This is a genomic window from Advenella incenata, from assembly GCF_004217095.1.
In the GTDB taxonomy this organism is placed as follows: domain Bacteria; phylum Pseudomonadota; class Gammaproteobacteria; order Burkholderiales; family Burkholderiaceae_B; genus Advenella; species Advenella incenata.
In genome coordinates this window covers 402,632-864,004 of sequence record NZ_SHKO01000002.1, presented here as the reverse complement: position 1 = coordinate 864,004, position 461,373 = coordinate 402,632, and the positions used below count along the sequence as shown (strand labels likewise).

General features: G+C 54.4%; 434 protein-coding genes, 1 tRNA gene, 2 pseudogenes and 1 riboswitch. Of the genes and pseudogenes, 184 read left to right on the top strand and 253 right to left on the bottom strand.

What is annotated here, in order from left to right; genetic code table 11:
• Positions 1-227: 227 nt before the first annotated feature.
• Both EV681_RS15255 and EV681_RS15250 read right to left on the bottom strand, forming a co-directional pair.
• Positions 228-1,274, bottom strand: a complete 1,047-nt coding sequence (locus tag EV681_RS15255) for an alpha/beta hydrolase (protein WP_130304473.1) — start codon at positions 1,272-1,274, stop codon at positions 228-230.
• Between the two features lie 20 nt (positions 1,275-1,294).
• Complete coding sequence (locus EV681_RS15250; RefSeq protein WP_130304472.1) at positions 1,295-2,188, bottom strand: MBL fold metallo-hydrolase; 894 nt, start codon at positions 2,186-2,188, stop codon at positions 1,295-1,297.
• A gap of 75 nt (positions 2,189-2,263) precedes the next feature.
• Between EV681_RS15250 and EV681_RS15245 the strand changes: the two genes are divergently transcribed.
• Positions 2,264-3,202: a LysR substrate-binding domain-containing protein gene (locus EV681_RS15245; protein WP_128396614.1), complete on the top strand. Its 939-nt coding sequence runs from the start codon at positions 2,264-2,266 to the stop codon at positions 3,200-3,202.
• A 22-nt stretch (positions 3,203-3,224) separates the two neighbouring features.
• Here EV681_RS15245 and EV681_RS15240 read toward each other — a convergent pair whose 3' ends face one another.
• From EV681_RS15240 to EV681_RS15230, 3 genes are all read right to left on the bottom strand, one after another.
• Positions 3,225-3,734: a flavin reductase family protein gene (locus tag EV681_RS15240; protein WP_130304471.1), complete on the bottom strand. Its 510-nt coding sequence runs from the start codon at positions 3,732-3,734 to the stop codon at positions 3,225-3,227.
• A gap of 132 nt (positions 3,735-3,866) precedes the next feature.
• Entirely contained in the window at positions 3,867-4,895 is a 1,029-nt protein-coding gene (locus EV681_RS15235; protein WP_207227080.1) for a methionine synthase, read from the bottom strand.
• Between the two features lie 27 nt (positions 4,896-4,922).
• Positions 4,923-5,906: a DUF1852 domain-containing protein gene (locus tag EV681_RS15230; protein WP_130304470.1), complete on the bottom strand. Its 984-nt coding sequence runs from the start codon at positions 5,904-5,906 to the stop codon at positions 4,923-4,925.
• Between the two features lie 662 nt (positions 5,907-6,568).
• On the opposite strand from EV681_RS15230, the gene EV681_RS15225 reads away from it, so the two are divergent.
• Complete coding sequence (locus EV681_RS15225) at positions 6,569-7,426, top strand: PA4780 family RIO1-like protein kinase (protein ID WP_128396611.1); 858 nt, start codon at positions 6,569-6,571, stop codon at positions 7,424-7,426.
• A 50-nt stretch (positions 7,427-7,476) separates the two neighbouring features.
• Here EV681_RS15225 and EV681_RS15220 read toward each other — a convergent pair whose 3' ends face one another.
• Both EV681_RS15220 and EV681_RS15215 read right to left on the bottom strand, forming a co-directional pair.
• Positions 7,477-8,076, bottom strand: coding sequence for an NADPH-dependent F420 reductase (locus tag EV681_RS15220; protein WP_130304469.1), 600 nt, complete (start codon positions 8,074-8,076; stop codon positions 7,477-7,479).
• Between the two features lie 242 nt (positions 8,077-8,318).
• Positions 8,319-9,053, bottom strand: a complete 735-nt coding sequence (locus tag EV681_RS15215) for an SDR family NAD(P)-dependent oxidoreductase (RefSeq protein ID WP_130304468.1) — start codon at positions 9,051-9,053, stop codon at positions 8,319-8,321.
• Between the two features lie 180 nt (positions 9,054-9,233).
• Between EV681_RS15215 and EV681_RS15210 the strand changes: the two genes are divergently transcribed.
• Positions 9,234-9,830, top strand: coding sequence for a TetR/AcrR family transcriptional regulator (locus tag EV681_RS15210; RefSeq protein ID WP_130304467.1), 597 nt, complete (start codon positions 9,234-9,236; stop codon positions 9,828-9,830).
• 179 nt (positions 9,831-10,009) lie between these two features.
• Here the strand turns inward: EV681_RS15210 and EV681_RS15205 are convergent, their stop codons facing one another.
• Entirely contained in the window at positions 10,010-10,225 is a 216-nt protein-coding gene (locus EV681_RS15205) for a hypothetical protein (RefSeq protein ID WP_130304466.1), read from the bottom strand.
• Between the two features lie 34 nt (positions 10,226-10,259).
• Positions 10,260-11,171, bottom strand: a complete 912-nt coding sequence (locus EV681_RS15200) for an alpha/beta fold hydrolase (RefSeq protein WP_128396606.1) — start codon at positions 11,169-11,171, stop codon at positions 10,260-10,262.
• 84 nt (positions 11,172-11,255) lie between these two features.
• On the opposite strand from EV681_RS15200, the gene EV681_RS15195 reads away from it, so the two are divergent.
• Positions 11,256-11,687 carry a MerR family transcriptional regulator gene (locus tag EV681_RS15195; protein ID WP_128396605.1) on the top strand — a complete coding sequence of 144 codons (432 nt, stop codon included), beginning with the start codon at positions 11,256-11,258 and terminating at the stop codon, positions 11,685-11,687.
• Between the two features lie 391 nt (positions 11,688-12,078).
• Here the strand turns inward: EV681_RS15195 and EV681_RS15185 are convergent, their stop codons facing one another.
• From EV681_RS15185 to EV681_RS15175, 3 genes are all read right to left on the bottom strand, one after another.
• Positions 12,079-12,786 carry a transporter substrate-binding domain-containing protein gene (locus EV681_RS15185; protein WP_242612269.1) on the bottom strand — a complete coding sequence of 236 codons (708 nt, stop codon included), beginning with the start codon at positions 12,784-12,786 and terminating at the stop codon, positions 12,079-12,081.
• A gap of 253 nt (positions 12,787-13,039) precedes the next feature.
• Positions 13,040-13,912, bottom strand: a complete 873-nt coding sequence (locus EV681_RS15180) for an NmrA family NAD(P)-binding protein (RefSeq protein WP_130304465.1) — start codon at positions 13,910-13,912, stop codon at positions 13,040-13,042.
• A gap of 44 nt (positions 13,913-13,956) precedes the next feature.
• A complete protein-coding gene (locus EV681_RS15175; RefSeq protein ID WP_130304464.1) occupies positions 13,957-14,379 on the bottom strand; it encodes a DoxX family protein in 423 nt (140 codons plus the stop codon).
• Between the two features lie 125 nt (positions 14,380-14,504).
• On the opposite strand from EV681_RS15175, the gene EV681_RS15170 reads away from it, so the two are divergent.
• The 11 genes and pseudogenes from EV681_RS15170 to EV681_RS22555 all read left to right on the top strand — a co-directional run bounded on the left by EV681_RS15170 (position 14,505) and on the right by EV681_RS22555 (position 25,616).
• Positions 14,505-15,410, top strand: coding sequence for a LysR family transcriptional regulator (locus tag EV681_RS15170; RefSeq protein ID WP_130304463.1), 906 nt, complete (start codon positions 14,505-14,507; stop codon positions 15,408-15,410).
• A 270-nt stretch (positions 15,411-15,680) separates the two neighbouring features.
• The gene (locus tag EV681_RS15165) at positions 15,681-16,526 is read left to right on the top strand and encodes an NAD-dependent epimerase/dehydratase family protein (RefSeq protein WP_130304462.1); all 846 of its coding nucleotides are present in this window, start codon (positions 15,681-15,683) and stop codon (positions 16,524-16,526) included.
• A 180-nt stretch (positions 16,527-16,706) separates the two neighbouring features.
• Positions 16,707-17,588: an ABC transporter permease subunit gene (locus tag EV681_RS15160; protein WP_130304461.1), complete on the top strand. Its 882-nt coding sequence runs from the start codon at positions 16,707-16,709 to the stop codon at positions 17,586-17,588.
• Complete coding sequence (locus tag EV681_RS15155) at positions 17,585-18,301, top strand: ABC transporter ATP-binding protein (RefSeq protein ID WP_130304460.1); 717 nt, start codon at positions 17,585-17,587, stop codon at positions 18,299-18,301. Before EV681_RS15160 ends, EV681_RS15155 begins: the two co-directional genes overlap by 4 nt.
• Before the next feature lie 309 nt (positions 18,302-18,610).
• On the top strand, positions 18,611-19,606 hold the full coding sequence (locus EV681_RS15150) for an NrtA/SsuA/CpmA family ABC transporter substrate-binding protein (protein ID WP_130304637.1): 996 nt from the start codon (positions 18,611-18,613) through the stop codon (positions 19,604-19,606).
• Between the two features lie 30 nt (positions 19,607-19,636).
• A complete protein-coding gene (locus EV681_RS15145; protein WP_130304459.1) occupies positions 19,637-21,040 on the top strand; it encodes an NtaA/DmoA family FMN-dependent monooxygenase in 1,404 nt (467 codons plus the stop codon).
• Positions 21,041-21,060: 20 nt separating this feature from the next.
• Positions 21,061-22,365 carry an acyl-CoA dehydrogenase family protein gene (locus tag EV681_RS15140; RefSeq protein ID WP_165393069.1) on the top strand — a complete coding sequence of 435 codons (1,305 nt, stop codon included), beginning with the start codon at positions 21,061-21,063 and terminating at the stop codon, positions 22,363-22,365.
• Positions 22,366-22,400: 35 nt separating this feature from the next.
• The gene (locus EV681_RS15135) at positions 22,401-23,414 is read left to right on the top strand and encodes a Bug family tripartite tricarboxylate transporter substrate binding protein (protein WP_130304457.1); all 1,014 of its coding nucleotides are present in this window, start codon (positions 22,401-22,403) and stop codon (positions 23,412-23,414) included.
• 160 nt (positions 23,415-23,574) lie between these two features.
• Positions 23,575-23,809 (top strand): annotated as a pseudogene (locus EV681_RS15130) (Rid family hydrolase); the annotation flags it as partial.
• Positions 23,810-24,797: 988 nt separating this feature from the next.
• On the top strand, positions 24,798-25,253 hold the full coding sequence (locus EV681_RS15120; protein WP_130304456.1) for a GNAT family N-acetyltransferase: 456 nt from the start codon (positions 24,798-24,800) through the stop codon (positions 25,251-25,253).
• Between the two features lie 120 nt (positions 25,254-25,373).
• Positions 25,374-25,616, top strand: coding sequence for a hypothetical protein (locus EV681_RS22555; RefSeq protein ID WP_165393067.1), 243 nt, complete (start codon positions 25,374-25,376; stop codon positions 25,614-25,616).
• Positions 25,617-25,666: 50 nt separating this feature from the next.
• Here EV681_RS22555 and EV681_RS15115 read toward each other — a convergent pair whose 3' ends face one another.
• Positions 25,667-25,855, bottom strand: a complete 189-nt coding sequence (locus EV681_RS15115; RefSeq protein WP_130304455.1) for a hypothetical protein — start codon at positions 25,853-25,855, stop codon at positions 25,667-25,669.
• A 62-nt stretch (positions 25,856-25,917) separates the two neighbouring features.
• Positions 25,918-26,148, bottom strand: a complete 231-nt coding sequence (locus EV681_RS15110) for a hypothetical protein (protein ID WP_130304454.1) — start codon at positions 26,146-26,148, stop codon at positions 25,918-25,920.
• An 85-nt stretch (positions 26,149-26,233) separates the two neighbouring features.
• Here EV681_RS15110 and EV681_RS15105 point away from each other — a divergent pair, with 85 nt between their 5' ends.
• On the top strand, positions 26,234-27,907 hold the full coding sequence (locus tag EV681_RS15105; protein ID WP_130304453.1) for a sulfatase family protein: 1,674 nt from the start codon (positions 26,234-26,236) through the stop codon (positions 27,905-27,907).
• A 184-nt stretch (positions 27,908-28,091) separates the two neighbouring features.
• On the opposite strand, the gene EV681_RS15100 is transcribed toward EV681_RS15105, so the two are convergent.
• The 4 genes from EV681_RS15100 to EV681_RS15085 all read right to left on the bottom strand — a co-directional run bounded on the left by EV681_RS15100 (position 28,092) and on the right by EV681_RS15085 (position 30,166).
• Positions 28,092-28,817 carry a hypothetical protein gene (locus tag EV681_RS15100; RefSeq protein WP_165393066.1) on the bottom strand — a complete coding sequence of 242 codons (726 nt, stop codon included), beginning with the start codon at positions 28,815-28,817 and terminating at the stop codon, positions 28,092-28,094.
• A gap of 71 nt (positions 28,818-28,888) precedes the next feature.
• Positions 28,889-29,164 (bottom strand): type II toxin-antitoxin system RelE/ParE family toxin, encoded by a 276-nt coding sequence (locus tag EV681_RS15095; RefSeq protein WP_130304451.1) that lies wholly within the window; start codon positions 29,162-29,164, stop codon positions 28,889-28,891.
• Positions 29,161-29,433 carry a CopG family ribbon-helix-helix protein gene (locus tag EV681_RS15090; RefSeq protein ID WP_130304450.1) on the bottom strand — a complete coding sequence of 91 codons (273 nt, stop codon included), beginning with the start codon at positions 29,431-29,433 and terminating at the stop codon, positions 29,161-29,163. The genes EV681_RS15095 and EV681_RS15090 overlap by 4 nt, the downstream gene beginning before the upstream one ends.
• A gap of 157 nt (positions 29,434-29,590) precedes the next feature.
• Entirely contained in the window at positions 29,591-30,166 is a 576-nt protein-coding gene (locus tag EV681_RS15085; protein WP_130304449.1) for a CGNR zinc finger domain-containing protein, read from the bottom strand.
• Positions 30,167-30,269: 103 nt separating this feature from the next.
• On the opposite strand from EV681_RS15085, the gene EV681_RS15080 reads away from it, so the two are divergent.
• The 5 genes from EV681_RS15080 (at position 30,270) to EV681_RS15060 (ending at position 37,619) form a co-directional block, all read left to right on the top strand.
• Positions 30,270-31,442: an epoxide hydrolase family protein gene (locus tag EV681_RS15080; RefSeq protein ID WP_130304448.1), complete on the top strand. Its 1,173-nt coding sequence runs from the start codon at positions 30,270-30,272 to the stop codon at positions 31,440-31,442.
• Positions 31,443-32,117: 675 nt separating this feature from the next.
• Complete coding sequence (locus EV681_RS15075; protein WP_130304447.1) at positions 32,118-33,551, top strand: hypothetical protein; 1,434 nt, start codon at positions 32,118-32,120, stop codon at positions 33,549-33,551.
• Between the two features lie 203 nt (positions 33,552-33,754).
• Positions 33,755-34,552, top strand: a complete 798-nt coding sequence (locus tag EV681_RS15070) for a hypothetical protein (protein WP_130304446.1) — start codon at positions 33,755-33,757, stop codon at positions 34,550-34,552.
• Positions 34,553-35,004: 452 nt separating this feature from the next.
• Positions 35,005-35,733 (top strand): hypothetical protein, encoded by a 729-nt coding sequence (locus tag EV681_RS15065; protein ID WP_130304445.1) that lies wholly within the window; start codon positions 35,005-35,007, stop codon positions 35,731-35,733.
• Positions 35,734-36,593: 860 nt separating this feature from the next.
• Positions 36,594-37,619 (top strand): DNA cytosine methyltransferase, encoded by a 1,026-nt coding sequence (locus tag EV681_RS15060; protein ID WP_130304444.1) that lies wholly within the window; start codon positions 36,594-36,596, stop codon positions 37,617-37,619.
• On the opposite strand, the gene EV681_RS15055 is transcribed toward EV681_RS15060, so the two are convergent.
• From EV681_RS15055 to EV681_RS15015, 9 genes are all read right to left on the bottom strand, one after another.
• Positions 37,616-38,767 (bottom strand): restriction endonuclease, SacI family, encoded by a 1,152-nt coding sequence (locus EV681_RS15055; RefSeq protein WP_165393065.1) that lies wholly within the window; start codon positions 38,765-38,767, stop codon positions 37,616-37,618. The genes EV681_RS15060 and EV681_RS15055 overlap by 4 nt on opposite strands.
• A 413-nt stretch (positions 38,768-39,180) precedes the next feature.
• Positions 39,181-39,729: a nuclear transport factor 2 family protein gene (locus tag EV681_RS15050; RefSeq protein ID WP_130304442.1), complete on the bottom strand. Its 549-nt coding sequence runs from the start codon at positions 39,727-39,729 to the stop codon at positions 39,181-39,183.
• An 80-nt stretch (positions 39,730-39,809) separates the two neighbouring features.
• Complete coding sequence (locus EV681_RS15045; protein ID WP_130304441.1) at positions 39,810-41,252, bottom strand: FAD-dependent oxidoreductase; 1,443 nt, start codon at positions 41,250-41,252, stop codon at positions 39,810-39,812.
• A complete protein-coding gene (locus EV681_RS15040) occupies positions 41,249-42,037 on the bottom strand; it encodes an SDR family NAD(P)-dependent oxidoreductase (protein WP_130304440.1) in 789 nt (262 codons plus the stop codon). Before EV681_RS15040 ends, EV681_RS15045 begins: the two co-directional genes overlap by 4 nt.
• The gene (locus tag EV681_RS15035) at positions 42,030-42,842 is read right to left on the bottom strand and encodes an SDR family NAD(P)-dependent oxidoreductase (protein WP_207227079.1); all 813 of its coding nucleotides are present in this window, start codon (positions 42,840-42,842) and stop codon (positions 42,030-42,032) included. The genes EV681_RS15040 and EV681_RS15035 overlap by 8 nt, the downstream gene beginning before the upstream one ends.
• Positions 42,843-42,974: 132 nt before the next feature.
• Complete coding sequence (locus tag EV681_RS15030) at positions 42,975-43,385, bottom strand: nuclear transport factor 2 family protein (protein ID WP_130304439.1); 411 nt, start codon at positions 43,383-43,385, stop codon at positions 42,975-42,977.
• Between the two features lie 73 nt (positions 43,386-43,458).
• Positions 43,459-44,574 (bottom strand): C4-dicarboxylate TRAP transporter substrate-binding protein, encoded by a 1,116-nt coding sequence (locus EV681_RS15025; protein WP_130304438.1) that lies wholly within the window; start codon positions 44,572-44,574, stop codon positions 43,459-43,461.
• A 68-nt stretch (positions 44,575-44,642) separates the two neighbouring features.
• A complete protein-coding gene (locus EV681_RS15020) occupies positions 44,643-45,944 on the bottom strand; it encodes a TRAP transporter large permease (protein WP_130304437.1) in 1,302 nt (433 codons plus the stop codon).
• Between the two features lie 10 nt (positions 45,945-45,954).
• Positions 45,955-46,485 (bottom strand): TRAP transporter small permease subunit, encoded by a 531-nt coding sequence (locus EV681_RS15015; protein ID WP_130304436.1) that lies wholly within the window; start codon positions 46,483-46,485, stop codon positions 45,955-45,957.
• A 294-nt stretch (positions 46,486-46,779) separates the two neighbouring features.
• Between EV681_RS15015 and EV681_RS15010 the strand changes: the two genes are divergently transcribed.
• Complete coding sequence (locus EV681_RS15010; protein ID WP_130304435.1) at positions 46,780-47,463, top strand: GntR family transcriptional regulator; 684 nt, start codon at positions 46,780-46,782, stop codon at positions 47,461-47,463.
• Positions 47,464-47,630: 167 nt separating this feature from the next.
• Here the strand turns inward: EV681_RS15010 and EV681_RS15005 are convergent, their stop codons facing one another.
• Together EV681_RS15005 and fic are read right to left on the bottom strand one after the other, a co-directional pair.
• Positions 47,631-47,936: an addiction module antidote protein gene (locus EV681_RS15005; protein ID WP_130304434.1), complete on the bottom strand. Its 306-nt coding sequence runs from the start codon at positions 47,934-47,936 to the stop codon at positions 47,631-47,633.
• A 131-nt stretch (positions 47,937-48,067) separates the two neighbouring features.
• Positions 48,068-49,165 carry a protein adenylyltransferase Fic gene (gene fic, locus EV681_RS15000; RefSeq protein WP_130304433.1) on the bottom strand — a complete coding sequence of 366 codons (1,098 nt, stop codon included), beginning with the start codon at positions 49,163-49,165 and terminating at the stop codon, positions 48,068-48,070.
• Between the two features lie 303 nt (positions 49,166-49,468).
• Here fic and EV681_RS14995 point away from each other — a divergent pair, with 303 nt between their 5' ends.
• The 4 genes from EV681_RS14995 to EV681_RS14980 all read left to right on the top strand — a co-directional run bounded on the left by EV681_RS14995 (position 49,469) and on the right by EV681_RS14980 (position 54,191).
• Positions 49,469-50,341: an alpha/beta fold hydrolase gene (locus tag EV681_RS14995; RefSeq protein ID WP_130304432.1), complete on the top strand. Its 873-nt coding sequence runs from the start codon at positions 49,469-49,471 to the stop codon at positions 50,339-50,341.
• Between the two features lie 400 nt (positions 50,342-50,741).
• The gene (locus tag EV681_RS14990) at positions 50,742-51,680 is read left to right on the top strand and encodes a LysR family transcriptional regulator (RefSeq protein ID WP_130304431.1); all 939 of its coding nucleotides are present in this window, start codon (positions 50,742-50,744) and stop codon (positions 51,678-51,680) included.
• 15 nt (positions 51,681-51,695) lie between these two features.
• On the top strand, positions 51,696-53,174 hold the full coding sequence (locus tag EV681_RS14985) for a sulfatase-like hydrolase/transferase (protein ID WP_130304430.1): 1,479 nt from the start codon (positions 51,696-51,698) through the stop codon (positions 53,172-53,174).
• Positions 53,175-53,216: 42 nt separating this feature from the next.
• Entirely contained in the window at positions 53,217-54,191 is a 975-nt protein-coding gene (locus tag EV681_RS14980; RefSeq protein ID WP_130304429.1) for a Bug family tripartite tricarboxylate transporter substrate binding protein, read from the top strand.
• Between the two features lie 104 nt (positions 54,192-54,295).
• Here the strand turns inward: EV681_RS14980 and EV681_RS14975 are convergent, their stop codons facing one another.
• Entirely contained in the window at positions 54,296-55,189 is an 894-nt protein-coding gene (locus EV681_RS14975) for an alpha/beta fold hydrolase (protein WP_130304428.1), read from the bottom strand.
• A 22-nt stretch (positions 55,190-55,211) separates the two neighbouring features.
• On the bottom strand, positions 55,212-56,060 hold the full coding sequence (locus tag EV681_RS14970; RefSeq protein ID WP_130304427.1) for a DMT family transporter: 849 nt from the start codon (positions 56,058-56,060) through the stop codon (positions 55,212-55,214).
• Between the two features lie 99 nt (positions 56,061-56,159).
• On the opposite strand from EV681_RS14970, the gene gcvA (EV681_RS14965) reads away from it, so the two are divergent.
• Positions 56,160-57,062, top strand: a complete 903-nt coding sequence (gcvA, locus tag EV681_RS14965) for a transcriptional regulator GcvA (protein ID WP_130304426.1) — start codon at positions 56,160-56,162, stop codon at positions 57,060-57,062.
• Between the two features lie 133 nt (positions 57,063-57,195).
• On the opposite strand, the gene EV681_RS14960 is transcribed toward gcvA (EV681_RS14965), so the two are convergent.
• Entirely contained in the window at positions 57,196-58,176 is a 981-nt protein-coding gene (locus EV681_RS14960; protein WP_128392718.1) for a Bug family tripartite tricarboxylate transporter substrate binding protein, read from the bottom strand.
• Between the two features lie 37 nt (positions 58,177-58,213).
• Positions 58,214-59,251 (bottom strand): glutamate cyclase domain-containing protein, encoded by a 1,038-nt coding sequence (locus EV681_RS14955; RefSeq protein ID WP_128392719.1) that lies wholly within the window; start codon positions 59,249-59,251, stop codon positions 58,214-58,216.
• A 120-nt stretch (positions 59,252-59,371) separates the two neighbouring features.
• Between EV681_RS14955 and EV681_RS14950 the strand changes: the two genes are divergently transcribed.
• Both EV681_RS14950 and EV681_RS14945 read left to right on the top strand, forming a co-directional pair.
• Positions 59,372-60,298: a LysR substrate-binding domain-containing protein gene (locus EV681_RS14950; RefSeq protein ID WP_130304425.1), complete on the top strand. Its 927-nt coding sequence runs from the start codon at positions 59,372-59,374 to the stop codon at positions 60,296-60,298.
• A 207-nt stretch (positions 60,299-60,505) separates the two neighbouring features.
• On the top strand, positions 60,506-60,973 hold the full coding sequence (locus EV681_RS14945) for a nuclear transport factor 2 family protein (protein ID WP_130304424.1): 468 nt from the start codon (positions 60,506-60,508) through the stop codon (positions 60,971-60,973).
• Between the two features lie 37 nt (positions 60,974-61,010).
• Here EV681_RS14945 and EV681_RS14940 read toward each other — a convergent pair whose 3' ends face one another.
• The 6 genes from EV681_RS14940 to EV681_RS14915 all read right to left on the bottom strand — a co-directional run bounded on the left by EV681_RS14940 (position 61,011) and on the right by EV681_RS14915 (position 66,638).
• Positions 61,011-61,604: a nuclear transport factor 2 family protein gene (locus tag EV681_RS14940; protein WP_130304423.1), complete on the bottom strand. Its 594-nt coding sequence runs from the start codon at positions 61,602-61,604 to the stop codon at positions 61,011-61,013.
• Between the two features lie 187 nt (positions 61,605-61,791).
• Entirely contained in the window at positions 61,792-63,183 is a 1,392-nt protein-coding gene (locus EV681_RS14935) for an MFS transporter (RefSeq protein WP_130304422.1), read from the bottom strand.
• Between the two features lie 49 nt (positions 63,184-63,232).
• On the bottom strand, positions 63,233-64,039 hold the full coding sequence (locus tag EV681_RS14930) for an acetoacetate decarboxylase family protein (protein WP_130304421.1): 807 nt from the start codon (positions 64,037-64,039) through the stop codon (positions 63,233-63,235).
• A gap of 66 nt (positions 64,040-64,105) precedes the next feature.
• Positions 64,106-65,110: a C-terminal binding protein gene (locus tag EV681_RS14925; protein WP_130304420.1), complete on the bottom strand. Its 1,005-nt coding sequence runs from the start codon at positions 65,108-65,110 to the stop codon at positions 64,106-64,108.
• Entirely contained in the window at positions 65,107-65,883 is a 777-nt protein-coding gene (locus EV681_RS14920) for an SDR family oxidoreductase (protein ID WP_130304419.1), read from the bottom strand. The genes EV681_RS14925 and EV681_RS14920 overlap by 4 nt, the downstream gene beginning before the upstream one ends.
• A complete protein-coding gene (locus tag EV681_RS14915) occupies positions 65,883-66,638 on the bottom strand; it encodes a FadR/GntR family transcriptional regulator (RefSeq protein ID WP_130304418.1) in 756 nt (251 codons plus the stop codon). Before EV681_RS14915 ends, EV681_RS14920 begins: the two co-directional genes overlap by 1 nt.
• A 166-nt stretch (positions 66,639-66,804) precedes the next feature.
• On the opposite strand from EV681_RS14915, the gene EV681_RS14910 reads away from it, so the two are divergent.
• A complete protein-coding gene (locus EV681_RS14910) occupies positions 66,805-67,929 on the top strand; it encodes a mandelate racemase/muconate lactonizing enzyme family protein (RefSeq protein WP_130304417.1) in 1,125 nt (374 codons plus the stop codon).
• A 205-nt stretch (positions 67,930-68,134) separates the two neighbouring features.
• Here EV681_RS14910 and EV681_RS14905 read toward each other — a convergent pair whose 3' ends face one another.
• Positions 68,135-69,124, bottom strand: a complete 990-nt coding sequence (locus EV681_RS14905; RefSeq protein WP_207227078.1) for an alpha/beta hydrolase family protein — start codon at positions 69,122-69,124, stop codon at positions 68,135-68,137.
• A 256-nt stretch (positions 69,125-69,380) separates the two neighbouring features.
• On the bottom strand, positions 69,381-70,280 hold the full coding sequence (gcvA, locus tag EV681_RS14900) for a transcriptional regulator GcvA (RefSeq protein WP_165393064.1): 900 nt from the start codon (positions 70,278-70,280) through the stop codon (positions 69,381-69,383).
• 220 nt (positions 70,281-70,500) lie between these two features.
• On the opposite strand from gcvA (EV681_RS14900), the gene EV681_RS14895 reads away from it, so the two are divergent.
• The 4 genes from EV681_RS14895 to leuB are packed head-to-tail and all read left to right on the top strand — an operon-like array spanning position 70,501 to position 74,670.
• Positions 70,501-71,475: a Bug family tripartite tricarboxylate transporter substrate binding protein gene (locus EV681_RS14895; protein ID WP_130304415.1), complete on the top strand. Its 975-nt coding sequence runs from the start codon at positions 70,501-70,503 to the stop codon at positions 71,473-71,475.
• Positions 71,476-71,517: 42 nt separating this feature from the next.
• The gene (leuC, locus tag EV681_RS14890; RefSeq protein ID WP_130304414.1) at positions 71,518-72,951 is read left to right on the top strand and encodes a 3-isopropylmalate dehydratase large subunit; all 1,434 of its coding nucleotides are present in this window, start codon (positions 71,518-71,520) and stop codon (positions 72,949-72,951) included.
• 2 nt (positions 72,952-72,953) lie between these two features.
• A complete protein-coding gene (gene leuD / locus EV681_RS14885) occupies positions 72,954-73,547 on the top strand; it encodes a 3-isopropylmalate dehydratase small subunit (RefSeq protein ID WP_130304413.1) in 594 nt (197 codons plus the stop codon).
• A 49-nt stretch (positions 73,548-73,596) separates the two neighbouring features.
• Complete coding sequence (gene leuB, locus EV681_RS14880; RefSeq protein ID WP_130304412.1) at positions 73,597-74,670, top strand: 3-isopropylmalate dehydrogenase; 1,074 nt, start codon at positions 73,597-73,599, stop codon at positions 74,668-74,670.
• Positions 74,671-74,874: 204 nt separating this feature from the next.
• On the opposite strand, the gene EV681_RS14875 is transcribed toward leuB, so the two are convergent.
• Positions 74,875-75,888 (bottom strand): LacI family DNA-binding transcriptional regulator, encoded by a 1,014-nt coding sequence (locus EV681_RS14875; RefSeq protein WP_130304411.1) that lies wholly within the window; start codon positions 75,886-75,888, stop codon positions 74,875-74,877.
• A gap of 174 nt (positions 75,889-76,062) precedes the next feature.
• Here EV681_RS14875 and dgoD point away from each other — a divergent pair, with 174 nt between their 5' ends.
• The 5 genes from dgoD to EV681_RS14850 all read left to right on the top strand — a co-directional run bounded on the left by dgoD (position 76,063) and on the right by EV681_RS14850 (position 82,331).
• The gene (dgoD, locus tag EV681_RS14870; RefSeq protein WP_130304410.1) at positions 76,063-77,226 is read left to right on the top strand and encodes a galactonate dehydratase; all 1,164 of its coding nucleotides are present in this window, start codon (positions 76,063-76,065) and stop codon (positions 77,224-77,226) included.
• Between the two features lie 134 nt (positions 77,227-77,360).
• Complete coding sequence (locus EV681_RS14865) at positions 77,361-79,067, top strand: ABC transporter permease (RefSeq protein ID WP_130304409.1); 1,707 nt, start codon at positions 77,361-77,363, stop codon at positions 79,065-79,067.
• Positions 79,068-79,083: 16 nt separating this feature from the next.
• Positions 79,084-80,103, top strand: coding sequence for an ABC transporter substrate-binding protein (locus EV681_RS14860; RefSeq protein ID WP_130304408.1), 1,020 nt, complete (start codon positions 79,084-79,086; stop codon positions 80,101-80,103).
• Positions 80,104-80,111: 8 nt separating this feature from the next.
• Positions 80,112-81,212 carry an ABC transporter ATP-binding protein gene (locus EV681_RS14855; RefSeq protein WP_130304407.1) on the top strand — a complete coding sequence of 367 codons (1,101 nt, stop codon included), beginning with the start codon at positions 80,112-80,114 and terminating at the stop codon, positions 81,210-81,212.
• 9 nt (positions 81,213-81,221) lie between these two features.
• Positions 81,222-82,331, top strand: coding sequence for a mandelate racemase/muconate lactonizing enzyme family protein (locus EV681_RS14850; RefSeq protein ID WP_207227077.1), 1,110 nt, complete (start codon positions 81,222-81,224; stop codon positions 82,329-82,331).
• Positions 82,332-82,516: 185 nt separating this feature from the next.
• Here the strand turns inward: EV681_RS14850 and EV681_RS14845 are convergent, their stop codons facing one another.
• Positions 82,517-83,533 carry a hypothetical protein gene (locus EV681_RS14845; RefSeq protein WP_128392724.1) on the bottom strand — a complete coding sequence of 339 codons (1,017 nt, stop codon included), beginning with the start codon at positions 83,531-83,533 and terminating at the stop codon, positions 82,517-82,519.
• A gap of 317 nt (positions 83,534-83,850) precedes the next feature.
• On the opposite strand from EV681_RS14845, the gene EV681_RS14840 reads away from it, so the two are divergent.
• The gene (locus EV681_RS14840) at positions 83,851-84,777 is read left to right on the top strand and encodes a LysR family transcriptional regulator (RefSeq protein ID WP_130304406.1); all 927 of its coding nucleotides are present in this window, start codon (positions 83,851-83,853) and stop codon (positions 84,775-84,777) included.
• On the opposite strand, the gene EV681_RS14835 is transcribed toward EV681_RS14840, so the two are convergent.
• Both EV681_RS14835 and EV681_RS14830 read right to left on the bottom strand, forming a co-directional pair.
• A complete protein-coding gene (locus EV681_RS14835) occupies positions 84,778-85,752 on the bottom strand; it encodes a Bug family tripartite tricarboxylate transporter substrate binding protein (protein ID WP_130304405.1) in 975 nt (324 codons plus the stop codon). It abuts the gene before it with no gap.
• Positions 85,749-86,885, bottom strand: a complete 1,137-nt coding sequence (locus EV681_RS14830) for a 4-oxalomesaconate tautomerase (RefSeq protein ID WP_130304404.1) — start codon at positions 86,883-86,885, stop codon at positions 85,749-85,751. The genes EV681_RS14835 and EV681_RS14830 overlap by 4 nt, the downstream gene beginning before the upstream one ends.
• A gap of 126 nt (positions 86,886-87,011) precedes the next feature.
• Here EV681_RS14830 and EV681_RS14825 point away from each other — a divergent pair, with 126 nt between their 5' ends.
• Positions 87,012-88,283, top strand: a complete 1,272-nt coding sequence (locus EV681_RS14825) for an amidase (protein ID WP_128392728.1) — start codon at positions 87,012-87,014, stop codon at positions 88,281-88,283.
• A gap of 241 nt (positions 88,284-88,524) precedes the next feature.
• On the opposite strand, the gene EV681_RS14820 is transcribed toward EV681_RS14825, so the two are convergent.
• Positions 88,525-89,469, bottom strand: a complete 945-nt coding sequence (locus EV681_RS14820) for a hypothetical protein (protein WP_128392729.1) — start codon at positions 89,467-89,469, stop codon at positions 88,525-88,527.
• Positions 89,470-89,719: 250 nt separating this feature from the next.
• Here EV681_RS14820 and EV681_RS14815 point away from each other — a divergent pair, with 250 nt between their 5' ends.
• From EV681_RS14815 to EV681_RS14790, 6 genes are all read left to right on the top strand, one after another.
• Positions 89,720-90,985 carry a winged helix-turn-helix domain-containing protein gene (locus tag EV681_RS14815; protein WP_130304403.1) on the top strand — a complete coding sequence of 422 codons (1,266 nt, stop codon included), beginning with the start codon at positions 89,720-89,722 and terminating at the stop codon, positions 90,983-90,985.
• A 452-nt stretch (positions 90,986-91,437) separates the two neighbouring features.
• Positions 91,438-92,400 carry a LysR family transcriptional regulator gene (locus EV681_RS14810; protein WP_128392731.1) on the top strand — a complete coding sequence of 321 codons (963 nt, stop codon included), beginning with the start codon at positions 91,438-91,440 and terminating at the stop codon, positions 92,398-92,400.
• Between the two features lie 15 nt (positions 92,401-92,415).
• Positions 92,416-93,423 (top strand): ABC transporter substrate-binding protein, encoded by a 1,008-nt coding sequence (locus EV681_RS14805; RefSeq protein ID WP_130304402.1) that lies wholly within the window; start codon positions 92,416-92,418, stop codon positions 93,421-93,423.
• A gap of 35 nt (positions 93,424-93,458) precedes the next feature.
• Entirely contained in the window at positions 93,459-94,223 is a 765-nt protein-coding gene (locus EV681_RS14800; protein WP_128392733.1) for an ABC transporter permease, read from the top strand.
• 12 nt (positions 94,224-94,235) lie between these two features.
• The gene (locus EV681_RS14795; RefSeq protein WP_128392734.1) at positions 94,236-95,000 is read left to right on the top strand and encodes an ABC transporter ATP-binding protein; all 765 of its coding nucleotides are present in this window, start codon (positions 94,236-94,238) and stop codon (positions 94,998-95,000) included.
• A 27-nt stretch (positions 95,001-95,027) separates the two neighbouring features.
• On the top strand, positions 95,028-96,332 hold the full coding sequence (locus EV681_RS14790; protein WP_130304401.1) for an NAD(P)/FAD-dependent oxidoreductase: 1,305 nt from the start codon (positions 95,028-95,030) through the stop codon (positions 96,330-96,332).
• 139 nt (positions 96,333-96,471) lie between these two features.
• Here the strand turns inward: EV681_RS14790 and hpaI are convergent, their stop codons facing one another.
• The 6 genes from hpaI to EV681_RS14760 are packed head-to-tail and all read right to left on the bottom strand — an operon-like array spanning position 96,472 to position 101,167.
• Positions 96,472-97,257 carry a 4-hydroxy-2-oxoheptanedioate aldolase gene (gene hpaI / locus EV681_RS14785; protein ID WP_130304400.1) on the bottom strand — a complete coding sequence of 262 codons (786 nt, stop codon included), beginning with the start codon at positions 97,255-97,257 and terminating at the stop codon, positions 96,472-96,474.
• A 16-nt stretch (positions 97,258-97,273) separates the two neighbouring features.
• Positions 97,274-98,056 (bottom strand): 2-oxo-hept-4-ene-1,7-dioate hydratase, encoded by a 783-nt coding sequence (gene hpaH, locus EV681_RS14780; RefSeq protein WP_130304632.1) that lies wholly within the window; start codon positions 98,054-98,056, stop codon positions 97,274-97,276.
• Positions 98,057-98,059: 3 nt separating this feature from the next.
• Positions 98,060-98,920, bottom strand: coding sequence for a fumarylacetoacetate hydrolase family protein (locus EV681_RS14775; protein WP_130304399.1), 861 nt, complete (start codon positions 98,918-98,920; stop codon positions 98,060-98,062).
• Positions 98,917-99,789 carry an amidohydrolase family protein gene (locus EV681_RS14770; RefSeq protein ID WP_130304398.1) on the bottom strand — a complete coding sequence of 291 codons (873 nt, stop codon included), beginning with the start codon at positions 99,787-99,789 and terminating at the stop codon, positions 98,917-98,919. The genes EV681_RS14775 and EV681_RS14770 overlap by 4 nt, the downstream gene beginning before the upstream one ends.
• Entirely contained in the window at positions 99,782-100,177 is a 396-nt protein-coding gene (locus tag EV681_RS14765) for a RidA family protein (protein WP_130304397.1), read from the bottom strand. Before EV681_RS14765 ends, EV681_RS14770 begins: the two co-directional genes overlap by 8 nt.
• A 27-nt stretch (positions 100,178-100,204) precedes the next feature.
• Positions 100,205-101,167 carry a Bug family tripartite tricarboxylate transporter substrate binding protein gene (locus tag EV681_RS14760; RefSeq protein WP_130304396.1) on the bottom strand — a complete coding sequence of 321 codons (963 nt, stop codon included), beginning with the start codon at positions 101,165-101,167 and terminating at the stop codon, positions 100,205-100,207.
• Between the two features lie 219 nt (positions 101,168-101,386).
• Here EV681_RS14760 and EV681_RS14755 point away from each other — a divergent pair, with 219 nt between their 5' ends.
• Positions 101,387-102,004 (top strand): flavin reductase family protein, encoded by a 618-nt coding sequence (locus tag EV681_RS14755; RefSeq protein ID WP_128392741.1) that lies wholly within the window; start codon positions 101,387-101,389, stop codon positions 102,002-102,004.
• Between the two features lie 18 nt (positions 102,005-102,022).
• Positions 102,023-102,820 (top strand): IclR family transcriptional regulator, encoded by a 798-nt coding sequence (locus EV681_RS14750; protein ID WP_130304395.1) that lies wholly within the window; start codon positions 102,023-102,025, stop codon positions 102,818-102,820.
• Here EV681_RS14750 and EV681_RS14745 read toward each other — a convergent pair.
• The 4 genes from EV681_RS14745 to EV681_RS14730 all read right to left on the bottom strand — a co-directional run bounded on the left by EV681_RS14745 (position 102,817) and on the right by EV681_RS14730 (position 106,583).
• Complete coding sequence (locus EV681_RS14745) at positions 102,817-103,422, bottom strand: 2-hydroxychromene-2-carboxylate isomerase (RefSeq protein WP_130304394.1); 606 nt, start codon at positions 103,420-103,422, stop codon at positions 102,817-102,819. The two genes, EV681_RS14750 and EV681_RS14745, sit on opposite strands and share 4 nt — an antisense overlap.
• Positions 103,419-104,747 carry an MFS transporter gene (locus EV681_RS14740; protein WP_130304393.1) on the bottom strand — a complete coding sequence of 443 codons (1,329 nt, stop codon included), beginning with the start codon at positions 104,745-104,747 and terminating at the stop codon, positions 103,419-103,421. Before EV681_RS14740 ends, EV681_RS14745 begins: the two co-directional genes overlap by 4 nt.
• A 54-nt stretch (positions 104,748-104,801) precedes the next feature.
• On the bottom strand, positions 104,802-105,581 hold the full coding sequence (locus EV681_RS14735; protein ID WP_128392745.1) for an aldolase: 780 nt from the start codon (positions 105,579-105,581) through the stop codon (positions 104,802-104,804).
• A 105-nt stretch (positions 105,582-105,686) separates the two neighbouring features.
• Entirely contained in the window at positions 105,687-106,583 is an 897-nt protein-coding gene (locus EV681_RS14730) for a LysR family transcriptional regulator (RefSeq protein ID WP_128392746.1), read from the bottom strand.
• A 483-nt stretch (positions 106,584-107,066) separates the two neighbouring features.
• Here EV681_RS14730 and EV681_RS14725 point away from each other — a divergent pair, with 483 nt between their 5' ends.
• The 6 genes from EV681_RS14725 to EV681_RS14700 all read left to right on the top strand — a co-directional run bounded on the left by EV681_RS14725 (position 107,067) and on the right by EV681_RS14700 (position 114,981).
• Entirely contained in the window at positions 107,067-107,390 is a 324-nt protein-coding gene (locus EV681_RS14725; RefSeq protein WP_128392747.1) for a DUF3592 domain-containing protein, read from the top strand.
• A gap of 286 nt (positions 107,391-107,676) precedes the next feature.
• On the top strand, positions 107,677-110,076 hold the full coding sequence (locus EV681_RS14720; protein WP_130304392.1) for a type VI secretion system Vgr family protein: 2,400 nt from the start codon (positions 107,677-107,679) through the stop codon (positions 110,074-110,076).
• A 6-nt stretch (positions 110,077-110,082) separates the two neighbouring features.
• Complete coding sequence (locus EV681_RS14715; protein ID WP_128392749.1) at positions 110,083-110,556, top strand: DUF3592 domain-containing protein; 474 nt, start codon at positions 110,083-110,085, stop codon at positions 110,554-110,556.
• 18 nt (positions 110,557-110,574) lie between these two features.
• Complete coding sequence (locus EV681_RS14710) at positions 110,575-113,526, top strand: DUF2169 family type VI secretion system accessory protein (RefSeq protein WP_130304391.1); 2,952 nt, start codon at positions 110,575-110,577, stop codon at positions 113,524-113,526.
• The gene (locus tag EV681_RS14705) at positions 113,523-114,593 is read left to right on the top strand and encodes a pentapeptide repeat-containing protein (protein ID WP_130304390.1); all 1,071 of its coding nucleotides are present in this window, start codon (positions 113,523-113,525) and stop codon (positions 114,591-114,593) included. Before EV681_RS14710 ends, EV681_RS14705 begins: the two co-directional genes overlap by 4 nt.
• Position 114,594: 1 nt before the next feature.
• Positions 114,595-114,981 carry a DUF4150 domain-containing protein gene (locus EV681_RS14700; protein ID WP_128392752.1) on the top strand — a complete coding sequence of 129 codons (387 nt, stop codon included), beginning with the start codon at positions 114,595-114,597 and terminating at the stop codon, positions 114,979-114,981.
• A 54-nt stretch (positions 114,982-115,035) separates the two neighbouring features.
• Here EV681_RS14700 and EV681_RS14695 read toward each other — a convergent pair whose 3' ends face one another.
• Positions 115,036-115,695, bottom strand: a complete 660-nt coding sequence (locus EV681_RS14695) for a TetR/AcrR family transcriptional regulator (RefSeq protein WP_242612290.1) — start codon at positions 115,693-115,695, stop codon at positions 115,036-115,038.
• Between the two features lie 104 nt (positions 115,696-115,799).
• On the opposite strand from EV681_RS14695, the gene EV681_RS14690 reads away from it, so the two are divergent.
• A complete protein-coding gene (locus EV681_RS14690; RefSeq protein ID WP_130304389.1) occupies positions 115,800-116,807 on the top strand; it encodes a Rossmann-fold NAD(P)-binding domain-containing protein in 1,008 nt (335 codons plus the stop codon).
• An 85-nt stretch (positions 116,808-116,892) separates the two neighbouring features.
• Here EV681_RS14690 and EV681_RS14685 read toward each other — a convergent pair whose 3' ends face one another.
• Positions 116,893-117,702 (bottom strand): SDR family NAD(P)-dependent oxidoreductase, encoded by an 810-nt coding sequence (locus tag EV681_RS14685; RefSeq protein WP_130304388.1) that lies wholly within the window; start codon positions 117,700-117,702, stop codon positions 116,893-116,895.
• 48 nt (positions 117,703-117,750) lie between these two features.
• On the opposite strand from EV681_RS14685, the gene EV681_RS14680 reads away from it, so the two are divergent.
• Positions 117,751-118,149, top strand: coding sequence for a winged helix-turn-helix transcriptional regulator (locus tag EV681_RS14680; protein WP_128392760.1), 399 nt, complete (start codon positions 117,751-117,753; stop codon positions 118,147-118,149).
• 164 nt (positions 118,150-118,313) lie between these two features.
• On the opposite strand, the gene EV681_RS14675 is transcribed toward EV681_RS14680, so the two are convergent.
• From EV681_RS14675 to EV681_RS14655, 5 genes are read right to left on the bottom strand one after another with little or no spacing between them, the layout of a single operon-like run.
• The gene (locus tag EV681_RS14675) at positions 118,314-119,039 is read right to left on the bottom strand and encodes an amino acid ABC transporter ATP-binding protein (protein ID WP_130304387.1); all 726 of its coding nucleotides are present in this window, start codon (positions 119,037-119,039) and stop codon (positions 118,314-118,316) included.
• Positions 119,040-119,044: 5 nt separating this feature from the next.
• On the bottom strand, positions 119,045-119,731 hold the full coding sequence (locus EV681_RS14670) for an amino acid ABC transporter permease (RefSeq protein ID WP_130304386.1): 687 nt from the start codon (positions 119,729-119,731) through the stop codon (positions 119,045-119,047).
• Positions 119,724-120,488, bottom strand: a complete 765-nt coding sequence (locus EV681_RS14665; RefSeq protein ID WP_130304385.1) for an amino acid ABC transporter permease — start codon at positions 120,486-120,488, stop codon at positions 119,724-119,726. The genes EV681_RS14670 and EV681_RS14665 overlap by 8 nt, the downstream gene beginning before the upstream one ends.
• Positions 120,489-120,498: 10 nt before the next feature.
• A complete protein-coding gene (locus EV681_RS14660; protein ID WP_130304384.1) occupies positions 120,499-121,422 on the bottom strand; it encodes a dihydrodipicolinate synthase family protein in 924 nt (307 codons plus the stop codon).
• The gene (locus tag EV681_RS14655) at positions 121,419-121,820 is read right to left on the bottom strand and encodes a RidA family protein (RefSeq protein WP_207227076.1); all 402 of its coding nucleotides are present in this window, start codon (positions 121,818-121,820) and stop codon (positions 121,419-121,421) included. The genes EV681_RS14660 and EV681_RS14655 overlap by 4 nt, the downstream gene beginning before the upstream one ends.
• A 150-nt stretch (positions 121,821-121,970) precedes the next feature.
• On the opposite strand from EV681_RS14655, the gene EV681_RS14650 reads away from it, so the two are divergent.
• From EV681_RS14650 to EV681_RS14630, 5 genes are all read left to right on the top strand, one after another.
• Positions 121,971-123,383, top strand: coding sequence for an aminotransferase-like domain-containing protein (locus EV681_RS14650; protein WP_130304383.1), 1,413 nt, complete (start codon positions 121,971-121,973; stop codon positions 123,381-123,383).
• 124 nt (positions 123,384-123,507) lie between these two features.
• Positions 123,508-124,407 (top strand): amino acid ABC transporter substrate-binding protein, encoded by a 900-nt coding sequence (locus EV681_RS14645; protein ID WP_130304382.1) that lies wholly within the window; start codon positions 123,508-123,510, stop codon positions 124,405-124,407.
• 13 nt (positions 124,408-124,420) lie between these two features.
• Positions 124,421-125,407, top strand: coding sequence for a D-cysteine desulfhydrase family protein (locus tag EV681_RS14640; protein WP_130304381.1), 987 nt, complete (start codon positions 124,421-124,423; stop codon positions 125,405-125,407).
• A gap of 28 nt (positions 125,408-125,435) precedes the next feature.
• Complete coding sequence (locus tag EV681_RS14635; RefSeq protein WP_242612268.1) at positions 125,436-126,413, top strand: Bug family tripartite tricarboxylate transporter substrate binding protein; 978 nt, start codon at positions 125,436-125,438, stop codon at positions 126,411-126,413.
• Between the two features lie 54 nt (positions 126,414-126,467).
• The gene (locus EV681_RS14630) at positions 126,468-128,057 is read left to right on the top strand and encodes an N-acyl-D-amino-acid deacylase family protein (RefSeq protein WP_130304380.1); all 1,590 of its coding nucleotides are present in this window, start codon (positions 126,468-126,470) and stop codon (positions 128,055-128,057) included.
• Between the two features lie 85 nt (positions 128,058-128,142).
• Here EV681_RS14630 and EV681_RS14625 read toward each other — a convergent pair whose 3' ends face one another.
• The 3 genes from EV681_RS14625 to EV681_RS14615 form a co-directional block, all read right to left on the bottom strand.
• Positions 128,143-128,880: an NIPSNAP family protein gene (locus EV681_RS14625; protein WP_130304379.1), complete on the bottom strand. Its 738-nt coding sequence runs from the start codon at positions 128,878-128,880 to the stop codon at positions 128,143-128,145.
• 109 nt (positions 128,881-128,989) lie between these two features.
• Positions 128,990-129,331 (bottom strand): YegP family protein, encoded by a 342-nt coding sequence (locus tag EV681_RS14620; RefSeq protein WP_128392769.1) that lies wholly within the window; start codon positions 129,329-129,331, stop codon positions 128,990-128,992.
• A gap of 151 nt (positions 129,332-129,482) precedes the next feature.
• Positions 129,483-130,304 (bottom strand): AraC family transcriptional regulator, encoded by an 822-nt coding sequence (locus EV681_RS14615; protein WP_130304378.1) that lies wholly within the window; start codon positions 130,302-130,304, stop codon positions 129,483-129,485.
• 125 nt (positions 130,305-130,429) lie between these two features.
• Between EV681_RS14615 and EV681_RS14610 the strand changes: the two genes are divergently transcribed.
• Entirely contained in the window at positions 130,430-130,858 is a 429-nt protein-coding gene (locus EV681_RS14610) for an organic hydroperoxide resistance protein (RefSeq protein WP_130304377.1), read from the top strand.
• Between the two features lie 95 nt (positions 130,859-130,953).
• On the top strand, positions 130,954-131,907 hold the full coding sequence (locus EV681_RS14605) for an alpha/beta fold hydrolase (protein WP_130304376.1): 954 nt from the start codon (positions 130,954-130,956) through the stop codon (positions 131,905-131,907).
• A 210-nt stretch (positions 131,908-132,117) separates the two neighbouring features.
• Here the strand turns inward: EV681_RS14605 and EV681_RS14600 are convergent, their stop codons facing one another.
• The 19 genes from EV681_RS14600 to EV681_RS14510 form a co-directional block, all read right to left on the bottom strand.
• Positions 132,118-132,996 carry a branched-chain amino acid ABC transporter permease gene (locus EV681_RS14600; RefSeq protein WP_130304375.1) on the bottom strand — a complete coding sequence of 293 codons (879 nt, stop codon included), beginning with the start codon at positions 132,994-132,996 and terminating at the stop codon, positions 132,118-132,120.
• Between the two features lie 12 nt (positions 132,997-133,008).
• Positions 133,009-133,866, bottom strand: coding sequence for a branched-chain amino acid ABC transporter permease (locus tag EV681_RS14595; RefSeq protein WP_128392781.1), 858 nt, complete (start codon positions 133,864-133,866; stop codon positions 133,009-133,011).
• Positions 133,867-133,876: 10 nt separating this feature from the next.
• Complete coding sequence (locus EV681_RS14590) at positions 133,877-134,632, bottom strand: ABC transporter ATP-binding protein (RefSeq protein WP_130304374.1); 756 nt, start codon at positions 134,630-134,632, stop codon at positions 133,877-133,879.
• On the bottom strand, positions 134,629-135,423 hold the full coding sequence (locus tag EV681_RS14585) for an ABC transporter ATP-binding protein (protein WP_165393063.1): 795 nt from the start codon (positions 135,421-135,423) through the stop codon (positions 134,629-134,631). Before EV681_RS14585 ends, EV681_RS14590 begins: the two co-directional genes overlap by 4 nt.
• The gene (locus EV681_RS14580; protein ID WP_130304372.1) at positions 135,420-136,664 is read right to left on the bottom strand and encodes an ABC transporter substrate-binding protein; all 1,245 of its coding nucleotides are present in this window, start codon (positions 136,662-136,664) and stop codon (positions 135,420-135,422) included. Before EV681_RS14580 ends, EV681_RS14585 begins: the two co-directional genes overlap by 4 nt.
• 38 nt (positions 136,665-136,702) lie before the next feature.
• The gene (locus EV681_RS14575; RefSeq protein WP_128392785.1) at positions 136,703-137,248 is read right to left on the bottom strand and encodes a carboxymuconolactone decarboxylase family protein; all 546 of its coding nucleotides are present in this window, start codon (positions 137,246-137,248) and stop codon (positions 136,703-136,705) included.
• Between the two features lie 22 nt (positions 137,249-137,270).
• A complete protein-coding gene (locus tag EV681_RS14570) occupies positions 137,271-138,614 on the bottom strand; it encodes an LLM class flavin-dependent oxidoreductase (protein WP_130304371.1) in 1,344 nt (447 codons plus the stop codon).
• Between the two features lie 321 nt (positions 138,615-138,935).
• Positions 138,936-139,256: a hypothetical protein gene (locus EV681_RS14565; protein ID WP_130304370.1), complete on the bottom strand. Its 321-nt coding sequence runs from the start codon at positions 139,254-139,256 to the stop codon at positions 138,936-138,938.
• Complete coding sequence (locus EV681_RS14560; RefSeq protein WP_130304369.1) at positions 139,253-143,176, bottom strand: hemagglutinin repeat-containing protein; 3,924 nt, start codon at positions 143,174-143,176, stop codon at positions 139,253-139,255. Before EV681_RS14560 ends, EV681_RS14565 begins: the two co-directional genes overlap by 4 nt.
• Before the next feature lie 5 nt (positions 143,177-143,181).
• On the bottom strand, positions 143,182-143,775 hold the full coding sequence (locus tag EV681_RS14555; RefSeq protein WP_242612267.1) for a POTRA domain-containing protein: 594 nt from the start codon (positions 143,773-143,775) through the stop codon (positions 143,182-143,184).
• Between the two features lie 687 nt (positions 143,776-144,462).
• The gene (locus EV681_RS14550; protein ID WP_128392791.1) at positions 144,463-144,843 is read right to left on the bottom strand and encodes a DUF4279 domain-containing protein; all 381 of its coding nucleotides are present in this window, start codon (positions 144,841-144,843) and stop codon (positions 144,463-144,465) included.
• Positions 144,833-145,291, bottom strand: coding sequence for a polymorphic toxin type 33 domain-containing protein (locus EV681_RS14545; RefSeq protein ID WP_130304368.1), 459 nt, complete (start codon positions 145,289-145,291; stop codon positions 144,833-144,835). Before EV681_RS14545 ends, EV681_RS14550 begins: the two co-directional genes overlap by 11 nt.
• 1 nt (position 145,292) lies before the next feature.
• Entirely contained in the window at positions 145,293-146,369 is a 1,077-nt protein-coding gene (locus tag EV681_RS14540; protein ID WP_128392793.1) for a DUF4123 domain-containing protein, read from the bottom strand.
• On the bottom strand, positions 146,321-146,686 hold the full coding sequence (locus tag EV681_RS22840; protein WP_128392794.1) for a PAAR domain-containing protein: 366 nt from the start codon (positions 146,684-146,686) through the stop codon (positions 146,321-146,323). Before EV681_RS22840 ends, EV681_RS14540 begins: the two co-directional genes overlap by 49 nt.
• A gap of 30 nt (positions 146,687-146,716) precedes the next feature.
• A complete protein-coding gene (locus EV681_RS14530; protein ID WP_128392795.1) occupies positions 146,717-147,955 on the bottom strand; it encodes a hypothetical protein in 1,239 nt (412 codons plus the stop codon).
• A gap of 166 nt (positions 147,956-148,121) precedes the next feature.
• Entirely contained in the window at positions 148,122-148,715 is a 594-nt protein-coding gene (locus EV681_RS14525) for a hypothetical protein (protein ID WP_128392796.1), read from the bottom strand.
• A 3-nt stretch (positions 148,716-148,718) separates the two neighbouring features.
• Positions 148,719-149,549 (bottom strand): hypothetical protein, encoded by an 831-nt coding sequence (locus EV681_RS14520; protein ID WP_128392797.1) that lies wholly within the window; start codon positions 149,547-149,549, stop codon positions 148,719-148,721.
• Position 149,550: 1 nt separating this feature from the next.
• On the bottom strand, positions 149,551-150,018 hold the full coding sequence (locus EV681_RS14515; protein WP_128392798.1) for a hypothetical protein: 468 nt from the start codon (positions 150,016-150,018) through the stop codon (positions 149,551-149,553).
• 9 nt (positions 150,019-150,027) lie between these two features.
• The gene (locus tag EV681_RS14510; RefSeq protein ID WP_130304367.1) at positions 150,028-152,187 is read right to left on the bottom strand and encodes a type VI secretion system Vgr family protein; all 2,160 of its coding nucleotides are present in this window, start codon (positions 152,185-152,187) and stop codon (positions 150,028-150,030) included.
• A gap of 242 nt (positions 152,188-152,429) precedes the next feature.
• On the opposite strand from EV681_RS14510, the gene EV681_RS14505 reads away from it, so the two are divergent.
• A complete protein-coding gene (locus tag EV681_RS14505) occupies positions 152,430-153,020 on the top strand; it encodes a DUF4202 domain-containing protein (RefSeq protein WP_130304366.1) in 591 nt (196 codons plus the stop codon).
• Here EV681_RS14505 and EV681_RS14500 read toward each other — a convergent pair.
• The 4 genes from EV681_RS14500 to EV681_RS14485 form a co-directional block, all read right to left on the bottom strand.
• A complete protein-coding gene (locus EV681_RS14500) occupies positions 152,995-154,146 on the bottom strand; it encodes a CaiB/BaiF CoA transferase family protein (protein WP_128392802.1) in 1,152 nt (383 codons plus the stop codon). The genes EV681_RS14505 and EV681_RS14500 overlap by 26 nt on opposite strands.
• Positions 154,147-154,158: 12 nt before the next feature.
• A complete protein-coding gene (locus EV681_RS14495) occupies positions 154,159-154,977 on the bottom strand; it encodes a citryl-CoA lyase (protein WP_128392803.1) in 819 nt (272 codons plus the stop codon).
• 126 nt (positions 154,978-155,103) lie between these two features.
• The gene (locus tag EV681_RS14490) at positions 155,104-156,168 is read right to left on the bottom strand and encodes a maleylacetate reductase (protein ID WP_130304365.1); all 1,065 of its coding nucleotides are present in this window, start codon (positions 156,166-156,168) and stop codon (positions 155,104-155,106) included.
• A 4-nt stretch (positions 156,169-156,172) separates the two neighbouring features.
• A complete protein-coding gene (locus EV681_RS14485) occupies positions 156,173-157,177 on the bottom strand; it encodes a Bug family tripartite tricarboxylate transporter substrate binding protein (RefSeq protein ID WP_128392805.1) in 1,005 nt (334 codons plus the stop codon).
• A gap of 145 nt (positions 157,178-157,322) precedes the next feature.
• On the opposite strand from EV681_RS14485, the gene EV681_RS14480 reads away from it, so the two are divergent.
• A complete protein-coding gene (locus EV681_RS14480; RefSeq protein WP_128392806.1) occupies positions 157,323-158,234 on the top strand; it encodes a LysR substrate-binding domain-containing protein in 912 nt (303 codons plus the stop codon).
• A gap of 190 nt (positions 158,235-158,424) precedes the next feature.
• On the opposite strand, the gene EV681_RS14475 is transcribed toward EV681_RS14480, so the two are convergent.
• Genes EV681_RS14475 through purB form a run of 3 tightly spaced genes read right to left on the bottom strand, consistent with a single transcriptional unit; the run spans position 158,425 to position 162,300 of the window.
• Entirely contained in the window at positions 158,425-159,939 is a 1,515-nt protein-coding gene (locus EV681_RS14475; RefSeq protein WP_130304364.1) for a fumarate hydratase, read from the bottom strand.
• 4 nt (positions 159,940-159,943) lie between these two features.
• Positions 159,944-160,918 (bottom strand): Bug family tripartite tricarboxylate transporter substrate binding protein, encoded by a 975-nt coding sequence (locus EV681_RS14470; protein ID WP_130304363.1) that lies wholly within the window; start codon positions 160,916-160,918, stop codon positions 159,944-159,946.
• Positions 160,919-160,938: 20 nt separating this feature from the next.
• Entirely contained in the window at positions 160,939-162,300 is a 1,362-nt protein-coding gene (purB, locus tag EV681_RS14465; RefSeq protein ID WP_130304362.1) for an adenylosuccinate lyase, read from the bottom strand.
• A 108-nt stretch (positions 162,301-162,408) separates the two neighbouring features.
• Here purB and EV681_RS14460 point away from each other — a divergent pair, with 108 nt between their 5' ends.
• The gene (locus tag EV681_RS14460) at positions 162,409-163,149 is read left to right on the top strand and encodes a GntR family transcriptional regulator (protein ID WP_128392810.1); all 741 of its coding nucleotides are present in this window, start codon (positions 162,409-162,411) and stop codon (positions 163,147-163,149) included.
• A 32-nt stretch (positions 163,150-163,181) separates the two neighbouring features.
• On the opposite strand, the gene EV681_RS14455 is transcribed toward EV681_RS14460, so the two are convergent.
• Positions 163,182-164,396, bottom strand: coding sequence for an MFS transporter (locus EV681_RS14455; RefSeq protein ID WP_341273442.1), 1,215 nt, complete (start codon positions 164,394-164,396; stop codon positions 163,182-163,184).
• Entirely contained in the window at positions 164,389-165,159 is a 771-nt protein-coding gene (locus EV681_RS14450; protein ID WP_130304361.1) for an SDR family NAD(P)-dependent oxidoreductase, read from the bottom strand. Before EV681_RS14450 ends, EV681_RS14455 begins: the two co-directional genes overlap by 8 nt.
• Positions 165,160-165,311: 152 nt before the next feature.
• On the opposite strand from EV681_RS14450, the gene EV681_RS14445 reads away from it, so the two are divergent.
• Positions 165,312-165,857 carry a TetR/AcrR family transcriptional regulator gene (locus EV681_RS14445; RefSeq protein WP_207227075.1) on the top strand — a complete coding sequence of 182 codons (546 nt, stop codon included), beginning with the start codon at positions 165,312-165,314 and terminating at the stop codon, positions 165,855-165,857.
• 390 nt (positions 165,858-166,247) lie between these two features.
• Here the strand turns inward: EV681_RS14445 and EV681_RS14440 are convergent, their stop codons facing one another.
• From EV681_RS14440 to EV681_RS14370, 15 genes are all read right to left on the bottom strand, one after another.
• On the bottom strand, positions 166,248-166,685 hold the full coding sequence (locus tag EV681_RS14440) for an SEL1-like repeat protein (protein WP_128392813.1): 438 nt from the start codon (positions 166,683-166,685) through the stop codon (positions 166,248-166,250).
• A 121-nt stretch (positions 166,686-166,806) separates the two neighbouring features.
• Positions 166,807-167,748 (bottom strand): D-2-hydroxyacid dehydrogenase family protein, encoded by a 942-nt coding sequence (locus EV681_RS14435; RefSeq protein WP_128392814.1) that lies wholly within the window; start codon positions 167,746-167,748, stop codon positions 166,807-166,809.
• Positions 167,749-167,755: 7 nt separating this feature from the next.
• Positions 167,756-168,757: a Bug family tripartite tricarboxylate transporter substrate binding protein gene (locus tag EV681_RS14430; RefSeq protein ID WP_242612266.1), complete on the bottom strand. Its 1,002-nt coding sequence runs from the start codon at positions 168,755-168,757 to the stop codon at positions 167,756-167,758.
• 183 nt (positions 168,758-168,940) lie between these two features.
• Positions 168,941-169,543, bottom strand: a complete 603-nt coding sequence (locus EV681_RS14425) for a 2-hydroxychromene-2-carboxylate isomerase (RefSeq protein ID WP_128392815.1) — start codon at positions 169,541-169,543, stop codon at positions 168,941-168,943.
• Between the two features lie 14 nt (positions 169,544-169,557).
• Positions 169,558-170,952 carry an FAD-dependent oxidoreductase gene (locus tag EV681_RS14420; protein ID WP_128392816.1) on the bottom strand — a complete coding sequence of 465 codons (1,395 nt, stop codon included), beginning with the start codon at positions 170,950-170,952 and terminating at the stop codon, positions 169,558-169,560.
• A gap of 60 nt (positions 170,953-171,012) precedes the next feature.
• Complete coding sequence (locus EV681_RS14415; RefSeq protein ID WP_128392817.1) at positions 171,013-171,981, bottom strand: Bug family tripartite tricarboxylate transporter substrate binding protein; 969 nt, start codon at positions 171,979-171,981, stop codon at positions 171,013-171,015.
• A 33-nt stretch (positions 171,982-172,014) separates the two neighbouring features.
• On the bottom strand, positions 172,015-172,680 hold the full coding sequence (locus EV681_RS14410) for a GntR family transcriptional regulator (protein WP_128392818.1): 666 nt from the start codon (positions 172,678-172,680) through the stop codon (positions 172,015-172,017).
• A gap of 376 nt (positions 172,681-173,056) precedes the next feature.
• Positions 173,057-174,049 (bottom strand): Bug family tripartite tricarboxylate transporter substrate binding protein, encoded by a 993-nt coding sequence (locus EV681_RS14405; protein ID WP_128392819.1) that lies wholly within the window; start codon positions 174,047-174,049, stop codon positions 173,057-173,059.
• Positions 174,050-174,132: 83 nt separating this feature from the next.
• Positions 174,133-175,305 carry an alpha-hydroxy acid oxidase gene (locus EV681_RS14400; protein WP_130304359.1) on the bottom strand — a complete coding sequence of 391 codons (1,173 nt, stop codon included), beginning with the start codon at positions 175,303-175,305 and terminating at the stop codon, positions 174,133-174,135.
• A gap of 257 nt (positions 175,306-175,562) precedes the next feature.
• Positions 175,563-176,459, bottom strand: coding sequence for a LysR substrate-binding domain-containing protein (locus tag EV681_RS14395; protein WP_130304358.1), 897 nt, complete (start codon positions 176,457-176,459; stop codon positions 175,563-175,565).
• Between the two features lie 208 nt (positions 176,460-176,667).
• A complete protein-coding gene (locus tag EV681_RS14390; RefSeq protein WP_128392822.1) occupies positions 176,668-177,051 on the bottom strand; it encodes a carboxymuconolactone decarboxylase family protein in 384 nt (127 codons plus the stop codon).
• Positions 176,999-177,454 carry a MerR family transcriptional regulator gene (locus EV681_RS14385; RefSeq protein WP_128392823.1) on the bottom strand — a complete coding sequence of 152 codons (456 nt, stop codon included), beginning with the start codon at positions 177,452-177,454 and terminating at the stop codon, positions 176,999-177,001. The genes EV681_RS14390 and EV681_RS14385 overlap by 53 nt, the downstream gene beginning before the upstream one ends.
• Positions 177,455-177,562: 108 nt before the next feature.
• Complete coding sequence (locus EV681_RS14380; protein ID WP_130304357.1) at positions 177,563-178,414, bottom strand: NADPH-dependent oxidoreductase; 852 nt, start codon at positions 178,412-178,414, stop codon at positions 177,563-177,565.
• A 230-nt stretch (positions 178,415-178,644) separates the two neighbouring features.
• Complete coding sequence (locus EV681_RS14375) at positions 178,645-179,418, bottom strand: citryl-CoA lyase (protein WP_130304356.1); 774 nt, start codon at positions 179,416-179,418, stop codon at positions 178,645-178,647.
• 91 nt (positions 179,419-179,509) lie between these two features.
• Positions 179,510-181,105 carry a class I adenylate-forming enzyme family protein gene (locus tag EV681_RS14370; RefSeq protein WP_130304355.1) on the bottom strand — a complete coding sequence of 532 codons (1,596 nt, stop codon included), beginning with the start codon at positions 181,103-181,105 and terminating at the stop codon, positions 179,510-179,512.
• Positions 181,106-181,243: 138 nt separating this feature from the next.
• Between EV681_RS14370 and EV681_RS14365 the strand changes: the two genes are divergently transcribed.
• Positions 181,244-182,224, top strand: coding sequence for a tripartite tricarboxylate transporter substrate binding protein (locus tag EV681_RS14365; RefSeq protein ID WP_165393062.1), 981 nt, complete (start codon positions 181,244-181,246; stop codon positions 182,222-182,224).
• Between the two features lie 59 nt (positions 182,225-182,283).
• On the opposite strand, the gene EV681_RS14360 is transcribed toward EV681_RS14365, so the two are convergent.
• Positions 182,284-185,139: an autotransporter serine protease gene (locus EV681_RS14360; protein WP_128392826.1), complete on the bottom strand. Its 2,856-nt coding sequence runs from the start codon at positions 185,137-185,139 to the stop codon at positions 182,284-182,286.
• 403 nt (positions 185,140-185,542) lie between these two features.
• Between EV681_RS14360 and EV681_RS14355 the strand changes: the two genes are divergently transcribed.
• The 7 genes from EV681_RS14355 (at position 185,543) to EV681_RS14325 (ending at position 192,272) form a co-directional block, all read left to right on the top strand.
• On the top strand, positions 185,543-187,096 hold the full coding sequence (locus tag EV681_RS14355; RefSeq protein WP_128392827.1) for a hypothetical protein: 1,554 nt from the start codon (positions 185,543-185,545) through the stop codon (positions 187,094-187,096).
• A 3-nt stretch (positions 187,097-187,099) separates the two neighbouring features.
• Positions 187,100-187,528 (top strand): hypothetical protein, encoded by a 429-nt coding sequence (locus EV681_RS14350; protein ID WP_130304353.1) that lies wholly within the window; start codon positions 187,100-187,102, stop codon positions 187,526-187,528.
• Complete coding sequence (locus EV681_RS14345) at positions 187,525-188,514, top strand: Bug family tripartite tricarboxylate transporter substrate binding protein (protein ID WP_242612265.1); 990 nt, start codon at positions 187,525-187,527, stop codon at positions 188,512-188,514. The genes EV681_RS14350 and EV681_RS14345 overlap by 4 nt, the downstream gene beginning before the upstream one ends.
• Positions 188,515-188,613: 99 nt before the next feature.
• Positions 188,614-189,306: a GntR family transcriptional regulator gene (locus EV681_RS14340; RefSeq protein WP_130304352.1), complete on the top strand. Its 693-nt coding sequence runs from the start codon at positions 188,614-188,616 to the stop codon at positions 189,304-189,306.
• A 127-nt stretch (positions 189,307-189,433) separates the two neighbouring features.
• Entirely contained in the window at positions 189,434-189,688 is a 255-nt protein-coding gene (locus tag EV681_RS14335) for a type II toxin-antitoxin system Phd/YefM family antitoxin (RefSeq protein ID WP_128392830.1), read from the top strand.
• Positions 189,685-190,110 (top strand): type II toxin-antitoxin system VapC family toxin, encoded by a 426-nt coding sequence (locus EV681_RS14330; RefSeq protein WP_207227090.1) that lies wholly within the window; start codon positions 189,685-189,687, stop codon positions 190,108-190,110. The genes EV681_RS14335 and EV681_RS14330 overlap by 4 nt, the downstream gene beginning before the upstream one ends.
• Before the next feature lie 182 nt (positions 190,111-190,292).
• Positions 190,293-192,272 (top strand): metallophosphoesterase family protein, encoded by a 1,980-nt coding sequence (locus EV681_RS14325; RefSeq protein ID WP_207227074.1) that lies wholly within the window; start codon positions 190,293-190,295, stop codon positions 192,270-192,272.
• Positions 192,273-192,409: 137 nt separating this feature from the next.
• On the opposite strand, the gene EV681_RS14320 is transcribed toward EV681_RS14325, so the two are convergent.
• From EV681_RS14320 to EV681_RS14295, 6 genes are read right to left on the bottom strand one after another with little or no spacing between them, the layout of a single operon-like run.
• Positions 192,410-193,357 (bottom strand): serine hydrolase family protein, encoded by a 948-nt coding sequence (locus tag EV681_RS14320; RefSeq protein ID WP_130304349.1) that lies wholly within the window; start codon positions 193,355-193,357, stop codon positions 192,410-192,412.
• Positions 193,358-193,367: 10 nt separating this feature from the next.
• Positions 193,368-194,366, bottom strand: a complete 999-nt coding sequence (locus tag EV681_RS14315) for an ABC transporter ATP-binding protein (RefSeq protein ID WP_130304348.1) — start codon at positions 194,364-194,366, stop codon at positions 193,368-193,370.
• The gene (locus EV681_RS14310) at positions 194,360-195,352 is read right to left on the bottom strand and encodes an ABC transporter ATP-binding protein (protein ID WP_130304347.1); all 993 of its coding nucleotides are present in this window, start codon (positions 195,350-195,352) and stop codon (positions 194,360-194,362) included. Before EV681_RS14310 ends, EV681_RS14315 begins: the two co-directional genes overlap by 7 nt.
• Positions 195,349-196,188 (bottom strand): ABC transporter permease, encoded by an 840-nt coding sequence (locus tag EV681_RS14305; RefSeq protein ID WP_130304346.1) that lies wholly within the window; start codon positions 196,186-196,188, stop codon positions 195,349-195,351. Before EV681_RS14305 ends, EV681_RS14310 begins: the two co-directional genes overlap by 4 nt.
• Positions 196,185-197,123, bottom strand: coding sequence for an ABC transporter permease (locus EV681_RS14300; protein WP_128392837.1), 939 nt, complete (start codon positions 197,121-197,123; stop codon positions 196,185-196,187). Before EV681_RS14300 ends, EV681_RS14305 begins: the two co-directional genes overlap by 4 nt.
• Positions 197,124-197,155: 32 nt before the next feature.
• Positions 197,156-198,664, bottom strand: coding sequence for an ABC transporter substrate-binding protein (locus EV681_RS14295; protein ID WP_128392838.1), 1,509 nt, complete (start codon positions 198,662-198,664; stop codon positions 197,156-197,158).
• Between the two features lie 141 nt (positions 198,665-198,805).
• Here EV681_RS14295 and EV681_RS14290 point away from each other — a divergent pair, with 141 nt between their 5' ends.
• Positions 198,806-199,693, top strand: coding sequence for a LysR family transcriptional regulator (locus EV681_RS14290; RefSeq protein WP_165393061.1), 888 nt, complete (start codon positions 198,806-198,808; stop codon positions 199,691-199,693).
• A gap of 68 nt (positions 199,694-199,761) precedes the next feature.
• Here the strand turns inward: EV681_RS14290 and EV681_RS14285 are convergent, their stop codons facing one another.
• From EV681_RS14285 to EV681_RS14240, 9 genes are all read right to left on the bottom strand, one after another.
• Entirely contained in the window at positions 199,762-200,205 is a 444-nt protein-coding gene (locus EV681_RS14285) for a YchJ family protein (protein ID WP_242612264.1), read from the bottom strand.
• A 43-nt stretch (positions 200,206-200,248) separates the two neighbouring features.
• Positions 200,249-200,956 carry a glutathione binding-like protein gene (locus EV681_RS14280; protein ID WP_128392841.1) on the bottom strand — a complete coding sequence of 236 codons (708 nt, stop codon included), beginning with the start codon at positions 200,954-200,956 and terminating at the stop codon, positions 200,249-200,251.
• The gene (locus tag EV681_RS14275) at positions 200,949-201,578 is read right to left on the bottom strand and encodes a TetR/AcrR family transcriptional regulator (protein WP_479722559.1); all 630 of its coding nucleotides are present in this window, start codon (positions 201,576-201,578) and stop codon (positions 200,949-200,951) included. The genes EV681_RS14280 and EV681_RS14275 overlap by 8 nt, the downstream gene beginning before the upstream one ends.
• Before the next feature lie 368 nt (positions 201,579-201,946).
• The gene (locus EV681_RS14265) at positions 201,947-202,657 is read right to left on the bottom strand and encodes a GntR family transcriptional regulator (protein WP_130304344.1); all 711 of its coding nucleotides are present in this window, start codon (positions 202,655-202,657) and stop codon (positions 201,947-201,949) included.
• 34 nt (positions 202,658-202,691) lie between these two features.
• Complete coding sequence (locus tag EV681_RS14260) at positions 202,692-203,579, bottom strand: NAD(P)-dependent oxidoreductase (protein ID WP_130304343.1); 888 nt, start codon at positions 203,577-203,579, stop codon at positions 202,692-202,694.
• A gap of 38 nt (positions 203,580-203,617) precedes the next feature.
• On the bottom strand, positions 203,618-205,045 hold the full coding sequence (locus tag EV681_RS14255; RefSeq protein WP_423191207.1) for an aldehyde dehydrogenase family protein: 1,428 nt from the start codon (positions 205,043-205,045) through the stop codon (positions 203,618-203,620).
• A 73-nt stretch (positions 205,046-205,118) separates the two neighbouring features.
• Positions 205,119-206,096, bottom strand: a complete 978-nt coding sequence (locus tag EV681_RS14250; protein WP_128392844.1) for a Bug family tripartite tricarboxylate transporter substrate binding protein — start codon at positions 206,094-206,096, stop codon at positions 205,119-205,121.
• 95 nt (positions 206,097-206,191) lie between these two features.
• A complete protein-coding gene (locus EV681_RS14245) occupies positions 206,192-206,593 on the bottom strand; it encodes a carboxymuconolactone decarboxylase family protein (RefSeq protein WP_128392845.1) in 402 nt (133 codons plus the stop codon).
• 48 nt (positions 206,594-206,641) lie between these two features.
• Positions 206,642-207,535 carry an NAD(P)-dependent oxidoreductase gene (locus tag EV681_RS14240; protein ID WP_165393060.1) on the bottom strand — a complete coding sequence of 298 codons (894 nt, stop codon included), beginning with the start codon at positions 207,533-207,535 and terminating at the stop codon, positions 206,642-206,644.
• A gap of 287 nt (positions 207,536-207,822) precedes the next feature.
• Here EV681_RS14240 and EV681_RS14235 point away from each other — a divergent pair, with 287 nt between their 5' ends.
• The gene (locus tag EV681_RS14235; protein WP_130304341.1) at positions 207,823-208,101 is read left to right on the top strand and encodes a type II toxin-antitoxin system RelE/ParE family toxin; all 279 of its coding nucleotides are present in this window, start codon (positions 207,823-207,825) and stop codon (positions 208,099-208,101) included.
• Positions 208,102-208,110: 9 nt separating this feature from the next.
• Complete coding sequence (locus EV681_RS14230) at positions 208,111-208,428, top strand: HigA family addiction module antitoxin (protein ID WP_130304340.1); 318 nt, start codon at positions 208,111-208,113, stop codon at positions 208,426-208,428.
• A 53-nt stretch (positions 208,429-208,481) separates the two neighbouring features.
• Here EV681_RS14230 and EV681_RS14225 read toward each other — a convergent pair whose 3' ends face one another.
• The 6 genes from EV681_RS14225 to EV681_RS14200 all read right to left on the bottom strand — a co-directional run bounded on the left by EV681_RS14225 (position 208,482) and on the right by EV681_RS14200 (position 214,948).
• Entirely contained in the window at positions 208,482-209,888 is a 1,407-nt protein-coding gene (locus EV681_RS14225; protein ID WP_128392848.1) for an LLM class flavin-dependent oxidoreductase, read from the bottom strand.
• Positions 209,889-209,938: 50 nt separating this feature from the next.
• Positions 209,939-210,250: a DUF4387 domain-containing protein gene (locus EV681_RS14220; protein WP_130304339.1), complete on the bottom strand. Its 312-nt coding sequence runs from the start codon at positions 210,248-210,250 to the stop codon at positions 209,939-209,941.
• Positions 210,234-211,619, bottom strand: a complete 1,386-nt coding sequence (locus tag EV681_RS14215) for an acyclic terpene utilization AtuA family protein (RefSeq protein ID WP_130304338.1) — start codon at positions 211,617-211,619, stop codon at positions 210,234-210,236. The genes EV681_RS14220 and EV681_RS14215 overlap by 17 nt, the downstream gene beginning before the upstream one ends.
• Positions 211,620-211,732: 113 nt before the next feature.
• On the bottom strand, positions 211,733-212,716 hold the full coding sequence (locus EV681_RS14210; protein WP_165393059.1) for a Bug family tripartite tricarboxylate transporter substrate binding protein: 984 nt from the start codon (positions 212,714-212,716) through the stop codon (positions 211,733-211,735).
• Between the two features lie 149 nt (positions 212,717-212,865).
• The gene (locus EV681_RS14205; protein ID WP_130304336.1) at positions 212,866-213,879 is read right to left on the bottom strand and encodes a flavin reductase; all 1,014 of its coding nucleotides are present in this window, start codon (positions 213,877-213,879) and stop codon (positions 212,866-212,868) included.
• Between the two features lie 115 nt (positions 213,880-213,994).
• Positions 213,995-214,948, bottom strand: coding sequence for a LysR family transcriptional regulator (locus EV681_RS14200; protein WP_130304335.1), 954 nt, complete (start codon positions 214,946-214,948; stop codon positions 213,995-213,997).
• 403 nt (positions 214,949-215,351) lie between these two features.
• Here EV681_RS14200 and EV681_RS14195 point away from each other — a divergent pair, with 403 nt between their 5' ends.
• Both EV681_RS14195 and EV681_RS14190 read left to right on the top strand, forming a co-directional pair.
• Positions 215,352-216,317: a Bug family tripartite tricarboxylate transporter substrate binding protein gene (locus EV681_RS14195; protein WP_130304334.1), complete on the top strand. Its 966-nt coding sequence runs from the start codon at positions 215,352-215,354 to the stop codon at positions 216,315-216,317.
• Between the two features lie 8 nt (positions 216,318-216,325).
• Positions 216,326-217,096: a GntR family transcriptional regulator gene (locus tag EV681_RS14190; RefSeq protein ID WP_130304333.1), complete on the top strand. Its 771-nt coding sequence runs from the start codon at positions 216,326-216,328 to the stop codon at positions 217,094-217,096.
• Positions 217,097-217,164: 68 nt separating this feature from the next.
• Here EV681_RS14190 and EV681_RS14185 read toward each other — a convergent pair whose 3' ends face one another.
• From EV681_RS14185 to EV681_RS14175, 3 genes are all read right to left on the bottom strand, one after another.
• Positions 217,165-218,028, bottom strand: a complete 864-nt coding sequence (locus tag EV681_RS14185; protein WP_165393091.1) for an isocitrate lyase/PEP mutase family protein — start codon at positions 218,026-218,028, stop codon at positions 217,165-217,167.
• A gap of 185 nt (positions 218,029-218,213) precedes the next feature.
• Positions 218,214-218,726 (bottom strand): LeuD/DmdB family oxidoreductase small subunit, encoded by a 513-nt coding sequence (locus EV681_RS14180; protein ID WP_130304332.1) that lies wholly within the window; start codon positions 218,724-218,726, stop codon positions 218,214-218,216.
• Positions 218,723-220,000 carry a 3-isopropylmalate dehydratase large subunit gene (locus EV681_RS14175; protein ID WP_130304331.1) on the bottom strand — a complete coding sequence of 426 codons (1,278 nt, stop codon included), beginning with the start codon at positions 219,998-220,000 and terminating at the stop codon, positions 218,723-218,725. The genes EV681_RS14180 and EV681_RS14175 overlap by 4 nt, the downstream gene beginning before the upstream one ends.
• A 419-nt stretch (positions 220,001-220,419) precedes the next feature.
• Here EV681_RS14175 and EV681_RS14170 point away from each other — a divergent pair, with 419 nt between their 5' ends.
• Genes EV681_RS14170 through EV681_RS14140 form a run of 7 tightly spaced genes read left to right on the top strand, consistent with a single transcriptional unit; the run spans position 220,420 to position 228,192 of the window.
• The gene (locus tag EV681_RS14170) at positions 220,420-222,426 is read left to right on the top strand and encodes a type VI secretion system Vgr family protein (protein WP_130304330.1); all 2,007 of its coding nucleotides are present in this window, start codon (positions 220,420-220,422) and stop codon (positions 222,424-222,426) included.
• Between the two features lie 12 nt (positions 222,427-222,438).
• On the top strand, positions 222,439-222,945 hold the full coding sequence (locus tag EV681_RS14165; RefSeq protein ID WP_128392860.1) for a hypothetical protein: 507 nt from the start codon (positions 222,439-222,441) through the stop codon (positions 222,943-222,945).
• A gap of 35 nt (positions 222,946-222,980) precedes the next feature.
• Positions 222,981-223,481, top strand: coding sequence for a hypothetical protein (locus EV681_RS14160; RefSeq protein ID WP_128392861.1), 501 nt, complete (start codon positions 222,981-222,983; stop codon positions 223,479-223,481).
• Between the two features lie 2 nt (positions 223,482-223,483).
• Positions 223,484-224,101: a hypothetical protein gene (locus EV681_RS14155; protein WP_128392862.1), complete on the top strand. Its 618-nt coding sequence runs from the start codon at positions 223,484-223,486 to the stop codon at positions 224,099-224,101.
• Entirely contained in the window at positions 224,101-226,734 is a 2,634-nt protein-coding gene (locus EV681_RS14150; RefSeq protein ID WP_130304329.1) for a DUF2169 family type VI secretion system accessory protein, read from the top strand. The genes EV681_RS14155 and EV681_RS14150 overlap by 1 nt, the downstream gene beginning before the upstream one ends.
• Positions 226,727-227,782 (top strand): pentapeptide repeat-containing protein, encoded by a 1,056-nt coding sequence (locus EV681_RS14145; RefSeq protein WP_165393058.1) that lies wholly within the window; start codon positions 226,727-226,729, stop codon positions 227,780-227,782. Before EV681_RS14150 ends, EV681_RS14145 begins: the two co-directional genes overlap by 8 nt.
• Before the next feature lie 14 nt (positions 227,783-227,796).
• Positions 227,797-228,192, top strand: coding sequence for a DUF4150 domain-containing protein (locus EV681_RS14140; RefSeq protein WP_128392865.1), 396 nt, complete (start codon positions 227,797-227,799; stop codon positions 228,190-228,192).
• Between the two features lie 8 nt (positions 228,193-228,200).
• Here EV681_RS14140 and EV681_RS14135 read toward each other — a convergent pair whose 3' ends face one another.
• From EV681_RS14135 to EV681_RS14125, 3 genes are all read right to left on the bottom strand, one after another.
• On the bottom strand, positions 228,201-228,638 hold the full coding sequence (locus EV681_RS14135; protein WP_130304328.1) for a hypothetical protein: 438 nt from the start codon (positions 228,636-228,638) through the stop codon (positions 228,201-228,203).
• A 193-nt stretch (positions 228,639-228,831) separates the two neighbouring features.
• Positions 228,832-229,338 carry a SixA phosphatase family protein gene (locus tag EV681_RS14130; protein WP_165393057.1) on the bottom strand — a complete coding sequence of 169 codons (507 nt, stop codon included), beginning with the start codon at positions 229,336-229,338 and terminating at the stop codon, positions 228,832-228,834.
• 134 nt (positions 229,339-229,472) lie between these two features.
• On the bottom strand, positions 229,473-230,333 hold the full coding sequence (locus EV681_RS14125; protein ID WP_165393056.1) for a response regulator transcription factor: 861 nt from the start codon (positions 230,331-230,333) through the stop codon (positions 229,473-229,475).
• Positions 230,334-230,536: 203 nt separating this feature from the next.
• On the opposite strand from EV681_RS14125, the gene EV681_RS14120 reads away from it, so the two are divergent.
• Both EV681_RS14120 and EV681_RS14115 read left to right on the top strand, forming a co-directional pair.
• Complete coding sequence (locus EV681_RS14120) at positions 230,537-232,531, top strand: ligand-gated channel protein (RefSeq protein ID WP_128392868.1); 1,995 nt, start codon at positions 230,537-230,539, stop codon at positions 232,529-232,531.
• A 55-nt stretch (positions 232,532-232,586) separates the two neighbouring features.
• Positions 232,587-233,534, top strand: a complete 948-nt coding sequence (locus EV681_RS14115; protein WP_130304326.1) for a siderophore ABC transporter substrate-binding protein — start codon at positions 232,587-232,589, stop codon at positions 233,532-233,534.
• Between the two features lie 260 nt (positions 233,535-233,794).
• Here the strand turns inward: EV681_RS14115 and EV681_RS14110 are convergent, their stop codons facing one another.
• The gene (locus EV681_RS14110) at positions 233,795-234,703 is read right to left on the bottom strand and encodes a LysR family transcriptional regulator (protein ID WP_130304325.1); all 909 of its coding nucleotides are present in this window, start codon (positions 234,701-234,703) and stop codon (positions 233,795-233,797) included.
• 125 nt (positions 234,704-234,828) lie between these two features.
• Between EV681_RS14110 and EV681_RS14105 the strand changes: the two genes are divergently transcribed.
• Positions 234,829-235,698, top strand: a complete 870-nt coding sequence (locus EV681_RS14105) for an aldo/keto reductase family oxidoreductase (protein WP_130304324.1) — start codon at positions 234,829-234,831, stop codon at positions 235,696-235,698.
• 115 nt (positions 235,699-235,813) lie between these two features.
• Entirely contained in the window at positions 235,814-236,380 is a 567-nt protein-coding gene (locus tag EV681_RS14100) for a nucleotidyltransferase domain-containing protein (protein ID WP_341273441.1), read from the top strand.
• 41 nt (positions 236,381-236,421) lie between these two features.
• Here EV681_RS14100 and EV681_RS14095 read toward each other — a convergent pair whose 3' ends face one another.
• The 6 genes from EV681_RS14095 to EV681_RS14070 all read right to left on the bottom strand — a co-directional run bounded on the left by EV681_RS14095 (position 236,422) and on the right by EV681_RS14070 (position 242,606).
• Entirely contained in the window at positions 236,422-237,882 is a 1,461-nt protein-coding gene (locus EV681_RS14095; RefSeq protein ID WP_207227073.1) for a NosD domain-containing protein, read from the bottom strand.
• A gap of 134 nt (positions 237,883-238,016) precedes the next feature.
• Positions 238,017-238,646: a protocatechuate 3,4-dioxygenase subunit alpha gene (pcaG, locus tag EV681_RS14090; RefSeq protein WP_128392875.1), complete on the bottom strand. Its 630-nt coding sequence runs from the start codon at positions 238,644-238,646 to the stop codon at positions 238,017-238,019.
• A 17-nt stretch (positions 238,647-238,663) separates the two neighbouring features.
• On the bottom strand, positions 238,664-239,389 hold the full coding sequence (pcaH, locus tag EV681_RS14085) for a protocatechuate 3,4-dioxygenase subunit beta (RefSeq protein WP_130304322.1): 726 nt from the start codon (positions 239,387-239,389) through the stop codon (positions 238,664-238,666).
• 88 nt (positions 239,390-239,477) lie between these two features.
• The gene (gene pcaK / locus EV681_RS14080) at positions 239,478-240,830 is read right to left on the bottom strand and encodes a 4-hydroxybenzoate transporter PcaK (RefSeq protein ID WP_128392877.1); all 1,353 of its coding nucleotides are present in this window, start codon (positions 240,828-240,830) and stop codon (positions 239,478-239,480) included.
• A gap of 244 nt (positions 240,831-241,074) precedes the next feature.
• A complete protein-coding gene (locus EV681_RS14075) occupies positions 241,075-242,433 on the bottom strand; it encodes a 3-carboxy-cis,cis-muconate cycloisomerase (protein ID WP_130304321.1) in 1,359 nt (452 codons plus the stop codon).
• A 2-nt stretch (positions 242,434-242,435) separates the two neighbouring features.
• Entirely contained in the window at positions 242,436-242,606 is a 171-nt protein-coding gene (locus EV681_RS14070) for a CoA-transferase (protein WP_128392879.1), read from the bottom strand.
• 287 nt (positions 242,607-242,893) lie between these two features.
• Between EV681_RS14070 and pcaU the strand changes: the two genes are divergently transcribed.
• The gene (gene pcaU / locus EV681_RS14065) at positions 242,894-243,685 is read left to right on the top strand and encodes an IclR family transcriptional regulator PcaU (RefSeq protein ID WP_423191213.1); all 792 of its coding nucleotides are present in this window, start codon (positions 242,894-242,896) and stop codon (positions 243,683-243,685) included.
• A 65-nt stretch (positions 243,686-243,750) separates the two neighbouring features.
• Here pcaU and EV681_RS14060 read toward each other — a convergent pair whose 3' ends face one another.
• Positions 243,751-244,641, bottom strand: coding sequence for a LysR family transcriptional regulator (locus EV681_RS14060; protein WP_165393055.1), 891 nt, complete (start codon positions 244,639-244,641; stop codon positions 243,751-243,753).
• A gap of 119 nt (positions 244,642-244,760) precedes the next feature.
• On the opposite strand from EV681_RS14060, the gene EV681_RS14055 reads away from it, so the two are divergent.
• Together EV681_RS14055 and EV681_RS14050 are read left to right on the top strand one after the other, a co-directional pair.
• Entirely contained in the window at positions 244,761-245,744 is a 984-nt protein-coding gene (locus EV681_RS14055) for a Bug family tripartite tricarboxylate transporter substrate binding protein (RefSeq protein ID WP_128392882.1), read from the top strand.
• A gap of 26 nt (positions 245,745-245,770) precedes the next feature.
• The gene (locus EV681_RS14050) at positions 245,771-247,288 is read left to right on the top strand and encodes a M81 family metallopeptidase (protein WP_128392883.1); all 1,518 of its coding nucleotides are present in this window, start codon (positions 245,771-245,773) and stop codon (positions 247,286-247,288) included.
• A 227-nt stretch (positions 247,289-247,515) separates the two neighbouring features.
• On the opposite strand, the gene EV681_RS14045 is transcribed toward EV681_RS14050, so the two are convergent.
• Both EV681_RS14045 and EV681_RS14040 read right to left on the bottom strand, forming a co-directional pair.
• Positions 247,516-248,559 (bottom strand): 5'-nucleotidase, encoded by a 1,044-nt coding sequence (locus tag EV681_RS14045; protein WP_130304320.1) that lies wholly within the window; start codon positions 248,557-248,559, stop codon positions 247,516-247,518.
• 271 nt (positions 248,560-248,830) lie between these two features.
• Entirely contained in the window at positions 248,831-249,733 is a 903-nt protein-coding gene (locus EV681_RS14040; protein WP_128392885.1) for a LysR family transcriptional regulator, read from the bottom strand.
• 182 nt (positions 249,734-249,915) lie between these two features.
• On the opposite strand from EV681_RS14040, the gene EV681_RS14035 reads away from it, so the two are divergent.
• The 4 genes from EV681_RS14035 (at position 249,916) to EV681_RS14020 (ending at position 253,714) form a co-directional block, all read left to right on the top strand.
• A complete protein-coding gene (locus tag EV681_RS14035) occupies positions 249,916-250,887 on the top strand; it encodes a tripartite tricarboxylate transporter substrate binding protein (protein WP_128392886.1) in 972 nt (323 codons plus the stop codon).
• A 26-nt stretch (positions 250,888-250,913) separates the two neighbouring features.
• Entirely contained in the window at positions 250,914-252,347 is a 1,434-nt protein-coding gene (leuC, locus tag EV681_RS14030; protein ID WP_130304319.1) for a 3-isopropylmalate dehydratase large subunit, read from the top strand.
• The gene (leuD, locus tag EV681_RS14025; protein ID WP_128392888.1) at positions 252,340-252,981 is read left to right on the top strand and encodes a 3-isopropylmalate dehydratase small subunit; all 642 of its coding nucleotides are present in this window, start codon (positions 252,340-252,342) and stop codon (positions 252,979-252,981) included. Before leuC (EV681_RS14030) ends, leuD (EV681_RS14025) begins: the two co-directional genes overlap by 8 nt.
• A 226-nt stretch (positions 252,982-253,207) precedes the next feature.
• Positions 253,208-253,714: a ClbS/DfsB family four-helix bundle protein gene (locus EV681_RS14020; protein ID WP_128392889.1), complete on the top strand. Its 507-nt coding sequence runs from the start codon at positions 253,208-253,210 to the stop codon at positions 253,712-253,714.
• Positions 253,715-253,885: 171 nt separating this feature from the next.
• Here the strand turns inward: EV681_RS14020 and EV681_RS14015 are convergent, their stop codons facing one another.
• From EV681_RS14015 to EV681_RS13990, 6 genes are all read right to left on the bottom strand, one after another.
• Positions 253,886-254,710, bottom strand: a complete 825-nt coding sequence (locus EV681_RS14015) for a phosphodiesterase (protein WP_242612262.1) — start codon at positions 254,708-254,710, stop codon at positions 253,886-253,888.
• Between the two features lie 4 nt (positions 254,711-254,714).
• On the bottom strand, positions 254,715-255,770 hold the full coding sequence (locus EV681_RS14010; RefSeq protein ID WP_128392891.1) for an ABC transporter ATP-binding protein: 1,056 nt from the start codon (positions 255,768-255,770) through the stop codon (positions 254,715-254,717).
• Between the two features lie 12 nt (positions 255,771-255,782).
• Entirely contained in the window at positions 255,783-256,583 is an 801-nt protein-coding gene (locus EV681_RS14005) for an ABC transporter permease (RefSeq protein WP_128392892.1), read from the bottom strand.
• Positions 256,584-256,592: 9 nt separating this feature from the next.
• Positions 256,593-257,420, bottom strand: coding sequence for an ABC transporter permease (locus EV681_RS14000; RefSeq protein WP_128392893.1), 828 nt, complete (start codon positions 257,418-257,420; stop codon positions 256,593-256,595).
• Positions 257,421-257,494: 74 nt separating this feature from the next.
• A complete protein-coding gene (locus EV681_RS13995) occupies positions 257,495-258,508 on the bottom strand; it encodes an ABC transporter substrate-binding protein (RefSeq protein WP_128392894.1) in 1,014 nt (337 codons plus the stop codon).
• A 35-nt stretch (positions 258,509-258,543) separates the two neighbouring features.
• The gene (locus tag EV681_RS13990; RefSeq protein WP_128393915.1) at positions 258,544-259,560 is read right to left on the bottom strand and encodes a LacI family DNA-binding transcriptional regulator; all 1,017 of its coding nucleotides are present in this window, start codon (positions 259,558-259,560) and stop codon (positions 258,544-258,546) included.
• A 128-nt stretch (positions 259,561-259,688) separates the two neighbouring features.
• Here EV681_RS13990 and EV681_RS13985 point away from each other — a divergent pair.
• From EV681_RS13985 to EV681_RS13960, 6 genes and pseudogenes are all read left to right on the top strand, one after another.
• Positions 259,689-259,880: pseudogene (locus EV681_RS13985) on the top strand (toxin-antitoxin system HicB family antitoxin); the annotation flags it as partial.
• Positions 259,881-260,401: 521 nt separating this feature from the next.
• Positions 260,402-261,715: an MFS transporter gene (locus tag EV681_RS13980; protein ID WP_128392895.1), complete on the top strand. Its 1,314-nt coding sequence runs from the start codon at positions 260,402-260,404 to the stop codon at positions 261,713-261,715.
• A gap of 78 nt (positions 261,716-261,793) precedes the next feature.
• A complete protein-coding gene (locus EV681_RS13975) occupies positions 261,794-262,525 on the top strand; it encodes a maleate cis-trans isomerase family protein (RefSeq protein WP_128392896.1) in 732 nt (243 codons plus the stop codon).
• Positions 262,526-262,536: 11 nt separating this feature from the next.
• Positions 262,537-263,973 carry a dihydropyrimidinase gene (gene hydA, locus EV681_RS13970; protein ID WP_128392897.1) on the top strand — a complete coding sequence of 479 codons (1,437 nt, stop codon included), beginning with the start codon at positions 262,537-262,539 and terminating at the stop codon, positions 263,971-263,973.
• Positions 263,970-264,725, top strand: coding sequence for an aspartate/glutamate racemase family protein (locus EV681_RS13965; RefSeq protein ID WP_128392898.1), 756 nt, complete (start codon positions 263,970-263,972; stop codon positions 264,723-264,725). Before hydA ends, EV681_RS13965 begins: the two co-directional genes overlap by 4 nt.
• A gap of 61 nt (positions 264,726-264,786) precedes the next feature.
• The gene (locus EV681_RS13960) at positions 264,787-265,521 is read left to right on the top strand and encodes a GntR family transcriptional regulator (protein WP_128392899.1); all 735 of its coding nucleotides are present in this window, start codon (positions 264,787-264,789) and stop codon (positions 265,519-265,521) included.
• Between the two features lie 121 nt (positions 265,522-265,642).
• Here the strand turns inward: EV681_RS13960 and EV681_RS13955 are convergent, their stop codons facing one another.
• Entirely contained in the window at positions 265,643-266,218 is a 576-nt protein-coding gene (locus EV681_RS13955; RefSeq protein ID WP_130304318.1) for a c-type cytochrome, read from the bottom strand.
• Complete coding sequence (soxC, locus tag EV681_RS13950) at positions 266,205-267,548, bottom strand: sulfite dehydrogenase (RefSeq protein WP_130304317.1); 1,344 nt, start codon at positions 267,546-267,548, stop codon at positions 266,205-266,207. Before soxC ends, EV681_RS13955 begins: the two co-directional genes overlap by 14 nt.
• 138 nt (positions 267,549-267,686) lie before the next feature.
• Between soxC and EV681_RS13945 the strand changes: the two genes are divergently transcribed.
• Both EV681_RS13945 and wrbA read left to right on the top strand, forming a co-directional pair.
• Positions 267,687-268,286 carry a TetR/AcrR family transcriptional regulator gene (locus EV681_RS13945; RefSeq protein WP_130304316.1) on the top strand — a complete coding sequence of 200 codons (600 nt, stop codon included), beginning with the start codon at positions 267,687-267,689 and terminating at the stop codon, positions 268,284-268,286.
• Positions 268,287-268,567: 281 nt separating this feature from the next.
• Entirely contained in the window at positions 268,568-269,167 is a 600-nt protein-coding gene (gene wrbA / locus EV681_RS13940; RefSeq protein WP_128392903.1) for an NAD(P)H:quinone oxidoreductase, read from the top strand.
• A gap of 73 nt (positions 269,168-269,240) precedes the next feature.
• Here the strand turns inward: wrbA and EV681_RS13935 are convergent, their stop codons facing one another.
• Positions 269,241-270,230, bottom strand: a complete 990-nt coding sequence (locus EV681_RS13935) for an NAD(P)-dependent oxidoreductase (RefSeq protein WP_165393054.1) — start codon at positions 270,228-270,230, stop codon at positions 269,241-269,243.
• A 392-nt stretch (positions 270,231-270,622) separates the two neighbouring features.
• On the opposite strand from EV681_RS13935, the gene EV681_RS13930 reads away from it, so the two are divergent.
• The 8 genes from EV681_RS13930 to acuI all read left to right on the top strand — a co-directional run bounded on the left by EV681_RS13930 (position 270,623) and on the right by acuI (position 278,355).
• The gene (locus EV681_RS13930) at positions 270,623-271,825 is read left to right on the top strand and encodes a mandelate racemase/muconate lactonizing enzyme family protein (RefSeq protein ID WP_130304314.1); all 1,203 of its coding nucleotides are present in this window, start codon (positions 270,623-270,625) and stop codon (positions 271,823-271,825) included.
• Between the two features lie 62 nt (positions 271,826-271,887).
• Positions 271,888-272,229 carry a carboxymuconolactone decarboxylase family protein gene (locus EV681_RS13925; protein WP_128392906.1) on the top strand — a complete coding sequence of 114 codons (342 nt, stop codon included), beginning with the start codon at positions 271,888-271,890 and terminating at the stop codon, positions 272,227-272,229.
• 123 nt (positions 272,230-272,352) lie between these two features.
• Positions 272,353-273,333, top strand: a complete 981-nt coding sequence (locus EV681_RS13920) for a Bug family tripartite tricarboxylate transporter substrate binding protein (protein WP_128392907.1) — start codon at positions 272,353-272,355, stop codon at positions 273,331-273,333.
• A 40-nt stretch (positions 273,334-273,373) separates the two neighbouring features.
• Entirely contained in the window at positions 273,374-274,870 is a 1,497-nt protein-coding gene (locus tag EV681_RS13915; protein WP_130304313.1) for a class I adenylate-forming enzyme family protein, read from the top strand.
• On the top strand, positions 274,867-275,613 hold the full coding sequence (locus EV681_RS13910; protein WP_130304312.1) for an enoyl-CoA hydratase/isomerase family protein: 747 nt from the start codon (positions 274,867-274,869) through the stop codon (positions 275,611-275,613). The genes EV681_RS13915 and EV681_RS13910 overlap by 4 nt, the downstream gene beginning before the upstream one ends.
• An 84-nt stretch (positions 275,614-275,697) precedes the next feature.
• Positions 275,698-276,309, top strand: coding sequence for a cysteine dioxygenase family protein (locus EV681_RS13905; protein ID WP_128392910.1), 612 nt, complete (start codon positions 275,698-275,700; stop codon positions 276,307-276,309).
• 91 nt (positions 276,310-276,400) lie between these two features.
• Positions 276,401-277,168, top strand: a complete 768-nt coding sequence (locus tag EV681_RS13900) for an IclR family transcriptional regulator (protein WP_128392911.1) — start codon at positions 276,401-276,403, stop codon at positions 277,166-277,168.
• A gap of 200 nt (positions 277,169-277,368) precedes the next feature.
• Positions 277,369-278,355 carry an acrylyl-CoA reductase (NADPH) gene (acuI, locus tag EV681_RS13895; protein WP_130304311.1) on the top strand — a complete coding sequence of 329 codons (987 nt, stop codon included), beginning with the start codon at positions 277,369-277,371 and terminating at the stop codon, positions 278,353-278,355.
• Between the two features lie 100 nt (positions 278,356-278,455).
• On the opposite strand, the gene trpA is transcribed toward acuI, so the two are convergent.
• Positions 278,456-279,265 (bottom strand): tryptophan synthase subunit alpha, encoded by an 810-nt coding sequence (gene trpA, locus EV681_RS13890; RefSeq protein ID WP_130304310.1) that lies wholly within the window; start codon positions 279,263-279,265, stop codon positions 278,456-278,458.
• Entirely contained in the window at positions 279,262-280,473 is a 1,212-nt protein-coding gene (trpB, locus tag EV681_RS13885) for a tryptophan synthase subunit beta (protein ID WP_130304624.1), read from the bottom strand. The genes trpA and trpB overlap by 4 nt, the downstream gene beginning before the upstream one ends.
• 136 nt (positions 280,474-280,609) lie before the next feature.
• Here trpB and EV681_RS13880 point away from each other — a divergent pair, with 136 nt between their 5' ends.
• Positions 280,610-281,515: a LysR family transcriptional regulator gene (locus EV681_RS13880; RefSeq protein WP_130304309.1), complete on the top strand. Its 906-nt coding sequence runs from the start codon at positions 280,610-280,612 to the stop codon at positions 281,513-281,515.
• Positions 281,516-281,734: 219 nt separating this feature from the next.
• Positions 281,735-282,121 carry a DUF2784 domain-containing protein gene (locus EV681_RS13875; protein ID WP_130304308.1) on the top strand — a complete coding sequence of 129 codons (387 nt, stop codon included), beginning with the start codon at positions 281,735-281,737 and terminating at the stop codon, positions 282,119-282,121.
• A 98-nt stretch (positions 282,122-282,219) separates the two neighbouring features.
• Here the strand turns inward: EV681_RS13875 and EV681_RS13870 are convergent, their stop codons facing one another.
• The gene (locus EV681_RS13870) at positions 282,220-283,095 is read right to left on the bottom strand and encodes a pirin family protein (protein WP_130304307.1); all 876 of its coding nucleotides are present in this window, start codon (positions 283,093-283,095) and stop codon (positions 282,220-282,222) included.
• Positions 283,096-283,201: 106 nt separating this feature from the next.
• Between EV681_RS13870 and EV681_RS13865 the strand changes: the two genes are divergently transcribed.
• Together EV681_RS13865 and queC are read left to right on the top strand one after the other, a co-directional pair.
• Positions 283,202-284,107, top strand: coding sequence for a LysR family transcriptional regulator (locus tag EV681_RS13865; protein ID WP_130304306.1), 906 nt, complete (start codon positions 283,202-283,204; stop codon positions 284,105-284,107).
• A gap of 68 nt (positions 284,108-284,175) precedes the next feature.
• Entirely contained in the window at positions 284,176-284,883 is a 708-nt protein-coding gene (gene queC / locus EV681_RS13860) for a 7-cyano-7-deazaguanine synthase QueC (RefSeq protein WP_128392918.1), read from the top strand.
• 24 nt (positions 284,884-284,907) lie between these two features.
• Here queC and EV681_RS13855 read toward each other — a convergent pair whose 3' ends face one another.
• Positions 284,908-285,756: an AraC family transcriptional regulator gene (locus EV681_RS13855; protein ID WP_130304305.1), complete on the bottom strand. Its 849-nt coding sequence runs from the start codon at positions 285,754-285,756 to the stop codon at positions 284,908-284,910.
• Positions 285,757-285,993: 237 nt separating this feature from the next.
• Between EV681_RS13855 and EV681_RS13850 the strand changes: the two genes are divergently transcribed.
• The 7 genes from EV681_RS13850 (at position 285,994) to EV681_RS13820 (ending at position 294,307) form a co-directional block, all read left to right on the top strand.
• Positions 285,994-286,947 (top strand): 4-hydroxyproline epimerase, encoded by a 954-nt coding sequence (locus tag EV681_RS13850; RefSeq protein ID WP_130304304.1) that lies wholly within the window; start codon positions 285,994-285,996, stop codon positions 286,945-286,947.
• Positions 286,913-288,274 carry an NAD(P)/FAD-dependent oxidoreductase gene (locus EV681_RS13845; RefSeq protein WP_242612260.1) on the top strand — a complete coding sequence of 454 codons (1,362 nt, stop codon included), beginning with the start codon at positions 286,913-286,915 and terminating at the stop codon, positions 288,272-288,274. Before EV681_RS13850 ends, EV681_RS13845 begins: the two co-directional genes overlap by 35 nt.
• A 49-nt stretch (positions 288,275-288,323) precedes the next feature.
• Positions 288,324-289,187, top strand: coding sequence for a 4-hydroxy-tetrahydrodipicolinate synthase (gene dapA / locus EV681_RS13840; RefSeq protein WP_130304303.1), 864 nt, complete (start codon positions 288,324-288,326; stop codon positions 289,185-289,187).
• Between the two features lie 13 nt (positions 289,188-289,200).
• Positions 289,201-290,682 (top strand): aldehyde dehydrogenase, encoded by a 1,482-nt coding sequence (locus EV681_RS13835; RefSeq protein WP_130304302.1) that lies wholly within the window; start codon positions 289,201-289,203, stop codon positions 290,680-290,682.
• A gap of 111 nt (positions 290,683-290,793) precedes the next feature.
• Positions 290,794-292,248: an alanine/glycine:cation symporter family protein gene (locus EV681_RS13830; RefSeq protein WP_130304301.1), complete on the top strand. Its 1,455-nt coding sequence runs from the start codon at positions 290,794-290,796 to the stop codon at positions 292,246-292,248.
• Between the two features lie 280 nt (positions 292,249-292,528).
• A complete protein-coding gene (locus EV681_RS13825) occupies positions 292,529-293,017 on the top strand; it encodes an EF-hand domain-containing protein (protein WP_128392924.1) in 489 nt (162 codons plus the stop codon).
• A 303-nt stretch (positions 293,018-293,320) separates the two neighbouring features.
• Positions 293,321-294,307 carry an Lnb N-terminal periplasmic domain-containing protein gene (locus tag EV681_RS13820; RefSeq protein WP_128392925.1) on the top strand — a complete coding sequence of 329 codons (987 nt, stop codon included), beginning with the start codon at positions 293,321-293,323 and terminating at the stop codon, positions 294,305-294,307.
• Between the two features lie 169 nt (positions 294,308-294,476).
• On the opposite strand, the gene EV681_RS13815 is transcribed toward EV681_RS13820, so the two are convergent.
• From EV681_RS13815 to EV681_RS13805, 3 genes are all read right to left on the bottom strand, one after another.
• The gene (locus EV681_RS13815; protein ID WP_128392926.1) at positions 294,477-295,811 is read right to left on the bottom strand and encodes an HdeD family acid-resistance protein; all 1,335 of its coding nucleotides are present in this window, start codon (positions 295,809-295,811) and stop codon (positions 294,477-294,479) included.
• A 43-nt stretch (positions 295,812-295,854) separates the two neighbouring features.
• Positions 295,855-297,120 carry an MASE1 domain-containing protein gene (locus EV681_RS13810; RefSeq protein ID WP_165393053.1) on the bottom strand — a complete coding sequence of 422 codons (1,266 nt, stop codon included), beginning with the start codon at positions 297,118-297,120 and terminating at the stop codon, positions 295,855-295,857.
• Between the two features lie 99 nt (positions 297,121-297,219).
• Positions 297,220-297,921 (bottom strand): DJ-1/PfpI family protein, encoded by a 702-nt coding sequence (locus tag EV681_RS13805; RefSeq protein ID WP_130304299.1) that lies wholly within the window; start codon positions 297,919-297,921, stop codon positions 297,220-297,222.
• Between the two features lie 93 nt (positions 297,922-298,014).
• Here EV681_RS13805 and EV681_RS13800 point away from each other — a divergent pair, with 93 nt between their 5' ends.
• Positions 298,015-298,965 carry a GlxA family transcriptional regulator gene (locus tag EV681_RS13800; protein ID WP_130304622.1) on the top strand — a complete coding sequence of 317 codons (951 nt, stop codon included), beginning with the start codon at positions 298,015-298,017 and terminating at the stop codon, positions 298,963-298,965.
• An 84-nt stretch (positions 298,966-299,049) separates the two neighbouring features.
• On the opposite strand, the gene phaP is transcribed toward EV681_RS13800, so the two are convergent.
• Positions 299,050-299,484 (bottom strand): phasin family protein, encoded by a 435-nt coding sequence (gene phaP, locus EV681_RS13795; protein ID WP_130304298.1) that lies wholly within the window; start codon positions 299,482-299,484, stop codon positions 299,050-299,052.
• 109 nt (positions 299,485-299,593) lie between these two features.
• Positions 299,594-300,931, bottom strand: coding sequence for a homogentisate 1,2-dioxygenase (hmgA, locus tag EV681_RS13790; protein WP_423191211.1), 1,338 nt, complete (start codon positions 300,929-300,931; stop codon positions 299,594-299,596).
• Between the two features lie 329 nt (positions 300,932-301,260).
• On the opposite strand from hmgA, the gene EV681_RS13785 reads away from it, so the two are divergent.
• A complete protein-coding gene (locus EV681_RS13785; RefSeq protein WP_128392930.1) occupies positions 301,261-301,755 on the top strand; it encodes a methylated-DNA--[protein]-cysteine S-methyltransferase in 495 nt (164 codons plus the stop codon).
• Between the two features lie 166 nt (positions 301,756-301,921).
• Here the strand turns inward: EV681_RS13785 and EV681_RS13780 are convergent, their stop codons facing one another.
• Complete coding sequence (locus EV681_RS13780; protein WP_130304297.1) at positions 301,922-303,220, bottom strand: M20/M25/M40 family metallo-hydrolase; 1,299 nt, start codon at positions 303,218-303,220, stop codon at positions 301,922-301,924.
• Positions 303,221-303,391: 171 nt separating this feature from the next.
• Positions 303,392-304,081 (bottom strand): type 1 glutamine amidotransferase domain-containing protein, encoded by a 690-nt coding sequence (locus EV681_RS13775; RefSeq protein ID WP_130304620.1) that lies wholly within the window; start codon positions 304,079-304,081, stop codon positions 303,392-303,394.
• 167 nt (positions 304,082-304,248) lie between these two features.
• On the opposite strand from EV681_RS13775, the gene EV681_RS13770 reads away from it, so the two are divergent.
• Together EV681_RS13770 and EV681_RS13765 are read left to right on the top strand one after the other, a co-directional pair.
• Entirely contained in the window at positions 304,249-304,461 is a 213-nt protein-coding gene (locus EV681_RS13770) for a type II toxin -antitoxin system TacA 1-like antitoxin (RefSeq protein WP_165393052.1), read from the top strand.
• Between the two features lie 479 nt (positions 304,462-304,940).
• On the top strand, positions 304,941-306,089 hold the full coding sequence (locus EV681_RS13765; protein WP_130304296.1) for a glycosyltransferase family 4 protein: 1,149 nt from the start codon (positions 304,941-304,943) through the stop codon (positions 306,087-306,089).
• Here EV681_RS13765 and EV681_RS13760 read toward each other — a convergent pair.
• The 4 genes from EV681_RS13760 to EV681_RS13745 all read right to left on the bottom strand — a co-directional run bounded on the left by EV681_RS13760 (position 306,086) and on the right by EV681_RS13745 (position 309,984).
• The gene (locus tag EV681_RS13760) at positions 306,086-306,571 is read right to left on the bottom strand and encodes a thermonuclease family protein (protein WP_128392934.1); all 486 of its coding nucleotides are present in this window, start codon (positions 306,569-306,571) and stop codon (positions 306,086-306,088) included. The two genes, EV681_RS13765 and EV681_RS13760, sit on opposite strands and share 4 nt — an antisense overlap.
• Before the next feature lie 158 nt (positions 306,572-306,729).
• Positions 306,730-308,292, bottom strand: a complete 1,563-nt coding sequence (locus tag EV681_RS13755) for a sulfatase-like hydrolase/transferase (protein ID WP_128392935.1) — start codon at positions 308,290-308,292, stop codon at positions 306,730-306,732.
• A 7-nt stretch (positions 308,293-308,299) separates the two neighbouring features.
• Entirely contained in the window at positions 308,300-309,274 is a 975-nt protein-coding gene (locus tag EV681_RS13750; protein ID WP_128393921.1) for a Bug family tripartite tricarboxylate transporter substrate binding protein, read from the bottom strand.
• Positions 309,275-309,519: 245 nt separating this feature from the next.
• On the bottom strand, positions 309,520-309,984 hold the full coding sequence (locus EV681_RS13745; protein ID WP_130304295.1) for an Rrf2 family transcriptional regulator: 465 nt from the start codon (positions 309,982-309,984) through the stop codon (positions 309,520-309,522).
• Between the two features lie 311 nt (positions 309,985-310,295).
• Here EV681_RS13745 and hmpA point away from each other — a divergent pair, with 311 nt between their 5' ends.
• From hmpA to EV681_RS13730, 3 genes are all read left to right on the top strand, one after another.
• Positions 310,296-311,519, top strand: a complete 1,224-nt coding sequence (gene hmpA, locus EV681_RS13740; RefSeq protein ID WP_130304294.1) for an NO-inducible flavohemoprotein — start codon at positions 310,296-310,298, stop codon at positions 311,517-311,519.
• 293 nt (positions 311,520-311,812) lie between these two features.
• The gene (locus EV681_RS13735) at positions 311,813-312,433 is read left to right on the top strand and encodes a trimeric intracellular cation channel family protein (protein ID WP_128392938.1); all 621 of its coding nucleotides are present in this window, start codon (positions 311,813-311,815) and stop codon (positions 312,431-312,433) included.
• Positions 312,434-312,656: 223 nt separating this feature from the next.
• Entirely contained in the window at positions 312,657-314,075 is a 1,419-nt protein-coding gene (locus EV681_RS13730; RefSeq protein ID WP_128392939.1) for an amino acid permease, read from the top strand.
• 46 nt (positions 314,076-314,121) lie between these two features.
• On the opposite strand, the gene EV681_RS13725 is transcribed toward EV681_RS13730, so the two are convergent.
• Entirely contained in the window at positions 314,122-314,571 is a 450-nt protein-coding gene (locus EV681_RS13725) for a single-stranded DNA-binding protein (RefSeq protein ID WP_165393051.1), read from the bottom strand.
• A gap of 116 nt (positions 314,572-314,687) precedes the next feature.
• Positions 314,688-315,671: a metal ABC transporter solute-binding protein, Zn/Mn family gene (locus EV681_RS13720; protein ID WP_242612258.1), complete on the bottom strand. Its 984-nt coding sequence runs from the start codon at positions 315,669-315,671 to the stop codon at positions 314,688-314,690.
• Between the two features lie 248 nt (positions 315,672-315,919).
• Between EV681_RS13720 and EV681_RS13715 the strand changes: the two genes are divergently transcribed.
• On the top strand, positions 315,920-317,281 hold the full coding sequence (locus EV681_RS13715) for an alanine/glycine:cation symporter family protein (protein ID WP_128392942.1): 1,362 nt from the start codon (positions 315,920-315,922) through the stop codon (positions 317,279-317,281).
• Between the two features lie 225 nt (positions 317,282-317,506).
• Here the strand turns inward: EV681_RS13715 and EV681_RS13710 are convergent, their stop codons facing one another.
• A complete protein-coding gene (locus tag EV681_RS13710; protein WP_128392943.1) occupies positions 317,507-318,025 on the bottom strand; it encodes a HugZ family pyridoxamine 5'-phosphate oxidase in 519 nt (172 codons plus the stop codon).
• An 806-nt stretch (positions 318,026-318,831) separates the two neighbouring features.
• On the opposite strand from EV681_RS13710, the gene EV681_RS13705 reads away from it, so the two are divergent.
• Entirely contained in the window at positions 318,832-319,647 is an 816-nt protein-coding gene (locus EV681_RS13705) for an META domain-containing protein (protein ID WP_128392944.1), read from the top strand.
• A gap of 103 nt (positions 319,648-319,750) precedes the next feature.
• Complete coding sequence (locus tag EV681_RS13700) at positions 319,751-320,254, top strand: DUF2938 family protein (RefSeq protein ID WP_128392945.1); 504 nt, start codon at positions 319,751-319,753, stop codon at positions 320,252-320,254.
• Here EV681_RS13700 and EV681_RS13695 read toward each other — a convergent pair.
• The 5 genes from EV681_RS13695 to EV681_RS13675 all read right to left on the bottom strand — a co-directional run bounded on the left by EV681_RS13695 (position 320,242) and on the right by EV681_RS13675 (position 327,685).
• Positions 320,242-321,558 carry an MFS transporter gene (locus EV681_RS13695; protein ID WP_128392946.1) on the bottom strand — a complete coding sequence of 439 codons (1,317 nt, stop codon included), beginning with the start codon at positions 321,556-321,558 and terminating at the stop codon, positions 320,242-320,244. The two genes, EV681_RS13700 and EV681_RS13695, sit on opposite strands and share 13 nt — an antisense overlap.
• 97 nt (positions 321,559-321,655) lie before the next feature.
• Positions 321,656-322,108: a MarR family winged helix-turn-helix transcriptional regulator gene (locus EV681_RS13690; RefSeq protein ID WP_128392947.1), complete on the bottom strand. Its 453-nt coding sequence runs from the start codon at positions 322,106-322,108 to the stop codon at positions 321,656-321,658.
• 220 nt (positions 322,109-322,328) lie between these two features.
• On the bottom strand, positions 322,329-324,167 hold the full coding sequence (locus EV681_RS13685) for a phosphoenolpyruvate carboxykinase (GTP) (protein WP_128392948.1): 1,839 nt from the start codon (positions 324,165-324,167) through the stop codon (positions 322,329-322,331).
• Positions 324,168-324,558: 391 nt separating this feature from the next.
• The gene (locus EV681_RS13680) at positions 324,559-325,887 is read right to left on the bottom strand and encodes an MFS transporter (RefSeq protein ID WP_128392949.1); all 1,329 of its coding nucleotides are present in this window, start codon (positions 325,885-325,887) and stop codon (positions 324,559-324,561) included.
• Between the two features lie 94 nt (positions 325,888-325,981).
• Complete coding sequence (locus EV681_RS13675) at positions 325,982-327,685, bottom strand: GMC family oxidoreductase (RefSeq protein WP_130304292.1); 1,704 nt, start codon at positions 327,683-327,685, stop codon at positions 325,982-325,984.
• 194 nt (positions 327,686-327,879) lie between these two features.
• Here EV681_RS13675 and EV681_RS13670 point away from each other — a divergent pair, with 194 nt between their 5' ends.
• On the top strand, positions 327,880-328,686 hold the full coding sequence (locus EV681_RS13670) for an IclR family transcriptional regulator (protein WP_128392951.1): 807 nt from the start codon (positions 327,880-327,882) through the stop codon (positions 328,684-328,686).
• Between the two features lie 70 nt (positions 328,687-328,756).
• On the top strand, positions 328,757-329,731 hold the full coding sequence (locus tag EV681_RS13665) for a Bug family tripartite tricarboxylate transporter substrate binding protein (RefSeq protein ID WP_128392952.1): 975 nt from the start codon (positions 328,757-328,759) through the stop codon (positions 329,729-329,731).
• Positions 329,732-329,857: 126 nt separating this feature from the next.
• On the opposite strand, the gene EV681_RS13660 is transcribed toward EV681_RS13665, so the two are convergent.
• Positions 329,858-330,829: a CobW family GTP-binding protein gene (locus tag EV681_RS13660; protein WP_128392953.1), complete on the bottom strand. Its 972-nt coding sequence runs from the start codon at positions 330,827-330,829 to the stop codon at positions 329,858-329,860.
• The gene (locus EV681_RS13655) at positions 330,826-332,505 is read right to left on the bottom strand and encodes an amidohydrolase (RefSeq protein ID WP_128392954.1); all 1,680 of its coding nucleotides are present in this window, start codon (positions 332,503-332,505) and stop codon (positions 330,826-330,828) included. Before EV681_RS13655 ends, EV681_RS13660 begins: the two co-directional genes overlap by 4 nt.
• A gap of 191 nt (positions 332,506-332,696) precedes the next feature.
• On the opposite strand from EV681_RS13655, the gene xsc reads away from it, so the two are divergent.
• On the top strand, positions 332,697-334,508 hold the full coding sequence (gene xsc, locus EV681_RS13650; protein WP_242612257.1) for a sulfoacetaldehyde acetyltransferase: 1,812 nt from the start codon (positions 332,697-332,699) through the stop codon (positions 334,506-334,508).
• A 28-nt stretch (positions 334,509-334,536) separates the two neighbouring features.
• A complete protein-coding gene (gene pta, locus EV681_RS13645; protein WP_128392955.1) occupies positions 334,537-335,586 on the top strand; it encodes a phosphate acetyltransferase in 1,050 nt (349 codons plus the stop codon).
• On the opposite strand, the gene EV681_RS13640 is transcribed toward pta, so the two are convergent.
• The 21 genes from EV681_RS13640 to EV681_RS13540 form a co-directional block, all read right to left on the bottom strand.
• Positions 335,560-337,269 (bottom strand): cobaltochelatase CobT-related protein, encoded by a 1,710-nt coding sequence (locus EV681_RS13640; RefSeq protein ID WP_128392956.1) that lies wholly within the window; start codon positions 337,267-337,269, stop codon positions 335,560-335,562. The two genes, pta and EV681_RS13640, sit on opposite strands and share 27 nt — an antisense overlap.
• Complete coding sequence (locus tag EV681_RS13635) at positions 337,266-338,246, bottom strand: AAA family ATPase (RefSeq protein WP_128392957.1); 981 nt, start codon at positions 338,244-338,246, stop codon at positions 337,266-337,268. Before EV681_RS13635 ends, EV681_RS13640 begins: the two co-directional genes overlap by 4 nt.
• 53 nt (positions 338,247-338,299) lie before the next feature.
• Positions 338,300-339,088 (bottom strand): IclR family transcriptional regulator, encoded by a 789-nt coding sequence (locus EV681_RS13630; protein WP_242612256.1) that lies wholly within the window; start codon positions 339,086-339,088, stop codon positions 338,300-338,302.
• Positions 339,089-339,146: 58 nt separating this feature from the next.
• Entirely contained in the window at positions 339,147-340,712 is a 1,566-nt protein-coding gene (gene pdxR, locus EV681_RS13625) for a MocR-like pyridoxine biosynthesis transcription factor PdxR (protein WP_130304291.1), read from the bottom strand.
• A gap of 178 nt (positions 340,713-340,890) precedes the next feature.
• Entirely contained in the window at positions 340,891-341,718 is an 828-nt protein-coding gene (locus EV681_RS13620) for an ABC transporter permease subunit (protein ID WP_130304290.1), read from the bottom strand.
• Complete coding sequence (locus EV681_RS13615) at positions 341,711-342,523, bottom strand: taurine ABC transporter ATP-binding protein (protein WP_128392961.1); 813 nt, start codon at positions 342,521-342,523, stop codon at positions 341,711-341,713. Before EV681_RS13615 ends, EV681_RS13620 begins: the two co-directional genes overlap by 8 nt.
• 80 nt (positions 342,524-342,603) lie before the next feature.
• Positions 342,604-343,632 (bottom strand): taurine ABC transporter substrate-binding protein, encoded by a 1,029-nt coding sequence (gene tauA / locus EV681_RS13610; protein ID WP_128392962.1) that lies wholly within the window; start codon positions 343,630-343,632, stop codon positions 342,604-342,606.
• A 174-nt stretch (positions 343,633-343,806) separates the two neighbouring features.
• Positions 343,807-344,619, bottom strand: coding sequence for a transporter substrate-binding domain-containing protein (locus EV681_RS13605; protein ID WP_242612255.1), 813 nt, complete (start codon positions 344,617-344,619; stop codon positions 343,807-343,809).
• Entirely contained in the window at positions 344,619-345,989 is a 1,371-nt protein-coding gene (locus tag EV681_RS13600) for an NAD(P)/FAD-dependent oxidoreductase (protein WP_128392963.1), read from the bottom strand. The genes EV681_RS13605 and EV681_RS13600 overlap by 1 nt, the downstream gene beginning before the upstream one ends.
• A 14-nt stretch (positions 345,990-346,003) precedes the next feature.
• Positions 346,004-346,396, bottom strand: a complete 393-nt coding sequence (locus EV681_RS13595; protein ID WP_128392964.1) for a nuclear transport factor 2 family protein — start codon at positions 346,394-346,396, stop codon at positions 346,004-346,006.
• Positions 346,397-346,665: 269 nt separating this feature from the next.
• The gene (locus EV681_RS13590; protein WP_128392965.1) at positions 346,666-347,931 is read right to left on the bottom strand and encodes an NAD(P)/FAD-dependent oxidoreductase; all 1,266 of its coding nucleotides are present in this window, start codon (positions 347,929-347,931) and stop codon (positions 346,666-346,668) included.
• Positions 347,932-348,022: 91 nt separating this feature from the next.
• Entirely contained in the window at positions 348,023-348,352 is a 330-nt protein-coding gene (locus tag EV681_RS13585; protein ID WP_165393050.1) for a c-type cytochrome, read from the bottom strand.
• A gap of 8 nt (positions 348,353-348,360) precedes the next feature.
• Positions 348,361-349,281 carry a quinoprotein relay system zinc metallohydrolase 2 gene (locus EV681_RS13580; RefSeq protein WP_128392967.1) on the bottom strand — a complete coding sequence of 307 codons (921 nt, stop codon included), beginning with the start codon at positions 349,279-349,281 and terminating at the stop codon, positions 348,361-348,363.
• Entirely contained in the window at positions 349,281-350,078 is a 798-nt protein-coding gene (locus EV681_RS13575; RefSeq protein ID WP_128392968.1) for a quinoprotein dehydrogenase-associated SoxYZ-like carrier, read from the bottom strand. The genes EV681_RS13580 and EV681_RS13575 overlap by 1 nt, the downstream gene beginning before the upstream one ends.
• Before the next feature lie 385 nt (positions 350,079-350,463).
• Complete coding sequence (locus tag EV681_RS13570; protein ID WP_128392969.1) at positions 350,464-350,970, bottom strand: hypothetical protein; 507 nt, start codon at positions 350,968-350,970, stop codon at positions 350,464-350,466.
• A complete protein-coding gene (locus EV681_RS13565) occupies positions 350,970-351,455 on the bottom strand; it encodes a hypothetical protein (protein ID WP_423191210.1) in 486 nt (161 codons plus the stop codon). The genes EV681_RS13570 and EV681_RS13565 overlap by 1 nt, the downstream gene beginning before the upstream one ends.
• Before the next feature lie 398 nt (positions 351,456-351,853).
• On the bottom strand, positions 351,854-352,813 hold the full coding sequence (locus EV681_RS13560; RefSeq protein WP_165393049.1) for a tripartite tricarboxylate transporter substrate binding protein: 960 nt from the start codon (positions 352,811-352,813) through the stop codon (positions 351,854-351,856).
• A 120-nt stretch (positions 352,814-352,933) separates the two neighbouring features.
• Positions 352,934-353,701, bottom strand: a complete 768-nt coding sequence (locus tag EV681_RS13555) for an SDR family oxidoreductase (RefSeq protein WP_165393048.1) — start codon at positions 353,699-353,701, stop codon at positions 352,934-352,936.
• Positions 353,702-353,720: 19 nt separating this feature from the next.
• Complete coding sequence (locus tag EV681_RS13550) at positions 353,721-354,932, bottom strand: mandelate racemase/muconate lactonizing enzyme family protein (RefSeq protein WP_128392973.1); 1,212 nt, start codon at positions 354,930-354,932, stop codon at positions 353,721-353,723.
• A complete protein-coding gene (locus EV681_RS13545) occupies positions 354,913-355,650 on the bottom strand; it encodes a FadR/GntR family transcriptional regulator (RefSeq protein WP_128392974.1) in 738 nt (245 codons plus the stop codon). The genes EV681_RS13550 and EV681_RS13545 overlap by 20 nt, the downstream gene beginning before the upstream one ends.
• A gap of 236 nt (positions 355,651-355,886) precedes the next feature.
• Positions 355,887-356,513 carry a pyridoxamine 5'-phosphate oxidase family protein gene (locus EV681_RS13540; protein ID WP_128392975.1) on the bottom strand — a complete coding sequence of 209 codons (627 nt, stop codon included), beginning with the start codon at positions 356,511-356,513 and terminating at the stop codon, positions 355,887-355,889.
• A gap of 291 nt (positions 356,514-356,804) precedes the next feature.
• On the opposite strand from EV681_RS13540, the gene EV681_RS13535 reads away from it, so the two are divergent.
• Complete coding sequence (locus tag EV681_RS13535) at positions 356,805-357,188, top strand: COG4315 family predicted lipoprotein (RefSeq protein ID WP_207227071.1); 384 nt, start codon at positions 356,805-356,807, stop codon at positions 357,186-357,188.
• 29 nt (positions 357,189-357,217) lie between these two features.
• Here the strand turns inward: EV681_RS13535 and EV681_RS13530 are convergent, their stop codons facing one another.
• Positions 357,218-358,147 (bottom strand): ZIP family metal transporter, encoded by a 930-nt coding sequence (locus EV681_RS13530; RefSeq protein ID WP_130304289.1) that lies wholly within the window; start codon positions 358,145-358,147, stop codon positions 357,218-357,220.
• Between the two features lie 548 nt (positions 358,148-358,695).
• On the opposite strand from EV681_RS13530, the gene EV681_RS13525 reads away from it, so the two are divergent.
• On the top strand, positions 358,696-360,057 hold the full coding sequence (locus EV681_RS13525; RefSeq protein ID WP_128392980.1) for an esterase-like activity of phytase family protein: 1,362 nt from the start codon (positions 358,696-358,698) through the stop codon (positions 360,055-360,057).
• Between the two features lie 130 nt (positions 360,058-360,187).
• Positions 360,188-361,489, top strand: coding sequence for an NAD(P)/FAD-dependent oxidoreductase (locus EV681_RS13520; RefSeq protein WP_130304288.1), 1,302 nt, complete (start codon positions 360,188-360,190; stop codon positions 361,487-361,489).
• Between the two features lie 33 nt (positions 361,490-361,522).
• Here EV681_RS13520 and EV681_RS13515 read toward each other — a convergent pair whose 3' ends face one another.
• The 3 genes from EV681_RS13515 to EV681_RS13505 all read right to left on the bottom strand — a co-directional run bounded on the left by EV681_RS13515 (position 361,523) and on the right by EV681_RS13505 (position 366,145).
• A complete protein-coding gene (locus EV681_RS13515; RefSeq protein WP_130304287.1) occupies positions 361,523-363,148 on the bottom strand; it encodes an acyl-CoA dehydrogenase family protein in 1,626 nt (541 codons plus the stop codon).
• A gap of 276 nt (positions 363,149-363,424) precedes the next feature.
• A complete protein-coding gene (gene cueR, locus EV681_RS13510) occupies positions 363,425-363,817 on the bottom strand; it encodes a Cu(I)-responsive transcriptional regulator (protein ID WP_128392983.1) in 393 nt (130 codons plus the stop codon).
• A 24-nt stretch (positions 363,818-363,841) separates the two neighbouring features.
• On the bottom strand, positions 363,842-366,145 hold the full coding sequence (locus EV681_RS13505) for a heavy metal translocating P-type ATPase (RefSeq protein ID WP_207227070.1): 2,304 nt from the start codon (positions 366,143-366,145) through the stop codon (positions 363,842-363,844).
• A 308-nt stretch (positions 366,146-366,453) separates the two neighbouring features.
• Between EV681_RS13505 and EV681_RS13500 the strand changes: the two genes are divergently transcribed.
• On the top strand, positions 366,454-366,942 hold the full coding sequence (locus EV681_RS13500) for an acyl-CoA thioesterase (protein WP_130304285.1): 489 nt from the start codon (positions 366,454-366,456) through the stop codon (positions 366,940-366,942).
• Between the two features lie 610 nt (positions 366,943-367,552).
• Positions 367,553-367,708 (top strand): hypothetical protein, encoded by a 156-nt coding sequence (locus tag EV681_RS22550; protein WP_165393047.1) that lies wholly within the window; start codon positions 367,553-367,555, stop codon positions 367,706-367,708.
• A gap of 119 nt (positions 367,709-367,827) precedes the next feature.
• On the opposite strand, the gene EV681_RS13495 is transcribed toward EV681_RS22550, so the two are convergent.
• From EV681_RS13495 to metH, 3 genes are all read right to left on the bottom strand, one after another.
• Positions 367,828-368,466: a YiaD family glycine zipper/OmpA-like lipoprotein gene (locus EV681_RS13495; protein WP_128392986.1), complete on the bottom strand. Its 639-nt coding sequence runs from the start codon at positions 368,464-368,466 to the stop codon at positions 367,828-367,830.
• Between the two features lie 233 nt (positions 368,467-368,699).
• The gene (locus EV681_RS13490) at positions 368,700-369,515 is read right to left on the bottom strand and encodes a helix-turn-helix transcriptional regulator (protein WP_128392987.1); all 816 of its coding nucleotides are present in this window, start codon (positions 369,513-369,515) and stop codon (positions 368,700-368,702) included.
• Between the two features lie 35 nt (positions 369,516-369,550).
• On the bottom strand, positions 369,551-373,327 hold the full coding sequence (gene metH / locus EV681_RS13485; protein ID WP_130304284.1) for a methionine synthase: 3,777 nt from the start codon (positions 373,325-373,327) through the stop codon (positions 369,551-369,553).
• A gap of 148 nt (positions 373,328-373,475) precedes the next feature.
• Positions 373,476-373,636: riboswitch (cobalamin riboswitch) on the top strand.
• 68 nt (positions 373,637-373,704) lie between these two features.
• Here metH and EV681_RS13480 point away from each other — a divergent pair.
• Positions 373,705-375,579, top strand: a complete 1,875-nt coding sequence (locus EV681_RS13480; RefSeq protein ID WP_130304283.1) for a TonB-dependent receptor domain-containing protein — start codon at positions 373,705-373,707, stop codon at positions 375,577-375,579.
• A gap of 3 nt (positions 375,580-375,582) precedes the next feature.
• Positions 375,583-376,545, top strand: coding sequence for a helical backbone metal receptor (locus EV681_RS13475; protein WP_130304282.1), 963 nt, complete (start codon positions 375,583-375,585; stop codon positions 376,543-376,545).
• On the opposite strand, the gene EV681_RS13470 is transcribed toward EV681_RS13475, so the two are convergent.
• Positions 376,448-377,383, bottom strand: coding sequence for an NAD(P)/FAD-dependent oxidoreductase (locus EV681_RS13470; protein ID WP_242612253.1), 936 nt, complete (start codon positions 377,381-377,383; stop codon positions 376,448-376,450). The two genes, EV681_RS13475 and EV681_RS13470, sit on opposite strands and share 98 nt — an antisense overlap.
• A gap of 109 nt (positions 377,384-377,492) precedes the next feature.
• On the opposite strand from EV681_RS13470, the gene folB reads away from it, so the two are divergent.
• The 4 genes from folB to EV681_RS13450 are packed head-to-tail and all read left to right on the top strand — an operon-like array spanning position 377,493 to position 380,593.
• Complete coding sequence (gene folB / locus EV681_RS13465) at positions 377,493-377,852, top strand: dihydroneopterin aldolase (protein WP_128392991.1); 360 nt, start codon at positions 377,493-377,495, stop codon at positions 377,850-377,852.
• 45 nt (positions 377,853-377,897) lie between these two features.
• Positions 377,898-378,929 carry a tRNA 2-thiocytidine(32) synthetase TtcA gene (gene ttcA, locus EV681_RS13460; protein ID WP_130304281.1) on the top strand — a complete coding sequence of 344 codons (1,032 nt, stop codon included), beginning with the start codon at positions 377,898-377,900 and terminating at the stop codon, positions 378,927-378,929.
• 8 nt (positions 378,930-378,937) lie between these two features.
• Entirely contained in the window at positions 378,938-379,768 is an 831-nt protein-coding gene (gene queF, locus EV681_RS13455; RefSeq protein ID WP_130304280.1) for an NADPH-dependent 7-cyano-7-deazaguanine reductase QueF, read from the top strand.
• Between the two features lie 30 nt (positions 379,769-379,798).
• Positions 379,799-380,593 (top strand): EI24 domain-containing protein, encoded by a 795-nt coding sequence (locus EV681_RS13450; RefSeq protein WP_130304279.1) that lies wholly within the window; start codon positions 379,799-379,801, stop codon positions 380,591-380,593.
• 18 nt (positions 380,594-380,611) lie between these two features.
• On the opposite strand, the gene grxD is transcribed toward EV681_RS13450, so the two are convergent.
• The 4 genes from grxD to hemA form a co-directional block, all read right to left on the bottom strand.
• Complete coding sequence (gene grxD, locus EV681_RS13445) at positions 380,612-380,935, bottom strand: Grx4 family monothiol glutaredoxin (protein WP_128392995.1); 324 nt, start codon at positions 380,933-380,935, stop codon at positions 380,612-380,614.
• 70 nt (positions 380,936-381,005) lie between these two features.
• On the bottom strand, positions 381,006-381,833 hold the full coding sequence (prmC, locus tag EV681_RS13440) for a peptide chain release factor N(5)-glutamine methyltransferase (RefSeq protein ID WP_128392996.1): 828 nt from the start codon (positions 381,831-381,833) through the stop codon (positions 381,006-381,008).
• 72 nt (positions 381,834-381,905) lie between these two features.
• Positions 381,906-382,991, bottom strand: coding sequence for a peptide chain release factor 1 (gene prfA, locus EV681_RS13435; RefSeq protein WP_130304278.1), 1,086 nt, complete (start codon positions 382,989-382,991; stop codon positions 381,906-381,908).
• Between the two features lie 86 nt (positions 382,992-383,077).
• Positions 383,078-384,352, bottom strand: a complete 1,275-nt coding sequence (hemA, locus tag EV681_RS13430) for a glutamyl-tRNA reductase (protein ID WP_128392998.1) — start codon at positions 384,350-384,352, stop codon at positions 383,078-383,080.
• A gap of 144 nt (positions 384,353-384,496) precedes the next feature.
• Between hemA and EV681_RS13425 the strand changes: the two genes are divergently transcribed.
• The 3 genes from EV681_RS13425 to EV681_RS13415 all read left to right on the top strand — a co-directional run bounded on the left by EV681_RS13425 (position 384,497) and on the right by EV681_RS13415 (position 386,749).
• Positions 384,497-384,572: transfer RNA gene (locus EV681_RS13425), tRNA-Phe, on the top strand.
• 608 nt (positions 384,573-385,180) lie between these two features.
• Positions 385,181-386,041 (top strand): SIR2 family NAD-dependent protein deacylase, encoded by an 861-nt coding sequence (locus EV681_RS13420; protein WP_130304277.1) that lies wholly within the window; start codon positions 385,181-385,183, stop codon positions 386,039-386,041.
• Positions 386,042-386,206: 165 nt separating this feature from the next.
• Complete coding sequence (locus tag EV681_RS13415; RefSeq protein WP_165393046.1) at positions 386,207-386,749, top strand: DUF2380 domain-containing protein; 543 nt, start codon at positions 386,207-386,209, stop codon at positions 386,747-386,749.
• 34 nt (positions 386,750-386,783) lie between these two features.
• Here EV681_RS13415 and EV681_RS13410 read toward each other — a convergent pair whose 3' ends face one another.
• The 16 genes from EV681_RS13410 to EV681_RS13335 form a co-directional block, all read right to left on the bottom strand.
• The gene (locus tag EV681_RS13410) at positions 386,784-387,569 is read right to left on the bottom strand and encodes a GntR family transcriptional regulator (protein ID WP_128393001.1); all 786 of its coding nucleotides are present in this window, start codon (positions 387,567-387,569) and stop codon (positions 386,784-386,786) included.
• A gap of 21 nt (positions 387,570-387,590) precedes the next feature.
• Positions 387,591-388,634: a 4-hydroxythreonine-4-phosphate dehydrogenase PdxA gene (gene pdxA, locus EV681_RS13405; RefSeq protein WP_128393002.1), complete on the bottom strand. Its 1,044-nt coding sequence runs from the start codon at positions 388,632-388,634 to the stop codon at positions 387,591-387,593.
• Entirely contained in the window at positions 388,631-389,845 is a 1,215-nt protein-coding gene (locus tag EV681_RS13400; protein ID WP_130304275.1) for a four-carbon acid sugar kinase family protein, read from the bottom strand. Before EV681_RS13400 ends, pdxA begins: the two co-directional genes overlap by 4 nt.
• Positions 389,842-390,864, bottom strand: coding sequence for a 2-keto-3-deoxygluconate permease (locus tag EV681_RS13395; RefSeq protein WP_128393926.1), 1,023 nt, complete (start codon positions 390,862-390,864; stop codon positions 389,842-389,844). Before EV681_RS13395 ends, EV681_RS13400 begins: the two co-directional genes overlap by 4 nt.
• A gap of 362 nt (positions 390,865-391,226) precedes the next feature.
• On the bottom strand, positions 391,227-392,039 hold the full coding sequence (locus EV681_RS13390; protein ID WP_130304274.1) for an IclR family transcriptional regulator: 813 nt from the start codon (positions 392,037-392,039) through the stop codon (positions 391,227-391,229).
• A 9-nt stretch (positions 392,040-392,048) separates the two neighbouring features.
• A complete protein-coding gene (locus tag EV681_RS13385) occupies positions 392,049-392,774 on the bottom strand; it encodes an SDR family NAD(P)-dependent oxidoreductase (RefSeq protein WP_130304273.1) in 726 nt (241 codons plus the stop codon).
• Between the two features lie 16 nt (positions 392,775-392,790).
• Positions 392,791-393,534 (bottom strand): SDR family NAD(P)-dependent oxidoreductase, encoded by a 744-nt coding sequence (locus EV681_RS13380; protein WP_130304272.1) that lies wholly within the window; start codon positions 393,532-393,534, stop codon positions 392,791-392,793.
• 2 nt (positions 393,535-393,536) lie between these two features.
• Positions 393,537-394,043: a 2,4'-dihydroxyacetophenone dioxygenase family protein gene (locus tag EV681_RS13375; protein ID WP_128393007.1), complete on the bottom strand. Its 507-nt coding sequence runs from the start codon at positions 394,041-394,043 to the stop codon at positions 393,537-393,539.
• A 65-nt stretch (positions 394,044-394,108) separates the two neighbouring features.
• Positions 394,109-395,077: a Bug family tripartite tricarboxylate transporter substrate binding protein gene (locus EV681_RS13370; protein WP_242612252.1), complete on the bottom strand. Its 969-nt coding sequence runs from the start codon at positions 395,075-395,077 to the stop codon at positions 394,109-394,111.
• A 340-nt stretch (positions 395,078-395,417) separates the two neighbouring features.
• Positions 395,418-396,218 carry an ABC transporter permease gene (locus tag EV681_RS13365; RefSeq protein WP_128393011.1) on the bottom strand — a complete coding sequence of 267 codons (801 nt, stop codon included), beginning with the start codon at positions 396,216-396,218 and terminating at the stop codon, positions 395,418-395,420.
• The gene (locus EV681_RS13360; protein ID WP_130304271.1) at positions 396,215-396,934 is read right to left on the bottom strand and encodes an ABC transporter ATP-binding protein; all 720 of its coding nucleotides are present in this window, start codon (positions 396,932-396,934) and stop codon (positions 396,215-396,217) included. Before EV681_RS13360 ends, EV681_RS13365 begins: the two co-directional genes overlap by 4 nt.
• A gap of 165 nt (positions 396,935-397,099) precedes the next feature.
• Complete coding sequence (locus EV681_RS13355) at positions 397,100-398,842, bottom strand: NAD-binding protein (protein WP_130304270.1); 1,743 nt, start codon at positions 398,840-398,842, stop codon at positions 397,100-397,102.
• A complete protein-coding gene (locus EV681_RS13350; RefSeq protein WP_130304269.1) occupies positions 398,843-402,214 on the bottom strand; it encodes a toll/interleukin-1 receptor domain-containing protein in 3,372 nt (1,123 codons plus the stop codon). It abuts the gene before it with no gap.
• Between the two features lie 140 nt (positions 402,215-402,354).
• Positions 402,355-402,783, bottom strand: coding sequence for a VOC family protein (locus EV681_RS13345; protein WP_207227069.1), 429 nt, complete (start codon positions 402,781-402,783; stop codon positions 402,355-402,357).
• Between the two features lie 298 nt (positions 402,784-403,081).
• Entirely contained in the window at positions 403,082-404,050 is a 969-nt protein-coding gene (locus EV681_RS13340) for a Bug family tripartite tricarboxylate transporter substrate binding protein (RefSeq protein ID WP_128393015.1), read from the bottom strand.
• Positions 404,051-404,130: 80 nt separating this feature from the next.
• A complete protein-coding gene (locus EV681_RS13335) occupies positions 404,131-404,865 on the bottom strand; it encodes a GntR family transcriptional regulator (RefSeq protein WP_128393016.1) in 735 nt (244 codons plus the stop codon).
• Between the two features lie 241 nt (positions 404,866-405,106).
• Between EV681_RS13335 and EV681_RS13330 the strand changes: the two genes are divergently transcribed.
• From EV681_RS13330 to EV681_RS13320, 3 genes are read left to right on the top strand one after another with little or no spacing between them, the layout of a single operon-like run.
• The gene (locus EV681_RS13330; protein WP_128393017.1) at positions 405,107-405,907 is read left to right on the top strand and encodes an enoyl-CoA hydratase/isomerase family protein; all 801 of its coding nucleotides are present in this window, start codon (positions 405,107-405,109) and stop codon (positions 405,905-405,907) included.
• Entirely contained in the window at positions 405,908-407,323 is a 1,416-nt protein-coding gene (locus EV681_RS13325; protein WP_130304268.1) for an MmgE/PrpD family protein, read from the top strand.
• A complete protein-coding gene (locus tag EV681_RS13320) occupies positions 407,320-408,567 on the top strand; it encodes a CaiB/BaiF CoA transferase family protein (RefSeq protein ID WP_130304267.1) in 1,248 nt (415 codons plus the stop codon). The genes EV681_RS13325 and EV681_RS13320 overlap by 4 nt, the downstream gene beginning before the upstream one ends.
• Here EV681_RS13320 and EV681_RS13315 read toward each other — a convergent pair.
• Positions 408,539-410,830, bottom strand: coding sequence for an NADP-dependent malic enzyme (locus tag EV681_RS13315; RefSeq protein ID WP_128393020.1), 2,292 nt, complete (start codon positions 410,828-410,830; stop codon positions 408,539-408,541). The genes EV681_RS13320 and EV681_RS13315 overlap by 29 nt on opposite strands.
• Positions 410,831-410,996: 166 nt before the next feature.
• Here EV681_RS13315 and EV681_RS13310 point away from each other — a divergent pair, with 166 nt between their 5' ends.
• The gene (locus EV681_RS13310; protein WP_128393929.1) at positions 410,997-411,929 is read left to right on the top strand and encodes a LysR family transcriptional regulator; all 933 of its coding nucleotides are present in this window, start codon (positions 410,997-410,999) and stop codon (positions 411,927-411,929) included.
• Positions 411,930-411,979: 50 nt separating this feature from the next.
• Here EV681_RS13310 and EV681_RS13305 read toward each other — a convergent pair whose 3' ends face one another.
• The 7 genes from EV681_RS13305 to EV681_RS13275 form a co-directional block, all read right to left on the bottom strand.
• Positions 411,980-412,312 carry a chaperone modulator CbpM gene (locus EV681_RS13305; protein WP_128393021.1) on the bottom strand — a complete coding sequence of 111 codons (333 nt, stop codon included), beginning with the start codon at positions 412,310-412,312 and terminating at the stop codon, positions 411,980-411,982.
• Positions 412,309-413,259: a DnaJ C-terminal domain-containing protein gene (locus tag EV681_RS13300; protein WP_128393022.1), complete on the bottom strand. Its 951-nt coding sequence runs from the start codon at positions 413,257-413,259 to the stop codon at positions 412,309-412,311. Before EV681_RS13300 ends, EV681_RS13305 begins: the two co-directional genes overlap by 4 nt.
• Positions 413,260-413,401: 142 nt before the next feature.
• Positions 413,402-414,154, bottom strand: a complete 753-nt coding sequence (locus EV681_RS13295) for an IclR family transcriptional regulator (RefSeq protein ID WP_128393023.1) — start codon at positions 414,152-414,154, stop codon at positions 413,402-413,404.
• A 184-nt stretch (positions 414,155-414,338) separates the two neighbouring features.
• Entirely contained in the window at positions 414,339-415,292 is a 954-nt protein-coding gene (locus EV681_RS13290; protein ID WP_130304266.1) for an NAD(P)-dependent oxidoreductase, read from the bottom strand.
• The gene (locus tag EV681_RS13285; protein WP_128393025.1) at positions 415,289-415,975 is read right to left on the bottom strand and encodes an RraA family protein; all 687 of its coding nucleotides are present in this window, start codon (positions 415,973-415,975) and stop codon (positions 415,289-415,291) included. The genes EV681_RS13290 and EV681_RS13285 overlap by 4 nt, the downstream gene beginning before the upstream one ends.
• A 19-nt stretch (positions 415,976-415,994) precedes the next feature.
• Positions 415,995-416,966, bottom strand: a complete 972-nt coding sequence (locus EV681_RS13280; protein ID WP_165393045.1) for a Bug family tripartite tricarboxylate transporter substrate binding protein — start codon at positions 416,964-416,966, stop codon at positions 415,995-415,997.
• A 396-nt stretch (positions 416,967-417,362) separates the two neighbouring features.
• Positions 417,363-418,295 carry a LysR family transcriptional regulator gene (locus tag EV681_RS13275; RefSeq protein WP_130304264.1) on the bottom strand — a complete coding sequence of 311 codons (933 nt, stop codon included), beginning with the start codon at positions 418,293-418,295 and terminating at the stop codon, positions 417,363-417,365.
• Positions 418,296-418,398: 103 nt separating this feature from the next.
• On the opposite strand from EV681_RS13275, the gene EV681_RS13270 reads away from it, so the two are divergent.
• The 3 genes from EV681_RS13270 (at position 418,399) to EV681_RS13260 (ending at position 421,227) form a co-directional block, all read left to right on the top strand.
• Positions 418,399-419,925 (top strand): CoA-acylating methylmalonate-semialdehyde dehydrogenase, encoded by a 1,527-nt coding sequence (locus EV681_RS13270; RefSeq protein ID WP_128393028.1) that lies wholly within the window; start codon positions 418,399-418,401, stop codon positions 419,923-419,925.
• Between the two features lie 49 nt (positions 419,926-419,974).
• Positions 419,975-420,715: a helix-turn-helix domain-containing protein gene (locus EV681_RS13265; RefSeq protein WP_130304263.1), complete on the top strand. Its 741-nt coding sequence runs from the start codon at positions 419,975-419,977 to the stop codon at positions 420,713-420,715.
• A 116-nt stretch (positions 420,716-420,831) separates the two neighbouring features.
• Positions 420,832-421,227: a VOC family protein gene (locus EV681_RS13260; protein ID WP_165393044.1), complete on the top strand. Its 396-nt coding sequence runs from the start codon at positions 420,832-420,834 to the stop codon at positions 421,225-421,227.
• A gap of 18 nt (positions 421,228-421,245) precedes the next feature.
• On the opposite strand, the gene EV681_RS13255 is transcribed toward EV681_RS13260, so the two are convergent.
• From EV681_RS13255 to EV681_RS13245, 3 genes are all read right to left on the bottom strand, one after another.
• A complete protein-coding gene (locus EV681_RS13255) occupies positions 421,246-421,695 on the bottom strand; it encodes a PaaI family thioesterase (protein WP_130304261.1) in 450 nt (149 codons plus the stop codon).
• A gap of 84 nt (positions 421,696-421,779) precedes the next feature.
• Positions 421,780-423,165 (bottom strand): MATE family efflux transporter, encoded by a 1,386-nt coding sequence (locus EV681_RS13250; RefSeq protein WP_128393032.1) that lies wholly within the window; start codon positions 423,163-423,165, stop codon positions 421,780-421,782.
• A 113-nt stretch (positions 423,166-423,278) separates the two neighbouring features.
• The gene (locus tag EV681_RS13245; RefSeq protein ID WP_128393033.1) at positions 423,279-424,139 is read right to left on the bottom strand and encodes a LysR substrate-binding domain-containing protein; all 861 of its coding nucleotides are present in this window, start codon (positions 424,137-424,139) and stop codon (positions 423,279-423,281) included.
• Positions 424,140-424,281: 142 nt separating this feature from the next.
• On the opposite strand from EV681_RS13245, the gene EV681_RS13240 reads away from it, so the two are divergent.
• The 7 genes from EV681_RS13240 (at position 424,282) to EV681_RS13210 (ending at position 430,836) form a co-directional block, all read left to right on the top strand.
• Positions 424,282-424,872 (top strand): cysteine dioxygenase family protein, encoded by a 591-nt coding sequence (locus tag EV681_RS13240; RefSeq protein WP_130304260.1) that lies wholly within the window; start codon positions 424,282-424,284, stop codon positions 424,870-424,872.
• Positions 424,872-426,029, top strand: coding sequence for a cystathionine beta-lyase (metC, locus tag EV681_RS13235; protein ID WP_130304259.1), 1,158 nt, complete (start codon positions 424,872-424,874; stop codon positions 426,027-426,029). The genes EV681_RS13240 and metC overlap by 1 nt, the downstream gene beginning before the upstream one ends.
• 69 nt (positions 426,030-426,098) lie before the next feature.
• Entirely contained in the window at positions 426,099-427,685 is a 1,587-nt protein-coding gene (locus tag EV681_RS13230) for a rhodanese-like domain-containing protein (protein ID WP_130304258.1), read from the top strand.
• Between the two features lie 19 nt (positions 427,686-427,704).
• Complete coding sequence (locus EV681_RS13225; RefSeq protein ID WP_128393037.1) at positions 427,705-428,586, top strand: ABC transporter substrate-binding protein; 882 nt, start codon at positions 427,705-427,707, stop codon at positions 428,584-428,586.
• 99 nt (positions 428,587-428,685) lie between these two features.
• Positions 428,686-429,381 carry an amino acid ABC transporter permease gene (locus EV681_RS13220; RefSeq protein ID WP_130304257.1) on the top strand — a complete coding sequence of 232 codons (696 nt, stop codon included), beginning with the start codon at positions 428,686-428,688 and terminating at the stop codon, positions 429,379-429,381.
• A 12-nt stretch (positions 429,382-429,393) separates the two neighbouring features.
• Positions 429,394-430,089, top strand: a complete 696-nt coding sequence (locus EV681_RS13215) for an amino acid ABC transporter permease (protein WP_130304256.1) — start codon at positions 429,394-429,396, stop codon at positions 430,087-430,089.
• 21 nt (positions 430,090-430,110) lie between these two features.
• Entirely contained in the window at positions 430,111-430,836 is a 726-nt protein-coding gene (locus EV681_RS13210) for an amino acid ABC transporter ATP-binding protein (protein WP_130304255.1), read from the top strand.
• Between the two features lie 66 nt (positions 430,837-430,902).
• Here the strand turns inward: EV681_RS13210 and EV681_RS13205 are convergent, their stop codons facing one another.
• The 4 genes from EV681_RS13205 to EV681_RS13190 form a co-directional block, all read right to left on the bottom strand.
• Complete coding sequence (locus tag EV681_RS13205) at positions 430,903-431,790, bottom strand: LysR family transcriptional regulator (protein WP_130304254.1); 888 nt, start codon at positions 431,788-431,790, stop codon at positions 430,903-430,905.
• A gap of 192 nt (positions 431,791-431,982) precedes the next feature.
• Positions 431,983-432,387 (bottom strand): DUF305 domain-containing protein, encoded by a 405-nt coding sequence (locus tag EV681_RS13200; protein WP_242612250.1) that lies wholly within the window; start codon positions 432,385-432,387, stop codon positions 431,983-431,985.
• Positions 432,388-432,475: 88 nt separating this feature from the next.
• Complete coding sequence (locus EV681_RS13195; protein WP_130304253.1) at positions 432,476-432,892, bottom strand: DUF411 domain-containing protein; 417 nt, start codon at positions 432,890-432,892, stop codon at positions 432,476-432,478.
• A gap of 133 nt (positions 432,893-433,025) precedes the next feature.
• Entirely contained in the window at positions 433,026-433,223 is a 198-nt protein-coding gene (locus EV681_RS13190) for a heavy-metal-associated domain-containing protein (protein WP_130304252.1), read from the bottom strand.
• A 202-nt stretch (positions 433,224-433,425) separates the two neighbouring features.
• On the opposite strand from EV681_RS13190, the gene EV681_RS13185 reads away from it, so the two are divergent.
• The 5 genes from EV681_RS13185 to EV681_RS13165 all read left to right on the top strand — a co-directional run bounded on the left by EV681_RS13185 (position 433,426) and on the right by EV681_RS13165 (position 438,569).
• Positions 433,426-434,262: an HpcH/HpaI aldolase/citrate lyase family protein gene (locus tag EV681_RS13185; RefSeq protein ID WP_130304251.1), complete on the top strand. Its 837-nt coding sequence runs from the start codon at positions 433,426-433,428 to the stop codon at positions 434,260-434,262.
• 23 nt (positions 434,263-434,285) lie between these two features.
• A complete protein-coding gene (locus tag EV681_RS13180) occupies positions 434,286-435,293 on the top strand; it encodes a tripartite tricarboxylate transporter substrate binding protein (RefSeq protein ID WP_130304250.1) in 1,008 nt (335 codons plus the stop codon).
• A 15-nt stretch (positions 435,294-435,308) separates the two neighbouring features.
• Positions 435,309-436,505, top strand: coding sequence for a CaiB/BaiF CoA transferase family protein (locus tag EV681_RS13175; protein ID WP_130304249.1), 1,197 nt, complete (start codon positions 435,309-435,311; stop codon positions 436,503-436,505).
• A gap of 12 nt (positions 436,506-436,517) precedes the next feature.
• Complete coding sequence (locus EV681_RS13170) at positions 436,518-437,534, top strand: cyclase family protein (protein ID WP_130304248.1); 1,017 nt, start codon at positions 436,518-436,520, stop codon at positions 437,532-437,534.
• 63 nt (positions 437,535-437,597) lie between these two features.
• Positions 437,598-438,569, top strand: coding sequence for a Bug family tripartite tricarboxylate transporter substrate binding protein (locus EV681_RS13165; protein WP_128393052.1), 972 nt, complete (start codon positions 437,598-437,600; stop codon positions 438,567-438,569).
• Between the two features lie 110 nt (positions 438,570-438,679).
• Here the strand turns inward: EV681_RS13165 and EV681_RS13160 are convergent, their stop codons facing one another.
• The 3 genes from EV681_RS13160 to EV681_RS13150 form a co-directional block, all read right to left on the bottom strand.
• Positions 438,680-439,675 carry a tripartite tricarboxylate transporter substrate binding protein gene (locus tag EV681_RS13160; RefSeq protein ID WP_242612249.1) on the bottom strand — a complete coding sequence of 332 codons (996 nt, stop codon included), beginning with the start codon at positions 439,673-439,675 and terminating at the stop codon, positions 438,680-438,682.
• A gap of 220 nt (positions 439,676-439,895) precedes the next feature.
• Entirely contained in the window at positions 439,896-441,536 is a 1,641-nt protein-coding gene (locus tag EV681_RS13155; protein WP_130304247.1) for an FAD/NAD(P)-binding protein, read from the bottom strand.
• A gap of 28 nt (positions 441,537-441,564) precedes the next feature.
• Positions 441,565-442,530, bottom strand: a complete 966-nt coding sequence (locus EV681_RS13150) for a Bug family tripartite tricarboxylate transporter substrate binding protein (protein WP_128393054.1) — start codon at positions 442,528-442,530, stop codon at positions 441,565-441,567.
• 161 nt (positions 442,531-442,691) lie between these two features.
• Between EV681_RS13150 and EV681_RS13145 the strand changes: the two genes are divergently transcribed.
• Genes EV681_RS13145 through EV681_RS13120 form a run of 6 tightly spaced genes read left to right on the top strand, consistent with a single transcriptional unit; the run spans position 442,692 to position 448,472 of the window.
• Positions 442,692-443,462 carry an IclR family transcriptional regulator gene (locus EV681_RS13145; protein WP_128393055.1) on the top strand — a complete coding sequence of 257 codons (771 nt, stop codon included), beginning with the start codon at positions 442,692-442,694 and terminating at the stop codon, positions 443,460-443,462.
• 27 nt (positions 443,463-443,489) lie between these two features.
• Positions 443,490-444,653, top strand: a complete 1,164-nt coding sequence (locus EV681_RS13140; RefSeq protein ID WP_130304246.1) for a CaiB/BaiF CoA transferase family protein — start codon at positions 443,490-443,492, stop codon at positions 444,651-444,653.
• Positions 444,650-445,378 carry an enoyl-CoA hydratase/isomerase family protein gene (locus EV681_RS13135; protein WP_130304245.1) on the top strand — a complete coding sequence of 243 codons (729 nt, stop codon included), beginning with the start codon at positions 444,650-444,652 and terminating at the stop codon, positions 445,376-445,378. The genes EV681_RS13140 and EV681_RS13135 overlap by 4 nt, the downstream gene beginning before the upstream one ends.
• A 13-nt stretch (positions 445,379-445,391) precedes the next feature.
• Positions 445,392-446,222 carry a CoA transferase subunit A gene (locus tag EV681_RS13130; RefSeq protein ID WP_130304244.1) on the top strand — a complete coding sequence of 277 codons (831 nt, stop codon included), beginning with the start codon at positions 445,392-445,394 and terminating at the stop codon, positions 446,220-446,222.
• Positions 446,222-446,956, top strand: coding sequence for a CoA-transferase subunit beta (locus EV681_RS13125; RefSeq protein ID WP_128393059.1), 735 nt, complete (start codon positions 446,222-446,224; stop codon positions 446,954-446,956). Before EV681_RS13130 ends, EV681_RS13125 begins: the two co-directional genes overlap by 1 nt.
• A gap of 10 nt (positions 446,957-446,966) precedes the next feature.
• Positions 446,967-448,472 (top strand): class I adenylate-forming enzyme family protein, encoded by a 1,506-nt coding sequence (locus tag EV681_RS13120; protein WP_130304243.1) that lies wholly within the window; start codon positions 446,967-446,969, stop codon positions 448,470-448,472.
• A gap of 764 nt (positions 448,473-449,236) precedes the next feature.
• Here the strand turns inward: EV681_RS13120 and EV681_RS13115 are convergent.
• Positions 449,237-449,968, bottom strand: a complete 732-nt coding sequence (locus EV681_RS13115; RefSeq protein WP_128393061.1) for a GntR family transcriptional regulator — start codon at positions 449,966-449,968, stop codon at positions 449,237-449,239.
• 195 nt (positions 449,969-450,163) lie between these two features.
• Between EV681_RS13115 and EV681_RS13110 the strand changes: the two genes are divergently transcribed.
• The 5 genes from EV681_RS13110 to EV681_RS13090 all read left to right on the top strand — a co-directional run bounded on the left by EV681_RS13110 (position 450,164) and on the right by EV681_RS13090 (position 454,096).
• On the top strand, positions 450,164-450,445 hold the full coding sequence (locus EV681_RS13110) for a UxaA family hydrolase (protein WP_014752347.1): 282 nt from the start codon (positions 450,164-450,166) through the stop codon (positions 450,443-450,445).
• A gap of 59 nt (positions 450,446-450,504) precedes the next feature.
• The gene (locus EV681_RS13105) at positions 450,505-451,680 is read left to right on the top strand and encodes a UxaA family hydrolase (RefSeq protein WP_128393063.1); all 1,176 of its coding nucleotides are present in this window, start codon (positions 450,505-450,507) and stop codon (positions 451,678-451,680) included.
• A 63-nt stretch (positions 451,681-451,743) separates the two neighbouring features.
• Positions 451,744-452,742, top strand: a complete 999-nt coding sequence (locus tag EV681_RS13100) for a Bug family tripartite tricarboxylate transporter substrate binding protein (RefSeq protein WP_130304242.1) — start codon at positions 451,744-451,746, stop codon at positions 452,740-452,742.
• 26 nt (positions 452,743-452,768) lie between these two features.
• Positions 452,769-453,704, top strand: a complete 936-nt coding sequence (locus EV681_RS13095) for a hydroxyacid dehydrogenase (protein ID WP_130304241.1) — start codon at positions 452,769-452,771, stop codon at positions 453,702-453,704.
• A 164-nt stretch (positions 453,705-453,868) separates the two neighbouring features.
• A complete protein-coding gene (locus tag EV681_RS13090) occupies positions 453,869-454,096 on the top strand; it encodes a hypothetical protein (protein ID WP_130304240.1) in 228 nt (75 codons plus the stop codon).
• Between the two features lie 75 nt (positions 454,097-454,171).
• On the opposite strand, the gene EV681_RS13085 is transcribed toward EV681_RS13090, so the two are convergent.
• The 4 genes from EV681_RS13085 to EV681_RS13070 all read right to left on the bottom strand — a co-directional run bounded on the left by EV681_RS13085 (position 454,172) and on the right by EV681_RS13070 (position 460,977).
• Positions 454,172-456,196, bottom strand: a complete 2,025-nt coding sequence (locus EV681_RS13085; protein ID WP_130304239.1) for a capsular polysaccharide biosynthesis protein — start codon at positions 456,194-456,196, stop codon at positions 454,172-454,174.
• Positions 456,193-457,257 (bottom strand): CgeB family protein, encoded by a 1,065-nt coding sequence (locus EV681_RS13080; protein WP_242612248.1) that lies wholly within the window; start codon positions 457,255-457,257, stop codon positions 456,193-456,195. Before EV681_RS13080 ends, EV681_RS13085 begins: the two co-directional genes overlap by 4 nt.
• A 248-nt stretch (positions 457,258-457,505) precedes the next feature.
• Complete coding sequence (locus EV681_RS13075) at positions 457,506-459,134, bottom strand: Hint domain-containing protein (protein WP_130304237.1); 1,629 nt, start codon at positions 459,132-459,134, stop codon at positions 457,506-457,508.
• A gap of 424 nt (positions 459,135-459,558) precedes the next feature.
• Positions 459,559-460,977, bottom strand: coding sequence for a mannose-1-phosphate guanylyltransferase/mannose-6-phosphate isomerase (locus tag EV681_RS13070; protein ID WP_130304236.1), 1,419 nt, complete (start codon positions 460,975-460,977; stop codon positions 459,559-459,561).
• Positions 460,978-461,373 lie beyond the last annotated feature (396 nt).

Sequence of the window (461,373 nt, the reverse complement as noted above, 5' to 3'; positions counted from 1 at the left end):
GCAGCTGCCGGTTTGCGCTATACACCAGCTGCGATGCAGACTTATGGTCTTCTATCTGAGGCGCTATGATTAGGTAAACATCGCGTTTTCCAGTCATCGTCATTCTTGCACTGTGCCGAACTTCCGGCACAGTGCAGCTACAACGCCTCAAAATCCCCCGCCGCAATGCGTGCCGGTTCGATTCCGGCACGGGGCGCCACTCTAAAAACCCTAACAAATACCAGCGTTCAGAGCGGATTTAGCTCTGCAACGTGTGAAGCCTGGTGTGCGTGCTGCGCAGTCTCTGGCGTGTAACTGCGGTCGTAGAAGTCCCGGACCGCCTGAAACGCCAGCAAGCGATTCTTCTCCAGCAACAGCAGATGGGTGGCCTCGCCAATTTCCGCCCACTGACGATATGGCGCATTGCGAAGCTCAGAAAACAGCGCCTGTGCAAGATCGATCGGCACGTCTACGTCCCACTCGCCGTGAACCAGCAGCACCGGCACCCGGATGTCGGCTGGCTCATAATACTTGCGCCCGGCGCGCCAATAGTCGCGGATGTCCTGGATTGGGCCGTTGCTTGCGCGCAGTTGGTCCGGCGTGCGCTCGCGGCTCCACGGATCCTCGGCCAGGGTGAAGTCAGCCCATTGCTCGAACCAGCCTTCCGGCACCAGGGATGCACGGCCCTGTTCCGGCGCGGTGCTCAGCCACCGTTCCTTGCTCTGCCGCACCGGGACCAGGCGCCAGGCGTCGAGTTTGCCGCCGGCGTCGATCGGAATCGGCTTGTCGCTCAGCCACTGTGGCGCAAGCAGGGCCAGCTTATGCACCTTGTCGTTATTGCGGCTGGTATAGGCGCCTGCGACCGTGCCGCCCCAGGACATGCCAAACACGGACACTTTCTGCAGACTGCGCCGTTTCAGCACATAGTCGACCACGGTGCCAAGGTCCGCCACGCCGGTATCGGTCTTGACTACTGGCTGGCTCTGCTCGGCCGGCAGCTCCATTTCCGGCGGCCGAGCCGAATGGCCGTAACCGCGTACATCCAGCGCGTAGACGTCATAGCCCGCGGCGGCGAGGTAGTCGATGAACGACATGCCATTGAACGGTACGTCGTACAGACTGCCGGACGAGAAGGTGGCGCCATGCACCATCACAATCGTGCGTTCCGGCGTAAATGTCTTTAACGCAGCGGAGCGCTTATTGCGCACGTACAGGTCGATGCCTGGTGTGCTGGTGGCAACGCGCAGTTGCTCGAAGATAACTTCGGTTCCGTTGATAACAATGTTCTCACTCATGATAAGTAGCTCCTGATCCATTACTCGTAGCGCCAGGCGAAACGATCGCCCTGACGTGTCACATAGCCGGCTGAGGTTTCCGCAAAGTGCGGGGTAAACAGCAGCATATTGTGTTCGGCGCCTTGCTCCAGCACCCAGCGGCGCGATGCGCGCGCGGCCTCCTGCCACTCGCAAAATACCGAGTTCCAGTCCGGTCGCACCACTTGCATTGGGTGGTGCATCACATCGCCGGTGAACAGCGCTGTCTCACCCCTGGAGCACAGTTCGATCGACATATGGCCGATGCTGTGACCCTTGGTCGGACGGAAGCTAAAGTGCTCCAGGTAGTCACCGCCCTCGTTGCTGATGCGTTCGGCCTGGCCGGAGGCGATGATCGGCGCCACGCTATCCTCGAACACGCCGAAGCTGGGCACGTTCACTTCGTTGTGGCTGTCAGGGCTGCCGTAGTAGTCCTCTTCCGCCTGAGAGAACACGTGGCGGGCATTAGGAAAGGTCGGCACCCAGCGGCCGTCGATCAGTTGCGTGTTCCAGCCGACGTGATCGACATGCAGGTGGGTGTGCAGCACGTAGTCAACGTCTTCGGGCTGCACGCCTGCGGCGGCAAGGCGTTGCAGGAAGGGCGTGCTCAGTTGGTGAAAAATCGGGTTGCGTGGCCGCTCCTTGTCGTTGCCCGAGCCGGTATCGATCAGGATAGTATGCTCTGGCGTGCGCACCAGCCAGGCATGGATGCTCTGGATCAGATTACCGGTGCCTGCGTCCATATTACTTGGCGTCAGCCAGTGCAGATTAGGGTTAAGTTCGGCTGCGTCCCAGTTCGGGTAGAGGAATGCCGGTGTTGCCACATTCAGGCGCATTTCTTCGATTTTTGTGACGGTAACGTCGCCTATCTTGTACGTTTTGTTCGGATGAATCATGTTGAAAATCCCGCTGGTTGAAATCATGTTTGTAGTTTAAACTTGCGGTATGTATTTAACAAATCGATTCAAATAATGTCCTCCATCGATCATTTCAATTTATGGTCTTTCGACCTGAATTTGCTGGTGGCCTTTGACGCCCTGATGCGCGAGCACAGCGTCACCCGCGCGGCAACCCGTCTGAAAATCAAGCAGTCGGCGATGAGTCATAACCTCAGTACGCTGCGCCTGCTGCTGGATGACGAGCTCTTCATCCGCGTCGGGCAGGTGATGAAACCGACGCCGCGCGCGCTCGCCCTGGCGTTGCCGATCGGCCGGCTGCTCGAGCAGGCACAGCATGCCATCACGACACGCGAAACCTTCCGCCCGCAGGAAGAAACGCGGACGTTCTCAATCGGCTTTTCGAGCGAGTTGGAGGTTCTGCTGATGCCGAGCCTGACCGCCCAGGTTCAAAGCTACGCGCCGGGCATCAAACTGTTGGCACGACCGGCACAGCCGGACGAGGTACACCGGATGTTAGATGATGGCGTGATCGATCTGGCGGTCGGCTGTTTTGGCGACGGCGCCGAGCGGCACCGCCGCAAATTGCTCTTTGAACAATCACTAACGTGCTGCTTCAACCCCAAATTGCTTGATCTGGCGGTGCCTATCAGCCAGAGCGCCTACCTGGCGCAGCGGCATGCGTTGGTTTCCCAAAACGCGAGTATCCGCGGCTGTTTGGAGTATGCGATGCGCACCGCCAACGTGGAAGTCGATGTGGTTATGGCGGCGCCGGAGTTTCTGACCGTGCTCAGCACCGTTATGTCCACGCCAGTCATTACCACCCTGCCGTCACGGATCGCCAACTGCTACGGGCCATTGATGGGGCTGGCGACCAGTCCGGTGCCGTTCGACTTTACCGTGACACCCATTTCGATGGTTTGGGCGGCGCATTCAGATCGAGACCCGGCGTCCGAATGGCTGCGTCAACAGGTCGAACCTATCCTGGCGCAGATAGAAGGGGTTACGCCGTAACATAGACTGCTCGCTGACACTGTCAAACTGCGCAAGGCGTGGCGATGTTTCGATACTGCCCTTTGAAATACAGCAACGGCTGCAAGCGGGCATCCTCCTGCAACTTCAACGATTTCACTTGACCAATAACAATCAAGTGATCCCCGGCAGCGTATTCAGCATATATTTCGCAATCAAGCCAGTGAAGGCAGCCGGCAAGGATCGGGCTACCCAGGGGCGACGCCTGCCACTGGACGTCGCGCCACTTGTCCGTGCCGCTTTGGGCGAACTGCCTGGAAAGCGCCACCTGCTCGTCGGACAGAATATTGACAACGAAGCGACCTGCCTGGCGAATTTTGGGATAGCTGGCCGAACGCGTCATCACGTTGAACGACACCAGCGGCGGGTCCATGGACACGCTATGAAACGACTGGCAGGTAAAGCCAATGGGCTCGTCTTCGAAGTGCGATGTGATCACCGTGATGCCGGAAGCGTAGTGCCCGAGCGCTTCGCGAAAACGCAAAGGCTCAATCGCAGTAGTGGAAAGTGACATGATGCAATTGAAATACAGGAAGTAGCTTGAAAGTGCTAAGGGAAAGCAGTCCGGCCAGGTAGCCAGACGTTCGTCCTTAGCCCGTGCCTGGTCGTCACGAGCAGCTCGCAACGACCATGCCCCAACAGAAAATCAGTTGGCCAGTTCCCTGCGAACGATGTCCGCTCCGGCACTCAACGCATTTAGCTTGCCTCTGGCGACGCTACGCGACAATGGCGCCATGCCGCAATTGGTGCACGGATAGAGCTTATCGGCATCCACGAACTGCAGGGCTTTTCGCAGCGTATCGGCCACTTCAGCGGGTGTTTCAATGGTGTTTGTGGCCACATCAATGGCGCCCACCATCACTTTTTTACCGCGAATCAGTTCGATCAGATCCATGGGAACGCGCGAGTTTTGGCATTCCAGCGAGACAATATCGATACTGGACTTCTGCAACTTGGGGAACGCTTCTTCATACTGCCGCCACTCGGATCCCAGCGTCTTTTTCCAATCCGTATTCGCTTTGATGCCGTAGCCATAGCAAATATGAACCGCGGTTTCACACTTTAGTCCTTCAATGGCTCTTTCCAGCGTAGCGACACCCCAATCATTCACCTCATCAAAGAACACATTGAAAGCGGGTTCGTCAAATTGGATGATATCGACACCCGCAGCCTCCAGCTCTTTGGCTTCCTGATTAAGAATCTTGGCAAATTCCCAAGCCAGTTTTTCGCGACTTTGATAGTGAGCATCATACAGGGTATCGATCATCGTCATGGGACCCGGTAAGGCCCATTTGATCGGTTGATTAGTCTGTTGACGCAAAAACCGGGCGTCGTCAACAAACACGGGCTTGCGCCGGGCGACGGCACCCGCGACCGTTGGCACGCTCGCATCATAGCGATCACGAATTCTAACGGTCTTGCGGTTCTCGAAATCCACACCTTCCAGGTGTTCAATGAAGGTTGTCACGAAATGCTGGCGCGTTTGTTCACCATCGCTAACGATATCAATCCCCGCGTGCTGTTGTTCCTGTAAAGACAGTCGCAACGCATCTTGCTTGCCCTCGATCAATCCCTCTTCCTGCAGTTTCCAGGGGGACCAGAGTTTTTCCGGTTCGGCAAGCCAGGCGGGTTTAGGCAGGCTGCCAGCCGTTGAAGTGGGTAATAATTTTTTCACAATAGTAGTCATGGTGTGTTTGGGTTCTCAAAGATGGGAGTGCGCGGACCATTGCTCAAGAATCGCCCGGTATGGTTTGATGAAATGCTCCTCTGCATACCTTCCCTGCTCGGCCGCCAGCCGGCTACGTTCCTCCCGATCGTAAACAATCCGGGTCAACGAATAATCCTGGTGCTTCAAACTCGGCTGATAAGACTTGCCTGCGATAGAGTTTGCGTTGTAAATCTCTGGCCGATAAATTTTCTGGAAGGTGTCCATCGTGCTGATGGTGCTAATGAGCTCAAGGTCCGTATAATCACGCAGCAAATCGCCGGAAAAATAAAAGGCCAACGGCGCCGCACTATTGGCAGGCATAAAATAGCGGGCCTTCATCCCCATTTTTTTGAAGTACTCGTCAGTCAATGAATATTCATCTTGGTGGTATTCCACGCCCAACACGGGGTGCTGATTTTCAGAACGATGATAGGTCTTGCTGCTCGACACGCTCAGGCATATAACAGGCGCTTTGGCGAAATTATCCTTGTAAGTCTTTGAATTCACAAAGCACTTGAACAACTTGCCATGCAATTGTCCAAAATCCTCGGGCGCGCCGAATTCGGGCTGATGCCTGGCGTATTCCGGCAGCAGCACGCTAAAGTCATAATCTCGCACGTACGAAGAAAAATTGTTTCCTACAATACCCTCAATGCATTCGTTGGTTTTACGATCAACTACGCTCGTCTTTAATATTTCAATCACAGGCAGGTCGCGACCATTGCTTTGACCTTCAAAGCGCATTTCAACTGAGATAATTTCAAGGTTGACGCTATAGCGGTCGCCAGTGGGGTTGTCCCAATGCGCCAGGGCATTAAAACGATTGTCAATCATCTTAAGGGTATTGCGCAGGTTCTCTTGCCGGCTCTCGCCTCTGGCCAGATTGGCAAAGTTGGTGGTAATTCGCGTATTGTCTGAAGGACGATAGTCTTCATCGAAACAAGTGCTCTTAATGGCAAATGTAAACTCTGTAGTCATTATGCTGCTGCCTTAATTCCCAGGATATAACCCACATTTATCTATTTAACGCTGCTCAAATTTTCTTCTTTTAATTTCAGCAATCTAGACATTTGTGATGCAAAGGGGGCAGTCTATATTGCATTAGTCATATTTAAAGTGAATAAAATTCATTCTTTCGTCGGCTTCATTCATAGAATGGCGAGCGCGCCGATCGGCGCGTCAATGTGCCCCTCCCTATTTGCTGTCCTTTCATTGCCCCACGGCACACTCATTATGCATGAAGGGGTAATGACTCAGTTTTAAAGCTTAAACAGCCTTGCCAATACCGATGCGACAGACGCGGCCTAAGGCGAGATGAATTGCGGTGCAGCACCGGGAATTGCCCGCCGCAAGGGCTACAGGTTCGATTCTGGTCCCGGCGCCAGCTAAAACTTCCTGGTGTTCAAGGCCCAGTTCTAGCCATAAATGGGGATGAATGCTCTCCTAACACGCTGCTCCAGAAGCCATGGATGACTATGCGGAGAGGGTTTTGTCGTTGATTTCATTAGCGAAATATCGAAATTGTCGCTCCGTGAGTTACCACCTCCCTTACAATAGCGCATGAATTCATCTCTTTCCCCCCTTTTTCCGTTTCACCCCCCCATTCAGCACTTATGCTGCCCCTCACTATTGGCGGTTGCATGAAAGTGCCCAAGCGGCTTGTGCCGCTCCTTGAAGAAGGCCTTATCGACGAAGTGCTCAGCCAACTCATGAGCGGCAAAGAAGCCACCGTGTACGTGGTACGCAGCGGCGACGCCACGCGTTGCGCAAAAGTGTACAAAGACGCCAAACAGCGCAGCTTCCGGCAGGCCGCGTCGTACCGGGACGGCCGCAAGGTACAAAATAGCAGGCAGGCCCGCGCCATGGAAAAAGGCAGCCGCTACGGCCGCCAGATGCAGGAAGAAGTCTGGCAGAACGCCGAAGTGGACGCATTATTTCAGCTGGCCAATGCCGGCGTGCGCGTACCGCAGCCCTATATATGCACCGACGGCGTATTGCTGATGGAACTGGTCGTGGATGCAGAGGGCGATGTGGCGCCGCGCCTTAACGACGTGGACCTGACCCAGGAACGTGCGCTGCAACTACACGCCATGCTGCTTAACCAGGTGGTACGCATGCTTTGCGCAGGCGTCATACACGGTGATCTGTCCGAATACAACATCCTGCTTGCCGCCGATGGCCCGGTCATTATTGATCTGCCCCAAGCCGTTGACGCCGCTGCGAACACAGAAGCGTGCGCAATGCTGGTTCGCGATGTGAACAACCTTGCTGCGTATTTCGGGCGCTTTGCCCCGGAGCTTCTGTCTGCCAGCTATGGCAAGGAAATCTGGGCGCTTTACGAAGCGGGCGAACTTAACGTGGATGTCGAACTGACCGGCTATGTGGAGCCCGATGCCAGCCCCGTGGATATGGAAAGCCTGCTGCGGGAACTGGAAGATAGTCGCCTGGAAGAAGAAGCACGGGTGCGCCGCGAGCAGCAATTGACCAGCACCCAGTAAGGGCGCTGGTCAATGACACCTGCTCAGGTGCAGGTATGCTTGCCACCCCGCTATTTGAACCTGACCAGATCCTTGAAAATCAATTTCCCCCAGGTATTGCCGCTGCCGTGAACCAGCGCACCGCCTTCCTTGAGTGGCCCCAGCGCAATCGGTGCATAACCCAGTTGCTCCGCCAGCGCCGCGACTGGAGGCACGGCATGTTCATCATCGCTGGATAAAAACACGACACGGCTGCCGCCATTCACGCTCGGATCAGCGCCCAGAACGGCAGCAACCAGGTGGTTAAAGCCCTTTACAACGCTGGCATCGGTAAACGCCTTGGCCACAACGGCGGCCGACGGTTGCCCTTCCAGCTCGTCTTCAGGAATACCATAGGCATTTGTCGCATCGACAATCGTCTTACCACGCCAGCTTGGCAATAACTTGGCCACTTCGCGATGTTCCCGAAACGGCACTGCCAGGAAGATTATGTCGGACGCGATAGCCTCCTGCAGCGTCGTGGGTACAACGGTCGGCCCAATCGCTTGTGCCTGCTGCGTCAACGCCTCGGGCGCACGTCGGCAGGCAACGCTTACTTCGATGTTCTTTCTTGCGAATGCCCGGGCAAGCGCCTGGCCTACCGAACCAAAACCAATTATTGAATAACTCATGTTAATTCTCCATTTCGTGGACCTTGTGATTAACCACGACCCACATTATTTGGTGACCGGTAGCTGGTACGGATATGACCGCAACCGCCGGACAATCACCTCAATTAATCCCGTCTTGTGATCGGGATTCCATGTTGATCGGCATAACCCATATCGTCTTTTTCAAGTTGACCGGGCCAGGCCGCACGCTTTTGGCGTGATTTTCGAGCACTATTTGTTGGCTGTACATTCCCGGCGCGACCTCAGATGGCCGCAGTACCGCCATCAACATACAACTCCACGCCATTTACAAAGCTCGAATCGTCTGAAGCAAGAAACAGCGCGGCTGACGCAATTTCTTCAGGCTTACCCATCTGGCCGCGTGGAACCAGGGATTCGAAAGCTCGAATGGTTGCTTCGTCAAAAAGCTGCTCCTGGATCGGTGTAGCGATCTGCCCGGGACTGAGCACATTTACCCGGATTTTTCTGCCCTTCAACTCGTTAAGCCAGCCGCGTGCGAAGGCGTGCAACGCTGCCTTGCTACCCGCATATACGCTGAAATCAGGAAACCCTTTCACAGACGCAATAGACCCGGTCATAAAGATCGACCCGCCATCGTTAAATAGCGGCAACGCCTTCTGAACCGTAAACAGCGTGCCGCGCGTATTCAGGTTGAAGGTCGTATCAAAATGCTGCTCGGTAATCTCGCCCAACGGGACGGCTTCGCCCGTACCGGCACTTGCATACAGGACGTCAATCTTTCCCTTCTCCCGCTTAACTGTATCGAACAGGCGGTCAAGATCGTCCAAATTAGCCGAGTCCGCACGCACGCCGGTCACATTTCGACCGATAAGCTTAACGGCTTCGTCCAGTGCCTCTTGCCTTCTGCCGGTGATAAACACATAGGCGCCCTCTTCAACAAATCGCTTGGCACTGGCCAGCGCCATGCCGCTGGATCCACCCGTAACAACGGCAACCTTACCTTCTAGCTTTCCCATAACAGTTCCTTTTGTGGCGTAAAGCCACGTTTCTATTCCCATTTGCACGAATGTGCTGTATCTTATGGATCAGTGATCCACATCATGAAGAAAATCATAAATTAATCATGATTGAAATAACCGGATCACTGATCCGTTTATTTAGAATACGGATCAGTGATTCATTTGTCAAGGAAATTTATGCGAGCTGACGCAAAAAAAAATTACGACCATGTTCTTTCAGTCGCGCGTGGCGTGGTTAGCGAGCATGGCGCCGATGCGTCCATGCGGGATATCGCACGTCGTGCCGGCGTGGGGCTGGCCACCCTGCTACGCCATTTCCCCACGCGTGAAGCCTTGTTCGACGCCTTGCTGCGCGAAAACCTGGACGCACTCACGCAAAAGGCAGTTGAACTTGAGACGTCCGCGCCCCCAGACGAAGCGCTCGTGTCGTGGTTTCGTGAAGGCGTGGCGTTCGTTCTGAGCTATAGCGGCGTGGTGGCCTTGATGGCCAGCGCCCACGAGGACCCGGAGTCCGCGCTTTTCGCTTCCTGCGCAGCAGTACACGAAGCGGGTGCACGACTATTGCAGCGTGCCCAGGCTGAGGGGACAGCGCGCCCCGATATGCAAGGGATTGACCTGTTCGCCCTCATGTCCGCGCTCGGCTGGGTCGGCGACCAGCCCGCATTTACGCCGCGGGGGGATTATCTTTTTGATCTTATTGCGAGCGCAATTCTGACAAAACCGCCTGGCAGCCAGGTCAAGAAGGCAAAGAAAGCAAAAAAGGCATCGAAATAAAGGGTAAGGGGTTGCAGATTGCGTAGCGACAGATACCAACCGCTATGTCAGAGACTGGCAGCCACGGCATACGAATTGGAACCCCTAATGGGCAATCCCGATTACTCAGGCACCCTGCAATATGAACCAAAAGCAGCGTTGGTGGGCATGTAGATTTTCACACGCCCACCAACGCTGCATTAACTTTGAGCGATCGACTGCAAGTCAAACCAATTGCCCAACGCAACTACATCTGTAGGCAAATCGGTCTGGTGATATTTTTTATAAATCGCATTTAACTTGCCATTCTTCAGATTGGCGCGCACCAGCTCATTCATTTTTTCTTCTCCGGATTGTTTTTTAGCATATGGTATTTGAGCAGCAGGTAACACGCGATTAATAGTGCGATCGTTCACAGCGCATTGCAATAAGAGCGATGGCGGTGTCGCATTAACGCCTTGCAGTAGCAGCGTCAACAAAGGCGGCAAGATCACGATTGAAACGCCCTGCCTCTTCAAGAAAGGGAGAATGCCCAGACTCGGGATAAAACTTACCGATCACTCCGGGGTTCAGCTCCTTTGCCCGCTTGAAGGAAGGCTGCGCCTGAACCAGCGCATCGCCTGCGCCATAGACTAGCAACAACCGCTTTTTCATGGCTCCAAGTCCCCTAGGAGCGTCTAGCGACATCTTCTGCACCGCATTTTGCATGTTCTCGGAGGCCATAGCGGCATTGGCCAATAGCCGCTGGTAAGTGACGGCGTCAGGCTGTTTGGCAAAACACAGGCGCACAAACTCACGCTCGGCATCAAGGTGGGTCTTCAAATCAGGCGATGCCATCCCCCTGTATACACGGGGGTGCGAAACAATCAGCCCGGGCGCCAGCTCGATCACGCCACCCACATACACCGCGCCGCCGATCTTCTGGTCGCCGTATATCGCCAGGTAATTCGTTACCACGGCTGCCCCCAGCGACCACCCCACGACGACAGGCTGCCGGGCTCCTGATCCCGCAATGACCGCAGCCAGATCATCAGCCCAGCGCCGGCCATCGCTGTAGGCATCGGCACGTTCGGGCTGGCCGGATATACCATGGCCACGCATATCGTAGGTAATCAGTCTGTACCGCTGTAGTTCGGGGCTATTGACCTGCTTTTCCCAGCTTAGATGACTACCCAGCAAGCCATGAATGAAAACGATGGGCTGACCATTCGGGTCTCCTGCTTCCTGAACGGCTATGGCCACCCCGTCAGGCGCGGTCACCGTGTAGGATTGTGCAGCGGCCTGCGCCATTGCAGATAGGCCCATAAGGATCAACCCAGCCAACCAGCCTCGCCAGTGGATAAAGACTTTTGAAGATATCATTTTGAACTCCGGTTAAATCAAAGATTGCATCCTAAACGCTGACACTGGTGTCATAGTCAAACAAAAAATGATATCGTTCAACTCATGAGCCAAACTATCTCCACAACCACGCTGAAAATCGGTGCGCTGGCACGGGCAACCGGGACCAGCGTGCGCTCAATTCGTCACTATGATCAGCACGGTCTGCTGGCTTCGACACGAGCCGAGAATGGTTATCGCGAATTCGCGCCGGTGGCCGTTACCCAGGTCAAGCAACTGCAGCGCCTAATGGCGATGGGCTTCAATCTGGACGAAATTCGCAGCTTTCCCGATTGCATGCTATTAATCGAAGGGGCCAAAGCATGCGCAAACATTTCAGATGCTCGGCGCAAGCGGCTCGCCATACTCGAACGACAAATAGAAGCACTCGAAACCCAACGCCAGCATTTGCGCGCCATGCTGATCGAGAGCACTGAGCATGACCGTCATCCATCCGGCATGACAGACAGCAACAAGGGATCCAGAACTGAGACGTGAACGGATGGGAGTCGCAAGCGGACGTTGCGTGTTCTGAAGCATTGTGCCGGCGTACTTCCCAGCACTTTCTTGAACATGGTAATAAAGGCGTTGACTGACTCGTAACCCGGTTCCGGCGCAACGTTTTGCACCGTCTGGCCGCTTGCGACGGGCAGGGCTGCGCCCGGGCGACTACGCGACAGCCGGCATGACCGCGACTGTCGAAATCATTCTGGGGCGCATGGACTCGACCACGGATAAATCGAACAAGACGTTGCCGTACAATGACAGAACGCTGTCACTTCCAGTGGGTTTATTTCAAAATGAGCCACAAGCAGCGCTCACGGGGGCATTGAGCTCCATACGCCCACGAGCGCTACATTAACCTTTATGGGAATATCGTCAGGTCAGCTCAATTGCCCAACGCAACTACATCTGCAGGCAAATCGGTTTGGTGATATTTCTTATAAATCGCGTTTAACTTGCCATTCTTCAGATTGGCGCGCACCAGTTCATTCATTTTTTCTTTGATTTCCGGGTTGTTTTTAGCAACCCCAATGGCTAGTTTGGCGCTAGACATCACGATTCGAATATCCATTGCTTTGGCTGGATACTTTTTATTCAAGGCACCGATGATCGAGGGTGCAGTGGCAAAAATACTGCTTTGTCCGCTGGTAATCGCGGTAATGGCCGTTGCATCATTTTCAAAACGAACAATATTGGTGCCGGGTGGCGCCTGCTTGGTAACCTGCTGATCATTTGTCGTCCCTCTGGCGGTCACAACCGTTTTACCAACCAGATCTTTCATTTCTTTAATGGGTGAATCCTTGGATACGGCGATCACCGCTTTGTTATCTGCATAGGGAATAGAATAATCAACCACTTTGGCGCGTTCTGGCGTAATCGACAGACTGGAAATGACCACATCTGCTTTATTGGTTAACAAGAACGGAATGCGATTGGCCTGTGTTGTCGGCACCACCTGAAGCTTTACCCCCAGACTGTCCGCAATCAATTGCGCAGTCTCTACATCTGAACCAATCGCTGTTACCTTGTCATCTGTCATGCCGTAAGGTGGCGCATTCAGATCAATCGCCACGCGCAATACTTTTTGCTCCATCACTTGCGCCAACGTATTCGCATTGGCTGCCGATAGCCCGCCCCCCATAGTCCCTAGCAAGGTAAAAAGTGCAAATGCGGGTTTAAGTCGAAATTTCATAAAATGTCTCCATGCATCATATATTCATTATTGGTATAAAAAAACAACGACTGCTATAAGCGGTACAAGCTTATCATTATTTTTCCCGGTGCGTTTTATGAGACAGTACACTTTGCATAGGAGCGAATAATTGCCCTCCCCAAAATCAGCGCCTCTACGCTGCTGCGGCCTTCGACGCTGCCGCGAAGACATCGCGCGCGGATGTCGTGCCCGTCACATGCTCCGTTCCCGCAACGCCCAGGTCCATCCATCCCGCATTCACGGCCTCGTACATTTGCTCGGCAGGTCCGCTGTGGCCCTTCGGGATGCCGAATTGTTCGAGTGTTTGCCCCCATCCAGCACGTGGCACCGCAAAGGCTTTCACGTCAAGGCTCATGACCTCACCCAATTGCGCCGCGACTTCATCCGCAGAAACCATCGAACCGAGCTCGACCACGCGCTGCCCTGACCATGCTGGTCCGGTCAAAAGCGTTGCGACTTCGGCGCCAATATCATTGGTTGCGACCATGGTCGATTTCCGGTTTGTTGGATTGTAGAAGACCGGTAGCGTTCCGCCCTGCGCGACACGTAAGCCGTAGAGGAAATTTTCGAAAAATCCGCCTGCGCGCACAAATGCGGTCGGCACAATCAGGTCACGAAACCCTTGCTCCAGAAGCGTCAAGGCCGCGATCACCCCGTGGTTGCTGGTTCTGTTCGCCCCCATCGACGAAAGCGCAACCACTCGCGGCGGCGCTGCGTTGGTAAGCGCCTCAACATAGCTCGCTATCACGCCCTTTGCTTCTATGTAATCGGGCGATGGCGCCCAGACAGGGGGCAGCATGACAAACGCGCCTTCAACGCCTTTAAGCGCCCGCTCAATGGCTGCCGCATCATTCCAGTCACCGTCAACCAGCTCCACGCCCCGGTTCGCCCAGTTATTCGCCTTCTCGCGATTGCGTACGAGCGCGCGCACTTGCTTGCCTTGCGCCAATAAATGATCTGCGGTGGCACCGCCCACTTTTCCTGTGATTCCCATAACTAAAAACATGTGCTTTCTCCTGATATTAAGAGGCAGATCACTGCCCCGATTGATTAACGAATGAATGGCAAAAGCGCCCGGATACGCGGATCCCGCAAGTAGAGGCCACCCCATGTCAATGCGCCCAGCAGCAGGCTAATGATTTCTGGCGGTGAACCCAACTCACCAATACGGATATGGGCGCAGATGGCGCCGCCCAAGAACCCGGTCACCAGAATCGCGCCAAGGAAGGCGGTGCTTGGGATGGCGTAAAGGATGGCGCAGACAAGAATGATGGTGCCAACGACGCGAGTCAGCTCCAGCGCGAACCCGGTTTCCTGCAACATGCTCGCGATCTGCAACGGTGCGAAAAGCTGGGTAGCGCCGTCCACCACCAGAACGATGATGACAAGTGTGCTCATTATCCGGCCTGCCCATTGGGCACCATGCAGGCGCGTCGCATCAGACCCTTGCGACAGGTCCATCGTTTTTGACATTTGTGATTCTCCGGTGGGCAATTCCCAATATTTGGAGCATACTGTGCCTCTGAATTGTGATAAACAGCATAAAAATGAACGCACTGTTCTCTTAATAGCGAACAATGGACTGTCAAGGCACAACAATGCAAAACCTCCAACCCATCCTCATTTTCATCACGGTGGCGGAAATGGGCAGCTTCACCCACGCAGCCGATAGCCTGGGCATCCAGAAAGGACGAGCCTCAACCGCGGTCCGCAAGCTGGAAGAAGATCTTGGTGTCAGACTCCTGCATCGGACGACGCGTAGTGTGCAGTTGACAGAAGACGGACGGGTATTTCACGCACGTGCCCGTGATCTGCTCGCTGAAGTGGATGACCTGCATTCCATGTTCGCTGGCGATCAAGTGGCACTGCGCGGACGCTTGCGCGTTGATCTGCCAAGCGAGCTGGCGCGCACCACTATCGTGCCCGCCCTGCCGGCCTTTATGGAGACATATCCCGAGCTGGAGCTGGAGATGTCGAGTACGGATCGCCAGGTCGATCTGGTACAAGAAGGGTTTGACTGCGTATTGCGACTTGGTCCCATCGGGGACGAGACACTGATTGCCCGCCCGCTGGGCAAGTTACGCATGATCAACGCCGCCAGCCCAGCCTATCTGGCGCGCTATGGCGTTCCTTTATCACTGGAAGATCTCAAGCGTCAGGAACATCGGGTTGTTCATTTTTCGCCGATGCTGGGCGCAAGGCCTTATGGGTGGGAGTACCCAGACAGAGACAGCTATGCGACGCTTCAATTGCCGGGTGCGCTACACGTTAATAACGCGCAGACCTACGAAGCTGCTGCCCTGGCCGGTCTTGGCCTGATTCAGGCGCCACGCATAGGAATTGGCCAATATCTGGAGAGTGGAACGCTGGTGGAGGTTTTGCCCGATTTTCGGCGCCGGGCATTGCCCGTGTCCCTGGTCGTGGCACATCGGCGCAATCTGTCGCGCCGGGTCCGCGCGTTCATGAAATGGATCGCAGGCGTGCTGACGCCGTATCTGGAATGAAGCGTGGCAGCTACTGGTCTGCTGGCTTAATGCCGCTATTGCCCAAAAATCTCTGCCGTGTCTTCGCTGCCGCCAATCATCGGGAGCTCGTCTAAAATGCTGAAAGCACGATAAAGCAGGCCAGAAAGATGCGTCCACGAGGATCTACACTCCGCGCTTTACGCTTCATGCTCAGCTGTGCAAGTAGCGAGCGTATGATAGATGTGATTATCTTAAAGCGCTGAAAACAATCATCCACAATTGAAACACATACGTAATTAAGTAACCCATATGAATACGCTTTTGCTGATAGGTGGTGACCTCTGTGAACGGACAGCGACGCTGTTTGATCCGGCCCATTGGAAATGCATTGGTCTGCGCCGCAGCAAGGTGACGCCTGCCCGCGAAAACATTATTGCATGGCACGAGGCTGATCTACTAAACCCGGACAGCCTGTCTTTCCTAAGCACAGAAAAATTCTCCGGGATCACTCATATTCTGTATGCCCCATCGCCAGACAGCAGGACAGAAGCACACTACACGGGGGTGTACTCGCTTGGCCTGCCAAGGCTGCTGAGCAGCCTGCCCGCCGGTTGCCTGAACCGGCTACAGCGTTGTGTATTGGTAGGGTCGTCTGCCGTTTGGGGGCCGTCCGATGATTGGGTAGACGAAGATACGCCGGTTGAGCGCACGAACTTTCGGGCCGCTTCGCTGCTGCAAGCCGAAGATGCATTGCATGCGTCGTTATCGCCAGGTGCTGCGGTCTCGCTGCGTTTGTCAGGTTTGTACGGCCCGGGGCGGGTGCAGTTACTCAAAGGATTGCAGGCAGGCACGATCACCGCGCCAGACGGGCCTGGCCATTGGGCAAACCGAATTCATATCGACGATGCTGCACGCGCCTGCGCGCATTTGCTAACGATAACCAATCCTCAACCACTTTACATAGGAACGGACAATTGCCCCATGCCAACGGCCGAGCTATACGACGCGCTGGCGCAGATGGTGGGTGCATCTTTGCCTGCTCGGCAACTTCGGGCGCCCAGCGGCAAACGGCTATCGAACGCGCGGCTGCGAGCCAGCGGCTGGACACCTGCATGGCCCAATGCGCTTGAGGGATATGCTGCGCAACGAGTGTGAGTAAAGTTGAAGAGATTAGTCATCACACCGTGGTGCCATATCATCAGCGCTATGCCTAAACCTTGCATATTAAAATAATAATATAGTATTTAAACAGCAGGCAGCACGCAGTTTATAGTGTGATTACTCACAGCGCATTGCAATTGTTCAATGCGCAAGTATTTGTATTGTGCATCTGCCATGTCATCTTCAGAAGTCATCACATCAGCGCCACCCCGATCCCTTGTCCGCGAAGGCCAGGACAGTACTATTGCGAGGAAGGCATCCACCCGGAAAAGCGCCAATAAATCACAACTGAAATTACAAACCATTTCCTGGATTGTACCGGTGCTGATCCTTGCTGTCTGGGAACTGCTTTCTCGCATTGGCTATATCGCGCCGCAGATCCTGCCCGCGCCCAGCAGCGTGGCGCAGACGGGGGTTGAACTCATGCAGAACGGCACCCTGCTTGTCCATTTGGGCTACAGTCTGGCCCGCGCCGCTGTCGGTTTTGTCATTGGCGGGGCGATCGGATTTGCACTGGGGCTGGCAGTGGGTTTCTCTCGCCTAGCCGAAGCGGTGCTGGACCGTTCCGTGCAGATGATCCGGGCCGTCCCGTTTATGGCGCTGCTGCCACTGGTTATTGTCTGGTTCGGCGTCGATGAGTCAGGCAAGATTTTCCTGGTCGCCCTGGCCGTGATGTTTCCCATTTATATCAATACGGTCCTGGGCATTCGCCAGGTTGACCCGAAATTGCTGGAAGTGGGCCGTGTCACCGGATTGAGCCGGCGTGAACTGGTGCGTTGGATCATTCTGCCTGGCGCCATGCCTTCCATCCTGACAGGCGTGCGCTACGCACTCGCAGTTGCATGGCTGGCACTGGTCATCGCAGAAACCATCGCGACCAACAAAGGCATCGGATTTCTGGCCATGGATGCGCGCGAATTTCTGCAGACCAATGTGATCGTGCTAACCATCCTGATTTACGCAATTATCGGCGTGATCGCCGATAGCGTTGCCAAAACGCTTGAACGCAAACTGCTGGCCTGGCACCCTAACTTCGACAAGGATGGCAATCAATGAGCAGCCTATCGAACACCCGTCTTGCAGTCAGTACCCGCGGTTTACGCCGACAGTATGGCGAGCAGATCATCATCGACAATCTGGATCTGGATATCGAATCGGGCGAGTTTGTTGCTCTGCTTGGCGAAAGTGGCTGCGGCAAGACCACACTGCTGCGGGCATTGGCCCGGCTCGACCAGATTGATGCCGGCACCATCAATGGCCCCACACATCCGGCAGTGGTGTTCCAGGAACACCGGCTGCTTCCCTGGGGACCGCTATGGCGCAATGTCGCGCTGGGGATGGATAATGCATCCGGCAAAGCCCAGGCCATCGCGGCGCTGCGCGAAGTCGGGCTGCAGGGCCGGGAAAACGACTGGCCGCGCAGTCTCTCGGGAGGTCAGGCGCAACGGGTCGCACTTGCCCGTGCCCTGGTTCGTGAACCCCGATTGCTCCTGCTGGATGAACCGTTTGCCGCCCTGGACGCCCTGACCCGCATCAAAATGCATGTGCTGGTCAAAGAACTGGTACAGCGCCACACCCCCGGTGTGCTGTTGGTCACGCACGATGTGGATGAAGCCATCGATCTGGCTGATCGTATCCTCGTGATGCGCAATGGTCGGATCGCGCAGAGCTATCAAACCCGCTCTTCAAGCCAGCAGACCCGTGCCACCCTGCGCCTGGAACTCTTGCGGGCGCTTGGGGTAGATATCTCGCAGTTACAGGCCGCGTAAAGCGCGGCGCTTCGCGCGCATCAATAAATCCTTGACCTGCCTGTGTAACAGGCTTAGGGCGGCCCCGGCTTTACCCAAAATTATTTCATTTGAAATATTAATGAGTCAGTTTTTTTATCTTCCTACGCTCTATTTAGCGTAAACGTCGAATCGGAATACTTCATGAAACCCAGATTTTCTTCCCCAGAATTGACCAACAGGGACCTTGACACACTGGCGAGCAGCTCTGCGTCAACGCCGTCGCCCGCTGCAGCCAAAGCGGCTGATCTGAACGCATCCGCGCTGTCTTCACCGGCTCTGGCCAGCGCCATGCGCCGTCGGATGCTCCTGGGAGCAGGTGGTCTGGGCGCCCTTTCTCTTGGCGCGTTGGGCGCAGGTGGACTGCTGTTGCCGCAGGACGGGTTCGCCCAGGGCACCCGCAATACCGATACGGTGCGGGTCGGTTATGGCCGCGGCGGGCTGACCCTGGTGGCGCGGGAACGGGGTGAGTTCGAGAAGACCCTGGCTGCGCAGGACATCAAGGTGCAATGGGTGGGGCCTTTCCCCAACCATGCGCCCTCGCTACAGGCAGTAGTGGGAGGCAGCGCAGATTTCGGCTTCTGGGGCAGCACCACGCCGGCACTGGCGGCCATTATTGCCGGCTCGCCCCTTGTGTTTACACAATTTAACGTCTACAACCCGCGTAGCACCGCCATTATCGTCAAGAAGGATTCGGGCATCAACTCGGTCAAAGATCTGGCTGGCAAGAAAGTGGCGGTCAATCGCTCTGGCCTGGGCGAATTCCTGCTGGTCGCAGCCCTGGAAAAGCACGGCGTAGACCGCAAGTCTGTAGAGGTGGTCTACCTGAACCCGCCTGATGCGGCTCCCGCCTTTGGCCAGGGCAAAGTCGACGCCTGGTCCATGTGGTCTCCTGCCGTGGATATTGCGCGTGTGAAATTTGATGCCAAAGATATTTTCTTTGAAGGCACTGATCTTGATTTTCTGATTGATTATTCTTCACTGGTTACGCTGCGCAAGTTTGCTACAGAGAACGGCGCCCTGGTACGCGCGGTGATCAATGCCTGGCTCGACGAAGGCAAATGGGTAGATGCCAATGCACGGGAATCGGAAACCCTGGCGCAGAAAGAAGGCAACTACAGTGACGAGGTCCGCGATCACCTGATTGGCTACAACCGCCAGAACACCTTCTATGAAGCCGACGACACGGCATTCCTGCATCAATTTCAGCGTGCGGCCGATTGGCTTGCCGAGCGCGCCATTCTTCCCAAGAAGATTACAGTCGCCGACCACGTTGTGCGCGTCTGATTGACTAACCTCCTTCGACAAGGAAAAACCATGTCAGAAAAAAAAGCAATCCGACTCGGCGTCAATGTCCTGGCCTCAGGCCGGCACGACGCCGCCTGGAAAACCCTGCCCAACCCGGCCACGATCTCGACTGATATCGATGAGTTCGTGAAGATTGCGCAAGTGGCTGAACGCGGCCTGATTGATGCGCTGTTCCTGGCAGACGGGCCGGGCGGGCTGGTACCCGAAGCGTATAGCCGACCGTGGCGAGCCCTGGACCCGCTCACGCTGCATGCCGCGTTAAGCCAGGTGACGCAACATATTGGCCTGGTGGTCACCACAACGACCCTGTTTGGACATCCCTACACCGTTGCCCGGCAAATTGCCTCGCTGGACCATATCAGCAAAGGACGCGCGGCATGGAACATTATTACCAGCCAGGCGCCTGTGGCCCAGGCGGCCTATGGCGTTGACCACGCGTTCGGGCAGGAAGATCGTTACCAGCGCGCCCGTGAATTCGTGCAGATCGTCACCGGCTTATGGGACTCGTTCCCCGGCGAAGCTGTCATTGCCGATGCCCAGCGCAATGTCTTCGTAGACAAGCAGCTGCTGCGCCCGATTGACGTGCAGGGCACGCATTTTCGCAGCGCAGGAGCGCTATCGACGCCCGTATCACCGCAAGGCCGGCCAGTGATTTTCCAGGCCGGGCAATCCGAGGACAGCAAGGCGTTTGGCGCGCGCTGGGCCGATGCCCTGTTTACCGGTCAGCGCATCCTGGAAAACGGACAAAAATTTTATGCCGATGTAAAGGCACTGGCCAAGGGCTTTGGACGCAACCCGGACCAATTATTGGTCATGCCAGGCTTATTTCCCATTCTTGGGAGCACCGAAGCAGAAGCGAACCGCCGCAAGGATGAGCTGGACGAGCAACTGGACCATGAAGGCTTGCGCCGTGAACTGGCGCGTCACTTTGCGCTGGACCCGGACGATCTGCCTTTTGACCTGCCCCTGCCCTACGACAAAATCGACGCGGCAGAGCCAAACGTGCCTATCGCATCGCGCTGGCATCGCCGCGAAATTCTTAACGAAGCGCGGCTACGCAACTGGACCGTACGCCAGGCGGTACGAGGAAATCTGGTGGGTGGCCACCGCGTCATTGTAGGCACGCCCGAGCAGGTGGCGCAGGACATTATTCACTGGATCGATCAGCAGGCGGCCGATGGGTTCAACCTGAATATTGATGTGCAGACCAGCGGGCTGCAAGATGTGGTGGACCACCTTATTCCCGAGCTGCAAAAGGCGGGCCGTTATCGCCGCGAATATGAGGGTTCCACATTGCGCGAGAATCTGGGACTGATCCACGCGAACGCTGGCAGTACCAACGCAAGCACCCGCACCGGCGCTTTTGCGGACTCAAGCGAGCTAGCGCGCTCAACCGAACCGGCCGCAACATAAGTTTTAGGGTAATGCATAGTATGAATGATGAAAACAGACAGGAAATGGCCGCCCTGCTTGCGGCCCAGCAATCACGCGTGACGCAGATTCAGGATGCCCTGCTCGATTGGCACGAGGTAACCAAGCGACTGGGCTACGTGGCGCTTTTCGAACAATTTGCGGCAACCGCAGCGCAACGCGATGTGCAGCACCGGTTGGCCCGAGATGAAGCTGTGCAGATCAAGGCGCAGGGATTCGGTGCACTGCGACTTGCGCAGGCCGACGGCGGCGCAGGGGTTTCGCTACCAGAACTGTTCTTTGTGGTGCGCGACCTGGCCCGTGCCGATCCGAACATTGCCCATATTTTCCGCAATCATTTCTTTGCCGTTGAACAGCATCTTGCTGCGCCTGACACCGCTTTCGCGCGTCGCTTGCTACCACAAGTTGCTCAGGGGAAAACGCTGGGCGTGGCATTTAACGAGTTGACCGGCGAGCCTGCTGGCGCCGTCGGACGCACGCCTGGCACGCAACTGGAAAAGGACGATACGCAGTCTGGCTGGCGCATCTCCGGCACGAAAGTCTACTCAACGGGCAATCTATACGCCGATTATCTGCTGGCCTCTGTCTCGGATCCCGATTCCGGAACGGTAAAACAGTTCTTTGTCGCCACCGATGCCCCGGGCGTGCGCCTGGATGATGACTGGCATGGCTTTGGCCAGAAGCTTACCGGATCGGGCACCACGGTATTCGATCGGGTGCATGTTGCGCCGGAAGATTTATTTGACACACCGCCTCGTCCGACCGTAGATACGCCATGGGGGCCGCGCGTACTGTTCGGTTTCACCTTTCACCAAGTCTACCTGACCGTGATCATTACCGGCGTGGTTGATCGCATTCTGGCCGATGCCCTCGCGCTGGTCGGCAAGCGCCAGCGCAACTATTACCATGGCCTGGCCGATCTGCCCGCGCTGGAACCCGAGATCCAGTCAACAATCGGACGCATTGCCGCCTGGCGCAACGCCGCATTGGCCAGCACAGACCGGGCCATCCATGCGCTGGATCGAGCCTGGCAGCACCGAAACGACACCAACGCCTACGAGACTTCGCGTCTGTCAACGCTGGCGGCCTCAGAGGCCAAGGTGGTGGTGGACGAGACGGCAGCCACACTGGCCAGCCTGCTGATTGATGTTGCCAGTGGCAGTGGCGTGTCCACGCAAGCTGCGTTGGACAGGCACTGGCGCAACATTAAGGTGATCGCCTCGCACAACCCGCGCATCTACAAAGAGCGGGTACTGGGCGACCACTATCTGAACGGAACGGATTTGCCAACTGGCGCCTTCTTCTGACGATTGACCACTTTGGCTTTCCGGATATTTTCGACATGCACTCCTCTTGCCTCTTGCGTCGGTTCTTGGCCGTCGCGCTCGTTGCCGCTACTCACGCCTTTACCACGGGTTTTGCCCAGGCTGCTGAACCCGCAGACCCCGCATGGCCCAGCCATGCGCTAAAACTGATTGTGCCGTTTCCACCCGGGGGCGCTGCCGATTTGATCGGTCGTTATTACGCGGAACAGTTGGGGCGGGACCTGGGCCAGCCGGTTGTTATCGAAAACCGTCCGGGGGCCGGCACAGCCATTGCTGCAGAAACTGCTGCGCGTGCCGCTGCCGATGGCTATACCTTGTCGCTTGCCACCAGTGGGCAACTGACTATTCTGCCCGGCCTGAATGGTTCGCTTCGCTTTGACCCGGTAAAGGATTTCCAGCCAGTCTCCCTGCTTGCGTCGGTCCCCAATGTCGTCGCAGTCAATGCCAACAATACGGATATCCGGTCATTGCAACAGTTGGTCGACGCGGCCAGAGCCGATCCAGGCAAAATTTCCTATTCGTCCTGTGGTATGGGTACCCTGTGTCATCTATCCGGCGAGTTGCTGCAGAATCTGACTGGTATCAAGCTGCTTCATGTTCCCTATAAAGGCAGCGCGCAGGCCGTATCCGATCTGCTGGGTGGCCAGATTCAGGTCAGTGTGGACACGCTGACCATTCTTGCACCTCATATTCGTGCAGGGAAACTGCGCGGCCTGGTCGTGGGTGCGCCCTTGCGCTCCCCACTGATTCCCGATGTGCCCAGCGCCAATACAGCGGATCTGCCTGGTTTTATTGCTTCTGGGTGGTTTGGAGTGGTGGTGCCTTCAGGTACGCCGCAGCCTATCGTACAGCGCCTGCATCAGGCGATAGAACGCATCGCCACCTCGCAAGACACAGAAAAGATTTTTGCTGAAAACGGCATTACGGTCGAACATAATACGCCGCAGCAGTTTGCCCGATTGATTCAAGATGATCTGCTGCGATGGCAAAAGGTAATCGACACGGCAAAGGTGCCCAAGGTCGGTTATTGATGCGCGCTTCGAGCTACAAGCCATGATGTAACTGGCGCGCGGGCCTGCTGTTAAATGATGAATGTGTTGAAGCATTCTAAACATAGTTGCGACGCCAGATTATTCATTATTATTTAAATCATTACCTTGCCGGGATTACCAACATAAGTAAAACGGATTGAAAGTATGCCTGGCCTTCCGGAACCTTAATGCCATCCTTGCCGAAGCCGGTTGCAGCTTCAGCGATGTGATCGATGTAACGGTGTTCATGGTGGACCCGGACAAGCACTTCGAGCGAGCCTGGGACGTGGCTGCCGAATATTGGGGCGAAGCGCCGTATCCAGCGACAACGGCTGTCGGGATTTCAGTTCGAGATCAAAGTTATCGCCAAGCTGCCCGATGCCGTGAAGTCATAAATAGTGTGAACGTCGCCAAAGCGACTGGCCGCAGGCAACTGATTATCGCAGCCCTGTGCACCGAAACTTGCGTCGCAATACCTGTCATTCAGGCGGTTGGCGACGGCTGGGACATTACCGTGTTCACCGACGCGTCGGGTGCGATTTCGAAGGATCGCGTATCTTGGTAACAGCAGTTGTTCAACACGCTGGCGTTCAAAAACGCGGATTGATTCCCGGGTGCCGACACTTGCCTTGAAGAAAACCTGCCATTGGTCGAGCATGAATAATTTATGCTCGACCAAGTACTATCTGTAAAGCATTACTGATAAAGCATTACACGAAAAAGTCACCACTGCCTATGAGATCCCCAATAATTGGGAGCCCGTCTAAAATGCTAAAAATAGTATCAAGAAGGCCGGAAATCAAATCCATCATTTTCTCCAATCGGTTAGTAGGTATTAAATGGTTAGCAGGTGTTTCTTAATACACCCGGGATAACTTTATGTTACTTGCTTCCGGTTTGTACATTGCAACCAGGTAAGAAATTGTATTTTTTATTTCATTTGAAATAATGACGCAGGCTTATTGGTGAATATTGCAGGTGATAGAAAAAATCAAAAAGCCATATTTTACGGGCTCTATGGGCAAGAAATTCGCAAATTGAAAGTTTAGCTTTGCATGCCACGCAATTAGTTACAAAATTTTCTAATTTTTAATTAGTGACGATTTTATGAATTTTTTTTGCCGGATAATGATGGCCAGAGATGAAATTTTGTAAATGCGTTGTGTAACCGACACCTGTTATTGGCGTCATTCATTTTTGAATCAAAGACAGCGAGTAAGCGAATAAAATCGTGCTCCTGGAACGCGCCGCTTCCCGTACACGAATGAAATATGACTGCCTGATGTATCTGCCGTGAATCTGCAGAGATTGGCAGATCAGCGAGCGCGAATTGCTCACAACGCCATTCATTTGGCACGCACTAAACATACGGAACAAGCCACAATGAAGATCGAGATCGACGACCTTTCACGCGATGAGACTCAGGCCCTTCTCAACGAACACTTGCAGAGCATGTACGAACTCTCACCGCCAGAGAGTGTACACGCATTGGATCTTGACAAACTCCGGCAGCCAGACATCACATTTTGGACAGCCTGGGACGGTCCGCGACTGCTTGGTTGTGGCGCCTTAAAAGAACTGGATAGTAAACATGGCGAGGTCAAGTCCATGCGTACGCCCCAGGCACTTCGTCGCAACGGCGCAGGGCGAGCCATTCTTGCACATGTGATTGACATTGCCAGGTCAAGAGCATACGAACGATTGAGCCTGGAAACTGGCACAATGGGGGAATTTCTGGCAGCCAGAAAGCTATACGAAAGCTTCGGCTTCACGTATTGTGATCCCTTTGGTGAGTACGTCGAAGACCCCCATAGCGTCTTCATGACGCTACATTTATAAATATCGTTATTTGGGATGTAGCAGTCATCTATTTGTTGTCCGCCAACAAGGTGCGTAACAGGCGTGCCCAGCTCGAAACCTTATAATGCCAATCGTAATCAAGCACAACGTGGAAACAGAATGAACGGGGGGCAATTACTACTGGTCGGCGCCGCCTTAGTCATCATCGCTTTGTTGGCGTGGCGTGATATTAAGCGATATCAAGTGCGCAAACGACGGGACACCTCAAGTGCGGTCATCTATACAGGCGCGGTCGGCACCGAGAGCTGGGCTGATGGGGGCACGCATTGCAGCGTCTCGGATGCGGGCGGCGACTGTGGTGGTGGCAGTGGTGGTGATAGTGGCGGCGGCGGGTCAGACTAAACAGCGTACCCAACTCGCAAGTGCGATAGCCCTACCTTTTTCTGCCCAACTTAGTCGAGACCATGAGCAATAACAGCAAGGCAGGCTGTCAAATGGCATGACCATTTTTCTAATTCATATGGCATAATAAGCGCCATCGGCTCTTCCCATGCCAGAGCCTCCTTACCAGGCCGCTTCAATAAAGTCGCTTCACTAAAGTTGCCAATGGTATTGTCAATATCTGCAGGTCTGGTGAGCATGGTACTCGAAGTAGGGACGTACAGAATCCATGCTGACCGATGCCAAACTGCGGAACCTCCAATCAAAGCATAAGCGCGACCAGGCGAATGAGTGCCACGGCATCTGCCTGGCTCTTTGCGTAACCATGACGCCCCGCCGCATCATTAACCCTGCGCCAGACCACGCGATCCGCTGCAAACACAGGACCGTCATCCACGGTCGCATACACAATCGAATCAAGAATATCGCCCGGCAAACAGCGTTGGTCGACGCCATGGCACTTGGGTACCTTCGATACCCTGAGCGCCGCCACTACCCTGCTTTACTCAATCAAACGCCACACAAAAATCAAGGTTATACCCCCTCTCATCCACCTGCAAACTAAGGAGATCCTGGTCATGGCAGAGAACAATGGGCAATTCAATTTCCTGATTATTACCACTGACGAGGAGCGTTACCCTCCGGTCTATGAAGGCGCGAGTATTCGACAATATCGCCAGGAGTATCTGCAAGGCATGGCCGCGCTGCGCGAAAACAGCCTGGAGATGCACCGGCATTACACCGCCAGCACGGCCTGTAGCCCCAGCCGGACAAGTATTTACACCGGCCAGTACCCTTCCCTGCATGGCGTCACGCAAACGTCTGGCATGGCCAAAGAATGGTACGACCCGAGCATGTTCTATCTGGACCCCAACACCGTACCCACCATGGGCGATTATTTTCGCGCCGGCGGCTATCGCACCTTCTACCGCGGCAAATGGCATCTATCGCACCCGGACATCATTCTGCCCGGCAGTGTGGATGTCATGATGAGCACCAATGACGACGGCACATCCATACCGCGCGCGCAGGAACTGTATAAATCAGCAAATAAACTGAATGAATATGGCTTCGAAGGCTGGATCGGCCCCGACCCGCATGGCTCGGCCAAAGCCAACGCGGGCGTTAACCGCGACCCGGGCTTTGCCCAGCAGATTATCAGCCTGCTGGACTCGCTGGAAAACGATGACAGCGATCAACCCTGGCTGACTGTGGCCTCGTTCACCAATCCGCATGACATCGTGTTCTTCGGCACGCCGTGGCTAAAGGGCTTCGGCTACAACTATGATTTTCCGGATTTCATCAAGAACCTGAACCTGCCGCTGCCGCCGACCCGCTGCGAGGATTTGTCCACCAAGCCACGCGCGCAGAAGGATTATGCTGAAAAATACGGTGAAATGTTCTTCCGCAACCCGACCATCCCTCAGTACTTCCAGATGTATTACTACCTGCAGTACGTGGTTGATCAGGAAATCCTTAAGGTTTACCAAAGGCTGCGCAACAGCCGGTTCTTCGAAAACACAATCGTCATCTACACATCCGATCACGGCGATATGCTGGGCGCGCACGGCGGCATGCACCAGAAATGGTATAACGCCTACGAAGAATCCCTGCATATTCCATTCATCATATCCAATCCCACCTTGTTCAGCGGCCAGAAACACAGCCAGGCATTAAGCAGTCATGTAGACATCCTTCCTACCCTCCTGGGCCTGGCCGGCATCAGCCAGGAACAAGCCGCCAGCGAGCTGCAACCCAGCCATTCCGAAGTACATCCGCTGGTGGGTGCAGACCTGTCCGAACTGGTGCGCAGCAGCGGCGCCAGCGGCAACAGTGACGACGCGCTCTATTTCATGACAGATGACGAGGTGAGCGAAGGCCTGAGCGACGTCAATCCACGCGGCAACCCGTATTCGCCCATAGCCGAGCCCAGCCATATAGAAACCGTTATCACACATCTAATCAATGATATCGGCGAAAAACAGCTGTGGAAATACTCGCACTACTACAGCAACCCCAAATTCTGGGGCGGAGCCAGCAACCCGGACCAAAGCATTAGCCCACAGCCTGAAGGCGGCCCGGCCGAATTCGAGCTGTACAACCTGAGCGAAGACCCGTTGGAAACCAACAATCTGGCCGGTAACTGCGGCCAGACACCCGCACCCGACTCCGTGGTCAAGGCGCTGCAGGCCGTGATGCGGGAGCAGCGACGCAAAAAACGGTTGCGGCCGAATGGGCAGGCGACTGATTAATGCAGTCTCGATATCCAGTGAGGAGCCTATCCTGTCTCGATGGCAAATTCACCGCGCGTTCTTGTCATAACTCTCAAACATGTTCATGTTGGATCATCTACGGGAGTGACCCGGGCAAGTGTCGAATCGTACGGGAGCAGAGTGTATTAGAAATTAACATCCGTACCACTGCTTAACTACCTTTTTATTTTTTCTTTTGATCGTTTACTTTATTCAGTGCAAGCTGTACCAAGTCTAGCTTATAGCGATAATATTCATAAACAGGCTTTAAGGCGAGTGAGCCAAGTGATAAGCCCAAAATGAACATAAGAAAGTAGAATAAGGCACCACCCCAAGAGTTCGCAAACAGGTTTTCATTAAATACTCTATCGAACCATCCTAGCGAATCCAGGTCTTTTATTATTGGGATAGTAAGAGCAAGAAGAGAGAGAACAGCTGTCTCCTTTCCCAATATTACAGTTATACGCCCTTCCACACGTCTTAATTTCAAAATCAGGTGTTGTTCTACCATTTGAAGTTCAGATGGGCAAAAACGAACTAAGCGAGCAACATGTTTTTGTTCTTTTTTGACTTCATTCAGGAAAGTCTGCCAACTGATTTTTTTCCATCGGCAAAGACTGAACACTGCACAAATGGGTGAGATCATTATTGCCAACAGCGCTAATATTTGACATAACAAACCGATAGTGATCGCGGTGAACTTCACTCCTGACGAGAGAGGGTGGTACATGTGCCAAAGTGCGAACCCTCCCACAAGTACAAAACACAAGAAACTGAAACCGAGTAGCCAATTGGAGATTTGTTGTGCTTTTCTCATTGGATGAGTCCGATCCCTACCCGAACTTAAGGGTTCAATGTATTGTAATGTCTCCAGTAACGTCAGGGTGCGCTTGGGCTTTTCCGTATTCATTAAACAACTCTCATCGAAATATTAGAATTAAATAACGCTATAACGCACCCAGCTGCGCGGGCTCAACTGAATTACCGATATTCCCTGGTGTGCCACAACCGCAGCACATAGATTGTTTCGCCCTGAATTTCGTAGCGAATTTCATATTGTCCTGCCAGAATGCGTCGCACCTCACGTGGCTCGAACTGAAACAGTTGTTCGCCAATGCGCGGGTTGGTTAGCAAGATAGTTGGAGCTTTGGTCAGTTGTTGCACCGCTCGGGCGGCGGCTGACTTGTTCACTGGGGCTAAAAATTCGTATAAACGCGCCAAATCGGAAAGCGCCTTGCTAGTCCACTTCAAGATCATGAGCGAGGTACCGGCAGTGGTTCCTGGTCGCTCAGGCTGTCAGCCCAAGCTTGCACGGCTTGATGATCAACAAAATGACCATCATCCACTTCGGCCAGCGCCTCCTGTGTCAGGCGGTCGCGCTCTTCCTCCTGGGCGATCCAGGCTGACAGTGCTTGTTTCATAATCCAGCCACGAGAACGTTCAAGTCGATCTGCCAATTGATCCACTTTCTCTGCCAACAGTACGGGGACGTGCGCGGTAAGCACGCGTGTTTCGGCTTTAGGCATAGTATCCACCTCTTGGTATATTTGATTCAAAATCAATCATACTGATTAATATTGACTAGATCAAGCCACAGGCCTCTATCCGAGCAAAGCCTTTATATACTCAATGCAAGAGATGTGCCGAAGTTTTGCCTACGCCTGGACATAGCCACCGTAACAGTTACTCCCCCAACTTGGCCTTCTTCCGCCGTTTCGCAACAAACCGCGCTTTCTTCTCCTTATTCCCGCACGTACCCATATCGCACCATCTGCGCGTACGACTCTGGCTAGTGTCAAAGAACGCGGCCTGGCAGCTTGGTGACGCACACAAAGCCAGTTTGCCGTCCCGTTCGCCTGCCAGGATGCTGATCGCATCGGCAGCAATTACGCCCAAAGCATCTTCCACACTGGATGTCGAGCCAAGCTTCCATTGCCGCTTGCCTTCGGGCGTCAGGAATGCAGCAGCCCTGCCCTGGGCGCTGTAGTAATTGATGACCTGCACCGCAGGCGTAGGCAGCGCGCGCCCGATCGCGGCAGCTGTCGCGGCGGCGTGAATAGCCTCCCTTAGTTCCCGCGCGCGGTTGAACTGGGCCGTCGTACACGTTTTTACCGCCAGGCCATAGACGGCCAGCCAGTCAACAAGCCGCTGCGGCGTAGGAATACGCTCGATAGGATTGCCGCAACGCTCGGAAAGCGTCCCCGTAAAGCTTGTTGCCAGCACATTGCCGAGGCGAAAGTCAGGATATTCAGCACGCATGGAACCACCTTAGCTGGTTGACGTTATTATTGATGACATGTTACAACCATCTTAGCCGGTTCGCAATAGTTTGTGGCCGGATCCACGATCGCAAGGAGATGTCATGCCTAGTCTGACCAGCGAAGTACACGCATTTGAAGCCCACGCAACCGACGCCGACCTGGACGATCTGCGTGCCAGATTAGCCGCAGCGCGGCTGCCAGAGGCCGAGACGGTCTATCGCCCCGCCCCCGACCCGCACCGCTGGGACCAGGGCGTGCCGCTAGCCGACCTTATCGATGTCGTGAACTACTGGCGCACCGAATATGATTGGCGAGCGTTCGAAGCGCGCCTGAATCAGATTGGCCAGTTCCGAACGACTATCGATGGCTTGGGAATTCACTTCCTGCACCGCCGGTCTAAGCGTGCTAACGCCACGCCCCTGATCATGACGCACGGCTGGCCAGGCAGCATTGCCGAATTTGTCGATATCATCGACGAGCTGGCAGACCCCAAAGACGCTGACGCCCCGGCGTTCCATGTTATGGCCCCGTCGCTGCCCGGCTTTGGCTACAGCGACAAGCCGACCACCACCGGCTGGGGAACCGAGAAAATCGCAGCCACCTGGGTGGAACTGATGGGAAGGTTGGGCTACAGCAAGTTTGTCGCGCATGGCGGCGACTGGGGAGGCGTGATCACCACCATCCTGGCCGGCCGGTTCCCTGAACACGTTCTTGGCATCCACTCTACGCTCGCGCAAGCGCCGCCAGGGTTGACAACAGATGGGCTGACGACGGCCGAGCGCCAATGGACCGAGCAAACCCACGATTTCTGGCGCAACCGCGCTGCATACGCCAAGCAACAGGCGACCCGCCCCCAGACCACTGGCTACGTGCTCGTGGACTCCCCAGTCGGGCTGCTGGCCTGGATCATGGACAAATTTTATGAGTGGACAGACAGCGAAGACAGCCCATTCGAGCGGATCTCCCGGGACCGCATTCTTGACAACGTTACCCTGTATTGGCTAACACGCAGCGGCGCATCCGCCGCCCGCATCTATTATGAAAGCCACAACTCGCTTGATCCGGAACTACGGGTGGATGTGCCGGCGGCAATCAGCATTTATCCCAGGGATATTGAGAAGTGTCCGCGCCCCTGGGCGCAGGAGCGGTATCGGAAGATTGTGAGATGGAGAGAGCCTGAAGTTGGGGGGCATTTTCCGTCGCTGGAGGTGCCGGGGGAGTTTGTTAGGGATTTGAGGGAGGGGTTGGGGGTGGTGTTGGACGCTGGGCGATGAATGCGTTATTCGCAGCGCCGTCGATTGCGGCTGGAAATATTGTGTGGATGAGGCTTGGTTTATTCACAGTGGCACGGGCCGGGACATCAGACAATAGAGTTCGGATACTTTTCTTTTAATAATATCATCTGTAATTCCAAGCACAATAACCTGAGCTCGTCGATCCTCGGGCCTGTGTAACATGCTCAGCACCGCGCTAAATGGCAGCGTGAAGTCATGCAAATCTGACAAGGAATCGACCCGGTGCGCTGTAGTCCCTCAAGCGCGCCAATACCAGTGAGAACAACAGGCTCGGCCGATTGCCCAACAATAATAACCGAGCCGAAAATCTAGCTGTTCGCCGACTCGTATCGAGTCGCCGCGCGGCGGCCGTCATTAGTCTGTTCCGGTCAGCCAAAATGAATGGGCACGTTCTGCATACTTAACTGACGGACGTCAGGACGGGCCTGCCGACATCCGAATAGCAGGCACCAAGAATTGGATCCCGTAAAACCGGATATCTGATCTCTAAAAAGACAGTGGTTGCTTGCGCGGCCATGGTAATGCAGGTTTACCGGATGCTTAATAGATACCAAGACCGATGCCTGTTTAATCCAAACCTCCTTAAGGGATTCCCCTGATTGAGACTATTTGAAACTATGGTAACTTATAGTAACAGCCATTTCGAGGACTAACGTGTCAGTACAAAGTTTATCAGACTACTATGGTGTTGACGCGGCTGTTTTTGACGAAACGGGGGCGCTTGATCCAATTCTGGGTATTGATACTCGCCTATTCATCGATCCCCGGCTATTAGATACTACAAAGGCTCCTGAACTGTCGCAGAGCGCTGGAAAAATGTCTGCCCACTTTTGTGACGTGCTAACTGTAGTTGAGAAAATAAAAACAAAAGGCGATGTTTTCTGGCGAACGGCAAACACCCAACTTACTTTTCCTGAGGTCAAAGGCTTAGCCATCGGTTACTCTGGAGCCGGGGTGAACGGGCGGGGAATGGGGCCTAAAATAAGAGCACAACTTCTCGAAACCATACAAGATATTATTGCGGCCGGCAACAGCGACCCCTCGATTTTTGAACTAGTAGGAGTATTTGAGGAAGGAATCGGCCCGGATTTCATAAGCGACATGATCGCCACCATAATCATGCCCGATTTGATTTCCTTTACACAGCGAGTATGCAATGAGACCGAAATACCTATGGAGCAACAAAGGCTCTCTAAAGTATACCCCCGGGCAAATTTGCCAAAGAATCCATTTTCCAATAAGCCAATAGTCCTGATTCCGAAAGATGTATTGCGAGCGCTTCCTGTTGCAGAAAATATGCAAGATGTTTTTTTCATTGCTGAGCAAAATGAAGCACTCAGGAGAGAGCTAAATAAACATATTGGGGAGTCTTGGCGAGAGAGGACCCTATCAGAAAAGAAATATGGTCTTAAACAATCTTTTCTCAATGATCCCCAAACTCTTGCGGATGTCATCGAAGCATACCTCAAATTTGACATCGCCCCTTATGATTTCATCGATGACCCTTTAGGTCAAATTCGATGGTATCAGTCAACAAAAAATTTGCCGCAAGAACACTTGCTTCCTTTATCTCTACCCAGAAGCCCAACAGCAATACAAGTCTTCAAAGTTGTGAAAGCAATATGTGAACAGTTCAAAGATCTTGTCGAGCAAGGTCAACTGTGCAAACTACTCTATGACCGAGACGGCAAAGCCAAACATGAATCTGCAGCACAGTTACTGTTTTTTGGCATGGCATCGGCATACTGCGAAGCCAACAATTTAGACCTCTCTCCAGAGAGTGATGCTGGACGTGGGCCTGTTGACTTCAAAATAAGCTCCGGCTTTAAAGGGAAAGTAGTAGTTGAAATAAAACTAACAAGTAACAAGAGCCTTTTAAGAGGCTTCCAGGTCCAACTTCCTATCTATCAACGGTCAGAAAAGAGTCTGCTAGGGATCTACTTAGTGATCGACAATGGAGGAGCATCCCCTGAACGACTACGCATTTTCAAAGAAGCCATCGCCGAGACAAAAGGACATACTCCAGAACTGTTCTGGGTAGACGGTGAACCCAGAGTGTCGGCAAGCAAAGCATCCGAAGATTATTAGCTCGATCACAAGGAATAACACCTCTCGAGCCATATCCATAGTCAGCATATTGATTTTATCGATCACAAATACCAGGATTAGCTGCGCAATGCCACACACAAATTTGGATTTCTGCGACAGACAACTAATTGACTGATTGTCGACTTTTAATCTTCATTCTAAATACCACCTCCTCTATAGCTCAATAAGAAAGGATATTAAAATTGGCCTACTCCGCTACAGTTTTCAATGTACTAATAGCGTCACCATCAGATGTAAACGAAGAAAGAGAAGAGATTGCACGAACCATTCACGACTGGAATTCTCTAAATTCACAAGAAACGGGAAAAGTTTTGCTACCAGTCAGATGGGAGTCACACAGCGCACCAGCTATGGGTGACCGTCCTCAAGGGATAATAAATAGTCAAATTGTCCGGGACTGTGACATGTTAATTGGGGCATTTTGGACAAGACTGGGATCACCCACTGGAGTCGAAGACAGTGGCACGGTAGAAGAAGTAAAGCTTTTTCTAAAACAACAGAAACCTGTAATGCTCTACTATTCCAAAAAACCAGTTGTGATGGATGACGCCGATCTAGAGCAGGTACAAAAGCTCAAGGATTTTAAAAAATCCATTAGGGACAAAGGCATCCAAGAGGAATATAACAATATTGATGAACTGAAACAGAAATTAATGCGGCAACTAACGATTGTCATGAGAGGAATATCCGTCGGAACCCATGTCAATGCAAAAGTTGTGAAAGAAGCGAAGGCAACACCCCTAGTCGATCCAGCACTAACCAACAAGCCTATAGAAAAAAATACCGACTCAATAAAATTGGTTGAGTATACGGAAAAATCGCTAGTTGTTATTGGCGACACTACTAAGTTCAAGGACAACCTGCTCGCCATCAATGGTAAATGGATAAAATTAAAAGGAGGCGGCTATGGATGGATGTTCTCCAAAAAGCGTCTGAGCGAGGTCGCCAAAATTCTTAACATACCCCCTCGAATGTCCTAAAGCCAATAGTACAGAAGTACGAAGCCTCTACTGTAAGCGGTCGGCGAGGTCACTTGCAGGGTCTTATCTAGGCCGCAAGGATAACTAAGTGCCGGCTGAAGCTTTGCTCCAGAATGAGTACGACTCGCTGGCGTCGTCATTTACCGCGTTGTGTCTACTGTCTGATTTGGTCGTCAAATTGTTTGATAATGCGTGAGAGTCCGGTAAACCCATCTTGAATGTAAGCGGCAGATAGTAGTAGAGGATGGCGGCTCCACAAAATCCGGTTGGCCTCTATAGTACAATATTGACATCGATTGCCGCGATCGCTCTAAGCGACATAGAGAACCGTGGATTCCACGCTGTAGTCCGACTTAAACGTGTTTCAGCCGACGTAACACAATAGCGGCTTATTTCGAGCCTAAAGAGACTCGACCAGTGCTGCCTTGTTTTAAAAAGATGGGAATGAAAGGGTGCCAAAATACTACAAGTTGATAACCGAGAGTACGACCCTCTCCCAACGATCTGGAACCGATGCGGTCATTCCCACAGGCTTCAGGGACCTGAGTACTTCCATAGTCTCATCCTGTACATTCCTGCAAAGTCTTCTGCAGCAGATAATCTACATAACGCACGGAGCTGAACTTCTTACGGCAAAGCGCACACTTAAGGAGTTTCCGAATCCCAAGGCGAGAATAGATTTTCTGTGCTCGTTTCCATACAGCGAGGCTGACCCGGTCATTTTGTCCGTATTTGACTATGCGAGACTTCTGTTCCGGGACCTATACGAACTCAGGAATATCCTGTCACACGAGGTGTGGGCATCTAGCGATGATTATGGCGATGCCGTCCTATTCTCCTGCCTGGACGAAGAAGCCAGACTGCTGATGGTCTCTGGTCGGATCTGGCATACGAAAAATGCGACCTCCCATGAGGTTTTCGACGCCATGGTTCGGTATATTCGGAAAGTGAAAATCGTAGCCATCGCTGACCTCCACGCTGCGATGGGTGATGCCAATTTGTGTTCATGGATTCTCATGCATATCGGCAATGTTCTCAATGAGCAGGATGCTACGAGACAAGCAGAAGCGCGACAGTTTTTCCTACATTACAAGGGAACATCACACCTCTTTGCAGGCACGCCACCGACCACTGGAACCCTAAATTTCAACGCCTCCAGGAGCAGAACCATTCAGGGCTGAATCGGGGGAGCAAGAGTTTTCGCATCCCTCGGTAGGATCGAGAGCGACGGCTGACTGCCCGAAAGCTTGATCGTCAAGGTGTGTCGCCGGACGATAGGATAATGTGTGCGACGAAATGATTATCGTCGACATTGACGGAATCAAGGATACAGAGAAGAAAGTTAAATGAAAGACTTCGCGAAACTGGATTGTTGTCAGTGGCGCAAGTTTAGTCGGCACTCATCAACGATGATCCAAGCCAATATATATCATTGATGTGACCCGGTTCGCTGTACATGCTCAGTCGCGCCTTAAAAAGGCGCACATAATTTGAGGAGCGGAGCTAAGTTGGACTTATTTGCATGCTTCTTCACATTGTGCTCGGCGAGTTCTTCCGTGATTTTTTCTGACGCTCACATCTCCGTACTCCAACAGTTTTTAAACCCGGCGTATCGTAGCCGCCGTGAATCGCACTACCCCTCCCGGCAAGTACATATACGAAACATGATGCTTTTCGTTGCAACCGCAGCCAAAATACTGATATTATATACAGTAGCTAAACCGTACGTTCTGAAGGCTATACTGAGGGGCGCTATTGCTGTTGTCAGGTGATCTACTATACATCTTTGACAGAACCACTACAACTTTGACACCGAAGGCTCTATTCTTTTAGTAACGTAATACGCAGAGCCTCGCACCGTTCAAGTGGTTAACAAGTAATAGTTCGATCAATGCAAAGCTTTTGGAGTACAGTAGAAGCCACAGATTGCGGTTGCATAATTGTTTTTTTGCAACTGCGATGGTACGATGGCCGCGGATTTTCAGAAAGTCCCACATCAGCGAATTTATTATTGTTTACAAAGCGTAATCGGAGCTTGAGCATGACTTCAAATAAGGCAATAGATCTTTTTGCCGGGGCCGGTGGCCTTTCTCTTGGTCTGAAGTTGGCTGGGTGGGATGTACAAATTGCACTTGAAATTGACACCGATGCTGTGACTACTCATCGCGCCAATATGCCTGAAGTTCATCATCTATGCGATGATATTCGAGATGTCGACTTTGCGGAATTCACCGGTTTAGGCTTGGTTGCAGGTGGCCCTCCCTGTCAGCCTTTCTCCGTGAGTGGCAAGCAATTGGGAATACAAGACGTCCGGGATATGGTTCCCCAGTTTGTACGGGCAGTCAAAGAATCGAAGCCAGCGGCCTTTTTAATGGAAAATGTCCATGGATTAACGACAGCAAAATTCCGACCGTACTTAGAAACTCAAATTAAGGCGCTAGCTAGACTTGGTTATGAAGTTCATTGGAAGGTTTTGAACGCAGCAGATTATGGTGTGCCACAAAATCGGAGGCGCCTTTTTATAATTGGGGTTCCAAAAGGAGTTCAATTTCAATTCCCTGAGCCAACGCATGGACCAAACAGCCCGAGACAGACACCGTATGCCAGCGTTCGCCAAGCTATTCACGATGCTCCATACGATGCTCCAAACTCAGCAAAAGTGGTTTATTGTAAGAATCCAATTTTGCGAAAAAGTCCTTACGCTGGGATGCTATTGAATGGAAAGGGGCGCCCACTAAATTTGGATGGTCCCAGCCATACAATCCCAGCTACCGCGGGTGGCAATAGAACCCATATAATAGATATTAAAGGAGTACTCAAGAAATACCATACATTTCTTGCTAATGGTGGCTCACCACGCATAGGTGAGGTCGCTGACTGTCGGCGTTTAACCGTCCGGGAATCTGCTCGGATCCAAACTTTCCCGGATTGGTTCGAGTTTACAGGCCCACGCAGTCGTCAGTACTCCCAAATAGGGAACGCAGTGCCACCACTTCTAGCCAAGGTTGTTGGTGAAGCATTACTGTCCGCGCTAATCACGGTCAACCAGCCAGGAATTGCAGCTTAGTTCCTCGCTGTACCTCCTATTTGCCGCACAGCTTGACTCCAAGCCCACCGATGTCTCGGATCAGCACCTTGTTCTCCCAATGCTTGCCCCACTTGCTGAAGGAGAGACTTCCGTCCTGACTCTCCGAGCAAGGTGCAGCTGAAGCGCAAAAATTCAACTGCCTGTTCAATATATATATTCAAACCAAGCGCAAATTGACTTGATATTATCTCGTCAATTGTCGCTTTGTCTGATTCGGCAATAATACGGCCGCCTGGACGATGGATGAAAAATAAAAGTTCGTAAACATTGGCTAAACGTGCTTTTTCTATACTGTACTCCAGTTCAGCGAGAGTAAGTACACGATCCTTCACCTCAATAGTAAAAACATTTGTACCCTCTATCGAGCACTCAACATCACCTGCACTTTGGGTCGCAGCATCAGCCGCATTAACGTGTCGAGCCCTAATGGTATCGTAGTGTATGCCTTTCGCGCGAAGTGCTAAAACTAGTCCATGTGCAACTGCCTGTAAACGAGTTCCTCCGGAGGATTCGTTTAGATATGTCGTTAAGCAGTTCAATGTATCAACCAAACCAATCCTTTGAGGAACTGGATATTCGAATGACTTGCCTGCCATGTAACGCCTAAGCTGTGCCAGAATAAGCTTCAACTTTTCCTGGACTTGCATAGCTGATGTTGATCGCTGCACGTCATCGAGAATAGACTTAACTAAATCAAACATCACCGGTGAACGCCTTGCCGCTTTCATCTCTTGGTCAAATCTAGGCCTACGAAAAATATTATTTACATATGGATCCCCTGAAGTACCAAGCGGAGCCCCGATGCTAGCGTGCCAAGGAATTATTACTCTTTTAGCAAATTCGCGGGGTTCCCACATACCGGGTTCACCCCCACGTTTCTGAAGGCATAACGCGTCCAGAGCGAAGTCGGCGGCCTTGCCAGCAACTTGGATTAAGATGGAATATTTCCACCCAATCTCATTATGTTCAAATATTTGATAAGCCGCGTCAGAAATATCGCCCTGTGGAAGATCGTCCAGCGGTATCAGTTCCACCTCATTCCATACGGAATTCAGTATGGTACGTGCTGACTCCTCGAATTGAGTGAGAGCCGTGTTTCGTCGTGAATTTTGTCGTCGAGTTGCCATAAGCATTCCATTCAAGACGTAAATAGTAACACTTAGCAACATTGTCGTCACGTACTACTACTAATAACGTAGCGTATGTCATAGAATTGAAGAAGTTCAGTTGAATCAATGCACCTTGAATTTGCCGCTTAATTAATAAATTAAGGAATCTTCGTTAAACTGACACCGAAATATACACTTATGTATGCGTACGGCGTGTAATACATCAGAAAATAATTGTACCGGGCTAAAGAGAATCACAATAAGCCTAATTACAGACTTGATGGGCGCTTCTACCTACTGATCCAAATTCTCCTGCTGACTTTAACTTGCTCCCCAAGACAACTTTGGGGGAATTACATCTTTGGACATTGGACGGACTCACGGGCACACCACTCGTCGTCACACCCGACAGCAACCCGGTGATATTTCACCTACCCTACCAACCCCCACAACGGATCATCCCTCCCCCGCGTCGCTATCTGCATCCCTTCCGCAAACGGCGACTCCGGCGCGTCTTCCAGCAGCAACGACTCATACGCCACCACCCGATTAGCTATCTTCCACGCCCCTTCCCGCTTCTCAAACCTGTCCAGATATCGACACCGCACCTGCGTCTGCTGTCCGCTGCCGCCTACTTTCAATCCAACGTCCGAGGTTGAGGCCCCGTCACCCGGCTTAAGCCGTTGATAAGTCACACAATACGTTTCCACTAATGCAACATCGTCCCCGCGCCAGTCGATCAGGCAGTTGCCCAGCAGGTGCATGGATTGCGCCACGCCTTCATGACGGCGGGTCATCCATTGGATCAGGCCGTCAATGTTGCCGTTGTAGGGGCCGTGGTAGTCCATGGCGTCTGCGTGGTAAACGCCGCGCACCAGGTCAAACTCGCGCCGGTCTACGCCACGGCAATACAGCTGTAATACGCGCTTGATTTCGTCTTCTGCGCTCAGGCGCTGCAGGAATTGGTCATTGTCATTCATGGTTTTTGCTTCACAAATAAGGCCAGGCTGCTTTTCGCCCGGCTATGGTTAGTCTGTCTCATCAAAAAAATCCAAATACATCATCCCGCTGCCGTACTCTGCTCAACATTCTGCGCCGCATCTCTGGCCGCAGACACCCCCGCAATACGCCCAATAGTCAACGCATTCGCGATGGAGTTGCCGCCACCCACGTACCGGTTGCCCAGCACGCCACCGCCTGCTTCGCCTGCCGCATAAAGGCCTTTAATCACCGCGCCCCGTACATCGCATACACGTGCTTCAGTGTCGATGGTCAGGCCCGTGTGTGTGCACACCAGTTCTGCAGGGCATGTCCGGGCCGCGTAGTATGGCGGGTGGGCGATGGGCTCAAGGGGCTTTGTGTCGCCCTTGTTTTGCATGGTCGCCTGGCGCAGGAAGTCCGGGTCTTGGCCATTGGGCAGTTGTTCGTTCCAGCGCGCAACAGCAGCAGTCAAATGGTCTGCCGGTACGTGCATTTTGGCGGCGAGTTCTTCCAGGGTGTCCGCACTTAGCATGTACCCTGCCCTGGCGTCTTGCTCAATGCGTTCTTTGTTCCAGTGGGCGTAGCCGTCGGGCAGCGCGTTGCGCGCTTTTTCATCGAACACGTTCCATACGCTGCCACCGTTGTCACGCACAATGCCGGGCGATACCGCATAGGGAATGTCTTCGTTCATGAACCTGTCGCCCGCCTGATTAATGTAGATCCGCGAGCGTGGCGGAAAGCCAGACTGCCAGTGGTGCAGGCGCTGTATATAAGAGGTCACCATCAAGAGGCCCTGGCCGTGGCCGGTGAGTGCCGCGTTGGACGATTCGGCAAAGCGGATATGGTCGCCCCGGCTGCCGGGCGCGGCAACAATGAACAGGTCTTCGCCCGCTTCCAGCGTTTCGGGGTAATACAGGCGGCGCAGGTGGCTGTTATGCGCAAAGCCGCCACTGGCCACAATCACGGCAGAGGCCTCGATCAACTCACCACCAATCCGGATGCCGCGCACCTGCCCGTCTTCCACCACCAGGTCTTCTACCCGGTTATCCAGGAACAGGTCGATGCCTTTGGCCAGTCGTTGCTGGTTCAGCGCGGTAACCAGGCCATAGCCCTGGTCTTTGGGCACATGGCCACGCCACACGTCTTCCACGCCGGCCTGCATCAGGCCAGGGTCGTGAGCGTTGGTAGAGAACTTGGCGGGGAAATCTACGCCAAGTGTAATCAACCATTCCAGCGTGGGGCCCGATTCATCGCAAAAGCGTTTGATCAGTCCCGGGCGCAGGCGCCACTGATTCAGGTCCATGTAGTGCTGGAAAAACCGCTCGGCAGAATCTTCCACGCCCAGCGCACGCTGCACGCTGGTGTTGGCGGCGGTAAACATGCCAGCAGACAATTGGGTTGATCCGCCGATCTCTTTTTCCGATTCCAGAATGACCACGCGCGCGCCCTGTTCGGCGGCAGAGATCGCGGCGGCCAGGCCCGCGCCCCCAGCGCCGATCACAATCACATCCCAGTTGTTCATAAGTCGCCTCCCTGTGATACTTCGGCTGCCTCGTGATTGATACGCCAGTAGGTGCCGGCAGCAACCAGCGCGCCATCCACTGTTAGTTCACTGCCGCTCATATATGAAGAGGCTTCAGAAATAAGAAAGACCACGGCGGCGCTCACTTCTGAAGGCTGCCCGGCGCGCGCCAGGGGAATGGATTTGAGCGATGACGCAACAAAGGCCGTGGCGCTATTGACCATGGCGGTCTCGATCAGGCCCGGGTGTATGGAGTTGGCACGAATGCCCCAGGGCGCATATTCGGCTGCAGCGGTTTTAGTCAGCCCACGCAAGCCCCATTTGCTGGCCCCGTAGGCCGCGCCGTGGTAACCCAACTGGCCGGAAATGGAAGAAATATTCACGATAGACCCGCCCCCGCTCTCACGCATGAGCGGTGCCATGGTTCTCATGCCATAGAATGGGCCGGTCAGGTTCACAGCCATGACGCGGTCCCAGTTGGCATCGTCCGTGTCGCCCATGCTCTGACGATACGAGACACCGGCGTTATTGACCAACCCCACCAATGGGCCCAGATTATTTCGAATGTCATCGGCCAGCGCCTCCCACGATTTGGAATCGGTCACGTCCAGCACATGGCCGCTGGCAGAGCCGCCGTTCTCGCCAATGGCAGCGACGGTCGCGGCAGTGTCCTTGACGTCTGCCACGCAAACATGCCAACCAGCCTGGGCCAGCGCCTGCGCATGGGATTGGCCCATGCCCTGTGCACCGCCTGTAATGATTACCGCTCCCTTGGGATCAGCCATGGCGCGAGCCCCCGTCTACGCCCAGCGTCTGGCCCGATACATAAGATGCAGAATCGGAGACCAGAAACAGCAATGCGCCCAGTACATGCTCGGGCGTGCCGATATGGCCCAGCGGGATAGAGGCCAGGGCCTTGTCCATGGCGCCCGGTATTTCGCGCACCCAGTTAGTCATTTCCGTATCAATAAACCCTGGCGCCAGGGCGTTGACCCGAATGCCCTTGTCGCCCAGTTCCACCGCCAGCGAGCGGGTCAGGTTGTGTACAGCAGCCTTGGTTGCCGAGTAAATGGCCCGGCCGCGCCGTACCCGGAAGGCCGCCACAGAAGCCATGTTCACAATCACGCCGCCCGGTTGCATCACGTCTGCAGCCGCCTGTGCCCCAAAGAACACTCCGTCTACATTAACGCCGAATGTCTGTCGTACTTGCTCGGCCGTCACCGATCCTATCTCCGATTGCGGGAACACGCCGGCGTTACTGACCCACATATCCAGGCGACCAAACCGTTTGACGGCCTCTTCGGCGATCTGGACCAGGCTCTCGCTGGAGGTCACATCGCCTCTCAGGGAGGTAAGCGTTCCACCGCCTTGCGTCTTGCCATCTGCCGCCTGTGATTTGGCAAACGCCGCCTTCAGTTCTTCTTCATTGATGTCCACGCCAATCACATGCACGCCCTGGCTGGCCAGCCCTGCCGCAAAGCATGCGCCCATTCCTCTTGCCGCGCCGGTTACCACTGCCACGCGCCCGGCCAGTTCCGGATACTGTGCGAGTTTGAATGCCGGCTGTTTGTTATTCGATTGATTTTCCACTTCTACGTCCTTAATAAAAATTCATAAACACCTGTGAACGCGCGTCATCTAGCATCATCGCGTCCTGCAGGCTTGCCAACTGAAATCGGTATGTCGCCCTTAATATGCCGCCACTGCTCCCTCAACCCACCATCAATACGTCACCATGCGACGGCTCACCTGCCACCCTTGTTCCGTCATGGCCAACTGGTCGTCAAGCGTGACAATGCGCAGTATTCGCGTCTCGCCCGCCTCCTTGGTTGCCACAATCGACAAGTAAGCCCGCACCTGGGCACTGGTCGCATCGCATTCAACCACCCAGATGTTGTCAACCAGATGCCGATGGCGTTCGCCGCTCTTTTGCGCAGCCTGGCTAAACGCCTTTGAAATACCTGCCAGTTGCTCGTATCCGATTGCTGGCTGTCCATAAGTAGGCGAGTGAAATTGGCCATCCTGGGTAAAGGTATGCGCCCAGTCATCGTGCTGGCCGCTATCGATCAGATGCGCCTGCCTGGCGTAAAGGTTGCGTACTGTCGCAACGGTACTATCACGCTCGTGATTCATAGTCTGTTCCTGAAAAACGGTAATCTACCCGGGCCGTCCATGGCCCGCGCCTCTGGAATCGGGGCTGCTCCGCTTATGGCAAAACGAAGGTATCCGTATTGATCTTGCTGTAGAGTTCCTGTTCCAGCAATTTGGCCACGGCATTGGCATCCTTGCGATCAACCTTGTCCAGCAGGCCGCTCCACTTGGCTTCCAGCTTGGTGTACTGGTTGATCAGGTTCGTCGGGTCTGCAATCTTGCGTTCTTTCACGGAAGATTTGGCCAGCTCTTTGATATAACTGGTCTGGAACGCCGCCAGGGCGTCAACCAGATCCTGGTCGGGCTTGATTACCTTGATTTTCTCCTGCGCCAGCTTCAATGCTTCGTCTGCCCGGGCCGAATAACCCACCTGCTGGTCCGCCAGGCCTTTGGCCATCAGCGAGACCATAGTTTTCTTGTGCTCGGCAGACAGCTCCTTCCAGAAATCCGGATTCAGCACATAAGTCGCGCCGGGCACGGCGCCCATGTCAAGACGCGTAATGGATTTGGCAACCTCAATGAATTTCGAGTTGATCAGGTTGGGCACTTCGGCCATGGTGCAGTCCACGGAGCCACGCGACAGGCCCGTATACACGTCGCCGATGGGCACCGAAACCGGTACGCCGCCAATGCTGGCGACCCAGTCGGTTTGCGTGCCGCCCGCTGTACGGATTTTTTTACCCTTGGCATCCGCCAAAGACTGAATGGGCTTGGCACACATGAAGTTATAGATCGGCGTTGAATAGCCACCGGCAAAGATCACGCCCTGCTTTTGCCATTCGTTAATCAAATCCTTGTTGGACAGATTGATTTCGGTATAGGCAAAGGCAGCGGCCATAGGGTCCTTGACCAGAAAGCCCAGGTCGACCAGCACGTTATTCAGGGGCAGCTCTGCCGGCGTGTACCCGGCGTACACGATACCCAGTTGCGCCGTACCGTCGCGCAAGGCCTGAATGGTTGCCTTGGCCGGCACCAGCGCGCCCCCGGAATACACCGTAAAGGCAATCTCGTCATTGGTGGCTTTTTTCAGACCCTCGGCAAATTTCTGGTATGGCTCTGCATTCAGTGTATGGATGGGTTGCAGCCAGTTGGTGGCCCGGTAGCTTGCGGCCATTGCGGCGGTTGATGCCAGCAGGCTGGCAATTGCAAGTGTCATTACAGTTTTTTTCATGATTGTGCTCCTCGTTGGGTTGCAGATCGTCTGTGACAACGATCTGTCTTGGAATAATGTTCAATTGTTTATTGCATAAAAGAAGGCAGCCAGAGCGTAAGGATCGGGAAGGCGATCATGCACGCGACCGTGAAAATGTCGGCAACAATAAACCAGGTCACGCCCTTGAAGATGGTGCCCAGGGAGACCGATTTACCCAGGCTTGAGCGAATGACATACACATTTAAGCCCAGCGGCGGCGTGATCAGGCCGATCTCAAGCAATTTGACCACCAGCACGCCAAACCAGATCATATTGATGCCATAGCCATCCAATAGCGGAGACAGCACAGGCAGCGTGAGCAGCATGATGGAAATGCTCTCCATGAAGCAGCCCAGCACCAGATAAACAAGACAGATCAGGATAATGACGGTAATAAAATCAAGGCCACTGAGCGAACTGGTCACCCATACCGGCAGCGTTGAGAGCGCAATAAAGCGCGAGAAGATCGCAGCGCCCACCACAATAATAAATATGGCAGATGTGCTGACTGCCGTATCGAACAGGGCTTTTTCAGCCACCTTCAACGTAAACTGGCGCCGCACAACCGCAATGACAACCGCCAGGAATGCACCGATGGCGCCGGCCTCGGTCGCGGTAAACACACCCGTGAAGATCCCGCCCAGGACGCCGGCAATCAGCAGCGGCAACGGCCAGATGTCCCTGATCGCCTCTTTTTTTTGCTCTGCCGTATAGGTCTCATTGATTCGGGGCGCCAGGGACGGATCCAGCTTGCAGCGAATGGTAATCATGGCGATGTATACAACGGCAGAAAGCAGGCCAGGAATCACCGCCGCCACAAACAGCGTGCCAATCGACAGATCGGTAATTAGCCCATAGATAATCAACAATACACTGGGCGGAATCAGGGAGCCTAATGTGCCTGCCGACGCTACCGAGGCTGTGGCCAAAGATGGCTTATAACCAGCCCTGAGCATTTCAGGAACGGCAATGCGGGAAAAGGCGGCGGCAGTCGCCACGCTGGAGCCGCTGGCCGACGCAAAAAGCGCGCTGGCCAACACGGTCGCTGACGCCAGCCCCCCGGGTACTTTACCCAGGAAGATCCGGGCCGCACTGAACAAGCCGCGCGTTAAGCCTGCAGCCGATGCGAAATACCCCATCAGCAAAAACATGGGCACGGCCGACAGGTTCCAGTCGCCCACCAGTTCATAGGGAACGGCCTTGGCCACGCCAATCGCGGGCGTCACGCCAATAATAAGGATAATGCCCAGAAAACCCACCAGCCCCATGGCGATACCAATGGGAAAGCGTGTGGCAATAAAAGCTAGCAGCAAACAAATGCCGAGTACACCAATTAACAACGGATCCATTGCTGTTCCCTTAAATTTGTTCTGGAAGATCAGTGACATCATCGACAATGCCATGATGCAGTGGTGGGCGTCCGGTCACGATACGAAGCAACTGAAGCAAGGCGACGACGGCGCCCAAGCCCAGACCTAGCGGCAGCAAAAACCGGCTGGGCCAGGTAATCACGTTCCAGGTACTCGAATCGAATTCGCCAATCTGGTACGCATGCATGGCCGGCGCCCACAGAAACCAGGCCAGGAACCCGTAGCAGATCACCGTTGCCGCGGTACCCAGGGCGGCCATGATGACGCGGATGGGTTTTGAGGCAATGTTATAGAGCAGCTCGACCACAATGGATTCGCCGCACACTTCCACCCAGGCCAGCGGCAGGAACACAATGGCCACCATGTAGTAGCTGGCCACAATCGCCTCGCTGCCAGGGATGGGCTGATCGAACAAATACTTGCCGGCCACATCAAACGTGACCTGCAGCATCATCAGGACTAGCGCTGCCGAACACAGCAAAACCAGCGCGCGGCTGGCCAGCACAATTAATCGGTCCATGGCCTGTTCCTCCTGATCGCGGTGTCGTGTTGTGGAAAATATGGCTGCGTGATAGCGGCCCCTGCCTGGAAAACGCCCGAAGTATCAGGCGAACGCGCGGGCCTATCCGCGATGTGGATTTTTTGTCTCATGTATACACAGTTATAAAAATTGGCGGTTTTTTAGGGTAAAACCTTTGAATAAATGCCATTGTGCATACATGAAGGAAGGAAGTTTATTAGTGATTTCCCTAGTTTCGGGAATTTTACGTATACTGGAGTATGAGTCTTTTCTATTTATGTATACATGAAACCAATGAACACCCTGGCTGATCACGTCACCCACACGCTCCGTAGCTGGATCCTGCAAGGCATATTGCAACCCGGCGAGCGCCTGGAAGAAATTCCGCTGGCGGAAAAACTTGGGGTATCGCGCACGCCGGTGCGCGCGGCGCTTGGCAACCTGGGTAATGAAGGCCTATTGGAGCATCGAACCAAGCGCGGCTACACCGTGCGGGTTTATCAATATGAAGACATCATCGGCGCTTATGAAGTGCGTGCGGTGCTCGAAGGGCTGGCCTGTCGTCGCGCTGCGCAAAAAGGGCTGTCCGATCTTGCCATCAGCAAACTCAAGGCATGCCTGGCGCAAGGCGATGCGATTCTGGATAAGGGCGTGCTGTTACCCGAAGATCACGCGCCCTACCAGGAGATGAACGTCACGCTACATGAGACGCTACTGTCTGCGGCGGAAAACTCTTGGGTTACCCGATTCACCACCCAGGCGCAGACCGCGCCCTTTGCCTCGGACCGGATCATGCTGTGGGAAGATCACGGCATAATCAGCCGCTCGCACCAGGACCATCACCGTATCGTCACGGCTGTGATTGAAAAGGATGCTGCGCGGGCCGAACAGCTGATGCGCGAGCATATTTATTTTGCGGGCTTGCTGCTGCGGGATAATTACGAGCGGTTGAGTAAGAAGAATACGTCGGGGAAATAGGATGCCGACCAAGAGATAAGCGGTTGAACTATACGGTCACCCCAACGTTGGACCGGTATCGAGCTGTTGAAACGCAATTGAAATCCAAAGGCCCTAAGCGCCTTTACATGAAAATGTCCGGAATCGTTGAGCCGAGCGCAGCGACTCGGGCACCACTTTACAACAACTTAACGCCCCACTTTTGCCGTAAGCTGAATAGACGCGCCAAAAGCTTTGAGTACTGCGTTAACCGTCTCGAAACGTGGCTTGGTCTTTCCTGAGAACGTTTTATAAAGACTCTCACGACCCAGGCCAGTCGCTTCAGAGATCTGAGCCATTCCTTGCGCTTTCGCGACATCCCCTAGTGCTGCCAAAAACAGCTCGTCGTCGCCCTCTTCAATTGCGGCATTCAGATATGCGACGATATCCTCCGGTGTGGTTAAGTACTCAGAGACGTCAAATTCACTTATGACTACACCACTGACCTTTTTCATAAAATTTACCTCAATAGCACGCATATTAAGACTGAAATATCACAAACAATTGACGATGCCTGGTTTTTCACGCAGCGAGATAAAAGATCCTATCTGGCACAAATTCCTGATTAATGGGTTACGCCGTTTTATTAGCTCGGGCTGTCGTCCTCACGCGCCAGCAATCGCATCAATTCAACATTGATGAATATTTTTTCGCGTCCCAACTGAACTTCTCTCAATACATTTTGCGCAACAAGCGCCTGTAGTATCTTTGACGCCGTTTGGCGTTGGGCAATTCCCTGGTCCACAATATTGGCAATCCTGCAATAGGGCTGTGTAAAGATAAGGTCGACGAGTTCGTAGCTATAAATCTTCGGCAGGGCCTGGCGTAGTTGTTGCCGAATTTGGTCCATCAAGTCACAAATGGCGATGATTTTTTTCGACGTCCATTCAGCGGTGCTATGCGTGGCCTGCAACATATACAAAATCCATGATTCCCACTCCTGCTCTGTTGTCACTCGCAACAGCCGACGATAGTATTCTGATTTATTCTGGATAATGTAGCCGCTCAGGTAAAGAATAGGCGCTTCAAGCAAGTTCTCGGAAATCAAAAAAAGCAGGTTCAGTACACGACCGGTTCTACCGTTGCCATCACTGAAAGGGTGAATCGCTTCAAATTGATAGTGCATAACAGCCATGCGGATAAGAGGGTCAATGTCGGTTTGCGTGTGAATGAACCGTTCCCAATCTGCAAGAAGATCGCGAATTGCCCCTTCCCCGTCCGGTGGCGTATAAACAATCTGCCCTGTGGCCTCGTTCAGCAGTGCCGTACCCGGCACGCGACGGATATCCGTTTCCACCCCTTTGATGGTTCGGCATATCTGAACTGCAGTAGCCGTCGTCAGCGGCCTTGAGTTAAGTGACTGGTATCCGCGGTACAGCGCGGTTCTATAGCGCAAGGCCTCTTTCGTTGCAGGATCGGCCAGAACATTCGACTCGTCGCTCGCATACTGAAAGAGCCGGTCTGTGGTCGTAACGATATTTTCAATTTCAGAACTGGCCTGCGCTTCCAGCATAGGAATAATATTAATCAGCATTTCCTGGTTCGGAATGCGCTTTGCCATGGCCTTCAAACCCGCCAGTGAGGCCTTGGCGTCAATGCACGCTTTTAGAATGGCTTTTGTCTCGATATCCGCTTTTGGCGGCAGACGGGGTAAATCGTTATATGGCAGGTCTGGGTTAAACATACACTGGCCTTTGGAGAAAATATGTCGAATATTTTGATAATTTTAACCATATTTCGCTCATGTGTCGATTTTTTTGAATTTTTTCGACATATACGGTCAATATGTTTACGCCATCGACATATTCGTCTGATATGTCGATAAAAACGATTTATTTCGACATATCAGGATAAATGGCATCCTTGACACAAGCAAGAATTTTGTTATGCCCTTTTCCTATAGCTGAAATTTATCTGAACATCTGGTGCCCGGCAGGGGAATCACTCATCATTTGTCGTTCTCATACAAACAATGACGGAGACGAAAATGCATAAACTATTGTCGCTGGCAGTAGGAATTGGTCTTGCTGCGCAGGTTTTTACTGTTCACGCCAATGCCAGCAAAATTGCCGATACCCAGACTCAGGTTATCCAAACTCAGAAGGGAGCAAAGGTCGAGGTCTTTATCAATGGCATTGGAACGCCCATTGTCCTGCTACCGTCTCGTGGTCGGGGCGCAGAGGATTTTGATCCGCTGGTGCCTTTCCTGCAGCAAAAGGGCTACCAGGTTATTCGCCCGGAGCCGCGCGGGATCGGCAAAAGCCAGGGCCCGACAGAAAATATCACCTTGCATGACCTGGCCGATGATATCAATCAGGTTATCCAGCAAGTTGCCAAAAAGCCCGTCATCATTGCCGGTCATGCTTTCGGCAACTGGGTCGCTCGCATGACGGCAGTCGATCACCCGGACGCAGTACGTGGTGTCGTCATCATTGCAGCAGCGGCCAAAAGTTATCCGGAAGCCATGCCGGAGCTGGTAGAAAAAGTGCGTCATGCCACCGACCAGAGCGTCCCCGAAGCCCAGCGGCTGGCCGCGTTGCAATTCGGTTTTTTTGCCAAAGGGCATGATGCGCGTTCCTGGTTGAGCGGCAGCTATGGCGATGTCGCCAAGAGCCAGCGCGCAGCGGGCAAGGCCACCCCGCAGTCGGAATGGTGGTCTGGGGGACACGCTCCCTTGCTGGAAGTACAGGGCGAACTTGACCCATTCAAACCAGAGTCGACCCGCCAGGAAATGAAAGAAGAGTTCGGCTCTCGGATTAGTACAGTTGTCATCGCCAATGCCAGTCACGCGCTGGTACCGGAGCAGCCACAAGCACTGGCGGACGCGCTTGACAATTGGATCAAAACGCTCAAGCCGTGACCAAACGAACCAAAGAAGCCAGCCGCGCAGGTTGGCTTCTTTCATCACCATCATAAGTTATCTCGGCAATTCTCGACTTTAAAAATTGCGACTTTAACGGGCAGATAGGTCTGTTGGCGTCAGCCGCCCCGCCGAACGACGTCATTCAAAAACGGAGATTTGAGCATACAAAGGCGATAACGGCTGCTGATTAATCTTCCCATGGCAGAACCCGCAAGCAAACCACTATTGAGAGCCAAGGCACGCGACCTATTGACGCTGCGCGCGCTGATGCGCTGTCGACTCCATTCCCACATCCTCACCTCACTGTAGCGATTACCCGCAGCCCGCGGCACGATGTCATTGAGGGGGACATGAATTATTATAATTGGCATATGACCTATGCCTTTGGAGTTATAGCTTGAATCAACCTAGTATGGAACAATGGCGACTATTCGTTCAGATAGCTGACCTTGGTAGCCTTAGTCTTACCGCTACCGTTCGCGATGTAGCGCAGCCTGCATTAAGCCGGCAGCTTGCTGCACTGGAAAAAGCGTGCGGCGGTCGCTTATTTGAGCGTGGTGCTCGGGGAGTCCGCTTAAATGAGGTTGGACAGCGTCTTTATCCTCAAATTGTAGAGTGGCTTGCCAGGGCAGATGAGCTGTTGCTGGAAGCGCGCGGCGAGTCTCGCATCGCGTCGGGACAGGTACGTTTCGGGGTACTGGCATCCATTTCTCCGCAGCTGGTGACAGAGGTATTTAAGACGGTACGGGAAAAATTTCCCAGAATCCAGTTGCAAATTTCATCTGGACTTAGCGGTATGTTGGCCGAAGGTATTGGAAACGGCACGCTGGACCTGGCCCTATTGTCTACGAATACACGTGACTATCGCAGCCAGGAAATTCCTATCGGCAGCGTGCCACACGTATTGGTAGGCGCTCCCGGAGATGTGATCACCAGAGCTAAAACGGTCACGTTCTCGCAGTTGGACAATTTGCCCTTGCTGGTTCCCGGCGGTCGTTATGCGCTGCATGGCCTGCTGTTGCATTGGGCTCATCGAAAAAAAATCAGCCTGAATGTGGTGGCCGAGTGTGATGCATTGGATTTGCAAAAGCAGTTAATCCGTACGGCGGGCGTATATGCCATTATGGCAATCAGTGCGGTTCGCTCGGACGTGGAAAAAGGTTTTTTACAGGCCGCCGAGATTGTCTCGCCGGCGCTGCAGCGTAATCTTGTCTTGCGGGTTTCCTCTGCGAAACCGTTAACACCCGCATGCAGGGAAGTGCTGCGAATTGTCGAGCAATCGGCAATCGGTCTGCTCAAGGCCGATGCCAAACCCGCTGTTCGCAGCAAGAGATAAATAGAGAGAATGAGTATGCGTGATCAACCCAATATCCTATTCGTGATGATGGACCAGTGGCCCGCCAAGGTAATGCGTGCCGCCGGCCATCCCACCATTCTGACGCCAACGCTGGATCAATTGGCACGGCTGGGAACCAGATTTTCGCGTGCCTACTCCGAGTGTCCGATTTGTATTCCCGCCCGGCGGACAGTGATGACAGGGACAACGCCGCGATCCCATGGTGATCGCGAATTTCAGCCGTCCCTGGGCATGCCGGATTTTCCGACAGTAGCGCAATGCTTCAGGGATGCTGGTTACCAGGCGTTTGGTGTTGGCAAAATGCACGTTCACCCGCAACGCGATCGAATGGGCTTTGACGACATCTGGCTTGCGGAAGAAGGACGCCCCCAGCTTGGCGCGATTGATGATTACGACATGTACCTGGCAGATCAGGGACACGCCGGCGCCCAGTTTCTTCACGGCATGAACAACAATGATTATTTGTTCAGACCCTGGCACCTGGACGAGAGGCTGCATGTCACCAACTGGATAACCAGAGAGTCAGCGCGAATGATCAAGCGGCGGGATCCCGGCAAGCCCGCATTTTGGCATGTGTCGTATACGCACCCTCACCCTCCTCTGGTGCCATTGGAAGCCTACATGAACATGTACGAACTGGACCGGGTAGACCTCCCACTTCAAGCAGAATGGGCTGCAGGAGAACTGCCTCCCGCCTTGTCGGCGACCAGGCAGTATTGGCCAACGGAATTCAAAAACCATGAACTACAGGCGATTCGCCGCGCCTATTACGCACTGTGCACTCATATCGACCATCAATTGCGTGTTCTGATCGGCACCTTGCGAGAGGAGCAGGTCCTGGACAATACGGTCATTCTGATCTGCAGTGACCACGGGGATATGTTGGGAGATTTTGGACTTTGGGCAAAACGCGTCTTTTATGAAGCTTCCGCACAAGTGCCTATGCTGGTTGTCGGAGCTTCGGGCAGCAATAGCGTGCAAGCCAATCATGTTGATAACCGGCTGGTGGGGCTTCAAGATGTGATGCCTACCCTGTTATCACTGGCGGGATTGCCCATTCCCTCCACCGTAGATGGCATCTCCATGTTCGGAGATACCCGGCGGAACATCCTGTTCGGCGAGTGTCGGGAGAACGTTCTTGCCACCCGCATGGCGCATGACGGTCGTTTCAAGCTTATTTGGTACCCGGCCGGCAACCATTTGCAGCTGTTTGATCTTGAGACTGACCCGGCTGAACTCGTTAATCTTGCGGGTAAAAATGAATTTACCCAGGTGCAAAGCAGGCTGGAGCGGGCACTCATGGAGCACGCCTGGGGCATTGATAACGAATGGATCGTCGATGGACGACTCGTTGGGTTTTCCCCGCCTGATGCAGCTCGTAACGGTGACCGGCATTTTGGGGGGCAACGCGGCGTTCACTATCCGCCGCCGCCACTTGATGACCCAGCCAGGGCAGTTGGTTCCCCGGGCTAGAGATCCACACCATTGTAATAACAGAAAAACGAAGGAGACAACGTGAAAACAACCAGACGCCACGTCCTGGGATTGATGGCCGCGCTCGCTTGCGCACCAGGAGTGGCCATCAGCGCCGCAAAATGGCCAAATGAAAAACCAATTCGTATCATTGTGCCGTTCCCACCAGGCGGAAATTCAGATTTACTTGCCAGGGCTATCGGACAGCAGTTATCAGAAAAATTGCGGCAGTCCGTAGTCATTGAGAACCGCTCGGGTGCAGGCGGCTCTATTGGCGCCGCCGCGGCCGCGCGCGAGGCCGCGGATGGCTATACGTTCCTGTTGGGAGATATCGCGACCCAGGTCATCAATGAACTTATCCTGCCAAAGCTATCCTATAGCCCCGAAAATGATTTTGTGACTGTTTCCAGGCTGACAAGTGTTTCGCTCTTGTTTGTCGCCAACCCGAAGCTTGGCGTAAAGAGCTTCGCGGATTTTATTAATCAAGCCAAATCCAACCCAGGTAAGCTGACCTATGCTTCCGGTGGAACAGGAACACCTAGTCACTTGGCAATGGCTATGCTGGCTGCAAACGCCGGAATTGAGCTCGTGCACGTTCCGTACCGAGGCAGTGCGCCGGCGCTGAACGATATCATTGCGGGGGAAGTCGATGTCATGCTTGATGGCGCCGCGACGCAACTGGTGCGAACCGGCAGGTTACAGTTGCTTGGTGTTTCAGGTGAAAAATCGCCCGCCTTCCCCGATGCGCCAACCATCGCGCAAGCCGGTGTGGCAAATTACCGGTTTTCTTCCTGGCATGGGATATTTGCTCCAAAATCGACGTCCACAGAGATCGTGAACAGTGTTGCTTCGGCGTTATCAGACATTCTTGGACAACCTGCACTTAAAAAACAGTTTGCTGACCAGAACATCCAGCTTTTAGCGTCAAACCAAAAAGCGTTTAACGATTTCATCAAACAGCAAAAAGAGGAATTTACCAAGCTGGTTCGAGAACAAAATATTAAGGCTCAGTCTTAGACGTGAATTATTACGAGACGAATATATTTAGGTAGGCATGCGGCACTTCATTAACGCCTCACGGGACTGATTGGGCTCTGGGCAACAGCCTTGTGTGCAGCGCATCAACCTGCCCAGTCGTTAATATCCAGCACAGCCGCAGCGAAGGCGTCGGGCGCTTCTTGCGGAAGATTGTGGCCCGCATTGGGGATGATCCGGTTTTCATGACGTCCTGTGAAGCGCATCGGGTTTGCTGGTCCCTCTGCCACAGGCGTCACCCCATCGGCATCCCCCTCCAGGGTAATCGTGGGTACGGAGATGGGCGGCGCACTGGCCAGGCGCCTTTCCATTTCGTCAAACAGAGGGTCGCCATCGACCAGCCCAAATCGGTGTCGATACGAATGGATGACAACGTCGACGAAATCGGGATTGTCGAACGCCGCTGCGGAGCGGGCGTAAGTGTCCTGGTCAAAGCGCCAGGTCGGCGACCATAAGGACCACAAGAGTTTACAGAATGCATGGCGGTTTTCGGTCAGCCCGGCGCGACCGCGTTCGCCATGAAAATAGTATTGATACCAAAGCCGATACTCTTTTTCCGGACTGGCCGGCTGCACGGATGCGGCAATATCCTGTATGTTGTAGCCGTTCACGGAGACCAGACCACGCACCCTTGAAGGATACAACGCGGCCACGATGCAGGCAGCCCGGCCGCCCCAGTCATATCCGCCCAGCACCGCTTGTTCAATCTGCAATGCATCCAGTAACGCCAGCAAGTCTGCCCCCAGCGCGGCCTGCTGTCCCGAGCGACGTATGGTCTCATCAACAAATCGGGTAGGCCCGTATCCCCGAAGAAACGGCGTGATGACGCGTGCTCCCCGCGATTCCAGTTGCGGTGTGACCTCGTCATAGGCATGGATGTCGTAGGGAAAGCCGTGCAGCAGAACAACAGGCCACCCATCGGCGTTGCCCTGTTCGTGGTAGGCGATCTCAAGCTGTGTGGTTGCTATTTTCTTAAGCATGAAGCCATCCTTTCAGTTAATGTCAAAGTCCCAGGCAAACCGCCCCGCCCACGACGATCATACATGCGAGCCAGCGTTTTGCACTCACGGTTTCCTGCAGAAACAGTCGTCCGATAAGCACGGCAAACACCACGCTGGTTTCGCGTAATGCCGAGACTGCACCTATCGCGCCCGACTGCAACGCCCAGATCACGATGCCGTATGCCGCAAGCGAGCCCAGGCCTCCGATCAGCGATATGCCCGTTGTCATTGGCGCCGTGCGTACCGACGTGAGCAGCGCTGCAAGCCCGCGCCTGGCAACGAACAAAACCGGCATCAGCCAATAGAACAGGAACATCCACGCAGTGTACGAAAGCGCCTGCCCGCCCGATAAGCGCACGCCAATGCCGTCGATCACAGTATAGAACGCGATGATCACACCCGTCATCAGCGCAGCCAGTACGCCCTTGGGCGACACCTGGCGCCCCTGCAGCGCGATCGCCATAATGCCACCCGAAATCATCACGATGCCCAAGGCGTGCAAAGGCCCGATGGCCTCATCTGCGAAGATCGCCGCGCCCAGTGTGACAAACAACGGCGAGGAACCGCGTGCAATCGGATACGCTTGCGCCAGGTCGCTGCGACGGTAGGACCGCACAAGGCTTACGTTGTAGACGATGTGTATCAGTCCCGAGGTGATGATGTACGGCCAGGCCGCACGCGCCGGCAATGGAATGAACAAAATCACGACCGTAGAGACTGCCGCGATGGCCACGCTCATCCACGTCATGGACAGCAGGCGATCGCCATTGCCATGCAAAAGCGCGTTCCAGCTCGCATGAAGCAGCGCTGCAAGCAGGACGAAACCACCAATATAAGCATAGCTGAGCATGCGGGGCCCAAAAAAAAAGTGTAGTAAGAAGTATATCTATCTTGTGCCTGGGCAACAAACCAGATAAATTGACACTTCGTATTAGATATACTATTTCGAATGAAACAAAAACTCCCACCACTGAACGCGTTGCGAGCCTTCGAGGCTGCCGGCCGACTGGGCAGCTTTAAGGAAGCGGCTGCGCAACTGCACGTTACCAATGGCGCGATAAGCCAGCAGGTACGCCTGCTTGAAGCATGGCTGGGCGCGCCATTGTTTGAGCGACATAACCGGCGCGTGGTGCTTACGGCAGACGCCAGAGCCTATCTGGCGCAAATTGGCCCGCTGTTCGAACAGTTGGCGCAGGCCACAGCCAGCTATGGTGTGCCCGCAAACATCTCCCGGACGCTGTCGGTGAATGCATCGGCAACGTTCACCTTGCGCTGGCTGGTGCCACGGCTGGAGAAATTCCGTCGCGAACATGCCAACATCGACGTCAGGGTAGAGACGTCGAACGAGCCGGTGGAAAGCATCAAAGAGACCTACGACGTCATCATCCGCGGCGGCCCGGACACGTTCTATGGCTATTGGATGAGACCGTTCCTGGCTGAGGAGCGGCTGCCGGTTTGCAGTCCGGCGCTCCTGGCGCACCTGCCGCTGCGCGAGCCGGATGACTTGCGACAACATACGTTGTTGCACACAACCAGCCTGCCACGCGTGTGGCCGGACTGGCTGGCAAAGGCACAGGTTGATGGCCTGTCCCCGGCCGCCACCCTGACCTTCGATCACTTCTACCTGACGTTGCAGGCAGCCATCGACGGCATGGGCATCGCCATGGGACCCACTTCACTGGTATCAGACGATCTTGCCGCCGGCCGGCTTGTTGCACCGTTTAGCGGCCCACGCCTGCCGTCACGCAGCTATTGCACTTACGTTCCGGATGAGAGATCTGCAGATGACGTTGTCGTGCTGTTCTGCAAATGGCTGGAGCGCGAGGGGAAGTGCAATCCACCGGATGACTGATCGACGGCAGCAAACAACTTGATTGACATCCTTTCCGACCTGAAGGCCATCCCCATCTATTTGGGCAGCCCCAGTCCTTTTTGCGCAATCAGGCTGGGGTAATGACTGGAGCAACAAACCCTTGCGTCCAACATTAATTCAACTGAATGCCCATCTTCTTGACCAAATCTCCATAATGTTGCTCGTCACGTCGCAGCAACTGCTTGGCTTGCTCCGGGGTGCTACCTACCGCTTTGGCGCCGGCCCCTTCCAGGCGCTCACGCACATCATCACGCGCAAGCACCTCGGCCACTGCCTCCTGCAGCTTGGCAATGAGCGCAGCAGGCGTGCCCTTGGGCGCTAGCAGGGCAGCCCAGGAATCAGCGGAAAAATCGGGGAAACCGGATTCGGCTATCGTGGGCACGTTGGGGAACTGGGACAAACGCTTTGGACCGGCCGCGGCCAGAAGCTTGAGCTTGCCGCTCCTGATGTGCGGCAATACTGCGCCCAACGTATCAAAGGTGATGTGGGTGCGCCCCGCAATCAGGTCCGCATGGGCCTCGCTGCTGCCCTTGTACGGCACGTGCAGCATGCCCAATTTGGCCATATCGCTGAACCACTGGCCGAACACATGCACATTGCTGCCGCTGCCGGCAGACGCGAAGACGATCTGCTCTTTGCTGTTGCGGGCATATTCCATGAACTGGGCAAAGGTGCTGACAGGCAGTTCGGCAGAAGCAACCATCACAATGGATGTAGCCGTTACCTGGGTAATCGCCTCGAAATCATCCACCGGATTAAATCGCAGCCGGGGCATCAGCGCGCGGCTGAAAGCGTGCGAACTCACCACCAGCCCCAGCGTGTGACCGTCGGGCTTGGCGCGTGCAACCAGCATGGCGCCGATCGTGCCGTTGGCACCTGGGCGGTTCTCTACCACGACAGTCTGCCCGCCCAGCTTGCCCGGCAGATGTTCGGCCAGCAGGCGCGCGGTGATATCGGCCAGGCCGCCTGCTGGATAAGGCACCACAATGCGAACCGGTTGCGTGGGAAAGTCGATCGCCTGTCCCATGACTGCAGAAGAAGCTCCCAACAAAAGCGTAACGGGTAGCAGGCAGTATTTAAAAAATGTCTTCATGTGTGTTCCTTGTCATCAAGGCCAGGCAGGCAGTGCGTCAGCGGTCAATGACGCCATGCGACAAACCCCGGTCAGGATCGGCAATATTGACGCGAATCATGTCGCGCAGCAACTGCGTGATGCTCATAGAACTTTCCCCCTCTGTTCCGTCAACAATGAAACGCGAGGTACAGTAACGCATTTCCCAACCGCCCGCATCCAGGCAAGCGGTAACGATCTTGCGCTCCAGTTCGGGCGATTGCACCAGATCCTGATTGCGACACAGAAAGCCCAGCATGGCACTGATACCGTAGGCGCCCCAATTGGAAATAGAGGCTGGCAGGAACACATCTGTGGCTACCACCGTGGGCACGCCTACGCCCCCTTCGTACTGGCAGCGACGACCGTAGGGATGAAAGTCCTTCATAAAAGCATGCACACGACCAAAACCGATCTCGTTGGCATTATCGCCAATGCCGATAGAGAACACACCGCGCTCGCTGGCCTGCGCAAAGAGCGGCGCGACATCCACGTAGTTTTTGGGCACCACGCCGGTAGAGTAGTGGATAATCCCCTGCTCGTTCGGCCCCAGCCGCTCAATTGCGATGATGGCCTTCGGTTGGTACTTGTCGAACATGCGGCGTGCCCAGTCGGATACGTCCGCCTGATCGGTGGGCGCGGTCTCTAGGCAGGCGCCCATGCGACGCGTGCGAGCCAATGCAGCATCGCGCACCATGATGCCCGCGGCCTGGCTGGAGGCCACAACTGGCGGCGCATGGCATTCTTCGGTGATGAACACCGGCACAGCCTTCAACCCCCAGAACAAAGCACGGGCGATAGAGGCAGCACCAGGCGGGCCGTCGCTCTCTCCGTTTGGCGCCTCCGGCGCATAGCCGGCGCCGGTCACAATGAAAACGGCATCGCCGGGTGTGACACGCTCGAATAATCCTTCAGCAGCACGGGTGGTGATGGGGCGGCCACCGCCCTCGCGACGAGCCTCGTCATAGATCTGGCGGATGATGTTGTTATTCATTCCGCGATTGCGCATTTCTACGGTGACCAGGCGGTCCACGTACTCGCCCATGATATCTGGCATGGCTTTGCTCCTCAATGTCTGTCAAGTCAGAGGCCAGTATATGAGTGGTTATGGATAAAATCTAATACAATAATCGACGATGTAATAACAAAATATTATCCAAAATACCAGGATTCCAATATGGCTCGATCCTTGAATTTCCGGCAGTTGGAGGCTTTCCGGGCGGTGATGCTCACCGGCGGCATGACGCCAGCGGGCAAGTTGCTGTTTATCTCGCAGCCAGCCGTCACGCGATTGATACGCGACCTTGAGGCCGACCTCGGGCTGGCCCTGTTCGTGCGTCGCCATACCCAATTGGTCGCAACCGAGGAGGCTCACCGGCTCTATCGCGAGGTAGAGCGCTACTTCAGCGGCGGCGATCGCATCCGTGAGGTTGCACGTACATTGCGCGAAACCCGCGATGGGCAGTTGCACATTGGCGCCATGCCCAATCTGGTCGCTACCTGCCTGCCCGGCGTGGTCAGTCGCTTTTTGCTGGACTATCCCAACGTTGTAGTGTCCATTCATTCGGACAGCTCCACTAATTTGATGGCTATGCTACTGCATGGTCAACTGGACCTGGCCTTGGCCATCCCGCCCGACACCCTCCCGGACCTGGAGCATGATGTGTTCGCCCCTATGGAGGCCGTATGTATTATTCCGCCCGCTCATGCGCTGGCACAACATCGCGTCATCAATGTGACCGACTTGCACCAGCAGGATTTCGTGTCGCTGGGCGTGCATAGTACCCTGCGCATGCGACTGAATGCGCTGATGCACGAGTTGAACGTGCAGCCAAGGGTGCGTCTGGAGACCGCGCACTCTTCAACAGTGGCGGCCTATGTCCGCGAAGGCGTCGGCGTGGCCGTGGTGGATTCGTTCGCAGCCATGGGCCCGGGTAGCGAGGGGCTGGTAGTGCGCCCGCTCAAGCCCGACATAGCAGTCCGCTTCTGTGCCCTCTATAGGCACAGCAAGCAGGCCCTGCCTATGGCGCGCGCCTTTGCCGTCACCTTGCGCGATGCGCTCGATGAAGGAAAACACCATCTGTCTCAGGCCATGAGCAGTTAGAAATTAACAGGTACTTGTGTTCTTCTGAATAGCGGTTTCTGACCACGCCCTGCGGCCTGTCGGCAAACGACCAAGCATCATGCTAATGTCAGACGTAATATCCGATTGATCACAACATAGGCGCTCTTTTTTGTACGATGGTCTGTAACACGACTATTGGATGCCGTGGCTCGGTAAGCAGCAAATTACACTTGAAAGGAGTTCGGTTTGAATAACGCTTATCTGTATGAAAGACTCGCGATCCATGATCGCCTGTGCCATTTCCAGAGCGCTTTTGACTTACAGGACTGGCAGTTGATGGACCAATGCCTGTGGCCAGAACTGCATGTCGACTATTCGAGTTTCAGGAACGATGCGCCACGGCTTATGTCCAGCGGCGAGTACATCGCCTTGCGTCAGGCGGCCCTCAGCGAACTGAGAATGCAACATAACTTTTCCAATTTGCTCGTTACCGTGTCCGAAAATGAGGCAAGCGCCAGGTGCAACTACACGATTCTTCGATTCAGAACTGTCGATTGCACTTCAGGAGCTGATTTTTTCCACTCCAGCGGCAGGTATTATTTTGATCTGAAAAAGCACGACGGACAGTGGCGAATTTGCGGTATCAGGCAGGAACTGATTGCTAATCACGGAACACCGAGTCTGCACAAAGGCATCATTCCCAAGTCGGCATAATTAAATATCAATGATAATTTGATATATCCAAAATTCGTTATTTCTTCGACGTCAACGATCGCCCATGGTGGGGAACCGCGAGCGCGATCAACTCCCACAACGGATCATCCCGCCCTCGTGTTGCCACCTGCATCCCTTCCGCAAACTGCGGTCCTTCCGGCACATCCTCCAGCAGTAACGACTCATACGCCACGACCCGATTAGCTATCTTCCACGCCTCTTCCCGCTTTTCAAACCTATCCAGATACCGACACCGCACCTGCGTTTGCTGGCCGCTGCCGCACACTTTCAGCCCGACACTCGAGGCTGACGCACCGTCACCCGGCTTAAGCCGTTGGTATGCCACGCAGTAGGTTTCCACCAAAGCGACATCGTCGCCGCGCCAGTCGATCAGGCAGTTACCCAGCAGGTGCATGGATTGCGCCACGCCTTCGTGGCGGCGGGTTATCCACTGAATCAGGCCGTCAATATTGCCGTTGTAGGTGCCGTGATAGTCCATGGCGTCAGTGTGGTAAACGCCTCGCACCACGTCAAACTCGCGTCGGTCCACGCCGCGACAATACAGTTGCAATACGCGCTTGATTTCGTCTTCGGCGCGCAGGCGCTGCAGGAATTGTTCATTTTCGTTCATGGTTTATGCTTTGCAAATGAGTCCGGTTTTTTTTTGCCCGGCTATGCTTAGTCCGTCATATCAAAAAATATTGAATAAAATCAACTCGCCATTGATGCATCAACCCGCCTTACGTCAACGACCGCCCATGCCGGGACACCGCGAGCACCACCGTCCCCGTCCCGACCAACCTTTCGCTGCTCTCACCTCACGTTTGCAAGACAACCTCTTCGGCAGGCTGCTTGTTATGCCGCAGTGCCAAAATAGCAAGGATTGAAATAGCGCACAGTGCGATCAAATAACCAACAAGATAGGTGGATTGGCCACCAGCCTGTGCAGTAAGCCATGTCGCGATAAAGGGCGTCATTCCGGCTACCGTAGCCCCATTCATTTCCCGCACAAAGGTGATCCCGGTAAAGCGATAGCGGGTCGGGAACAGCCCGGTCAGGAATGCGCCTTGCGACCCTGCAACCGAGCCAAACCCCACACCGTAGCCGATAATCATCGCCAAAGTCGCCAGGATGATATTTTTCGAATCCATCAACCAGAACATGGGCGCCGCATAAAGCAGGATAAACAGGGTCCCTAGTACATACACCCTGGCATGACCGAAACGATCGGATATTTTTCCCATAATGGGCGTACAAACAATGCCGGCGATGGCAGCTAGGATAATGACATTCAGGGCATCGGAATTAGAAAAACCCAAGTTATTTACCATATAACTCAAGGCAAAACTATTGAGCGTATAAGTGGCGGCGTTGGCCCCAGACATGGCCAAAAAGCCGCATAGCAATACCTTGGGCTGCTTGCGGAGCACCTCACCAAGTGGAATGGAGGCTGCGCGTTTCTGCTCGCTGGCATGTTGGACGGCCCTGACATACTCAGGGGTTTCTTCCAGGCTCCTGCGAATATATAGCGCGACAACGACGAGCACAGCTGAGAACAGGAAGGGGATGCGCCACGCCCATGTCAACAGATCTTGTTCAGGCAACTGGGAGATCAGGCGAAAGATGATCGATGCCAGCAGCAAACCAACCACCGTAGCCGACAAGACAAAAGCAGTGTAATACCCCTTCTTCTTGGCTGGAACATATTCCGCCACAAGAATCAGGGCGCCTGCGTACTCCGCGCCGGCCCCGATCCCTTGCAGCAGACGTAACACGACAAGTAACAGGGGCGCCATGATACCGATCTGCGCATAGGTGGGAAGCAGGCCGATAGCGATCGTCGATAGGCCCATCAGGGCGATCGTGAAGACCAGCGCGGGTTTTCGGCCTTTTTTGTCCCCAAAATGAGAAATGATCAGGCCGCCAATCGGACGTGCCAGAAATCCGACAGCCAAGGTCGCAAACGAGGCCAACGTACCGGCTGTCGGCGATAAGGACGGAAAAAATAGTTTGTTGAAGATCAGGCCAGAGGCCACGGCGAACAGCACGAAGTCATACCATTCGATCACTGTGCCTACGATCGCGGCCCACAAGACACGCCTTATTTTTTTGGGCGTGATGTCGGAATGGTCGGCTTGCGTTTGTGGCATCGCCAATTCGTTACGGGTATGGCGGGCTGAGTCGGTTATGGACTCTTTATCCTGGGGCATGATTGTCTCCTTTGTCGTATTGAATGTTTTTTTTGTCAAATTCGCCACATTAGGTATGGTTCAAATTGTTGTTTAAGTCAGGCGCCAGATAGTCATGCAAAACCTTGCCTTGCACTAGCGTGAAGTCCGCGCGCCAATAGAAAGCACTAAGCATTTCCACAACCGGCAATCGGTAAACAGGCGCCTGGATGTTCGGCCGAAGTTCGACAGTGCAATCTCCCTCCCAGCATTCGTGCACAACCACGTCGGTCAGGCTGCGGGAGGTCAGTTGCCGAATGGCGGGTGAACCGTCAATATGATCGATCGCCTTCAGATTGAAGTTCTTGCTGAAGTCCATCAATTTGGAAAGCGTGGCAATGTCGCCTCGTTTTTGCTTATAGGCCATTGTGCCGGTAATGACATCGATGCCATTTCGGGATACTGTGGCTACCCATGCATCGTCCCGAACCTCGAGCCGAGGGAGCCCGAATTTCTTGGGTTGGCCATGGATCTCGCGACCGTGCGCCACGCCTACGTCTGAACTCAGGTAGAGGTATGGCGAGTAGGCACCGCTGACCTGCTTCGAAGGCAGCTGGGCGCCGAACATCACATTGGCTTCTCCATAAGGCCCGAGCCAATCGGTGTCGTTCATTTTGTAAATATGAATCAACACCACGTCCCCAGTCAGTTCGAGAGGCGGTGGAAGCAAGTATCCCATCTTGTCGGGGTCCGAACGATACGCCAGGGTGAGCACCTCAACGTTGCGAAATCCGAAGGGAAAAGGAGGAACCGTGGGCGCATCCAGTGGGGTGGAAAAACCGCTGGTACAAATTTCATCGATCGTGACACGACGCTTGGCACTGGTGTATTGGGGCATGCTGTTCTCCGTTTATCCATACATAATGCTGTTCGATAGGTGCATAGCTAACGCACATTCATCCGGCTAGCGCTCCGTCTGTTGGACCCGAGCGGCAGAGCCAGGTACCGGACGGCGCGGCGCGAGACCAGACAGCAATCGCTCAATATCGATTGCAGCAAGCTCCTGAAGTCTGACAATGGCGGTATCGGAATACCAGGCGGCGTGCGGTGTAAGAATGAGATTCGGAGCGGCTCGAAGCGGTGAGTGCGGCGGCAGTGGCTCTGTCTCAAACACATCAAGGGCAGCGCCGCCGATCAAGCCTGACGTTAATGCCTCGGCCAGCGCCGCTTCATCGATCAGCTGACCGCGCGCGGTGTTGATAATCATGGCGTTGGGTTTCATGGTGCGCAATGAGTGCGCATTGATTACATGCGTCGTCTCGGCTGTGGCGGGCGCATGAAGCGAAAGCACATCGGCCTGTCTGAACAGCGCCTCGCGATCGACTTTGGTCGCTCCCATTTCAGCTGCGCGCGCTGCATTCACCTGCGGGTCCGACACCAGAAACCGAAAGCCGAAGGCCTGCAACCGCGCAAGCACCAGGCTGCCGATGCGCCCCATTCCCAGGAAGCCTATCGTCGTCTCACCTGAGGGCTTGATGGGCTTGGCCACTGCGACTGCGTTCCAGTCGCCCGCCCGCACCGACGTATCCAGCTGCGGCAGCTTACGCAATGAGGCCAACACCAGGCAGGCGGTATGGTCGGCTACCTCATCTGTGCAGTAATCCGGCATGTAGCCTACGGCAAAGCCGCGCCCGAATGCCGACGGCAGATCAATATTGTCGTAGCCGATACCATAGCGGATGATGCCAGCGCCCTCGGCCATGCCTGCGATTGCCTGCTGGGTGAGCGGCGCAAACTGCACAAGCGCTACATCTGCCCCCTGCACCGCCCGCTCGACCTCCTGTGGGCTTTTGCATTGGCAGGCGATAAACTCGGCACCCAGTTTCTCGGCTGCTTCACGCTCGGCCGCCACATCAGGAAAGGTGTAATCGGTCACCACGACTCGGCTTTTTTTCGGCGAGAGGCTCATCTGGATTCCTGTGCGAAGCGTGCAAATTCAGGGTCGCGCACGTCGATTTCGATCTTTGCAATCTGGCTGCGCGCATCGTGCCCACACAACCAGGCAGCAACAGCAGCCGTCACGGTGGGTGGGGTCAAGTCATGCTGGGGGATCTTGCTCAGGTCGTTCATGCCGGAGGCTCGGATAGCGCCCTGCATGGTCGTGTCAGTGGGCGGAATACCAAGAGAAAAAACGCGTATTCCCTTGCTGCTGTATTCAAGATCAATGGCGCGCGAAAGCATCACCAGCGCAGCCTTGCTTGCGCAGTAGGCGCTCCAGCCTTCCAGTGGCCGGTACGCTGCGCCCGAACTCATGTTAATGACGGTGCCGTGGCTCTCCAGCAGCAGTGGCAGGAAAGTCTGGACACAGCGCATAGCGCCGCCGGCATTGACCGCGAGCACCTGATTCCAGGCGTCAGCGTCCAGGTCACCCAGCAGCCCGATGGGGCGAATCACACCGGCGTTGTTCACGAGAACATCGACCCGACCGAATTCACTGCTGGCCACGGTCGCCGCCCGAGCGACGTCTGCCGTGCTGCGAACGTCCACAGCCAGCACCCGCAGTCGTGCACCATCCACTGCCTTCAAGCCATTGAGTTCGGAATCGGCTTCTGTGCCAGGCTCCACTAACGCCAGGACAGATGCATTGGCTCGCAACAGCTGACGCACGACGGCAGCACCAATGCCACGGCCCGCACCAGTTACCACGACAGTAGCGCCATCAAGACGGGGAAGTGTGCTCATCAGGCATCTCCTTGCGTAAATGCGTGTTCAGATTGCCGGATGGCCGCCATCGACTCGCGGGTGGATTCCAGAACGTTGCTCATGTGTTGGCGCATCGCATGCTCGGCGGCTGCGCTATCGTTGGCGCCTAATGCCGCGACAATGACATCATGGTCAAGCAGGCTCTGGGCGATAACCTCCCGTGATTCGGAAGCAGTGGTGCGAAATTCCAGGCCAAGCGTATTGAGACTGCTCGCCGCACGTGACAGAAACGGGTTAGCACCCAGGGCGTGGATGTACTCATGGAACGCAATGTCGAGTTTTCGATATGCTTGTGGGTCGTCGATAGCGGCCCTTTGCTGCTCAATCAGCTGCAGCAGGAAGGCCACGTCGCTGGCCTGTGCGGCCTTGGCTGCCCGTGCGGCGATACCGCCCTCGATCAGTTGGCGCGCGTCGTACAGCGTATCAACCGATGTTTCCTCTAGGGAAAGAAAGAACTGCAACGGCCCCAGGAGCGCCTCAGCACGAAGACTGGATACAAAAATGCCACCGCCATGGCGCGTTTTGAGCACACCCAGTACCACGAGCGCCCGCACCGCCTCGCGGATGGTGGGCCTGCTCACGCCAAAGGACTGCGCCAGCTCGCGTTCCGACGGTAAACGATCATCGGCTTTAAGGTTTCCAGCTCGAACCATCCCGAGCAACTGAGTCACCACCTGTTCGGAAACCGGCTCGCGTTCAACGCTAGTGACTTGAAATTTAGAGGCTGACGGCATACGAATATATCCAAAAATTAAAGAAACCAGTACATGGGCATGTCGGGTACTGCGTGGTTTACAGCAATCTTAAAAGTGGACAGGCCACTTGGTCACTTGACAATATTTTCATTAAACTATAGTCTTTTTTACAAGTCAAGAACCAAATCCACCGGAGACCACTCATATGAAACTTGCCCGTTTGAAGACTTACGTTCTGCGTTATGTTGATCCGAACGACCTGAACCGGGAACGGATGACAGTTCTGGCACGGCTGGAAACAACCGATGGCGTAGTCGGATGGGGCGAGGCGATTGCCATGTGGCCCGAAGCCTGCCGGGCAACGGCGCTTTTGATCGAAGAAGGGTTTGGGCCGTTGCTGTTGCAGACCGGAGAAACCAGCGTGGCGCAGTGCTGGCAGAAAATGCGCGATCATAGTTGGTGGTACGGAGAGGGCGGCATTGCTTCCTTCGCGCTCAGTGCGATCGACATGGCGCTTTGGGACATACACGGAAAAATCCAAGGTCAGCCGCTATCGGCGCTTTGGGGTCAGCATCACGATCGGCTGCCCGCCAACGCAAGTTGCCACGTCAATAAGGAAAGCCTTTCGGCCTGCATCGACGAGGCCATGGGATTCTTCAGCGCCGGCTTTCGCAGCGTAAAACTGGGGCTGGGCAAAAAATCGCTCTCCACTATCGGCCATGATCCCGAAAGTAGTATTGCATTGGTCGCTGGCCTGCGACGCGCGGCGGGGCCACACGTGGAGATCCTGGTGGACGTGGGCAACGGGCTGCGCTGGGACGCCGATACTGCCGTCGACTCCGTGCGCCGCATGTCCGAGCACGACATAGGCTGGGTCGAGGAACCGTTTTATCCCACGCATCTGAAGGACTATCGCCTGCTTAAGGCCGCAGTAGCCGTGCCTATTGCCAGCGGTGAACGCGAATGGACAGTCGCGGGCTACCAACGCCTGATCGACAGTGCCACGGTAGATGTGCTGGGCATAGATCCGGCACGCGCGGAGGGCATTACCGGTTTCCGGAAAATCGATCAATGCGCCGGAGAAGCCGGATTAACAGTGAATGCACATGCCTGGAGCACAGCAATTACCACCGCAGCCAGCCTGCATCTTTCGCTCGCCTCTCCAAATACGCGTTTATTCGAACTCAAGCCATTCCCTGTGGCCGTTCAACAGGAACTGGTCGCCACACCGGTCGCGCAAGTAGACGGATTTGTCACGGGACTGAGCGGTCCGGGGCTGGGCGTAGAGGTAGACGAAGCCGCTGTGCAGCGGCTGAGTTACCAAGGGTGAATAAAGCCAGTAGATTGGCCTCACATAAAGTTGACTCATTAAGTTGGCAGCGAGCGACGGTATGCCACTGGGTTTGCAACTCATCAGAAAGCCGGGAACCGACCGGCAGTTGTTATTGACCGCAGATCAAATACATCAGAACATTGATCATCGAACTGCCAAAATCAGCACCGGGTGATCTGGCACGCAACAACGGGTCGGAAAATCAACCCTTTACGTTCTGATTAATCCAGCCGGCCAGCCACTTTCCGATTTGGATACTATGCTTGTCTTGCATCAGCATATGCGAGGCGCCTGGCATACCGACATCGCTCAACATGACATTTTCAGCCTTGGCACCGGCCTTGTTCGCAGCTGCGACAAATTCCTTACATGCCTTCAAACGTGGCACCCAGCGGGGAGACTGGTTCACATAATCACCCCATAGCACCAGAACCGGCATGCCCTTGAGCGAGGACAAATCACTGTCAGCCGCAGGGCAGGCACCGGGTTCAATGGACACGATGCCGCGGATACCGGCAGGGTTCAGTTTGGCCGTCTCAAAGGGATAGATGCCTGACTGGGAGTGGCTGATCAGCACTGCGCCATTCACTTTTTTAGCCAGTTCCGACAATGCGGGTACGGTGGGATTGGGTTTGGGCAAGGCATTGAGCCAATCGGGCACCATTTGCTTCCAGAACTCTGCCTGTGCGTCTAGCGGGAACTGCATGCCGGTGAAAACCTCTGGGTACTTGGGACCGAAGCGGAAAATTTGCCAGGCGCCCTCTTGCGCTGCGCCAAACACCTGCGGCAGCTTGTCAGCGGACTGGCGCCCGCCCTTGACCGCTACAATGGCCGACGGATCGGCCGCAGACCGGCCCCGCGAGGCTTGATCCACCACGTACGTAGGGAAGCCCTTGCGCACGAACAACTCATCCCAGCCCATACGACCATCCGGCGTCGATTCCCACGTCTTGCCCGTCAGGCAGCAACCATGAATGAAAACCACAGATGTTTTTTCCGCATTCACCGGCTCCTGATAACGCACATACACCTGGTTCACTGTGATAGTGCCTGAAGGCGCGTAGGCAGGCAAATTCGAGAGCGTTTCTGATTTGACATTCTTTCCACCCACAAAGAAACTGCCTTGTTTGGCGATGGTCAATGGGCCGCTGTCACTGCGAGTAGACGCGCAGCCGACCATGCCGGCGGCCATGGCCAAAGTTACCGCTATTGCTTCCCAGTCTCCATTATTTATAAGTATTACGAAAGATTATAGGGCAATCATTCCCGGAAAAGAAATGTGCGGGATCGCCGTAGAACGCGGGGTCAATGCTGAACTCGTTGGTAATCACAATCATGATATGAAGCAGGTACACTTCCGCTGATGTCGTTCACATTGCCAGTGCCCGGCAGGCTGGCCTGGACAGCCAGGACTCGATTGAAATAGCGGGTCTGAGAGACCCTGTACGTCATACTCGCCGCATGGCGGCGGCCTCTTCTCGTATCCAGGACTGGAACAGCCGGACTGCCTCCGGAACAGGACGATCCGACGCATGGGCCATGAAATAAGCGCCGTCTGTCCGCACCCGCAAGGCGAACGGCGCGACCAGCAGACCCGCAGCCAGATCCTGTTCGACAAACGCCTCCAGACCGATCGTTACGCCCAGGCCATTCGCTGCCGCCTGGTATGCCAGCGCGGCATTCTCAAATTTCAGGCCCTGGTTGCCATCAATATGCGTCAGACCAGCCGCCTGCAGCCAGGCGGGCCAGTCGTTGGGACGATTAAGCGAGCATAACAGCACATGGTTCGCCAGATCGGCGAGCAGGCGCAAAGAGGGGTGGCCCTGAAGCAGAGTGGGTGCACACACCGGCACCAGGACTTCGCCAAACAGCTCCTCCTCATCCAGCGCGTCCGACGTGTGCGGCCTGGCCTGAATGCTTATGTCGATGTCTTCCCGATTGAAGTCTGCGTGCTGGTGCGAGGTGGTTATTTGCACGTCCAATTCGGGATGGCGGGCATGAAAGTGTGCCAGCCGGGGCACCAGCCATTTGATGGCGAAAGTGGGTGGCAGCTTGATACGCAGCCGCCTTGCATCGGTGCGCCGCTGCAACTGCCGAGTGCCTTGTTCGATTTGCGCGAGTGAATCGCCAACGATGCGCCGAAAGGTGATGCCGTCGGCTGTCAGCGCAATACCATGGCGCTGACGCACGAATAATTGCAAACCCAACCACTCCTCCAGCAGTTGGACATGCCGGCTGACCGCCCCCTGGCTAATACACAGCTCATGCGCCGCCTGCGTGAGGCTGTCGCAGCGGGCTGCTACGTCAAAAACGCGCAAGGCATTCAAGGGAGGCAGTCGTCTAAGCATGGTCGGCGCCAGGTAAGCCGGGCAATGGAATAAATGGATCGGCCAGTTTAGCACGGTCATTTTAGCCATCTAATAATTAGATGCCAACCATGTCTAAATTGTGATTGAGCTCTGGCGAGTGCATCGCCATAATGGCTAAGAAAATTCAATCTGCTATTAAAAATCATGGGCTACCCAGATTGACGCGGCATTCTAAAACAAGCCCCAGGAGGAGACTAACATGAAAAAAATGCATAGCTTGCTGGCTGCGGCGGTGGCCATTTCCTGTATGGCGGCAGCAGCGCCCGCTGTCGCACAAAGCTATCCCGAACGACCCGTGACGCTGATCGTGCCGTGGCCGGCAGGCGGCGGCGTCGACACCATGGGCAGAGTAAGCGCCGAAATACTACGCAAGAGTCTGGGCCAATCTGTCGTGGTAGAAAACAAAGGCGGTGCGGGCGGCAACATTGGCACCGCCATCGCAGCGCACGCCCGCCCCGACGGTTACACCTTGTTGATGGCCTCCACCACGCCCAATGCCGTTAATGAGCACTTGTATTCCAGACCAGGCTATGATGCGCAGGCCGATTTTGCGCCAATTGCGCTGGTCGGCGCCACGCCCAACATTCTGGTTGTTCCTGCCAATTCGCCCTTTAAAAGCGTATACGAATTGATAGCCTACGCCACAGCCAACCCGGGCAAGCTGACTTTCGGTTCGGGCGGCATCGGTTCCACGCAACATCTGGCCGGTGTCCGTTTCATGCAGGCAGCCAAGATAGATATGCTGCATGTACCATACAAGGGCACCGCGCCGGCCGAAGCCGATCTAATGGCTGGCCATGTATCGGTCATGCTCGATACCGCCCCCAGTATTCAGCTGATCGCCGCCGGCAAGCTGCGCGCCCTGGCGGTTGCTGCAGCCAAGCGCACACCAGTGCTGCCCGATGTGCCGACGCTGGACGAACTGGGGGTGCCCGAGGTTTATATCACCACCTGGTACGGCGTGATGGCGCCCACCGGAACCCCGGCCGAGATTATTCAACGACTTAACAAAGACATCGTACAAGCCCTGGCCACGCCGGAACTACGCAAGAAAATGGCGGAAATGGGCGCCGATACCGTACCGGGCTCTCCCCAAGACTTCGGCCATTTCATTTCCTCCGAAAGTGAACGCTACAAGCACATCGTCAAGGCCTCCGGTGCCAGGCTCGACTGATACGCGCACCGACCCTCCTGTTTACACAAGGTTTTTCCAGCAATGACATCACGAGAAGCATCAGCCGCAGCGCGAACACTGTTTGACAAGATATGGGAGCGTCATCGCATTATGACGCGCGAGGATGGCCAAAGCCTGCTCTTCATTGACCGGCATCTGGTCCAGGATGGCTCGGCTCCAGCCTTTGAAATGCTGCGCCAGCGCGGCCTGACAGTGCGTCGACCCGATCTGGCAGCGGCCACGGCTGATCATTACGTTCCGACAATTAGCCGCCAGTTGGACGACATTGACGATCCCGAGAAACGCGCCATGGCTCTGGCATTGCAACACGATGCCGGCACGGCAGGCATACGCTTCTTCGGTCTGGACGACCCGCGGCAGGGAATTATTCATGTCATGGCACCCGAACAGGGTCTGTCCCTGCCCGGTATGTTGATCGTCTGCGGAGATAGCCATACCTCGACCCACGGCGCACTGGGCGCCCTGGCTTTCGGCATCGGCGCTTCCGAGGTTGCGCACGTGCTGGCCACGCAAACATTATGGCAGCGCCGCCCCAAAACATTGCGGATTCAAATCGATGGCAGCCCGGGCCCGGGCGTCGGCCCCAAGGACATTATCCTGGCAGTGATCGCACGTATCGGTGCCGCCGGCGCCACAGGCCACGTCATCGAATACGCGGGTGAGACGATTCGCGCCATGTCGGTCGAAGGTCGCATGACCATCTGCAATATGAGCATTGAGGCCGGCGCACGGGCTGGCATGATTGCACCGGACGACACCACCTTCGAATGGCTGGCCGGCCGGCCTTTTGCGCAGAACGAACAAGCCTGGGATGAACGCTTGGCGCAGTGGCGCAGTCTGTGCTCCGATGAAGACGCGCATTTCGATCAGGAGGTGCATATTGATGCCAGCACCATCGAACCCATGGTCACCTGGGGCAACAGCCCCCAGGATGCAGCGCCGATCTCTGCTCTGGTGCCCGACCCGGCAAAACTGGCTCAGGCAGAACAGCGCGAAAGCATGGCCGCAACCCTGCACTATATGGGCCTGACACCCAGCATGGCGCTCACGGATATCAGCGTAAACCACGTCTTTATCGGTTCCTGTACAAACGGCAGAATCGAGGACCTGCGCAGCGCCGCACAAGTTATACAAGGCCGGCGCGTGGCCCAGGGCGTGCAGGCCTGGGTGGTGCCTGGTTCAGGCCTGGTGCGCAAGCAGGCCGAACAGGAAGGCCTGCATCGGATATTCATTGAAGCAGGCTTCCAGTGGCGGCACGCCGGTTGTTCAATGTGCCTTGCCACCAATGGCGATGTTGTCCCGCCGGGCCAGCGCTGCGCCTCGACGTCCAACCGCAATTTCGTGGGACGACAGGGGCCGGGCTCGCGCACACACTTGATGAGTCCGGCCATGGCGGCAGCCGCCGCAGTGACTGGGCACCTGTGCGATGTTCGCCAACTGCGACAGGAGCGTTGATCATGCAAGCATTTACGACCCTTAACGCCGTGGCGTTGCCCTTGGCGCGAGCCAATGTCGATACCGATCAGATCGTACCCGCCCGCTATCTGCAAAAACCCCGCTCGGACGATTTCGGCCACTATCTGTTTCGCGACCTGCGCAACCGACCCGCCCGCGATGAGGCCAGCCGCTTCGTGCTGGATCTGCCGGCCTACCACAAGGCGCAGATTATGGTGGCACGCGATAACTTCGGTTGCGGCTCCTCGCGCGAGCATGCGGTGTGGGCCCTGTACGACTATGGTTTCCGTGTGGGCATCGCCCCCAGTTTCGGAGACATCTTCTACGGCAATGCACTGAAAAACGGCTTTTTGCCGATCGTACTGCGCAAAGAGGATGTCGATCATCTGCTGGCTGTGTGCGAGGCCGAACCCGGCCTCAGGCTGCAGGTTGACCTGCAGGCGCAGCATGTCAGGGCGCCAGATGGTTCGTGCTACACGTTCGATATCGACGGATTCGCCAGGCATTGCCTGCTGCAAGGTTTGGACGAGATCGACTACACATTGGCGAGCGCCGACCGCATCGCCGAGTTTGAACACCGGCACCGGACCTGGTAACCCCTTTTTGCGGAGCCCTTTCCGCGGACTTTTGAACAACGGAGAAAAAATGAAGATCGCAGTATTGGCCGGGGACGGCATCGGACCAGAGGTCACCGCCCAGGCCGTCAAGGTGCTGGAGACCGTGCTGGCGGGCCGCGCCGAGCTGGAATTGACGTACGCACCCATCGGCGGGGCAGCCGTTTCTCAGGCCGGCGATCCGTTGCCGGATGACACGCTCAAGATCGCCCAGCATGCCGACGCCATTTTGTTCGGCGCTGCCGGCATGCCCGGCGACGAGAGCCTGCCCTACGCGCAGCGGCCAGGCGCCAGCCTGTTGCGTTTGCGTCAGGCCTTGGGACTGTTTGCCAATTACCGGCCCGCCGTGCTCTTTCCGGCGCTGGCGCAGGCTTCCACGCTCAAGCCGGAGGTAATAGACGGCCTGGACATGATGATTCTGCGTGAGTTATCTAGCGACGTTTATTTTGGCGAACCACGCGGGGAACGCTTGCTGCCCTCTGGAGAACGTGAAGGCTACAACACCATGCGATACTCGGAATCCGAAATCGAGCGTATAGCCCATACCGCTTTTCGCACCGCCCGCCAGCGTCGCAAGCAGGTCTGCTCCGTTGACAAGGCCAATGTTCTGGAAAGCATGCTGCTTTGGCGCGAAGTGGTTACGCGCGTGGGCACCGAATATCCCGATGTTACGCTAAGCCACCTGTTCGTCGATGCCGCCGCAATGGCCATGCTGCGCCGGCCACTGGATTTTGATGTGGTGGTGACCGGCAATCTGTTCGGCGACATCCTGTCCGATATGGCTGCGATGATGACAGGCTCGATAGGTATGCTGCCTTCGGCATCGTTGAACCAGGAAGGCAAGGGGCTGTACGAGCCCGTGCATGGCAGCGCACCCGACATCGCCGGGCGCGATCTGGCCAACCCGATTGCTTCGATTCTGTCGGTGGCGATGATGCTGCGTTATTCGTTCGGCATGACCGACCAGGCGGACCTCATAGAACACGCAGTATCGGCCGTGCTGGAGCAAGGCGTGCGCACGCCGGACATCGCGATCCCGGGCCAGACCAGCGTGGGAACGCGTGCCATGGGCGAAGCGATTGTTCAGGCGATTGCAAACCCTTAAGCCTTAATCGTACGCGGAATAGGAATAATCATGAGAAATTATCCCCTACAGAGAACATAGCCGGAGAATGGACGTAAACGAGCAGCACGTGCTGCTCGCTTCTCTTGCTGGCGTCGGGGCCATGAGCCATTGACTAGCCAAGGCGCTTTCGCATTTCCGGGCAGCCGTTAACCTCGAAACATGCAGCGCTTATTCTACAAATCCCTACGCCGTCCGCCTTCTCACAATCTCATACCCCACATCAATTCTCTGCGGTACATGCCTGGCCACGCCATCCCGATTCAATATCAACTGGGCAGCAAACTCCCCTATTTGAAATCCGGGTACGCGAACCGTAGTCAGATCCAAGCCATATTCATCGGAAAATTCAAAGTCCCCGAACCCGGCCACAGCGATATCTCCCGGTACCGATAAACCCATTCGCTGCGCCTGGCTTAGCGCACCAAGGGCAAGGGTATCCGAAGCACAAAATACTGCATCGGTATCCGGCCATTTGGCTACCAATGCTTCAAACTCCTGGGCGCCCCGTTTTGAGTTATTGGGGCCTTGTTTGTTATCGCTAATCCGCCGAATCTGGCCATTTCCATATTGCCGGCAAGCGGCCTCATACCCATAAAGCCGCTGCAAGGAGCGATTGCTCGTTAACGGGTTGCCGATAAAACCAACGCGCTGATACGACAGTTCGTAGAGATATTTCACCATCGCAAACCCCGCATCATGATTGGAAAACCCCACGGCGTGGTGCGCACTGGTTTCCGGCAACTCCCACACCTCAACTACGGGAATCCCGCAATGGTCCAGCAGGGCTTTAGTTTCCCGCGTGTGCGTGGCACTGGTCAGCACCAGGCCAGCCGGCCTGCGGCGCAGCATGGTAGCGATGAAATCTTCTTCCTTGTCACTGGAATAATCGGTGCAGGCAAACAATAACTGATGCTGCGCCAGCCGCAGTCGCGTAGAAAGGCCGTCGATCGTGGACGTAAACGCGGAGCCGGTCAAGGTCGGGATAAGGGCGCCTACGGTGCGATTTTGCTGGGACGATAAATCACCGGCGCCTTCGTTCGGAACATAACCCAGGTCTTTAATTGCCGATTGCACTCTTGCGCGGGTTTCACTGGCCACTTTATCGGGGGTTCGAATTACCCGCGATACGGTAATCATCGAAACGTTTGCTCGCTCAGCTACGTCGGCCATCGTCACCCAACGTTTGTACTCTTTCATGCGAAACCCCGAATTTTAAAAATGTCCATCTTACCTGCACTGCTGGCTGTCTTCACTGATATTAAAGTGGTACTATACACTTGTATATGTATTGACAATGGTTTTTTCGTCTGTTAATGTTAACGCTAACATTCTAATAGATTTCTGCAAAAAGCAGGAGCAATCGGAGCAGACATGAAAATCACCAAGGTAGAGGCGATACACGCCGGGCAATTCCTTTTCGTCAGAATAGAGACTGACACTGGCATTCACGGCGTGGGAGAAGCGGGCGCCTGGGGACATATCGAAGCGTCCGCAACAGCAATTAAAAAGTTCGCTACCTATCTTGAAGGGAAAGACCCCTACCCTATCGAGCACCATTGGAACGTCATGCACCGCTATTCCTATTTCCAGGGGCACGCCATCAATAGCGCGATCGCAGCCATTGATATCGCCCTTTGGGACATAAAAGGCAAAGCGCTGAACGTGCCTGTGTATGAGCTGCTTGGCGGAGCCGTTCGCCACAGCACACGTGTCTATGGACACGTTTATGAGAAAAATATCGAAGGTGTCCTGCGTGAGCTGCGAACTCGCAAGGAGCAGGGTTTTACAGCGGTGGGCCATATCAATCCGTTTCTTGATGAAGGGGAAGATCAGGTTTACTTCAAACCTCACGTGGCGAAAATGCGTGACGCAATCGACAATGTCGCGCGCATGAGGGAAGTCGCAGGTAACGACATGGACCTGTGCATTGAAATACACAGGCGCCTCACACCCGCTGAGGCCATTGTGTTTGCCCAGGGCATCGAAGAATTCCACCCCATGTTTATCGAAGATCCGATGCGCTATGAAGATGCGGATTCCATGGCGCGAATCGCCGACAAAATCAACATCCCTATTGCTACTGGCGAGCGCTTCTCCAATATCTACGAGTTCAAGGCACTTCTGAACCGCAACGCGATGGAATATGCGAGGGTTGATCTGTGCTTATGCGGAGGAATAACGGGCGCACGCAAAGTTGCCGCCATCGCCGAAGCACATAATGTCATGATTGTGCCGCACAACCCGCTTTCGCCAATCGGTCTGGCGGCCTGCCTGCAACTGGACGCGGCAATCCCTAACTTTGCAATACAGGAATACTCCACCGGCTTTGAAGCGAATGTCATGGTATCTCAAACCAATCATTTGGGCTCTGACATTGTTGATGAGGTTCCTGTGCCGGTAAACGGGTTCGTCCAGATCCCTGATCGTGCTGGCATTGGCATTGATCTTGTTCCTGATCCAGTAAAGATAAGGCCTGCGCTAAGCAAGCCGGTACTCATGCGCATGCACAGAGACGGCTCACCCATCGACCAATAGCGATCCGTCGGCAGCATTTCGTTTCTCTAAAGCAATGGAAATATAAAACGACGAAAGTGGTACGCGAATGGCTTCATCCACGGGAATCCTGTCCGGTTTCAACCGAATCGGTCCGAGTGCAACAGGGGTATTCAATGCAAAACCAAAGCAGGCAATTGACCATCTACCGTATTACCTGGACGCTATTTTTGCTGTCGGTGCTGGGCTTTCTGATCATCTATCCGATCTTCATGCTGGGGGTAGGCGCAGTCTCAACCGGGGGGCCCACCTCAGCAACAAGCACAATCGGCTTCGACGCATTCCTGCGCGTCGTCCACGATCCAAACGTGCTGCGCGTCACATGGAATACATTGGTTGTCTGCACCGGCGGAACGATCATTGCCGTTGTGGTAGGCCTATTCTTCTCCTGGGTAACTGCGCGCACCAACACCCCATTTGCCAAAGCCATTGAAGCCACAAGCATTATGCCGTTGCTGATCCCTCCTCTGGTGGCGGGTGTCGCATGGTCTATTCTGGGCTCGCCTCAAACAGGACTGTTAAATGTGTTGCTCAGCAGCCTGGGCCTGTCATTCAAGGTCAATTTCTACACCCCCCTTGGCATCATTGTCATTTTTGGCATTTATTACGCGCCTTATGTCTATATGTTCACTGCATCAGCAATGAAAAATATGGATCCCTCATTGGAGGAAGCGGCCGCGATCTCCGGCGTGTCAACCTGGAAAACCATCTTCCAGATTACGCTACCCCTTATCATGCCGGCGATCATCGCGGGATCCATGCTGTCCTTTGTTGTTATGCTGGGAATATACGGGATCCCGGCCACGCTGGGTACGCCCGAACGCTATACGGTTCTGACAACCTATATCTATGAACTGCTATCGAGTGCGCCGGCCGACTTCAACCGAGCCGCAGCAACGTCATTAATCCTGATTTTTGTCACCGCGTTGGCTGTGATTGCCCAGCAGCGTGTGCTCAGAGGAAAATCCTATGTGACGGTTGCCGGCAAGGCCTTCAAGCCCAGGCGCATCGATCTGGGGCATTGGAAATACGTAACGCTCGGCATTTCTATTGTCTATCTTTTCGTCGCAGTGGTCCTGCCAATGGGGGCGCTCATTGTTGGATCGCTTAGAAAATTTCTGTACCTGCCCGATGCTGCCGCGCTTTTCGATCTATCGGCCTACTCGCTCGGACACTTCGAGAGATTATTCTCCAACAGCCTGACGATGCTCTCTCTTCTGAATACATTAAAGATAGGGTTTATTACTGCGATTGCCGGCGGGATCCTGTCTTTCATGCTCGCGTATACGATTTACCGGACCAAATTGCCATTTCGCCGCCTGATTGACATCATCTCGACACTGCCCATTGCAATTCCGGGACTGGTCATTGGGGTTGCCTACATTTGGGCGTGGATATCCCTGCCCGGCGGTATCTATGGATCTATCTGGATTCTGGCGCTTGCCTTCGTCGCGCGCTTTATTCCAGACACCGTCAAATCACTATCTACATCGCTACTGCAAATACATACGGAACTGGAGGAAGCATCGCTCATATGCGGTCGGGGCCGCCTGTACACCATTAGAAAAATTATTGTACCGCTCATCGCCCCCGGTCTTGTTTCCTCGATGAGCCTGCTCTTTATTCTGGCCATCAGAGAGCTTGGATCTTCATTGTTTTTGTATTCAAGCAAAAGTCTGCCGATGTCGGTGTTATTGGTCAATCTCTATGAAGGAGGAAATTTTGGCGTCACAGCTGCATTTAGCGTAGTTCAAACCGCGATACTTGTCATGGTCGTCCTTTTCACGACCTGGCTGGGAAGAATGATGAGCATCGCCAAATAAAAGTGAGGAGACACACATGAGGATACTGCAAAAGACAATGAATCGCAGGTTACTGCTGGCTTCATTAATCACGGTATTTTTCACGAGTACAGCATCAGCAAATACTGAAGCTGATTTGGTAAAAGCAGCAGAAAAAGAAGGAAAACTGGTCATTTACACCGCTAACCAACTGGAGTCCGAACAAGACCTGGTTGCGCAGTTCAACAAAAAATTCCCCAACATAAAAGTGGAAATTGTTCGGGCGCCTGGTAGTCGTCTGGCGACACGAATCCAGACGGAAGCGGCCGCCGGCAAACTGGCCGCGGACGTCATCGACATGTCCGACCGCGGCTTGGTGCAAAGCTTCACGCAGGTGTTTGCTAATTATGCACCGCCAAATGCAGATCAGTATCCGGAATCGCTAAAGGATATACCCAATGTATGGCCCAAGACGGTATGGGGTTTCGTTATCGCATACAACGCCGCTTCCGGTGTCGCGCCACCCACCAGTTGGGCTGACCTGACCGATAAGAAATACGCAGGCAAAGTGGGAACCGTGGTTGCCAACTCCGGCGGCTCTACCTGGACACGCGCACTTTTCGAACGGAAAGTCGTGGGCGACGATTACTGGGAAAAACTGGCAGCGAACAAACCCATGCTTTACCCCAGCGGGGCACCGGCGGCCAGCGGCATTGTGCGGGGTGAAGCGTTGCTGGGTGGAGTACAGTCGAACTCGGTCATTCCAATGGTGCGTGACGGCGCACCCATCAAAGTGGTTTACCCCACCGAGGGCGTGCCCGTGACGGCTTCGGTCGCTGGAGTGGTCAAAGATAGCAAGAATCCCAATGCAGCTCGGCTGTTCATGAACTGGGCATTGTCTGCAGAGGGCCAGAGCGCATGGGTCAAAAATGGCGGCGGTTTTTCTGTCATGAAGAATGCGCCCATGCCCGAAGGTGCAGATACTTCCACCAAAATCTGGATTCCCGATAGCAAGGAATTCACTTCACTGCGCAACGAATGGCTGGCGAAGTGGAACCAGGTTTTCGGTGTTCACTGAGGTGCAGCATGTCTTCTGAACTCGTCATCACGAACCTGATGAAAAGCTACGGCGCCGGCATGAAGCCGGCGGTCGATAACGTTTCATTTACGATCGAAGCAGGCAATATCCTGGCGTTGCTGGGGCCGTCCGGATGTGGAAAAACGACCACTTTACGCTCCGTTGCAGGCCTTGACCATCCCACCGGCGGGACCATCAGTATCGGCGGCCGCATTGTGGCTGACCCCGCAAACGGGATTTTCATAGCACCTCAGCATCGCAATCTTGGCATGGTTTTTCAGTCCTATGCGGTATGGCCACATATGTCGGTACGGCAAAACGTTGAGTATCCCTTGCGCAATAAGAAGCTGTCGCGCAAGGATATACGCTCGCAAGCACAGGAAGCGTTGGAGCTGGTCGGGCTGCAGGAATATGCAGACAGGCCGGTTGTCGCACTCAGTGGCGGTCAAATGCAACGGGTTGCGCTGGCGCGCAGCCTCTCCTATAAACCCACCCTGCTTCTTCTGGATGAACCCCTGTCAAACCTGGACGCGAAGTTGCGGATCAGGTTGCGCGACGATCTGCGCAAAATCGTCAAAGACGCCGGCGTAACGGCATTGTATGTAACACATGACCAAGCCGAAGCGGTTGTTATTGGCGACCGGATAGGCGTCATGAAGGACGGCCAAATGTTGCAGCACGACGTGCCCACGGAAGTCTATAACAATCCGAGAGACTTGTTCGTTGCGAACTTTACCGGTGCCGCGACGGTACTGAATGTGCATCTGCGTGACCTGCCCGGTGGATCTCGTGAAGTCTACATTGATGGGCATGCAGAACGACTCATGGTCCTGCCTGCAGACTTCCGAGTCCAGGCAGGCCAGGCGCAGATGGCGATACGGCCAGAGAATGTAAAAATGTACGACCACGCTTTGGCTCTTCGACCAGGCTTGCATGAAGCACGCGTTCTTCATCGCCAGTATCTCGGCACCCAGACGCTATATACCCTGTCTTTCTTTGGGCAAATCATGGACATCGTCGAACTTGGCACGGTGCCTCGCTTTGCGCAGGCCGAGAACGTGCAAATTGAGTTTCCAATTGAATGCCTGACCATCTTCACCAAACAATAAGGATGCAACGTGAAAATCACAGATATTGAAACAATCGCCCTTGAAATGCCATTGCCCAAAACCTTCAAGGGCAGCTATTACCACATGACTCACCGCTGTACGATTATTACCCGGATATATACCGATGAGGGCATTATTGGTGAATGCTATAACGGTGACGAATTCGAAACGCAGGCCGAGATCCTGAAAATCATTCACGAAGAAATCAAACCCAAAGTTATTGGACTGGACATTTTTTCAAGCGAACAAGTGTGGCAGGCAGCCCTGGCCCCCACCTACAATATCCTGCGCGACCGCAAGCTGGCGACCAATGCGCAGGCATGCATCGATAGCGCCGTTCTGGATGCCTGGGGCAAGGCGCTTAACCAACCTCTCTATAAGCTTTGGGGCGGCTACCGTGACAGTCTGCAGGTCATCGCTATTGCAGGGTACTACGAGGAAGGTAAGCAGCTGGCAGACTTCGGCACCGAAATGGAGGCATTAAGAAAAGACGGGCTAGCAGGGTGCAAATTTAAGGTCGGTGGCAGGAGCCCCGAAGAAGATGCCGCCCGGGTAAAAGCGGCGCGTGCGGCGGTAGGTGATGACTTTATCCTGTGTGTCGATGCAAATCAAGGATTCACCCAGCGGGACGCGATCAAGTTCGGGCTTGCAGTGCAAGATTGTAATATCCGTTGGTTCGAAGAGCCTTGCCGGTGGTATAACGATAGATCATCCATGGCGCTTGTTCGCCAGGTAACCGGTATTCCGGTCGCAGCTGGGCAAAGTGAATACCACCGTGGCGGTTGTCGCGATCTCATGATGGATCGATCGATAGACGTCTGCAACTTTGACGCCAGCTGGAGTGGCGGCCCCACGGAATGGCGCCGCGTTGCGGCCATGGCAATGTCTTTCGAAGTTGAAATGGCCCACCACGAGGAACCCCAAGTATCGGCGCACCTGTTGGCCTCGATCCCAAATGGCACATTCCTGGAAGTTTTCCACCCGGATCGTGACCCTCTATTTTATAGTCTCGTCGAAAATCGAAATCCGTTTATCAATGGCGTATACAAGGTTCCCGAAGGACCGGGATGGGGGTTAAAACTGGATGAGAAAGTCATTGCCAAGTTTCGGGTGAATTAAATTATTTAATGGTTTGACCGGTTGCAGTCGGCTACTCATTTGTCATATCGCAGTCGATCGCACGAACGACTGAAGATGACACAAGCATGCAAGACCGCAAGAATCAGTACTGAACCGTCTTTCCAAAAAAAAATCCGCGCCACATACAAAATGGCGCGGATTATTATCTTGCTCTATTGTCCAACTTACGACTTCGTTGCATCCTGGTCCAGCCGACGCCCAATGCGCATCACAGCTAGCATCATCATCAGGTTTACGAATACCACCAGGAACACCAGCACGCCGATCACAAACGGATTGGCCAGCACAGTCAGTGGCGTGACGCCTTTAATGAGTTTTTCCATTTCGTTGCCCAAGCGGTCATCGGCGTCCGAGGCATTGAGTTTTTCCGAGAATTGCGTTGAGAAAGACGAAATCAATGTGGTGCTAATCTGCACAGCAGGCAGCGCGAACAGGGAATCACGCGGCGTCTTGCCATCCAGATAGCCACTCACACTTTGGTCCAGACCTGCGATAAAGGCTTTGTGCAGGGCGAGCTTGTCTTCGTCGCTGTCCGCAGTGTACAGAACGGTATTCAGATTCTCCACGATTGTGCCGCGCACGGTCGACTTGCCGCAATGCGGGAGCACGTCCACTTCAGTCTGCGCCTCTTCATCCGCGGCTTCCGCTTGCGCGTCAACCGTCGCTGCGGCGTCGGCGGCAACAGCGGCGGCAGCAGCTTCAACGGCGGCAGCCGTTGCATCAGACTCGGGACCACAAAGGGTGGTGTACTTATCAACGGCCTCAAACTCGACCGGAGCCAGCGGCACCGTGCCGTTCTCTAGCGCGGCTGCTTCAATACGTGCGCGCTCTTCGGGCTTGCTATCGGCAAAGGCGTGGATCTGGCGGATGATGTTATCGTAATGCGCAGCGATGTCCTGCGTTTTCATTGCTTCGTGCAGTTTGATCGTGTCTTCGTCCTCGCCGGTCGTACTGGCCTGTGTGCTACGAACCGCATCCTCAAAAGCCTTTGCATCGGGCTTAAAGCCCGCAGCTTTCTGTACGCTGGTCTGGTCATTGTCGGCCAGATACAGCCGCCAGCCGTTAGGCACGCTCAGGACAACCCACCAGATGGCAAACGCCAGGAAGATCACCCCCAGCAAGACCAAGGCAAGCCGGCCAGCGGCCATTATTTTTTGTTCAAGATAGTCAAGTTTTTTCATGTTGTTGTTAATGTTGGCGTTGATGTTATTTTCAGCCCAATTTCAGCCGCGCGCTATTCTATCACTCTGCTGGAGCAGCGCCATGAACTTTGCGCTAAAGCCGTATTTTTAAGTTTGAACAACCTGCAGCGCAACCAGGTTCATCATCACCTATCAGTAAGAGTCTCGACAATTTCACAAAATTCCGCTAACTTACTGACCAATAATTACATTTATCAACGTAGTCTCCACCTGGCTGCCATTATTGCATCCCGAACACGCAGCTCACTTCCCAACCAGAACCCCCAACACTGAACTAAACGCTTTTGAGCAAACCCATGAAAACAAAAATACAGGCCACCATGCCACGCTTTGACTTGTTCACCTTGCAACTGGTACTGGCGGTTAAGGCTACGGGCAGCGTAGCCCGTGCCGCTGAAAGCATGCACCTGACGGCCTCCGCTGTTAGCAAACGAATATTGGAGCTGGAAGATCAACTGGGCACAGCAATACTGGAGCGTCATTCCCAGGGGGCAAGGCTAAACCAGGCAGGCGTTGCGCTTTCACGCCGGGCCCAGTTAATACTGAAAGAGTTTCACAACCTTCAGAATGATATGGCCGACTTTACGGACGGCACGGCCGGAAGCGTGCGCCTGGCTTCCAATACTTCCGGCCTGGCTTGCGGGCTTGCCGATCAGTTGGTGTATTTCAATCGTCAATATCCCGACATCAGGATATCGGTTCGCGAAGCCACAAGCATTGCCGTTGTGCAGGCGGTCGCCGAGGGCTGGGCAGATATTGGAATTGCCAGTGCGCAGACCGAACTGGGTGCGCTCACGGCGCGTCCATATCGGAGCACGCCTTTGGTATTGGCGGTTCCGAAGAACCACCCCTTGGCTGGGCAAGATGCCGTTCAATATGCCGATACGCTTGCTTATCCGCATATTGGCCGAGCAGCCGATAGCGCCCTTGGGCGCCTGGCAGGTGCGCCATCATCTGCGCTATCGGAAGACGTGGCGCTCGACTCGCTGGTTACCAGTTTTTCTGCCGTGTTCTCGCTGGTGCGCGCCGGTGCAGGCATTGCGGTGGTACCCCTGAGTCCGACGCAGCTAATTACTGCGCCGGATATCTCGCTGGTTTCGTTGAAAGACTCCTGGGCAAAATTCGATTTGTGCCTGGTCTGCGACCCGGGTGTCATCTTGTCGCCAGCCGCCTCCCGACTGCTGAGCTTGCTGGGCAGCCAGGATGCGGCAAAGACGGCATGATCAGCCCACGACAACGCCTGCATCGTGAATAACCTTGCTCCACTTCTTGCGGTCATTGGCAATCAAGTCTGAAAATGCGCTGGGTGAATCATATGCCGGTTCAAAACCGCTACCGACAAGCCAGGCATTTGACTCGGCATCTTTGAAAAACTCCCCCATGGCCAAATTCCAGCGGTCAATGGCTGCCGGTGGCGTGCCTGCGGGCGCGGCCACGCCCCACCATTCATCGGCGGAATAACCAGGTAATGCGTCTTCGGCAACCGTGGGCAGATCCGGCAATACGACCGAGCGCTGTTGACCGGTCGTGGCCAGGGCACGCAAAGCGCCTGATTTGATGGCAGGCAACGCGGCGCCAAGAATGGCGAACATCATCGAGATCTGCCCACCCTGCAGATCCACAAGCGCAGGGGAAGTGCCGCGATATGGGATATGTTGGATTTCCACTTCCGCCATTTTCTTGAACAGTTCCGCCGGTAAGTGGCCGGCGGCGCCGTTACCTGCGGTGCCGAAGGTCAAGGCACCTGGTTTGCTTTTGGCCAGGGCGACAAGTTCTTTTATTGATTTCACTTGCAATGACGGGTTGACCACGACGACAAACACGGTCGATGCGACACGGCTGATCGGGCTAAATTGCGTAGCCGGATCATAGGATAGCTTGCTGTAGAGCTCGGGATTAATGGAGCTGACTCCGGCCGTGGTCATCAGCAGCGTGTGGCCATCGGGTTTGGCTGACGCCACCTGGGCTGCGCCAATCCCGCCACCCGCACCGGGCCTGTTTTCCACAACGACGGGCACACCCCATTTTTCCGCGGCAAACCGGGCCAGGCGACGAGCCAGAGTATCGGTGCCGCCACCAGCCGGAAATGGCACAATAAGACTCACCGGACGCGTGGGATAGTTTGAGGCAAAAACAGTCGGGAAAGCGAATGTACCTGCGGCAATTGATCCACTAAGAAGGAATTGGCGGCGATTCATGATGTGACTAGCTCCTGAAAAATAGGTTCCAGCGCTTCGGATACGAGGCTATCCGGGACATAGACGGTCCCTGCGAACAATCGCCTGGCAGTACGCAGCAGACTGACCGCGCGTATGTCCGGATCGCCATCGGCGCCAGCACTATAGCACTGCACATCCACCTCGATACTTCCCTGTGGGTGTTCAATACAGACGGGGCCGGATGTGTGCCGGGCAACGCGTTGGGCGACAGAGCCGCCTAGAAACGCGGCCACCCCCAGGCAAACCGCACCGGTCACGGCAAAGCCGGAATGGCATGTATAGGGCATGAAATAGCGGGCGGCCAGTGTCGCGTCGTTGCCGGCAGGCGCCGCCACCAGCGTCAGCTTGGGCATTTCAGAGCGCGATACGTCGCCCAGGCCCATGGCGCGGCCGGCAATACAGCGCAAATTTTCCACCTTCGCCAGCAAATCGGCGTCGGCATTAATTACCTCGGCAGGCTCATGCCCCGTCAGCCCGAATGCGTCGGCTGCGACAATGGCCATGGGTACCGCGGCATCCACGCAGCTCACCTCGATGCCGTCCATGATATCGACAACGTTTCCGGTTGGCAGCAATTTGCCGGTCTTGGCGCCCGCCATGTCTTCAAAGCGCAACCAGACTGGCGCAGCCTGGCCCGGCACGCCGTCGATCCGCGCATCACCCTGGTACAGAGTACGCCCATTATCGGTCTGTACCGTAGCGACGATGCGCTTGGCGGTGTTGACATTGAATATCCGGACCGTGGTTGCCTGACCTTCAGCTTTCACCAAACCCTGGTCAATGGCGTAGGGACCGACGGCCGCCAGCATATTGCCACAGTTGACGTTGTAATCAATCGTATTTTTGTGAACGCAGACTTGAGCGAACAGGTAATCCACATCAGCATCGGCGCGTTTGGACGGAGAGATAATCGCAATTTTGTTCACCAGCGGGTCCGGCCCGCCAATGCCGTCGATACGCCTGGGCTCAAGCGCGCCCAAAACCCGCAGCAAGATGCGATCGCGCTGCTCGCCCGGCGGGGGCAGATCGGATGCCAGAAAGAACGGGCCCTTGGATGTACCTCCACGCATGACAACGCAGGGCAAACCAAGCTGATCAGAAAATGTGTGCATTGAGTATGCCTCCTATGTAATGCATTCTCGCCCAACTTGCGCTGCCGTGACAAACAATCATTCGGAACGACGGCACTTCCAAAAAGTCACGCCGCGCCCTGCCCGTTTTGCCGCATACTCCAGAGAATGAATGCGACCAATTCCTACGAAGATCTGCGTGATCCCGACATACATAGCCAATTGCTGGACCATATCGGCCGGCACGAACCTACCGTGCAAGCCTGGGCCTGGTTTGAGCGGGACGCTCTGGCCCGTACGCTAAAGGAGCTGAAAGCGCGGGCTCAGGAAGGGTCGCTTTCAGGACTGGCGGTGGGAATCAAGGACATTATCGATGTTGCCGGCATGCCTACCGGCAACGGCGTGACGCAAAATGCGCCATTACCATGCGCAGACGCCGATGCCGATTGCGTAGCGCTTTTACGGGAGGCCGGCGCGATACCTGTGGGTAAAACGGTCACCGCCGAAATGGCATACGCTCACCCCGGACCTACGAGCAACCCGTGGAATCCGGCGCATACGCCTGGCGGATCGTCCAGCGGATCGGCTGCAGCCGTGGCATGCAGGATGGTAGAGGCTGCACTTGGCACCCAGACTGGAGGCTCGATCATCCGCCCTGCCGCGTACTGTGGGACAGTCGGGTTCAAACCCACGTATGGCCTTGTGCCCATGAAAGGCGTGACGGGCGTGAGCCAGCGCCTGGACACGCTGGGCTGGTTTACGACAAATGTGAAACTGGCCGATCGTATTGCCCAGGTCCTGCTGCCACACCAGCCAGCGCCGTCGCCCATCATGATCGACGGTTTGCGGGTGGCTCGCGTAGATGCATTACACGCCGGCCCCAATGCCGAGACAGTAAGCGAAATGGACATGGCATGTACCCGCCTGACAGAAAACAGCGCCAACCTGTCTTTGCTGAGCATCGAAGACGAATGGAACACGCTGACCACTGCGCATAAAATAATCATGTTCTATGAAATGGCGCGCAGCATACAGACAACACATGCGGCGAACTGGAGCCGCTTCAGTACAACACTGCGTGCAACTTGCGAACAGGGCGCTGGTATTTCAACGGCTGACTATCACCTTGCACTCAGCACAGCAAGGTCTTCTGAGGCGCGCTTGCTGCATGCGCTACAGGACACAGATGTGATATTGACGCCCAGCGCAAAAGGTGCTGCACCCCGTGGATTGAAAAGCACAGGCGAATCCACCTTCAATCGAATCTGGACGCTGCTTGGCTGGCCTGCCATACATTTGCCAACCGCCCAGTCACCCGAGGGGCTGCCACTGGGCGTACAACTTATCGGAAAGCCTGGAGCCGACAGGCAGTTGTTATTGAACGCTGATCAAATACACCAATGCATTGATCGTCGAACTGTACAAATCCATGTGATATGAAAGCGCCAGGACATGGTGCACTCATTTATCAGTTTGGCGGTAGCTGTGATGAGCCACTGGTATGTCGAAAAGAGGCACCATTTTAACCACACTCAAAAAACAGGTCGATTCTTTACGGTTTTTTCGACATATCATTGATGACTATACAAGCTCTGCGCTGATCAGTGTTAAACCGTCTTTCCAAAAAAATCCGCGCCACCTACAAAATGGCGCGGATTATTATTCTGCTATCAAGCCTGATTTAAGACTTCGTGCCGTCTTCATGATCCAGCCGACGCCCAATGCGCATCACAGCCAGCATCATCATCAGGTTTACGAATACCACCAGGAACACCAGCACGCCGATCACAAACGGATTGGCCAGCACAGTTAGCGGCGTGACACCTTTAGCAAGTTTGTCCATTTCGCGGCCTATGCTCTCATCGGAGCGAGACTCGCGGAGTTTTTCAGAGAACTGCGTTGTATACGATGAAATCAAAGTAGAGTTAATCTGCATGGCAGGCAGGGCAAAAAGAGAGTCGCGTGGTGTCTTGCCATCCAGATAGCCACTGATACTTTGGTCCAGACCAGCGATGAAGCTTTTGTGCAAGGCGAGCTTTTCGTCGTCATTGTGGGCCCAGTACAGGACAGAGTTGAGGTTTTCCACGATTGCTCCGCGCACCGTGTGTTTGTTGCAATGTGGAAGTTCTTCCTCGCTGGTCGCTGCTGCATCAACTTCTACTGCTTCGGCTCCGGCGTCGCAAAGGGTGTCGTACTTGTCAATAGCTTCGAACCGATCCGGGGCCAGTGGAAGAGTCCCTTTCTCTATCGCCGCGGCTTCAATCTGTGCGCGCTCTGCCGGCTTGCTATCTACAAAGGCGCGGATCTGACGGATGATGCTATCGTAATGCGCGGCAATTTCCGGTGTCTTCATGGCCTCGCGCAGCTTGCGGGCGTCTTCGTCCTCGCCGCTGGCTCTCGCTTGCGAACTGCGAACGGCCTCCTCAAAAGCCTTCGCATCGGGCTTGTAGCCTGCTAACTTTTGTACGCGGCTCTCGGTATTGTCGGCCAGATAAAGCCGCCAGCCGTTGGGCACGCTCAGAACAACCCACCAGATGGCAAACACTAAGAAGATCACTCCCAGCAAGACCAGCGCAAGCCTGCCGGCGAGCATAATTTTTTGTTCAAGATAGTCAAGTTTTTTCATGTTTTGTTGAGATTAGTGTTGATGTTAATTTCAGCCGGATCAAATCGGCGCGCTATTCTATCACTCTGCCGAGGCCCGACAATTAACTTCGCTCAAAAGCGCTGTTTCTGGACACGAGCGCACCGACTATTTTCGTCTACCTCTACGCATCAGTAAGGTGCTCTTTTATTCCATATCTATAATGGAAAAAACCCGCCGCTCGTCTACGCACGTCCTGCGTCCTCCAGCCAAGCAATAAGGCGTTGTATTAATGTCAACATTAACGAATTCGGAAATCTCCCCTGCCCAGGCTCGTCGTATCGCGCTGACGGCGCAGGGATTCAATGGCCTGAGCCGTGATGGCAACATCAGCACCGCGCACCTGCGCAGGTCCATCGGACAGCTGGGCGTGCTCCAGATCGACAGTGTGAACGTCCTTGTGCGTGCCCATTACCTGCCGCTCTTCTCCCGTCTGGGTTCCTACGATCGCACGCTTTTAGACACCGATACAATCGCCAAGTCCAAGCGCTTCTTTGAATATTGGGGACATGCGGCCTCGCTGTTGCCGATGGACTGCCAGCCTTTATTGCGCTGGCGCATGGATCGCGCGCTTCGTGGCGAGGGCGTCTGGACGCAGCTACAACCCTTCGCCAAAGCAAGACGAGCCGAAGCGGATGCCATCCTGCGTCGCATCGGCGCCGAAGGCCCCCTGGCAGCCTCCGATCTGTCGCCCGCCGCCGACAAACCTGCCAAGGGAGCGGCCAAGGAGATGTGGGCGTGGAGCGAAGTAAAGCACGCCATCGAATGGCTGTTCTGGTCGGGCCAGATTGCCTCGACGCATCGCCGCGGCAGTTTCGAGCGCGTCTATGACCTGCCTGAACGCGTCTTGCCTCGCACCGTACTCGAACACCCTACGCCAAATGCCGTGGATGCACAGCGCGCCCTGCTCGCCAGGTCCGCCAAGGCCCTGGGCATTGCCACCGAGGAAGACCTGCGCGATTATTACCGGATTCCCGCTGCGGACGTGCGGCGGCCGCTGGAGCAACTGGTCGAGCAAGGGACCCTCATCCCCGTGCGCGTGCGCGGCTGGCGACAACAAGCCTATCTGCACAAGGACGCGCGCGCCGGCCGCAAGATCGAAGGCGCCGCGCTGCTCTCGCCCTTTGATCCGCTTATCTGGCATCGCGCCCGTACAGAGAGGCTGTTCGACTTTTACTATCGACTGGAAATCTACACGCCCGCGCACAAACGCGAGCACGGCTATTACGTGCTGCCCTTCCTGCTGGATGGCGCGATCGTGGCGCGGGTGGATCTGAAGGCGGAGCGCCAGTCTGCCACACTGATCGTCCAGCGCGCGCATGTCGAGCCCAATGCTCCGCCGCACACGATAGAACGGCTGATCGAAGAACTCAGGCTTTTGGCATCATGGCTCGGCTTGTCGTCCCTGGCCGTTACGCCGGTTGCTGCAATTGACCCGCTGCTTGCTGCTTTTCGCGACGACACGCTGCCAGCGTCTGCCGGGGTGTCATCCGTTTAGCCTCGACCCTACTGTTCTCATCAGCTGTCATTATTTTTGCGCTAATTCGAATCACCCGGCTTCGGCTCAATCTCTGATGAATAAGCCTGGAGAACGCTGGGTTCTTTGAGTCGCAACCCATACCCTCCCTCGTTCATCAATCGTGCTGCACTACTGCAACGATAGCGTTCACATCACATAACTCGCTTCGTCCAGGGAGTTGTGTGGCCAGGTCAGCGCAACTGCGTGGGCAGCAATGTCAACACAAACGCAATACCCTGCCTTTTCCAGTTAAACCGTCACCCCGCGTTGATCGCGCCGCGCTTGGCTCAATGTCATGCTGACAAACCGGTTTGAACGCCTCATCATTAGCACAAATGTGACTTACTATAATTTTCACTTATGGTATGAGCTATATCCTAGGATAAATTTGCTTTGTACCGTATATTGCTAATAAAAAAATGGAGGCAGACATGACCAAGGCCACTTCCTTGGATATTAAGGCATTAAGGATTTTTGAGGTACTGGCAACGCATGGAAATTTTTCTCATGCCGCCAAAGAGCTTGGTATCAGTCAATCAGCGGTATCTCAGGTGGTCTCCAATATTGAGGAGATCCTCAAGACACAAGTGATCGATCGCAAGCGACGCCCGTTCAAACTGACGCCCGCTGGCATTTCCCTCAGTCGCAAGGCCAAGCAGATTGTGGAAGAAATGGATCGGCTGATTGCACAAACACGCGAAGCGGCTTTATTCAACCAGGTGGAGATCCGGTTGGGCATGATCGATTCCTTCTCTGCAACGGTGGGCCCATACGTTCTGAAATCGATGGTGACCAATACCAGCCGCATCCTGGCGTGGTCAGGGCTTTCCCACACCCATTCAAATGGTCTGTTGAACCGCCAACTGGACCTGATTGTGTCGTCTGACCCTGTCGAGGATATGGACGATCTGGTCAGAACCAAGCTTTATCAGGAGCCGTTCCTGATAGTTGTATCGAAAGAAAAGGAAGCCCTGCTCGCAAAACGGGATCTGAATGCGTGCGCACAGGCCATGCCTTTTATTCGCTTTGCGTCACGCTCTCATTACGGCGGACAGATCGAGCGTTATTTGCGTCGATGCAATGTCAGCATTCCCCATTATCTGGAAATTGATTCGGCTGATGTAGTCATGGCGATGGTGGCTTCAGGGCTCGGATGGACAATCACCTCGCCGTTATGTGTCGCCCAGGGGCTGTCGTTCTGGGACAAAGTTGCCGTTCTGCCACTGCCCGGCCCCGCATTGCAGAGAACAGTTTATTTGATCTCCCGAAGAGGAGAAAACGAAGATGCCGCTGAAAAAATCTATCGAAGCAGTCGTCAGGCACTGGAGCAGCATGTTCTGCCCCAATTGCAGACAAAGATTCCATGGTTAAAAAGTACTCAAAATCTATATTGACTAAAGGAGGTCAAAGTGACATCAACTAATCGTCGCGTTTTTCTGAAAAATACCCTCGCCGGTGCTGGCGCTATTGGCCTGGCGGGAACAGGGCTTTTTGCCTCTGCAAAAGAGCTGCAAAAAATGGCATATGGGGGCTCTCCATGGCTTTCGCACTATCCCACGTATCTGGCAATCGAAAATGGCCTGCTCAAGAAAGAAGGCATTGATTTGCGCTGGGAATCGTTTGTAACCGGCTCTGCACGACTCAGCGCAATGATGGCCGGAGACGTCGATTTGGCTGGATTTGGCTCCATTTCAACGATGGCGCTGATGGCGCGCGGTGTGAAGCAATTCTATGTGGTCGGTGTACCGGAAAACTTCGGAAAGGTTGAGGGGCTGTTCGTCAAGGAAGGGATCAACAGCATCGCAGACCTAAAAGGCAAAACGATTGGCACGGCCTTTGCATCCAGCACACATCTTTTGGTGCTGGACTTGATTGCATCCAGCGGCTTGACGCCAGACAAGGATATTAACGTTATCAATATCTCCGGACCCGAGATCATTGCCGCGATGAAGTCCGGTCAGATCGATGCCTGCGCCGCATGGACCCCGCAATTTAACATTCTGTCCTCAATGCCAGGCGTCAAACTGCTGGCCGATGACACAAGTTTCAGTCTGTACAAGGAGTTCGGAACAACGCCGGGCCCCGATCTGTTGGTTGTAAAGAAATCCTATGCCGAGTCAAACCCGGAGGCGGTCAAAAGCTTTATCAAAGCCTATTTCCAATCATGCGAGGTTCTGAAAAACACGCCCGAAAAGGCGGTTCCGATTCTCAAAAAACTGACCAATCTGAGCGATGCAGAGCAGTTGCAAACGATTAAGGGGGCCGAATGGTACACCCTCGAGCAACAAAAGGACTTGATGGCTAAAGACGGGAAATTCGTCACAGGCCTTCAAAAGCTGGCCGAAATGCTGGTTACCTACAAGCAACTGGACAGCGCGCCCAAAGTGAGCGACTGGATCAACCCGAATTTCATTTGAGATCCGTTTTTTCAAAATAACAGGAGTATCCAAGTATGTCTTACGTTTCCAAAAAACGGGAACTCGTCCTGATCAGTTGCATATCGGTCGTCGTTTTCGTTTCAGTTTGGGAAATGGTGTGTCGCTTCGGGCTGGTCGATCCCATCTTTCTTCCTTCCCCGACCGAAGTGGTCTTGCGCGGCATTCGAACCCTGAACGATGGCGTGCTGATATCACATGTGCTGGCATCCACGCGCAGGGTGATGATCGGATTTACGCTTGCAGTAGCGATATCCATCCCGTTGGGGCTGGTGCTGGGCACCTCCCGCCGTTTTTGCGCAGTATTTGATCCGATCATTTCGCTGATACGGCCCTTGCCTTCCATGAGCTGGATTCCGCTATCACTGCTTTGGTTCGGCATTACAGAGACCCAGAAGTACAGCATTGTTTTCATGGGAACCATCGCGCCAGCATTGCTTTACGTGATCGAAGCCACTCGCAATGTTGACCAGGTGCTGGTGCTTGCGGCCCGAAACCTGGGAGCAAGCCGGTTCCAGGTCATGCGGGAAGTCATTTTGCCGGCCAGTCTTGCACAGATCATCAGCGGTTTCAAGATCATCCTGGGTTTGTCCTGGACCTGCGTTATCTCAGCAGAACTTGTTTCAGCCAAAGAGGGACTCGGCTTCATGATCATGAACGGCAAGGAGTTTTTCCAGACTGACACGGTTGTCTTGGGTATGGTCATGATCAGTATCACAGTATTGATTATTGACGTGATTCTGCGCCGTATTGAAAACCGGGTTTTGCGCTGGCAGCGCTAGAGGGAGACTGACATGATAAATATTGAGAATGTGAGCAAGAGTTACGGAACATTGAATGTTCTGGATAAAGTAAATATTGAGGTCAAGAAAGGCGAATTCGTGGTCCTGCTGGGCGCATCCGGTTGCGGCAAGTCCACGTTGATCAACCTGATCGCAGGTTTTGTGCGTCCGTCCACGGGACGGATTGTCGTCAACGGTCACGAGGTCAACGACGTTGATCCTCAGTGTGGCATGGTCTTCCAGCAATATGCACTGTTCCCATGGATGACCGTGTTGGAAAACGTGGCATTCGGGTTAAAGCTCAGGGGCGTTGCCAAGAAAGAGCGGCACGAAGTTGCGCAGAAGTATATCGATATGGTTGGACTGCAATCATTCGAAGACGCCTTTCCCAAAGCCTTGTCCGGAGGCATGCGCCAGCGGGTATCGATTGCACGGGTGCTTGCCAACAACCCAGATGTGATTCTGCTTGATGAACCGTTTGCCGCCCTGGACGCCATGACACGACAAGTGTTGCAAGAGCAACTGATCAGAATTTATGAGCAGAGCGGCAAGACAATTGTGTTCATTACCCATTCGATTGATGAGGCCCTGCTACTGTCGACCCGCGTTATTGTGCTGGGCTCCAAGCCTGGCAAGGTGGTACAGGACATCCCCAATGACCTGCCTCACCCCCGTAATGCGAGTGTTCAACTGTCACCACGGTTCAACGAACTCAAAGCGCAGATCTGGGACACGGTCCAACACGAAGTCCAAAAAAGCCTGGAAGCTCGTGCATAGTTTTCTATAAAAACATCAAGGTTAAACATGTCGTCTAGAACAACTTACCCCGTCTACGAAAGTCGGTCCGGGTGGAACTCTCTGTTGCCTGCGCGAACAGCGAAGACAAATATTTCGATTCAAAGCAAGTACGATTTTATCGTTATCGGGGCCGGATACACCGGATTGGCCGCAGCGCGCAGGCTGGCAGAATTGAATGCGTCCGCCAGTATCCTGGTCCTGGAGGCTGGTGTCGTTGGAGAGGGCTCGTCAGCCCGAAATTCAGGGTTCGTCATCGCCTTGCCTCATAACACCAATATGTCGGGCCATATCAGCCCGGCAGAGGTGGCGCAAAAGCAAATCCGAGTCTATGACGGCGGGTTACGCTGGCTCAAGGGACTGGTGGATTCGTATCAGATTGATTGCGGCTGGAATCCCAAGGGAAAGTACCACGGCGCAGCCACCGCGGAAGGGGCCATCAGCCTGCAAAACACTGCTCGTCAATATGACAAATGGGGTGTGCCATACCAGGAGATCTCTCCGGCCCAATTATCCGAACGTCTGGGCACTCAATATTACCGCTACGCCATTCAAACCAATAGCAATATTTTTATGCAGCCTGCTGCGCTCATTCGCGGCCTGGCCGACAACTTGCCTGCCAATGTCACATTGGTGGAGAACTGCCCCGTTTTGTCGGTCGAGCAGGGTCGGGAACAAGGGGTTCTCACCGCACAAGGCCTGATTCGTGGGGGAAAAATCATTGTTGCCAACAACGGCTTTGCGCGCAAACTGGGTTTTCTGAAAGACCGGATGTTCACGATCTTCACCTACGCAGCGATTACACCCGAGCTGGATGCACAGCAGCTCGCGTTGCACGGAAGCGAGCCCGAATGGGGGCTGATTCCAGCGAACCGTATGGGCACCACGCTACGGAAGATCCAAAACAAACGCTTTATGGTACGAAGCGCCTATTCTTATGAAAAGCCACAGACCGAAAGTACTGTGCTGGAACTGTTGACTGATTGTTATCGCCGACGCTACCCCGCAGCGAAAAGCCATCGATTCGAACACCTGTGGGGTGGCGCAACGGCGCTAACGCGTAACGGCGCGACCTATTTTGGCCAAATGTCGCCAAATCTTTATGCGTCCGTCGGGTGCAATGGCGCCGGCGTACTAAAAGGCACCTGCTACGGAAAATTACTTGCGGAGCTGATAATGGGGCATCACACCCAGGAACTTGTAGATGTTCTGGCCATGGATAAACCGAACTGGCTTCCACCCGAGCCGCTGCGGGGCGCTGCAGTCAAAACCGCCATATATCTGCAAAAGCGCAAGGCAGGAGCAGAAAGATAGGTTCAGGATTAGGGTGTTCATTCATGATGGGCACTTTAACCTTGAACAAAGGCGGGGGTGTATCTGCCGGTAAGCGCTGCAATGGATTCTTATCGGCAGTATCAGCTATCGCACTAACAAAAAGCCGTTGCGGCTGGCGTTATTTAACCTTGTTTGTTTGAGACAAGGAAAATGCTGCCGCCAACTGATCGGCCGCTCTAGCCAGTAACGCAACGTCCATACCCACGGCCGTAAACAGCGACCCGCATTCCATGTAGTGGCGGGCCAATTGCGTGTCCAATGTAAGGATGCCGGGCGCTTTACCAAGCGCCCGAACCTGACGGATCGCATCCTCTATCGCACTTTGCACTTCGTGATGACCAGGGTTGCCCAAATGTCCCATGCTGGCCGATAGATCTGCCGGACCAATAAACACGCCGTCCACGCCATCTACCCGGGCAATGGCCTCCAGATTATCGAGCCCTTCCTGCGTTTCTACCTGCACCAGTAAACAAAGTTGATTTTCGCACTCGTGCATGTATGTCTTTTGCCTGCCGAAATCACTGGCGCGCATGGTCCCGCCCACGCCCCTGTTGCCTCGTGGCGGATAGCGCATGCCGGCCACCGCCCTGGCGGCCTCTTCTGCATTCTGAACATAAGGGATCAACAAGGTCTGCGTACCGATATCAAGAAAGCGCTTTTGCTGGACTGCATCGTTCCATGAGGGCCGCACGGCTGCCGATACGGGATAAGGCGCCGCTGCCTGCAACTGGGCAAGCACACCAGAGACCTCGTTCGGTGAATGTTCGGTATCCAGCAAAAGCCAGTCAAAACCTGCGCCAGCTACAATTTCGGCACTGTACGCGTTACACAAGGACACCCACAACCCCAACTGATGCTGCCCATGGGCCAATGCCTGCTTGAATTTGTTCTTGCCTGCAATCATTGCGACTCTCCCTTGATCAGGTAAAACTAACAGAGATGCTGCCCAGCGTGCCGAAGTCTGCGTGAATCACATCGCCTTTTGCGACAGGAACGGTACGGGTGAAGGATCCGGCCAGTATGATGTGCCCTTTTTCCAGGACACCGCCAAAATCAGCGATTTTGTTCGCCAGCCATACGACCCCCATTGCAGGGTGCCCAAGAACCGCAGCAGATACGCCCGATTCTTCGATGGTGCCATTTTTATACAAAAGCGCACTGGCCCAGCGAAGGTCAATGTCCATGGGCCGCACGACCCGGCCACCCAGCACAACCGCAGCAGAAGCAGCATTGTCCGCGATATTGTCAACAATCCGTCGTGGATACCGGGTACGTCCGTCAACCAGTTCAAGCGCGGGCTGTATAAAGTCGGTCGCTTCCAGAACATCAAATAGCGACACGTTCGGGCCCTTGAGCGCCTTTCCAAGGACAAACGCCAACTCCACTTCAACGCGCGGCACAATAAAGCGGTCTGCGGCAATTCGATCACCGTCGTAATAGAACATGTTATCCAGCAAATGGCCGTAATCAGGCTCATTGATGCCAAGCGTCGATTGCATTGCCCTGGATGTCAGGCCAATCTTGTGTCCGCGCAGGACGGCGCCATGCGCTATCTTGTCAGCAATGACCAGTTTCTGTATCTCGTAGGCGTCGGCGATCTGCAACCCAGGAAAAGTTTCGTCCAGCTGCGCAACGGGTGTTGCATTTTTTTCTGCATCCAGCAACAGGCGCATTGCTTTCTTGTGTATTTGCTTGCTGAGCATCATTCATCCATTTCTGACAGTATTTTTCAGAATGCCGATTGTCGGCACCTCCACTTCCACCACGTCCCCTTCCCGAAGAAACTTTGGCGGATCGTATCGAATCCCGGCGCCCGTCGGCGTGCCGGTAGAGATCACGTCCCCAGGCTCCAGCGTCGTCCACCGGGAAATGTAATGGATCAGATACTCGAAAGAGAACATCAAGTTCGCGGTGGTATCGCGCTGACGTTCTTCGCCATTCACCCGTGTGATCACTTCAAGATTGTCATAACGAGGGAATTGGTCGGCAGTAACCAGCCAGGGCCCGGCAGAGCCACTCTGATCGAAGTTCTTTCCCTGCGTGACATTAAATTTTCCGTGTTTTAACCAGTCGCGCACGCTGCCTTCATTCAGGCAAGTCAGGCCTGCAATATGAGATAGCGCCTGCTGCTGTGGAATGCGCCGGCCGCGCTTTCCGATCACGATTGCAATTTCGCCCTCGTAGTCAAGCTGCTCAGACTCTTCAACCGGGCAAATCAGCGGCTGTCCATGGCCGGTCATGGATGACGCGAACCGTGGGAAGACGCTGGGATAGGCAGGTGCTGCGGTGCCGTCTTTATATTCTTCATTGCGATGGTGATAATTGACCCCCACACAAATGATTTTCCCAGGGTTGGGTATAGGCGGCAGATAATGCAGTTCGTCCAGGGCGTAACGTGGCGCACCATCAGGCAGCGATTGAACGACACTTGCCAACTTGTCGCTGCCCAGCAGTGCATTGACGGTACCGATATCCGGACCGAAAGCGTCGGTCAGATCAACAACCTCATGTTCAATGACCACGCCGAATCGCGCTCTGTTTTGTATCACAAAAGAAACTATCTTCATTTCTCAAATCCAAAGAAGGCGGCTGGATTATCAACCAGTATTTTTTTAAGCAAGGCCTCGGAAGGCGCATAGCGGTACAGTTGTTCGACCAGATCACCCTCGTTTGGCGGCTGCTTGACCGACACCGGGTGCGGCCAGTCGCTCCCCCATACGACCCGATCCGGCGCAGCCTCAATATAGGCCTGTGCAATGGGAATGACATCGTTCCAGGGCGCACCAGCGCGTGATACCTTTTCTGTCAGAGAAAGCATGACCCAGAAGTTGCCTTTTTTGAGTAATTCCAGAACAGCGTTCAGGCTAGGGTCGGCGCTTTCTGAGCGAGGATCGGGACGCCCCATGTGATCCAGCATCACCGGAATGTCCAGCGACTGAAACATGGCAAGTTGATCCATGATGCCGGTCGCTTCAGGCTGAAACTTCGCGTACCAGCCCAGTTCCCGAATGCGTGCGATCGCATGATCAAATTCTTTTTCCGACATACTCACGCCCAGTCCCTGGCGATTGAAGCGGGCTCCTTTTATGCCTGCCGAATCGAGCTTTTCGAGATCACTGTCACTGCCTTCAAGCAGCACCAGTGCATTGGCACAACCTCGGTAGCCCGGTCCGGACGCCTCCAGTGCGTCCAGGACCACTTGATGGTCGGCCCCGTAGGTGGTTGCCTGGACAATCACACCTCTTTGTATTCCCAATGTTCGATGCAATTGCAATGCCACTTCTATCGTGGCCGTGGGCATTTCATAGGCCGCGCCGGCCCTGACGGGATATTTGGTTGCCGGTCCGAATACATGGAACTGACAATCACAACTGTTGGCAGGCGGTTTGGGATTGGGCGAACGTGGGTTTGGGTCAGGGGCAAGATAATCAGGCATTTGCTTCCCCCTTCACGGCAATGAAGTCGCACTCCAGTAATTTGCCACCATCCAGGCTGGCCTGCATGGTGTGCCTGGCCGGCCTTGAATCGGGATCGGGAAAGAGCGCCAGCCATTCTTTGTTCAAGGCTGCGCGTTGCGACCGATCGTTCATCCACACATGCATCTTGATAATGTCCGTGGGTTCCAGACTGGCGGCACTGCAGATACGTTTCACATGATCAAACATAAGCCGGCTTTGCTCCTCTATCGTCGAACCGTATTCACCGGTTGAGGGATCCGTTCCCTGAATGCTGCCCGAAAACACCATGCAGCCAATCTGGCTGGCCGCCGGAATCGGGTTCTTATGACTGAACCCTTGCGCGTAGATGCTCTTTCTTTTTGCCATATTCATTTCTCCTGACATGTTCTGTTCCTAGTTCACACTGATGTTCGCGTTTTTGATAATAGGTACCCACCGCTCGTCTTCTTTCTTCAGATACGCCTTAAAGTCATCAGGCGTCATGCTGTGGGCTTCGGCACCGAGCGTCTCAAAGCGCTGAATAATCGCAGGATCCTTCAAGACCGCAGTCGTTGCAGCGCTTAGTTTGTCGCGAATGTCGTCAGGCGTGCCTTTGGGCGCCATCAAGCCGGTAAAGGTATAGGCAACCGCATCTGCAATACCAGATTCAACCAGGGTCGGCACATTCGGCAGGCTGGCCAGTCGCTTTTCTGATGTGACGGCAAGCGGACGCAGCTTGCCTTCCTTTAAATAGGGCAAGGCTACGGACATCTGGTCAAAGCTGAAGTCAACCTGCCCACCCAGCAAATCGGTTAGGGCAGGTGAATTGCCTTTGTAATGGACCGTCATCCATTTGGCCCCCGTTTTCGCGAGCAGCATTTCGCTCATCAGATGATTGGATGTACCGGCGCCTGGCGAAGCCATATTCAGCTTGCCAGGATGCTGTTTTGCGTAGTCTATGAGTTCAGTGACTGTTTTGATCGGTAGACCGGGGCGTACCTGCAAAACCATCGGGGTCATCGAAACCGTGGTGACTGCCTCGAAATCCCGGTCCCAATGGTAGGAATCACGATTGAAAATAATCGGGCTATAAAGCAGGGGCCCGTTGGCCGCCATGAAGAACGTGTACCCGTCCGGTTTGGACTTTGCCACATACTCTGCCGCAATCATGCCGCCGGCACCAGCCTTGTTTTCCACGATAAATGGCTTGCCAAAAGCTTTCGCCAGTCCGGGTGCAATCAGTCTGGCGGCAACATCTACGTTGCCTCCGGGGGGATAGGGAACAACGATGGAGACTGGCTTTGAAGGCCAGGTGTCGGCATACGCAGTCGAGGTCAAGAGTATGGATAAGGCCGTTACCATTTTTAGTGCTTGCATTTGTCTCTTCCTGTAATCAATGGTGGAACCGTGTAGAAAAAGATAGCAAGGGTTGGCGTCCGGGGACAACATGAGAAACAGCATTACGTCCAAATAGCGGACTAAAAATCAATTCAGCATTCACAGCATCATGCAAATCTGGGGCATCATACCGTTTGCCATGTGTTTTTCCTGGCAATGACGGTTATTATTTGGACATATTTCTAGTGGTGCCATCCTATGAAAATTTTTGCAGACAGCATGGGTCCGGAGCAGACCTATAAGTTATTGACCGGTATCGTCGTGCCACGCCCTATCGCCTGGGTAAGCACGTTGTCCGAGACTGGCCTGACCAATGTAGCGCCATTCAGTTGCTATACCATTGTTTCCAACATGCCGCCCATGATCGGTATAAACATTGGTCGCAAGGCGGGGGTACGCAAAGACACCGCTACAAATATCCTTTTCAACAGCCATTTCGTCGTCAATATTGCAGATGAAACCCTGCTGGAACCATTGCACCAGAGCGCCGGAGAATATCCGCCGCAGATCAGTGAAACGCAGTTGCTTGATCTTGAAACCCTGCCTGGCGAGTCAATGCCGGTGCCTCGTCTGGTGGCCGCCCCGATTAGTATGGAATGCCGGCTGCACAGCGTGACGCCATACGGAGATACGGGTGCGGAGTTTTTTGTTGGAGAGATCCGGGTGTGGCATATCCGAGATGGCTTGCTCAATGATGGGAAAATCGACAGTACGATCTTGCGTCCCATTTGCCGTCTTGGCGGTCCAAACTACGCCACGCTCGGAAAAGTGGTTACCTTGCAGGCGGTGTCACAAACCCCCAAAACAGTGCTTTAACTATCATAAGGACAAATCATGAATGCTGACGATAGCGAAGATGCCGAAACGGCGCAACCAGCAAGTCAGACTGTTTCCCGCGCCATGCAGATTCTGAGACTGGTTGCCTGTGGTCAGGAGCATGGTGTGCGTTTGACCGATATTGTCAATATTTCTGGCCTGAACAGGCCTACCGCACGTCGTATTCTTAAAACGCTGCTTGTGGAACAGGCGGTTGAACAGGATCCGCTAACGCGTCGATACCTGATTGGCAATGAATTGACGTTACTGGGCCTTGCCCGCAGAAAACGGTTCCCCCTGCTATCGGCGGCGCCGACCTGCCTGGGGCATCTGGCGCAAAGCATCGGCGATACGGCATTCCTGAGCATAAGGCATAGACTGGATTCGATTTGTATCGCCCGCCAGACAGGCCATCATCCTATCCAGGTCTTGTCCATTGATGTCGGTGCACGACGACCGCTAGGCGCTGGCGTCTCGGGCGTGGCCATTCTTTCCTGCCTGTCGCAAGATGACTTGCGGCAAATCATTGTTGCCAATGCCAAACGCCTGGCACAGAGCTCACTGACACCAGAGCAACTGATGGACAGAGTGCAATTGGCCAAAGAACGGGGCTATGCCTATGCCCAGAATGGCGTGATGTCCGGTACCAGCGCCGTCGCGGTACCGGTCGTCAATGCCGCAGGACAAGCCCAGGCAGCGCTGACCATCACTGCAATGTCAAATCGACTCGATACATCACGCCTGTCATATGTTGTGGAGCAGATGAAAGAACAGGCCGAGCAACTGAGCCGTCATGCGGATATAAACCGAAATTAATCTGCCTTTTTGATCGCCTCCTCCAGCATATCCAGTCTGTCCTGCCCCCAAAACAGTTCATTCTGAAAGACATAGGAAGGAGACCCGAATACGCCGCAGCCGACAGCTTCGTCGGTATATTGTCGGTAGAGAGAAACGATCTGCGGCGCCTTTGCCAGGTTCGCCAACGCTTGTCCATCCAGCCCTTGCCTGTTCGCAATATCAATCAGGGTTATGTCGGATGAAATATCCTGATCTTCGCACCATTGGGCGCGAAGAATGGATTGATACAGCTGCGCTATATCGATCCCGTTCTGGCTTGCCGCGATAACCATGCATGAGGCCAGATCTGCATTCGGGCACATATATCTGGGCTGCAGGTTAATGTTGATGCCCAATTTTCTGCACCACCGCTTCAATTCAGCGATGCGATAGGCCTGGCGCTCTGGCGAGCGTTGATGCAGGAGCATCCCGCCCGTCCTGGCGTATACATCAGGCAGATCCACGGGTTTGTAGTGAATTGCCACATCATATTTTGCCGCTATGCCTTTCAGCCGATCAGCACCCAAATAGGCCCAGTCGGAGTTCAGCCAAAAATAGTAGTCTACGGTTCTGCCATTCATGACCGGGCCTCTTGAACGCTAGTTGGCGTCGCAAATTTGGCCGGACCATGCATGTAGAATGAGCTGATAATGGCAATAACTCCCAAACCACTTAAGTACCACACGATATAACGGGGATTGCCATCGCCGTAGGCAAGCAGTGACGTTGCGATCAGTGGAGCCAAGCCGCCGCCGATGGCGCCAGATACCTGCACCGCAATCGATATGCCGCTGTATCTCACCTCTGGCGGGAACTGTGCTGAAAAAAGGCTCCCTTCCGGACCGTACAGGCAAGCATAGACCAAGCCGATAGCAATGATCATCGCCATATTGATTGAGGCGACGCTCAGGCTGCCGAGCATGGAAAAGAACACGGGTGCAAACAGCAATATACCGACGGAACCGGCCATGAATACCCATTTAAAACTCAGGCGGTCGCCAAGAATGCCAAACAGCGGCATGGTAAACAGGGCCACCAATGCGCCCCAGATAGTGGCATCCAGCATCACCATCCTGTCAATTCCAAGCGTATTGGTGGCATAGGCCAGCGCAAAGGTAACCACGGTATAAAACCAGGTCACTTCGGCAAGGCGTCCGCCCACAACCACAAGCACTTCTTTCGGATATTTCTTCAGGACGATCATGGCGGGCATCTCTACCTTTTCGCCTGTCTTTTCCATGCGCTCAAAATCCGGTGATTCGGCGACCTTGACGCGGATAAACCAGCCAACAAGCAACAGTAGAACACTTGCCAGGAAAGGAATTCTCCAGCCCCAGGACAGCATGTCCTCGTTGGGCAATGCCGCCACTGCACCCATGGCCAAAGAGGAAAGAATCAAACCCGGCGCAACTCCCGCTTGCGGCAGGCTGCCAAAAAACCCTTTTTTGCCTTCAGGAGCATGTTCCACCGCCATCAATACAGCGCCGCCCCATTCCCCACCCACGGCGATGCCCTGGATAAATCGCATGAGCACCAGCAATACCGCTCCCCAGTAACCGATAGATTCATACGAAGGAATGAGCCCGATCAGGATTGTCGGGATCCCCATCATGAATAATGTGATGAGCAACATGGACTTTCGGCCGATCCTGTCACCGAAGTGGCCGAAAATGACGCCCCCCAGCGGTCGGGCAAAGAATCCCACCGAATAGGTGGCAAACGCCGCCAGCGTCCCCGTCAACGGGTCGAAAGAAGGAAAAAATATCGTATTGAAAACCAGTGCTGCGGCTGTTCCGTATAAGAAAAAGTCGTACCACTCAATGGTTGTCCCCATCATGCTTGCCAAGCCTGCCGTCACATATTGCGAGCGCGAACGGACAGGCCCGGATGTCGTATTATTCGCCATCCTGGTTCCTTTTAATAGTAATGAGCTTTATTGTCTATTTAACGTGTCTGAAAATTACTTCAGATCAAGCGCAGGGATACCATGCGTCTGCCGGCACCAATAATTGAATGTTGCTTTTACGATTGAAGTCTTGAGCAGATAATCGTGAGCTTCAGCAGCAAGCTTGTCGTCCACCGGGGTCAGGTTGCCAAATGCCTGCGCGCGAATCTGCATACGCGCAGCGCGCTCAAGATAAACCGACAGATAGGTCGCCTCTTCACAGGAGGTGCCCGCGGTCAAATACCCATGATGGGCCAGGATAATTGCCTTTTTTTCTCCCAGCGCCTGCGAAATAATCACGCCTTCGTCATCAGCAATTGGTACACCGGGCCATTCACCCAGAAATGCGCAATCGTTATGCAAGGGTGTCATATCCATTTGAGAGATCACCAATGGCTGCCGCGCCGCGGCCAGGGCTGATGCCCAGGGCGAATGGGTATGAATAATGCAATTGACATCGGGACGGGCGTCATAGACCCAAAGATGAAAACGCGTCGCAGGGTTGGCCATCCCTTCCCCGGTCAACGTATTCAAGTCGCGATCAACTTCGATGAAATCTTCAGGCTTCGCTTCATCAAAACCCAGGCCAAAGCGCAGGGTCCAATAAGCGCCCGGGCGCTCCGACCTTACGCTGATCTGCCCTGCCAGGCCCGCTTCCTGTTCGGTCATGGCCAGGATTCGACAGGCGTAGGCCATGGTCTCTTTGGTGTCTCGCTCTACAATTTGCAAGTGCTTTGACATCTCCTGGGTTGCACGTTTATCAAAATAGGATTTTTCTCTTAATGGTGCATTCATGCTGTGGCCTCCTGTACATGATCTGTTTGTAGATGAACTTTTAAGTTCTATGACAGATTCTATTGATCCACATCAAATATAGCTATAAAGCAAACTTCATAGCTGCTATTCCATCTGCTCTTTCATGGTTTTCGACAGTTGTATGATGCATTGCTCCAGGGCAATGGCCAGAGCACTCAGCGGTTTGTCTTGATGCTTGATCAATACCATTCTTCGCCGCAATAAGGGACGATCTATTTTCACCTTCCTCAAACCATAATCAGCCAGTATTTTTGCCGGAATCCTGGATGGCAGAATGCAATCTCCAACCCCTGAAGAAACAAGTCTCAACATCGCATCCACCGTTTCGGCCTCGGTAACAAAATGTGGCTGCAGGCCGCCACTATGTATCATCTTGCGCAGGGCATAGTGTGGAGGAAATCCAACCAGCTGAAGGGATGCCGACGTTAGGTCCTGAGGGCCGATCAACGCGCTGTCCTGCTTTACAACCAGTGCCATGTCTTCTTCAAACAGGGCAGTAGAATCGAGCACATCAGAATTGACTGCAGAATCGTATACCAGCCCTAGCTCTGCATTACCATGTTCAACCAGCGTCACGACCTCCGGCGAGCTTCGCCCCATCAGTGACAGATTGACATGCGGCCGATTGCTGACAAAAGTGGCGATGCAATCTGCCGTGAAATAATAGCTAAGCGTATGCACAGCCGCCAGGCGGACCGTGCCCTGGGTTACACCTTGCTTGCGCACTTGATCCATCGCCCGGTCTATTTCCAGAAAGGCGGGCTTGACTGCATCATAGAGGATCTCCCCTGCTTCAGTAAGCTTTAACCCCCGCCCCGTCCTGACGAACAAGCGCTGGTCTACGTGAGCCTCAAGCAACGCCAGTTGTTTACTAAGCCCGGACTGGGTCTGATCCAGGACCGTTGCCGCCTTTGACAGGGAGCCCAAATCGGCAATAGAAACAAAAAAACGCAATCGGCGGTCTGCTGAATCTAAAGACATATTATTCCCTCGAACAAAAATTGAATGAGCACCATGATTTATTGACTCCAGCGTATTCCTTAAACGAGCGCCCGGGCATAAACCTATACTTGCGACGATGATCAGATGAAATTTTGTCTGAACCGAGCATAGAAGCGTCCAAGCTGCCCGATATTAACCGGGAATACGGCAATCCGATTGGTTTACCGGGTCAGTTTGGCCGAACCAAAAAAGCAACGACGACACTCTTAAGCCGGCAGCTTACGGCAATTGAGTAACAATCGCAGGGTTCAACCCATTGGCAAATACTCAACGGCCACGCCCAACACAGTGATCAGTTGCTCAATATCACGACATACGATTGGCCCGCGCTTCTATCGTCAGTGCAATTAGTCAAAATTTTCCGATTCAGGCTTACAACGCATATATTGAGGTGAGACAATAACGGATGCGATTTGACGTCGCATACGTACGATTCATTTCCATGCTCCTATCCCCCCTTCTATGACATTTGCTATTGTTATTTCGGTTCTTATCTGCGCAGGTATTGTCGCCTATATAGTCTATCTATTTATCCGTGACCATAAAATCCTGTCACAGGGCACAGATGTCCGGGCCTTGGTTGAGGACGTTCGCTACATAAGTTCAAATGATGGCGGATCCATCACCATACGATACCGTCTTTCATGGACTCAGGGAGAAGTCATCAAGCAGGTAGAAGGCAAGGAAACCATTCCGGCATTTTATTCATCGAAGGTACAGAAAGGCTGTGAGGTCAATATCAGGTACCTGGATGATAACCATATCCTGTTTGTTTTTGATAAGTAAATGAACTCCTGTAGTGGGCTCGTTCCCTTCTGAAGGGTAGGTACATTCTATTTTCCTGAAAAGTGGTTTCTTCAGGCATCAACCTAAAACGCCAGACATGGTGATGCACATAAATACACGAATCATTAATGGGCCATTCCGGTACCTTAAGCATGGAGCTGCGCACCATAATCGAGCCTATCGCTTCCCAAATGTGCGATATCTCCCTGTATGAACAGGAAAAAGCTGGCACAAGATTTGCTCATAACTTTATGTATGGTCAATTGCAACAACTTGGGAGCGAAAAATGGATATGCCTTTCTCAACAGAATTTCGGCCCATCGTCGCCCACACCCCGCTCGAAGGGGTCCTGGCCTTCAGGCAAATGTTCGGCACTGAAGGCATATCCAGTCTGTTTGAATTTGAATGCGAACTGGTTGCTGAATCCTACAGCCTTGATTTGCAGCAATTGCTCGGCAAGTCGCTCACGATAGAAATCGAGTCTTCGTGCGGATCGCGGTTTCTGGATGGGCAAATCACAAAGTGCAATTTGGTGGGCAGGGAAAACAATAGCTCACGATATTACATCTATCGCGCAACCGTGCGCCCATGGTTGTGGTACCTGACCCAGACGTCCGATTACAAAATTTTTCAGCAAAAAACCATTCCCGACGTCATCCGCGAAGTGCTGGGCGATTACGATTTCCCGTTTGATATCAAGCTTGGCGGCGCATATCGTAACTGGGAATACTGCGTCCAGTACCAGGAAACGGATTTTGCCTTTATTAGCCGCCTGATGGAACACGAGGGTATTTATTATTACTTTGAACATCAGAAGGGATCGCATACGCTGATCATTACAGATGACATCGCAACGCACAAGGCTCAGGCTGGCTACGCCACGGTGCCGTATTATGGGCCTGATCGCCATGCGCATCCACAAGAAGAATATGTGGCGGCTTGGGAGATTGAAGCGCAAATCACCCCGGATGGCTACGCCACGACCGATTATGATTTCACCAAGCCACGCGCCCGCCTGGATGCCGTGTCGCGTAATTCAGGAGGGTCACAGTCGGGTAATCTGGAAATTTTCGAATGGCAAGGCGGCTACCAGGAGCCCAACCACGGTGAACAATATTCGCGCATACGACTTGAAGAACTGCAAAGCGTACGCGAGCGCATTGGCGGCAGAACCAATGCACGCGGCATCGCCCCCGGGTACACTTTCAGTTTAAAGAATCATCCGCGCCAAAGTGAAAATCGCGAGCACCTGGTTGTCAGCGTCGCCTATCGCATGAGTGTGGCCGGCTATGCGACCGGAACCGGCATGGAAGATTTCTATGAAGAAACCTTTAGCGCGCTGCCGACTACCTTGCAGTATCGCGCCGCACGTCATACTCCCATGCCTCACACATACGGCCCGCAAACAGCGCGCGTCGTTGGTCCCGCAGGAGAACAACTGTGGACCGACCAGTATGGCCGCATCAAGGTGCAATTTCACTGGGATCGCTACGGCAAGAAAAATGAAAATAGCTCATGCTGGGTTCGCGTGTCCAGCCCCTGGGCAGGCGGGGGTTTTGGCGGCCTGCAACTGCCGCGCATCAACGATGAAGTCGTCGTCGATTTCATCGGCGGTTGCCCGGATCGCCCGATCGTACTAGGCAGGGTGTACAACGCCAACAACATGCCCCCGGTGGATCTCCCGGCAAATGCTTCACAAAGCGGTTTTCGCAGCCAATCGGTGCATGGCGACCCGTCGATGGCCAACTGGCTGCTGTTCGAAGACAAGCTTGGCGCCGAGATGGCTCACATGAAAGCCCAACTCAACATGTTGCTTGAAATAAACAACGACTGTGATCATCACATTGGCAATCACCATAAAACGACCGTGGGTGGCTGCCAGCACGTCACCGTCCAGCAGGAAACGCATATTACACGCCAGGGCATAACGAACGAACAGCTTAACGCTGCCGTACGTCGTGAAATCAATGCCAATTACGACACCATTATTAATGGTGTGCTGGCTTCGGAACATACAGGCAATTTGATCGATACACGCACGGGTGAAGTCGTAAAGAACCAGATTGGCTCGATTTCCGATACGGTCGAAGGCAATATCGTGCGCGAACTGACCGGCAACAAGACCTCCGCTCAAACTGGAGACCTGACGTCCACGATCAATGGAATGATCGATGAAAAGCTGACCGGCAATCACAACCGGGTTGTCACTGGAGATACAACCACAACCTACAACGGCAGCACAACGACCACGACTAACGGCGATCGCACTGGAACAGTCCATGGAGTAACCAGGGATACAGTATTCGGCCTGCGCCAAACGTATACCGTTGGTCCCTCAATTACGGGAGCGATCGCCGCAGTGAGTGCATTCGGCATTAATGCCACTATAACCGGAGTCAATGTCGCCGCACACGGGCTTACCGGCATACTGGCCGGCTATGATTGGAAAACCGCCGCAATAGGGTCCCGGGTCACAGGGATAGATGCAGATCTCGCCGGTTCGAAGACCAGCATCAAGGGGATTTTAAGCAGTATTAAAGCCGTTGAAAATGATGTCGGCATGGTACAAAACGATGTCGTTGCAACCAAACAGGAAATCGGCGGGCTGGATAACAAGCTCAAAGGAGCACGCCTGCGGATTGGAGGCATGACTATTCGCGGCACAGGCCTGGACCTGACGGCATGATATCGCATGATTAAATTGACGCCCCGTCGCCAGGGCCTGTGGGAGCTCCTGTTCGTCGGGTTTTGCCAGTTGCTCCCGTTGATATTCGGTATTCCCTTGCTCGCAATGGGCCTTACCTATCTGTATAAGGGTGAACTTGTCGGTTCAATTTTGATCCTGGCCGGTGCGCTCCTGACCCTGCTCGTCTTTTTCATCGGGGTGCTTCCTCAACTGCGAATGGACCTGCGCGCGCGCCGCCTCATGAATACTGGGGATCCGGCGCAGGGCGAAATCGTACACAGTGAGTTTTCGGGGACACTGATCAACAACCTGCCCCAGTACCGCCTGCAAATACGCTACGTCCATCCGAGGACCGGACAGGAACATATAGCCAGGACACTGCAGGTAGTGGATTATTCCGCTGCCCTGTGCCTGACGCCAGGCACAAGCGTCCCGTTAAGGGTCAGTCGTGACCAGCCTGATCATATCGCCATCGAGTAAACCGGGATTTGCCCAATTATGAAGATAATAAAGCCCTTCTATCTGGGAACACTGACGCGTCCCTTCTCTATGCACCGGCAGCATCGCCTGGGCGTCGCGGTTTTCGTCGTCGCCGATTACAGTCGTGATGAGGATCATCCAAGGCTGGATCCGGACCAGCTACTGTGGCGCGACCTGCTCCCCCAGCTCGATTGTCAAGGAATGATCGATCAGTTCATTCCCAAACCCCAAGCCGAATATCTGGTCAGCGGGTTCGCCACAACTGAATTTGCAAAACAGGATAATCAGTGTGCGGTTCGTGTCCAGGTGGGCGGCCTGGAAAAAAGCCTGATGGTCTCTGGCCAGCGTTACTGGTTAAATGGCCGACTGACCGAGCCTGAACCCTTCGAGCGCATGGACGTCACCTGGGAAAACGCTTTCGGAGGCAAGTCTTTTGCCGAAAACACGGCAGGGAAAGGGGCCGATGCCGTCAAGGTGGCTGAAATTCCGACACGGCTTGCGCCGAATATCGAACTGCCCGCGACCCGCATGGAAACACAGGAAAGCACAGTCGAGCCCGCCAGCTTCGGTCCGATTCCACTTATGCGCCCCAGTCGTTTTGCCCTCGGAGGCACTTATTCCGAAAAATGGCTGAAAAAAGATTTCCCCGGGTTCTTTCCGGATTTGAACCCCGCTATCTTCAATGCGGCCAGCCCTGACCAGCGCTGGGCTAAGCGCAATTGCCTGCCTGCGCATGCGCCCTTTACCATCTGGAATATGACACCGGGCCAGCCGTACTGGACGGGTGTGCTGCCTGACTGGAAAGCACGCTGCTTCGTCATCAAGAGCAATCTGTCGCGCGAAGAAGAAATCCGTCAGGGCCATGACCGACGAACCGGAAAAACCCCGGAACACGGCCATGCTCAAGATCTAAATGGATGGCATGCACCCGCGCAAGGCCCTGCCCTGCCCCTTGGGGAACCGTCAGCACCAGAACAGAAACCTGAAAAAGGACCCGGGTCAGAACCCGAGCAGGAGCAATTTATCGAGATCCCGCTGCGCGCCACCACGGCATGGTTTGTGCCTCACGAAAAAAAAGTGATCTTGATTTATCATGGCTCACTGGAAATTGACGAGGACGACGCTGCCGATATCAAATGCATCATGCCGGCGCTGGAAAAACCTGAAGCGCAACGAGAGATATCCTGGTATCAGCGGGTCATGCAACAGCGCCGTGACCCTGAACACGGTGCCATGTATGCCTTTCTCGATAGCGAGCTTGTACCAAAAGACCTGCTGAACCCTCTGGAATTACAGGATATACAGGTCACCCAACTGGCGCGCTGGAAAAAGGCGATTGTTCGCAAAGACCAGACGATTGCCCAGAGACGGGAATTTATTGCCCAATCGGGATATGATCCGGACCAGTACATGCCGATTGTAATGGGGCCGGAGCGACAGTACTCTGTACAGGACGTGCCTGAACTTATGGAGGCGGTCAAAGCGCTGCCGGCACAAGCCGACAAGATCAAGGCTGAACGCCGGGCAGAGATACGCGAGCATTCTCTCGCTCCTGAGCTGACCGAAGCCATCCTGGATAATCTGATCAAGCCACCACCCGGGCCGCCTCGTACGATTGCGGCACAGATCGATGACCATATGCTGGGCGACCTGGAGCAGATGGCAGACAAGTATAAAGATGTACTGGATGCCTGGCATGAACACCAGCCCACGGCTCTGACGCAGATCAATGAACCGTCGGGCGCCGACGTCCATAGCCGGAAAATGACCTTGGACGAAGCGATAGACACCGATGAGTTTGGCAAAGCCAATCGCCAGTTTCGTGAAAAAACAAAGGAAATTGGTGAAATGCCTGAATTTGCAGCCCTGGATCGGCTCAGGCGCATGGAGCCGCTCAATCGCAAGATGTATCTGTACTCAGTGCAAATGCAGGAAGGGGCCACCCGGGTTTCTGCGCATCGCAACGAGCAGATTCGCGCCAGCGTCCAGCTACGTTACGATGCGGACAAGAATCTGTCTATGATGGACCTGACCGGTGCCGATCTTTCTGGCATTCGGCTACCCGGAGCAGATCTGCACGGCGCCTTCATGGAGGCAGTGGACCTGAGCGGTGCTGACCTGTCGGGCTGTAATTTATCGGAAGCGGTGCTGGCTCGCGCTACGCTGGATGGATGTAATCTGAGCAATGCAAACCTCAATAGCGCCAATCTGTCAGTCATCAATGCCAACCAGGCCAGATTCGAGGGGGCCAGCCTGGATTCGAGCATTATCGAGAAAAGCCGGTTTTTCGAATGTAATTTCTCCCAAGCCAGCATCACACAATTGTTGCTGAACAAGATTGGGTTTGAGAAGTGTACCTTTAAAAATGCAGCACTGCTGCAATGCATTTTTACCGAATGCGAATTTACTGAAAATATGATGGGTGCATGTATGACGCGCACAACCTTCGTGCAATCACAACTCACACGAAACCAATATGCTGGCGCGGTACTGGACAGCAGCCACTTTGTCAAAAGCGCACTGCAAGGCGAAGTTTTCGGATATGGAAAATTCATCAATGTCGCGATGACCTATCACACCACCGTGCAGGACTGCTCGTTCGCTCACTCGCAGTTCACACAATGCAATCTGCGCGGAATGCACCTGGATGGCCAGGACTTTACGCATGCTGATATGAGCATGACGGATTTGTCCGAATGTTCCCTGCAAGGCAGCACGCTGAGCAAAATGACCGCTCGGGATGCACTGTTTGTCCGTACAGACCTGCGACATGCCCGGGGCGCGCACGCCAACCTGATACAGGCAACGCTGACCCAGGCAAACCTGGAGCATGCCGATTTTTCAAAAGCAAATTTTTTCCGCGCCAACCTGGGCGGCGCCCGCCTGGACGAAACAACCGACCTGGACCGGGCCTTCACCACAGAAGCCAACCTGTATCCGCTGCGAAATCTCCAGGAAAATGACTCATGACTACGCTTGCGCAACTTCGTGAACTTTCTCGAATCGGCGATTCACTGAACGATAAGATCATTGACTTTGACCTGAACGGGCAAGACCTCTCGGCCATGACCTTCCAGGAAGTAACCTTCAAACAGGTTTCCATCAAAAGCGCCAACCTGGCCGAAGCAGTTTTTTTTCAATGCCGCTTTGAACAATGCGACCTGAGCTCAAGCAATCTCAAGCTCGCTTTGTTCACCAATTGTCATATGCAAGATTGCAATATTGCAAACGGCATTTTGGATGTCACTCAGTTTAATGAATCCACCCTTATCAACTGCAACTTCGAACACATCACAAGTGAAAACTCGGTTTTTCGCAAATGCAACATGCAGGGCAGCCGCCTTCTTTTCGAGCGCAATGTCATGACGCTTCTGGATGAAAACGATCTGACCGATGCAAATCTAAGCGGAAACGTGCTGGAGCAATTCACATTCGCGCACTGTGACCTGACGCAGTTGGCGTGGGCTGAAACCGATTTTGACCGGGCGGTGTTTTTCGAATGTCATATGGATGGCGTGGACCTGTCCCGCCGGCACTTGCAGGCGTGCCAATTCATTGACTCGTCACTTAGAGCCGCAAGATTTTTCCAGGCCGAACTGCCGCAGTGCAGTTTCAAGGGCTGCCAACTGCAGGAAGCTGACTTCCGGGGCGCCATTGCGCCCAATACGCTTTTCCCCCTGGCTGATCTGACGGGGGCCAACTTTTCCGACGCTCAATTGCACCAGACATTGTGGCCGGAATCGTGCCTTGCCGATTGTAATTTTTCTCGAGCTTTGCTGGATATGAGCGTGTTCCACCAGGCCAATTGCGAGCGTGCCAATTTCAGCCAAAGCGATCTGTCATTTTCAGACTTTACGGGTGCCAACCTCAGTGACATTCTCTGGATCCAAACCACATTGTCACGTACACGGCTGCACCGTGCCCTGGTTACGGACCTATCCCTCAAGAAACAACCTGGTGTTATCGAAAAAGACCCGATGCTTTTTGAGGCAGAACTTTTTAGCGCCCATCTGCAGCCTGGCGCGAACTGGAGTTAAAATGCTTGCAAATACCCAAATGTTCGGACTGGACTTGGCATTTCCCGACGTCTGCCTGACCCCGCCCGCGATTCCCATCCCCTACCCGAATATTGCGATGGGCATGATGGCTATCCCCATCTGCTTCAATATCCTGAAGTGCTTTGCCCCCGCGCACAATATGATGACCTTTACGCCCATCAGCCTGGGCGATATCCCGGGCGTTATCGGTGGTGTGGTGTCCCACACCGTCATGAGCCTTAAGCGCGATCTGACCGGGGCCTTTACTGTATTGCTGCGCGGCCTGCCCGCTACGCGTCTGACCAGCATCACGCTGCAGAACACCTTCAATATGGTAGGTATCCGTGCCGTCCCAAGCCAACCGAAGGTGTATGTGCTGGCCGCCTGACGCGGAACGATCCAGGCTGACAATTTAGGTTTGGGCGCGGGGCACAATGCCACGTCAACGCGCCGCCATTCCACCCGTAATCAACGACGCAAAGACGGCCTCGGCCTCCCGCGCATCCAGCGTCCCGCGCACCAACGCGGACGACAGCGCTTCTCCCGCCCCCACAAAGCCAATGCAGCGCTTTTCCAGCTCGCCCGCGGGCAAATTGTCGAAAGGCTTCAGTACCGCAACGAACATCATGATCACGTTATTGAGCAGCTCCTGGAAAACGGCCGCCTTCTCTTGGCTCCCGGCCAAGGCCGCGCCTACGGTGTGAAAGTCATCGGTAATATCCGTCGCGCAATGGATATAGGTGGTCGCCAGCAGGCGAATGGTCTCCTCCTGGCCTCGCGTTTCTGCAGCCATTGCCGCTTGAAACGCGCTTACCCTCTCGGTATCGATCCACCTGTATAGCTCAATGAGCAAGCCCGAGCGCGTGCCGAAATGTTCGTACACCACAGGCTTGGAGACACCTGCGCGAATGGCAAGATTGCCCAGCGTGAGTCGATCGGCGCCTTCATCACGAATGATCAACAGAGCCGTGGCAAGTAATTGCTGTCTTCGCGCCTCTTTTGGCAGCCGGCTCGCTGCTTTCGTTGAAGGCGTTGCTGTAGCCGTCCTGGCAGGACTCTTTACTGGCGTCTTCGGGGCTTTCTGATTGGAATGAGTAACCACAGTCAAATTTCTCCTTGCGCAACCTACCTTTAGTAGGTTAAGCTACTTTTCGTAGGTTTATCCTACCTTTAGTAGATTCTAACCCTCTTCAAGGACATATGACAATGATTTCAGACGCTATTCTTCTAATGGGCGGCACCGGCGCGATCGGACGCGAGACTGCCCGCGCGCTGCGCGCCATCCACCCCGATGTTCCGTTACTGATCGGGGGTCGCGATTTGGCTAAAACCCGCCAGGCGGCCAGCGAAATCGGCAATGCCGAGGGCGTGGCAATTGATGCGCGTGCCACCGATCTCGGTCTTGGTGACCGTCGGGTCAGCGCTGTTGCGGTCTTCTACGCCGACCACCGCCTGGCCAGTCTGCGCTTCGCGCAAAGTCGTGGGGTCCCACACCTGAGCATCTCTTCCGGCGTATACGAAATTGCCCCTGAAGTGGCAACCTATATGCACTCGCCCGGCACGGCGGCGATCGTCCTGGGCTATGAATGGCTGGTCGGCGCCACCACCATCGCCGCATTAACCTGTGCCAAATCTTTTTCACAGCTGCAGCAAGTCACGATGAACGCGCTGGTTGATGAGCAGGATGCAGGTGGCCCGGCGGTTGCCGAGGATTTTGAACGACTGGGCCGGATGATGCCCGCCGCTCTCACCCGCCGCGACGGCAGCTATATTTGGCGCAGTAACGACGATGCCAAAGCCCAATTTCGTGCAATCGATGGCACCGCAGTGGAAGGCACTGGCTTTTCGTCTATCGATGTTGCTGGCCTGGCGGTCGCCACCGGAGCGCCGGACGTGCAATTTAACCTTGCCATGGGTGTCAGTTCATCCCGACGTCGCGGCGAACCTAAATCCACGGAAATCATTATCGAAATGGCAGGCAAAGACAGCGACGGGCACCCGCTACGCACTCGTCATGCCGTGTTCCATCCGGGCGGCGCCGCGCCATTGACTGCATTGGGGGTCAGCATGATCCTGGAGCGACTGGCCGGGCTGGATGGCAAAGCGCCGACGCCGCCTGGATTGTATTTCCCTTATCAGGTTGTCGATCACGCGAGCTATCTGTCCCGCTTGCAGGCCGAAGGCGGCAGCATCGTGTCGCTGGATGTGGAGTAATGTGAGTGCCGGTCAGGCAGGACAACTGGTCCTGGAGTGAGCAATCCTGGCTTTATCCAGTTTAATGCCATATGGAAGGTGCCTGCTAAAGCCCTGGCCACATTCCCCCATCCAGCCTCACATTTGCTCCGGTGATATAACTGGCTCGGGGACTCACCAGGAACGCAATGACATCTGCAATTTCGTCAAGCGTTCCGACCCGTCCTATGGGCACCTGGGCGAACATCGGCAGCACGCTTTTTTCGATCTCGCTCCACGGGGCATCGACCGACAGTCCGTTTTCGACAGCCGTTTTCCGAAACACCTGATCAAGACTCACACTATGAATGGTTCCCGGCGTAATGGTATTTGCGGTAATCCCTTCCTTGGCAACAGCCTTTGCAAGTGAAGCCGTCATTGCGATCATGGCAGCCTTGGCCGCCGCGTAGTCCGGCCTCATCGGTGGGGGCATCATTCCAGCAATACTGGAGATGTTGATGATCCTGCCCCATTTGGCCTCCCGCATCTGCGGCAATACACTTGTGGTGACCCGAACTGCAGCAAGAACGTTTCGATCATAGCCCGACGCCCATGTTTCAGCGCGCGTGGCCTTCCAGTCTTCTGTCACTCCAGAGCCTCCCGCGTTGTTGACAAGAATCTCGACTGGCTTGACGAAAGCCTGTGCTTGTCCGATAAGCCGCTGCACTTCGTCTTCGTGTGTCAGGTCGCCCACCACCCCATAGGCGCACCCGCCATCAATGGTAATATCGTGTGCAACTTCTTCAACAGCGATCTTGTTGCGGCCATGGATGATCACAGTCGCGCCCTCGCGCGCAAGCCCCTGGGCGACCGCTTTGCCAATCCCTTTGCTGCTCCCGGTAACAAGCGCAATTTTTCCATCAAGTTTCAAATCCACACTGCCGCTCCCATGTTAACGCTAGTGTTCAATACTAGAGGACAGTCAATGAACGAGTCAATTACGCACTTAAAAGTACCTGTGGCACCAGAGCAAAGGGATGCGTGCCTTGGCGTGGACGGATCGGTCGCGCATGTAAGCAACGTCATTCACATGATCAGCGGGCGATGGAAGCTGCCAATTCTGTTTCGTCTGTTCGCAGAGCCGTCTATGAGGACCTTGCAATTATTGCGAGACATCCCGGGCATTTCACAGAAAATGCTAACGCAGCATCTCAGAGAACTTGAAGAAAACGGTCTGATCGCAAGGAGAGACTTCGGCGAGCAGCCGCCCCGTGTCGAGTATAGCCTTACTGACTCGGGGCGTCGCCTCATGCCGGTTCTAATGGCCGCCAGGGAATTCTCCCGTGCCCATTCCGCAAACAAAGATGACTCGGTGAGCGTCTGAAAAGGCCGGTGGCGAAAGAACTAATCCACACATCATATTTTTACCCCCCGGCTAACGACGCATACCCCCCGCTTAACGCGCAGTACCATTAACCTCATCAACGTACTCACATTTTTACGCGGCGCCCAATACGCTGGCGCAGCAAGTTGCTCACAGCATCATGCCTAATGGATAATCTTCCCCAGAAAGTCCTGTGCTCGCCGGGACCGCGGCTCATTAAAGAATGCAGCCTTGTCGCAGTCCTCGACAATGGCGCCGCCATCCATGAAAATAACCCGGTCGGCCACTTTTTTAGCGAAACCCATTTCGTGCGTCACCACCATCATGGTCATGCCGTCACGCGCCAGCCCGACCATGACGTCCAGCACTTCGTTGATCATCTCTGGATCCAATGCAGAGGTAGGTTCATCGAATAGCATCGCGATGGGATCCATTGCCAGCGCCCGCGCAATTGCGACGCGTTGTTGCTGTCCGCCTGAGAGCTGGGCAGGCAATTTGGATGCGTGCCCCGCCAGACCTACCCGATCCAGATATTCAAGTGCCTTGCTGGCGGCCAGTGCGCGATCGCGTTTAAGCACTTTCATCTGACCCAGAAGCATATTGTCAAGAACACTCAGGTGGGGAAATAACTCGAAGCCCTGGAACACCATGCCAATGCGAGCGCGCAGTTGCGGCAGATTCGTATCCTTCGCCGCAACCGAAACGCCATCGATCAAGATGGTGCCCTGATCAATAGGTTCCAAACCGTTTACTGTCTTAATCAGGGTCGATTTGCCCGAGCCGGAAGGCCCGCATACAACCACCACTTCGCCCTTGCTGACGGACGCGCTACATTGATTGAGTACCTGGAAATTGCCGTACCACTTGGAAATATTATTTATTTCGATCATATTTTTTAGCCATTTTGAAATTGACGCATGCGTCTGACAAGGGATGAAAGCGTAAAGCAGATGCAGAAATAGACCACCGCCACGAACAGATACATTTCCAGCAATCGCCCATCGCGCTGTGCAATCGCGGCGGCGGCGCCCACAAAATCGGTGATGGAAACCACGTACACAAGCGAAACCTCTTGCAAAAGAATAATGGATTGCGTTAACAGCAGGGGCAGCATGCTTTTTATTGCCTGCGGAAGAATCACGTATGTCATGGCCATGCGGTGGTTCATGCCCAACGCCTGTGCCGCCTGCACTTGTCCGCGTGAAACACCCAGGATGCCAGCCCGTATGATTTCGCAGTAATATGCAGCCTCGAACATAACGAATGTGACCAGTGCCGAACTGAACGCGCCCACTTCGATAGGCGTGTTCGAACCCATTATCCAGCCTCCGATATACGGCACCAGAAAGAAGAACCAGAAAATTACCAACACCAGCGGGATAGAGCGAATAACGTTGACATAAACGCCGGCGACGGTGCGCAGGGTAGCTGAGTGCGACAGCCTCATGAGCGCCAGCAGCGTTCCCAATATCAACCCACCCACCATCGCCAGGAGCGTCAATTTGACAGTGAAGACCATGCCTACGCCAAATAGAAACGGCAAGGCCTGGACGATCACGCTAAAGTCGAATGAGTCAAGCATGGCGATTCACCCGTCGGTTACGCTGCAGCAGGCTTCTGAACGAGCGCCCAGGTATCACGGCTGACTCGATCAGTCGCATAACCCCTACAGCAGACAGGTTCACCACCAGATAGATCAGCGTTGCAGCGGTGAAAGCCTCAAAGACCTGAAACGAGAACTCCTGCATTGCTCGGGCGGTGGCGGTCAGTTCAATCAGGCCGATGGTCAGCCCCACCGAGGTGTTCTTGATATTGTTCAGAAATTCGTTCGTCAACGGCAACAGCATCCGCCGTCCGGCCACAGGCAAAAGCACATAGCGGTAAATTTGCCATGTCCGCAGTCCAAGCGCTTTGGCTGCCGCCCGCTGACCACGTGGCAAGGCGTCGATACCCGCAGACACCTGGACCGCAACCCGGGCCGACGTAAAGAACCCAAGACACACAACAGCGGCGACAAAGGGACCGTTAGACAAGGTTTTTATCCAGTAACCCATCGCACCAGGCAAGAGCTCGGGAATCACAAAGTACCAGACAAACATCTGGACCAATAGCGGAATATTGCGAAACAGTTCAATGTAGGCAAAGGCCAGTCGACGCGCCGTCGCTGACTCTGTGGTTTTAAGAACGCCTACGATCACGCCCAACACCATTGCAATGGCCCAGGCCAGCAATGCGGTGGTGAGCGTCCAACCCAATCCCGACAACAGGCTGTCCATATAGGTGCCTGTTCCATCCGGTGCGGGGTCTCCAAAAATCATCCAGTTCCAGTGGTAGTTCATTGTCGCCTCTCTAGATGGCCAGACGGTCTTGGCCGCTGTTGTGCCGGTGAGCCTGGACTGCCGCCAGTCCGTTTTGCAACTGGGCAAGCTGCATTGAATTGAGGGGGACCAGAGGCAGTTTCATCGTTGCCCAACTTTCATCTTGGCGCTGCAAGGCCAACGCAGCCTTCACTGCCGGCACCAGGGGGACACTGGTCAAGGCCTTGCGCGCATTGACCATCGGGCTATAGATGTCATCTGGTGTATCCACACCGGACCGATAGGCCGCGCATGCCAGATTCGGGAATACATTCACCGAAGCAGATATGCAGCCGGCAAATTTTTTCCGGGCACCATCCCTGAGCGTCGCTTCATCACTCGGAAACACCGCGAGCTGGCTGAAATTTGTCGCCACGGCCTCGGCATACAGCAAATCGCCTGAGCTATCCTTTATGCCTGCCAGCAATGCGCCAAGACTGCGTGTCAGTTGTTCGATGACCTCCAGCGAGTACTTCAGGCCGGTAAATTGCGGGATGTTGTAGAGATACAATCTGCTGCGCTGCAGGCTCGCCCTCTCTGCCAGGGCCTCAACATACTGCACCAACGCGCTGTCGCCAACACCCTTGTAATAAAAAGGAGGAAGCAAGAGCGCGCCGGCAAAGCCCATCGTGTCGGCCGCTTGGGTCAAGGCAACCGCGTCGGCCAATGCCGCGCCACCGGTGCCGACCATCATCCGCGGCGCCAGGCCGGCCGTTGCCACCGCTTCCATGACCTGCAAACGAGTCGCTTGGTCAAAAGACGTCGCCTCTCCGGTCGTTCCCAGCAAATTCACCCCCTGGCAACCGGCATCGAACAGATCGCCGATGAACGCCACAAGCTTTGCTGTATCCGGCTGGCCATCCGCACCCAATGGCGTCGGTACGGCGGGAATCACGCCATGAAGAATCGGGTTCATAGCACCACCTCCTGCTTACGGGCCGACAAGGGGACGTAAGCCACCACATCGATCTCCACCTGCACACCGTTGAGCGCGCAGCCTACCGTGGTTCGTGCCGGCCGGAAGGTCGGAAAATGGCTGGCGTAAACCTGATCGAAACGAGCGGCATCTGCAAGGTTACTCAGAAAAACGCCAACCTTGACCACATCCTCCAGCGCACCGCCGGCGGCCTCGAGCGTCAGACGTACATTTTCAAGCGTAACTGCTGTTTGTTCTTCAATTGTCTTGCCAACTACAGCACGCAAGTCGTTGCGTGGCGTCTGTCCCGACACAAAGATAAAGTCCCCGGCGCGAACCGCGTGTGAGTAGTGGCCACCGCAAGCCTTATCGCGCGGCGTATGGATCATCTGCAGCATGTTATTTTCCATGTAAAATAGGTTAAATAATTTTGTATCACAAATAGATCTATTTTGTACCGATACAAAATAGATTGTTCCGATAATAGACGGGTACATTTATTCCTGTCAAGCCTCGCGCTAAGGCTTCGAATCGAAAAAAGGCAATATATGCAAAGCTCAAACGACTGGGCACCAGATCTGTCTGCAACCAGTGGACCGATGTATAAGAGAATCGCCCAGGCTCTCATCCAGGACATCCGTAGCGGCAAACTCAAGCCCGGCGACCAGTTGCCGCCCAACCGCCAATTGTCATCCCAGCTTGGCGTGACCGTAGGGACTGTATCTCGCGCATTCGGCGAAGTTGTAAGAGCGAGACTGCTGGAGACCGGCGCGCGCCGCGGAACACGCGTGAAGGATCCGGCCGCAGCAGATGCGGTCGACGCGACAGCAGGTGCAGCCTCCGCAAGACATCGAATAGTGGACCTGCGCGGCCATCAGGCAGCATTGAAAAGCTGGGGAGACGACATTGGGCAGGCGCTATCACAGCTGCACCAATCACCTGCCTTTGGCGAGCTGCTGCGCTACGATGATCCGGCAGGACGCTCCACCCATAGACAGGCCGGCGCCCAGTGGCTCAGTCGCAACACCGAACCCCCCGTTGACCCTGCCCGGGTAGTCGTGACCGATGGCGCACAACACGCGCTTTTGTGCGGTTTGCTGGCATGCAGCAAGGCTGGCGACTATGTCGCCACAGAGCAACTGACCTACACCGGCTTGAGAACCCTGGCGCCTCGGCTCGGACTCAACTTAGTGCCGATCGACATTGACGAGCACGGCCTGGTGCCAGACTCCCTGCGTAAAGCAATCGCAACCCACCCCATCAAAGGCCTTGTCTGCGTGCCCAACATCCACAATCCAACGACGGCAACCATCCCGCCAGACCGGCGCATGGAAATTGCCGACATTGCAAAGCAGGCTGGCATCTTTCTGCTGGAAGATGATGTGTACGGCTGCCTGTCGGAAGTACCACTGCCTACCCTGGCATCCCTGGCTCCGGAATTGACTATCAGGATTACCAGCTTTTCCAAATCCCTTGGCCCTGGATTGCGCGTGGGCTACATGCAAACGCCACGCCAACTGACAGCGGCAGTCATCGAGGCAGTGCGTGCCACGACCTGGATGGCCTCGCCGATCTCAGCCGAGGTGGCAGCCCAGCTTGTCACCTCAGGGAGCGCCGAACGAGTACTGCAAGAGAACCGGCTTGAGCTGGGCGAACGAAACAACGCACTTACTCAGGCACTTGCCGGATTCGATCTGCAGACAAGCACGTTTAGCCCCCACGCTTGGCTGCGACTTCCCGACCCATGGACTGCCGGCCAGTTTTGCCGACGAATAGAAACGATGGGCTATCGGGCTGCTCCCTCAGAAGCCTTTGCCACCAACCCGCCCGGTGTAGATAACGCCGTGCGCATCAGCGTCAGCGCAGCACAGGATACAGCCGAGCTGCGCAATTTTGGAATACTGATTGCAGACATGCTGGCTGAAGAACCACACGCCCCCTCCATTGGTATATTCCCCTAGTTCGCCTGCAATATATACCATTGACTTTCTTTATGTATCGATTGATAATTGGATTTCATTATTTTGTAACGATACAATAAGAAGTCCGTGAGCGATTTACGCTGCGGCACCGGAGAAGACACCCATGAAAACTTCAATGTTTGTCGCAGCCCTTACGCTGGTCGCCAGCACGTGCGCAACCGCCCAGCCAACCGACACACTCAGCAAAATCAAACAAAAGAACGAGATCGCGCTCGGCGTTCGGGAAACCGCACAACCCTTTTCCTATCTCGATGCATCACACCAGTTTGTCGGCTATTCGGTGGATCTCTGCCTTAAAGTCGTGGAAGAAATAAAGACCCACCTCAATCAGCCCGATCTCAAGATCAGGATGGTGCCCATAGCCTCTTCCAACCGTATCCCGCTCATGGCCAATGGCACAATCGACCTGGAGTGCGGCACCACCTCGAATACAGTCGAGCGCCAGAAACAGGTCGCCTTTTCATCCACCATCTTCGTATCCAGCACACGATTTGTCTCCAAGAAAAGCACCAACCTTGCTGATCTGAGTTCACTGGCGAGCAAGTCAGTAGTCGCCACAGCTGGCTCGTCAAATATTCGGCAGATCATGGCACTGAACGTCGCGCACAAATACGGTATGCGTATCGCACCGGCACGCGATTTTGCCGAAGGCTTCCTGATGATGGAAACCGACAGGGCCGCTGCATTCTTCCTGGACGACATTACACTTGCCGGTCTGGTGGCCAACGCAAAAACGCCGGATGCATACGTGATTTCCAAGGCCCCCCTGTCGGTTGAGCCGTACGCCCTGATGATGAGAAAGGGGGACTCCTCCTTCAAGGCACTGGTGGATGGTGCGCTCAAATCCACATTTGCAAGCGGTGCCATCAACGGCATTTACGCCAAATGGTTCGAGTCTGCGATTCCACCCAAATCCATCAATCTGCGGGTTCCCATGAGTCCAGCACTGCGACGCGCCATTGCCAATCCTACCGACAGCACCGACGCTGCCTCATACCAATAAGGAGCGCGGCCAAATGGAATGGAATGCATTTCCCAGAATCAGCTTCACTGAACATGCAACGCCCCTGCAGCCGCTTCTGCGACTGTCGGCCTATCTGGGCGGGCCGAAGATATTCATGAAGCGAGATGACCTCACTGGTCTGGCCGGCGGCGGCAACAAGGCGCGCAAACTGGAGTATCTGGCAGCCGACGCGCTCGCCAAGGGCGCCGATACCTTGATCGCAACGGGCGCGACCCAGTCGAATCATGCCCGGCAAACCGCAGCCGCCGCTGCCCAGTTGGGCCTCAGTTGCGTATTGCTGCTGGAACGACGTCTGGAAGGGCAACCCGCCGAATATTACCGGGCAGGCAACGCGCTCTTGAACCGAGTGCTCGGCGCAACGCTCTGCGAGGCGTTGCCTGCAGGCGCAAACATTGCGGAAGCGGTTGCCGAGCTGGAAACGCAACTGATCCGACAAGGGCGCAAACCCTACATCATCGCCGGTGGAGGCTCAAGTCCACTGGGCGCGATGGGATATGTGGGCTGTGCTCATGAGATCGCCGCCCAGGCCTCTGATCTGGGCATTAAGGTCGACTACATTGTGCATGCGGCCGGAAGCGGCGGAACGCAAGCGGGCCTGGTTGCCGCACTGTCCCGTGGCAAACATACCCGGGTGCGAGGCTATAGCGTGCGGTTCGACTCCAATCGCATGTCAGAAATCGTTCATGCCATCGCCAACCAGACTGCGGGCCTGATGGAGGCCTCCGTACCCGCTGACCAGATAGAGGTCGATGACGCTCATATCGGCGACGGATATGGTATCGCAACCCCAGAAGCCCTGGATGCCATCAAGCTCCTGGGACGACAAGAAGGCATCCTGCTGGATCCTGTGTACACAGGCAAGGCCATGGCAGGCTTGATCGCCGATATTCATTCGGGCAGGTTTGCTGCGGACCAGAACATTGTTTTTCTGCACACCGGTGGCGCAGCAGTACTGTCTGCTTACGCCGCCTTGCTCTAGCTTGTTTTCCATTCTAAAAGGAAAAATCATGAACAAAATAAGTTGCGCGTTTATTGCCGCCTTGGGTGTAATATCAAGCTTGCAATACAGCCACGCTACCGAGACTGCCTGGCCGACAAAGGCGGTCACCATTGTGCTGCCGTCGACACCTGGCGCGGCATCTGACGTATTGACGCGTGCCGTCGCCGCCGAATTGGCCAAAATCACCGGCCAATCTTTTATCATCGAGAATCGGCCGGGTGCCGCAGGCGCGATCGCGCTATCACATTTGAAACGCTCAGCCCTTGATGGCTACACGTTAAGTTATGGAAATATCAATAACCTGGCGATCAATCCCGCGCTGTTCAAGAAACTCGCATACGACGCGAATCGAGACTTTGTCCCCGCTGGCCCGATGTATACCGTACCCAATCTATTAGTGGTGCGAAAAGACTCCCCCTACAAAACGATCGCCGATCTGATTGCCGCCGCAAAAAAATCACCGGGCCAGTTGACATGGGCAGCCTCCAACCTTGGAAGCAGCGGCCATATGGGCGGTGAGCTCTTCAAAGATCTCAGTGGCGTTGATACCCAATTCATTCCGTATAACGGCGATCCGCAATCACTGACAGACCTGGTGGGCGGCCGGCTTGACTATACGTTCACCAATGCCACGGTCGCATACCCAATGATTAAAAGCGGCAAGTTGCGTGCACTGGCAATTACAACCAGCGAGCGCGTGCAGATGGATCCCTCAATACCGACCCTTGCGGAAAGCGGCCTCAAAGATTATGAAAACAGCGCCTGGGGAGGACTGATCGCCCCGGCCGGTACGCCCAAAGACATTATCATGAAAATAAGTGAAACGCTTAACACCGCAATGCGTTCACCCACGGTACAGGCAACGCTCACGCAATCCTTTGCCACGCCCACCCCGGGAACCCAGCAAGAGTACAGCGCGTTGATCGCCCAGGAGCAGCGCAAATGGGCGCAGCTTATCGAAAGCGCCAAAATCGAAAAACAATAATGCGGGCCGCGTACTTGATCGCCCTCACCTAACCCCAAGGTCACCCTCTCAATTATGCACGACTTCATTCTCTCTCACGGTTCAATCATTGATGGCAGCGGCAAGCCGCGCGTGACCGGCGATGTTGCCTTAAAAGACGGTCGTATATCCGCAATCGGCGATTTGACAGACGAATCGGCCGCAAGGCGAATCGACTGCAGTGAGCGGATCATTTCGCCCGGATTCATCGACTGCCACTGCCACTCGGAACTGTCCCTGATTGCCAACCCCGGCGCTGAAAGCAAAGTTCGTCAGGGCGTAACCACAGAGGTGCTAGGAAACTGCGGATGGTCTACTTTTCCATTGGCTGGTGCGAACGCGGCTGCGTTCCGTGAACAGGCTTCACCCATCTTCGGCCACCCCACCATTGAGTGGAACTGGGTGGACCTTAACGGGTACTTCGAGCGCGTATTCAAGCAAGGCGCCGCCGTCAACGTCGCCACGCTGACTGGACACGGCGCACTGCGTGCTGCGGTTATGGGACTGGAGGCGCGAGCGCCAACCCTGGCCGAACTGGAATCCATGAAGACCCTGCTTCATCAGACAATGCAGCAAGGCTCGCTGGGTTTATCATCAGGCCTGTGTTATGTACCCGGCGTCTACGCCGATTCGGACGAACTCGTTGCTCTGGCAGGCATCGTCAATGACTATGGCGGGTTGTACGCAACCCATATGCGGGATCAGGTAGATGGGCTGCTCCAATCCGTAGACGAGTCCCTGGATGTTGCCCTGCGTGCACACATTCCGTTGCTGATCTCTCATCACAAGACCAGCGGTGCGAGAAACTACGGCAAGACACGCCTGTCGCTTGCCAAGCTGGACGAGGCCCGCCAACACGGCCTAACCACCTATTCCGATATGTACCCGTACCTGGCCGGCAGCACTACACTATCCATGCTGTTTCCACCCTGGGTGCTCGATGGCGGGCGGGACGCAATGATGGAAAGACTGGCATCGAACGAATGCCGCGCGCGCATCAGGCACGACTGGACGCATGGCATCCCCGGTTGGGAAAACCGAATTGCGGCCCTGGGCTGGCAGAACATTACCATTTCCTACCTCAAGCATGCCGAACGTCAGGTATATGTCGGCCTGACGGTACTCGAAGCCGCGCAACAGGCAGGCCAGGAGGTCTGTGACTTTGTCTTTGATCTGATGCTGGCAGAACAAGGCGAGGTGGGCCAGATCATGCAGAACTCGTGTGAAGAGGACCTACGCAATGTGCTCACCCATGCACACAGCATGATAGGAAGCGACGGCCTGGACGTGGGAGATCACCCTCATCCGCGCCAATACGGAACGTTCCCGAAAGTTCTGGGGGAACTCGTGCGCGACAAGGGCTGGATGACGCTTGAAGAAAGTATATTCAAAATGACCGGCTACACGGCGCGCACATTCAGGCTCGGTGATATGGGGCTGCTCAAACAAGGTTATCGGGCTAACATCACCGTCTTTGACCCCGCCAACGTACAAGCGAACGCCACTTATGAAAATCCGCGACAATTCGCCAGTGGTATCGAATGGGTATTTGTGAATGGACGTCCCACTTTGGCAGATGGAGTGGCGACTGGCGATCTTGCGGGTACTGCAGTTCGCAGATGCTAAGCCCGAATTGATGTTGAGTCGATCTGCTTTGTGAAGTAGGGCACGGTGCCGGGGCGGTCAATCACCGCCCGGTTCACGAACGCCCTTATGACATTTGTATTTGTCGGGCTATTTTCGTGGTTTGGGAAACAACAAGATCATCTGCATGATTACGAAAGGCGCGCCACTCAGCATTTGCTGCCAGTTTCTGATTAAGCGCTTCTATTGCGGCATAATTGTCGTGAGCTGTGATCTGGATAAATTTGTTCAGGCTCCCGACTTCAGACGTATAAATACCAGCAATGCCGACCCGATTTTTCTGGAGCACCGGTAGCCCCCTCTTCTCATACGCAGAAAGCAGCTCCGACATGCGCCCCCTCTTTACCGTCGACACCTTGATTTGCATGACGGTCAAATCGTCGCGTCGCGTATCGTCGTGGTTTATTTTTATGGGCACCTGCTTCAGAACGGTGTTTTCCTGTCGCTCTATCAGGCCATCGGATTCGCTCAAATAGGTACCCCATTGAGAATCTGCATCTCTAAAAGCCCTTCTGCGTTCCATGTCCGCCAGAGAGTCAAAGCCCCATAAATGCATCACTTCTTCCTGCTGCCCGATTTCGGTCTTGTAAAAGGCCAACGGCTGGCCGAGGTGGCGCGATTGTACCGGCAACATGTGAAGTTTCGCCAAACGAAGAAATTCGTCAACACCACCAGAGCGCATGGTATACACCCGAAAATCCACTATCTTTTTTTCTGTCATTCGAATTGGGTCCGGCAAAAATACACAGCAAAAACGGCGTATAGGCATCGCTATGACGCGCGACACATCGATCAGCCAAAGCATGAAACACCACCACAATTGGCTAACGATGCAGGCCTTTTATTTTACCATGATCAATTTTCACCGACCCGATCGAACGACGCTATCCGGAGACGAACAAGAGCCGTTGGCGCTATGCACCAGTAGCGGTATTGTCCTTTGTTGTCCCCGTCGGGCCGTTGGTTTTGCACGAAGCAATCCCGTTGTCGCGGGCGGTGGCGCTGGAATACATTTCGCTACGCCCGATTACCTGGCCATTGGCACTTGATAATGTAAAAAAAGGCGAGCCATCCTTGGCTGTTTTTCGCTCGTACCTTTCGTCTATCGGAGAATTCTTGCGGACCGATTCGATGCCATCCAACGCACCTGCCTTGGCGGCATATCGCTCGCTGGTCAGAACAGTTTGTCCATTTCCAGCCTTCAGATTGAACATGTACTGCTCGCCACTGCGCTTCAAGTCATAGCTTCCACTCATGTAAATCTCCGATATTCGAGTTATTTGGGAATACAACTGTGATGTCATGTGATGCTAAGCCAGGCGCGGTGTTATGCGCCAGTGGTCATAATACTACTGCAATTTTTATTTTTTGAAAACACGGATGTGATAATCAGGGCCAACCCCTCCTCTACATATACCCCGCCTTCCACTGCCGCGGTGACTGCCCCGCCTGCGCCTTGAACGCACGGGATAGCGCCGCTTCGCTGCCGTAGCCGACCTCGGCCGCAATCATCTTCAAGGGGCGCCCGCGGCGCAGGGCCTTTTGTGCCAGCCGCACGCGCCAGCCCTGCAGATACTGGCCCGGCGTGATACCCACCGTCTCACGAAACGTCGCGGCAAAAACGCTGCGCGACATGCCCGCGACCGTCGCCAGCTCGTCCAGGGTCCACTCCTGCGCCGGCGCCTCATGCATCGCTACCAGCGCATTGCGCAGGCGGGCGTGCGACAGGCCGGACAGCAGGCCGCCATGGATTTGACCGCTTTCCATCAGCTGGCGCAATACCTGGATCATTACCACCTCGAACAGCCGCTCAACCAGCGCGACGCGCCCGCAACGCTGCTCGAACGCTTCTTCGAACAACAGCGCCAATATCGGCTCGGCGCCATCAACATCTGCCAGCGGCAGGCAGACAAGGTCGGGCAGCGCCGAGGCGATCGGATTGCCTGCGCCGCCTTCGAAAGCCAGGTTGGCGCAGACCATGTCCGCCCCCAGCTCGGAGTCGGTCACAAAGTGATGGGTCATCGGCCTTGGGAACAGCAACAGGCTGGGGCGATCTACCTGCAGCACTTGGCTGCCGTATTGCACCTGGACCGTACCACTGCGCACCAAATGCAATTGTCCGTTGGCGCCATCGCTTTGCACCGTATTAATGCCACACAGCGCGCTGGTATTGAAAACCTGCGCGGTTACAGGGAAATGCGCCATCAGCGCGGCAAGCCTGTCAGCCATTTTAATACTCCTAGTCAAGTTTTCAGGATTTTACATCACCCAACGTCCTTCCGGTGCGGGCAGAATACGTCTTACGGGATAACACTTTCCCCAACCAAGCAACTCACTTACCAGGACCCCTCATTATGTCTATCGAAAAAGTTCTCTACACCGCCACTGCAACTGCCACAGGAGGCAGGGAAGGTCGCGCCACTTCCTCCGACAACGTGCTTGACGTGCAATTGTCCACTCCACGCGAGCTGGGCGGCGCCGGCGGCCCCGGCACCAATCCGGAACAATTGTTTGCCGCCGGTTATTCGGCCTGCTTTCTGGGTGCGCTCAAATTCGTCGCCGCCAAACAAAAGGTTGCCCTGCCCGCAGACACAACCGTAACTGGCCAGGTTGGTATCGGCCAGATCCCCACCGGCTTCGGCATCCAGGCACAACTGACCATTGCCGCCCCCGGGATCGACCGCGACACGCTGCAGGCGCTGGTCGACCAGGCCCATGTTGTCTGCCCGTATTCCAATGCGACGCGCGGCAACATCGACGTAACGCTGGTGCTCGGCAACTGATATCGCGCTTTTGTATTTCGCCGCTTTTTATTTCATTTGTCCTTTTTCTTTTGTCTGACTTTTTATTTCATCTGACTCAATCCAGGAGTATGACCATGAACAAGACTTCCCGTGCAATCGCTACCGGCCTGCTGGCCGCCTCTCTGCAAGCTGGCGTCGCCGCCCATGCAGCACAACCTGCCACTGCCGCGCAAGCGGCAACCCATGCCACAGTAGACGGCAACTACATCACCACGACCGACGGCGTGCGCTTGTACTACAAAGACTGGGGGCCAAAGGACGGCCCGGTCGTGACCTTAAGCCATGGCTGGCCGCTTAGTTCGGACAGCTGGGAATCGCAGATGATTTTCCTGGCCGACCATGGATACCGGGTGATCGCCCACGACCGTCGCGGTCATGGCCGCTCCAGCCAGCCCTGGGACGGCAATAATATGAACCACTACGCTGACGATCTGGCCGCTGTGATTGACACACTTGATCTGAAAGACGTGATCGCGGTGGGCTTTTCCACGGGCGGCGGCGAAGTGGCGCGCTATATCGGTCGCCATGGCACCAGCCGCATCAAGAAAGCCGTACTGGTGAGCGCGGTGCCGCCGCTGATGCTGCAAACGGCAGATAATCCGCAAGGTGTGCCGCTGGAGGTTTTCGATGGCTTGCGCAAGGCATCGCTGGAGAACCGCTCGCAGTTATATCTTGATCTGGCATCCGGTCCCTTCTACGGTTTTAACCGTAAAGGCGCCAAGGTATCGCAAGGCCTGATCAATAGCTGGTGGGCGCAGGGCATGCAGGCTGGACACAAGAACACCTACGACTCAATCGCGGCCTTCTCGGCCACGGATTTTCGTGAGGATCTGAAAAAATTCGATGTGCCTACTTTGGTGATTCATGGAGATGACGACCAGATTGTGCCGATAGACACCGCCGGCAAGGCATCGGCCGCGCAAATCAAAGGGGCCAAGCTTATCGTTTATTCCGGTGCACCGCACGGTCTGACCGATACTCATAAAGAACGCTTTAACCAGGATCTGCTGCAATTTCTGCAGAACTAAGGGGATCGCAACAAAACGCCGACCGTGGGCAGTCCCAGTGGTCGGCGTTTTTTCGTCTGCCTCTCGGCACGAAAGCAAGCTTGCTATATTCAGTATTTGAAATCAGATATTCGATCTTCGATCTAAATCTGCGCCGAAGGGCCATTATCCGCTTCAGATCTCTCAGCCGCCTCGGACAGGTTGACATGGGTTGCCTTATATCGACAGCCGTCACCGATTCCGCATAAACCGATATTCTTTGGCAAAGCCCTGCGGCTTGAAAATCAGCAACAGAATCAGGATCAGCCCGATCAGAATCAATCTGAGGGCAGCCAATTGATGCGGCGCCAGCCAGGAAATGTAATCGTCCAGAAAACGCGTGCCTTCCAGCAATAACACAACCGTCAGGCTGCTCAGGAGCACGCCGCGATGGCTGCCGCGCCCGGCCAGAATGACCAGCATGAACGCAGAAGCCGTCATGGCAACACTGAATTGCGACGGATCAATATATCGATAATAAAAAGCGTGCAAGCAGCCGGCAAGGCCAAGTGCTGCGCCGCCCAGGGCGAAAAAACGCAACCGCACGCCCAGGACGTTTTTGCCGACACTTTGCGCCACCAGCGGATCATCGCGCAACGCGCGGGCAGTGCGGCCCAGTGGTGAGCGGGTGATAATCTCAAAAACGACAAAAACCACCAGCAGCATCACCGCAGCCAGCACCAACAAGCCGGTATCGCTGGCAACGGGTCGGGGAATATTCGGGATGCCAATGCTGCCCCGAGTCAGCCATTCTTCATTGTTGATCAGCAGCTTGACGCTTTCTGCGAAGGCCAGCGTCACGATGGCAAAATAGTCATCCGCCAGGCGCACAGAGATCAGGCACACCAGGGCGCTTACCGCGACAGTCAGAATAACCGTGACCGGCATGGCCAGCCAGGGAGACCATCCCAGTTGGGTGGTGAGCAGCGCGCACGCATACGCGCCAATCATATAGAACCCGAAAAGCCCGAAGTTGACCAGGCCAGCCATGCCCCATTGTATGTTGAGTGCCAGGCCGGTAATGCCGGCCATCATCGCCAATGCGAGCAGCGAGAGTAGGTATGCTGTCATGAAATCATTTTCCTATCGGGTGAGCCAGCGCTTGCCAAACAATCCTGCCGGGCGCAATGCCAGCAACACACTCATGACGACAAAGGCCACCAGGGAACGATAGTGCGAAGGCAGCACCAGCGTGGCCGCTTCGGATAACACGCCCATCACCAGCGCCCCCGGAATCGCGGCCAACGGATGCGTCAGCCCGCCCAGGATCGCGGCAGCAAACGCAGGCAAGGCATAAGTCCAGCCCATTTGCGGATCCACTGTGGCGTCCAGCCCGATCAACATGCCCGACAGGGCAGCCAGCCCGCCGGCCAGGGCCCAGGTAATGGAAATAACATACTGCTGCGAGACGCCGCGGGAAGCCGCCAGCGCCGCATTATCGGCCACCGCGCGCATCGCCCGGCCCAGCCGGGACCATCGAAAAAGCGCCCAGACAGACAGCAGCACCAGCAGGCAGATGACCAGCGCCTGCACCTGTTCGACATTGATGCGCAGCCCCGCCCATCGCCACGGACGCGACAATGCCACGTCATAGCCGACCGAAGTATTGCCGGCAACGAACCGAATGATATTTTCCAGAATAAATGAGACACCCATGGACGCGACCATGAGGGTAACCGCCGAACGATTTCTTAAAGGGCGAAACGCCAGCAGGTCCACCAAGACTGCCAGGGCTGCGGACAGCGCCACGGCGATGATGCCCGATAGCCAAAGTGGCAAGCCCAGCACCACATTAAATGCATATGCCAGATAAGCGCCACTGGTGATCATGGCGCCAATGGCGAAGTTGGCAAACCGCAAGACACTGAAGGTCAACGCGACCGCCAGGGCAGGCAAAGCAACCAGCATGCCGGTAATCAGTCCATTAAATAGAATTTGCATGGTCACTCAATCAAAAAACGTCGGGGGAATGCGCATCATGGGAACCGGATGCGCCCAGGAAAAGCGCCGCCAGCGATTTATCCTGCGCCAGTTCGCTTGCCGGCGCACGATGCCGAACACGCCCCATGACCAGAACCAGCCCCTGCTCTGCCACCGACAGGCCCAGCTGTACGTTTTGCTCGATCATCAGCAGCGTCAGGCCGGTCTGGCGAATACGGTCGATAATGTCAAACAGCAGTTGTGCGTTGCGCGGCGATAACCCGGCCGAAGGCTCATCCAGCACCAGGACGCGTGGGTCAAGCATCATGGCGCTAGCCACAGCCACCATCTGGCGCTGCCCACCGCTGAGCAACCCTGCCGACGTGTGCAGATGGGGCTTGATCTCGGGGAATAACTGCAAGACTTCGTCCAGTTTTGGCGCCAATCTGCCCGCTGGCCCATGATGATGAAAATCCCAGCCAAGACGCAAATTTTCCCGGACGGTCATATTTCGGAAAACGTTCCCTTCCTGCGGCACAAAGACCAGGCCCGTGCGCGTGCGCGCCTGCGCGCTCATTCGCGTCAGGTCAACCTCACCCATTTTTATCGTGCCTGCCTGCGCCGGAATCTGACCGGCGATGGCTTTGAGCAAAGTGGATTTACCCGATCCATTGGGCCCCACAATCGTCAGCGCACTGCCCTGGGCTACGGTCAGATCCACACCATGCAGAACAGGTTTGCCGCCATACCCCGCCTGCAATCCCGACACTGTCAGCGCGGCGGTCATAGTGTCACTCCAAGGTAAGCATCCTGGACCCGGCTGTCGGCAACGACCTGGGCAAAGGTGCCTTGGGTCAGCACCGCACCGTCAGCCAGCACATACACGGTATCGCACAGCGCGGCAATCAGATCCATATTATGTTCAACAATAGCAAACGTCTTGCCCTCATTGCGCAATTCGCTGATAAACCCGGCCAGCTCGTCCATCAAGGCCGGGTTTACGCCAGCCGCGGGTTCATCCAGCAGGATAATGGGCGCGTTCAGCATGAGCGCGCGGCACAGTTCGAGCAGCTTTTTCTGACCACCGGACAGGCCCCCTGCCTGGCTATCGGCTAACCGCGTCAGCCGCGTGCGCTCTAGCAGGGCCAGTGCATGTTCGACGGCCTGTTCCTGCGTTTTCCGGATGCCATCGCGCTGCAAAAAAATGCGCCATAACGTATCGCCCGCCTGGTCGGGCCAGGCCAGCAGCAGGTTTTCAAGTACCGTCAGGCTGTCGAGTTCGCGCGCCAGCTGAAAGGTGCGTGCAATGCCGGCACGGGCGCGATCATGCACGGCAAGCCGGGTAATGTCTTGCGAGCCAAGGCAGACACGACCGTGATCCGGTGCGGCGTTGCCCGCCAGCACATTGAACAGCGAAGATTTTCCAGCGCCATTTGGCCCGACGATACCAGTAATCTGACCGCGCTCGATACTGATAGAGACGCCCTTCAATACCTTCAAGCCACCATAGGACAGCTGGATATCTCTGGCGTACAGGCCTGTATCAGCTTGCGTTCCCGCACTTGCGGTCGCATTCACTCTATCAATCCCTGCTGATGGTTGGCGCCGTCCTTGATAATGAAACGGCCGTAGGAACGATGCAACTGGTCTCCCGTTGGCGTGAACTTAAATTGCGCTCCTGCCCCGCTGTAGGAAATTGGCTTGCCAGCGCGAAGGGCTTTGAGTCCGTCAACCGGGTTTTCGACTACCGTGCCCGGGCCGTTAACGACATCCAAAATGGATTTGCTGAAAACGGCGGGGTCGGCGCTGCCGGACTTTTCCATGGCCAGCGCAAGCACTGAGACCTCATCCCACATATTGGACGGGAATATGGCCAGCGTATTCTCGGGCGTTTTGGTATGCTGGGAAAAGGTTTTGTAAGCGGTTGATTCTGCTGGTGGAATCGACTGGATATGATTAATACCCTCGGCAACCTCGGCGCCTACATTTTTGATGAACGCCCCTTCGGCATCCGCAGCCGATGAGTTTGAATAGATTTTGCTGGTAAAGCCACTGCGGAAAACCTCGCGCGCAATCGCGGACAGTTCAGGCAGATAACTTGGCAGAAACACGGCATCGGGTTCTTTGGCAAAAACCTTTTCCACTTCGGCACGATAGGAAGACTGGCCCGGATTGTAATAAACAACATCTACGATCTTGCCGCCCAGTTTACGAAACTCGGTGACAAAGGGATCTACCATAATCGTCCAGGCTGGCGCCTGCTGGACCATGACCGAGGCCGTACGAGCCCCGTCGTGATAGGCAGCGCGGGCAAAAACCCTACCCCAATCGCTGCCACGGGCCTGGAATCGCCATACCAGTCCTTTGTTGTCGCCCTGGGTGACTTCGTCACCCGTACCGGTCACCAGCAACGGAATGCCCCGCTCCAGCGTTAGCGGCTTGACGGCCAGAGCCACGGAACTGCTCCACAACCCGGCAATCGCAGACACCTTGCTGACATCCAACAGCTTGCGGGCAGCGGCCACACCCGCAGTCGGGTTCGTTTCGCTATCGGCAACAACAATCTCCAGCTTGCGCCCGTTGAGCACACCACCGGCTTCGCTGTTAATGAACTCGGCTGCGCGCTTTGCCGCATCCGCCATGCCCGGCCCGTACGCGCCACCGGCACCGCTTAGCGGAACAAGAACGCCAATGCGTATGGGCGCCAGCGCCTCCTGCGCAACAGCTGGCGCAATGGACGAGATAGCAGCGGCACCCGTGATCGATGCCAATACGAAACGGGACAAAAGCCGGCGGCCGGGGCCGATAATACGAGACATAAGAGGTGCCATGATGTGCAAATTACAATTGAAATGGATCAGACCGGGTGTGCCGCTGTGCTGCTTTCGCCAATCTGCAACGCCTGGTTGAAACGATTAAAGAAACCGCAAAGGGAGATGCGCAAGGTCAATTCAACAATCTGGGCTTCGGTAAACACCTGGCGCAGACGGTCAAACAACGCCTCGGGAATGCGTTCTGCCGCCTGTGTGACGGCAATCGCATAATCGACCACCAGTTGATCCGTGTCGGTCAGCTGGCCCTTGGCAGTGCCATCGATCAGTGCTTGCGGGTCATCCACGGCCAGTCCCTCGACTTGCAAGCGCGGATTGTGATTTTCCACGCAGTAAAGACAACGATTCAGTTGCGATACCACTACGATGGCCAGCTCAATATATCGGGATGGGACATTCTGTTGCTGCTTGAGCGTTAGCAGCATGTCAAACAGATGTTCGGCTGCGGGCTGCACGTGGGACAGCACCTGGAATTGGTCCGCAAAATGCGAGCCGTTGCCGGTATAGCGCGGGAAAAGCGCCTGCAGCGCGGGGCTCAGGCTATCGACAGGGAGTTCTGAAATACGGGGCATAGCGTTCTCTTCTTCCAAAAAACTAAGGGGAAACCGTGGTGCGGTACGGGCCAGCCGAGAGCAACTTCTCGCGAAGCACGCCGTCGGCATATTGGCGCTTGTACGCGCCACGACGCTGTAATTCGGGCACCAGATAATCAACAATATTGCGAAACGTGCGCGGCATCTCTATATAGGCCAGATTGAATCCGTCAATGCCAGTGTCGTTGACCCAGCCCTGCAGTTCGTCCGCCACTTCACGGGCGTCGCCGACCACCACCGGCCCTCTGCCGCCAAGGGCAACAAATTCAAGCGCGTCGCGCAAGGTCCAGGTTCGTGACGGATCCAGCTTGCTGAACGACGCCAGCGCCGATTGCCCGGCATTCGTATCCACATAGACCAACTCATCGTCCAGGCTATAGCGAGACAGATCAATACCAGTCCATCCGGAAAGCAGTGCACGGGCGCCATCCAGGTTGGCACGAGCCAGGTACTCCTGATGTCGCTGGCGAGCCAGCGCCGCGGTTTCTTCAACAATCACGGTGAACATGGCGAATATCCGGACATCGTCCCGCTTGCGCCCTGCCGCATGCAACTGATCTTGCAATTGCGCAACACTGCGCCTGACGCCCTCGCGCGTTGGCGCACCAACGAATACGCATTCGGCATGGCGCGCCGCAAACTGGCCACCGCGCTGCGACCCGCCCGCCTGGAAAATAAGCGGTGTGCGCTGTGGCGACGGCTCACATTGGAAAATACCGTGAGATCGAAAATAGCGCCCCTCGTGATTAACGGCGTGTATACCGGCAGGGTCGACATACTTGCCCGCCTGAGCATCACGCGAGACGGCGCCGTCATCCCAGCTGTCTTCCCAGAACCGATAACATAAGTCCAGGTATTCGTCGGCGCGATCATAGCGTTCATCATGACCAAGCAGGTTTTCCTGCCCCAGGCTGCGGGCGCCGCTCTCAAGATAGGACGTGACAATGTTCCAGGCCACTCGGCCTTTTGTCAGGTGATCCAGCGTGGTAAACCGGCGCGCCAACAGGTACGGCGGATCGTAGGCGACAGACGCCGTCACGCCAAAACCCAGGTGTCGGGTTGCATGCGCCATAAGCGAAATCAGAGGAAACGGGTCATTCATGGGGGTCTGCGCGGCGTTTGTCAACGCGTTTTCAGCCGTGCCGCCGTCCACATCGTACACACCGGTAACATCACCTAGAAACAGCGTATCGAACAACCCCCGCTCCAGCAGCTCGGCCAGATCAACCCAGTACTGGGCATTCAGATAGTCGGAGGATGTATCTTCAGGATTCGTCCACTGGCCAGGCGCCAGATGACCGACGCAGTTCATCAGGAACGCATTAAGGCGTATTTCTTTTGTCATTACATAGCCAGAATTCAGGTGCAGCAAACCGGGTAGTCTATGCCGTGCCGCCTTAGGCTACCAATACACTCTGACTATATTGTTATTACTGTTAGATCTGTAAAGCAATTTTCAAATGACTATTGGTCTTGGCGTTGTACGCTCTTGCCATCGTCACCGACAGCTCCCGCAAGCCCTGCTACGGCAAGTCCCGCGAGCGAACTCACCGTCGCCAAGATCTTTTCCAATATCAATTTCGGATTCTCCGTTGCTTGGACGTTTTAATTTATCAGGCTGATAAAAGGGTAGTGAAAAGACTAAAGAGGTTTAGGATCGTAATTATCAATAAAAGTCATCGTCTAATTGACCTTCAGCGTTTAATATATCTAAAAACCTTTTATAGGCAGTTTCATCTAATTCAAGTAAGCCATCTAATAATGACTCTTCGATTAGGGCCCAATGATATACACCAGAACCAGCTCCTTCATTTTGGAAGTAGATCAGCTTGCCATTCAGTTCTGACTCTATTAAATCGACTTCCGATAGGTCATAAACAGATAGGCCTCCATATCCTTTAGGCAACCCAAGGCATAGCGATTTATTATTTATCCAATAAATAGCAAATACATCAATAGATTCACCATTCGATTCTTTTATTCTCATTTAACTTTATCCTTTATTGTGTCTACAACTTTTTTCGGATCTTGTTGAACCCTTTGTGGTGTAGCAATTTTCATATCATAAACTTTACCAGTAGTTGAATTGTACTGATAATGTATGGTTATAGTTTGACCATCTGGAAGTCTGTGTTTTGCTTCCATCTTTTGAAAGCCTGCTGATGTCGGAAAACGAGGATCATTATTTAATCCAGGCAACTCTTTACCTTGTAATGGTTTAGATTGAACGGACTGCCAGAACATTTGTTCATTAAGATCTCTCGGTACAACTGCTTGTTTCCCTGGTTTAGCCGTTGAAATTTTTTCTGCATCCTTAATCAGTTGCTGGTTATAAATTGAGTTAACTTCGTTTTGGCTGAGATTTTTTGTCTTTTTAGAGTTTGCACTTAATTTATTTGATTCTTTTTGCTCGCCTTCAAATCCAGCAATTTTTGTTTTTTTATCTGTGATTACCTTACCACCTTTACTACCTTTTCCACGTCCTTCATTTAGTATTGCCGGAAGAGTTACTGCCATCATTTCAGCCGTTTCCCTATCAAGCCCCATCGTCTCAAAGCGCTTAGTCCAGCCATACTGAACCGCAATACCTTGCGCTTCAGTATCCATCATATAAACAGCAGGCATATAGTCTCGGAACCCACCTGGCAATGTTTTATCCGCTGCTAGTTTCTTTATCGCTTTATCAAAAACATCCCACTGTTCAATCAAATAACCATATTTTTGCTGGCACTGCTCAGGCGATGCTGAGCACACGGCTTTAATTTCCTCCTGCTGTTGAACATTGGTATCCACCATGTCCTGAATGACTTTCTTGCATGACGCTCCAGAACAATTCTTCGCCCGTTGCGCAAAATTATCCAGCTGCTCGGCAGTCAGATAGTTATTCTCCACCGACGTACGCCCCGCCACACTGCCGCTGACTAGACTTCTACCGTCCCCGCCCGCGGCTCCGGACAGTCTAGCCCCAGCCAGACCCGCAATCGAGCTCACCGTCGCTTTCTCATCCGGTGTCAACTGGCTCACGTCTTTACCGAAGATCAGGTTGGCTGCCACGGGTGCCGTCGCTTCGGAACCCGCTGCGGCAAGTGCGTTGCCGGCGATGCTGTTCCCCGTCGCAGCAGCTACCAGCGCACCAAGCCCCGCATGCGCCAGATAATGTCCGGTTGAGCCTTCCTGACCAGTCTGCTTGAACTGCTGGCCTATTTCCTTGGCAATGGTTGGGCTGGCGGCTGCCACCAGCGAGCCGGTCAGGCTGTCGGATGGAGTTGCCAGACCCGCAGCCACCGTTTCCAGTATCCAGGCATAGTTGCGCAGCGAGGCGTTGCGCGTATCGCGCTCTTGTTCGCTGATCAGCCCAACCTCGAACAGGGCATCGTTGCTGGCGATGCGTTTTTTCAGTTCGGCGGATGCCTCCTGGCTGTTTTTGCTGAAGGCCTGCGACACGTCGCGTTGCAGATCGATTTCGTTTTGTACCGCTTCTTTGTCGAAACTGTTTCCCAGACCCGCATACGTCAGCGCCTCGTCGCTCGTGAGCGGGTTGTTAATGGCGACGATAGTCTCGGCAACGGATTTTCCAGTCTTCTCCTGCTGCGCTTTTGGCCGAGTGATGTTGATATTGGCGGTATTGATGCCGCTTTTCGTTACGCTGCTCTCATTGCTGCTGACCGAGCCGAAGCCCATGCTTGCCTGCAGGCCTTTTGCTCCGCCCAGTCCCGAACCGCCCATGAAGCCACCATCCCCGCCAATGCCTACGCTACTGGCCTTGACGCGACTGTAGTTTTTGATGTCGCGTGCGGCCAGCGTACCAGTGGTCAGGCGATTTCGGCCTGCTGCCTCAGCCTGGGCACTGGAGGTAATGACTGCCCCCGTCAGATCGGTATGGCCATCAACGTCGATCTGGTAACCCAGATCCTGCGCAAAAATGCCCGATAGTTCATTGACGCTGGCGTAGTCGGCCGAGATTTTGGATTTGGACGCGCTGCCCGATCCGGATGCCCCGTAACCAATGGTGACTTCGCCCTGGGCGTTCAACTGCTTGCCCTTGTAGGTCGAGGTATCTTGCAGACTTTCGATGGACAGATCCGATGCCTGCAGCACCACCTGCGAGCCGGCCACCTGTGCGCCTTTCAGGGTGGTGCCACCGCCGCTGTGCAGCACGGTCCGGCTATTGCGATCGCCCACATGGGTATATTCATAGCGGGTTTCATCGCCCTTGCCATGACCCTTGCCAACATTCGCGCCCACCGTAATGCCTATTGCCGCAGAGCCATTTTCGTAGCCGGCAGACACGCCAATTTTGCCGCCAGCTGAGCTGTTTTTGCTGCGCTCTTTATAGGTTTGTGCTGCAGCAGCAAGGCTGATGGCATCATCCGCTATCAGAATGGTGCCTTTTTTGCCGGCAATGTCGGAACCGGTGACTGTAATGTCAGAGTCTGCACCCCCACCCGCTGCCAGCACGGTGACAGTGTTCTGTGCCAGCACCTGACTGCCGCTGGTCTGTGTCTGCTGCACCTCGGTACTGCTGCGGCTGCGTTGGTTGCCATAGGTGATGGACACTTTAATACCAGAGGTGCTGGCGGCGCCCTTGGCGTCCCCGGCCTGTAGCTGAGCCATGGCCTGCCCCATATTGCCCATTTGCTGCGCGGCCTTGTAGCTAGACCATCCGGTATTGGCCGCCGCCATCGCATTGACGCGTGCATTTTTGCTTTTGCCATTCTGCTCGGCTGCACGCACCGCCGCCTGCACAGCCTCAACAACCGGCACTTCTACGCCAATAGTCAGGCCGCTTTTCTGGAACTCATGTACTTCTTTACTCTGCCGCTGGTCTGTGCCCGGGTCTATGACCACGGCCTTGCCTTTGAGCAGTACATCGCCCTGGGCCAATACGTCTGAACCGCGAACCGTGAGCTGTTCTCCCGCAAACAGCCTGGTATCGCCGTTGAGGCTGCCCACGCTGCTGCGCGCCTGACTTTGCATGGCGCCCTCGGCATCCATCCGGTAGGTGCTGCTTTGCGAGCCGATGGTAAAGCCCAGTGTGCCACCGCTTAATATTCCCGATTTAGTAGTCTTGCGGTAATCGTGCTCGCGGCTTCTCTCGGTCCCAGCTTCAACCCGAACGTTGTTTTTGGCGGCCAGAGTGGTGTTATTATCCGAGACCACATCGCTGGCAACAATGCTCAGGTCGCGCCCGGCCAGCAGGCTTACTGTGTCGCCGCTGACAGCGCTGCCCTGCAACGTTTGCCGCTGTACGTCGCTCTTGATGACCGATGATTTGGTGGCCAGACCGCTACGCTTACTCTCGTAATTTTGCAAGGTTCCGGAAAGCTCAAACGAACCGGCCTGGATACCAATGTCGCGCCCTGCCTGAACCACCACAGCGCCCTGCTGGCTGGTGACATCGGCCGCCCTAAGCGTGACGTCATTGGCCGACTGCAGCCGGATGTCGCCCTCGCTGGCGATCTGCGTGCCCACCTCTTGTGAAGACGCGCTTTTGACAAAGTTCCTGGCATCGCTCACCACCAGGTCGCTTTTACTCGTGGTCAGGGTCTTCAATGCAAGGTCATTGCCGGCTTGCAAGGTGGTACTGCTCTCATCAGCCTTGCCGGCATTCGCAACAGCAACGGCGGTCAGTGTCAGATTGCGCCCCGCCTGCACATGCAGTTGACCGGGTTGCTGCGCTCCGGTTACGTATAGGCCGGCCAGGCGATCAATGCCCGTATATTGGTACCGGTCCTGGCCGGAACGGCTGTCCGAATGGGTCAGCGTACTGGCAATATCAATATCGCGACCTGCCTGCAGCTTGAGTGCCTGTTCTGCCGTGATCGCCCCACCGATAATGGGTTCGAACTCTACGACCTTTTGAATGGGACCCACCTGCTGCAATTGAGTCCGATAATCCGCATTCACATTGTTCAGTTTCTCGGTATGAACCGTCGCGGAGCCCGCAATTTCAATGATCGAACCGTTATTGACGATCGAAGAGGCTGTACCCGTCGCATGGTTGTCGGCATCCAGGCTGCCCCCGAAAAACGAATCTCATGGACTCGCCCTGGGATAAGCGACAGTGCCAGATGTCCGGCGCCGATATTCTGGGGCTCGACCATCACACGGCTGGTAATATACCCAGCAGCCATGATTGAGTTCTGCACCTGGCTGGCCAACAATTCAATGCCCTGCGCGCCAAGGCACTGCCCTATGGGCGACGGTAAATGGCCCGTCGTGTTCCTGGGAGCAAGGGCCGCATCCAGCGCCCATGCAAAACGCGTGGCCGAATCGCCATTCAAGGTAACATGCGTGATTGGAAAGCAAGGTGTCTCGGCGGGATAATGCGTGCGATCGATAGGGGAAATGGTGGGAATGAACGGGGTGACGTCTGCCGATGGCAAGCGGCTTTTAAGGGATTGTTGCTGTTGTTGCTGCCGTTGAATGTGCTGGGCATCCAGCAAGTCTGCACGAAGCGTTTGCGCGCTGATGTTGGCTGCTGCAAGCACGCTGAGCATTGGCATGATGCAGACAAGCCGCAACCTATAATGCCTATGGCGTGTACGAAGTGAAGAAAAGGGACGTTCCCGCTTTCCTGGCGGCTGCCAATTATGAAGCCTGAGAATTGACCAATACACCATCGCTGCCTGCAAACGTGACGACTATTTGCGAGCATTCTAAGAGTACAGCGGTCAAAAGTAATTTACATAGATCAAAAAAATCACGCAGAAAGCTGGCTTCAAGCGTGATATTTGCAGTACGGTTATGTTTGGCGTTCTCAGGACAATATCCGATAAACAGTGACCGACAGCAAGTTGGCCAAAAAAAAAACCAATACTACAACCATTAGCACCGAATAAGCGATATCGGCAATAGTCTTGCGATAAAGAGCTATCGCAATTGCGACGACAATCAAGAGAGCCAGCCGCGCTAGAAAAAAAGATAGGTCCGTATTCAGAAACAGCGCTTACATAGCTAGCATATCAGGCTGGTCCCCATCTATCAGGACATGGGCGCGATATTGCACCGCCCGAGTCTGTAAATAAAACTGTGTAAACCGTCTATTATTACACCCAGACCGGGTAAAGATTGGAAGCCTGCACTGAATCGGTTTATCATTGAATTCGAAGATCGCATCAGCGATCATGTATAACTCAGGCGGTTACACAGAATTATTTACACCCTCCAGAACTGTAATCAGGGTAAATACCCTATTTATAGTGATCTATATCAATATACGCATTCAGAGTCGCCGCAGCGAATGCCATGTTTGGAGGAATCATGATTGATGGAATATATTCATCTACATTAACAATAATAGTAATCTTTACATCACCGCGTTTTGAAACATCAACGAACTGATCCCATTTATTTCCCAATCTCTGAATAATGGAATACCACTGCTTCTCAACGCTATCTCCATTTGGATCCGAACGTAAAGACCAAAGGTTTTGGCGTGGCAGATCACGTTCTTTGTTTCTCTCTCCTTTCAATAATGCCGTATCTGGTTCGACTCCGAGCATATCCGTTATTTCTTTCGGCGGTATCGAATTTCCATATAAGCATAAATCTATTTGCATCTTATAATCCATTAATATTTATTCCTAGTCGTTGAGGCGTTCCGGTTCCTTGTCTCGGTCCCGCATACATGTTACCTTGCTTATCAACAAAAATATCGCTTCTGGAATCCAGGCCATAATCTCGTTTCAAGGCATGGGCATCTTCATAACCATTCTTCTTAGCTGCGCTTTCCAGCTCTTTTTTCGACATTCTTTTGGAATCTTTGGCCGCTTGCTCGTCCTCATCATCTGGGGGCTCGCATGTTGAGCATGCATCGATAACAGTACCTGGCAGTGAATCGTCTTCTGCCCCCTCATCCGCTTGCTCCATCTGCGTGGCGTTACTCCCAAAGATAGCACCACCGAGATTTTCCAAATCGTGTTCTCGCTGTTCCTTGCCAGGTGTAAGTTCATGAGCGGCACCGCCCAAAAGAAGGCCGCCGATCCCCCAGATCACCAATGGAATGGCAGGAGCTGGCATATCAAACTCCCTTCAAATATTTAATAGTTTCTCGCATCAGAATCCTTACCCTTTCGTTCGGGTCGGAAGTCAGCTCAGCCGAAATCATAAAATCGCTCAGTCCTGGAGCCACTTCCAATCTTCCTCCCGTAACAACCTGCAAATAAGCCCATCTTCTAAAGGCGGACTCTTGATTCACCCCATGCGCAGCAGCTGCTTTTAGCCATTTGTGCACGTCTGTCCTCAACATCTCGTCTGATATACCCCTAACGCGCTGGTCCGCTACTTTGTGCAGGTATTTCATGGTTCGTGTTGTAAGCCAGTTAAAACGCATACCTTCTATCGCGCATATAGTTTGATGCGTCCACCGCAATGGCCCGCCAGGTGGCTCAGGTAGATCATCTGGCCTTACCATACGCATGGCGCTTTTACTCCAGTCCGGTTCAGGCTTAAAAAAAATCTGTCGACACGAGCCAAACAACCGGGATAGTTGACTGGCATCCAGGGAAGGCAACACTTGCGCCATCACATTGGCATCCGCATGCCGAAATGTCACGAGTTCATAGCCGCCTGAATTTGCTGACTCGTTGCTCTCAGAAGAACTCTTTGGGACTTCTATCTGATTGAGTCTGCGCAAATGGTCATAAAGAGCAGCTTCCGTGAGCGATGCGTCTCCAACCCAAAACACCAGGCCAGATGTATCTGCGGCAAGCTGCAGTATGGCTTCGAATCGTGAGGTGATCTCAGTAATTCTTTGTTCGTTTGACACATTTCCTGTTTCAATGGAGAGATTGCCCGAATTCTCTTGCTGGTAAGGATCAATTAACCACGGTCCACCCATAACGACTGAATAATCACCACCATAGCGATAGAGCGACCGACGCGCCAATCCGGCATCCCGTAGTTTTGCTGCGATGTTCTGAAAAAAAGCACCATCCATGACGGCATACACCCGGGTATCTGGATCCGCTATTAGCGCAAAAAGGTAATCACGCAACCGTGGATACTCATCCGGCAAATAATCAACTACCGCCGAATCTTGCATATTGACTAACCTTTTGTCGCGGGCGAAGCTTGCTTGGCCTGTTTCATCTGACATTCGGTTCCGCCTGGCCCTTCATCGCCGATGAACACATCCGAGGAACCCGTTTGCGCGGCACCGCCGCAATCAATAGCATCTCCCACTCTTCCAGCAGGCCGGCCCTCGATGAATACACTCGCTGACCCTTCGCTTAAGGCACGCTCGTGTGAGCCAGCATGTCCCGCAGAGCAGGCATGAGACTCGTAACTATCGCCCAAACGCATTATTGGTTTGCCATTGATAAAAACTGTCGGGCTACCCCCGCTTGCATTGGTTGCAGGAAAATGACAACCGTGACCGGAACCGACATCTCCTTGACGTGTTGCTGCTGGCATTTTTATATTCCTCCGAGTCAGCTATGGTGTTTATTGGGGATTAGGCGCAGTTTTAGAATCAAAACCGCGCAGTAATTTCTGACCTAATCCGTCGTCAATGCTTTGATCTTTGATCTTGGCGGCAACAACCGCACGCCCGGTTTCTCCCGTCATGACAAGGGCTTGTATCGCTACCTTACTCAAGTTGTCATTGTCCGATCTGTTCAGGAGTGTCAGATAAGCCTGCGGCAGGCGAACATCATCCTTCAAGCGGCTGTTCGTACTCATCATCAGATCGCGGACAATTTCAGAATCGCTGGCCGCTTCAATAAGCTCGAACACTTTGCGCTTTCCCGGCTCTCCTGTCGCAATTAACGCATCGATGATTGTCATCCGCTCTTCCATTCGATTTGCCCGACCAAAAGCCTCTGCGAGCGCCTGGGCAACTTGCACGCTGCCATCCGTATATTTTTTCACAGCCCCGGCGGCCACATTCAGATCCATCCCCTTCTTCGCAGAAGCGAGATCAAGCAGTGCGGCCTGCAGCAGTCCCTCGGTTTTACCAGCGCGCCCAAGCGTGCGAGCCGCATTTTTTCGACCAGAGGCAATGTCAGATTTCAGCAAAGATTGCAGTTTGACGATCACGTTTTCCGGCAGTTCCGTATCGTAAAGAATCCATGCAAGGTCGCCGGCGAACCTGTCATTATCGGTGTTCAACAGCGCCTGTCGCACCAGCGGCAGCATGCCATCACCTTGTGAGCCAATGGCTACCGAGGTTGTCGCTCCCAGCCCTTCGTTTTCAGTTCGTTCCAGCAGGGCAAGCAATCCCGGGACAAGTTCGGCCGGGTGAGGGGCGATAGACACGGCCAGATTCGCCAGATTGGCTTCGAATGCCAGTTCCTGCGACGCCAGCAACGCCTGGCCCGTATACTCAACCAGTTCAGCAGGCACGTTCACCGTTTCGCGCTTGAACTTCGCCTGACCCAGGATTGTTCCGAGTACATAGCTAATCTGTACCCGCTGCTCATCGTCTGCGGCGGCAATCAAGCGTTTTGTCAGCACAGGAACAGCATCGTTTCCAAGTGCAGCTATACTGCGTACCGCAGCGTAGAAATCATTCTGGTTTTCTGTTGACGCCATCGTGTCGAAAGCGGTTTGGATTTTTTCGTCAACTGTGGCTGCGAAGCAGATAGTATTGCCTGCCAATAAAATCACAAAAAGGCATTTGAGTAGCACGGGAAGTTTGATCAACGCTTTGAATCCTCTGGAAATGGCCATAGTTTTTGTCATGCAGATTTATCCGTCTAATCGTTTTGGCGACGCTTCACTGGCCGTGGTGAGCGGAGAGCGATCCTGATCAAACGCCATATCCTTTAACCTCACGGTTTTTGGCATTGCTTTATCTCCGTCAGACACCTGAACGCCTCCACCAAAGGTGAGGCTTACACTGAAACAATCATACCCGCCCAACAATGTTCACGGCCGGGTGGGCCAGGAAATCGGCCAGCTCTCGCGGAAGCGAACTCAATTGCGCGGGCGTCATGTTGCACTCAATCTCATTTGGGTGTGCAGCCAAAGAGACATACATTTTCAGTCTGTCGGCGTAGTAATGAGACACATAAGCAGACAATTTTCTCTCGACGAACAAAAACTCTTGATTCATATTGCGCGCTGCCAAAAAGAAGATCTCGTCGAAAGGCATCGAGCGTTCCAGCTCTTTCCAAGCCGCCCAAACCTGGGCAGGGGTCGCGTTCATGCACCATGAGACCATGGCGGCACCGATCTGAGTATTTCCTGCCGCTGTGCAGAGCTTTATCCAGGCCTGCGCCTCGAGGCTTTGAAATTGACTCCTGATTTTATCTTGTGCTTCCCCTATCAGCTCGGCAATGGTTACTTCTCGATTCGTACGGCCACTCTTGATGAATCGCACACAAAGATTGGCGTTTGAATGGACGATACGCCACAAATCGGGCATGCTTTGACCACCCTCAGAAAGGATGGCGCCTGCTAAAGCGGGAGCGTTAGGGTGAGAATCACGGCTGGAAGTCATCGTTTAATCAAAAGGCTGAGGAATCATTCTCGATGGACTGAAATGCGTGTCCAAAGGAGAGCAACCCGCCGGCGGCAGCGATTGCAAGTACGGGTGAAGGTTAGGAATTTGCAGATAGGGTTGATCGTAGCCGGGCGAGGAGTTTTCAACGATACAACGCGCCTGCGCCGCTCTGCCCAGCTCCCAGTAAAGATTATGACTGGACTCGAGACTCCATACCCCAACAGCGAGACTGACTCCTGCGGAAACCAGGCCAGTACCGGCATTAGCAACATGAACCGGGCCGAAGATGAATTCGCTGTTCAGCGCTCCCCTTACACTGTCATAGCCTTCAATCCTGTATATGCTCGCTGCGCCAACTACCTCCACCTCGGCACCAGCAATCCCCCCGGGCATTCCGGCCAGGTCTTCCAATGAGAACGGAACAACAGATCGCATGTACTGCGGGATGGCCTTCTTCATTCTTTCGTAAAGCGCCATGCCGGAAGTCACATTACTCTGTTCGCTCTCCATTTTGGCGGCATCGTATGACTTTTTGCCATTACCAACCAGATCATTTGCTTTATCGAGCGCAAGCGCCTCCCTGGCACCACCTCCCACTGCTTTGAAAAGCTTGCCAATGGGCAGACTGGCCGATAGCCCGCAATTCAAAATATTCGCAATTCCAATGCTCATGCTATCGAGCCCGAGGAAAATGAAGCTGTGGTATCCACAACCTATCGCAAAACTGCCTTCATATGAAACAAGCCATCTTTGCGATTTGGTGGCCATATTGCCAACCCATTGATCAGGCTTGGTTATGTCATTGCCAAAAGGGAACTTGTTATCGCTCATGTTATTGACCGGCGGGAGCTAAAAAACAATATTTTTTCTCTCTGAACTGCATTCCCACATAAGGACAATCATTCCAATGTGCTTTCAGGCACGCCTGTTCAGGTTGTGCCATTTCGTTCAGTGTGCATTTTTCGCTTTCGCACGTCGTTGTATAAACTTTCCCACTCTCGGTGTGACCCGCAGCAATGACCGTTTTATCCTTGGGCAGCGACATGGCAGCAAAAGCATCAATCAGCTTTTGCTGCTGCGCCAGAGTGCCGGAGTCCGGCTGTTGGGAAAGCGTCATTTCGCCTGCCAGAAGCATATTCTTGGTGTAGTCGTCAAATTGCTCTTTGGAGCAGGAAAGCTGACCATTTTCCGACACAAGGGCGGCTTCGCTCTTTTTTCCTGCCAAAAGTGCCGTGCCCAATAGTACGGCAAACAATAAAAATATTATTCCGGTTGAAATAAGGCGTTGGCTTACTTTCATAATTTAAATTCAGTTGAGGTTAATTTTCGCGGATGACATCGCGATTTCGTTCTTGGCTTGCATCTCAATGCCATTCTCGAAATTCAAAAAGAGAGTATCTCCACTCAACCTGATGAATCCATCGGAAGTTAAGCGCAATTCCGATTTTCCGACTTGAACATGAAACTCGCCGTTAGACGTAAAAGCCACTGTATCACCCGCATCCCCTGACAAGTGCGAACCGGAAACAAGTTGAATAGAATGTCCGGCCTGCTCAACGATGGTGCTGCCGACCGATACCGTTTTTGATATCCCGACAAATTGCGTTTTCACGCCGGCTGTCGCCTCGTTGATCGCCTGATCCGCAAAAAGCGAGTACACCCCGCGCCCCAGTTGATTGATGCCGGGAATGGGCAACGATTTTGCGATGTCGGAGATACCTTCTACCAGCTTTCGGAACGATTTGGAGAGCACTCGACCGATTCCGCTGGGCCCCACGTGCAAGGTCATGTTCCCATGCACGGATTCACTGTGGTTTCCATCAACTTCGATGACCTTATGATGCCCCACTGATTGAACCCAGTTATTGTCAATTCTCTCGGTATGGTTGTTTTTGGTCTTCTCGTTTCGATCCTTCTGCGCGTGTATATAAATCTCTTCACGTCCTGTTTTGTCTTCGAACCGGAAGGCATTGGCAGTGTAATAGTGGCCGCCAGGACTGGAGCGTGAATAAATCCCCATCTGGGTCTCGTTCTCCGGCAGTTTCCACGGCGGCATCATCGCCGCGTTGTACACCCGGCCTGTAATAATCGGCGCATCAGGATCCCCGTTCAGGAAATCTACAATGACTTCATCACCAATGCGCGGTACCTGGATCGCCCCGAAGTTACTACTGGCCCAACTGCTCGAAACCCGAATCCAGCATGAACTGTTCTCGTCTTTTTTGTCGTATCGGTCCCAATGAAAGTGCACCTTGACCTGGCCATATTCATTGGTCCAGATCTCTTTACCCTGGGGGCCGACGACCACCGCCGTCTGCGGGCCCTGGGTACGAGGCTTGCGCGTAATACGCGGTGGCCTGAACGGCAAGGTAGCGCATTGCACGGTCAGATCGAACACGCAACGACGGCCGTTTTGGGCAGCCTCCTCTGGCGAGCCGACTGAATGGTAGTTGTTCTCTTTCAGATTATAACTGGTGCCCAGCACCACGTATTCGCGGTTTTCTTCTGTACGGGGGCAGCGAACCAGGTTGAACAACGAACCGGTGGCTACGCCCCGCGCCGTGCTGCGCAGCGTCCTGGTATCTCGAACATGGTGTTGTTCCTGCATGCGCTGGCGCGCATAACGCTCGCCCAGCGGATCATCCCCGTAATTGCCTGGCCATTCATACACTTCCGCTTCATTGTGCGCGTGATCCAGCTTGATTTGCTGGCGCGCCGCCAGGTCTGCGCGGGGTGTGGTGAAGTTATAGTCGTTGGTGGTGTATTGCCCTGGCCTCAGGTCCTGAAACACCGCCACATGTGTCATATAGTCCTGCTGTGGCAGCGTCAGTTTGTCTTCAGTGAAATACGGTACGTGTTCGTAACCGTCTACCGGCTTGTGGCTCTGGATTTCGTCGCTCATGACCAGCGTGTGCTTTTCCTGCTCATGACGAAAGTAATAATGAATGCCTTCGGCCTCCAGCAGCCTGCTCACAAACTGAAAATCAGTTTCGTCATATTGCACGCAATAGACACGCGGCGTGTAACTTTCTACCAAGTCGAACTCAAACGCATAGCCATAGGGCGCCAGCACCTGTTTGATGGTCTCTGGCACAGACTGGTTCTGGTAGATGCGGAATTCTTTTTTGTGTGTCGCCAGCCAGAACCAGGGCACTACGCGCGCTTCGTAAACAAAGTAACGATCTACGTCGCCTTCCTGCCCTACCAGCGCAAAACTGGCGATCACGCCATTGATATGCCGGGGCGCTGCCGCCGTGTTGATGGTCAGCGTGAGAGACTTGCCAAGCAATGCCCGCACATCGACCTGCATCGAGCGATGCAGCAGGCGTACGGTATAGTCGGAAAGAGTAGACATCCCGTCGGTGCCTTGCATGGCGTCAAACAGGAATTCGGCATTATCCGCCGCAATGGAGACCCTGATCAACCGGTCAGGGTTGATTATGTTCGATATATTTATATTCGCAGACATCTAGCGTGGCGGGCCTGCGTTGCACCCACCCCTTTTTATGTAGAAATGTTCTTATTTATTTAGAAACAGCCACTTACAGCCATTATAAAGAACCGCGGCAGCCAGCGATATACTTTTTTACAATCGCTTTCAAACTCAATATGCAACGTATTTGCTTGCTCCCTGGCCGACACCGTTGGCGTTATGATCATCAATGTGGTCAAATCCATACTCATTAACAAGCAACCTCCAAAGACAAGACAATGACTTCCTCTTGCAGGCTGGACCAGGCTTACAGCGCCTTTGATGCTGTCAACAGAACCGACCCCAATATTTTCAACTGGCAGGGGAAAGACTGGCCACGTGAGTTGTTCCTGGCCACGAAACTGACCGAGTGGGTCCAAAAACTGGCCCCAAATGCGTCCGAACCCCTGCAACTGGCCGCGCGCTGCCAGCATATCGGTCGCTGGCAGATCCCCCGCCGTGAGTATCCGGAAGGACGTAATGGTTACCTGACCTGGCGCAAGGCCCTGGCCCAGCACCATGCCGACATGGCAGCGCGTATGCTAAGTGAATTAGCATACGATGCTCCAACGATCGAGCGGGTAAAAGCGATTGTTCTCAAACGCGGTATCAAGCAGGATGCCGATGTACAGGTCATGGAAAATGCCTTGTGCCTGGTCTTTCTGCAATATCAGTTCGAAGCATTCCGGCTGGAAAATGAAAAGAAAATCGTGAGCATCATTCAGAAGTCATTGCTCAAGATGGATGACGCAGGACGCCAGCAGGCACTGACGCTGGATTACAGTCCTGCCGGGCTTGCGGTGATTAACGAGGCGTTGTCGGGGCTGTAGTTAATGAACTCAGCACCTCTTCATTGTGCTCGCCCAGTACAGGCGGCGGTATAACCTCGGTGCTTCTTTGCCCATCGAACGAAACCGGCGGACGCACAGTATGAAAGTCACCCATAGTCTTGTGTCTGGCAGAAACCAGGATTTGCAGATGCCGGGCCTGCGGATCTTCCAGCGCCTCGCTGGTGTCGTACATGGGCGCATGCGGCACATCTTCAGACTCCAGGCGGCGGCACCACTCATCGCGTGAGTGCTTCACGAAGATCCCCCCCAGAATCTGGATCAGTGCTTCCTGATTCTGGATACGTCCGTTACGGTCGGAAAAGCGCGGATCGTCAAAGAGCAAGGGTTGTTCAATCGCTCTTGCCAGGCCTTGCCAGAATTTCTCGGGCGAGGACATATGCAGGGCGATCCACTTTTGGTCGGCGCATTTCAAGACATAAGACTGGGATACGCTCGGGCGGCTATAGGGCCCCATGATTTCGCCCGCCGAATAATAATGCGTAAAAGCATCCAGGTTGAAGTGACTCATGGCTTCCAGCATGGACACCTCTACTTTGCGACCCACTCCCGTGCTATTGCGCTCATGCAAGGCGCCTAGAATGCCGTATGCGGCGTAGAAACCAGTAATGGAATCGGCCAGCGCCGGACCTACAACGCGGGGGTTCTCTGGGTTGATCAGCAGCCCCAGGAAGCCACTGGCGGCTTGCGCTACCGAATCATAGGCAGGCCGTCCTGCTGCCGGGCCGGTTGGTCCGAACCCACTAATTGAGCAGTAGATCAGCCTCGGGTTGATTTTACGCAGCCGCTCTTCACCTACATTTAGCCGTTCGGCCGCGCCCGGCCGAAAGTTCTGAATATATACATCTGCTGTACTAATCAGTTCATCGAAAGTGGCCAGATCGGCGGCGTCCTTGGTATTGAGTGTGACACTGCGCTTGTTCCGGTTATATGTCTGAAAGTGCGGGCTGTACAGGCCGCCTTTAAAGGCGCGAAACGGATCGCCCGTACCCGGCTGCTCAATCTTGATCACATCGGCCCCCAGGTCTCCCAACAGCATGCCCGCTGCGGGACCCGTAATGAACGTACCTTGCTCCAGTACACGGATGCCATTAAGTACTTTAATCATGATAAAACTCCATCAGGGGGTCTCGGCGTGATCGGGGGTAAAGTTGTCGGGCAACTCACCGTCGTAGACGTAATTGCGTGTCGCCTGATACGACAAGGCAAAGCCGATGGGTTTTTGGAACTCCTCTGTCAGATGGCCGATAAGACCCGCAGTACGAGCAAGAATCGGCACGCCTCGCAAGGCAGTCATGGGAAAACCTACGCCCAGCAGTACGGCTGGAATGGCTGCAGATACATTGAGCATAAGAGGCTTGCCGACAACCTCTGGGATCACTTTTTCTACCGCATCAGCAATGTGCACATAAGTCATATCCGCCGCGGCGCGCTCGGCGACTGCAAACAGCGCGGTCACGCGCGGATCACGCGCTTTATGCAGGGGGTGCCCGTAACCGGGTATGGCGCGTCTGGCGGCACGGTACTCGCCGACCACTTGCCTGGCTGCTTCAACATAGTCTTTCCCGTCGCCGGCACGTACACGAATCTCCTCAAGAAAAATACCGCTGGTTTCAGAGGCTCCCAGAATGACCGAACCGCAACCCAGGATGCCTGCCGCGACCGCGCCCTGCAAGGCGTCGGGCGCTGCCGCCAGTGTCATGCGACTGGCCTGCACGCTAGGGACCAGGCCGTGTTCCGCAATGGCCACCAATGTGGCATTTAATACCGCTGTTGCTGCCGGGGTAGGTGGCTGCCCTGTCACCAGCAAGTGAAAATAGTCTGTGAAAGACATATTGCCGATCAGTTCGACCGCAAGATCTTTGCCTCTAACGACAATGGTCTCGCTGTTAGATGTACAGATGGCTGAGTGAGGAATGGTTTCTTTACCGATTTTCATAACGTTCCAATGAGAAGCATTCACGCAGTTACGCATGCAGGTACGCACCTATAACCGGATGAATGCATTGAATAAATTAGAGCTTGTTGAAAAATTCATCGTGATCGATGTCTCGAACAGAACCGCTTATGTGGGCCGATACCCTTCAAATGCAGCTTGAAGCAACATGCGTATGCCGTGATGCGCTATAGGACGAGGGTTCCAATACGGTGTGGCAATTGCGATATCGGCCGCCCTGTCCAGATCACTCTCACGCATCCCGATGTCTTGCAATGCCATTGACACGCCAAGCGACTGGGCCAGATCGTACAAGGCACGGGCAGCGGGAACCGTTTCCTGACCAAGGGCGCGGGCTATCCGTTGCATGGCCTCTGGTGCAGCACTCGCGTTGTAGGCCATCGCATGCGGCAAGATAATGGAGTGGGTCTGCGCATGCGGCAGATCAAAGCTGCCGGCCACGGTATGGCAAAGCTTGTGATGCAAAGCCATGCCCGCACCGGCAAGCACCATGCCGCAAAGCCAGGCGCCGTACAGGCATTCAGACCGCGCGGCAAGCGAGTTGGCGTTCTGACCGAGTTGACGCAAACCGTTAGACATGGCGCGTATGCCCTCTTCTGCCATTAGTGCCAGCACCGGATTTCCCTCTTGGGCATACAGTCCTTCTGCGGCATGTGCAATGGCATTCATGCCGCTCACGACAGAAATATCAAAAGGCAACTTCAAGGTAAGCGATGGATCGTAGATGACGGTGCGCGGTAATGCTCGCGCATCTTTACCGGTTTTCTTTAAACCATCCGCGGTGATGCCATAAATGCTGGTCATCTCCGATCCCGAATAGGTGCTAGGCACTGCCAGTATGGGCAGGCCACTTTCAATAGCCAATGCCTTGGCTAGTCCTATGGTAGAACCGCCACCCAGTGCCACAATACAATCGGCATTCTCCCTGCGCACGGCCTCCTGCGCATTGCGTACTGTGGCAACGGGCACATGCATGACTGCCTGGTCATAGATACCGACGCCGCGCTCGGCAAGCGCATCCACAGCCTGGTGCGCCAGCGCACGCTGACGCGGAGTGCAGAGCACCAGTACTTTGCGAACACCAAGCAGACCGGCCTCATCCTTCAGCGTGCTCCAGGCATCCGTACCAAATACCACTCGTACTGGCTGCGCGGTATATATGAACGTTTGCATCACGTCAGTTGACCTTTGCACCGGATTTTTTCACCAGCTCAGCCCACTTGTCGATTTCAGCCGCTTCGAACCTGGCCAAATCCCGGGTTGACTCTCCGCCTGGCTCAACGCCCTGTGTCTTGAGCTTTGCCGCCAGATCGGGATCAGCCAGCGCTACGTCAGCGGCCTCTTTCAGCTTGGCCATGACCGGCGCTGGCGTACCTGCCGGAGCGTACATCATGAACCACGCCACCAGATCGAACTCGCTTTTGGTCTGCTCTGCAATACTGGCTACATCAGGGGCTGCGCTGCTGCGCTGGCTGCTTGAGACGCCAATAGCGCGCAACTTGCCTGCCTTCACATGTGACAATACCGCGGCGGGGTGATAGAACATGAACTGCACTTGTCCGGACATCACATCCTGCAAAGCCATACTCCCTTCCTTGTAGGGCACATGCAGCATCGTGCCGCCCAACCGGTCTTTCAGCAATTCACCGGCAAGATGTCCCGACGTACCACTGCCCGCCGAAGAAAACGTTATCCCCGGAGGCGTTGCCGCTGCCTTTCCCAGATCTTCGACCGAGTGATACGGAGATTTTCCACCTACCACCAGAATGGTAGGGGTTTGTCCAACAAAAGCGATGGGCTCGAAATCCTTCTCGGGATCGTAGCCACGCTTTGAGTACAGTTCTTTGTTGATCGCGTGCGTGCCTACCGTACCCATGATGATCGTATAGCCATCTGGCGCACTTCGGCTCACCTGCGCGGTCCCGATCGTTCCGCCCGCACCGGCCTTGTTCTCGATAATGATCGACTGCCCCAGTGCTTTGGACATTCTGTCGGAAACCAGCCTGGCAATCGTGTCGGTCGTTGTGCCCGGGCCAAATGGCACGACCATGCGTACCGCTTTGGAGGGGTATTCCTCGGACTGGGCTGTGGCCACCGCACATAACAAGGGCACACAAACCAGTGTGACAAGCAGGCGTCGCACAGCGCGACTATCTCGCGCATTCTTAAAAAAATTTATCATTGTCTCGTCCTGTGTAGTGCTTTTCGCACTGTATTGATTATTGGTATATGACTTATTGCACGATCAAGTCTAGCTGACCTGATGAAAAGATAGAAATGATTGTTTTCGTCTGATATGATCGATGTTATCGATAGATAGAATACCTATGGAACTCAGACACTTACGATATTTCATCGCCCTGGCAAGCTCGCTGAACTTCACGCGTGCGGCTGAACGCGTTCATGTGACCCAGTCCACGCTGTCGCACCAGATCCGCCAGTTGGAGGAAGAAATTGGCCAGCATTTGTTCGATCGCAGTAGCAAGCGCGTGGTACTGACCGAAGCTGGTGAATCGTTCCTGATCTATGCTGCTCGCGCCCTGACTGTCATTGACCAGGGCCTGAGTGAGTTAAAGCAAACGGTTGCCCCCATGACCGGTACGGTGCGTATAGGCACAACACATACATTCAACCTGGGGTTCCTGCCAGACTGCATTGCCCTGTTTCTGAAGCACAATCCGACGGTCAAGATCGTCATTGAGGAATTATCGGGGGACGCCATCACGGATGGCCTGAAGGCAGAACAACTGGATGTGGGTATCGGCTATCGCCCTGAACTGCAAAAGGAGATACGCTTTGAGCCGTTGTTTAATGAGGAGCTGGCCCTGATCGTGGCAAAGACCCATCCGCTGGCCAAGCGCAAGCGCTTGCGTATTGCTGAGCTGCATCGAGAATCGCTGGTTTTATTACCATCAAGCTTTTCAACGCGCCGCCTGCTTGATGAGTGTTTTAACGCCGCTGGCGCCCAACCCAATATTGTTGCCGAAATGAATACGATCCCGGCCATGCTGGGCCTGGTTATGCGTGACAACGTCGGCTTTATCGCCGCGCCTAGCGCCGTGGCGGAACATAATAAGCCCCTGCGCGTCATTCCGCTAGAGGGGCCGACACCCATCCGTACCCATGGCCTGCTGTTTATGGACAGGCACGTTCAGACGCCAGCCAGCATGGCCCTGATCTCCCTGATCCGCAAGCAGACCAAGGCCAAAGCCAGCGAACTGGGGGCCACGCCCGCGTAACAGCCATGCCGGTATGGCGCAATCGTAAGACCATGAGCAACATGGCAAAAATCGCCACTCTATCGCCACTGGCATGCAAAGCGGTGATGAAAAAGATGCGAGCGAAGTGCTTGATCGCCTTGAGGCCAAGTACAGAAATCAATCAAGCTCCTGATCTTCAAGTGCATAACGTGTGTTTCTCTTCGGCAACTTACTCTTGGATCATCGGAATAATCGGCACAACCCCCTTGTGTATATAATCGCCCGTACTATCTATGGCAACCGTCGCCGGAAAGTCGCGGACTTCAAACTCATAAATGGCTTCCATGCCAAGGTCCTCGAAAGCAACAACACGAGAACGTGTAATGGTTTTGGCGATCAGGTACGCTGCGCCGCCTACCGCGCTCAAATAAGCAGTGCCAGTCTTTTTGATCACGTCAATGGCCTGCCTGCTACGTTCGGCCTTGCCAATTGAAATGAGCAGCCCCGCCTTTTCGATGAAGTCTTCCAGATAGGCATCCATGCGGTTGGACGTCGTCGGGCCGGCCGGTCCCACCACTTCATCGCCGGTGGCATCTACGGGCCCCACATAGTAAACAGCACGCCCGCTCAATGACACAGGCAGAGGCTGGTTGTGATGCAGCAAATTCGCAATACGTTTATGCGCAGCATCGCGCGCCGTGAGCATTTTGCCCGATAGCAGCAACATGTCCCCTGCCCTCCAGCTTCTCACCTCTTCTTTGGTCAGCGTATCCAGATTGACAGCAATAGACTCGGCGACATTGACCGTATCCGGAATATCCGCCCACAGGCTTTCGTCATGAACCGGCAGACACGCCGCCCCGCTTCCATCCAATTCAAATGTCATATAGCGAGTGGCGGCGCAATTGGGAACAATGGCAACGGGAAGCATGGCGGCATGGCACGGTGCATGGCGCAGTTTGATATCCAGCACCGTGGACTTGCCACCTAACCCCTGGGCACCGATATTCAGTTCGTTATTGATACGCTCGTATAGCGAGAGCCGCAAGCGTTCGTAATCATCAAGCGTGCTCTTGTGCTTCAGTTGCTGAATATCAATGGGCTGGTGCAGCGACTCCTTGGCCATTTGCATCGCCTGCTCAGGGCTGCCGCCCAGGCCAATGCCCAATACGCCGGGCGGGCACCAGCCCGCGCCCAGTGTCGGCATTTGTTCCAGCACCCAGTCCTCTACGGATTCGTTCGGGTTCAACATGGCAAACCGGGCCTTGACGTCGCCCCCGCCCCCCTTGGCGCTCACGGTAACGCGCAAGGCGTCGCCCCGACACATGGTGATATGCAGCACTGCCGGCGCGTTATTGCCCGTATTTTTGCGCGCACCCAGCGGCTCGCCCACCGTGGTCGCCCGCAAGGGATTGTCTGGGTGGGTGTAAGCTGCAATAACCGCATTGTCGGCCACTTCCTGCAATGACGGCATGGGCTGCGCGTCGGATGAAAAACGCACATCCATGCCGATTTGCAGGAATACATGTGCAATACCCGTGTCCTGGCAGATCGGCCGCCTGGCCGACGCACTCAGCTTGCTATTGATCAGAATCTGCAAAATGGCGTTTTTTGCATAGCGGTTGTCTTCTTCAATATAGGCCTGCTTCAGGGCACGAACGTAGTCAGGCGGATGATGATGACTGACATATTGCAATGCGCTGGCAATACTTTTTTCCAGGTCTTCCAGGCGTATGGTATTCATTTTTTTACTGAGGCTCGATGCCGGCTTGCTTGATAACGTCTGCCCATTTGCCGATTTCCGACTGGGTGAACTTCTGGAACGCATCCGGCGCGTAATCGTCCTCTGGCAACAGGAAGATTCCCTGTTGTTCCATTTTGTCGGTGAAGGCCTTGTTCTGCATGACCTTCTGATAGGCCTTATACGTGGTATCGATCATGGCGCGCGGCGTGCCCTTTGGTGCATAAATACCATACCAGGTTGACGCTTCAAGACCCGGCATCGTGCTTGAAATTGTGGGCACATTGGGAAATTGCGGCATGATTCGCGAGGCAGTCAAAGCCAGCGCCCGGATCTTGTCTCCTTTGGTCTGGGGCAAGGCGGTATTGGTTTGATCGAACATGGCGTCAACCTGCCCACCCATCACATCGTTCAGCGCGGGCCCCGCTCCCTTGTACGAAATCTGCATGATCTTGATTTTTGCCTTGGCGGCAAACAATTCGGCCACCAGGTGAGAGCTGGAGCCAACACCGGCATTGCCAAAATTGATCTTGCCCGGGTTGGCCTTGGCAAACGCGATCATCTCGTCCACCGTCTTGTATTTCGAACCCGCGCCAACCAGCAACACCAGTGGCGTGTCGGGAAAGCGAAAGACCGCGTCAAAATCCTTGATAGGGTCATACTTCATTGTTTTGTACAACGAAGGGGCTGCGGCCATATAACCGAAATGGCCCACCAAAAAGGTATAACCGTCCGGCTTGGCGTTCGAGGCCTTCGCTGCACCAATTTGCCCGCCGGCACCACCGACGTTCTCAACCACGATGGGCTGCTTCAGCTCTTTTGATACTTCAGCAGCAACCATCCGCGCCATGCCATCGGTCGGGCCGCCTGCGGCAAAGGGGACAATCCACGTTACTGGCCGCTCCGGATAGGACTGGGCAAAAGAGGGGTTGGCGCAAGTCAATGCTGCCACAGTTGTGATTAATAGATAGGTAGTTTTCATAAAGGATTCCTAGTTGGCATTCAGATACGTGCTGAAGCGTTCAGGGCTTGGGCGACCATTTCCGGTGCCTTGCCCAGGTAATTGGCGGGGTTGGTCAATGCCTGGATTTGCTCGTCAGATAAGTGCTGCGTGACGGCCGGTGTTTGCATGAGTACGTCGGCCAGCGTCTGGCTGCCGCTGTTGACCTTGCGGCAGGCGTCGTACACAACCTCATGGGCCTGGTGTTTTCCTACATGGGCAGCCAAGGCCATCATGACTGACTCGGCCACGATCAGGCCTTTGGAAATACCCAGGTTCTTCTGCATTTGCGCCGCATCCACTTCCAACCCGCCCAGCGCGAAACGGGCCTGGGCAAGCGCACTTGCCGTCAGCAAAAAGCTCTCAGGAATGGCGATCCACTCTGCATGCCAGGGGCCGGTAGCCCGTTCAAAATCCTGGACCATGGCATCGAGCATCAGCCCGGCATGCTGTCGCACACCCTTGGCGCAGGCCAGCATAATTTCACTTGAAATCGGGTTTCTTTTCTGCGGCATGGTGCTGCTTGCCCCGCGTCCTTTAACAAAGGGCTCATACACTTCTGCATACTCGGTCGATGCCATCAGCATGATGTCCAGGGCGATCTTGCCCAAAGAGCCAGTGACCAGGGCAAGAAAATTAAGCGCTTCTGCAAAATTGTCTCGTGCCACATGCCAGGTTGTTACCGGGATGCCCAGGCCAAGCTCCCGCATCATTTCAGCCTGCACCTCCAGACCCATATCGCCGAGCGAAGCAAGCGTACCGGCAGCCCCGGCAAGCTGGCCAACCTCTACACGCGGTTTCAGTTCGCGCAAACGCTGCTCGTGCCGGTCAAACATGCCTAGCCAGATCGCACACTTATAGCCGAACGTAATGGGAAGCGCCTGTTGCAAGTGCGTGCGCCCTGCCATCGGGGTGTCTTTATACGTTGATGCCAATTCTTGCAGGATTTTCCTGAGCGCGCGAATATCCGCCTCCACCAAAGCCAGCGCCTCCTTGATCTGCAGCGCATTAGCGGTATCCATAATGTCCTGGGTGGTCGCTCCCCAGTGGATGTACTTGCCCGCTTCTTCGCATTGCTCTGCAAGCTGGGTCACCAGCGGCAGTATGGGATAGCCCACATTTTCCGTTTCGTGCTTAAGTCGTTCAAAATCGAGTTGCTCAAACTTTATTTGGCCCTCGATTTCGGCCGCGGCCGTTGCCGGAATCACATTCAGGCGCGATTGGGCCTTTGCCAGGGCTATTTCAACTGTAATGTACTTGCGGATAAGGCTGGCATCCGAGAACACATTGCGCATGGCGGGTGTACCAAACGTATCGCGAAACAGCAGGGAATCAAAAACAGTGGATGCAGAGGCAGACAGCATGAGGTCATTTCCATTATGTACGAACATATTAATATAATATATTATGTACGTACATATTAAATATCGGTAATAACCCTCATCTGGTGAATTGCCCGTATAATTTCCAGCATGAAAAAACTGACCAAATACAACGAAATTGCGCTGAGCCTGAAAGACGACATTGCCTCCGGAAAATACGGAATTGGCAGTCTGTTGCCGACGGAATTCGAGCTATCGGCTATGTACAGTGCAAGCCGGCAAACCATCAGATCGGCCATTGCGGAACTGGCTCGCCAGGGATTTGTCAGTCGCACCAAAAAACTGGGCACACGCGTAGAATCTGCGCTGCCGCAAAACATGTATCTGCACCGGCTTGACTCAATCAACGATCTGGTGCAGTTTAGCAATGAGAATAAAAAAGTGGTGCAGGCGATAGAACAGATTGTGCTGGACAAACAACTGGCCGCAACGCTGGGGCTGGAGCCGGGGCTGCATGCATTGAAAATATCCACAATGCGCTATGGCAAGGCCGGGGACAAATTGCCGATCGGGTGGACCGATATTTATGTTGTGTTAACCGGTCTTGATCTGGCATTACTGGCCGACAGGGTCAAAGCAAAGCCGGATGTATTGGTCAGCGCAATACTGGAGGAAGAATTTAACGTGACGCTCAAGGCGGTGAGTCAGGAGATAGACTCTATCCTTTTGCCGGAAGCGCTGGAGGCCGTGCTGCAAGCGCCCTCTCCTGCCCCGGCCCTGAAAGTGATTAGACGGTATATAGACAATAACGACGAAGTGGTGGAGATCAGCATCACTTTGCATCCAAGCGGCCGGTTTTCATTGCTGCTGGATGCAAAGCGGGAGATGTAGGTCTGCGTTCATTAGCCAGACAATGGTACTGTCTATGCACACTCCGACTGCAACGCACCCGCCACTTTCACGGTCTGCCTACCAGCCTTTTCTTTCAGCACCAATGGCACCACACTCAGCACTCCGACCACCGCCAGCGCCGCACCTACCCACAGCGGGGCACGCATGCCAAAGTCCAGGCTGATGCCCAATCCACCCAGCGCCGAGCCCGCAAACAAGCCGATATTAATCACAGAAGCGTGGACGGTATTCACCAGCGGGCTTGCATTTGCGGTCTTGATCACGCGTGCCACCATGGCCGGGTTCAGTGCAACACCAGTCAGCCCGATCAGTATCAGGGCGCCCAGAGCGACAGGCTGCAGTTGTCCGAAAAGCGCGAATGCAATGAGCGCTGCTGTCAGGACAATCTGGCCCCAGAACAGAACCTGCATAGCATGACGATCGGCAAGTCGTCCCACAATGAAATTGCCAATAACGGTTGCTGCACCATAAAGCATGAGCAACAAGGGAATGGTTGAAGCGTCATACCCACTCACGTTGAGCAGAATAGGGGAAAAATAGCTGAACGCGGCAAAGGTTGCACCAATAATCAAAGCGCTGGTGCCGTATGCGGCCCATAGGCGGCCATTATTGAGCGAGACCAATTCTGCCAGCGCACTGGTGCGCTGTTCAATTCGCGAGGCTGGTAACGTAAAGGCAAGCAAGACGCCCGATGCTGCCGTCATTGCGGCCACCAGCCAGAATACGAAGCGCCAGCCGAACGCCTGTTCCAGCGCAGTGGCTGCCGGCACGCCGAACACAGTTGCAAACATCAGGCCGCTGATAACGATAGCGGCCGAGCGGGCCACCTTGCCGGGCGCAACCATTTGGGCGCAAATTGCCAGCGCCAGGCCGAAACAGGCCGATGCAGCAACGCCGCACAATATGCGCCCCACGACCATGATTTCATATGTGGTTGCCGCAGCAGCAACCGACTGTCCAATCGTATAGACCCCGATAAGTACAAGCAGTGCACGCTTGCGCGGCACGTTCAGCAGCGCCAGCATCAAGACCGGCCCGCCAATGACCATGCCCGCCGCGTAATAGGAAATCAGATAGCCAACTTCAGGAACCGAAACATTCAGCGCCTGTGCAAGCGAAGGCATCATGCCCGCCACCATGAACTCGGAGGTGGTCAGGGCAAAAACAGCGAGCGCCAGGAAGTAGACAATCACAGGCATGGTTTGTTGCTCTTGAATCTTAGACATTTGCGCCGCCATCAATCAACAGGCTGGCGCCGGTAATCGAGCGTGCCGCATCGCTGGCCAGATACACAGCCATGGCGGCAATCTCGTCCGGTGTGTTGTAACTGGAGATGGCGCGCAGGCTGCGTTGACCGTCAGCATGCGGGCTGTTGGCCGGGTTCATGTCGGTGTCGGTCGAACCCGGCTGGATAATGTTGACCGTGATGCCACGCGGCCCCAGGTCGCGCGCGGCGCCTTTGGTCAGCCCCCACACTGCCGCCTTGCTCATGGCATAGAGCGACATATCCGGGCTGGGTACCCGTTCGGCCAGGCTGCTGCCGATATTGATGATGCGCCCACCGTCGGTCATGACCTGCGCGGCGCGCTGAATGGCGGCAAAGACTGCACGGGCATTCACGCCCATCTGGCGTTCGTAATCGTCCAGCGTGAATTCCCCAGTTGGCTTCAATTCAAAGATTCCCGCGTTATTGACCAGAATATCCAGCTTGCCGAAATGCTTAAAGACCGTAGAAACAGCCTCTTGCACTGCGATGGGGTCAAGGCTGTCCACTTGCAAGGCCAGCGTTACAGGCGCGGCTGGGGACGCCTCGCCAGAGGTGCTTTTCAGCGATTCAATCTCTGCGACCAATTTTTGCGCCGCCTCGCTCGAGCTGGAATAGGTAAAGGCAACATTCGCGCCCTCCTTTGCCAGGTGACGCACAATGGCTGCGCCAATACCACGGGAGCCGCCGGTGACCAGGGCTGTTTTTCCTGTAAGCTGCAACATATCAATTTCCTTTTTGAATGATCGTTATATAATCCTAAATTGAAGTGTCACACGCCGTCAACATATTTTTTGAGTAATCGTTATATAATTTAGTTATGGTAACCAGAGGCCGACCTCGCTCCTTCGACAGAGATGCTGTGCTGCGCGCCGCCATGCAGCTGTTTCAGGCTCACGGCTACGAAGGCACGTCCATGGCCGATCTGACTGCGGCCATGGGTATTCCTGCGCCCAGCCTGTACAACGCATTCGGCAACAAGGAAGGATTATTTAAGGAAACGGTGCAGTACTACGTCACACATGACGGCAGTGCGACCGCCCGTGCCCTGCGCGAGCAACCAACAGCACGCAAGGCAATTGAAATCATGCTGCATGAGGCGCTGGGGCCAGTTGCAAACACGAACAAAACCCACGGCTGCCTGGTGGTGCTGGGTGCCACCAATTGTGCCGAGGAACACCGCGAGGTCGATGATTTTCTGAAGGGACTGCGCCAGGGCAACTACGAAGCCGTGCATCAGCGTTTGCGCAAGGCCCAGGCCGAAAAGGAATTGTCGGACACCGTTGACACGGCTGCGCTGGCCAGTTTTTATGCAACGCTGATGAACGGCCTTGCCATTCAGATGCGGGACGGCGTGCCGCGCGCAGTACTGGAAAAAGTGGTGCAAACGGCCATGGCGGCCTGGCCTGATCAGGCGGGATGATTATTGGCTGGCTCAGCTAGCGATTGATTCTTGTCATACCGATATTCAATAAACTCGTTATGCAACCTCGTTTCCCCCAGCAGTAGCCAATCTCGATCGTCTGGTCATGGCATAACCATCAAAAATTGACGATCACATGAGAACGCCACATAATCACCGCAAAAACTGCGGTGATTACATCTGGCAATCTCCGCATAAACCTGACCGAAAATATGATTCCACAGCGCCGCTGGCTGTCGTCAGTCACGCACAGAAGCCGCTACTGGGGCACGAAGCACAAGCTTTGGCCGCTCCATTCTGGACTGTCCTTCAAACCGGGTCGCGCTAGACGAAGCGTCAGTCTTATCGATATTAAAATCCAGGCGCCTATGCCCGCTTTTTCCTGCCCGATTATCCGGCAGCGGAATCACAAGGCCGATCTCCCGGCGGCACTTGCCGCACCCGTCCAAGAAACGCCCATTGATACCGTGCCACTTCGCTTCCCTGGGCAAGCGCCCGCCCAATCCATTGCCCGGCCTCGCACCGATCCGCTTTAACCGCATCGCCATAAAGCGTTGGTCCAACCAAAAGCGCCATGCCAAGCATTTCCTGCGCCGCCAAATGATCGGCCTCTCCTGCGGATCGCAATAACGTCAGCATCTGCTCATAATGACCTGCGGTCTGGGCTTCGAGCGCCAACTGAAACGTCTGCCCGGGTGAAATGGCCCCGTTGGCCAGCGCCGATATTGGTGTTGCATAAGTCGCAAACGCAAGCACCACCGTGGTCCAACCTTTGCGAGATACCGAGACAAGATTGGCTCGCGTATCTAATGAATGTGTTGATGCCATATTTATCTCCCGTTGGTTTGTACGAGAGTCATTCTGGCGTATCAAGGCATTCAAGGAAAGACGGATTATCCGTAGAATGCCTAAGGCAAATCCTGAGACCAATCCGAAAGTTTGCGTGCACTCACACCAGGTTGGTTGGTTCGCCCGCAAAAAAGTGATTGATATTATCAAACGCAGTTGCGAAATAACTTTCGTAATTATCTCGTTCTACATACCCCAGGTGCGGGGTGCATAATACATTTGGCATATCAAGCAGCGGCGAGGCGGTAGCCGGTTCCTCCTCATAGACGTCAACGGCTGCAAAGCCGGGAGCGCCGTTAGCCAGCGCATTCTGCAGCGCGCCGGTTTCAATCAGCTCTGCCCTGCTGGTGTTGACGATCAACGCGTGGGCACCCATTCTGGCCAGATCGGCTTCTTTTACAATGCCCTGCGTCTCATCATTAAGACGGATATGCAGGGAAACGATATCGCTTTGTGCAAAAAAGTCTTCCCGGGATGACGCCACTTCAAAACCGTCGGATCGGGCTTTATCCGTCGATCCCGACCTGCCCCACACCCAGACATTCATGCCGAAGGCACGACCATATCGCGCAACCTGCTCGCCGATTCTGCCATAGCTCCATATGCCCAACCTGTGGCCCTGTAATTTCTGACCAAGACTTCCCTGCCACAAGCCCTGCTTAAGACGATTGGCCTCGGCCACGATATGCCGGCGGCTGGCCAGAATCAACGCCCAGGTAAGTTCTGCGGTCGCGGTGCCTGACCCGGCTCCCTGAGCCACAGCGATGTCCAGGCGACGGCAGGCCGCAAGATCAATGTGCCCTGCCACCTTGCCTATTTGACTGATGAGCTTTAACCGGGGCAACTGCCTGAGCATATCTTCTGTCAACACCGTTCTTTCCCTGGTCAGCACCAGCGCATCGGCTTGCGCAAAACGTCGCACCAGTTCATCCGGATCTTTACAACTGTCATTGTAGACAGTCACTTCATGCGATTGTAGTTTCGTGAAACAGTCCAGATCACGAACGCAATCTTGGTAATCTTCAGGAATGATGATGTGCATAATAGGTCTATTGAATTTTCAGATTAAGCTTTTTGGCAATACCATCCCAGGTTTTCAGATCTTCCCTGATGACTTGATTGAACTCCTCTACACTATTGCCGCCCGACTCGATACCCATCGATTTAAATGTCTCTGCCACTCGGGTGTCGGCCAGCGCTTTTTTTACATGCTCATTCAGCTTGCTGATGATGGCCGGATCAGTTCCAGCCCGGGCCAGCAAGCCATACCAGGGATGAATCTCAAATCCGGGAAAACCTTGCTCGGCAATCGTGGGCACATCGGGCACCACTGGTGACCGTTTTGCCGTAGGCACGGCCAACGCCTTGATTTTATTGTCTTTCAACAAGGGCAAGGCAACCGTGGTATCCAGGAAAATGGCGTGGATCCTGCCCGACAGAAGGTCCTGGATAGCGGGAGCAGCGCCCTTATACGGCGTGTGCTCCAGTGCGATACCCGCCCGGTCCTTGAGCATTTCCATTGCCAGATGCCCAGACGATCCATTGCCCGAAGAGCCATAGAAATAGGCAGAGGGCTTGGCCTTGACCATGTCAATGAATTCGCCCAAGGTGTTTACCGGCGTTTTTACATTGATCACCAACAGATGCGAGATATAACCCACCACAGAGACGCCGGTAAAGTCAGTGGTCATATCAAATGGGAAATCAGAACGCAGCGCCGGCGTCGTCACGGCCTGGATAGAGGGAAAAGCCAGGGTATAACCATCGGCAGGTGCGTTGCGCACTTCGCTCAACGCAATCACACCAGTGCCGCCCGGCTTATTGATGACCACAATGGTCTGCCCCAAGCTCTCGCTCATGGGCCTGGAAATCGCCCGGGCCATCAAATCAGTCGGGCCACCGGGCGCAAATGGCACCACGATCTTTATCGGTTTTTCAGGATAGCTGCCTGCCTCAGGCGTGGCGGCAAGTACCCGTGCAGCGAAAGGCAGGCCGGCCATTGCCGCCGCGCCTTGAATCAGCATTGCTCTACGCTTATCATTCACCTTCATTGTTGTCTCCTTGTCATTGTCGTCTAATTATTCAAGGATTCTACCTTCCACCTGACTGACAATTACAAGTGCAATTTCACTGAATGGAATTGCAGGGGTAATACCAGAAAAATCGGGGCTGATATGGTTAGATATGAACTCGCAGCAACAACATGTCGTCCGAGCAAACATGTGCGCACATACTTACCCTGCTTCTAACGCACGCGCCAGCAAATCGAGCCTATCCTGCCCCCAAAAAATTTCTTCTTCAAGCACATAACTCGGGACACCAAATACGCCTGCCTCTATGGCATCGTCCGTGTGTCGCTCCAGTAGATGCTGGCATGCTGGTTGCCGGGTCTCAGCAAGAATAGCATCGGCATCAAGGCCCTCATTGTTTAGCAAACTGGTTAGCACTTGCCAATTTGAAATATCAAGGTTGTCACGCCAAATTGACGCTAGGATCGCTTGCAGTAAACCAAAGCGTGTTTGCTGAGGCAAATGTCTGCAAGCTACCATCAACAAACCGGCTGGCGTCCTGTCTACGGGATAATACGCAGGCTCAAGCGTCAGCGCAATATCCAGATAATGGCGCCAGCGGTCCAGCTCTACCTGCCGATACCGTCTGCGCTGCTCGGAGCGATGTTGATACAGCAAGCCCCCCGACGCATGAAGTACACGCGTAAAATCCACCGGCCGAAAAGACACATCAAGATCATGTCTCTCGGCCAGCTTACTGAACCGCTCATGGCCAAGATACGTCCACGGACTGGCGACACTGAAATAGTAGTCGACATGGCTCGTCATTGATAGGCGCCCCCTTATTGCACGACATCTTCAGCATGCAACGGCATGTCCATCTTCGACAAGATCGATTGGACCTTGGTTACATCCACTTTACGAACCGACACGCCATCATCAATCGCCACCGATGCCGCAATCCCCGCCGCCTGGCCCATCGCCATACATGCCGGCATATTTCTGGAGCGGGCATGTGCATCATGGTCGGCCGAGATCGCCCGGCCCGCCACCAGCAACTGCTCGATACCTAACGGGATCAGACTTCGGTATGGAATTTCGTAAGGCTTCATCCCCTGGAAGTCGACGTCTCCGCCTTTGGGGTCGTGGATATCCAGAGCGGATACGTCTGCTGCGATGCTGTCCTCAAAGCGCGTGCCTTCAATAGAATCTTTCCCGGTCAGCGTGTATTCGCCTTGGATGTGACGCGTTTCCCTCACGCCAAGGACCGGTGCAATCTGTCCGATGCCAGCCTGTTCAAACCCTGGAATTCTATCTTTCAGAAACTTGGCTACGCCTTCAATCTGCCGATAGCATTCGATCAGCGCATCACTAAATTCCTTAGGCGAAAACACATCGACACCCAGCACGCGTGTACCGTTAACATACAAGACACCGTTGGCCGTCTTCAGCGTAATATTGTCGCGCTGAAGGACAATGCCTTCTTCGTCCTGGAATTTCTTCAGTAATTTGTTAAAACCCGTCAGCCAAAGTCCATACTCCAGACCCTCATCAGTATCAGGAATAGCCTGCGCCGGTACATCGTCTGTTGTCTTAGCCCACTGAGCCAGGCGGCGCAAGTCTACATTTGACATTGTGAAGTACATTGAGACTGGCTGCATTTTTTCTTCTTTACCGCCGGAGCCCATTACAAATGGCGCACCCGCTTTATAAGCCATGTCCGCATCGGCCGAGCAGTCAATCACGATCTTGGACCGTATGCATTGGCGACCTGCCTTACTTTCAATAACTACCCCTTCAACGGCATCTCCATTGATGATCGGTGCAGAAACGAAAGTCTCGAACAGAATCTGTACCCCGGCATCAACACACAATCGTGTGAGCAGTATTTTCATTATCTCCGGATCGCACGGCGAGGCTATTTTCATGCCTCCGGTCTTGGTTAGTGCCATGTAATCGTCACCCGCACCCCCTTCAGTACGGGCCAGATTCCACACTTCCAGAGGCAGTCCTCCTATGAGCGCCCCCGAAGGTTTGGTATTTAACCCCAAGGTAAGATTTCCACCGAGCGATCCAAACCTTTCTATCAGTGCGACCGTTTTACCCTGCCGTGCCGCACTGATGGCAGCAAAGGGGCCGGTCGTACCGCCACCGACCACCACTACGTCAACCTGCATCAACGTGGGGATCCGCTTGGCGGGTTCGACATAATCTTCTTGAACATCCTTGATACTCATACAAACCTCATCTCTCATTGTTTTTTAATTAAATTCTGGCTAATAACAAGGCGACTGTAGCTACTGAACCGTCACATTTGCCTGCTTGATGACCTTTGCCCACTTTGTAATTTCATTGTCAATAAAGGCATCGAGCTCGGCAGGCGTACCCGGTTCGGCCTCAGCCCCAAAAGTAGTCATTTTTTCCTGCACTTTGGGATCGTTAAGAACCGCTACAGCATCTCGATTGATTTTTTCAACGATATCCACGGGCGTTCCGTGAGGTACCACCATCGCCAGCCACGACACAGCCTCAAAGCCCGGGTAGCCCGATTCATTCATGGTCGGCACATTGGGCAACTGAGGACTGCGATCAAGGCTGGCCACAGCCAGTGGCTTAAGCTTGCCGGTCTTGATCTGCACCATCGCAGGTACAATATTGTCGAACATTACCGATATTCGATCAGCAATCAAATCAGAATAGGCATTGGGCGTTCCCTTATAAGGAACATGCACCATCTCGGTCCCACTTAGCGCATTCAACATCTCACCAGCCAGGTGATTACTCGTGCCCACACCGCCCGAGCCAAAAGTTAGCGCTTCCTTATGCCCTTTGGAGAACTCGACCATGTCCGGTACCGTTCCATAGTTGCGGCTCTGGTTAGTGACCAAGACTAGCGGCAGCTTTGTCACTAAAGTTACCGCATCAAAATCGTCACGAAAGTTGTATTGGAGATTTTTATACAGTGTCGTGCTTATGGAGTTGGCCACCGTAGCCCACAGAACCGTATATCCATCGGCCTTCGCCTTGGCGGCTGATTCGCTGCCGATATTGCCACCGGCTCCCGGCCGGTTATCCACAACAACGCTTTGTCCCCATTTATTGCTAAGTTCGTTGCCAACGATTCGTGCAATCACATCAGTTGCTGTCCCTGCAGGGAAAGGCACAAGAAATGTCACGGGACGTTTTGGAAACTCCTCGCTCCAGGCTGGCGTCTGAACCAACAGTGTCGCCAGAAGTATTCCCATACTATGTCTTAGTCTAATCATGGCTTGTCTCCTTGATTTTTTTATGTTTGCAAGTTATTGCTCCAAATACTCCCGCAATACTTTCTTGGCTTCGCACAAGTGCCGTTTGAGCAGATCCAATGCCTGATCAATGGCACCTTGCTCAATGAATTGCACTAATTGGATATGCTCCTCATCGCCTGTCACTGCCCAACTGTCACTTTCCAAAGTTTGTCGTCGATACAGCGTAATCAAATTGTGTATCGTCTTAAATTGCGCGCTGATGCGCTGATTCCTTAGAGCAGAAATAAGCACTCCATGGAATTTTTCGTTCGCTGTCGCCAATTGCATGACGTTCTTGTTATCCAGTGCCTGACGCGCCTGCTCAAGACATACTCTGAGCTCCCCCGACACTTTCTTGGCGAGCACGGGATTTTGACCCAACTCATGCAATGCTGCTGACTCCAGGATCCAGCGTATTTGGTAGATTTCGGTGATATCTTCCAGGCGTGGGATAATCACTCTGACCTTGCGCCCGGCCAGCATTTCGACCAAGCCCTCTTCCATGAGCAGACGCAACGCTTCCCGTACCGGGGTTCGGCTTACATCGAACTCACTGGCAAGCTTGTTTTCGGAAAGCAACTCTCCGTGCTTAATGTGACCCTGCAGGATTTGATCTCGCAAGGCATTAGCAACCTTGACCCAAAGGGGATCAAAAGCGTGTTCCAGATAAACGACCATCTTTCTTCCTTTTTGTATACCTGTATACAAGTATATGTGTATTTTTCCTACGTAGCAATGGATATTCAGGTCGTTTTTTACAGGGTAATCCCTTGTATTCTCTATTTGGCAGGTGAATATCTGTGAATTACCCGCTCATCGCAACCGGGAGTACGGCAAGGAGCCGCAACGACTCATCCCACTACGCCAAGGAGTTATTGCGAATGTAGCGTTGCATTAAGCGAATGCATTTTTCTTAATCGTTGCAGACGATTCAAAAAACGAACTTGGATGTAACTATATAAACAAAAGACGCAGAAGCCGGGCACTTAGCCTTGCAACTGCGTCTTTTTCGGCTCTTCTGGAATATCTCAGCGAAACCGCCAGCCCAATCCCTTTAGTCTATTTTCAGGTTTGTCGCCTTGACGACCTCGCCCCATTTGCTCACTTCGCTCTCGACAAATGCCCTGAACGAAGCCGTTGTGTTGGGCGCTGTAGGCATCAAAAAGCCATTCGCGCTGTAATTTTTAATCAATGCCGGGTCAGCAAGCGCCTTATTGAGCGCCACATTCACTTTCTCGATAATCGCAGGTGGCGTTTCTGCCGGTGCGAACACACCGAACCAGGCAGCCACGTCAAAGCCCTCGACTCCAGACTCGGCGATCGTAGGAATGTCAGGAGCAAATGGCACGCGCTCGGCTGTCGTGACCGCCAGTCCCGTCAATTTGCCTGAGCGGACATGGGGCAGTAAAGGCGGCAGATTATCAAAAATGGAAGACACCTGCCCGCCCAGCAGATCGGCTACTGCAGGGCCACTTCCACGATAGGGTACATGCAGAATGGAAATGCCTGACTTGATTTTGAACAATTCGCAACCAAGATGAGCAGAGGAGCCGTTACCCGGCGAGGCACACGTCAGCGCATCGGGGTTCTTTTTCGCATATTCAATATACTCTTTTACTGTCTTGACCGGCACCTTGGGATTGACGGCCATGATATTGGGCACAATATTGAGCAGTCCGACCGCTGCAAAATCCTTCAATGGGTCATACCCCAGCTTGGAATACAGGGAGGCATTAATTGCAGTTGAAATTGACCCAACCAGCAGCGTATAGCCGTCAGCCTTGGACTTTGCAACATACTCGGCCCCAATATTACTGTTTGCACCGGGCTTGTTTTCCACGATGAACGGCTGACCCAGTTCTTTGGAAAGCATATCGGCCATTAATCGCGCGCTGATATCCGTCGTGCCACCTGGCGCGTAGCCGACAACCAGCTTGACAGGTTTGGTCGGATAATTAGTCGCAGCGTCCGCCGCATAGGACAATGGCGCGGCCAACAGTCCCAATATGGCAGCCAGGTGCGTGAGTTGGTGTTGTAATTTCTTCATGGTTCCATCCAATAAAGTATCATCGCCCGACAGCGCCGGGGCCGTATTATTTTCGTGCTCTATTTAGCGTTTGATCACAATCGTTATAGCCGTGGGGCATCGATCTTCTGCAGGCAATCGGATGTCAGCTCTGGCAGACGGCTGCAGCCTAGCAAAGCCATATTGGTATCAATTTCAGAAAGAAAAATATCGACCACTTTACGAATGCCTGTTGTACCAGCCACGGCTGCTCCGTATAACTGTGGCCTGCCCGTAAATACCATACTGGCGCCCAGCGCAACTGCCTTAAGTACGTCGGCACCACGTCTGAATCCACCATCGATCATGACCGGCATCGTGCCTGAAACAGCATCGACAATATCAGGCAACGCCTGCAACGGTGAGATAGATCCGTCCAATTGCCTTCCGCCGTGGTTCGATACAATCAGCCCGTCAACACCTGCCGCTACTGCCGCCCGGGCATCTTCCGGATGCATCACGCCTTTGAGCACCAGCTTGCCATCCCAGTTTTCCCGTATCCAGCGTATGTGCTCCCAGGACAGCTTATCGCGGCCGCCACGAAATCCGTTAGGCGGATCTTCCGTAATGGGCGGGCCAATTTCCTCGTAAAGATTGGAGAATCTGGGAACACCGCTTTTGATCAGCGTTCGCATGAAAACATTCACACTCCATTGCGGATGCAATATCCCGTCCAGGATCAGTCTGGGACTTATCTTGAAGGGCACGGTAAAATCCAGTCGCTTGATGTTCTCGCGATTGCCGGCAACGCAGGTGTCGACGGTCACAACTAGCACCGGAATTTGTGCCCGCTTCAACCGTGTCAGCAGTTTGTCGATACGCGGAGTATCACCAGGAAGATATGCCTGATACCAGCACCGATTCCCGGTGGCCTGTTGCAATTGTTCCAGCGGCACGTTCGACGCTCCGCTGATCACAAACGGAATCCGGGCCTGCATTGCCACTGTGGCAAGCGCCAGATCACATTCATGCATCACGATAGCGGAAAAGCCTGTAGGAGCAAATCCCACGGGCATTGCATAGGTATGCCCGAAAATGGATATCTCGCTCGAACGCTGCTCGACCGGCTGCAGGCCTCGATGCCTGAACCCGATGCGCTTCATGACAGACAGACTCTCGGATAAAGAGGCTTCATCCTCGGTGCCGCCACACACGTAACCCGCCACGCAACGAGGCAAACGTTTCCTGGCTTTCTTTTCAAAGTCGGATATGGAATAGTAGCGATCAACGTTCTTCATATGCTTCTCTGCTGTTATGACTTCTGAAATCTCACTCACACGGTATGCAGGACACCGGGATTACAAAGGTGAGAATATCCGGAACAGCAGGTGCAAACCCTTTGGGTGCTTTGACCGCGCTGACCGGGTGCCGTTTCCCCGGGTCAACCCGGAAGGCAAGCAACAAAGACAGCCATTAAAGCACGTTCGATAGTGTCAGCCAAATGAAAAAATATGACCCCATCATTCCTTTTTTTCATGAACCCGTGCGCTTGCACTTACAGGCCACTGGCGACCTCTGATTGGACAAATGCCACAAAGGCTTTGATTTTCGGCACTTCTGCAGAGTGCTCCGAATAGGCAACAAAGTACGATCCATCACTGGGCTGTTCATAATGCCAGGGAATAATCAATTTGCCATCACGCAATTCTTCGTCAACCAGCAAGCGCGGTACCATGGCAATGCCGCAACCGGCCTGCGCTGCCCTCATGCACATATAGAACGTGTCGAATCTGGGGCCGTTATAGCTACTGTTTGTATGAAAATTCTGATGAAAAAACCAATCGTGCCATGCCTCCGGACGCGACGCGCATTGAATCAGACTCATATCTGCCAGACTGGCCAGTTCGCCGATACCTTCTTGCGGCATCAGATCAGGATGGCACACCGGTACCATCCCCGCTTCGAACATCTCCTTGCATTCCGCCCCGGGCAATGTTCCCCGTCCGTAAAAAAAAGCGATATCAATATTGGCCTGCACGAGATCAAATGGCTTGAGCTCGCTTTGTACCTTGATATGAATACTCGGATTTTCTTTCATGAACCGATTCAGGCGTGGTATGAGCCAGCGCGCGCCGAACGTCGGCTGCGTACCGATCGTCAGAACCTCGGTTTCGCTGCCATAAGAGAGGATATAGCGTGAGGACATATCAATTCGTGTCAGTATTTCTTTGACTTCAGACTGATACAGCAGTCCGGCAGGCGTCAACTGTAAGCGCTGTCTGACGCGGCGAAACAATGGGTGTTTCAGGATTGATTCGAGCTGTGCGATCTGCTTGCTGACCGCACTTTGCGTCAAGTGCATTTCTTCGGCGGCACGCGTAAAGCTCATATGTCGCGCTACCGCTTCAAAACACTGTAAAGCAGTGATGGAAGGCGTCAAACGTTTTTGCATAAGTCAATCATTCGCGTTTTTAGATTTCATTGTTCGCGCACTGCCGAAAATGGATGAGGTAAGGAACGGACCATTATATCCAGAGTACGGCGCCAGCCCCTTATATGTTCAGTTGCTGAAGCGGCAGGCATGCCAGATTCATTAAGCCTGACATTCACGCAGTTCTTGCCCAAGCCCATGGCAAGGGCAGTATGAACCACTATCGGCTTCATTGCTCGGCTTCCTGTGCAAACACTTCCTTTGCGACTGCCAGTCCATTGAGCGCTGCAGGAAATCCGGCGTAGACTGCCATCTGCATAATGGTTTCGACAATTTCCGTCCTTGTCACGCCCACATTGAGTGCGGCCTGAATATGCACCTTGAGCTGAGGCGCTGCATTGCCCAGCGCGGTAAGCGCGGCCACGACCGCAATCTCCCGGCTTTTGAGGTCCAGACCAGGCCGGCTATAAATATCCCCGAAGGGGAATTCGATCAGATATCGCGCAAAGTCCGGGGCAATCCCATCGAGACTTTCCAGGACGTGCTCACCGGCCTTCCCATCAATCTCCCGCAGCTTTGCGAGACCTCGTTCGTAGCGGCTTTCGTTCTTCATTACCATGTCCTTCATCAGAGGGTGAATCCGGCGCCGAGGGATGCTCAAGTGAGCGGTAATAGTCGATTTTTGCCTGCAAAGCATCTGCCGATTGGCGCAATGCCTCGATTTCCGAAAGAACGTCTGTCAAGTGTTCTTCCAGCATCTGGCGACGATCCGATACCGTAGAGTCCCCAACGCCACGCAGTCTTGCGAACGTCTGCATCTTGCCGATTGGCATATTCGTCGTCCGCAACCGTAGCAGAAATTCAATCCAGGCCATGTCCGATGCCGCATAGCGCCGTTGCCCGCCCGTTGTTCGGGCGATTGAAGCAATCAGGCCGATGCGCTCGTAGTAGCGCAAGGTGTAGGCCGTCAGGCCCGTGCGCTTGGCGACTTCGTCGATGGTCAGATAGGATTCCATGGCGTAATGGTAGAAGTTAGAGTGCGCTCTAAGTCAAGCACTTTTTATTTGCAGGAACTGGAGTGCAAGAGCCCGCAGCGCACCCGCCTGCCGGCCCTCAGGATACCCTTATCGCAGCTTGAACCCCAGATTATTCAGCGCCTCAACCAGCCGATGGCGGCCGGTCAGCGCTTCCGGTCCGCGGATCCGGTTCAGAGAATGCAGATCCCACGGCCCGTTGTTCTTCATGCCCTGCGCCTTATAGAACTCATCCATGGTCGCGTTATAACTTTGCGCCGACGCCTCCAGGGCAGAGGCATCGTATTGCTCTTTGTGCAGTACCGCCGCCTGAGGAAGGCGTGGTTTGACCGACGCTGGTTTAAGCGGATCCGGATAGCCAATGCACATACCGAAAGTCGCGAATGCATACTCGGGCAAACCAAGCTCTTTGGCCACTTGCTCGGGATGATTGCGCATCCCACCGATATAGACCACGCCCAACCCCATTGATTCGGCAGCAACCGCCGCATTCTGCGCCGCCAGCGCCGAATCGATGGCGGCAACAAGGAACGCCTCCATATACGTCAGGCCATCATGCGCCACGCCGCGCTTGACGCCTAGCATCTTCAGGCGCGACAGGTCGGCCACCCAGACCAGAAATAGCGGGCAGCGTCGTATGTGCTCCTGGTTGCCGGCCAGTTGCGCCAACCGGTCCTTGCGTGCGGCATCCTGAACTGCGACCACGCTCCAGGTCTGCAAATTGGACGAGGTGGAGGCTGACTGCGCAGCCGCAACCAGCAACTCCAGGGTGCCTGGCTTGAGCGCCTCGTCCGTATAGGCGCGCACCGAACGATGGTTAAACAGCGTCTCTATGGTTGCATTGACTTCGTCTGGAATGAATGCAGCCTGCTGATAACGTGCCTGCACAAGATCTTGTGCAGCGCCGGGGGCCGATGCATGAATTGAAGAATCTTTACTCATAGTTTGAATACAACTCCAAATAGGGATGACTGGCTACACCACGCTCACCGTGGCGCTCATCATCAATATCGATATTGACATAATGATAAACGCATCATCATTATTAAAGTGATAACGCCTTGGTCTTTAGATATTCGAGTATCTGTCCGGCGCCGGTTTGTGACCGGCTGTAGCACCCGACGCGCGGCTACAGCAATAGCAGCCATCATCACTATCTACCCGGCCAGCATTCAGCGATGATGCGCGGTGGCCTGCTCCTCCACCATGGCTTTGATTTCCCGCGCCATGGGATCACGCAGCTCTTCCAGGACATGTGCCACCAACCCAATTGCGCGAGCCATCACGCCAATTCCCCGAACAATATTCCACGGAATCTGCAGTTCACTGGCCACAGCGGCAATCGCCCCTGTCGCATTCACGGGCAGGCTCTTGCCCAGTTGCCTGCCGGCTTCATCGGCCACCGCCTTCATTAACGCGACATACGGCCCCGAAAAACCATTTTCTTGGGCTATGTCGAATAAGCGCGGTGCACGCGGATCCACAGGTTTATGAATGTGATGGCCGATCCCGGGAATGGTTCTGCCATTACTGCGCTCCTGCTCAACAATCTGCCTGGCAAGCGCAGCAATATCTACCTCTGCGGCCGGATCCGGCAACGCGGTTTGCAGCAATCGCGCCGCATTCTCCATACTGCCAACAAACACACTGCCAAGTCCATTCAAGCCGGCAGCCACTGCGGCCTGCATGGCCTCAGGTGCACCGCAAATGGTCATGCGGGTCACGATTGCACTAGGCGTCATGCCATGCTCCACCAAAATGACAGCCAGCGCATTGAATACCCGGGACTCCCGTTCGTCGGGCAGGCGATCGGTCAATTCCAGAAAGGCCATATCGCCCAGCGAGACCTTGCCCATGATGTCCCGGCAAAGGTCCAGGCCCTTGATGGTGATCGTATCTTCGGTACTCCAACTGATATCGGTTCTAAGCTGTTTGCGTTTAGCCATGTGTCATTGTCCTTTGCGCTGATAGATTAGGGGGCGCAGCATGCGCCAGTCCAGTTGCACTTAACCGGCAAGCAAGCTGCCAGCGAGGTTTTCATCCTTGCAAATCCACCGCCCTGGCGCGTATTTGCGCATCGTTACGCAACACTGCCTTGGCGATTTTGTGAGTGGGAGTAAGCGGCAAGGTTTCAAGTAAAACAACATAACGCGGCACCTTGATAGCGGCAAGCCGGTCCGCGCACCAAGCAGCCACCTCAGATTCGCTTAGCGCCAGGCCCGGCTTGGCAACCACGGCCACAAAGATATCGTCCTCGCCCATTTCAGAAGGCACCGCCAACGCAGCGACCTGAAAGACGTTCGGATGTTCGCCAATCACCATTTCAAGTTCGGCTGCAGCGATGTTCTCACCGCGCCGTCTGATAATGTCTTTCTTGCGGGAGATGTGAAAATAAAAGCCTTCGGCATCACGCCGCACCAAATCGCCTGTCTTGAGCCAGCCGTCATGAAAGGCCAGCTCGGTCTGCTCGGGATCGCGAAAATATCCTTGCATGACAATGGGCGATTTCACCCACAACTCACCAGCCTGGTCCGTGCCGACATCACAACCGTCATCATCAACCACCCGGCATACGGCCCACGGCCTGTCCGGATCCGGATGGGCGCCGATCACCCCCATGCTGCCGGCTTTATCCGGCCCATCGTAGGGATTGCAGGTTACCCCCGGGATTTCAGTCATCCCAAAACCCGAGAACAAATGATCGATGCCAAATTCGCGTCGGAATACTTCGGCCGCCTTCTTGCGCACGCCATACACAACCCGCAAACGATGGTCCGGGCGATATTCAGACCGGTCGCGCGCGCACAGGATCGTGCCAATCGCTTCGATAATATTGACGATGGTCGCGCCTTGATCGGCTGCCGTATTCCAAAAGTGCGTAGCCGAAAACCGCGGTTCGATGATCATACTGGCGCCTGCAGCCAGCACGCCGCACATGGAATAAAACAAGGCATTGACATGGAAAAAGGGAAGAATAATCATCACCCGATCATCCGGCTGCATATGCAAACGCGCCACATTCGCTTCTCCTGCCAGCAATAAATTATGCTGGCTGTGCATCACACCTTTCGGATATCCGGTAGTGCCCGAGGTATAGATAATGACGCAGGTGTCGGTGGCTCTCCCCTCGTCCGAAAGAGGAAGATCTGGCGCATTATCAATAGCCTGTTCGACAGAGGCGGCGTTGCCGGCCGGACTTTGCCCCCACAGCAATGTCCATGGCTTTTGCACCATCGCCTGCGTGGCCTGCTCAATCGATTGCAGAAGTTCGGCCTGAGCGATAATGCCTTTGACGTCGGCATGGTTAAAGGCATAGGTTAATTCGCGCGTACTGTAATCCGGATTCATCGGCACCATGACCGCGCCCAGACGAGCCAGGGCAAATAGCGCCAGCAGATGAGTCATGTCATTGCGCCCCACGACGGCAACCCGATCGCCCCGGCCAACGCCTCGCGCCTTCAACGCACGTGCCAGCCTGTCATAGCGCGCCCCGAATTGCCCCCAGGTAAGCGATGCGCCCGACTGGATAATAAAGACATCGTCTGTCCGGTGCTGGCAGCGACTGGAAAACGCGTCATTAAGCGTCCCGTTGTGAGGGCGATAGCTGCGCAAAACGTCAATCGGACTTTTCATGAAACTACCCCTCAGCATGGGAGAATACCCGCAGTTTACTTTAAATACACATTAGTGCACAATAGTATACTGTTGGATCCTTTAAGTTTGATCACTCTACAAGAAATGACAATTCCAATCCATTCAATGGAGAGAGACATGATGAAACATCTGATCAAAGCTGCACTGTTGGCAAGCGCTCTGGCCGCCGCCCCAAGTTATGCGGCCAGCGCAGGCGACTACCCCAATAAGCCAATACGTATTATCGTTCCGTTTGCTGCCGGCGGCGGTGGCGACTTTATCGTGCGCGCGTGGGCTGATAAATTCTCCGCCATGGTCAAGCAACCGGTTATTGTCGACAATCGCGGTGGCGGCAATACCGTGATCGGAACCGAAGCCGTCGCCAAAGCAGCCCCTGACGGCTATACCCTGCTCATCGTTAGCCCAAGCTTTGCGACCAACCCCACCCTGTTGCCCACTCTGCCCTACAAAACCCCAGAAGATTTTACGCCGGTAGGATTGGTCATTACCTATGCCATGGGACTGGCTGCGCGCTCAACCCTGCAAGCCGACAATATTCAAGCCCTTCTTGCCAACGCCAAAACGAGCCCCAAACAATTGACGATTGCGACATCGGGAGCGGGCTCGGCGAGCGACCTGGCTGCAGAGCTCTTTCGTGAAGCCACACAATTGAATTTGCTGAAAGTGCCCTATCGTGGGGCCGGGCCGGCCTTGCTGGATGTAGCAAGCGGGCATGTAGACATGACGTTTACCGGTTTGTCGCAAATCAAGGCGCAACTGGATGACAAACGAGTCAAGCTGCTGGGTACCTCGGGACGAGCGCGACTACACTCTGCTCCCGACACACCGACCATTGCGGAGCAGGGACTGGACAACTTCGAGGCCCTGGTGTGGTGGGGTATCCTGGCACCCGCAGGCACGCCGCCAGATATTGTTCTGAAAGTAAACCGCGCGCTCAAACAAAGCCTCGCCGATCCGGAAGTGACCAGGCGACTGGCCGTTATCGACGGCGAAGTCAAAGTCTCTTCGCCCCAAGCGTTTTCAGAGCTGATCAAAACCGAGATCGCCCGCTGGCGAGCGATATTGAAGCCCGACGCCAAAAACACAGCAAAACGCTGATCACATTGGCAGACATAAGCACGCTGGCCGTCGCCACCGCCGCGTCCCTGATCCGGCATTCAGAATCGCCAGCTTAATCCGCCCCGAATGCCCTGGTTCACTGAACGCCGCGCGATCTGTCCCGTGTAACTCACATTGATACTCAGATTCGACGCAGTCTGCAGGGTCAGCCCCACATCCAGTACCAGCGCGTCCCGGGCCAGCGGCACGCCTTCGATCGTAAACGGGTTGCCGCCCTCAAAAGAAAAACGTGTCTGGGGAGAGACACGACCAAAGGCGTGCTGCCAGCCAACTGTGGCGCGCGCGATCAACTGGCTTGTGTTGGTGTTGCCCAAAACGGCTTCGCCGCGCATGCCAAGCGTGCTGAAAGTGTTGCCCTGGCTACCACTGCGCGCAACCAGACCTGCCGCCCCGCCCTCGCTAAAGCCATCAGTATGCAAGCGTACATAAGCCAGTTGCGCGAAGGGCTCGATCGTGGCGCCATTAATATCGAAACGGTAGCTTGTTTCCCCAAACAGCTGTGCCGTGCGGGCGCGATAATCACTTGTGGCGGTTCGTGCGAACAACGGGATCGCTCGCTTAGTATCAATTTTATGCCAGGTGTGTGCCGCGCCCAGGCGCAGTGCTGCCGCGCCTTGCTCAGTGCCAGCATACGCAGCCAGCGTGTAGCTGTCGACCGATGCCGATGAACTACGCTCGTCAACACGCAGCGAACTGGATCCATACCCGCCCATCAGACCGGCCCGCCAGGTGTCGCCCAGCTTGCCGTCGGCACCCACGAAGAAACCGCTACTGGAGCGATTTAAGCGCGCCGTGCCGCCAGAAGACGATAGATGTCCCCAGGCGCCAAACGCCTGCGCCCAGGCAGCAGACGAGGCGGTAACGGGCACGCCGTCTGTCGATGGAGCAGCCCCGGCAACCGATGCCGCCTGAACGACACTGAACGCCGCGCGCAAACGGTTGCTTATGGCATCACGCGCGTAACGACTATCATCAATCAGGGAAGAAGCTACGCTTGCATGCATTTCGCCCGACAAGCTGTCAAACGTGTTGCGGGCAGCGCCTGCGTCCATCAGAATAACTCGATCGTAAAGACCCGTGCCATTGCTGTCGCTGATCACATCTGTCATGACCGCTGCAGGCCCGGCAGCCGGCAGGCCCAGGCTTTCAATGCCCGCGCCCACGGCCCGCTGGTTGCCTGTTGCCCCCACATCGGCAAAGGCAGTCGCGTTGCGGTTGATATCCAGATAGATATGTTTCGGATCATACGCAAGGGACAGATCCAGAAATGCGTAGCGCTCACTCAGTGCATCGTACCGGCCCGAAACGCCGGTCGCGGCCGATACGATCGTGTGACGTTGGTCGCCACGATACCGGCCAGGCGCCAGCTCAACCGTTACCGCGCCACCTTCAATTTGCGCCGTACCGGTAATATCAAGGCGGCTGGTGCCTTCGGGCGCCCAGGCTTGCACAAACAGAGACCCGTTTTTGCGCTGTATATAATCGCCTTCGATCGTCAAGGCACCACCGTCCTGGGGGCTGCCGGCTGCAACCATACCCCGGTTATCCACCGTGCCGATGATAGTGCCATTGCCCGCGAGCATGCCCTCGGTATTGACCACTGTATCGGACGCAATGCTTCCATCAATAGCAAGTACACCACCATTGACTTGTGTAGCTCCGCGATAGTTGCTGTTGCCCTCAAGAACCAGCACACCGTTGCCCGACTTGACCAACCCGCCGGCGCCCGTGATATCGTTTGACCAGGTGCTGCTGCCCTGGGAAATAGCCGCACTGAAATCGCCCCAATCGAACTTGCCGGGGCCTCGCACAGCTGCCCCGACATCAAGCAGACCATAGCCAAAAATCTCGTCCACGCCCTCGTCGCCCACATCTTTAGCCGTCCCCAGCAATACCTGTCGCACCTGGGCCATGCTCATGTAGGGAAATCGCTGCGCGACCAGCGCTGCGGCGCCGGCAACATGCGGAGCCGCCAACGAAGTGCCCCATTGCCTGCTATACCCACCACCAGGATACGCAACCATAATATCGTCACGGTCATCGATCCATACCCATTGCCCGCTATCATCCGGAGCCCAACCGTCACTTCCACCCGGCGCGGACAGACACCAGGCCATGGCAACGCCGCAACGATTCGACCATTCGGGCATGTGGCCTGGTGCCAGCGCGGCGACGGCCAGCCAGCCGGATGCCAGCTCCGGGAGATAATAAGGCAAGCCAGCTGGGTAGGCGGGATCCATGCCACCGTCATTGCCAGCGCCAAAGATCATCAGGGCACCGCCGTCAACTGCACGGCGCGCTGCAGCCACCAGATTCGGCTGGGTCTCGATCCAAAATTTTGCCGGCTCATCAACAATCGTCCTGCCAGCATTGCCCCAACTGTTATTGATGATACGCACGCCTTGCTCCCGCAGGCCGTCCCAGGCAGCGCCGATCTGGCCATCAAATACGCTATTGCTCGCGTCGTTGTGGCCGAGCATGATAGCGCTGTAGATTGTCGCTGCCGGCGCGACGCCGTGCATGCCCACACCGTCGCGGTTGGCCGCCACGACTGAAGCCACCATCGTACCGTGACCACCATAGTCGACCAGGTTGGAAGAGTGACCGACATAATCGTATCCGCCACCAATACGGCCGGCAAATTCGGAGTGATTCACATCGATTCCGGAATCGACCACACCCACTTTAACGCCGCTGCCATCCAGCCCCAGTGCATAAGCATCTGCAGCACCAATGAAATCCAGACCCCACTGGGCCTGATATTCGCTGGTACGCCACATTTGCGGATCGCCCAAGCGATTTGCCATCTGTGCATGAACCGTGCCGGCCAGCATGTCGGCGGTGACGGCCAATAAAAACAATGTATGCAATCTGCCAGTTCTTGCCATAGTCATCCAAAAGGTCTGCTGTACGGACCGCTGCGAAGCCTCGCATTGGTAATGGGTGGCCCAGCTTCCTGTCGGACACCGGCGCAATGTTACTTAAAAATTCTAAACGTTACGCAATCATACATGAACAGTGTTGGTTTGGCGCGGCAAAATTTGCATCGAAAACGGTTGCTAACCTCCGGGAGCAAACCGCTTTGGGTGCGCATATTCTCACCGGCATTCGATAGTCGCTTTTTGTTTTGTCGTGGCTTGCACAGGCTTTTTGCCTTGGCCTACTCGCGCTGAAAAAGTCATGTCTGAAAATACCTATATATCTTATTAATGACATAATGCATGCATATTATTTATTTAATAATTAATAAGTTATAAAATGCATGCAATTATTCATAACTATGATTCAGGAGACAGCATGGACACAGCATCGAATAGACAGCAAGGCGTTCCCCGTTATGACAGTCCTCCATTAAAAGGCAAACGTCCGCCGCGTTGCCCACCGTTTGTAGAGATCAGTCACGAAGACCAGTTGCTGCCTTATCTGGAGCACGTCGCACAGCGTCCCTATAACCACGGGTTGAATGCCTGCTGGGATCTGAAAGAAGGCGAACGGGTCTTACTCAGAGTGGACAATTGGCATAGTGAATTGACCATCAAGGCATGCGAGAAGATATTGCAAAAGTACAAGGTGAAATACGACATCAAGTACATTGACCGCGGACCGATCCGGCAGTGGGTTGGTGCCGATGAGGTTGAATACTACCTGTTTCGCACCAAGGAACTGGCTGAATGGATGGACATGTGGGAGGAAGAAGAGAAACGGCAAATTTACGACAAGATCCTGATGGGTTATGGCGGACCCGTACTGGCCGAGCGTCTGGTAAAAATCCAGCGCATGCCTTTTATTACACCTGAAATTCTGGCCTCACCAGCTCATGCGATGCCGATAGAAGTTATTAATGCCATCGACAAATGGACCTGGGATCGGGTCCGGAGCGCCAGGCGAGTCAGGATTACCGATCCCGAAGGAACCGATATTTCCTTCACCAACCACGATGAATACTGGGATGAGAAGCGAGAGTTCTATGCGCCGGACTTGGTAACCAAAACCTGGAGGGGAAATGAACACTTCGGCAAGACCTATTTACCGGGGCATATCACAGGCCGTCCCTGGATGTTCCACCCCACCAAGGAGGATGCATGCGGCGTCATTGCCGGAACAACCAATCACATAGCGCCCTGCGACTGGACCCAGTTAATCGTAGAGAATTCCAAAATCGTGCAGATCAATGAAGGCGGCGAGTTCGGGAACCGATTGCGTGACGTCATGGAAAAAACCAAGGATATCCAGTATCCGGGTTTCCCTGACAAGGGCATTATGCACTGGTGGGAAGCGTCCATCGGCACCAATCCCCACATTCACCGACCCCGTAAGGACTTCCCTTCGGGATTTGTGAACTGCCTTTATGAAAGAGTGCGTTCGGGCGTGATCCATATGGGGTTTGGCACCATCATTTCATCCATGGCAGAGCGTGAAGCAGCCAGAGCCGGACATTTGGTCGGACACTGGCACCTTCACCTCTATTTCCCGAACTACACGACCGAGCGCTCGGGCGACAATGAAAATGTTATTGAAAACGGGCGTCTGCAGGCCCTGGATGATCCTGCCATACGCAAGCTGTGCTCAAAGTATGGCGACCCGGACCTCTGGCTGGACGAAAGCTGGAACCCCGCCGTGCCAGGCATCAACATGCAGGGTGATTATTGGGATCACTATGCAAGGGACCCGCTGCATTGGGTCAAAACTGAACTGGAAGTATGCCGTAACTATCATCCCATGTTCATGACGATGGTCGGCGCAGACGGCAAGTATTGTTCTGGTGAAGGCGCCGACTGGTGGAAAGGCGGGTGCTGTAATCACAGCGGCGTCTCCGCCAGCCCTCTTAAGGGCAATTGCTGCGGCGACTGAACCATGAGCGCGCTTGGTGCCGGCGTATGGTTGCTCGGGTGCTGGCTTGTTGCCGGCATGGATGCGCGCAATATCAATGCCACGCTGTGGCTTGCACAATGCACGCAAGCGGATCTGCTCAGTAAGTTTACGTCTGTCTATTCCCTGGCGCATGGCCTGGCCTTTCCTTGTTCGTTCTTGCTGATGATGCTCATGTCGGCCTGGCACATAGGAAAGCGGCCACAACGCGGACCGCGAACAGGCGCGGTTATTAGCACGGGACTGATGTGGTTAAGCATGTATCCGGTTTGCCTGATCAGTGAGCCCATCGCCCTGATGATGCCTGGTACGGCTGGTGTACAAATCTATGCGTTTTTGATGTTGGCCGTGGGCAGTGCAACGATGCAGTTATTCAACGATAAAAATTTACTCCTTAAGCGAGGACACAGATGAGACAAACAAAAGCAACAATGCTGGCTGTGGGCATCACAGCAATGATGGCCGGATCCGCCGCCTTTGGCGCCCAGACGGATACAAACTGGCCGGACCGCCCTATTACCCTTATCGTCCCCTTCGCGGCAGGAGGAGGAGGAGATACATTGGCCAGACTGGTTGCAGACCCGCTTGCAAAAACAGTCGGGCAAAGTATTGTGGTAGAAAACCATCCCGGCGCTGGGGGCAATATCGGCAGTGCTGCAGCTGCGCGCGCCAAGGCTGAAGGATATACATTCCTGTATGGCACCAACGGCACCCAGGCGATCAACCATGCCCTGTATAAATCGGTAGGCTATAAGCCAGAGCAATTGAAAGCAGTGGGGCGCTTTTCAACAATCGAACTTACCCTGGTCGTTGCACAGGATAATGCAAAGGGAATCGGCACCATTGCCGATATGCTGAAGTATCGCACTGCGACGGACAAGCCCTTGACCTGTGGGTCCGCTGGAAATGGAACATCATCACATTTGGCTTGCGAAATGTTCAGAAAGCAAACGGGCATGCCTGTCACTCACGTACCCTACAAAGGCAACGCGGCTGCCGTAACCGATATTATTGGCGGCCGGATTGATTTCATTATCGATGTCACGCCCAATGTTATTTCACAGATCAAAGCGGGAAGACTCAAAGCGCTCGCGGTCACGAGCAAGACCCCCAGCCCATCATTGCCCGGGGTACCCACTTTGGACGCCTCGGGGCTGAAAGGATTTGAATTTTATGCCTGGGATGGATTATACGCACCGGCTGACACGCCACCGGAGGTCATTAATAAAATGAACGCGGCTATTGATCAAACACTCAAGCTTAAGGAAACCGATCAGCGCCTGCGTGGCCGGGGCGCAGTCCCCTCTCCCATGACGCCGGAGCAGTTTCAGACATTCACTGAACAGGAAAAGCAGCGATTGGGCGCCATTGTCCGGGATATCGGCGCGACCGTGGATTGAATCAGCCATGCCAGACATAACGGCGTCGGCGTTTCTGGCTATAATCTGGACTTACGTGGGCCGATTCCGCATGGCTGGCGCCGCCCTTATTTCATTTGCATGTCCACACTAATAAAAACCGTCACAGAAGAATTACGCAGGCGAATCCTCAAAGGATCATTGCCAGCGGGTTCACGCATCAAGGAAATCGAGTTTTCTGCTGAACTCAATGTTTCCCGTACGCCCTTGCGTCTTGCCCTGGGCGAACTGGAACGCCTGGGTTATGTTGAAAAATCTGGCCGCCAGGGGTTTCGGGTGCGCGAGATCAACATGGATGAAGTGGCCGAAGCACTGGAGCTGCGAGGTGTGCTGGAAGGCTACGCGGCGCGGCGGATCGCTGAAACGGTAATCTCTGATAAAGACAGTGCCTGGCTGCGCATGCTTGTGGACAAGGGCCGCGAGCTGATATGCTCGTGGACACGGGAAACGCGCCAGCTGTTTGTCGAGTCCTGGGCAGACAATAACAAGCAATTTCATGATGCCCTGATCACAGTGGCACGCAATACCCATCTTGCCGAATCAATGCAGACGGTATCGCGAACCGTCTTTGCACGCGCCAGCAATCTGGGGTCAATTGGCGACTATCCGGAGATAGAACTGGAGTTTTTTACTCGTGCTCAGGAAGATCACGAAGCGATCTTTGAGGCCATCATTCAACGGGAAGGAACGCGCGCCGAAGCGCTGTGCCGTGAACATGCGCGGCGAAGCATCGAAAATAAGAAAAAACTCAGTCGGCTTTCCGATTGCCGTTGATTCTGCCGGCGTAGCAATCAATGACCACTGCCATGGATTGGCCAATTCGGCTATAACCGCTAGATTTGCACAGGAATTGCGCATGTAGTAACATATCTACAATGTTCACATTCAAATAGGTGCCACGATGACCTTTACCAGCATGACCAGTCGCGAGTTCAACCAAGGGGCGAGTGAAGCAAAACGCGCCGCAAACAATGGGCCGGTATTTATTACAGACCGAGGCCGCCCGGCTCATGTGCTAATGAGCATCGAATTGTATCGACGCATTACCGGAAGCCAAAGAAAGATTGCCGATTTGCTGGCTATGCCGGGCATTGCTGACGGTGATTTTGAAACACCACGTTCGCCAGACCTGGCAAAATCTGCGGATTTTTCCTGATGTTCCTGCTTGATACCAATGTGATCTCAGAATTGCGAAAAGTTCGCCTGGGTCGCGCCGACAAAAATGTAGCGCAGTGGGCAGACAGCGTGGATGCCATCGACCTTTACTTGTCTGCGATCACCATACAGGAACTGGAACTGGGCGTGTTACTGGTCGAGCGTCGCGAACCGACACAAGGCGCTATTTTCCGCACATGGCTGGAGAACCATGTTTTGCCTGCTTTCTCCGGACGCATTCTACCTGTGGACATCGCAGTCGCTCAGCGTTGTGCACTGCTTCATGTACCAGATCCAAGACCAGCCATGGACAGCCTGATCGCGGCAACAGCACTTGTTCATGGCCTGACCTTAGTGACACGAAATGTGGCGGATTTTCAATCCTCTGGCGTGGTGATGCTCAATCCATGGGAAGCCCGGTAATCAACAGCAAAGGTAGGGAAATATTTCCCGAACTGCCCGTCAGCATCAACCTGTTTCATTCGAATACCATAAGCCATATGTGATGCACACGGCCCTGCACAAGCTTTAACCACAGCTGACACGCCTGTTATACTAATCTGGTCATTCTCATCTTAGATTCGTAATAGATCGCCCTGCTTCGATTGACCCAAACATCCAAGTCCAACATCCTTCCGCCCGTACTCGCCGGCCCGATCCTGCGCCGCCTGGAACCCAGCCGCCTCGTGCTTTGGCTGGTCGGCAGCGTACCGCTTAATTTTACGCTGCTGCTCGCCCCAGTCGGCGAATCGCCCAGGCGAGTGACGCTTGATGCGACAAGCTGTCGCGTCATTCCCTTTGGCCGTCATGCCTTTTTGCATCTGATCGATGTCGCCCTGTCCGAGCAGCTACCGCAGGACACGGTCATTGCCTATGATCTGGTCGCGACCCTGGCCAACGGGGTTGAAGCGAACATTGCACAATGGGCGCCGCATCTGCTGCATGAAGGCGCCACTCAACCTACCCTGGTGCTGCGCAGTCGTGCCGACGACATTCTCTTTGGCTCATGTCGCAAGCCGCATCACCCAGCGCGCGATGGGCTGGCGCGAGCCGACGAGCTGTTGGCCGGGCACATCGGGCAGACCGACACACGACCGGCCATGCTCATGTTATGTGGCGACCAGATTTATGCTGATGACGTGGCCGGCCCCATGCTGGCGGCCATCCACGCACTGATTGATCGCCTGGGCCTGTACGGCGAATATCTTGAGGGCGCCGTTGTAGCCGACAGCGAAGCGCTGTACGCTCACCCGGCAGGCTATTACCGCCGCGAAGACCTGCTGCCCGCATTCAAATCGAACGAGGCGCTGCGTGAACGCTTCTTTGGCGGCGTGGAAAAACCGATTTTTACGACTACCAGCGCACACAACCACCTGGTGACCCTGGCCGAAGTCATGGCCATGTATCTGCTGGTCTGGTCGCCTGTACCGTGGCAACTCGTGCCCGAGCCACCCATGCCCGCGCTTGATGTCGAACACGCACGCCAATGGCGAAGCGAGATCGGTATACTGCAGGGCTTCCGTCGCGACCTGCCCAAGGCTTCCCGCTTGCTCGCGCATGTGCAGACCCTGATGATCTTTGATGATCACGACATCACCGATGACTGGAATTTGTCGGCCAAGTGGGCCACCACCGCCTATGAACATCCATTCTCGCGACGCATCGTCGGCAACGCGCTGGTGGCCTACATGCTATGCCAGGGCTGGGGTAATCGTCCCGATGCGTTCGACGCGGTGCTGGATGACATGAGCGCCCTTGCCGCCACACCAGACGCCACAGGTCACCTGAACGCCGCCGCGCAGGATGCGCTGATCACCCGCCTGCTTTCATTCAATCAATGGGACTATGTGCTACGCACACACCCGACCGTGATCGTTCTTGATACGCGTACACGCCGCTGGCACAGCAGGAGATTGCCCAGCCGCCCGTCCGGACTGATGGACTGGGAGTCTTTGACCGACTTGCAGCATGAATTGCTTGATGAAACGGCCGCCGTGATCGTCTCACCCACGCCCATGTTTGGTGTCAAGCTGATTGAAGTGGTGCAACGCCTATGCACCTTCGCCGGCCACGCGCTAACGGTTGACGCAGAAAACTGGATGACCCATCGCGGTTCAGCCAGTGTCATGCTGAGCATCTTCCGCCATTCGCGCACACCGGGCAATTACGTTATCCTGTCGGGCGATGTGCACTATTCCTTTGCGTACGATGTGCAGGTCCGCGACCGTGATCGCACACCGCACATCTGGCAGATCACCAGCAGCGGCATCAAGAATGAATTTCCACGACGGCTGCTGGACTGGCTGGATCGCCTTAACCGCTGGCTTTATTCACCACGCTCGCCACTGAACTGGTTTACGCAACGGCGACATCTGCAAATACAGCCGCGCCTGCCGGATCAACGCCGCAGCGGCGAACGCTTATGGAACAGCGCGGGCATTGGCCAAATAATGCTCGACGCGCAGGGTCGACCCGCACGCATTCTGCAACACAACTCCGACGGCCGCCCTTCCACCGAGTTTCTTGCGCCAGAACAGCCCATATCCACTGCAACGGTTGCAGAACAACCAGGCGCGGGGGAGTAGTTCAAGCGAATGCGTTGGCCGGGCAGATTGCCATTACCGCAAGTCAATGTTCCGGCCGCGCTGTCTTGATTGCGCGGCGCTTGCGGGCCTTGCGCCCTACAGTATCAGCGGTGCCAGCGCCCGCGTGCCGCTCAGACTCAGTACTGCGCCAGGATATTGAATAACGCCTGGCCGATCTGCGGCAGAAAGGTGATGTCTTCAGACACTGCCTTGCCATGGGAAAAAACCACAATCGTAATGGCACCATACGCCTTGCATTGGTCCTGCGGTAGCAGAAAATGCGCACTGTCGTGCCTGTTGTAGCTGGACAGCGCATCGCCGGTCCAGCCATTCCACCCTGCCTTGGAATAGTATTCCAGGTTTTGCGGCAGATGCTCTCCCAGGAATCCGTTTACCTGCGAATGCGGCAGAACCTTGAAGTCTGGCGCCAAAGAGCGCTTCAGATACCTTGCCGCCCCCTGGCTCATCGCAGCATCCAGGAATGTCCCGCTGCAGATTTCACTGAGCAGGCGCGCCACAAAATCACTGCTAAGGCAGTTGTGATTATTTTTGCCGTCCAAAGTGACAAACAGTCTTTCCCGCCCGTAGCGATCATCATCCATGAGTTTCTGGCAAACATTAATGCCCTCCGCCTCCGGCCAGCCCAGACCACCAAAGAATCGGTTCACGCCCTGGCGCTGTTCAAACCATTGCTTCATTTCTGCCTCGGGCAACAGCGTATCGCCGGTGGTACCCGATAGCATGTCAATGACATAATTGGTCGCGTTATTGCTTGACCACAAAATCATGTCTGTGATGGCGCGGTCCAATTCATCATGCGGCATCATCTTCCCATCGCGCAAAGCCGCCTGCGCGGCCGCCAGATAGGCTACCTTGACAACACTGGCCGGATAAAACTGCTGCTGGCCTTGCCAGGAAAACCCTTCAAGGCTGCCGGCATTGCCACCTGTGTTTGCTCTCGGAAACAAATGCAAGCTAATGCTCGAATCGGCCAGGTCATGACCCAGCGGTGCAAATATCTGCCGCACAGACGACAGCAGGCGCTGCCCGATTTGGCTCGATTGTTCTGTTTGTTGGTAATACATAGAAAATTTCCTAGATTTCTGCCAATCGTATGCATCTGGCGCGTTGCGTACCAGAAACGGGTATCAGGTCTGGCTGGCTTTGCCTGCAGCGTTCGGTCACGTAAGGACAACGGCTCGAAAACGCGCAGCCTGCAATGATTTCGTGTGGATCGGGCAGTTCGCCTTCCAGAATCGCAGATGGATTCTTGATCGAGGGGTCGGCAATCGGAATGGCAGAAAGCAATGCCCGCGTATAGGGATGCCGGGGCCGGGAAAAGATATCATCCTTGGTACCCTCCTCTACAATTTCGCCCAGGTACATCACCAGGACACGATCGCTCACGCGCTTGACCACGTTCAGGTCATGTGCGACGAACAGAAACGCGACCCGCAGCTTTTGCCGGATCTCCTCGAACAGATTGATAATCTGCGCCTGCACCGACGCATCCAGCGCGGACACAGGTTCGTCCGCAATAATCAGTTGCGGGTTGACGGCCAGCGCCCGTGCAATGGATACGCGTTGGCGCTGACCACCACTTAAGGCATATGGAAACTTCTGTTTCAGTGACAGCGGCAAGCCGACAATACCAAGTAACCGGTCCACCTCAGTGGCCAGATCGCCCTTGCTGCGCGCTGCGCCATGCGTGGCCAGTGCCTCTTTGAGCAAGCGCCCGATGGTAAATCGCGGATTCAGCGACGAATACGGATCCTGGAACACCATCTGAATCCGGGTGCTTCGTTCGAATCGGGTAAACCGGTCCATTGATCTACCGTCTGACCAGGTTACCGTTCCACCCGAGGGACTTTGCAATCCGACGATGCATTTTCCCAGCGTGCTTTTGCCGCAACCGGATTCGCCCACCACACCAACGATCTCGCCTTCGTTCACGTGCAGCGACACGCCTTTGAGCGCGTGCAGAAAGCCCGCCTGTTTGCCACTGAGAAAATCGCTCAGGCCTCGTCGGCTGCCATAGCGCTTTTCCAGATTCTCCACGGTCAGCAGAGCCGGCGCATGTGATTCACTTACCACAACGCTTCCTCCTTGCGATGACAGGCACACGCATGTGCCGGAGTCAGTTGTTCACTCTCCGGGCTCTCGATACGACATCGTTCGATCGCAAACTTGCAGCGTGGATGAAAACGGCAACCAGCAGGATAGTTGCCCGCGGCGGGCGGCTCTCCGGCAATCGGCTCCAGCTTGTGCAGCGGATCGACATGCGCCGGCAATGCATTGAGCAGCGCCCGCGTGTAGGGATGGCGTGGATTGGCAAAGATTTCGGCCACGCTGCCGCTTTCTACAATTTTGCCGGCATACATGACTGCCATATCATCGCAATGCTGGGCAACGACACCCAGGTCGTGCGTGACCAGCAATACCGACATCCCCACGCGCTCGCGCAGCTCGTGCAGCAGACGCAAAACCTGGGCCTGAATGGTCACATCCAGCGCCGTGGTAGGCTCATCGGCAATCAGCAGCTCGGGCGCACAGGACAGCGCCATGGCAATCAGCACCCGCTGGCGCAGCCCGCCGCTCAATTCATGCGGCCAGGCATTGAACCGTCGCTCTGCAGAGGTAATGCCCACTTCGCGCAGCAGCCCCACCACTTTTTCCCGGACCTGGGCTGACGACAAGCCTGCATGATTGCGCCGTACAATTTCTGCCACCTGATCGCCAACCCGCATGGTCGGATTCAATGCGGTCATGGGGTCCTGGAAAATCATGGAAATCTTCCGACCGCGCACTTGCGTCAACTGCTGCTCGTCCATTGCAGCCAGGTCCTTGCCGTCAAACAGGATCCGCCCCTGTTCAATCACAAAGGGCGAGCCGCCGAACAAGCGAATAATCGAACGGCAGGTGGTACTTTTTCCGCATCCGGACTCGCCCACCAGGCCAAATACCCGGCCTTTTTTGACCTGGAACGTCACGCCTTCGATGGCCATCTGCGCGCGACCACGCTGACCAAAGCCCGCATGCAGATTCTCTACCTGAAGTACATGATCCGTTGCCACATTCATGATTTCACCCTGAGTTGATTATCAATCCCGTCACCCAGCAGGGAGAACGTCACGCCGATATAGATGATCATGATTCCCGGAAACACGGAGATCCACCACGCATCGAATATGTAATTGCGCCCTTCGGCGATCATAACCCCCAGCTCAGGCGTGGGTGGCTGTATGCCCAGGCCCAGAAACCCCAGGGAGGTCACCGCCAGAATGGTCAGGACGACGTCGGCCATCATGAACACAATGGCAGGTGTAATAACATTAGGCAGAATATGCAGAAATAGAATCCGCAAGTGGCTGTAGCCCATGACCCGTGCCGATTGAACGTATTCGGTCGTCTTGACCAGCAGCACTTCGCCGCGCACGATTCGCGCAAAGGAAATCCAGACCACCAGCGTAAAGGCCAGGTACATGTTCTGCGTGCTTGGGCCCAGCGAACCAACAATGGCAATGACCAGCACATAAAACGGAAACGCCCAGACAATATCGACGATGCGCATGATCAGCGTATCCAGCCACCCGCCAACATAGCCCGATATCAGGCCGATCAGCGAGCCGGTTACGAATGGAATCAGCACGCAGACCGCCACGATTTCCAGGTCGGTCTTAAGCGCTTCGATCGAGCGCCACAATACCTGCCGTCCCAGGTCGTCGGTGCCAAAGAGGTACTGCAGATTCGGCCCCTGAAGACTGCTGTCAAAATTGATCTCGGACGTATCTATCTGGAATACCGCCGGCACCACATAAGCCAACAGAATCAGGAGCATGAACAGGGCCAGGCCCGCCCACAATGAATAATTCTGCGCAAGCCGACCGCTGCGCCATCCGCTCAATATCGTATTCATGAAATTTCCACCCTGGGGTCGGCAACCACATAGGCCAGATCAGCCGCCAGGTTGATCAATACAACCAGCACAGCAAAGGTCACAGTCAGCCCCTGCACCATGGGATAATCACGCGCCGCAATGGACGAGACCATTAGTCCACCCAGGCCCGGCAGGGCAAACACGGCTTCAATCACCACCGTGCCCCCGATGACCCAACTGGTATGCACGCCCAGTACCGAGATTGTGGAGAGCAATGAGTTACGGAACACATGTCGCCGCAGAATCTGCATTCGAGTCATGCCCTTGGCATAGGCGGTATCAATATAATCGGCATTGAGCACCGCGATAATCGAGCTTCTCAGGGAACGCACGGTCAGGGCCGCAGTACTTAACGCGATGACCAGGGCCGGGAGAAACAACGAATGTAAGAGGCCGAAAAAGCCGCCATTGAGCCCGGACACCGGAAAGATCGGAATATAGACCGAAAACACCAGAACCAGCAGAATGCCCAGCCAGAACGCAGGCATCGACATAAAGCAGATAAACAGGAACTTGATCAGGTTATCGGTTGCCTGGTTCTTGCGCAATGCGGCCAGGAAAGCCAGCGGAATGGTCAACACGATTGCAATAACCGTACTGTAGGCAACAAGCGCCAGCGTCACCCACAGCCGATCAAAAATCAATGGCCCTACCGAGGTCCGGAAGGCAATCGACGTGCCGAAATCGCCCTTGAGGCAGTCCAGCAAAAACTGAAAGTACTGAACCACCAGTGGTTTATCCAGGCCCAGCTGATGCTGCAGTTTGGCGATATCCTCGGCCGTGCCCCGGCTTCCCAGCAACAGTGTTGCCGGATCCCCGGGCATGACCCGCAAAAGCAGAAAGGCCAGAATCGTGATGCCCAGCAATACCGGGATCAACTGCACCAACCGCAAGACAATAAAACGCAATATCACGAGCTACCCCTGTTGTATCCTGATTCTGGCGCTTACTTCACCCGGACTTCTTCAAGCCTGTAATTTGAGGTGGGCAGAACACGGAAGCCTTCGATATTGGAGCGATAGGCATAAGGGACACCCTGGTGATAAAGAAAGATAAACGGCGCTTCCTTGTTTACGATTGCTTCGATTTCCTTGAACATCCGTCCGCGTTCGGCGCCTTCAGGCGTTTTGCGTTCCTCTGCATACAAAGCGTTGACGCGTTCGCTTTTCCAGTTCGTATGCAAGGCATTGGCCCGCTCCGGGTTAACAGCAGTAAAGCCGATCAATTGGTCGGGGTCGATCGTATCGCTGGTCGTATAAGTCAGCGACATTTCATAATTGCCGGCTTTGGTCGTCGTAAACTGGGATCCGCTCTCGATTGTCTGTACCTGAATAGTCACGCCGATCTTGCTCAGGGCATTCTGAATGACCAGGCCGACCTGTCGTGAAGTCACGTCTCCAGACGGGATGAGCAGAGTCGCCTTGAAACCGTCCGCAAGTCCGGCCTCGGCAAGAAGCTGCTTGGCCTTGGCAGGATCAAAGGGATACGGCTTGATATCAGTATTGTGATGCGCCATGATCGGCAACGAGGAAGACGCCGGTTCGCCGTTGCCCTTTAAGACGCCCTGGATAATGGTTTGCTTGTTAATCGCATAGTTCAAAGCCTGTCGAACACGAATGTCATCAAAGGGCTTTTTGCTGGCATTCATCTGCACCAGATCGGTGCGAAACACTTTAGCCACGGCTGTCTTGATATTCGGATCATTCTTGAGCATGGCGACCTGGTTAAATGGAATGTCCATCGCCGCATCCAGCTCACTGGCCTTCAACTTCAGGATACGCGCATTGTCATCGCCGATGATTTCCAGCGTAGCCTGGTCCACAGCGGGCTTTCCTTCTTGCCAGTAGTTGGGGTTCTTGTCCAGTGAGACGCGCTGGCCCTTCTGCCAGGCTTTGAGCGAAAAGGGACCGCTGCCTATCGGTGCATTGAAAAATTCGTCGCCCTTTTGTTCCAGTAGCGCTGCCGGCAATATGGAGGCGGAGAACAAGGCCAGATTATTGAGCATCGGCGTAAAAGGCGCGTCCAGGCTAAGTTTTACCGTCCTGTCGTCTACCTTCTCATAGCCTGTAATAGGCTTGAAGAACCGGGCCCAGCCGGATTTTTCTCCCGCTGCCCGCTTCAGGGAAAAAATCACATCGTCAGCCGTTACCGGTTTGCCGTCGCTAAATTTCGCGTTTTCCCTCAGATGAAAGGTATAGGTTTTTCCATCCGGGCTAATCTCCCACTTGTCGGACAGCCCGGGTTCTATCTTGGTTCCATCCGCAGAGGGCTTGACCAATTGATCATAGATCAGCAACTGTGTCCAGATAGACGGGTTGTCGCTAGAAGCAATGGGATCGAGCGTGAGCAAATCCTTTGCGATGCCCAATCGGAACTGGCTGGCCGCGGCCTGAGCGACATTGAGCGCACAGGCAACAGCAATTCCGATTTTCAATAGTGAATGAAATCTGATCATAACGGCTCTCCGGGTGACACACTTTAAAAATGGCAAATGGGAAGATCCTGCTTTCCCGGGCTATTTTGCAGGCAATAGGTATAGTATGCAAAGGAAAAAAGTTATATCATCCATGACTAAAACTCATACCATGGAGTGCCGGTGAAAATCAGACATATCGAAATTTTTCACGCCATTCGCACGACCGGTTCGGTCAGCCGGGCGGCGCGTTTGCTTAATATTTCCCAATCCGCAGTCAGCAAGACCCTGGGGCATGCGGAACTGCAGCTGGGCTTCCAGCTTTTCGAGCGTGTCAAAGGCAGGCTGAAACTGACGCCGGAAGCGCAGTCGCTGGCGCCGGAAATTGAAAAAATGATGAACCAGCTGGAGCACATCCGCTCGCTGGCGTCCAATATCCACCAGCATCCCGCAGGGTCGCTCAAACTGGGCTGCCTGCCAAGCCTGGGCCTGCACCTGATGCCCCAGGCGGTGTCGCTCATCAGGCAACGGTATCCAGACATCAATATTGAAATTACCACGGGGCATGAGTCGGAGCTGATCAGAAAACTGCGCTCGCGCGAGATCAATATCGCTTTCACATTCAAGCCGGACGAGTATCCGGACTGTTCAGCCTCCACCATTGCCAAAGTGAACATGGTGCTGGCCGGGCCGCGCAACGGCCAGGTGGAAGACCCTCGCCAGGTAGACTTCACAAAGCTGATCACCTATTCTGCGGGAGACCCTGTCACTCGCATCATAGAATCCATGGCTATTCCGTACCAATTTACCAACCAGGTCAAGGTTGAGACGTATTACGTCGCCGCCGCCATTGCCGAGTACGAAGATCGGCTTGCGATTGTGGATGAATTCACCGCAAAATTTGTCCTGCGAGACAAATCCAGGTACATCCATTTTGACCCGCCGATCACCCTTGATCTGGTGGCCATCTACCGCGAACAGGGGCCACCCAGTACATTAGAAAAACAATTTATAGGTGGCGTACGCCGTCTGGTCAGGCAGGAACAGGCAAACGAGATGCAGGCGCACTAACCGGGTGGCTGCATTTTTTTTGGAAAACTGGTGCAAGTGGTGATCCAGGCAGAATTGCTGGAGGCAGTCTACTGCAAGCGCCTCCCCCCTGTCGGGCGTTCTTTTTCAACAAAATCCCCATCCACATAAACCCACCGCCCGTCTTCACGCACAAAGCGACTTACTTCATGCAGGCGTGCCGCGCGTCCGTTCTGGCGAGACCGGGCAACAAACTCTACCGTAGCATGATCGTCGTCCTGCTGAGCGTGGCGTCGCACATCCAGCCCCAGCCACTTGGTGCCCGGTGCATTGGGTTCCAGCGACACCGGACGGGTGCTGCTGTGCCAGGTCTCTAGCAGGTAATCGAGCTTATCCAATACGAAAGCGGTATATCGGGAACGCATCAGGGTTTGCGCATCGGGGGCCATCAAGCGCAGCGCGCCTTGGTGCCAACGACCGCAGCAAGCCTCATAGCTTGACATGCTGCCGCAAGGACAAGGCGACTGCTGCGGGAACGAATGGTGTTGTTTCACGGAAAAATTGCAGAAGTAGTATCGGTAAAGAAGTATACCGCCGTCACGCACGCGCCCCGGCGCTTTGTGCAGTCTGTCCGAACAGAATCTTCTTGCCCTCCTCGGTTACCGTCGGCCGACTCGAAAACGGCTCTCCCTTGGCATAGGCGCGTACAGTAGCGGGCCGCTCACGAATTTGCTCGAACCATCGATGCAGATTCGGAAAGGCGTGCAGGTCTTGTTGCTGGCGTTCGTACGGCACGATCCATGGGTAGGAGGCCATGTCGGCGATGGAGTACTGCTCGCCCGCGATAAAAGAGCGACCCTCCAGGCGACGGTTAAGCACGCCGTACAAACGGTTGGTCTCTTTAACATAACGGTCAATCGCATACTGGATTTTCTCGGGAGCATAGACGCCGAAGTGGTGATTCTGACCCGCCATGGGTCCCAGTCCGCCCATTTGCCAGAAGACCCATTCCATCACCGTTTTGCGCGCGCGCACATTGGCAGGTAAAAATTGACCGGTTTTTTCGGCCAGATATTGCAAAATGGCGCCCGATTCGAACACTGTGATTGGCTCACCACCGTCAGTGGGAGCCGTGTCGATGATCGCCGGCATCCGGTTGTTGGGAGAAAAAGCAAGGAACTCTGGTTTGAACTGGTCGCCAGCGCTGATGTCTACCGGATGAATTTGGTAGTCCAGTCCGGCTTCTTCCAGAAACAGGGTAATTTTGTGGCCGTTGGGCGTGGGCCAGTAATATAGGTCAATCATCTTTTTTCCTTTTTGCATGAGGCGGGTCAGAAGTAAGTAACGTTAATGCGGGGCGAATCATTCCCTCGAGCAGGGCGCGTTCCGGTCGGGTTCTGGCGAGCACGCGCATACCGATGTGGATTCCAAGCAGCATTTGCGCAAGCTCAGTGGCGCCAATACTGTTCGTAATGGTGCCATCGCGCTGGCCGGTGCAGATGCAGCGTTGGAAGAACGCCTCTACATGTCCGAGTACCTCAGTAACGATCTGCCGGAACTCGGGATCATGCGGAGCCACTTCCAGTGCCGAGTTCACAATCAGGCAGCCTCGTCGCTGCTTGTCATCCAGCGAGCGCTCAATGGTATCTGTGAAAAAGGCGCCTATCGCCTCTGGTGCAGACAGGGTTGCTTCCAGCCGATGCGCACGAGCGGCAAAGCTGGTTTGCACGTAATAGTGCAGCGCCCGCCGGTACAGGGTTCGTTTGTCGCCGAAGGCGTTGTACAGGCTCGCGCCGGTGAGCCCCATTCTGCAGGCCAGTTCCCGGACCGACGTGGCTTCGTACCCGTGCTGCCAAAAGCAGTCTATCGCTGCGGCCAGCACTGCGTCTTCATCAAACTCTCTGGGTCGGCCCATCGTCACGATCACTCAAAATAGTCTCGCCTTAAGGCAGTTAATTGCCTGTTATTGTGGCCATTCTAAAACGGTCGATCTAAAACAGTCAAACATATGCTTATAACAAAAAGCGTACGTGCATTGCTGTTAGTGCTCCCCAACTATAAATGCGAAGGACTGGATATTTATGCAGTCATCCCAAGCAAGCGTTACCTGCCCTACAAAGTGCGTCTGTTCATTGACCACCTGCGTGGATATTTTCATGATATGAACTGGACAAGTGCGTCAGGTAGATTGTGAATGCACGGTTCCGTAACGGCCTATTGGGAAGGCGTAAAACGATGGACAGGAGAAGAACACCTGAAGCTGGGTGGTAAACAACCAGAACTGGCTGCACTTTGCTACTGAGGGATTGTCGCCTCGTGCGTCGAGCCAGCCTCTTTATCGTTCGTTTGTTCGGCCATTACTTGCAAAGCGATATTCGCCGCCTTTCCCACGTGCTCAGCGCAAAGCTGCGAGGCCAACTGCGCATCACGGTTGCCAATTGCCTCTATGATCGCCTGCAGCTCCTGAACCGTGTCGGTCAGTCTTCCGGGTTGGCCCATCGACAGCCTGCGCAGCGAATTGATCCGGTTATTCAACCCGGTTAGTATTTCTTTCACCACCGGGTTGCCACATGCGTTTAACAAGACGTTGTAAAACTCGTTCTTTGCGTTCACGAGCGTCTTATGGTCCGTGCCGTCCTTGCATTGGGCAATCAGAGCGAGATTGGCTTGCAGCGCCGCAATGTCGCTTTCGGATGCGAACTGGGCGCACCCTGCCCCTGCCAGCGCTTCCAATGCCTGCCGAACAGCATAGATGGATTTGGCTTCATCCAGCTGGATTTCAGAGACCATCGGCCCGCGAAACGGGACGATCGTAATCAGTGCTTCAGCTTCAAGTTGCTGAAGCACTTCACGCATCAATGATCGGCTGACATCGAACCACTGGCACAACTCTCTTTCCACCAGTTTTTGACCAGGTACAAATGAGCCCTCGACGATCGCTTTTCGCATGGCATCGATGACTTGTTTTTTGAGTGATACATCAACGCGTTCGAATTTAATGCTCATGGGTAGACCCGTAATATGGACGTTCGGCCTGTATTTACGTTAATGGTACTCCGATGCGTTGCGACACATGCCTGGCCAGTTCTGTATGATCGGCCCCTTTGCCAAGCGTGTCATTGGCCGCATTCCAGATCTCAAGGCAGCGCTGCGAGAACTGCGCCTTATGCCCTTCATCCAGGCCTAATGCAATGCCCAGATCCTTGACCATCAACTCCAAGCCAAAACCAGCATTATACTTTCCAGACAGGACAAATTGCTTGAATTTCTTCTGTGTGGAATTGTTCATTCCCGTGGACGCATTCAGAATATCGACCATCACCTCCGGATCCAGACCGCACTGCTTGCCAAGCAGGAGCGCTTCGATGCCAATTAGAAAACCGCCCGCAGAGACCAGATTATTGAGCGCTTTCATGGCATGAGCAGTACCCACCTCGCCGGTGCGCGCCACGCTCGAACCCATGGCCTGCAAGATGGTTTCGATCTGCTTCAGTGTTTCGTCACTGCCGCCATACATGATGGAAAGCTCCCCAGACTGCGCCCGGGTCACACCACCAGACACCGGCGCATCCACCAACTGCGCGCCACGCGCTTGCGCCTTGGCGGCCAGAGCCTTGGTCATGGCCGGTACACCCGAACTCATCTCAATGATGATCGTGCCCGGTTGCATGGCAGCAAAGACTCCATCAGGGCCCGTAAGAACTTGTTCGACGATGGCGCTTGTGGGCAACATCGTGATAATGATCGAAGCATGCGCTGCCACCAACGCAGGTGTCGTCATCACGCGAATGTGCTCATCGGTCATCTGCGCCGCCGCTTGCGCATTTGCATCGTGGACAGCAACAGCATAGCCAGCCCGCACCAGATTCTGCACCATCGGCTTGCCCATGCTGCCCAGGCCGATAAATCCTAGTTGTTCTTTAGTCATGTTTAATGCCCTTTATATGATGTTGGTTTTCGCAAAGGTTAGTGATGAAAGCCAACCATGCTTTTGAGTTCCAGATATTCCATCAATCCCGCCTTGCCCCATTCCCTGCCGTTGCCAGATTGCTTGTAACCGCCAAAAGCGGCGCTGAAGTCGGCAGCCGGATAGTTCAGGTGAATGGTGCCGGCCTGTAACCTGCGGGCTACATCGTGTACGCGCCCAAGATCCTTGCCCTGGACGTAACCAGCCAGTCCATATTGCGTTCCGTTAGCAATTTCCACAGCGTGATCGATCGAGTCATAGGCAATCATTACAAGTACGGGTCCAAAGATCTCCTCACGGGCGACACGCATGTCCGGCGTTACATCAGAAAAGACAGTGGGCCTTATATAATAGCCTTTGTCATACGGTGCTGCCCTGCCCGGCCCGCCGGCAACCAGGGTTGCACCTTCCTCAATTGCGCCGGATATGAACCCCTGGATGCTCTCGAACTGGCGTTTATTGACGACAGGTCCAAGGCTCGACTTCGGATCATCAGCTGGCCCCACAATATATTCTGACGCAGCCTTTGCTGCCATATCCGCAGCGCGGGCCATTAGCGATCTTGGCACCAGCATGCGTGTCGGAATAGAGCATGATTGGCCTGCGTTTGTAAAGCATCCGGCAACGCCTTTCGTAACAGCCTGCTCAAGATCGACGTCAGCAAGAAGAATGTTGGCCGATTTGCCTCCCAGTTCCTGAGCCACCCGCTTGACGGTGGGGGCCGCACAGCGGGCGACCTCGATACCCGCGCTGGTCGAGCCTGTAAACGAGACCATGGCCACATCAGGATGTTCGGCCAGGCGAGCGCCGGCATTCTGACCATCACCTAATATAAGATTAAACACCCCGGCCGGTGCCCCCGCCTCATCCATAATCCTGGCAAAGAGCATGCTGCTTAATGGCGAATACTCGCTCGGCTTCAGAACCGTGGTGCACCCTGCTGCGATGGCTGGCGCCAGCTTGACGACAATCTGGTTCACAGGCCAGTTCCAGGGCGTAATCAGGCCGCATACTCCGATCGGTTCCAGGCGCATTCGTGTCGCGCCTTCGCTCCACTCAAAATCGAACTTCTCAAGAACGGAAATGGCCTCTGTCAGGTGCACCACACCTCTCATTGCCTGGGCCTCGCGTGCAAAAGTAATCGGCGTTCCCATCTCCAGACTCATGAGCTGCGCAAATTCTTCATAATGATTGCGATAAGCCGCCAGAATGCTTCTCAACAAATCAAGCCGCTGTGCTTTACTGGTAGCCATGAATGCGGGCAAGGCGCGCTTTGCCGCTTCAACAGCACGATCAACGTCTGTCGCATCACCCATTGCAATGGTGGCGCACGCCATTTCTGTCGACGGGTTTATAACCGTATAGGTCTCTGTGCCATGGGGTGCTACCCAATGTCCGTCGATATAAAACTTGTCATGCACAATCACGCTTCAAGCTCCCAGTGAAGATGCAATGCCCGATCCGGGCTTGCATTGAAAAATACCTGTTTCCCGGAGGAATTTATTTATTGATCGGAATGTTTGCGTCGTGAATCAATTTTGCAAAACGATCCAAGTCGCGCTGCGTAAGCCTGTGCATTTCCTCGGGGCCGCGGCGCTTTCCTTGAGGCGCGATCGCTCCCAGGGAGTCAAGGGCAGCTTTCACCTTCGGATCATCCAGCGCTTCGTTCAACGCTTTTACGAGTTTATCTGCACGATCACGGGGAATGCCCTTGGGTGCGGCAATTGCGTTCCAGACAGACATGTCGAACTCGGGAACCCCGCCCTCGGCAAAGGTTGGTGTATCGGGCATTTGGGGAATACGCTCGGGGCTTGCAACAGCCAATGGGAGAATGCGGTTTCCCTTGCTTGCGGGAATCATTGCGACTGTCTGATCAATCACCACGTCTACCGTGCCGGCCATTAAATCCACCAACGCCGGACCGGTGCCGCGATAGGGAATCATTTCACTTGTGGTTTTTGTTAAATATAAAAAGTATTCTGCGCCAATATGTCCCGTACCGCCAGGTCCGCCGTTACCCAGATTGATGCGCGGTTGCGAAGAATCACGCATGCGTTGGAGCAATGTTGGTAAGTCCTTGATACCACTTGCAGCACTTACTGACAGCACCATCGGCACTTCAGCAACGAGACCCAACGGCTCCATCTCGCTCTTGGGATCAAACTTCATATGCGGATATAGCGTTGGCGCAATGGCAAAAGAACCCATGTTGCTAAGCATGATGGTATAACCATCTTGTTTGGCGCGCAGGAACTTCTGAACGCCCGGTACGCCACCCACGCCACCGATGTTCTCCACGATGATCGAGGCACCAATGGACTTGGCCATCGAGTCTGCCACAATGCGCGCCAATCCATCTGTGGACCCGCCTGGTGCATAAGGCACGATCATAGTGATGGCTTTATCCGGATAGGCGTTGGCAATGCCCGCAACGGCAATAAGCGCCGCTCCCAGCCAATGACGAGTGTGCTTTAACATAAATGTCTCCTCCCACTTTGTTTTCTGTGGGGTATTTTGTTGAGCCAGGGCACCGCACTGAAATTAAATCGCGGCAGGCCCTGCGTGAACGGAAGTTATTTGTCGGATTGCTCCGCTTGCTCGTCGCGGAATTCCTTGATCGCCTGTGAAGCAATACGAAAAGAATCCATACCGGCAGGAATGCCGCCATAAATGGCCACGTGCGTCAATGCGCCGCGAATTTCTGTTTCTGTCAGGCCATTTCGCAACGCGCCCTTGACGTGAAGCGAGAGTTCGTGCGGCCGGTTCAAAACTGAGATCATGGCCAGATTCACCAGACTGCGCTCCCGGCGCGTCAAATCGTCATTGCCCCAGCACAATCCCCAGCAAGCCGTGGTCGTGATTTCCTGAGCGATCCGATTAAAATCGGTAGCGTTTGCAATCGACTTGTCGACAAATTCAGCGCCGAGCACTTCACGGCGTACCTTCAGGCCTTTTTCATACAGTTCATTGTTCATGTTGGTTCCTTTACAGTGATGGAATGGTTGATAAGAGGTTGAGATCGCTTAGGCAGCTTTGTCTTCTATGGTGATGCCCGACCACTGCTCCAGCACGCGGGCAACATCCGATATGTCGGCGCTATCGCCAAAAGTGGCGGTGGTGATGGACAGCATTTCCCTGATGGCTACGCTGACTGGCATGGGTATTCCCATTGAGGCGGCCTCTTCTATACACAGCGTGACGTCTTTATGCGAGAGCTTGTTGGCAAATCCAACCTGGAAGCGGCGGCTGACCACCTCGTTGGGAATCTTGTGAGTGGTTGCGGTATTGCGACCACTGCTTGAATTAATAATTCCAAGCAGCGCCGTAGGCTCCACGCCTGCCTTGACTGCCATACAGATGGCCTCTGAAGAGGCCACCAGCGCGGCTGCCGATAACATATTGTTGGCCAGCTTGGCGGCCTGCGCCAGACCAGGCGCCTCACCAGCATATAGAACCGTTCCCAGCACCTGAATAAGGGGTTCAATTTCCTCGCGCAGCGCGGTCGGGCACGAAACCATCAGGGTCAGCGTGCCGGCAGACGCGCCAGTCACGCCACCACTGACCGGTGCTTCGACCCATTGAATATCGCGCTTGCTGACAATCTCATGCGCACGCCTGGCCGCCCGGATTCCTATTGTGGACAAATCGACCACGCGGCTTATCTGCTTGCCGGCAACCAACTGGGACAACACCAATTCAACAATCGCTGGCGTAGGCAAGCTCAGGAAAACCGTGGCTGCACGATCAGCCACAGCCTGGACGCTTGGCTCGATGGTCGCCCCCAAAGCTTGGGCTGCCGACAGCGCATCTGCAGATGTGTCAAAAACATGGACCTGCCTACCTGACTTAAGCAGGTTGGCCATCATGGGAAGCCCCATTCGCCCCAGGCCAATAAAACCAATTTTCTGGCTATTCAAACTCATCTCCATATGTCTGATTGTCATACAATATGGCGATCATACGTTTTATTAACAAAACATGAATATAGGGATTAACCCTTGTCTGGTAGGGTTGAAAGGCAGTTGTTTTTTCGCCCGGCGTGTATTGCGGGCTTGTCGTTGGGTGTGGTTTTTGGGAGGATTTGAGGGAAATCGTTGTGTCGCGGTTCTTCGCTCATCTGATGGCAGTGCTCGGAAACTACGAATTGATTTTATCCACGATCTTGATACTATCTGTTTGCGTTACTAACGCTTTACGTTACTATATGATCAAGTCCTTTGCTTGCCAGGACACCGAAACCATGTACAACGGCATCCGTGTTGCTCGTTTCGTCAATATTGAAAAGGTAGCCATGCGCAAATTGGCCATGCTTGAAAGGGCCGCCAACATTGCAGACCTGCGCGCCCCACCGAATAATCGGCTGGAACGTCTAAAAGGCAATCGACAAGGACAATACAGCATCCGTATCAATGATCAATGGCGCATCTGCTTTGTCTGGACCGGGCATGACGCCGAGCGCGTCGAAATTGTGAACTATCACTAGGAGGTGACTATGCATACCGTACCATACCCAACGCCTGGCGAGATCTTGCTGGAAGAGTTTCTGAAACCGATGAATATCAGCCAGTATCGGCTGGCAAAAGAGATTGGCGTATCACAAAGACGCATCGGTGAGATTATCGCCGGCAATCGCGCCGTGACGGTAGACACCGGCCTGCGTTTGTCGCGCTATTTTGGTACCTCTGATGAGTTTTGGACAGGTTTGCAATTGAGCTACGATCAGGCGCGAGCAAAAGATGCGCTGGCCGATGTACTGGCTAAAATCAAACCTCTGGAGCAGAAGCGGATAGAGGGTCCACCGCCAAAATAAACCAATAGGATTTTATTCCGGCAGTGACATCCCTGCAGCCACCTCGCAATCAATTACGCCGTCTCGGCAGCTTCCCTCAATTGCGCAGCCGCCTGCTGATCTCGGAGCCAATCGCCACTTTTCGGGTAAGGCAGGCCAAGGTTCTCGCGCAAGGTATCTCCCTGATAATCCTTGCGAAATACACCCCGACGTTGCAGTTCCGGCACCACCATACGCACGAAATCTTCATAGCTGCCCGGCGTATGCGTCGGCGAAATGACAAAGCCATCACATCCGCCTTCGACAAACCATTTTTCCATCTCATCGGCAACGGTTGTCGGCGACCCCACAAATACATTGAACTCCTTGAGCTTGGCGCGCTTGGAAAAATCAATAAAATCACGTACCGACGGGTTTGATTTGCCACTGAGCATCACGACCCGGTCGCGGAAAGCACGCCAGCCCGATACGGCTTTCATGTCTTCATCGTTGATGGGTTCATCTATATCACGGCCCGCAAAATCGTGGTTGAGCACTTCGCAAATCAGAGCCAGGGCGTCTTCATCTTTGGCAAGCGCATCGGCATACGCCATTTTCTGGCGGGCGATCTCATCAGTTTCCCCCACCACGACATAACATGCCGTTGCGATCTGCACCTTGTTCGGGTCTCGCCCTTCGCTGGCAATCACAGATTTCATTTCGGCATACTGCTTTTTGGCCATATCCAGATTGGGATATACCACAAAGATAAATTCTGCCCAGCGGGCTGCAAAGGCTTTGCCACGGCCACTCTGCCCGGCCTGAATCAACACAGGCTGGCCTTGCGGGGATCTGGGCACGGTGAACGGGCCACGGGAATTGAAGTACGTGCCGCGATGATCCAGTCGTTTTACTTTTTCCGGGTGGGCAAATAGCCCCTTGTCCTTGTCTATCACCAGCGCCTCTTCCTGCCAGGTATCCCAATGGCCAAGCGTCGCCTCCAGAAATTCGTCGGCACGCTCATAGCGCTGGTCATGCTCCAGATGCTTGCTGCTGCCGAAATTGGCTGCTTCGGAATCATTCAGGGACGTCACCACATTCCACGCTGCCCGACCTTTGGTCATAAGATCAAGGGTGGCAAAGGTGCGTGCCACGTGATAGGGTTCATAGTAGGTCGTCGAGTAAGTGGCGCCCAATCCCAGTTTTGTGGTGACCGCAGCCATGGCTGAAAGCACCACCACCGGATCCATTTTCACCGCCCGAATGCCATGTTTGACGGTGTCCGTATGATCTCCCGAATAGATGTCGGGCATGGCCAGCCGGTCGTCAAAAAATGCCATATGAAATTTGCCTTCTTCAAGCACCCGGGCAATGCGTTGATAATACTCGGGCGTCAGAAAATCCGGTGTCGTGGCGGCATGGCGCCAGCTTCCCGGATAGGTAGAACAGTTCTGAGCCTGCATGAAGCCGATAAGGCTCATTTGACGTTTTTTCTGCTGCATAATCAATGCCTCCAGTCTGATATAAAGAATTTTCTATAGTGAACTCTTCCCTATACGGGAATGTCCACCTCCAGCAGCGGTCCGTGCTGCTGGGCGCCATACACATCGCTATCGCCAAAGGCGCCGGCCGGGATCAGACGCGGAAACGTCGCCTTGAAGGCGCGGGCCGCGCGGTAAGGCGTAAACAAAACGTCTTGCTCAGGGACCTGGTATAGCTTTGCAAACAAGGCAGCATTGAGCACACCGGTTCTTTCAACGCGGTCGAACATCTCTTCCGAATCAAACATGACATCAATAGTCAAATCAAACGGCCCGGCATTCTTGCTTTTGCAAATGCTGGCCAGTTCACGAATTTTTGTCATTGCTCGCTCCAATATGCACGTACTCGACAGGAAATAACTGGTTCGGATCGTCTACTTCAACGATATGAAAAACACTGAATTCGTACGCCAGGCCAAGTGAAATATCCGAAGGCGAGAATGGAATTGCCATATTTCCTTCCCGACACATCCGACCTGGAAAATCGGAATGCAGCATGGACAGTCGCGCAATACCGATCACGGCGTTCGCCAAATCCTGCGTGTCGGCCTGTACTTCAACTACAAATGCCATTTCATGAGGCACGGCAAACGATGCCGTCTCACGCACGCCCATCACTCCATTTCGACCGTAGCTGCGAATTGCAATGCGGTACTGCGCTGGCTGCACGCCAAAGGCGATGGTTTTTTCTTCGATATTGGCATTCACAATATCAAGATATTGTTCGACGTCACGAATCAGAATCGGGTCCCGTGAAGCGCAAATCGTGATGGCGCGGTACCCGGTGCAATGCACCCCTTCGATCTTTACGGTATACGGGGTGTGGTTTTGCCAGCGCATCCCGCTGACTCTGACAACCCTGTCCGAAATCTGCTCAAACTTGCAGTCAGACGTATCCAGCATACCGCCCGGCTCCAGATGATGAATCGGGCTTTTATTTTCATGCAGCGCAAAATTAGCGACCGACAGCGTGGTGCAGCGCTGGTTCGGGTTGGTCGGTTCCAGGTCGACGTGCTCGGCGGTAATCCGCGCCAGCAGACAACCTTCGCGCTTTGGCACAGCGGGCTCTGAACCGCATTCGAGCATTTTTCCTGCATACCAGGCCTGTGCTGGCGGCAAACCGGCACGAATCGCGACCGCGGCCCAGGGAGCCGGATCCGTACTTCGGCCGGCCAGAATCACTTGGGCGCCTTCATCCAATGCACGAATGTAAGGTTCCGGCCCCATCAGGCCGACGATGCGCGTAGCATCGCGGATCGTCTCTTCAGAAAGTGGCGTCTGTCTTGAAACCGCATGTACCTTGTCAGCAGCAACACGCTGAATCAAAAAATCCTCATCCAGCTCCGAGCGGATCAGCGCCAGTTTGAACTCAAGCTGCTCCTCGGCGGCAATTTCCCGGACAATGTCCGCCATCATTTGCAGATGCGGCTCTCCCCCCGCGCCTCCCGAGGTACTCACAACAACAGGAATACCGCGAGGTACGCCCCCTCTGATCATGATACGCAGATCCCGCTTCATGGAGACGCGAGAACAAAATGCCTTGCCTGATCCGAGGTAATAAGGGCCAGGATCAGTGCTCCCGCCATCCGCGCCGATCATGTGTGGCTCCTGCGCCAGCCCTGCTTCGAACGCGGATTCGGGAAAGCCATAACCCAGTATGGGCGTGGCCGAGAGCAGTCTTATCTCACTCATGATGGATTCCTTTCTCTTGTCGTTCCTGCTACCTGCATATCCTTCTCCTTTAATCCACTATGGCAATACCTAGCATTGGCATACATATAACTATCTCCTGCGGCGATCCGCGTCTATTCAGGCGTGATATTGAATTTGGCGGCCAGCGCCTTGATCCGCTGGAAGTACTCCGCCTGATCCGCGTTAAATTCGTCAACGCCATTGGCAACGGGCTCTGCAGCCTGGGAAGCCAGTGCGGTCTTCATCTCTGGATCAGATGTCACGGCCTTGACTTCCTGGCGCATGCGCTCAAGCGCGGCCCGCGGGGTGTTGGCAGGGGCATACAAGCCGTAGGTGACGTAATAGTCAAAATCTCCCAAGCCCAACTCCTTCAACGTCGGGACCTCGGGCAACGCGGATGAGCGCTCCAATCCGGTCACCGCCAGTGGATGTAGCCGTTTTGATTTCAGATAAGGAATAGCGGCCGCAATGCTTGAAGACGCAATAGACACGGCGCCGCCGGCAGCATCGACCAGAAGTGGACCGCTCCCTTTGTAAGGCACGTGCACGATGTCCATTTTCTGGCTGTCCGCCAGCATTTTCACCAACATCATGGTGAATTTTTCGGAATTGGCTATGGAGTATTTGCCCGGATTGGCGCGTGAGAGCGCAACAAAATCCTTCATATCTTTGGCCGCAATGGCCTCGTTGGCAGAAAAGAGCAAGGGGGAACGCGCGATTAACGTCACTCCCGTCAGATCGGTGAACGTGTCATAGGGCAAATTCTTGTGCACGAGTGGATTAAGCAGATGTGTTCCCACCGCGACAAGATAGGTGTACCCGTCAGGTGCCGCGCGCGCAACCATATTAGTGCCGATAATGCCATCGGCACCTGGCCTGTTTTCAACAATCACGGTCTGTCCCAGCCGCTGGGAAAGCTTATCGGACAATTTGCGTACAAGATAATCGGAACCACCGCCGGCGCCATAAGGCACAATAATACGAATTGGCTTGCTGGGAAACTTCTCTGCCTGGGCGGTTGTCGTGACGCCCGCCAGCGCCACAGAAGCAACCGCGGCGACAGAAATGAGCAATTTATTGAATGGCCACACTTTCATTTTCCTTGTCTCCAATGTCATTTATGTATTTTTGGATATGGGACTGCCTCCCCCACCGTGCCAACAAGGCACCGGGAATCCGGCAGTGTTATTACAACTGAACAACTGAAATTGCAACTATGATCATCTTCAAGACAGAGACGCCCTTTTCAGACTGACAAGGGCGCCATCAGCTTTGCCTGAGAAACATAATCAAGATAGTGGCTTACTGCGTTTTCCACCGCGGTCTTGTCCCGGCCTTTCAGGGCAGCCAGCATCTCCCACCTTAACGGGTCGAGCTCCGGGCGGTACAGCGTGCCCACCTTATCGGACTTGTGATATTCATTGACGCTCAATTGCAGCAGCGTGGTCAGTGACTGCGCCACCACTGCTATGACCTCGTTATGTGCCGCCGCGGCGATCTGGTCGAAAAACCGGATAGCCAGCCGGGCTCGCTGCAGCATATTACCGGCATCAATCTGGTCCTGCATTTGCTGCAAAGTAAGTTCAATGGCCGCAAAATCCTCGTTTGCCGCATTGGTGCAGGCAAGCCGGGCCATGCCGATATATACCAACCGTCTTGCCTCGAGCAGTTTGGCCGGTCCGATCGTCCCTTTAGCGGCAAGTTCTCGCAAGGATTGGGTCACCATCATGTACGCGCCTTTGCAAAATACCAGCGGGTCGTCTTCACGCACCCGTTCAAAGCGCTCGACCCGTCCGATAAAGATAATGTGATCACCTGCGTCATGCTGTTGATGCATGCTGCAGTGAAACCGGGCAACACAATCGTCAATCAACGGCACACCTGCATAACCGCTGCTAAACGCCATCCCCTCGAACTTATCGGTGATGGCCGAAGTGGCGAACCGTCCGGACAACGCGCCCTGATCGCCTGCCAGGACATTAATCGCGAACGCGCCGGTATTGCGAAAGACATCGATCGAGCTGCTTTTTTTGCGCAGGCTCCACAGCACCAGAGGCGGATCCAGCGATACGGAACTGAATGAATTACAAGTCAGTCCGCAAGCTTTTCCCTTTCCATCGAGCGTGGAAATAATGGCCACTCCTGTAGGAAAGCACCCGAGGGCATGGCGAAATTCCTTATGATCAAATTCCGTCGCTTGAGCTGGCTGTGCAGCAGGCGCTCCTGCCTGGGCTTTAGATGCAGATTCGTAAGTGTTCAAGCCAGTTTCTCCTGTGATGCATATACAGACAGATTCAGTCTATAGCGCACACCACCGGAGAACAATTTCTAATTATTAATACATTTATAAGCCATATGAAATAATCATCCGGCTCTCATTTGGCCCCGGATGGTGGACCAAGCGTGGCGGCAAAATCTTCTCGCAGTTGATCGCAAAAGTGCTGGGCGCACATGGTGGGCATATGTTTTCGAGAAAGCAGAATACCGAAACAGCGGGTCAGATGCAGCTCTGGCAAAGATAGAATGGTGCGCGGACGCTGTACATTGGTTTGCGCCATTGAGCGGGGTAACAACGCGACGCCATGGCCCGAGTCCAGCATCGCAAGCAACGTTGTCAGATTTGTCAAACGCGGCGCGAACCGGCCTCTCAATCCCTGCTCACGCATGGCGTTTGCAATTTGGCTTTGAATGCGATCGTATTGCTGCAGCAACAGCAAGGGGTAACCACTCAGCGAGGCCAGCGTCGCCGGTTGTGATAACGCCAACGGATGATCCGTCGGGACCACAACAACCATTTCGTCCTCTCCCAGGGGTTCAAAGGTAAACATGGCAGGATCACCTTCAAACGCCACCACGCCCAGATCCGCATCTGCGCTATGGATGGCGGCAAGAATTTCGTCATGCTGCATGTCTTTGATGTGCACATCTACATGGGCATGCCGGCGGGTAAATCGCTGGATGATCGACGGCAGCGATTGCGCTGCGATAATAGGCGATGCAGCAACGACCAGGCGTCGCTTGCCCTGCTCTGCTTCGGCTTGAAAATCGTCCAGCAGATTGCGCAAATCGTGCAAAGCGATGGTGGCCTTTTCATAGAGTTTTTTTCCTGCTTCAGTGGGCTCCATGCGCCGCGTCGTGCGCGTGAGCAGGCGGGTGTGTAAAACGGCTTCCAATCGCTGCACTCGCTGCGTCACCGCCGGCTGAGAGATATGCAATCTGGTTGCAGCGGCATTGAAACTGCCACAATCGACAACGGCCAGGAAGGTCTCGAGCTCCAGCAAGTCAAAGCGCAAAGTACTGGATCGGTTTGATTTGCTTGCCGGCATCATGTTAGGACCCTTTTTATTGCCAATAGCCGGTTACCGGCAGCACACACCGAAAATGGGATACGGCAGCGTTGCCGAACGGCATAATGCGAACTCCACATGTTGTCTCCGAATCACCTGTCATATTAAAAGAATATTTTTTTACAGTATAGGTGAATATATGACGAACCATTCTGTTACCAGAAGATAGTCAGAGTGATATAGACCCCGCCCTAATGCACCAGCAAAACAGGCCATACACACCATGACAGGTCCAGCAATTGGATATGTGCAACATGGGCGCTACCCTAAAAAGTGAAATATTACTTCCTGCGCTCTTCCAGTTTATATTTCACTTGTATTGTCATCAGTACATCTATATGATTTAATACGTTCTTTACATGCATATAATTAGAGGAGACTTTGCATGCACCAATCCTATTTACGTGCTGGCCTGCTCGCCGTCGTACTTGGCTGCACGACCGGCTTTGCCGCCTACGCCGCAGACAAACCGCCGCTTAAACTGGTCGTGGGCGCAACGCCCGGGGGTACCACCGACCGCGTTGCCCGCGGGATTGCCCAGGAAATGAGCGGTATTCTTGGACAAACCGTGATCGTCGAGAACCGGCCAGGCGCCGGCGGAAATATCGCCGCCGATGCCGTTGCCCGCGCTCCCAAGGATGGCAATACGCTTTTGATCAGCTTCACCAGTTTTACGGTTAATGCGACGCTTTACAGAAAGCTGCCGTTCGACCCGGAAAAAGATTTCACGCCCATCACCATGCTCGCCGAAGTGCCCAGCGTACTGATCGCCCGCAAAAATTTCCCGGCATCGGATGTGGCCTCACTGATCGACATGGCCAAAAAAGAGCCAGGCAAATACTCTTTTGCGATAGGCGGCATGGGCTCTTCCCTGCATATGGCCACGGCCAGCTTCGAGATGGGCGCCAAGATCAAAGGCCTGACCGTACCATACAAAGGTACATCGCCCGCCATACAGGATGTAGTGGGTGAACAGGTGGATCTGATGTTTGCCAGTGCTGTCAACGTAATGCCGCTGGCCGGCGGCGAGCGCATCAAGATTCTCGGCGTAACCAGTCCTGAACCAATGAAACAGTTCCCGTCAGCACCGCCTATCGGTGACACAGTCAAAGGATTTTCTTCCAAAGCCTGGTTCGGCATGTTCGGGCCAGCCGGCATGTCCAAAGAGCGCCTGACGCAGTTGAATAAGGCCGCTGTAGAAGGTGCACAGCACGAGAATTTTGTGAAAATGATTGAGCCCGAAGGCGGTACCGTGGTTACCAGCACGCCAGAGGAATTTGCCCGGTTTGTGTCCGAGGACATTAAACGCTACGCCGACGTCGTAAAATTCACCGGAGTAACTGCCGACTGACTGCCCCTATGATTGATAATCCCACGCCTCGCTACTACAAAATATACCGCCTGCTCAAACAGGCGATAGAAAATGGTCAGTATGACCATCAGGAGGCGATGCCGGGAGAAAACGTACTGGCAGAGACCTACCAGGTGTCGCGCCTGACCATCCGCCGCTCCCTGGACCTGCTGCAAAGCGAAGGCCTGGTAGAGCGACGCCAGGGTTCAGGAACCTTTCCCCTGCCGCGCAATGTTGCCACACAGCCTCTGTCGGCAGATATCAACAAGCTGGTCGCCCATTTGAATAAAATGGGTTCGGGCACCCAGGTGCGCCTGCTCAGTTTTGAATATGAAACTGCCAGCCAGTTGGCCGCACATCAACTGGAATTGCCCGCCAATAGCAAAGTGCAAAAAGCCATCCGCGTGCGCTATCACGACGACAAGCCCTTTTCCTATCTGATCACCTATGTACCCGAGGATATCGGGCGGCGCTATACCAAAGACGATATGACTCAGCAGCCCTTGCAGGCGCTCTTGAAAGGATTGGGTATCAAGCTTGGTTCGGCCGAACAGTCCTTTACCGCAACGGCGGCCGACGCCCATCACGCAGATGCGCTGGATGTGGGTATCTCATCGCCGCTGCTATGCATCAAACGGTTAACCCGCGATACACAGGGACGCCCGGTTGAATATCTGATTGCAGTCTATAACCCGGAACGCTTCGAGTATCGCATGGCGCTATCGAATAAACGCTCCAAGGGAATCGACGGCTGGATTGTGAACGACACGCAGGCGTAGTTGGATTATTGCCCCCTTCATGCGCAACCGCTTTCGTATAAATGCGCACCACCTCGTACTTCTATTGCTTACTCGTAACGCGCAGCCTGCTCCAGCAATGACGGTGTACCAATCAAATCGTTAAGCTGATCAAAATTGAGCATCGCATCCGCCGACCCGTTGGTCGAACCGTTCTGGTACAACTGGCCGTAAAAGCGCTCAAGCGCATGCGCAACCGCGCGCGCCGCAGCGCCGGGGAAAATCACAATGCTAAAGCCGATTTTTCCCAGATCGCTCGCCGAATGAATAGGCGTCATGCCACCCTCCACCATATTGGCCAGCAATGGCACCCGCCCATTGAACCGCGCACAAGTCTGGCTCATCTGTTCTTCGGAGCGCACCGCTTCTATGAAAAGAACATCCGCCCCACATTCCAGATAGGCTTCGGCCCGTTCCAGCGCTGCGTCCAGTCCTTCCACTGCCACGGCATCGGTTCTGGCCAGAATTAGCGTGTCTTGGCTGTGCCGCGAATCCAGCGCAGCCTTGAGCTTGCCACACATTTCGGAAACAGGAATCACCGATTTTCCTGCCAGATGACCGCAACGTTTCGGAAATGTCTGGTCTTCAAGCTGAATCATGGATGCGCCGGCCTTCTCGAAACCCCGTACCGTGCGCATGACATTCATCGCATTACCAAAGCCGGTGTCACCGTCCACAATAACCGGCAGACTGATGCGATCGGCAATGCGCGAGAGCGTCTGCTCCACTTCCGTATAAGTGGTCAGGCCTACATCGGAGCGACCCAGCCGGGTGTAGGCAATTGAGGCACCGGAAAGATACACAGCCTGAAAACCGGACTGTTCTGCAATCAGGGCAGACAACGAATCATAAACGCCTGGCACAAGCAGGCAGGACGACGATTTCAGAAGGGATTTGAGTGATTTCATTTGTATTCAAGTGTTCGGTTCTGCCCCGCATGTCGGGCAAGAAAGGTTATTGACGAACGGACACCCGCCAATGCATATCAGAAGAACGAGCGAATCAAGCGGACGAAAACACAGGCCCAGCGAGCGGCGAGCGTCGCCATCACAAGCGTCATAGCGCGTGGTATCAGCGCGACACACAAACGCCGCCTTTGTCACTGTGCGCCAGTTAGTTTGCGTTCCAGCTGGGCCAGCAAACCGCCAGCTGCAGCCATCTGAACCAGAAATGGCGGAATCGTCTGACAGGCAAACATGTGCACCGGCTCGCTGCCGGTCTCTGCATCCGCATAGACGCGCAGTACTGATCGCTCCGTATCAATTTCAATATAACTGCCCTCGTCAATAGCTTCGGCCTGGGGGCATACGATGGCCAGCAAACCCAGATTGAAAGCATTACGAAAGTACAAGCCGCTGAAGGACGGTGCAATCACGGCTTTAACACCCAACTGGACCAGCACGCCGACTGCCTGTTCGCGCGACGAGCCAATCCCAAAGCCAGGGCCGGCAACAAGCACGTCTGCAGGCCGCAGCGCAGCGGCAAGATCCGGGTAGCGGGCTTCCAGGCAATGCGTAGCCAGCTCCGGCAAATCCAGTTTCATATAGGCCCCAGGCGCCAATGCATCGGTATCTATATTCTCGCCAACACGCCAAACGCGATATCTGCTCATTGTTTACCCTCCGTCAGCACGATCCGTGGATCTGAAATACGTCCCGTCAGTGCCGATGCGGCAACCGTGTAGGGCGAGGCCAGATACACTTGGGTGTCAGCCGATCCCATGCGCCCCTTGAAATTGCGCGCCGTACTGGAGATCACATTGGCGGCCCCCTTCAGCGCATTGCCATAGCCCGAACAGGCACCACAGGAAGTGGCAAATACCTGCGCGCCCGCATTAACCAGAATATCCATTATTCCTTCATCCTGCGCTTCCTGCTGGTCACGCAAGGTGGCCGGCGCCACCATCAGGCGAACGCCGGAATCGACACGCTGGCCTTTGAGCACCGTTGCGGCGGCACGCAAATCTTCCAGCTTGGCGCCGGTACAGGCGCCAATGTAGGCCACCTGCACCGGTATATCACGCATGTGATCGACAGGATGAACATTGTCCGGACTGTGCGGCGCCGCGACCATGGGCGATAGCGTGCTGGCGTCAAAAGAGCGTACCTCGCGCTGAGCGGCGTCATCGCTGCGCCAATAATCCAGTTCTACGTCTGCATTTACGCCCACCGACTCCAGATAATCCAGCGTGGTCTGGTCCGGCGCAATCAGGCCCACCTGCGCACCCAGCTCGGCACTCATATTCGATAGCGTCATGCGTTCCTGCATGGAGAGCGCCGACACCGCGCTACCGGTATATTCGACGGCCGCATAATTAGCGCCATTGGTACCATACAACCCAATCATATGCAGCATCATGTCCTTGGCCGTCACGCCGGCCGGCAGTAGCCCGGACCAATCCATGGCAATGGTCGGCGGCGTGCGTACCCATATTTCACCAGTTACCACCACGCCCAGCATCTCGGTGCTGCCGATGCCGAACATATACGCGCCAAATGCCCCACCCGTGGGCGAGTGCGAGTCGCCACCGACGCAAAACATGCCCGGACGTAAATGACCTTTCTGCGGCAGCACCACATGGCAGATGCCAATAGAGTCATATACATTGGGAAGCTGTTGCTCGCTGGCCCAGTCGCGTGCGATTTTCAGGATCCGGCGTGAGTCGTCATCTTCTTCGGGGACGTAGTGATCCATCACCAGGACCACCTTGGATTTATCCCAGATTTGCGCCCCGAGCTTTTCAAGCATGGGTTTGAGCCGGCGCGGACCGCTGGAATCGTGAAACATGGCCAGGTCCACTGCACATGTCACGATCTCGTTCACCGCCACCTCCTGCCGGTGGCTGGCCCGGGCGATCAGTTTCTGTGCAAGCGTCTGCGCCGCCATAGCAAGGTCCTTTTTGGGAAAAATATACGAAGTTTGCCTTATTATAAAGATGTACTTACAACAATACAAGTAATGCATGTACACACCAACACTCATCGCGCCCACCGGCCGGGACCGGCTCCAGCCACATCGCAATGTCCGGGTCTGCCAAACGATCTGAATAGGCAGGCACACTGACCCATGGCGCCGATTTTATAATTAGCAAATGAAACAAATTACATTATCGCTACAGAAATACTAATGTTTTGTTACGTATATGGTAGATACGCCAGTTGTAATTTATACCCAGATTGCGTACATTCGTTTGAGTAGTAATGTTAATGAAACAAGACTCAAAAAAATCATTAACTATCTGTAAATAAACAACATTCCAACATTTTTCCGGCAACGCACGCATCCTTTGACCTAAGGACATCTCCGTGGATATTCCAAATTCGATCCAGTTTCGCTCCATTGTTGCACACACGCCACTCGGAGGTAGTCTGGGCTTTCGCCAGATGAACGGCTCCGAAGGCCTGTCGCAATTATTTGAATTCGACGTCGAACTGGTCGCCGACAATTTCAGTCTGGACCTCAAGAGCCTGCTTGGCAAACCGCTCACGCTTGAAATCGAAACAGTGGCCGGATCCCGCTTTCTGAATGGGCAGGTAACACGATTTCAGCTGATTGGCCGGGAAAACGCCGTATCCCGCTATTACATCTATAAGGCGAGTGTACGGCCCTGGCTTTGGTATCTGACCCAGACCTCCGACAATAAGATCTTCCAGCAAAAAACCGTGCCGGATGTAATCAAGGAGGTCCTGGGCGAGTATGGATACCCATTTGAAATGAAGCTCAGCGGCTCCTATCGCAACTGGGAATATTGCGTCCAGTACCAGGAGACGGATTTCGCGTTTATCAGCCGTCTGATGGAACACGAAGGTATTTACTATTACTTCAAGCATGAAAACGGCCAGCACACCCTGGTTATGACAGACGACATTTCGTCGCACAAGGCCACGCCGGGATACGAATCAATCCCCTATTACGGTCCGGATCGCCATGGCAAGCCCCAGGAAGAGTACGTTTCCATGTGGGAAGTAGTAGCCCAGATCACACCAGACGGTTACGCGACCACTGATTACGATTTCACCAAGCCTGGCGCAAGCCTGGATTCCGTATCGAAGCGTTCCGGCGGATCGCAAAACGGCAACCTGGAAATGTTTGAATGGCAGGGTGGCTTTCAGGAGGCGGATCATGGTGAGCAATATTCACGTGTACGGTTGCAGGAACTGCAAAGCCTCCAGGAACAGGTACGAGGCATCGCCAATGCCCGCGGCATCGCCGCTGGCTTTACCTTCAACCTGAGAAACCACCCCAGGTCTGCAGAGAACAAGGAGTACCTGGTCGTCTCGGTCAATTACCGGATGAGCGTTGCAGGCTATGCCACCGGCACCAACTCAGAGGATTTCTATGAAGAATCCTTTATCGCCCTGCCCGCCTCTATCCAGTATCGTGCACCCCGTATCACGCCTATTCCTCGCACCCACGGTCCGCAAACTGCGCGCGTAGTGGGCCCTGAGGGAGAGGAAATATGGACAGACAAGTACGGTCGCATCAAGGTCCAGTTTCACTGGGACCGCTACGGCAAAAAAAATGAAAACAGCTCCTGCTGGGTTCGCGTATCCAGCCCTTGGGCCGGCGGCGGCTTCGGCGGCCTGCAGCTGCCTCGGATCAAGGACGAGGTTGTCGTCGACTTTATTGGTGGATGCCCGGACAGACCCATCGTATTGGGACGGGTTTATAACGCCAGTAATATGCCGCCGGTGGAGCTGCCAGCGAAAGCAACAATTAGCGGCTTCAGAAGCCAGTCGGTATTCGGGGATCTGGGCACCACGAACATGATGCTTTTTGACGATACTTTGGGTGCAGAGCTGATCACGCTAAAAACGCAAATGGATATGGTGATTAGAAGCCTGAGGGATATGGAGGTTGTCGTAGGCAACGACTTGCGAGCATCGGTCAATTGCAACGCTCATACCACAATCGGTGCCAACGAGTACAAAGCAACGGGAGGCGCACGCCATGATCATGTGGAGAGTGACACCAAACAGAAATACAAAGGCGGACTTGAGAGAAAAGTTGAAACCGGCACAAAAGAAGAATATTTAACTACCCGAGAAGTAACCACTACGGGCGTATACAAGGAAAAACAACCGGATTATCACCTCACCAGGGATGGCAGCAGTACTGTATCCATTAAAGGAGATGCTCACAATTATTATATTGAAGGGCCGACCAATCTGACAATCAAGGGAAATGTAAATCTGGTTGTCGATGGAGAATGGACTGCAAATGAGCCGACGGCGGTGAGTCCAGAGGCCCCCGCAGAAATTGGCAGCGAACCAACAGCGCCAACAAAACCGTATATATGCCACCCACAATAGGAACGCTTGGTTATGGCTCGATATAAAGGAAATTACAAAGATCTTTTTAAAGATACGGCGACATATACCGTAGACGGAAAAGAGACCAAAACCGTCAAAGGAGAATCCAATAGCACTTTCGAAGCGGGTATGGGTCTGACCGTTACTAATGGAAAACTGACGATCAAAGCGGACACGCTTGATGAAACGACGACCCAGTGGCTTGAATGTAAGGGCAATTGGAAAAAATGGGAAACCGGTTGGTCATATACAAAGACATATTTGGCTGGGAATATTAATCTGTATGGTGTTTTTTTGCTATCCACAGTCGATACGAATTCAATCGCGGGGGTGATTGTTAGCAATGGAAAAACCAACTGGCGCAATGTAAATCTAGTTCAGCTTCTCTTTACTGTAACTGCAAAGGAGGGGATTCATGAAAATAAAACACAAACAAAACTAAAAAATACCAAAGCTGGGCTTTTTGTTGGCAAGATTGGAACAGCGGTCTGGCGAAATAAGATAACGCGGCTTATATAAATAATATTTGTCTTACGAGTATTGAGAAAAGAATCATGACTGTGTATCTAAAGAAATTCGAAAATGTATATGAGAAAGATCTAACATCTGATATTGATGGCATAGAAACTGTTTATGTAAAAGACAAAACGACGTTTAACTACACGAATGGACTCACTATTGATGCCACAGGGAAAACGTTCTATCGAAAAGCTAATACAGTCGATATTCAAACACCAAAACATACACTGGATTATCAGACATCTGAAACTCATGGATACGCTCAAGCTGGATTTGCAGCGGTCAACATTCAGGTAAATATAGTAAATACCGCAATCGCTGGCTGGAAAACGGAAACCTCCACTTCTTATAATCTGGCCGGAGGGTTATTTATTAATCCGTCACCCATTAAAATTTCTCGGAAGGGATCCCAAAGAAGAGAGCATCGCCGCGTTCACGAGTTCCATATGCTATGGCGAACAAACAAGGTTAAGGAGAGTGTAATAATAGACAAGACGTGTACTCTGCTCTATCAATTACATATGTGGGGGATATAAAAATGGCTAGATTCAAAGGGAACGCCCACGACGTCTATGAACAAAATGCGGACTTTATTCATGAAAAAAGCACGCTGAAAAAAACCGTGGACAAATCTTCGGAACATTTTCACAAGAGTAATATTAGCTGGACTTCCGATGCGGATATTACGCTTAATAGCCCAGAAGTAGAAGAGACGTACAATACTGCAATCTATCGGAAAAATTTCTCGTTATACGCCTACGCTCTCAAAGGATTGATAAATACTAACAACCTGAGTTTTTACGGCTATAGCAAAAACAAATCGTATTTTTATCTGAATCTATCGGGAGTAACAACCAATACCGGAGCCTTTTTTATTTTACCTGGCCCCAATTTGTTTTACTCTGGGGCTATACAAATCAAAGTAAGTGTCTGCACAATAGAAGCTAACCCGGTAGGTAAAGAACTTGAGAATTCACAGGGTAGGTCGTTCATAGTTGATCCAAAAGGAAGTATAGTTATGAATAAGAAAACTACTGTAGATGACGGTACTACTACCACCACAAAAAATTCAAGCAATAAGTATTTACGCTCTAAAAAATGGAAACATTTTGGCGGGGTATACATTAGACGTGTAACAATCCAGAACAACTCCTAATGCAAACAATTGAACCAGCCAGGCTGACTATTCTAACTAGACCTTATCAATGGAGAGGCAGTGTACGGTTAGGGATCGGGATTTATGTTCTAGCACAACAAAATTCCGACGTATGGCATCTGCTTGACGATCAGGAGTTATGGTCGAATGTATTACCAGAGCTTGATAGTAATGGCATTCTGGATCAGATTATGCCGAAATCCAATCCTGAATATTTGATCAGCGGATTCGCATACACCAACAACCAAAATACAAAAGACGTGTGCATCGTAAAAGCAGAAGTTGGAGAGTTGCAAAAAAGCTTGCTGGTAATCGGAGACAGATATTGGATTGGCAATGAGCCAACGAAACCCCAGCCCTTCTCTCGATTACCGATTACCTGGAACAATGCCTTTGGCGGCGACGGACATGAGAAAAACCCTGCAGGAAAAGGTGTTACCGAAGTCGAGCTTGGCAAAGAAAAAGCGATTCCACTTCCAAACATAGAAAACCCTACACATCGAATTTCGAAGAAAGAAGACAAACCAGAACCTGTATCTTTTGGGCCGATAGGATCCACCCATCCGGATCGATTGAGTATGTTGGGTACCTATAGCGAAGAGTGGTTCAAATATGACTTCCCTGGATTCCTGCCAGACATGAAACCCGGAATTTTTAATATGGCGTCCGATGACCAACAATGGCAATCGGTTCAGTCCATACCAGACAGGACCTCATTTAAAATCTGGAATATGCACCCTGGAAAAGCGTGCTGGGACGGCACTTTACCGTCACTTACTGCCCGTGCATTTATAAAGAAAGAAAAAAATGGCGCTTCATTGCAAGAAGTTGATAACATAACGCTTTCAACGGCATGGTTCCTGCCTGAACGTGATTCCGTTATATTGATGTTTCATGGATCGACGGAGATAGAAGATGAAGATGCCGATGACATTGCTGTTGTTATGGGAGCTATAGAATCCGAAAAGGATCGTCGTCCCTTGACACATTATCAAGACGTCTGCGCCCTTCGTTTGGACCCAGAATCCTCATTAGATTATGTGTCAGATGACTCGCAATTAGTGTCAAAAACGTTGATAAATTCGCCAAAAGAATCGATAGACTATTCGCCAGATAAGAATAAATTATCAATTCGCATCGATAAGTTTCTCCAAACACAAGAACAGGAAACGACTAGAACGCTGGAACAACATGGCATAAAAGAAGATGATTTATATGGGCAGTTTGTTGGTCCGGAAATAAATTTCAGTTCGATGACCGATCAAGAACAGAAAGAATATTTCCAAAAGTCGGATCAGGCCGCTAATGATCAGCTCAAGGAAATTATCAATCAATTCAAAGCAGAAAACCCTCGTGGCGCTGTTCTTTTAAACGATATCGAGAAATCTTTGAATTCAAACACAGATACCGAGACATTAGAAATTCCTGTTTCAGGGCCGCCTGATTTGAGCCATTTCGATATGCCGGCAAGTTCAGTAATGGGCACGCCTGAAGAGCAAGCCAAATTTGACGAGCAAAAACAGAGACTTAAAGGCTATGCACGCAAGTCCTATTTATACACAGCCCAGTATCAGACTGCTGCCACTCGGCCTATACCAGAGCAAGATCAATTATTAAGACAGGCGCTTTTAACACGCTACTCGCAAAGCAAAGATCTGACAAAAATGGATATGACGGGCGTGAAGCTCAACGGATTAACATTCGAAGATGCTGATTTCTCCGAGTCTTTTTTTGAAAATTCCATATTTTCAAACTGTACTTTCAAAAATGTTAATTTCTCAGAAGCGGTATTGACAAGAGGACACTTTACCAACTGTTCCTTTGAAAGCGGCAATTTTGCACGCACCAACCTGGCCAAAGCAAAATTGGAGAAATGTAAACTATTGCACTGTTCATTTCTTGAGACTGAAATCGAAAACAGTCAGATGAGTGATTCAGCATTTAAAAAATGCAAATTTGAAATGTTGACACCAACGGGTTTCCAGTGGACTGAAATCGAGTTTACGGGTTGTGATTTCGTGATGTGCATTCTGGACGAAGGCAAGATGGAACGTTCGAATTTTTTCACCTCTGATATCTTTAAAACCATATTTGAAAATAGTACTCTTGAAAAAATAGAATTCAATAAATCAACGTTGAAAGACAGCACATTTTCCAGCTCCACATGCAATGAATGCAGCTTTAATGAATGCACATTGAACAATGTCATGTTTGAAGAAGACTCGCCTGTTTTAGCTAGTCGATTCTTGAATTCCTATCTTCAGGAGTGCAATTTCATGGAAACAAAATTGCACTCGATTCAGTTCTACAAATGCAATTTAACTGGCTCAGATTTCACAAAATCTCAACTACAGAACTGTAACTTTGATCATGTCGTCGCGCGTGATACGATTTTCTATAAATCAGATCTCACTGGAAGCAGTTTTCGCTATGCAAATCTTATTCAAGCAACGCTTGAGAAAGCGAATCTGGCTGGTTGCGATTTTACTGGGGCCACCTTGTTTAGAACAAACGTCTCTAAGGTTAAGCTAAGCCCGGAAACAAAATTTGATGGCGCTTTTAGAGATCAACTGGAGGTGTACCCAATACATCGAGATCAATTGAACGTTAATGCATTATTTACGAATGAATAGAGATAAATTATTGGGGTATTTAGAGCGATCCGAACCGTGCAACGGGGAAACGTTCAGTGATTTGGAACTAAAAGGCCTGGATTTTTCTGGAATGGCGTTTGACGAAGTTGCTTTTGATCGTTGCGATTTCACTAGCTCTGATTTAGATGAATGTATTTTCAATGGATGTACGTTTCATCAAGCTGTTTTTGACCAGTGTAGTTTAAACAACACGTTATTTAGTTCATGTGTGCTGACGGAAACCAGCATGATAGAAGCAACGCTGGATGATACTACCTTTAGCAGCACTGACCTTTCTTCATCAATATTCAACAATGCGAGAGTAGACGGTGTAGTGTTTCAAAACTCTGATCTGTCTTCTGTAAAGTTTAATGTCGAGCTTTTTCTCAGAACCATTTTTCAAGACGTGACTGCTACCGGCCTGGAGATTGGTGAAGTTGATATCGAAAGATCAGTATTTTATGAAATGGATATGAGGCAAGTGCATATTCAAAGTCGACTATTTAGTCAAGTCGTATTTATCGCTTGCGATCTTCGCGGAATAGATTTAACCAACCGAAAATTTGTTTCTTGCCAGTTCACGGAGGCAAAGATGGACGAGAGCAATTTACAAGGATCAAATTTGGTTCAATCTGTATTCTCAAACACGACACTCTCAAATGCCTGCCTTGATCAGACAAATGGCTCATTGACCTTATTCTCACAAGCCAACGCTTCCAATGCAACGATTAGAGACGCGACATTTGATCGTTCAGTGTGGACGGATGCCATTGTTGAAGGAGCTGATTTTAGCAACTCAACGCTAACATATACATCCTTTACCCGTGCACATTGCAAAGGCGCCGTATACGATGGTTGTGCATTGAATTTTTCAAATTTTGATTATGCAGATTTAAGAAATTCCAGTTTTAAGAACGCTCAGTTTGAGCATACCTCTTTGCACGCCGCTTTAACTACCGACCCTTTCCTTCTGGGAAAGAGTGGAATAGCAAAAAAGGATGTCGCATTGCTAAGAGCAGAGCTACACAGTATTTCCAAAACTTTTTGACTCAGGAGCTAATTATGTGGAACACAACTCAATTCGGGGGCGGCTATTTAGGATTTCCTGATATATGCAGAACCCCAATGCTTGGTAACGCGCCATTTCCTTATCCAAATTTCGGAACGCATGCCCTTGGCGTCAATCCTTGCCCACGCGTATTATTTTGTATTGCCCCGGTCCACAACAAAGGGACAAAAAAGGCCATCTCCTTTGGGGATCAGCCTGGAGCAACAGGTGGCATGGCATCTCAGGTATTTATGAACCAAACATCTCACCTTGCAAATTACTCAAGAAAATACAAAATATGCAACAAACCTGCAGTACGGCTGACAGGTATTGAAAAAAGCAATCGCAGAAATGTAGTTGTGATTGGTGTCGCCCCAAGCATACAGCCCGTTACGAGGACCTATGGATAAAATTATAATTATAATTTGTTGGTCAGAATAATTGCCTCCATCGTATCAGGTAGATAACGGACGGGAATTGTAGATAAGTTACTAATACATACCTGCGAATCCAAAATTTCTTCTTCTATGACTAATTCGACTGGGGGCGCTTCAAGCACTACCGTAAAAATATAATATGCCCCAGACTCAGTCACTCTACCCGTACCTTCGACTTTAATTACAGACGCTATTGCGTCTGTCCCATTCTCATAAATATTTTGATACCTGATAACGGACGCCGGTAAGGTAATCAATCCGTCTTCTAGCTTGCTGACTGCATACAACTCTATAAAAAAAACGACCACGAAAGAATAATCTGATCGCAAGTACCAAAATCCAACTAATAACACCAATGCAACGACGACCTGCCAGATCAAGAATCTTTTTATAGCTGATTTTTTTGAAGATTTATCCATTCCCATACTTTTGTGTGATGATCGTAAGCATCTGCGCTAAACAGACTAAACCCAACGGTCGATGTTTATCGGGGATTAAACTTTACTTATGTAGCTCTCTCATATTGTCTATTTGATGCAAACGCCTCACTGTGATCAATTGATTCCCACACAGGCATCTCCGCCGGTCACCCTTTTGAGCACCCATGTGATCCTAACCAAATACCATCGTCTCGGGCGTTTCAAACCGCAGCAACGTCCCCTTACTCTCAGCAACCAATTCCCACGCATCCATATCAAAATCCATCACCGTCAGTGACGCAGGAGGAAACCCCATTTCCAACCGATCCAGGGCATCATCTTCGCCGTCGCGCGATAAATATTGTGTCGTCAGATACAGTCCCGGATTATGTCCAACCACCAGTACCACACGCGGCCCCGGCTCAATATTGCGTATGACATGAACAATATTGGCTACCGATGCTTCGTAGATCCGCTCTTCTGTTATTTTCTTTACCGACGTATCGAAAGCGGCCGATAGATGGGTCCAGGTTTGTTGCGTACGCGTAGCGCTCGACACGATGGCCAGCTCTGGCTTGAGCTGCTGCGCCACCAGATACTGTCCGACAAGTTCGGCTTCACGGTATCCACGTTCGGCAAGGGGTCGCTGCAAGTCTGCAACACCAGGAATCGAGTTGGATTTTGCGTGACGAAGCAACATGAGTCTGAGCATAAACGACCTTTGTATGGCTGGTGCCCCGGCTGGCACACTTTTTTCTGTCCAGTGAAGAATCTATCATATGATACCGCCATGCGCGGCGGTATGACAAAATCACTACAAGATCGTTGTGTTAATCAGGCGGCGGAGCCGCCCATCTCGACCTCTGCCTCTTCGGTGGCCAGCAAGTAACCCTGTCCCCGCAGATTTCGGATAAGAAGCCTGGAGCTTTGTGAACTGACCCCCAGCTTTCTGCGCAGGCTGCTGATATGCGTGTCAATACTGCGGTCATAAGACGAAGGGATGCGGCCCAGCGCGAATGCACCGATATTGTGCCGCTGAACCACGCGACCGGCAGAGCGCATCAATACCTCAAGAATGCGTTGTTCCGCGCCAGTCAGAACTATCGCGCTGCCATGCAACGTGGTCGCACCGGTGGCCGGATTCAGCGAAATCGGACCGGCGACAAGTACGCCGCCGGCGTCAGCGCCGGCTGATCCTATCGTGACGGGTTCATCAAACCTTGAGCCGCGATACGAAACAGTCCTATAGCATGCGGCGCGATATGAACCGCTATGCTGGAAGTGGCGCAATGGCGGTGGCGGCGGCCGTACCTCATCAGTTCCGTGACGTCTTAACAAGGCATGCATGCGCGCCTTCAATTCGGCCATGCGCAGCGGTTTGGCCAGGCAATCATCAGCACCCGAGTCCAGGCCGGTCACGCAATCGGTATCCGGGCCGGTCAGCAAAATCAGAGGATTGTTCGATTGCTGGCGATATCCCTTGAGCCACTCCAGACTGGCAACATCCGGTATATCTGCATCCAACACAGCAAGGTGATGGTGGCGCCGACGCATCAACCTGTCGGCCTGGTAGGCCGAATGCGCCAGTAGAACGCAATATCCCTGGGATTCCAGATATTCACAAAGCATTTTGGACAGCGCCACGTCGTTTTCAATCAAGAGAACCCGCAGCGCATTCGGCTTTTCAGTGCGCATGTTTGGTGTGAGTGCCCCTTCTCTCATCACATATGGCATGCCCGGCAGGCAAAGTGTATGTCAAGAAGTGCAAAGATATCAAAAGTTATGGAAAGAACATTGCTGAAGAACAGCTGACAATATCTAATAGCTAATAATTCTCATTTAGAACTTCATATAGAGAATAAGTCTCATTCTATCATTGCCAGAGAGGAAATTTTCTGATGTTGCCTGTTACTCCGGTATCAAAGCGAGAACCGGCTCGTAATACCCCTGCCCGCCAGATGGCTGCATTATGTGCACTTAGTCTGGGCGCTACCCTGTTTCAAGTGGCCTACGCACAGTCGGCGAGCGACGACACAGCTGTTGCGTCACTAAATCCCATTGTGGTTACAGCCAGCGGTTTTGAACAGGACATCATTGATGCCCCGGCCTCTATCAGCGTAATTCCACGCGAAAAGCTGGAAAAAGGCGCCTATCGCGACCTGACCGATGCGCTGCGCGACGTTCCGGGGGTCATCATGACGCCGTCGGACAACAACACATCTGACATAACCCTGCGTGGCATGAGCGCCAACTACACCTTGCTTCTGGTCGATGGCAAACGCATGAGCACCCGCGAAACCCAGACCAATGGCAGTACCGGTACCGACCAGAGCTGGGTCCCTCCGCTGGAGGCCATTGAGCGGATCGAAGTGGTGCGTGGCCCGATGTCCTCGCTTTATGGCTCGGACGCCATGGGCGGTGTGATAAACGTGATTACGCGCAAGATCCCGAAAAAATGGGGTGGCTCGATCCGGCTCGATTCCACCCTGCAGCAGCACTCGGCCTCGGGCAATAATTTCCAGGGTAATTTTTTTATTGCCGGCCCTATCAAAGAAGACCTGCTCGGTTTCAGTCTTTATGGCATCTACTCGCATCGCAGCGAGGACGACATCGTCGAGGGTTATAACCGGCATACCAATCGCGGCGTGACCGCCAAATTGGCCCTGACGCCCAATCGTGATCACGATATCGTACTTGAAGCCGGCGCCTCCAGGCAGAACTATCGTTCAACGCCGGGCAAAACCCTGGCGGCGACAGAAGAAGAAAGCCGCCGCCAATTTAACCGCAAGCATTTTTCCCTGACGCACGACGGACGCTGGTCTTTTGGCACCTCAAATACCTATATTCAGCGCGAAGAAACTGAGAATCTTTTCCGCGAAATGACCATCCGCAACACAACGGCCAGCACCAAATGGAGCATGCCGCTGTTCGAGCGTCATATCGCCACGGTCGGCGCCTTCTATAGCATGGAAGATCTTAAAGACACCACCACCAACCAAATGTCCGACCGCTCTGCCGTAGACCGCTGGCAATATGCCTTTTTTGTCGAAGATGAGTGGCAGATTACCGATTCGTTTGCCCTGACTGGCGGGCTGCGTATGGACAACGAGAAAACCTCCGGGATCCACTGGAGCCCCAGGTTGTATGGAGTTTGGCATCTGAACGACAACTGGACGATCAAAGGCGGCGTTTCCACAGGATTTCGTGCCCCATCCCTACGGCAAACACTGCCAGACTGGGGCGCTTCCAGCCGCGGCGGCAATATGTATGGCAATCCTGATCTGAAACCGGAAAAAACACTGACCAAAGAAATTGGGCTGATCTATAACGATGATAGCGGCCTGATGGCGGGCATCACGCTGTTTGACAACGAGTTCACCGACAAAATCACTCGCGTGCCCTGCCCGGAGTGCGGACCGGTGAATGCACAGGGACGCTCGGCCACCACCTATGTGAACGTGGACGATGCCATCACCCGTGGGGTGGAGGCAACCCTGACAGCACCGCTGAGCGAGAAGCTGTCGCTGACATCCAGCTACACCTACACCTATTCCAAACAGAAAAGCGGCCAGTACGCCGGTAACCCGCTAAATCAAATGCCCGAACATATGTTCAATCTCGGGCTGGACTGGAAACCCACAGACAAACTCAATGGGTGGATGAAAGTCACTTACCGTGGCAAGGAAAGCGATCCGACCCAGGGCCTCTCGGCCAGTACGACCATGGCGCCTTCTGCGACTTACGTGGATCTGGGCGGCTCTTATGACGTCAATAAGAACGTCACCGTGTATGCAGGCATCTACAACATCTTCGACAAGCAGGTCCGCTATGACGATTTTGGTTACGTGGAAGATGGCCGCCGCTACTGGCTTGGCATGAACGTCAAATTCTGATTGAAATAACAACCGCAGCGCTGCCGTTGCGGTTCATCATAACAAAGGCATACAAATGAAAACTACGCGACAAACAAAAAAATGGCTGATCATGATGCAAACCGCAGTGGCCATTGGTGTGACTTCACTGGCAGGCCAGGCCATGGCCCAAACTGATCAGGTATCGGTGCAGCATGCAAAAGGTCCGGCCACAGTCAAATTGCAACCGGCAAAAACGGTCGTATTCGATCTGCCCACGCTGGATATTATGCAGGTGTTGGGTGTTCAGGCTGCAGGCGTACCCAAAGCGCACTTTCCGGATTCATTATCTGCATATAACGCTGATAGCACGCCCAAAGTGGGTACGCTGTTTGAACCCGACCAGGATGCCGTTAAAAAGGTATCGCCGGATCTGATCATCGTAGGTGGTCGTTCGCGTGCCAAATTTGATGATATGGCCAAACTTGCCCCCACACTGGACTTGAGCGTGGATACACAAGCGCCTCTCAAGAGTATCGAACGCAATACACAGACGCTGGCTGCCATTTACAAAAAAGAGGCCGAAGCGCAGACTGCTTTGAAAAAACTCAATGATGCCGTTACGGGTCTGCAAGGCAAGACAGCGACAGCGGGCAACGCCATGCTCATTCTTGCTGTTGGCGAAAAAACAAGCACATTTGGCCCAGGCTCTCGCTTTGGCATGATCTATGACGTTTTCGGTTTTACTCCAAACGATGCAGTAAAGAGCCTCTCGGCAAAAGATCGCCACCCGGTCAAACTGGAGGATATTGCAAAAGCCAATCCTGACTGGCTATTCGTGATTGATCGCAATGCCGCGACCGGCAAGCAGAGTAAGTCAGCCCGCGAGGTGCTGGAAAACTCCGTCATTCGTGACACTGCAGCAGCAAAAAACAATCGCATCGTCTATCTGGACCCTTACAACTGGTACATCATGGGCAGCGCCGGCCTGACATCCATGCAACAGAATATTGATCAGATTGCTGCGGCATTAAACGCAAAATAATCTATAGCATATAGCAATATTCCAATTGTGATACCTATTCGGGAAGAGGATGCGCTGGCATCTCTTCCCGAAATGTTTACCATTATTACAAAACAGCTGTCCCGCTCGCTGGGCGACAAATGTGCACACGCCGTCACCTGCATTATTGCTTTATGGCCTGTGCAGTTAAAGCGTTAGACACTCACCCCGCGGCAAAGCTCTCTGCGAAGCGCCCCCAGATCATCTTATACAGGTAGGTGCCCCTCAAGTGCCTGGGGCAGTCACCGTTGCTCACCATCGGCTTTGACAAAATCAATGAATGCGCGAAGCGGAGCGGGCACCAGCCTGCGTCCTGGATAATACAGAAACGGTCCCGAAAAGCTCACCCACCACGACTTGAGTACTGGCACCAGCGCACCACTTTGCAGATGCGGCCGCAGCCAGTCTTCGAAAAGAAAAATAATCCCGCTACCGGCGATCGCGGCATCCACAGCCAGATCCGTGCCGCCGCCTGCCTGTACGATGAGCGGCCCGGTTGGATCCACCCGTAATTTCTCACCGTCGCGTTCAAACTCCCATGGCGGCATTGAACCGCTGGAAAATCGCATACGCAAGCAAGCGTGGTTAAGCAAATCACGCGGATGCTGCGGGCGGCCGCAGCGCTCAAGATAAGCAGGTGCGGCGGCAGCAGCAAAACGCTGAGTTCGAGGGCCGATTGGCACCGCGATCATATCCTGCTCCAGGCGCTCCTCATAGCGAATGCCCGCATCGCATCCGGCGGCAATCACATCGACAAAGCTTTCCTCGGAAAATATTTCCAGTTGAATATCTGGAAAAGCCGCCAGAAAGCCCGGCACGATATCAGCCAATACCAGCCGCGAAGCGCTTACCGGAACATTGAGTCGAAGCGTACCGGCGGGTCGCTCCCGAAATACATTGACGACATCCAGCGCCGCTTCCATTTCAGCCAGGACCGGGCCAAGTCGTGCGAGCAGGCTCTGCCCTGCTTCGGTTGGCACCACACTGCGCGTTGTCCGATTAAGCAACCTGACTCCAAGCTGCGCCTCCAGGCGACGCACCGCTTCGCTGTAAGCAGAGGCGCTGCTGCCACTCTTGCGTGCGCCACTGCGAAACCCTTTGGCCCGCGCCACCGCAACGAATGCATTCAAATCCCCAGGATCAACCTTCATCACGCCTCCGCATTGTGCGTAAATCCGCACACGCTGTGTGGATTGCACCCGATTATCATAACAATATTAAAAGCTTAATATGACATATCGGCATCGATTATGCTAACTGTCATCCAAGGAACCACATGACTTTCCCCGAACAATCAAACACATACTCATTGGGCGAGCTCACAATAAACCGGCTTGGCTATGGCGCCATGCAACTGGCCGGGCCCGGCGTATTCGGGCCGCCCAAGGATCACCAGGCAGCCATCGGCGTGTTGCAACACGCCGTGGCAAGCGGTGTCAATCATATAGACACCAGTGACTTCTATGGCCCGCACATCACCAATCAGCTTATTCGCGAGGCATTGTTCCCCTATCAGGACGATCTGGTGATTGTGACCAAAATCGGCGCCGTTCGTGGCGACGATGCCTCATGGAATCCGGCCATATCGCGCGAAGCCCTCACGCAGGCCGTTCATGACAATCTGCGCAATCTCGGTTTGAATGTGCTAGATGTGGTCAACTTTCGTTGCATGATCTCACCCCACAGCGCGGCCGAGGGTTCAATCGAGGCGCCGTTGACGGCCCTGGCCGAATTGCAGCAACAAGGTCTGGTGCGCCACATCGGCCTGAGCAATGTGACACCAACCCAGATCGCCGAAGGACGCAGGATATGCGACATCGTGTGCGTACAGAATCACTACAATCTGGCGCATCGCGACGACGACACGCTCGTTGACGAGCTGGCTCAGGCCAATATTGCCTATGTTCCCTACTTCCCACTGGGCGGATTCTCCCCTTTGCAGTCGGCTACGCTATCTGACGTAGCAGCACGTCTGAATGCGACGCCCATGCAGGTGGCGCTTGCCTGGTTGCTACAACGATCGCCCAATATCCTGCTTATTCCAGGCACCTCATCGATCGCGCACTTACAGGAAAATCTCGCCGCAGGCCAGCTTGTTCTTTCGGAAGAGGCGATCGGGGAGCTGGATAAAATGACGGGCGACTGACAATTGTCTGTCGAGATATTAGTGCTTTTCAAAGATACCCATATTGGGTATAATAATGCCCAATATGGGTATTTCAACATCATCTTCTCAACCGTCAGTCAGTCTGGCGAATGCATTGTTTTCCAGCACCAAGCAACAGGTGCTGCGAATCCTGTTTGGCCAGCCAGACCGTAGCTTTTATGCCAATGAAATCATTGGTCTAGCCAGCAGCGGCTCCGGTGCCGTACAGCGCGAATTGGCTACGCTGGCTGACAGCGGGCTGGTCACTGCAACACGCCGAGGTAATCAGAAACACTATCAGGCAAACCAGCACTCACCCATTTTTGGCGAGCTGCGCGCCATCGTACAAAAAACCATCGGGGTGGCCGAACCCATTCGCAACGCACTCGCGCCGCTGGCGCCGCACATTACAGCAGCGTTTATTTATGGCTCAATAGCCAAGAAAACGGACACGGCGACCAGCGATGTCGATCTCATGCTGCTTTCAGACTCAATCAGCTATGGTGAGGCCTACGCCGCGCTTGAAGAGGCCAGCCACGCAATCGGCCGCCCCGTCAATCCAACGATTCTGACACAGGCTGAATTTGCAAAAAGAATTGCCGCAAAGGAGTCCTTTCTGACTCGTGTCCTGGCTCAGCCAAAAATCTGGATTATCGGAGACGATGATGCCCTCCCCGTTTGACAAACTTACCAGTCCGGGCAAGATAAGCTCAAGGCCTCGGGTCAATTGACCAGCACAGGACGACTCAACTCAGAAGTTGCTCCATTGAGATCCGTCACAGTAGCTGTGATTGAGCCATCGACCCTCGCTTCGGGTTCCCATATCAACCTCGCGATCCCTTGCTCGTCGGAATGGGTGACTACGGAACCCAGATATCGTTCTGCCTCATTGGACTTTCGGTCACGATTACCAAAAAATTCAACCTGATAGCGCTGGCTCCTTGCTCCTTTTATTTCAACCGTAATTTTGCCGTTTTTCGCTGTCAGAACCGGCGCGACGATACCCTGATTCGGAGATGCGTTGCATCCCTGTTCCTCTGGGACTTTGCAGGTTTTTTGCAACTTTGCCGGTTCGATCATCACGCCACCACCACGCGAGCCGACAAAGCCATCATGTTCCAGCGCCGGAACGCCAAACACAATCACCCCCAGGCGTTGATCCGGCACGCAGGAGCCTCCCGCCTCGCATCTTTTGATATCCTTGCCGTTATTCCATATCTGATTTCTGGTCAGCGTCGTATGCGCATTGGCGTCCTTTTCAGACCGAATAGCCACGCCAATACGATTGGCATGGACTTTATTACTGTCAAAAATATTGCCGTCGCCGGTCAGATTGAACCCAATCGAGTTATTGACCAATTCGTTATATGCAATGTAATTACGTTTTCCCCAGTTTATCTGCAGTCCATCAGAGTAGTTCTCGAATTTATTCCCAACGACAGTATTGTCATTGCCCCACAGAATCTCAATGCCCTGCGATGGCTCCGGATTGGCCACTGTGGATACAAAATGGTTATTGGCAATCAGGTTAAAGGCGGCGCCTCGGGTCAACTCCAGACCGTCGCCGTTGTCCTGAAAGACATTATTCAACACCTTATTGTTATTAGTGGTTGTCGCGGTCGGATTACCCTTGCCGTCATCCCCGGTAATCATGATGCCCGCCCCGCCGTAATTGTGACTCAGGCGGTTGTGTTGGATCAGATTGTTGCTGGAACGGTTGATCAATACGCCAATGCAAAATCGGCGTACATCCAGCCCTTTTATCGTCACATTATTCACATCTTGCAGCACCAGGCCGGGAAGGCTCATGGTGCGCACGTTCGTTCCATACTGCTTTGGATCTGCACCCGGGCACGCCTTAGCACCTTCGCCTTTAATGTAATTGGACCCATCTATGGCGATATATTCGCCGGTTCTTGCCCATTGCGTGCCGATCAGGCTCACAGACGACTTGATGACAGGCAGCGCGCTATTGAGCTTGATGACATAAGGGGCGTTGCCCACCGCCTGGATCAGAATGTCGTTTTGCTCGTCGGAACTGGCATTGACCTGTTCGATTGCCCAACGCAGTGAGCCTTTACCTGCGTCATCGTCATAGCGATCCACTGTATACGTACCGGCAACAGCTACGCCCGAGAAAGCCAGTCCCGCTGCTATTGCGTATAAAAAAGCTGATCTGGTCACCTCATTCTCCATGAAAAAGTATCAATTGGGCCGTACCGTATTCAGAAACTGTCCGGTTACATCGACCTGATCTTATGCTTGTAACTGATGTCCTCTGTGTAACCAAAGGGCTGTGCATGACACAGCCCTGCGTATCAGATATCGAAGAACACCGTTTCGTCGTCACCCTGAATATGGATATCAAAACGATATACCACCTGGTCGTCGCGCTCTTGACGTCTGGCAATTAGCGTCTCACGACGCTTTACCCATTCAATACTGTTCAGAATGGGATCGTTGGCGTTCGCTTCGGCTTCATCATCAAAATAAACACGCGTGTGCAAACCAATATTAATGCCACGGGCGAACAGGGCCAGCGCAATATGGGGAGCCTGTGTCGAGCCCTTGCGTCCGGGTACGGCTCCTGGTTTGATCGTATCGAAATGCCAGAACCCGGTATCGAAATCGGCACCGGTACGGCCCCAGCCCAAAAATGCCCCATCGGCTTTTTTGCCCTGAGTATCGGCTTTGCTTGGGTAGACACCGTTGGCATCGGCCTGCCATATTTCTATCAACACGTCGCGCACAGGAATTCCCAGCCCGTCAAACACCTGGCCTTCAAGCCGGATGCGCTGGCCCTGAGTTTTATCAGTCACCAGTTGGTTATCAAAGTTGTACTTGAAGACATCAATATTGGCCTGTTTTGGCAGCAAGCCAATATGTACATAAGGGCCACCCGTCTGTGACGGCGTCTCGTGCAACTGTGTAAAAATCCGATTATTCATACTGCTTTCATCCTTTATCAAGTCAAATCGTTTTCGAAATACGTGGCCCTACGTCCCCGTAAATGAATGTCGAAACGGTAGCAACGGCTATCAGCCTCGATAAAATTACTTTTATCTTCAAGCGCAATCAAGGCTCGGCGTTGTTCATCGGACGGCACAGTTTTGAGAATCGGGCACGAATCAATCAGCGTGTCGCCTTCGAAATACAGCTGCGAAATCAGTCGCTGTGCCCAGCCATCGGCGATCAGTGAAAAGTGAATATGTGCAGGACGCCACTCATTGATCCGATTGCGCCATGGGTAGGGGCCTGGTTTGATTGTTCGAAAAACATAGAATCCGTTTTCATCGGTCAGCATACGGCCACACCCGCCAAAGTTCGGATCAAGCGTGCCTATATACTGGTCGTTGGGATGTCGATAGCGGCCAGAAGCATTTGCCTGCCACACTTCAAGCAGTGCATTTTTTACAGGATGGCCAAACTGATCACGGACATAACCATGAATAATGATTCGTTCGCCAATCGGCAGGCCATCTTTTGCGCAATTCAAAATCAGATCATTATCTTTCGGACCGAACTGATCTTCTCTGAAGTGAGGTGCGGTCACTTCTGTCAGCGTTTGCGCAATGGAAATCAATGCATTTTTGGGTGAACGTAATACACTGGTTTTGTAACCTGGCGTATACGCCGGGGGGTGATCGTCGGTATTGCGCTGGGCATACGCGCCCTGAATAATTTGAGCCATATTTCTCTCCTTTTAAATACGGAATCCAATCCGTTGATTCTGTGATCTACACCGGCGCGACTTCGCCATGCCTGCCGCGCCGTGCGGGTCATGGTGCATCGGTATGTGAAACAAGTGATTTCAAAAAGACGGCTGCAGCGGCCGCTGTTGCAGGTATCAGCAACATGTTCAGAATGTCCGTAAAGGTCCAGTTATTCCCCAGCAATACTGCACCAATCCATGCACCAAAGACCGCACCAAACCTGCCAATGCCGGACATCCACGCAACTCCGGTTGCGCGACACTGTGTCTGATAGAACCGGGCGCTCAATGCTGGCATGGCAGATTGCGCACCATTGATGGCGATGCCGGCGCACAGGATCAGGACCGCCAGCAGGGTTGGATTGCCCAGGCTTTGCCCGACGGTGAAGGCAAACACACCGGCTACGAAGTAGAAGCCGGCAATTACACGGTGAGGATTAAACCGGTCCATCGCCCAGCCTACAAACAGGGCGCTGACGACACCGCCGAATTGAAACAGGCCACCGATAAATGCTGCACGCTCCATGGAGGCACCTGTTTCACGCATCAACGTCGGTAACCAACTGGTCAGCAGATAAATAACAACCAATCCCATGAAATAGGTTAACCAAAGCAGTAATGTCCCCTTGGCGTACTTGACCGAAAACAGCATGGCCAGCGAATTTTTACTTGCTCCTTGTGTCTTTTCTTCGGGTACGTGGAAATGAGTTACCCCTTGAACGCGCTCAGGGGCAATATGACTCAGAATGCGCCGCACCTTTTCAGTATCCCCCCCTCTGACGATCAAAAATCGGTAGGACTCCGGCAGGACAAAGATGACAAGCACTGTCAGAGCCAATGGTGCCCATCCTCCCAGCAGGAACAGACTATGCCAGCCATACGCGGGAATCATCCAGCCACTGATGAACCCACCTGTGGCCATGCCAAGGTTGTACCCACAGAACATGCAAGTGACCAGCAACGAGCGGATACGGTCAGGACAGTACTCTGAAAATAGCGTTGTCGCATTGGGCATGGCGGCCCCAAGACCAATACCGGTCAAAAAGCGCAGTATTACAAGTGTGTCCAGGTTGCCGGCATAGGCCGAAGCCAGGCTGAAGCCGCCAAATACCAGCATGGACAAAATCAGTACCACCTTGCGCCCGAAACGGTCAGCTGCAGGACCCGAGAGCAATGCGCCGAAAATCATTCCACCCAGTGCGGCGCTCATGACCGGGCCCAATTGCGAGCGATCCACCCCCCAATCCTGGGCCAGGGCCGGAGCAATAAAGCCCATTGCTGCAGTGTCGATCCCATCAACAAAAACAATGAGAAAACAGATGATGGCAATTAACCACTGATATCTGCTCAGCGGAGCATCGTTAATCAGCGTCTGTGCATCAATACTCGAATTTTGAATCACATTACCCGGTAACGGCATGACTCCTCCTTTGTAAAAACATTTGAAATTGCTTATCTACTGCCGATGTGTTTATTTGACAGCCTCGGTAAAGCGTTCTAGTTCGCTGGCAAAGACCCCAGGACCGTCCGATATTGGAATAATGAGCTGCTATGACCGCAGACATGCGACAGTCTCGTATCCAGGGAATTGGCAAGCAGGATGGCGGGCGCGCTCAGTTGTACAGACGGGCCTTTCCCTGGGTAGATTTCAATTGAAATAGTCATTATTCAATTTGCCCGTCGGCTTCGTCCAACACCGCGTCTATCTGATCCTGAATATTGCCAATATATGATTCCGGCCTGAACATGGCATCTATTTGCTCACTGGTGAAATGATGTTTGACTTCATCCAGTTCGATGATGACCTCTTTCAGATGGCGCTGTTCGGCAACGGCTTTTTTACAGGCAGACTCAACCAAATGATGGGCATTCAGACGCCCCAAGACGGGTGCCAACGCCATCATGACCGCCTCGGCCATCACCAGCCCGTTTGTGCTTTCAAGATTACGCTGCATTCGTTCAGGGCTCACCTGCATTCCCTGCAGCATATCCAGCGTGCGCTCCAGCGCCCCCGAACATAATTGGAAAATTTCCGGCAGTGAAAGCCATTCGGCATGCCAGCCACCCAGGCTGCGCTCGTGCTCCTGAACCATGCTTTGGTATAGGCTGGACATCAGAACAGGCACCCGGTTTGCCGCTGCCAGAACAGCGGCGGCCCCGACCGGGTTGCGCTTGTGCGGCATGGTTGAAGAGCCGCCCCGCCCTTTTCCCGATGGCTCAGCCATCTCCGCAACCTCGGTCTGCATCATCAGTGACCAGTCACGCGCCATTTTCCCCAGGTTACCCACGACCAGTCCCAATACACCAGCCATTTCGACCATGCGATCACGTTCCCCATGCCAGGTACATATTGGCGCAGTCAGATTCAACTGCTTGGCAAAAGCGGTGACCACAGCAGAGCCCTGATCATTTAATGACGCCAGCGAACCCACGGCACCACCCAGTTGCGCCGTCAGCGCTCGTGCCCTCATGTTTTCGATTCGGGTCAAATCACGTTTGAATACCGACGCCCAGCGTGCGAGTTTATGACCAAAGGTAATGGGTAAAGCCTGTTGCAGCCAGGTGCGTCCCATCATCACCTGATGGCGATAGGCCTTTGCCTGTGCAAGAGCCGTAGCATAGGCCTGCTCGAGCTGTGCCTGGATAATATCCAAGGCATCACGACATTGCAAAATACAGGCGGTATCCAGGATATCCTGGCTGGTTGCGCCCCAATGGACATACCGCGAGGCTTCCTCATCACTTTCCCTGACAAGGGCGGTCAACTGTTTCACAAACGGAATAGCAATATTGCCTGCCAGTCCACTGGCGGATGCCAGTGCATCCATATCCAGTTTTTCAAAGCCTTGCGTCGTGCAGATTCTCTCGATGTGTTGCGCGGCCGCCTGCGGAATCACACCCACTGATGCCTGCGCTTTTGCAAGTGCCACTTCAGTCGCCATCAGATACTGCAACAGCGAGCTGTCGCTGAAAATATCGGTCACTTCTTTCTGGTAAAACAGGCTGGCGTATAAGCGACTCATGACTACGCTCCTGTAAGCGCGCGTGGCGTCAATGATGCGCAGTCCAGATCAATCAGACCACCCATCAATTCGGCTGGCTGCCCGGCGGCCCCGAAGCCGCCGATCATAATGGCAGCGCCGTCGCGGATCTGCGAAAGCACCTCCGCCAGTGATACGGCGGTTTTATCAATCATCACATGTCTCCAATGTGTTGAGTAACTGATTCAGCCCTGACCTCGAGCAATGCGCCTCGTGTTCAAGTACAGCGCAACCAAGTATTGGTGAACTAGCCGATCAGTTTCATTTAATTTATGTACCCTCTCATTTTTTATATTTTCGGGTTGAATTTCCAGTCGTTTTTCTCAGTTAATGTTCGATAATCGAACAAAATATATTATTATCGAACAAATCTAGGGCATACCCTAAGAGAGAGAGCAAACTGACTAATCCAAATGAAACGGCCGATCGCAAGAGCCGGCTCATCGAGAATCCTCAAAATAAAAAGATCATTCGACACGAAGATTTTGTCGCGGGCATCAGCAAAGGCATGGCACTGCTGGACAGTTTCGGGTCAGAGCGCCATCGTCTGAACATTTCAATGGCGGCGGAAAAAACAGGTATGACGCGCGCGGCCGCACGCCGTCATTTACTGACACTGGAATATTTGGGATACCTGGAGTCTGACGGGCACTACTTTTACCTGACCCCAAAAGTGTTGCGATTCTCGGGCTCTTATATCGGCGGCGCTACGCTGCCCAAAGTCTCGCAACCGCTGCTGAATCTACTCACCAACCGAACTTCGTTAATCTATTCGGTCATGGTGCTCGATGGCTATGAAGCCATCACCATTGCGCGAAGTGCCGCCTCGCAGCAAGAAGACCGGGTCAATCCCTATGGCCTGACCCTGGGCAACCGCCTGCCCGCCCATGCAACGTCTGCCGGAAAAACCTTGCTGGCCCATCTGAATCCGGATGAACAACGGCAGTGGCTGGAACATTACCCGCTGCAACGAATCACCAAATTTACCCTGAAGGACAACGCCGCTTTCTTGAAATTGTTGCACACTATCAAGGAGCAGGATTGGTGTTATTCCTGCGAAGAGCACGAATTGGGAGTGCATGCCCTGGCGGTGCCCATTTATGGACAACAGGCAAAAGTCGTTGCTGCGATTAATATCGTCTCGCCGACAGCCAAGACCACAAAGAAATATTTGATTCAGCATATTCTGCCGCTGCTGCAGGACACGGCAAGGGAAATCAGGAATGTGATTTGATAATGAATTGAAACAGTCCTGGGTTCCTGATATCGCACTGTGCCGTTCGAACAGTGCCCGTATTTCTACACTGCCAACACATCCGCCACAATCTTCAAAAAACGCGTTGTGACAGCTGACTCCGCACGCGACTTTACCGTTACCAGGTTCAATTGGCTGGTCAACCGTGGCTGCAGCAACTCAATGAACTTCACACGGCGTCCGGTAAATATTTTTTCAAACATTTTTGGCGCAAAGCCAATGCCAATGCCGCGTTCAATCATCATCAGCATGGGCAATGTCTCGTTTCCGGAATAAATAATTTTTGGATTAAAGCCCGCTGTGCTGCAAGCTTCCAGAATATGCTCGCGTATGCCATTGCTGTCGGTGCTGGAATGTAGAAGGAATTTCTCCTGCGCCAGATCCAAAAGTGTCACGTCCTGCCTGGTTGCCAAAGGATGATCTTGAGCAACCGTGAGCATCAGCGGTTCCGTAATCAGGGTACGCATCACCAGATCTTCTGATTGAAAACGGGTCCTGATAATTCCTACATCAAGCTCATTACCACGCAGGCAATTCAAAATATAGGAGCTTGCTCCTTCCCGGACATTCACCGTGATATTGAGTTTTTCCTGCTGGATACGCTGCATCACCAGTGGCAGAATAAAAAGACTCGCCGCCGTCGAGCAACCGATGGATACATTGCCTTCTGTGCCGGCGGCGTTATTCTTTACGTCGTGCCGCAGGGTCTTGAAGGAGGCCAGGATATCTTTGGCCCTGATATAAAAAAGCCTGCCGGGCTCACTCAATACAAGCCGGTTCTTCTGCCGGTTAAACAGCGTGACGTCCAGAGACTGCTCCAGCTTTTGAATCAATATGCTCAGCGGCGGTTGAGTCATATTCAAAAACCTGGCCGCCTTCGACAGGTTGCCGGTTTCCACTACCGTCACAAAGCAGCGCAGCTGATGCTCATCCATGATAACCATATATAAAATAAATAAATATTAGATAAATTATATATTAGACATATCTAAATACTGAATTTAAACTATAAATTCCAGTTTATTAAATAATTCGTTCCACAAACGGAGACAAAATGAGATTGCTCAAATCCCTGCTATACGCATCGGTATCCCTGGCAGCACTCACCAGTTCGCCGGCCTATGCTGCCGATTCAGACTGGCCCAATGCCAAACCATTTCGCGTCGTCGTTCCCTATCCGGCCGGCGGCTCGGCCGACATTCTTGGTCGCCTGGTTGCCAAGAAGCTTTCTGAAAACCTGGGTAACAACGCTGTCGTAGAAAATATTGCGGGCGGCGGCACAATTCCGGCGGCGCTATCGGTCCTGAAGGACAAGGCCGACGGTTACACATTGTTTGTAGCCAGTGACAACACATTGAATATCAATAACTTTCTATTGAAGGAACCACGCTATGACGGTGACAAGGATTTCACCAGCGTTACGGTGCTCAATACCTACGCCCACTGGCTTATCGTAAACAAAGACAGTCCGTTCAATTCAATGGAAGACCTGAAAAAGTTCATTATTGAAAATCCGAACAAGGCTTCCATCAGCGTGAACACCATTGGCGGCTCGGCTTACCTGGCGCTGGATAAATGGAAAAAAGAAAACAAGCTTGATTTCGAAATCATTCCATACCGCGGCTCACCACCGGCCGTCTCCGATCTGATTGGCGGCGTCACCACGGCTCATATTGATGTCGCGGGCTCTTCCATGTCCTATTACGAAGGTGGCAAAGTCAAGCCGCTGGCCGTTCTGCAGTCGCAACCGTTGAAGAAAATCCCTTCCATTCAGACACAATCCTATGACGATCCCAAAGCGCTGACCGTCAAAGCGAATCTTTCAGTCGTGGTCAAAAACAGCACGCCGCCAGAGGTACTCGACAAGCTGTATCAGGCGCTGAAAAAGGGAGAAGATGACAAGGATTTTACAGACGCATTGAATCTGTTTGCCTATGAGGCCGTATTGACGCCGCCGGCTGAAAGCCGCAAGTTCATTCTTGAAGAAACCCAGCGATACAAGAAACTGGTTGAAGCCTCCGGCCTGGAAAAACAGTAATAACCTCAAGTAAACAGGGTAACAGCATGAAAGTGGTCGTAGCATTGGTCCGACACGAGACAAATACTTTTTCACCTATCCAGACACAATTGCATTCGTTCTGTCGCGGAACAAAAACGGATGGCCCCGCTTATGGCGAGCCTGCAAGACAATTGTGTGAGAACACAAATAGCGCAGCAGCGGCCTATCTGGATCTGGCCGCCTCACTCGATGCCGAAGTGGCCTTCTCCATCCTTGCCAACTCGGTACCCAGCGGCACCGTTCAGAAAGCAGCGTTTGAACATATCGCCGATACCGTAATTGCTACTGTAAAACAAGGCTGTGATGCCGTATTGCTGGATCTGCACGGTGCCATGGTGGCTGAAGGTTACCCCGATGCCGAAGGTGAATTACTGCGCCGCATCAGGCAGGTGGTCCCTGAACAGGTACCGGTCGTTGTTGCCCTAGACTTTCATGCGAACTTCAGTGAGGCGCTCATTCGTAATGCAACTGTGATTACGGGTTACTGCACCTATCCTCATGTAGACATCTATGAGACTGGGGAAAGAGCAGGACGCACGCTCAAAAGAATCCTGTCTGAGCAATTGGAAACCACCATTCTGTGGCGCCGTCTGCCGATGCTAACGCACATGCTCAAGCAAACGCCGTCCGGTCAACCCATGAAAGACATCATGGACAAGGCCATGCAGGCCGAGGCTGATGGCGTAGTGCTAAATGCTTCCGTTTTCGGTGGATTCCCGCTGGCCGATATCCCCCATGTAGGCCTATCAGTGGTGATCGTCGCGGAGAAAAACAAAACTGCTCAGGCGCAGCTGTTGCTCGATGAATTGTGCGATATGGCATGGTCCAGGAAACAGGATTTTGTCTATGACGTAGAGCCCCTGTCAACATCCATTGCCAAGGCAAAGCAGCTGGAAGAAGGCCCGGTCATTCTTGTCGATCATGGCGACAACTGTGGTGCGGGCGGCGTCACAGATGTCATGGCCGTTCTGGAAGAAGTCATGAAACAGGAACTGACAGATGTGGTTGCCGGACCGATCTGGGATCCGCAGGCTGTGGATACGCTCATCAAGTCGGGAATTGGGGAAACAGTAACGATTGATTTGGGCGGCAAAACGGACATGCCCGAACTCGAACTCAAAGGTCAGCCGCTTCGGATTACCGGCAAAATCGTCAATATTACAGATGGCAATTTTCAGATTACCGGCCCCATGTTTACCGGGATGTGGCTCAGCCTGGGCCGCACCGTGGTTCTGCAGAGCAATGGCGTGACTATATTTGTATCGGAAAAGCCCCAAGAACCGTACGATGTGGGCGTATTTACCCACGCCGGCATTGACCCTTTCAGCAAGAAATATGTGTTGATTAAATCGCGCCAGCATTTCAGAGCGGGATTTGAACAAGACGCAAAACATATCGTCCTGATTGCTGGCCCGGGCGTATGTAGTTCGGACTATGACATTTTCCCGTTCCGGCATCTGTCTCGCCCCATTTATCCACTGGATAGTGAAGCGACCCTGGCACACGCTGAAGCCATACAGTAGTCGTAGACCAGCGGTTTGAAGATGCAAACCAGACAAAAAAACCGTGACCGTTCCGGGCAGCCTGTTGCTTGCGGGTTCGCCGCCAAGGCTTGGGGGCTGCGCAGCATGAAGGATTTTGCCTGGCACGCTTTGGTTCGTGGGCTTGGTCTATAAGATCATGGTGATTGCATGCATCAAGTCAAGCCGCCAACGCTTGCTTCGCGCAAACAAAAAGGGAGCTAGCCCGATCAGGTTTTGCCCGTCTTGGCTGTCTTGGCTGTCTTGGCTGTCTTGGCTGTCTTGGCTGTCTTGGCTGTCTTGGCTGTCTTGGCTGTCTTGGACGTTTTGGGCACCGCTACGACATCCCTGTTGGTTATGCCAAATGGAATATGCACCGACGGAACAAGCGAGCTGGTCATCTCCAGATGCGCCGATTGATCATCAAAAAAGATATGTGGCTTTAGAACACCCAACACATGTTTTTTCGCAATGCCGCCAAGAAAGAAAGCATCATTGGTCATCACGCCCCAGGCTTTCAGGGTATTAAGTGCCCGCTCGTGCGACGGCGCATTTCTGGCGGTAACCAGTGATACTCTTAGCCGGTTCTCGTAATCAGGGTTCTGCTTTTTGAATTGCTCTTCAATGGATTGAATCTTTGCTATCTTAATCAAAAAATCCCGTAATGGACCTGGGCCATGCGAGTTCATGACGTTTGCCACTTCATGGGCATGAAAATCGCTCAATCCCGAGGCTTGCATAATGCTTTCAGACTCATCGCTGGCCAGTACGCCATCAAAGTCAAATGCAATACGCAAGGCGTGATCCTGTTCATCATCATCAAATTTTGAATCCAAAACATGTCCGGCAGGATATCCCGCGCGAATTGCCGCGTCTACATCAGACTTGTTACCGGACAAAAACAACGATATGTTCAGCGCAGGAATATACTCATAGGGCGAGCGTCCCTGCATGAAAATGGCACGCGTGATACCAAGCCCATAATGTTCGATCGTCTTCATCACCCGCAATCCCGTATCCGGATCGTTTCGTGACAGCAATATCACTTCGACCAACGGATCTTCGGGATCGGGCCGCATATGATTAAGCGAGAGCAGCCTTTTTACAAAAGGGAAAGCAATCCCCTTGGGCAGCGGATTATTAAGATTGTGTTCCTGGAATTTGCGATAGGCTTCCTCGCCTTCGCGTTTGAAGACCGAATCGGAATCGCTCAGGTCAAATACGGCACTGGAGGCCACGCCAATAACCAGGCGATCTGCTAGATCGTAGGGCATGGCATCCTGCCCGTTTCATGTCCACGGGAAGTGGTATTTACTGGTTTGTATTGTGCTGTCATTTTCGGCATCTTAGAACTGCAGGCAAGGTAATGCCCTGTATTTTATAGAATAACTCGCTGTATTTCTTTACTTGTGCCCGCCCATCAAAATGCGTCATGAGCGTCAGGCAGCCAGAGCTGCCTGACATACTGCCTCCTTTTCGCGCCAGCTATTTCGGCAGGCATGTAATAAAGAAACCGGTTAAAGCGATTTTTTGTCGTTGGCCGTTTCAAAACCGCGTGCCCTGTGGCTCAAACCATTCCACAAGTGCATTTACAAAGGCCCGGGTGCGGGCAGACAGGTTCTGCCGGGTGGGATAGACCGCCATGACATTGGCTGGTGGCAGGCTCCACTCTTGCAGTACCCGCCGCAAACGCCCAGATTCAAGATAAGGTTTCGCATCCCATTCAGAGCGCATCAAAATGCCATGGCCGTCCAGCGCCCAGGCCAGTGCCGATTCGCCGTCGTTGGTGCTAAGCAATCCGCGCACTTTGACGGTTTCGCTGCGATTGCCCATGCTCAGGCGCCAGGTGCCGAAAGTCTCGTCGTTTTCCCGGATGACAATGCACCGATGTGTACGCAGCTCCGACGGATGGGCCGGCGTGCCCGCGCTCTCAAGATATCTGGGAGAGGCGCAAAGTACACGACTATTCTGGGCAATGGTTCTTGCTGTCAGGCTTGAGTCCCGCTGTTCGCCAAAGCAAATCGCCACATCAAAACCATCCTGGACCAGATTGACCGGGCGATCGCTCAATTGCATTTGTATTTCCACTTCGGGGTTGTCACGCTGGAACTGCGACACCAGGGGGACAATATAGCGCCGTCCAAAGCCCAGGGTGGCGTGAACACGCAGCAGGCCGCGCGGAGCGGCACGGCTGCCCACCAGCGTCTGCTCAAGCATTTTCAGTTCGTTGAGCAGATGATTGCCCTGCGCCAGATAGGATTCGCCTTCCACTGTAAAACTGATCCGGCGCGTAGTACGGTTCATGAGGCGGACACCCAGGCGTTGCTCCAGCGCTGCAAGACGCTTGCTTACAGTGGAAGGGGTAACGCCCAGCTCCTGCGCAGCACGCGCCAGCGTCGCATGTCTTGCCAGCAAAACGAAAAAGCCGAGATCAGAATAGGAATCCATGTAATTGCGGTATTCAGGTGTCGATTTCAATTGAAATTTATACCTCATTATATCTCTGAGGGAAATAATAAATTGAATACAGTGACATTATGTCTGCAATGAAGCGAATTAGAATATACCTTCGTGTCAAACTAATGCTGAGACGGCACTACCACATACAAAATAATTCCAGGAGACAAACAATGCGCACGATTACCCCCTTTCGCCAAATACTTATAGGCATGGCATTTGTTTTGCCCACAGCCTGTCTGGCCCAGTCCTTTCCGGAAAAGCCGGTCAGGCTTATCGTCCCTTACGCGCCCGGCGGCAGCGCCGATATCGCTGCCCGCCTGATTTCCGATGATTGGGCCAAAGCCCTGGGTCAGCCCGTCGTCATTGAAAACAAAGCAGGAGCTGGCGGCAATATTGGCGTTGACCTGGTCAGCAAGGCCAAGCCCGACGGGTACACCATTGGTTTGCAGACAGTGTCACTGGCAATCAACCCTGCGCTCTATCAGCGCATGCCCTATGACACGCTCGCCGATCTGGATACGATTGGTATGGTTGCCACCTCCCAGCATGTGCTGGTCGTGAACAATCAACTATCAGCCAAAACCGTCAAAGACCTGATCCGTGATGCCAAAGCCGCGCCAGGAAAGCTGCAATATGGCTCAGCCGGCACAGGCAGCACTTTTCATATGGCCGCCGAGCTGTTCAAGTCGGTCTCGCAAACCAATATCACTCACGTTCCCTACCGAGGCGGCGGTCCGGCTTTACTGGACACAATTGGCGGCCATGTGCAATTGAGTTTCCCCGTGCTATCAGCTGCTTTGCCACAAGTTCAGGGGGGCAAATTGCGACCCCTGGGCGTGACCGGCCCCAAACGCTCCCCGCTGATGCCCGACGTGCCCACCATTGCCGAAGCCGGTTTGCCCGACTACAGTTTCGAGACCTGGTTCATGGTGTTTGCGCCTGCTGGCACACCCAAACCCCTGATCGAAAAACTGAATGCCACACTCAATGCGACATTGAACAAACCTGAACTGAAGCAACGCATGACCAAGGAGGCATTTGATCCCGCACCATCAACCACCGCCGAGGCGCGCCAGCTTCTGACCAGCGACATGAAAAAATGGGCATCGCTGATCAAGGCCAGCGGCATCAAAGCCGATTAAACCGGCGTTCTGTCTGAAGAAATAAAATGACTGCAAAAACCCTTTACCAAAAACTGCTCGACTCGCATACCGTAGCCACATTGGATGAGCAGAACGTTCTGCTCTACACCGACCTGCACCTGATGAATGAATACACCAGCCCACAAGCCTTCTCAGGCTTGAATGACAAAGGCCTGCCCGTGCCTTTGCCGGGGCAGAACGTCGCCGTCGTCAGCCACATTATTCCCACTCACTCGGTCAAGAACCGGATCATCGCAGATCCGGCCTCTGCCTTGCAGGCCAGCAACCTCAAACGCAATTGTGATATGCACGGCATCCCCCTGTTTGACACCAATGATCCATTGCAGGGAATCGAGCATGTTGTCAGTCCCGAACACGGCATGATACGTCCGGGCATGGTGGTTATTTGCGGCGACAGCCATACCACCACCTATGGGGCGCTGGGGGCACTGGGCTTTGGCATTGGCACCTCTGAAGTGGAACATGTGCTTGCGACGCAAACGCTGGTGTATCGCCTGGCCGGCAATATGCGAATAGAGGTCCAGGGTAAGTTACCCATTGGCTGCACCGCCAAGGATTTGATTTTGATGATCATCCGACATATCGGCGCCCAGGGCGCCCGCGGATACGTGATCGAGTTCTGCGGTACGGCCATCAACGCGCTGTCCATCGAAGCACGCTTCACCTTGTGCAATATGGCCGTAGAGGCGGGAGCGCGCGGAGCGCTGATCGCCCCCGATGAGCGGGCCATTGATTACGTACTGGAGCGCGCCACTGATATTTCAATCGACATGCGCGAACAGGCCCTGGCGCACTGGGCGACCTTGTTCAGCGATGACAACGCTGTATTTGACATCACACATCACTTTGACGCGAGCGAGGTCGCACCTTACGTGACGTGGGGGATCAGCCCTGATCAGGCCATTTCCATAGAAGAGCTGATCCCTGAAGACGATCGGCATGGCCATTCAGAGACAGGCGCCCGATCATACACCGCACAAGCGCTTGACTACACTGGCCTGGCCTCCGGCACATCGCTGCTTGGTACGCCGATACAGCACGTTTTTATCGGGTCCTGTACCAATGCCCGCATCGAGGATCTGCGGGAAGTGGCGCAGATTGTACGGCAACGTCACGTTGCAGATGGCGTTCGCGCCATGGTCGTACCAGGCTCCGGCGCCGTGCGCCAACAGGCAGAGGCCGAGGGCGTTGCGCAGATACTGATCGATGCCGGTTTCGAATGGCGTCAGCCCGGTTGTTCCATGTGTCTTGCCATGAATGATGACGTGCTCAGCTTCGGACAGCGCTGCGCCTCTACCACCAATCGCAATTTTGAAGGACGGCAGGGTCGCGGTGCCATCACCCATCTGATGAGCCCGGCCATGGCCGCTGCTGCTGCAATCACAGGCGTCATTACCGATGTACGCAAGCTGAATCAACCGGAGAATCTGCATGACTGAACAACATGTCATCTCGGGCGTGGCTGCCCCAATCCCCCAGCCCAATCTGGACACCGATCAGATCATGCCCAAGCAGTTTTTGCGCGGTATAGACAAAAAAGGGCTGGATAAGGGTCTGCTATACGACATGCGATTTGACCGGCAGGGTCAGCGAATTGATCATTTTGTTCTGAACCGCAATGAGTACGCCAAAGCCAATATCCTGGTGGGCGGTGCCAATTTCGGTTGTGGTTCGAGCCGGGAGCATGCCGTATGGGGCCTGAGCCAATTCGGCATACAGGCCGTTGTTGCATCCAGCTTTGCAGAGATTTTTTACTCCAATGCAATGAATAACCGCCTGCTGCTAGTTGTTCTGTCCGAAGATGAGATAAAGAACATTCTGGCAGACGTCGAGAATCCACAGACTGCGCATGTGGCGATCGACCTGATCAATATGACGGTCCAGAGCCATACCATCCGGGCCAGCTTCAAACTGCATGAACGCCATCGACGCATGTTCCTGGAGAACCTGGATCTTGTCGATGCAACACTCACCCGAAAATCACAGATTGATGATTTCGTGACGCAGTATCACAAGCGCTATCCGTGGCAGGCGAACGTGGCAAGCAAAACAGTCGCCCGACTACGGGGCTGAAATCCCCGGTACTTACAATGAAAACCCAAACGCTCGCCCTCTCTGGGCAAGCGTTTGCACATGCAACGAATAACGATCCGGTTATGGTGTGACTATGCCAAGTGTTGTATCAGTCAAGTATTCGATCCAGATCAAACATTCCTTTGAGCAAGCGTCATAAAATAAATAACGAACAGCGCCACTATCGTGCCTGAAGTTAGTTATATAAAGCATCAAAGGCCTTGTCGTGAAAAAATATCAATCCAAAGAAGCGTTTAAAAATGAGCTTGTCAAACAAGCCAACTTATTCATTTCGGAATTTAATGATGTTGCGGAATCCGAGCGAGATCTAATGAAAACCGGTGTAGATCGTAGCCCTGCGCAAATGCTTGCTTATCAGCTTGGATGGATGGACCTGTTGCTCGACTGGGAGCGGGAAGAGAAAAACGGCATTGAAGTGATTACACCGGCACCTGGTTTTCAGTGGAACAAGCTTGGCAGCCTCTATGAATCGTTCTACCAAAAATGGAACGGTATTTCCATACAGCGATTACAGATCGAATTTGCTCATCGCCTCGTTGGTATTATCTGTCTTGTGGATTCACTCTCTGACCAGGACTTCTTCGAATCCGGCCGCCGTAAGTGGGCGTCTTCAACCCCTTCCGCCTGGCCCGTATACTACTGGCTGCATATCAATACGGTTGCGCCGTTCACGACGTTTCGCAAAAAGATCCGCAAATGGAAGCAGTTGTAGTCGTGTACCAAGCAGCTGCCATACTTAGCGCGGAACATAGCGCAGAACATAACGCAGTTAGTTCCGCATGGTTCATGGCGGTTCTGTCTGCCCCGGTCTACTCAGGCCCAGAATTCGCTTGAATCAGTCCCGCACTCGCTCATAAGCGTTCCTGCACGGCCTGCCGCCCGATCAGTCAATCAACGCCCCATTCTCATGAAATGGATAAGGCCCTTCAAACTGCCCGGATGCGGCCAGGTGAGTGACCAGCCTGTTATTGACGTCGTCCCAGGCATGCACCCGAAATCCTGGCGGCTCCAGCATCCATGATGATTCGGCGTCAGCAGCCAGATCCAGCGTCACTTGATGGGCCGGTGCAGGAGCGGTAGATGCAATGGTTCCGCCAAAACGGACATCGATCGCCCGGTGCAGATGCCCGCAAATAATACGTTCAATATTGTCGTACCGGGAAATAATGTCTCGCAAGGCTTGCTCGCCTGCCTGCAACCCAATTTCGTCCATATGTCCGATCAGGGTGCGAAATGGCGGATGGTGCATGGCAATGACTACCGGTCGTCCCTGGCTTTCGGCCAAGGTCTCACGCAGCCATTGCAGCCGCAAGTCACACAGCTGCCCCCCGCTTTGCCCGGGAATCATGGTGTCCAGCGCAATAAGCCGCAAGGGTCCAATATCGACAACATACTGGATGAACTCGCCTTGCGCCATGTAGCGATGTTCGGGGAAGGCCGCACGCAAATTGGTCCGATCATCGTGGTTGCCCGGCAAAAGGTAAAGCGGAATTTCCAGCGGAGCAAGCAGTTGACGCAGATGCGCGTATTCGGCCGGTCTGCCAAAATCGGTCAGATCGCCTGTCAGGACGACTGCGTCCGGCTTCTGGCGCAGCCTGAGCACTGATTCTACACAGGTGCGCAAATACGGTGCCGTGTCCAGGCGACCGTAGGCCAGTTTGTTGGGTTCCCGAATATGCAGGTCGGTCAGTTGTACAAGAATTGTCATGGTTTCAGTTGTCATAAGCAGGAAGGAAGCGCGCCGTGTCGATATTCAACCCAATCACTTCGCCCTCCCGGAAAAGGGTATCGCCCGGTTGTTCAGCCATCAAGATCTGCCGATTTGACAATCTCAATTGCAATTGCACACGGTCTCCCAGGAATACGCGACGCTCTATCGTCGCCTGCGGGTGTCCTTGTACAACAGCGCCTATACGGATATCTTCGGGTCGCAGCAAAACGGCCGGATGGGATTTCAGATGTTCAGGACACATAAGTGCAGTATCGCCAAATGAAATAATGCCGCTAGTGATGGCACGATCATCACGCTCCACGCGGTTGACACGACCAAGAAACTGAGCGACGAAAGGATGTGCAGGTTTTCTGTACAAAGACTCACCATCGCCAACCTGCATAATCTGGCCAGCACTCATGATAGCCAGACGATCGGCAATGGCCAAGGCCTCGTGCTGGTCGTGCGTGACATGCACCGTGGTAATCCCCAGTCGGCGCAGCAACTGCGCCAGTTCATCGCGCAACGTCTCTTTGAGCTTGGCATCCAGCGCGGCCAGCGGTTCGTCCAACAGCAATACCCGCGGCTTGACAGCAACGGCACGGGCCAGCGCAACACGCTGCCGCTGACCGCCTGACAGTTCAGCGGGCCGTTTCTTTTCCAGGCCATTGAGTCGGACCAGATCAACAAGTTCTGCTATGGTCTGCCGCTGCTCCTGCGCCGACACCCCCCGAACCTTCAAGCCATAGGCAATATTGGCCTGCACCGTCATTTGCGGAAACAGCGCATAGCTCTGAAACACCATGCCAATCCCCCGTTTTTCAACAGACAAATGCGTGACGTCCTGATCAGCAAACACAATCCGGCTGCCGGGGTCGGCGGTCTCCAGCCCCGCCAACAGACGTAGCAATGTTGTCTTGCCACAACCGGACGGGCCAAGCAGCGCGATCACCTCGCCCGGCTCGATGGTTAAACTGACCGGTTGCAGGCCGCGAGTGCCGTCCGGATAAGTTTTGGCACAATCAATAATGTTGATGCGGGTTTTTTCAATGTTCATAATGATAATAATTCAGTTGCCATAACGTTTTTGCACCCAGTTGGCCACGCCTTGCAGCAACCAGAGGATGGGCAAAATGACCAGAATAAAAACCAGGGTATAGGCAGAACCCACTTCAATACGCATGGAGGCGTAGCTGTCGGCCAGCCCGACCGGAAGCGTCCTTGTCATGGGGGTATGCAACATCCAGGTCAGATTAAACTCGCCAATAGATAGCGTAAAGACCATCAACATGCCTGCCAGAATTGCCGGAAACACGGCCGGCACCAACACGCCCAGAAAGCGCTGGGCAAAGGAAGCACCCAGCGTTCTGGCGGCTTCCTCAATTGCCAGCAGATCCGGTCGTTGAAATGCAGACGAGACCGTACGCACCATGAAGGGCAGCGTAAACAGAATATGCCCGATCAGAATAAAGCCGAAACTTTGCCGCAGAAGATTGATTTCACCGTAGGCAAGGATCAGCGCCAGCGCCGTGGCCAGCCCCGGCACGGCCACCGGCAGTGTTAGAATTTCTTCAAAAGCACGTGCAAAACGCGAACGACTGCGCGCCAGTGCGTAGGCGCAGGGCACGCCAAGCAATAGTGTGCAGGTCACGCACACCAGCGCCAATATCACAGATGCGCTCACTGTTGAACCGTACACTGACCAGACTTCTTCAATCCAGCGCAATGTAAGACCGCTTTTTAGACCGGCGCGATAGTTGTCCACCAGGCCAGCCATCACGGAAATGATGACTGGTATGAACATGAACAGACAAACTGCAAATGTGATGAGAAACAAAAAAGGCGCAGATTTTTGAGAGTGGGTCGTCATGGCAAACTCTTACGCCGCAGGCGAGGATGTACCGGCCACGCGCGCAATAAACAGGACAGCCCAGGTCACAATTCCCAGGGCAATCGACAGCGAAGCAGCAAGTGCAAAATTGGCATAGTTGGTAAATTCGTTATAGATGGTAATGGGTACCACTTCAAATTTACTGGCCAGTGTAAAAGCAGTCCCAAACGCCCCCATTGCCGTGGCAAAAACGATCGCACCACAGGCGATGGTCGTTGGCGCCAGCTGTGGCAACCAGACATCCCGCGTAATGTCCCAGCGTGATGCCCCCAGCACCCTGGCAGCTTCTTCCAATTGGCCGTCCATAGCCTCGGCAGCGGCAGTATACGAAGCAATGGCGCGAGGCAGCGAGAAATACAAATAGCCAAGAAACAGGCCGACCACCCCATAGGCAAAAGTGACGCGCCCCATTCCCAGCATACTGCCAATATCGGCAAACCAGCCTTGTCGTCCACCCAGCAGGATGATAAAGAAACCGACAATGACGCCGGGGAAGGCCAGCGGTGCCGTCAGTAACGAAAGCAGCACCTGGCGACCGGCAAAACGCCGACGTGCCAGATAAACCCCCACCGCACCGCCAACCACCAGCGTAACCAGCGTTGTGGCAAGCGAGAGCAGTACCGTATTGATCATGCTCCACATATACCGGGAATCGGTCAGGACAAGAAAATAAGTCTGCCAGCCCTTCTGCGCAGGAAGCGCGATAAGACGTACCACCGGCAGTATCCAGAAGGCAATAAAGAATACGGTCACGGGTGCAAGGCACGCGAGCATTATCGGACTGCGTTGGCGGCCAGCAGAAACATGGGCGGACATACTTTTTTCCCTGTCTTGTCTATTTCATGTGTAATGGCTGTCGATGGGACGCTGAAGACCCAGTCGCCAGATCATTAGCGCACTTCCTTCATATAGCGCTCGGAAAAATCCCGTTGTACTTCGGCCATGCGTCCATAGTCGACGGCCTTGACTCGCGCATAATCGGCAGCAGGCAAAAACTTGGCTTGCACATCGGCAGGCATGGCACTGGCGCGCACCGGGCGCAGGAACGCGCGCGCCCAGATAGCCTGGCCTTCATCTGACATGACAAAATCCAGCGCCTTGCGCGCATTGTCGGCATGTGGTGCATTGGCAACCAGGCTCATCACGTAAGGCACTGCGACCGTACCCTCGGCAGGGATCACGAACGCCACGTTGGCGTTATCCTTGTATTTCGCGCGATAAGCATTGAAGTCATAGTCCAGCAGAATGCCGATCTCACCAGACAGCAAGCGCGCATAGGAGGTCTGCTTGGGCACAATGGGTTCGTTAGCCTGCAGGGCTTTGAAATACTCGATACCCGGCTTGAAATTATCCAGTGTGCCACCCAGCGCTGCATTTGCGGCAACCGCTCCGACGTAGCCTACAAAAGCTGAAGAAGGATCAAGATAACCGATCAATCCCTTGTATTCCGGCTTGAGCAGGTCTTTCCAGGAACGCGGCACAGGCTTGCCTTCCAGCGCATCCACATTGACCATAAAACCCATGGTTCCACTGTGCGTCGTGAACCAATGACCCGCGGGATCTTTCAGGTCGGCAGGAATATCTTCCCAATGTGCCGGTTTATATGTAGCCAGCACGCCCTCTTTCTGCGCCTGAACTGCAAATGAAATACCCAGATAGGTGATGTCTGCAACAGGATTGGCTTTTTCTGCCACCATCTGGGCCAACGATTGCCCGGAGTTTTTATTGTCCGGCGGAATGGTAACGCCGGTCTTATCCTTGATGGCTTTGAGCTGGGTACCCCAGTCGGCCCATTCCGTAGGGCAGTTATAACAGATGGCGTTTTGTGCAGATGCAGTAGCGGCGGCCGCCAGCCCAAGGCTTAGCAGACCCGCCTGGGCGAAACGTTTCAGAATGCGTGACATCCTAATCTCCAGATTAAAATAAGCAGTGGTTTATGTCAGGAATTGGCGCAGTAATGGATTGGGGCCTGCGCGCAGGACTCACCCCGATGAAATTCATAGTCAAGCGTGATGCTGTCGTCGGCTACGGGCACCCGGCCCTCTTCAATGGATCGGACAAGCAGTTGCACGCCTTCATGGCCCATTTCGGCATTGGGCTGTGCGATCGTCGACAAGGCCGGTGTCAGATCCTGGCCAAGACCAATTCCGTCAAAGCCAGTCACACTGATATCCTGCGGCACCCGCAAGCGGCATTGATATGCTGCACGCATGGCGCGTACTGCCAGCAGATCGTTGGAGCAGATCAATGCGGTAGGACGGGAATCGGTATTTAATACGCTTGAAATATTGTCGATAGCCGTTTCGACAAACGGCACTTCTATCAATGCGGCGGGCTGGATGCCTGCTTTTTTCATGCCAGCCACGAAACCTGCATAGCGCTGCTGCGCCCGGTCAGAGGCCTGCAACTGGCCACACACCATGGCGAATCTTGTATGCCCAAGCTGCACCAGGTTCTGCACCAGATCATGTACAGCGCGCTCGCCTTCAACCGACACACACGGGTGAGCAGGATGACGGTTGTACACCAGCACATAGGGCGTTTCTTGCGCCCGCAAATTTGCCACGGCTTGTGACGTTTGTGCATCGGATACCACCAAAAGCACACCGTCCACACCGAAGGCTTGCAACTGTGCGACCGCTTCGATTTCATTTGCAATTTTGTATTCTGTCGTTGCCGGCATGATGGCGTAGCCATGCGCTGCCGTCGCCTGCGCAATGCCCTGCAGGCATTCAGCAAAGACAGGGTTGGTCAGTGTTGGCAAGACGACACCGATCACATGACTGCGCTGCGTTCGCAACGTCCGTGCCGACGCATTCGGACGATAACCGTGCTCCAGTGCAACTGCCAAAATCTGCTGGCGCGTTCGTTCATTAACCAATTGCGGTGCATTGAAGACGCGCGACACCGTCGCAGGCGAGACGCCCGCCTGGGTGGCGATATCAAGAATCGAAATCCGGTCGCTGCGGTTTTTCATGGCATTGAAAACAGGTTATGAAAACGATTTCATTTTAGGTTAGCACTGTTACGCCGATGTGACAATCGTGCACCGCGGCATGCGTTGGGGACAGTGAAGACCATCTGCAAGTCGTGGCCCAGGCGGTTCAGGATATGCAGCGCAACGGCGAAGTCGTCCCGTCGCCAATTGCAGATAAACGGTATAGTGGGTAATTCCGGGTGCGGGTACCACCCTTGATACATCGCAACCTTGCCATTGCCGCAGCAGAGCAGGGAGTAAGTATGAATCGATTCGTAAGCGCCAAACTGGCAGGCTAGCCCAATCCTGGACAATCGCATCAAGCAGCACTTGCAATTATCCATATCGACGGCCTGATTGAAGCCATTCCAGGCGCTCGTCTCTTCGGTTAACCGCCTTGGTTTACCTCAGCACGGGGCGCATCTTCGCGCAATCGCTAGTGGTGTTTGAGCATCGCTCTGCTTAAGAAAAATTCGATTCATGCGCAGCACTTTTCCCCTGCGGCATCTGCCAGGGTCACCTGCAATCTGCACCCAAGCCACCCCCTTATCTATTCAAGCACTGTGTGGTCATCTTGCCACGCAAAAGAATTCGCCTGCTCGACAGACGCCCGCGACAGCCTGTTTCCTGCACTCGAAAAGCACTTTCTGCACCACCGTAGGATAATTTCGCACTGCTATCTATCATCTTGTATTTATTAAATAAAATTTCATTATTTATTTGTTAACTTTAGTGTTAACACCTATTTCAACAATAAATAACAAACGCTAAAGTACCTGTCAGAAAGAGGTCCCTATTAGCCCGACTATCGGAGAAACTCATGGCAGGCATACCCGCTTCCGCGTTGAACGCGGTCAACAGTGATGCGAAACCTACAAAAGTAAGGTGGCGCATATTTTTAATGATGTTGTTCCTTATCTCGATCAACTATATTGATCGCGCCTCGCTTTCCGTGGCCATGCCGCTGATCTCCAAAGAATTTGAAATCAGTCCCACCGTACAGGGAATTTTGCTCAGCTCGTTTTTCTGGACCTACGCGTTCATGCAAATTCCAGGCGGCATGCTGGCTGATCGCTTCGGCCCACGAAAAGTCATTGTTGCCTCAACCATTGGCTGGGGCTTTTTCCAAGGAATTGCCGCACTTTGCACAGGTTGGTTCAGCCTGCTGCTGACCCGCCTCGGACTGGGAGCCGCTGAAGCGCCCATTTACCCGGCCGGAGGCAAACTCAACAGCATATGGATGACCCAAACAGAACGGGGGCGTGGAGCAACATTGCTTGACGGCGGAGCGCCGCTGGGCGCGGCACTGGGCGCCATTCTTATTTCCGGCCTGATTGCTGCATTCGATTCATGGCGCCTGGCTTTTGCCGTCGCAGGTATCGGCACGATGATTTGCGGATGGTTTGCCTGGCGCATCATTCGCGATCACCCGCGCGATCATCCCGCCGTCAATAACGCCGAGGCTGAATACATCGAAGCGGCGCATGCACAGGATCTGGCCAACGAGCCCGCCACTACCAGCGGGCGTGTCCTGGACTTTCTGCGCTACCGCTCGGTCTGGGGCATGTTTTTCGGATGGATGTGTTTCAACGCCCTCTTCTACGGCTTGCTGACCTGGATGCCCAACTATCTGGCGGCCGTACACGGCTTTAACATCAAGGAAATGGGCGGCGCGGTATTTCTTATGTTTTTCGCCGGTTTCGTAGGCGAGATCGCAGGAGGCTGGATCGCAGATAAATGGATTGCATCCGGCACCGCGCAAGGCACCGTGCTGCGAATCGTTTTTGCCATTGCCTCGATCATCGCCACGATTGCAATTTATAGCGTGTCGGTCATCAAAGATCCCATCGCCGTCGTTATCCTGCTTTCTGTAACGCTCTTTTTCCTGCGCTGGTGTGGCTTGTTCTGGTGCATTCCCTCTATCCTTGGCACCCGCAATCGCGTGGGCATTCTGGGGGGCATCATGAATCTTGGCGGCAATGTAGCCGGAATTGGCGTGCCCATCTGCGTGGGAATGATTGTGCAGGCAACAGGATCCTATTTCTATGCGCTCATGTTGTTCACCGCCGCCGGCATTGGCCTGTTCATCTGTTCTACGCTGTTGATCAAATATGAAGAGAAGGTTCCGGTCTAGTTCAATCGGCAAGTTCAACACAATCCGGGTTCTCTGGCTTGACGGCCACGGAACCTGTTTTTGCCACAAGGTAATTCAATGATGGAAAGAAAATTTATAGGTGTGCTCACCCCTTCGTCCAATACGGCACTGGAGCCGTTGACCAGTGCCATTGTCGCCGACGTCCCGCAAGTTTCTGCACACTTCTCGCGATTTCCGGTTACAGAGATATCCATGCGCGAGCAATCGGTTAACCAGTTTGATCCAGCCGTCATTCTTGAAGCGGCACAGTTGCTGGCCGACGCTCATGTAGACGTTATTTGCTGGAGTGGCACATCGGCCGGCTGGCTTGGTATTGAGCGCGATGAGACATTGTGTCGTCAAATTACCGAACGTACCGGCATTCCTGCGACCACAGCAGTACTGGCGCTGCATGAACTGATGCAACGCAATCACATTCGCAATCTCGGTCTGGTCACACCGTACATTGCTGAAGTACAGGATCTGATTATCGATAACTACCGCAAAGCCGGCATCAATTGCATTGCGCAGGCTCACCTGGGTCTTACCGTGAACCATGAGTTCGGTTGCGTCCAGCCCGAAACACTGGCCACCATGATTCGTCAGGTCGCAGAAAAACAGCCGGATGCCATTACCGTGTTATGTACTAACCTTAGGGCGGCCCATATCGTCAAGGAACTTGAAGCGGAGCTTGACATTCCGATCTACGACTCGGTCGCTGCCGTGGTCTGGAAAGCGTTTGAGATGCTCAAGATAAATCCGCATAACCTCAAGGGCTGGGGTCGGATGTTCTGTGAAGCCCAAGTGTAAAAAGGTAAATCATGACGACACATACTTTCGATCTTGTTATACGCAATGCGCATGCAGCGACGGCAAGCGATACTTTCAAATGTGATATTGGAATACAGGATGGAAGGATCGCCCAGCTTGGATTGGGCATTGCTTCTGGTTCAAAAGAAATAGACGCGCAAGGCGCCTGGGTCACGCCCGGGGGGATTGACGGACATTGCCATTTGGATGAACCCATCCCGCCCCCTTTACGTATGGCGGACAATTTTGAAACGGGTACCCGCTCGGCTGCTTGCGGCGGAACCACTACGATCATTCCCTTTGCGGTACAGCGCAAGGGCCAGTCCCTGCGCGAAGCGGTGAGCAACTACCATGACCGCGCTCAGGATCTTGCCTGCATCGACTACGGTTTTCATATGATCATCACCGACCCGTCAGAACAGGTGCTGCAAGAGTTGCCCGGCCTGATCGACGAGGGGTATACGTCATTCAAGATGTATATGACATACGAAGATATGAAGTTAAATGATCATCAGATACTGGATCTGCTGGACATTGCACGCACGAAAAACGCCATGGCCATGGTCCACGCGGAAAATGCTGACTGTATTGAATGGCTTACCCGGCGCCTGGAGCAACAGGAGCGCACCAGCCCCCGCTACCACGCTCACTCTCGTCCGATGCTGGTGGAGCGCGAGGCCACACACAGGGCAATTTCACTTTCCGAGCTTGCCGGCGCACCAATCATGATCGTTCACGTTTCGGGTAAAGAGGCCATGGACCAGATCCGTTGGGCTCGCAACCAGGGCATCACCATCTACGCAGAAACCTGCCCGCAGTATTTATTTCTCACGGAACAGGACCTGGGATGCGATGACCGTTATGAAGGCGCCCGATGTGTCTGCAGCCCGCCACCGCGCGACAAAAACAATCAGCAATTTGTATGGCAAGGATTATCGGACGGACTGTTCACAATATTTTCATCCGATCACGCACCATTCTCATATGATTCGCCGGAAGGTAAAAAACCGGGGGGCAAACAGGTACCGTTCCGCCGTATTCCTAATGGCATCCCCGGCCTGGAAACGCGGCTTGCACTGCTGTTTTCCTATGGCGTGCTGGATGGCAAACTGTCCATCAACCGCTTTGTTGAGCTGACCTCAACTAATCCGGCCAAAGCATATGGACTGCATCCGAGAAAAGGCACGATCGCCATTGGTGCCGACGCGGATCTTGTCATCTGGTCCGAAGATCCGCAGACGATCCAGAACATTAACTTGCATCACGCCGTAGACTACACCCCCTATGAGGGCATCGGCTTGCGAGCTGCCCCGGGCCTGACGCTGTCCCGTGGACAGATCGTCTATGATCATGGAACGTTCAAAGGTGCGGCGGGCCAGGGACAGTTCTTGCGAAGAACCGCCCCTACCCTGCAACCCATTCATTCTCCAGGTAGCGAAAATCAATGAAATTACTGATTATCAATCCAAACATATCGACCAGCGTCAGCGACCTGATTGAAGCCGAAGCCCGTCGCGCTGCCAATACCGAAACACAAATCACCATGTGCACCGCCGAACTGGGTGTCGCCTATATAGAAACCCGTTTCGAAGCCCTGATAGGCGGCTACGCTGCAGCGATACTGGCCGCCGAACAGGCCCACTTGCATGATGCAGTGATCATTGCCGCGTTCGGAGACCCTGGAATTGACGGGTTGCGCGAAGCCATGAACATACCCGTAGTGGGATTGACCGAAGCCGCGCTGGCAAGCGCCTGCCTGCTGGGTCAGCGTTTTTCCATAATTGCCATTTCGCCGCGTATTACAGCCTGGTACCGTGAATGCGTGGAACGCAACGGCCTGATCTCGCGCCTGGCAAGCATTCGCAGCCTGGAGGAACCGTTGCGCGATATCGGAACCGTACAGACCGACCATGCCGAGCGCCTGGTGCAATTGTGCGAAGCGGCCATTGAACACGATCGGGCTGACGTTATCATTCTGGCGGGCGCACCGCTCGCAGGATTGGCCAGGCAGGTCAAAGACCGCATTCCTGTCCCCGTCGTCGATGGGGTGTCCAGCGCTGTGTGCCACGCACAAAGCCTGGCAATCCTGGCGCCTCACGGCGCTAGCAAGGGCAGCTTTGCTGCACCACCGATCAAACCGAATAAAGGCTTGCCCGATGCACTGTCGCGGTTGCTTGCCAGAGACCGGTCGGAATCATGATTATGTGATCAAAGATCGGGCGGCGCGCAGCCTGCACGTGGAAATTGCTAGAATAGCGCCTATGCGTACGAAATCTGTAGACAAGGATGTCAGCAACAGTGTGAACACCAAGCGAAAGGGGCGTGAGCTTAGCGTGGGGGATATCACCAGCAGACTATACTCGGCCATTCTGGAACACCGAATTCCTCCAGGCACAAAACTGGGGGAGGACCGGCTTGCGGTCATTTTCTCTGTCAATCGCGCACGTATTCGCGAGGTGTTGGCCAAGCTTGCCCATGAGCGCGTGGTAGACCTGATCCCCCAAAAGGGTGCATTTGTCGCCAAACCAACCGTGGAAGAAGCCAGGGATGTGTTCGAAGCGCGGCAATTGATTGAGCCTTTTGCAGTGCGTAAACTTGTTGCAACACTGGACAAGGCCAAAATTGCCCAGTTGCGTGAACATCTTGAACTGGAAGACCAGGCCAGACTCCAGCAAGATCAGCCCAGCATCATCAGGCTTTCCGGCGAATTCCATATACTGCTGGCCGAGCTTGCCGGCAATTCGTCTTTACTGCGCAGCACCCGCGAACTGGCCACGCTCACCTGCCTGATTATTTCCCTTTACGATGCCCCGACCGCCTTCAGTTGCCGAGCCGACGAACATTCGGAAATTGTGCAGGCCATCATCAACAAAGATAGCGAAACCGCCGTTCAACTGATGCTGGCACATCTGGATCATATATTGAACAGCCTGAAGCTGCGGGAAACATCGGATGATATTGATCTTGAACGCATTTTCGGCGCCCTGACGCCCTGATAGCCGGTTCCGGATCAGGCTTCAGGATATACAGGAAAATGTATGGCCCGATTTGCTGGCTGGGGTCCCAACAATGGGCCCAGCCAAACAGACCAATTACCTACCCTTATTACATGCGCAATTATTTCTTCAAACAATCGGCCATGCACCTTTCGTTCTTGGTGTCTGGTCGATCATCGACATAGAAATTATCACGATTGGGCATCTTGACCGCTGCCAGCGACTTGGCATCCAGTGTTGCGTCTGCAGGCACAATGTTATTTTTGCTTAACAAATAGGCCGTCACGCTGTACACGTCTTCGTTGCTCAGCGACTGCGGGCTCTGGAACGGCATAGAGCGTCGCACGTAATCGAATATCGTCGTGGCGTAAGGCCAGTAACTGCCGATCGTCTTGACCGGTTTATCGGTGGTCAGGCTGCCCTGCCCTCCCACCAGTTTTGGCCCCAGGCCGCCTTCCAGATTAACGCCATGGCAGCTCATGCACTGGGTTTTATATACTTTCTCGCCCAGCGCAACCGTTCCCTGTCCATCAGGCAGTCCGGTGCCGTCCGGAAAGACATCTATATTCCAGCCAGCGATCTGTTCATGGCCTGCCGGCGAACCCAGCTCCTTGAAATCATGGGCCTGCTGGGCATGTATGACAGATGACATTGCCATAATACAGGCGCCGAGCATGATTTGTTTAAACCCGTCCATTGGTCACCTCTCCGGTCGTGGCGATTTTCCATGGCTGAATCGCATTGTTATGATAAAAAGAGACCTTGCCGCGTGCTTCAATCAGTTGGTCTAGCGTTGGCTGTACATAGCCGGTTTCATCGACAGCCCGGCTCATAATGACCTTTTCCTCGCCATTCCAGTCAAACAAAAAGCGAAACGCCGTAAGGGCTTTACTTATCACCGGTTCCTGCAATGCGGCCGGCTGCCAGGTATTGCCACCGTCTGTTGAAATATCAACAGACGTGATTTTGCCGTGTCCGCTCCAGGCAATGCCGCGAATTTCATGCGTTCCCTTGCGCGTGAGCTTATGCGTGCCCGATGGCTGGGTAATAAGGGACTTGCACTCCATCACAAATGAAAATTTGCGCGCACGCCCGTCGGCCATCAGGTCTGTGTATTTGCCCGTTTCCTCTCTGGTGTAGCCTGGCTGGTCGGTCACATGCAGCCGGCGCAGCCACTTGATGCTCATATTGCCTTCAAACCCTGGAACAAACAGCCGGATCGGGTAACCTTGTTCCGGCCGTAAGCGCTCTCCGTTCTGGCTATAGGCAACCAGCACGTCATCAAGACACTTTTCAATTGGAATACTGCGTGTCATGGCCGCACCGTCCGCCCCTTCGGCGACAATCCATTTCGCTTCTTTTTTCAAGCCTGCGTGTTCCAGCAGCGTTTTCAAGGGAACGCCCGTCCACTGCGCACAACTGACCAGCCCTGCGACCTCGGCGGCAGTCTTTCCGTAAGGTGGTAAAAAGGACGGATTACCCGAACATTCCAGAAAATAAATAGGTGAAACGCAGGGAAACTGCCTGATCTCATCCATCGTAAATACCAGCGGCCGATCAACCAGCCCATGCAGCATCAGGCGGTGTTCCGCGGGATCTATCTGCGGAACGCCGGCATGATGCCGTTCATAAAACAGGCCATTGGGTGTAATCGTGCCATCGAGTTCCTGCAACGGCGTGGTGCTGTAGGCAGACATCGGCTCTTTGAGGCCGGGGTACATATTTCTGATCGCCTTTTTTTCAAAGGTAGATGGCTTGCCATAAGGGCTTGCCGTCGGGCTGCCCAGGGAGCGGGTCCACTTGGGAATATTCGGCGGCAGATTGGCCGCAGCATCAGCCGCTGTCTCTTTGGCCGCGTCGGCTGCAAGCGCTTCGCGCGCCACGCCAGCCGTAGCCACCGCCGTCACCACAGCGCTGCTGTGCAAAAGAAAATTACGTCGGCCGGCCCGTGCCCCCGCAGGCACAGACTTGATCTGCGACGTCGCAGGCCCGGCAACGGCCGGTGTTGATGCATCATTTTCGTTCATATTATCTCCCCACATTGCCCATGTCATAAAACACACCGACCGACCGATCGGTTTTATGCATGATAGCGACATCTACATCCCTTTGCAAGTTCAACTTGCTGCTAAAATTGAGGCGTTAACATCACATGACACGCCACCATGGCAATAACCGAAGTCATCGCTGCGGACCTGTCCGGGCAAACCCTGCAGCAACGCATCCTGAGAACAGCGGCGCAACTTTTCGCCGCCCACGGTTTTCATGCCGTTGGCATGCAGACGCTGTGCGAGGCACTGCAGATCAGTCGCGGCGCGTTTTACCATCACTTCCGCAGCAAGGACGACGTCCTGGACGATATCTGCACCCGTTATATGACAGAGTTGGTGCACAAGGGCGAGCAAACATTAAGGGATGAAGCAGATCCCGAGCGTTGTCTGCAGCGCCTCGGACAGGATCTGCTGCAGGTGATTGCAGCAAATCTTCCGGAGCTGACTGTGTGCTTTCGCGAAATACAGAGCCTGGGCAACGAGCGCCGCCAAAAGGTCATCGACCTGCATCGCAAATACGAATCGCTCTGGAAAGAAACAGTCGAACGCGGTGCGCAGACCGGGGCGCTGCTGCCCTATTCGCGCGTGCGCATGAAAGCCGTGCTGGGAATGTATTATTACAGTTATATCTGGCTCAATCCCGCACGGGCCGAAGAGCTGGCTGGCGCAATTGCGTCCTTCAATGACATCGCATTAAAAGGCCTGCGAAAATAATCCAGCCGTACGTCGCTGGCACGTTGTTTCAAGATGCCTATTGCTTGACTAAAGATCTCAAAAGTATCCAACCGGGTACGTACAAAGGAGAACGGTTATGATCAGCGACAGTACTGCGCCAGGCATGCATACATTTTTGATTTAACCACGGTTTATTCAACGGTGCTCAGTTGCAATCACCTGCACGACACCCGTTTTTACTATACTGAGCGCATCGCATTTTGTTCCTACCCGGCAAGCATTCGCCAGCCGGTTCATTTACCAATGACAGGAGTTTTTGCATGACAAAGATACTTGTACTTTACTACTCCATGTATGGTCATATCGAGACCATGGCAAACAGCGTTGCAGACGGTGCCCGCCTTGTACAAGGCACCGAGGTCACTGTCAAGCGCGTGCCCGAAACGATGAATGATGAAGCCTTTCGCAACGCGGGCGGCAAAGCGGACCAGGCTGCGCCTGTCGCGACTGTCCAGGAGCTGGCCGACTACGACGCCATTATTATTGGTACGCCCACTCGCTTTGGCAACATGGCAGGCCAGATGCGTACCTTCCTGGATCAAACCGGTGGCCTGTGGGCCAAAGGCGCCCTTGCCGGAAAAATTGCAAGTGTCTTTACTTCCACCGGCACCGGTGGTGGCCAGGAAATGACCATTACTTCTACCTGGACCACCCTTGCCCACCATGGCATGATTATCGTACCCATAGGTTACACAAACCCGGCCCTGTTCGACATATCGCAAGTTGGTGGCGGAACCCCTTATGGCGCCTCTACCATTGCCGGCGGAGATGGTTCACGCCAGCCCGACGAGCGTGAGCTTGGCATCGCCAAGCATCAAGGAGAGTACGTCGCAAAAGTGGCGGTTAAATTGAAGGGATGATATACAGGCATCGGTGCGGGCCTGATGGGCATGCACCGGCCTTGCCATGAAATAAGAGGCGCCTGCCTTTATCTCAGAACGATGTTTTCAGCATTTGCATCCGCTCCAGCGCGCGCTGCGTTACCTCAGGATTGACCAATGGCGTTGGCAATTTTCCGGCAAGCAGTTCCAGCGTCTGATTCACGGACAATTGACTGATGCGGCGCATGCTTTCCAGGGTAATGCCCGCGATATGGCTGCTGAGAATGACATTTGGCATTGTACGTAATGGCGAATCATCAGGCAGCGGCTGCGATTCAAAAACATCCAGAGCAGCGCTTATTTTCTGCTGTGCCAGCACGTCAGCAAGATCGGCCTGGTTAATCACCGCACCACGCGCTACGTTGATGATACTGGCACCCTGCCTCATCAAACCCAATGTTCGCTGGTTGGCCATGCCTTTGGTTTCTGCAGTCAATGGGCAGGCAAGCACCACAAAATCGGCCGTTCGAAAAACCTCATCACTGGATACGGCACGGATATAGTCGGGCATTTTGCTCGGGTCTCGTCGATAGCCGATAACGGACATACCGAACCCATAATGACAGATGCGGGCCAGCGCCTGGCCAATGGCGCCCACGCCAATAATACCGACTGTTTTTCCACGAAGCTCAACGGCACCATCAGACAGCACACGGGACGCACCCCACCCGTCGCTGCGAAGCAGCGAATCTACCGCATGCAGACGACGTGAAAGCAGCAGCATTTGCCCCACTACATACTCTGCCACGGCAACAGCATTTGCACCGGGTGCATTGCTCACCGGGATTGCCCTGGCGGTCGCTTCCGCAACCGGAACGATATCAACCCCAGCCCCGTGCCTGACAATACCGCGAAGACGATCGGCATGCGCCAGAACCGCAGCAGCAACTGGCGAGCGCACAATCAGCACGTCGGCCTCGCGTATCTCTTTGGCAAGCACCTGCTGGTCCTGCGACGAAGCAACGCGCACTTGCGCATGTTCACGCAGGCGTGCTGTTTCGTTGGGATCAATCGGGTTGGTCAGCAGAACAATCGCACTCAAGGGCGCTCCCTGGTCTTGGTTGATACGTTAATGACGAACAGCGACGCATCTGCTGAGTCCGCAACAGATGGCTTGCACTGCCGAAGCATTTTTGCAAATGCGCAGTGTACCTTGGAATCGTGCAGTACGCGCCATCAGGGAAAACCCACAGCGAGCGATCTTTAGCTATGACGCTTGTGATATCGCTGCCTCAGATAAACGGTGGCACACACACCCTTTGCATACTTAGCATCGTTATTTCATATGAAAATATTTCTTGAAAGAGCTTTTCATTCCCTGAGATTTGTTTTAGTATTCCCAAAACTTCCTATTTTTAAGAACATCAGTCCTAATAATTAGGATTTATAAATTAATACCCTCCAGTTTATAAACCGGAGTCAAAGGAGCCAAAGTTGAATATCACAGATGTCCAGACACTGTCCTGCGACGCCGGCTGGCGTAATTACTATTTCGTCAAGATTTCGACCGACGCAGGTATTTGCGGATGGGCGGAGTTTGACGAAGGGTTCGGCTCCCCCGGCGTTACCGCGGTCATTCAGAAGCTGAGCGAAATGCTTATCGGCAATCCGGCACCCAGCCAGGAACGCTTTTACGCCGAAGCCTACAGCCGTACCCGACCCGCAGCCGGCGGCGTGGTTGCCGAAGGCATTGGCGCCCTGGAAAATGCGTTGCTGGATGTGCGCGCCAAATCACTGGGCGTACCCTGCTATGAATTGCTGGGTGGAAAGGTACGCGATAAGCTACGTGTTTACTGGTCCCATTGCCCGGCCTGGCGCATCAATCATCCAAAGTATTTCGGACCTGCCGTCACCGATCTGGACGGGGTCAGGGCCATGGGGGCCGAGGCGCGTGAACGCGGTTTTACGGCACTCAAATCCAACACCTTCATTTTTGATGAAGGCCCGGCCTACGCCTGGCGCCCTGGGTTTGCCGCTCCGTTCCATCCTGAACTGAATGCCGATCGCCGGATCATCCGCAACCTGCGCGATTGCCTGGACGCATTGCGTGACGGCGCCGGTGAGGACATGGAGATCCTGCTGGATCTGAACTTCAATTTCAAGACAGAGGGCTACCTGAAGATTCTGCGCGCAATTGCCGATCATGACATTTTCTGGGTGGAAATTGACAGCTATAGTCCCGATGCGCTGGCATATATACGGAATCACAGTCCGCATCCGATCAGTTCATGCGAGACCCTGTTCGGTGCTCGGGAGTTCCTGCCTTATTTTCAGAAGAATGCCGTTGACGTGGCGATTGTCGATGTGGTCTGGAATGGCGCATGGCAGTCGATGAAGATCGCCAACCTGGCAGATATTCACGAAGTGAATGTCGCTCCGCATAATTTTTACGGCCATCTGTGCACCATGATGAACGCCCATTTCGCAAGCGCCGTTCCTAATTTTCGCATCATGGAAACAGACATAGACCGGCTTTCCTGGGACAGGGAATTGTTCACCTACGTTCCCGAGTATGTTGACGGGCACCTGATCGTTCCTGACCGTCCAGGGTGGGGAACAGAACCCGTAGAAGAAGCCATCAGAGCGCACCCACCAAAACCAGGCGGCGGACTTATCCGGCCGCGCCAGTCCCGATAACTTACCAACGGCCAACTTTTTCAACCATGCAGTGACGACTCGTCTACCAAGGAGACAACCACATGATTAATGACTGGAACGCAACACTGAGCAATCTTCGCAAGGGCGGCGCCGCTTTTGCCAAACACAACCCTGCGGTAGTAATGGCCTATCGTGGCCTGAACGAGGCGCTTGGGCAGGCCAAACATCTGGACGACAAGACGCGTGAATTGATCGCTCTGGCGGTGGCCGTCACCACGCGATGCGACGGCTGCATTTCATCACACGCTGCCGCAGCCCAGAAGGCCGGTGCAACCGTGGAAGAAGTCAGCGAGGCCCTTGGCACTGCAGTAGCGCTCAATGCCGGCGCAGCCTATGTGTATTCTGTACGCGCAATTGAAGCATTTGAGCAAATGGACAAATGAAATCTCTCCCGGCGGAAAGCAATTTCCACCGGGCGCAGTTTGCGGGGGCGTGGCAACAATAATTCCAAGCCACGGGTAACAGTTATCACTTTCAGATCAGGAAGTACCCAAAGGAGAAATAAAATGAGCAGACAAGCAAAACAAGCAGTTCGATTGGGAACATCAATGGCGCTGGCCGCTGCGTGCATACTGGCATCTGCCAGTGCTTATGCCGCCTGGCCTGCTGATAAACCAATACGCCTGATTGTGCCCTACGCCGCAGGAGGCGCCACCGATATCCTGGGTCGCGCAGTTGGAAACCAAATGGCCAAGGAGCTGAAACAAACGATTGTTGTGGAAAATAAGCCTGGCGCCGGCAGTATGCTGGGCTCACAACAGGTGGTGCGTTCAGAGCCGGACGGCTATACGATTTTGCTGGGAAGTATTTCAAATGTACTGAACATGTATTTCTACAAGGACCCGCTTTATGATCTGCGCAAAGATCTCAAGCCGGTCGCACAAATTGTGTCCGTGCCCAATTTTCTGGCCGTGAGCAAATCGGTACCAGCAAAGAATGTTGCCGAACTGATCGCGCTTGCCAAGCAAAAACCCGGGGAACTCAGCTGCGCGACATCTGGTGTTGGCTCCTCGCCCTATCTGTCATGCGAACTGTTCAAGGTCATGGCTGGCATTGATCTTATCAACACACCATTCAAGGGCGGGGCGCCCGCCATTCAGTCGGCGATAGGCAACCAGACGACAATGGTATTTGCCAACGAAGCCTGGCCATACATAGATTCGGGCCAGTTGCGTGGCCTGGGCGTGACTACGGCCGAGAGATCTCCTTATTCCAAAGACATCCCTGCCATATCAGAAACATTGCCAAAATATGACGTCACGGCATGGTATGGATTCTGGGTACCGGCCAGGACACCTGACAAAATCGCCAGTGCGTTAAGCAAGGCAGCAGCAGATGCGCTGCAAAGCCAGGGAGTATTAAATACCCTGAAGCAACTGGGTGCCACGCCCAAGCCGTCAGATCCGCAGCAATTTGCAGATTACGTCAATACCGAAATTGAACGCTGGGCCGCAATTACCAAAGAGATGAATGTGCAGGCCAAATGACACAGCACGAGATTGCAATACGCATACAACAGGAACCGTGATGCGACGACTAGGTGATGTACTGAAACATTGGGCAGAACATACCCCGAACAATCCGGCAATTTCGGATGAACTCCGCTCGCTCAGTTATGGGCAATTGAACCAGGCCGTGGCCAATTGCCGGCGCTTTCTGGCCGATTGCGGCCTTCGACCCGGCGATCGCGCCGCGTTGGTTGGCGAAAACAGCACCGTGCTGGCAACACTCATTCTTGCCGCCGGGCTTGATGACATCTGGGTTGTCCTGGAAAATGCCCGGCGTGCGCCGCTAGAAACCGATGCCGTATGCAGCCACGCCCAGCCTCGACGTATTCTTTACCTGACCGAGAACTCGCCTTCGGCCAGCGAACATGCCAGTCGTCATAAAGCGCAAGCAGTAGCGACGCCTTTCGGGGCGCTGGCAATGGGCCCGTTAATGGAGACGTTGCCAGAGCCGTGTTACGGATCGGCGCAGGACCAGGTGGCTGCGCTGATCTACACCACTGGCAGCACCGGCACCCCCAAAGGAGTGATGCTCACACACGGCAACCTGCTTTATATTGGTTCGTTGATGCAGCAGCAGCGGCACCTGATACCCGAGGATCGGGTGTACGGTATCCTGCCTATTACACATGTCATGGGCTTGTCTTCTGGCCTGCTTGGCACACTGGCCTCTGGTGCTCATGTGCAACTGGTGCCGCGTTTTGCCATTGCCCATTGCGTAAATAGTCTGAACCGCGAGGGTATCTCTGTTTTGCAGGGTGCCCCCGCCATGTTTTCCCGGCTGGTCAAATCGGAACAAATACAGGATTTGCGGTCTGCGACGCTAAGAGTCATTGCGGCAGGAGGCGCGCCGCTGGATCCCACTCTCAAGCGGGAGGTGGAACAGACTTTCGGCCTGACATTGCATAATGGTTACGGCCTGACCGAAGGATCAGCCATCTGCTGGACCAGGCTGGAATCTGCCAATCCTGATTGTGCTGTAGGCCCGCCCAACCCTGGCGTAGAGATTGCAATCCTGGATGCTGAACGCAAGCCGGTGAAACAGGGAGAACAGGGTTCACTGTGGGCCAAAGGTCCCAATATCATGAAAGGCTATTTTCGCGACCCGCAACGAACCGCGACAGTCCTGACATCCGATGGCTGGTTCAATACAGAAGACCTGGCCAGGCAATTGCCAGATGGCCGCATCAACATTGAAGGACGCACCAAGGATCTGATTATCCGTTCAGGCTTCAATGTTTCGCCACTTGAGGTTGAAACTGCACTGAATGCCCATGAGCAGATTCAGCATTCGGCGGTGCTGGGACACACCATCTGTGGCAACGAGCAGATTGTGGCGATGATCGAACTCATCCCAGGCGCCAGCCTGAAAGAAGAAGACGTACGCCTGTTTTTGCGGGATCGCCTCTCTCCCTACAAACGGCCCGGACGAATCCTCTTTGTCGATAACCTGCCTGTTGCCCCCAATGGCAAGGTACTCAAACACCAACTGAAACAAACTCTGAAGGAGCTCACATGACCGATGCCGTGACCTATGAATCCCGTGATGGTATTGCCATTATCACCATCAATCGCGAAGACCGCATGAATGCCATCGGCCCTGAGGTGGAAGCCGGCCTGGCCGTGGCATGGAAACGTCTGAATGACAGCCAGCAGGACCGCGTCGGCATTCTTACCGGTGCAGGCACCAAGGCCTTTTCTGCTGGCAAGGACATGGCCTCTACTGCACCGCCCGACTACCGCAGCTTTACGCCCAATGTCGGCGTTCTGCTGGAAAAGCCGCTCATCGCGGCGATCAGCGGCTGGTGCATTGGCGGCTCGATTGTCCTGACACTCATGTGCGATCTGTGCGTGGCTACCGAAGACGCCAAATTCATGTACCCGGAAGCCAAGATGGGCTTTGCCGGTGGCATGATTGCATCGGCAGCAGCCAGAATTCCTCATAAGGTGGCAATGGAATTAATGTTGCTTGGAGAGCCAATTACCGCCCAGCGCGCTTATGATGTTGGTATGGTTAACCGTGTGGTTCCGGCGGGTCAGCACATGGTTGAAGCCATGAAACTGGCGCAACGCCTGGCTGCCAATGCGCCATTGGTGATGAATATGCTCAAGCGCCTGGCCGCCCAGACCACGCCCATGAGCCCGGTGGAAATCGCCGGCCACGCCTGGCGGGAAAACCAGCGGGTGTTTGAGAGCGCCGACTTTGCCGAAGGATTGGCAAGCTTTGTAGAAAAACGCCCGCCCGCTTTCAAAGGACAGTAAAACCGAGCATGATTCTATAAACATGAAGCGTTCTCGCCGCCGCCTGCAAAACAGTGCAAATGATTGAAACAAACATAGAGACAAATGACAATGAATACGCCGAACCGGAACCGCCTGAGCGATTTTATTCAAGCAGCCACCAGACTCATGGACGGCCATGATGACAATCAGCGACCACCGGCAGGCATGAAGTCCTTGCTGGCAGATCTTGTTGCCCAGGACGACTGGCTGCCAGAATTTTGCACCGTGCCACACCCCACTTTTTATCAGCAATTTCTCCTGCACTGTGATCCTCTGGAGCGCTTTTCACTGGTCAGTTTTGTTTGGGGACCCGGGCAACAGACGCCGGTTCACGACCATATGGTGTGGGGGTTTATTGGCATGTTACGCGGCGCAGAACTCAGTCAGCGCTATCGCACCGATCCGGATGGCTCGCTCACTGCAGACGGGGAACCGGACCGGCTCGAACCCGGCATGATCGACGTGCTGTTGCCGTCCGAAGGCGATATACACCAGGTGTTCAATGCATACGACGATAAGCCGTCCATCAGCATTCATCTTTATGGCGGCAACATCGGCGCGGTCAGTCGGCATGTTTTCGACCTTGCAAGCGGCCAGCCAAAAACGTTTATCTCCGGCTATTCTTCCGACCTGATTCCCAACGTCTGGGATCGTTCTGCGAGCCGAAAAACCTGATGTCGCCAGTATGACGAACACGTTCTTTCCCCCTCCTCTGATGTATTCTGTCGCCTTATCACTTAGCGTACAGGGAAGGATATATAACGTCATGGATAAAACACTCATCAAAGGCCTGAAGGTCCTGGAAGTCGTTACGGGCTCTACCGAGAGAATCCGGACCATCGAGGAACTGGCCGATAAAGTTGGTCTGACACGCAGCAATACGCACCGCACTTTGCAAACTCTTATTCATGCTGGTTTTGTGGCGCGCGATGACCAGGACAACTACATAGGGGGGATCCGGCTGTTTGAACTGGCAGCAAACCAGCTGGCGCAACTGGATCTGCGACGCATCGCCTCTGGTCCCATGCACGTGCTGGCAGAAAGCACCGGAGAAACCATCCACCTGTCGATACTGGACGGGTTCGATGTCGTGTATGTAGACAAGATAGACAGCCCGCAACCAATTCGCGCATACTCCATGATTGGCGGTCGGGCACCTGCCTATGCTGTCGCCACGGGCAAGGCCATTCTGGCCTATCAGACCGACAGTTTTCTTGAAAGTCATGCCGGGCAATTGCAAAAGCATACAGACGCAACCATGACTGATCTGGAGACACTGCGACGCGCGCTGGCCCGAACAGTCAAACAGGGCTATGCCGTCAATCGCGGCGAATGGCGCGACGGCGTTGGCGGAATCGCAGTTCCCATTTTTAACGGACTGGGACAAATCATGGGGGCCATTGGCATTTCGGCGCCCCTGGATCGACTGACACCCGCACGCATACGCCTGCTGGTTCCCGAAGTCATCCAATGCGCCAACGCAATTTCGCAGCAACTGGGCTACACAGCAAAGGCAGGCAAGCCTGATGCGTAGCACGCGCTTTTATCTCAACTGAAATGGAATGTGCTGTATGAGACATAAATCAGCCACACTTTACATAGGGCAGATCAGTCGCCAACCAAGGTAACCCGCAGCGCGCGCCAGCCCAATAGGCTCACTGCTTGTGCTGCCATCAGCTCAACCGACTCACTTGCTAAGCAACCAGTCATTCACCCAATTGGAGGAAATACAAAATGTTTAACGCCATACTGATTGAAAAAGACGATGCCGGATACCGTGCCACAGCAACGTCCGTGGACGAGGCGCAGTTGCCCCAAGGAGACGTTCTTGTCGATGTGCAATATTCAACCATCAATTATAAGGACGGCCTGGCCATCACAGGGAAGTCACCAGTGGTCCGCCAGTTCCCCATGGTTCCGGGGATTGACTTTTGCGGTACCGTCAGGCAAAGCCAGCACCCGGATTTTAAAGCCGGAGACGCCGTGATCCTCAATGGCTGGGGCGTAGGCGAAACCCATTGGGGCGGCCTGGCTCAGCAGGCCAGCGTCAATGGCAAATGGCTGATCCGCCTGCCCTCGGGCATGAAACCGGAGCAGGCCATGTCCATCGGCACAGCCGGCTACACTGCCATGCTTTGTGTCATGGCGCTGCAACGCAACGGCCTGACGCCCGAATCAGGAGACATCCTCGTGACCGGCGCGGCAGGTGGCGTCGGCAGCGTAGCCGTCGCGCTGCTTTCATCCCTGGGATTTCGCGTGATCGCATCCACCGGCAGGCAGCAGGAGCAAGAGTATCTGAGAAAACTGGGTGCCGCCGAAATTATTGATCGCAATACCCTGAGTGAGCCCGGCAAACCGCTGGGCAAAGAACGCTGGGCTGGCGCCGTGGACAGCGTCGGCAGCCACACGCTGGCCAATGTTTGTGCGGGCACCAAGTATCGCGGCGCGATTGCCGCGTGTGGTCTGGCGCAGGGCCTGGATTTTCCTGCATCTGTTGCGCCATTCATTCTGCGCGGCATTACGCTGGTCGGGATCGACAGCGTGCATTGTCCGGTCAAGGAACGCCAGCAGGCCTGGGACAGGTTGAGCCATGAACTGGACCCGGCCAAGCTGGCATTGATTGGCTCCCGGACGGTCGGTTTAAATGAAGTCATTGCCCTGGCTGGCCAGATTCTGGAAGGACAAGTGCGCGGGCGGATTGTCGTGGATGTGAATCGTTAGACAATATTCGCAAACCGGTAGTCGGACAGATGGCCAGGTCGCGAACCTTCTTGCACCCTGGCCATCATTTTTTTAATAACACATACGTAATGAACGCCGATCAACCACGCGCCTTCCGTACCGCCTGCGCCAATTCACTACAAAGCTCCAGCACATCGACCCTGGCCTGCTCACCACTGTTTGCCTGCGCAATCTTCTGCACCAGCGCCGAGCCGACAACAACGCCATCGGCCACCCTGGCAATATTGGCCGCCTGTTCCGGTGTACGGATCCCGAAACCCACGCTTACCGGCAGATCGGTATGCCTGCGAATCCGCGTGACAGCTTGCTGAACATGTTCTATGGTCGCTGAACCGGCACCGGTGGTGCCCGCAACAGAAACGTAATAGACAAAGCCGCCGGCATTACCCAGGATCTGCTGCAAACGGGCGTCATCGCTTGTGGGTGTGGTCAGGCGTACGAAGTCAATGCCAGCAGCCTGCGCCGGAAGGCAAAGATCACGATCGTGTTCAGCCGGCAGATCCACCACGATCAGCCCATCCACCCCCGCCTTGCCTGCGTCGGCAATAAACCGATCCACGCCATAGCGGTGAATAGGATTGAAATACCCCATCAGCACAATCGGCGTTTCGTTATCGTGCTGCCGAAACTCACCGATCATTTTCAGGGTGGCGGCAACATTCTGACCCTGCGCCAGTGCGCGAAGGCTGGAAAGCTGAATGGCAGGACCGTCGGCCATCGGATCGGTAAACGGCATGCCAAGTTCGATAATATCGGCGCCCGCTTGCGGCAATCCGTTAAGAATTGCGGCGGCAGTATCATAGTCCGGATCACCGGCAGTCAGAAACGTGACCAGGGCCGCGCGATTCTCGCTCTTCAGTTGTGCAAAACGCTGTTGCAGGCGACTCATGCTTGTTGCTCCTTCTCTTTGCTATGTTGCATCACAGTTTGCATATCCTTGTCTCCACGCCCGGACAGGTTCACGACCATCAGGTGATCCCTGGGCAGCGATGGTGCCTGCTTGAACGCTTCGGCCAGTGCATGAGCGCTTTCCAGCGCGGGAATAATCCCTTCCAGGCGACAGCATTGATGCAGAGCGTCAAGCGCTTCATCGTCTGTGATTGCCGTGTATTGCACCCGCCCGATGCTGTGCAGCCAGGCATGCTCAGGACCAATGCCCGGGTAATCCAGGCCGGCAGATATCGAATGGGCATCAATAATCTGCCCATCATCATCCTGCAGCAGGAACGTGCGATTACCATGCAATACGCCAGGCACGCCCCCGTTCAGACTCGCGGCATGCTTGCCGCTTTCAATGCCATGGCCCGCCGCTTCCACGCCGATAATATTCACATCCTTGTCATCCAGGAAATCATGGAACAGGCCAATGGCGTTGGAACCGCCCCCTACGCAGGCGACAAGCGAGTCGGGCAAGCGGCCTTCCTGGGCCAGCATCTGCTCGCGGGTTTCCCGGCCGATCACTGCCTGAAAATCCCGGACCATAGTGGGATAGGGATGAGGACCAGCCACCGTACCAATCAGATAATAGGTGGTGTCGACATTGGTGACCCAATCACGCAAGGCCTCGTTCATGGCGTCCTTTAACGTGCCAGTGCCTGCTGTGACAGGCAAAACCTGCGCGCCCAGCAATTTCATACGAAATACGTTGGCCTGCTGGCGATCAATATCGGTGCTACCCATGTAAATGACGCATTGCAAACCAAAGCGGGCAGCAACAGTGGCTGTTGCGACCCCATGCATCCCGGCACCGGTCTCGGCAATAATTCTTTTCTTGCCCATGCGTCGCGCCAGCAGAATCTGGCCGATACAGTTATTGATTTTGTGCGCCCCGGTATGATTGAGCTCCTCACGCTTGAGGTAAATTTTCGCTCCGCCCAGGTGTTCGGTCAGCCGCTCTGCATAGTAAAGCGGGCTGGGTCGTCCCACATAATCTCGCTGAAAATAGGCCAATTCCTTTTGGAAGCTTTCATCTGTCTCGGCTTTTTCGTATTCGGCAGCCAGTTCGTGAATCAGCGGCATGAGCGTTTCGGCAACGTATTGCCCGCCAAATTCGCCAAACATCCCCGCCACGCGCGTATCTGTGTTCAATGAAACCATGGGTGTCCATTCTCCTGTCATGTGCTTTCCGCCTGTGTCGATCGCAAAGCCTGTTTTCATGAATACAGCATAAGCCAGCTGCCGCTATAAAAAAAGCGATAAAATAGCCCTGATATGTCAAATAAACTCACACATTATGCCAAGAGATATCCCACCCCTTAATGCCTTGCTTGCATTCGAGGCCGCAGCGCGCCTGCTCAGCGTGAGCAAAGCAGGAAACGAACTGCACGTTACGCACGGGGCGATCAGCCGGCAGATCCGGGTGCTTGAGTCGTCCCTTGGCGTCGCGCTGTTCGAGAAAGAAGGGCGTGGTATAAAACTCACAGATTCCGGCCTGTTGCTGCGCGACGCCAGTGCCGCGGCCTTTGACCGGGTACGCAGCGCCTGCGCCGAGATCCGCCATCGTAGCGGTAACCTGCCTTTTGTGCTTGCCTGTCCGGGCAGTCTGTTGGCGCGCTGGTTCATCCCCAGGCTGGACAAACTTAACCAGGACCTGCCCCAATTGCGCTTGCAATTGACCGCGGGAGAAGGAGAACTGGACCCGCGCAATCCCAATGTCGATGCAACCCTTTGCTTTGCAGCCCCTCCCTGGCCCGATGACATGCTTGTGCACGACCTGGGCGCGGAATATATTGGTGCCGTGCTCAGTCCGAGATATGCCAACTATGCCTCACTGGTAGATGCACCGATAAGCTCGCTATTGCATGAACCGCTTATGTATCCGGCGTCCCGGCCGCAGGCCTGGGCACAATGGGCGCAGGCAAACCAATTGCCGGGCGACAGCCTGCAATTGGGCACCGCGTTCGAGCATCTTTATTACCTTCTGGAAGCGGCTACGGCAGGCCTGGGCGTGGCCATCGCTCCCAAACAGGTCGTTGCCGATGACCTTGCCGCCCGGCGGCTGGAAGCGCCCTGGGGCTTTGTGCAAACGAATGCACGCTTAAGTCTTTGGGTGCCGCGAGCCCGTGCGGATCAACGCTGCGCCTTGCTGGCAGACTGGCTGGGCAAGGCGCTGGATGTCGCGATCCAGCCCAAATCCTAGTATTTATACATTTGTGATAAATCGGCTGCGGCCCTAAAATATGCACAGGGCTCGCCGTTCATACCGGGCCAGTGCCACGCCGGTACGCCATACACACTCACAGCATTGCAAGCACGCCACGGTGAACAGATGCGGGCGGCGTTTTAAATGACTGGCGCAGCGTGCATGGCCCGGGCAATGATCATGCTACTTCCTGCCAATAGAGCCAAAAGGAAAACCATGCTTTATCGTGTGCTTGCCGACCTGGTTCTGGTTGCGCATTTTGCCTTTATTCTGTTTGCCATATTTGGCGGACTGCTTGTTTTGCTGCGCTTTAACGTCATCTGGCTGCATGTGCCGGCGCTGGTCTGGGGTGCTGCCATCGTCGGGCTGGGCGCCATCTGCCCGTTGACACCACTGGAGAACACATTGCGGGACATGGCCGGCCAACAAGCCTATACCGGTGGTTTTCTGGAGCATTACCTGCTATTGGCCATTTATCCGCCGGGGCTTACCCGCGAAGTACAGGTGCTGCTGGCGACTGGTCTGATTATTCTGAATGTCATTATTTACATCCTGGTATGGCAGCGCTATGGCGGACAGAAAACGGCCGACAGAAAAAAATGAGGGGCACCCGCGAGTGCTCCTCATTTTACCAACACGGGTTGGGGCTGGACACCAGCGCGATGGGCAGGGCGCCCATCGCTTTAACAACAACACGACTGCTATGCTGAAACTTCAGCCATCTGGCCAAAACGACCGCTATTGAAGTCGCTGATGGCCTGGGCGATCTGGTCCTGGCTATTCATGACAAACGGACCGTAACCGACAATCGGCTCATCAATGGGCTCGCCGCAGAGCAACAGCACAACAGCATCGCTGTTTGCCTCGATAGCCATATGACGATCGGCTTTGTCCAGCACAACCAGTTGCGCCTCGCGTGCTACCGTATCGCCGTTGACCAGCACGGTTCCACGCAACACCACCAACGCAGTGCTCCAGCCTTCCGGGACCTCAAACTCGGTAATGCCGCCTTGCCTGATGCGCATATCCCAGACATGCATTGGCGTAAACGTGTGTGCAGGTCCTTTCTGTTGCCCATACTCACCTGCAATCACGCGTACCGTGCCTGCTTCGTTCGGCAGCGCAACCACGGGTATATCGCTATCGAGCACTGCCTGATAACCCGGCGTGGTCATTTTGTCTTTGGCCGGCAAATTGACCCACAGTTGCACCATCTCCAGCGCACCACCCTGGCTGGTGAACGCTTCTGAGTGAAATTCCTCATGCAATATGCCGCCGCCCGCAGTCATCCATTGCACATCGCCGGGGCCGATTGTGCCGCCCTGCCCGGTTGAATCGCGATGGCTTACTTCACCCTTATAGACGATTGTCACCGTCTCGAAACCCCGGTGAGGATGCTGGCCCACTCCCCGTTTATGCTGAACTGGTGCAAAATCGGCCGGACCGGCATAGTCCAGCAGCAGGAAGGGGCTCAGTTGCTTGCCATGGCTTTGATACGAAAACATGGACCTGACCGGAAAACCATCTCCTACCCAATGAGGGCGGGGGGCGCTATAGATTCCAAGTACTTTTTTCATTTGTCATCTCCTTGTAGTGACGATATAGATAGCATAAACTTGGAACGAGTTTTCCGGTAGATCTAAAAATTGGAGACATCGTTCCAGATATGGAACGATAAATACGATGCAAGACCTTAATAATCTTTATTATTTCGTGCAGATTGTGGATCACAAGGGCTTGGCGCCTGCAGGCAGGGCGCTGGGCATCCCCAAATCTACGCTCAGCCGCAAGCTCCGAATGCTGGAAGAGCAATTAGGCGTACGCCTGATACACCGCTCCACCCGCCAATTTGGCGTGACCGACGTGGGCCTGGCCTATTACGAACACTGTAAAGCCATGCTGATCGAGGCAGAAGCGGCCCAGGCCATCATCGACATGACCCGGGCCGAGCCGCGTGGCGTCATACGCATCAGTTGCCCCATCGCCCTGCTTCAAACAAATGTGGGGTGCATGCTTGCCGACTTCATGATGCTGTACCCGCAAGTCACCATACAGATCGACGCCACCAATCGGCGGGTCGATCCTGTGGCAGAGGCCATTGATATTGCACTTCGGGTCCGCCCGCCACCGATACAGGACAGCAATTTGGTCATGCGTACCCTGTCTGACCGCAGTCAGTGCCTGGTCGCCAGCCCTGCGCTGATGGAACGCTGTGGTGTCCCAACCGCACCGGCCGACCTGGCGGACTGGCCCAGCCTTGGTCTGGGTCAGCCACAACAGCAGTTTTCCTGGACATTATTCGGGCCGGACTCTGCCCAGGCCGTGATCCATCACTTTCCCCGCCTGATCACAACCGACATGATCAGCTTGCGTATTGCAGCCCTGGCCGGCGTAGGTATTGTGCAGTTGCCAACCCTGATGGTCTGTGATCAACTTGAACAAGGCACCCTGGTCAGGCCGCTCCCCGATTGGCGACCGCGGCGCGAAATTATCCATGCGGTGTTTTCATCGCGACGTGGCCAGATGCCAGCCGTACGTGCGTTGATTGACTACCTGGTCCAGCGCTTTGATGCACTGGAGGAAGATTGAAACGCCGCCGGCACGCTGGCTTGATATGATAGCGGTCAGTTCACTTTATATCAAACAGGGAATATGACATGAATAACAAGGCGCTTGTCCTTTTTTCCGGTGGCCAGGATTCCACCACCTGCCTGGCCTGGGCACTGGACCGGTACCAATATGTCGAAACCATTGGCTTTTCCTATGGGCAACGGCACGCCATTGAATTGACGTGTCGCGATCAGGTCATCGAACAGTTGCGCGTGCACTTTCCCGCCTGGAGCGCCAGGCTTGGCAATGATCATATGCTTGATCTTTCAGTACTGGGGCAGATCAGCGATACGGCGCTGACGCAGGACAAAGCTATCGAGTTCGAACAAAGCGGCCTGCCCAACACCTTTGTACCAGGGCGCAACCTGTTGTTCTTCAATTTTGCAGCTGCGCTGGCGTACCGGCGCGGGCTGGAAGTGTTGGTTGGCGGCATGTGCGAAACCGACTATTCGGGCTATCCCGATTGTCGCGACAATACACTCAAATCGCTGCAGGTCTCACTCAGTCTGGGCCTGGACCGGCCCATGGTGATTGAAACCCCGTTGATGTGGATCGATAAGGAAAAAACCTGGCACATGGCAAGCACACTGGGCGGACAACCACTGGTGCAACTCATTGAAGAACATACCCATACCTGCTACCTGGGAGACCGGCAACATCGCCATCCCTGGGGTTACGGCTGCAATCAATGCCCGGCGTGTGACTTGCGGCGCAAGGGCTATGAACTGTACAAGAGCGCGCACGAAAATCATTGAACCATGCCGCCCACGGGGCGGCTGCTACACCGTTACGTGATGCCCTGCTCTTTTTTCCTTGAATTGCGAAGGTGATACGCCCGTAAGCTGCTTGAACTGACGACTGAATGCGCTGTGGTCCGTATAGCCGCAACGGGCAGAGATCTCGGTAATGGTCATATTCTGATCCAGCAGACGCAGTGCATGCTCCAGGCGGGTTTTCTGAATGAATTGCAGCGGGGTCATATGAAATATTTTCTTGAAGTTGCGCTCCAGCTGTGACATCGATAACCCTGAAATATCGGCCAGCGTTTCCATGCGGATCACCTGATCAAAATGCGTACGCACATAACTTTCTACTTTCTCCAGTCTTTCATTGGTGCCGGGCTGATTCAGCTCGTCCGACTGAATATCGACGGACACGCCCGCCATTGCAATAATCTGGCCGCAAGCACCGTATATAGGCATTTTGTGCGTCAGGCACCAGCCAAGCTCACCTGAACTGTAAAAGTGCAGTTCAAGCTTGTCGGCAATGCAATCGCCGGTATGCAGCACACGATAATCCTGCTCCGTATATTCGTTACCCTGTCGCGTATTGAACACCTCACGCGATGGCTTGCCCAGCACATCTGCCACACACTCAAGACCGCAGCGCTTGGCCAAAGTCTGATTGACCAGAACATACTCTGCGCGCGTGTTCTTGATAAAGAATACAACATTGGGTAATGCATCGAAAATCGGCGCGAGAATCGACAGATGACACAACAGCGCTTCCAGGTTCTGCGGCCGAAAGTTTTCAGCCACCGCAGTGACCAGCGCTGAAATGGGTGCAGCGTCAGAGGGCCCGCCTGACAGCTGCGGATCGCGTCTCGATAAGGAAAGTTCATTTGCCATTTGCATTTTTCATTCTGTCCGCGTTGCAGCCGCAAGCAGATTCGGATTCGGGAAAATCCTGATCATTTTCCGCAAGCGGTGCATATTGCCGATGTTACCACCGCCCTGCAAACCCGGCTATGCAGTTTTCGACAGAGAAATGGAGAAAACGGTCAAGACAGGTATTGCTATTTCGATCAAGCTAATAAGAACTCGATGAACATTCATCCCTTTTCTGTTTAAGCGAATACACCATTTATGCATGATCGATATACAAAACTACACGTCATCGATTCCCATACTGAAGGAGAACCGACCCGATTGGTCTACCAAGGATTTCCCGGTCTGGGTAACGGCTCCATGGCAGATAAGCTGGATCTATTCAAAGAAAAATACGATATGCTGCGCCGGGCAATTATCCTGGAGCCGCGCGGCAACGACATACTGGTCGGCGCATTGCTGTGTGAACCGGTAGATGCGCAAGCGACTGCCGGGGTCATTTTCTTCAATAACAGCGGGTATCTGGGCATGTGCGGACATGGCACCATTGGTCTGATCGCATCGCTCGCGTATCTGGGACGCATTCAGGCCGGGGAGCACACGATCGAGACACCGGTAGGCAATGTCCATTGCACCCTGCATGAGGACGGCAGTGTATCGGTGCGCAATGTGCGATCCTGGCGCTATCGCAAGGACGTCACGGTACAGGTGCCGGGAATCGGCCCGGTCACAGGCGATATAGCCTGGGGCGGCAACTGGTTTTTCCTGGTGAACCAGGCGCTTGCCAATATTCATATTGACAATGTCGATCAGCTGACCCACGTCAGTTGGGCCATTCGACAGGCGCTTACCGCCTCTGGCATTACCGGAGAAAATGGCGGTGATATCGATCATATCGAACTGTTCGGCCAGACCGCATCGGCCGATAGCCAGAGTTTTGTTCTGTGCCCGGGCAAGGCCTATGATCGCTCACCTTGCGGAACGGGAACAAGTGCCAAACTCGCGTGTCTGGCAGCAGACAGGTTGCTTGAACCTGGGCAAAGCTGGCGCCAGGCCAGTGTGATCGGCAGCCATTTCACTGCCTATTATCGCCCGGACGTCAGCGGCGACGGCATCGTGCCGGTGATCCGTGGCAATGCCTATATGTGCGCCGAAAATTGCCTGATTCTCGATGACCATGATCCTTTCAAATGGGGAATCGCTGCAGCATGAACACCGCTCTCCCTCTCACTGCGGCCTTACCACGCTCCGGGTATTTTCGGACATGACCGGCACGTCGTCTTGCACTCGCGTAATTATCATTGGCGCGGGCATCATCGGCCTGAGCATTGCAGTGAGTCTGCAACGCGCAGGCGTGCAAGTGGTGTTGCTGGAGGCAGACAAAGCCGGTGGCGGCGCCTCTTGTGGCAATGCTGGCCATATTGCCATTGAGCAGGTTTTCCCCATTGCCGATCTGGCTATTGTCCGGCAATTGCCACGCATGCTGCTGGACCCCATGGGTCCGTTGCGACTGGACTGGCGCTATCTTGCGCAGATCATGCCGTGGTTTTTCAAATTGCTGGCAAATATGCGTCCCGCGCGCGCCGAGCAGATCCATCAGGCCTTGCTGGCGCTGAACCAACAGAGCCTGAACGCATGGCAAACGTTCTCAGATGAATGGGAGTTGTCGCAATGGATACGAATTCAGGGATCTTTGTTGGTGGCAGAAAACCCGAAGAGCATCGCCGGATTACAGCAGCATGGTGCACGCCTTAGCGCCATGGGCATTGCCAATAACTGGCTGGATACGAACGCATTGCGCGAACGCGAGCCCGCACTGGCAGCAAATCAGCTGGGCGCGCTTTTCTACCCTCAGACCGGCCATGTGACAAACCTGAATGCGGTGACCGGACAGCTCAAGACTGCATTCATGCAAATGGGCGGACAGCTACACGAAGGCTGCAAGGTTTTGCAGGCAGCCGTTCAGGATGATCACTCCGTGCGATTGCATACGTCATCAGGCCAGTGGTGTGCAAAGCATGTTGTCGTTTGTGCAGGTGCCCATTCCAGACCGCTGGTGCGCCAGCTCACAGGCGTAGATGTGCCACTGGACACCGAGCGTGGCTATCACCTGATGCTGCCGAACGAAACAGCTCGATTGTCTGTCCCGGTATCGAGCATTGACCGGCATTTCATCATGACGCCAATGCAAGAGGGGCTGAGGCTGGCCGGGACCGTGGAGTTTGCCGGTTTGCAGGCACCACCCAACATGCAGCGCGCGCAGCAATTGCTGCAACTGGCTCAGCCGATGATGAACGCCCCGCTGGATGATTCGGACGCAACATCCTGGATGGGCTTTCGTCCTTCTATTGCCGATTCGCTACCGGTCATCGATCGGCAGGGGCCGGTGCTGCTGGCGTTTGGTCATCAACACCTGGGACTGACCCAGGCTGCCGTTACGGCTGAACTGATCCAGGCACTGTACTTCAATACCGAGCCGGGCATTGACATACGCCCCTATCGCTTACACCGTTTTAGCTGCGCAGAAACTTCGTTTTAGCTGCGCAAAAACTCCGTTTTCACGCATCTCATCAAAAAGGAGCAACACAATGAATCTGAACGGCATTCTGGTACCCATGGTTACACCGTTTGACTCGAATAACAAAGTCGATACCGCCCGTCTGCAAGAACTGGCACTGGCCTATATCGACAAAGGAGTGACCGGCCTGGTGGCCTGCGGCACCACCGGGGAATATTACACTTTTTCGGAAGAGGAACGCGCCGCGGTCTTGCAGACAATCGCCCAGGCAGGCAAAGGCAAGGCGACATTAATCGCAGGAATCAGCGACCTGTCCGCCGAGGTAGCGATACGCCGTGCACATGAGGCCAAGCGCCTGGGCTACGATGGTCTGATGCTGTCGGTACCGCCCTATAGCCTGCCCAGCCAGGAGGGAATCATTGCATTTTTTGAATATGTCGCGTCAGCCACAGACTTGCCTATCATCATGTACAACTTCCCTGCGCGTGTCGGCGTCGAAATCGAGTTCGAGACGGTAGCGCGCCTGGCACGCCATCCCAACATCAAGGCAATCAAAGAAAGCAGCGGCAATTTCAGTCAGGCATTACGCATGATCCAGGCCAATTTCGATGATTTCCAGGTGATTTGCGGTTGTGATGATCAGCCAGTCGACTATTTTTTCTGGGGCGCCACCAGCTGGATTGCAGGTGCCGCGAATGTTTTCCCCGACGAACAAATTGCCTTGTTCAACGCAGCCGCCAGCAAGGATTGGGACACGGCAAAAAAAATCATGACCGATATGTATCCGGCCATCCACTCCATGGAATCTGGCAACTACAACCAGAAGGCCAAGATCGGCTGCCTGCGCGGCACCTTCGATGCCGGCAATGTCCGTCTGCCGCTGGTCAATCTGTCAGACAGCGAGAAGCAGGAATTTCTTGCGCTGCTCAAATAAACCGGAGCGAGAGATGACATTGAGCAAAGACACCATTTTTGAACAGGCGGCCCGGGCAGAACTCTGGGCCGGCCACCTGATCCCGAATTACACCAGTACAGGTGGCAAACTGGAGAACCGCAGTCCGATCGACAATACGGTGATCGGCCATATTGCCGACGGTGAGGCTCACGACATGGATGCGGCAGTAGCCGCTGCGCGCGCTTCGTTTGTGTCGGGTGAGTGGTCGCAGCTTGCGCCGGCAGAACGAAAGCAAATCATGTTGCGCTGGGCCGCCCTGCTCCAGGAAAATCTGGAAGAACTGGCGGCGCTCGATTGTATCGATGCAGGCAAGCCGATTACTGAATGCCTTAACACCGATATGCCGGCCACTATCGAGACATTTTACTGGTACGCAGAAATCATCGACAAACTGTTCGACAAGGTTGCACCTACCGGAAAAGAGGCATTGGGCCTGGTTGTCAGGGAACCCATGGGCGTCGTGGGCGTTGTCCTGCCATGGAATTTTCCTGCCCAGATGTTCGCCTGGAAAGTGGCGCCCGCACTGGCTGCAGGCAATTCAGTTGTGGTCAAGCCGGCAGAACTGACCTCGCTCAGCGCCTATCGCATGGTGCAACTGGGGCATCAGGCAGGCGTGCCGCCGGGTGCGCTCACACTGGTTTGCGGCCTGGGGGAAAAGGTAGGCGAAGCACTGGGCCGACATGATGACGTCGACATGGTCTCCTTTACCGGCTCCACTGAAGTGGGTCGTTATTTTCTGCACTATTCAGCCCAAAGCAATTTGAAGGAAATCGTGCTCGAGTGCGGCGGCAAAAGCCCGCAGATCGTTTTCGAAGATGCCGATCTGGATGCCGCCGTGCCATCCATCCTTGCTGCCGCGTTCTGGAACATGAGTGAGAATTGCAGTTGTGGATCCCGGCTGATTGTACACGCGTCTATTAAAGATGCCCTTCTGGCCAGACTCAAGGCGGGACTGGCCGACTGGAAAGTGGGCGATCCGCGCGATGCGACAGTTGCCATCGGTCCAATGATCGAACAGGCCCATTTCGATAAGGTCAAAGCCTATCTGGACAAAACGCTGGCCCAGGGAGGCTCGCTGGTTGCAGGCGGCACTATTTACGAAGACCAGGGAAGCGGATGGTATATCGAACCGACCATTTTCGACAATATCACACCTGAAATGGCCCTTTTCCAGGAGGAAGTATTTGGCCCATTGCTGGCAGTGACCAGTTTCAGCACGGACCAGCAGGCCATTGAGCTTGCCAACAACTCCAGCTACGGACTGGCCGCCTCTTTTTACACGCGCAGCCTAAGCCGCGCCCATCACGTTACCCGGGCAATCAAGGCCGGCACAGTGTCGGTTAACGGCTTCTCGGAAGGCAGCATTGCAACGCCTTTTGGCGGCTATAAGCAGTCCGGTTTCGGTGGTCGGGACAAGGGTGTAGAGGCGCTTGACCAGTATTTGCAGACCAAAACTATCTGGTATGTGAACTGACTGCATGACACGGCAAACCGGTTAGTCCGGTCTGCCTTTTTTTTACCCACTTAATTACAAAAACTACGCTGGCAGAACGTGCCGCGAACGCTTGCAAAGGAGAATTCAATTATGGAGCAACTCGTCAATACCCTGGTCGGGTATATCTGGGGGGATACCCTCGTGTATCTTGCATTGGGTGTGGGTCTTTACTTTACTATCATCACCCGCGCCGTTCAGTTCAGATATTTTTTCGAAATGATGCGATTGTTGCGCGAGCGCAAGGAATCTGCCGATGGCATCTCGTCCTTTCAGGCATTTTGCATGGCCCTATCGGGCCGCGTAGGTGTGGGCAATATTGCAGGGGTAGCCACTGCCATTGCGGCAGGCGGGCCGGGCGCCGTGTTCTGGATGATTGTGATGGCATTGCTGGGCGGCGCCAGTGCATTTATTGAATCGACCCTGGCTCAAGTGTACAAGGAGCGCGCAGACGATCAATATCGTGGCGGCTCACCCTACTATATCGAAAAAGGCCTGGGGCTAAAGGCTTTCGCAGTGGTGGCGGCCACGGTCATTTGCCTTTCCTATGGCGTGCTGGTGCCTGGCATCCAGGCCAACACCATTGCCGAGTCCTTTTCCACCGCCTTCGGACTGCCTTCGTACATCACAGGCGCCATTGTGACTGCGTTACTCGGCTTGATCATCTTTGGAGGCATCAAACGTATTGCCCGGGTTGCCGATAAGGTCGTACCGGTCATGGCGATTGCCTATGTCATATTAATGGCGATCATTCTGGGGTCGAATGCCGAAAAGATTCCCGCACTGCTGCAGCTTATTGTCAGCAGCGCTTTTGGCGCTGATGCCGTTTTCGGCGGCATTGTCGGCACGGCCATTGCATGGGGCGTACGCCGGGCGGTATTTTCCAACGTCGCCGGCGCAGGTGAAGCCACCTTCAGCTCGGCTGCTGCGGAAGTCTCGCATCCGGCCAAACAAGGACTGGTACAGGGCTTTTCAGTCTATATCGACACGGTCATCGTATGCACCGCTACGGCATTGATGATCCTGATTACGGAGTCATACAATGTCCTGCCGCCCGGTGCGACATCGCCGCTGGTTGAACATGTACCAGGACTGGTTGCCGGCACTGCGTATACCCAGGCGGCGGTATCCACCGTATTTGCAGATTATGGCAGCAGTTTTGTCGCCATTGCGATCTTCCTGTTTGCCTTTACCACGCTGATGGCTTACTACTACATCGCAGAAACCACCATGGTGTACCTGGACAGTAAACTGCGCTATCCGATCCTGAAAGTCGTATTGAAAATTGTGTTTCTCGTAGTCGTTTATTTGGGCAGCGTCCAGTCGGTCAGCCTGATGTGGGGCCTGGGTGATATCGGGTTTGGCAGCATGTGTTACCTGAACTTTGTAGCCATTGTCCTGTTGAGCAAACCGGCAATCAAGGTGCTCAAGGATTATGATCGTCAGAAAAAAGCCGGCCTGGATCCCGTATTTGACCCTCGGGTAGCTGGTGTAGACAATGCAGATTTCTGGATTGAGTATAGTGAAAAAGCCAATAAATCCCGTTAACCGGGTCTTCCTGGCAAGGGCAGCGGCGCGCACTGATGGCCTGCACAGCAATAGGAGCAGATTGCTGATGGAACAGGCAAACAGGCCCGCCACGCCTGCTTTTGCAGCGAATCAAAACGTTACATCTACTCATTATTCCAAATGAAATAGCCGATTGAATGGTGTTAGTATAAAAAGTCGATTTGGTGCTGCAGGAGCCTGTCGTTCACCACAAACCTGTCGCAACGGGCATTTACAGGTATCTTTTTGCCTGTCGCCGTTAAAGAAAGGAGTTTCATATATGAGTAACACATTATTGAGAAGCAAAACTGCCGCCGCTTTTTTCGCAGTCAGTGCCGGTCTTGGCTCTGCCATGTTTCTCGCCAATAGCGCCGCGGCCCAGACAACGAATCAGGGTACCGGCCAGACCATGGAACAACCATCAGGACAGGCAGCACCGTCCGCAGGCGGCCAGGGCATGCCGTCGGCCGCCATGCCATCGGCTGGTGGAGAAATCCCGCAAGATCAACTGGTCAAGCTCGATCTGAACAAAGATGGCGCTGTTGCCAGAGAAGAATACAATCAGGCCATGGCTGCCGCATTCAAAAACCTGGACAAAAACAGCGACAACGCGCTGACGCCTGAAGAAGTCGGAACCATTCTGACGCCGGAGCAGTTTGCCGCAGTTGATGCCAACAAGGATGGCAAGATCAGTAATGAAGAAATGGTCACACAGGTCACCAGTGATTTTGATGCTGCTGACACCAATAAAGACGGCCAGCTCAAATAACAGACGCCCGGGCAAACCGGGCTTCACTCATAAAGGCCACGGCTGACAACACTGACGCGGCCGAAAGAACCCCACCGTGCTGACAGTACGGTGGGGTTCTTTTTTAGGCCGGGGTCCAGGAAGGTGCAGGCAACGGTGACTGAGGCCCGCCATTTCCATGGTTGCTCACGACAGGCCTGCAAGCAGCACATAGCCGATCGCCAGCAACCCCGTCCCGCACATAGCGCCCGAATCGCTTGTCTTTAAAGAACCATCAAATTACTGTAATATGGTTCACCTTTGTTTTCTCTGGCAATTATCACAATGATAATAACGTTGGCTGTCATTGTCATCGCCGTTTTTATCTGGGGCGCGCTGGCGTTATGGGTGCAATTTACCCGCCAGAAAACGCGCCGCGGATTGCTGATCGCTCTGTGGGCACTGGTCAGCGCGCTCTTTGTAGCTGCCCTGCTCAAGCCAGCCATCGAACCCCTGCAAACCATCGCCGGCATCACCTATACCCTGTCGATACTGGCGCTGGTGTACTGGTGGCGAAGTATTCGTGCCTCCAACGATCGCAACTGGATACCCGATGTATCCCGCCAGGTGCACGGCTCGCTAGCCGGCAATACCATGACCATTGAAAACGTACGCAATTTCATCTGGCATTCTCCCGAGCACTTTACCGAACAATGGGAGACCAGGCAGTACGACTTGAGCAAACTGGCATCGGTGGATCTTGCCCTGTCCTACTGGAGCGGCCCGGCCATTGCGCATGCACTGGTTTCTTTCGGTTTCAGCGATGACCAGTATCTGGTTTTTTCAGTCGAGATCCGCCGGAAAGTCGGCGATGCTTTCTCCGAGCTGGGCGGCTTTTTCAAAATGTACGAATTGAGCATTGTCGCCGCCGATGAAAAGGATGTGCTTTTCGTGCGCAGCAATATCCGTCAGGAAGACGGTTATTTATATCGTGTGCATATGGCGCCGGCGGCACGGCAATCGCTGCTGCTGGCGTATCTGGACGAAGCCAACCGGCTGGTTCACACGCCACGCTTTTATCACACCATCACGGGCAATTGTACGACGTTGATATTCCGGATGATGGATCGCATTGTGCCCGGGCTGCCACTGAACTGGCGACTGCTGGCTTCTGGCTACCTGCCAGAGTATCTGTACAAGGTCGGCGCCTTGCAGGGTGCCGATTCGATCAAGGAATATCGTAGCCGCGGACGCTATACAGATCGGGCGCGTGCCATGCCGGATAGCAGCAACTACTCTGGCGTCATCCGCGACGGTGTGCCAGGCATCTGAATCGCAGCGTGAAACGGCTCGGCGCGGTCACGATGAAGCACAAGGCAGCAGGCAGGATCGGCTATGAAGAGCAGCGATGAGGATCGTAAATGACAATTCTCAATATGATCAGACAGGGCCGCCATGGACCGGGGTATTTTCCAGCGCATGGCCCAGCGTGCAGATCGGCTTACCCCGAAATAGAGATATTCGAGGCCTTGCTCATCCGCAGCAAACGGGCAAACCACGGTGTGCTGACCGGGTGCACCACAGCACGCAATGCCCGTGCGTAGTCCAGCGTCAGGCCTGGCGTCCATGCCATGGTGGTCGCGCGTTTCCTGATCTGGGCCGCAATCCATAATTCGGGCATGACCATGACCCGTAACACCTCTTGCCAGGAGCGCGAGGCCCTGTCATGCAGTGCACCGTCCAGCGCAGCCTCCAGCGCATAACTGACTGAACTGGAACAATTGCGGTAAGTCAGATTGTAAATTTCATGCTGCCTATACTCCTGCCAGAACCGCTGCAAGCCGTCCGGATTGTAGGCATTGAATTTTACCTGCCAGTTTGATGGGCACCACGCCTGTGATTCCGTGCTGTAATCAGGCTGGAATTGTCCCGGAACATCGTTATCGCGGGTCGCCTTCAGAATGCGAAAGAACTCGGAGGGTGAGCGGTCAATATCGGTACCGGGATAAAGGCTGATATAGGTATCGGGCAACATCTCCAGCGCCGCATGCCCCGTAGAGATCACGCCATTGATATCCACTGCCGCTATATACCGGTTAATGACCGGACGCGGCACAGGCGCGCCTTTGGATGAGCCTTCGGGGGTCCAGACATGCACCGTCAAGGGTTCGTTCTGGGTCTGCCCGGACGGCGCGCTGTCATTGACAGGCCGGGACAACTGCGATTTGCGGATTTTGGGCAGCACGTCCGAAGGCAGGAACAGATCAAATACGGATGTACCGTCCTTCAACTGACGCGCCCTTAAGAACACATTCAGCGTAACAATACCGCCCATCATGAGAGTAATACCGATGAAGACGGAAATGGTTGCCGAATAATGACTGGGATAGGGGCCGAACATAAATAGGGCAAAACCGATTTTTGCCAGACCGAACCCGAATGCGGTACGCCAATTGGGAAACCGAACCACCCATGCCGATGCCATCTGTAATAGGCCCATCACAAAATAAGCCATGCCCAGGATAATGGAAAGCAGCATATTGCTAATGGTTTCATTGGCAAGGATCAGCAGCGAAATCAGGAAAAAACCGCCACCCTTGAAATACAAGACCGCTTTTTGCGCGCCAATACCACTGGAGGCCACGCTCAGCGTAATCACGCTTTCGATCAGTAGCAGCACACCGAAAAGCCTCAGTGGGAAGTAACGCACGCCATCGAACGCATCCACGAAAATCACCAGCCCGACCACAAGCCATAATAAACCCATGATGCCCAGCAAGTATGCATTACGGCGAACGAAATTGGCGCCAAACAACAGCAGAGCAATTTGTATCATGACACGCTCCAGCCAACCACAACACAAGCACTGGATTTTCTCATCATGATTGTCCCCCTTGTCCAACAAGCCAGGTTCCAACCAGAATGGCTTTGTCCGGCTCACTGATAAGCACGGGCGCGGTCGCGCGGATCCGCACCCAGTCGCTTGCCGACGATTTCAATCGAAATTCGGCTGCCTGCTCAATACCAGATTTGTCGCTACCGGTTGCCAGCATGCTCGCCAGTGCAGCGCGGTCATCGGGGTGCGCCATGGCCAGGATCTGTGTTACGCTGCCCATCGTTTCCTGGTCCGTGCCCAGCGCCTCGTGGATGCGGCCGTCCCAGTCCATATGCCCGCTGACGGCATCCAGGCGGTACATGAAAGCCGTTTCCTGGCGCTGCTCCTGAACCGCGCCATAACGCTTGACTGTCTGAGTAAAGACGCGCAGAAAAACGATTAGCAGTGCGGTGCCCACCAAATAACACTGCGCCAGCAAAAGCGACTCGCCCGGACGCAGCGATTTGAGGAAAAACGGTCCCGTGCCTTGCGAAGAATGGTAGATAACGATAGCGCCCAGCAATAGCAGCGCCAGCGAGCCCATGCGGTTACCGCAGGAAATGGCTGCGACCACCGCCAGAACGATCGGGATTCCGGTTAGCGCAAATATCAGCGTGGCTCGCCAGGGTGCCTGCCCGCGTGCCATGTTCAACTGCTCGGCATCGAATATGTACCATGCACAAATTACCATCAATACCAGGGCCGCCGTTCCCACCACGATCGCTTTGGCTCCGGGAATTGTATTGCCAAGCTGATAGCCGCGCAGCCCCATCACGACAGCGGTCAGGTATAGCACGCCCGAGGCATGTGCACCCCACCAGACCCAGACCAGTTCGTCAAACGGCGCATTGTCAAACAATGTCAGCCAGCCGGCACTAAGGACCGCGGCAATTGCACTGATGACAAAAGTGGCGACAATCCAGCGCAGAACAATCTGCAGGCCATCTTTGTTGTGTGCATACCGGCACACGATCCAGGCGGTGATCAAGTCCGAGGCCAGCGTGATGATCGCAAGCGCCACGGCGATAGGGATATCATGGTCGAAATTGACGTCTGCGGTCAGTTGGGCAATAAAAAACGCCGCTGCCAGCCAGGGCCAGCGACGATAATCGCTGACCAGAAAAGCGGCCACGCCAATGCCTGCGGGAAACCAGACAAAACCCACGTGCGAGAGCGGATCGTCCAGCATCAGGGAAATATAAGCCGCTACCCAGTACAAGAGACCCCATCCAAGGACAGAGGCGGCAGCGCGGCTTTTTGACTCGAACACAGGCATACGTTCCCGTTATATTTTGATCACATTTTGCAATGCATGCAATATATCACGGACGTGATGGTAAGAGAATGGGCAACTTCCTTGCGCGCCCTGCTATTGCGGTACCAGGCGCTGCGCCGCCTTGCTTATCCGCGATCGGCGATTCGCCATACTGGGCGACATGCGCCGGGTTACTTCATCCAGAACCACGGCGGGCGCCCGTTCCGGTCTGCCAGCGTCAAACGGCGGCTGCGGCGCGTACTCCAGCCCCAACTGAATCATTTGCGCGGTGCGCTCGTCAAATAATTCACTGATCACCGTAAGCGCAAAATCAATACCGGCGGTCACACCGCCTCCCGTAATGATATTACCGTCCTGAACTACCCTGCCTTCATCGGCAATGGCACCAAAGGCCGGCAACTGGTCACGCCATGCCCAGTGACATGCAGCACGCCTGCCCTTGAGCAAACCAGCAGCGCCCAGTATCAGCGAACCCGTGCACACCGAGGTCACATATGTGGCTGCCTGCGCCAGACGCCTGATGCAGGCCATATATTCATCTGATTCCATCGCCTCGGCGCACCCGACGCCACCAGGTACACACAGGACATCGCAGCGACTCACCTGTTCCAGGTCATGCAATCCGGAAAAAACAAGCCCGTCGGCGCTGACAGGCTGGGCGTCGATTGACGCCACAATCACCTCGGTGTCGGGCAAGCGGGAAAAGAATTGATGTGGGCCTGTGAAGTCCAGTTGGGTGACGCCCTGGTAGAGCGGTATGACAATGGTAATGGGTTTGACATCAGGTTCAGCCATGACGTTCTCCAAAAAAGTAATGGTTCGTGATCAATGCAGTCTAACGCAGCTATACTTGTCCTGAATGACGTATTACCAACCTTTTCAGCCAATATGAAGATCGCCTTCTACATATTTCCAGACTTTCAGCTGCTTGATCTGTCCGGTCCGCACACCGCGTTCCAGATCGCCAGTACGCGCCAGGCACCTTCGCCCTACACGATTTCATTGCTGTCGGCGACCGGTGGGGCCATTACCAGTTCCGGCGGTGTGAGCGTCTTGTCTGAAAAACTTGAAAACCAGGCACCCGATACACTGATTGTCTGCGGCGGTCAGGGCGTTGGCGCATTACTTGAAGATGAAACCGCGATGCAGCGGCTTGACGATGCGGCAGCAAAATCGCGGCGTATTGCGAGTGTCTGCACCGGCGCGTTCATTCTTGCGCACCTGGGGCTGCTCAATCAGAAGCGAGCGACGACACACTGGCAGCAAGTGGCGCGCATGCAGAAAACATATCCGCATGTCCGCATGGATGGCGACCGGATTTTCGTGCGCGACGGCAATATCTGGACCTCCGCAGGCATCACCAGCGGCATCGACCTGGCGTTGGCGCTGATCGAACAAGACTGCGGCAGTATCATGTCACGTGATGTGGCGCAGCATATGGTGGTATCCCAAAGGCGAGCTGGCGGCCAGTCGCAGTTTTCGCCCATTTTGCAGATGGAGCCGGAAACGGCACGTATCAGGAAGGCAATGGATTATGCACAACAGCATCTGCGCGAGATAAGGGATATGGAGCAGCTGGCCGCAATTGCATGTTTGAGTGTGCGTCAGTTCAGCAGAATGTTCAAGGCTGAGACGGGAGAGACGCCGGCACGGGCGATCGAACGATTAAGAATAGAAGCGGCCCGCAGCCGACTTGAGTCGGGCACCGGCAATATCCAGCAGATCGCAGCAGCCGTCGGCTTTGGGACCCAGGAGCGCATGCGCCGTGCTTTCATCCGCTGGACGGGTCATCCCCCGCAGGTCATCAGAAGACGCATGCTTGCAGCTGAGCGGCGCTGATTAGAGACGGGGCGCCCCTGAGCTTGACGGCGACCGCGCTTGCATTGACTTGGCGCCCGTGCAGCTGTTGCCATCACAAAAAAATTAACCCGATTGCTTTTTGACCATCTCGCGAATTTCCTGCAAATTCTGGGTCGCCCTTTCACTGATGCTGGCCATTGCTTCGGTCTGCGATTGACGCGCTATCTCGGCCAGCTCTTTCATATCAACCAGTGCTTTTTCATAGGCCTTGCGCGCCAGTTCGGTTTGCGCAGCAGGGTTGGTGCCGGCCGTGCCGACTGAGCCCTGAATATCGGCCATCGCCTGGCGAAACATCTCGGCCTGCTTGGCGGCAAGCGCCTGCATGCCTTCATACACAGCCTTGTTGGCCTGCACCAGCGCTTCCACATCTTTGCGGCGTGCATCTGCGATCGCAGAAAGATCCAGTCCCGGAACCTGAAACTGTTCATACATTTTGCTCAGTTCAGCAAAAGGGTTAGCTGCGCTCTGGTTTGCGTCGTCTTTCGTACTTTTAGCCATGGCACGTCTCCTTGTATATAGAAATATAGCAATGAACTTCACACTAAATTAACATGAAACGCGCGTACGCGGGAAAATGATGCCTGTCATACGGGTCAACCCGCTTTGCCTAGCGCTCGAACTGGTCTTTCAATCCCGTCCAGCAATCAATATAGTTTTTATCCAGCTCGGGCCCCTGCATTGCAAACTGGGTGGGCACAAAACGGTACCGGCTTTCAAACATGAATGCCAATGTGTTATCCAGCTTCTGCGGCTTGAGCTCGGCAGTGGTTGCCTTGCCATAGGACTCCTCATCCGGACCGTGAGGCACCATGCAGTTGTGCAAACTGGCGCCGCCCGGCTTGAATCCGCCCGGCTTGGCATCATATTGGCCATACACCAGTCCCATGAATTCGCTCATGAAGTTGCGATGAAACCATGGCGGACGGAAAGTGTCTTCCATCACCAGCCAGCGCGGCGGAAAAATCACAAAATCGCAGTTGGCGGTGCCCGGCGTGTCACTGGGCGAAGTCAGGACAGTGAAAATGGATGGATCAGGGTGATCGTAACTGATGGAACCGATCGTCATGAAGTGCGCCGTGTCGTACTTTACCGGGCTCAGATTGCCATGCCAGGCCACGACATTGAAAGGCGAGCTGTGCAGAGGCACACGCCAGAGACGACCACCGAATTTTCGGATCAGTTCATACTCGCCTGCCGTATCTTCAAAAGCAGCAACCGGCGCCAGAAAGTCGCGCGCATTGGCCAGGCCGTTGGAGCCGATGGGCCCCAACTCCGGCAAACGGAACTGGGCCCCGTAATTCTCGCAGACATAGCCCCGGGCCGGCTGCCCGGCTCCCTCGATTGGCTCGACTTTGAACGCAACCCCGCGTGGAATAATGACAATTTCCCGTGGCTGAACCTGCAGCAGACCCATTTCGGTTGTGATCAGCAATGTTCCCTGTTGCGGCACGATCAGCATCTCACCGTCTGCATTGACCAACGCTCGTCGGGCCATCGGGCGATCGGCAATATAGATATGGATCGCCACACCGCTTTGCGCATCGGCCCCCCCATTGGCCGCAATGGTTCGCATGCCGTCAATAAAGTCAGCCTGGGGATTGTCGTTGTTCCAGGGTGCCCAGCGCAATGGCTCGGGAGGCAGGGCAATCGTGGGATCAGCCCCCGTTTGCCAATATGGCTGCTCGAAGGGTTGATAATGCCCGGCAACAACGGAAGGCTGACGGCGATACATCCAGGTGCGCCGGTTTTCATGGCGCGGCGCGGTAAATGCGGTCCCTGAAATGAGTTCGGTGTACAGGCCCCGCGGGCCATGCTGGGGGCTGTTCCTGCCCTGCGGCAACGCACCGGCAATGGCCTGACTGGCATACTCATTGCCAAAGCCGCTCTGGTAGGCAAGATCGTGGCCACCGCTGCAAGACACATCCTGCCGGGTGCCGGCATCAATCTGGCTGTTATGGTTCATTCGGTATGCTCCTGTAGACGGGTTATTCCACTTGTGATCATTGCGCCTGGCATGATCATCGATACTGAAAGTATAGCCCAGCGGCCACATGGCGTGATTTCTTTTGCGATAGTCTACAGCCGGCAAAGGCATGGGAAAAACCGCCTGATTCAAGCGCAAGAGGCGGAGTGTCACCAAGGCCGGATCGCAGTATAGTGACACCATTGTTTTCAAACCGGGCTCTCGAATATCATGCCCAGGCCGCCCATCTCAAGGCATCGTTATACTAGCCTGTAATATTGAAAAATCGGCCCGTAACCGGAGAAATCAGAATGACCTATTCCTATACCACCATGCCCTCTCCCCTGGGCGAGCTGACACTGGTTGCCAAAGACAACGCCCTGGCCGCCATATTATGGGAGAACGACAGGCCCGGCCGTGTGAAGCTGGGCAGCCTGCAGCGTGACAACACTCATCCCGTATTGCAGAAAACGCAAGCGCAACTAAAGGAATATTTTGCAGGCAAGCGTGATCGCTTTGAACTGGATCTGGATATGCAAGGCACGCCGTTTCAGAAAAAAGTATGGGCGCTGTTGCTGGCCATTCCTTTTGGGCAGACCCGCAGCTATGGGCAACTTGCCCAACTGGCGGGAAACCCTGCCGCCTCCCGTGCCGTTGGCGCGGCGGTCGGCCGCAATCCCGTATCCATTGTCACGCCTTGTCATCGCGTGGTGGGCAGTTCAGGCAAACTGACCGGATTTGCCGGCGGCCTGGATGCCAAGCGCACACTGTTGCAGCTGGAAAGCCAGTCAATGCCGGCGCAGTAGTCATCGGGTCATGAGCGGTGATCAGCCCCCCAACAAGCTGGATATCAATCCAACCTTCGGGGGGCGGTACAGTGCCATCTGGGTCTGACCAGTGCGCCAAAGAACAGTGCTGCGCGGCACCAGTTGAACAATCCGGTTGCGCTGTCTTCATACCGATCAACCGGTATCAGGGCGTCATTTTTCCTTCGGATATGTCCATGATCATACGCGTGGCCAGATACAAACGTGGCACGATGGTTGGAATCTGCACATATTCGGCGTTGTTCGAATGTGCGCCAAATCCGCTCAGGCCGAAGCCTTCAACCACGCCCCCGCGGCTTTTCACGGCAGCAAACGCCGCATCGGTGCCGCCACCGGTCGCTTTGTCGGCCACACTCATGTCCAGATCCAGCTCATTCTTATAAATGCCCTGGGCATGCGCGGCCAGTTTGCGACCAATCTCGCTGGCTTCAAGCGGAGGGCGTCGCACTTCGAATTTAAGCTCTACCTTGGTCTCCGGCAATAATTTGTTCTTGATTTTTTCCTGCATGGCTTTTTCCAGCGCGTCAAAATCCTGCACCTTCAATGCCCGCGCATCGGCTTGCGCGGTTGCTTCCGGTGGAATCATGTTCCGTACTGTACCCACTTTGGCCAGCGTCCAGTTTAACTTGAGGCCTTCTTCGGGTTTGGACAAGTCTTTCATTTGCAATACCTGATGCGCCAGCTCGTACAATGAATTGACACCGCCTTCGGGCCGGGCGCCTGCATGAGACGACTTGCCGTGAACTTTCAGATACGCGGCACCGATACCACTGGTTGCCAGACGCACGCCCCCGTCTTTGCCACCCCCTTCAAATGAGAATACGGCATCCTGGTCTTCTGCAAATTTCGTGATCAGCGCACGTGCGCCTGGCGAACTGATTTCCTCATCGGAGTTCAAGACCACAGTCACCGTCCCAAACTGCTTGTAGTCCAGTTTTTTCAACATATCAACCACGTGCAGGATGGCGGCCACACCTTGTTTGTCATCAGCAATACCCAGCCCATAAGCCTTGTCGCCATCAACACGAAACGGCTGGTCTTTCAGGTCGCCTTTTTGATACACAGTATCCATATGCGCAATCATCATGATTTTTGATTGCCCAGTCCCTTTGATGGTTGCATGTACTACCGGCCCGGTTTTCTCGGGCGTGTCGTCCATGCGATAGACATCCTTGGGTTCGATGATTTCGGTTTCTGCACCCAGTTGCTTAAGGCGATCAGCAGCAAACCCCGCTATTTTGGTAACCCCTTCAATATCCCGGCTGCCGGACTCAATGTGCACCAAGTCACGCAACGTATCCAGATACGCCTGCTGTTCACTCTTGGCCAGGTCATGTACTTTGGCCACGGGTGCAGCCAGGACGATGCCTGCAGCCAGGGCCAGGGCGGTGCCTGTGGCCAATTGCCATCCAGTTATGCGTGACTGTCTGGGTTTGTGTTTCATATTGTCTCCTTGAAAAACACGTTGTTAAATTTTCTTTTTTTACCGGCTTCTTTTTTACCGGCGCCTGCAGCAACGCAAGCCTGCGCGCGCTACCTTAGCGGCACTGCAAAACCGGACGGCGTGTGAGCTATACCGGCAGCGATGCGCCCGGAAGAACCAACCCGCGATGCCTTATGGATTGTTCTCTTGCAACTGTTTGATCACCGCATCGGCGACACCAACCGAAGAGGCCGGATTCTGTCCTGTAATCAGCCTGCCGTCGACAACGATATGCGGCTGCCAATCATCTGCGCTGGTATAGCGGGCCCCATGGTCTTTGAGCATATCCTCAACCAGAAAGGGAACCACATCGGTCAATCCCACTGCCTCTTCTTCTGCATTACTGAACCCAGTCACGTTTCTATCGTTAACCAGAAACCGACCCTCGGCCGTTTTCACGTGACGAAACACAGCGGGCGCATGACAAACAGCTGACACGATTTTGCCGTTTGAATAAAAGTCTTTGACCAACGCCATGACATAGCCATTTTCCGCCAGATCCCACAGGGGCCCATGCCCCCCAGGGAAAAATACGGCGTCAAACGCGCCGGCCTTCACATCGGCCAGACGTTGTGTACTTGCCAGCACTGCCTGTGCCTGCGGATCTTTCTTGAAGCGTTGGGTCGCTTCGGTCTGGGCGTCTGGCTCATCGCTTTTCGGATCCAGCGGCGGCTGCCCGCCCAGTGGAGACGCCAGCGTGATGTCGGCTCCGCTATCGAGGAACGCATAATAAGGCGCCGCAAATTCTTCCAGCCAGAAGCCGGTTGGTTTGCCAGTGGCACCCAGTTTGTCATGTGAGGTGAGGATCATCAAAATCTTCATCATATTCTCCTGTTATACCATTCAATAGTAGCATTGCGAAAAACCAGAGCCAACGAACAATCTATTATCACACGCGCCGCAAGAGCGCATTGTCAAATTGCTGAAAGATGTGCCGCCTACAATGCCACCAGCTGCACAGAACGCCTTACGCACAGACTGGAGCCATCATGAATACGCAATCGACCAATCGCAGACGCGATGCATGCAGTCTACGGATCAACAATGACGATATTGTGCTGATCGATCGCGCTGCCAGCGCTCGTGGCATGACACGCGCTGATTTTATCGTCGTTGCGGCAAGGGAAGCAGCCCGTAGCGCCTTGCATCCAGCCACCCCAGCTGCACTCACGCGCCAAGCCAATCACGAGCGTACCGGTTGATCGATTGTTTCCGTTTCACAGGTCCCGGTCAACGCCAACCGGAGCCTTTGAGTGCGGCCTGCTCTGCTGCGCGTAGCTCCACCACCGCTAGCGCACTCATTGACGTGGACGATAGGAATCCGATATCTGCCAGTAGCAGCTGCCGACCCGTCAATTTTTTGAAGCGTATGATTTTTTTTGCTGACATTTAGCTTAAAAGCGCGACCTGGCAGACCGCGTGATATCGGCGCCTGCGCCTGTTTTGCCTGCTTTTGGTGCATGTCGAAACGAATGACACAAGTTGCACTTTTTATTACACATTTTCCTGTTTTTAAGCCCTCAAGAATCTTTCTTACGGTTACGGTCTATCGGCTGCCCAACAGGGCGAGAGTATGCTTTGTGCCATGCACAATCATCCCTCACGCTGATCGTGGATCCTAGCCAGTCGGGACCCTCCACCAGGCAATTTTTCCAGGTCAACCGGGAACACCAGCCAACACATGAAAATACTGTATACCAACTTTCACACCAGCCCCGGCATCGGGGGCCATACCTCGTACATAAGCAGGCTGATCGCCGGGCTCAATCGCGATCACGATATCGCCGTTGCCGTACCGGCACAAAGCGCTCTCCACCGTATTGCAGGCACCATTGCAGAGGTCCAGGTATACGCACAAGATTACCCCAGCAAACTGCAACGCTTGCCAGCTGCAGCCGCCCACCTGCGCAATATTTTGCGTAAAGGTCGATACGATGTAGTACACGTCAACGGGACCGCCGATCATCGTCTGGTCATGCTTGCCATGTTGGGACTGCGTCGCAAGCCTGCGATCGTTTTCACCAAGCATAATGATCATGCAACAGACTCTTTCGGTTCACGGTTGCGTGCCCGCTTCGGGACTGATCACTGCATTGCCGTATGTGATTTTGTCGCCGATCGACTGGCTGGCGGCCCCTATGATCGGGCTGGCGTCACTACCGTTCACAACGGTATCAATACCGACTATTTCAGCGCCCGCAACGGCGGCGATAGCCGCTCAATGCGCCAGTCCATTCTCGGCTCGGCCGACGATTCGCGCATTCTGCTGGGTAGCAATGCCGGCACGACAGAGTACAAGGGCTGGATAGACATGGTACGGGCGCTGGCACAACTGGACCCGCGCCAGATCGATCGCCTGCATATTGCGATCGCCGGCCCGCGCGCGCCGCAAAAGCTGCTGGATGAAGTGCAACAACTTGGCATGACCAGACACATCAGTTTCGTGGGCGATCTGGACGATGTCAGATCCTTTGTCGGTGCCATCGATGTCGGGTTTGTTCTATCCTATCGTGTTGAAACAATATCGTTCGCCTGCCGTGAAATGATGGCCATGGGCAAACCAGTCATCGTGACCATGCAAGGGGGACTTCCCGAAAATATTGACGCTGAAAAGGACGGCTGGGTGATCCCGCCGCGTGATCCGCAAGCGTTGGCCGCCCTGCTGGAGAAAATCGTTCAGGGTCATTACGACCTGGGCGATATGGGGCGCGCTGCCCGCAGCAAAAGTGAACAACGTTTCGGCCAGGAAAAATTCGTCAACGCAACAGAAAACGTGTATCGCAAAGCCCTGCAAAGCCACGCACGTCCTCAGGCCGCAACCATTAGCTAGCGTTGTTTCAGGCGCCGCCACTGCCAAGGCGGCACAGGTTTTTTTTCGGCCCACAAGCCCCGACGCAAACGTCGGGCCCGATCTTCTGCATCGAGATAGGCAGTGTCTGTGACATAGTTGCGATAGGCCCATGCGTAGCCACTGGCAACCATCTGCAAATTAATATTTTTCTTGTTCAGAAAAACAGTGCCAACCACCCGCCCATATCGGTCGCGTTCGCCTGCCTGCACCATCACGGTCTTGCGATAGACTGCATCAGACAAAAACTTTTTGGCGACCCGCCCGTATGGCATACCAGATTCAGGAGCGTCAATCTGGGCCAGCCGGATTTTGTGCTGCCGCCGGGCCTTGTCCAGGATGGTCAGCGTGTCTCCGTCCGCAATCCCCACTACCCAGCCTTCAAGCCAGGTTGCCGCAAACACCGGCTGCACCGGTGCGATCACGATGATCGCGATCAGGCAACGCAATACTACAGATGTCATCGCATTAAATCCTGTCGCATGATTCACTCAAACGACAGACTCGCGCCGCGAACACAGGCGCATCCGTTCTGCGGTATTGCCGGCAGCAGCCCATGATCTGCCAGCCCTGTTGCGCATTGTACAGGCCGTTTCGGGTAAAGAAGTCACGCGCAGCTCACTCACCACTGCCCGTAGAACACACCGGCCTGCTTGTATTTATTCGTCTGTTTGTCCACTTCCTCTTCGGTCACGGTCGTGCGCCGTTTAAGGCCGGCAAACCAGTCCAGCAGCCGCTGTTTCATTTGACGCCTGATCGACTCGTACTCAGGGTGATCCCCCAAATCATTGAATTCGTCCGGATCGTTCTGCAAGTCAAACAACTGGGGTCTCTCGGTACTCCAGTAAACATAACGCCACCGGTCTGTACGCACCGACCACGCCCGGCATTCGCTTGTCGATTTGCCCAAGGTCAGTCTGGCCTCACGATAACTGTAATCCAGTTCCGAAAAGACGCAATCGCGCCAATCTACCGATTCATCATATACGAGAGGCTGAAGCTGGCGCCCCTCAACCCGATGGGACGGGATGTGCATATCGAGCGCCGCCAATATGGTCGGCACGATATCCACGCTTTCCACCAGCCTTGATTCGCGTCGGCCGCGAGTCGCATCGGCCTGCTCTGAAGGGTCATAGATGATCAGCGGAACCCGCTGCACGACATCGTAGAACAGTTCCTTCTCGCCAAGCCAGTGATCGCCCAGCAAATCGCCATGATCGGCAGTAATGATGACAAGTGTATTGTCCATCAGACCCGCGGATTCCATGTAATTGAAAAGCCTGCCCAAATGGTCGTCCAGCTGTTTGATCAGTCCCTGGTAAGCCGGACGTACCCGTGCCACGCATTCATCGCTGGAGAAACTGCGACTTTCCTCTTGCTGGCGATAGGCTTGCACCACCGGGTGCGCGTGTTCTTTTTCGTGCTCGTTCCGCCGCACGGGCAGACATTGCTGCGGCGAGTACATCGCATGATACGGAGCCGGCGCCACATAAGGCCAATGCGGCTTGACGTAACTCAAGTGCATTACCCAAGGTTTATCGCCGGCCGATTGCATATACGATATGGCGCAGTTGGTCATATAGGCCGTTTCGGAATGTTCTTCTTTTACCCGGGCAGGAAAATTAACATTGCGCATATGCCAGCCACTTTGCACCTGGCCCTGGTCATCTTCTACCGCAATGACATAGTCGGTCCACGGATCCGGGCTATCGTAGCCCTGCGCTTTCAGATAGGCGGGATAACCGCTTTCTGCCCCAGGTTCATGATGACCGTCATAGCGGTCAAGCTGTACGAAACCGCCTTGCCTCAGAAGCACGCCAAGTTCGCTCTGACCATCTATGCTCAATCGCTCCAGCCCATGGTTATCCGGCATCACGTGGGTCTTTCCTGCCAGCACCAGATCAATGTCGCGTGCCTTCAGATACTCACCCAGGGTCACTTCGTTAATGGACAGCGGCACACGATTCCATGTTGCGCCGTGCGTGGACGGATAGCGACCAGTGTAATAGCTCATCCGCGACGGCCCGCACACCCCCGAATTGACGAAGGCCTGCTCGAACAGGACGCCCCGCCTGGCGAGCTCGTCAATGTGCGTCGTCTGAAGATGGGGATGACCATAACAACTCAGATGATCGGCACGCAGCTGATCTGCCATAATGAACAATACGTTTTTTACTTTTGCCATTTCTTGTTTACTTGCCTACCTTGAAGCCGGAATCACGAACAACCGGTTCCCATTGCTGTCTGAATGCATCAATCGCCTTGCGTGTCTGTGCGGCATTGGCCTGCACCGGAACAAGATTGACCGAACGAATCTCTTTCTGAACCGTTGCGTCACCCATCGCTTTGCTGATGGCATCGCCCAGATAGGTCACCACCTCGTCGTCCATGGAGGACGGCGCAAATACGGCGTTCCAGCCGATAGCCCGGATATCGATCCCGGCCTCGTGAAAAGGCGCCACATCGGGCAAGCTCGCATCCCGCTTTTCGCTGGAAACACCCAGCACCTTCACCTTGCCGCTTTTGGCCATGGGAATGAAGGTATCCAGCGTGTCGATGGCAACCGGAATATTGGCGCCCGCCAGGTCGGTGAGCAATTGCGATGACCCTTTATAGCCGACAATTTCCGGCTTCAGCCCGAGTTTGTCGGCCAGCATGAGGCCAAAAAAGTGCGGCAGGCTGCCAGTTGCCGGCACACCGATATTGAGCTGCTGCGGATTGGCTTTGGCCCATTGCACGAACTGCTCAACTGAATTGATCTTGCTCGATGCCGGCACGCCAAGCGCAAAACTATATTCGGTGACAAGAGAAACCGGCTTGAAATCCGCTTGCGGGTTGTAATTGAGATCAGAAAAAACAATCGGCGCAATCACTGTCACTGCCGGGTTGCCCAGCATCAGAACGTTTGCGCCTTTCTTGGTTTTTTTCAGGTCAGCCGCAGCAATCCTGCCGCCGCCGCCCGGTTTGTTTTCCACGATGACGGGAACGCCAATTTCCTTGGCCAGCGCCCTGGCAACAATTCGCGCAGCGTTATCACTTGCCCCTCCGGGAACATACCCAACCGTTAATGTGACCGGTTCCGTAAACTTGGGAGTTTGCGCCCATGCTGTCATCGCTGCCGGCAGCAGCCCGACAGCCAGAAACCACGGCTTGAAGCGTACCATCATCATCTGAGTCTCCCGATTTTCGTTATGGCCCATGCCGCAGCAACAAAAGGCGCGCGGCAACAGGGTAAGGTAAGGCCATTATTCTAGCGGAATTGCAGGCCGATAGCGCGTACAGCGCGGGATGATCGACGAAGGGAATGCAATAGGGACTCCGGATGCACCCCAGGCGCTATGTGACCTGCAGTTGCGGGTTGCGGGTTGCGGGTTGCGGGTTGCGGGTTGCGGGTTGCGGGTTGCCAGCGATTTTAGTGAATGCCTGGCCCTGGCACTCGCCTTAACGGTTGTTCCGCTGTCGACAAATTCAGCACTTCGCGCAGCTCGTTACGCTGGCCCAGCAAGTCGTGCAATGTGTATTTATCCAGTACGGCCAGAAATGCCCGGGTTGCTTCACGAAACACCGACGGCAGTTTACAGGGGCCCGCGATAGCGCAGGAGGAACAATCGACCAGATCGATATCGCCTTCGGTATGACGTACCAGCTGGCCTATGACGATTTGCTCTACCGGCAATCCCAGCCTGATGCCCCCGTTGCGACCGCGCAGCGTTTCGATATAGCCCAATTGCCCCAAATGCTGCACCACCTTCATCAGGTGATTCTGCGAAATATCATAGGCACGCGCAATTTCGGCGATGGACGAAAGTCCATCGTCGCGCGAGCCCAGAAAAATCAGTACTCGCAGTGCGTAATCTGTGTATTGAGTCAGTCTCATATAGACCTCGGCATGCGCTTTGACTGTTGCAATAAATACGCAATATAACATTCATCTTACTTGCATATTAAAATTATTTGCAATAAGATGCATTTTAAATGAATGTTATAAAGACGATGCGGGCGCTCAGTTCCAAGCACGCGCCGCCCAACACATTTGAAATGTGCCTTATCGGAAATGTGCCTCTTCGGAAGTCACATCTGAAATTTCACATCTGTCATTGTCCCTTGCATACCCTATTTTCATTAATCGACTGGTAGCAACTTGCGCCAGGCTGACCCACACCCCAACCGACTACAGGAGCTCCCGCTATGTCGCAACCCGCCGTCACCTCTTTGACTCCCGACACCATCCGCATCGTAAAGGCAACCGTGCCCGCCTTGCAGACTCATGGCGCGGCCATTACTGCAAAAATGTATGACCGCCTTTTCAAGGATGAACATATCCGTAACCTGTTCAATCACGCGAACCAGGCCAATGGTCAACAGATCAATGCACTGGCGGGGGCCATTCTGGCTTATGCGGAAAATATCGACAATCTGGGCGCGTTGCTGCCGGCAGTCGAGCGAATTGCACAGAAACATGTCGGGTTTCATATCTTGCCGGAGCACTATCCGTACGTGGCCACGGCGCTGCTGGGTGCGATCCAGGATGTCCTGGGCGATGCCGCGACCGATGAGATACTCCAGGCCTGGGGGCAGGCATACTGGTTCCTGGCAGGTATTTTGCAAAACCGGGAAAGCGCGCTGCGCGAGGTCATCGAGCAGGCGCCCGGCGGCTGGACCGGCTGGCGCGACTTTGTGGTCAGCGAAAAAATTCGTGAAAGCAGCGCCATTACTTCATTCATTTTGCGTCCGGTCGACGGCGGGCAGGTCATTCGTCACAAACCCGGTCAATACATCACATTCCGCTTTAACGCACCGGAACAAACCGGCATCAAACGCAACTATTCCATTTCCTGCGCGCCCAATGGCCAGTACTATCGCATCTCGGTCAAACGCGCACAGGACAGCCAAGGCGGTTCGCGCTTCATGCACGATCACGTCGGGGTTGGCACTACACTTGAAATAACACCACCGGCAGGCGACTTTTATCTGCCTGACAGCCCCGAACGTCCGGTTGTCCTGCTGTCTGGCGGCGTTGGCCTGACACCAATGGTCAGCATGCTTGAGACCATTTATCAACAGCACCCGCAATTGCCCGTGCATTACGTACACAGCACAATGAGCAGCCAGACCCATGCCATGGGTCAGCATGTGCAAACGCTTGCCCACCAACTGGCCCACACAAAAGTCTCGACCTTTTATAGTGAGCCCACGGCTGCCGACCAGGCGGGAGAAAACCACGATGTATCGGGCATGATTTCGCTTGACTGGCTGACCCGCAATACACCGGTGCAGGATGCGGATTATTACATCTGTGGACCCAAGGAATTCATGCGAGTGTTTGTCAATGGGCTGGCCGCCAGCGGCGTCCCTGCCGAGCGCATTCATTACGAATTCTTCGGCCCGACCGACGAACTGCTTGCCGCGTAAGTTGCCATTGCCCGGGAAAATTCGCACGGCGATGATTCGCAGCCGCTGCATTTGCCCGGCTGCTGCAGTCGGCTTCTGCGGCTGACCACAAGGTCTGCGGCGTGCCAAAGCACAACTGCTTTGTTCAGGAAAGCGTGAACGCACACGAAGTATCCGCTGCAAATCAGACTGTATGGCGAGTGCAATACCGGCACTTGCTGCATATCGCAGCGGCTCGCGCATCCCGGGATATAATCGGATAACGTAATCTACAGGCCAGGGCACAATATGCCCTGGCTGCGCATCCGGGTCATATGATTATTCTGTCCGTACTTTATGTCGTTGCTATCGTTGCCGAATCCATGACCGCAGCGCTGGCTGCCGGTCGTCGCAGCATGGACTGGGTTGGCGTTTGCCTGCTCGGATGCATTACCGCGCTAGGCGGAGGCTCGGTCAGGGATATTCTTCTGGACCATCATCCATTGACCTGGGTTGCCCATCCGCATTATCTTGTCATCACAACTGTGGCCGCCCTGGCCACTATCGCGCTTGCTCGCGTCATGCACCGCCTGCACCACCTCTTTCTGTTTCTGGATGCAGTAGGTCTGGTGGTGTTTACTATCATTGGCTGCAATGTGGCGCTGGAATTGAATCTGCCTTTAATGATCGTCATCATTTCGGGGATGATCACCGGCTGTGTAGGCGGTGTCCTGCGCGATATTCTGTGCAACGATATCCCGCTGCTCTTTCGCAGCGAACTGTACGCAAGCGTATCGATCGTGACAGGCCTGCTGTATGTTGCCGGCCTGCATTTTGGCCTTAATCACGAGCTGGTCATGAGCATCGCGCTACTGTCCGGCCTGACCCTGCGTATGCTGGCCTTGCGGTTTAAGTGGAATATGCCCAAATTCATTTATAACCGCGATGAACACTGATCGGTCAGGTGCACGGCCGACATCACAATAGCCAGACCACACCGTGGCCGCAGTCAGATTTGCGGACCTATTCCCCATTAGTAAATACCCCTACTTCGCACTAGCAAATCCGCCGCGTGGACCCATAGATGACGACCATCTGGCTCTGTATCTAGTGCTTTATTGCCTGTACATTCGTCTCCCAAAGCAAAAATAATAAAAATGTGTATACAGGAGATAATTGATGAATATCGATAGTAAAAACCAGCTGCAGCACTCATTAAAGCCGCGGCATATGTCAATGATTGCACTTGGTGGTGTAATCGGAGCAGGGCTGTTTGTTGGCAGTTCGGTCGTGGTAAAAAACGCTGGCCCGGCCGCCCTTATTTCATTCTTGATCACCGGCATCCTGATTATTCTGGTCATGCGTATGCTCGGCGAAATGGCTTCTTCGCTGCCGGTTGTGGGCTCGTTCTACGAATACGCCCGCAGCGCTTTCCGCGAGCAACCTGGCAAGGCTGAATTTGCCGGCTTCATGACCGGCTGGATGTACTGGTACTTCTGGGTCATTGTGGTAGCGATCGAAGCGATTGCCGGCGCCAAGCTCATCCAGTTCTGGCTGCCCAATATTCCTTCATGGGAAATCAGTCTCACGCTGATGGCCGTCCTGACGGTCACCAATCTTTTTTCGGTCAAATCCTATGGAGAATTCGAATTCTGGTTCTCCTCGATCAAGGTGGCCGCGATTGTGGTGTTTCTGTTTCTGAGCGGGCTGTTCCTGCTGGGCATGTGGCCCAACCATCAGGCGATTGGCCTGGGAGAAATGCTCAACCATGGCGGCTTCATGCCCAATGGCTGGGGACCGGTCCTGTCAGGCGCCGTAGCGGCAACAGGTTTTTATTTCGGCGCAGAAATTGTCACCATTGCCGCTGCAGAAACGGCCGACCCGGCCAAGTCTGTGGCAAAGGCGACCAATTCGGTTATCAGTCGGGTGCTGTTCTTTTATGTCGGTTCGGTATTTTTCGTCGTCTGCCTGGTGCCCTGGAACTCCGAAGCCATCTCCACGCCTTATGTAAGTGCATTGCAGGTCATGCAGATTCCCTACGCGCCGCACATCATGAACGCCGTCATTTTGGTGGCGGTACTCTCATGCCTGAACTCGGGCCTTTACGCGGCATCACGCATGATATTCGCACTGACCCGCAACGGCGATGCGCCACAGGCGCTGGCCCGTGTGTCCGAAAACGGCGTGCCGATACGAGCCATTATTTTTTCCACTCTGTTTGGCTATGCGGCCATTGTCGTGTCTTACTACTCGCCCGACGGGATCTTCCCGTTTCTTGTGGAGTCTTATGGCACGGTCGCATTGGTGGTCTATCTTCTGATTGCCGTATCCCATATCAGGTTGCGCAGAAGAATGGAGCAGAACTGTCCCGAACGCATCCGGGTTCGCATGTGGTGCTTCCCTTATCTGAGCTATCTGGCTATCGCCGGTATGCTCACCATCCTGGGCGCTATGGCGTTTTTGCCTGAGCAGAAAAAAGCGTTCTGGTTCGGTCTGGTCAGCCTTTTCATTTGCGCACTGGCCTTTCTGCTGTCCAGATACTGGCGCAAAGAAAAGACATTTGAACCGGATGTCACTCGCAGTGTGCTGGAGCGATAGCACAAGCGGATCAGGCACAGGACCGCTATCTGACGCGTCCTTTTACTTACGCAGTCCTGCCCGATACCGGGGTCGGGCTGCGTAGACCGTGATCCATCTGGCCGTTGTTGAAACCCCAACCCTGGCAGATTGCTGAAAGCGGCGAGCGATAACTTTGCTCTACCCGCAATATGTTGAACTGTCTTGCTTCAATCTCGCAGATCGTGCCGCTGCGACCCGTTACACCATCCCGGAAATTCCGCCGCCGCAACGGACCGCATAACCACAGCGAGTCCCCCTGACGCATGGACCAGGCCACCTGCTCAGCCTGAAGTCCATACAATACGGCGTCATGATGTTCGCTGCACACGATTATTTCATTTGTATATGCGTCACGCTGCTCGCTGCGGGTTTCAAGTGTGATGCGCAACACGGCCGTGCCGTCGGGAAAATAGCGCAGGCACGGATCAGCAAGCAGATCACCCAGCACTGTCATTTCATTAAGATATCGTTGCATTGCGCGCTCCATATCGTCAAAAGCAAAAAGGGCGACCCTGCGCCGCCCCTGTTTTACTGCCGGTCCCAGACCCGCCAGACGTGCACCGAACAGCACCCCACCCGGCAGCGGCAACGCTATTTCTTCAGAATTGCCTTGGTAATGGTGTCGGCGTTGTATTGCATCATCTTCAGATATGTGGAGGCAGGCTCATCCGGGCCGGACAGCGCATCCGAATACAGCTTGCCGCCCACAGCTACGTTGCCTTCTGCGGCAATCTGTTTGATCAGGGCCGGATTGCTGATATTTTCCATGAACACTGCAGACCCTTTGTCTTCCCGAATCTGGCGGATAATCGCAGCAACATCCGCTGCAGTCGCTTCGGTCGCCGAGGAAGTCCCCTCTGGTGCCAGTAAAGTCAGGCCATAGGCAGCGCCCAGATAGCCGAAGGCATCATGCGAGGTAATGAGCGTGCGTTTATCTTTGGGCAATGCGGAGAACGCCGCTTTGACAGACTCATGCAGCGCCTGCAGCTTTTGCGTATAAGCACTGGCGTTGGCCTTGTAAGACTCGCATCCTTCGCTGTCGGCCTTGCACAAAGCATCGGCAATGTTTTTCACATAAACCATGGCGTTGGGCACAGACTGCCAGGCATGGGGGTCGTACTCGCCATGATCATGTTCATGACCATGACCATGGTCGTGATCGTGATCGTGATCGTGATCGTGATCGTGATCGTGCTCATCATGAGCCGGCTCTGCCCCATGTCCATGTTTATCTTCAGTATTTTTCAAGGGTTCAATACCCTTGGTCACCTCTACCACCGGCGCCTTGGTTTCGCTGGATTTTGCCAGCCGCTGCATAAACGTATCGAACTGCAAGCCATTGACCAGCACCAGGTCGGCACGCTTGAACGCGATCACGTCCGCCGGCTTGGGTTCGTAGGCATGGGCATCGCCATTGGCAGGAACAATGGACTTGACCACGACACGGTCTCCACCCACCTGGCGCGCAAAGTCATCAATAATGGAAAAGCTGGTCACGACATTGACCGGTGCGGCGCTGGCGCCACTCATGAAAGCCATGCCAATGGCGCCGGAAATAAAAAGCTGCTTGAACACAATGTACACGTGAAACCTCTGGGTAAGAATGGGGCGCGCCCTCGCGCGGCGCGCAGATGTATAGGGAATTCAATTTCAGTTATGTTATAACATAACACTAAAATCGTCAATAAATTCTGTACTTCCCGTCACCATTATTAGCCTGCCCAGTCCTTTTCCGCAGAAAAAGAATCGGGTATTCTTGAGCCTGCGAAGGTGGGGAGAAGCCTTCAATTTAAAATCATTTCAATATAGAGGAGTAAAGTACGATGCAGTATTTGGACGTACTGAAAACATTTTTTGATACTGTAGGCGGTTGGGTGTGGGGGCCTGTCATGCTCGTGTTCCTGGTGGGAACCGGTGTTTATCTGACCCTGCGACTGGCGTTTCTGCAATTTACCATGTTGCCTTTCGCGCTCAAACAGGCGTTTTCGCGCCATCCCAAAAAGAGCGATGGCAGCGATGACCAGGGAGATATTTCTCATTTCGGCGCCCTCATGACCGCGCTTTCTGCCACCATCGGTACCGGCAATATCGCCGGCGTGGCTACAGCGGTGGTTTTGGGCGGTCCTGGCGCCGTTTTCTGGATGTGGATCACCGCCATTTTCGGCATGGCAACCAAGTTTGGGGAAGGCGTGCTGGCGGTCAAATACCGGATAGTCAATGAGCGCGGCCAGATGTCCGGCGGACCGATGTATTACATTGAACGCGGCCTGAAATGGAAATGGCTGGCCATTCTGTTCGCGCTGTTTGGTACCCTGGCTTCCTTCGGCATCGGCAGCTCCGTGCAATCGAACTCAGTCGCGCACTCCATTCAGGAAAGCTTCGGCATTGATCCCATGATGACCGGCATCGTGCTGACCGTCTTTACTGCTATTGTTATTCTGGGTGGCATCAAAAGTATTGCCACTGCGTCGTCGTTCATCGTCCCGTTCATGGCCATTTTCTATGTCGCCGGTGGACTCATTATTATTTTCATGCACCTGGATCTGCTGGGCCCAGCCTTTGCCACGATCTTTCGTGATGCGTTCAGTGGTGAAGCGGTCGCAGGTGGCGCCATTGGCACTGTCATCCGGTATGGCGTGGCGCGGGGCGTATTTTCAAATGAAGCCGGGATGGGTAGCGCGCCCATTGCCGCTGCTGCCGCAAAAACCGATCACCCGGTCCGTCAGGCGCTGGTGTCCATGACAGGCACTTTCCTTGACACCATAGTCGTGTGCAGCATAACCGGACTGGTACTGGTCATGGGCGGCATTTACACGAATGGCGAGACCGGCGCTGCGCTGACCACCCAGACATTTAACCTGTTGCTGCCAGGTCCCGGCGGCTGGATCGTCACCATTGGCCTGGTCTTCTTTGCCTATTCCACGATTCTGGGTTGGTGCTATTACGGCGAAAAATGTGCGTCCTATCTGCTGGGCGAGTGGTTTGTACTGCCCTATCGCATTATTTATGTCGCCAGTGTGATGGTTGGCACGATTGCCAGCCTGGACCTGGTCTGGGCCGCTGCCGACACCTTCAATGGCCTGATGGCGGTACCCAACCTGATTGCACTGGTATTACTGTCAGGGGTGATTGTCAAGGAAACCCGCGACTTTATCGCCAAACGCAAAAGTGGCGAACTGCCATAATTGAGCACCAGAGGCACCGCAGCAGTATCAATTATGACTGCTGCGGTGCCTTGGCGCTTTGCCACGACACAAGTTACACAAGTGCCTGCCAAAATCAGCACAACAACGGCGTACCTATCGCACTAAGTAAGCAGCAGGGCCGGTCTCCACCGGCCCTGCTCTATGTTGTAAGCACCGTTTTGGCGTCACGACCAGATAAGTCTATGTCCGGGCCCGGGCAGGCGATCATCGATACTGGTCGATATTTTTCTCGTTCAGCGCAACCGCGCCCTCAGACTGGTTCATCGGATCAAAAACAAACGCCTTTCCAAAACCCTGTACCAGCGTTGCACGTACCGGCGTCAGACGATACATGGTGAAATCATCCAGGCCATCGAGCAATGCGACCGTCTTGCCCGCCCTCTGGCCAAGCAGCGTAACCGCCCGGACATGCTCGGCAGAACCCTTTTCTACCGGCGACGCAGTCACTTGATAATTGACGCGCAGGCGCGCGTAAATGTTGCGTGCCCTGCTCTCATCTTCGATCAGAAGGATGTCCAGATCAGGCTGCGTCTTCAGGTTCTGACCGTGAGTAGCCAGGGCTGAAACCAGAATATAAAACCGGTTATCCATATACGCAAAGGGCGTATAGCTGGCGCAGGGGGCATGCGCTGCATTGGTCGTTGCCATGATCAGGCTAAGGCACTCCCGATGCAGCCGATCAATCTCGGGCGCCAGCGTGAGCATGTCGATATTGTTACTCATATGAACGTCTTCCATACTGTTTGAAAGGCGCCGCTGCTGGCGGCTGCATGCGACACCAAAGCGCCTGACACAGGAAAGTTTACCAGATCCCTGTCGTACGGCAGTTGCTGCTGATGGCCCGGATCGCTGCTGCGTTGGCGCATGTCCAACGCCTGCGTCACGCTCCCTCAACCCGCTGGCGTAGCCAGGCGCCCCGCATCCATCGAAACCGGCAATAAAAAACCCTGATCTGTTGCACAGGCAATAGATCAGGGTGCTACCCTTTTTTTCCAGAGTTTTATAAACCGCGATCAAACGCCACGATCACGGTCCTTGTCTCGCTCTTAATCCCAGTAAGTTTCCCTTTGGCCGCTCTTCATGGTCCCCAGCAGGGTGACTGCGTAGCAGATTTTGTCCAGGACAGAATCGAACATATCGCTGTAGAAATGATGGCGGTGCATAGTAATACCCCTTTACAAGAAAAAAATACACAGATTCGAGCTGTTGCGGCGAGAAAAGAAAAAACATCCTGTCGAAACCTCTCACAGGATATAAAGCAAGTTACATGCCAGCTTTTTGCGGCCGCTATCCGCATCAATCTGCCGGTAATCGGGTAAGAAACGCCCCATATTAGTACAAACCCTTGGAAACCGCCCGAATGACTGGCATCGTGCGCCGCGCTGTCGCATCGCGGCGCAGACCCAGGCGTACATCCCGCCCTGCATGCATTGCGCACAGTGGCGTCCGCATTTGCGCTGTCCGTTGTGTGAACACTGCTCGCCCGGTTATGATGACGAAAACCCCAATGGACTCACAAGGACAGAATCATGATTCAGGCTTTTCTTCGACCCTTGCTGGCTATAACATGTGTGATCGGCTCATATGCACAGGCAGCAACGCTCCAGGGCACGGCAATCTATCGCGAACGCATTGCCGCACCGGCCGATGCCATATTCGAAGCAAGCCTGCAGAAAATTCAGACCGACGGCACAGCAGGACCAGTGGTAGGTCACGCAGCACTGAATCCTGCCGGTCAGACACCCTTCAAGTTTGAAATTGTCTACGACGCCGCTATCCAGCCCGGACAGCAATATCGTGTCAGCACGGTTCTATCGGCGCAGGGTCGCGTCCTTTTTTCGGGTGCCACACCGGTGACACTGCCTCAGGCGGACAGCAAGCCAATCATGATTTTGATGAGAAAAGGCGCGCCGGAACACGTGGGGGCGCCAGCAGCTTCGTCCGTTGCACCTGCGGCGAGCCAGGACCCGGCCAAGGCAACAGCCAAACCCGACAGCCCTTTGCGCAATACCTACTGGAAACTGGTGACCCTGCACGGCAAGGCCGTCACGGTGCACGAGCAGCAACGTGAAGCACATATCGTGTTTTCGGCCAGCGACGATCGGCTCTCCGGGAGCAGCGGCTGCAATCGTATGATGGGCGGGTTCGAAGAGAAAGGCGATCAATTGAAGCTGAAACAGGTGGCCGGCACCATGATGGCCTGCCCGCAAGGGATGGCAGTGGAAACCGCATTTCTGAATGCCCTGCTTACGGTGGCACGCTATAAGATCAGCGCAGAGCATCTGGATATGCTGGACGCCAGCGGCAATATTGTGGCCGGTTTCGACGCCGTCGCCCTGCAATAAGCGCGCCAGGCATACACGTCGGCCTGCGCCTGTCTGTGGCGGCCGGGCGCGCGCCAACACCCTCTGACCCATTCTTTTTTAATTAACGGCGGCAACCATTTCCATGTACAGCATACCCACCCTCTTTTTGCACGGCATCATTATCGGCATTGCCGCAACTGTTATCCTGGACATCTGGGCCCTTGTGGCAAAACGCGCCTACGATGCAGCCCCGGCCAATTGGGCACTGGCCGGACGCTGGTTTGCCCATATGAAAGATGGCGTCTTCCGCCACGACAGTATTGCACAGGCCATGCCTGTTCGCGGCGAACTGGCTATCGGCTGGATCGCCCATTACGTGATCGGTATTGTGTACGGCATACTGGTCGTGGCGATCTGGTTCTTCCAGGATGCCAGTTACCCGACCCTGTATGCACCGTTGCTGGTTGGACTGGTGTTGGCAACCTGCGCCGCCTGGTTCCTGATGCAACCCGGCCTGGGCCTGGGCGTGGCCGCCCGCAAGAGCCCTGATCCGCTGCGCATGCGTCTGCGCACCATCGTCAACCATGTGATATTTACGCTTGCCTTATACCTGAGCGCGCTTGCCCTGTCTGGCTATCTGGTCTGAATACGGGCCTGACGCCGGCGCTGTTCGCGCAACTGCACTTCATGGCCATCCAGGCTGAACTGCACGCGATACTGCACCAGCTTTACGGCCAGCGCTCGGTACTTGAACATATACCGCAGTCCGATCAACATGGCCAGAGTTCCGGCCACCGCGCCCACACCCAATGACCAGCGGGGGCCAAAAGCGTCGGCAACCCAACCCACGAACGGCGCACCAACCAGCGTACCACCCAGCGCAATGGCCATATAAATGGCCATGACCCGCCCGCGCATGGCGGCATCGGTCGACATCTGCACAGTGCTATTGACGGTAGTGTTAAAGGTCTGGGCTGCGATACCCAGGACAACCAGGACGACGCCGAACACCCAATAATTGGGAGACACGGCAGCCAGCGTGCAACCGATACCGAAAATCCCAGCGCCTGTCAGAACATAGGCAATCCGCGGACGGGCCCGCTTTGCTGCCAGCAACGCACCGCTGACCGAGCCAATGGCCATGGTTGAGGAAAGCAGGCCATATTCGTTTGCACCGACGTGAAAAACCGTGACGGACATAGTAGAAATATAAATGGGAAAGTTAAGCCCGAATGTACCGATCAGAAACAGCATCATGAACAGCGCTTTGAGGTCTGGGCGACTCCATACATACCGGAATCCCTCGACCAGGCTGCCGCGCGTACGCGGTGCTCGTTTGCTGCGGTTAAGGTCCTCTACCCTTAGGTGAAGCAGCGAGGCGATCACGGCAAGATACGTGACCGCATTAATCACAAATACCCAGCCAATCCCTACCCCGGCAATAAGCAAACCGGCAACGGCCGGACCGATCATGCGCGCGGCATTGAACGAGGCAGAATTGAGCGCAACCGCGTTAGACAGATCTGTATCGCCAACCAGCTCGGATACGAATGTCTGTCGTGCCGGTGCATCAAAGGCGGTAATGCACCCCAGCAGTAGTGCGAAAACATATACTTGCCACAATTGCACCAGGCCGGTAAGCGTCAGCAGGCCGAGTCCCAGGGCGAGCACGCCCATGACCGCCTGCGTGGCGATCAACAATTTGCGCCTGTCAAGATAGTCGGCAGCCATGCCGGTGAACGGAAGCAAAAAGATCTGGGGACCGAACTGCAACGCCATGACAATACCGACTGCAGTCGCATTGTTATGAGTAAGATAGACAAGCACCAGCCAGTCTTGGGCAGTACGCTGCATCCAGGTGCCAACGTTGGACACAATGGCGCCCCCCGCCCAGATTCGATAATTTCGAATGGCAAGAGATCTGAATGTGCCGCTTTTGATGGTACCCACAACTTCCCCCGGCTATGCCGAAAAATGGTTCTGAAGGTCAACGAGACGCGAGGTCGTCGGCGATGGTGCTGCGCGGTTTATACCGCCGCAGTTGCGGTCAGTGACTGACGAGTCGCTTGAGCAGCTCTATGGCTTTGGCCAGCGATTCCTGTTCTTTGGTGTTGTAGCAGGCGTAAATTTCCCGCACCAGCCAATCTTCCCTGGCGGTGCGACTGGCCTGGATCATCGTGAGAAACCGCGGTGTCAGTGACAGAATGGTCTGGCGACCATCGGCCGGATCGGGCGTACCATTGATATGGCCCGCAGCTTCCAGACCGGATACCGTTGCGCCCATCGATTGCGGCCTGACACCTTCGGCGCGCGCCAAGGCGGTCACTGTGGTGGGCCCGTCGCGCTCCAGTCGTAACAAGACCGACCGCTGCGAAGGGGTGAAATCCCCTGCGCTGGCCTGGGCACGCAGCTTGCGTGTAAACGAGGAAATCAGAATGCGCAGTTCTGCAGCCAGCTCTGATACCCGCGCCTGTTCGGGGCTCAACGGTTTCTTATCCATAGCGCCATGGTAGCAGACTAAAAGGAAAACTACAAAGGTAACCTTCTTTTCTGACGGGCTTTTATCTTTCTATGCATTTCAGGTCCTGGATATGACCGGCAAGCCAGCATCCGGCCATTGCAGGCAGAGGTCGCGCACGCCCGCTCGTGTGCTGAGCAGGCATGGCGGGCACGGATTGACAGGACGGCCCATAGAGTGGGCAGCCCTGCCGTGCTAACGATCAGGCGAGGTGGCTGTCCAGTCGCTCGCGGATCTGTGACAACTCCTGGGGCAAACGCTGTTGGAGTTTGTTGAACAGTTCCTCGTGCAGACCCAGTTCACGGCGCCATTGTTCCTGCTCGATGGTGGTAATGCGCTTAAATTGTGCAGCGTCAAAAGACAGGCCATCCCAGGTAATATCTTCAAACCGCGGTGATACGCCGAACAGGTTTTCCTCTCCCTGGGCCGTACCGTCGATGCGCTCCAGCATCCACTTGAGCACACGCATATTCTCGCCAAAGCCGGGCCAGATGAACTTGCCGTTATCGTCAGTCTGGAACCAGTTGACGCAGAAAATATGAGGCAGCGTCGCTCCGGACTGCTCCAGCCTGCGCCCCAGATTGAGCCAGTGCTGGAAGTAGGAGCTCATGTTGTAACCACAAAATGGCAACATGGCAAACGGGTCGCGACGCACAACGCCCTGCGCGCCGGCCGCAGCGGCAGTCGTTTCCGAGCCCATCGTGGCCGCCATGTAGACGCCCTCTACCCAGTTACGTGCCTCTGTCACCAGCGGCACAGTGTCGGATCGGCGACCGCCGAACAGGAAGGCATCAATGGCCACCCCTGCCGGATTGTCCCATTCCGGATCAATCACCGGATTCTGGGTTGCCGCTACGGTAAACCGGGCATTGGGATGGGCGGCTTTGCGTCCTGAATCTGGGGTCCAGTCCTTGCCCTGCCAGTCAATCAGGTGCTCGGGCGCGGGGCCCATGCCTTCCCACCAAACATCGCCATCATCGGTGAGCGCAACATTGGTAAACAGCACGTTTTCCCGCAACGAGGCCATGCAGTTGAAGTTGGTTTTCTCGTTGGTGCCAGGCGCAACGCCAAAATAGCCAGCTTCTGGATTGATTGCGTAAAGGCGACCGTCCGCGCCGGGTTTGATCCAGGCAATATCGTCGCCTACCGTGGTGATTTTCCAGCCCGGCAACGAAGCCGGCGGAATCATCATCGAGAAATTGGTTTTACCGCAGGCCGAAGGGAACGCCGCAGCGACGTGCATCTTTTTACCTTCCGGCGAGGTAACACCCAGAATCAACATATGCTCGGCCATCCAGCCTTCGTCACGCCCCATGTTCGAGGCAATGCGCAAGGCAAAGCATTTCTTGCCCAGCAACGCATTGCCGCCGTAGCCGGAACCATAAGACCAGATTTCACGGGTCTCGGGATAGTGCACGATATATTTGGTCTTGTTGCAGGGCCAGGAAACATCGGCCTGGTTCGGTGCCAGCGGGCTGCCCACCGAATGTACGCAAGGGACAAACTCGCCATCGCTGCCCAGAATGTCGTACACCTTGCGACCCATTCGGGTCATCAGCCGCATATTGACCGCCACATAAGGAGAATCGGACAACTCGACACCAATGTGGGCAATGGGAGAGCCCAGCGGCCCCATGGAAAACGGAATCACATACATGGTACGGCCACGCATACAGCCATCGAACAGGCCGTCGAGCGTATCGCGCATTTGCTCAGGTGCTTTCCAATTGTTGGTCGGACCTGCGTCTTCCTCTTTTTCAGAACAGATATACGTGCGGTCTTCCACACGCGCCACGTCATCGGGATCAGACCAGGCCAGATACGAGTTGGGACGCTTCTGAGGGTTCAGTTTACGCAACGTACCGGCTTGAACCATCAACGCACACAGGCGATCATATTCTTCCTCGGAACCATCGCACCATTCGATACGGTCAGGCTGAGTCAGCGCGGCAATTTGCGCCACCCAGGCTTTCAGGCCGGCGTGCTGCACCCATTCGGGCGCATTGATTTGAAGTGAAGGTTCGGGACGAGCAGCATTCATGGGGTTTGGATCTCCGTATTCTGGCAAATGCAAAAACGCCTCCTTTGAAGGCGTCTGTTGAAACGATGCCGTATGGCACCGGACCGGGCCCGCCCGTGTGCAGGCATGCAAAACAGTCCGGAATGACGCCTCATTCTAATACCGCATGACGATTATGTGTACGCTTTCTCCTTTCTGCGTTTCAACTTGTTGCCTGTGTTACGTTCCAGACAGCATGCCGTCGCAAGGCGGCCATGGCGGTCGTGAACGTTGTTTTCCGCAGTCGCACATAGTCACATCACAGTTGAAATAGAACGGATTGGTTATTTAATGATGCATTGCACCATTAAATTTAAGGCCCGCAGGCAGGCCGTTTTGCCAGTCTGCGGGCCTGTGGCATGAAAATCACCGATCAGCGTGCAGTCGCGCCAGCGGCAACTGCAGTGCGCGCCTCGCTACCCTTGCTGTCCTTGCGGACTGTTTTGATGGATGCTGCGCTCAGGGCGGAGATAATGCCTACAATGACGGTATAGGCCACCACCAACCAGGGCTGACCGTTATTCTCGCGCAATAGCGCAGTTGCTATTAACGGCGTGATGCCCGAGGCAAAGATGCCGGAAAACTGATACACAAATGAAATACCCGTGTACCTCACCCGCGTGTCAAACAATTCGCAGAACAAGGCCGCTTCCGGACCGTACACCATGGCATACAGAATGCCGAAAGGAATCACGATCGAGAGCCAGACAACAAACACGTTGTCAGAGAAGGTGGTCATAAGCCAGAATGCCGGAATAGCGGAAAAGCCGGTAATCAGAGAGCCCCAGAAGTAAGTACGGGTACGTCCCAAGCGGTCGGACATCGCTCCAAAATAAGGAATGAAAGCGCACATGACGATAGCGGCAATCATTACGCCGGTCAGCGCGTCGGTTCGCGACATCTCCAGGTTCTTGGTCAGATAACTGATAATGAAGACGCCGAAAATATTGAAAAACACGCCGTCAATATAGCGCGCACCCATGCCCTTGAGAATGTTCATTGGATAGTTCTTGATCATCTCCACAAACGGAATCTTGCTTTCTGCATTTTGCGCCTTAATCTGCTCAAACTCCGGGCTTTCCTTTACAGCCAGCCGGATGTACATCCCGACAAAGACCAGCAGCGAGGACAACAGAAAGGCGATGCGCCAGCCCCAGCTCAGGAACTGCGCATCGGTCAGCAGCGACGACAACAGCGCGACCACGCCAGAAGCCAGGCACAATCCCAGAGAAAGGCCAATTTGCGGCAGGGACGCATAAAGCCCTTTTTTCTCCGGCGGCGCATACTCATAAGTCATGAGCACGGCACCACCCCATTCGCCCCCCAGACCGATACCCTGCAGAACACGGCAAAACAACAGCAATGCAGGCGCCCAGATACCAATACTCTCGTACGAAGGAATCAGCCCGATGGCCACAGTGGAAACGCCCATGATCATCAGCGTCATGATCAATGCGCTTTTGCGCCCGACCTTATCGCCCAGATGACCGAAAATGATTCCGCCCAGCGGGCGCGCGAGAAAGCCTACCGCAAATGTGGCATATGCCAGCAGCGTACCGATATATGGGTCTTCACCCGGAAAATACAGTTGATTGAACACTAGGCCGGCAATCACGCCGTATAGAAAAAAGTCGTACCATTCAATCGTTGCACCTACCAGCGAGGCAGCTACGACCCTGCGCAATCCTTTCTTATCACTCATTGTTGTCTCCATATATTGATTTATGTACAGCTTTCATTTCGAACCGACATATTTCATTTGCAATTGCACGTCGCCTCGTCGCTTCTGCCGCCTGCTAACTTTGCTGCAGGCTTTCTACTGCCGTGGGTTCGGCCGGCACCCGGCTCTCGCCTGACGCCGGCACAGCCCGAACCTCAATGGCCTGATCACCGGCCACCGCATCCTCAAGCACAAAAACAGCAGCCCGCTCGGCAACCATGACAACCGGCACGTTGGTATTTCCCGACACGAGCGTTGGCATAATCGAAGCATCAACCACACGTAGTCCCTGCAGGCCTCTGACGGCCAGCCGGTGATCGACAACCGCCATCGGATCCTCTGTTGGCCCCATCTTCGCGGTGCCCGACGGGTGAAAAATCGTGGCGCCGTTCTCGCGACAAAAATGCAGAATCTCATCGTCACTTTGCACATCGCGTCCAGGCTTGACCTCGCCCTTCATCAGGGACTGCATTGGCTGAGCGTCTGCAAGCTTTCTGGTTAACCGAACGCCGGCAACCGCCGTGCGGCGATCCAGGTCGGTTGCCAGGTAATTGGGCTGCATCGCCGGTGCCTCGAACGGGTCGGTCGAACGAATGCGCAGATAGCCCCGCGATTCGGGACGCAACTGACACACGGAAAAGGTGCAGCCTGAAAAGTCATGGACCTTGCCACCGGCCATATCGGCCGACAGCGTGCCAAAATGAAATTGCACATCGGGACGCGCATCGGTCTCAGACAGGGCGTTGCAGAACAACGCGCCCTGGTTGATGCCAATGGCCAGCGGGCCGCCGCGCAACAGCGCCCATTGCAGGCCCATCTTTACCTTGCCGCTCCAGCTGCGCAACAGATCGTTGGTGGTAATGGGCTTGTTCACTTCGTAGATCAGCCGAAACTGCAAATGATCCTGAAGATTCTCACCCACGCCATTGAGCGCGTGCACCATGGGAATACCCAGCGGATTCAGGTGCACGGGATTGCCCACCCCCGACAGTTGCAATAGCTGCGGCGACTGCAGGGCGCCAGCGCACAGGATCACTTCCCGGTTGACATTCAATATCTTGATTTTCCCGTGCTGGCGATACTGGATCCCCGCCGCTTTTTTTCCACGGAACAGAATTTTCATGGCCTGTGCTTCGGTTTCGATACGCAGGTTCGCGCGACGCCTTGCCGGGTTCAGATAAGCGACTGCCGTAGAACAGCGTCGGCCATTGCGGGTCGTCAACTGATAGTACCCGGCCCCGCGCTGATCGCCCGTATTGAAATCCTTGCGAGATGGGATGCCAAGGCTGTTGGCTGCACCGATCAGCGCATCGACCAATTCATGCCGGGTCGGGATTGACGTGGCATTGAGCGGACCCTCTGTCCCATGGGTCGGACCGGGCCCGAGATCATTGTTTTCAAGTTTACGAAAGTACGGCAGGCAGGCGTCCCAGCTCCATCCGTGGTTGCCCAGCGCTTCCCAGTGGTCATAATCTTCCTTCTGTCCCCGTATGTAGATCAGGCCGTTGATGGAACTGCTGCCACCCAGCGTTTTGCCACGCGGCCAGTAAATCCGGCGATCCAGCATATTGTGATCGGGATCGGTATAAAAGCCCCAGTTCAATCGCGGATTGAACATGGTCTTGCCATAACCGATAGGAATATGAATCCACATATTGCGATCAGCCGGTCCTGCCTCGAGCAGACACACTGAATATTTGCCGTTCTCGCTCAACCTGTTGGCCATCACGCACCCGGCCGAGCCGCCGCCCACCACTACATAATCCACACACTCTTGCATAGTCTTGTCTGCCTGCCAGTTCTGATTTAGTGGGTCAAGTGTGCGTCTGGCGCGCCGCTATTGGTTAGGGGTATACACCAATCATTTCAATTTTGAAACGATAACCGCCATTTTCATTTCATTTACCGGAACGTATAGTTTCAAATTATTGGATATTTAATCTTTTTTATTCCACAATAAATATAGAGACAACTATGACCATGACAAATCAAGATTCAAAACATCTGCGTATTCTGACTGTGATAGAGCACCTGGCTTGCGCCAGTTATCCGCTGTCACTGGCCCAGATCGCCCAGCGTACCGCATTGCCCAAGGCCAGTGTCCTGCGCCTTTTGCAGCAATTGCAGGATGCTGCCTATGTCACGCGACTTCCCGACGATCGTGGCTACGTGCTAGGCGCCAGCTCGCATCAATTGGCGCTGTCGGTGCTCAGATCCACGCACTTTGATCGCATGTGCCGGCAATTGCTGGGAAAGCTGGTCGCTGCCACCGGCGAAACATGCAATCTGACCGCGCTGATCGACAACCAGGTGCATTATCTGGCGCGTGTCGAACCCGAGAGCGACATGCGCCTGCAACTGCATCTGCGCACCGGTGCTCATGTGCCATTGCATTGCACCGCCAGCGGCAAACTGTTTCTGGCGATGATGCCCGATGTGCAGCGCAGGTGCCTGCTCGATACCCTACCGCTACCGGCCATGACGCCCAAAACCATTACAGACCGTCAGCGTCTTGCGCATGAGCTGGGACTGATCGCGCAACAGAGAATCGGCACCGACAACGAAGAGTTCGTCAAAGGCATGGTTGCCATTGCCGTGCCGGTTCAGGACGAGCGCGGCCGCATGATCGCGGCTGTCGCCTGCCACGCCCCAACCGCCACGCATTCATTTTCCGACCTGTTCACTTTCTCCAGCATGATGAAGGACACGGCCCTGGCACTGGGCCAGGTGCTGGCCGGCAATGCAAAGCCCGGCGACAGACAAGATATCGAAAGCCCATGACAACCCATTTTCTGCCTTCCACCCACAGCCGTATTCAACAGCCTTAAACAACTGATCTAAAGGTGATCTCATGAACAAACGTACTTTTTTGCGTTCTCTGGCTCTGTCCGCTATCGCACTTGCCCCGGGCCTGCCTTCCCAGGCGTGGGCTCAAAACGACACGATTAAAATTGTAGTCGGTTATCCGGCAGGTGGAATTCTTGATGCGCTGGCACGTGCTGTGGCCGAAGAATACAGGAAAACCGGCAGCGGCCAGGCTTATGTCGAAAACAAGCCAGGCGCCTCTACCATGATGGCGGCAACCGAAGTGGCACGAGCCAAACCGGACGGACGCACTGTCCTGCTCTCACACTCAATGCCTTTCACCAGTTATCCCTACACCTATGCCAAGCTCAATTACTCACCCAGTGATCTGACACCCGTGGCCAACCTGGCCAACGTGCCAATTGTGGTGTCCACCGGCAGCGTCCAGCCATACAAGACGATTCAGGAATATATGGCCGCAGTCAAGGCTGACCCCGCGCGTGGCGCGGTCGGCCTGGCAGGACTGGGCGGCCCCACGCACTTTGGCGTGCTGCAGATGGCCAAGCATCAGAACGTCAAGCTCGAACCGGCCTCCTATTCCGGCGGTCCACAACTGGTTAATGATGAAATGGGCGGCCATGTGCCGTTGGGCGTGGACGCAGCCGGCGCGCAGATGGAACTGTATCGCGCCGGAAAAATCCGCTTTCTGGGATTGGCCGGCACCCAGCCGGTCAGCTTTTTGCCGGGTGTCAAAACGTTGCATGAACAGGGTATCGAAGGGTTCGAGCACGTAAAAATATGGTATGGCGCCTATGTGCCAAAAGGCACGCCACCGGAAACCGTTGCCCGTCTGGAAAAAGCGTTTATCGCCATTGCCAAAAACGCAGAATTGCGCAAGAACTTCGAAAAACTGGGCCTGGAGCTGACCGGCGAATCGGCAGCCAGCATGAAGGCGTTACTGGAGAGCGAAAATAAAGTCTGGGGGCCGATTATCAAGGAATCGGGCTTCAAGGCAAATTGAGTCGATGCGACAGTTGATACATTGCAATCGGGGAGCGCCTGGCACGGGCGCTCCCCGCCGGTAAAGAAAACAGGGTAACAAGCGCGTCATGCACGCCCTGGGGCCACGCCGAATGACTTGAGAGGTTCAGGCCAGCACTGCCTGCCTGAGTGCGTCTTGCAGCGCCACCTTGTCCAGCTCTGTTGTGCCGACAAAAACCAGCGGCCCGGCGGCGATCGTCGGCATTGCCGGTTCAAGGCTCACGCGCTGGCCTCGCACATAATGCAACACGCAGCTTTTTTTTTCCGGTCCCAGCAAAACGATGCCCTTGGCGCGCAGAACCGGCGCCGGCATTTGGCTGAAAGCAGCACGTAACCGCTGCTCATCAAATGCACCGGCATTGTCAAAACTGTACGACTCAAAGGAGTACGCGGCAGGCGCCGTTGCCTGCCGGCCAGCAAACAGCCCGGTATCAGCGCCGCCGGCCGATGGCGATTGTGATTGTGATGGGAAGGCATGCTGCCCTTTGCGAGACAACAGCAGTGTCCAGTCAAACTGCCCGTTGCTGCCGGCAAACACCGGAACACCCGGCGCCGTCTCATGCAGCCACGCCAGCACCTGCTTGCGTCGCGCCTCATCCACCAGATCAATTTTATTGAGCAGAATCATATGCGCTGCGGCAATCTGCGTTTTCACCATATCGCCGGTATGTCGATCCTCACACTGTTCAAGCACGGCGGCGGCATCCACTATGGTGATAATGGACTGCAAGGCAAACCCCTGACCAAGCGCGCCGATCTGCGCAATTTTGTTGGGATCACTGACTCCGCTGCCTTCAATAATCAGCCCATCCAGATTGGTCGCCTGCTTTTCAATTGCCATCAGCGCGTTCATCAGCTCGCCCCCCATGGAGCAGCACACACACCCATTGCGCAGCGAGATGACGCCATCCCCACTGACCGATTGAATCAATGAAGCATCAATATTGACGGCGCCAAAATCATTGACCAGCACCATCAAGCGCAAGCCATGAGGCGCCTGCAACAGGTGATTGAGGACCGTGGTTTTGCCGGCCCCCAGAAAGCCCCCCAGCACCGTCAGCGCAATGGCCTGGCTCATGCTTCTATCTGCGGGCAGGGAAAAATCGTGCCGCCCAGGACGGTGCCCCAGATCCTGATGTCCTTGAGTCGGGTCGGATCGACCGTCAGCGGATCTTCTTCAAGGATGGCAAAATCGGCCTGTTTGCCGGTCTCGATACTGCCGATCCGGTCATCCAACTTGAGCGTATAGGCAGCACCCAACGTCATGGCATGCAAAGCCTGCTGCACCGAAATCCTGTTTTCCTCGCCCAGCACGCGACCTGACGCCGTCATTCTGTTAACGGCGCACCAGGCCGTAAACAACGGCGCAATGGGGGTGACAGGCGCATCCGAATGCAATGAAATCGGCACGCCGGCAGCCAGCGCCGTGGCCGCGGCATTCAAGCGGTTGGCGCGCTCGGGACCCATGGTCATTTCATAATGGGCATCGCCCCAATAGTACAGATGGTTGGCAAACAGATTGGCGCACACTCCCAGGCTGGCCATGCGCCGGAACTGCGCTGTGCTGGCCATCTGGCAATGCTGCAGGGTGTGCCTGTGGTCGCGACGCGGACTGGCAGCGAGTACCGCTTCCAGGGCATCCAGCGCCACATCGGTCGCCTCGTCGCCATTGGTATGGATATGCACGGTCAGCCCGGCGTCGTGATAGGTCTGGAGCAGCTCGCGCAACTGCTGCGGCGGAATCACCCAGATGCCGTTCTCCTGCGCACCTGCCGGTGGCTTGTAATAATGCGGCCAACGCAGCCTGGCGGTAAAGCCCTGAATGGAGCCGTCCACGATCAGTTTGACAATGCCAAAACTGAGTTTATCCGTGTTGCGCGCAATGCTAGGCAGAACCCGATCCAGTCCCTTGCCTTCCGGATCACGCAAGGGCGCATAAGCCGGCACCAGGCGCAACGGAAACGTATCGCCGCCGGTTGTCTCTGCCAGGCTGGCCAGGGTGTCCTCGCTCAGGTCATTAACCAGGTCAGTCGCTGTCGTGACGCCAGCCAGTTGCGCAACCCGGGCAAAGTTCCAGATGCCATGGGAAGTTTGTCCCTCATCAAAATAGACATTGCCGATCTTGCGAAACACCAGATACATGGCGGCAAATTCCTGCAATTGGCCGGTCAACTTGCCCGAGGCGTCACACTCGACGCCATCGATACCTGAATCAGCAGTGATCCCGGCCATCTGCAGCATGGCTGTGTTTACGTTCATCAAATGAATACTGGCATGAAGCACCACGACCGGCCGACTGGATGACACTTGGTCCAGGTGTTTGGTGGTTATCCTCTCACCCTGGAAATAAATCGGGTCAAACCCCCACGCGCAGAGCGTTTTGGCAGGATCCGGCATGGCCTGCTCGGCCTCCTGCAATCGCGCAACAACCGCTTGCAGCGTTTTCAGACCTTTCCACAGGCGCCCGTCAGGACCGCGCCTGTCATAAAACCCCACATAGACAAAACTCCACATGCCGCCTTCAAGCAGATGGCTATGCCCTTCGATCATACCGGGCATGATGAACTTGTCTGCAAATCGGTCGTCCATAACCGCCTTGCCCCAGCCCTGCAATGAAGCCAGATCGCCGGCGCCCAGAATGCGGCCATCCCTGACCGCTACATGCGTGGCCCGCGGCTGTGCGGGATTCATGGTGATAATACTGCGCGCACGATAGATGCGTATCTCAGCCTTGTCCGATATAGATTGCGACATGTTTACTCCTCCTTTGACCTTCCACATATTACTATAGGCAGATATAAAAATTCTATATTACGAGATTATTTATCTCGTTTTTTAAAATTTATATTGACCAAACCCCACATTGCCTCGTATCATTAACAAAAATCGGAATTTTTCATACCGAATATTCATATTTAAACGAACAAAGTGAGGATACGTCAATCATGAACACGTCAACACCCCAGCAATCCCCCCAGAAAGCCGTTACCGGCGTCCAGAAAATGACACCATCGGAGGCCTTTGTTGAAACCATGGTCGCCAATGGCGTCACCAATATCTTTGGCATCATGGGCTCGGCCTTTATGGATGCCATGGATATCTTCGCGCCGGCGGGCATCCGGCTGATTCCCGTGGTTCACGAACAAGGCGGCGCGCACATGGCAGATGGCTATGCGCGGGTCAGCGGCCGTCATGGCGTGGTAATCGGCCAGAATGGCCCTGGTATCAGTAACTGTGTGACAGCGATTGCCGCAGCCTACTGGGCCCACTCTCCGGTCGTGATGATTACACCGGAAACCGGCACCATGGGTATGGGACTGGGCGGCTTCCAGGAAGCCAACCAGTTGCCCATGTTCCAGGAATTCACCAAATACCAGGGACATGTCAATAATCCGAAACGCATGGCCGAATATACCGCCCGCTGCTTTGATCGTGCCCTGTCCGAAATCGGCCCAACCCAGTTGAATATCCCACGAGATTATTTCTACGGTGAAATCGAAACCGAAATTCCACAACCGCAGCGCCTGGATCGTGGCGCCGGTGGTGAAAAAAGTCTGAACGAAGCAGCCGAACTGCTGGCTACCGCCAAATTCCCCGTTATCCTTTCCGGCGGTGGCGTTGTCATGGCCGACGCCGTCGAAGAATGTAAAGCACTGGCCGAGCGCCTGGGCGCACCAGTAGTCAACAGCTATCTGCACAATGACTCGTTCCCCGCCAGCCATCCGCTTTGGGCCGGTCCGCTGGGCTACCAGGGCTCCAAGGCAGCGATGAAGCTGATCGCACAGGCCGATGTCGTGGTGGCACTGGGTTCACGCCTGGGGCCATTTGGCACCCTGCCACAACATGGCATGGATTACTGGCCCAAGGAAGCAAAAATCATTCAGATTGATGCCGACAACAAAATGCTCGGCCTGGTGAAGAAAATTTCAGTTGGCATTTGTGGCGATGCCAAGGCAGCGGCTGTCGCTTTACTTGAGCGCCTGCAGGACAAGAAGCTGGCTTCAGATGCAACCAAAGAAGCACGCGCCAAAACCATTGCCGATGAAAAGGCGGCATGGGAAAAAGAGCTGGATGAATGGACGCACGAGAAAGATGCGTACAGCCTGGACATGATTGAAGAGGCCAAGAAAGAAGGCGGCAAATATCTGCATCCACGTCAGGTGTTGCGTGAACTGGAAAAAGCCATGCCCAAAGACGTCATGGTCTCCACAGACATCGGCAATATCAACTCTGTGGCCAATAGCTACTTGCGTTTCGAAAAACCGCGCAGCTTCTTTGCTCCCATGAGTTTCGGTAACTGCGGTTATGCCCTGCCCACCATTATCGGCGCCAAAGTGGCCGCTCCGGATCGTCCAGCCATCGCCTATGCCGGAGACGGCGCCTGGGGCATGAGCATGGTCGAAATCATGACCTGCGTGCGTCATGACATTCCGGTAACCGCAGTGGTCTTCCATAACCGTCAATGGGGTGCAGAGAAGAAAAACCAGGTGGATTTCTATAACCGCCGCTTTGTTGCCGGCGAACTGGATAACCAGAGCTTTGCAGAAATTGCGCAAGCCATGGGTGCAACCGGTTTCGTGGTCGACAAACTGGAAGACGTGGGCCCAACCCTGAAAAAAGCCGTGGACATGCAGATGAACGAAGGCAAAACCTGCGTCATTGAAATCATGTGCACCCGTGAACTCGGGGATCCGTTCCGCCGCGATGCATTGGCCAAACCTGTACGGTTCCTGGACAAATACAAAGACTACGTCTAATCCACTAGCGCAACCTGAGGAGCACATCATGGGCGTTTTGCAACGCATCGTCGAAACGGCGAAAGCCGACCCGAAACGCATCGTGTTGTGCGAAGCCCAGGATCCGCGCGTGCTTGAAGCAGCAATACGGGCCCAGCGGGACAGTATTGCAGATGTCATCATGGTGGGCGATCCGGTGCAAACCGCCGCGATCGCCAGCCAGCATGGCCTGGATATCTCGGGCATGACCTTTACCGACCCGGCAACCAGCCAAGCGCGTGAACGTTATGCGCAACAGCTGTACCGCTTGCGCGAGAAAAAAGGCATGACACTGCAACAGGCACAGCAAGCCATTACACAACCGCTGTGCTTTGCCAATCTCATGCTACAGATGGGTGACGCCGACGGCTCCGTCGCCGGTGCTGTTCATACGACAGCAGATGTGGTCCGCACTGCACTTCAGGTGGTGGGCGCCAAAGCCTCTGCCGGCAGTATCGTGTCCAGTTTCTTTCTGATGATTTTTGAACACGAGCACCACCCAACCAAGGGTGGCATGATTTTTTCCGATTGCGGGCTAGTCATTGATCCGGATGCACAACAACTGGCACGTATTGCCCTTGACTCGGCAAAAAGCGCAAGCGCGCTGCTGGGCGAGGCGCCACGCATTGCCATGTTATCGTTCTCGACCCTGGGAAGTGCGCAACATATCAACGTGACCAAGGTCCAGCAGGCCACCAGCCTGGTCAAGCAAGCGCAGCCGGATCTGCTGATCGACGGCGAAGTGCAGCTGGATGCCGCCATTATTCCCGACATCGCGTCGCGCAAGCTCAGTGATTCGCAGATTCATGGACGAGCCAATGTGTTGATTTTTCCGGATCTGAATGCCGGCAATATCGGCTACAAGCTTGCAGAAAGACTGGGGGGCGCCATCGCTATCGGCCCGTTGTTGCAAGGGCTGAACAAACCAGCAAATGACCTGTCGCGGGGCTGTAGTGCCGACGACGTTTACAATGTCATTGCCGTCACTTGCGTACAGGCACAACAGCAGCAACTGCAAGCCCGCGCCGGTGAATTATCGTCGGTGTCCGCCGGACAGTAATCGTGCAATATCGTAAAACACAGCAGGCGTCAGTGCCTGCTGCAGATCTACCGCCAGGCTTCTTGGATAATACGAACTCAGATCCAGCCCGACACCCAGTCCGACAACGTCAATACCCTGGCTGATGGTTTGCCGCACAACCTGTTGCAGGTGGCTGGCCAGATAATAATCATCGTTGACATATTGCGTGGCGCTGTCCATCGGGCAACCGTCAGAAACCACAATCAGAGTGCGCCGCCTGACCTGCTGCTCCTGCAGCCGCTGTGAGGCCCAGAGGACCGCCTCACCGTCGACCCCTTCCCGATACAGATCATGCTTGAGCAAAGCCGCGATATCCAGGCGCGCGCGCGACCAGCTCGTATCGGCCTGCTTAAATAGCAAATGACATAGCTCATTAAGGCGTCCGGGATGAGCTGGCTTGCCTTGACGCTGCCAGTCTTTCAAGGCACGACCGCCATTCCAGGCACCGGTCGTAAAGCCCAGCAATTCGGTTTGCACGCCAGCCATTCCCAAAGCCCGCAACAAGGTATCGAGCAGTACAGACAAGCGGCGCGCATGCGTGCGCATGGAACCGGAGCAATCGAGCAAAATAGTGACGGCCTGGTCGACCCGTTCAATCACCTGGTCCTGGCGAAATATCCGTGTTTCGGCAGGACTGGCAACCAACTGGCTAAGCGTACGGCCGTCAAGAATGCCCTCTTCCTGGCCAAAGATCCAGCCGTCATCCTGCGGCATGCGAAAGATGCGGCGAAACAGCCTGGCCAACTGAGCCACCCCGATCGACAATGCAGCACGATCTTCGTCCATTTGCTGGCGAAACTGCTTGAGCTCTGCCCGCCTTACTCGCGAGGCCGCCAGTTCAACACGGTCGTAGCGACGAGTAAATACACGGTAGCTGGCCTGGTGCTGATCGAATACCCGGCTTTGGCCGAACGGTGCAACATCAAACCCATCCTCGGGCTGCGTGTCTGGTGTGAGCAGCAGGGAAAACAGCGATCGGCTGCTCTTTTCCGAATCCTTCTGCCGGCGATCCAGCGCCATTTCCGAGGCCAGATTCAAGCTAATCTTTTCGGCAAGCCGTGCCGCTGTCACAGCATAGGCTGCCTGATCATTGCGCAGACGGCGCAATGCATACAACTCCTGGCCTATTTCACCTGCCATACCGGCGCGCGTGGCTTCCAGCAGATCCTGCTGGGCTTCGCTGAGCACGTGCCCGGTCACTCGTGACCACACGGTCAGCATGACTGTAAACAGCAAAATGCCCAGGCTGGACTCGATCAAGGGCGAATGTTCAAACGCCTCGGCCCAGGCACGAAAGCGCGTCTGCACATTAGCCTGCACCCCTGGCCATTCTGACGCGACCGTCGCCTCCAGGCGCACCTGTTCGAAAAAATCATAGAGAAGCCGGGCGGTCTCATCTTGCGGACATGCCTGTTCATAGATAATCGGATCGCAGGCAAGCAGACGCAACGCCAGACCATCGGCCACGGCACGAAAATCCCTGAAGGTCTGATTATCTGGGTCCAGCCGCAGATGTGGCGCCAGCACCGGCACCAGACTGTCATCCAGATACAGCCTGCCCTTTCTGAAATGCGCATTGATGCGCCCGCTGATGGCACGCACGGCAGCGCCGCACAACTCGTCGGTATGTTGCTGGAATATGCTGTGCGCAATATCGTTCACGTAAGCATAGTACCCATAAATGCTTCGGGCAGCTCTTGCTCGAAACAGCGCTGGTAATATTCGGCAATCAGTTCTTTCTCGGCGTCATCACATTTGTTCAGGAATGACAATCGAAATGCCAGACCAGTATCGCCGAAGATTTGCCGGTTCTCTGCCCAGGTAATGACTGTGCGAGGCGACATGAGTACGGAAATATCGCCTGCCTCGAACCCCTTGCGCGTGAGATTAGCCAGATCCACCATTTTGCGAATTGTCTGGCGCCCTTGTGCATCGTCCATCTGTGGCACGCGGGCTGCAGTAATCTGCACTTCATCTTCGGGCTGTAGATAATTGAGGGCAGCGACAATATTCCAGCGATCCAGCTGCGCATGATTGAGCGATTGGGTGCCATGATACAGGCCGTTCAGATTGCCCAGCCCCAGCGTATTGGCGGTAGCAAACAGCCTGAAATCGGCATGCGGGGCGATGCTGCGGTTCTGGTCCAGCAACATAAAATGACCGTTGCGCTCCAGAATCCGCTGAATGACAAACATGACATCGGGGCGACCGGCATCGTATTCGTCAAAGATCAGCGCCATGGGTTGCTGCAACGCCCAGGGCAGGATACCTTCCTGGAACTCGGTGACCTGGCGCCCTTCGCGCAACACGATGGTGTCCTTGCCGACCAGATCCAGGCGGCTGATATGACCATCCAGATTGACCCGCACGCAAGGCCAGTTCAGCCGGGCGGCCACCTGTTCGATATGAGTGGACTTGCCGGTGCCGTGCAGGCCCTGGATCAAGACCCGCCGGTTTTGGATGAAGCCGGCCAGGATGGCCAGCGTGACATCATGATTGAAATGATAGGCGGTGTCAATCTGCGGCACATGTTCCGTAGGCTCGCAAAACGCGGGCACAGTCAGGTCGGTATCAAGCCCGAAGACTTGCCTGACGGAAATCTCGCGAACAGCGCGGGGGGAGTGTTGCGGGGTGGTCATGAGGATCTGCCTCCGTTGCGAAACGCAATGGCGGACCACTGCGCATGAATGGTTTACGCTGCCGCGTTGGCTTTTTCAATTTCTGCCAGTGAGTCGGCTGCACGACGCAATACCGGCAAAAATCCCAATGCCTTTTCGCGGGTAATGCGCATGATGGGGGACTGCGCCGCGATGCCCATGTTTGACTTGCCGTTGTCTCCCGGAACCAGCACGGCAATACAAATGAGGCCGGGCAAAAATTCTTCGTTGTCCATGGCATAGCCCTGCCGGCGAACCTGTTCTATTTCCTGTTCGATCGCGTCATAGCGCGTCAGGGTATTCGGGGTATACTGTTCCAGCGGGGCTGCTTCCAGCAAACGACGACACTGTGACGGCGACATTTGCGCAAGAAACAGTTTGCCGCTGGCCGAGCAATGCAGCGGCACGCGCGAGCCCGGGTGTAGATAGAACCGAAGCGGCGCGACCGTTTCCACGCGGTCCAGATACAGCACCTCATTGCCGGTGCAGGCGGTAATGTTGCAGCTTTCACCGATTTCCTCTACCAGGTGCCGCAATACGGCGCGTCTTGAGCCGTGAATGGTGTTGTTCAGCAGCAGCTTTTCGGCCATCTGGTGCAAGCGACGGCCGGTACTGTACTGCCTGCCGTCGCCGTCGCGGATAATCAGCCTTGCGCTTTCCAGTTGCTGTAGCATACGGTGCAGGGTTGGCTTGGGAATACCCAGTTCTTCACTCAGGCTTTGCAGCGAAAAATAGCTGTCTTTTTCTGCAATGACCTCAAGAAGCGCAAACAGCCGTAGCGTTGGGGTATTGCCTTCGACACGTTCAGTTTCGATCATATCCATAGAAATCGCCATTTATTTCAAATATTGAAATAAATTATACCAATAACCGGAATATTGATCAACGTTTTCTTGAAACTACCGGAAAATGCTGCGCAACCAGTTCAGCCAGGGTTTTAATGCCAACTGCAATTTTCGGCTCGTCAATGGAACCATAGCCAAAACGAATGTAGCGTCGGGCGCCTTTAGATACCCGGCTGAAGAATACCTCGCCCGGTTCAAGGACAATCCCGTTTTGCAATGCCACTGCCGTCAGCGCAGTGGTGTCGATATGCTCCGGCGCCCTTACCCAGCAAAATGACCCGCCTGGCGAGGAGATGATCTGAAACGTCGGCAGATACTCCTTTAGCGCATCACGCAGTACCCGTTCGCGCTGACCATAGATTTGCGATTGCTTGCGCAGAAAAGACTGGTAGTGGCCCAGCGAGACGAACAGGGCAAAGGCCCGTTGCAGAAAAGAAGGGGCATGTCGCAACATCAGTCGTTTCAGTGCACGCAGCTCGTCGACCAGCGGCTTTGGACCAACGATGAACCCCAGCCGTAGCCCGGGTGCAAATGTCTTTGACAAACTGCCGACATAAATCACACGCCCGTTCTGGTCCAGGCTCTTGAGCGCCGGAAAGGGTTTATCAATAAAGCTGTTTTCAAATTCAAAATCGTCTTCGACAATCACCGTATTGCAGGCATTGGCTTTTTCAAGAAGCGCCTGGCGCCGCGCCATGGACATCGTGACCCCGGTTGGGCATTGGTGGCTTGGCGTGACAAAAATCATGTCCATATCAACAGTAATGCCCTCGACATCAACGCCCTCTTCGTTGACCGGTACCGGCACCACGTGACGGGTGCGGCTGGAAAAAATATTACGCGCGTCCGGATAGCCGGGCTCTTCCATGCCCACTTTGTTGCCCGGCCTGACCAATAGATCTGCCAGCAGATACAGCGCGTGCTGCGCCCCCACCGTCACCATGATTTCATCCTTGGTCGCAGAAAAACCCCGTCGCGGGAGCACCTGGTTCTGGATGGCGGCAATAATCTCCGGGTCATCCATCATGATCAGGTCTTGGGCCCAACTGCGAATGTCGACAATGGACAACGCCTTCATGCAGCATTCACGCCATTCGGAAGTGGGGAACAAAGCAGGATCAAACTGACCGTACACAAAGGGATAGGGCTGAGTCTGCCAGTTGGCCGGCTTACGGATGTTGCGTTGCTGGCTGGGCCGTGCGTGGATGCGTCCGTGCCAGAAATCAGTTTCGTCATCGCCACCGGCGCTGGCGATAATATCGAGCATATTGCGCTGCTGCGCCGCCTGCCCCACGAAATGACCGCTGCGGTTGCGCGTTACCAGATAGCCTTCGCTGACCAGTTCCTGGTAGGCAAACACAACCGTATTGCGCGCCACCTTGAGCGTGTCCGACAGGAAACGGCTGGAAGGCACCGGCGCATCCGGCGTCAGGTGCCCCTGCGTAATGGCGGCCACCAGCATCTGCCGGATCCGGCCCTGCAACCCCAGCGATTCGCTGGTTTCACGAAACAGTTTCTCCCAAAGCAGCGCACTTAAGGCTGCCCGACTGGGTGTGCTGACTTTGTCTGATCCCGGGCTGACACGTTTTCTGTGGTTACTCATTGCTTTTTTCTTGTAACAGGCCAATGAAGGCGTGATCCGGCACGCGACAGGAGTGTCTGTGTGCTGGCTCACGATAATTTCAAATGCAATAGAAGCTTGCGATTATCCCTGAAACGAACATGGTCACCATGCAACGGCGACCCATGTCGGCAAATCTGCGGCATGTACAGGGTTCGATCTATACTTTGCCCTTCCAGGGCACCATGGCCTTCTCTATATAGCGGATCAGGGCATCAAAGATAAACGCAAAAAACCCGATAATAATGATGCCCATAATGACGGTGTCACTGGCCAGATACTGCGCTGCATTCAATACCATGAAACCCAGGCCGCGATCGGCCGCCACCATCTCGGCAGCAACCAGTGTACTCCAGCCCACCCCGATACCAATGCGCATGCCTGTGAATATTTCCGGCAGGGCCGACTTCAATATCACATACCAGACAATCTGCCTGTTTGATCCGCCCATGGAGTAGGCAGCATGAATCTGCTCCATTGACACCGACTTGACGCCGGCCCTGGCAGCAATTGCCATGGGGGCAAAAATAGCCAGATAGATCAGGAAAACCTTGGGAAACTCGCCAATACCGAACCAGATAATGACCAGCGGCAGATAGGCCAGCGGCGGCAAGGGCCGGTAGAACTCGATGATCGGATCGAACAGCCCACGCGCGACGCGATTGACACCCATCATAATGCCCACAGGCACGGCCGTTAGCAGCGCCAGAAAGAACGCTGAAAACACCCGGGTCAGGCTGGCCACGGTATGCTCGATAAGCGTCGCATTGGCAATGCCATCTGTCATACCGACGATGAACTTGTTATACACCGCCACAGGCGACGGCAAAAACAGCGGCTTGACCCAACCAAAATACGTAATAATGGACCAGAATATCAGCAAGGAAATCGCCGTTGCGATGCTGATGAACACGCTGGCACCGGCCCCCGGGGCTCCATAGACCTGGCCCGGTACGGCAGCTGATCTGCCGAACAGTTTATTAAGCATGGTGGCCTCCTTCCCGCTCGTCGCTGTAGATGATATTGAGCACCGTCTCGCGCATTTCAATGAACTCGGGACTGGATTTGATTTGCCTTGCGCTTTTTCCTGCCAGGAATTGCCGATTGAACGAAAGCTCGTAGGTATTGGTGATCCGGCCCGGCCGCGGTGACATCACGATCAGTTTGGATCCCAGAAACAGGGCTTCTTCCACACTGTGCGTGATAAAGAAAAACATTTTGTCCGTCACTTCCCACACCTTGAGCAACAGTTCCTGAATGGTTTCGCGGGTCAGTGCGTCCAGCGCGGCCATGGGCTCGTCCATCAGCAGCATGGCCGGATTGCAGGTCAAAATGCGGGCGATACCCACCCGCTGCTGCATCCCACCGGAAAGCTGGTAGATCATATGCTGATGAAAATCTTTCAACCCGACCAACTCCAGGTTGCGGGCAGCGATTTCATACCTTTTGGCTTTCGACACACCCTGCAGCTTCAGTCCGAACTCGGTATTGTCAATAACGTTAAGCCAGGGCAGCAACGCATGCTTCTGAAACACCACGCCCCGATCCGCGCTGGGGCCTGATATCGGTTGGTTGCCCAGCATGATCGTGCCGGAAGAAGGCGACATGAAGCCGGCCAACAGGTTCAGGAAGGTCGTCTTGCCACAGCCGGAAGCGCCGAGCGCGACCACGAACTGGCCGCGGTCGATTGTGAGGTTGACATCCTTGAGCGCAACAACACGATCATTCTGGCGTATCCCCGGGTACACGACATTGACATCTTTTACATACAGATTCTCGGCTACAGTTTGCATTGCGATGGTCTCCAACTACTTTCGTTCAGTGACAGGCGGACATCGTCCTCCTGCCACGGTTATTGCATCTGCAATTATTTTTACTTTGCGGCCTGCTCTGCCCAACTGGCATTCACAAATCCACTATAGTCAGGCAGCACAGAGTCAATCTGCTTTTGCTCCTTGAGGAACGCAGCGCTTTCGGTCAGCGCCTTGACGGCACCAGAACCGGCCCCACCGCCCAGCCAGGTTTTCGAAGCCATCTCTTGCGCTGAAGGGAAGACCAGCATTTTCATCGCTTCCAGAATATCCTTTGCATTGCCGCCGATCATCTGGGTAATACCCTTGACTTCAGGACTGCTTTCGGTCCACTTGGCACTATTCTGGTTATAGTCGCGGTAAGCATCGGCCATGACTTTAGTATAGGCCTGCATGAATTTCGGATTTTTCTCTGCCCAGGCCTTGTCGACCACAATGCCATCAAATGTCGGCACGCTGGCCTTGCCCACTTCCTCGGAATCAGTCAGCACCGTTCCGTCTTTAAGCAGCGTCGTCAGCGCAGGGGGCCACACATAGGCCGCATCGATATCGCCGCGCTGCCAGGCTGCCACGATCTGCGGCGGCTGCATGTTCAGAATACGCACATCACGCGGATTCATTTTCCACACTTTGCTCAGTGCGACCAGTAAATGAAAGTGCGATGTGGAAACAAACGGCACGCCAATACGCTTACCCTTGAGGTCTTCCGGTTTGCTGATGCCCGACTCCTTGCGAACCACCAGCGCTTCGGAATGGCCAATGTTGTCAAGAATCCAGAACAACTGCATATTCACGCCCCGCGTTGCAGCGGCCGCAATCCCGGTAGAACCAAGAACCCCGATAGGGATGCCGCCGGAGGCCAAAGCGCTGGAAATATCGCCTGCCGAGCTGAACTGGCGCCACTTGACGGTGTAGCCCGCCGCTTTTAGCGGCTCGTCGAATTTCTTCATCGCGATGGCGGACACATAAGGTCCGACGATCTGTTGATATCCAACGGTCACTTCCTCTTCTGCCACTGCGTGGGCAGACCAGAGAAGCGCCGTCGCGGTTGCTGAGGTACACAGCAATGTTTTCAGGAACGTTTTTTTCATGTTTGACTCCATGAATGGTGGTTTACAACGTTGTAGTAAATGCGCTTGGTCCACGCGATGTTTTTTTCTATTCAATTATTAATACTGCCATTGCTGCCTGTCTTCCTCCTGTACCACTTACCCCTTTACAGGGCCTCCTCTTATTGCCGCACGAACCCTCGCCGGTCCGGCTTTTTAATGGATTATCAATCTGTCGGGGTCGGGTGCCACGCCGAACCATTTGCGATAGATATCGGCATACTGTCCCGACTGTATCGTCTCGCGCAGCGCCGCATTCACCCGCTGCGTCAGCGCACTGTGCTTGGGAAACGCCATAGCATAAAAATTGTTTCCAGTAACAACGGTATCGACCACTTTGACCAGCCCTTTACCCTTATTGGCCGTGTAATACCGCACATTTGCCGTGTCATGCACCAGTGCATCCAAACGACCGGCGGCCAGCTCAAGATACGGAAAACCGCCATCCATGTTCTGGAAATAGCTTGTCCTTGCCGTTGGCACGGTGCGGCTGACATATTCCACCGCATCGGTACCGCGCTTGAGCCCTATCCGCTTGCCCGCCAGGTCGCCAAAGCGCTGAATATCGGTATTGTCCTGAGCCACGACCAATGAAATATCGCTGCGGAAATACGGATCGGAAAAATCCATGCTCCGTTCCCTATCCTGCGTAATGGAAATACCCGCGATGGCCATGTCCACTTTGCCGGCCGTCAGATTTGCGAAGATATTGGAAAAATCCATGGGTAGCAAAGAATAGGATACGCCCATTCGCTTGGTGACAAGATCGAGCAGATCCATGTCAAAGCCAGCATATTTACCGTTCTCCTTGAATTCAAACGGCAAAAAGGCGGTATCTGTAGCCACGACAAGTGTTTCTGCCCGCGCCGCGCGGGCGCCTGGCGGCATCACTGAATACAGCATCAGAAAAGCGAATGCTGCCAGAGCCAGGCCAATAGACGTGCGACGTGAGCAGTGCCGTCGGTTCATCAGATCACCTCATCTCTCAGGTAATACCAGTGATAGAGCATGGCCTGTCCGAGACGCCGGAAAGGAGAAAACAGATGGCCGGGCAGCGGCGAGTTGTAGATGGGCAGATCCCATTGTGCCCCGTCCTGCCCCACAATGCGCTGCGCCAGCCGTCGCCCCGCCCATGCAGAGGAAGACACGCCGTTACCACCATAGCCAAACGAATAGTACAGCGACAACGAGGGATCGGGCTGAACAATACGCGGCATCATATCGTGGCTGACATCAACCCACCCGCTCCAGTTATACGCAATGGGCACCCCTTCGAGCGATGGGAATTTGCGGTAAAGACCTTTTTTGAGCAAAGCCAGATGCTTGGGATTGGCTGCATCCTTGCCGGTAATTGCACTGCGGCTGCCAATTTGCACGGAGCCATCAGGCAACAGCCGATAGTAAAAGCGCAGCGTACGAGTGTCGGTAATGAACACGGTTGATTTGAGTCCGGCCTCGGCCAGCTCCTGCTTGGTCAGCGGACGGGTCACCATGGAATTGGACTGGATCGGCATCAACTTGGAACGCGTTGTGGTATGTACGCCTTGCGTTGTATAACCACCTGTGGCGAAAGCCACCTTGCGCGCCTTGACGATACCGCCGGGGGTGTGCAAATAATGCAGGCCATCGCGTGTTTCCACTTTCATGACCGGGCTTGACGTATGCACCTTGACTCCAAGCTGCCGTGCGCGTCGCAGATAACCGAAGGCCAGCTTCAGCGGGTGCACGCCGACGCCCTGGGGCTCCCACAAGGCCGCCTTCGCTTCCTGATCGTTCACATATTCTTCGCGCAGTTCTTCCCGACTGAGCATGCGCGTCTTGTAGCCGAAGACGTCATTCATCACCCGGCTTTCATTACGCAGAAAATCAATTTTCTTGTCACGGTGCGCAGTGTAAAGATGGCCACCTGTTTGCGCATCACAATCGAATTGCGCGACCAGCGACTCCCAGTATTCGAAACCGGAGCGTATTTCTGCATCCAGCCGTTTGGCCGTCTGCTCACCCCATTTGGCAATCCACTGGGAGCGGTACAGTCGACCCATGGCATTCTGTCCCTGCCCGCCGTTTCGGCTGGTGCAACCCCAGGCAGCAGCATTGGCCTCCAGCACCACAACCTGAGCCTGATGATCCTGAGCCAGATGCAGCGCAGTAGACAGCCCGGTAAAGCCGGAACCGACCACAACCACATCGGCAATCAGCCCGTCCGGGGCCGGACCGTCATCGGGCGGCGGTTCACCAGCAGTGGCAACCCAGTATGTCGGAGCATACTGCTGGCCTTGCGTCGGAGTATCGGTAAGCGGATCAAACAGCGGATCGTATGCGCGCATCAAAGTTGCCATGACGATGCTCCCGCCTATTTTCCGGCCGCAATTGCAGGACGGTTCTTGCGAAATGCATTCTTCACAAGAATCTTTCCGTCTTTGAATGTGAACAGGTCCACCATATTGGCCTCAATGCGAGTGCCATCTTTCTGAGTGCCGGTAAACGTCGTTTCCGATACCCCACGATCGCCACTGATCCAGTGCTTGCCATTGCGCCATTGCGCGTCTGGAATGTTTTCCCAGGCAGCCTGAAAAGCCTTTCTTACAGCGTCGCGTCCTTCGATCCGGTTGCCGCAAACCTGGTCGCCGGCCACAGTTTCGAAAACACAGTCGTCATGCATGAACGACATCAGGGCTTCAATGTCATGGTCGTTCCACGCCTGGGAAAAGGCCTCAAGGGTCTGGATATTTACCGCGTTACTCATTTTGCATTCTCCTGCTTTGATATTTCAATCAAAGATAGAAGAAGTTTGCCTGGCGGTCTAGGTCCAGTTTCCGCACTTCGTTGAGTCCAGATCCAGGGGCCTATAATGAGCCACAATTGCACAGTTGTGCGCCAGCACCAAGCAACCGGGCATTGCAGCGTATCAGCTCGCCCGCTGGTAGTGCATGGGGTGCACGCCAATTGTGCGCTGAGTTATTCCGGGGCAGGGCCAGCAGACAGAAACAACGGCATAAACGCACATAAGTCCAGTCAGTCCAGCGTGTCGCTCCAGATATTTTTAGCCCAGGAACGTGCATCGACGCCCTCATTTTCGGAAGGATACGCCGACAGGCCGCCACCTTCGGCCGAGACCATATCCATTTTTTCCGGGTCATAACGGTAGACATTGGCCACATGCATGGCCGATATCTCGTCTACGTAGCTGTAGCAGGTATTGGCAAAGACCGGAAGCGGATCTGGTTGAACGTCGGCCAGTCGCGCAATGATGCTGCTGGCGCATACCTTGGCCTGGGAGTTGGCGATATGAGCCGACTTGGGCAGACCCGAATCGACGGAATCGCCCAGCAAATGCACACCAGGCACCTTGCGTGACTCATACGTCACAAAATCGACATCGCACCAGCGGCCCTCGCCATTGGATAACCCGGTATCGAGCGCCAGCCGACCTGCAGCCTGGGGCGGAATCACATTCAATACATCAGTCTTCCAGGTATCGAAGACCGTTTTGACGGTCCTGCTGTCAACATCTATGGCGGACAGCTCGCTGCCGGGCTGGTAGTCTATCAGCCCCGCGTACTGCTCGGCCCAATTGCGCTCAAACAACGCGCGCTTGGAAGTAATGCCGGGATTGGCATCCAGGACCAGCACCTTGCCTGTTGGGTTATGCTGTTTGAGATACCACGCCACCTGACAAGCCCGTTCGTAAGGTCCGGGAGGACAGCGATACGGTAGCGGCGGCACCGTGATGGCAAAAACGCCTCCCTTGCGCATATGCTGCAATTGCCGGGCCAGTGCCTGCGTTTGCGGACCGGCTTTCCAGGCATGAGGCACACGCGCTTTTGCGGCGTCGGTCTGCGTCATAGGTAACTGCGAATAGTCAAAACTGATGCCCGGCGCCATAATCAGAAAATCATAGGACACTGAACCGGTAGCAGTACGCACCTGCTTGCGGTCCGCGTCTATTGCCAGCACCGTTTCCTGGCGCACGTTCACACCATGCTTGCGAATCAGGTTGTCATAGGAGCGGGTAATCGCCGACAGCGAAACAGAACCGCCCAGCACCAGATTGCTGGTCGGACAGGAAACAAACTGCGCATTTTGTTCAATCAGCGTGACCGGCAGTTGATATTCGCTCCACATGCGCAGGTATTTTGCCACCGTCGCACCTGCAAAACCCGCCCCCACAATGACTACACGCGCCTGCCGCAGGCTGCGCGCAGCGCTCGCGCTCAACGGCCAAACTGCGGCACCAAGCCAGGCTGCCCCCAAGGTATTAATAAATTCCCTGCGCTTCATCGTTTATGTTCCGTCTGTAAACTGAAATGCCACAAGTCATGATGCAGCCCGATCTCTATTGCAATTGAAACAAACTGAGGACAGGCATTGCTCATCGAGGTGCAGGTAAAGCTGCGAAATAGATGGCCAGGCGGTCAATTTCATCTGCAGTCAAGCCGCGGGCATGTTGCGTCATGACATCTGTGCCTGTCTTGCTGGTGCGAAACGCCATCATGCTTGACAGAAATTGCGTAGAAGACATCCCCGCCAAACTTGGTGTCCCCGATGCGCTGACTCCGTTCGTCCCATGGCATGCAGCGCAGGACGCGGCCAGGACACGAATGTGCAGATCAGGTTGTGGCGCCTGTGCCATGGCATGCGTGGTGCCCAACAGCAAAGCCAGGGGCCATAAGCGCGTGGTAATTCTGGTTCCTGTGATCATGCTCGGCCCTACTGCCATTCCATTTTCGGAAACAACACATTCACATTGCGCGGATTGATAACATCAAAAAGCTGCCATTTATCCTTTTCCTGGGCGGCCGCGTGTTGCATAACTTCGCTCATATCCTGACCCTTATCGATGCCCTGAGCAATATCTGACTGCAGTGTCAGCAAATAGCGTCGCTGCGCATCCCAGGCCGCGGCCTGGTCTTTCGGACTGGGACCATGCCCGGGCACCAGTCGTGCTACCGGCTTCTGTTGGATGGTCTGTATAGCCTGGATCCAGCCCTTGACATCGCCATCAACGGAAGGCGTGCGTTCTGTGAACAGCAGATCTCCGGTCCATAGCGTTTCTGTCTGTTCGTCAAGAACAGTCAGATCTGTAGTGCTGTGCGCAGGACCCCAGCTTTGCAGCAACAGGGTTCGCCCGCCCAGGTCCAGCCGTTGCGGTTCGGAGACCTTGAAGGTTGGCAGGACAAGCGAGTTCTTGCCCCCGTCTGCGCGGGCTGGTGCCTCGCGCAGATAGGTGTCCTGGCTTTCATACATGACTGCCGCCAGTTGGGCATGCCCGACAAACTGGACATTGTCGTCGGCAAACGCCGCATTTCCCAGAATATGATCGGGGTGAACATGGGTATTGATGACATAGCGGATCGGCAATTCGGTGGTCTTTGCCACGGCCTGCGCTAGCGCACTGCCAATATCGAAAGAGCCACCCGTATCGATCACTGCCACAGCCTGTTTGCCAACCACGAACCCGATATTGGCAATATCACCATCGTAATTGGCATCATCAAAATCCTGATGCGCACCCTGATGCACATAGACCCCCGGCGCTATTTCATACATTTGCAGCGGTGCTGCGGTGGCCACAGCGCAGGCCACGGTCATCGCCCATGGCAACGCGAACCGAAAAAAAACGGAACGCATTACTGCACCTTCACATCTGTTTCATGACGAAAGTGTTTACCTTCGTTGTCCTCTGCTAACACCGTGAGTTTCCCGCTTTTATCAGGTACGAAGAAAAACCGGAAATTCGGATCTTCGCTGATACCGATATACGTGTCCGCCTGCATTATCGGTTTATCGTTATAGCGGATGTCTATCTTCTTGATGAAATAGGCCGGACGAAAACCCTGAGTCATCAGTTCGCGCTGCAAACCGGTGTTCATGGGATGACGTATCATCAACCGTCCCTGCGCCGGTTTGCCGGCAGCAATGGGATCGACAGCGGCCAGCTTCATTTGTCCGGCAGTTTGCCTGGCGGCATCAGCATCGCCACCGACCGTGCCGCCACAGCCGCCCGATGCCTTGACCGGCACCGCGTTGCGAAAATAGCGACCATCGCTGGTTTCTGCGACAACGTGAACGTAGTCATCTACTTCAAGCCGAATGCGGGTAGCAATATCGACCTTGCCGCTTTCCGGCGTAAAGTGAAAGACAGCGGTCAACGGCACAGGATTTTCCGGGACAACCAGTGTCACATTCTTGATGTAGTCATCCTTGGTTGACGGATAGTCTATGGAAAACGCAAACGGCACCTGCGCGCCGCTGGCCGCCCTTTTGGGCGCGGCAATATGAATAAAGGGGCCGTCCTCAAGCTTTTTTCCGGAAAAAAAACTGCTGTTTACTTTGTCCCAGGCAGGCGCATCGACCCCAGCCAGCGAGTGCGAGGGCAGCGATATGATCATGGCAGAACTGATCAGCATGACTGATTTGCGTAACATGTGAACCTCCTCAATGAACATGTTCCGTTCTCTGTACTTTACCGCATCGTGATTGGCGCGCGGGGCATTTTTTATACTGTGATTTTGCTGTGGTTCTAAACGACCCTGGCAGACATGACTATAACAATATACATCGAATTGCCTGGCTGATACAGGAACGCACAGATTGCAGGAAAAAGAGGAAAAGCAGCGGATATTCGCCCGGTGCGCTATTGCAGCGCACGCTGGCCGGCGGTTGGCTAAATAGCAGGTTTGCCCGGCACAGGCTGCTATTTAAGATTGACGTTGTTGCCTTCACGCATGCAGGCACAGGTCGCAATGCGTACCGGATAAATCAGGTCCGGTTATTGCATGACCTGGGTGCATGACCTGGACGCATGGCCTATCAATGCAACGATCCCCAGCGCTTGACCGATGGTTCTGCCTGCGCCCATACCCAATACTGTCCGCTTTTGCAGACATCCAGCGTGTACCAGTGCTCGGCTGGCTTGCCATCTATCGTGTCCTCTACCGAGAACAGGGCTTTTTTGCAGGTTGTCAGCGCATTGACTGATTCGCTCACCACGATTGTGCGACCCTTGTTGTTTCCGTATGGCACAGGTTGTTCCACCTGCCAGCGTCGCTCTTCTCCAGGTACGCTCTGCGCAATTGCATTTGCAATTTCCTGCTGCTCTGCTGCACTGAACCGCTTCATTACATATTTGACGCCGGCATCCACTGCGGCGTTGGTGGCAATCGCTACAGTCAGGCCCAGCGCAGGATTGCCCGTTACCGATGATGTCGCCGCACCGGCAGTAAGGCCCGGCAGCGTTGCAATCACCGAACAACCGGCCAGACTGGCAGCGGCACAAACGCCAAGTGTGATTATTGCAAGATTGGCACGTAACCGCATTACTGCAAAGCTCCCCAGCGGCTGACTGCAGGCTCTGCCGTGGCCCACGCCCAGCGTGGCCCATCCTTGCAGATCGATGCGACATAAAATTCGTTGCGGGGCATAGAATTTTCTTCACTGTCGACCGAATAAACAATTTCCTTGCATTCGAGCAGACCCTGGCTGATGGCACGACTGACCGTCACCCGGCCCTGCTCATTGGGTTCCATGGGGATGGAATGAATCGACTTCCAGTTGGCCACCTCACCTTCTTTGAGCTTGCCGGCCGCAGTGGCGATCACTTCCTGGGTATAGCCATGCATTTCTCGCTGCACGTATTGCACGGCAGAGCGGGTGGCCGCCTGAACGCCCACGCCGATACCGGTGGTAACCGCCGCGTTGTCTGTGACTTTTTGGGCAAGCGCGGCGCCGGCAATCCCGGCACCAGCCGAAGAGCCCTCCAGCACCAGCGACTGGCAGCCCGCCAGCCCCATCACACATGACATACCCAGCAGCTTGAGCGCGATACAGTGGCGACGCAGGAAACCCGCGCGACCAGGATGTGGCCCGACACGGCGGGGTGCACAAAACGAAAACATGTATAAAATATTTAATCTGCGCAAAATCATGCACTTATGTTGATTTGTTGATAAAGTGCATTATATTGGTATCAGACACCGATTGAACATCAAGAACCGTCAGGAAGTTGTAATCAGATGTTGGCCGGGCGCCCCGCTGCCATGATCGGTTGGCGAACGGGGCTGGCAGGCCTGGTTTTGGATGGCGCATCGCTTGTGGCCCGTTTCAAAGAAAAACCTGAACCAATGGCAGCACGGGCGTATGATCCAACGCGCCCGCCTAGGTACGCTTGCAGATATATCAATATCTGCATAAAGTGTGCCGGCTATTTTTTCATGTCCACCGTCGCAATAAGTCCCTTGAAATAATCGGACTGCTGTGCCATGAATTTAGCGAACGCGGGACCTTCCTGATATGAGACGGCCAGATTGGCGTGTGCCATCCCTTCTTTGAATTTAGGATCTTCGACAATTTTCCTGCTGACATCGCGCAATCGCGCCACAACATTTTCAGGCGTATTCTTGGGCACCCCCAAACCGCGCCATGTGCCTACAGTCACATTGATCCCGCCTTCCTTCAATGTCGGCACTTTCGCGTATTCTCCGGCAAGGCGCGCGTCTGTCATGACCCCCAGCATTCTCAGTTGGCCCGATCGTATATAGGAATTGACTTCCACCGGGCTGACGACAATGGCCTGAACATGCCCACCAAGCAATGCGGTCACGCTGGGAGCAGCCCCCTGGAAAGAAATATTATTGAAGATAACATGCTGGTCACGTTCGATCGCTGCGGCCGCCAGATGCCAGATTGTTCCGACCCCGGCATTGCCCAGGGAGACACCACCAGGATTCTGCCTGGCAGCTCCAATCAGGTCCTGAACATTTTTCCACGGGGCATCCGATTTCACAACAATCGTGCCCGGATCCCCGTTAAGGCGCGCAATCGGCACAAAATCCTGTTCTGTAAAAGGGATCATCTTCAAATGAGGCAAAATCGCCAACTCTGAAATAAGCACGGCAACCTTGTACCCATCCGGCTTTGCACGCCGGACCTCTCCCATGCCGATACCGCCGCCGGCACCGGGCTTGTTGCTGACGACAAACGGCTGTTTCATATATTTGGCTGACACCTCGGCGATCACCCTCGCCATCAAATCGGTACCGCCTCCCGGTGACGACGGCACGATCAGTTCCACCGGATGATCTGGATAGTCGGCCTGCGCCTGCCCGCCCGTCATGCCGGCCACAGCGAGAATCACCAGCGTTATTGCATTTGTCCATTTCATTATTGTCTCCTTCGTGTTCGGGATGCGACGCGCCAAAACCCGTTTTCTCCTGTGACCTGGCCCGCCATTGAACTCACCAACCCAAGTTGATACTTCCATTGGACTGAGATAACAAAACCCTTACAGGACGGCCAGCATGCCGCCGTCCACGTAAATGATCTGACCGTTCACGTAGTCGGAAGCGCGTGAGGCCAGAAAAATCGCAGCGCCAGCCAGCTCTTCCGGTAATCCCCAACGACCGGCCGGCGTTCGGCTCTTCACCCAGCCATCAAATTGCGGATTGTTCAACAGCGCTTCGTTCATATCGGTTGCCATATATCCAGGGCCGATGGCATTGATCTGAATCTTGTGCGCGGCCCATTCGGCCGTCATCGCGCGCGTCAGCATTTTGATGCCACCCTTGGAAACGGTGTAGGGCGCGACCGTCGCACGGGCGCACTCACTGGTCAGCGAACCAATATTGATGATTTTGCCGCCATTGCCACGGGCAATCATGCGTTTTGCCGCTTCACGCCCCACCAGAAAGGCACTGGTCAGATTGGTGTCGAGCACACGATGCCATTCGGCCACCGCCAGCTCGGTCAACGGCTTCCTGAGCTGAATGCCGGCATTATTAATGAGGATATCTACTTGCCTGTTCTGACGATCCAGCGACTCAAATGCGGCGACCACCGCATGTTCATCGGCCACATCGAAGGCCAGTGTGTCGGCGCGGAAGCCCCGGTCGGTGATCAGCTGCGCCGCCTGTTCAAGGCGATCTACGCGGGTGCCATTAAGGATGACATCGGCCCCATGTTCAGCTAAGGCCTGGACAAAGGCAAATCCCAGCCCGCGCGAAGAGCCGGTGACAAGCGCTGTCTTTCCGTTTAAATTGAATAATTCAGACATGATTTCTTCTTCTCTATCCTTATAGTGATTCCGGGGTGCTGACGCGAATCGTCAAGTCTTCCCGCTCGAATACTTCGTCGCGTAACTCCACGCCCAGGCCAGGTCCCTCCATCGGAAAAACATAGCCGTTTTCAATGCGCGGTACGGCGGTCACCAGTTCGTTGTACCAACCCTTGTAAAAGGCGCGTACCGACTCCTGGATCAGCGTGTTGGGCTGACTGAACGAACAATGCACCGCGGCCGCAAAGCCCACTGGCCCGATGCAATCGTGCGGAGCAAAAGGCCTATGCCAGGTCTCGGCAAGCGCAGCTATTTTGCGGCCCTCAGTCAATCCACCACTCCAGCACAGGTCAACCATCACCACATGCACGGCATCGCGCTCCAGCATATCCTTGTATGGGTAACGGGAGCCCAGGGTTTCGCTCGCGCACACCCAGACTGGCGTAGACCTTGCGTATTCGGCCAATGCCTGTGGTGAATTCATGCGAATGGGATCTTCATACCAACGTGGCGCATACGGCTCTATGGCGCGTGCGATTTCCTTGGCGGCGGGCAAATTCCACAAGGAATGAAACTCCACCATAATGTCCATTTTGTCGCCGACCGCCTTGCGAATTTTTTCAAACGGCTCCAGCGATTTTTTCATCTGCCGGGCATCAATGAACAAACCCTTGTTCTCAATGGCCGGCGGATCGAACGGCCAGATTTTCATGGCGGTGATGCCCTGCTCAAGCAGGTCCAGCGCCAGTTCATCGGCACGGTTCATGAAACCATCCAGATCTTCATAAGGACCTTCCTGCCCTTTGTTGATCTGCCAGTTGGACACCGGTTTGATATTTTTCGATCTCACATAGTTGTAGCCGGCACACGTGTTGTACACCCTGATTTTGTCGTGGCATAGCCCGCCGAGCATTTGATGCACAGGCTGGTTACAGACTTTGCCAAACAGATCCCAAAGCGCTATATCAATGGCCGACGCCGCTCGGTATTCCGCCCCGGTAGACGATTGCGCCATGGGCAGGTTCAGCATTTCCTTATGCAAGGCTTCAATGTGCAATGGGTTTTGGCCCAGCAAACGGATGGCCAGGGTCTCATGTATATGCGCCTCCACGGCCCCGGCACCATAGAAGGTTTCGCCCAGCCCCACCACGCCGCTGTCGGTATGAATGCGCACCCAAATGACGTTGAAAAATTCCTGGGTACGCAGCGTTTCAATTTTGGTTATTTTCATGAGAATTGATCACCATTGATTTATTTACACTGGCATGCAAATCGTTTTCCGCACGCTCGATAATTTCCAGCACGGCCTGTTCCGCCTGCACAGGGTCGCGTGCAGCAATAGCGCTAAGCAGTGCCTCGTGCAAAGGTTGGGAACGCGCCGGTCCGTCCGGCACCTGTATGCATAAATCAAAGCTGACTTCAAGAATCACATTGATTGCCTGCTGCATTTGACGCAGGAACTGGTTATGGCAAGCATCCAGAATGGCGCCATGGAAAGCCAGATCTGCCGGCACATACTCGCCCTTGCCATTAATTGCATTTGCCATGGCATCCAAATGATGGCGCATCAGCGCAAGATCTTCGGCGCTGGCCCGTTGTGCCGCGTACCGAACGGCGGCCGGTTCAATCACGCGCCGCAGCTCCATGAGATCGGCAATATACTTTTCATCGATCATGCCCGTGCTGGCGCGCCAGACGACAACCTTGGGATCAAAAAGCTGCCAGTTTTCCGATGATTGCACCAGTGTGCCAGTACGGCGACGCACCGTAACCAGGCCGCGCGCGCTGAGCGACTTGACCGCTTCCCGCACGACAATGCGGCTTACGCCCAGCAGATCGCACAGGTCCGGCTCCGGCGGCAGCACTGTCCCGGCGGGATATACCCCGGTGCAGATATCTGCGCCCAGGCGGTTTAGAACGTCATCATGTATTGTTTGTCGAGGTATCATGATCACAATCATAATACGTATGATGATTGAAATATAATAGTAGTTACCCTTATCCAAACGGAACTGCCAGTCCAGCGGTGGCTCTGTTTGTCACACGAAAGGGTTGCTGGTTTTAGCTGTCGGCTTATCTTGACCGCCGGTGGAATGCCCGCGCAAAGACGGACCAGGCCCGGTCAATGCAGGAACATCAGTATTGGCAAACGCTTTTCAAAATTTGAACTGCCACCCTGGCGCATTCAATACAGCGTATCGCGCTGGCGTTGCGGCAGCTCACGATCATATTTTTCACCGTCAATCTGCGCGTGGGTCAGGCCCGCCAGAATCGTGCCCGCTGTTGGCACATTCAATTGGTCACGTGCAGGCGCCGGATTCCACAAACCGGAGCGCTGAATGGCGCGGGCACACTGAAAAAAGACCCGCTCCACTTTCATGACAATCACGCATTGCGGCGGCTTGTCGTGCATGGCCAGGCGTTGCAGCAATGGCGGCGCGACGCTGATGTGCGCGGTACCGTTGACGCGCAGCATTTCTCCCATGCCGGGAACCAGGAACAGGACGGCCAAACGGGGATCAGCGAGCAAATTGCGCAAGCTGTCGATGCGATTGTTACCCCGCCGTTCAGGCAGCAACAGCGTGTGTTCGTCTTCAATGTGGATAAACCCGGCAGGATCACCACGCGGAGACGCATCCAGCCCGTCGGGGCCACTGGTGGCCAGAATAGCAAATGGAGATGCCTCGATCAGTGGCCGGTATAATGGATGGATATGGTCCACCTCCTTTTTCAGTGACGCCTCGCCAGGCGTACCAAACAAAGTGGTCAATTGTTCTATGGTGCCAATGTGGTGGGGATCATTGAAGGTCATCGGCAGGTTCTCCGGAAAAACGATATGCAAAAGGAAATAAGGCCCTACTATACTACGCCTTTACCGTTGCCTTACTGTGACCAAATCCAGAGCAGATCGCCATGGCCGCAAAGACAATCATTTATCTATAAAAATAGCAATTGAGATAAAGGCATACACTTGTCACAGTGCGAGCTGCTGGCGGCAAAAAAAATCCGCCATGCCCTTACCATGCCATATGCAATTAATCCGATAAGGCGTATCCTTTGCTATGTATCGCCGGCGGCGGCGATCATCTTCAAGGAGACTCTCATGAACAAAGCACTACTGTCCTGCATATTGGCCCTGGCCGGTGCGGGTTTTGTCGGCAGCGCAGCCCAGGCGGGCGAACCACCGGTCAAAACTGAAAATGGCGTACTGGTCGACAGCAAAGGCATGACGTTGTACACCTTTGACAAGGACAAAGAAACCCCGGGGAAAAGTGCATGCTCGGGACAATGCGCAGAGAACTGGCCTCCATTGATGGCCACAGCGGAAGATAAAAAATCCGGCGATTACGATGTAGTCAAACGTGATGGCGACCAGTCACAATGGGCATACAAGGGACAGCCGCTATACCTGTTCAAGAAAGACAGCAAACCGGGCGACATGACCGGCGATGGCGTCAAGGACGTCTGGCACGTCATCAAACCGTAGTTGTGATCAATGGGTACCGGCACAGCTGATCAGCCCAACGCGGTATCCAAAAACATCATGACGGCAAACCCCGCCATCAGCCCGATGGTGGCAAAAGTCTGGTGGCCATTGCGATGCGTTTCCGGTATGACCTCATGGGATACCACAAATATCATTGCACCGGCTGCCAGCCCAAGACTCATTGGATAGGCCACAGCCATACCGCTGGACATCCCCACCCCCACAATGGCACCGAGCGGTTCCATCACGCCGGACGCGGCGGCAAGCAACACTGCCCGCCCTACCGGCATCCCGATAGCCCGCAGGGCAAGTGCCACGGCCAGGCCTTCCGGAATGTCCTGAATGGCAATCGCCGTTGTCAGCGGCAACCCAACCGTCATATCGGATTTGGAAAAACTGACCCCGATGGCCATGCCCTCGGGTAAATTGTGCAAAACAATGGCCAGCACGAAGAGCCAAACGCCGTTAAGACGTTTGTACTCGGGTCCCTGGGTGCCCAGCTCCTGGTGCATATGCGGCGTGAAATAATCCAGCCCCAGCATCAGCAACACGCCAAACGCCAGCCCCAGCACCACCACAGCAGAACCCAGCAGCGCACTGCCCGTGATTTCCTGGGCCGCCTCCAATCCAGGCAACAACAGGGAAAATGAACTGGCCGCCAGCATCATGCCTGCGGCGAACCCCAGCATCGTATCCTGGGTACGCACCGGGATGCTGCGCAAACCGAATGCAGCCAGCGCACCCAGCGCGGTGGCACCGAATCCGGCAAAACCGCCGACTAGCGCATATTCAAAGGCGGTATCGTCAACCGAAGTCAGGGCCCGATAGGTGCCGGCCAGCAGCAATATCAACAGGCATGCTCCCGCGAGCAGCAGACCTGTCGTGACTCGCGGATTATTACGGGCCTGGAGTATCCAGGCCTGCCATAAAGACTGTTGTGCGACATCATTCGTATTCATTTTTACCTTAATACCTGGAAAATCGGATGCAGACAATCAAACACATAGTAACAAACTGGTATCTGCTATTTAAATTTATCGCAACGACTGCGTGCGAAACTCTGGCAATCACGAACTCACGCCGGCCGAAAACTGCCCGATGGCCACCAGACCAAATTTATCCATACATGGAACACCTTTGCGCACATAAACAAACCAGTCAACATGGTGGGTGAGAAGCCCGACAGCGTGACAAGGTTCATGCCACTGGTCAAAGACAACAAGCTCAAAAAAGTGGTTGCCGACGAACACCTATTGTGGCTTAAGACGGTGACGAACGCCCGCATTGGCATTCCGGCACAATAGCGCGGCGTTTGCATTTTCCCATCCTGAACGCCCGGGCCCAGATAGCGGCTCTGTCACCCGCGCGATCAGGAGCAATAGGCAATATACCTGGCACCGCGACACAAAGCAGACTGCTGTGCCATGCCCCTGAATCGAACTTACACACACCTGTCATACTGCTCCTATATTCTTGCGGCTTTCCAACTTCATGCAGGAAGCATTCCATGACATTCCGATATCGTTTTTCGGCGCTGGCACTGGCGCTCGGTCTGGCCGCAGTCAGCAGCATCGCACAGGCGCAGACCGAAGTGCCTGCCGTTCTCGAAGGGCACGCCATCTTGCCGGCCAACAGCACCATTGCGGCGCCGGATAATGCCCCGGAAGATCTCAAGTCAGCTGGCAAATACACCACGCGCAAACGCGTTGACAAGCCGGCGTCCGTCATGGGCACGTCAAATGGTCGCGAGACCGGCATCAGCCTGCCGATCTCCGGCCAGCCCCTGCAGGGCCACTCCGGCATTCAGGTAATGAAAGACGGTAGTGTCTGGATCCTGACCGATAACGGCTCCGGCAACAAAGCGAACTCGCCAGACTCCATGTTGTATCTGAATCAATACACTATCGATTGGAAATCTGGAGAATTTAAGCACCTAAAATCCGTGTTTCTGAGTGACCCTGACAAGAAAGTACCCTTTCGCATTGTGAACGAAGGTACGACGCAACGCTATCTGACCGGTTCCGACTTTGATACGGAAAGCTTTCAGATTATCGACAATACGTTGTGGATGGGCGAGGAATTCGGTCCATTTCTCATTAAGGCGGATCTTGACGGCAAGGTTCAGGCTGTCTTCGAAACAGAAGTTGACGGTCGTAAAATTCAATCGCCCGACAATTATCTGGTTGCTACGCCCGGCGCGCCCGGGGAAAGTTATAAAGACGTCAATCTGAAACGCTCCAAGGGATTCGAGGGGATGGCAGCCTCGTCCGATGGCAAATATCTGTATCCCTTGCTGGAAGGCCCGGTCTGGGATGAAGGCCAGAAAGCCTGGGAATCATCCGATGGCAAGACTGTACTGCGCGTACTGGAGTTTGATGTTGCTGCAGAAAAATGGACCGGCCGCTCCTGGTTATATCCTTTGGAGGCGGCACATCACGCCATTGGCGACTTCAATATGATCGACGCCACGACGGGCCTGATCATCGAACGGGACAATGGCGAAGGCACACCGGACAAAGCTTGCAAGCAAGGCGACGATCCTCGGACCTGCTTTGCCGATCTGCCCAAATTCAAACGTGTTTACAAAGTCCAGTTCGGGCCTGAGAATGCAGGCAAGCCGGTACGCAAAGTCGCGTACATTGATCTGCTGAACATTGCAGATCCATCCAAGGTGGCGCGCAAGCCCCTGACTAACGGCGTGCTGCAATTCCCGTTCTTTACCATCGAGAATGTCGATATTGTTGACAGCGAACATATCGTTGTGGGTAACGATAACAACTTCCCTTTTTCGTCCAGCAGGGAGCCCAACAAGCAGGACGACAATGAGCTCATCCTGCTGAAAACACCCGAACTGTTGCAGGCCAAATAACTGGTCCGCTCCAGGCATAGCCAGGCCGGCCTTCACACAAGAAGGCCGGCTTTTATCTGCCTGTCCTGGCGTTTTTCTACTAGAATGAAACAAGTCCATTCTATTTCAACTGAAACATCAGGAAATTACGATGCAAATACCGGAACACAGGATCATCATAGTCGGTGGTGGCGCGGGCGGCCTGGAACTGGCTGCCAAACTTGGACGCAAGTTCGGTCCTCGACACATTTTTCTGGTAGATGCAGGCGTGTTCCATATATGGAAGCCGTCGCTGCATGAAGTGGCATCAGGTACGCTGGATATTCATCGTGAAGGGCTGTCTTATGCCATGCTGGCCAAAGACCACGGATTCACGTTCGTGCCTGGCGAAATGGACGCCATCGACCGGCAGGCCCGCAGCATTCACGTCAAAGCAGTCTATAACGAAGGGGAAGAAGTATTTGCAGCCAGAGACCTGCCGTATGACACCCTCGTGCTCGCCGTCGGCAGTCGCTCGAATTTCTTTAATACGCCGGGCGCCGAAGAATACGCTACCGCGCTGGACTCCACGGAACAGGCCGAAAAATTTCGCCTGAAATTTCTGCGTGAGCTGGTTGCCGCCGATCAGCGTAAAACAACCGACCCCGGGCACTCTCTGAATATTGCCATTGTTGGTGGCGGAGCAACCGGCGTCGAGCTGGCAGCAGAACTGCTGGAAGCAGGAAAGAATCTGGGCTTCTATGGCATCAACGAACTCAATCCTGAAGAAGATATTCACATCACGCTGCTCGAAGGCAGCCCTCGCATACTTGCGGCCCTTCCCGAAAAAACATCGGCAGCAGCCACAAAACTACTCAAGCAACGCGGCATCACCGTCAAGACATCGGTGCTGGTGGCGGCCGTACAGGAAAAAAGCCTGACCGACTCCAACGACAACCGGTATCCGGCCGACCTGACGGTATGGGCAGCAGGCATCAAGGCGCCGGCCTTTCTGACGGAACTGGGCCTGCAAACCAATAAAATCAACCAGGTTATTGCCGACAAAACCCTGCGCACCAGCGACCCGGCAATCTATGCCATGGGCGACTGTGCCCAGGTTGAATGGGAAGAGGGTCGCTATCTGCCTGCCCGGGCACAGGTGGCCCATCAGCAGGCAAACTATCTGATCGGCGAACTGTCGGCCCGCATCAACGGCACGGCAAGCAGCGGCAAGCCGTTTATGTTCAAGGATTACGGATCGCTGGTTTCCGTGGGTCATAACAAGGGTGTAGGCAGCCTGATGGGCGTGCTGACCGGCAAAAGCCTTTTTGTCGAGGGCCTGCTGGCACGCCTGATGTACATGAGCCTGCATTTGATGCATCACATGGCGATTCTGGGTATTGCCCGTACTGGTGCGGTCGCCCTGGGTCGCCTGCTGCTAAAACGCAGCACACCCAAAGTCAAGCTGCATTAACTGTTTCGCGGGGGCAGCCATAACGGCCCCCGTTTATGCCGGACGATAAGCCCGCTCCAGTATCGCGGCCGCATCTGTATAGATGGAAGCACCGAACACACCAGCGCTTTCTTCAAAACGTGCGCGTACAAACGCCTCTGCCAGCCATGCAGGTGCATGCCGATAAAGCAGTGTGGCCTGCACCAGCAGCACCAGGCGTTGCGTGATCTCGCGTGCCCTCGATTGCCGCACGTCCGCCGATGCCGACAGCCATTGTTTCAGCTGTGCCATGGCCTGTGACAGCACCGGGTCGGCGCGACAATCGTCGGCAAGGTATTCCAGCAACAGCGCCGCCCCCTCAGGGTCCCGCGAGAGCGCCCGCAAGACATCAAGGCACATCACATTGCCAGAGCCCTCCCAGATGGAATTGACGGGTGCTTCGCGCAGCAGCCGCGCCAGCGGCGCATCTTCGATGTAGCCGTTGCCGCCCCATACTTCCATGCATTCGGCAATAGCCGCGATACTGCGCTTGCAAACCCAGAACTTGGCCGCGGGCGCAACGATGCGCAAGAATGCTTTCTGTACAGGGTCATTCTGTTGTGTCACCGCATGGGCCAACGCCATGCCGAGCCATAACGCAGCCTCGCTCTCGACGGCCAGATCGCACAGCACAGACTGCATCAGCGGCTGATCTGCCAGCCGCTTGCCAAATGCCATGCGATAGCGGGTGTGATGCATGGCCTGTACCAGCCCCTGGCGCAACAGCCCCGCACTACCAAGCACGCAATCGAGCCGCGTCTGATTGACCATGCGCAAGATGGTGGGGATGCCCGCCCCCTGCTCGCCTACCCGTAGCGCCCAGGCGCCATCAAACGTCACTTCCGCGCTGGCGTTGGAACGGTTGCCCAGCTTGTTCTTCAGCCTCTGAATATGCACTGTATTCATGCTGCCATCCGGTCGCCAGCGCGGCAGATAAAAGCAGCTCAGTTGCTCCTGTTCATAGGCCAGCACCAGATGCGCATCCGACATGGGAGAGGAAAAAAACCATTTGTGCCCGTGCAGTTCATAGACCGGCTCTGAGTGACCGATGGCCACGGCACGCGTGGTATTGCTGCGCACATCAGATCCGCCCTGCCTCTCGGTCATGCCCATGCCGATCATCATGCTGCGCTTTTGGGAAACAGGGGCATTGGCCCCGTCATAATCACGACTGTACAGCAGCGGCGCCAGTTGGTCGAACAAGGGTTGATCCTGCAACGCCGCAACCGCGGCAAAAGTCATGGTGACCGGACACAGGCTGCCGGCTTCGGTTTGCGCATGCAAATAAAAAAGTGCCGCACGGCGCACATGCTGGCCATCCTGCCAGGCGGCAGAATGCACGCCCATATCGAACAGCATCGTCAGCAGTGAATGCCAGGCGGGATCGAACGTAACCACATCCTGTCGCTCGCCCGTGCGGGTATAGATGGCCGCCTGTGGTTCGTTTATATTGGCACGCTGCGCCAGTTGCAAAACGTGCTTTGAGCCCAGCCGCTCGCCATAGCTCTGGCATGCTTGTTGCGCGTCTGCAGCAGAGAAAGCATCCAGCGCCTCGCCCAGCGCCGAATCACAATTGAATAGATTATAGTCTTCGAGATCCGGAACCTGATTGTCCGTCGTAGTGAATGTCGTGGTGACCATGTGAGCCTCCGTAAGCAAGTGGATCACAATACACAGCCTGCTTGTCACTGCTGTCGCGGCCTGATACTACGGCCAGGTATTACCGCCAGGCATTACGGCGTTAGTACGGCTTGGCATTACCGTCTGGTATCGTGCCCTGTATTACGGCCTGGTACCATGGCTTGCTATCACCACTCGCTAATGTGGTCTGATATCGCGCAACAGCCAGAGATCAGGTGCAGATGCACCTGCAGATTTACTGTAGCACACCTGGCCAGCGCGGGGAATACATTAAGGTCAGCTCCCCTGCGCCAGCCTTTCAATAATGGGGCAATCAGGCCGGTTGTCTCCGTGGCAATGGTCCGCCAGATAGGCCAGCTCATCGCGTATGGAATGCAATTTGGCAATGTCTTCATCCAGCTCGTCAATATACTGGCGCGCCAGTTGCCGTACATCGGCGCTGTGTCGCGAGGTGTCCTCCCACAGGCCAATCAGGGTTTTGATGCGTTCAAGTGAAAACCCCAGTTCACGGGCCCGCCGAATGAAGGCGAGCTTGCGCTGGTCCTGGGCCGTGTATTGCCTGTAACCCCCATCGCTGCGGTTGACTGCATGAATCAAGCCGACTTTTTCATAATAGCGAATCATCTTGGCGCTCACTCCGGTGGCAGCCGACACTTCTCCGATATTCATTTCATTCTCCCTGATCATCTACATTCAGGTGGCAAAACGGCGCAGCCGCAATGCATTGGTGATCACGAACACGCTGGAAAGCGCCATGGCGCCCGCAGCAAATATGGGCGATAACAGCACCCCATTGAATGGATACAACAAACCTGCCGCGACCGGGATCAACGCCGCATTGTAGGCAAACGCCCAGAACAGGTTCTGCCGGATATTGCGCATGGTCGCCCGCGACATGGCAATCGCTTTAGACACGTGAGTCAGGTCGCCAGACATCAGCACCACATCGGCCGACTCCATCGCAATATCGGTCCCTGACCCAATGGCGATCCCAACGTCGGCAACTGCCAGTGCAGGTGCATCGTTAATGCCGTCACCGACAAAGGCGACCGGCCCGTAGGTTTGCTGCAGCCGCCTGACGGTATCGGCCTTGGCGTCGGGCATCACCTCTGCGACCACTTCATCGATATTCAACTGTCGCGCAATCGCCTGCGCCGTACGCTGGTTATCGCCACTGACCATGACCACTTTGAGCCCCTGTTCATGCAAGGCCGCAATCGCTTCAGGTGTCGTATCGCGAATACTGTCGGCAACCGTGATGACGGCAGCCAGCTTGTCGTCAATCGCAACATACAGCGGCGTCTTGCCCTCATCGGCCAGCTTGCTGGCAATTGACGAAAAGACCGCCGGATCCAGCTTGTGCTGAGTCATCAGCCGGTCCGAGCCGATCAGAATCTGTCTTGCATCTACCTGGGCACGAAGGCCAAGCCCGGTCAGGGACTCGAAATTGTGGACCGGCGCAATGGCCAGATTCTGTTTCTGTGCAGCCGCGACAATGGCGCGCGCAATGGGATGCTCGGAACGGCTTTCGGCAGCAGCCACCAGTGCCAGTACCTGGTCACGATCAAACCCTTCGGCCACGGTCAGATCGTTCAGTTCCGGATAACCCCGGGTTAGCGTGCCGGTTTTATCGACTGCAACCACGCGCACATCCATCAACGTTTGCAGCGCTTCTCCTTGTCGGAAAAGAATACCCAGTTGCGCTGCGCGGCCGGTACCCACCATGATAGAGGTAGGCGTTGCCAGGCCCATCGCGCAAGGGCAGGCAATGATCAGCACGGCGACCGCATTGACCAGGGCAAACCCAAGCGCCGGTTGCGGTCCGAATATCAGCCATATTGCAAATGTGATCAACGCAATCAGCATGACCGCCGGAACAAACCACATGGTAATGCGATCGACCATGGTCTGGATCGGCAGTTTTGCGCCCTGCGCCTGTTCAACCATGCGGATAATCTGCGACAGCACGGTGTCGGCACCGACACCAGTGGCGCGCAAACTCAAGGCGCCATTCTGATTCACCGTGCCCGCCACAACCGTTGCGCCGGCTGTTTTTTCAACCGGCATCGGCTCGCCACTGATCATGGATTCGTCTACAAAACTATTGCCGTCTGTCACTTGTCCGTCTACAGGAATACGCTCGCCGGGACGCAGTTGGATCAGATCGCCCACCATCACCTGTTCGATGGCGATTTCACTCACCTGCTCGCCGCGCTGTACCCGGGCCGTTTTTGCCCGCAACCCGGCCAGCCTTTTGATGGCCTCCGATGTATTGCCCTTGGCCCTTGCCTCAAGATAACGCCCAAGCAGCACCAGCGCGACAATCACCGCCGCCGCTTCGTAGTAGACATTCACGGTGCCGCTTGGCAGCCAGGCAGGAACGAACGTGGCCACCACCGAATACAGATAGGCAGCGCTCGTGCCAACGGCGACCAGAGAATTCATGTCGGGCGTCAAGCGCAGCAGAGCTGGTATCCCTTTGACGAAGAAACGACGTCCCGGGCCCGCCAGAACAGCGCTGGTCAGGATGAACTGCAGATACCAGCTGTTCTGCGTACCAATGGTTTCTGCCACAAAATGATGGAATGCCGGTATTGCGTGGGCACCCATTTCAAGAATAAACACCGGCAGTGCCAGTAGCACCGCCAACAGCAGATCGCGCTTGAGCCCAAGCCTGTCGGCTTCGCGCCGGGATGCCTCGGTATCGCTGCTTTGCTGGGGATTGCTGACCACCTGCGCCTCGTAGCCGGCACGCACCACGGCCTGGGTCAGCAACGTGCTGTCCAGGTCCAGCGGCGCACGCACTTGCGCCCTTTCGGTCGCCAGGTTGACACTGGCTGACTGTACGCCCTGTACGGAGGACAGGGCGTTCTCAACATGCCGTACGCAGGAAGCGCAGGTCATGCCGGCCACCGACAATTCTATCAGCCGACTTTCTTTATCTGCCCTGGGGGCAGGCTGGCCCACCACACTGCGCGATAGGGTTGTAGAGTTCATGATTTGCGTCCTTTCGAAGAAAAACCGCCGCTTTTGGTGCATTCAGGCCGATAGTGGCATCGACCAGGCCAGCGCGGCACGGGTCTGTCAACGCGGTCGGCCACACAAGGATGACGGCGCAAACAGTTTATATTCTTCAATGTAAAGCTTACCATGATGAGAAGGTCAAGCGCCTGATGATCATGTCGGTCCCAGGGTCAAATCCAGTACCAGCGCAGTCTGAGCAGACAATCATCACGTCCATATGGCGCCGGCCCGGCAATATGGGTAAACTGACGCCTTCCCTACTTTTACCGGACCTCACCGCCATGGATCTGCCTAATCACCAACTTACCATGACAGTATTGATGACACCTGACATGGCCAATTTCTCGGGCAATGTCCACGGCGGTACCATTCTGAAGCTGCTTGACCAGGCCGCGTATGCCTGTGCCAGCCGGTATGCCGGCCGCTATGTCGTCACGCTGTCAGTCGATCAGGTCATGTTCCGCCAGCCTATCCACGTTGGGGAACTGGTCACTTTTCTGGCTTCAGTGAACTATACTGGCAACACCTCAATGGAAATCGGCATCAAGGTGGTGACCGAAAATATTCGCAGCAAGCAGATTCGCCACGCCAATAGCTGTTTTTTTACCATGGTCGCCGTTGATGACAACGGCAATCCCGTGCAGATTCCGGCGCTGACCCCCGACAATGACCTGGATCGTTGTCGTTATGAAGCGGCAAAAATGCGGCGTTCGCTGCGCCAGGAACTCGAAGCGCGCTATGGGGAAATCCGGGCTACCGCCGGCGCCTGATAAAATAATGAAATATATCAACAATTTAGCTTGACACGCTCAGAAAGCACTGCTAATATAGCAGGCTACCATGACGTATTTGTATTGGTAATTTGAACAGTAGTATTTGAACAGAAGCATTTTTTGCAAATTATTTTTGGCAATCATTCTGTTACTCGTCATTTGAAATATCAGTCGTTTGAAATTCTGGCGGCCTGCAAACAATAACCCGCGTATAAAAAAACCGGGCATAACTCAGCAGGCCGGAACCCCCACCGGTACCGCAATTTCACTAGCGACATTCACGCGACCCGTAATCCTGATGCCAGATTCATACTGAATAATTATTCTTACTAAGTTTGCGGGTCTTTCTCACGACACCGCAACGCGAGACAGAACTCCATATCGTCATTGTTAAATTGCTTGTGTCATCGGCCTCGCCATACCAATTGCGGCTGCCGCCACATGCACACCCTTAACAAATTGATGCGCCTGCATTCTCATACTTACAACGAAACGCCGGCGCAATCATGATTCTGCAATAAATTTCGGCTACGCTATGCATAGCTGAACCGGATTGTCTCCGGCGCAGAAAATTAAAAACAATAATCTCATAATAAAGGAAACTACAATGAAATTACTAACACGCTTCCGCCAGGAATTTGGCACACAGAACAATAACAACAATCAGCAACACCCTGCTGTCAACACACCGGTTAAACCCACCGGCTTTAAGCTGGGTATGGCAATGAACCAGTCGCAATTTCGCATGCACTCTGAAAAATAATCTCTGCGGCTGCCGCCCAACACGGCGCCAGCAGTTGATCTGAAACTCAAAACCCGCTTCCGGTAATAAAACCGGACAGCGGGTTTTTTTAAGAACTGCCGTCTTTACGGCAACAAGACTTATTTAACCGCGTACAGGTACAGCTCTACGCGACGGTTCTGGGCCCGGCCCTGCGCGGTCGCATTGTCTGCGATCGGATCGTTGGGACCACGACCTTCAATGCTCATGCGGCTGGTATTGACGCCTTTGCCACCCAGATAATTGACCACGCTTTGCGCGCGATTCACAGAAAGCTGTTGATTGAATGCCATTTTGCCGGTGCTGTCGGTATGGCCGACAGATTTAAGACGCAGTTGCTGGCTTTCATTCATTGATTGGGCCAGGGCATCAAGCACAGGGAACAGCGCAGGTTTCAGATCGTACTTCGCCGTATCGAAGGTTGCCCCTTCAGGAATATTAACTTTGAGGCTGCCGTCGGGCATTTTGGTGGTGGAAATGCCCAGCTCTTTGCCGCCGGCGTCATTTACGCGACCTACGATGCGGTCCCAGTTATAGCCAACAATGGCGCCACCGATAGCACCAATACCGGCGCCGATACCCGCGCTTTTGGAAGAATCCCCTATCAGCGCGCCCAGACCGGCACCCAATGCTGCGCCAACGCCAGTGCCTGCTGCCGTATTGCCGCCTTGCGTAGCACATCCGGCCAGCATTGCGCCAGCTACCAGCACTGCCGCGATTCGAGTTTGACGAATAATCATTGACTTCTCCTTGTTGGATTTGTTTGCTGTACTAAAAAATCTGAATAACCAGGTTGAAAATCAGCCACACCACATATCCTGCGCCACATTCAGAGCGGACCGCAGCCCGGGCGAATTCTGTCCAAGGACAGCCGCGATTATCACGATCTGCCCCTGAAGCGGGGCTGAAAAACCGTAACAACCTTGATGGTGTCAATACAATAACCGAGCAATCGCCAAAGCGCAAGTAATCATCAGAGCGTTGTTATATCCGGGCAAACCCCTTGACGCAGCAGCATTACCAGCTTGCAATCGGGTTGGGTGGCCAGGCGAAATGTGATCTGTTCGAATTGCCGGATACCCAATTGCGGGTGATTAAATTCCCTTAAGCCGCCTTCGCGCTCGACAACCACCTGGCGCGCCCACCAATGGCTGAACACAGAACTGCCGGCCAGCAGATCATCAATCAGGCTGGAGGTCTCCCCGTCATCCAGATAAGCGCCGATATCTGCGCGAAACTCCGCTACCACCCGATTGGCGCGCGTTTCCCAGTCCACGACAATGTCTGGCGCCTGTGCATCCAGGAAAATAAAACGTAATAGATTGGGCTGCGCCTGTGCACTCATCCATCCGGCAAACACCTGATCCAGCGCAGCGTTAAAAGCCAACACGTCCCAGTGCCGGTCCAGAATGTACGCTGGCGCATTGATACTATCGACGCAGGCCTGCAGCGAAGCCGTCGGTGCCGAGACAACAGCGCTGTCGTGATCCGGATCACTGACATCGGCCAGTTCAAACAGATAGGCACGCTCTGCCCTGGTCATTTGCAATACGGTAGCCAGCCGCGCCCATACGGTGGCCGACACAGACACATCGCGCCCCTGTTCAATCCAGGTGTACCAGGTAACGCTAATGTCACAAAGCTGGGCCACTTCTTCGCGCCGCAGGCCTGGGGTGCGGCGACGCTGTCCACCGGCAATACCAGCCTGTTGCGGAGTTACGCGATCACGAACGCTGCGTACAAATGCACCCAGTGCCTGCTTGCGAAATGCTCCGTGTTTGTCGGCCATACCACTCCTGCCCGGTGATGCGTTCAGCGCTACGCTTACCCAAGTACGCTCATGAGCGAACGACGTACCTCTTCTTCAGACAGACCACTGCGCGCAATATAGTCCTGCAACTGATCCTGGCCTATCGTCCCCACATTGAAATAGCTCGAATCCGGATGGCTCAGATAAAAACCGGACACACTGGATGCCGGGAACATGGCCATGCCATCGGTCAGATACATGCCAATGTCTTCGGTCTGCAAGACGTTGAACATATCCACTTTCACACGATGCTCGGGGCAGGCGGGATAGCCTGGCGCAGGACGGATGCCCTGATATTTTTCATCAATGAGCGCCTGACTATCCAGGCTCTCATCGGCGACATAACCCCATAGATCGCGACGCACCCGGGCATGCATGCATTCGGCAAAACCTTCGGCAAACCGGTCGGCCAGGGCCTTGAGCAGAATCGACGAGTAGTCATCCATATCCGCTTCAAAGCGTTGCTCGTGCTTCTCAATGCCAATACCGCCGGTAACGGCAAACAGACCGATATAATCATTCACCCCAGTTTCCTTGGGCGCGATGTAGTCGGCCAGGCACTTGTTGGCCACGCCTTCACGTTTGGCATTTTGTTGCCGCAAGTTGCGCCAGGTGAACAGCACCTTTTCACGCGATTCATCGGCATAAACTTCGATATCTTCATGGTTAACGCTATTGGCGGGGTAAAACGCAATAACACCGCCCGCACTCAGCCAACGCTGCTCCACCACTTTTTTGAGCATCGCCTGCGCATCCTCGAACAGTTTACGTGCCTGCTCTCCCACCACCTTGTCATCCAGAATCTTCGGATACTGACCGAACAGACTCCAGGTCTGGAAAAACGGCGTCCAGTCGATGAACGGCACAATTTGCGCCAGATCGAAATTTTTGAATTCACGACGACCCAGGAACTTCGGACGTGGCGGCGTGTAGTTGCTCCAGTCGATGGCCGGTGCGCCCTTGCGGGCCTCGTCCAGCGGAATGATTGGCGTGGCTTTGCGATTGGCATGACGCTCGCGCACCAGTTCATATTCTTCGCGCACCTGCGCAAGATAATTCTCGACCTGATCCGAGACCAGGTTGGTCGCCACGCCCACCGAACGGCTGGCATCAGGAACATAAATGACCGGACCGTCATAGTGCGGCGCGATCTTGACTGCCGTGTGTACGCGGCTGGTGGTCGCCCCGCCGATCAACAATGGAATCTTGTTGTCACGGAAATAAGGATCGCGCTGCATCTCGGATGCCACATACGCCATCTCTTCCAGGCTCGGCGTGATCAGGCCGGACAGCCCCACAATATCGGCCTTTTCCTCTTTGGCCTTGGCAAGGATCTGCGCGCACGGCACCATGACCCCCATATTGACGACCTCGAAGTTATTACATTGCAACACCACGGTGACGATATTTTTACCGATATCATGCACGTCGCCTTTTACCGTTGCAATGACAACCTTGCCTTTGGCACGAACATCGCCACCGGCCGCTTCGATCTGGCGTTTTTCCTCTTCAATGAAGGGAATAAGGTGCGCCACTGCATGCTTCATGACCCGGGCAGACTTGACCACCTGGGGCAGGAACATCTTGCCCGCGCCAAACAGATCACCCACCACGTTCATGCCGTCCATCAACGGCCCTTCAATCACCTCGATGGGACGCCCGCCGCGATCGGCGATCTTTTGTCGCACTTCTTCGGTATCTTCAACAATGAACTGGGTGATCCCGTGCACCAAGGCGTGCGACAGGCGTTTTTCCACTTCCTGTTCGCGCCAGGTCAGATCGGCCTCTTTTTTCGTTCCGCTACCTTTGACTTCATCGGCGTACTCCACCAGCCGCTCGGTTGGCGTGCGCTCGTCGGCACTATCGGTTTTGCCCACCGGCTCCTGTCGATCCAGTATTACATCCTCGACCAGGTCGCGCGTCTTCGGATCCATATCCGCGTACACACCCAGCATGCCGGCGTTCACAATCCCCATGGTCATGCCTTCCTGAATGGCGTAATACAGGAATACGGTATGAATCGCTTCGCGCATGGCCTCGTTGCCACGGAACGAAAAGCTTACGTTGGAGACACCGCCGGAGATCCGCGCGTGCGGCAGATTGTCATGAATCCAGCGGGTGCCTTCGATAAAGTCAACGGCGTAATGATTGTGTTCCTCTATTCCGGTGGCCACTGCAAACACATTGGGGTCGAAAATAATATCTTCCGGCGGGAAATCCAGTTCATCCACCAGCAAATGATAGGCCTTGCCACAAATATCTTTGCGACGCTGCAGCGTATCGGCCTGGCCGTCTTCGTCAAACGCCATGACGACCACGGCCGCACCGTATTTACGGCACAGGCGGGCATGCGCCAGAAACGGCTCCACGCCTTCCTTCATGGAAATCGAGTTGACGATCGGCTTGCCCTGCACACACTTGAGGCCCTCTTCAATCACTTCCCACTTGGAACTGTCGATCATGATGGGTACCCGGGCAATGTCGGGTTCGGAAGCGATCAGATTCAGAAAGCGGCGCATATTCGCTTTCGAATCGAGCATGGCCTCATCCATATTGATGTCGATGATCTGTGCGCCGTTTTCTACCTGCTGGCGCGCCACTGTCAGCGCTTCATCGAATTTTTCTTCGCGGATCAGGCGCAGGAACATCTTGCTGCCGGTCACGTTGGTGCGTTCGCCCACGTTCACAAACAGCGATTCATCATCAATATTGAGGGCTTCCAGGCCAGACAGGCGGGTCTTGACTGGCACATCGGGCACCGTGCGTGCCGGCAGCTGCTGCACCTTGCGAACAATGGCGGCAATATGCTCGGGCGTCGTACCGCAACAGCCGCCAACCATATTTACGAAACCAGCGTTTGCAAACTCCTCCAGCAAACTCGAGGTATCGTCCGGCGTTTCATCGAATCCGGTGTCGCTCATGGGATTGGGCAGACCGGCGTTGGGATACACGCAAAGCCAGGTATCACAGATCTTGGATAGTTCGGCAATATATGGGCGCATCAGGGCGGCACCCAGGGCACAGTTCAGGCCAATGGTAACCGGTCGGGCATGCCGCACCGAGTTCCAGAAGGCTTCCACCGTCTGGCCCGACAGAATACGTCCGGACGCATCAGTTACCGTACCGGAAATCATCACCGGCAAACGGATCCCGCGCTGCTCAAACACCGTTTCCACCGCAAAAATCGCAGCCTTGGCGTTCAGCGTATCGAAAATGGTCTCGATCAGCACAATATCAATGCCACCATCGAGCAGACCGGCAAGCTGTTCTTCATAGGCCGCCTGCAATTGTTCGAAGGTAATATTGCGCGCCCCCGGATCGTTCACGTCCGGTGAAATGGAGGCCGTCTTCGGTTGCGGGCCGAGGGCGCCGGCGACAAAACGCGGACGATCGGGCGTACTGTAGGCATCACAGGCCGTGCGCGCAAGCCGGGCCGATTGCAGATTCAGTTCGTAGGCCAGGCCGAGCAGATCGTAATCGCCCTGGGCTACCGAGGTTGCGCCAAAGGTGTTGGTTTCAATAACATCAGCCCCGGCCTGCAGATACTGCTCATGGATTTGGCTGATGACATCGGGACGCACCAGCGAGAGCAGCTCATTATTGCCTTTGACGTCCTGGTGATGTTCAGCGAAACGCTCGCCACGAAAATCGGCCTCGGTCAGCTTATAGCGCTGAATCATGGTTCCCATGGCCCCATCCAGCACCAGGATCCGCCCCTTTTGCAGTTCCTGCACAAAACGGGCACCAGAGGTATAGGAGTCAACGGGATAAGGCAGGGCAGGATAAGACACGTTCAGGCTCGATCTAATTAGTTGAATTTAATACAAAATTGTAGCGGATTTGCAACCGTTGCACCGGCAAACCCCTGCAAACGGCAGGCAAATAGCAGCTGCAGGCCGTCCAAATGGCCTGACAACTGTCATGATCTGTACCAATCAATTACAATCGCGCATTCAGGGTGCATTCACCGTGCAGTGCATGGAGTGAATGGTAAACGGGAAACAGAACACGCCATATGGCGTGCCAACCTGTGCTGCCCCCGCAACGGTAATCAGGCCTTCGGCCTGCAGCCCGACATCGGCCCTGAAACTGCCGCTGCTCTGTTTATCCAGACAGCATTTATTCGAACCTGATGTGCGGGGTCGCGCATCTTTACCGGTATACCCATATGAAGTTCTCCCTTACCCCCATGGCGCTTGCCCTGGCGGTTCTGCCTGCAGCCGTCGTGGCGCAAACCTCCACAGCCGTCTCCCCTGACGCCTCGGTCACCCGTCTTGAAACCATTGTTGCCACGCCTGCACGCGCCAACCAGGCGCTTTCCGACGTGTACGGCGATGTCAGCGTCATCACAAGCGAAACGTTGCGCAATGCAGGCGCCACATCCCTGACCGAACTGCTTGCCCGCCAGCCGCAAATTCAAACCTATCAACTCGGTGGCCCGCAAACGCTGTCCGGGCTGTTCGTGCGTGGCGCCGGCCCCCAGCAGACGCTGGTGATGGTTGATGGCCAGCGCATCAATGACCCGGCAACCGGCAGTACCTACCTGAGCGCCATGGATCCTGCCACCATCGAACGTGTAGAAATTGTGCGCGGAGCAGCCAGCAGCCTGTATGGTTCTGATGCCATGGGCGGGGTCATCAATATTATTACGCGCAGCGATGGCCAGGACAAACCACTAAGCGTGTTCGGCAACATTGGCGTGGGTACCCATAGCCTGTTCAAAGCCAGCGTGGGTGTCTCCGGCGCCAGCAACGGCTGGGACTATCGCCTGGCAGGCAGCTATGCCAGCAGCGATGGCTTTAATGCCACCCGTGAAAAACTGGGCGCAATAACCTACAACCGGGATCGGGACGGCTACGAGCAGGCCTCGTTATCCGGTGCACTGGGCTACACCTGGAAACCTGGCAACCGCCTGGGTATTTCTTTCTATAACGGCTACACCCATGGCGACTTCGATAGCGGCGCCTACGACACCAATACCTTTGGCATCATGCGCCAGCAATCGGTCGCCGTTACCAGCAATAACCAGTTGACCGACTGGTGGGAAAGCGTGCTGCAGGTCAGCGTCAACCGCAATCTGTATGACTCGCGCGCCTCATATGGCGACTCAGTGCTTGGCAGCATACAGCGCACCTACTCCTGGCAGAACAATTTCTCCCTCAACCGTCAGAACAAGCTGTCACTGGTGCTGGAGCGCAAAGACGAAAGCATCTTTGGCACCACCACCTACGAACAGGACAAGCGTCATACCAATGCCGTCGGGCTGATTTACCGTGGCGACTTTAATCGTCATCACATCCAGGCCAGCCTGCGCAACGACAATGTCTCCGGCTATAACAGCAAAACAACCGGTAGCCTGGGCTACGATTTCGATATCACGCCAGAATGGTCCGTCGGGCTGGCGGGCAATACCGGCTATCGCGTGCCCACCTTTGCCGATCTGTACACCCCGCTGAGCTTTGGCTATCAGGGTAATCCAAATCTGAAACCGGAAACCTCACGCAACATTGAATTGCGCACCGCGTGGCGAACAGAGTCCAGCTCGTTGTCGATCAACGCCTGGCAGACCCGGTATCGCGATCTGATCAATGGCTACGTCTGTGACGAGACATTCAACTGCACCGCCGAAAACGTCGACAGGGCCACGGTTCGCGGCATTTCCGTCAATGCCGAACACCGTTTTGACAATACGCGCATCTACGCCGGCGCAGATTTCATGAACCCGAAAGATGATGAAAGCGGCAAACGGCTGATCCGTCGTGCCAAACAAGTCTATCGAATCGGGGCGAGCCATACTTTCGGACAGGCGACAGTGGGTGCAGACTTCACCCACACCAGCGCACGCTATGACGACAAGCAAAATACAGAGGCCAAACGGCTGGGCAGCTATGGCGTGCTGAACCTGCATGCCAGCTACGCCTTCAGCAAGAACCTGGAAGCCCAGGTGTACTGGAACAACGCGTTGAACAAGAAATATGAGACTTCATATGGCTATAACTCCGCCGGTTCCAATGTCTTTCTGAATCTTGCATTCCGGATGTAAACCATGCCCTGCCGCAAGCACCCCTCTTTTCTGTCCATGACAGTTGCAATAAAAGGAACAATGCTTGCGGCACTCTCATGCTCGTTCGTGCTTGCAGCGCCTGCGATAAAGGCAACAGAAAAAAAAGCCGTCAGCTTATCGCCACACCTGACAGAACTTGTCTATGCTGCGGGTGCCGGCGACCATTTGCTGGGCGTGTCCGAACACAGCAACTACCCGCCCGCTGTCGGCACCTTGCCGAAAGTGGGTAGTGGCGTTACCCCCAACGTAGAACGGATCGCGCTTCTTGGGCCGGATATGATTCTGGCCTGGGGTTATAAGAATAGCAAGGACCTGTACCCGGCCCTGCGCAAACTGAATATACCCGTGCATTATCAGGCGCCTGCGAGCCTGGATCGTATCATTGACGATATTGGGGAACTGGGCGCGCTGTTCGGCACCCAGGCCGCTGCCGACGCCACTGCGCGGGAACTGCGGGAAATCCTGAGATCCACGCGCCAGCGCTACCAAAACGCGGCGAAGATCAAAACCTTCATTCTGGTCAGCCAGGAGCCGCTCTATACGCTGGGCGCGGGTTCATTCGTTATTGATGCCCTGCACGCCTGCGGCGCCGAATCGGCCTTTGCAACCTTGTCAGCGCCTGCGCCGATTGTCAGCAAGGAACAACTGCTATTTGCGCAGCCGCAGGCGGTGCTCTTTGGCGCAAAAAACATCAGCAGGCAAAGCAACATCCTTGGCCGCTATTTTTCTTCAATGGGCTTGCCGCTACAGCCCGATCAACTGTTGGGCATGGATCCGGATATTGTCTTTCGCCCTGCCGAAAGGCTGATCCGCAAACTGCCCGAGTTGTGCGGCGATATTGACCGGATCAGGCGACGCCTTGCTCCAGCTGCTTCTGAATCGCCTTTGCCGCCACCACGCCATCTGCCATCGATGTCACCACGCAAGGATGCTGCCGGTGCGTGACTTCGCCAATCGCGTAAATGCCCGGCAGATTGGTTTGCGTCGTTTTAAAATCGGTACGCACATAACCGAGTTCATCACAATCGAGCCCAAGATCCTGCATGCCCTGCAAGCGGGCGCGAAAACCGTAAAGCACCAGCACAGCATCGTAGGTTCGGTCATTAACCTGACGGGTGGCCGGGTCAAAGGTGTAGGCGCCGGTGGTGATGTCCGATTCATTGAGAAACTTCATCCAGTGGCGCTGGCACCGTAGCGTACGCGCATAGATATGCACAGACTTGGCGCCTCGTTCTTTCAGAAACAGGGCGTTTTCAAAGGCATTATCGCCCCCGCCCAGAATGGCCACATCCTTGAGGGCAAATTCATAATTGGCCACATGCTTGCCGGGGCCAACAAGAACGTCATCATAGTGCTCACGCTCCCACTCCGGCGGCTTCCTGGGCTCTACCCCACTTGCAATAACGACAAAGCGTGCGAGCAACGGCAGGTCTGCACCGAAGTACACCTTGAAATGCGCCTGGCCGCCCTGGCCCGCCTGCTCGCGTTCGATACGGGTAACGTGTGAATTGAGCAGCACCGGCACGCGGGCGCTATCCAGGCTCAGTTTGATTCTGGCGGCCACCTCTTCGCCGGTCAATCCGGGCGCCGTCACATTCCAGGTATCCTCGAACGGATTGCTGGCGCTTAAACCGCCGGCGCGTCCGTTGGACTCGATAATCAGGGGAGAAAACCCCATATGGGCCAGCCACACCGCACAGGACGCACCCGCCGGGCCTGCGCCAATCACAATGGCATCATAGACAGCCTGCTGCATTTTTAGGAAAAATCCTCGTTTAATCATGAATTTATCTAAACAAAGCGTATTGTACCCCCGGCTGCTACCCTAAAACACTACAATAGCATCCTGAATAAAAACCGGACTTTTCCGGTGCCTCTTTGACCGATTTCACATGACCACTCGCCGTATTTTTTTCACCCGGCTCGCGCTGGATGCCCGCATTGGCATCCTGGAGCACGAACTGCGCGCCACCCAACCCCTGCATATTGATGCCGATATCGACATGCAAGTTAACCAGCAGGTCAATGATCATGATATTCGCAGCGTGCTGGACTACCGCAAGCTGCGCGAAGCGATTATTGAAGAATGCACGCGCGCGCATGTTCATCTGGTGGAAACGCTGGGCGACATGGTTATACAGCGCATTTTGAATGATTTTCCCGAGGTTTTCCGCGTACGCCTGCGTATCGGCAAGCCCCTGGCTTTCTCCGATTGCGCCGCCGTTGGCATTGAAGTTGAAGCGACCCGCTAGCGACGCGCGGACCTTTCCTATTTTGGACATGAATACGTCACCATCATGACTTCTGTTGCCCCTTCCAGCCATCAGGCTGCCCAGAAACAGCGCCAGCACGACAACAAGCTGACCAAACGCATCATGCGTGAGGCCGGCACCGCTATCGTCGACTACAACATGATAGAAGACGGCGACAAAGTGATGGTCTGCCTCTCAGGCGGCAAAGACTCGTACAGCATGCTGGATATCCTGCTGGCCCTGCAAAAACGCGCGCCCATTCATTTCGATATTATCGCGGTGAATCTGGACCAGAAGCAGCCCGGCTTTCCTGCACATGTCCTGCCCGACTATCTCACCGAACTGGGTGTACCGTTTCATATCGAAAATCAGGATACCTATTCGATTGTCAAACGCCTGATTCCGGAAGGCAAGACAACCTGTTCGCTGTGCTCCCGCCTGCGCCGCGGCATTCTGTATCGTGTCGCCGCCGAACTGGGCGCCACCAAGATTGCGCTAGGCCACCACCGCGATGATATTCTGGCAACCTTTTTCCTGAACCTGTTTTATGCGGCAAAACTCAAGTCCATGCCGCCGAAGCTGGTTTCCGATGACGGCCGGCATACCGTGATCCGTCCGCTGGCCTATATCGCGGAAAAGGACCTGATCGCCTACTCCGAACTCAAGCAGTTCCCCATCATTCCCTGTAATCTTTGTGGTTCCCAGGAAAACCTGAAACGCCAGGAAGTGGGTCGCATGATTGCCGCATGGGAAAAGGAAAGCCCCAAGAAAGTATGGAACACCTTCAAGGCTCTGTCGGCAATTACGCCATCGCACCTGATGGACCGCAATCTGTTTGACTTTGCCGGCCTGCGACCGACCGGTGTTGCCGACGAAAACGGCGACAAAGCCTTCGACGCCGACACCTTTGCCGATGCCGCCGACACAACCGTGGACACTGGCTTTGCGCAAGCGGATGACGATCATGACAATCGTCATCGCCAGCCATCCACCCACAGCGCCAACACACAGGCGGCAGGCAAGCTCACTTCCGGGAATCCAGCGCGCGCACGCACGATCCGCATTCAATCACTGTGAGGCATTCCATGTCAGACTCCACTTTGCTGCATGCACCGCTGGGAAAAGAAACCCAGTATCCCGAACACTATGATCCGTCGTTGCTGTTTCCCATTGCCCGTGATGCCGGGCGTGCGCACCTTAGCCTGCAGCCGCACCCGGCCTGGCACGGCGCCGATATCTGGAATGCCTACGAACTGTCCTGGCTGGATCCCAAAGGCAAACCGCAAGTGGCCCTCGCGCGTTTTTTCTTTCCTGCCAGCAGTACGCACATTATCGAATCCAAGTCGTTCAAGCTGTATCTGAACTCATTCAACCAGACCGCCATGCCCGACGGCGATGCCGTCCTTGCCCGCATGCAGCAGGATCTGAGCGCCGCCGCCGGCGCCCCGGTCGGCGTCACGCTGTTTACTCCGGCAGATTTTGCGATCCAGACACTGGGCGAGCTTGAAGGGACCCTGCTTGACACCCTGGACATCGACGTCTCGGCTTACATGCCTGACGCCGGATTGCTGCAGGCTGATGCCACGCAATCCAGACACGAGACGCTGCGCACGAATCTGCTCAAATCCAACTGTCCCGTCACCGGTCAGCCGGACTGGGGCAGTCTGCAAATCGAATATACCGGCGCTGCCATCGATCATGCCTCGCTCCTGAAGTATATTGTTTCCTATCGGGGACATAACGGGTTTCATGAACAATGCGCAGAGCAGATTTTTTGCGATATCATGCATACCTGCGCGCCAGAGGCCCTGACCGTCTATGCCCGCTATACTCGGCGTGGCGGCCTGGATATCAACCCCTGGCGCAGTACGCAGCCGGATTTCATCCCGGCTGATGCCCGCAATGCGCGTCAATAATCTCAGTTCTCACAAAAGCTGGTCGTACCCATGAAACAACCGCCCTATGTCAGTGTCGCCGCCGCGTTCAGCAAAGGACTCGCCACGCAAATGCGCCCTTCCATGCTGTTTGCTGTTGTATTGCCGTTTGTCATCGCCCTGATCACAGCTGTGATACTGCTGGTGTTCGCCTGGGGGCCCCTGGATAACTGGCTGGACAATACCGCCATGCACTGGGGCTGGTTCCAGTCAGTATCAACGCGACTGTCTGGCTGGGGATTTGTCACCATGAGCGACTGGCTCACCGGTGTGCTGACCTTTGTCGCCCTGCTCGCGGTCAGCGGCATCGCGGGACTGGCGGCCGCAGCCATTCTGGTCATGCCGTTGGCATTGAAAGTGATCGGCGATGGAAGCTACCCGGATGTCCAGAAAAAAGGCGAAAATGCCACGGTAACCAGCCTGGCCAATACGGTCAAGGTGAGTACGATTTTCGTGGTCGGCTGGCTAATTACATTGCCGCTCTGGCTGATTCCCTTTGCGGGGATCGCGCTATCGTTATTCTGGGGCGCGTATGCGTTCTCGCACATGACCCGGCTTGACGCCATTGTCGAACATGCGACCCTTGAAGAACGGGTCTATGTGCTCCGCCATTACAGTCGTGGTTTCTGGCTGATCGGGCTGATCTGCGCAGCCATTGCCCTGATCCCGTTTGCCGGCTTTGTCATGCCCGTATTTTCAATCCTGGTATGCACCCATTATGGATTGATGGCAGTCAAAGCGGTACGGGCGCAACAGCTCGTGGCGCCGGTAGAGAACAGCCCTGCGCAGGCAAAACGCCTGCCCTGACTGCGTCCGCATTCAGGATTAGAACGCGCCAGCCTGCTGCAGCACAGATTTGAGCTCGCCGCTTGCGTGCATTTCGCTCACGATATCCGAACCGCCAATGAACTCACCCTTAACATAAAGCTGAGGGATAGTAGGCCAGTTCGAAAACCGCTTGATGCCTTCACGCACTTCCTGGTCGTCCAGCACATTAATAGTAACCAGTTTTTTTACACCTGATTCACGCAGAATCTGGATGGTCTTGCCAGAGAAGCCGCATTGTGGAAACTGAGCCGTGCCCTTCATAAACAACACAACGGGGTGTTCTTTAACGGTCTCTCGGATAAAATTCTCTACTTCGCTCATTGTATTCACCTGTGTCAGCATTGAAAGAAACCAGTTCCATCATCTGGCCATCTCTCAAAAGAGTTTAACGCTAAATAGTAAAGCAACCACCGGAAATGCGCTCAATACCGGATAAATCATTGCGAGATTCAATATTTTTGAAGCCAACCTTGCCCAGCATATAGCGAACGTGCTCGGCCTGATCCCATCCGTGCTCAATCCACATCCAGCCTCCATTTGACAGGTAAGCCCGGGCGCCGGCGATAATGCGCCGGATGGCAGCAAACCCGTCGGAGTAATCAGTCAGCGCCATGGGCGGCTCAAAACGCAGATCACCCTGCTGCAAATGGGGATCATGACGCCGTATATAAGGCGGGTTGGACACGATCAGATCGAAAGCCTGTTGTGGAATACCATCAAACCAGTCGCTTTCCAGAAAACGCACGTGCGCGGTACGATGTTTTTCCGCATTGCGTCGCGCCAGCGCCAGGGCATCGGGGCTCTTATCTGTTGCCAGCACCAACGCGCCAGGGCAGAACCGAGCGATGGATACGGCAATGACGCCTGTTCCGGTGCCCAGGTCCAGCACATTGGCCCTGGGGTGTTCGCGCACATAATCGATCGCGGTTTCTACCAGCAGCTCCGTTTCCGGACGGGGAATGAGCGCCGCAGCAGACGTCTCAAATGTCAGGCCCATGAATTCGCGCTCGCCCATGATATAGGCCATGGGCTCTCCGCTTACGCGCCGTTCGATCAGGGCGCGAATCTGTACAACCTGCTCATTGCTCAAGGGATCACGGTCGTGTGCAATCATCCAGGAACGCGAGACGCCCAGCGTGCGACCAATCAGCATCCGGGTCTCAAGTGGCGGAAGGCCACTGGTTCGCGTCAAAGATTCAATCGTGATGGCCAGCGCCATTCCTGCTCCTTCTACTACTGCCGGTATCGCGCCGGCCGAATGATGTAATCGATATTCAATATTGCAAGATGCTTACAGAGAGTCGTCACCCAGGGCTGCCAGCAGCTCGGCCTGTCTTTCTGCAATGAGTGCACCCGTCAGCTCGTCCAGCGAGCCTTCCATGATTTGTGCCAGTTTATACAAAGTCAGGTTGATTCGGTGATCCGTGACCCGGCCCTGGGGATAATTGTAAGTGCGGATGCGCTCGGAACGGTCACCCGTTCCCACCAGGCTCTTGCGTTCAGCCGCTTCTTTCTGCTGCTGCTTCTGGCGTTCAATATCATTGATGCGGGCCGCCAGCACACTCATGGCACGCGCTTTGTTCTTGTGTTGTGAACGGTCGTCCTGACACTCGGCAACGATGCCGGTTGGAATATGCGTAATGCGCACAGCCGAATCGGTTTTATTGATATGCTGACCGCCCGCACCGCTGGCCCGGTACGTGTCGATGCGCAGATCGGCCGGGTTCAGCGCCACTTCCGATATTTCATCGGCCTCGGGCAAAACGGCGACCGTGCAGGCCGAGGTATGCACCCGGCCCTGCGATTCGGTTTCGGGCACCCGTTGCACACGATGCGCGCCGGACTCGTACTTCAGTCTTCCATACACCCCATCGCCATCGACCCGCGCAATAATCTCGCGATAACCGCCCATTTCCGATTCGTTCTCGGAAATCACTTCTACTTTCCAGCCTTTCTGCTCGGCATAGCGGCTGTACATGCGAAACAGGTCGCCGCTGAAAATAGCGCTTTCATCGCCGCCGGTACCGGCCCGCACTTCCAGAAAAACGCTGCGGCCATCGTCGGGATCCCGCGGCAGCAATTGCACCTGCAATTGCTCTTGCAGCTCTTCCAGGCGCGCTTTGGCCAGTTTCAGCTCTTCCTCGGCCATTTCGCGCAGTTCCGGATCCGAGGACATGTCCATCGCGGCCTGCAGATCGGCTTCGGTTGACTCGTAGCTGCGAAACAGCATTACCACCGGATCAATTTCCGCGCGCTCACGCGACAACTTGCGAAACCGGTCCATATCGTTGGCGGCATCGGGTTCGGCAAGCAGTGCGTCCACCTCAATCAGGCGATGCGAGATTTGCTCCAGACGGGAGCGCATTGATGATTTCATAACGAATATTGGAAGAAAACGGCGTGTTCAGGAAAAGGGCGACGCCAGCTTAGCGCCGCCGCCAATGATAGCGGGCCAGAGCACCGCTAATGGCTGGAATCCTGATACGGAAAGAGACGAGGCAGCATATCCATGAGCGCAGCACGATCGTCGCCCTGGCTACGGTTGAGCGCGACCATAGGGGCATGCAGATACTTCTGGGTAAGACTGCGGGCAAACTGTTCAAGAACCTGGTCGGCGTTTTCACCCTTGGCCAGCAGGCGGCGAGCCCGGTCCAATTCGGCCTGCACGATGGCATCGGCGCCCTGGTTCAGGTTGCGAATAACCGGCACCACCGCGCGCGAGTCCATCCAATGCATGAAATTCTGGACACGGCTGTCGATAATGGCCTCTGCCTGAACCACAGCAGCCTGGCGCGAATCACTAGCCAGTTGCACATAACGGCCCAGATCATCGACCGAGTACAGATAGACGTCATCCAGCTGCGACACTTCGGGCTCGATATCGCGCGGCACGGCCAGATCGATCATGACCATGGGCATATGGCGACGCGCCTTGGAAGCTTTTTGCACCAGCCCAAGACCCAATATGGGCAGGGAACTGGCCGTACAGGACACCACTATGTCAAATTCAGCCAAACGCTCGGGCAGGTCTGCCAGTTTCATGGTTTTGCCATCAAACTGCGAAGCAAGCGTTTCAGCACGCTCGCGCGTGCGGTTGGCCACGACCATACAGGAGGGCTTTTGCGCAGCAAAATGGGTAGAGCACAGCTCAATCATCTCACCGGCACCAATAAATAACACCCTGGTTTTGGACAGATCACCAAACACCCGCTGGGCCAGCCGAACCGAGGCCGCAGCCATGGACACAGACTGCGCACCGATAGCCGTTTGCGTGCGAACTTCCTTGGCCACCGAAAAGGTTTTCTGAAACAGCTGATGCAGCAAGGTGCCCAGGGACCCGGCGTCGCTGGCCGCGCGTACGGCGGTTTTCATTTGGCCCAGAATCTGCGGCTCACCCAGCACCATGGAATCGAGCCCGCTGGCAACACGAAAGGCGTGGCGTACGGCCAGATCCTTGTTGTACTGATACAGGTGCGGACGCAGCTCGTTGGCTTCAAGCGAATTGAACTCGGCCAACCATGAGGGGATGTGCTCAGCCACTTCAGGCTGGGCTGCACAGTAGATCTCGGTGCGATTACAGGTAGACAGAATCGTGGCTTCCTGCACCCTGGCGCCAAACGCCGAGCGCAAGCCGTCAAGCGCCGGGCGCAGCAGCTGTTCGGGCATGGAAACCCGTTCGCGCACTGACACCGGCGCCGAATGATGATTCAAACCGAAGGTAAGAACGTCAAGTGACATGGCCGTAATATCTTGAATTTTCTTTTATGATCTGGTATTAGGTTGATTATAGACCTTCCGGCGGCTCTTTTTAAATATTTATGCCACGCAGGCTGCAAAATATATACACAAGCCAAAAACTAGTGTATTATTTCGTTCTTTGTTGGCCAGGTAGCTCAGTCGGTAGAGCAGAGGATTGAAAATCCTTGTGTCGGCAGTTCGATTCTGCCCCAGGCCACCATCAAGATCAAGCACTTACGCCAGCCGTTATCGGTTGGCGTTTTTGTTTTTGGCTGGCGCTTTTGGTTCGCAATTTCGTTTTTAGTTCGCGACTCCGTGTCTGATTCGCGTTTTTGGCAACAAAGCCGCAGCCGAATCTGTTGGCGCACCCCCTGCTTGGTGCTTGCCTCCCGGAATAAAAAAACCATTACATTTGAGGTAAAAGTTCCAGGATCGTGATCTAATAACTTAACCACAAACAACGCAAAAAACGATCGAATATAAATTAAGCGTTCGCCCTATTCCATTATTAGTTGGGCGCATATTGACACTGTCACGTCACTTTTTGAAAGCGACACAAACCTCAACGTTACCCCAATTGAGTGCATCGGTGCGAAAAACGCTCCGTGATCTGAAGTCCGGTATGCGCGGCGGACAATCGGCGATCCAGGCTTGCATTTAAATCGCCGATCTGCCACATAAGATTATGATTCTGAGCAAATAGATATTCATTTACGATTTTCTGCCTGCAAGCTGCGACCAAAATTCGCGCCTGTGCCGAAAATATGGGAAGATAGGTCGTTACCTGTTGCGTCAATTAAAAATTAAATTAACTCTGCCGGCCCTCTCATGAACTCATCATCACAACAAGCCTTTATAAAAAAGGCGGCCACGCTGATCAGTGAAGCCGACGGGCTGCTTGTGACTGCCGGTGCCGGTATGGGTGTGGATTCCGGGCTGCCCGATTTTCGCGGCGCTGAAGGCTTCTGGCAACATTATCCGGCACTGCGCGCCTCGGGTATTTGTTTCGAGGATATCGCCTCTCCCGTTTATTTTCCCGAGCACCCCGAGCTTGCCTGGGGGTTTTATGGACATCGCCTGGCCCTATATCGGGAGACAACCCCTCACGCGGGATTTCAGATCCTGCGGCAAATAGCATCACAAATGCCAAATAATGCATTTGTGTTTACCAGCAATGTCGACGGCCAGTTCCAGAAAGCAGGCTTTGCACCAGAGCAGATCGTTGAATGCCACGGCTCAATTCACTATTTGCAATGCATAGACGTTTGCGAACAGGACATCTGGCCAGCTGACGGCTTTGAGCCGCAAGTAGATACCCAACGGTGCCAGTTGCTGAATCTGCCCCCGCGCTGCCCGCACTGTGGCTCACTTGCCCGACCCAACATCATGATGTTCAACGACTGGCATTGGGTGGACACCCGTAGCCGCCAGCAGCACCAGTATCTGCAGGCCTGGCTGAAAAAGACCCGGCGCCCCGTTATTGTCGAACTGGGTGCGGGCACCGCCATTGCCACCGTACGCTACTTTGGCGAGCGCCAGAAGGCACCGATTGTTCGCATCAATATGCACGAAGCAGATATAAAAAGAACAACAAAGAGTGTTTCACTGGCCATGGGCGCGCAGCAGGCCTTATCCCAAATCCAAAGCACTTTAGACCAAATGGGTTATTTCGGCAAACCACAGCACTGATTTGTCTTGAGCCCATAGCCAGGCTGGCATTGCACCTATCTGCACGCGCCGCACCCCTGCTGGTTTGCGCGCGTGACTTGCCGCTCAACCTGCGTTACATTCATGGTTGAAATGCCTTTAAACGACCCGCCCTGCGTCCGTCTTCCCCCATCACAGGAGGCCGCCATGCCATTTGCTTACCAGCCGTTATATCGCTTTACTTGCAGACAGCGCCCATTGTCGCTGCTGCTTACCGGTTTGGCTGCTGCCACGTTCAATGTGACCGCCCAAGCCAAACCGCCGCTAACACTGGCCGCTGCGAACTTCGCCTTTAAAGATACCTCCGGCGAAGTCAAAGACCAGACAGCCGACCATGCCCGGCGTTTACAGGCACTGAGCAAGGCAATTGGCCATGGCCTGGCGCAAAACACAAAGATAAAAACAGTGCCGCTAGCCTGTCAAAATGACACATGTAATGCCGCGGAACCGGGACTTGAAGCATTGGCAGCCGACGCGAAAAAGGCCGGGGCAAGTCACCTGCTTTTTGGCGAAGTGCACAAGATGAGTACGCTGGTGGGCTGGATCAAATATGCCATGGTAGATCTGAACCAAAACGCCTCTGTATGCGAGCGCACGCTATCTTATCGCGGCGATAATGATCAGGCCTGGCAGCGTGCAGCAAAGTTTGCAGTGCGTGATATTGAGAGCAACTGTATTGACTCGCAATAAGTAGGCGTGCCAGTGAGCACGCCACGCATCTGAACTACTTGATTGATCGCTGAAAATCCTTGACCTGGATATTATTGTCCAGCGAGGCGTCCACCGCGATATCAAAGACGACACGGTCGGCCCGATGCCAGGCAGTGAACCACTCCAGCGGCAATCCATGCTGATCGTAATAACACGCCTGCAATTGCAGCAGCGCATCGCTTTTTTTCACTTTAAGATAGTTGGCCAGCATCTTGTCGCTGGGAACCGTCTGAATCTGATTGCGCCCCTGCTGCGGCTCACGATTAAAGCGCTCCAGCAACTGACGGTGTAGCGATTTATCGATCAGATCCTCGCTATTCAGGGAGGCAAATTCCTTGGGCAGCCAGGTCTTCACATACGAAATAGGCTCATCGTCAATATACCGCACGCGTTCCAGCAGCAGACCATCGACGTCGCCATAGAACGCCGCAACCTCTGCGGGAAAGGCGGCCTCTTCCAGTCGGATCACCGACGTCTGCAGGTGCGTTCCCTCGCGTTCGAGCTGCGCATGCAAGCTGAGCGAGTTTTGCAGATTGCGCCGGTGTTTCATGCGGGGAGCAACCACGGAAGAGCGGCCAGCCTGTTTCAGAATATATCCATCGTCAACCAGCAGCGCCAGGGCCTGGCGCACGACGCTGCGTGCCACATTGAAGTGTCCGCACAGCGCGTTCTCGCTTGGAATCGGACTGCCCGGAGGCAGCCGATTTTCAGAGATGGCGGTTTTCAGGCTGTCGGCAACCTGCCTGTACAACGCCTCTTTACCTTTGTTTTTTACGTCGATTTTTTTCAGATAAAGCACGATATCCCCGCCAAAATAAAACTATACCCCTTCCGATTTTGAAGCTGCTTCCCATACTGAAGACCAGCCAAGGGAGAGGCTGGCTGCACGCTCGGCAGCCAGAATCAGGCTTTCTTCACGTGCGATGTTCTGACCAGCAATATCAAACGCGGTGCCATGATCCACAGAGACGCGCACAACCGGCAAGCCAACTGTGATATTTACACCATCATCGCCGTATACTGCCTTAAATGGCGCATGTCCCTGATCGTGATAGCACGCAACCAGAAATTTCCATTTGCCTCGCACAGCCTGCGGCCAGAGGGCATCTGCCGGAATGGGTCCCACAGCATTGATACCCGCCGCTTTGGCCCGTTCGATGGCAGGCGTTAATATAGCACTGTCTTCCGTACCGAAGATATTGTTCTCGCCAGCGTGCGGATTCAGGCCAGAAACGGCAATCGGCTCGTCCTGGCGATTAAGGGCTTTGGAAAAAGCATGAACCAGCTGCAAAATATCGTCCATGCGCTTGGGGTTCACATCGTCGATGGCCTGGCGCAACGACACATGCGTGGTCGCGTGAAATACATACAGATCACCGGCCGAGAGCACCAGAGAATAATTTTTGACACCGAATTCATGGGCCAGCAGTTCGGTATGACCGGGCCACTTATGCCCACCCAGATGCATGGCTGCTTTGTTCAACGGCGCGGTGACGATGCCGTCAACCTCACCCTTGCGGGCCAGATCACAGGCTTTCATGACAAACAGCGCAGAGCCGGCGCCGGCACGTGCGTCCAGCTTGCCCAGCTCGACGTCCTCAAGAGACGGTCCCACCTGGATGATCTCGATGGTGCCCGCTTCGTTGGTCGCTTGCCCCGGTGCCGAAATTTCCCGCACCTTGCTCACGTCTCCGTTCAGGTTCAACACCGCCTTGCGCAGTGCAGCCACATCACCGATGACGACAAATTTGGCAATATCGCGCAGGCCAGGATGGTTCAACAGCATTTTGGCTGTAATTTCAGGACCAATGCCGGCGACGTCGCCAACGGTTACCGCCAATACGGGCAATTTTTTCGTGCTCATTTGAATTTCCTTTCCGTCAGGGTTTCTGCAGCCTGAATCAAAACATTTTCCGAACCAAAGCCACCTGCCTTGGTCACAATCGGCATACCGGCATATTCGCCGCCAATCAGCGTGCCCAAAGGAACCCCTCCGGACACTTCATCTATCAGGCGGATACCGGTCGCCTGCAAAGCCGACATCACCTGCTCGGCACCGTCGCCGCCGGTAGCGATCAGGCCGCGGACCTTGCCGGCACGCACAATCGCCAGCGCCAGTTGGCCAAGACGACGGGCAACCAGAGCCGAGGTCAGCCCGGGCACCTGGCGGGCAGGCGCCAGCAGCACCAGAATCCGGCTGGCATCGTCGCCGCCGGCGACACGTGCAAGCATCTGCTGCTGCCATGACTGCCACAGGGCATCATCACCCAGCACTTGCGGCTCGGCAGTCAATATCGTCGCACCGTGCTCTTGCAGCGCAGTCACCTGCGCACGCGTGGCACTGTGCTGCGAGGTCACCACGGCCAAAACGATGTCACCTGAATCAGGGTCACTGGCCCACGCGGCAGCCATCGCCATTGCCAGTCCGCCAGCGCCCACCGGCAACGCACGCTCGCCAAGCATCACAATGGCCTGTGCCAGCCGTTTCAGATCGGCGTCTGTACGGGCATCCACCACCACGATCGGTCCGCCACTGCCGATTTTCTGCGCAAGCGTGGCTGGCGTATCCTCTAGCGTCGGGCTGACCAGATTGCAGTCGAGCATTACCGGCACGGAACTTTCCGTGACGGGAGTGACCGGATCGGTCCCCGCCGAGGTTTCTGTCACCGGAATGCCATTGACCAACAACACGCCATTTTCCAATGTTCTGCCGGTGGCGGGATAGGCCGGGCATACCACGGCGATCGCATTCTCATGCCATTGCTGGCGGGCCGCTTCAATCTCCGCTGCGAATGCCCCACGCAAGGTGGAATCTACCTTCTTGAATACATGGCGCACGTCATGCTGGCGAAAAGTCTGCATTTCGCGGGCAACCGCCTGGGCTGCCGCCTGCGGTGCCATGGCCCGGCTGTTGCTGTTGACCGAAACCACTTGCGCCTGCATATCGCCCAACGCAAAAGCCTCTTCGGAACCACCCACATACAACTGTGTTTCCCAGCCACAGCGAACGAACTGCACGGCCGAATCTCCGGCGCCAGTCAGATCATCCGCAATGATTGCTATCTGCGGCTTCATAACTTCGCCGGTTCCCCGGCAGTCGCAGCAACGCCCGAGATACCGTCATCTACCGGTTTTAATTCACCAGATTTTTTCAGGAAATAAGAAGCCAGCAGCGGCGCCATGATTGAACTGATCAGCACGCATGCCGCGACCTGCGCGGTCGCAGTTTCAACATAGACCTGAAAGCGTGGATCGGCAGCAGCCACAATGGCCGGTGTCGCAATGGCATTGCCTGCGGTCGTACCAGCGGCAAAGCCGATGCCGCTTTTACCGCCGCGCCGCAGGATGATTTTGTACCCCATATAAACCAGGAAACCGGTAATGGGGCTAATCAGAAAGCCCAGGATGATGCCGGTCGTGCCACCACTGACGATCGCCGACAGATTGATGCCGGTACCCAGCGCAAATGCAAAAAATGGAATCACGATATTGGGCACGGGATCGAGCACCTTGCGCCATTGCAGGTCCAGATTACCAACCAGGACGCCCAGCAGGAAAGGCACCAATGCCGCGACAAGCGCGATTAACGGAATATCACCCAGGCCCGAAGCGCCCAGAAACAGCAGACTGAAAAATGGTCCGTCATTCACGGCGCTGGCCACATAAGCGCCCCGGTCCCGGGCGTCGCCATACTGGCCGGTAAAAGCGAGCCACAGACCGCCGTTACTGTTGTCGAATGCAGCCAGCAGCGCCAGGATAGAGACACCCCATACGCCGTCAATACCAACAAAGCTGCCCAGCAGCACAATCAGGCTGGCCGGAATAATCGTTTTACAGAGAAGAATGGTGCCTGCCGTTGCCAGGATCGGGCCGCCGGTGCGCATATTGACCTGCGTACCGGTAGCGAAAATCAGCAATGCAATTAGCGGCATGGCACTGTTTTGAAACAGCGCTGTAGTAAAGCTGCCAATTCCAAGGGCTTCGGGGGCGAATGTCCCCAGTATCGAGCCCAGAATCAGGGGAATAAGCATCAATCCACCAGGGATTTTCTGCATGGTTTGGAACATGGGAAATATTGAACGCTCTTGTGTCATCATCCGACCCAGCCTTTTGTCAAAGGGGAAGTATTAAAGAAAATGAATAGTCTGGTGCATGGCTGTGGATCGTGCTTCTTATCTTTGCCATGACTCTGTACGTACAACCTGTACGTACAGGTGCGATTATTGTCTTTTCAAATCTTCTTGTCAATCCAATGCGTATCTCTGGGGTAATTTTTTTCGTACGCAGATCGCCGTTTTTTGTGCTTAATGCAAGTGAAATAGTTTGCAAGGTGCGGACCGCGGTCGTGACCCCGACCGTGGCCGGCTCGATCACCGTTTGCCGGAAGATGGCCACAGAACTGAACTTGGAATCGGTTCATGGCTTGACCCGGGTTGGGCCGGGCGCGAGCACTCGCTCAGGCGTCAATATCGAGCAAGCGCAGCTTCTGGGACAGGACTTTACACGCATCCATGAGCGGTTCAATATATGTTTTGCGACGATCGGCAGCAATGCGAAACAGAGGGATACTGATGCTGATACATGCTACCGGACGGGCATGCTGATCTACAATGGCGCAGCCATAACAAAAAATATCGAGCTCGTTCTCTTCACGATCTTCTGAATACCCCTGTTGTTCGATATCGCGAATTTCCTGATACAGCGCATCGGGGCCAGACAATGTATTGTCTGTGAATTTTTCAAATGTGATCGCGCCGACAAGCCTGCGCCGGTGCGCATCATCCTTGAGCGCAGCAAGATACGCCTTGCCGACTGAACTTGAATAGAAGGTGACCTGGCTGCCCAGCCGCGAGTTCATGCGCACCGCCTGCGGGCTTTCCAGTTTATCGATGTAGGTCATCGCGCCATTGACCGGTACGGCCAGATGAACGGTCTCACTGGTCAGATCGCGCAGCGCCATCAACTGCTCCCGGCACACCTTGCGAAGATCGGAGGTCTCCAGCGCCTGGCTGGCCAGACTGATCAGGCGCGGTCCCAGACCAAACAACTGTCCGCCTTTATTGATGATCAGGCCTTCGGCCAGCAAGGCATCCACGATCCGGTATAGCGTCGGTTTGGGATAGCCCACCGACACGCTCAGATCCTGGATCGTGACGCCCGGCCCTGCGTTGCCAGCGATCGCATCCAGTACGCGCATGAATTTGGAGAAGGAAGCGGTGCCGGCCACCGGCTGACCAGTCTTGTCCTGCGGGAAAGTCGATATTGTCATGATGAAAATTCAAGTTACCATATAGCCACCATCAACCGGCATGATAACACCCGTCATGAATGAAGACGCATCCGAACACAGAAAGATGACTGCACGCGCCACGTCTTCGGGGGTTCCCCAGCGCTTGAGGGGCGTGCGGTCCAGAATGGGCCGGGCCCGGCTCTCATCCTTCTGCAGCGCTTCAGTCAGGGGTGTGGCGATCCAGCCCGGAGCGACTGCATTGACGCGAATGCCGTCTGCCGCGTAAGCAATGGCCAGCGATTTGGTCAGTTGCGCAATGCCTCCCTTGCTGGCGCTGTAACCAGGCACCAGTCCGCCCCCAAAAAAGCTGAGCATGGAGGCCATGTTCACAATACAACCGGTAGATGCAGCAAGCAAGGGACGCAAGGCCTCGCACAAACGCATGGTACCCACCAGATTGACATCAATCACCCGCTCGAACACGGGTAGTTTGAACTCCTCGACTCGGGCGATGATGCCCGCGCAATTGATCAACACATCCACTTTGTCCAGGGACGCTGCGAACGCCGCCACGTCCTTGTCACTGGTCACGTCAACGATGACCTCTGTCACTGTCGCGTGGCGGTACGATTCCTGGCTGGCAGATGGCAGGCCGGCGGCATAAACCCGCGCGCCCAACGCGGCCAGTTCCTCTGTGATGGCGCGTCCTATACCCTGGGTGCCGCCGGTAACCACCGCGGTTTTTCCTTCAAGCAAATCTTGTCTGAAACTCATGAGTTTTCCAATATGATCAATAGGTGGCGCGACCGCCGGAAAGGTCAAACACCGCGCCCGTGCTGAACGAGCATGAGGCGGACAGCAGCCATAGAGTTAGTTCGGACACTTCTTCACATTCGCCCAGCCGCTTCATCGGGCTTTTGTCTATCATCGTCTGCACATGTGCCGGCGACATCTGCTGCAACAGCGTCGTGTTAATCGCGGCAGGCGCAATGGCATTCACACGGACCTGGGTTTGCGCCAGTTCCTTGCCCAGTGATTTGGTCAGCGCCAGCACCGCCGCTTTGGCCGCGCTATAGGCCGAGGCGTTTGGCGTGCCTTCCTTGCCTGCCAGCGAAGCGATATTGACGATACGCGCTGCCTGTGCCTGCTTCATCACAGGAACAGCCGCCCGACAGGTGTTGTATACCCCCAGCAGATTGACGGCAATCACTCGCTGCCATTCCTGCGGATCGCTCTCTTCCAGCGGCAATGTAGAACCGGCGAAGCCAGCACAATTGACCAGCATATCGATCTGCCCGCAATTGGCTACGACGGCATTGCAAGCGGCTTGTACAGAGCGGTCATCACAAACGTCAACCGGATCAAACCGCACACCCTGCTGCTGCAACGCCTGCGGCGGCGCCTTCAAGTCCCAGACTGTCACATTGGCCCCGGCAGCCAGCAGGCGCTGCGCAATATCCAGGCCGATCCCGCTACTGGCACCGGTCACCACGGCAGTGCGGTGCGAAAAATCATAATTGGCTTTGCTGCTCATGATCAGCGTACGAACTGGTCAACATAGTCGACGCCCAGGCCGACGCTTTCATAATGCTTGCGACACATGTCCAGCTTGGTGAAGACATCCTCGTAGCCGGTGTGATTGCCTTCGCTGTCCACGTAGTACATAATGCCATTGACCTGGAACATGGTAATCATCTCTTCCACGTCTTCGGGCACATACAGCGTATGGGTTTCACCGGGCGGTTCAAAAACATAACTGCCTTCGGTAGCCACCCAGTCATGCTCCAGATAACGCCAGGTGCCTTTGATCACATAACCGTGTACTGGCTGGGGATGCCGATGACAGCTGAGTACGCCGGATTTTCTAACACGCAAAAGGTTCATCCAGTATCCCTGCGAGACGTTCAGGCAGAGTGGACGAAACCATACATTGGGCGCCTGCGGGACCCAGATGCGTTCGTCTTCGGGCACGGCGTTGGGCACGACAATGTCTTTCAACGCTTCTTTCGGATTGGGGTAACGATAGGGGGTGGGTTCGGTCATAACAATTCCTTGGCCCCGTCCATATGGGGCAATATGTCAAATGTGAGTTCTGAAAACGGGCTTGATTACTTGATATCCAGTTCTTTGAGAACCTTGCTGTATCCTTCTGTTTCCAGAGCCATCTTCTGTGCAAATGCCTCACCATCAGCATACACATAGCCCAGGTTCTGCTGTTTGATCGATTTGATCAATTCAGGATCCTGCGCCACTTTCTCAAATGCCGCCTTGAGCACCCTGACCGCTTCGGCCGGCATATTTTTTGGGCCGGCAACCCCGCGCCAGGTGCCATAAGAGACATCAATACCCTTTTCTTTTGCTGTCGGTACGTCCTTGAACTCTGGCACGCGCTCCTCATTCATGACGACCAGCAGGCGCATTTTGCCGCTGCGCACATATTCAGCCGCCTCGGCGGGACTGGTGGCCACCGCGTCTACCTGTTTACCCAGCAAAGCCAGCAGAGACGGCCCCGATCCGGGATAGGGAACATGCGTCACCTTGGTGCCTGACTTGACCTCGAACGCACTGAGCGCGACATCGTAAACGGCACCCGTGCCCGGCGTACCCACATTCATGCCATCAGGATTTTTTTTGGCGGCAGCCAGAAAATCCTCTACAGATTTATAGGGCGAATCATTGTGCACCACCAGTGTTGTCGGATCGGCATTCAACTGAACCAGCGGCGTGAAATCCTTGTAAGAACGGTCAAACAGATTGAGCAGGGGCAATGTCACAAACTCACCGGTCACCACGGCCAGGGTATAGCCATCCGGCTTCTGATTGAGCACATACTTCCACCCCACCGCACCGCCCGCGCCAGACTTGTTAAGTACGATCATGCCTTTGGGAAAGTGCTTTTCCGCGGCCTTGGCAAAACTGCGGGCAACGGCATCGGTGCCGCCGCCAGGCTGAAACGGAACCACAAGTGTAATGGGCTGGGCAGGATAGGCATCTGCCGCAAGGGCCAGGGCAGGAACGGTGGCCAGGCCGGCACAGGCAATCAGTGAGGCCAGCAAGGCACGACGATGGTAGATCATGACAGATTTGTCTCCGAAGATATTCAATAAGGGAAATTGGCTTGGCGCGCTCGGCCACGAAACCGGCCAGAGCGCTTTGTTGTACCCATAAATCCATAATATGGATTTATTTCTATATTATGGATACAGTGTATAGAACTTGTGTTCACCAGCCATCTGGGGAAAACCCTTAATCACGGGTGAAATGATCACAAATGAGTTACGACTGCCTCCCGGCCCGCCTGGCCAGACATTGTGGAAAGACATAAAAAATCCGGCTGCAGGTTTCCTTGGTGGAAACTTACAGCCGGAGCTTATGTCTTTATCCGATGCCGCTACCGCTGAACGCTTATGCAGTAGTCTAGGCAGACTCGTGCAACTTCCAGTACAGGAAATTATGCTGCGGGCTGAACACACGCCGATAGACCAGCAAAATAGCCAGCACGCATGCAATAGCCGAAGAAGCGGTCAGCAGGAACATCAGCAGAATCTGATAACGGATGGCCTGCTCGGGGTCCTGGCCCGCCAGGATCTGACCGGTCATCATGCCCGGCAGGCTGACCAGACCGATAACCATCATGCTGTTGATGGTCGGCATCATCCCGGCCCGCACTGCCGTCTGCGCCGCTTCGCGATAGGCTTCCCAGCCGCTGGCGCCGAGCGAGAGCATCATCTCGACGTGATCACGCCGCTGGGTCAGTTCGCTGGTAATGCGATCGAGCCCCAGTGACACGCCGGTCAGGGTATTGCCCATGATCATACCCAGCACCGGAATCACATATTGAGGGGAATACCAAGGCTGTATACGCATGATCAATACCAGACCAATAGCCATGGTCAACCACGATGGTATCCAGATCGAAAACAGTGCATCGAACTGCATGCCCCGGTAACGAATGCGGCTGCGGTTTCTGGCGGCAAGCCCGGCAATGATAGTCATGATAGTCATGATCGCCAGCACGATATACCATTTATCAGCAGCAAATACCCATTTGAGAATCAGGCCGATGGCAAACAACTGCACCACCATCCTCACAGAGGCAATCAGCAATTGTCTTTCCAGCTTTAGCCGCAGCAGCACTGAAATCAGCCCATTGGCCAGGATCAGCAACGCAGCCAGGCCGATTTCCCCAATCGATATTTCCATATATTCAAGGTTCATGCTTGCCTTCCCGCTATTTCATCGGTCGTGAGGCGACCACTTTTCATTTGCCATAAACGATTGCCCACACGGGCCTTTTGCTGTTCATCGTGGCTGATCCATAGCGTGGCCGTCTGCTGTTTGTTCACGTGCATCCAGTGCTCAATCAGCTTTTCAACCAGTTGCGCCGTAGACTCATCCAGCGCCGAGGTAGGCTCGTCCAGCAGCAAAAGACAGGGATCCAGCTGCAATACGCGCAACAGGCAGACCAATTGTTTCTCGCCGCCGGACAGCGTGCCCGAATCCTTGTCCAGAAAAGCGCTGGGGCGGTCAATGGCTTGCAAAAACCGTTCAATTTTTTGCCTGTCGTACTTTTTATCCCGGTTCACGGCAAGTCCGAAAGGAAAGGTCAGATTGCCTTGGACGCTGGTATGCAATAACACCGGGCTTTGCCGGATATAGGCGACCTGGGCCCGGTAGCGACAAGCGTCGCCCGGTTGCACCGGCTTGCCGTGCAGGAACAGTTGGCCGGCATCGGGCTTGTCCAGCAGGGCCAGGGTTCGTACGAATACACTTTTGCCAGACCCCGAAGCGCCGGACAGCACGATGCGGTCACCACGCTTAACGGTGCAGTCTGCCGGATGCAGCAATATATGACCATTTAAAGGGTCTTTGCGACTGAGATTTCTTGCCTGCAGCAGCGCGGGCGTTTCTACTTCTGAATTATCGGTTACCACAACTTATGCTTACCATCGTTGACGACGGCGTCGCAGGACAACCGTCAAAAGGCTGCTGACCACGCAGCGGCACGGTCGGGCCACAGTAGGGCAGGCACTGCGCCCCTCACTGGGAACTCGCACAATATACACCGAAAGCGCGGCCCGGGCGCGCCAAAAACACGCTCAGACAGACGGTTTGTTGCCATTGCGTCGCGCAAGATGGGGAATGCGCAATACAACGTCTCGATCCTTTTGTTTTTCGGCCTCGGGAAGCATCACCCAGTCCACCAGCGAAGGATGCAAACGCCGCTGGTCATCACGCTGGGCACCGTAGCGCCAGCCCGCAAGGTAGCGTTGGGCCATCCAGCGCGTATGCTCCACCTGCGCCAGCATCTCTACCTCCTCGGCAGTAAATGACAGCGCCTCCTGCACGCCGGCATCCTGCTCCTGTGTCTCCACCAGTTTCCCGCACATAGCCAGTTTGTAGGCAATATGATCCGCCTGCGCACGGTTCGCGTCCTTGGCCTGTTCATTCAACCGATCCCATGATTGCTTGTAGGCGTCACTCTCGCTGACCGAACCTTGCTGCGGCGCAAGTTGCTGCAGATAGTCTTCGTGAATGCTGCGCGCCGTCATATCCAGGCGCTCCTGAGTAATCAGTTCCACCTGACACACCGACTCCAGACTGCCAAAAAAGGTCAGGCGGTTCAATCGACGCTGCCGGGACTTGAGCAGCGCATTCAGACCATCATTGTGATAGTTCAAGGCGTACACGCGAAACGCGGCGGCGGGTGTCGCATGCAATATTTCAAGCGACAGTTTCAAATTGGCCGAATCGTCATCAAATGCAACAATCACCACAGGAACAAGATGGGCCGGTGGATCAATAACAAACTCATTCAAAATATGATCATAGGCGCCATCGAATGTCATATATTTGATGGACGCCACCATTGCGGCCCCAGGATACTCGGCAGCCAGTTGCCTGCCAGCCAGCTCAGCATCGGCGCCACACACGATTATGTCGGGCGAGGCTGGGTTGATTGTATGCATCACCTGCAGCGCCTGCACCAGCAAGGCTTTGGCGGTTTCTCCCGAGCCAAAGACAACCAGCCGGAACGCTGCATCGGGATCGCGCATCTGCTGTGCATAATCATAAGGGATCCGTGCAAAGAACTGCCTTGCAATCATCTGATGGTGATTGAAAAAGCGCAGGTCAATGCCGTTTTTCTTTTCATCTTCGAAATAGTCCGATTGCTGCAGCATGGCGCTTACCTTTGCGTTGCCTATATGCAGAAAACAGCGTACCTGGTATTTCTCCGGATGCTTTTGCGTGATCTGGTGCAGCGCCCGCACCACATTGATGGTGGTCTGCTCTTTATCCAGAAAACAAATCATGAATCGCGCACTGCGAATACCTGCATCCTGAAGCACCGCGCTTTGCGTACCATCACCAAAATAAACCAGATGACCTTCACGCCGCAACGCCCCTGCATTACTGTGATCAGCGTCCAGCTCGATGGCCACCCCCGTTGTATCGTGAGTGCGCTTCAGATCGCCCAGCAATGCCTGACCCTTTTGATTAATGCCAATGACCAGTATCTGGTTGCGCCTGAACAGCAGTCGAAATTGGGTGTAGTACTCAACAAAGAGCTTCTGGGCGATCCGATACATCCCGGCCAGCAGCGCCAGCGTCACCACAATTTTGACCAATGTCAGTTGCCATGGCAGATTTTCCGGCGGCAATGACGACGACACCGGGTCCGACCCCATCAACGTTCGCAAGGTACGATACAGCCTTTCGGGCAGATAGAGCCACTCATTGATCTGTGGGTAATGCTGCCCCAGGCCGTTCCAGGTCAGCACGATGACAGCGAGCCCACCCAGTATGACCAGAATGCTTTTTGTACGGCGCGATAGTTTCATTTATGGATGCTCCTGCACATTTTCCTGCGCCTGTCCAAGTAGCGCCATGGTTTTCTGCCTGACACTTTCATCCTTTACCCTGAACAGTTGTAATTTGGTCATGCGTATCAGGCTATTGGCTACAAATGCGGTGTCCTTATTCTGACTGAAATACACGGCAAGCGCAGCCCGCGCCAGCGGATGAAAGCGCCAATAGTTGTAGATCAGGCGCAACTGGTCCGCATTGCGTATGGGAAGTTGTTTTTCGATATAAGCCGTCAACGGCACCGTGGAATCGGGCACTAAAGGACGAATGTACGGGTCCTGAAAGAACCATGATTCAGGGCGCTGCGCCACCCTGGGCGCATCGACCACCGCCGCTGCGTCGTTGTCATACTTCTTGCCAAAGTAGATTTCACTTTGATCGGCCAGCTCCTGAACCGGGCCAAGCAACGCATCGGGCACCGCCCACACATTCAGTATTGACTGTCTGCTGCGCGTATCCAGCGTGAGGATGTCCTTGCCGTTTGGCAACAACACCACGTCGTCTATTCGACTGATCGCAAATGGCATCACAACCGGCATCCCGGATTTGGTGTCATACATGGCAATGCCTTTGACATTGCGCAGGTCAAGCGGATCGGACGCGAAAAGCACCTGGCCGTCCCTGGAAAATTTCAAATAGCCGCCCGCTGCATCATTTCTGATTTTCTGCCCGACAGCCTGTTTGCGCTCCAGGTTCCACAAGCGGATATATTTATTGTCTTCGGCCATGGCAAGCATATTTCCGTCCGGACTCAATTCCGCCTTCGGCGTATCGCCTGCAGTAGGCAGCGTGAGCCGGCTGACAAAATCTTTCATATCATACAGCTGGGCTTTGCTGTTGAAAAAAGCCAGCAGGTATTTATTGTCTGGCGTGAAATAGGCACCCTTGAGTTCGGTCTGTTCCTGGTGCAGCACCTGGCCGGTGGCAACATGCTGCACCCGCCACTTGTTTGGCGATTCAAGAACCAGGATGGTCGACAAGTCGGCCGACAGTTTATATTTCTCGTTTTTACGCAATCCAAAAGTCTGCGAACGTTTACCCGTCTCTATTTCCCAGATCGCCATCTTATTGTCATCGATTCTGGAGGATACCGTGCGGCCATCATGGCTGAACGATATTACACCTCTGACTGATAAAGGCTTTCCCAGCGGTTTACCTGTTGTGGCACGATAAAATCGCAATGTACTCATATCCTGCTTGGGAACAGAAATGGTGTAGATATAGTCCTGTTCGTTGGCAACGCCAAAGCGGTCCATTTGCTCCGGGGTGCGTATAAAGTCGGTGAGTTTGCCGTTGCCAGCCAGCGCTGCGTACTGCAGGCTATGGCTATTTTTTTTCAAAAGCGCAACACCTTTACCATCTGGCATGGCGCGAAACGACACCAGATCCGGCCCCAGATTCAATTGCGAGCGCAATAATGGCGGTGCCAGATCAGTGACCAGAAAAAACATCCCTTCCTGGTTCTCCACTCGTTGTGTGAGATCGGGAGACACATTGGCCACGTCATCACGCAGCATGGCTGAAATACTGACTTCGGCGTTACCAGAGGAAACCGGCGTATTGCTGTCCATATCGTATACAGCATAATTACTTTGCCAGACCAGGACAAAAGTCTTGCCATCATCGTTAAAGTAAATTTCTTCGGCACTCAGTTGGCCAGCAACTTTGGCAATCTGACTATCGTTGCGCCGCAAGTCAATGTGATACAAACCGTTGTTCGCACGAACAAACAAATGGCGTGCATCAGGACTGAACCTTGCCCAGATAATCCCGCCCGGCACCACATAATCCCTTGCCTGCTGCAGTTTTCCGTCAGCATCCATGGGATATACGCGCACACGGTTGTCATTGTCCTCGGTCTCGTGAAATGCAATGGCGTTGCCCTGCGCTGCGAACAGGTAGCGTTGGGTATTACCGCCTTCGCGTTGTCGCACCGGTACCTGGTCAATCACCGTCTGCCCGTCGTGCATATTGAACAGCAGTGATTTGATGTACTGCATCTTGCCGTCGGCGACATGCCAGCCCTGTATAACTAGCCATCTGCCATCTGCACCCGGCGCAAAAGAGACGATACGCAAATCGTCGGGCGCCTCATAAACCGTCTCTTGCGGCTTGCCGTCCTGCCACTTTTCTATCGTGTTGTCGGCCGTCATAAAATACAGCGCGTTCTGACCATCAAAAGCCAGCTTCGAAAAAGTGTTGGCCTTGGCATCGGTCAATAGGGTATGCACCTTCTGCGTGTATGCATCCCATATTTGCAGGCCCCGCTGCTCGTTAGATGTCGCATTGAGCGCGGCAATCCAATGCCCGTCGGGGCTGAACTCGGGTGTTGAATCCAGCCTGGGCATCGGCGTCATCCCGTTCTGGCGCATCAGCATCGATTGCAGGTATAACGCAGTCCGTTCGTTGCCGTAGCGGGCAGCAGCTGCCATATAGGCCGCGCCTTCTCCCTCTTCACGCTGATCAATCTTATTGAGCCCAGACAGAAACAATGAACGTGACAGCATGGTTTGCGCAGTATTGCGCTCTGTCCAGGCATATACACCCAGCGCCATCGCCATCACAGCCAGTACCCCGATCACAACCGCAATCCGCTTGACGATCTTCGTGCGCTGCCTGGCCTTGGCCAGTTGATAGGCCTGATCACGCTGCGTCAGGTCACCCAGCGGCACATCAAGCACACCTGCAATAATCTTGAGTTTGGCCAGATCAAGCCGATCTTTGTAGGACTGAACGCGCCGCTCCACCTCCTTTCGGGAAAGTGTGCGATCGCCCTGTAAAGATTGTCGGTACGCCTCTGGTGTCGTAAAGCCCTGTTCTTGCGTGCCGGGCAGACGGACGTCTGCAGCAATGGGCTCCTGGCTCACGCTGTGATCGATATTGCCCGACTCGTCCACACGAAAACGCAGCACCTCGGGAAAACACTGCTGCGCGGACGACTCGGCACCGTATTCCGGTTCGCCGGCTAGAATCAACGCGATAATCCGATCACCCTTGCCGGTCTGCTTAAAGCGGCGCAATTCTTCGCTTACATAGACAGATCGGGCCGATTGCGGCGAGCTCAGGTAGACAAGGTAAGCAGAAGCGTCAAGTGCTGCGGTCAGAGCAGAAGTCAAGCTGGCGCTGGCCGATAGCTCCTTTTCATCCTGAAAAACAGGGTAGATTTGTGCCGCAATTGGCTTGCCGGCACGATTGGGTCTGCCCACCAGATCGGCAGGCACCTCGTAGGTTTCCAGTTCGTGATGCAGCCAGTCTGCCCATTTGCGCCCCTCCTGTCGGTTATCAGCGTGGCTGTAACTGATAAACGCCGCATAGGTCAGCCGGTTGTCTGCCGTTTCTTCGGTCATATTATCTTTATGCTGACAGGCTCCCAAGCCATGGTTTTACTGTAGATCAGCGCCATAGACAATAGCCGGCCACCCGGTTTATCGGAAAATGATGTATCGGATTGTGAGTTCCTTATGGCGCTTGTGTTAGTGCTGCACAGTCACGGCGTCTGCCACGGATCATAACTGGTGAAATTCCAGATATTTCCTTCCATGTCTTTGGCATCATAAGAACGCCCCGGATAGCCCTGGTTATCATAAGGCGGCTGGATAATAATGGCGCCGCACTTGGCTGCATGCTCAGCGTGGGCATCGGGGTCATCAACGTGCATGCAAATGCACATGGTGATTCCGCGGGCCTCGTCGGGGGTCAGCCAGTGGTACAAATCCTTGGCCGGCGACTCCCGATCGCTGCCCAGCATGATCATATTGTTACCAATAACCAGTTGGGCATGATGAATAATATTCGGGTCTTTTTCGTCCGCGTAGATTGCGTGGTGGGTAAATCCAAATGCCTCGCACAGAAAACGAATCGCTGCGGGCGCATCCTTGTAACGCAGACAGGGAATAATTGCGCTTTTTTCCAACATGATGATTCTCCTGATCCAGTCAGAACGGCAAGAGCAATCGGCATCTGCATTTGTGTCTGAACACGCAAAACCAGCAAACGCGTACGTTGTCCGGCCCGGATTGCCCGTTACCTAAATAGTCTATTTGCGGCATGGTGCCTGTGCACGATGCGCACACGCACGCCATGACCTTGGCGCCGTTTCAATTGCTATTACTGGCCCACCGCAGACAAAAATCACAGCCAGCATACCAACAGCAGACCAGTGAACGTCATCTGATCAAAACCGACGGCAACAACGCTATACGGTCATTGGTGCTTTATAGTTTACTGGGTTTGACGCCGGATGCCTTTGCTGCCTCACCCCAGAATTTAATTTCTTTTTCAATAAATGCCTGACTGTCTTGCGGCGAGGCAATGAATACTTCATTGCCTATTGTCGCCAGTTTGCTCTTCAATTGCGGATCCTGCAGGATTTTTTGCATGGCGTCGTTCAGAACCCGCACCGTATCGTCCGGGGTACCGGCAGGAGCAAGCAGCGCGATCCAGGCCGTTGCATCAAAACCAGGCACGCCCAATTCCGCCAGCGGCTTTACGCCGGCAAATGCCTGGGACCCGCTTTTATTGGCTACGCCAAATACCTTCAGACGGCCATCCTGGACCAGGGGCTTGATCGCTGGCGCCGCTTCAAACATGACCGAGGTGTCGCCCCCGACCAGACCAGCAACGGCTGCGGTCGCGCCGCGATAAGGCACATGCAACAGGTTCAATGCAGTCTGGTGCTTGAACATTTCCATTGTCAGATGATTGGTCAAGCCAACGCCCCCGGAACCATAATTGATCTTGCCGTCATTTTGCTTCAGATAACTGATCAATTCCGGTACCGTATCGGCCGGGAAATCCTTGCGCGCCACCAGAAAGAGCGGCACTTTGGAAACCAGCCCCACCGCTTTGAAGTCTTTTAGCGTGTCGTACGGCAGGTTGGTGTACAACGAGGGGTTGATGGCCAGCGGCCCGGAGGCCCCCACCAGCAAACGATAGCCGTCCGGCTTTTCGCGTTTGGCCGCCTCCAGACCGATGATGCCACCCGCACCACCTTTGTTTTCCACCACAAACGGCTGCTTCAGATGCTTCGATAGCTGCTCGGCCAGCAGTCGCCCAATAATATCCGTCGTCTGGCCACTCGGATAGGGAATCGTGATATGCACGCTTTTTTCCGGGTACGCCGCATAAGCAGCCAGGGGCGACAAGGCAAGCAGGATCAGGAACAGCGCGGGCAGTTTTCTCATTTGTGTCTCCGTTTATAATATTGTTGTCTCAGGTGCTTATTGTCTTAGCACTTCAAAAGCGTCAGGTAAGGCATCCTGCTTCAAGGCCGCTCCCAGGTGGCCATCAAGCTGAACCGGTCTGGTATATAAAAATTATCTGAAGCAGTCAAAAGCCGGCCGGCATTATCAAAATATACTCTTAGTATTCCAAGCGCCATATCTCCCGGCTTGCAATCGACCAGACCTGTCGCTGACTCCGGCACCCTTTCGGCAACCACTTGCTGGCTCACTTTATGTATTTGCTGACCATATTCGGACTGCAGAATACTGAACACGCTGGGATGATTGCCTGTTAGCTTGTCCCGCACGCCGGCAAACTCCGGTGGCAAATAGACGCGGGTATACGAAATTACGGTGCCATCCCGTACCAGACGGCGATTGGTATGCAGCATGAGCAGTTCCACCCCAGCGGGCACGTGCAACCTCGCCGCTTCGCACGGATCCAGCGTAATAAACTGTTCACCCAAAACTTCCAGTCGGGTCTGTTGTGTATATCGCATCAAGTCTTGCAAAGAGCCAAAGGCAGATACAAAGACAGGCTCTACAGCAACGGGGCTACTGGCAATGACCACAGTACCGGAACCTGCAGTTCGCGTGATCAGCCCGGCCTGCGCCAGACGGCGGGTTGCCTCGCGCACCGTATGCCGGCTCACGCCATAAATATGACAAAGCTGATGTTCCGTTGGCAACTGCGTGCCCACGCCATACCGCCCGCTCTCAATATCATTGAGCAACGTCTGATGAAGCCAGGCATAGCGCGGAAGGCGTTTTGTCATCGGATCCTGTCTGGGTTGACGTTCCTGCCCCGCACGGCTGCCGCTACATGGAAGAAATCTATCTCCCGATACAGCACAGCCGTGCCTGCATTGAGCAGGCAACGCGCAAATTTAATGTACGTACAATTATATCTTTAATATCAGAATTGTCTATTGCAATTGAAATTGGATTATTTACAATGTACGTACAATTACTATTTCTATTTTATTGATAACAAGCCGACCAACAGGAGATAACCCGATGTTCGCGCTGCCCGAATATGCCACGATCACGACCGCAATCAAATCTGATCACATTCTGCTAATCACACTGAACCGGCCCGAGGTGGCCAATGCCCTGAATACCCAAATGGGAGAAGAACTGCTTGATCTTTGGAATCGCCTGATCGCAGATCCGGGGCCTGTACGCTGTGTCGTCCTCACCGGAGCGGGAGACAAGATTTTCTGCGCGGGCGGAGATCTGAAGGAGCGCAATGGCATGAGCAAGGCGCAATGGCAACAACAGCATGAGTTGTTCGAGCGCATGTACTGGACCCTGGTTGACCTTCCCTATCCGGTGATTGCCGCGGTCAATGGTCATGCGTATGCCGGTGGCCTGGAAATGGCCATGTGCTGCGACTTCATCTATGCCAGCAAGACGGCGCGCTTTGCCCTGACCGAAGTCACGCTTGGCATCATGCCTGGCGCCGGCGGCACCCAGAATCTGCCTCGTGCCGTGGGCGATCGCAGAGCCAAAGAGATCCTGATGACCGGCCGCCCTTTTGATTGCAATGATGCGCTGCAGTGGGGGCTGGTCAATAAAGTATGCGAGTCGGAGCAAACGCTGGAGCAAGCCCTGGAAACCGCCGCATGCATAGCCGGCAATGCACCGCTTTCGGTACGCCAGATCAAAAAATCGGTCCGTTACGGCGGGCAAATGGAATTGCGTACGGCATATCGTTTTGAAGTCGAAGCCTATAATCACCTTATCGACACCGAAGACCGGCATGAAGGGGTCAAGGCATTCAATGAGAAACGCAAGCCCGTTTTCAGGGGAAAATAATTGAACACGCTGACGCACGACATCGCTCGCTTCATTCACACTTTTGACCAAAGCACGGTACCGGAGCATGCCTATCAGCTGGCAACGACGGGGATCATTGATTGCATGGGCTGCATGTTTGCCGGCGCCCATGAGCCGCTGGTAGATATTCTGGGTCGGCACTTTACAGGAACCACGAGTGCGCAGGTCGACTCGCCGATTCCGGTCCCATTTCTAGGCGCCTATTTTCGACATACTGATGCCGCCTGTCTTTGGGCTGCAGCCAGCCATGCCCTCGATTATGATGACGTGGCCATGTCGGCTCACCCAAGCACCGTACTTATGCCAAGTGTCATTACCGCTGCCTGGGAATTGTCCAGCAGCGGCAAAGAGGTGCTCAACGCCTATATTATCGGTTACGAGATCTGGGCAGAACTGTTTGGCCGTGAGGCTGATCCTTATCACCTCAAAGGCTGGCACCCCACCGCCGTTTTCGGGACCGTCGCCGCCGCTGGCGCGCTGTCCTATTTGTACCGACTGGATCAGCACACCACGACCATGGCGCTGGGCCTTGCCGCCAGCATGGCCAGTGGTCTGGTTGCCAATTTCGGCACCATGACCAAGCCTTATCACGCAGGCCGCGCCGCTGCCAATGCGGTGGAGGCAGTGCAACTGGCCAGGCTGGGCATGACCGCCTGCGCAGACGTTTTTGAGCACAAAGCGGGGTTTCTGAACGCCATATCGCCTGGCGGCCGCGTTGATGTAAACGAAGCGGTTAAGCTGGGCCGGGCGTTATACATTACCGAGTCCGGCGTCAATATCAAGCGCTATCCCGTTTGCTATTCCAGCCATCGCATTATCGACGGCATGCTCGCACTGGCGCAGCAGCACGACCTGACACCGGACACCATCGCGTCGATCGATGCCACTATCGGACGCCCACAAGCATCCATGTTGCGCAACCGGCGGCCGGAGACCAAACTGGAAGCCAAGTTCAGCCTGGAATTTGCGATTGCCGCCGCGCTGCTGGCGGGCAAAGTGGGCCTGGCTGAACTGTCGGACGCATTTGTGAATCGTACACAATTGCAGACTATCTATCCGAAAATCCAGGTCCATGCCATTGATGACCCGGATCCTGCAGATCCCGCCTTCTCCATGACGGATCGGCTTTGCGTGACATTGAGAAACGGCACTGTTCTGGATTCCGGGCAGATACGTTATCCAAGCGGCCATGCACGTCTGCCTTTGACGCAACAGCAGTTACAAGAAAAATTCATGGATTGCGTGGCAAGTGGGCTCGCAGATGGACACGCACACGGCAACGCGGCGTCAACAGCGCAGCAGGCAGGCCTGGACCCGCATCGTGCCGGGCAACTTTACCAGGCACTGGATCGCCTGCCGGACGTTGCCAATATCAGAACATTGTTTACGCCATGAGCGACAGTCAAAGCGTCACGGCCAGCTTAGAGCCCATATTGGACAATCAATTGGACAACCACACACCCAACGGCCCGCTCAAGGGTATTCGCATTGCCGACCTGACTTCCGTTGTCATGGGTCCCTTTGCCACCCAATTGCTGGCAGACCTGGGAGCGGATGTCATCAAGATAGAATCCCCAGCGGGCGACACCACCCGGAACATGGGTCACAGAAACAATAAAGGCATGGGCGCCAATTTCCTGCAGTTGAACCGGAACAAGCGCTCGATCGTACTGGACCTGAAAACCGATGACGGCCGTCAGGCATGCCTGGACATTGCCGCCACTGCAGACGTTTTCCTGTATAACGTTCGTCCGCAGGCAATGGCCAGGCTGGGCCTGTCATACGACGCGGTCCGCGCCGTCAATCCGCAAATAGTCTACGCAGGAACCTATGGTTTTGGCAACGCCGGTCCCTATGCCGGCAAACCGGCATACGACGACCTGATCCAGGGAATGACGGGCATTGCGGCACTATACCAGCAACACACCGGCCAGCCGCCACGCTATGTACCGCTGACGATGGCCGACAAAATTATCGGCATGCAGGTGGCAATTGCCTGCCTGGCCGGTGTCCTGGAAAGCAGACACTCCGGGCAAGGACAATCGATAGAAATCCCCATGTTCGAGGGGATGGCCCAATTCGTATTGGGCGACCATTTCGGCGGCGCCACTTTCGTGCCGCCAAAAGGCGACATGGGATACACGCGGCTTCTGACCGAATCGCGCAAACCCTATATGACACTTGACGGCTATATCTGCACCGTGATCCATACCGATAGGCACTGGCAGAATTTTCTGGGCCTGCTCAACCGCCAGGACCTGCTGCAGGCAGACTCGCCCTTTGCCACCATCGCCTCACGCGGCGTGCATGTCAATCAGGTATACGGCTTTATTGAAGACACCTTGCGCACCCGCAGTTCGGCCCACTGGCTTGAAGCGCTGGGACAGGCTGATATTCCGGTGGCGCCGCTATACGCAGTTGGCGATCTGCTGGACGACCCGCACCTGAAGGCCGTACAGCAGATTGTCGAGCTTGACCATCCCACGGAAGGCCGCTTGCGAACGGTTGCACCATTGGGCACCTATTCGCGCACTCAGCCTTCCATTTACCGGCATGCCCCCAATCTGGGGGAACACACAGATGAAATATTGCAGGAGACGGCCAGGGCGATCAACTCTCGACGCGATTCGCGTCAATAACGGTCAGCGCAGCCATATTGACGATGCGCCGTACAGTAGAACTTGAGGTCAGGATATGCACAGGTGCGTTCACACCCAGCAGGAACGGCCCGACCGCCACGTTGCCCCCAGCCACGGTTTTGAGCAGGTTATAGGCAATATTGCCTGAGTCGACATTGGGGCAGACCAGCAGGTTGGCTGGTCCCTTCAATGTCGATGAAGGCAGAATGCGCTCGCGCAGCACTTCATTCAATGCGCAGTCGCCATGCATTTCACCATCGATTTCCAGGTCCGGATCCTGTGCCCGCACCAGCTCCAGTGCACGCCGCATCTTGTCGCCAGAAGCTGAACTGCCCGAGCCGAAATTGGAACGCGACAGCAATGCCACCTTGGGCACAACGTCCATCTGTGCCAGCACCTTCGCCGCAGCCAGGGTATACTCGGCAATCTGTTCGGCGGTAGGATCATCATTGATGTGGGTATCGACCAGCGCCACCATGCGCTGATCCAGCAGCAGAATATTCATGGCTGCATACGACGTTGTGCCTGGTTTTTTACCGATCATCTGGTCAACGAAACGCAAATGCTCGTGATAGGCCCCCACCGTGCCGCAGATCATGCCATCGGCATCGCCGACATGAACCATCATGGCGCCGATCAGCGTCAGGCGGCGACGCATTTCCACGCGCGCCATTTCCTTTGTGATACCGCGACGGCACATCACTTCCCAGTAATTGGTCCAGTACTGATGAAAACGCGAGTCAAATTCCGGGTTGGTCACTTCCACGTCCTCGCCCAGTTTCAGACGCAGCCCATATTTTTCAATACGCGCCAACAACACAGAAGGACGCCCCACCAGGATCGGACGCGCCAGCTTTTCATCAACCACGACCTGCACCGCGCGCAATACGCGCTCGTCTTCACCTTCGGTAAAGACAATGCGTGCCTTGCCGCCGTCGCGAACAATCTGTTTGGCCGAAGCAAACAGCGGCTTCATGAAAGCGCCTGAGTGATACACGAACTGCTGCAGTTTTGCGGCATAGGCCTCCAGATCATCCAGCGGGCGCGTTGCCACGCCGCTTTCCATGGCCGCCTTGGCCACAGCAGGCGCCACCCGGACAATCAGGCGAGGATCGAAAGGCTTGGGGATCAGATACTCTGGTCCAAATGACAGGTCATAGCCACCATAGGCGGTTGCGACCACATCGCTGATTTCCTCTTTGGCCAGCCCGGCGATCGCGTAGACCGCGGCTTTTTCCATTTCACGTGTGATCGTGGTGGCGCCCACATCCAGTGCGCCGCGAAAAATATACGGGAAGCACAGTACGTTATTGACCTGATTCGGGAAATCAGAACGGCCAGTTGCCATGACCACGTCGTCGCGCACAGCCAATGCCACTTCCGGCATGATTTCCGGGTTCGGATTGGCCAGCGCCAGGATCAGCGGGCGTGCTGCCATGGATTTGACCATCTCGGGCTTAAGGACGCCACCGGCGGACAGGCCCAGGAATACATCGGCGCCATCGATTACATCAGCCAGCGTGCGGTGCTCGGTTTTCTGCGCGAAGCGCAGCATTTCAGGTCCCATGGGCGTATTGCGCCCCTCATAGACCACGCCGTCGATGTCCGTCACGAATACATTTTCCAGCGGCAGGCCCAGATCCACCATCAGATCCAGACACGCCAGCGCTGCTGCGCCGGCCCCGGACGACACCACCTTCACGTTTGTAATATCTTTGCCGACCACGATCAGGCCATTGATAAAGGCAGCCGCAACGGTAATCGCGGTGCCATGCTGATCGTCATGGAAAACAGGAATACTCATGCGCTCGCGCAGTTTGCGTTCCACTTCGAAACACTCGGGCGCCTTGATGTCTTCCAGGTTGATACCGCCAAAGGTGGCCTCGAGCCCGGCAATAATCTCTACCAGCTTGTCCGGATCCGTTTCATTGATCTCGATATCAAAAACATCCAGACCGGCAAATTTCTTGAACAGGACGGCCTTGCCTTCCATGACCGGCTTGGAGGCCAGCGCACCAATATTTCCCAGGCCAAGCACAGCAGTGCCGTTACTGATAACGCCCACCAGGTTGCCTCGTGCGGTGTAGCGAAATGCATTAAGCGGGTCAGCCACGATTTCTTCACAGGCAGCCGCGACACCGGGCGTATACGCCAGCCCCAGATCCCGCTGGGTGACCAGCGGCTTGGTAGCGGTAACGGAAATTTTGCCAGGCACGGGAAATTCGTGATAATCCAGCGCTGATTGACGATCGATGGTACTCATGGGCGGTAGCCTCCTGAAGAATTGATTTTGAATCCAGTTTATGCTTTCTTCATAAGCAAATTATTTTCAATTATGATAATGATATATCAATTACCTTATAGCTGCTTAAAAATTGAACACCCCTACTGCCGACACGCTTGAACACAGACTCGCAGGTCGCCTGAAAATGCGCCATCTCACCTTGCTGCTTCACATTGGCGAACTGGGTGCGCTGACCCGTGTTGCCCAGCAAATGGGCACCAGCCAGCCTGCCGTCACCCACGCATTGGCTGAGCTGGAAGATATGTTCGGCGTGCCCCTGTTTGAGCGCACCGGACGCGGCATGACACCGACAGCGGCAGGCAAGGTTCTGCTGACGCGTGCCCGCAGCATGTTGCACGATGTCAGCGCGCTCTCGCGTGAAATGACAGCGGTCAATGCCGGCCGCGTTGCCCATCTGCATGTGGGCGCCATCCCGTTCATTCCCGGGCAAATGCTGTCTGCAGCGCTCGAGCGCACCCTGCCCGATCGCCAGCGGATGACCGTTACCATACACGACGGCACCAGCCGCAGCCTGATGACGATGCTCAGGGAGCACGCACTGGATTTTGTCATTGGCCGGGCTTCGGCATCCCTGGACATGACCGGACTGCAGCAGGAAGTGCTCTATTACCAGTCACCGCGCCTGATTACCAACCGGGAACTGGCAGCGCGACTCGGCCAGCGTCGTGCCGACTGGCGACATCTGGCAGAACTGGACTGGATTCTTGAACCGGCCCCGGCGCCCTTGCGCGAGCAGGTGGCCGATATGTTTCTGAGCGCCGGCGTAGTACCCCCGCAGCCGCTCATCGAAAGCCTGTCTGCAAAACTGACCGGTGAAATCATTGCTGCGCGAGATCATGTGGTCTCTATCGTACCCAATGATATTGCAGAAGAGCTAGTGCGCATTGCCGGCGTGGCCGTGGTTCCCTGGTCGCTGCAGTGGACACTGTCGCCCATTGCCCTGTTCAGCCTGAAGGACAGGCACAAACGTGATGTAGATACGAGATTTATCCAATCGCTCAAGGACTATTGCGTAAAACATCGCTCCGCCTATTCCCAGGAGCGGTATCAATACTAAACACAGCGCGGCCCGACCATCGCCGCGTCTTGTTCACATTGCAGTTGTGGTTACTTTGGCTGGCGACTGCGTCTGGCAGCCGGCTGCAACGCCTGCAATTCGGATTCCAGCGCATCCACCCGACGCAGCAAATTGAGCACCAGCGCGACAGCGTCGGCATTCAGATCAAAGTCATCGCGCAGCCGTCGCGCCTTGCGCGCCACCACAATACATTCAGAATAAAACATGCCAGAGCCGGTATGCTCGCTCACAGGCGAGAGCACGCCGGTCTCGACCAGATCCATTATGTCGGCTTCGCTCAAGCCAGAAACGGCCGCCACATGCTGCAGCGAACACACTTCGTCCTGGTTCAGCCAGATGGTTTCAGTAATCTGCACGCTCATGATTGACCTCCTGCAAAACGCTGCCTGCGTGGCTCAAAGCCCGATGACGCAGCAGCCAATTCGGTGTACAACGCCTTCTCACGTTCGCTCACCGAACTGGGTACTTCAATTGTGATAATGGCATACAAGTCGCCCTGTACGTTGCCATTGCCCGGCAGACCTCTTTTGGAAAGGCGCATTTTGCGGCCAGCGACCGTACCGGGCGGGATGGTCAGCGCCACCGGACCGCCCAGCGTGGGAATTTCCACGCTCGCCCCCAGCACCGCCTCCCATGGAGCCAACGGCACCTCAAGCGTCAGATCATTGCCGTTCACCTGAAAATACTTATGCGGCTGCAACTTCATGACGACGAACAAGTCTCCAGGCGAGCCGCCATTCATGCCCTGCCCACCTTTGCCCGCCAGCCGCAAACGCTGACCATCGGCCGCGCCCTTGGGAATGCGAATGCGAAAGGTTTTCGGCACACGATGCAGCAGGCCCTGGCTGTCATAATCGGGGACCGCAACGGAAATCTCGGTTTCAGCGCCGTTATAAATTTGCTCCAGCGTAACCGGCATGGTGAATTCAAAAGTTTCTCCGTGGCGCGCACGATTGGCATATTTGGTCGCCCCTTCGCGCTGCGCCTCGGCAAACGCCTTTAGCAGATCGGACAGGTCCACATCCGAAAAGTCTTCTGATGATTCATGAAAATGCTGTTGCCATTGATGCGGTGGTACAAAATCGTCGCCCGGCCGGTGCTGACCAAGATTATCATAGGCTGCACGTTTTTCCGGGTCTTTCAGCGTAGCGTAGGCTTCGGCCACTTCCTTGAATTTAGTCTCGGCATCGGGCTCCTTGGATATATCGGGATGATATTTGTGAGCCAGGCTGCGATAGGCCTTCTTGATCTGTGCCTCGGTCGCATTGCGCTCTACACCAAGGGTTTTGTAATAATCAACGTATTTCATTTGCACCTGCCGGTTTCAATGTCATTACGGGTTCTATTGCAGTGATTTTAACAAGTATTTGCCGCTGCACCATCGCTGGCGACGACGATTGCCAGCAAGGGCTTCACAATTGTCATAGCGGGAATGGGCAAACTGGTTGCTGTTACGGGTGCCAGGTGGTCCGCTGTGGGTTGGGTGGCAGGCCCTTGTGCTTGCCGCCCAGGGCCAGGGACAATCGGTTGGCCTTGGTGATCAGGGTTTCGGCATACCCCTTGAGAATGACACGGGACAATCTGCTGGAAGGTCCGGAAATACTGATCGCCCCCAGCAGTTTCCAATTGACGCCGTAAACCGGAGCAGAAATGCTGGCCACATCCTGATCTCGCTCGCCAATGGAAATATAGTAACCCTGGCGGCGAATGGCATCGTATTGTCGGCCAGGCTTGCCGGAAAAGGCAAGAATGACCTTGCCAGGAGACCCCTTGTCCAGTGGCAGCACCTGACCGACGCTGATATGAAACCGTATCGCCTGGGGACCTTCGATGCGATACAGGCAAATTCGTGCCTCACCTTCCTGCACAAAAAAGGTGGAACTCTCCGAGGACAAGGCCGACAACTCCTGCAAGACCGGCTCTACGGCGGCCGAAACATCAAACGACGAGCGGTATCTGGCACCAAGCCAGCCAGCCGCCGGCCCAAGGCGCCATGCGCCATCCTCGCGCTGCACAAGATAGCGGTGATGCGCCAGAGTGCGCGCAATGCGCAACACTGTGGACTTGTGCAACTGAGTTCTGGTGCTCAGTTGCAGCAGTGAAAGATACTCGTCATCCGGTAGGAAACTTTCAAGCAGGCCGATGGCACGCGACACTGCAATCACGTTCTCGCCATCTTTTTCCTGATCTTTTTTGTTCTTCAAGTCGCCAACCCTCGTGTCAATCAACTATACAGATACAGGCACCGGCCGGCTGCCCGTTCATCCCATGCAATGTTACTGCGTGACCAGGACGCACAGACACCATCCAAAAAAAAAGCTGCGACTTGCGCCAGGTACATCCCTGCATCAGTTTATATACATTTGATGGTGTCATGCGAATGGGACGCTAGGCAGTCTGTGCTTTCTGACTCTGAATGCCACTATCGACAAGACTGCGCAACAGGTTTTCTGCAGCAGCCACGCCCATGTCGATATACGCCTGACCGGTCACCCCGCCTACATGCGGGCTCAGAATAATTTGCGGCTCGCCAAAGAAGACATGATCCTTGGCAGGCGGCTCCTGAGCGAAACTGTCGAGCCCGGCAGCAAACACCTGACCGGACTGCACAGCAGCCAGCAGTGCCACTTCATCAACCAGTCCGCCACGGGCCGTGTTGATCAATATGACTCCCTTGCGGCATGCGGCCAGTGTGCCCGCATTGATTAAATGACGATTCTCTTCGGACAGCGGACAGTGCAGCGAAATGAAATCCGCTTCGGACCAGATTTGCTCCAGTGGCACCAAGGCAAGATTGTCGTCATGCGTCACAAAGGGGTCATAGGCAATCACATTGAGCTGCATGGCCCGGCACATCGCGGCCATTTTGCGCCCAATGCTGCCCAACCCGATCAACCCGATTGTTTTGGTTCGCAGCTCAATACTCTTGTGCCTGGCTTTATCCCAGTGGCCGTCATGCATGCGTGCATTCTGTTGCGCAATGGATTTTGCACACGCCAGCAGCAGACCCAGTGCATGCTCGGCAACTGCAGCAGCATTGGCGCCCGCAGCTGCACGCACAACAACACCATTGTCTTTGGCCGCGGCCACGTCAATCGTATCAATGCCGCTACCATGCTTGGAGATGACCTTCAGACTGCGTGCGTGCTCTATGACGCTTCTGGTAATCCTGCCGTATCGCACAATGATACCGATGGGATCATGCGCTTTCACAAGTGCAATAAGTTGCGCCTCGGTCGGCAAAGCGCCGGTATAAATCACTTCATAGTCCTGCAGCGCTTGCAGTGCCTGGGCGGCAAGGTCGGCGCCCGTGACCAGAATCTTGTGGCGGGCCGCAGTCACAACGCTTCTCCCTGGCGCAATACACCGGCCTGCACAAGCGCATTCTCAAGCCAGGGCGCCCCGAGATTCCCGTCCAGGATTTGCGCAATCCTTTTGGCTTCGGCTTGCACTTTCTGTTCTGCCAGAATCAGTATTTCTTCGATATTTTCCTGGGGAACCACAACCACACCGTCATCATCGCCCACGATCAGATCGCCCGGATTGACGGTCGTACCGGCCAGCGTAACCGGCCAGTTAATACGACCGCCAAGCGATTTGGTGGGGCCGTTGGGATTGGTTCCTGCAGAAAATACGGCAAACTTGCCCGCAGCAATTTCTTCAGTGTCGCGGGTCGCCCCATCGACGACGAAGCCGGCCAGGCCTGCTGCCTGCGCCTGGGTAACCATAATGGTTCCACACAATGCCGCAGTCAGGTCGCCCTTGCCTTCAACCACAATGACATCTCCCGGCTGCGCCATGGCCAGTGCTGCATGAAACATCAGATTATCGCCCGGGCGCACTTCTACCGTAAATGCCGGTCCGGCAACTTTCATTCCCGGGACCCGCGACTGTATGCTGCCGCCGAGTGTACCGCGACGCCCGCCCACGTCTGCCAGTATGGCTGCCTGAAACCGGGCAGCACGCCTAACCAGATTCGGATCCGGCCGTCGAATGTCCTTGCGGATAAATGGTAAATTCGTCATAACGCTTGCCTGGTCCTGTCTATTTGAGCGAGATATTTGCGGTCTTGATGACATCGGCCCACATCGCGGTATCGGTTTTTATTCTTTCAGCAAATGAGCGCTGATCGCCATCGACAACCATCGCTCCAGAGTTCTCGATCTGCTCCTGGAATTTTTTATCGTCCATCGCGGTCCGGATGGCCTCACCCAATACATCCACGATTTCACGGGGCGTTGCCGCGGGAACCAGAATGCCAAACCAGGTGGTCGCGTTAAACCCCTTGAAGCCGGATTCGTCCAGTGTCGGCACATCGGGCAAGGTCTTCATACGGATCAGGGAGGTGACACCCAGCGGCTTGATCTGCTTATCTTCAATCGCGCCAGTCAGGGTAGACGCCGATGACATATACGCCTGAATCTGATTGCCGATCAGCGAAGGAATGCCGTCGGCCGCGCCTTTGTAGGGAATATTTTCAATCTTGATACCTGATTTCTGCTGAAACAGCACGGAGGTCAAATGAGCCACCGTGCCGATGCCCGGGATGCCGAAATTCATGCTATTTGGCGGCGCTGCCTTAACTTGTTCGATAAATTGCTGAGCATTCGAATAAGTAGCCTGTTTGGGGCCGACAAATACCAGCGGGGCTTCGGCGACCAGCGCAACTGGAGTAAAACTGCTAACCGGGTCATACTGGATCTTGGGTTGCAGCGTAGGCAAAATGGCCAGATTGCTGGTCTGCCCCAATACGATGGTGTATCCATCGGGCTTTGCATTGGCTGCCGATCCCAGTCCCACGCTTCCACCCGCCCCCGGCCGGTTCTCTACCACCACATTCCAGTTCTTCTGTTTACCCATATGCAAGGCCAGCTCGCGGGCAATATAATCCGTTCCCCCGCCTGGCGGAAATGGCACGATAAGCTTGACCGCTCTGGTCGGATAAGCCTGCGCATGAGCGGCTGGTACCGCAAGCAGGCACGCGAGTGCCAAGATCAGCTTTGAACCTGTTTTCATCATTGTCTCCGTTATTTTCTGATTATTACGATCGCATTGAAGCTGAACGAATCCTATCCATGCGATTCGTTGTTTGCAATGGCGTTTTGTACAATGCAACGCATACTGGACAATGCAATCGCAATACGCGTGATCACTTGTTCGGCTGGATTACACATGCAATCGCAGGCTGGCAGCAGAAAAATGCAGCAGCGACTGCCGCTGGAACAACAGGAGCGAAGCGAGTAAAAGGAGTAAAAGGAGTAAAAGGAGTACAGGGAATAAGGGCCGGCCTTTGGCAGCGCACAATCTGTTCAACCAGACAGCAGCTATGGCGCCATAACCGAAAAGCACGGCCACCTGGCATGACGGGCCGCTGCCGTGCAGATTGCAGCGCTTGCCCGCCCAATGCAGAGACTACAGAAAAGATTGTTCCCGAAACGATGCTTTCAGGTAATCCACCAGCAGGCGGATAATGCCCGGCACATGCGGGCTGTAAGGACGCAGCGCATAAATATGGTCGCCAAAGACACTGACCGACTGCCATTGCGGCAGCAGTTCAACCAGCGTGCCCCGGTCCAATTCTCTTGCCACCGAAAAATCGGGCACCAGCGCAATACCCTGGTGTGCCAGCACCATTTCCCTGAGCGTTTCGCTGTTGTTGGCAGCAAATGAACCGTTGACCTGTACGCTTACCCTTCGCGACGATGATCTGCGGCTCTCAAAATGCCAGGCCGGCTGCCCTCCTGAACGCAAATAGGTAAGACAGTTGTGATCAACCAGATCCTGCGGCCGCACCGGCCGGGGGTGCGTTTTCAGATACTCCCGGCTGGCAAGCAGCAGCGTTCTGGTGGTGCAAAGCTTCCAGGCAACATAGGTTTCGGGCACCGTGGAAGAATGACGAATGGCAAGATCAAAACCTTCCTGCGCCAGCGGGCTGATATGGTCGGACAGCTCAATGTCGATGCGGATTTTCGGGTATTGACGCATGAAAGCAGGAAGCCGCGGAATAATCTGTTGGCGGGCCAGCGCCACCGGTGCAGTCAGGCGAATAATGCCCTGGGGCGTATCGGCCAGTTCGCGAATGCGGGCGCATCCGGTTTCAATGCTGCTGAATGCCGGTCTGGTTTCGGCAACCAGTTCGCGCCCGGCTTCAGTCAGCCTCACGCTGCGCGTCGTGCGCTGGACCAGCGCAATCCCCAGGGCGCTTTCCAGTTCCTGTATGCGCTGGCTCATGGCCGCCTTGCTGACCCCCAGCCGCTGGGCCGCCGCGGTATAGCTGCCGGCAACCTCCAGCATCCCCAGCCAGTAGATATGAGACCACAACGGTTCATTTTTCAAATTTTTCATACCTGCATTGTCCATTATTTTGAACAATTAATCCACAACTGGCCTATTGATCGCGTCGCTTTGCCGTGTCTATACTGGTGCCATCATCAGCAAGGAGCCAAATATGAATTCCCCGTCCACAGCCGCTTTCACAGATAGCACCGATGTCGTCAACTATATCAATGGCAGCACCGTTACACCCCAGTCAACGGAAAAACAGGCCGTGTTCAATCCGGCCACCGGTCAGACCGCACGCCATGTTGTGCTCTCGGGCGCAAACGAGGTAAACCTTGCGGTCAGCGCAGCCAAGGCAGCGGCCGCAGGATGGGCCGATGTTCCCCCCATTCGCAGGGCGCGCATTATGAACCGGTTTCTCGGTTTAATGCATGAACACGCCGACACGCTGGCAGCCATTATTACAGCCGAACACGGTAAAGTTTTCAGCGATGCCCAGGGCGAAGTTGCACGCGGTATCGATGTCATCGAATTTGCCTGCGGCATTCCTCAACTGCTCAAAGGCGACTTCACGGATCAGGTATCTACGGGTATCGACAACTGGACCATGCGCCAGCCCCTGGGTGTCGTTGCCGGCATTACACCATTTAACTTTCCCTGCATGGTACCGTGCTGGATGTTCCCGGTAGCCATCGCCGCCGGCAATACCTTTATCCTTAAACCCAGCGAGCGTGATCCCAGCGCCTCCCTGTTCATGGCGCGCCTGTTCAAGGAAGCCGGCCTGCCCGACGGGGTCTTCAACGTGGTCCAGGGCGGCAAACCAGCAGTAGATGCCATTCTGGAGCACCCGGACGTCTCTGCCGTCAGTTTTGTTGGCTCCACGCCGATTGCACACTACATCAGCGAGCGCGCGGCTCATTTTGGCAAACGGGTACAGGCATTGGGCGGCGCCAAAAACCACATGGTCGTCATGCCTGACGCAGATATCGACCGGACCGTCGACGCCTTGATCGGCGCCGCTTACGGATCTGCAGGCGAGCGCTGCATGGCGATTTCGGTTGCCGTGCTGGTTGGCGACATTGCCGATACGATTGTCGAACGAGTTGCCGAAAGAGCCAAACAGCTTGTTATTGCAGATGGCATGAACCCGAAAGCCGAAATGGGCCCCATCGTTACCCGCCAGTCGCTGGAAAAAATCGAATCGTACATTGAGATTGGCGTAAAAGAAGGGGCCAAGCTTGTCGTTGATGGACGCGGCCATAAAGTACAAGGCAATGAGGAAGGCTTTTTCACCGGCGGCACGCTGTTTGACAATGTGACGGCGGACATGCGAATCTACAGGGAAGAAATCTTTGGCCCTGTACTTGCATGCATCCGGGTCAAAGACCTGGGCGAAGCGATCAATCTGATCAATGACCACGAATTTGGCAATGGCGTATCGTGCTTTACCAGCGACGGGCATACCGCCCGAGAGTTTTCACGCCGCATTCTGGTTGGCATGGTCGGCATTAACGTGCCTATTCCGGTGCCGATGGCATGGCACGGGTTCGGCGGCTGGAAAAAAAGCCTGTTCGGCGATATGCATGCCTACGGCGAGGAAGGCGTGCGCTTTTATACACGTCAGAAGTCCATCATGCAACGCTGGCCGCAAAGCATTGACAAAGGCGCGGAATTTGCAATGCCAACGGCAAAATAATTTCACTTTGTTATTTCACTTTGTATAGGGGACCGGTAAACTGGCGTTCATGCATACGCCCGTCCAACCCGGTATCCCTCGTTTTCTGCAGGATGGTGTTTTCTATCAGGAACACCATCCTGATTCTGTATTCCAAGACCAGATATATTGTCTCTGGCAATTGCGTTCCACCTGTACGCTACCCAGCGATTGCCACTACCTGGTGGTACCAGACGCGTGCATTGATCTGGTCTTTGATCTGTCCGGGCAGGCAGAAGGTGTTCTGGTCATGTCACCGGGCATACGGGCACTTGATCTGAATCTGGGACGACAGTTTGATTATTGCGGCATTCGACTTTACCCCGGTGTCTGGTGCGGATCGCAGCCTATTATCGCGCAACCACAGACCTTTTGCTCGCTGGGCGGCCTCGACATGCCTGCCTTCATCCGTCAGTTGAGCGCATGTTCACAGTCGGACCAGCAACAACAACTGCAATATTTCGTGCGCCAGCTCACTGAGCTCGGCGTTCTCAACGACGCGGCCTGGATGCCACAATTGCTGGCGCAAGCGGACCGTTTGACGTGTGTGAACGACCTGGCCCGAATATCCGGCTACAGCCGCAGGCAGTTACAACGGCTCTTTCCGGAAAAAACCGGGTTCTCGGCCCACGATTTTCTGAAGATACTTCGCTTTCACCAGGCACTAGCCACCCAGCGCATAGATGCCTATACCGATCAGTCGCATTACATCCGTGAGTTCAAGCGCATCACGGGTATTACACCCGTGGCATTCCGACAGCAATACCGCTAGAAAAAGAATAGTCTCACTAAAAGCCAGGCCGGCACGCCTGACCAACTATGGCCGAAATATACAATACAGGCGATGCCAGACGGCCTATGATCGGGCCTGCGATCCAGGAGCCCATAATGAAAAAAGTCTATTCAATTGTGATTACCGAAAAACTGCAGTCTTGTGCCGATTTTTACACGCGCCATTTTGCTTTTAGCGTCGTCTTCCAGGAAGATTGGTATGTTCATCTTGTGCATGAAACAAGCGGCGCCGAACTGGCTTTCATGGCTCCGAACAGCGCCAATCAGCCGCCGCAATTGCACGCAGCCTACCAGGGCGCAGGTATGGTGTTGAGTATTGAAGTTGACAATGCCGAACAGGAATATCGCAGGCTGACACAAAGCCGGGACTGCGACATCTTCCTGCCCTTGAAGGATGAACCCTGGGGTCAGCGTCATTTCATGTTGCTGGACCCGGCCGGTGTCTGCATAGACGTCGTTGAGCAGCGCGATAGCGGCGGGCAAGCGGCATAATCGGCGTTGCGAACGAAGTTAGGCCCCGGAACCAGCTGGCTCTGGCAGCACGACAATCGTGCCCTGGGCTGTGGCGCACAGTTTTTCCTCGCCTTCCTTTACAACAAACAAATCGCAGCGTGTGACGGCCTGGGTGCGCCCCTTATAGACGACGTGTCCTTTGGCCACGAGTACCTCTCCGACGACAGGTCGCAAGAAATTGATCTTGAATTCAGATGTGATCACTGGAATTCCATAGGCAATGCCAGCAGCAAAGGTAAGCGCGGTATCGGCGGCATAGCCGAGCACGCCGCCATGCACCGTGCCCAGATGCTGCATGAGATTGTCATCAATAGAAATCCGAAACTCACACGTGCCATCTGCCGACGCTTGCGTGGCCTCGGTTTTCAATAGCGTACTGAACGGTTGCCGGGCCAGAATGCCCCGTACCCTTTTCAACACATCGTCGTTGCTGACAGTCTGATTCATGATCTCATTTCCCAATGTTAGGTAAGGCTTCAGATACGGTCATCGCATGTCTATGACCGCCACCCCCTGCCCTATTGCTGCGTCTTAACGCTGAGCCTGATGCTCCATCTGACGTACATAATAATAAAACCGTCGCCAGAGCAACAGCGCAGTAGCGCTCAGCCCGATGAAAAATCCCAGCCAGATACCATTGACGCCCATATGAAAGATAAAGGTAAATACCAGTACGACAGGTACACCAATCAACCAATACCCCACCATGGTCAGCACGAATGTATCACGGGCCTTGAGAATGCCGCGCATGGCGCCCACTGCCAGATTTTGCTGACAATCGGCAAATTGCAGTAGCGCAGCCAGAGCCAGCAGGGGAACGGCAATCTGCAGAACACTGCCGACATTTTTCGTATTCTCTTGCAGAAACAGGCCGATCAGGGTTTGGGGTATGGTCACATAAATAATGGCTACCACGCCCATCGCCACAAAACCCATCCGGATAATCGCCTTGGCCAGCAATCGCAAGCGCAATGTATCGCGCTGTGGCAAAGCATGACTCATATGAATGGATACCGCATGGGACAAGCCGATGGAAACCATGAATGCAATATTCACATACTGGAATGCAAGGGTATGGGCCGCCAGACTGGCCGCGCCAAGGGTCCCCGCGACCAGGGTCAGCACCGAAACAAACCCCGCTTCGCTGGCATAGGCCGCACCGGTGGGCAACCCCAGCCTGAAGGTGTCACGAATAAACAGTCGGGATTGGGTCGAGCGCAACGAGACAGTGCCGGGCGTAGGCAACCGCAGCACGGGCGCCAGCAGCCTGTCGCGACGAACCAAGGCGTAAAACCCCACCGCCATCAGCGTTTGAGTCAGCAACGTTGCCAGGCCCACACCGGGCAACCCGAGTCCTGTCCAGGCGCCAACGCCAAACACAAACAGCAGATTCAGGCCAATATTGACCAGAACAGCGAACAACGTAATCAGCAATAAAGGACCTGGACGCTTGAGCGCCACCGCCGCATTGCGCAACACCTGCAGCCACAGCAGCGGAATAAGGCTGGGCGCCAGAAAAACCAAAAGCGAATATCCCAGTGACAACAATTGCGGGTCCTGGCCCAGATAGCGCAATAAAGGAAAGGCGAGCAGCATAAAGGCGACCATCACTGCGCCGCACGCCGTTGCCAGCAGCAGGCACAGGCGTACCTGGGAAGCCAGCCGGGATCTGACACTAATGCCACCCCTGGCCCAGGTCTGTGCAAACAGATTGCCCACCGGGGTGACCAGCCCAACACTGGACGTTCTGAGCAGCCCGAACAGCGTAATGGCAATGCCTCCGGCCGCAATCTCTGTCGGGCCGAGCATACCCATCATAATCAGGTCGGTGGTGGTCAGGGCGATCGAAGCCAGTTGCATCAGGACCAGAGGCCAGGCAAGAAAAGCAATCTCTTTGACAGTCGTACCAGCTTTCACAACACACCAAATGCAAACAGCGCAAAAAATTTGAACCAGTACATGATATCTCAAATTATTTTTTTTCAGCCTGCAATGCGACGAGACGGCACGCTATAGGCCGGTCTTGAATACTAACCGTCTACATATTCGAACTGGGCGCGCAGCATTTCATAGATATGCAGCGTCAGCGGACTGATGGTGTCCTTGCGAGTAAGCAAGCGATAGGTCACAAATGGCAGGGGCGGCAAACCCTCGGCCTGGCCGAGCACACGCATATCCGGCCCCAGAAACTCAACACTGCGGACCGTTACCCCCAGCCCGGCACGCACCGCCGCCTTGATGCCCACCAGCGACGGAGCCAGGTAATTGATATGCCACTTTATCTGTGTACCTTCCAGTGCAGACAGCGCCAGGCGACGAAAAATACTGGGTTCGTCGGCCAGGATCAGGGGCAATGGCGCCCGGCGGTTGTACGGAAAATCTGCAGCACACACCCAGGCTGTCGGCGAAGTACGCAACACAAAGCCATTTAAGGCCGGATCATCGCGGGTTGAAATGGTCAGATCAATATCACCGGCCTGCAGCGAAGCCATGAGCGAAGGGCTGCGATCGACCTGGATCTCCAGTTTTACCCTGGGCGCTTGCCGGGCGATATAAGTCAGCATGAGCGGCAAAATAGTGTCAGCCACATCGAGCGTCGCCCCCAGGCGGATTTGTCCTTCCATTTGCTGCTGGCCAACGGTACGCAGCACTTCATCATTGATCGCCAGCAAACGCCTGCCGTATTCGGCCAATTGCTTGCCCTGCATGGTCAGCACCAGCCGCCGGCCTTTTTTCTGGAACAAGGGATAACCCATTTGCTGTTCCAGCTTTTGCATCTGCTGACTGATGGCCGACTGCGTTTTGAACAGCACCTGCGCTGCACCCGAGAATGTATTAGTTTTCTCGACAGTTACCAGCGTTCTCAGCAAGCCGAGATCCAGATTATTCATAGGGAATACCCTTAAAAACAAGCCCTTGAAAGCATACCGCTCATAGACGACATATTAGCACTGCTTATATGATTTCAAAAAATTCTAATTAGTAAATACAGGTTGAACTATCTATACTCTGAAAAAATCACAGGAGAAATAAATGAACGCAAAGCAAGACAAGCAGGTTGCCATCCGGCAATTTATCGACATCGCCAAAGACAACGGCCAGGATCAACTGGACCGGGAAAAGCTCGCCAGAATACGCGATGCGCTGATTGAAATTGCCGCTCGTAAAGAGTGGTGGGGACAGGACACCTATCCGGCTCCCACCGGCGACGATCTGCAAGCGCGCTATCTCATTCATTCGGAGCCAGATAACAGCTATGCGCTTTATCTGAACGTCATGAAGCCGGGGAAAAAAATTGTTCCGCATAATCACACCACCTGGGCCTGTATTGCTGCAGTCGAGGGCGTGGAAAGCAATTATCTGTATGAACGCACCGACGATGGCAGCGTGCCGGGCCATGCAACCGTTGTACAAACGGGCATGCAGGCTGTAGAGCCCGGCCATGGCATCGCCTTGATGCCCGACGATATTCATGCCGTGCGTATAGAAGACGACAATATCCGCCACCTGCATATGTATGGGCGAGCGCTGGAAACCTTGACCGAGCGAATGGCCTTCGACACCACAAATAACACCTGCAAGATCATGGACGTCGGCGTCAAAACCCAGCGGAGCCAGGGCTGATGTCAACCGTCTCCAGAGCAACCCAACTGGCCTCGCTGGGGCGACCGGAATCTGGATGGGCCAATACGCCTATTGTCAAAGGCAGCACCTACCTTTTCGACAGCCTGGGTCAATGGCGCGCCGCTCGTGCGCAACGCGACACCGAAAGGGTACTGTCGTACGGCGCCCGCGGTAACGAAACGGTTTATGCGCTGGAAGATGCCATCACCGCCATTGAAGGCGGGTATCGCAGCAAGCTTTTTCCTACAGGCCTGGCCGCTATTGCCACCACCCTGTTTGCATGCCTGAAGTCGGGCGATCATCTGTTGATTTCAGACGGCGTCTATGAGCCAATGCGCCAGCTGTGCGAGACTCAGTTGGCCAAGTTTGGCGTCACATACAGTGATTTTTCGCCGACGGACCCCCACTGGGATCGCCAGTTGCGGCCAGCGACAAAAATGGTCTATGTTGAATCTCCGGGATCGCTGCTTTATGACATGCTCGATTTACCGGCATTGTCTCAGGTGTGTAAACAACGCGATATCCTGCTTTGCGCAGACAACACATGGGGCTCCGGCATTAACTACCAGCCAATCAATTTAGGTTGCGATATTTCAATCGTGGCAGCAACCAAATACCTGAGCGGTCATTCAGATGTGATGATGGGTTCTGTCACAGCCAGCAAGGCCTGCTTTGCCCAAATAGAACAGGCCAGCAACAATCTTGGACAGACGGTCTCAGCCGAAGATGCCTTCCTGGTGCTGCGTGGGCTTCGCACGCTGGAACTGCGACTGCAACGTCATGCCAGCAGCGCCCTGCACATTGCCCAGTGGTTGAGTACGCATCAAGCGGTACGCAGCGTGCTTCACCCCGCACTGCAAGGGGATGCAAACCATGAACTGTGGCAACGAGACGCCACAGGCTCCAATGGGTTATTGACCATTGAGTTTAATCCTGACCTGGCATCGGAAAAAATAGAACAAGCGATAGATGGACTGCAACTGTTTGGCATCGGTTCATCCTGGGGAGGCTATGAAAGTCTGGTCCTTCCCGTCGACCCGCTTCGCACCAGGCTGCGCAATAGCAAACATGGCTACCTCCTGCGCCTGCACATCGGTCTGGAGGATCCCGCAGACCTCATGCGCGATCTTGACACCATGTTCGACCGCATGACATAAGCTGACGCGTGGTCCGTCGCAATTCCAAATACTTATAAACCCTTTTCGAGCAAGGCACGAGAACTGACAATGAAATATATCAACGCCCACGCGCTGAAAAAACAAATCCATGACGCCGATGAAATCGCAGTCCTGGACATACGTGAGCATGGCCAGTATGGAGAGAACCATCTTTTCTTTGCGGTCTCTTTACCCTATAGCGCACTGGAACTGGACATCGCAAGGCTGGTTCCCAGAAAAAACACCCGAATTGTGATGTATGGCAATAAGCATGACGACGAGGTTGTCAAACGCGCGTCTCTTGCCGCAACCGCGCTGGGCTATACCGACATCAGCATCCTGCAAGACGGCGTACAGGGATGGCAAGCCGAAGGATACGCGACGTTCTCGGGCGTAAACCTGCCCAGCAAGACATTTGGCGAACTGGCAGAACGCGTTTATGACACGCCAAGAATATCTGCACTGCAATTGCAGGCATTGCTCACGGACGATAGCAATAAAATCATTGTGCTCGATGGCCGTCCCGTACCCGAATACAAGAAAATGAATATCCCGGGATCAGTATGCTGTCCGAACGGTGAACTGGCGCTGCGTGCAGGTGAACTGGCGCCGGACCCCGAAACCACAATCGTCATCAATTGTGCGGGCCGTACACGCAGCATCGTGGGCGCACAGACCCTGATTAATTTAGGCATTCCCAACAAAGTATACGCACTGGAGAATGGCACACAAGGCTGGTACCTGGCCGACCTTCCGCTGGAGCATCAGTCGGACAGAATATACCCACGATCCATACAGGACAAAAATCTGCCGATATTGCAAAAGCGCTCGGCAGCGATTGCCACTCGCTACAACGTGCTAACAATCAACGCTGCGCAGGTTGAACAATGGCTGGCTCAAACGGATCGCACAACATTCGTGTGCGATGTCAGAACACCCGAAGAGTTTGCCCAAGGCAACCTTCCTGCCTGCGTCCAGCACACCCCGGGCGGCCAACTTATCCAGGCGACCGACGAGTATGTGGGCGTAAGAAAATCACGGCTGGTGCTGTTGGATTTTGACGGCGTGCGCGCACCGGTTATTGCAAGCTGGCTCAGGCAACTGGGCTGGGAAGTCTATCTCCTGAAGAATCCGGAAAGCCTGCAGGTTGTAGGTTCAGCTGCAATGCACCGTCCGGCTCTGTGCCACACAACTATTTTTGCCGGCGATCAGATCGCATCGTTTATCAAGACCCATCCGCAGGTAAAGATCATCGATACACGCCCCAGCATGCAGTTTCGGAAACTGCGGCTGCAGGATGCAACATGGGCAATTCGTCCGACAATGGCCGCAGCTGTTCCCAAGGATAAAGAGACAGCGATCCTGCTGATTGGCGAGCAACCTGAAAAACTGCAAATCCTGGCGGCCGATCTTGAGCGCGCAGGACACACCGAAATTTATTCTGCCTGCATGGACACGGAGCAGATCAGACACAGCGGACTTGCGGTGAGCGCCGACGAGACCGTACTGCCGGATGAAAAATGTATTGATTTTTTATTCTTTGTTCACGACCGCCATCAGGGAAACAAGGAAGCAGCAAGAAAATATCTCGAATGGGAAACCAATCTCATATCGCAGATCGACGATCTGGAACGCCAGACATTCTCATTTAATTAAAACACCCCCGGAGCGAACGATGAAGAGACAACACTGCAGCACCCTGACAACCCCCACTTTAGGCAGCAAGAGCGCATGGCTGCTGATTGCCTTGCTGGCATCAACATGGAGCACCGGCGCCTTTGCAAACCGCCTTGCCGATATCAAAAACCGTGGCACCTTGATCTGCGGCACTCAAAATGCCAGTTCTCCCTACGGCTATCAGGACCCGAAGCAACGTAAGTATGTCGGGTACGACGTCGATATCTGCCAGGCGCTTGCCAGCGAGCTTGGCGTCAAACTGCAGCATAAGCCATTGTCCACCGAGGCCCGCATCCCCGAAGTAAAGATGGGACGTGTAGACATTGTGGCCGGATCAGTGGCCTGGCTGCCCAAACGCGCCGAAGAAGTTGACTTCAGCTTGCAGTATCTTCAGGGAAATATCAAGGTACTGGTCAAGAAAGAATCCGGCATCAAAACGCTGGCTGACCTGGCGGGAAAAAAAGTCTGCGCTTCATCGGGCTCCAGCTCGGCGGCCATTGCGCAAAAAACCTTGCCCAGGGCAGACGTTCTTACTTACCAGAACATCTCCCAATGTTATCTGGGCTTGCAGAATGACAAAGTACAGGCCATGAGCGCCGGAGAACTGGTATTACTGCGGTTTGCAAATGACTCCCAGAAAACCGATACCCCAGCCGTGCTGCTGGATGAGCCCACGGCCACAGAGCATATCGGCATTATCATGAACAAGGGAGAGCCCGAACTTAAAGCCGCAGTGGATAACGCCCTGGCTGCCATGGAAAAATCTGGCGAGCTGGACACCATATTCAATAAATGGCTCGGCAATGACTCCATCTACAAGCTGACTCGTTCGTTCAAAGTGGTGCCCGTTGCCCAACTGGATAGCAGCGCGAAGCAATAGCATCAACCTGATGATATTCGCACGACCGGTGCGTGGCGGTGTCCACGCAGGCTATACACCCACCAGGAGGACCCGGGAACGACCATTCCCTGGCTTACCATGAATTTTTCGCTTTCCTTGCTCTCCGATCCTGAAACCGTTCACTTATTGTTAACGGGCCTGTCAGTGACGTTGCGCCTTTTTTTCGGGGCACTCGTCTGCGGCTTCGGTGTCGCCTTGCTGCTGACCGCAGCCAACCTGATCCCATTGCGCATCGTGCGGGCCATCATCGGCCTGTACGTGGAATATCACAGAAACGTGCCTACTGTCGTGCAAATCATGGTGTGGTATTTCGGTATGCCCGAAGTTTTGCCCAAAGCACTGAAAATATGGATCAACCAGGGAAATTCAGAATTTTCCTTTGCGCTGATTGCTTTGTCCCTGAATGTAAGTGCCTATTATTACGAGGACATCCGCTCGGGAATCAAAGCCATCGCCGGTACGCAACTTGAGGCGGCCAGGGCGGTTGGCTTGAGTTCGGTACAGGCGCTGCAGTGCGTCGTGTTGCCGCAGGCGGTACGTATCGCCGTGCCCCCCATCATCAACCGCTCCCTGATTTTGTTCAAGGACACAAGCCTGGCCATGGTCATCGGCGTGACCGAATTGACGTATCAGGTCAAGCGCATTGAAAACATTACCTTCCAGACTTTCCAGATCTTTCTGATTTCGACAGTCCTTTACCTGGCCATTTCCTTGCTGATTGCCCTGCTCGGCGCGCAGATCGCCCGCCGCTACCCGGCAAATTTCAGAAGATAGGAGCACGTTTATATGTATGATTTTATTGATACCTACGGCATGATGTTCCTGGTGGGATCCTGGCCAGGTGGCCCCATTGGTGGCTTTGCCGGAACGCTCATTCTGGCAGCGCTCAGCCTGGCTGCCGCATTTCCGATCGCGCTGCTGATCGGCACCGGCAGGACCTGCGAAATAAAGATTATTCGTGCCCTATCCACGATATGGGTCTATGTGTTTCGTTCCATTCCCCTGATCATGATCATCTTCTGGGCCTATTTTCTGCTGCCCACCATCATGAAGACGGAAATCCCTCCGTTCTGGACTGCCGTATCGGCCATTGTCATCTATGAATCGGCGTTCCTGGCCGAAATCATCCGCGGCGGATTGCAGGCACTGCCTGCCGGCCAGGTAGAGGCAGCAAGAGCCATGGGGCTTGGTTATTTTCAGACCCTATTTACCGTGCAGATGCCGCAGGCCTTGGCCAATATGATCCCATCCCTTTTGAATCAATTTGTCTCAACGATCAAGGCCACCTCTATCGTTTATATCATCGGCGTCAACGAAGCCGCTTTCTCGGCGCAACAAATCAACAGTATTGAATTGACCGGGACGCTGCGCACCTATCTTGTGCTGGCGCTGTTTTACTTTCTTATTTGCGCGCTGCTGTCCAGACTGGCAAAAATTCTGGAAGCCCATCTGAATGCCAAGCGCCTGGGCACGGCCACCTAACCCATACTTACGGAGACAATTATGATCAAGTTCGAAAACGTCAACAAATGGTATAAAAAATACCATGCCTTGCGTGATATCAACGGGCAAATCAACGCAGGCGAAGTGGTGGTGGTTTGTGGACCATCCGGCTCCGGAAAATCGACCATGATCCGCACGATCAACAAGCTTGAAGACATTGCAAGTGGCTCGATCAGCATCGAGGGCCAATGCATCAATGACAAAAGCGTCAATATTAATCAGCTGCGCGCCAAGATCGGTTTTGTCTTCCAACATTTCAATCTTTTCCCGCATCTGTCGGTAAAGGACAACGTCGCCTTATCTCCGATCAAAGTCGCGGGTCAATCCAGGCAGCAGGCCTATGAGATTGCCGAGGCATTACTGGACAAAGTGGGTCTTTATGCCAAAAAAGATGAAATGCCGGCCAATCTTTCGGGCGGACAACAACAGCGAGTGGCCATTGCCCGGGCGCTTGCACAACAGCCGCCTGTCATTTTGTTTGACGAACCGACCAGTGCACTGGACCCTGAAATGGTGGGCGAAGTATTGAACGTGATGAAAAAACTGGCTGCCGATGGCATGACAATGGTCTGTGTAACCCACGAGATGAATTTTGCCCGGGAGGTGGCCGATCGCATCTGGTTTATGGATCAGGGGCAGCTTCTGGAGGACGCAACTTCAGACGCTTTCTTCTCCCAGGCCACGCACGAGCGCGCCCGCAAGTTCATGGCCGACATTTTGCATTGAGCGTTTTTTTGAATCACTCCATGACCGCCTATAAAAACCACTTGCTTCTTGCCGGCATGCAGAGCATTATCCCTGGCGGTTCAACGACTGATACGCCGTCAGGGCTGCCTCGCGAAACGCCTGCACCAGCCTGATGCGCGCCGACTTTCGCGACCAGACCAGGCCGAAGCGGCGCGGGGCGCTCACTTCCGGCAAGGGTAATTTGATAATTTTCAGATCCCGTTTGTACAGATTGGCCGAATCCGGAATGATGGCAACGCCCAGATTCTGATTGACCATCAGGGCGATCGATTCAATCGCGTTCAACTCGAAGCGCTCAGTCGGCACGATCGCCACGGCGCGCAAATACTGTTCGATCAGCTTGCCGCTCCAGCTGTTGTGGTCATAGCGAATGAAGGGCTCGGCGCGCAGCAACTGTGCCGGCTTTTTCCCGCGATGCACTTCGGACGCCAGCAACACAAATGGCTCTTCGCGCAACAAAAGCCACTCCTGGGTTTTGGGCAAGGTATAAGGCGGCTCAATCGCGATAGCCGCGTCCAGATTACCGCTTTCAATGTCACGATAAAAATCTGGCGACACACCGGGCTGCACCACCACATTCACTTCGGGATAACGTCGCACCAGCAGACTCAGGATATCGGGCAGGATACTGTTGAGCACGCTATTGCCGGCGCCGATTCTGAGTTCACCGCGTATTTCGTTTGAATTGGCCAAGCCTGGCAATGCATCGATTTCATTGATGATCAGCATCAGTCTGTCGAGCAGACGCAGGCCCGCTTCGGTCACATGCACGGTTTTCCCGGCGCGCGCCACCAATGTCACGCCGATCTCTTTTTCCAGCGACGCAATTTGCTGCGCCACCGTCCCGTGCGTCACATTCAGTTTTCTGGCTGCCTGGGCCATGGAGCCAAGCTGATGAACCAGAAGAAAGGTGCGGATAAAGTTTGTATTCATCATTGTTCCGCGCATCGTTGTTTGGCGATCGGGGCGGTTAATACCGGCAGACTGCTTTGGGCCTGCGCGGTGCTGGTTTAACAAAACGACGCCGGACCTGGCGCCGAAGATCCATAGATCATACCCTGCCCATCATGCGCTGCGCGCGTATGTCCTACCAGGAACGCCAAAGACTGGCAGAAACGGACGGCCTTATTTCTTTTGCTTCTTGTATTGCTCAATCCACTGATCAAACTGGGCAATTTCTTTTTTCTGAGCAGCAATGATCTCTTTGGCCATGGCCTGCAGTTGCGGGTCTTTGCCTTTGTCCAGTTCCATCTGTGCCATATCTACTGCGCCCTGATGATGAATCCGCATCATCACAGCAAAATCATAATCGGTATCGCCCGAGGCCTTTACTGAATCCATTTGCTGCTGCATGTTCATCATGGAGGCGTGCATATCCTTGGGCGTTTGGCCGGTATTCATATGCGCATGTCCACCAGCCTGGGCCTGAGCGACCATCGGCACGGCAAAACCGCTTATGGCAAGCGCTGCGACAACCAGGCCGCGAACCGCGAAGGTTCGGGCAAAACAAGAGAGTGGGTATTGGTGCATGATCATTCCTTGGAAACGGTTAAAAAATGTTCAACGTATAGACGGTATTGCGAAGCAGCACATGTGAAAATGCCCCGCTTTCACCCGACTAGTCTCGGGAGAAAGGTTGTCCGGAAAAATCCACGGTGACCAGATTGCCGTCCATGGGTCCCATACCTGGAGAGTTGGCAGGCATGCCGGGTGCGGCTACACCCGGGACGGAGCGTGTGGCAACCAGTTTGTCGACTACTGTTGCCGGCACATGCCCTTCGACGATCTGTCCGGTGGCCTCGAGCACTGCAGTATGGCAGGATTCAAGTGCAGCGGGCACCTTGAGTTTTTGCTTGATTGCAGACATATCTGCGGTTTTGATCGCGTTCACTGTATAGCCGGAATCGCGCATGTGTTGCACCCAGCCAGTACAACAGCCACAATTGGGATCGTGATACACAGTGACCGATTTTTCCGAAGCATAGGCGCTACAGGCTGCGGTTAATAGCCCCACTGAAAATATGAACGTTTTCATTTAAAAACTCTGCAAAAGTGAATGAGTGTTTGTCTGCCCATGGCCCGGTAGGTTCCCTTTTCAATAAAAAGCGATAAAACGCGCTTGCCACGCGCGTTTTATCATTCAAACCCCTCGGATAGCCGGCATCTGCCTATACCACCGGTTTGGCAGGATAGCCGGCATTTTCCAGCGCAGCAATAAGCGTTTGCTCGGCACTGCTCGACTGGATGTCTACGCGGCGTTCGGCCACATTGGCGGTGACCGTGGCAGCTGAGTCAGCAGACTGGATTGCCGCCGTTACCCGGCGAACGCATCCGCCGCAGGTCATGTTGTCAATTTGAAATTGCATACGATTAATTCCCGTGTGATTGGTCGTTATCAAAGCTTAAACATTGCCACAGTGGGAAGGTCAAGCACTATTTCAGTCGTCATGGCTTTTGGTCGGGTTCCGCCAACTCAAAAGACATAATTTATATCTTTTTAAGATAAAAATACAGGCGTTTTTTCTATCTTTCATCCCTTATTATCTGCGCATACTGAAGGAGGAGAAGATGAAAAGCAAATTATTCGTGCCGGCATCACGACCGGAATTGTTCGAAAAAGCCTTCAATAGCCAGGCCGACGGCATTTCCTTTGATCTGGAAGACGCCGTACTGGCGCCGCACAAGGACAAGGCCCGACAGCAATTGAACGATTTTCTGCAATCGCTACAACCAGGGTCACAGAAAAAGACCATCATCGTGCGCATCAACGATATGGGCACCGCCTGGTTCGACGAAGATTTGCTGGCGTGCATGGTAGATACGGTGGATATGATCAATATCCCGAAAATCGAGTCATCCGAGCAAATGCGGGATTTTTTCCTGGCGTTCGACAAAGCCGCCAGTGCCCTGGACAAACCGCCAGCGATCCTGGTCAACATTGAAACCGCCCTGGCCCTGGTCAATGCAGCAGATATTGCGGCGACGGACAAGCGTATTGCCGGCCTGCAACTGGGCCTTGGCGATTTGTTCGAACCGCTGGGCATCCATCGCTACGAACCGGCCACTGTGCATCATGTCATGATGAGCTTGCGATTGGCAGCAGGCAGCGCAGGCATCTACGCCTATGACAGCGCATATACCAATATCGGCAACAGCGAAGGCTATCGGCAGGAAGCGCTGCTGGCCAAATCTGTCGGATTTCTGGGAAAAACATGTATTCATCCATCCCAGATTGCTATTGCGAATGAAGTATTTACGCCCACCCGGGAAGAAATTGACTGGGCGCGAAAAATTGTCTCGTCGGCGGACCAGGCCAACCATGGCGCCTATGTTCTTGACGGCCAGATGATCGATGTCCCATTTATCAACAAAGCAAAAATGATTCTGCGCCAGATCGGCCAGTAATCGATAATTCCCAGGAGACAAAAGTGAGAAAAAATCCGTTGAACCATACGCACGTTCTGAGAACCGCCAGCGCCGCATTGCTCGCCGCGGTGATGGCACTGCCGGCGGCCGCCGTTGCGGCCGACCCCGCCTCCTTTCCGGGCGATCGGCCCATCACACTTGTCGTGCCTTATCCACCCGGCGGTTCCAATGACACGTTCGCGCGTGCCGTGGGCATGAAGCTGGGCACGCTACTCAAAACGACAGTTGTGATTGAAAACAAAGGCGGCGCCGGCGGCTCTATCGGCACCATGCAGGTGGCTCGTGCCAAACCGGACGGCTACACGCTTGCGGCTGTATCCTCCAGCTTTACAACCAATGCCGCGATACAGCCATCCCTGCCCTTTGATCCCATTGGCGATCTGCGCGGCGTGGGCCTGATGGCCGAAGGCCCGTTTATTCTTGCCGTACGCAAAACGCTTGGGTTCACCAAGGTAAGCGAGCTGCTTGACTATGCCAAAGCCAATCCCGGCAAACTCAATTATTCATCATCCGGCCCGGGCAGCAGCAACCAGTTTGCGACCGAAATGATGAACTCGCTGGCCAAAATACAAATGACGCATGTGCCATTCAAAGGCATGGGTCCGGCAACAAACGCGCTGATAGGCGATCAGGTGGACGTATTGATCGCCAGTGGCCCGTCACTATTGCCGGCAGTGGGCACCGGCAAAGCCACCGCCCTGGGTGTGACCAGCAGCCAGAAAAGCGCGGTGGCGCCTGATCTGCCTCCTATCGCTGCCGACGTCCCTAACTACAACTTCAAGATTTGGTGGGGCATTCTGGCGCCCAAAGGCACGCCCGATGCCATCGTCGCAAAACTGAATGACGCACTCAAACAAGTTACGTCCGACGAGGAATTGAAAAAATTCTTTATTAAGGAAGGCGCCGAAGCCGCCTATATGACGCCCGCCGATTTTGACAAGGAAATCAGCGACAACATCGCCCTTTGGAAAAAAGTTGCCAAGGATAGCGATATTCACGTACAGAAATAAACACGGATCAGCCTTATGACATCAACAGTTTCAGGAAACAATGCATTGCCCCTGGCCGGAATCCAGGTGCTGGATCTGAGCGCCTATATTGCCGGACCTTACGGTTGCACGCTGCTGTCCGATCTGGGCGCGCAGGTGATCAAGATCGAGCCCCCAGAAGGGGATAATTTGCGCAAATATCCTTCAACACTGCAGGCCGAGAGTCGGGCATTCATCGGCGTCAATCGGGGCAAACGCGGAATCAGCCTGGATTTGAAGAGCGCCGAAGGCTATGAAATATTCCTGAAACTGCTGCTTAAGGCTGATGTACTGGTGCACAACTTTCGCCCCACTGTGCCGCCGCGTCTTAAGATTGATTTTCCGACCTTATCACAACTGAATCCAAAGCTGGTCTACTGCGCCATGACCGGTTATGGCTCGAGCGGCCCCATGGCCAACAACGCCGGATACGACCAGGTGCTGCAAGCCATGTCGGGCATTTGCGACTCACAGGGCATGGGCAAAGCTGAACCGGAAATTGTCTATGGGTCTGTTGTAGACTTCTACGCCAGTGCGATGATCGCCAACAGCGTCAATGCAGCGCTGTTCAAGCGGGAACGCACCGGCCAGGGCTCGTATGTGGAAGTCTCGCTGCTGGCCAGCGCGCTGACCATGCAGTCCACGCGCCTGGTCTGGGCAGAAGGCGAACCCAAAAACATTGAACGCGATATGCGCTCGGGCGGCATCACCGGCATTCACCCCACAAAGGACGGGTTCATTTACCTCTCTGCCAATACATCGCACTTCTGGGAAGCGCTGTGTACCTTGCTGGGGCTGCAGGCGCTGGCTACCGACGAACGGTACGACACGGTACGCAAACGCGCCGAAAACGCCAGCATTATCGTGCCAATCATCCGCGAGGCCTTGCAGCAGCGCAGCGCGCAAGAATGGGAAGCGCATTTTGGGACCCAGGTGCCCTGCGCCATGGTCCGGCCGGTGCATGACATGTTTGAACATCCGCAAGTTCAGGCCGAAGGCCTGATCCGCGAGTTTTCACACAGCAAGATCGGCAAATACAAGAGTATTACCGGCCTGATCAAAATGGACCATGCGGCCTGCGCCACGGAACGGGCCGCGCCCGATTTCGGGGAGCACACGAGCGAACTGCTCACCGAATATGGATACTCCGAGCAGCAAATCGATCAATTCAGACAGCGCGGCATCGTCCGTTAACAGGGAACACTCATGTCCACAACTGCCCACTGGAAACAGCGCCCGGCCGGAGCAAACTGGGGCGACTTCGGCCCCGACGACCAACTGGGCCGATTGAACTGGGTTGATGCCCAGGCACGCGTGCGTGCGGCCCGTGAAATACAGCGAGGGCTCAGCTTTTCCTTGAGCCTGCCGCTGGATGTTCCCAGGCAACCGGTTCTCAATCCACGCCGCGCCGGTCCTGTGATACGCCCGTCAATGAAAAACGGCATGCCCATTTTCAACTTCCCATTGGGCAACGATACGCCCGGCGCCACCGATGTGGTGAGCGACGATGTGGTGACCATGTCGCCGCAATATTCAACACAATGGGATGCACTCGGACATGTCTGCTCTTGTTTTGATGCACAGGGATCAGGCACAGCAGCGCCGGTTGGCTACAACGGCTTTCGTGTCGTTGGCCATCAACACGCCGTCACCGACAATTTCAATGGCGCTGCCGCGCTATCCATTGATCCCATGGCGCAACACGGGATTCAGGGGCGCGGCGTACTGATCGATTTGCGCCATCACTTTGGCGACCAAGCGCGGCTGGTCAGTTTCGCCGATATCGAGGCGGTCATGAAGGCCGACCGGATTGAACTGCACAAAGGCGACATCGTATGCTTTCACACCGGCCTTGCCGACATTGCGCTGAACCTGAATGCCGAAGACGACCATGAGATTCTGAAAACCAGTTGCTGCGCGCTGGACGGCAACGATCCGAAGTTGCTTGAGTGGATTACGCAATCACAAGTGTCTGCACTTGCGGCCGATAACCATGCGGTGGAAAAACGCAACTACACGCTGAAAAAAAGCCAGGGGCCACTGTTGCCACTGCACGAACACTGCCTGGTCAAACTGGGCATGCCATTGGGGGAGCTGTGGCATCTATCAATCCTGGCCAAATGGTTGCGCGAACACGAGCGCCATGCCTTCTTTCTGACCGCGCCGCCCATTTATTTGCGCGGCATGGTCGGGGCACCGGTCAACCCTGTGGCAACCGTATAATGACGTCCGGCCACACTATGACAACAACACAGCTACATAATCATAATTATCACGGAGGACATAATGCATATGTCATCGAATAAAACCCTTATCTCTTTTGTCCTGGGCTGCGGCGTACTGGCCAGCGGCACAGCCTGGTCTGCAGATTACCCAAGCAAAGCCATCCGCCTGATCGTGCCCTATTCTGCCGGCGGCGGCGCCGACAATGCCGCACGCATTATTGCCAAAGCGCTGGGCGACACCCTGAAGCAACCGATTGTGATAGAGAATAAGGCAGGAGCCAGTGGCTCTATCGGCGCCACGCAGGTCGCACGTGCGCCGGCCGATGGTTACACCCTGCTGTACGATGCCTCCTCATTTTCCATCAACCCGGTGTTGCGCAAACTGCCCTATGATCCGCTGAAGGACTTTATTGCCGTCTCCAAGGTTGTGAGCTCTCCGTATCTGATGGTCGTGCCGACCAACTCTCCCTATGACAGCGTCAAATCCTATGTCGATGCCGCCAAGGCCTCGCCCGGAAAACTGACGTTTGCCTCCTACGGTATTGGCAGCCCGGTTCACATTGTGGGCGAATTGCTCAAGCAGGAAACCGGCGTTGATATCGTGCACGTACCCTACAAGGGCGGCGCGCCAGCCCTGGTCGATGTCATGGGCGGCGTCGTGGATACCTATTTTGCCAATGCCGCCTCGGCCATGTCGTATATCCGCGGCAAGAAACTGAAAGCGCTGGCCACCACCGCCGCCAAACGCAGCAGTGATCTGCCTGATGTAGCGACCATGGAAGAACAAGGCGTAAAAATGGACGTGAGCGAGTGGAACGGTATTTTCGCACCAGCCGGCACGCCCGCGCCGGTTATCAGCACACTGTCCGAGGCCATCAGCACCGCCCTCAAAGACCCTGCAACCATCAAGCAATTGAACAATCTGGGAATGCAGGTTGAAGGCAGCTCACCCGAGGCATTCCAATCGTTTATTGCAAACGAATTGACACGCTGGGACGCTGTAGCCAAAAAGAACAATATCAGGCTCGATTAGTGTTCGTTATGCGGCTGGCATCGCCACGCCGCCATGATAAACAAAAACTGCCGGGATAACCCCGGCAGTGGCGCTTCTACTTTACGGTAATACCTGCCGCCATATCCCATTCAATTGATTTTAATGTTCGCGTCTTTGGCCAATGCTTTCCAGGCGGGAATTTCCTTTTTTACCACCGCTTCGAGCGCTTCCGGTGTTCCCCCCACAGCAACCGCACCCTGAGCCAGGAAAGCCTGCTGTATGGTTTTATTGCCAGCGGCGTCTGCCAGCACTTTCTGGATTTTGTCGATGATCGGTCGCGGTGTGCCCGCCGGTGCGAACATGGCGTACCAGGAATCCACATTGAAGCCGTCAATGGTTTCAGCCATTGATGGCACATCCGGGACCACAGGCGTGCGCTCTTTGGTGGATACGGCAAGCGCCTTGAGTTTGCCATTGCGAATGTACTGGGTGACTGCTGGCAGCGATACCCACAAGAGCGGTATCTGCCCGCCCAGCACGTCCACTGTTGCCGGACCGCCGCCGCGATACGGCGCATGCGTCAACTGAACCTGTGCCAGCTTCTTGAATAATTCACCTGCAATATGACTGGGCGAGCCGACACCTGCTGAACCGTAGATCACCGGCTTGTCTGCAGCCTTGGCGTACTCGATGAGCTCGGCAACCGTTGAGGGTTTAAACGAGGGATGCGCCACCAGCACCTGGGGCGCTGATGCAACCATGGACACAGGATCCAGATCCTTTTCTGTGTCGAAGGGCAATTGCGCATAAATGGCAGGATTGATCGTGTGCGACGATAGCGTCAACAGCAGCGTATAGCCATCGGGCGCCGCTTTGGCTACCTGTGCAGTACCAATGGTGCCTCCGGCGCCACCTTTATTTTCGATCACCACACTTTGCCCCAGTCCCTGGGTCAGCGGTTCCTGGAGAATGCGAGCAGCAACGTCGACACTACCACCGGCAGGGTAGGACACGATCAATCGAATCGGCTTATTGGGGTAATCCTGGTCAGCGGTGGCGGCAACGGCCACCGAAGTGCCGCTCAGTACGCAAATGGCACAGACGGCATTAAGCCATCGCCCAGTCATTTGTCTTAAAAGTGTCATGGCAGTTTCTCTCAATTAGAATATGGTTTATACAGACAAACAGCGATTTAATAAAATAGCTTTTAGCTCTATTCTTATTGCTACTGATTTTTGCTCATTGATATTCGCTTATTGCTTCTGCTTATTGCTTCTGCTTATTGGTTCTGCTTATTGGTTCTGCTTACTGATTCTTCGTTGACTGCGTTTTACTTCCTGATGCGTGCTGACAACTTATTATTTATTAAACCTGTGTAGCAACGTCTTTACTTGCCGACACGCCTGTTACCTCATCCAGAGGCTGCCGGCATAGCTTGCGTACAAGGCGTGCTGCCTGCTCATTGGCCAGCCGGGCATTCACATCCATGGAAACCGTCCAGAAATAGGTGCCGCAAGCCAGGCTACCCAGCACCGTCATGTCATGTGCAATAGTGCCATTCGCGCTAACCAGGCACCCCGTTTCAAAATCCAGCTCCAGGCCACCATACTCGCTGGCGCGCGCCAGGCCCGATTGCAGCAATTGCGTGACAAGCGGGTCCGACGACTGCCGTACGTCCTGGGAAAACCCCGTGGCATTGATCACGACATCGCATGTCTGCTGGCGTAATGCGCCTGCGGTATCACGACAATGCAACACAAAGCCCTGTCCATCCGCAAGCGGTTCACACGCCTGGAAGCCGCCATGGATATGCAACTGCCCTGTCTCGATCAGGCTTTGCAATTGACGAGCATTTTGCACCGGAAACATCGCCCGGCGCGACATCCACTGCGAGCGCCAGCGCGACTGAAACTGCCGTCTGGCTGGCTGATCCAGATAAAACCAAAGTAAATCTATCACTTCATTGGCTGCCGCCAGCACTGCCTGCCAGGGGCGCGGTCCGCTACATGCTGCCTGCAATTCGCGATTGAGCAGGCTCGCTGCATCTCCACCATCGCCGGTAATATCACGAATATCAAAGCTCGGATCGATCGCCAGCATATGCTTGCGCAACATCCCGACCACATCGTCCAGGCCCAGTCGTCCTCCTTTGGCACGCGCCATGGCGTGTACGTCTGCGCGCGATGGCCGGCAGCTAATATGGGTCGGATGAACACTTCGTACTGCAGGCAACACACCCTGCCGGGAAAAACAATGAATCTGCCCACCGTGCCCGTGTGCCTTCAATGCGACAACGGCATCAATGGCGCTCAGATTGGCCCCCAGAATTGCTACGGTAGCGTCGGCGGCAATGGCTTGTGACAAGGCGCTGACCGGATAGGGACTATTCATGAACCCCACACATGACACCAGCGCATCGAACTTGTCAGAGGCCAGGTTGCCATTACACAAGACCAGTTGGTCAACAACATAGCGTGTACCAGCATGATCTGTCAGTTGAATCTGCGATTGTGCCTCTTGCCCTTGCTCAGACTCAGGGACCTGCCCTTGTTCGGCCGCGTGGCGGGCAATCGCCACCACCGCGTTGCGCACCACCTGCACCTGTATACCGAGCGATGCAGCCTGGGCAACGATGCGGTCGAACTGCTCATGAACATATCGGCCAAACAGCGGACGCGGATAAAATGCGGCAGGATCAATATCGCGGATGCCATACGATTGCAAAAGCGCTTCGGGCTGGGCCGCCACCCATTGCACAAAGTGAGCGCGATGCTTATCGTACAGCGACATATTGCCCGCTGGCACATTGAGCAGATTGGTATTCAGATCATGCTGGTAGGCGGTGCCATGCCCGATTTTTTCGGCTGGCTCGAACAACGTAATGTGACAGCCAGGTACATTGGCTGCACTGTTCGCAGTGTTTTCAAGATGCACAAGCAACTGCGCCAAAAATGAAATGCCGACCGATCCTCCGCCAACAATGCCTACCCGACACATTGCACTCATGGTGTCACTCCGATGTCATTCAACGATATCATTCAACTTTAGCGCGGGTGGCAACATCGGACCATTTTTTTACTTCATCCAGCAGCAGTTGCTCTGTTTGCTGCGGCGTGGTTGCATAGGCTTTGGCGCCCGAAGCAATCAACTTGTCCTGTACTTCTTTTTGGGCAGCCACGGCCTGCATTGCCTCTGACATTTTCTGCACGATGTCTTTGGGTGTGCCGGCCGGTGCCAGCAAGCCGTAATTGGTTGTCAGCACATAATCCTTGACGTTAAGTTCGTTCAATGTCGGCACATCCGGAATGGTCGGGACACGATCGGCGGTCGTGACAGCGAGGAATTTGATTTTTCCGCTCTTGATCTGCGGATAGAGCGTGGTCAGGGTATCGATCACCATATCAATCTGTCCGCCCAGCAAGTCTGTCACCGCTGGGCCACTGCCTTTGTATGGCACATGCAATAGCTTGGTGCCGGTTGCCAATTGAAATTTTTCAGCGGCCATATGCTGGGATGATCCCACGCCGGCAGAACCATACGTTATCTTGCCCGGCGTTTCCTTTATTTTGCTCACCAGTTCGTCCAGCGTATTGACGCCCAAGCCGTTGCGCACTGCAACCACCAGTGGCACGGCCGTGCCAAACGAAACGCCTTCGAAAGCATCGGGAAATTTATAGGTTTTTGGCTTAGACGGCAATACCGAATTGATTGCATGACTGCCTATCGCACCAAAAAGCATGGTGTAACCATCGGGTGCCGCCCGGGATACGGCTTCCGCGCCAATTTCTCCGCCCGCGCCGGCACGATTTTCCACCACCACTGTGGTGCCCAGAAGCTTGGGCAGATATTGCGCATATATCCGGGCCGAAAAATCTGTTGCGCCTCCCGGGGGATACGGCACCACCAGGGTAATCGGCTTGGCCGGCCAGCTTGCGGCAAGCGCCAGCGTACTGGAGAAGATCAGGCACAGCGCCCCGCTTGTCTTCAAAAACCATTTCATTGTCTCGCTCCTTTTTATTAAATCCCAACATTTGGAATTTGAATTCTATTTCTTGTATAAAAAAGAGAATCGCATATAATAAAAATGTGGTCAACGAATTAATGGTTCTATGTTTAGATATTTAAAATATAGGATTTTAAGTATCAATATTTGAGATTTATATGGATAAAACCTTGCTAAAAGGTCTACGGCTGTTTGAAATCATTTGCGCCCAGGAAGATCAGCCCAATACGATTGATGATCTTGCGGTGGCATCCGGCCTGACCAAAAGCAATACCCACCGCACCCTGCAGACACTGATCGCAGCCGGCTACGTGGAAAAAAGCAGTCATTCGGGCGGCTACAAGCCCACATTGAAGGTTTTTGAATTGGCGGCGCAACGGCTTGCCCGCCTGGATGTGCGCAAGATCGCAACGCCGCTGATGCGCCGCGTCGCGCTACAAACGCAGGAAACAGTACACCTTTCCGTACTGGACCAGCTCGATGTCATTTACATCGACAAAATCGACAGCCCCAATCCGGTGCGCGCCTATTCCATTATTGGCGGCCGCGCACCCGCCTATGCAGTGGCGACCGGCAAGGCCATGCTGGCCTTCCAGAATGATGAATATCTCAACCGTCATTCAGCCGATCTGATCCGACACACCGAAAACACCCTCACGTCGCTGGCGGCGCTCAAAGACGAGCTGGCCAACATCGCGCGCATTGGTTACGCTATCAACAGGGGCGAGTGGCGCAGTAACGTCGGCGGTATCGCCGCACCGATCTTTGACGGCCACAACAAGGTCATTGCCGCCCTGGGCATCTCGGGACCACTGGAAAGACTGACCATTGAAAACATGAAACGCTGGTCGCCGCTGGTACTGGATGCCGCCCGCGACATTTCCCGGGAGTCGGGATACCGGCGAGGCTATTTTGGTGAATCAAACTAATTCAAACTATTCTGTGAGCAACTAAACATGAAGCAAGAAGCCACGCTGCAAGGCGTAAAAGTCATCGAAATCTGCAACGTTGCTGCGGGACCCTTCTGCAGTATGCTGCTGGCCGATATGGGTGCCGACGTGATCAAGATTGAGCATCCGGATGGGGGTGACACCCTCAGAAGCTGGCCCCCCATCAGCGATGGATACAGCGAGAATTTCGCTTCGCTGAACCGGAACAAAAAATCGGTCACGCTCAATCTGAAGAACCCGACTGACGTGCAGGCCGCCCGTCAGCTCATGCGCTCGGCCGATATTGTGCTGGAGAACAATCGTCCTGGCGTGATGGACCGACTCGGCCTGGGCTATGCCGATATCAGGCAACTGAATCCGCAAATCGTGTACTGTTCCATTTCAGCCTACGGCCAGAGCGGCCCGCGCAGCCAGGAAGGCGGGTTCGATCTGACCGTACAGGCCATGAGCGGGCTCATGAGCGTAACCGGCGAAGCCGACGGGCCGCCGGTCAAGTGTGGTGTACCCGTGTGTGATTTTTCAGCCGGACTGTATGCCGCCTTTTCCATCGTGTCCGCCCTGCGAATGGCCGAGCGCAATGGGGAAGGCACCCATATTGATATTTCCATGCTGGGCGCAACACTTGGCATCGCAGCGTTGCAGACATCCGAGTATTTCGGCAGCGGCAACAATCCGCGCAAGCTGGGGTCGGCACATCCGCGCAACGCCCCCTATCAGGTCTTTCGCTGCAGGCAGGGTTACTTCGGGATGGCCGCCGGCAACAACTCGCTGTGGAAATCGGTATGCCAGGTAGTCGGACGCCCTGAACTGTTTGATGATGAAAGATTCACCAGCACGTCGCTACGCGCGCAACACCAGCAGGCCCTGCTGGAAATCATGGAATCCATTTTTGCATCTGAAGATGCGCAATACTGGCTAGAACAGTTCCGTGCGGCCGGCGTGCCCTGCGCGCCAATCAATCAATATTCGGATGTACTGGCCGATGAACAGGTGGCACATATGAACTGGGTGCAAAACATTCCCCTGCCCAACGGGCTGACCGCCAGAACCTTTGCCTCGCCGATCCGTTTTGATGGGCAGACCAGCCGGATCGCGGTGGGGCCGCCAGCGCTAGGGGAACACAACGATGAAATTTTGTCGACCATTACAACGCAGGGAGAAGGCGCGTGAGCGAACCATTGATTATTGAACGAGGCGAACAGTCGTGGATCTTCACCCTGAACCGGCCAGAGAAAATGAACGCCCTGTCGCCCGCCCTGGTACAAGCGCTCACAGACGGCATACAACAGGCCCATGAGGAAAATATTTCACTTCTGATATTTAAGGGTAATGGCAAGAACTTCTGCGCCGGGTTCGACTTTACCGACCTGGAAACGGCAAGCGAGGGCGATCTGCTGCAACGAATTGTGCAGATCGAAATCATGCTGGACCTGCTGGCAACTTCGCCTGCCATGACATTGGCCTTATGCCATGGACGCAATTTTGGCGCCGGCGCCGATATTATCGCCTCATGCAAACGTCGCGTTGCCGCCAACGGCACCACCTTTCGCTTTCCCGGTATCAAGTTCGGCCTTATTCTGGGTACCCGTCGCTTTCAAAATATAGTCGGCACCCAGAACGCGCTGGATATCCTGTCCAGTACACGCACCTTCGACGCCAGCGAAGCTCTGAGCATTGGTTTCATGCAGGCGTTGCAGGACCAGCCGCAGTGGCAGGACGTGATTGAACAGGCGCAGGCCAACAACGCCATTTTGTCTGATATCACCCGCCGCAACATGTACAAGGTCCTATACGCCAATGCGGAATCGGACCAGAACCTGGCTGCCCTGGTGCGCTCTGCGGCGGTGCCCGGCCTTAAGGACCGGATCCGGTCCTACCTGAAACCCAATCAATAATCTGGAGACCATCATGACATCAGGATTTAACCAGGCTGATAAATGCGTATCGCTGCAAGACCTGGTCAGTCGCGTGCCCAATGGCGCCTCGCTGGCGCTGGGCGGCAGCTTTCTGCACCGCGGCCCCTTTTCATTTGTGCGTGAACTCATTCGACAAAACAAGCAGGACCTGGAGATTATCAAACAGTCTCCCGGCTATGACATTGATATTTTATGCCGCACCGGTAACGCCACCAAAGCGCGTGCCGGCATTGTGGCCATGGAGGGTAACTTCGGCTTGGCGCAGTATTACCGCAAGGCCGTCGAGCAGCAGCGACTGGCGCTCGAAGAGCACGCCTGCGCGACGCTGACAGCAGGTTTGCGCGCGGCCGCCTTTGGCATCCCGTTTCAACCCTGCGGCGGCATCGAAGGCAGCGAACTGGCCCAACTGAACAACTGGGTAAAAATTGCCGATCCCTATGGTTCCGGAAAACAGGTGTGGGTGATTCCGGCAATACAGCCCGATTACGCCGTAATACACGCCAATGAAGTGGACCGCAAGGGCAATGTGCGCGTGCTGGGCACCTATCACTGGGACCGTATCATGTCGCGTTCGGCCAAAAGCGTGCTGGTCGTTGCCGAGAAAATGGTGGAAGACGCCGTCTTTACAGATAATCCGGAAACCACCCTCATTCCGTATTTCATGGTCGAAGCCTTCAGCATTGTTCCCAACGGCGCCTGGCCCGGTTCATGCTGGCCCGATTACGAAATAGATTATCCGGCAGTGCAGGCCTATCTGGATCCGGACCAGGCCGCTTTCAACCAGCACATGGATGCCGCACCCGAATTACAGGAACATGCATAATGCAAAATAATTGGTCACCTTTCTCTTACATCGTTACCAACCTGGCCCGCTTTATCCGCCCCAACGAAATCACGTTCAGCGGCGTCAACTCCACCATGCCCATGCTGGCCTGCCTGATGGCAAAAAAAGCCTATGAGTGGGATTTCATTTACATAAACGTGGCTGGCGGCGTGGACCCGACACCTTCGATGATCCCCTTGTCCAGTTCCGACCCAGTGCTGGCACAGCAATCGGCCTCCATCTTTGCCAATGAAGATTTCTATGACCTGTGCACCCGCGGCAAAATGGACCTGACTTATCTTGGCGCAGCCCAGATCGATGGCGAGGGCAACGCGAATAACTCGGTCATCGGCGACTGGCATTCGCCCAAGGTGCGCTTACCCGGCGGCGGTGGCGGCGCCGTCATGTTGCCCACAGCCAAGCGCGCTTGCACCTGGCGCACTGAACATTCGACGCGCACCTTTGTGGAAAAACTGGATTTTCGTACTTCCTGGGGCGGCTTTCATGGCGTAGTTACACCCATTGCAGTCTTCATAAAAAAAGACAATCGACTGGCGCTGCAATCATTTCATCCGGAATCATCCATAGACGAAGTGGTGAGCCGGACCGGATTTACTTTTGACCACAACGATGCAAAACCCACCGCAGCGCCAACAGACGCGGAAATCTCGGCCTTGCAGTCGCTGGACCCGGACGGGCAATTCGAAAAAGACGCCGCAGTCACGCTGCGCTAGGAGACCACTGATGGCGCTAACCGCAAGCATTCTGAATGACTGGCAATTAATCTGGCGCACCGCGTCGATTGAAAACCGCATTGCCCTGCAGGACGACAGCACACACATCAGCTACGGCCAGCTTTACACTTTGGTATCGCAACTGGCCGGTCGCCTACGGGCCGCCGGGATGGGCGAACAAATGCGCGTTGCCATCAATATGGAACGCGGGCTGGACGCCGTGATAACGCTGCTGGCAGTGATGGTTGCGGGCGCCTGCCCCTGCCCGCTGGAGCCCGGGTTGGGCCCCACAGAACGGGCGCAGCGCCTGCAAAGCGGCGGGCTCACCTGGCTGCTCTCGGACGATTTGGCGCGCGATGCAGATGCAAGTAGCGGTGCCGATGAAATTCGCGTCATGAACCCACTGACCCTGGCCGATGCGCACCCGTACTGGCCAACCAACGTATCGCCATCGAGCCCTGCGCTCATGCTCTTTACATCGGGCAGCACTGGCAAACCAAAGGGCGTACTGGAAAGCCATCGCGGCGTACTGAACAACGCCCGTGGCGTGATCGACATGACCGAACTGACGGCAGACGACATACTGCTGCATGTTATGCCTATTTACCACACCAATGGCTTGAACAATCAGCTATTTAGCCCGCTGGCCGTTGGCGCGCGCATTTATTTTGCACCGCGTTTTTCTGCGCAGGCCATGCCGCAACTGATGACAACCGTTGGCCCGACCATCATTACCGGCGTGCCCACCATGTATTCACGCTTGCTGTCGCATCCCTTGCCCGCAGATGCGGTCCGAAACTTGCGGCTGGCCCGCTGCGGCTCCGCCCCCATCACAACTGAATTACACAAGAAAATTGAAAACTATCTTGGGCAGCCACTGGTGATTTCCTATGGCCTGTCCGAGGCCACCTGCACCTCTACCATGAACCCGCCAGCCCAACGAAAAATCGGCTCTATCGGCAAGCCACTAAGTAACCAGGATATCTTCCTGCTTTCGGCAGATGGTGAACGCATTACTGCTGCCCATACCAATGGCGAGATCTGTATAGATGGCGATAGCCTGATGCTGGGTTATGTGGGTGTATCTGCGCCTGGCCAACTGGATCCGCAGGTGGGGCCGCTGCGCACAGGCGATATCGGATATGCCGACGAAGACGGCTTTCTGTACATTACAGGCCGTATCAAGGATGTCATTATTCGTGGCGGAGAAAATATTTCGCCATCACAGATTGAGCATGTGATTGCCATGCATGCAGACGTGGCCAATTGCTGCGTGATCGGTCAACCTGATGAAGACCTGGGCGAAGTGCCTGTCGCCTTTATCACAGCAAGACACGGCGACATCAACATCGATGAAGTTCACGCGCTGCTCAAAACACACCTGGCCCGAATCTATCAGCCTGCCGCTATTTTTGTTCTTGATGCTCTTCCGGAAAATGCAGTCGGCAAAGTGGACCGCAAGGCGCTTGCGACGCAGCTGGCGCAACGGACACAAACGACGGTCAGCTCATCGTAAGGTCGTGCGCGTGCCGGCGTGCGCACATGCTAATCATTTATTGATTATTGATCGGACATCCGAAGACAACAAGCGTTGCTCAGTCTCAAGCAAGTGGGACCAGAGCAGAACAAATCCATATATTCAGAAACCGTTTTTTGTTTGTGGCTTGTCATGTACAGCACTCGCGTTCAATGGCGCAGCGTTTGAGCTGCCAAGCGCACCTGCACGCGTATCAGAACAAAAAAATACCCTGGCTCTTGTGAGCCAGGGTGCAAAAGTACGATGGATAGGTGAATATCATTCGTACGGAGCGTATTCTATATAAAACCTCGCTTATTGCCACCGTCTTGAAACACCTATTTTGTATTTTTTGTAAAAAAATAACGATGAAACCCCAATATATACACCGCAAGTCATGTTTTGAAATGAGTGCTTACGATAACAGCTCAACTATGTACAGTTGACGGGCGTATTGCCAGAACAGAGAACTCTTGCATGCGCGATTCATGTTGCAATGATTAATGAGTGGTTCAACACGCGGCTGCGACAATCGCAGATACCTTGAGGAATTTTCACTTGTCATCGCACCGCCCGTGTTGTCTGAACCTGAATGCAAGCGCACGCTTATTATTCAGCATCCAACTTAGGGACAACACGATCCTGGAGATGGGAAGTCAGACCACAACACCAAGCCAATGTCTTGTCAATCTTCACGCACGACGACACGATGAACCAGACTGGCAGCCAGACCACCGCCTTCGCCGACAACAGCCCAAGCCTTGTCAGTCTTTGGCAATGTACTCGTACTTGGCGGTATTGACGCGCGTCTGGCGCCACTCCACCGGGCGATCCTGATAAGTATACGCAGTGCGGTCAATCAACAACAACGGCGTCGCTTCGGCTACAGCCAGCCAGCCAGCCACGGCGCTGTCAGCCTGGCAAACGCTGAGCTTTTCGCGGGTATCGACAATATTGATGCCGAAATTATTCTGATAAAAGTTATAGAGCGTACTTGAACGCTCGTGCAGGCTCTGCTCATTCAATGTAGCAAAAAGAATTTCCGGTACCTGGATTTCGTCAACCATGACCAGATCACTGTTCAGACTCAGCAGATTGAAAAAATGAAATACGTTGGCGTCTTTGGGCAATTGCAAGCGCTCGCTGGCCTCGCGCGTCGCTTTCTTGCGACGAAATTTCAGCAGACGCGTCGTTGGATACGCCTTGAAGCCATCTCGGCGCTGGATCCGGAAAAACTTGAAAAAATGCTGATCGCTCTCGTGCGTGGCAACGAACGTGCCGCGCCCCTGATGGCGAATCAGAATATGTTCGCTAACCAGTTCATCGACCGCCTTGCGCAACGTACCAATAGACACGCCAAATTTTTCCGCCAGCTGATTCTCTGGCGGAATGGCCTGACCGCGAAGCCACTCGCCACGTGCGAGCGCTGCCAGCAGCGACTGCTTGACAGCAAAATAAAGGGGCGTGCCCGGTAAAAAGAAATCTTTGTTGTTCATAGGTGGCAGATTTTAAATGACTTGCAGCAATGATGCCACGGCTTGCGCTCTCAGCGCCAGCGGAATTCGCTTGTGATGATTTTTCGCATAATTCATATATATGATCTAGTTGACTTGGATGAATATTGCAATTATCATGCATTAAATCTGCTATGCAATCAAACACATCCAAATTGTCAATCAAAGGAGAAAACGATGATCCATGCCGTACTGCATGATTCAAAGGACACCGTTGCCGTTGCCGTCGTCGAAGGCATTACGGCCGGAATGGAACTGTCCTGCTGGAATATGGAAGAAGACAAAATCATTACTGTCAAAGCCACCCAGGACATTCCCATTGGCCACAAGGTAGCCCTGGTGGACATGAAAGATGGGGACACCGTCTTCAAATACAGTGTCGATATCGGCAAAGTAGTCGCGCCCATCAGCGCGGGTGATCACGCCCACGTGCACAACATCAAAACCAAGCGCTGGTAAGCACTGCGAACGCACTGCCACAACCGCTATCGACAGAAATTTAAGCAAGGATTTTCCTCATGGCCATTATTGATTCGAACACCACATTCCGCGGCTACAGAAGAGACAACGGGCGCGTAGGCATACGCAATCACGTTGTGATTCTGCCTGTAGACGATATTTCAAACGCAGCAGTTGAAGCTGTTGCCAACAACATCAAGGGCACTATCGGCATCCCTCACCCTTACGGACGCCTGCAATTTGGCGCCGACCTTGACCTGCACTTTCGCACGCTGATCGGCACGGGCTGCAACCCCAACGTCGCCGCCGTGGTAGTGATCGGCATTGAAGAAGGCTGGACCAAGAAAGTGGTGGACGCCATCGCACAGACCGGCAAACCGGTAGCAGGCTTTTCCATCGAACTGCACGGCGATCACGACACCATTATGCGCGCTTCTAAAAAGGCCAAGGAATTTGTGCATTACGCCACCGCACTGGAACGGGTTGAGTGCCCCATTTCCGAGCTTTGGGTCTCCACAAAATGCGGCGAATCCGATACCACATCGGGCTGCGGCGCCAATCCGACCGTAGGCGATGCCTTTGACAAACTGTATGCCACGGGCAATACACTTGTGTTTGGCGAAACCTCGGAGCTGACCGGCGGCGAACAGATCGTGGCCGCTCGCTGCGCCAACGACAAAGTGCGCGAAGACTTCATGTTCATGTTCAATCGCTATCAGGACATGATCAATCGCTGGAAAACGTCCGATTTGTCCGAATCACAGCCGACCAAAGGCAATATTGCCGGTGGCCTGACGACGATTGAAGAAAAGGCACTGGGCAATATCCAGAAGATCGGCAAAAAATGCATGGTCGATGGCGTGCTGGACAAGGCCGAAGCGCCTACAGGCAAAGGGCTGTGGTTCATGGATTCGTCTTCGGCTGCTGCAGAAATGGTCACGCTTTGCGCGGCCTCTGGCTATGCCGTGCACTTTTTCCCCACCGGCCAGGGCAATGTGATCGGCAACCCGATCCTGCCGGTAATCAAGATTTGCGCCAATCCGCGTACGGTAAGAACCATGTCGGAACACGTGGACGTGGACACCTCCGGTCTGCTGCAGCGTGAAATCAATCTGGACCAGGCAGGAGACAAACTGCTCGAATGCATGCTGGCAACCGCCAATGGTCGCTGGACATCTGCCGAAGCACTGGGCCATCGCGAATTTGTCCTGACACGACTGTTCGAGAGCGCCTGACCCCTGGCGGCCGGTATAAAAAACCAGGCCGGCCGCCACTCACAATCGTGGAGGAGACACCCCATGAAACATCGTCACACCGCAACAAAACGCAGCATAATCAAATTCGGACTGTTGTCATTGTTATGTGCAGGCACCACGATTGTGGCCCCCGCGGCGCAAGCTGAGTTCAAGCCCAATCAATATATTACCTACATTGTTCCATTTGCCCCCGGCGGGCTGACCGACGTGGCTGCCCGCATGGTTGCCAAGGGCGTAGGCGACAAAACCGGCTGGAATATCGTGGTCAACAACAAGGCTGGCGCCAACGGCAACCTGGGACCTACCGAAGCGGCCCGCGCCAAACCGGATGGCAACACCTGGCTGGCCATTACCATGACCCATGCCGTCAATAAAACGCTGTTTGGACCAAAAGCCGGCTACGACATCGAAAAAGACTTTGTTCCCGTTGCCAAAATCGCCTCATCTGCCATCATGGTGGTTGTGCCGCAGAACAGCCCCATCAAAACACTAAAAGACCTGATCGACACCGCCAAGAAGAAAACCCTGAACGTTGGCAGCAGCGGCACCGGCACGCCACCGCACATTGCCATGGCGCTGTTTCAGGATCTGACCAAAACCAAAATGACGCATGTCCCATATAAAGGGGGCGCGCCATCCATGGTGGACCTGATCGGCGGGCAGATTGACGTGGTGTTCTCCAATTATCCGGAATCGCTGGCCTATGTACAACAAGGCAAGTTGCGGGCGCTGGCCATCACATCTGAAAAACGCGCAGCTGCCGTGCCGGACGTGCCCACCACAGCAGAAGCCGGCCTGCCCGGGCTGATGGTTGACAACTTCACAGGCCTGATGGCGCCCAAGGGTACCGACCCTGCGCTGGTCAAGGAAATCAGCGACAAGGTCACCGCCGTTGTTGGAAATAAGGCCATGGGTGACCAGTTGATCAAGCTCGGATTCATCCCCGATCCGATGGGACCAGACCAGTTCAAAACCTATCTGCATGACCAGATCGAAAAACTGGCCAAAACGATCAAAGATGCCAACATCAAAGTCAACTGAATCACATCTGGAATCTGACATTTAACATGACCAACACTATTGTCATCTCTGAATTTATGGACGAACCGGCAGTAGATCGCCTGCGCCAGATAGCGCAAGTGGACTATCGACCGGCGCTTGTTGATAACCAGGAAGCGCTGTTTGAAGGGCTGGCTAATGCCAATGCCCTGATCGTACGCAATCGCACCCAGGTCAATGCCCAGTTGCTGACGCACGCCCCCAACCTACGTGTGGTAGGCCGACTGGGCGTGGGCCTGGACAATATAGACATGGATCTGTGCGCAGACAAAGGCATCACCGTTTACCCGGCTGTCGGCGCCAACGCACAGGCCGTTGCCGAATATGTGATTGCGACCACATTCTTGCTGCTGCGAGGCGCTTACCTGGCCAGCGCCCAGGTGATTGCAGGACAATGGCCACGCCCCCAGCTCAGTAATGGTCTGGAGGTAGCTGGACGTACACTTGGTCTGGTGGGCTTCGGCGGCATAGGCAGGCTCACAGCCAGGCTGGCAAGCGCACTGGGAATGAAGATTGCAGCGTACGACCCCATGCTCAGCTCAGACAGCGCCATCTGGGCCGAAACCGGCGCAATGCAAATGTCATTGGACGAACTGCTGCAACACTGTGACGTTGTAAGCCTGCACACCCCTTTGACAAAGGAGACCCGCCATCTGATCAATGCCGAACGCATTGCCAGGATGAAAGCGCAAGCCATCCTGATCAACACCTCGCGCGGCGGGATTGTAGATGAACAGGCGTTGGTAGCCGCCCTGCAGGCCGGCAAACTGCGCGGCGCAGCGCTGGATGTTTTTGAGGACGAACCGGTAAAGACGGAAAACCGCCTGCCGGATATGCCAAACCTGATATTGACGCCGCATATTGCGGGACTGACGCAGGAGGCGAATGAGCGGGTGTCGGGGGTGATTGCGGAGAAGGTGATGGGGTATTTGAAGGGGGAATGATAGAAACAGTTGCACTTTGGGCCTATTATGCATCCGGAAGGGTGGCCGCATAATAGGCAAAAAAAAACCGTAAATTACAGCAGAAACACTAATAACTCAAATGCCAATCAAGCCGCTATAATGACATAAATACTAAAAATACAATAAGTTATAACGGAGACGATATGAAGATGTTTTCTATCTACTCAGGCCAGGAGCCCGAGGACCTCAATGCCGTACATACAAATGTCCTTGTGTGCAATGCCTGCGCGGCCTCTGAAACGAGCGCATTCGAAGATGCCGATGAAATGATCGAAGTCTCCTGCGATCCGGGCTATGAGGATCGTTGCAAACTCTGCGGCAAAACCTTCGAGCAGGAAATAGAAGAACACGCAGCATTGCGAACCCGCTGAATACAGGATGACCCTCGCTTGTCGGGGGCGTTTATCTGGGACATGGTGGTCATGATCGACCCGTTGGCTTGGCCACTAGCGTTTTCCGCGAAGCCGGGCGATCAATCCCAACGCAGGGCGTATCGCCTTGCGCCATGGGGGCATTGCGCTTACGCCCGCTGCCTTCCAGTCCAGTAACTCATCTAGGGCGCTTTCCGGCGTGGTGTAGCGACCAGAGCGCCGGCTCACGTAGGACGGGTATAAAATCAACACGCCGGCGACCAGCTCATCCAGGGATAGCTGGCGATCACGCCGTGCGACGGGATTCTTGTCATCCGTCAGCCCCCATCCGGCATAAAAAGGCTGCCCGAACGTGACCACCTTGCGGCCACGCAATAGCGCTTCAAAGCCGGCCAGCGATGTCAACACATGCACTTCATCAACCGACGCAAACAGCTCGCCTATCGGATAATCCACCACCACTTCATTACACCAATCCAATGCCTGCTGCTCATTTTGTCCGGCGTCGCGCAGGCCCGCCACCACATCGGGGTGGGGCTTATAAACAACGTAGGCGTGCGGGTTAGCAGTACGCACCGCCTTGAGCAGATCCATATTGCGGCGAACCACGGGCGACCCATACTTGATAGACGCGTCCGTTTCCACCTGCCCGGGCACCAGTATCACACTTGTGGCCCCGGCCGGACGCTGCCATCTTCCCGACCCCACGTTATATTTGGTCAGGTTCGCGGCCACAATCCGCTCGCGTAGCGCCGCGGCGCGCCGACGCAGCGTATCGTCAAATACTGCCGTTCGCAAAATATTTTCGAGATCCGAGACGCTACTGGAATCGTAATAAATGCCGGTGCGGTCAATCACCCAGGATAAGGGCTGCACCAGATCAGCGCCCAGGCCCACCGAGCGCAGGAAACCGCCTTCCAGAAACACGCGTTGGTCGGCAAATTGAGCCACATCCGCAGCTCGCCCCCAGACCGCCAGGGTACCCTCTCCAGGAAAATCCGCGGCTTTTTCCAAAAACCGGACCTCTGAGCCCTGGAAGAACCGCTGCACAATGGGCTTTTTCCAGCGGGAAAAGTTGGGCGCATAAACGGGCGAAGCAAAACGGTTGCGCATACGGCGTTGCAGTCCCATCCACTTAATCAGTCTTTCAGGCTCGCAGCGCGCGCCAGTTTCCGGATCCAGGTAGCGCGCATAGCGAACCAATGCTGCATGCACCAACTGCTCCAGCGAGGCCGGCTGGCGACGCGAGGGCGCGGGCTGGGCATCGGTGGTCAGGCCATACCCCGCATAAAACGGCATGCCAAATGTGAAGACGGGCTTGCCCCACAGCAGCGCCTCAAACCCGATTTGCGAGGTCACGGTATACACAGCGTGCGCCTGCTCTATAAGGCGAACCGGATGAACATTGTCAGCCAGAACCCGCACGCGCGGGTTATTCTGCAGCTCAGCCAGATCAAAATGCCCTTTTTTGTGGCCAGCAAAGACATCCGGGTGAATCTTGATCAACACGTCGCAATCGGCATGATGCCGCAGCGCGCTATCGAGCATGACCCCAAAGTCCTTTACCGAGGCCTGGCCGTAGCGCAGGGACGCATCGCCAAAGGTCTGGTCGGCCAGCAGCACATACCGGGCGGGCAGCGAGCCGGTAAATTCGGGCAAATGGTTATATTTGGACACGCAATTCTGGCGCCAGAGCGAGATCAGCGCTTGTGCCCGGGCAGCGGCGGCAGGATCCAGCGGCTGCGCAATCAAGTGCTCCAGCCATGACGGACTACCGGCATCATAATAAATTCCCTGATGATCAAACAGCACGGACAATGGCGGTTCGTCTACTCCCAGGCCAACCGATCGCAAAAAGCCGTCTTCCAGCAAACAAAAACTTCCGCCGGCAGAGGCGGCTAACCGGACCGCGCGCAAGCCGCTCTTTTTACGGCCCCAGCCCAGACGTACTGCATCTCTGGGGGTGCCAAAGCAACTGACTTTAAGCGGCGCATCCAGAAATGAGGGCAGTGTGCTGTTGCGCCAAAGACCGATATCCAGAGGGCTGACAACATACGATGAAACCTGCGGATCAACCATCGCCTGCTGCCTGCCGGTCATGCATTCAGCCCCAGCGTTTCAACCACCTGTCGCAAACGATCTTCCCAGGTGTGATTAGCCAATACAAACTCTGCACCCGCACGAGCACGCGCCAGGTCATCTTCAGAAGGACCGTGTTTGAGCCGTTCGAATGTTGCCATCATCTCCTCCCGGGTGCTGACCACATGGCAAAACTCGCTAAACATGCGTTCCATTGAAAGACTCGGATTAGACACAATGACGGCACCGCAGGCCAGCGCCTCGATAAGGCGGCGTGAATACATGCTTGGTGAATCCACAATCGTATTGACGTTCAGCGTTACCAGATTGTCTTTATACACCATCGCGGTTGCCTCATGCTTGATGACATGCCGCACCTGCACAGAAGGCAAGGCCGGATAACGATAGTGGGGCGCTTTCCGATCGGAATTACGATCGTAAACAATCAGCCCCAGCCCGGAATCTGAACAGGCCTGGAAAGCCGCATCCTGCCAATACCGGCGGACATCATGCATATGCCGGCTGTAACTGCCCACAAAATTGGCAGTATGATATTTGAAATCAAACCCGGTAAAGCGATGAAAAAGCGGTTGCACCGGGAATGGCAATGTTCCTACGTGCACATTCTCGGCTACATGCTGCCGGTAACGGGGAATGCAGGTTTCATCTACTGTGAAAATGTAATCAAATAAGCGGGCTGAATCAATAAACCGCTCAAAATGTACCCCATCTTCCTTGTTCCAGAAAACAGTCGGAATACCCAGCTTTCTGGAATATTTCACCAGCTTTTTCAAAGCCTTATTGTTGCGATCCGGGTGATCCGGATAAGCGGCCACCTGAAATTTCCAGGACTCGTCAATACCCTTCCAGGCAGACTCCACAAAAACCAGGTCGGGCTTCCAGAATTTAAGCAAATGCTTGTAGTTCAAGGGCGACAGATTTTTGACCCTGGCATTCTGACTGATACAGACACGCGTGAATTCATCAGAGATCAGCGCGATTTTCAAGTGGGCAAAAAGACCACCGGGAAGGATGGGCGCTCCTCCCAAAGGGGACTTCAGAGAGTTAAGAAAACTTATCACGAATTATTGTGTTTAAAAGACCATGCTACTTATAAGGCGAAACACCCGTTCCGCCTGTTATTATGCGTGTCATAATTGTAACGCTTATTCAGAGCGGAAAGCGACAATCAATGTAAAGCTTCTCCATAGCACAACACAAATAACAAATGGGTAAGCAGACAGATCTGCTTACCCATTTTTCTACTTACCAACTGCGGGCCTGATATTGAATACTCAAACCCACGTGTCAGTTGACTAACTTACGTGCATTACGCAGCTTTAACAGCTTTCTCTGTAGCTGTCTCGAGCCAGTACGAGTATGTACGCAGCACAGTCAGCTCCAGTGTAGCTTTGCCGGCAGACTGGATAACGCCAGCTGGAATCACTGCAGAACCCGTTGTCCAGCGCATGGCAGTCCCTTTAACGTCCTGGGGCTGGTTCATGCCGCTGATACGGCTGTCCATCAGGTCAATATCGTGGCGGCCTGTACTGTCTGTGAAGGCAATTGCCGACAAACCAACACCGACGCGACGGATATCACGGCGAGCCAGATGCGTTACGTCACGCACCAGGGAAGAGCGCGATACGATACGTACGTCACCGGCATTTGCAGGCAGTTCAAAGCGGTAAACACCTTCTTTGACAAACTCTGGTGTTGCCTGAATAACACGACCGTTCACTTCAACGCACAGGGCTGCGTCTTTAGTGCGCTGTGCACCTGTCAGCAGCTCTGCACGAGCCAGCAACTGCTTGCGAATGGCTTCAACAATGGCGCCGTCACGTGCAATCACAAGGCCCTCGACGTTCGGACGGCCTTCTGAAGGGCCAAAATCTGGATTCATAGCAACTTCGTCTGCATTCTGGAACATAGAACGGTTACCCATATCTACGTAAGATTCTGCAGGCACGCCTTCGGCCAGGATAATGTCGAACTGCTCCAGCTCAACGTGGAAGTATTCGAACGAGCGACGCTCAAACTGCTGAACGATAGTCTGACCATTGACCAACATCATTGCTGGAACCAGGGCGCCGTTGAATTCCAGGTGGTGACCAGGAGAAACAATAAGATCGGCGTGTGGCACATTGTCTGCAATGGCGTCTTTTTTGATCAGGATAGGGAATGCGCGTACTGCATCCTTGGCAGGAATACGGCTTTTGTACAGCGTCCGATGACCCAGCCATTTAACCGTCGCAACACCACCAGAGGCAGTGATGACTTTATCGCCAGCAACCAGAGACTCAACAGTTTTTTCGCCTTCCAGTGTAGCAATATGCGTGCCTTTGAGGAAGCAAGCGTATGTCATGGAGCCACCATCAAAAGTGACTTGCGTTGGATCCAGACCATCAGCATTGAAACGGCCAACAGTGATACCCAGATCATTTTTAAAGATCAGATCGCCATTCTCGTAAGAGCCGCTAGTCGCATTGGCTACGTTGATCTGGTCGCCTGCGGAAATATTAGTAATCGTCGGGAAAGCAGACAGATCCAGATTGACGCCTGTAGAGTCATATGTAAACGTCGAAGTCCCGGAGTCGCCCATATCGATGTTGACGGTGTTCAAGGCGCCGATATTGACTGTAGCGGGATTCATTGTGAACGAAGAATTGGCGCTCAGATTGTAATTGAACGTATTGCCAATATTCACGCCGGCAAGGCCGCCCTGGACCAGGTCAACATTTTCGCCAATGTTGATGTTCTGAGTGCTTAGCAGACCAGCAGAAACCGTCTGGTTCAATGTCAGCGGCCCTTCTACGTTGTCTACGTTTGTAATGTTCACATTCTTGGTGCCCACAGCACCAATTCCAATGTTTACATTCAATACTGAATCGTCAGGATTCTGACCTTGATCGTAGCTTTGGGTACTCGTTCCCAAAGCTGTAAAGTTAATAGTAGCCATTATTCACCTATCCATAAAAGTTGAATTTAATAATTTTGGTTGCATAAATTGCAACTCGAAGCACATCAACCAGCACATACAGATATATCTCGACACAAATGCGTGAAAACATGCGTTAAAACACATCATTTTCTCAGTATGTCGTTAAAAACAGAAACATTTCACCAACAAAATTATAGTCATTTGAAATATTTCGTATGTGATTATTACATGAGAAATCTGATGAAACAAGTTCGTATAGTCATCATTTTTGTTTATTACGACAATTGTTTCTGTTTGCTCTTGATTTTAGGGTAAACACCTAGATAAATTGTCTTTTTTAAATTAAAAATATGACTATTTGAGAATATACGCTCTAAAGAACTGTAAATTGGCGGAGATTTTTTGCAAACATATATATCTGTAAGTTAACGCAACCGGACACTTACACCTCATTGGGGACCCGACCATAGTCATCGTCGAACCGAATGATGTCATCTTCTTCCAGATACGCGCCTGATTGCACTTCAATGACCTCTAGCGGAGAGTCTCCAATATTGGCCAAACGGTGGCGTACACCCACCGGAATATATAAGCTCTCGTTCGCATTTAACACTTGCACCGTCTCATCCTTAGTGATTTGTGCCTTGCCAACGACAACAACCCAGTGCTCTGAACGATGCTGATGCATCTGCATACTGAGCGAGGCGCCCGGCTTGACCATGATTTTCTTTACGATAAAGTTTGAACCCTTCGTAATAAGCTCATACGTTCCCCAAGGGCGATATACTTTACGGTGATCTGTGGACTCGGCATGTCCACATTTTTTCAAGTCGGCAACAATCTGCTTTATATCTTGTGATCTGCTGCGATGTGCAACCAATAAGGCGTCAACCGTATCTACAACAATAATGTCGTCCAGACCAAGCGTTGCCACAAGTCGCGATTCAGAGAGGGTCAACATATTTGTACAGTCTTTGGAAATGACTTCACCAATATTAACGTTCCCATCAGCATCCGGATGCGACTTTTCCCACAATGAATCCCAGGAACCAATATCGCTCCATCCGGCGTCAATATCCAGCACCACAGCCTTAGCCGTTTTCTCCATCACTGCATAATCGACTGATATAGCAGGGATTTTTTTAAATAATTCGCGATCCAACCTTATAAAATCCAGATCTACGCTGGACTGTTTCAATGCCTCATAACAAAGCGCCAAAACATTCGGGCAATATTTTCTTAACTCCGCCAAATAAGCACTGGCCTTGAACAGAAATATCCCGCTATTCCAAACGTAGCATCCACTATTTACATAGTCTTGCGCAACCGCAAAGCTGGGCTTTTCAACAAACTGCTCTACCGCCTGAATACCGTCACCAAGATGCCGCTTGATATATCCATAACCCGTTTCCGGATGAGTGGGCTTGACACCGAACGTAACGAGTTTGCCCTCTTCGGCCGCGTCAGCTGCAAGCTTTACCGCTTCTGCAAACTGATAGGTATCTTCAATAAGATGGTCGGATGGCAAAACAAGTAAGAGCGGATCCAGGCCCATTTCAAAAGCCTGCAGCGCGGCCACGGCGACGGCTGGCGCCGTATTACGACCGCTAGGCTCCAGCAACAATGCCGATGGCGTTACGTTTACCTGGCGCAAGTGCTCTGAGACGATAAAACGGTGGGCTTCGCTCGCAACAACGATTGGCGGTCGATCAGCAAGCTCCGCAATGCGCAACCAGGTTTGTTGCAACAATGAATGTTCGCCCGCCAGGGTCAAGAACTGCTTTGGATATGCCTCCCGGGACAGCGGCCATAATCTCGTCCCAGCCCCACCTGCCAATATCACTGGTATTATTAGACTCATTATTCTTTTTCCAGATCGATCACTTTAGAGCGTATTGATTTGCACAGCCAGATATACCTGATAGCCAGATAAAAACAACCCATCGACCAATTAACTGAACCGCAGTCTGACCAAGCAAAAAAACCATGTTAGAAGTAACGGCTAGCATCAGCGATATCGACTTCAATCCGTCTCTCACATCATCCCAATTTATTCGTGTGCAGTATAGCATTTAGCTAAGAAAAAAACATACGCTAAAAATAGCGGGTGATCGATTCTCAAATCCGTCCTTTCATATATTCTCCCGTTCACCTATTACACAACATTTTCATTCCTATTAAACACTTTTACAATATACTTCAACCCTTATATTTTTATGTACCCGATGCTTGAGACACACGACGGGTTCTGCTTTCA

Bases quoted from the DNA above. Each gene is read 5' to 3' on its own strand.
- EV681_RS15020 (WP_130304437.1), bottom strand. From the start codon at position 45,944: ATGGATCCGTTGTTAATTGGTGTACTCGGCATTTGTTTGCTGCTAGCT.
- EV681_RS14390 (WP_128392822.1), bottom strand. From the start codon at position 177,051: ATGAAGAACGAAAGCCGCTACGAACGAGGTCTCGCAAAGCTGCGGGAG.
- EV681_RS13675 (WP_130304292.1), bottom strand. From the start codon at position 327,685: ATGCAAGAGTGTGTGGATTATGTAGTGGTGGGCGGCGGCTCGGCCGGG.
- EV681_RS14165 (WP_128392860.1), top strand. From the start codon at position 222,439: ATGGCTCGATATAAAGGAAATTACAAAGATCTTTTTAAAGATACGGCG.
- EV681_RS15085 (WP_130304449.1), bottom strand. From the start codon at position 30,166: ATGCGTGCTGAATATCCTGACTTTCGCCTCGGCAATGTGCTGGCAACA.
- EV681_RS13855 (WP_130304305.1), bottom strand. From the start codon at position 285,756: ATGGCAAATGAACTTTCCTTATCGAGACGCGATCCGCAGCTGTCAGGC.
- EV681_RS13540 (WP_128392975.1), bottom strand. From the start codon at position 356,513: ATGACCTTCAATGATCCCCACCACATTGGCACCATAGAACAATTGACC.
- EV681_RS14365 (WP_165393062.1), top strand. From the start codon at position 181,244: ATGATGAAACATCTGATCAAAGCTGCACTGTTGGCAAGCGCTCTGGCC.
- queC (WP_128392918.1), top strand. From the start codon at position 284,176: ATGAATAACAAGGCGCTTGTCCTTTTTTCCGGTGGCCAGGATTCCACC.
- hydA (WP_128392897.1), top strand. From the start codon at position 262,537: ATGACGACACATACTTTCGATCTTGTTATACGCAATGCGCATGCAGCG.
- EV681_RS13350 (WP_130304269.1), bottom strand. From the start codon at position 402,214: ATGACCGAAGAAACGGCAGACAACCGGCTGACCTATGCGGCGTTTATC.
- EV681_RS13335 (WP_128393016.1), bottom strand. From the start codon at position 404,865: ATGACAAAACGCCTTCCGCGCTATGCCTGGCTTCATCAGACGTTGCTC.
- hpaH (WP_130304632.1), bottom strand. From the start codon at position 98,056: ATGCTCAGCAAGCAAATACACAAGAAAGCAATGCGCCTGTTGCTGGAT.
- EV681_RS13200 (WP_242612250.1), bottom strand. From the start codon at position 432,387: ATGCACCAATACCCACTCTCTTGTTTTGCCCGAACCTTCGCGGTTCGC.
- EV681_RS14485 (WP_128392805.1), bottom strand. From the start codon at position 157,177: ATGATAAATTTTTTTAAGAATGCGCGAGATAGTCGCGCTGTGCGACGC.
- EV681_RS15220 (WP_130304469.1), bottom strand. From the start codon at position 8,076: ATGAGTTATTCAATAATTGGTTTTGGTTCGGTAGGCCAGGCGCTTGCC.
- EV681_RS22555 (WP_165393067.1), top strand. From the start codon at position 25,374: ATGAACGGGGGGCAATTACTACTGGTCGGCGCCGCCTTAGTCATCATC.
- EV681_RS14860 (WP_130304408.1), top strand. From the start codon at position 79,084: ATGAGGATACTGCAAAAGACAATGAATCGCAGGTTACTGCTGGCTTCA.
- EV681_RS14650 (WP_130304383.1), top strand. From the start codon at position 121,971: ATGCAAAGCTCAAACGACTGGGCACCAGATCTGTCTGCAACCAGTGGA.
- EV681_RS15105 (WP_130304453.1), top strand. From the start codon at position 26,234: ATGGCAGAGAACAATGGGCAATTCAATTTCCTGATTATTACCACTGAC.
- EV681_RS14235 (WP_130304341.1), top strand. From the start codon at position 207,823: ATGATCAAGTCCTTTGCTTGCCAGGACACCGAAACCATGTACAACGGC.
- EV681_RS14480 (WP_128392806.1), top strand. From the start codon at position 157,323: ATGGAACTCAGACACTTACGATATTTCATCGCCCTGGCAAGCTCGCTG.
- EV681_RS14245 (WP_128392845.1), bottom strand. From the start codon at position 206,593: ATGAACAATGAACTGTATGAAAAAGGCCTGAAGGTACGCCGTGAAGTG.
- EV681_RS13805 (WP_130304299.1), bottom strand. From the start codon at position 297,921: ATGGCTGAACCTGATGTCAAACCCATTACCATTGTCATACCGCTCTAC.
- EV681_RS14530 (WP_128392795.1), bottom strand. From the start codon at position 147,955: ATGACAAAAACTATGGCCATTTCCAGAGGATTCAAAGCGTTGATCAAA.
- EV681_RS14715 (WP_128392749.1), top strand. From the start codon at position 110,083: ATGATTAAATTGACGCCCCGTCGCCAGGGCCTGTGGGAGCTCCTGTTC.
- EV681_RS14580 (WP_130304372.1), bottom strand. From the start codon at position 136,664: ATGTCTCGTATTATCGGCCCCGGCCGCCGGCTTTTGTCCCGTTTCGTA.
- EV681_RS14855 (WP_130304407.1), top strand. From the start codon at position 80,112: ATGTCTTCTGAACTCGTCATCACGAACCTGATGAAAAGCTACGGCGCC.
- EV681_RS13390 (WP_130304274.1), bottom strand. From the start codon at position 392,039: ATGACAATATCGACTTTCCCGCAGGACAAGACTGGTCAGCCGGTGGCC.
- EV681_RS14405 (WP_128392819.1), bottom strand. From the start codon at position 174,049: ATGAAGAAATTACAACACCAACTCACGCACCTGGCTGCCATATTGGGA.
- EV681_RS13130 (WP_130304244.1), top strand. From the start codon at position 445,392: ATGACATCAGGATTTAACCAGGCTGATAAATGCGTATCGCTGCAAGAC.
- EV681_RS15215 (WP_130304468.1), bottom strand. From the start codon at position 9,053: ATGGGAAAGCTAGAAGGTAAGGTTGCCGTTGTTACGGGTGGATCCAGC.
- EV681_RS14975 (WP_130304428.1), bottom strand. From the start codon at position 55,189: ATGCTTAAGAAAATAGCAACCACACAGCTTGAGATCGCCTACCACGAA.
- EV681_RS15240 (WP_130304471.1), bottom strand. From the start codon at position 3,734: ATGTCACTTTCCACTACTGCGATTGAGCCTTTGCGTTTTCGCGAAGCG.
- EV681_RS14430 (WP_242612266.1), bottom strand. From the start codon at position 168,757: ATGAAGGTGAATGATAAGCGTAGAGCAATGCTGATTCAAGGCGCGGCG.
- EV681_RS14055 (WP_128392882.1), top strand. From the start codon at position 244,761: ATGAGATTGCTCAAATCCCTGCTATACGCATCGGTATCCCTGGCAGCA.
- EV681_RS14200 (WP_130304335.1), bottom strand. From the start codon at position 214,948: ATGATGCCGGCAAGCAAATCAAACCGATCCAGTACTTTGCGCTTTGAC.
- EV681_RS13830 (WP_130304301.1), top strand. From the start codon at position 290,794: ATGGAGCAACTCGTCAATACCCTGGTCGGGTATATCTGGGGGGATACC.
- EV681_RS15040 (WP_130304440.1), bottom strand. From the start codon at position 42,037: ATGGCTGATCCCAAGGGAGCGGTAATCATTACAGGCGGTGCACAGGGC.
- EV681_RS14395 (WP_130304358.1), bottom strand. From the start codon at position 176,459: ATGCAAAAACGTTTGACGCCTTCCATCACTGCTTTACAGTGTTTTGAA.
- wrbA (WP_128392903.1), top strand. From the start codon at position 268,568: ATGACAAAGATACTTGTACTTTACTACTCCATGTATGGTCATATCGAG.
- EV681_RS14770 (WP_130304398.1), bottom strand. From the start codon at position 99,789: ATGCCTGATTATCTTGCCCCTGACCCAAACCCACGTTCGCCCAATCCC.
- EV681_RS14620 (WP_128392769.1), bottom strand. From the start codon at position 129,331: ATGAGTGGAAGCTATGACTTGAAGCGCAGTGGCGAGCAGTACATGTTC.
- EV681_RS14335 (WP_128392830.1), top strand. From the start codon at position 189,434: ATGACCTTTACCAGCATGACCAGTCGCGAGTTCAACCAAGGGGCGAGT.
- EV681_RS14745 (WP_130304394.1), bottom strand. From the start codon at position 103,422: ATGAATGGCAGAACCGTAGACTACTATTTTTGGCTGAACTCCGACTGG.
- EV681_RS14835 (WP_130304405.1), bottom strand. From the start codon at position 85,752: ATGAATCGCCGCCAATTCCTTCTTAGTGGATCAATTGCCGCAGGTACA.
- EV681_RS13585 (WP_165393050.1), bottom strand. From the start codon at position 348,352: ATGATCACAGGAACCAGAATTACCACGCGCTTATGGCCCCTGGCTTTG.
- EV681_RS13300 (WP_128393022.1), bottom strand. From the start codon at position 413,259: ATGAAATACGTTGATTATTACAAAACCCTTGGTGTAGAGCGCAATGCG.
- EV681_RS13155 (WP_130304247.1), bottom strand. From the start codon at position 441,536: ATGAGTGCAATGTGTCGGGTAGGCATTGTTGGCGGAGGATCGGTCGGC.
- EV681_RS13560 (WP_165393049.1), bottom strand. From the start codon at position 352,813: ATGAAATGGACAAATGCAATAACGCTGGTGATTCTCGCTGTGGCCGGC.
- EV681_RS13980 (WP_128392895.1), top strand. From the start codon at position 260,402: ATGGCAGGCATACCCGCTTCCGCGTTGAACGCGGTCAACAGTGATGCG.
- EV681_RS14265 (WP_130304344.1), bottom strand. From the start codon at position 202,657: ATGAGCATTAAATTCGAACGCGTTGATGTATCACTCAAAAAACAAGTC.
- EV681_RS14150 (WP_130304329.1), top strand. From the start codon at position 224,101: ATGCAAACAATTGAACCAGCCAGGCTGACTATTCTAACTAGACCTTAT.
- EV681_RS13085 (WP_130304239.1), bottom strand. From the start codon at position 456,196: ATGACCGGCAGGCAGCAGGCGATGGTTGATCCGCAGGTTTCATCGTAT.
- EV681_RS14845 (WP_128392724.1), bottom strand. From the start codon at position 83,533: ATGAAAAAACTTGACTATCTTGAACAAAAAATAATGGCCGCTGGCCGG.
- EV681_RS13515 (WP_130304287.1), bottom strand. From the start codon at position 363,148: ATGGTCACCACGACATTCACTACGACGGACAATCAGGTTCCGGATCTC.
- EV681_RS14690 (WP_130304389.1), top strand. From the start codon at position 115,800: ATGATTTCAGACGCTATTCTTCTAATGGGCGGCACCGGCGCGATCGGA.
- EV681_RS13240 (WP_130304260.1), top strand. From the start codon at position 424,282: ATGAACGCAAAGCAAGACAAGCAGGTTGCCATCCGGCAATTTATCGAC.
- EV681_RS13125 (WP_128393059.1), top strand. From the start codon at position 446,222: ATGCAAAATAATTGGTCACCTTTCTCTTACATCGTTACCAACCTGGCC.
- EV681_RS14155 (WP_128392862.1), top strand. From the start codon at position 223,484: ATGGCTAGATTCAAAGGGAACGCCCACGACGTCTATGAACAAAATGCG.
- EV681_RS15115 (WP_130304455.1), bottom strand. From the start codon at position 25,855: ATGCTCACCAGACCTGCAGATATTGACAATACCATTGGCAACTTTAGT.
- EV681_RS14575 (WP_128392785.1), bottom strand. From the start codon at position 137,248: ATGCCCCGTATTTCAGAACTCCCTGTCGATAGCCTGAGCCCCGCGCTG.
- EV681_RS14660 (WP_130304384.1), bottom strand. From the start codon at position 121,422: ATGAACCCGATTCTTCATGGCGTGATTCCCGCCGTACCGACGCCATTG.
- EV681_RS14700 (WP_128392752.1), top strand. From the start codon at position 114,595: ATGCTTGCAAATACCCAAATGTTCGGACTGGACTTGGCATTTCCCGAC.
- EV681_RS14630 (WP_130304380.1), top strand. From the start codon at position 126,468: ATGCACGACTTCATTCTCTCTCACGGTTCAATCATTGATGGCAGCGGC.
- EV681_RS14050 (WP_128392883.1), top strand. From the start codon at position 245,771: ATGAAAGTGGTCGTAGCATTGGTCCGACACGAGACAAATACTTTTTCA.
- EV681_RS14800 (WP_128392733.1), top strand. From the start codon at position 93,459: ATGTCTTACGTTTCCAAAAAACGGGAACTCGTCCTGATCAGTTGCATA.
- EV681_RS14010 (WP_128392891.1), bottom strand. From the start codon at position 255,770: ATGAACATTGAAAAAACCCGCATCAACATTATTGATTGTGCCAAAACT.
- EV681_RS14570 (WP_130304371.1), bottom strand. From the start codon at position 138,614: ATGACAAAAGAAATACGCCTTAATGCGTTCCTGATGAACTGCGTCGGT.
- EV681_RS13870 (WP_130304307.1), bottom strand. From the start codon at position 283,095: ATGAAAAAAGTACTTGGAATCTATAGCGCCCCCCGCCCTCATTGGGTA.
- EV681_RS14460 (WP_128392810.1), top strand. From the start codon at position 162,409: ATGAAAAAACTGACCAAATACAACGAAATTGCGCTGAGCCTGAAAGAC.
- EV681_RS13090 (WP_130304240.1), top strand. From the start codon at position 453,869: ATGAAGATGTTTTCTATCTACTCAGGCCAGGAGCCCGAGGACCTCAAT.
- EV681_RS14220 (WP_130304339.1), bottom strand. From the start codon at position 210,250: ATGACAAAAATTCGTGAACTGGCCAGCATTTGCAAAAGCAAGAATGCC.
- EV681_RS14495 (WP_128392803.1), bottom strand. From the start codon at position 154,977: ATGAAAATCGGTAAAGAAACCATTCCTCACTCAGCCATCTGTACATCT.
- EV681_RS13590 (WP_128392965.1), bottom strand. From the start codon at position 347,931: ATGAAGCGCAGGGAATTTATTAATACCTTGGGGGCAGCCTGGCTTGGT.
- EV681_RS22550 (WP_165393047.1), top strand. From the start codon at position 367,553: ATGAAATTACTAACACGCTTCCGCCAGGAATTTGGCACACAGAACAAT.
- EV681_RS13760 (WP_128392934.1), bottom strand. From the start codon at position 306,571: ATGACATCTGTAGTATTGCGTTGCCTGATCGCGATCATCGTGATCGCA.
- EV681_RS13170 (WP_130304248.1), top strand. From the start codon at position 436,518: ATGTCCACAACTGCCCACTGGAAACAGCGCCCGGCCGGAGCAAACTGG.
- prfA (WP_130304278.1), bottom strand. From the start codon at position 382,991: ATGAAATCATCAATGCGCTCCCGTCTGGAGCAAATCTCGCATCGCCTG.
- EV681_RS14375 (WP_130304356.1), bottom strand. From the start codon at position 179,418: ATGGCTAAACGCAAACAGCTTAGAACCGATATCAGTTGGAGTACCGAA.
- EV681_RS13520 (WP_130304288.1), top strand. From the start codon at position 360,188: ATGCAAATACCGGAACACAGGATCATCATAGTCGGTGGTGGCGCGGGC.
- EV681_RS14830 (WP_130304404.1), bottom strand. From the start codon at position 86,885: ATGCACACATTTTCTGATCAGCTTGGTTTGCCCTGCGTTGTCATGCGT.
- EV681_RS13735 (WP_128392938.1), top strand. From the start codon at position 311,813: ATGATTATTCTGTCCGTACTTTATGTCGTTGCTATCGTTGCCGAATCC.
- EV681_RS14135 (WP_130304328.1), bottom strand. From the start codon at position 228,638: ATGGATAAATCTTCAAAAAAATCAGCTATAAAAAGATTCTTGATCTGG.
- EV681_RS13320 (WP_130304267.1), top strand. From the start codon at position 407,320: ATGAGCGACAGTCAAAGCGTCACGGCCAGCTTAGAGCCCATATTGGAC.
- EV681_RS13355 (WP_130304270.1), bottom strand. From the start codon at position 398,842: ATGAAACTATCGCGCCGTACAAAAAGCATTCTGGTCATACTGGGTGGG.
- trpA (WP_130304310.1), bottom strand. From the start codon at position 279,265: ATGAGTCGCCTGCAACAGCGTTTTGCACAACTGAAGAGCGAGAATCGC.
- EV681_RS14925 (WP_130304420.1), bottom strand. From the start codon at position 65,110: ATGAGCCTCTCGCCGAAAAAAAGCCGAGTCGTGGTGACCGATTACACC.
- EV681_RS14160 (WP_128392861.1), top strand. From the start codon at position 222,981: ATGACTGTGTATCTAAAGAAATTCGAAAATGTATATGAGAAAGATCTA.
- EV681_RS14225 (WP_128392848.1), bottom strand. From the start codon at position 209,888: ATGCAGCAGAAAAAACGTCAAATGAGCCTTATCGGCTTCATGCAGGCT.
- EV681_RS13580 (WP_128392967.1), bottom strand. From the start codon at position 349,281: ATGCGTTCCGTTTTTTTTCGGTTCGCGTTGCCATGGGCGATGACCGTG.
- EV681_RS15140 (WP_165393069.1), top strand. From the start codon at position 21,061: ATGAATGATGAAAACAGACAGGAAATGGCCGCCCTGCTTGCGGCCCAG.
- EV681_RS14470 (WP_130304363.1), bottom strand. From the start codon at position 160,918: ATGAAAACTACCTATCTATTAATCACAACTGTGGCAGCATTGACTTGC.
- EV681_RS14790 (WP_130304401.1), top strand. From the start codon at position 95,028: ATGTCGTCTAGAACAACTTACCCCGTCTACGAAAGTCGGTCCGGGTGG.
- dgoD (WP_130304410.1), top strand. From the start codon at position 76,063: ATGAAAATCACCAAGGTAGAGGCGATACACGCCGGGCAATTCCTTTTC.
- EV681_RS15150 (WP_130304637.1), top strand. From the start codon at position 18,611: ATGCGCCGTCGGATGCTCCTGGGAGCAGGTGGTCTGGGCGCCCTTTCT.
- grxD (WP_128392995.1), bottom strand. From the start codon at position 380,935: ATGAGCGAAGTAGAGAATTTTATCCGAGAGACCGTTAAAGAACACCCC.
- EV681_RS15095 (WP_130304451.1), bottom strand. From the start codon at position 29,164: ATGATCTTGAAGTGGACTAGCAAGGCGCTTTCCGATTTGGCGCGTTTA.
- EV681_RS13820 (WP_128392925.1), top strand. From the start codon at position 293,321: ATGATAATAACGTTGGCTGTCATTGTCATCGCCGTTTTTATCTGGGGC.
- pcaG (WP_128392875.1), bottom strand. From the start codon at position 238,646: ATGAATAATCGGATTTTTACACAGTTGCACGAGACGCCGTCACAGACG.
- EV681_RS13450 (WP_130304279.1), top strand. From the start codon at position 379,799: ATGAAACAACCGCCCTATGTCAGTGTCGCCGCCGCGTTCAGCAAAGGA.
- EV681_RS14565 (WP_130304370.1), bottom strand. From the start codon at position 139,256: ATGAGAATAAAAGAATCGAATGGTGAATCTATTGATGTATTTGCTATT.
- EV681_RS14145 (WP_165393058.1), top strand. From the start codon at position 226,727: ATGAATAGAGATAAATTATTGGGGTATTTAGAGCGATCCGAACCGTGC.
- EV681_RS14710 (WP_130304391.1), top strand. From the start codon at position 110,575: ATGAAGATAATAAAGCCCTTCTATCTGGGAACACTGACGCGTCCCTTC.
- EV681_RS15135 (WP_130304457.1), top strand. From the start codon at position 22,401: ATGCACTCCTCTTGCCTCTTGCGTCGGTTCTTGGCCGTCGCGCTCGTT.
- EV681_RS14060 (WP_165393055.1), bottom strand. From the start codon at position 244,641: ATGGATGAGCATCAGCTGCGCTGCTTTGTGACGGTAGTGGAAACCGGC.
- phaP (WP_130304298.1), bottom strand. From the start codon at position 299,484: ATGGCTAAAAGTACGAAAGACGACGCAAACCAGAGCGCAGCTAACCCT.
- EV681_RS15200 (WP_128396606.1), bottom strand. From the start codon at position 11,171: ATGATATCTTCAAAAGTCTTTATCCACTGGCGAGGCTGGTTGGCTGGG.
- EV681_RS14615 (WP_130304378.1), bottom strand. From the start codon at position 130,304: ATGGCTGACAGGCTTGCCGCGCTGATGGCGCATTTCCCTGTAACCGCG.
- EV681_RS14000 (WP_128392893.1), bottom strand. From the start codon at position 257,420: ATGTCCGCCCATGTTTCTGCTGGCCGCCAACGCAGTCCGATAATGCTC.
- EV681_RS13340 (WP_128393015.1), bottom strand. From the start codon at position 404,050: ATGAGAAAACTGCCCGCGCTGTTCCTGATCCTGCTTGCCTTGTCGCCC.
- EV681_RS14680 (WP_128392760.1), top strand. From the start codon at position 117,751: ATGAACGAGTCAATTACGCACTTAAAAGTACCTGTGGCACCAGAGCAA.
- EV681_RS15025 (WP_130304438.1), bottom strand. From the start codon at position 44,574: ATGAAAAAAACTGTAATGACACTTGCAATTGCCAGCCTGCTGGCATCA.
- EV681_RS13495 (WP_128392986.1), bottom strand. From the start codon at position 368,466: ATGATTATTCGTCAAACTCGAATCGCGGCAGTGCTGGTAGCTGGCGCA.
- EV681_RS13680 (WP_128392949.1), bottom strand. From the start codon at position 325,887: ATGAGTGATAAGAAAGGATTGCGCAGGGTCGTAGCTGCCTCGCTGGTA.
- EV681_RS13195 (WP_130304253.1), bottom strand. From the start codon at position 432,892: ATGAAAACGTTCATATTTTCAGTGGGGCTATTAACCGCAGCCTGTAGC.
- leuC (WP_130304319.1), top strand. From the start codon at position 250,914: ATGACTGCAAAAACCCTTTACCAAAAACTGCTCGACTCGCATACCGTA.
- EV681_RS13395 (WP_128393926.1), bottom strand. From the start codon at position 390,864: ATGACACAAGAGCGTTCAATATTTCCCATGTTCCAAACCATGCAGAAA.
- EV681_RS14820 (WP_128392729.1), bottom strand. From the start codon at position 89,469: ATGAAAAAACTTGACTATCTTGAACAAAAAATTATGCTCGCCGGCAGG.
- EV681_RS15245 (WP_128396614.1), top strand. From the start codon at position 2,264: ATGTCCTCCATCGATCATTTCAATTTATGGTCTTTCGACCTGAATTTG.
- EV681_RS13755 (WP_128392935.1), bottom strand. From the start codon at position 308,292: ATGGCAAAAGTAAAAAACGTATTGTTCATTATGGCAGATCAGCTGCGT.
- EV681_RS13555 (WP_165393048.1), bottom strand. From the start codon at position 353,701: ATGTCTGAATTATTCAATTTAAACGGAAAGACAGCGCTTGTCACCGGC.
- EV681_RS14550 (WP_128392791.1), bottom strand. From the start codon at position 144,843: ATGGATTATAAGATGCAAATAGATTTATGCTTATATGGAAATTCGATA.
- EV681_RS14760 (WP_130304396.1), bottom strand. From the start codon at position 101,167: ATGCAAGCACTAAAAATGGTAACGGCCTTATCCATACTCTTGACCTCG.
- EV681_RS14130 (WP_165393057.1), bottom strand. From the start codon at position 229,338: ATGTTGCTTCGTCACGCAAAATCCAACTCGATTCCTGGTGTTGCAGAC.
- EV681_RS13945 (WP_130304316.1), top strand. From the start codon at position 267,687: ATGGCAATAACCGAAGTCATCGCTGCGGACCTGTCCGGGCAAACCCTG.
- EV681_RS13145 (WP_128393055.1), top strand. From the start codon at position 442,692: ATGGATAAAACCTTGCTAAAAGGTCTACGGCTGTTTGAAATCATTTGC.
- EV681_RS14610 (WP_130304377.1), top strand. From the start codon at position 130,430: ATGTCTATCGAAAAAGTTCTCTACACCGCCACTGCAACTGCCACAGGA.
- EV681_RS14950 (WP_130304425.1), top strand. From the start codon at position 59,372: ATGGCTCGATCCTTGAATTTCCGGCAGTTGGAGGCTTTCCGGGCGGTG.
- EV681_RS13070 (WP_130304236.1), bottom strand. From the start codon at position 460,977: ATGAGTCTAATAATACCAGTGATATTGGCAGGTGGGGCTGGGACGAGA.
- EV681_RS14590 (WP_130304374.1), bottom strand. From the start codon at position 134,632: ATGACCGCCGCGCTGACAGTGTCGGGATTGCAGGCGGGGTATGGCGGC.
- EV681_RS13910 (WP_130304312.1), top strand. From the start codon at position 274,867: ATGACCGATGCCGTGACCTATGAATCCCGTGATGGTATTGCCATTATC.
- leuC (WP_130304414.1), top strand. From the start codon at position 71,518: ATGACATCACGAGAAGCATCAGCCGCAGCGCGAACACTGTTTGACAAG.
- EV681_RS14645 (WP_130304382.1), top strand. From the start codon at position 123,508: ATGAAAACTTCAATGTTTGTCGCAGCCCTTACGCTGGTCGCCAGCACG.
- EV681_RS15225 (WP_128396611.1), top strand. From the start codon at position 6,569: ATGAAAGTGCCCAAGCGGCTTGTGCCGCTCCTTGAAGAAGGCCTTATC.
- EV681_RS13260 (WP_165393044.1), top strand. From the start codon at position 420,832: ATGAAAAAAGTCTATTCAATTGTGATTACCGAAAAACTGCAGTCTTGT.
- EV681_RS14260 (WP_130304343.1), bottom strand. From the start codon at position 203,579: ATGACTAAAGAACAACTAGGATTTATCGGCCTGGGCAGCATGGGCAAG.
- EV681_RS13865 (WP_130304306.1), top strand. From the start codon at position 283,202: ATGCAAGACCTTAATAATCTTTATTATTTCGTGCAGATTGTGGATCAC.
- EV681_RS14600 (WP_130304375.1), bottom strand. From the start codon at position 132,996: ATGACAGCATACCTACTCTCGCTGCTCGCATTGGCGATGATGGCCGGC.
- EV681_RS13925 (WP_128392906.1), top strand. From the start codon at position 271,888: ATGATTAATGACTGGAACGCAACACTGAGCAATCTTCGCAAGGGCGGC.
- EV681_RS13490 (WP_128392987.1), bottom strand. From the start codon at position 369,515: ATGGCCGACAAACACGGAGCATTTCGCAAGCAGGCACTGGGTGCATTT.
- EV681_RS13475 (WP_130304282.1), top strand. From the start codon at position 375,583: ATGCCCTGCCGCAAGCACCCCTCTTTTCTGTCCATGACAGTTGCAATA.
- EV681_RS14035 (WP_128392886.1), top strand. From the start codon at position 249,916: ATGCGCACGATTACCCCCTTTCGCCAAATACTTATAGGCATGGCATTT.
- EV681_RS15155 (WP_130304460.1), top strand. From the start codon at position 17,585: ATGAGCAGCCTATCGAACACCCGTCTTGCAGTCAGTACCCGCGGTTTA.
- fic (WP_130304433.1), bottom strand. From the start codon at position 49,165: ATGTTTAACCCAGACCTGCCATATAACGATTTACCCCGTCTGCCGCCA.
- EV681_RS14735 (WP_128392745.1), bottom strand. From the start codon at position 105,581: ATGAATGCACCATTAAGAGAAAAATCCTATTTTGATAAACGTGCAACC.
- EV681_RS14970 (WP_130304427.1), bottom strand. From the start codon at position 56,060: ATGCTCAGCTATGCTTATATTGGTGGTTTCGTCCTGCTTGCAGCGCTG.
- EV681_RS15195 (WP_128396605.1), top strand. From the start codon at position 11,256: ATGAGCCAAACTATCTCCACAACCACGCTGAAAATCGGTGCGCTGGCA.
- queF (WP_130304280.1), top strand. From the start codon at position 378,938: ATGTCAGACTCCACTTTGCTGCATGCACCGCTGGGAAAAGAAACCCAG.
- EV681_RS13975 (WP_128392896.1), top strand. From the start codon at position 261,794: ATGATGGAAAGAAAATTTATAGGTGTGCTCACCCCTTCGTCCAATACG.
- EV681_RS14410 (WP_128392818.1), bottom strand. From the start codon at position 172,680: ATGGTCGTTTATCTGGAACACGCTTTTGATCCCCTTTGGGTCAAGGTT.
- EV681_RS14370 (WP_130304355.1), bottom strand. From the start codon at position 181,105: ATGAAAAGTCCGATTGACGTTTTGCGCAGCTATCGCCCTCACAACGGG.
- EV681_RS13835 (WP_130304302.1), top strand. From the start codon at position 289,201: ATGACATTGAGCAAAGACACCATTTTTGAACAGGCGGCCCGGGCAGAA.
- EV681_RS13880 (WP_130304309.1), top strand. From the start codon at position 280,610: ATGCCAAGAGATATCCCACCCCTTAATGCCTTGCTTGCATTCGAGGCC.
- EV681_RS13470 (WP_242612253.1), bottom strand. From the start codon at position 377,383: ATGATTAAACGAGGATTTTTCCTAAAAATGCAGCAGGCTGTCTATGAT.
- EV681_RS14720 (WP_130304392.1), top strand. From the start codon at position 107,677: ATGGATATGCCTTTCTCAACAGAATTTCGGCCCATCGTCGCCCACACC.
- EV681_RS14140 (WP_128392865.1), top strand. From the start codon at position 227,797: ATGTGGAACACAACTCAATTCGGGGGCGGCTATTTAGGATTTCCTGAT.
- EV681_RS15255 (WP_130304473.1), bottom strand. From the start codon at position 1,274: ATGAGTGAGAACATTGTTATCAACGGAACCGAAGTTATCTTCGAGCAA.
- EV681_RS13100 (WP_130304242.1), top strand. From the start codon at position 451,744: ATGAAACATCGTCACACCGCAACAAAACGCAGCATAATCAAATTCGGA.
- EV681_RS14665 (WP_130304385.1), bottom strand. From the start codon at position 120,488: ATGAACTACCACTGGAACTGGATGATTTTTGGAGACCCCGCACCGGAT.
- hmpA (WP_130304294.1), top strand. From the start codon at position 310,296: ATGTCGCAACCCGCCGTCACCTCTTTGACTCCCGACACCATCCGCATC.
- EV681_RS14190 (WP_130304333.1), top strand. From the start codon at position 216,326: ATGATTGATAATCCCACGCCTCGCTACTACAAAATATACCGCCTGCTC.
- EV681_RS13730 (WP_128392939.1), top strand. From the start codon at position 312,657: ATGAATATCGATAGTAAAAACCAGCTGCAGCACTCATTAAAGCCGCGG.
- EV681_RS13920 (WP_128392907.1), top strand. From the start codon at position 272,353: ATGAGCAGACAAGCAAAACAAGCAGTTCGATTGGGAACATCAATGGCG.
- EV681_RS14380 (WP_130304357.1), bottom strand. From the start codon at position 178,414: ATGAGTAAAGATTCTTCAATTCATGCATCGGCCCCCGGCGCTGCACAA.
- EV681_RS13570 (WP_128392969.1), bottom strand. From the start codon at position 350,970: ATGCGGTTACGTGCCAATCTTGCAATAATCACACTTGGCGTTTGTGCC.
- EV681_RS14815 (WP_130304403.1), top strand. From the start codon at position 89,720: ATGTCAACATTAACGAATTCGGAAATCTCCCCTGCCCAGGCTCGTCGT.
- EV681_RS13685 (WP_128392948.1), bottom strand. From the start codon at position 324,167: ATGAATGCTGCTCGTCCCGAACCTTCACTTCAAATCAATGCGCCCGAA.
- EV681_RS13310 (WP_128393929.1), top strand. From the start codon at position 410,997: ATGCGCCATCTCACCTTGCTGCTTCACATTGGCGAACTGGGTGCGCTG.
- EV681_RS14195 (WP_130304334.1), top strand. From the start codon at position 215,352: ATGCACCAATCCTATTTACGTGCTGGCCTGCTCGCCGTCGTACTTGGC.
- EV681_RS14935 (WP_130304422.1), bottom strand. From the start codon at position 63,183: ATGCCCCAGGATAAAGAGTCCATAACCGACTCAGCCCGCCATACCCGT.
- EV681_RS14895 (WP_130304415.1), top strand. From the start codon at position 70,501: ATGAAAAAAATGCATAGCTTGCTGGCTGCGGCGGTGGCCATTTCCTGT.
- EV681_RS13225 (WP_128393037.1), top strand. From the start codon at position 427,705: ATGAAGAGACAACACTGCAGCACCCTGACAACCCCCACTTTAGGCAGC.
- EV681_RS14455 (WP_341273442.1), bottom strand. From the start codon at position 164,396: ATGTCTAAGATTCAAGAGCAACAAACCATGCCTGTGATTGTCTACTTC.
- EV681_RS14345 (WP_242612265.1), top strand. From the start codon at position 187,525: ATGAGACAAACAAAAGCAACAATGCTGGCTGTGGGCATCACAGCAATG.
- EV681_RS14355 (WP_128392827.1), top strand. From the start codon at position 185,543: ATGGACACAGCATCGAATAGACAGCAAGGCGTTCCCCGTTATGACAGT.
- EV681_RS14230 (WP_130304340.1), top strand. From the start codon at position 208,111: ATGCATACCGTACCATACCCAACGCCTGGCGAGATCTTGCTGGAAGAG.
- EV681_RS13270 (WP_128393028.1), top strand. From the start codon at position 418,399: ATGAATTCCCCGTCCACAGCCGCTTTCACAGATAGCACCGATGTCGTC.
- EV681_RS14555 (WP_242612267.1), bottom strand. From the start codon at position 143,775: ATGCCAATGCTCAGCGTGCTTGCAGCAGCCAACATCAGCGCGCAAACG.
- EV681_RS14210 (WP_165393059.1), bottom strand. From the start codon at position 212,716: ATGAAAGTGTGGCCATTCAATAAATTGCTCATTTCTGTCGCCGCGGTT.
- EV681_RS13600 (WP_128392963.1), bottom strand. From the start codon at position 345,989: ATGGCAACTTTGATGCGCGCATACGATCCGCTGTTTGATCCGCTTACC.
- dapA (WP_130304303.1), top strand. From the start codon at position 288,324: ATGAATCTGAACGGCATTCTGGTACCCATGGTTACACCGTTTGACTCG.
- EV681_RS14350 (WP_130304353.1), top strand. From the start codon at position 187,100: ATGAGCGCGCTTGGTGCCGGCGTATGGTTGCTCGGGTGCTGGCTTGTT.
- leuB (WP_130304412.1), top strand. From the start codon at position 73,597: ATGAAGATCGCAGTATTGGCCGGGGACGGCATCGGACCAGAGGTCACC.
- EV681_RS14475 (WP_130304364.1), bottom strand. From the start codon at position 159,939: ATGAATACCATACGCCTGGAAGACCTGGAAAAAAGTATTGCCAGCGCA.
- purB (WP_130304362.1), bottom strand. From the start codon at position 162,300: ATGCTGTCTGCCTCTGCATCCACTGTTTTTGATTCCCTGCTGTTTCGC.
- EV681_RS13480 (WP_130304283.1), top strand. From the start codon at position 373,705: ATGAAGTTCTCCCTTACCCCCATGGCGCTTGCCCTGGCGGTTCTGCCT.
- EV681_RS14400 (WP_130304359.1), bottom strand. From the start codon at position 175,305: ATGAAGAACGTTGATCGCTACTATTCCATATCCGACTTTGAAAAGAAA.
- EV681_RS13710 (WP_128392943.1), bottom strand. From the start codon at position 318,025: ATGAGTAACAATATCGACATGCTCACGCTGGCGCCCGAGATTGATCGG.
- EV681_RS14730 (WP_128392746.1), bottom strand. From the start codon at position 106,583: ATGTCTTTAGATTCAGCAGACCGCCGATTGCGTTTTTTTGTTTCTATT.
- EV681_RS14995 (WP_130304432.1), top strand. From the start codon at position 49,469: ATGCATAAACTATTGTCGCTGGCAGTAGGAATTGGTCTTGCTGCGCAG.
- EV681_RS14045 (WP_130304320.1), bottom strand. From the start codon at position 248,559: ATGCCCTACGATCTAGCAGATCGCCTGGTTATTGGCGTGGCCTCCAGT.
- EV681_RS13635 (WP_128392957.1), bottom strand. From the start codon at position 338,246: ATGACCACCCCGCAACACTCCCCCCGCGCTGTTCGCGAGATTTCCGTC.
- EV681_RS13690 (WP_128392947.1), bottom strand. From the start codon at position 322,108: ATGGATAAGAAACCGTTGAGCCCCGAACAGGCGCGGGTATCAGAGCTG.
- EV681_RS13275 (WP_130304264.1), bottom strand. From the start codon at position 418,295: ATGAAAAATTTGAAAAATGAACCGTTGTGGTCTCATATCTACTGGCTG.
- EV681_RS13370 (WP_242612252.1), bottom strand. From the start codon at position 395,077: ATGATCTACCATCGTCGTGCCTTGCTGGCCTCACTGATTGCCTGTGCC.
- EV681_RS13535 (WP_207227071.1), top strand. From the start codon at position 356,805: ATGAACAAAGCACTACTGTCCTGCATATTGGCCCTGGCCGGTGCGGGT.
- EV681_RS14360 (WP_128392826.1), bottom strand. From the start codon at position 185,139: ATGACTATGGCAAGAACTGGCAGATTGCATACATTGTTTTTATTGGCC.
- EV681_RS13660 (WP_128392953.1), bottom strand. From the start codon at position 330,829: ATGAGCCAGGCCATTGCGCTGACGGTGCTGGGGGGCTTTCTGGGGGCC.
- EV681_RS13550 (WP_128392973.1), bottom strand. From the start codon at position 354,932: ATGAAAATAACCAAAATTGAAACGCTGCGTACCCAGGAATTTTTCAAC.
- EV681_RS14905 (WP_207227078.1), bottom strand. From the start codon at position 69,124: ATGGCCGCCGGCATGGTCGGCTGCGCGTCTACTCGCAGTGACAGCGGC.
- EV681_RS14930 (WP_130304421.1), bottom strand. From the start codon at position 64,039: ATGCCCCAATACACCAGTGCCAAGCGTCGTGTCACGATCGATGAAATT.
- EV681_RS14915 (WP_130304418.1), bottom strand. From the start codon at position 66,638: ATGCCGTCAGCCTCTAAATTTCAAGTCACTAGCGTTGAACGCGAGCCG.
- EV681_RS15080 (WP_130304448.1), top strand. From the start codon at position 30,270: ATGCCTAGTCTGACCAGCGAAGTACACGCATTTGAAGCCCACGCAACC.
- EV681_RS15210 (WP_130304467.1), top strand. From the start codon at position 9,234: ATGCGAGCTGACGCAAAAAAAAATTACGACCATGTTCTTTCAGTCGCG.
- EV681_RS13745 (WP_130304295.1), bottom strand. From the start codon at position 309,984: ATGAGACTGACTCAATACACAGATTACGCACTGCGAGTACTGATTTTT.
- EV681_RS14825 (WP_128392728.1), top strand. From the start codon at position 87,012: ATGAATGCGACCAATTCCTACGAAGATCTGCGTGATCCCGACATACAT.
- EV681_RS13255 (WP_130304261.1), bottom strand. From the start codon at position 421,695: ATGAATCAGACTGTCAGCAACGACGATGTGTTGAAAAGGGTACGGGGC.
- EV681_RS14985 (WP_130304430.1), top strand. From the start codon at position 51,696: ATGCGTGATCAACCCAATATCCTATTCGTGATGATGGACCAGTGGCCC.
- EV681_RS13500 (WP_130304285.1), top strand. From the start codon at position 366,454: ATGGATCTGCCTAATCACCAACTTACCATGACAGTATTGATGACACCT.
- EV681_RS13150 (WP_128393054.1), bottom strand. From the start codon at position 442,530: ATGAAATGGTTTTTGAAGACAAGCGGGGCGCTGTGCCTGATCTTCTCC.
- EV681_RS14960 (WP_128392718.1), bottom strand. From the start codon at position 58,176: ATGAAGACATTTTTTAAATACTGCCTGCTACCCGTTACGCTTTTGTTG.
- EV681_RS13725 (WP_165393051.1), bottom strand. From the start codon at position 314,571: ATGCAACGATATCTTAATGAAATGACAGTGCTGGGTGATCTGCTTGCT.
- EV681_RS13595 (WP_128392964.1), bottom strand. From the start codon at position 346,396: ATGAGTAACGCGGTAAATATCCAGACCCTTGAGGCCTTTTCCCAGGCG.
- EV681_RS14215 (WP_130304338.1), bottom strand. From the start codon at position 211,619: ATGAGTGAGATAAGACTGCTCTCGGCCACGCCCATACTGGGTTATGGC.
- EV681_RS13115 (WP_128393061.1), bottom strand. From the start codon at position 449,968: ATGAACAACAAAGATTTCTTTTTACCGGGCACGCCCCTTTATTTTGCT.
- EV681_RS14105 (WP_130304324.1), top strand. From the start codon at position 234,829: ATGACTTTCCCCGAACAATCAAACACATACTCATTGGGCGAGCTCACA.
- EV681_RS14500 (WP_128392802.1), bottom strand. From the start codon at position 154,146: ATGATTAAAGTACTTAATGGCATCCGTGTACTGGAGCAAGGTACGTTC.
- EV681_RS14440 (WP_128392813.1), bottom strand. From the start codon at position 166,685: ATGGCATCAACACATTCATTAGATACGCGAGCCAATCTTGTCTCGGTA.
- EV681_RS13655 (WP_128392954.1), bottom strand. From the start codon at position 332,505: ATGTCGCAATCTATATCGGACAAGGCTGAGATACGCATCTATCGTGCG.
- EV681_RS13505 (WP_207227070.1), bottom strand. From the start codon at position 366,145: ATGAACTCTACAACCCTATCGCGCAGTGTGGTGGGCCAGCCTGCCCCC.
- EV681_RS14955 (WP_128392719.1), bottom strand. From the start codon at position 59,251: ATGCCAGATATCATGGGCGAGTACGTGGACCGCCTGGTCACCGTAGAA.
- EV681_RS15170 (WP_130304463.1), top strand. From the start codon at position 14,505: ATGCAAAACCTCCAACCCATCCTCATTTTCATCACGGTGGCGGAAATG.
- EV681_RS13385 (WP_130304273.1), bottom strand. From the start codon at position 392,774: ATGAGTTTCAGACAAGATTTGCTTGAAGGAAAAACCGCGGTGGTTACC.
- EV681_RS14810 (WP_128392731.1), top strand. From the start codon at position 91,438: ATGACCAAGGCCACTTCCTTGGATATTAAGGCATTAAGGATTTTTGAG.
- EV681_RS15165 (WP_130304462.1), top strand. From the start codon at position 15,681: ATGAATACGCTTTTGCTGATAGGTGGTGACCTCTGTGAACGGACAGCG.
- EV681_RS15160 (WP_130304461.1), top strand. From the start codon at position 16,707: ATGTCATCTTCAGAAGTCATCACATCAGCGCCACCCCGATCCCTTGTC.
- EV681_RS15230 (WP_130304470.1), bottom strand. From the start codon at position 5,906: ATGACTACAGAGTTTACATTTGCCATTAAGAGCACTTGTTTCGATGAA.
- EV681_RS14605 (WP_130304376.1), top strand. From the start codon at position 130,954: ATGAACAAGACTTCCCGTGCAATCGCTACCGGCCTGCTGGCCGCCTCT.
- EV681_RS13530 (WP_130304289.1), bottom strand. From the start codon at position 358,147: ATGAATACGAATGATGTCGCACAACAGTCTTTATGGCAGGCCTGGATA.
- pdxA (WP_128393002.1), bottom strand. From the start codon at position 388,634: ATGAGCACGAAAAAATTGCCCGTATTGGCGGTAACCGTTGGCGACGTC.
- EV681_RS14655 (WP_207227076.1), bottom strand. From the start codon at position 121,820: ATGCTGCAGATGATCCATACGCCGCGCGATAAGGCTTGCGGTGGCCAC.
- EV681_RS14750 (WP_130304395.1), top strand. From the start codon at position 102,023: ATGAATGCTGACGATAGCGAAGATGCCGAAACGGCGCAACCAGCAAGT.
- EV681_RS13605 (WP_242612255.1), bottom strand. From the start codon at position 344,619: ATGAACCGACGGCACTGCTCACGTCGCACGTCTATTGGCCTGGCTCTG.
- EV681_RS15050 (WP_130304442.1), bottom strand. From the start codon at position 39,729: ATGAATGACAATGACCAATTCCTGCAGCGCCTGAGCGCAGAAGACGAA.
- EV681_RS14305 (WP_130304346.1), bottom strand. From the start codon at position 196,188: ATGAATACGATATTGAGCGGATGGCGCAGCGGTCGGCTTGCGCAGAAT.
- EV681_RS14625 (WP_130304379.1), bottom strand. From the start codon at position 128,880: ATGCTTTGGCTGATCGATGTGTCGCGCGTCATAGCGATGCCTATACGC.
- EV681_RS13265 (WP_130304263.1), top strand. From the start codon at position 419,975: ATGCATACGCCCGTCCAACCCGGTATCCCTCGTTTTCTGCAGGATGGT.
- EV681_RS14875 (WP_130304411.1), bottom strand. From the start codon at position 75,888: ATGAAAGAGTACAAACGTTGGGTGACGATGGCCGACGTAGCTGAGCGA.
- EV681_RS13245 (WP_128393033.1), bottom strand. From the start codon at position 424,139: ATGAATAATCTGGATCTCGGCTTGCTGAGAACGCTGGTAACTGTCGAG.
- EV681_RS13120 (WP_130304243.1), top strand. From the start codon at position 446,967: ATGGCGCTAACCGCAAGCATTCTGAATGACTGGCAATTAATCTGGCGC.
- EV681_RS13230 (WP_130304258.1), top strand. From the start codon at position 426,099: ATGAAATATATCAACGCCCACGCGCTGAAAAAACAAATCCATGACGCC.
- EV681_RS13765 (WP_130304296.1), top strand. From the start codon at position 304,941: ATGAAAATACTGTATACCAACTTTCACACCAGCCCCGGCATCGGGGGC.
- EV681_RS14450 (WP_130304361.1), bottom strand. From the start codon at position 165,159: ATGTTGCAGCTTACAGGAAAAACAGCCCTGGTCACCGGCGGCTCCCGT.
- EV681_RS14320 (WP_130304349.1), bottom strand. From the start codon at position 193,357: ATGTATTACCAACAAACAGAACAATCGAGCCAAATCGGGCAGCGCCTG.
- EV681_RS14675 (WP_130304387.1), bottom strand. From the start codon at position 119,039: ATGATCGAAATAAATAATATTTCCAAGTGGTACGGCAATTTCCAGGTA.
- EV681_RS14040 (WP_128392885.1), bottom strand. From the start codon at position 249,733: ATGGATTCCTATTCTGATCTCGGCTTTTTCGTTTTGCTGGCAAGACAT.
- EV681_RS13415 (WP_165393046.1), top strand. From the start codon at position 386,207: ATGCCATTTGCTTACCAGCCGTTATATCGCTTTACTTGCAGACAGCGC.
- EV681_RS13345 (WP_207227069.1), bottom strand. From the start codon at position 402,783: ATGTTGGAAAAAAGCGCAATTATTCCCTGTCTGCGTTACAAGGATGCG.
- EV681_RS13105 (WP_128393063.1), top strand. From the start codon at position 450,505: ATGGCCATTATTGATTCGAACACCACATTCCGCGGCTACAGAAGAGAC.
- EV681_RS15045 (WP_130304441.1), bottom strand. From the start codon at position 41,252: ATGAACAACTGGGATGTGATTGTGATCGGCGCTGGGGGCGCGGGCCTG.
- xsc (WP_242612257.1), top strand. From the start codon at position 332,697: ATGAACACGTCAACACCCCAGCAATCCCCCCAGAAAGCCGTTACCGGC.
- EV681_RS14075 (WP_130304321.1), bottom strand. From the start codon at position 242,433: ATGAGTCGCTTATACGCCAGCCTGTTTTACCAGAAAGAAGTGACCGAT.
- EV681_RS15010 (WP_130304435.1), top strand. From the start codon at position 46,780: ATGAACACCCTGGCTGATCACGTCACCCACACGCTCCGTAGCTGGATC.
- EV681_RS13140 (WP_130304246.1), top strand. From the start codon at position 443,490: ATGAAGCAAGAAGCCACGCTGCAAGGCGTAAAAGTCATCGAAATCTGC.
- EV681_RS14525 (WP_128392796.1), bottom strand. From the start codon at position 148,715: ATGACTTCCAGCCGTGATTCTCACCCTAACGCTCCCGCTTTAGCAGGC.
- EV681_RS13700 (WP_128392945.1), top strand. From the start codon at position 319,751: ATGTACAGCATACCCACCCTCTTTTTGCACGGCATCATTATCGGCATT.
- EV681_RS14005 (WP_128392892.1), bottom strand. From the start codon at position 256,583: ATGACGACCCACTCTCAAAAATCTGCGCCTTTTTTGTTTCTCATCACA.
- EV681_RS14775 (WP_130304399.1), bottom strand. From the start codon at position 98,920: ATGAAGATAGTTTCTTTTGTGATACAAAACAGAGCGCGATTCGGCGTG.
- EV681_RS14340 (WP_130304352.1), top strand. From the start codon at position 188,614: ATGTCCACACTAATAAAAACCGTCACAGAAGAATTACGCAGGCGAATC.
- leuD (WP_128392888.1), top strand. From the start codon at position 252,340: ATGACTGAACAACATGTCATCTCGGGCGTGGCTGCCCCAATCCCCCAG.
- pcaH (WP_130304322.1), bottom strand. From the start codon at position 239,389: ATGGCTCAAATTATTCAGGGCGCGTATGCCCAGCGCAATACCGACGAT.
- EV681_RS13670 (WP_128392951.1), top strand. From the start codon at position 327,880: ATGACCATGACAAATCAAGATTCAAAACATCTGCGTATTCTGACTGTG.
- EV681_RS14175 (WP_130304331.1), bottom strand. From the start codon at position 220,000: ATGGCGGCGCAGACGCTTGCACAGAAACTGATCGCCCGGGCCAGCCAC.
- EV681_RS15145 (WP_130304459.1), top strand. From the start codon at position 19,637: ATGTCAGAAAAAAAAGCAATCCGACTCGGCGTCAATGTCCTGGCCTCA.
- EV681_RS13875 (WP_130304308.1), top strand. From the start codon at position 281,735: ATGCTTTATCGTGTGCTTGCCGACCTGGTTCTGGTTGCGCATTTTGCC.
- EV681_RS14940 (WP_130304423.1), bottom strand. From the start codon at position 61,604: ATGAACGAAAATGAACAATTCCTGCAGCGCCTGCGCGCCGAAGACGAA.
- EV681_RS13205 (WP_130304254.1), bottom strand. From the start codon at position 431,790: ATGAATACAAACTTTATCCGCACCTTTCTTCTGGTTCATCAGCTTGGC.
- EV681_RS13380 (WP_130304272.1), bottom strand. From the start codon at position 393,534: ATGAGCAGCAAAGCCAATTATGATTTTTCGCACCGCACTGCCGTGGTG.
- EV681_RS13215 (WP_130304256.1), top strand. From the start codon at position 429,394: ATGTATGATTTTATTGATACCTACGGCATGATGTTCCTGGTGGGATCC.
- hemA (WP_128392998.1), bottom strand. From the start codon at position 384,352: ATGTCACTTGACGTTCTTACCTTCGGTTTGAATCATCATTCGGCGCCG.
- EV681_RS13075 (WP_130304237.1), bottom strand. From the start codon at position 459,134: ATGGCTACTATTAACTTTACAGCTTTGGGAACGAGTACCCAAAGCTAC.
- EV681_RS14110 (WP_130304325.1), bottom strand. From the start codon at position 234,703: ATGAAGGTTGATCCTGGGGATTTGAATGCATTCGTTGCGGTGGCGCGG.
- EV681_RS13995 (WP_128392894.1), bottom strand. From the start codon at position 258,508: ATGTCACGCATTCTGAAACGTTTCGCCCAGGCGGGTCTGCTAAGCCTT.
- pcaK (WP_128392877.1), bottom strand. From the start codon at position 240,830: ATGCCGTTACCGGGTAATGTGATTCAAAATTCGAGTATTGATGCACAG.
- EV681_RS15060 (WP_130304444.1), top strand. From the start codon at position 36,594: ATGACTTCAAATAAGGCAATAGATCTTTTTGCCGGGGCCGGTGGCCTT.
- EV681_RS13770 (WP_165393052.1), top strand. From the start codon at position 304,249: ATGAATACGCAATCGACCAATCGCAGACGCGATGCATGCAGTCTACGG.
- EV681_RS14640 (WP_130304381.1), top strand. From the start codon at position 124,421: ATGGAATGGAATGCATTTCCCAGAATCAGCTTCACTGAACATGCAACG.
- EV681_RS14540 (WP_128392793.1), bottom strand. From the start codon at position 146,369: ATGTCAGATGAAACAGGCCAAGCAAGCTTCGCCCGCGACAAAAGGTTA.
- tauA (WP_128392962.1), bottom strand. From the start codon at position 343,632: ATGAAAAAAACGTTCCTGAAAACATTGCTGTGTACCTCAGCAACCGCG.
- EV681_RS15100 (WP_165393066.1), bottom strand. From the start codon at position 28,817: ATGAATACGGAAAAGCCCAAGCGCACCCTGACGTTACTGGAGACATTA.
- EV681_RS14765 (WP_130304397.1), bottom strand. From the start codon at position 100,177: ATGGCAAAAAGAAAGAGCATCTACGCGCAAGGGTTCAGTCATAAGAAC.
- EV681_RS13615 (WP_128392961.1), bottom strand. From the start codon at position 342,523: ATGCAAACTGTAGCCGAGAATCTGTATGTAAAAGATGTCAATGTCGTG.
- acuI (WP_130304311.1), top strand. From the start codon at position 277,369: ATGTTTAACGCCATACTGATTGAAAAAGACGATGCCGGATACCGTGCC.
- EV681_RS15120 (WP_130304456.1), top strand. From the start codon at position 24,798: ATGAAGATCGAGATCGACGACCTTTCACGCGATGAGACTCAGGCCCTT.
- EV681_RS14670 (WP_130304386.1), bottom strand. From the start codon at position 119,731: ATGCTTGACTCATTCGACTTTAGCGTGATCGTCCAGGCCTTGCCGTTT.
- EV681_RS15015 (WP_130304436.1), bottom strand. From the start codon at position 46,485: ATGGACCGATTAATTGTGCTGGCCAGCCGCGCGCTGGTTTTGCTGTGT.
- EV681_RS13965 (WP_128392898.1), top strand. From the start codon at position 263,970: ATGAAATTACTGATTATCAATCCAAACATATCGACCAGCGTCAGCGAC.
- EV681_RS14420 (WP_128392816.1), bottom strand. From the start codon at position 170,952: ATGAGTATCAAGGATGTTCAAGAAGATTATGTCGAACCCGCCAAGCGG.
- folB (WP_128392991.1), top strand. From the start codon at position 377,493: ATGACCACTCGCCGTATTTTTTTCACCCGGCTCGCGCTGGATGCCCGC.
- EV681_RS13185 (WP_130304251.1), top strand. From the start codon at position 433,426: ATGAAAAGCAAATTATTCGTGCCGGCATCACGACCGGAATTGTTCGAA.
- EV681_RS13915 (WP_130304313.1), top strand. From the start codon at position 273,374: ATGCGACGACTAGGTGATGTACTGAAACATTGGGCAGAACATACCCCG.
- EV681_RS14250 (WP_128392844.1), bottom strand. From the start codon at position 206,096: ATGTTAAAGCACACTCGTCATTGGCTGGGAGCGGCGCTTATTGCCGTT.
- EV681_RS13705 (WP_128392944.1), top strand. From the start codon at position 318,832: ATGATTCAGGCTTTTCTTCGACCCTTGCTGGCTATAACATGTGTGATC.
- EV681_RS14595 (WP_128392781.1), bottom strand. From the start codon at position 133,866: ATGCAAATTCTATTTAATGGACTGATTACCGGCATGCTGGTTGCTTTG.
- EV681_RS13175 (WP_130304249.1), top strand. From the start codon at position 435,309: ATGACATCAACAGTTTCAGGAAACAATGCATTGCCCCTGGCCGGAATC.
- EV681_RS13330 (WP_128393017.1), top strand. From the start codon at position 405,107: ATGTTCGCGCTGCCCGAATATGCCACGATCACGACCGCAATCAAATCT.
- EV681_RS13545 (WP_128392974.1), bottom strand. From the start codon at position 355,650: ATGATACCTCGACAAACAATACATGATGACGTTCTAAACCGCCTGGGC.
- EV681_RS14435 (WP_128392814.1), bottom strand. From the start codon at position 167,748: ATGCACATCATCATTCCTGAAGATTACCAAGATTGCGTTCGTGATCTG.
- metC (WP_130304259.1), top strand. From the start codon at position 424,872: ATGTCAACCGTCTCCAGAGCAACCCAACTGGCCTCGCTGGGGCGACCG.
- EV681_RS13905 (WP_128392910.1), top strand. From the start codon at position 275,698: ATGACAATGAATACGCCGAACCGGAACCGCCTGAGCGATTTTATTCAA.
- hpaI (WP_130304400.1), bottom strand. From the start codon at position 97,257: ATGATTGCAGGCAAGAACAAATTCAAGCAGGCATTGGCCCATGGGCAG.
- EV681_RS14425 (WP_128392815.1), bottom strand. From the start codon at position 169,543: ATGACGAGCCATGTCGACTACTATTTCAGTGTCGCCAGTCCGTGGACG.
- EV681_RS13315 (WP_128393020.1), bottom strand. From the start codon at position 410,830: ATGAGTACCATCGATCGTCAATCAGCGCTGGATTATCACGAATTTCCC.
- EV681_RS14515 (WP_128392798.1), bottom strand. From the start codon at position 150,018: ATGAAAGTAAGCCAACGCCTTATTTCAACCGGAATAATATTTTTATTG.
- EV681_RS13365 (WP_128393011.1), bottom strand. From the start codon at position 396,218: ATGAACCTTGAATATATGGAAATATCGATTGGGGAAATCGGCCTGGCT.
- EV681_RS13565 (WP_423191210.1), bottom strand. From the start codon at position 351,455: ATGTCATGTGTGATGGGGCTGGCGGGCTGCCAGTCGCTGGTGCTGGAG.
- cueR (WP_128392983.1), bottom strand. From the start codon at position 363,817: ATGAATATCGGAGAAGTGTCGGCTGCCACCGGAGTGAGCGCCAAGATG.
- leuD (WP_130304413.1), top strand. From the start codon at position 72,954: ATGCAAGCATTTACGACCCTTAACGCCGTGGCGTTGCCCTTGGCGCGA.
- EV681_RS14910 (WP_130304417.1), top strand. From the start codon at position 66,805: ATGAAACTTGCCCGTTTGAAGACTTACGTTCTGCGTTATGTTGATCCG.
- EV681_RS13900 (WP_128392911.1), top strand. From the start codon at position 276,401: ATGGATAAAACACTCATCAAAGGCCTGAAGGTCCTGGAAGTCGTTACG.
- ttcA (WP_130304281.1), top strand. From the start codon at position 377,898: ATGACTTCTGTTGCCCCTTCCAGCCATCAGGCTGCCCAGAAACAGCGC.
- EV681_RS13305 (WP_128393021.1), bottom strand. From the start codon at position 412,312: ATGAGCGTGCAGATTACTGAAACCATCTGGCTGAACCAGGACGAAGTG.
- EV681_RS15180 (WP_130304465.1), bottom strand. From the start codon at position 13,912: ATGTTTTTAGTTATGGGAATCACAGGAAAAGTGGGCGGTGCCACCGCA.
- EV681_RS13110 (WP_014752347.1), top strand. From the start codon at position 450,164: ATGATCCATGCCGTACTGCATGATTCAAAGGACACCGTTGCCGTTGCC.
- EV681_RS22840 (WP_128392794.1), bottom strand. From the start codon at position 146,686: ATGCCAGCAGCAACACGTCAAGGAGATGTCGGTTCCGGTCACGGTTGT.
- EV681_RS14795 (WP_128392734.1), top strand. From the start codon at position 94,236: ATGATAAATATTGAGAATGTGAGCAAGAGTTACGGAACATTGAATGTT.
- EV681_RS15030 (WP_130304439.1), bottom strand. From the start codon at position 43,385: ATGAATCACGAGCGTGATAGTACCGTTGCGACAGTACGCAACCTTTAC.
- pdxR (WP_130304291.1), bottom strand. From the start codon at position 340,712: ATGAGTAACCACAGAAAACGTGTCAGCCCGGGATCAGACAAAGTCAGC.
- EV681_RS14545 (WP_130304368.1), bottom strand. From the start codon at position 145,291: ATGCCAGCTCCTGCCATTCCATTGGTGATCTGGGGGATCGGCGGCCTT.
- EV681_RS14415 (WP_128392817.1), bottom strand. From the start codon at position 171,981: ATGATTAGACTAAGACATAGTATGGGAATACTTCTGGCGACACTGTTG.
- EV681_RS14125 (WP_165393056.1), bottom strand. From the start codon at position 230,333: ATGCGCACTGAAAAGCCGAATGCGCTGCGGGTTCTCTTGATTGAAAAC.
- EV681_RS13095 (WP_130304241.1), top strand. From the start codon at position 452,769: ATGACCAACACTATTGTCATCTCTGAATTTATGGACGAACCGGCAGTA.
- EV681_RS14510 (WP_130304367.1), bottom strand. From the start codon at position 152,187: ATGTCTGCGAATATAAATATATCGAACATAATCAACCCTGACCGGTTG.
- EV681_RS13210 (WP_130304255.1), top strand. From the start codon at position 430,111: ATGATCAAGTTCGAAAACGTCAACAAATGGTATAAAAAATACCATGCC.
- EV681_RS14840 (WP_130304406.1), top strand. From the start codon at position 83,851: ATGAAAACAAAAATACAGGCCACCATGCCACGCTTTGACTTGTTCACC.
- EV681_RS14740 (WP_130304393.1), bottom strand. From the start codon at position 104,747: ATGGCGAATAATACGACATCCGGGCCTGTCCGTTCGCGCTCGCAATAT.
- trpB (WP_130304624.1), bottom strand. From the start codon at position 280,473: ATGGTTTCATTGAACACAGATACGCGCGTGGCGGGGATGTTTGGCGAA.
- EV681_RS14385 (WP_128392823.1), bottom strand. From the start codon at position 177,454: ATGGAATCCTATCTGACCATCGACGAAGTCGCCAAGCGCACGGGCCTG.
- EV681_RS13850 (WP_130304304.1), top strand. From the start codon at position 285,994: ATGCATGATCGATATACAAAACTACACGTCATCGATTCCCATACTGAA.
- EV681_RS13845 (WP_242612260.1), top strand. From the start codon at position 286,913: ATGATCCTTTCAAATGGGGAATCGCTGCAGCATGAACACCGCTCTCCC.
- EV681_RS13960 (WP_128392899.1), top strand. From the start codon at position 264,787: ATGCGTACGAAATCTGTAGACAAGGATGTCAGCAACAGTGTGAACACC.
- EV681_RS14725 (WP_128392747.1), top strand. From the start codon at position 107,067: ATGACATTTGCTATTGTTATTTCGGTTCTTATCTGCGCAGGTATTGTC.
- EV681_RS13525 (WP_128392980.1), top strand. From the start codon at position 358,696: ATGACATTCCGATATCGTTTTTCGGCGCTGGCACTGGCGCTCGGTCTG.
- soxC (WP_130304317.1), bottom strand. From the start codon at position 267,548: ATGAACGAAAATGATGCATCAACACCGGCCGTTGCCGGGCCTGCGACG.
- EV681_RS14490 (WP_130304365.1), bottom strand. From the start codon at position 156,168: ATGCAAACGTTCATATATACCGCGCAGCCAGTACGAGTGGTATTTGGT.
- EV681_RS13280 (WP_165393045.1), bottom strand. From the start codon at position 416,966: ATGAAAACAGGTTCAAAGCTGATCTTGGCACTCGCGTGCCTGCTTGCG.
- EV681_RS13785 (WP_128392930.1), top strand. From the start codon at position 301,261: ATGACCTATTCCTATACCACCATGCCCTCTCCCCTGGGCGAGCTGACA.
- EV681_RS13575 (WP_128392968.1), bottom strand. From the start codon at position 350,078: ATGTTACGCAAATCAGTCATGCTGATCAGTTCTGCCATGATCATATCG.
- EV681_RS14635 (WP_242612268.1), top strand. From the start codon at position 125,436: ATGAACAAAATAAGTTGCGCGTTTATTGCCGCCTTGGGTGTAATATCA.
- EV681_RS15185 (WP_242612269.1), bottom strand. From the start codon at position 12,786: ATGGAGCAAAAAGTATTGCGCGTGGCGATTGATCTGAATGCGCCACCT.
- EV681_RS15090 (WP_130304450.1), bottom strand. From the start codon at position 29,433: ATGCCTAAAGCCGAAACACGCGTGCTTACCGCGCACGTCCCCGTACTG.
- EV681_RS13750 (WP_128393921.1), bottom strand. From the start codon at position 309,274: ATGATGGTACGCTTCAAGCCGTGGTTTCTGGCTGTCGGGCTGCTGCCG.
- EV681_RS13715 (WP_128392942.1), top strand. From the start codon at position 315,920: ATGCAGTATTTGGACGTACTGAAAACATTTTTTGATACTGTAGGCGGT.
- EV681_RS14505 (WP_130304366.1), top strand. From the start codon at position 152,430: ATGACTTCCTCTTGCAGGCTGGACCAGGCTTACAGCGCCTTTGATGCT.
- gcvA (WP_130304426.1), top strand. From the start codon at position 56,160: ATGAAACAAAAACTCCCACCACTGAACGCGTTGCGAGCCTTCGAGGCT.
- EV681_RS14115 (WP_130304326.1), top strand. From the start codon at position 232,587: ATGAAAACTACGCGACAAACAAAAAAATGGCTGATCATGATGCAAACC.
- EV681_RS15175 (WP_130304464.1), bottom strand. From the start codon at position 14,379: ATGTCAAAAACGATGGACCTGTCGCAAGGGTCTGATGCGACGCGCCTG.
- EV681_RS14445 (WP_207227075.1), top strand. From the start codon at position 165,312: ATGCAGCTGTTTCAGGCTCACGGCTACGAAGGCACGTCCATGGCCGAT.
- EV681_RS14920 (WP_130304419.1), bottom strand. From the start codon at position 65,883: ATGAGCACACTTCCCCGTCTTGATGGCGCTACTGTCGTGGTAACTGGT.
- EV681_RS13400 (WP_130304275.1), bottom strand. From the start codon at position 389,845: ATGAAGCCGCAGATAGCAATCATTGCGGATGATCTGACTGGCGCCGGA.
- EV681_RS14295 (WP_128392838.1), bottom strand. From the start codon at position 198,664: ATGATCAGATTTCATTCACTATTGAAAATCGGAATTGCTGTTGCCTGT.
- EV681_RS14755 (WP_128392741.1), top strand. From the start codon at position 101,387: ATGAAAATTTTTGCAGACAGCATGGGTCCGGAGCAGACCTATAAGTTA.
- EV681_RS13220 (WP_130304257.1), top strand. From the start codon at position 428,686: ATGAATTTTTCGCTTTCCTTGCTCTCCGATCCTGAAACCGTTCACTTA.
- EV681_RS13165 (WP_128393052.1), top strand. From the start codon at position 437,598: ATGCATATGTCATCGAATAAAACCCTTATCTCTTTTGTCCTGGGCTGC.
- EV681_RS13955 (WP_130304318.1), bottom strand. From the start codon at position 266,218: ATGGACGGGTTTAAACAAATCATGCTCGGCGCCTGTATTATGGCAATG.
- EV681_RS13375 (WP_128393007.1), bottom strand. From the start codon at position 394,043: ATGACCGAACCCACCCCCTATCGTTACCCCAATCCGAAAGAAGCGTTG.
- pta (WP_128392955.1), top strand. From the start codon at position 334,537: ATGGGCGTTTTGCAACGCATCGTCGAAACGGCGAAAGCCGACCCGAAA.
- EV681_RS15250 (WP_130304472.1), bottom strand. From the start codon at position 2,188: ATGATTCATCCGAACAAAACGTACAAGATAGGCGACGTTACCGTCACA.
- EV681_RS13815 (WP_128392926.1), bottom strand. From the start codon at position 295,811: ATGATACAAATTGCTCTGCTGTTGTTTGGCGCCAATTTCGTTCGCCGT.
- gcvA (WP_165393064.1), bottom strand. From the start codon at position 70,280: ATGCTTAGACGACTGCCTCCCTTGAATGCCTTGCGCGTTTTTGACGTA.
- EV681_RS15055 (WP_165393065.1), bottom strand. From the start codon at position 38,767: ATGGCAACTCGACGACAAAATTCACGACGAAACACGGCTCTCACTCAA.
- EV681_RS14070 (WP_128392879.1), bottom strand. From the start codon at position 242,606: ATGATTGATAAAACCGCCGTATCACTGGCGGAGGTGCTTTCGCAGATC.
- EV681_RS13825 (WP_128392924.1), top strand. From the start codon at position 292,529: ATGAGTAACACATTATTGAGAAGCAAAACTGCCGCCGCTTTTTTCGCA.
- prmC (WP_128392996.1), bottom strand. From the start codon at position 381,833: ATGGCGCTGGCCATCACGATTGAATCTTTGACGCGAACCAGTGGCCTT.
- EV681_RS13775 (WP_130304620.1), bottom strand. From the start codon at position 304,081: ATGAAGATTTTGATGATCCTCACCTCACATGACAAACTGGGTGCCACT.
- EV681_RS14180 (WP_130304332.1), bottom strand. From the start codon at position 218,726: ATGAGCAGATATCGCGTTTGGCGTGTTGGCGAGAATATAGATACCGAT.
- EV681_RS13780 (WP_130304297.1), bottom strand. From the start codon at position 303,220: ATGAAACACAAACCCAGACAGTCACGCATAACTGGATGGCAATTGGCC.
- EV681_RS13285 (WP_128393025.1), bottom strand. From the start codon at position 415,975: ATGACGAATTTACCATTTATCCGCAAGGACATTCGACGGCCGGATCCG.
- EV681_RS14865 (WP_130304409.1), top strand. From the start codon at position 77,361: ATGCAAAACCAAAGCAGGCAATTGACCATCTACCGTATTACCTGGACG.
- EV681_RS13800 (WP_130304622.1), top strand. From the start codon at position 298,015: ATGAAGATCGCCTTCTACATATTTCCAGACTTTCAGCTGCTTGATCTG.
- EV681_RS14520 (WP_128392797.1), bottom strand. From the start codon at position 149,549: ATGAGCGATAACAAGTTCCCTTTTGGCAATGACATAACCAAGCCTGAT.
- EV681_RS13190 (WP_130304252.1), bottom strand. From the start codon at position 433,223: ATGCAATTTCAAATTGACAACATGACCTGCGGCGGATGCGTTCGCCGG.
- EV681_RS13630 (WP_242612256.1), bottom strand. From the start codon at position 339,088: ATGGATATGATCGAAACTGAACGTGTCGAAGGCAATACCCCAACGCTA.
- EV681_RS14310 (WP_130304347.1), bottom strand. From the start codon at position 195,352: ATGAATGTGGCAACGGATCATGTACTTCAGGTAGAGAATCTGCATGCG.
- EV681_RS14705 (WP_130304390.1), top strand. From the start codon at position 113,523: ATGACTACGCTTGCGCAACTTCGTGAACTTTCTCGAATCGGCGATTCA.
- EV681_RS13665 (WP_128392952.1), top strand. From the start codon at position 328,757: ATGAACAAACGTACTTTTTTGCGTTCTCTGGCTCTGTCCGCTATCGCA.
- EV681_RS14280 (WP_128392841.1), bottom strand. From the start codon at position 200,956: ATGATTGACCTATATTACTGGCCCACGCCCAACGGCCACAAAATTACC.
- EV681_RS14015 (WP_242612262.1), bottom strand. From the start codon at position 254,710: ATGACAATTCTTGTACAACTGACCGACCTGCATATTCGGGAACCCAAC.
- EV681_RS15005 (WP_130304434.1), bottom strand. From the start codon at position 47,936: ATGAAAAAGGTCAGTGGTGTAGTCATAAGTGAATTTGACGTCTCTGAG.
- EV681_RS14120 (WP_128392868.1), top strand. From the start codon at position 230,537: ATGTTGCCTGTTACTCCGGTATCAAAGCGAGAACCGGCTCGTAATACC.
- EV681_RS13420 (WP_130304277.1), top strand. From the start codon at position 385,181: ATGAACTCATCATCACAACAAGCCTTTATAAAAAAGGCGGCCACGCTG.
- EV681_RS13160 (WP_242612249.1), bottom strand. From the start codon at position 439,675: ATGACACTTTTAAGACAAATGACTGGGCGATGGCTTAATGCCGTCTGT.
- EV681_RS13620 (WP_130304290.1), bottom strand. From the start codon at position 341,718: ATGCTTAATAAACTGTTCGGCAGATCAGCTGCCGTACCGGGCCAGGTC.